Source organism: Sphingobacterium hotanense (assembly GCF_008274825.1).
In the GTDB taxonomy this organism is placed as follows: domain Bacteria; phylum Bacteroidota; class Bacteroidia; order Sphingobacteriales; family Sphingobacteriaceae; genus Sphingobacterium; species Sphingobacterium hotanense.
The window spans coordinates 2,362,462-2,823,834 of the sequence record NZ_CP030848.1 but is presented as its reverse complement, the minus strand read 5'-3'; the positions used below and the strand labels follow the sequence as shown (position 1 = coordinate 2,823,834).

Here is a 461,373-nt window from a genome sequence, read left to right as displayed (position 1 = left end):
ATTGTGCTAGGAATAGATCGATTTATGAGTGAGGCACGTGCGATTACCAACCTTATCGGCAACGGAGCAGCAACGTTAGTTGTCGCGAAATATGAAAAGGGCCTCGATAAAGAGTTATTACAAGAAAAACTAGGCTAACCGCCTATTCACTGAAGCGTAAAGAAAATCAAGGGGTTATACTTTCGTACAACCCCTTTTTATAAAGTTATTTCTTTTTTTTGTTAGCATCTCTGCTATCTTAAAAATAACCTTATTTGTACTATTATAACGCCGTAGTTTTTCCGATATTGTGTAGACGTTAAATTATTTTTAAAAAACTGTTAAATAACGCTATTTCAATCCTCTTAATAATTTTTATCCCTATTAAACCGTTTATTAGAAACACTGTCTTATTGATAAAATGACGAAAGAACAAATGAAGAAAAACTATTTTAACAGAGCACTTCTGTTATTCAATACCTTTAAAAATCGTAAACTGACTAAAGAAGAGATCGATTTGGCCGAGGATAAAGCTCAGAACCTAGGGGAGAAGAGCAGTGATTTTGGTCTTTTACTATCGATGATCAAAGATACCTTTGCCGGTCGATATAAAATGAATAAGTGGAATATGTCGGTCATCGTGGCGACGATTATCTATGTTGTATCTCCTCTGGATGCCGTACCAGATTTGATTCCGGTATTAGGGTGGTTGGATGATGCATCGATTGTAGGTTTTGCGATTTCAAAGTTAGCGGATGAAATACTGCGCTACAAAAAGTTTAAACGGATGAAACCGGTCGATTTACCGGTTACAGAATAGGCGATGTGGGAAATGAAGTAAGGGAGCTGTCTGAAAAGACAGCTCTTTTTTTTTTGAGCCAAGAATGGAAGGGGGCTTAGGATCCTTTGTCTTTGAACCAGGAAAGGAAGGATCCTTTGTCTTTGAACCAGGAAAGGAAGGATTTAAGGATTGTCAGGATCAGCTATGGCGATGAATGAAGAGGTTGACATCGTACGTTTAAGGAGACGTTTAGTGAAACGTCTCTACGCGGTTCGTCATGGTTACCTCGTATATATTTCAAAACAAAATTCCTTTCCTAAACCAACGGATCAAACATCAAAAATAAAGGCGCCTAATCGGCGCCACACTCTTATATCTAAAATCTAATGTCTCAAATCTAATTCTTATACTAGCTACTAGTCAAAACCCTTTTAAACCCAATGTAAACCCAATACATAGCCCAATCAAATCCGTTCCGCAAGGGCTATGATTGGGCTATGAAAAGGCTTTGATTAAAATATGGAAGGATTAATTCTGCTTTTAGTCTACATCTTTTTATTTTCAGATAATTTACTTAGCATTGTTTATGCTTAAACTCAGGAACTCACTTATAGTCTGTATTTTCAGTTTTGTATTCTTCGCGCATGCGCAAGATCAAACTGCTAAATTAGATTCGCTCATTGCGAGCTACTATCCTAATTCAGATGATCCGGGTATTGTTTTGTTAATCAGTGATGTAGGTAAAGGAGCGATTTACGCCAATGCGCAGGGTGTTGCCAAGTTAGAGGACAGCAGTTCGTTAAGTTTAACGAGCAATTTTCGGATGGCTTCGGTGAGTAAGCAGTTTACGGCATACGCCATTTATCAGCTATTTAAGGAAGGGAAGATGAAACTTACAGACCCGATTGGTAAATTTCTTCCAAGTCTCAAAGGTGCGGCAGCGACAATTAAGATTTCTGAGCTTTTGAACCATACATCAGGAATCAAGGATTACGAGAATATTATCCCAGAGCAGCAAAAAGAACAGTTGTCGGATGCTGATGTACTGCAATTGATTAGTCCGTATACAGATGCATTTACCGAAGACAATAGACGTTTTAAGTATAGTAATACCGCTTATTGCTTATTGAGTTTGATTGTGGAGCGCGTGAGCGGACAGGTCTATACTGACTATATGAAAACGCATATCTTCGATCCATTAGGGATGGTGCATACACAGATATTTGAGCAAGAAGCCAGAATTGCAAATCGAGCATTCGGCTATACGCTGCGCGACAAGAACTTTGTCTTCGCAGATCAGAGTATCACAAGTGCGACAAAAGGGGATGGCGGTGTGTATTGTTCGGCCGTAGATTATCAAATATGGGCTACCCATGTGATGCAGTTGGCGATGTCGAACACGGATTATGGAAAGGATTTATTGCGACAAGAGACTGCATCAAACGTTTCTAAGGACGTCGATTACAGTTTGGGATGGTTTGTCATAGACAATAATGCAGGTCGAACCTGCTTATTACATTCTGGAGAAAGCACCGGCTTTCACAATATCGTGTTATTGATACCGGAGGAAGGAAAATCGATAAGCCTGTTTACGAATCGAGATGATATGCAGGTCAGTTCCTTTTTTGATCAGGTTTTGAAAGTTCTGGATATTCAATTAAAAGGAATGAATGGTAAGGAGGTATTCCGTTGGCTCAGTGATGCTTACGCTGATAAGCATTAAGCCTTAATCGAACTCCTTAACGTTGGCAATCTTAAAGTTTTCCTGATCCTTCACTAAGGTGATTTCGCGATGATAGTCGGTATTATATTGGCAGTCGGAGATCAGCACTTTGTACGTTGCTTCCTGTTCATTTCCCTTCATATAGTCGCATGTCGAAAGGGTAATACTTCCCCAATCTTGTCCTGATATCAGAAATCCTGCGCCAATGCCAGCATATTTTGTGTCGAACTTACTGCCCCATTTCTTTTCGAATTCGGCTGCTGTCAAACTTCCATCAACGATTAGATCGACATTGGTCGCGTTGCTCTTATATTCGTAATATTCAGGCGTGGTAATAGCTTCCATATTTTCCCTGCCGTCGTTCGTGAAATTCTTTTCTACGTTGGTTTTTAGCCAGGCGCAACCCTCATTTTTCCAAGAAGTTGAAGCAGTATCCTGCATGTGCAATGCTATCTGTTTGTTTATCAGAATTCATTTTGCTATTCGATTGGCAGGCAATGAATAGGAGTGACGCCGGAAGTAAGATCAGTAACCTCATATAGATAGAATTTATAAGCTAAAATAGCGATTTGCTATAGATTGTTTTCTTTTTATGTTTTTCTTATTGTGTTTGTCTTCAAAGGCCATCAAAAACTTTCATTTATCTTGTTGTCTTTTGGAAAGATTAAAGTTATTTTAATGGTATAGCGAAACTAGTGAACTTTTTAAGGATGCTGCTTCCAGCGGATGTGAATTCATAGGTGTCGTTGAAAGCGATTGTTTCCTTTCCATAGCTAAGGGTTCCCATCGCAGATGCAAATTTCCCGTGGGTTATGATTACTTGCAATTCGATTGCGGTGGCCTTTTGATAATTAAGAGTTCCTAAATATGCGATGATTGCATCCCTGCCAACAATTTCTTTGTCGCCAACCATATTCCAAACGGCATCTTGGTGAACATATTCAGCTATTGCTTCTAAATCGGCATGTGCAAATGCCAAGTTGAAATCTCTTATAATACGTCGCTTAGGCGCATTATCGCAATCTTTAGGAACTGTAATTTTCATGAGTCTATTGTTTTTCTAAAATTTCTTTCAAATTGGTCAATCCAGTTTTAAAGTCATCATTCATATCAAAGAATAAGGTCATGACGTTCCAAGGATAAGGCATTGATCCATCAATAACCCAGGAAATTTTGCTTTGATCCTGTCCTGCTTCCTCGACAAGCATATACGATTTGTTGGCATCATCTGAGCCGTTAAAGAACAAATCCATGGCTACCTTTTTCCCGTCCTCGATATGGGTTATGACTTGTTTTCCATCACCAACCTTTTTGCTTTCCCATGTGTAGATAAACCCGACGGTTCCGTCATTGCCTTCATAAGCTTGTGTGATATTCGGATCTTTTCGGGACCAAGCGTCAAATTTGTGCTGATTCTTAATGTACTTTACATAATCAAACACTTCTTGGCGCGGTTTGTTGATGACGATTTCACTTCCAGCGTGAAAATCTTTCGGTAGGATAAGGCCGAGTAGTAGGACCAGCGCTACAATTCCTAGGATGATAAATAGGAAATACTTTAAAAATTTCATAATTAATTGTTTTGGTTTTAGTTTTTGGAGGCGGCCAGAAGGTCTAGCATCTTCTTTACGGTATTTACATTGCGTCCGGTCGCATTTATTTTTAGCTTCTTTTCAAAAAAGTTATTGCTCAGTTTCGCATTCGCTGCACCATCTGGCAGATAGAAATATACAACTTGATCATCGCAATGAAATTCTTCGGGAAGGTATTTTAGCACATTGATTTCGTCGCGAAGTGATTTTTCGATAGGATCTGAGAGAAATGTTATAAATACTTGATTTCCGGGAAGGTCAGTTGCGAAGGGGCTACTTTTTAGCGCATTTTTTAGCTGTTCTTCGGTTAAGACAAAGGTAGTAACATCATGGTTGAACTGCTTTTTGATTAAGCTAGCAACTTCTTTTTCCGTCGCTGCAGCGCTTAAAGAACTGTTCAGAATGATGTTACCACTCTGTATATAGGTTTGTACGTTTGTAAACGAAGCATTCGCCAAGACATCCTTCAATTCGGCCATTTTGATCAAGTTTTTCCCCGACACGTTGACCGCACGAAGAAAGATGACGAATGTGTTCATGTTACGTACGTTTTATTGTTTGACAAGCTCGACACGTCTGTTTTTTGCTTTGTTCTCGTCCGAGTCGTTTGCTACCAACGGACGTTCAGCACCATATCCAACCGCTTTCAACCGAGTTTTATCGATTCCGGCTTTCTCTAACGCCGACACGACAGACTTAGCTCTATCTTCAGAAAGCTTTTTGTTGTGCGCCGCATCACCTGTATTATCGGTGTGCCCCTCAATCGTTAATTTCAGATCTGCTTCTGATTTGAGCACTTTCGCTATTTCGTCAACAACTTCAATGCCGTCGGCTTTTAAGCTTGCCTTATCTGTGTCGAAATTAATATACAAGATCGATTTACCTTTAGCAGCGATATCCTTAGCAATTGATTCGGAACTGATCTTTTGAATGGTTTGTACCAATGGCTTTTCCTGTAAGATCTGGATAGTCGTAGCGTCTGCTGATTTGTCCTCTAATTGAATGTAAATATCTCCTTCTGCACGACGAATGATGTACGATTTAATGGGGTTGTTATAGACATCCATTGATCCGTCTTCACCCTTGTATTTGGCTTTTTCGTCGTAATGCTTTATTTGATCTGCAGAAAGCTTTCCCTCAAATAGTTTCACTCCTCCGGCTTTTAATATCGCGTCCTCATAGCTTTTGTTGAGGTAATGGTTTGTGATTTCCACTGTGGAGTTCTTTAGTGGATGTATGAATGAACGGTACACTTTCCCTTCCTTGGATTGTAAAGTGCCGTCAGGCATAGCGATCAGCAGGGCATCGAAGGCTTTTGCTTTCGGGTTGTTGATATACTCACTCCCTTCAGGAGCAGTAAAGAACGGAAAATCCCCAATATCGGCAGTTGATATTTGTATGTTAGTTATATCTAAGCTTTGGGTATTCGCAGTAGTATCAATGATGGTGTCCTGAATAACGATGGTCGTATCGCGATCATTCGTGTTTTCCTGACCTGAATTATTGCATGATGAAACCAATAGTGCGATGGCTAAGCTGGATAGCAAGTGTCTTTTCATAGTTTCAATTAGTGCTGTTATTGTATAAATATAGCAAAAATTGGAGAAATTGTTCTTTGCTACTGATTTGAGAGAAAATGCTCGATAGTTGTTTTCTTATTTAGGAAGAAAGCGAATCCCAGAAACACTAATGCTGTTGGCTTAAAGTATATGACGGGTTCAGATTTTGGTTCATATCGTCATTGCTACTTTCAATCCTAACTCAAGCAGCGAATTCAAAGGTTCGGTTTATACCTACGGAATTAGTGGTTCACAGCCTCTAAATATCGAAAAGGAAGCAACCTATAAAGTTGTCGATCTTAAATGTGGTTATCTTCCATATTAGTCCAAATAATTATAATTACTTATAAAATTAGAAAGCCCATCAAGCAATACCGCTTGATGGGCTTTATTTTAACATTGATATCTTTAATTAGCATTCACTAACTCATCGATTACAATCTTCTTCATCTTCATCAATGCCGCACCTGCACTCGGGTTAGCTTCCAAAAGTTTGCTGATGTTTTCCGGTACGATCTGCCATGATACTCCAAAAGGATCTTTACACCAACCGCATTGGCTTTCTTTCCCGTCCTTCGTAAAGGCGTTCCAGTAGTAATCGATCTCTTCCTGATCCTTGCAGGTAATAGTGATTGAAACAGCCTCATTGAACGTGAAATCTTGCGGGTATCCACTATCCATCGCAGCAAGCGTCAACCCGTTGGCAATAAATTGAGCGTGCATAATCTGCCCTTTTACCTCGCCATCCGGATAGGGGCGAGCACCCTGTTGTTCGAAGTTTTTGAAGACATTTTTATAAAATGCTAACGCCTCAGCACATTTTCCTTGCTGCTCTCCACAGAACATCAAAGTTGGAATTACCGCCTGCCCATTCACATCTTCCAATTTACCCAGATATAACTGCCAGCCAATGCCGTATTTATCGGTTATCCAGCCGTAATACTCACTCCATGGATAAGAATCAAGCGCCATCAATACAGTGCCCCCTTCGCTAAGACGTCCCCAAATCCGATCAATAGTCTCACGATCCTGTAGAACATGCATAAAGGAAATTGCATTGTTGGGTTTAAAATGGGGTCCACCGTTAATTCCGATGAAGTCGATTCCCATAATGGCGCCTTCAACAACAATGGGGCTATTCTTGTAAACAGTACTATTTGGGAAAACTTCTGCGTAATATTCAAAAGCTTCCAACGCGTTATTGTCAAACCAAAGTGAAGGTATTAGCTGATTTTTCATGATCGCACTTTTAATTTTTCTATAAAATTGATTAAGTAGTATGATTTCTTGGAGAACCACGAGGTTTATTGTTTTATTGCTATTTTTCCAATAGGTAGGGAGGAAGTAATCGCTCTCAGGCTTTTTGTCTCAACAAAATAATGTTGCCTACAGGGTCTTTAATCCAATGTGCATTCGGGGGTAATTGTTCTAGACTATCATCTTTCTCCACATTATTGGCTGAAAGATATTCCATCGCTGCCTGAATTGAATCTGTCTCCATCTCAAACCAAAGATCTGTTTGCGAAAGATTCTCAATGCCATCGATCCAAAGGATCATATCGTTAATTTTCACCTTGCAGGTTTTGGCAACCTGAGGATGGTTAAGTTCGACCTCCTCCACATCTAAAAGCAATATATCCCGGTAAAAATGTACCGTTTCATGATACTTCGCTAAAGACACTTTCATCGCCATATTCTTCCCCGGTTGAAACTGTGGCTGCTGCATCATTTTGTAGATTTAATAAGATTGAAAAATGCGATATCAATCTAAACGATATCGCACTTTTTATGATTTAATAGGTATTAGCCCATTTTCTTATTCCCTTCGAAATGGATCATCCAGTAAATACCGAATTTATCCTCGAAAGAAGAAAATTGCTCTGCAAAGAATGTCTCACCCAATTCCATCTCCATTACTTTAGCGTCTTTGGATAGCGCCTGATGTAGGGTTCTTGCTTCCTCAGCATCTTTTGCATCAAGCATAATATAAGTCGCATTCCCATTGTTAAGTTTCATTCCAAAACCTTCAACTACATCAGATCCCATCAACATCGTCGTGTCGTTCAAAGCTAATGAAGTATGCATTACTTTTCCTTTTGCGCTTTCCGGAAGTTCTGGCGAACCTGGCTCCGAAGGCATATCGTCATAAAAATACGTTCCTGTAACAGGAGAACTGAATACCTGCGAATAGAAATCAAACGCTTCTTTGCAGGTACCATCAAAATTTAAATAAGCATGAATCTTTGCCATAATCTTTCTTGTTAAGTGTTGTTAATATGTTTTAATTGATGTTTTTGTTGTTAAGTAGCGATATCTGGGTTCTCATCCAACCAGTCGATTAAATTTTGTTGTCCCATTTCATACCCTTCTTTGAAGCCCATATCTAGTATAGCGTGCAGGTCTTCGGAGCTTTTAAACGTAATAACGTTGGTTACTTCGGTTTGATCTCCCATGGAGGTAAACTTCGTTTCCCAGGTCGATGTAGGGTGTTCATTACTGATATTTCCATTCTCATCAGAGAACGCATCTAATACTTTGTAGCTAATCTGTGGAGTAATCTGCTGATATTCGGCGACTGACCACATTTTGTCGCCTTCTGGCCCTACCATGGCATAAAGCCATTTGCCGCCTTCTTCAAACTCCTGCGACTTAGTTTCCGATTTCCATGGCTTAGGGGCCCACCATTGATCGAGTATTTTTGCATCAGTAAATGCGCGCCAAACAGTCTCTAATTTCGCAGGGTAGGTTCGCTTGATAAGCAAAGTGTTGTTAGCCTGATCAATATGGAACTGATAATCTTTTGAATTTTCCATAACATTTTAGTTTACGTGATTTTGAATGCTTTTATTTCAGATTTTCTGATGCTCTCCAAGCATTCATTATCGATGTATAATCAATTAACAGAACTAAGTTAGAGAGGAAATATTCAAATCAACTTGGCCTATGACAAGTTTTTACTTTTTCGTACTTCGCATGGCTGGTATCTTCTTAATTGACTCATCGTCAAGTAGTTTTTGGTATTCATCACCTATCGAATCAATAAGTTCCATTTTTCCTTCTTCATTAAAATAGATGCCCCAACCATAGGTTTTTGCCAATGGGCTCGTGCGTAAGCATGCTTGACCTTTGGAGAAAAAAGCATCCCGTTCTTTCTCACGTTCCGCAGCTACGATATCCTTCCGAATGGCATGCGTATTAAAAATTACCTCATCCGAATCCAAGGCTAAGGGCTCAGCATTGATCATCTGAAAATGATAGTTCGCTACGGTAAGTTTGTCTGGATTTTCCTTAGGAATAGTACCTTGATCGACTTTACAGTCCTCCGCTACGGTAATCAGACTGTTGTAGTAGTTCGTGCTATGCATCATGCTTGGAATAAGTTTATTGTTGATACTCAAATTTAGGAGTGGCTCATGACAACCATATGTCAACAGGAAAACCAGATTTAACTTTTTACTCGCTGGTATTTTTCACTGGTAAACTGAATGGAATCTTTCATCAGGTCTTCTAAAACCTCCACGTCTATATCGCTCAGCTTTTTAACGTAAATACAGGCCTTACCCATCTTGTATTTTCCGAAAGATTTCAATAGCTCATCTTGACGTTTGCCACCAGTATAGACATACAAAGAAATGGCTGCTTTTCTAGGAGAAAAGCCTAACAATGGAGCATCTCCCTCATGCCCAGAATCATACTTATAATGATATTGACCAAAGCCAACGATCGTAGGCCCGAACATTTTGGCTTTCTCTCCGGTGGCTTTTTCCATTAGCGAAATCAGCGCATAGCTGTCTTTTCTCTTCTGTTCATTGTCAACACTTTCGATGAAAGATGCTACATCCTCGTCGGTAAAACTTGTTTTTAGGGTTTCCATACTAGCTTCGTTCGCAGATGTCTTTTAAAACTTTCATTGCATTTGGCCACATCGCGGCAAACATTTCCTCATATTCGTCATTGTCCACTTCCAGGGAACATAAAACTTCGGTTTGATTGCCTACGGCTTTAAAACGATAGATTTCTAACGAGTTTTTCCAAGGGTCCACATGTTCACCCTCATAAAGTTCTCCCTGATCTGATAGAATTCCGATATGCCGAATGATTACAATCTCACCCGGTATATTTGTTTCCACGCGAGCAATCATCCCCATATCCTTTTTATCCTCATCCGTTGATACAAAAAATATCTTCGATCCTGAACTCCAATCCCCCTGAAAAGTGGAGGTCGGTGAGAAGGGCTTTGTCCACTCCTCATAGCTCTTCTTAGAGAGCATTAGATTGTGCACCTTACTTGGCGATGCATCAATCGTTTCTTTGAAATATAATGTCTTCATGGTTTATTGCATTCTGCCGATGCCAAAAACGGCACCTGCGGGGTCTTCAACGATAATAAAATTGTACTTGCCGTCTTTTCCTTTATTCGAATGGATTAATTTGCCTCCTAATGACAACACTTTTTCCAGTCGTTCGTCGACATCTGGCGCATAGATATACATAATCCATTGCGAAGGGATAGCACTATTTACGCCTCGCTTATAACAAATTCCTCCTGCTACTTCATTTTCTTCTCGAAGCATCGCATAGTCATGGTATTCGCCGTTCTCATCTTGCATTTTTATCGGATGTTCCTTCCATCCAGCAACTTCTTTATAGAACTCTTTGAGGCTATCTGCATGTTCAGACGTATAGTCCGCCCAAACAATTTGTCCCAGTTTGTATTCATTGTCTTTCATCGAAGTGTCTTTAATAAACTACTTTTCTACGTGATTTTTAAAACTATCCAGGATAGCTTGCCAGCCTTCTCTTTGCATTTCTTCAGGGTTCATATTCTCAGCGTCGAAATCAACACTGATAAGTGTATTATCGCCCTGCTCTGTAAACTTAAGGTCTGCGGTTCGCTCATCCGCCATCACATAGGAGATAGAATTTAAGGGCGTTACTTCGGTATAAGTTCCTTCAAAATCAAATTCGAAGCTGCCATCTTTCGCAGCCATTTTATTCTTGAATTTACCACCAACTCTTAAATCGTTTTCCGAAGATGGACAATGCCAATCCGGCGACGCCTGGTTCCACTGTTTAATGTCGTCAGGATTATTATATGCATCCCAAACTTGTTGAATAGGGGCATTGACCAAGGTTTCGATATGAATCTTTTTGCTGCTCATAATTTTTAGTTTTTGTTTATACGAAGTTATCGCTCTCTGCACGATATCCGCTTGCCCTATGACAAGAATATCATTTGCCGTTATCGAGCTTTCATCTTTTTAGTTAGTGCTGCGAATTGCTCTTGCTAAATTGCAAAAAAGCAGGGCAGCTTGTATTACCTAAACGAATATTTTTAGATAATGATTTTGTTAATCATAAATTATTTCTTCATTTGTGTAGGAATACGCATGTCATAAAAAAGCCTAATAATATTACTTTATGGAAAACGCACTAACAGCAAAAGCCTCTATACAAATTCAAAAGCCTGCACACGAAGTCTTTGAAGCAATTGTAAAACCAGAGGGTATGAGTAAATATTTTATTGAAAGTTCGACCGGACCATTAGAAAATGGTAAGACAGTGACCTGGAAATTTCCAGAGTTTGAAGATACCTTTCCGGTAACAGCGAAGCATATCGAAAAGGATAGATATATATCCTTTGATTGGAGTGGCGGTGCGGAAGGTATGTTAGTAGAAATGCATCTTCAATCATTACCCGACGGGTCGACTGTTGTTCGCGTTGTAGAGGGTTCGATGAATAACGATGAAGAAGGAATTAAGCAGGCAATCGGACAATCAGAAGGTTGGGCGAATTTCCTAGCCTGTTTAAAGGCGAGTTTAGAATACGGAATAAACCTTCGTAAAGGTGCTTTCGACTTTATGCGCCCAGAATAATCCGATATCTTATGAGCAAGTCAATTTCAACTATCGAAGAGTATATACAATCAGTAGATGCCGATAAGCAGCCGCTGCTGAATGAATTACGACAGCTAATTTTGAAGCATGCACCTGAAGGGACTACCGAAACGATAAACTACGGTATGCCTACCTTTCGTTATAATGGAAATTTAATCCATTTTGCGCTATTCAAAAACCACTTAGGACTCTACCCAGGCACAGAAGCTATCGAAGAATTTTCTCCATTACTATCCGGCTATAAGACCTCCAAAGGAGCTGTTCAACTGCCTCTAGATAAGCCATTACCCAATGATTTAATCAAAGCGATGGTTGATTTCAATGCCGAAAAGTTGAAAGATAAAAAAGTACCTAATTGGCAAAAGAACAACGAGCGTTGGGGAGAATGTATTGAATTGATGCATCAATTGATCGTGAAGACTACGGAACCTTTGACAAAAGAATTCAAATGGGGAACCGATATCTACACGTTCCAAAAGAAAAATCTGATTGGTTGGGGCGCCTTTAAGGACTTCTTCTCTCTTTGGTTCTACAATGGAGTATTCTTGGAAGACAAGGAGAAGGTACTGATCAATGCCTCTGAAGGTAAAACCAAGGCGCTCCGACAGTGGCGATTTACCGATGTGAAGGATATGGATGAGAAAAAAATCCTCGCTTATATCAACGAATCCATACAAACCATCAAAGATGGAAAAGAGATCAAGGCAGAGAAAAGCGCTCCAAAAGCAATTGAAGGTCTATTAAAAGAAGCTTTGGAAAGCGATTCTACCTTTGATCTGGCGTTCAAAAAGCTAACACCCGGCAAACAAAAGGAATACATCGAACATATCGATGAAGCCAAGCAAGAGAAAACCAAACTTGCTCGATTAGAAAAAATAAAACCCCTCATATTAGACGGAAAAGGCCTACACGACAAGTACAAAAAGTAGAGAGACTGACTGGGCTTTGAATTAGGAAGGGGAAGGTGATAATTTTGTCTTGAACCAGGAAAGGAAGGATGCAAGGATAGGCAGGATCATTTTGAACAGGATAGGAAAGGGTTAAGGATCGACGTGTTGTCTTTGAACCAGGAAAGGAAGGATTTAAGGATTGGCGGGATCTTCCGCTATGGGTCTAAGTACTAAATACTTACTACTAACTACTATTTCTGAACCAGGAAAGGAAGGATTTAAGGATTGGCAGGATCGGGTATATCTTCGTCAGTAGCGCGACTGACCTTCTTTTGCTTAAAGCCCTTTCATAACCCTTTCACTCCCCTTTAATAACCGTATCAAAGCCGCTTCCGATGGGCTATGATTTGGTTATGAAAGGGATGTAATTATTCTAATAGTAAAAGTTGTTCTAGATCCCACTCGAGGCAGAAATTAGATAAAAGATAAGAGACATAAGGTGTTTAACGTGGTTGTCTTGAACCAGGAAAAAAAGGATTTTAGGAGAAACAGGATCCTGCACATCCTTGTATCCTTCCTTTCCTGGTTCAGAATAGTATTTAGTAGTAAGTATTTAGTAGTTAGACCGATGGTGTGAGATCCTGCCGATCCTTGTATCCTTCCTTTCCTGGTTCAACACACTATTCAATAGCGCCAACAAAAAATGTTTCAAACTGTTGTTTATATAGACAGTTCAAGATTTTTATGCAAAGAAGAACATTTATTCAACAGGGTAGTTTGCTAGCGATGTCGTTGGCGACTATAGGCAGAGCGAGTGCCTTTGCTGATATCTATGAACAAAATCAACATAATCAAAAAGAAAATTTCATGGGAAAATTCAGACCGAAAGATAAGATTGGAATGGGCGGTGTCGCTATTGGCAATGGGTTTCAGGAGAATCCAGATATTGAATGTTTGGAAAGTATGAGCGCAGCATGGGATGCTGGTGTTCGCTATTTCGATACATCACCTTGGTATGGTTTGGGAATCAGCGAGCGCAGGATGGGTATGTTCTTAAAAGACAAGCCTAAGGAAGACTATATTGTTTCGACTAAGATAGGGCGGATATTAAAACCCCACGATAACTTTAAACAAGAAGGGTTGATGTGGAATGGCCGTATGAATTTTGATTATACCTACGATTATTCGTCAGAAGGCACCCGTAAAAGTGTTGAGGATAGCCTGCAGAGATTAGGCCTTCCTACCATCGATATCGTATTTATCCATGACTTATCTCCCGACAATGCGGATATGGGTGATGATTGGGTTAAATATTATGACATCGCGAAGGAGGGAGCAATGAAAGAATTGACCAAAATGCGAGAGGAGGGGCTGATAAAAGCTTGGGGATTTGGCGTTAATACCATTGAGCCCATACTTCGAGCCATCGACGATTCGGACCCTGATATTTTTCTCTCGGCATGCCAATATTCTTTGATCCATCATATCGACGATCTGGATAAGGTTTTTCCGAAGGTAGCCGAACGAAATATGTCCATTGTCGTTGGAGCTCCTTTGTGTGCAGGATTTTTAGCAGGGAAAAACCGCTACCTCTATGGCAAAGAGATTCCGGAGTTTGCTGCTAAAAAATTAGAACGATTGAAAACCGTTGCTCAACGCCATGAGGTAGATCTATTGGCGGCTTCGCTGCAATTTTCCGCAGCTCCGGATGTGGTTTCTGCGGTAATCCCTGGAGCACATACAGTAGAGCAAGTTCAGGAGAATGTAGCTGCTTTTAAGAAGGAGATCCCTAAAGCATTCTGGGATGACCTGAAAAAAGAAAATCTTATTGCTGCGCATGCTCCGGTTCCAAAAGCGTAACTTAGGATTATGAACCAAACAGAACGAATCGGATTTATTGGATTAGGAAACATGGGCCATCCCATGGCTAAGAACCTTGAAAATGCAGGGTTCCCATTATCAGTTTATAACAGGAGCCCAGAGAAGGCAGCCGACTTTGCTGCAAAATCGCAGGTATGCACAGATATCTCGCGACTCGTTTCAGAAAGCGATATTATTTTCACGATGCTGAGCAATGATGATGCGGTGCATGCGGTTTATGAAACGGTATTACAACTGCCTATTGAAGGGAAGCTTTTTGTCGATATGAGTACCATCTCTCAGGAATGCTCGACGGAGGTTGCGAAATTGCTTGCTGGCAGCGGAGCAGGCTTTGTTGATGCGCCGGTAGCGGGCAGTACTCAACCGGCGAAAGATGGAACATTGATATTTATGGTGGGGAGTGCCAACGGATATCTATTGAAGGTGAAACCATACCTAGACGTCATGGGCAGAGAAACGCTCCACCTAGGCGATAATGGGAAAGGTATTGCAGCTAAGCTTTGCATCAACTATTATCTATCGATTTTGTATCAGGGTATGGCAGAAACCGTGCTTTTTGCAGAGAAGATGGGAATTGCAGCGGACGACATGATGCGAATAATAAATGAAAGTGCGAGTGGGAGTGGTGCCAGTCGAGTAAAAACACCATTGCTGGTAAACAATGAATTTCCGGCGGCATTCGCCTTAGACTTTATGTTGAAGGACGTGAAATTAGCGGTCAATGCGGGCGCAGACTATCCGATGACCGATACCCTAATGAAAACATATCAAGGAGCGCATGATAAAGGTTTTGGGGAACAGGATGTCATGGCGGTAATCGAGTATTTGCGGAAACAGAATAATTAAGGAAAAGATCTAAAGCTAATAAAGCATGCGATATATAGGCTATTGTTTGACATTAATATGCTGCCTGAACTTCACGTGGCTTGCTGCTCAAGAGCATCGAAAGGTATTGGATATCCGATTGAGCACCTATGAATATCCCTATCCGGTTAAAGAGTTGTTGATCTCTTCGCAACAGCAGGAACTCCCAATGGCTTACATGGATGTGCCGCCAGAGGGAAACTCCAAAGGTAAAATTGTAGTACTTCTACACGGGAAAAACTTTAATGCTGCTTACTGGAAGACAACGATTAAAGCTTTGACCGAGGATGGATACCGCGTAATTGCTCCCGATCAAATCGGTTTCGGAAAGTCTGCAAAGCCTGAACGTTATCAATTTACTTTTCAACAGCTCGCAGAAAATACGAAGGCCTTGCTGGATCATCTTAAAATAGAAAAAGTATCCCTTTTAGGACATTCGATGGGTGGAATGCTGGCTACTCGATTCGCGTTAATGTATCCTGATTTGGTGGAAAAGCTCATCTTGGAAAACCCAATCGGCCTAGAAGATTGGAAACTTTATGCACCATATACGTCAATTGACAAGCATTATGCGGCAGAACTTAAGGTGACTTATGAAACTGTTAAAGATTATCAGCTAGGTTTTTACTACGATAATAAATGGAAAGAGAGCTACGATGAATGGGTTTACTTATTGACGGGCTGGGTAAAGCATCCCGACTATCCTCGCGTTGCCTATAATAATGCACAAACGGCTGATATGATCTTTACACAACCTGTTGTTTATGAATTTGATCGGTTAGAGGTTCCAACTTTATTGATCATCGGGACGCGAGATAGAACTGCTATTGGGAAAAACTTAGTTAAAGATGAAAAAATAAAAGCTTCCCTAGGGCAATATCAAATCTTAGGCAAAATGACACAATCGAAAATAAAAGGATCCGTACTTGTGGAATTGAAAAATGTAGGGCACTTACCGCACATCGAAGTCTTCGATCGGTTTATTGAGCCGTTAAAAATGTTTCTAAAAAAGTAGTAATGAATTAAATACGCTAAAAACAGTATATATGAAGTACGCAACGATATTATGTTTATTCGGCATGCTAAGCAGCATGGGCGGAAATGCGCAGGAACTGAAATCCGTGGATTACAAAGATGGCGAACAGAAGCTGAAGGGGATGGTTACTTCCAACGCAGGCAGTACGAAACCTGGAGTACTGATCCTACCCGCTTGGAAGGGCATCGACCAGGAAGCGAAGACAGCGGCGCTTGACTTGGAAAAGCAGGGCTATATAGCCTTTATTGCCGATATATATGGAGTAGGGAATACACCTGCGGACAATCAGGCGGCGTCGGGTTTATCATCAAAGTACAAAAATGATTTTAAGCTTTACCAAAGTCGCATTCAAGCAGCACTGACGGAAATGAAGAAGCAAGGAGCCGACAAGGTAGCCGTTATTGGTTATTGTTTTGGTGGTACGGGTGCATTGGAAGCTGCACGAGGGGGACTGCCGGTAGAAGGCGTGGTCTGCATACATGGTGGGCTAGCGAAAGCCGCGGATCGACCTAATGAAGCGATAAAGGCCAAAGTACTTGTAGAACATCCTGCAGATGATGCAAGTGTTAAAAAAGAGGACATTGAACAGCTCGTAAATGAAATGAACGAGGGGAAAGCAGATTGGCAAATCATTACTTACGCCAATTCAAAGCATACCTTCACAAATCCAGAGTCTCCAGATTATAACGAGATTATGGCAAAAAGAGCGTGGAACCATACCCTGTTATTTTTGCAGGAGTTGTTAAAGTAATCATTTCAATAAAATTATCTTCCTTTTGGTTTAAGCTCCTTCTTTATCAAGATATACCAAAAGGAAGTTCCTAACCAACTGTAAAATAACAACCAGTCGCAGGTTAGCTCAAGATTATACTTCTTTGAAATAATAAGACAGAAGATGAAGAAAAGCCAAAATAATACACAAAGGAATAGGAATATCTTCATAATATATTGATTTGTAGTGTAATACGGTAAGTTAATTTAAAGGTAAATAATAAATCATAAAAGTGAAAATTATATTTAAATAATTTTCATTCTCTTTTTGTTTTAATCTATTGTAAACCAATTTACATTTGTCACTTTAAATTGTGATGTAATTCATGTTAATTCTTTGTATAGTCATTAGTGCTTCATGAAATAATCTCTATATTGTTCAAAAATTAATCTATTGTTTGAAATCTTCCTAAAAGCAGTACCTCATGGATACTAGAAGAGACTTTTTAAGAAAAGCTTCCTTATTAGCTGGCGCAACAGCTGCGACACAGTTTATGCCTGATTCTATTCAACGCGCTTTGGCGATTGATGCGCCTGCGGGTTCAACATATCTAGATGCCGAGCACGTCGTTTTCTTGATGCAAGAAAACCGTTCTTTCGACCATAGCTACGGAACACTAAAGGGTGTTCGTGGATTTAACGATCCACGAACTATTACCAATCAGGGTTTACCGATATGGCTTCAAAAAAATGCACAGGGAAAATATTACACGCCGTTTCATTTGGACATCGAAAAGACCAAATCTACATGGATGGGTTCCCTTCCGCATGGTTGGCGCGATATGGTCTACGCTCGAAACAATGGGAAGATGAATACCTGGTTGGAGGCAAAAAAGGCGGGTAATCCGAATTATCAGCATATGCCATTGACCTTGGGGTATTACAATCGTCAGGATTTGCCGTTTTACTATGCTTTTGCGGATGCATTTACGGTTTGCGATCAGCATTTCTGTTCTTCTTTGACCGGTACTAGCGCTAATCGCTCGTATTTTTGGTCTGGCACAGTACGCGAGGAGCCTCGCAATCCAGAGTCAACGGCACATGTGGACAACGGACAAATCAACTATCGCGATGTATCTTGGAAGACGTATCCTGAACGCTTGCAAGAGGCTGGGATCGATTGGCGTGTTTATCAGAATGAGCTTAGTGTCCCTGTAGGATTTGAGGGCGAAGAGGAAGATTGGCTAGCCAATTTTACAGACAATAACTTGGAATTCCATAAGCAATACCAGGTGAAGTTCCATCCGGCATATTATGAGTATATAAAGAAAGAGATTCCTAAAATCGAACATCAACTGATGACGAGCCGCTTTGCGAGCGAGGAGGCTTACAAAAAAGTGGTGAATCGATTAGAAGGCTATAAAAGAGATGTAGAGCGCTATTCTCCAGCCAATTTTGCAAAGTTGAGTAAACAGGAACAGGAGATTCATAAGCGCGCTTTCACCACGAATACGAGCGATCCAGACTATCATAGCTTAGCAGATATTACGTATTCGGACAGTGGAACGGAAAGGACTGTGAAAGTCCCTAAAGGAGATCTATTCTATCAATTCCGCAAAGACGTGGAAGAGAACAAACTACCTACGGTCTCCTGGCTCGTGGCACCATGTCGTTTTTCGGATCATCCGGGCTCGCCATGGTTTGGCGCGTGGTATGTTTCTGAGACCTTGGATATCTTGACTAAAAATCCTGAGGTATGGAAAAAAACAATATTCATCTTGACGTATGATGAAAATGATGGTTATTTCGACCATATACCACCATTTGTTCCTGCCTTACATACACGACCGGAAACGGGTGCTGTGCCTAAAGGAATGGAAACGGCAGATGAATTCGTCACGAATGAACAAGAGAAGAAAAGATCAGGGAATAACGAAAGTACACTTGATTCACCAATCGGATTAGGTTTCCGAGTGCCCTTAGTGATTGCTTCTCCATGGAGCAAAGGCGGTTGGGTGAATTCTGAAGTATGCGACCATACCTCGACTTTACAATTCTTAGAACATTTTATTCAGAAGAAGACCGGTAAGAAGGTTTTGGAATCGAATATCAGCGCGTGGCGACGCTTGGTCTGTGGCGATTTGACTTCAGTCTTCCGCAAACCGGAAGATTCGAAGCGTCCTACCATCGATTTTGTCGATCGCGATGCGGAAGTTAGCCGAATCTATAAGGCACAGGCGAAGGGCTTGCCGGAAGATTTCGATGTACTGGACAGCCTAGAAGACGCGAAAGCCATTTCCTTCAAAAAGGGAAATAATGGTTTGCAGTTAGCTGAACCTGGAACCAAACAGGCTTGTGCTATTCCGTACGACATAGATGTGAACTTCGCTGTGGATAAGGCTAATCAAATATTTACACTAATCTTTCAAGTGGCTGGTCAGTTGCCTGCGCATAAGGTTGTTGGTGTTCCATTTTTTGCGAAATCGGCAGTGCCTTTTGGGGAGCGATCCGAACTTGATCGAGTATTCAATTTTGCGGTCAAACCGAATGAGTCGATTCATTATAAGTGGTCTTTTGATAAGTTTGTGGGTGATAAAATTGATATAGAAGTCTATGGGCCAAACGGCTTTTATCGCCGTTTCGCATTTAGCAAAAAGAATATACCTTCTGCAGTGACTGTAATTGCTGCGGATCATATGCGCGGACTGCAATTAAAGACTAGCCCCTCAGCTATAGGTTTGTCTATTGAACATATTGCGTATGGACATGCTTCGAGACAAGTTACCAAAGGAAAAACTTCAGGGCATACTTGGAATCTTGCACGTTCTTCCGGCTGGTATCACATGGAAGTGACGAGCAAAGAGGATGGACAGCTTTTATTGATCTATGCTGGCCACCAGGAAAATGGAAAGCCAAGCATGACCGATCCGGTTATGGGAGCTAAATAAGTATAGGATTTAACGAACAAATAAATAAACAGAGCCCTCTAATCAAAAGGGCTCTGTTATTATAGTCTTTTTCTATGTAAAGGCTTCTCTCTAATCCGTTTTTTTGAAATAAGTCGGTACGGTCAATTTATTCGCTATGATCTTAGGTAGGCTTCTTGAAAATAAACTTCGGAAAAAGCTCTTACGAGTGTAGGAGACGAGTAGCACATCTATATTTTCATCTTCAACCAATCGTTCAACTGCATATGTGATCGGCTCCCTGACGTCCAGGCGGTTGACCATCTCGTAGTCATGATAAGTTACTTCATCGCTTCCCAATTCTTTCATCACCTTCTCTTGCCAGAAAAGCACATCCTCGGAGCTTGGTTTTTTCGCTGCCTCGTTGACATGTAGCAACGATATTTTCAGACTTAGACCAGTTCGTGCTACAAACTCGCTCAATATTTCTATATCATGATCCTTGAAGTTTGTTAATACGCCTATTTTTTCAAACTTAAAGTCTCCATAGTTTTCCGGTACGGCGAGCACCCCAATCGGAGAATGGCGGATGAGCTCGTAGGTATTGCTGCCAATGGCGACATTGACCAAACCGCTAGCACCTTTGGTACCCATTACGATAAACTTTACCGGATTTTCATCAATTAGATTTAGAATAATATCATTCAGGTTGCCTTCCATACAGGCTGCTGTGCTATCAATACTTGGATAGGCCGTTTTAAAACGATTGTAGAAGATTTCCATGTCGTCCTCAGCGGCATTCGTATTATGTCGACTAACTTCATCTTTAAACTCTTGCGTGGCAAGCAATCGCGAGAATGTTTGATAGACGTGGAGTATCTGAACACTCCAATCATATTTCTTTGCTAATTCTGCAGCGTACTGGGCAGCAACCCATGCGTTCTCTGAAAAATCGGTAGGGACGAGCAAGGCATGTTTCATGATGAGGAAATTAAAAAGGTTATTAACCAAATATACCCAAAACGTTGTCGGGAAGCAAATAAACAGAATCGGAAATGTCGTGATATTGCCACTTAAAATGCATTCCTGTTAAAAATTGTTAAGGTGAAGGTTTAAAAATACGATAGGATAGATAGATCCGTTATTATTGTAGCAAAAGCGCACAGCGTAGAGTAAAAAGAGTAAATAATTTCATAATTAGGTTAATAATTGGTTTGTTAAAAATCCTGAGGCCCCCAACCTCAGGATTTTTTTATGTGCGAAGATTATATCAAATATGCTATTATAACATACGTCTAAAATCTAACGTCTCATGTCTAATATCTAATGTTTAATGTCTAAAATCCACAAGCCGCCATAGGTCTAACTACTAACTACTAACTACTAACTACTACTTCAGCATCATAGCCTCCTTATGGTTCAGCACCTGCTGATAAGTAGGGTCACCATGAACGAATAGGCTTTCATGGAAAGGCGCAGGAATCAAAACCTTCGCTTCGAATTTATCTAGGGGGATAAAGAACAGCACGCCGTGTGAAACCGATTTTTCATCGATAATTTGGGTGTATTTGCTGGCTTTTTCTCCCAGTTTTTTCTCTTTTTCTAGTTTTTTAATCAGAAGCTGCATATCTTATTTTTCCTCATGGAACACTAAAATAGGAACTTTGGAGTGAAATGCTAGATTATTGCTGATGCTGTTGTTGAACATACGATCGAAAAAGCCCCTATTGCGTTTCACAACAGCCAGGATATCAATATTGTTTTCCAACAGATAGGTTGTTATGGTATTTTCTATACTTTCTACCTCATCGAGGAGCACATAGTTGATGTCTTCGTTAGGAAACTCATGTCGCCAGTTCTCGGTTTGCAGCATGACATCGCCGACTTTCGAGTTGTGAAGGATATTTAAGCAATCGAGTCTCGCGTTGACAGCCTTCGCCATAATGATAGCTTCACGGAGTGCCGGTTTATCTTTTTCGCGGAAGAGCGTAGTGAATACCACACGATTGATGCCTTGATATTTGGCATGTGGTGGAACCGCTAATACCGGATTCTGAATGTTTTTGATAACATTGACAGTATTCGATCCGATGATTTTGGATAGGAAGCCGCTTTCTCCATGGGTGCCCATCGCGACAAGATGAATTTTCTCGCGCTCCACGATCTTCTTCACCACGGAGGACACAGGGCCTTCTTCAAAGAGAAAAACAAGCTCTACGTCGGAAGCACCTTCGGACTCAGCAATCGTGCGCATGCCTTGGGTTTTCTTTTTATACGTTTCGAATTGGTTGAGTTCGATGGTTTGATAAACCTCGCCAATTAACTCGGGCTGACCGGCGTGAGTAGCGGATAATACGGGTTCTACATAAGTGTACAACACATATATCTTGGCATCAATCGACTTAGCGATGTGCAAAGCATAGACAAATGCATTTGTTGCAATGTCTGAAAAATCGGTAGGGAATAATATGGCTCTCATGGTCTTTCTTTTTTGCGTCACTTAAATTTACCAAATATTACGCAGAATGATAATGATAGTAGTCATTATTTCAGTATATCCTGTAGCATTTCATCAAGTTTTTACGTACTGATAATAAAATAAGTAATTTTGAGGTAGTATTATGGAATAAGGCTAATTAAACGATTTTAGGAAGAGAAGAAATTATGTCAGTATTGGAGCTTAGATAACCAGTGGGAATTTTAAATAAATACCTTGGAAATGGCACCCCATTGAACCTTAGAGTTGCTTTGGATAAGTGTGCTGTGTCTAACTCGGAGAAGGGTAAAGCCTTCTTGTACAAAAAATATTATGGCTACGTGATGGCTATTGTATTTCGTTACATGAAGCATGAGATGGAAGCAGAGGAGCTGACGAACGAATGTTTTGTGAAGATATTTACTAAAATTGAGAGCTTTAGCATACATGAGGATGATACCGTCTTGGAGAAAACTTTTAAAGCTTGGATAGGACGTATCGCTGTAAATACCTCTATTGATGCACTTCGCGTTCGTAAGCAGATGTATATGCTGGACGATCTGAACGGTAGTGACACCCTACATTTTGCAGTTGAGGCAGACAGCCGTTTAGAGTATAATGATATTATCGCCCTAATTCGTGAACTGCCGGATATCCAACGCACGATATTCAATATGTATGAAATCGAAGGCTACTCACATGATGAGATCGCTCGAGAATTAAGCATACCAGAGAGCACATCAAGAACTTATTTGACAAGAGCAAAGCAAAAGCTTAGAAAGCTGTATGCTACGCGTATTGATTTAGAAAGAATACAATCCTGATTCGTAGAGAAAAATGGAAAGCAACAAAAATAAAGACATTATTGATCACATTGTTAGGTCATTAAAGGATAAGGAGGAGCTACCTTATCGCGAAGGTGCTTGGGAGAAATTCCAGAGCGCCCAATTTGCACCTAAGCGTACGAAGGCTGCCTATTATTATTGGGCGGCTAGTGCGGCTGCGGCCCTTTTAATTGCATTTTTTGCAGTAAATAATTGGTCGGAAGCACCTGTTGGTGATAATACGCTTACAGCGAATAACTCAAATCCGACGGAACAAACGACGGTTGTACCGCAATTAGAGGATTCGCCGCTTGAAACACCGAATGATTTGCCATCTGCAAGCTCCCTTAGCTCAGGAGTGACGTCAGGATTGCTTGCTAATCAAACCGCATGGCAGCAAATGAGTTCGACTAATACGAATACAAATGAGCATGCTGTTGGAGAGTTACAGTTAGGTGATTTGCAAGCTGCGCATGTTGCTTTTGCACCGCAAATGATGAATATTCCTACCTTAAAGGCAGAAGGTGTTCAGATTAGGAATGTAGTGAACTTATCGAATGCTAAGCCCGTTCGTTCGGGTAATAGTGGGCATGTCATGGCTTATCAAGGAGATCAGTTTGCTATGCAAGCGGATGGTAAAGAACCTAAGCTAGGACAGAAGAAGTTTAGTTTTTCGGAACGTTTTGATTTAGGCTTATTTGTTTCTCCAAGCTCTACAAATGAGCAGATGAACTTTGGTGGTGGTATGCTTTTAGGATATAATATCAGTAAGAATTTGAGCGTGCGAACAGGATTAGCTTATAATCAATATGAGGTAGGGTTAATGAAAGACCCTATTGGCGCCCCAGAGACACAGATTCTTGCTTCATCGGATGTATTGGAACAGGATGCTAAATATAGTATGGTGGCTACGCAAGCGAGTCGCACGATGGTTTTACCGAATGTGAATGCCGTTAGTGGAAATGTTCAAGCTTTTGAAATTCCGTTGGAGGTGAAATATAAAACCAATGCTGGTTTATATGCTTCTACAGGGATGACATATGCGGTAGTACTTAATCAAAATCGCTATACACACTTTATCGAAAATGCGAATGCTGATTTGTTCGAAAAAGGTTTGCCAACGAGCTCAAAAGAGATGAATGATGCGGTACAGCCTGTGACACGTAAGGTGAAAACTGACGAAGAGAATGTGAATACAGGTAACTTCGGGGGCTTCGTGAACTTTTCAATTGGAAAAGAGATGCGTGTGAACAAGCGTTTGAACCTTTCAGTAGAGCCCTATGTAAAATTACCTGTAGGTAGCTTTAAGCAAGCGGATATGAATTATACGAATGGCGGTATTCGAATTATAACGAACTTTTAGGCACTAGTTTATATTTCATCGATCCTGACCCAGGACATTCCCGCCGCGATGGCACCTTGGACACCAGGGTCGCCATCTTCGAATACTAGACAGTCTTTAGGATCTACTTGTAAATGTTCTGCTGCCAATAAGAAGGGCTGAGGGGAGGGTTTTCCAAATTCAGTATCTCCCGCGCATACCAAGGTTTCATATTTGCCTTTCACGTCAATGACATCTAGCGTTATATTCAATGTTGAGCGAGTTCCGCCCGATACAACACCTATTTTCTTTATGCCGTGATAATCAAATAATACCTGACGCACGTAGTCTACGGGTTGGGTTTGTTGAATAAAGTCATGAATGAATATTGCAGATTTTCTTTTTGCGAAGATTTCGTAATCTAATTCTACCTGATAGCGTTTGCTGATTTCTTCTGCTACGGCAATAGTTGGCCATCCTGCTGTTTCGTCGATTAAATCGGGATCTAAATCAACGCCGTACTCTTTTGATACCGCGACATAAGCGGCTTTATGTGCGTAGATATTGTCGGCTAGTGTGCCATCGACATCAAATAATAACGCTTTGAAGGGAGAGGAAAGTTCTTTTAGTTTAAGGTATTTGTGCAATGATTGTTCATTCATGGCACAAAGGTAAGAAAGTCTCCGCAAATGGGAGACTTTCTTCAAGTTGAATTATCTTGATGCTTTACGGCGCTTAAGCTCTTTCATAATCAAGCTTAACTCGCGTCCAGTCTGTCCTCCAACCGACGTGTTTTCTTGTGCACGACGGAATAAATAAGGCATTACTGATTTTACAGGGCCGTATGGCATGTATTTAGCCACATTGTATCCCGATGCTCCTAAGTTGAACGACAAGTTGTCTGACATTCCTAGTAGCTGTGCGAAGAACACATGCGGGTGGTTATGTGGAATATTACGTTTTTCTAATTCTTCAGTTAAGATACGGCAAGATTCCTCGTTATGCGTACCTGCCATAAAACCAATACGATCAATGTGATCTAACATAAAGTAGATTGCATCGTTATAGTCATTATCTGATGCTGGTTTGTTAGGTTGGATTGGCGATTGATACCCATTCTCTTTAGCTCTTTCACGCTCAATCTCCATATAAGCTCCACGTACGATTTTAGCACCTAAGAAGAAGTTTTGCGTTTCAGCGTATGCGAAATCCGCTTTCAACGATGCTAGTTTGTCGTGTCTGTATAATTGATATGTATTATAAACAATCGGTTTTTGCTGATTGTATTTCTCCATCATCTCTCTTGCGATGTCGTCGATAGTATCTTGGATCCACGAGTGCTCCGCATCGATAAGGACTGGGATATCTGCCTCATAACATGCTTTACAGATTTGATCACAACGATCGTACAAGCGTTCGTATTCTGCTTTTTCTTCGCTCGTTAAAGTCTGTTTAGCATCAATTTTCGCGAATAAATCAAAGCGACCAAGTCCTGTAGGTTTGAACACACAGAATGAAATCAATGGATTCGTTTTTGCGGATACAACGGTTCTTAAAATCTCTTTGCAAGTTTCGTCGAAACTAGCTTCCGAGTCTTCGCCTTCCACCGAATAATCTAGGATAGTCGTGACATTTCCCTTACCTAGATCTTGGATGGCGTTATAACAGTCGTCGATGCTTTCGCCACCACAGAATTGTTTATAAATTGTGTTTTTAATGATCCCCGTTATTGGAAGTCCAATATTCAGGGAGAAATTGGTAATGGGAGTACCAATTTTAATCAAGGTATTGCTTGCTACCATTTTGAACAACCAATAAGCCTTGTTTAAATCCTTATCACTTTTGTTTTTAAAAGCGATTTCGGTATTGTTAAAGTCAAGCTTTGTAGGCGTTGATATATCCATGATACTATATTTTATATATTCTGCAAAAGTAGTTAATTAATTGTAGATTATTTTAATGGGAAGGTTGTAAAAAGTTGTCAATTGCATATTTTTGTTTATGCAAACGTTTACACTAAAAGGGGAGTTCATTCAGATGATCCAATTATTGAAAGTCATGAATTGGGTTGAACACGGAGCGATGGCGCAATGGGTCGTTGAAGAGGGATTGGTTAAGTACAATGGCGAGGTCGATCTTAGAAAGCGCTTGAAAGTTAAAGTAGGAGATATCGTCGAATTTGATGGGAATAAAGTAAAGATAATTTAACGTTAAAAATCCTATCTTTAGGCTGAAATTACATTATGAAAAAGATAACAAGCTTAGGTTATGACGTGGTGTTTGAAGATGATTTGAACGAACTACAGTCTTTTTTGATTGATCACGACTACTCCCAACTATTAATACTTGTAGACCGCAATACGAATGATCATTGCTTACCTGTGTTACAGGCGTCAATTCCGGATATTTTGGATTATGACATTATTGAAGTAGATCCCGGCGAAGAGAACAAGAATATTGACTTCTGTATCGGTGTATGGAAGACGATGCTTGACTTCGGTGCTGATCGAAAAGCGCTAATGTTAAATCTAGGAGGTGGCGTTGTTACAGACATGGGCGGATTCGCAGCAGCAACTTATAAAAGAGGGATAGACTTTATTAATGTACCGACGACATTGCTGTCTCAGGTAGATGCTTCGGTAGGTGGAAAGACAGGTATTGATCTAGACAACGTCAAAAATATCATTGGGACTTTTACTCAGCCACAGGCTGTGTTTATCTCTACGGTATTTTTGAAAACCTTAGATGACCGGCAGATTCGCTCCGGATTCGCAGAAATCATCAAACACGGCTTAATTCAAGACAAGGATTTATACAATAAATGTAGGTCATTGACATTGCCCGTTGTGCCGAATGAGATCGTATATGAGTCTGTTCAGATTAAAAATAAGGTAATCACGGAAGATCCGACAGAAAAGGGTTTACGTAAGATCTTAAACTTCGGACATACTATTGGCCATGCTATCGAAGGCTATTCTTTGGTGAATGATCAATCTCCCTTATTGCATGGCGAAGCGATCGCTATTGGTATGATCTGCGAGGCTTACCTTTCCCATCGCGTGAATAATCTTGATGATACCGAGTTGGAAGATATTGTACAGTACTTGAAGGCTGTCTATCCAGCTTATTCCATCGATCCATCGATTTATCCTGTGTTAGTCGACTTAATGCGCAATGATAAGAAAAACGAGAATAACCAATTAGGATTTGCATTGTTACGTAGCATTGGCGATTGCGATTACAACAAATATGTCGATGAAGATCTTATTATCGAGAGTTTAGATTACTACAGAAACTTAACTAAATAGATTATGAAGAAGTACGCGGTGTTCATAGTGCTATTGATGATTACTCTCTTCGGATTATCGGGCATTAGTTATGCGGCGTCGAAGAAAGTGTTGATCTTTACGAAGACCGCAGGCTTTCGACATGACAATATTGAAAAGGGCGTTGAAGTGTTGAAAAAGCTCTATGCAGAAATTGGTATACAATCAGTGCATTCAGAGGACGCAAATCTATTCTTATCAGATTCCCTAGCGACCTTTGATGCCGTTCTTTTCTTCAGTACTACAGGTACCATCTTCAATGAAGAGCAGAAGGTTGCATTTCAGAAGTATATACGCTCTGGCAAAGGCTTTATGGGCATTCATGCTGCAACAGATACAGAACATGACTGGCCGTGGTATAATCAATTGGTTGGCGCGTATTTCTTGAGCCATCCCAAAGTTCAAGAAGCCAAACTCCAAGTTTTAAATAGAAAGCACCCTGCAACCGAGCATTTAAACATGATATGGCTGCACAAAGATGAATGGTATGATTTCAAAGACGTTCAATCAGGTCTTAATGTTTTGATGAATCTAGATGAGAAGTCTTACGAAGGCGGTAAAATGGGCGAAGTTCACCCCATCGCTTGGTTTCAGGAATTTGAAGGCGCACGGATGTTTTATACTGGGTTGGGGCATACCAAAGAATCTTTTGATTCTATCGCTTTTCAAAAGCATGTGGTCGGAGGAATACGCTATGTGCTAGGCTTATAAGAACGATGTAAAAATATAGAAGGAGGCTAAATCAGTCTCCTTTTTTTTGTCTGTAAAAAAAATGTTGCAAAAATATTTTTTTTATTCAAGGCTTTACGTAACTTGTAGTATAGAACCTAATAAGTGAGGAGGAGCGGATAGGATTCACCAACTAGAGATTCCGCATCGTGAAGAGGCCATTTATAAACATTCATAGCTAATTTAAACGAACAAACATGAAACACACTTACACCCTTTCCCTTCGCAAAAGTACTTAGTGTAATTTCCACACGATTTGCATTGATATTCTAGCTAACGTAATTCGATGGCATGGAATGCTATTGCATAAAATTTTGGGAATTTACCAAGATATCATAACCTAATAGATGTATTCTTTCATATCAAGGATTTATTGTAACTATTAGGGCATTGTTTAATTAAAAATATTTGCATATGTAACCATTACCCAACTCCAATAAAACAACAAAACAACTAATATATTAAACTATGGGAAAATCAATTAAAACCATTAGTGGCTCTTACATTCCTAAAGGGCTGCTGAGGGGCGGTTTCCTGCTTTCTTTGGGACTTTTGTCATTCAGCAATATGGCTGTTGCCGAAGGTAACCTATGGAATAGGATATCAACCCATCCACTACATGCGGTACAATCTACCGTAAAAGGCCGTGTATTAGATGCTAATACAAAAGAGCCAATTGCTGGAGCCACTGTAAAAGTGGTCGGCAAATCGACTGCCACTTCTACCGATGATGCTGGTAATTTTGAGATTAGTGCTTCAGCAAATGACGTGCTGGAAGTTTCCTACATCGGCTATCTAAAGGCTTCCTCTGTTGTTACTTCGGTTTCTCAAAACATCACGATTGAAATGGGGGTTGACAAAACTACCTTCGAAGAGGTCGTAGTAACGGGCTATGGTGCTCAGCGCAAGAAAGATTTGACGGGATCTGTTGCGGTCGTAAATGTAAGCCAGTTAAAATCACAACCGGCAGCCACTGCAGTGGAAGCTTTACAAGGGCGAGCAACAGGGGTACAGATTGTCAACGATGGTGCTCCAGGTTCCACGCCTCAAATCCGTATTCGCGGTTACAGTACGATCAATAACAATGAACCCTTATATGTAATCGATGGCGTTCCGTATGAAGGAAAGTTAAGCTGGTTCAACCAGAACGATATCGAGACCATGCAGGTTTTGAAAGATGCTTCCGCGGCGTCCATTTATGGTGCTCGTGCTAACAATGGTGTTGTAATTATTACAACAAAATCGGGAAAAGCAGGAAAAACCTTGGTCAATGTAGACGCTTATGCCGGTGTCGGCGTGCCGAATAGGGGAGCATTTCCAAAAATGCTGAGTCCTCAGCAAGTTGTCGATATGAAGAATACCTTATTCGGAACGAATAATGTTGTTCCTGATTACCTACTTGCCGGTGCAAAAAATAAAGATATTACGCCGGCAGACGTGGAAATGTCGAAATACTATTATAACTTAAAAGATGCAAACAACTTCTACCAAATAACCAAAGCCAACAAAGAGGGAACCAATTGGTTCGACGAACTGTCGCAAAACGCACCCATCCAATCTTATCAAATTGGAGCAACAGGTGGTAGCGAAAATGCAACTTACGCCTTCTCAGGGGGCTATTTGGATCAAAAAGGAACCGTTATACATACCGGCTTCAGACGTTACAATGGACGTACGAATACCCAATTCTCAGCTCTAAACAAAAAACTCCGTTTTGGAGAGAATTTGCAATATAGCTATACGGAAGGTTATGGCTTCGGGGTGAACCCGAATACTGCCGGCGGATATATCGGGGAAGGTTCGGTAATGGGATTTGCATATCGTATTCAGAACGTTGTTCCGGTATATGACGAAGGAGGAAACTTCGCCGGAACCAAAGGCGGATGGGGTAATGGTCAAAACCCTGTAGCGATGTCCTACCGTGCGAAAGACAATATGAATCGTCAGAACTTTTTCTTCGGTAATGCATTTGCAGAATACGATGTAATCCAAGGTCTGACCGCTAGAACAAGCTTCGGTATCCGTTATGAGAATTACAATGGCCTAAGCTACAACTATCCGAATCCGGAATTCACGGAGGGATCTTTCAACAACGGTATGAGCGAATACCACGGTTACACTACAGAATGGACTTGGACCAATACCTTGAATTATAAACCAAACCTTGGAGAAGACCATAGCTTAAACGTGCTCGTAGGTACGGAGGCAATCAGCAATCGCAATAGAGGTATCAACGGCTCTAGAAATGGCTATTTCATCTTGAATAGTTTGGACTATTTCTATCTAGATGCCGGTAGTACGAATATCAATAACGGAGGATCAGGTTCGGTTGGCTCTATGTTCTCTTTAATGGGTAAGGCTGACTATTCTTATAAAGATCGCTACCTATTGAGCGCTACGGTTCGTCGTGATGGTTCATCGAACTTCGGTGAGAACAATCTATATGGGGTATTCCCAGGTATCAGCGGTGCATGGCGTATTTCTCAAGAAGAATTTGCTCAGGGTGCCGAATGGTTGACCGATTTGAAATTACGCGCAGGGTACGGGGTGACAGGTAACCAACGCATCAGTGCATATGAGTACTTGGCACGCTATAGAGCTTCTTTAACCCAATCGTCTTATCCTATTAATAATGAGGTAGTGACAGGTATCTGGAAAAGTAACTATCAGAACCCAGACATCAAATGGGAGCAAGTAAAATCATTGAACTTAGGTATTGACTTTGCTGTACTTCAAGGCGATTTGGACGGTTCCATCGACTGGTATAATAAAGCAACGGAAGACATGTTATTCCGCGTTCCTTTACCTGCGACTTCGGTAGGTCGTGCAACTTCGCCTTACCAAAATATTGGCGAGATGCGCAATCGTGGTATCGAGGCTAGCTTAGGTTACCACTATGGCCGCCGTCAAGAAAAACCTTTCACCCTAGACATCACTGGTACCATATCCACGTATAAGAATGAAGTTGTGTCCTTAGCACCGTCGATTACGCAAGTAAACTATGGAGCTTTCCGCAGTATGCAGACTTCTTTGTTGAAGACAGGAGAAGAGTTCGGTGCTTTCTATGGTTATCAGGCTGATGGAGTTTATAACGACGACGCGGAATTGTCAAATTCACCGATCTATCCAGGAGCACGCAAAGGCGGCGCAAAATACAAAGATATCAATGGTGATGGCAAGATCGATCCTGCTGACCGTACCATTATCGGAAGTCCACACCCTGATTTTGTTTACTCATTAAACTTAGCGGCTGCTTACAAAGACTTCGATCTGACCTTATTCTTCTACGGATCTCAAGGTAATGACCTTTACGAAGCGACTCGTTATTTCACAGATTTCGGAGTGTTCAACGGTCAATACAGCACGCGTTTATTAGATGCGTGGAGCCCGAACAATACGAGCAGCGAAGTGCCATCAATCATTGGTCAAGGCGATCTTAATGAAATGGAAGTGGCTACTTCATCGCTTTATATACAAGATGGTAGTTTCTTAAAGCTTAAAAACTTACAGATCGGTTATAACTTGAATACCACAAAATTGTTTGGCCAGAATACGTCTTTCAATAAAATGCGTATCTATTTTGGAGCAACAAATCTATTCACGATTACGAAGTACACTGGATTAGATCCAGAGATTTCAGCGACACCATCCGATTACCCGGCATTGGGCGTGGACTTTGGAGTTTATCCCCAATCAAGACAGTACACATTGGGCGTAAGCTTAGGATTCTAAGATTTTTATTATTTCAAAAGAACAAATATTATGAAACGATATAAACTATATACCTATCTATTTGTTGGCGCATTAGCGCTGAGCTCATGTGGGAAAGATTTCTTGCAGAAGCTGCCGCAAGGGGAGCTTTCTGAGCCACAGGTAGGAAATAAAGAAGGAGTTGAAGGTTCCCTGTTAGGAGCCTACAGTATTTTAAATGGTAATGTAAGTGGAACCTGGGGCAATTATGCCTCTGCACCCAGCCAATGGCTATTTGGCGAAGTGGCGTCCGATAATGCCCACAAAGGATCAGAAGGGGGAGACCAACCTTACATGGCTAATATTGAAAGTTATAAAGCAACGAGCGTCAATGATAACTTGAGCACCATGTGGCAAGTTTATTACGAGGGCATCTTGCGCTGTAACAATACATTGAAATTGCTTGCTGCCGATCAAAGCGGTACAAAAGAAATCACTGAAGAGCGTGCAAAGCAAATTCAAGGCGAAACCAAAATGCTACGAGCGCATTATTATTTCTATCTGTGGAGAATCTTTAAGAAGATTCCATACCTCGATGAAAATACCACCGCAGATCAGGCATTGACGATTGGCAACGATGTTGATGTGCTTCCTAAGATTGAGGAAGACTTACGCTTTGCCGTTGCTAACTTGAGCGAGCAAAAGTATAATAATGATGCCGGACGCATGAATAAACGCGCTGCGCAGGCTTATCTTGGAAAAGTTCTTTTATACAATAAAAAGTATCCAGAGGCGCTGACCTTGTTCAATGCGGTTATGGCAGGAACAGACCTAACCAGCATGCCATTTTGGAATAACTTCGATGTAACAAAAGAAAACGGCCCAGAAGCGCTTGTCGTTTCTAAACATGCTATCAATTCTAACGGAAATGCGGAGAATGGAAATGTCGGCGATATGCTTTCCGGATTGTCAGGAACTGCACCAGTTAACTGTTGTGGATTTTATCAGCCTACTATCGACCTTGTAAATGCATATAAGGTAGACGCAAATGGTTTACCATTGTTAGACAATTACAGAACAAACCCTTATGTGTCGGATTTCGGCCTACCAGCAAGTCAGAAAGAAGATTATGAGTTGAATGTTAATCTAGCGTTCGACCCACGTTTGGACTATACTGTTGGCCGTCGCGGTGTACAATACCTTGATTGGGGTACTATGGCGGGCGATTCATGGATTAGAGAGGTAGTAACCGGTGGTCCATTCGTAGGAATCAAAACGATGGTGCCTAAATCTCTATTTGGTGTTCAGACAGCTCCGGGTGAATATTATATTACCGGCTTAGATGTAAATATCATCCGTCTTGCGGATGTATATTTAATGGCAGCTGAATGCGAAATTGAGGCAGGAAGCTTAGCGAATGCATTGAAGTTAGTAAATGCCGTTCGAGCACGCGCAGCAACCCTAGCGCCTAAGAAGACAGCTTCTGGCGTCAATGCAGCAAAATATAATGTTAAACCTTATCCATCCTTCCCAGACAAGAATTTCGCACTTAAAGCAGTGCGCTTTGAGCGTCGCTTAGAGTTAGCGATGGAAGGACACCGTTTCTTCGACTTAGTACGTTGGGGAATCGCTAAAACTACGCTGGAAAGCTATTCAGCATTCGAAGGCGGAATTATCCCGACCTATAAAAACTTGGTATTCAATTCGAACAACGAGTATTGGCCGATCCCGCAGGAAGAGCTTGATAGAAACAGCAATTTGAAGCCTAATTAAATGAAAAAGCTGCCTGAAAAGGCAGCTTTTTCATTTAATTAGGCTTCAGTAGTTAGTTTTACTAAATACTAAATACTAAATACTAAATACTCACTACTCCCCATTCAAACCCCAATCAAACCCGCTCAGAAGCGGGTTTGATTGGGGTTTGAATGGGGTTTATATTGGGTAATAAAGGGATGTGACTAATCTTAGGTATCAGGTTCAATCTATTTCTCTTATATTTACCGATTATTGAATCAACCTTATGAAAAGAATCGTTGCGACTTGTTGTACTTTGCTGGTCACGTTATCTGTTTTTGCGCAAAACTTTAGTGAGCTCAGTGGGCTTTTTCAGAATTCTACTGTGTTAAACAAGCATTATGTAGGTTTCAGTTTGTATGATTTGTCGAGCAAGCAATTTGTTTACGGGCAGAATGAGGATAAGCATTTTACGCCAGCGTCCAATACTAAAGTCTTTACGCTTTATACGGCATTGAAGCTGATAGGCGATTCTATTCCCGGCTTAGCCTATGTGGAGCGCGGCGACTCCCTGATATTCTGGGGGACTGGCGATCCGACCTTTTTGCACGCGAAGTTTAAAGATGCTAAGGTTTTCAACTTTTTAAAAGATTCTAAGAAGCAACTATATTATGCGGCGACAAAGTCGCAGGAACCGTTCTACAGAAATGGTTGGTCGGTAGAGGATTATGAGTATTATTATCAACCGGAGGTTTCGGTATTTCCGATGTATGGAAATGTGATCGTATTTAAAGAGCAAGCTGGCAAATTAGAATTAACCCCACGCTGTTTTGACCGCTATATCAGTTATAAACAGGATACGACTTCCAGGTTTCTGATCCATAGAGATTATGGCTCTAATGTAATGGACTATAATTCCGTACCGTTGCCTAAGGGATATATCAATGAAAAGCCATTTCATGTTACGGATTCGTTGCTGATCAATTTGCTGCAAGACACGTTAAAGCGGCCTGTTGCTTTACTGCATGAACCCTTAGCTTTGGATGCCAAGATGATCTATTCGGTAAAAACGAGAGATGTGATTCGTGAAATGATGCTTCCGAGCGATAACTTTTTGGCAGAGCAGTTGAATATGGTAGCCTCTTTTGTAAAAAATAGAGCATTCCACACTAAGAGCCTGAGACAGCATATGCAGGAGGAATTCTATCGTTTCTTTCCCGACACGATCGAGTTGAGAGACGGCAGTGGTCTGTCTTCGTATAACAAGATCACGCCTAGGAGCATGGTGACTTTATTGAACTGGATTCATGCTGACATTCCGAACGAAGCAGATAAGTTTTATCTATTTCCTGCAGGCGGACTGGAAGGTACGCTAAAGAATGTTTATCCAACGCCGGGTGGCAAACCCTACGTATGGGCAAAAACCGGTACAATCAATTCGGTTCACTGTCAAAGTGGCTATATCGTGACGAAAAAGGGGAGTCGGTTTGCTTTCTCTTTCCTAAACAATAACTTTCTAGGAAGTGCCAGCCCTGTTCGAAAAGAAATGGTGAAAATAGTTAATTATATCTACGAAAACTATTAGTCGTAATTCAATACATTTGGGTATATTCGCTTAGCATTTTATGAAAATTATCAAGAAAAACGATAAGCGATTAATTCGTTCATGGTCCATGTATGATTGGGCTAATTCGGCTTACAATTTGGTTATTACTTCAACCATTTTTCCTGTCTATTATACTACGATTACAAGCAATAAAGAAACTGGCAACGATGTCGTTTCTTTTTTTGGTTTTGAACTTGTCAACACGGCATTGTCGAATTTTGCCCTGTCGATTGCTTATCTTTTGATGGCGATTTCGTTGCCCTTTATCTCGGCCTATTCCGATGCTGCAGGACAACGAAAGTTCTTCATGAAATTGTTTACCTATTTGGGCGCAATCGCCTGTATGGGTTTGTTTTTCTTCAAAATTGAAACCCTGGAACTTGGTATTATATTCTTTGCGCTCGCGGCAATGGGGTATATTGGCGGGGTAGCCTTCAATAACTCTTACTTACCGGTCATCGCGACGCCCGATCAACAAGATAGGGTGAGTGCTCAGGGATTTGCGTATGGCTATGTCGGCTGTGTTACGCTGCAATTGATCTGTTTCATCTTTGTGTTCAAGCCAGATTGGTTCGGTATCACCGACCCATCCTTACCTGCGAGGATATCCTTCTTTTTAGTTGGTCTGTGGTGGATTTCATTCGCACAGATACCTTTCCGCTTCCTTCCTAGAAACAGACCGACGATAGAGAACGAAAAGCTATCATTCTTTGTTAAGGCGAGGAAGGAGTTTACATCGGTTTTAAATAAGATCCGTCAAATTCCTGCCATCAAGCGCTTCTTGCCGGCATATTTCTTTTATGCTATGGGCGTGCAGACGATCATGATCGTTGCTGCAGCATTCGGCGAAAAGGTGTTGAATTTGGGTGCGACGAAGCTGATTGCTTCCATCTTATTGATTCAATTGGTTGCGATCGGCGGAGCCTTCATTATGTCGGGTTTGGCGAAGCGATTTGGAAATATTAAGGTGTTGATCTTTGTTGTTACGATTTGGATTTTCATCTGTATTGCTGCATACTTCCTAAGCAACGAATACCAGTTCTACGGAATGGCGTTCTTAGTAGGCTTGTTAATGGGAGGGATACAGTCACTGTCTAGGTCGACCTATTCCAAGCTTATTCCTACTGATGTTGAGGATACTACCGCGTTTTTTAGTTTTTACGATGTTTCCGAAAAACTCGCGATTGTAATCGGACTGTTCACCTTCGGGATCATTGAGCAGGTCACGCATAATATTCGTTATTCAGCACTTTGCATGTCTGTATTTTTTATTATTGGGCTGTTGTTGTTGTTTCGTGTTTTAAAATTTAATAAATTACAGATTATTCAACGCTATTAATGCATAAAGTCGAGCTATTTATACCTTGTTTTATTGATCAACTTTATCCGGAAACAGCCTTCAATACCATCAAATTATTGGAGAAGGCTGGCTGTGATGTGATATATAATACAGAACAAACCTGTTGTGGTCAACCTGCTTATAATGCAGGATTTTGGGATGATGCGAAGTCAATTGGCCAAAAGTTTCTTAATGATTTTACGGAGGAGCATCCTATTGTTTCGCCATCCGCTTCATGTACGGGGATGGTGCGCGAGGGCTATGATGATCTATTTACGAATACAACAGACCATAATCGTTGTCGTGGTATTCAGCGCAATATCTTCGAGATATCAGACTTTCTGGTCAACGTCATGAAGAAAGAGTATTTCGGTGCAGAACTAGTCGGTAGGGCGGTTTACCATGATTCCTGCTCAGCTCTGCGCGAATGTAAAATTAAGGATGAACCGCGTGTATTACTTAGCCACGTTGGCGGACTTGAGATCGTCGAGATGCGCGATCAGGAGACCTGCTGTGGATTTGGCGGCACTTTTGCGGTGAAGTTCGAAGGGATCTCATCGGCTATGGCGGAACAGAAAGTGAAAAATGCGCTGGCTGTAAACGCCGAATACATTATATCGACCGATGCATCCTGCTTGTTGCAATTACAAGCCTATATTGATAAACACAAGTTAGCGATCAAGACGATACATCTTGTAGATGTATTGACGTCTGGATGGGCCAACATTTAAAACACTAATATTTAAACTATGAACTCAAGAAGAGAATTTTTAAGAAATCTAGGGTTAGTTGCAGCTGGAGTAACCATTGCACCTTCTTTAGATGTTTTTGCAGCGAAGAAAAGCTGGTTTGATATTTCTTTGGCTGAATGGTCATTGCATAAGAAGTTGTTCAAAGGGGATTTGAAAAATATTGACTTCCCAGAGTATACAGCGAAGAATTTTGGTATTTACGGAGTTGAATATGTAAATCAATTCTTTAAGGATAAAGCTCAGGATATGACTTACTTAAAGGATTTGAACAATAGAGCGAAAGATAATGGTGTTAAGAATGTTTTGATCATGATCGACGGTGAGGGTTCATTAGGAGATCGCGATGAAAACAAACGTTTAAAGGCGGTTGAAAATCATCATAAATGGATTGATGCGGCAAATTTCTTAGGATGTCGTGCAATCCGCGTAAATGCTGCAGGTGAGGGAACGAAGGAAGAGGTAAAAGACCAAGTAGTAAAAAGTCTTTCTGCTTTAGCTGATTACGGTAAGAAAGGAAAGATAAATGTAATCGTTGAGAACCATGGCGGGATTTCATCTCATGGCGACTGGTTAGCGGATGTATTGAAAACGGTGAACAAAAAGAACTGCGGTAGTCTTCCGGATTTTGGTAACTTCTATGAGTACGACCGTTATCAAGGAGTAACTGATTTGATGCCATATGCAAAAGGGGTGAGCGCGAAGTCGCATGCTTTTGATGCAAATGGCAATGAAACAGGTATCGATTATGCTAAAATGATGGATATTGTGAAGGAAGCTGGATACAAAGGCTATGTTGGAATTGAGTTTGAAGGCGATAAAATCAGCGAAGATGAGGGTATCAAATTAACGAAAGCCTTGTTGGAGCGTTTTAAATAGACGTTGTGAAAAAGTATTTGCATCAAATACTGATAATAATTTTAATAAGCTGTACAACAGTTGTTCAAGGACAATCGAAAGAAGCGAAGCTTCAGGTATGGCAAGACAGTTTAGCAAGTCTGGGGCGCGCCATGTTCTCCAGACTTTCTGAACCTGAGCGGATGCAGAAGAACTTCAGTTTTGTGAAGACCCTAGTTTCTGCATTGAAGGAAAACAACTCTTATCAATTTGCTTTTCCGAAGCTCAAGATGATTTCTATTCTGAACTCTCCGGATCAGAATTTCCGCATTTTTTCCTGGAATATACCCTTAGATGATGGCTCGTATCTTTACTATGGCGCTATTCAATTTGCGACAAGTAACGGTCAGCTGGAGTTGATCCCTTTGTTAGATAAAACCTTTGAGATTAAAGAGCCGTTGAAGGCTATCGTCAAAGCAGATAACTGGTATGGGGCGCAGTATTATGATATCCGCAAGTTGGGGGCGAACTCTTATGTTCTGCTTGGATGGAAGGGACATCATGCAGATTACACGCAGAAAGTAATCGATGTCGTGGAATTGCAGGGACCAAAACAGGTTGTCTTTGGTAAAAATGTTTTTACAGACGATCGTTCCTTATCGCGAAAAGTATTTAATTATACCCGCCAAGCGAGTATGTATTTGGTCTTTAATCCGAAGGCAAGCCGCTTCGAATTTGATCATTTAGTGCCCGCTGACCCTAAATTAGAAGGCAATTTTAAATATTATGGCCCCGATTTATCCTATGATGCCTATTATTTGGACAAAGGAGCCCTTCGTTTCGAGTCTGACGTCGAAGTTTCAAACCCCGCACGAGGGGATGAAGATAGTTTCTTAGCGCCTAATCGGAGAGATGTTAAAAAGGAAAGCGGTTTTTAAAAGCTATGGAGATTGTGAATAAAAATTTGTTTATTTGCTTTTTCAATAAAATTTTGTTCTGTAGATAATCACACATTAAACTAAATTAAAGGATAATATATGAATCAAGAGAGAGACGCAGAATTAGTCCAGCACCTTTCCAAGCAAGGAGTTGACGACAAGATGGTTATGGGCCATCCAGCCAGTCTTTTTGTACTCTTCTTTACTGAGATGTGGGAGCGTTTCAGTTATTATGGGATGCGTGCATTGTTAACTGTATTTTTAATTACAGAAATCGCAAAAGGCGGTTGGGGTTGGACTAATGCTGAAGCCATGAATTTATATGCATGGTATACAGGACTAGTATATTTAACACCATTGATCGGCGGTATGATTGCCGATAAATTAACTGGTTATAGAAAGGCTATTATCTTAGGTGCATTGATCATGACTTTAGGGCATGCTTCGATGGCATTGGAGACTTTCAATAACTCATACTTCTACATCGGATTGGTATTGATGATTTTAGGAAATGGTTTGTTCAAACCGAATATTTCCTCGATGGTTGGTCAATTGTATCCTGATAAAAGTTCTAAGAAAGATGCGGGTTATACTATTTTCTACATGGGTATCAACTCGGGTGCTTTCCTAGGTATGTTATTGTGTGGTTATATCGGCGAAAAAGTAGGTTGGCATTATGGTTTTGGTCTTGCTGGGGTATTCATGTTCTTCGGTATGATTCAGTTCTATTTTGCGCAAAAGATATTCGGTATTATCGGTGAAAAACCGGGTACAGAGCATAAACCAGAGGAAAATTTGGTAAGTGTTCAAGAAGAGGATCATACTCCTGCTAACGTGGTGAGAGATCGTCTAATCGTTGTTGCTGTATTGATGATTGCAAGTATCTTCTTTTTCTTCGCTTTTGAGCAAGCAGGTGGATCGATGACTATCTTTGCGAAAGATTATACGCAACGTGTTCTTTCGGGTAATTCTGGCGAGATCTTTAAGTGGGTTGATGCTGCTCTAACGATTTTCCCGATCATGATCGTGACTTATGTACTCTTTAAATTATCGCAAAAGATTGTTGATAAATACCCGCTAACGGTACTATTTACGGCGATTTCATTTGCTATTATTTGGGGATTAGGTATATGGAAGGTTTACAAAGAATTTAGCTTAGATCAGACTGAAGTAACTGTTTCTTGGTTCCAGATCCTGAACTCATTCTTTATTATTACCCTAGCTTCCTCTTTCAGTAAGCTGTGGGAAAAAGTATGGAATCCTTCGGGGCCGGTGAAGTTCGCATTCGGATTACTTCTTGTAGGCGTTGGTTTCTTAGCTTTAGCTTATGGCTCGATGTCTATCCCTCAGGGTGCAAAAACAGCCTCTGTTAGTATGATTTGGTTAATCCTAGCTTATTTCTTCCATACAACGGGAGAGCTTTGTCTGTCGCCAGTTGGTCTTTCTTATGTGAGTAAACTGTCGCCAAAGAAGTTTGCAGGACTATTATTTGGTCTTTGGTTTACTGCTTCGGCTATTGCAAACTTTATCGCAGGTAAGACTGGTTCGTACATTGACTATATCGTTCAAACGTACTCCATGACGACTTTCTTCCTGATTATTGCCGCATTACCAGCGGGAGCAGCATTATTATTACTGATGTTCAATGGTAAATTGAAAAAGATGATGCACGGTATCAACTAAGGATATCACAATAATATTAAAGCCGGTTTGTTCTACAGACCGGCTTTTTTTGTGAAAGTGTCTTTTTTAGAGGCCATCAAGAACTTTTATTTCTATCGCTGTTTCAGTGGAAATATGGAATTTTTGCATTGAATTATCCAATTAATCAAATAATAGTTCGCTTAAATTATTACTTTTACACGTTTGAATAAAATTGATGTTTGGGAGCATCCTTTTTATATCTTGCGATTGTTGCCTCCTGTTATGAGTTTCACTCGGAGGGAGCGGAGGCGGATGCTTTGGCCATTGTTGTCTGAACAGTCGTTTATTAATCTAAATAGTAATTTTTGATGAATCAAGAGTCAGAAGCTTCGTTTTCGGAAGAACTAGAGAAGCAGGGGATTGATGGGAGCCTCGTATTAGGGCATCCGTCGGGTCTTTTTGTGTTGTTTTTTACGGAAATGTGGGAGCGTTTTTCCTTCTACGGGATGCGCGTATTATTAATCAACTTTCTTACCAGCGCGATTATTTCAGGGAGTCCTTTCTCTGGTTGGGGCTGGGATCCGGTGCAGGCAGGAGCATTATATGGTACATATGCGATGCTTTTGTACATCACGCCTATTTTCGGGGGTATTGTTGCCGATAAGTATTTGGGTTATCGCTATGCTGTTGTCGTCGGTGCTGCTATTATGACCTTAGGTCACCTTTTTATGGCATTTGACACTCCTCTATTTCTTTATTTGGGTCTAGGTGCTTTGGTATTGGGTACAGGCTTCTTCAAGCCTAATATGACCTCTATACTGTCTGAAATGTACAAGAAATTCCCGCAAAAGAAGGATGGAGCATACACTATTTTCTATATGGGTGTAAACTCTGGTGCTTTCTTCGGGATGATGCTATGTGGTTATTTGGGAGAGAAAGTAGGTTGGCATTGGGGATTTGGTCTTGCGGGTGTCTTCATGTTCTTAGGAACACTGCAGTTTTGGTTCGCAAAGCCCATTTTTGGTAAGGTTGGCGATCCGCCAAGTAAAGAACTAGCTGCTGAGAAGGCTGCTGCAGTCAATACAGACTTGCCGGAGGATAAGCCTAATCCTTTCACCAAATTGGATTCTATTCTGATCTTCGTGATGACCGTTTTGGGATTGGGGTTTGCGTTCAATGATCCGCTTTCGAAGATTGCTGGTGTTGACTTGCTCGAGAATTTCCAAATCGGATCTATGGCAGGGCAGAATGTGGCAATCCTGATTGCATTAGTATTGTTCTTGTTCGTCGTAATTTCTAGGTTGGCTAGATATACAAAGGTTGTTCGAGATCGCTTGATAGCCGTTATTATATTCGCGTTTTTCGTAGTATTCTTCTGGATGTCGTTTGAACAGGGCGCCTCTTCCTTGGTAATTTTTGCACGTGAGAACGTGGATAGAAGCTTATCAGGGAGTTCACTGACGATCTTTAATATCATCAATACCTTGCTTACCGTTGTTCCTTTGGCTTTAGTAACCTATGTCGTGGTCCTATTGACAAAGAAAACTTATGGCAAGGCACCATTATCCAACGTTGTGCAGTTCGTTTGTTTTGCTGGCGTTTGGGCTGTTGCGCTGTGGATGTTATACAATGAGTTTACGGCAGAATCTTCGGAGATTACGGTTTCCTGGTTCTCCATTATGAACTCTTTCTTCATTATCACCTTTGCGAACTTTGTTTCCAAAATCTGGGATTCTAAATATAATCCGCCAGCGACCTTTAAATATGGACTTGGTCTAATCATTATGGCAATCGGATTCGGATTGTTAGCATTCGGTGCTTATGGCATTCAGGATGGTATCAAGGTTTCGATGGTATGGCTGATATTGGCTTACATGTTCCATACGCTTGGCGAGCTTTGTTTATCCCCGGTTGGACTATCTTATGTTTCCAAGTTGGTGCCTGCAAGGATGATCGGATTTATGTTCGGTATGTGGTATCTCGCGATTGCAATCGGTAATAAGTTGGCTGCCATCATAGGTGGACAGATTGAGGTTATTACCAAACAATATTCTTTAAGTACATTTTTCTTGATCTTTACGATCGTTCCAATAGTAGCTGGATTATTGGTGATGATGCTTCATCCGGTAATCAAGAAATTAATGCATGGTGTAAAATAAAATAAATTACAATAATTAACATTATGGCTACAGGAGCACACAACACGCTTGAAGAAATTCAAGACTTTAAAGGGAAGTATCCAAAGCAGATTTGGAGATTGTTCTTCTCGGAGATGTGGGAGCGGTTCTGTTTTTACGGAATGCGCGGTATGTTGGTTTTCTTTATGATCACCCAGCTTAATTTCGGTGAGAAAGAAGCTAATTTACAGTATGGAGCGACGCAGGCATTCGTATATGCCTTTACATTTATAGGAGGGCTCTTCGCAGACAAAATACTCGGGTTTCGGAAATCCCTGTTCTTTGGCGGATTATTGATGATCGTGGGGTCGGTGTTATTATCGATCGATACGCATCAGTTTTTCTTCTTCGGATTGGCCTTTATCATTATCGGAACGGGATTTTTCAAGCCTAACATCTCGACGATGGTAGGAGAGCTGTATAAAGATGGCGATAGCCGTCGCGATGCGGGTTTCTCTTTATTCTATGCAGGGATCAATCTAGGAGCTTTCTTAGGCGGGTATATCTGCGTTGCAATCGGAAAAGGCTACATGCTGAGCTCGGTAATCGATGAGGCACATCGTTGGAATGTTGCTTTCGGTCTGGCGGCTGTAGGTATGTTGATCAGTCTGATCAACTTCCAGTTTACCAAGCATGAGTTAGGACCTATCGGGTTGCAACCGGGACATCCGGATGCCATCGTCAAGGCTAAGCCTTTACCGAAATGGGTGGAATATGCAGTATATATCGGAACACTTTTGTTAGTGCCATTGATTCAGGTCATGGTTTCTAAAACGCAGTACACCGATTACTTTATGTATACCATCGGTCCCCTGACATTGATTTACTTGTTTTACGAGATGTCGAAAGTGGAGAAGAAGGAGCGTCATAAGCTTATCGCTGCATTGATCTTTATCTTGTTTTCCATCGTATTCTGGGGTATTTATGAGCAGAGCGGCGGCTCCTTGAGCATCTTCGCTGCTAAGAACTTAAATGATTCGGTATTGGGAGGAGCATTCCGCTTAGACCCAAATGGAGTAAACAACTCCGGAGGAGCTTTCTTTATTATCATCTTAGCACCGGTATTCGGACTACTTTGGTTATGGATGGCAAAGCGCAGGATTGAACCCAATACGGTAATCAAATTTGGTTTAGGTTTCTTGTTCTTAGGTTTAGGATTCTATGTGCTGTATGCTACTCGCTTTTTTGCAGACGATGGAATGACATCTTTAGACATCTTTACGCTTGCCTTATTGGTTATCACGGTTGGAGAGCTATGTTTATCGCCAATTGGATTGTCGATCATGACGAAGTTATCGCCTGCGAAATTGCAAGGTATCATGATGGGGATGTGGTTCCTCGCAAGTGCTTATGGTCAATATGTTGCTGGTTTAATTGGCGCAAATATGGCAGAAGCAAGAGAAGGCGATTCGCTGATGGATAAGTTAATAACCTATACGGAGGGCTATAAACAACTCGGATTATATTCGCTGATCGCAGGAGTAATCTTGATTGCACTTTCACCGATGATCAAAAAGTTGATGCATGGGGTTAATTAGTCCCTAAGATCTTATATATAAGCCGGTTTGTAGTAACAAATCGGCTTTTTTGTGTTTTATGCCATGCTGCAAAGGGTTAATAGTTCGGCTAAATTGTTACCTTTACATTTCAAAAAGTATACAGTGTCAGACAGTATTATTATTATTCCTACCTACAACGAGAAGGAGAATATAGAAAGAATTATCAGAAAAGTGTTTTCATTGGAGATCCCATTTCACATCTTGGTGGTGGATGACGGCTCTCCCGATGGTACTGCTCAAATTCTAAAAAGCTTACAACAAGAGTTTCCCGGCGAATTGCACTTAGAAGAAAGAAGAGGGAAGTTAGGATTAGGAACAGCATACATCCATGGCTTCAAGTGGTCGCTGCAGCGAAATTATGAGTTCATCTTCGAAATGGATGCAGACTTTAGCCACAATCCTGACGATTTAATGAGGCTGCGTGCTGCCTGCTTGAACGACGGTGCAGATATGGCGATTGGATCTAGATATATCAAGGGCGTCAATGTTGTCAACTGGCCTATGAAACGTGTTTTGATGTCTTATTTTGCTTCAGGCTACGTACGTATGATTACCCGCATTGACATTCGAGATGCAACGGCAGGCTTTGTGTGCTTTAGAAGAAAAGTATTGGAGACGATCGACTTAGATAAGATTAAGTTCGTAGGCTATGCTTTTCAGATTGAAATGAAGTTTACTGCAATCAAATATGGCTTCAACGTTGTTGAAATCCCTATTATTTTTACCGATCGAACCCTAGGCACTTCTAAGATGAGTACAAAGATTTTTAAAGAAGCATTCTTTGGCGTAATCCAAATGAAAATTGCTAGTTTTTTCAAAAATTACAATAAATAGCGAATTTTTCTGTTTTATTGAGTAGAGTTATCCTATATATGAACGAAAACCTTGACCCAAATCCCGAAAGATTGACCCCAACAGACAAAGACTTGGAGCGCGTATTGCGGCCCCAGACTTTTGATGATTTCACGGGGCAAGCTAAGATTTTGGAGAACCTTTCGATATTTGTTAGAGCGGCAAAGCTTCGTGGTGAAGCTTTAGACCATGTATTGTTACATGGTCCTCCAGGACTTGGTAAGACAACTTTATCCCACATCATTGCTAATGAGATGGGGGTAGGGATTAAGATTACTTCGGGTCCTGTATTGGATAAACCCGGCGATCTTGCTGGTTTATTAACAAATCTTGATGAAGGCGATATCTTATTCATTGACGAGATACACCGTTTAAGCCCCCTAGTTGAAGAATATCTGTATTCGGCGATGGAAGATTTCAAGATTGACATCATGTTGGAAACAGGTCCAAATGCGCGTTCTGTTCAAATCTCCTTAAATCCATTTACCTTAGTTGGTGCAACGACGCGTTCAGGGTTGCTTACAGCACCGTTACGTGCTCGCTTTGGTATCAACTCTAGGCTTCAATATTATGATGCAAAGTTGCTGACCGATATTATTATGCGTTCAGCGATGATTCTAAATGTGCCGATTTCCGAAGAAGGGGCATTCGAGATAGCGCGCAGAAGTCGTGGTACTCCACGTATAGCAAATGCATTGTTGCGCAGAACGCGTGACTTTGCACAAATCAAGGGCAACGGCTCTATCGATATGGCTATAGCGCAGTTCGCTCTGAACGCCTTAAACGTAGATGAGAACGGTCTTGATGAGATGGATAATAAAATTTTGAGCACAATTATTGATAAGTTCAAAGGTGGCCCGGTGGGGGTGAAGACTATTGCTACGGCAGTAGGTGAAGATGAAGGCACCATTGAAGAAGTATATGAGCCCTTTTTAATTCAAGAGGGGTACCTAATGCGAACCTCTAGAGGTAGAGAGTGTACAGAGCTTGCATTTAAACATTTAGGAAAAACAAATCATTACAAAGGAAATACATTGTTTTAAGTTATGCAGTTGAAAAGAATACTAAGCCTAGGACTCATCTCGATTCCGTTTTTATTAAATGCCCAAACATTAAAATGTCCTCCCGTAGATCGCTACGGAAATGCTAATCAAAAGTTTGATCTAACGGTTGGCGCTGGACCTACATTTCTTTATGGGGATATCAACCATGAAACTAATGTTGGTTATGCTGGCGCGTTAAAGCTTGATTATAAACTATACAAAGGTCTTTACATCGGGCTCGAAGGACAGTTGGGACGTCTTACCGCAAGAGGCAATGACAATGTGTTAGATCCAGATTGGGATCCTCGCTTTGTGGAAAATCAATTCTATGTCACTGGATTGTTGAATGCGACCGTCTATCCTTACCGCTTTTTTGTTAATGAGCGTGACCTGTTCAGAGCTACCGGTATTGAGAAGTATGTCTTGAACGGTTTCTACGTAGGAATCGGAGCAGGTGCAATCTTCAACAATTACGCTAAAATACAACGCGGGACTACGTTTAGGTATAGAGCTTCTGATGGTACTGAGATTGTGCAGGAGATTCCTGAAGGCATTGTCAATGGGCCATACGAATTAGTCGAACGTTATGATGAAGCAGGTAATTTAGTTGCGACTAAGCAATTTAAAAGTAAATCAAAGGATATCTTATTCCCGGTGCTTAATGCGGGTTTAGCTGTTCCGTTGAACAAATATAGCAGCTATTATCGATCAGGATACTATAGCCTCGTCGTGAACACACAATTCACATTCTCGCAAGGAGAAGATATTGACGGATACGATCCATTGACTGCAGACGGAGCATCTGCTAGTAAATATAACGACATGTATAACTTTACCTCTTTAGGAATTCGTTATACGTTTTAATATTCGGTTACCTCGGCTTTTCAGAGCCGGGGTAGCTTCTTTTTCTAAAGCCATTTCTATGCGCAAGCGTAGTTCATTGGCAATCCAATCATGTTTCTTATTAAGGTCTGCAAGGATGTCCATCACATTGACTTGGACGGCGACCGGACAATCGCTATGGTCCAGAATATTGAAAGACTTTTCTAATATGGTTTCTTCCTGTTCCTCATCGATAAGCATCTTATCATTATGTTTGGATAGTATCCACATCAAAAGCTTGCTGTAGCTTCTTAAAACACTCCAATTACTGGTATTACAATATATGCGGATGATATCGGAAGCATAATCCGAGAAGAACGCTGTTTCCTTCAAAAAGAAATGCTCCACATACCAGGCGGCTCGAAACGCCAGTCGATAATCTGCTGTCTGTTCGCTCCATTCGATCAATTGTGAAACAGAGAACGTTGCGATGGTCTGCTCAGTAATGCCAGCAGCACTATTGTTCAATAGTGCTGCTAACATTTCTTCTTTGTTTATTTTCATATTATCTTCTCACTGGGCGATCTCTGTTAATCTCGGTCATATCGACTTCATTAATCTTTGATTCGCCTAATAGGTGTTCGCTGAAATAATCGGCCATGCGCCAGAAGAAGTATTCTGTCATCTCTCCAAAAGCATGACGTTGTCCTGGAAGTAACACAAAATCAAAACGTTTGTTTGCTTTGATTAAAGCGTCTACCATACGGATAGAATTCGCTGGGTGTACATTGTTGTCAATATCACCAGTAACGATCAATAACTTACCTTTTAAGTTTTTCGCTAGATCCGAATTACGCTCAATCTGATAATTGAATGTGGTATCGCCTTTTGCAGAAACATTCTCTTTTACCCCATGGTGTCTTTCGCTCCACCAACGGTTGTAGATGTTGTTCTCGTGATTACCCGCACCCGATACGGCAACCTTAAAGAAATCCGGATAAACCAACATCGCTGCTGTCGACATAAATCCACCTCCAGAGTGGCCCGTAATACCCACGCGGTCGATGTCGATAAAGCTGTATTTATTCGCGAGTTGCTCTGCGACTACCTTTTTGTCTTCCAAACCATAATCTCTTAAGTTTCCATAACCATATGTGTGATACCATTTCGAACGTGAAGGATGTCCGCCACGGTTACCAACAGACACGACGATAAAGCCCATCTGTGCTAAACGATCGATACGGTCCATGCTTCTTCCAAAGCTTTTGTTCACAGCCTCGGTTTGCGGGCCTGGATAAACGTATTCTATAATAGGGTAGGTCTTGGTCGAGTCAAAGTCAAAAGGCTTGTACATCACACCGTAGAGGTCCGTAACGCCGTCTCCCGCTTTTACTTTGAATGGCTCAGGGAATTTGTAGCCCGCAGCAAACAACTGCGACAAATCCGACTCCTCCAATTTCATGATCAGCTGTCCATTCGAATTATATAAATTACTAACAGGAGCAGTATTCACACGTGAGAAGTTGTCTACAAAGTAGTTTGCACTCTCACTGGCAGCAACCTGATGGTCAAAATCGCCAGGCGTTAGCAGGCTAATTCTTCCACCATTCTTATTCACCGAGTAAAAGTACGTATAATATGGGTCGGAGTCTTTTTCTTTGCCATTTGCTTTAAATAGCAAGTTCCCAGTACCCTCTTGATAAGCGGTAAGCTCATCACAGTGGAAATCACCCTTAGTAATCTGATGGATCAATTTGCCTTGAATATCGTAAAGATAGAAATGGCCCCATCCGTCGCGCTGCGACCAATGGATAAATTGTTTGCCATTATTTACAATATAAGGCTTCTTGATGTCCAGATAAACGTTAGAACGCTCTTCCACTAATGTTCTAAGTTTACCATTAACGTCGACAGCAACAATATCAATGCGCTTTAAATCTCTACTCGAACGCGCGATATAGAACTCATTATCATTACCATGCCAGTAGTTGATGAAATACTTTCCTTTAAAGCTTTCCTTGCTGCGATCCTTATTCCAAAGGCTAATCGTTTGGTTTTTGAATGCTTGCACATCCACGCGCTTAGGCTTAAGATCAGCAGCATCGAAGATAAATAAATCAGTCTCGGTAGAGTCTAATTCGCCTGGCATCAGATACTTGTAAGTCTCTAAAGTAGGACGTTTTCCACCTACATTATTGATTACCCATAAGGCACTTAAGTTTCTGTTATCCTTACGTGTTATGGCGAAATGCTTTCCGTTAGGCGACCAATTTAACCAAACTGCATTACGCTTCTTTTTCTCTTCATCTTCAGACTTCTTATCGCCCGTTGTTACACTATATGGCTCGCCGCCCCAACTGTAATATTGCACACCATCGGTCGTAATCTGATGTTCTACAATAGTCGAGTCTTTCTCATCTTTGATAGCCTTTTGGTAATTCGCATAATCCATCCAGTATAGGTTGTAATTCTTGCTATAGAATACCTTCGTCGTATCTGGATTGAAGCTTCCCCATGATAGACGGTCCTTTTTCTCCGTCGTATCGCTGATTTCTTTCAGATTATTATTGGAAAGGTTGTATTCGAAAAAGAATACTTTCTTCTTAATCGTATCGCTTTTGTTGGTCAGCTTTTTAATCTCTTCTTTCGATTTTACAGTGTCTTTAGAACTCTGCACTTCGAAACGAACGATATTGTCGCTGTTATCTTTAAATCGTAGGTTCTGAATGCTTAGATGTTGTGCATCGAATGGATTTCTAACTATAGAGGTGATTCTAGCTGCCATTTCTGAGCGGTCGAACATCTCTTTTTTTGAGCGAGCCTTCGGGTCGACGATATACCAGTTCTTTCCCTGCGGGCTGCTGTACTCATACCAGAATTTGTCGGAGAAGTTAATCCAGTTTGGGGATACTTCTGTCGAGAAGATCATTGTTCTCAAGCGTGCCGGAGAAAACTTGGCTGCTTGTTGGTAATTTGGTTTCGCAAGGGTACTCTTTTCCTGGGCGAAAAGTATACCTGTGCAAATAAATAATAGGCTTAAATAAACTTTTTTCATTTAATAATTATAGAAATTGAAGAAAGAGCGAAAATATCTCTTTTTCCAGTCAAAAATGCATCCTGACTGTATCATTTTCGATAGGCTGATTAGGAATAGAACTTTTCGTTGAAATTCACCAGAAACAACTCTTGTGTTGCGCGGGTAATGGCTGTGTAAAGCCAGCGAAGGAACTCGGTATTCAGCATTTCGTCGATCATATAGCCTTGGTCGACGAATACCAAAGGCCATTGTCCACCTTGAGCTTTATGACAGGTAATAGCATAAGCAAACTTGATCTGCAATGCATTATAATAGGGGTCTTTCTTTATCGCCTCTAGTCGATCTTTCTTATAGCCAATATCTGCATAATCGGCAGCAATGCGCTCGTATAGCTCTTTCTGTTGCTCGTAGGGGAGGTTGGGCGAGTCGACATAAAGACTGTCTAACAATACTCTGCAGCGGATTGCATCCCCTTCGTTGTTATCCATGAACTCCAGGTAAAGGTCGGCAAAACGGAAACCATGCATATCATGTACATTGCTGACCTTCTTAATCACAGCCATATCGCCATTAGCGATAAAACCGGTGTTCTTTTCATCGTTATCCTGAAGCCAGTAATAATTGTTCCGAACGACCATGATCAAGTCTCCGCCCGTAATCTCCTCCTCGCGAAATAGAATCTGATTTCTGATATGACGATTGTACAAGTTCGCCGATTTGTTAGAGCGGCAGATAACCATGCAGTTTTCCAAACCAAACTTGTCATACGCATAATGTAGCCCCTCAATCAGCCGATCTCCATTCATCCGGAAGATATCGCGGTAGCTATTCGTCACAAATTGTGGGTAGCTGTATTCTGGCGCTTCCTCTTCCAAACGTATCTCATTTCTAATCTTCGTCGCATTAAAAAGAATCCCCGAATTCTTATCCTGGCGAACGACATCGGTGAGCTCATAATGCATCACCTGCAAGCCGAACACATCCGAAAGGTATGCCGGAATCAAAGCGGGGCTTTCTTCCAGGCTGACAGGAGGGAGCTGGGCAATATCACCCACAAACATGATGGAGCAGTTTTCTCCTGACTGCACATACTGCAATAAGTCAGATAATAGGCCGTTGGAAAACATTGACATACCTTCGTTTGATATCATCGATGCTTCATCTACAATAAACAGGGTGTTCTCGTGAATATTGTCGCCTAGTTCAAAATCCATCTGTATGCTTGCTGCCGATTTCTTGCGGTAGATCTTCTTATGAATTGTTAAAGCCTTCCTGCCCGAATAGGCAGACATTACTTTAGCTGCTCGCCCCGTAGGAGCTAACAGCACGGATCGTTTCTGCAGTCTCGGCAAGGCATTAACCAATGCGCCAATAATTGAGGTCTTTCCCGTACCGGCATATCCCTTCAATACGAAGCAGCTATCCTCGGCAAAGGTATGTAAGAATTCCTCCAATAGCTGGAACACTTCCACTTGCTGTTGAGTAGGTTGATGCGAGAACTGTTGACGTAGGATATTTTGAATGTGCACATTCCAAAGTTATCTAAAAGGTTGGTCAATCCAATTTTAAAAACTATTTTTGTGTTCCTAGCAAAGGCGAAATAATGAATTATACTGCAGCAGATTTTCATCTACACTTTATTGCAAAATACACCCTAATAGTCAAAGCAAACTTCGTGTATGATATCCTATATGTGATTGACCAAGAGGGGCAATTGCTTGTTTATATGAAGTATGATAGCAACAAGCCTTCCGAGGAAGCGCTTAAGCTGTTAAGCTTGCCTTTTCAGCAGGTGTATGTTAGTTTGCCACAAAGCAACCTAACATTCATTCCGGCAGATCTTTATCAAGAAGACGATCAGGAGCTTTATCACGACTTTATGGAAAATCCGAATCAGGCAATTGAAGTTGCAGATCTTGATTACTTGCAAATCAAGGCCGTATTCCAGTACGATGTTCTTTTAGCGCAACGTTGGAAATCTTTATTTCCTGAAGCACATCTAATCCCTGAGTTCAAGCTGAACCTTATGCAGGTTAGGCCGCATGTTCCTTTGAAAGGAGAGGTATTGGGCGTTGTGTTCAACGATACGAGTACCGACTTATTCTTATTCATAAACGGACAATTCCAATTCTTCAATAACTTTGAAGTGATTACAGAAGATGATTTAAGCTATTTCATCTTAAATCTGTATCAGACCTTCGGAATTAAAGATAAAGTAACCAAAGCGATTGTAAGCGCAGTAGATTTGGAACCTTCTTTCCAACATAAGTTGCAGCAATTAGCAGATGAGGTGTTGATTATTAAGTCGAATACCAAGTTGAAAACTGATGATGAACTGCCTTCAGAGGTTACATCCAGTTATTTAATAGATTTACCTTTATGCGTATAATAGGAGGGAAAGCTGCGGGTCTAAGGATTAATCCGCCAACAAGCTTACCTGTAAGACCTACAACAGATATTGCCAAAGAGGCATTATTCAATATTCTTAATAACCGTATTGACTTTGATGAGATAGATTGCTTGGACCTATTTGCAGGAACAGGGAACATCTCCTTTGAGCTAGCTTCCAGAGGCGCTATATCGGTTGATTCCATCGATCAGCATGCGAAATGTATTCTCTACATCGCTGAGACGGCTAAAAAGTTAAACCTCAAACAGATTAAAACACGTCGAGCCGATGTGTTCAAATACATCAAATCGGCAAAGAAATCTTACGACTTTATATTTGCAGATCCACCTTATGATATCGGGCAGCTTCCTCAGCTCGCACAGATGATCTTAGAGAATGATTTGTTAAAACCAGGAGGACTGTTGGTTGTTGAGCATCCAAGTGCTAGAAAATTAGTAGAAAGTCCGTATTTTGTAGAAACAAGAGTCTACGGAAACTCATCTTTTAGCTTTTATACCAAGTAATATGAAAATCGCAGTCTTTCCGGGATCCTTTGATCCCTATACTTTAGCACATCATGATTTAGTAGAACGCGCCCTGCCGATGTTCGATAAAATCTATGTTGCCATCGGAGTAAACAGTTCGAAAGTTGGCCTAATGGACGTCGAGGCAAAGAAAGAATCTATAAAAGAACTGTATGCTTCCAATCCAAAGATCGAAGTAACGACGTATAAGGGGCTAACGGTTGATTATTGTAAGGAAGTGAGTGCGCAGGTAATTCTACGCGGTCTTCGCAATACGACAGATCTTGATTATGAAAACATCATTGCGCAAAACAACTTATTGCTCAATCCAAATGTTGAAAGCTATTTTCTAGTGAGTCGGAGCGGATTAGCACATATATCTTCCACTATAGTAAGAGATATATGGCGAAATAATGGCGATATAAAGCCTTTAGTACCCGCTCAGATCCTAAAACATATTGAAAAGTTAGACCGTAAATAGTCTAACTTTTTTACCTTTAATCTTCGTGTTATTTCCCGCCTTCGCGATAGCCGAAGCTTTATCGCTCGCCACAGCTACGTAAGACTCGTATTCTTTCAAGTTGATAATACCTACGTCTTCTTTCTCCATTTTTGCGAGGGAGTGTAAGAACCCAACAATATCGACCTTATTAATCTTGTCTTTCTTGCCTGCAGAAATACGTAGTGTTTTAAATGCCGGGGGTTCAGGAAGCGGATAAAATTCGTCTAATTCTAGTACCTGTGCATACTCAAAATACTCTGGGAAGCGGTCTTCAGGCGTAAAGATGCCATACACCGATCCAGAACTCTGATTTCTACCCGTACGCCCATTTCGGTGGATAAACTCTTCCTCCTTATACGGGAATTGATAGTGGATAACATGCTTCATTTCCGGGATATCTAAGCCCCTAGACCCTAAGTCTGTCGTGACAAGGATATGCTCACTGCCATTCTTGATCTTAATAATAGCCAGCTCGCGATCATATTGATCCAATCCGCCATGGTAATTGATAGATTCCACTCCCTTACCGATCAATAAGCGTTGAATATGGTCAACTGCTTCACGGTGGTTACAGAAAATCAAAACTTTCTCGGTCCCGATCTTACAAATCAATTTGAAGAGGTATTCCAACTTCATCTTGCTGCTCGCCTGAACTTGAAAATAGCTCAGATTAGGCGTCAGGACGCTATCGGCTAAAAAGTTCAGTGACACTGGATTGTTCAGCTTTAAGAAATGAGGATATTCCTTGATCGCTGTAGCGGAAGTCAATATCTGATTTTTGATATTCGGGCAAGCCTTTAAAATAAAATCCAACTGATCGTGAAAACCAAGCTCCAATGATTTATCAAACTCATCTAAAACTAAGATCTTGACATCTTTCAGCAAATCCGGATTGCGGTCAACATGATAGATAATACGACCCGGTGTCCCAACAATCAGGTTAGGGACTATTTCCAGCTTCTTGCGCTCCGCACGTGTATCACTACCGCCATAAACGCAAACCAATGTAATATCCTTTGTTAAAGCTTTAATAACTTGCTCAATCTGTAATGCCAGCTCGCGTGTAGGAACGATGACCAAGGCCGAGGTGCCCTTCTGTTTTGCTTTTTCCATCAACTTCAGCATTAATAATGCAAAAGCTAAGGTTTTCCCACTTCCCGTAGGCGACAAAAGCATGAAGTCTCTACTGTAGTCAAAAGCCGCCAGAGATTCCTCCTGCATGGCATTTAACTTCTCGATGCCTAAGTTTTTTAAATATTGTTCTAATGCTAGCATGTCGCAAAAGTATCAAATTTTGTTATAGTATTTAGTAGTTAGTACTTAGTATTTAGACCTACGGCTGGAAATAGATGTTAGAATATCTTTTTTGTCAGGAAAGGAGGGAAAGGTTGCTTGAATTAGGGAAGGAAGGATGTACTAAATACTGACTACTATTTCTGAACCAGGAAAGGAAGGATTTAAGGATTGGCAGGATCATGTAGAAAGGATAAAAGACGGGCAGGAAAAGAAGTGAACAGCATATGTTAAGACAATGTAAATCACTTAGCCAACAGGATGCCTGATCCTGACCATCCTTGCATCCTTCCTTTCCTGGTTCAAAGACATCATAGCAAAAACAGCATGCACGCCATATGTCTAAAAACTAACTACTATTACTAAAACCCAATGTAAACCCAATACAAACCCATTTGATAACCGTATCAAAACCGCTCCGGAAGGGCTATGAAATGGGAGTGGATGGGATAAGCATGATGAATGACCTATAGTTGGTATCTGCGTGGCTTGATTAAAAAAAAAGATAAGAAAATATTTCAATATTAAAAGTTTGGCACAGAGATTGTAACTTACTTAGTATTCATAATTTAGGTTAATAATTGGTTAGTTAAAGCTTGTAATCTCCCCGATTACAAGCTTTTCTTTTTTTATTCTAATTTGCGTTGTTAATTGTTCCACCGCTAGATTTCTCGAAGTTTGTCATTTTGGGGTATCCTGTATAGGTTAGGGAGGCTCCGGAAGATGCTATCGCACGTAGCGAGTCTTTGGCTTGAACTTTGATTTTTGCGCCGGTTCGTGCTTGGGCAGAAACCGATTTTGAGCGTACTTTTGCTGTGTTTACGTGTGCATTGGTAATTGCATCGATCGAAGTTCTCGACGAGGAACCTGCTAATACAATTGATGACGCGGAGGACGCTTCGATAATTAACTCGTTAACCTTTATATTATCGCTCGCAAACTTCGCGGCCGAACTAGCATCGATAGACATCTTACCTGTGGAGATTCTGTTAGTTTTTAATGCGCCTGCTGTAGACAAGTCAATTTTCAATATGCGGACATCCAGGGGGGCGGTAATTTCCAAATAGCCAGCCGATGAGATTTCGATGCTACTTAAGTTCGGATTGATGTACACTGTGGCGTTCAGATTTCTAGAGTTTTATATGTTGCTGTTCCTCTTTACTTGAATAATTAATATTCCTTTGTCTACTTTGGTTTCGATCTTATCCAATTGACTTTGGTTTTGAGCGTCTAAGACAACCACATTCTTATTTGATTTTACGATTTTCGCTTGGATTCCTGTTGAAATAGATATACCGCTTGGTTTTGCATTTATTTTTCTGACTTCAGTTTTTTGAGCATGGACAAATAGAGATAATCCCATAAAAAGGATTGTTAGAAATTTTCTCATAATCACTTTTACTTTATTAAAGCATATGCAATTTAATGATTAGTTATGTTAATTTCTTATTATTCCTGATGGAATAAACGGAACAGTAAAGCATCGTCGACATGAGGGAATTTATGGCCTGCAGGTTTGTTAAGCCAAATAAAAAAGCATAATTTCAAATGATATTGATTGCACGACTGGAGTACAATGAAACTATTAGACCATTTTAGAAAATTCTATCATATTGACGACGAGCTGGAGCAGAAGCTAGACAGCATCATTGAAACAAAGGAATTCAATAAAGGCGATGTTATTTTCGAGCCTGGTACCTATTTAAAGTATATTTATTTTATTGAATCAGGTTTTACTCGGATCTATTACTATAAGAATAGGAAGGATATTACGCACTTATTCTTTGGCGCGAATTCTTTCAGTACCGGCATCGAGAGCGTCTTTTATGGAAAACCTGCGGTCTTTGGTTTTCAAGCGCTGGCGCCTTCCACGATAAGTCTTATGCCTTTTTCAGTAATTGAAGAACTTGCAAAAACGAACATAACAATGAATAAAATTATACAGAAAGTTTTGTTGGATAATCTGATTCAATTTTCAAATCGTTTTTACAATACCCAATTCGAAACGGCACACGAGCGTTATAACTCGCTAATCCAAGATAATCCGGAGCTTTTTCAGAACGCAACGTTAGGACATATCGCTTCTTACCTAGGCATTTCCCAACAAACCCTTTCTGTCATTCGCGGACAGAAATAGATTTCATTTTTTAAGATATCTGAAAATTCTTCTGACAAACATGTCCTACCTTTGTATTGTTAATCAAAAACACAATGAAAGAAATGGAGTTAACAATGAAAGGAATTTTTCTCGGTTGTGCTATCACACTCTCGGCTGCGTATTCTGCGACTGCGCAAGAAAGTTTGGTATCATTCAAAGAGCCGGTGGAGAAAGCTATCAACTACAACAAATCCATTAAGAATGCAAGTTTAGAAAACCAAAAGGTAGCCTTAGATCGGGAGATGGTGAAAGGGAAGTTGCTGCCTACAGTTTCTGCGAATGCAATGTATGGGTATGTAAATAGTTTGATCGATGTCGATCTACCGACACAGTCCTTGCCAATTACGGGAATTAGCTTGTTTGAGGGCAGTCAGAAGGCAAGAGTATCCACACAGTTGGGGCTTGCGGGAGTGACTGCTACGCAAGTTATCTTCTCGGGATTGCAGATTACTAACGGACAAAAGGCATTAGAGCAAAAGTTTAAAGCTCAGCAACTGCTTACCGAATCGGGTTATGATGCAGTGGCGCAGGAGGTCATCATGAGCTTTGACCAGCTCATGCTGTTAAAAGAAGTCGATCTGTTGATTGCGGATTCGGAAAAGCGCTTGAACAAGGAACACCTGAAGGTGATTCAAGCAATTGATAACGGATTAGCAATTCCCTATGACCGCGACAAGTTGAAATTGGCAATCCTCGAATTGGAAAGCAAGAAAGCGGAGGTGGAGAGCAATAGAGAGTTGTTGTATTTCAAATTGGAAGAATTGACAGGGATGCCGGTCAGTGAGTTGGAGGCTATACAATTTGAGCTATCGGAGATTCTTTTGAATAAAGATAGTGCTACGGAGATGAACCGTAAGGAGTTACAGGCATTGGAAGCCTCGCAAAAGGCGTATGAATACGTTTTCAAGAAAGAGAAAGGGGCAAAGTTACCGCAGGTATTTGCCTTTGGAAACGTGTCGTATTTCAATGCTTTTGGTACAAACATGAATGTTAAAGATTTGCCTGTAGTAGGCGATTTGAAGTTGTCGAGCAATCACCTACGCATGGCGCCTAGCTACGCGGTGGGTATTGGTGCAAAATGGACCATTTTTGAAGGCAAGACACATCAGTCCTCCATTGATAAAGCTAAACTTGATATGCAGATTAATGAAAACAAGTTGGCCGATACAAAGGAAAAACTGTCTCTGTTGCAAAGAAAAACGCTTGTTGATTATGATTTGTCGATGAAGAAAATCCAAGTCAATCAACAGCAGGTGGATATTGCGAAAAACAATCTTCATCTAGCATCTAGACAATTTGAAGAGGGCTTGACAGATGTGACCGAGCGTTTGGAAGCAGAAAATGAATACTACAAACAAACTTTAAACTATTACAATCAAATCTTAAACCAGCGTACGGCTGTTTTAGAGCTGCTAAAAGCAAATGGCAACTTGTACCAAACTATAACTCGATAAATCATGAAAAAACTAACATATATCATCGCTTCGCTTGTTTTTTTACAAAGCTGCTCGAATAAGGAAGGCGGTAAGCAAGTGAAGTTAGAAGGAAAAATAGAACGTGATCAATTAGCTGTAACGACGAAAATACCTGGAAAAATTCAACGTATTTTGGTCGAGGAAGGACAGCAAGTCCAAAAAGGAGATACGCTAGTGATACTAGAGTTTCCAGAAGTAGACGCAAAATCAATACAAGCGCAAGGTGCACTTGATGCGGCACAAGCGCAGTACGAGATGGCACTTAAAGGAGCGACTGACGGGCAGATGAAGCAGTTGAATGCGAAAGTTGCAGGTTTGAAGGAGCAATTTGACTTTGCTCAGAAATCGCTGGACCGTATGAATAACCTATTGAAGGATTCTTTAGTAGCACAGCAGAAATATGATGAAGTTTACGCAAAATATCAAGGTGCGAAGAATCAATATTTAGCTGCACAAGCCGAACTTGCCGATGTACAGCATGGTGCTCGCGTGGAGCAACAAAGAATGGCATTAGGTCAGAAAGAACGTGCGATGGGTGCTGTTAGTGAGGTGAATGTAGCAGCAAAAGAGCGCTACATTTTGGCTCCTCAGGACATGACCATCGAAAATATTAATCTTCGTGTAGGCGAGCTGGCTTTGGCTGGATATAGCTTGGTTTCGGGATACATAGTAGACGGTACTTATTTCCGTGTAACCGTTCCGGAAAGCAAAGTTAAAGACTTCCAAAAAGGAGCGGAGAAGACTTTGGTATTCCCGTACCTGAATAATCAGGAAATCAAAGCACGAGTTGAAACTATTAAATCATTGAGTTCTTATGCAAATATCAGTACCGCATATCCTGATTTTGAAGAACAGGAGACATTATTTGAGATTCGCTTAAAACCAGTTGATTCGCAAGGTAGTAGAGACTTGTTGACTAAGGCAAGTTTTGTTGTTAAACAAGACTAAGGAGGGCGAAGCATGAAGAACTTTTTAAGTTTATTAAAGCGCGAGTTTAGGCTCTTCTTTCAAAACAAGGTACTGATGGTGTTGTTTCTAGGAGCGCCCATTATGTATGGTGTCTTGATCGGTGGAGTTTACAAAAAGGGTAAAGTAACGAACCTACCGATTATTGTAGTCGATGAGGATAGAAGTCCTTTGAGTAAGCAATTGATTGATATGTTCAACGAGAGCGAGGTTATTTATGTAGCGGATGTGCTGAATGATGCATTCAAAGCAAAGGAACGCGCGCTGGAAACTGAATCAACGGTTGTCGTACAGATACCAAGAAACTTTTCATCCAATATTAACTACAGTAGAAATACCGAATTGACTTTGTTTGTAAATGCTTCGAATACGTTGACTTCCAACTATGCGATGATGGCGGTTAATGTGGCGGCAGGAACGATGAAGGCTGGTATTCAGATCAAAGCACAGCAGAAGAAAGGTGTTCCGGAGTTTGTAGCGACGCAACAGTATGAACCCTTCAAAACAACGATCATCAAACAGAATATTCGTAGTGGAAATTACCTCTACTTTATGCTGCCGGGGGTGTTATTTACCGTCTTGCAGCAAGTTATGATGCTAGGATTGGCATTGAGTTTTGCTTCGGAGTTTGAGAAAGGCACTTTTGGCGAGCTGGTTGGTCGATGCAGGAATGTATTTGGGTTGATTCTAGTGAAAATATTGCCTTATATATTGATGTCGATCTTCATCTTCCTGTTATACTATGGTTTCTCTGTTTATTACCGTATGCCTTTGCATTTGGAAGGTTTTGCTTTCTATGGTTACACCTTGCTGTTCCTGCTCGCAGTAGCTTTTATCGGGATATTAGTCAGCATTGCTATACCCAGCCAGTTGAAGGCTACGGAGATATTAATGGTTATCGCGACTCCTAGTTTTATTCTAAGCGGTTTTACCTGGCCATTAAGTCAGATGCCGGATTGGATCGTTGCGATAGCTAACGGAATTCCGTTAACACATTACCTACAGATATTCAGAACAATGGTGATTGAGCAGGGGAGTGCTGTGAATGTTAGCAGCTCCGTGTGGGGATTGGCTATTATTGCGGGCATTACATTATTGCTATCTGTTATTCTATTACAATTGAAGATTAAAAAGGTGACAACAAAAGTTTCAGAAGATATTTAAAATCTGAATTACTGAGCACAGGGAATAACTATAGCCATAATCCTTGAAATGGCGATTAGTTAACTTACATTTCTTTCATTTATGTTTCCTGTGTTCAGTATTTCAGATTATTTTATGTACCTCAAGCATCAAATCAATAGGTTTTAGACGATGCATCTATGCGATAGACCAGGCTTGGGTCTTCATTTTGGAAGTCGCTAAAATAGTCTACCAGTTTGAAGTTACACTTTTCAAGCACGTGAATAGATGCCGTATTACTCGGTCGTACCAACGCGTAGATATTCTTTTTCCTTAGCTGTTCAAAACCAAAGGTAATAGCTGTTTTCGCCAATTCAGTAGCATATCCTTGTCCCCAGTATTTTGGACTCAGTCTATAGCCCAAATTGGTTTGTTGTTCGTTTTGGTATAATTTGTTGGATAGTCCGCCAATGCCAATTATCTCGGGCTTGTTGATTTCCCGTACCATCCAAATGCCATAGTTGCTGATATTCCAATGAAGCAAGATATTATGAAAGACTTCATGAGCTGTTGCAATCGACATGGGGCCATTTGGATTATGTAAATTGGTTTGTGGATCAGCATTTATGGCAAAGTATTCTTGAAAATCATCTTTACACGGACGATGGTAGGATAACCTCTTCGATTTCATAAGCTCAATTTGATTCTATGGTTGTTTGTAGCATAATATCCTTCTGTATTTCCAATATATGCTTCTTGAGCTGGAAGTAATTGTCATTCAATAAGTAATAATATTGATCTAATCCTAAGCCTAGGAGTTCTAAATTCTCATTGACATAAGATACACCATCGAAATAGTCAAAAGTTCTATTGACAAAGCGATTTAATTTATCCTCAACGTCTGCATCCAAGGTATTATCTTTTGCTTTGTGTACTTCGATCAGCTTCTTCAACTCTTCCTTGAAAGGCTTTTCTACGGTCTTTACATCATTAGCATGGAACGTGATTTCGGAATGCGAATGGTTCTGATAAAAGAAATTCGTTTTTTCTACTAAGTTGAAATAAAGGTCCATTTGATTGCTGTAGGATTGTTCTGCGTCCATAAAATTTCGATACGCGTCTTGCAGTTTGGCTGCTAGGGGTTGATCTTTAACAGTATGGTAAAAATAATCGAAGACATCTCGATTATATCCTTCGATAATCGTCTTAAGCTTATCAGACTCTTCATGAAGTTTTTCCAACACTCCGCTGGTTTCAGTACGTCTATATTTGATTCCATCGTAGTCGAACGTTTCAATATCGATGGTTTTATTCTCGATTTGGCGGAGTGTCTCCATATCTGTTAAATAGGAATTAAGAAGAAACGTGTCGTTTACTCGGTCAGGACCAAACAGCGTTTCAATGTTTTGCTTTTCGCCATTTTCTTGGGCCACGTCATCCGCATTGAAATATGGATTGTTGAACGTGTAGAAGTCGTTGAAGATTGAGTCGAAAGACTGCTTATCGAACCATGCTTTGAACTCTTCCGCAAATTCCTCGCTTTCTATTGGCGTAGGCTCTTCCGTGAAATTCCCTTGGGAAAAGATCATCTTGGTGAACCAATCTGAAGATTCGGATTCATTCTGTAGAATGTGTAAAGCAGGTTCGTCGATCGTGTTGCTGAGGTTAATGTCAAGTTTATCGACTGCTGCTATACGATCCGTTTCTGCGGGATGCGACGCCCATTGGTTGGTAATAACTAGCTTAGATTTATCAAATTTATTAAACTCAGCCATACTGATTTGGGGGATTCCCTTCACCTCCGGATAAGAAAACTTGTTGCTTAAGAAATGCGAAGCTGCTCGTTGATCTGCAAAGATATCTGCACTGATGCGGTTCTTTTGCATCTGCGCGCCATAAAAATTGAATACATTGTTGAGGCAATAATTAGAAAAGTTGGACCGCAGAAGGGAGGTCTCTATCGCTTTGGATCCGGCAACTTGCGCAGAGATAGCATCCGCATGGAATTCCATTTCTCGGGACAATGCCATGTAATTCTTATTGATAAACTCGTATTGCTTCTGAAGGATTTTTTGCATCACGCTGATGATCGCTTTTGGGAGCCATTGAAATGCCGCCGCGTAGGAACTGGTATTATACCATTTTTCGCTGAGTTTGTTGAGGGGCTCATTGTTGTATAACATATTGTAGATGGCATGATTTGCATGATATACATAACTGCCAACGCGTATGCTACGTTGAGATAAATGACCAAATTCATGCGCTAGGATTCCTTTCAGTTCTTGATAGGAAACGGAGTTGATCAAGCCCATGCCAATAATTAGATTTTTGCGAACCGGAAAGAACATGCTCCAGTAACTCGAATTGTAAAAAACAGAAGCATTGACTTCGCTTGATAGATATACTTTTTTTGGTAACTGCGTCTCGACTTGCTGTACGATTTCTTCAATCAGTGCAAACAATTTGGGCTCGGCATCTTTATCGACTTCTAGGAGATGACTAGTATTCATTCTTTCGAACGAAAAGATAAACTTAATCAAGAATACAAAGACGAACAGTGAAGAGACAATTAAACTTATCGCTAAAAACAGGAGTATGAAATGTGGAAATTCAGATATCAGAACGTAGGCAACAAAGATAATAGCGCTGCAGAGTGCAATGGTGAACAATACAAGCAGTAAATAGATGAGTCCAAATGCCACAATGGAGAACAAGGTTTTATTTGCTTGACGTTTGAACTCTGGGGAGATTTCAACTTTCATTGGTTAATTTTATTTCGCTTCTAAAATAGAAAATTATATCAATACTACTTTGTATATTCACGATTTTTATATGCTCGTGCTGCTATGCGTCTATATCTAACTTATCTTTTCCTGCTACTTTCGAATGTGCTGTATGGTCAAAAGACTGATTCGGTACGCTATGAGCAGTATAAGAAGGATAAGTTGCATTATCTTGAGTATGAAAGTAAGCATCGGGGATTCGTTAAAGGGAAACATACAACCCTGTCCTATCTTCATTGGGGAACAAAATCCGAGAATACCCTTATTTGGCTACATGGCAGTCTATTGGATGCATATGATTTCGAACCTTTTGCAAAGGATTTGGTGGAGATCGGCTACCATGTTATTTCTGTTGATCATTATGGGCATGGGAAAACTGGGTTTCCAGACAGGGATCTAGACTTTGAAGACTTTGCAGATGATCTGTCGGTATTGTTAGACAGTTTTTCCGTTGAAAAGGCTGTCATTGGAGGTTTTTCACGAGGGGCTTATCTTGCGACTAGTTTTTATAACTGTTACCCCAATCGTGTAAAAGGACTCGTTTTGGAGGATGGGGGATCCGCGAAGTTCTATGGACATTTCTATAAGCAGCATCGACAAGAGCAAGAAAAGATTTTAAGCGCTTTCAATGTCCCTGAAGATACGAGAGAATTGTATTTTGGTGAAAGGAATACGGAATTTGAACAGTATGAACAGTTGTATGACTCTAGCGGCTCAGTATCGCAATTCCAACTCCTCGCATTGATCAAGAAAAAGGGCACTCAGTACGTTACTTATCAGGGTTTGGATTCTTATTACCAATTAAAAGATTCCCTACAGGCTGCGAACGCTTTGCAGTTTCCAGAATGCATCTCTAAATACGGGAGATCAATCGTTCTTCAAGAACCTTTAGAAATATATCAGCATCTAGCCGTTCCGCTTTTAATACTGGAAGCGACCAAACAACCCGATCCTTTTCCGCAGGACGAAGAAAATGCGATGCTGAAAAAGCGGCATCCACAATGGGTGACTCACCTAAAGTTTCCCAATGCTTCACACAATATTCATTATGAATGTAGCAAAGAATTTATGTCGGCTCTGTTGCCCTTTCTTTCGGAATTTATTAAGCGATGATTGAGTGGTTTTATTTATTATTTTAATAATTGAATAAAAATCGTCTGAATTTATCTATCTTTGGGTACTCAAAAATTTAAGGTTTTCTGCACACCTTAGTCGTTGTTAAAGCATTATTAGAGGGATAGAATATGAAATTAGTAGCGTTAAAGCCTTCATCGATTATTGAATTACTCTTCGTCGTAGCTATCTTGCTAAACGTTGTCAATTACCAATTGATTCAACGAACCTTGATTCCTCTTGAATTCATTGCTTGGTATTTTGTAATTGGCGTTTTCGTTTATCTGCTGTTTTCAAGACTGTTAAAATTTCTTCAAGTGGGTCACTTTGAGCTTTTCATGTATTTCATTACCATCTTCGGAACTTACCTGACATTTCTCTGTTTAATGGTGAATGTTTTGTTTTCGGGGACAAAAGTGCAGGTCAGGAATTACAAGGTTCAACGAATTACGAATAGGCTAGTTGGCCGCTACGTTCATTCACCCAAGCAGCAAGTTGGCTTGGTTACTTTTGAGAATGGTAGAAGCAAGCGAATTTATCAAGGGCAGGTTGTAGGGGCGAGCAAGGAATCCATTGATTCGATTGCAGTACATTTATCAGAAAGACTTTTTAATTTTCCAGTCATTCGAAAAATCGAAAACGTTCAATAGGATAGATGTTCTCGTGGCACATCATAAAAAAAACTCCTAAAGCGGGGAGCTCTAGGAGTCTTAACTAACCAATTATTAACCTAAATTATGAAATTTAGTAAGATAATATCAAGTTCTGTGCCGAATAGCGCTTTAATATTCCATTTAACATTTGTTAACATTTAAATGAAACGCTACTACTTTATTTAACTTTTTAGCTAGTCTTCTTGTACTTTATCAAGGCCCACGCGTTTAAAACGATGGCGAAAATAATGATAATGACAAAATGCCATCGTATATCCATCATTCCACTTCCCTTTAATACTAACATCCTTGTCACGTCAATGAAATAGGTGACAGGACTGCAGTAGGCGATCAGTTTCGCCCAATCAGGCATACTGTCAATTGGCGTGAAGAGACCGCTCATCAGCATAAAAATCATGATAAAGAAGAAGGCGACCGACATGGCTTGCTGCTGTGTATTCGCCATGGTGGATATCAGAAGCCCCATTCCAAGCAAGGCAATAAGATAGATTGCTAAGAATAAATATAGCAGCAGTAAACTGCCGATAGGTACAATGCCATAAACAAAGCGTGCTATGACGAAAAGTCCGACGCTAAAAATAAACAGTCCTATAAACCAGAAGGGAATTAACTTGCCTAAGATGAACTGATATTTTTTAATGGGTGTTGCGTTTATTTGTTCTATGGTTCCAACCTCTTTTTCTTTTACAATATTTAAAGAGCACATATAGGCGCAAATCATCGTGACCAGGATAACTAAAATGGCAGGAACCATGAACATGTTGTAGTTCAGGTTTGGGTTGTACCAAAAGGAGCTGCCGATCTCTATCTGTCCGGGAGTGATCTGTTCTACAGATGTTAACCATTTAAATCGTATTTCTTGATTAAAATCAGTTATGATCTGTCCGATATAGGAACCACCTAAGCCTGCTTTCACGCCATTGATTGCATTGATCGCTACAAAAAGATCTTGTCTGTTTTCTCGGATTAGATTTCGTTCAAAACCGATCGGTATTTCTATGATCAGGTCGGCTTGATCAGCTTCTATCTGTTTCAATGCATCTTTGTAAGAACTACCATAACCAACCCCTCGAAAGTATCCGGATGAAATGATTTTATGATACAGCTGTTGCGACATCGTCGAGTGATCATGATCGACGAAACTGATATTGATATTCTTTACCTCATAATCTGCAGCCAGTGGCAATATCAGAAGCTGAATAAGGGGCGCAATGAATATTAATGGCAACAAAGCCTTATTCCTAAAGATTTGCTTAAACTCCTTCTTGAGTAAAAATAGTAAGGTTCTCATTGCAGTCGAGTTTTGAATTTTTTAAAACTTAGAAATAAGAAAATCAATGCCATGCCGAGTAGAATTAACGTCTCTTTCCAAATCGCTGCGATGCCTAAGCCTTTAATCATAATAGACTTCACGATAATATAATACCATTTTGATGGAATGAAATGACTGATGATCTGCAATGGAATTGGCATATTTTCGATAGGAAACATAAAGCCTGTGAACAACATGGTAGGAACCAGCATACCCATCATGGCGATCAGCATAGCGGCTTGCTGATTTGCTGTGCTATTGGATATCAACAACCCCAACGCAAGGGCCGTAATGATCAGTAGGGTGCTTTCAGCAATCAGCAAGAACAAACTGCCATTGATGGGCATATCCAATAATGTCACGCTTAATGTGAGGATAACAGCGAGGTTAACGAGGGAAAGAGCGAGATAGGGGACAGCCTTCGCGATGATCAGCAGGAAAGGGTTTACTGGCGACACGAGCAGTATTTCCATTGTGCCTTGCTCTTTCTCTTTAACGATGGAAATCGATGTCATCAGTACACAAATAAGCATGAGAACCAATGCCATTACTCCAGGAACAAAGGTGGGAGCACCTTTCAATTCCGGATTGTAGAGCATCCTTGTCTGCGGAATAATTTGTAGCGGAATATTCGAACCAGCTACCAAATCTTGCTGATAACTCATTATGATAGCATTAGCGTATCCTTGCAATGTACTTGCCGTATTCGGATCAGAAGCATCAAATATGAACTGTATCGAGGCCTTTCGGGAGTGCATTAGATCTTCTTCAAAACTGGAAGGTATGATCATTAACAGTTTGATCTTTCCTTCTTGAAAGACTGCTTCAATTTGCGATTCTGAGGATATGTTGTTCTGCAAGCTGAAATACCGACTTGCCGCGAAGCGGTTGATAATCTGTTGTGAAGTTTGGTCTTTCGCTTGATCAAATATGGCAATCTTCGCATTTCTAATCTCGTTAGAGAGTGCAAATCCAAACAAAACAATCTGGACAATCGGCAATCCGAATAGCATGAGTAAAGTTTTGCTATCTCGGAAAACATGATAGAATTCCTTACGGATGAATGTTATAAATTGATTCATGGTCAATCTCCTTTACGTTGTGCTCCGCGAGCTAGCTCGAAGAAAACTTCCTCCATTGAACTGACGTGGAAACTCTTTTTAAGGTTGTCAGGGCTGTCTAAAGCCTTGATGACACCGTCGACCATAATGGACACGCGGTGGCAATACTCCGCTTCATCCATGTAATGCGTCGTCACAAAGACGGTGATGCCGCGGTCGGAAGCGTCATAGATAAGATCCCAAAACTGTCGTCTAGTAACCGGATCAACACCGCCTGTAGGTTCGTCTAAGAATACAATTTCGGGGTTATGGATCGTCGCCACAGAGAAGGCTAGCTTTTGCTTCCAGCCCAATGGGAGTGTGCCAACGAGCTTTTTGGTTACATCATTCAATCCTAAGTTGCTGATCAACTGCGTACCGCGTTCCTTGATTACTTTGTTCGATAAACCATAGATTCCAGCAAAGAACTCAATATTCTCCACGACTGTCAGGTCTTCATATAACGAGAACTTCTGACTCATATATCCGATGCGCTGTTTAATACGTTCAGTTTCCTTGTAAATATCAAAACCAGCAATATTAGCCTCTCCCGAGGATGGGATAGAAAGTCCGCAAAGCATCTTCATAGCAGTAGTTTTACCAGCGCCATTGGCACCCAAGAAGCCGAATATCTCTCCTTTGTAAACATCAAAGGTTATTGCATTCGTGGCAATAAAATCGCCAAATCGTTTTGTTAGCTTATTGGTGCTTATTACCTTTTCCATATTACTGCATTAATCGAATAAAACAATCTTCGATCGTTGGCTCGATCTCTTTTAGATTTAGATTAAGATGCCCTTGCTTTTTTAAGTAGTTTTCAAGAATAGGATAGTCTAAGCTTTGATTTTCTTTCCAAGTGATATGATGATATTCCCCGAAAGAATTGCAGGAACTAACTTCCGGACAGTTACGAAGATCCCGGATCAGCTTGATCATATTGTCTGATTTAACGGCGTATAGTGGGCTAGGATAGGAGTTTCGTATACCTTGAGGCGTATCGATCGAAAGGATTCTTCCGCTTTGCATCAGCGCAATACGTTCGCAAAGATTAGCTTCATCCATGTAAGGCGTAGAAACCAAGATGCTGATTCCCTGTGATTTTAAATGCTTGAGCATATCCCAGAACTCTTTGCGAGAAACAGCATCAACTCCTGTTGTTGGCTCGTCTAAAAAGAGAACTCGAGGTTTATGAATCAGAGCACAACATAGTGCTAGCTTCTGTTTCATACCGCCAGAGAGCTTACCTGCTCGACGATCTTTAAACGGTTCAATCTGCACGTATATATCTTTTATCAGATCATAATGATCGGATACTTTATGGCCGAAAACGGAGGCAAAGAAGGTCAGATTCTCTTCAACCGTTAAATCCTGATATAAAGAGAATTTGCCAGGCATATAGCCAACCTGCTTACGGATCTGCTTATAATCCTCCAGGATATCCATGCCATCAACGGTCGCTGTGCCCGAATCAGGAAGCAAGAGCGTGGTCAGTATTCGGAATACGGTGGTCTTCCCAGCGCCGTCAGGACCGATTAATCCAAAGAGTTCGCCTTCATTAACTTCAAAGCTTACTGTATCGACGGCCGTCAATTCTCCCTTATTAAAGGTCTTATGGATCTTATTTAGAATTACAGCAGACATGTTAGTTCAGCTTTATTTCACCGTACATCCCGATCTTGTAGCTACCATCGTTCTTTACTAGAATCTTGACAGCATAAACCTGATTAGCCCGCTCGTTTTTGGTTTGTATAGTCTTCGGTGTAAACTCCGCTTTGTCGTTTATCCAAGTAATAGTTCCTTGTGTTTCCTTGAAACCGCCATTGCCATCATCCGTAAATACCTTAACCTGCTGATTGAGTTTAATTAAAGGAAGTTGATCCCCGCTGATGTACACACGTAGAATGAGGTTAGAGAGGTCCGCTATTTTGTATAGTGGTTTGCCAACGCTTGCCATCTCATTTACTTCAGCGTATTTCGTTAATACGGTACCTGCCATTGGATTAATAATCTTACTTTTCTGAAGCTGATCTTCAATCTGAAGCATCTGTACTTCAATTGGCTGAACGTCTTTATCGATACTAGAAACCGAGAGGTCCAATGTAGATCGCTGAGCGGCAATCTGCTTGCTGATTAGATCGATCTGCGCATTGATATCGTCCAATTGCTTTGCCGGAACGGCATCATCTTTCAACAGATTTTGAATCCTGCCTCGCTCGCGTTGGGCGGTATAGAGCTGAGATTGTAGGGCGGCTAGCTGTGTATTCACGCTGGGTTTCTTCCCTAATACTGCCTTAGCCTGAGTTTCCAATTGCCTTTTCTTTAAAAACAATTGAACAGTGTCAATATAGCCTACGTGTTGTCCGGCCGCCAATTGTTGGCCTTCTTGTAGGTCAAATTCTTTTAGTGTTCCGCTGGCTTCAGCGGAAATAATCGTTTCAACAGCTTCAAATGTTCCAGTGGCATCAAATTCCGGATCTTTGTTTTGGCAGGATGATAACAGCAGGAAGCCGATTAAGCAGCTGATCACTAGTTGAGTATGTGTACTTTTCATAAATTCTTTAATTGCCTGTGCTAATTTTTTGATTGTATTGAGATAATCGGAGCTGTATCTGATGCAGTACCATGTTTTGACGCGCTTGATCTTCTTCGGTCACTGCCGTCATGTAGTCATAGGTACTTGCTACGCCATTCTTCAATTGAGCAGCAGTTGCTTTCTTGACCTGCTCGCGTAGTTGAACAATCTCATTGTCCGTATCGATAAGCTTCTGATATTTATTCGTTTCTTCTTTTTGCTGCAATAGTGTTAGGTCGATATTGAAGAGAAAAGTCTCTTTTTGTTTTTCCAACAGCTGCCTACTGATGTCAATATTCTTTTTATCGTTCCTATAGGTGTACAAGCTAGATAGGTTCCAATTTAGGCGTAAGCCTGCTATGTAATATCCCTGCATATCAGGGTTAAGCATATTTAGACCGGGTCTACCTACGCCGCCCTGTACAAATGCACTGAACCGGGGTAAGTTTCTGTTGTATAGTAACTGATTTTGAATTGTAATGGCGTCATCCTGATCCTGAAATAATGCTAATTCAGGGCGATTGATACCGTTATCTTCTACAGCTCCCGATGGAGCGATAAGTTGGACGTCTGCTGATAAAGGCTTTCCAATAAAGTAACCCAGCATCTGTATATAAGCTTTTTTAGCTGCTCGTTGCTCGGTTTCTCGTTGTTCTGCCTTGAGGAGTTCGGCCTGTAATTTACTAAGGTTGCTTCGTGTTGAAATGCCATTTCTTACCGCCGATTCTACTTGTTGAATGCCATTTTCTATATCAGCCCTCATCAGGCTCGTCTGTTTTATTTGAGCATCAACCAATAGACTACCAAAGAATAGCTGTGTGATCCGTTCGCGGAGTTTGTAAAGTTCCACTTCAATCTTCTGTGATTCGACCTTATTAGTTGCTTCTATCAACTTATGCTGATCCTTGACGAAGAACATATCTGTTAAAGCTTGATTCACTTCAGCGTACGCTTTGTATTGATCCTTAGAGAGACTAGGAATACTGACCGATGGGATAGCAATAGGTACCTTGGTTACATCCGACTGATAAGTAGCCGAACCATTGATGGAGAATTGGGGGAGGTATGCCTTATTGGCATTGTCAATTGAAAAATCTTTTGATTGCTGCAACAGCCCTAACTGTTTTATCAGCGGGAAATTTCGCTTGGCCATTTCAACGCACGAGTCTAGCTGTAGACGGTGCAAATGTTGTGCAACGACTGTTGATGACACGAGGCACAGCATGTAAGCGATGATAAATGATCTTAATAATATTATTCGTCTCATGTTTAAAAATGTTTAATCATTTGATTAAATTAAGTGCAAAAGAAAAGACCTACGGTCTAATCATACTTTTTACCCACTGTGGGATTAAAGCCTTTCTTTCATTCATCATATCTTGGAACTGCTTTTCTTTTGTTCCCGTGACATTCTCGAAAATAGGCTTCGCAATGAAAGGGAAGATGATAAAACCCATTAGGTTTAATAATAACTGTAAAGGGTTCGTATCGCTGATCTCATTTCGCTCCTTTTTCTCTAGGAATTGCTTGTAAAATACTGACTGCAATACCATGTTTTTGATAGGGATTTTATTGGCGAAGTTCTCCGGATTGTTTCGAACGGCTGATATAATGAATAAAGGAATATCTGGTTCATTGCTTAGAAAATCAATGTAACGAGTCGCCAATGCCTCTATTTTCTCTTCAAAACTACTGTTCTCATCCTGGAAAACAATCCCTAAGGTGTTCATGAAATTAAAGAGCGTCTCGAAGGTGATGATCTCAAACAACTTCTCTTTGCTTTTGAAGTAGTAATTCAATAAAGCCAAATTAAGTCCCGCTTCCTCCGCAATATCGCGCGTGCGGGTCGCGGCATAGCCTTTCTGATGGAACACCTTACGAGCGGCTTCCTTAATGATACTTTCTGTCGAGCTGTCCAATTCTTTCTTCGGTCTCCCTTTTGCCATGATGATTTCTCTAATTTGAAAGTAAAGGTAAGACAGGTGTATTATATTTCAAAATTTAATTAATCATTTGATTAGATATATCAACAAAAAAAGGGAAAACCCTTACGAGTCTTCCCTTTCTTCTTTTCAATAAACCTTACACTGTAGGTTTATCCATTTCCTTTCCGAAGTTATAGCTTGCAAATCTTCCGGCGTCTTTAGGGTTTACAAGATCAGTTTCCTTGTCGCCCCAAGGCCAGCCGCCAAATTCGGTGACTTGGTACTCGCGGAATGCATCTTGCAGTTCTTGCTGTGTATTCATAACGAATGGACCATATGCTGCTACCGGCTCATTGATAGGCTCTCCTTCTAAGATCAAGAATTGGGCTCTGTTGTCGCCATTTTTAATGATGATTTCCTCGCCGCCATCTAAATCTGCTAAGTGATTGCTCTTCATTTTATAAGTATCTACTTCGATCGTGCCAGCGCCGTCGTAGAACAGTACGAACCTGTTCATTGTGCTGGATACTGCCGGAAGTACGAATTCAGTATTCGGATCCATATCCACCAATGCTACTCCGACGTGGTTATTAGGGTCTGCCGCCCATGAATGGGTCAATGCTCCACTATCTTTTGTTCCGGCATATTCGCCCAAAATAACCTTAACAGTTACTTTCTTTCCATCTCCTTGTTCAACAACAGCCGTAGGAATCTTCTCTGCCCAAAGCATCTTATAGTTCGGATCGGTCAATTTGTTTTTACCCGGAAGATTCAACCATATCTGAAACAAACGCAAAGGGTTTGGTTTATCCTCATGAATCAATGGGAACATCTCTGCATGAAGTACGCCCGAGCCCGCACTCATCAACTGCACGTCACCCTGTCCATAACGCCCTTTAGATCCTTTAGAATCAAAGTGGTCAGCATAGCCCTCTGGGATAATCGTAATAATCTCGAATCCCCTGTGTGGGTGATGTGGGAAGCCGGGAATATTTTCCCCGTGATACATGCGCCATTCGTTTTTATTATCAAAGTCGCTTCCAATATTACGACCTGCCAAGGAAACCTTCGGTCCAAATTTTCCGTTACCCTCTGGGTATTTATCAAAGTGATAAGCGCCCATGATATATGGATCACGTATTGGTAATCTACCTTCGATTTTGCTGATATTTTTTACTTTCATGATTTCCTCCTTTTTCTAATCTATTGTACAAATGTAAAGCCATCGCGCGTCGAAATGGCATTGAGTAACCCATCGGTAACTAGTTAACTATTGGTAACTTAATCGTTAAACCATCGTCAGAGGGACTAATAGTTTCGCAATGGTTGACAAACCGATAAAGCTCATTGCCAATATGACAGCTTTCGCCAACCCTTCCTATAGAAAAACTAAATACCGTCAGATTTGTTCAATAAGAAACGTAGATAATGAAGAATGTATACTAGCCTTCCTATTGATGGAAGCTAAAAAGGAGAACAATTATGGAAGAGAACAAAGAATACAACGAAAAGAAGCCACTAGAGGATCAGAACGTACCTGAAGTGGTGAAAGAAGAAAAAGATGATGCACCTGCGGGGCGCAATATTTGGCGATCCATCATCATTGCTATTATTATTATGGCCATTGTATATTTTATTTATGTACAGATGCGCGATGGTGCGTGGTAGTATAAAATAAGTAGAGTAATCGTCTAAATTCATCAGGAGGGCTTGTTACGCGAGTCTCTTGAGTGAGTTTAATCAAGCTTATAATAACAGATTTAATTTAGCGCAGTGATTCTAACGAAATCCTGCGCTTTTATAAATTTAAGCCTCGCGGTCTTCCTCAAATGTCGACATCGCGACGCGTATCAAAACATGCTGTAATAAATATTGGGTATCATATTTTAACTACAAAATAAACTATTCAATTCGATTGTTACCGTCGTCATTTTGAATTGCTTCAGATTACCGTAGTATTGTTAATCCCTGAAGGGAACAATCTAATAGATTATCTCAAGCAATTCTACTTATGAATAAGATTATTACCGCGTTTTTTATTTTCAGTTTGTTTTTTATTTCTTGTAATAAAGAAGAACCTATTATACCTGTTAAAACCTCGAACATTACGGGCACTTGGAAATTGAGCCATTCGCATTTGATTTTCGAAAAGGATACGATCACTCAGCAAGACGTCGATGAAAACCGTATTACCTTTCGCGCTGGAGAATTATACAGTATGTCGGGATATGAGGACGTCATTATCAATGGCAAGGAAGTTAGGCAATTGACGACAGAAACTGGAACCTATAGGTTTCTCGAGGGTTTGTCCATATTTGAACTGAAAAGTTTTGAAGGAAACACAACAACTTTCTCCTGCATAGAGTCAAATGGAAGCTCCTTCGTTATCAAACTTGAAGAAGAGGGGTTGATTGTTCAGTTCCATTGTTTCAAAGAAAAATAGCCTATTACCGTTTAACACCATACATCAAGATGCGTTTGAATGGATAAATCGCAGGGAATCGCTCGTAGTGGTCTTCAATAAGAGCAATAAATGAATCTTGCAACAAAGCTTGCTTTTTATCGTCCAATCTTTCCATATAGGGAACGAGGGTAGATCCAGATATAAAGTCGTATAGATCTTTTGCAGTTTCCGCGATAATAGGATAGGTGCGAATGCTGATATTGATATCACTTAATCCATTGTCAAAGAGAATTTGCGTGTATTCGTCTAGCGTCAATACAGGAGATAATCTTCTGAAACCATCTAATTCTTTTTGGAAGGGTTCTGCCTGAACGAGCTGATCCAATAGCATATTCAAGGTATTGTCTTTCTGCATGGGCATCTGCACCGCAAATTGACCATCCCTATTAAGCTTAGAAATTAACGCAGGAAACAACTTGTTATGATCGTCTACCCATTGCAACGCTGCGTTGCTAAAGATCAAATCCCAACGACTTTCATCAGCCACAAAGGATTCTATATCCTGTTGTTTGAAACTTAATCGATCGTTCGATAATTCCTTGGCTTCAGAAAGCATCTCTGTAGAGGAATCAATCCCTAGAAAACTGGTATGTTTAAATTTTTGCGATAATAAAAGCGTTTGCTCGCCGGTTCCACAGCCCACATCGACCGCTTTAGAGTGATGGTCATCGATGAGCAAGTCCGATAAATCATAGAAGGGTTTATAGCGAATTTCTTTATATTGATTGTAAACTTCCGGATTCCAAGGCATAATAATCTTTTTTCCTAAATTCGAGCCAAACACGTGCCATGATTTAGAAAACATCTGCATATATCGTACTTTTAGTTCATGATAAATAAGGCAATCGCCATAAAGGATAAAACAGACCCCTCGAAATTGCTTAAAGTAGCGCTATTCGATCAGAAGAAGTGCATAACCAAGCCACATAAGCATAACGGCTATTTGGAGCTTGTGCTATTAGAACGAACGCTGGGAAAGCATTATATCGATGGGCATGAAATACAAGTCAAAGCGCCCTGTTTATTGATTATCCGTAAAGATAATGTACATCACTGGGAACTGAGCGAACCGGTGGAGGGCTATGTCCTGTTATTAAAGCGTCAATTTGTAGAGGAAAGTTTGGATTTGGAAATCCGAAGGTTAATCGATGAATTGGAGGATATGAATACCATTAATTTTAAAGACATCTCTACGCTTCATTCCCTGTTTTCCTTGCTGCTGACAGAGGAACATCGAACAGTACAAGAAGCACTACTGAAAGCAATCCTAGCGAAATCTGTACAGCAAATAGCTACGGAAAACCCTATAAAAATTAAATCGAAAAACCTATTTCTACAGTTTACCGATGTCCTGAATAAAGAAAAGCAGGTCCTGAACAATGTTGCATATTATGCTGGCTTGCTCCACACCAGTCCACAAAACTTGAATGCTGCATGCCAAAAATATGCGGATAAATCCGCTTCTGAAATATTGTCCAGCTATATTAGCTCTGAGGCCAAGCGTTTGCTGTTTTACACGAACAAGACGGTAGCTGAAGTTGCTTTTGAATTAGGTTTTGCGGATCGATCCAATTTCTCTAAATATTTCAAACGAGTTGTCGGACTCACTCCGCAAAACTATCGGAAAATGACGGACTAGAATTCTTTTTCTCCGAATTCACTTTTCGGTAATTTAAGAACCTGATTTAAGCGTTGTAGATTGATATTGAGGTTTAGCAAAAACACGTTCTTCTCATAAATATAATTCGTCGTCGTGTAAAAATCCGGTGCAGATGTTGTGATTCGCTGTTCATTCACACCCCATTTCCCCAACTCGATGAATTGCCATTGTAGTTGTGCCGTCATTGCGCGCTTCCAGAAAGATTTACTAAGGTTGAAGTTTGGTGTGAGAAAACGAGAATCCATCCCTTGCACCGTAGGTCTTTCAGACAGATAATTGACCTGTAAACCCGCGCTCCAATTGTTGGGAAGGCTAGCCTGCACGCCTGCATTTATACTGTATACCCAGTCTTGATTGCTACGAACCTGCTCATAATCCAAAACCTTTCCAGTGATTTTGTAATTATAGAGATTGATCCCTCCATTAATTTGTAACCATTGAAATAACTTACCTTCACCGCCAAGCTCAACGCCTAGACGGTTAGCATAATCTGCATTAGTGAATACACGATGCAAGATGGTATCCGCATAAACCGAGTTTACTCTTTGAATGGGGTTCTTGCTATGCTGAAAATAAGCATTCATAAATAAAGACCCCTTGTTCAGTTTTTTTACCAGACCGGTTTCCGCTTGGCTAATGAATTCTGGCAGCAATTCTGGATCCCCCTGTTCCAAAGTTTCCGAGTGTTCACGCTCGGGAATGGGGTTTAGCTCGAAGTTGTTATTCCTTTGCACACGGCGCGAGGCGGCCATCTTCCATGACCAGCCTTCGCCCAAATCGCGCATTAAATTAATCGATGGGTATAGCTGGTGAATCGAGTAGGGGAAAGACTCCTGCGTATGGAGCAAAATCAAGTCTCGCTGATAGTATTCATAGCGCAAGCCTAAGGAAAGACTGAGCTTATCGAATTTTTGATCGTATTGTGAATAGGCTGCATGTACCGTATTGCTCGCTTTCATCTTTCCGGAGAATTCAGGTATCAAACTTAAATCTCTCTGATTCCGTTCAGCAGCATAATATTCAAAATTCCCATCCTGCTCATCTCTTCGTAGTTGATAACCGCTATTGATTTTTGCATTGCCTATGCCCCATTGGTGATTGGCTGATAGACGAAGCCCTTTCAATGGGTTTGTATACTTGTTGTAGGTCCGCTGTATGGTATCGATTTGATTTTCGATATTATTGTTCTTTGTCGAACCGTAGATGTCGGCGTACTCATAAATTGCACCGAGCTGCAGACTATGCGCCGGATTTATTTTCCATGTATAGGCCAGATCTAGCAGATAGAATTTACCCTGTTTGTTTTGTAGGTTAGGATTAAAATAATCTAATGTAGATATCGTTTCACCGGTTGAAGGAACAATGCTTCTATTGTTATAATATATATCAGCAACGCGGTCTTGAAACCTACGCGACGCTAACGCGCCCAAGCTAAGCTGATGTCGCTCATTAAGTTCATACCCTGCATTTAAGCGCAATCCATAATTGTATTTGTCAAAGCTCCGCTCGCCTTTGGAAGGAAAGAAAGTCTGCTTATCGCCTATAATTGTATTTACATCGCCGTCTCTAAATCCCGCATTATCATTACGCAGATAGTTTGCCGATGCACTAAGTTCTAATTTGTCTTTTCTATATTGGAAAGCAACATCCGCACTGTAGCGTTGTTGTTTTTTTAAATTGTCGTAATCGTCGATACTCGGTAAACCGCCTTGTAAATTCATCACCCAAGCAAAGCCGGAGCCTACGGATTTCTTCGTCTTTATATTGATAATTCCGCCTTTTCCGTCCGGATCGTATTGTGCCGTCGGACTACTGATAAATTCCACTTCACTAACGTCATTTGCTGCAATTTGCGTTAGAATTGTCGCCGGATCAACAAGGGAAGGCTTCCCATTTACTAAAACTAGAATACCTGAATTTCCACGAACAGATATATTGCCAGCAGCATCAACGGCCGCTGCAGGCAGGTTCTTTACAATGTCTAGCGCAGTTCCGCCTACCGCATTTTTGTATTGATTCGCTTGATATACTTGTCGGTCAGCGCTATGTTTCTGTGCTGCTGTTTGGCCTTCTATATGCACTGTTTCGAGCGTTTCGCTGTCAGCCGATAATAGAATAGGCTGAAGATTTACCTGTTTCTGACCGCTAAGATCTATAGCCAATTGCCTTTGTTTATAACCCAAAGATTTGACTTGAAGATAATACTGCTGAGCATTTAAATTAGCAAAAACAAAACGCCCATTAGCATCTGTCATCTCCCCCTCAACAATTTGATTTTTTTCGTCAATTACCGCAATGCTAACGTATGCGAGTGGATGTTTGGATAGGGAGTCTTGAATAGTTCCGCTGAGCTTGCTGTTTTGAGCGTGAGCAATAGCAGTAAGCAATAATAGGCTGAAAAGCAGTAATGTTTTTTGCACAGGTGTAAGTCTTTTGTACAAAAATAGAAAAGTATCAATCAGCTAGGTAGGGAATTTTAGAATGTACTATTTTATTTTCAAATCAACCCTTTTTTAGATGTGAGATGTAAGACATTAGATATTAGAGTATGGTCGCTAGTTGTGAATAGGAAAGGAGGGGTTTAATGATAGTCAGGATGTTTTGTCTTGAACAAGGAAAGGAAGGAGAAAAGGAGAACCAGGATCCTGCTATTCATCCTTGCTTTCGTGGTTCAAGACAAAAGTGTAAGTATGCTTGATCCTGCTCATCAATTCATCCTTCCTTTCCTGGTTCAAGACAAAAGTGTAAGTCTGCTTGATCCTGCTCATCCTTGCATCCTTCCTTTCCTGGTTCAAAGACAATCTTTAAATCGCTTCTTTATTTGACCCCTTCCATACCTCAATCATAGCCGCTCCAGAAGGGTTTTGATTGGGATATGAAAGGGTTTTGAATTGGGTTTACAATGGGTTTGAGTGGAACCAGGTATTAGCTATTTGCGAGGAAGGGATGGGACAAAAAAAGGCTACCCACAATCGGTGGATAGCCTTTTCTAGATGTTTGTCTGTTTACTTCTTGAGGTGTAGATCGAAGTATTTAGCGATTTTATCGTACATATGGATTCTATCTTTTCCCATTACGTTGTGTTCGTGGGTAGGATAAAGGAAGTAATCCACTTGTTTTCCGGCTTCTATACATTTTTGTACAAAATCCATACTATGTTGCTGTACTACGACCGGATCCTGCGCACCATGAATGATCAATAGGTGACCGTTCAACTTATCTGATTTATTTAACAAGGAAGTCTTCTCGTAGCCTTCAGGGTTCTCCTGTGGAGTATCCATATAACGCTCGCCATACATGATTTCGTAATATTTCCAGTCCATTACTGGTCCTCCGGCTACAGCCGCTTTGAAGATATCGTTATGTTTGGTCATCAAAGAGCTGGTCATAAAACCACCGTAACTCCATCCGAATATTCCCATGTTTTCAGTATCAACGTATGGTAGCGATTTCAGGTAGTTGATACCCACCAACTGATCTGCCATTTCGGCTTCGCCCAAGTTTCGGTGTGTTACTCTGGTGAAATCTCGTCCACGTGCATCTGATCCTCTGTTGTCTAGGGTAAAAACGATATAACCGTTTTGTGCCATATACATATCAAAATAACCGAGCCCCCCTAACCATCGGTCAGTTACCAATTGCGCATGTGATCCTCCATATAGGTAGACCATCACCGGATATTTCTTATTCTGATCGAAATTCAATGGGTAAGTAATACGTGCATTTAAAGGCGTCTGTCCATCTGGAGACGTGAATGATTTGAATTCTATATTTGGAAGATCGACTTTACCGTCGAAAGGATTGCTCGCTTGAAGAATTGAGCTGGCCTTATTTCCTTTTTTATTGATAACCTGAATCTTATTTGGAGTGCTCAAATTACTGTACTGGTCCAATACGTATTGTCCACTGCTGCTTACCGAAGCATTATGTACACCATTGGTTTCAGTTAATTGTGTAGTTTTCCCTGATTTGATATCAACTTCAAATAAGTGGCGTTCCATACCATTGTTCGTTGCTGCGACGTAATAGGCTTTATTGCCCTTGCTGTCGAAGCCCTGGAAATTGGTAACAACGACATCCTTATAACCAAGATTCCGGATTAGCTTTCCTTCAGTATCGTATAGGTAGAGAGCATTGAAACCGTCTTTATCGGTTTGATACAAGAACTGTTTTGGATTGTTCGGTAAGAAAACTAATGGCTGTTGAGGTTCGACCCATGTCGTTGATGATTCCTCGAAAAGAGTTTTTACAAATGCGCCAGTTTGTGCATTGTATTTATTCAATTTTAAATGATCTTGTCCGCGGTTCAATACACCCACATACACAAACTCGTTGCTTGGATCCCAGGTTACAATCGTTAAGTATTGTTCTTTCGGTTCGCCCGTTTGCAATTGTATATTTTTGCCAGTCTCCGTGTTGAATATTTGTAGCGTTACTTCCTCACAATTCATTCCGGCCATTGGATAGCGGATATCTTTTACGGTCGCAACACGTGTATCCCATTGTGGTAATGGATACTTTGTAACCATGCTCTCATCCTTACGGTAATACAACAAAAGTTTATCATTTGGTGACCACCACATGCCCTTGTCAATACCGAATTCGTTACGGTGGACCTTATCTGTACCATTCACGATACCATCAACCGTGTCTTTTGTCACAATTACCTTCGTGCCATTTTGATCGATGATCTCAATATTATTGCCATTTAGGTAAGCTGTTTTAGATTGGGAATTGCTAGCAGTCGCTGATTCTAAATCATTCGGAACACTTGAAGCAACTTTTGCTTGTTTTTTTGAAAGGTCGTAATGGATGTTGTAGGCTTTTTTCTCCCCACTTACGTCGAAAGAAATCGTATTTGCATCTATCCAATCGTATGAAGTTGGAAATCGGCGCAATTCTATTTTATCCGAAGGAATAGCAGCAACAATAGCGCTTCGTAGGTCGGCTTTGCTGATAATTTGTTTTGCTTGCCAGTTGCTTTTGGCTTCGCGAATCAGTAAATTTTGATAAGTACTATCTAAACTCGAAAATGCATCGCTGTTCTTGACCCATTTAGAACCAGTGATAGTCTTTGGAGCGAATTTTCCAGGACCAAAGACTGTTTCGTCAATGGTTAGCTTTCGCTGTCCATAGGCTACCGATGAGCTTAATAGAAATAATATCAGTAGTTTTCTCATTTTAATTTTTTTTATGCTGACGAAATTAGGGATAAGTTTTTGGAAATGGGAGGGGAAAATTGAAAAGGCGGCGTCTATGGAAACTTTAACGTACGGATTGAATTGGATAGAAGTAAGGCGTTGTAATTATGTTTAAACCTTATCATTTTCTTTTCTAAAATATCTATATTTAAAAAATAAACTCGAGCTATTACACTAGCTTCGAGTCTATAATATACAGTCAACAACCTAATCACTTATAAAATCCAGAAAATGGCATCCTATTTCTTTAAAACCCTTGTGCTATTAATTTGTGTAGCGAGTTTTTATTCCTGTCAGCAAAAGCGGGACGGAGACCCTAAGATATTGGTGTTTACCACGTCTGATAAAGACAGTTCGAACGCGAATTCTGTAGGCGCTGCTGCGATCATGAAACTAGGGGTAGAACATAAATTTGACGTGGATACAACCTCCAATGCGGCTAGGTTTATTGAGGATTCCTTGAAAAACTACGCTGCGGTTGTGATGTTAAATACATCCGGAAATACTTTGGATAAATATCAGGAAGTAGCATTCGAGCGCTATATACAGGCAGGTGGCGGCGTCTTGGCCATTCAGTCTATAAAAGATACGGAAGTTGACTGGGGCTGGTATCAGCGCTTATTTTCATCTAATAATTCTGATGACTTATCTCAACAAGAAATAGAGGGAGGTCGCGTAGCTTCGCTACAAAAGAAGGAAGCTTATTCAAATTCCCTATTCTCTGATAAAAATTATATGAGTCAACTACTCCAGGGAATCGAATATGTGGTTGGTAAGAACTATGTCTTAGATTATAAAAAAGCTAAAGCGAAGCCCGTTCCTACAGATGCGGATTTCACAAAGGTCACCATGGCAAAAGGGGAGCTTTTTGAGCCTACGGAAATGGCTATTCTTCCTGACCTTTCTATTTTAATTGCGCAGCGTCGTGGAGAACTTTTATTGCTCGACCAAAAGACAAGTAAAGTGGAGCAGGTTGGCTTTTTAGATGTATATCATGAAACTGGAAACCCAAAGGTCAATGCAGAGGAAGGCTTTATGGGTTTGACACTAGACCCGGATTTTGAGAAGAACAATTATATCTATGCCTTTTATAGTCCGAAAGATACGTCGGTGAACCGACTTTCCAGATTCGTGTTCAAGGATAAGAAATTGGACATGAGTTCTGAAAAGGTTATCCTTCAGTTTTACTCACAGCGTTATATCTGTTGCCATACAGGAGGTTCTTTGGCTTTTGGAAAAAATCGCTTATTGTACATTTCCACGGGAGACAATTCTACTCCATTTAACGAAGAAGGGCAGAAATATGTGAGTGATGGTTACTCTCCAAAAGATTCGCGCGTTGGGCATGAGCAATATGATGTGCAAAGGACATCCGGAAATACCAATGATCTTCGCGGTAAGATTCTTAGGATCCGGATGAATGAGGACGGTAGTTATTCGATTCCTGAAGGAAATCTATTTAAAAAGGATCAGGCGAATACACGTCCCGAAATCTACGTCATGGGAAATAGAAATCCTTATCGCATTTCGGTTGACGCAAAGACAGGGTATTTATATTGGGGGGAAGTAGGGCCGGATGCAAGCAAAGATTCCGTAGGGAGAGGACCTCGCGGCTACGATGAAGTCAACCAGGCACGTGAAGCAGGTTTCTTTGGCTGGCCATATTTCATTGGCAATAACTATGCTTATCATGCTCATGATTATGAAACAGGTGCGAAAGGTGCAGCGTTTGATCCCATGAAACCAGTAAATGAGTCGAGAAACAATACCGGATTAAAAGAATTGCCTGCTGCAAAGCCCGCATTTATATGGTATCCTTATGCCGATTCGCCTGAATTTCCGCAGCTTGGCAATGGAGGTCGCAATGCGGAGACCGGACCTGTTTATTACTCATCAATGTTTCCAAAGGAGACGCGCTATCCTGACTATTTCGATGGTAAACTATTTATTTATGATTGGATCAGAGGCTGGGTGATGTTGGTTTCCATGCAGCCGAACGGGGATTTTGACAAGATGGAGCCTTTCATCTCGAATATGAAATTAGCATCTCCAATCGATATGGAGGTTGGGCCTGATGGAAAAATCTATGTGTTAGAGTATGGTAGTGGTTGGTTCAGCAAGAACCCGGATGCCGCTGTTGCTCGATTTGACTATAAGGAAGGTTCTTCAAAGGGCGCGCAAAGCGGATCTACCAATGCAGGGGATGCAGCAAATCCTGTAGGACATCAGCAAGCGAATATTCCTCGTGGACAGAGCTTAATTGAAGCATCAGATTGTAAATCTTGTCATGCTATCGATAAGAAATCTGTGGGACCATCATATCAGGAAGTTGCGAAATATTATAAGGATAATAAAGATGCCGAAACTATCCTAGTGAAGAAGATAATGAATGGTGGTAGTGGGGTATGGGGCAAGGTGGCTATGGCTGCACACCCGAACCTGAAAGAAGAAGACGTGAAGGAGATGGTTGAATGGATATTAAAGCAATAATTCCATTTATATCTAGTTTACTTATTCGTTTCTTAGCTATTCTTCCAATGGCCATACAGAACTTTCATCTCTCAAATGGGGAGATGAAAGTTTTGTTTTCGTTCGTTGATTTCCTAAGTTTGGGAAGAATCGGTTTTATCAGATCGGTTTCAATTATTGACTAAATTTAGATGGAGGAAAAGAACATTCGCGAAGAGGATTTGGCTAATCTCATACGAGAGGGGAATGTTATGGCTTTTGAAATCGCCTTCAAGCAATTCCGTGAAATCTTATTTAAGCATGCTTTTTACGTTGTCAGGAACATGGATGAAGCTGAGGATGTGATTCAAGAGGTCTTTACAACGCTTTGGGAAAAGCGCGAGTCGATTCCTGCAGAAGCAAACCTTTCCAGTTATCTTTATCGCATGACACGGAATCGGGTACTGAATAAGCTCAGTCATCAGAAGGTGATGGATAATTATATTCAGCATGTTCTTGTTGAGCAGTCGGAACAGACTAGCAATAGTGACTTAGATCTTATTGGGAAAGAGTTGGCTGCGATTATCGAGTCTGAGATCGGCAAGCTTCCTGCTCGAATGCGTGAAGTTTTTAATTTAAGTCGAAATGAGGGCCTTAGTCATAAGGAAATTGCCGAGTTGTTGCAAATTTCGGAAGGTACATCTAAATTGCAGGTTTCCAAAGCTTTGGCAATTCTTAGACAGCGTGTTCTTAAAGCCGTTATTGTTCTTTTAGCGGGTTAATAAAAATTTATTTCATTTTCTTATATATCCTTCGGCTGGGTTAGCTGTCTTTATGATACTAGGCAATTAAAAAATAACCATGCTACCTGAAGAGATAAAGAATTTAATTGGCAAATACCAAGCGCGTACAATATCCAAAAACGAGCAAGAACAGCTATTTCGTTGGTATAACGAACAAGCTAAATCTGCAACCAGTATGGACGATGCAGATATGCATATTCGTTTGGAAAGGATCGCTGGACAATTGCCTGCGTTGAATACGAAGCTGGTTCGTCAAATTTCCTGGATTAAATGGGCAGCTGCAGCCATAATTACCATGGCGGTGGGTTTGGCGATCTATACTTCTCAACAAAAAGACATTCCTTTAGACATTGTTATTCAAGCAGACTCTACAAAAGGAGCGGAGTTGGTATTGGCTACCGGTAAAGTAATTTCCCTTAATGAGGTCGGTCAAGGTGATACCATCGATGCTGATGGCAGCAAGCTTTTTAAGACGAGTGATGGTTATATCGCATATAGTTTTGATGGCGATATAAATGAGGCTAACCAGAATTACAGCTTCCGGACCCCGGTGGGTACAGAAACTAAAATATTACTGCCTGATGGTACTCGGGTTTGGTTAAATGCGGCGTCGGAGTTGAGTTTTAAAAAACAATGGGCCGTGGAAAACCGAGAAGTATATTTGAAGGGCGAGGCTTATTTTGAGGTTAGCAAACAAAGAAACCCGCAGGGTCTATTGTATACCCCTTTTAAAGTTTATTTTGCCGGTCAGGCAGTAGAAGTGCTTGGCACAAAGTTCCGCATACAAAACTATCAAGAGGAAGCGTGGAGTACAACGAGCCTGTTCGAAGGTTCCGTAAAGCTAGAGATATTAGCGTCAAATAAGCAAGTAGATAAAGCCGTGATCTTAAAGCCTGGGCAGCAAGGGTTATTCAACAGAGATAGCAGACTGTTAGATTTTAAAAATATTATCGAGGATGCGCCGCAAAGTTGGCGGGACGGATATTTCAGTTTCCATGGCGAAAACTTAAGGGAAGTTTGTGCGCAACTAGCACGTTGGTATCCGGTTACCTTTGATATAGATGCTGATCTGCCGAAAGGCGAATATCACGGTGATATTCCTAAAACTTATTCGCTCAATGAGGTATTAGATATCCTGATCGATAAGAACATGAATTATAGATTCTCTAATGAAAATAACCAAATAAAAGTACGCTTAAACCAAGAAAAGAAATAACCAATTTTTTATGAAGCATTTTATTAATTACAAAACCTGGGGAGGTTTAGACTATCTCTTTGTCAAAAAAATTGCCGTAGTGCTGCTAATTGTTTGTCTGATTCATAGTAATTCAGCATTAGCATTTGGGCAGGATTTGAAAGTTCATGCGAAGCAAGAACGACTGAGCCAAATATTTGAAAAACTCAAGAAAGAAAATGGATACCATTTCTTTTGGGAGGGTAAGGACTTCTCAAATACGCTAGTTGATGTTTCTGTCGTTGGTAATATCGACGAAGTACTGGCAGCTTTGTTTAAAAACCTGCCGGTTGAATACAGACTGCACAAGAAAACGGTAATTATTCGTGTAGATAATGCGAAGTTATCTCAAACAGCAAACTCGCAGCAGCAGATTGTTAGAGGTCGTGTAATCGACGAAGAGGGGAATCCGATGGTCGGCGCAACGGTGCGATATAGCCATTCGGGAACCTATCATACGCTAGCTACAGGTTCAAAGGGTGAATTCGAGTTTCCTTCAAACTCGTTCCCTGTACATATTATGATCACAAGCTTGGGTTTTAGACCTCAAGAGTATAGTATAGCCTCTGCTAATGATTCGAATCTGATACAATTGCTTAGAAATAATGAAGTAATCGAAGATATCGATATTGTCTATACGGGTTATCAGGCGCTAAAAAAGGAAAGCTCTTCGGGTTCCAGCAGTGGTATTTCAAAGGAATTCATTCAGGAAAGAAATAACAATTCACTAGATAAAATTCTAGAAAATGCGGTTCCTGGTCTTAACACTTATACAACACCGGATGGAAAGATGGACATGCGAGTTCGTGGCGGTAGTTCGCTACGCGCCGGCACAAATCCGTTGATCGTAGTTGATGGGTTTCCAAGTGAAATTATGCCTGATGTGAATGAAATCGAAAATATTACGGTATTGAAGATGCAGCGGCTGCTGCAATCTGGGGTTCTCAGGCTGCGAATGGGGTCATCGTTATCACGACGAGTAAAGGAAAAGCTGGGAAACCTGTAATCCAATATTCTGGAAATTTGAGGGTAGAGTCTAGACCTGATTATTCCGCATTGCAAAGAGCAAGTTCAGCGGATGTTATCGACTATGAAAAGGAACAATATGACAAGGGTTATATCATGGCCGGCATTTTCGATAATTCTTCGGGTGGATATTCGCAATCCATAGGAATTTTTAATGATTTCGATCGTAAGGATATTGATTTAGCGGAGCGCGATAGACGATTGAGCCTATTAGCGGGATTAGATAATCAATCGCAAGTAAATGATTTATTGTTGCGTCAAGCAATCAATCAGAAGCACTTTTTATCCATCAGCGGCGGTTCAGATAGATTCAACTATTATTCTGGCTTTAATTTCGAGCAGGATTTAGCGGGAACAAAAGGTACACAAGCAAAGAGTACTTTGGTGACCAATAGATTGTCATACCATTTGGCCGACTTTCTGACGCTGCGTAGTAACATATCGATGGACTATAACTGGGGGAATCAGGGTGTTAGTAATTTAGAAAGCAATATACGAGCCTTGCAACCGTATCAAATGATACAGGATGAACAAGGTAATCCTATCAATAATTATTTCGGCTACAATAAGATTGAAAACGACCGTTTAATGGGCCTAGGGTATTTGGATAATGGGGTGAATTTATTGACAGATAATAACCTGGCGAACAATAAATCGACCGGATTTGGTATTCGTAGTATTTTCGGAATGGATTGGAAGCTGATGAAAGGCCTGCGATTGACGAATGATTTAGTTTATGAACGTCTGAACGGCAGACAGCGTAATCTTTATAATCAAGAATCTTATTTTACGAGAAGCTTAGTTAATAGATTTACGGCTTACGATGATGCTGTGGGAGATTATGTGAAATATATTCCATATGGTGATGTATTAGACTTAAATTATACTAACACCAAGCGTATGGCTTCGCGTAATCAATTGAACTATGAAAACACGTTTGCCGAGCGCCATTATTTGAATGTAATTGCTGGGGCGGATATTAGTAAGCGAATCGCCGACGGTGGAATCCAGCGAATGTTAGGGTTTAATGATGAGCTATACAGTTCGCAGGATATCGACGCGAAGAAACTTGCGTTGGGTGTCAGAGATTGGGAAGGATTAACCCAACGTTATGTTGCCGCAGATTATAATAAATTAAGCTATTTTGAAAATAGAGAGTATTCTTTTTATTCATCCTTAGCCTATACTTATGATCGTCGATATACCTTTACAGGTAGTTATAGAAATGATTATTCGAATTTATTTGGTGCAGACCCTAAGCTCAGAAGAACGCCACTATGGAGCGTAGGAGGTAAATGGTTATTGCACAACGAAGCTTTCTTTAACAATGAATGGATTTCAGAATTGAGTCTTCGTTCGACTATTGGTGTTACGGGTAATTTCGACCGGAACAATTCAACAACTACCTTTTTGACAGCGACACGCTTTTTTAACAATATTGCTGATGATTTTGTTGCGCGGCTTCAAACTCCTCCAAACCCTAAGCTACGTTGGGAGAGTTCGCGTACCTTCAATGCTGGTTTAGATCTAGGCCTTTTAGCAAATCGTTTTGTAGTCAATGTAGATTATTATAACAAGTTTAGCTATGACTTACTCGGAAGTCAGGAGCTGGACCCTACAGTTGGTTTAACGAATGCCTATGTTAATGCTGCAGAATTATCGAATAAGGGTATTGAGTTTGGTATTCAAGCAAATATTCTACAAAACCGTCCATTCGAATGGTCGAGCCAATTGAATCTTGCTTATAATAAAAGCAAAGTAATATCTAATAAAATTACTGATACCAATCCGAGGCTAAATCGTCCAAGAGATGTAGTCCCATTCTTAGAAGGATATGAAAGGGAGTCGCTATGGAGTTATCGCTGGGCAGGATTGGACGAAAAAGGGAGGCCACAGACTTACGGTGCTGACGGCGAAAAAGTCCTTGTGCCAGTGGAAGAATCTTTAGAATTGAATGGTACAACAAGGCCTCGCTATAGCGGATCGTTTAATAACACGTTGAGATATAAAGGATTTAACCTATCTATCTTTACCGTATTTAACTTAGGACAAGTTGCTCGCATGGAAATGCCAGAGATGTATGGTTATGTATGGGATAGCTCTTATAATAATAAAATCGCCAAACGTTGGAGACAACCGGGTGATGAGCATAAGACTGATATTCCGGCCATCCCTTTAATGGAAGACTTTTTTGAACTCGCGGATGACTATAGCCGATTGGCGACTCTTTCCAGCAACTCTGTTTTCGATGCTTCTTTCCTACGGGTAAGAGAAATCCAGTTAGGTTATACCTTAATCGATTCTCAATTTTTAAAAAGCTTGCCTTTCAAATCTGTTCGTGCGGTAATGCAAGTGAATAATGTGTTCCTATGGAAAGCAAACAAATCGGGGCTTGATCCCGAGGCTGTTGTAAGTAGAATGTACTATTTACCGGAGCCAATGGTTTATACATTTGGACTTAACCTAACCCTTTAATTTTGCCTAAGATGAAAAGAATATATTTAGCATTCGTAATTCTGGTTGCTTCGTTAAGTAGTTGCCAAAAATACCTAGACATCCGTCCTAAAGGGAAATTTATTCCTCAGACAATCCAAGACTATGAAGAGTTGTCATCAAATCCATCGTATGCAGGAAATGGCAATGCGTATTTAGAACGTCTTTCCGACGGGATTTATCTCGCGCAGTCCACTGTAAATAGTGGGATGAACGGAGCAGGTTCAAAGACCTATATCTGGGCAGCGGAGTATTACCTAGAGACGGAGAGCGACCGTACATGGAATGATAACTATAATAATATTTTCAACGCAAATATCATCTTGCAAGAGATTGATGGCGTTGAAGATGGAACGCAAGAGCGTAAGAATGTGGTTAGAGGGAATGCTCTTTGCAATCGTGCACAGGCATACATGAATCTTATACTTTTTTACGCGCCTACTTACAATGAAAGCACAGCGGCTTCAGACCTTGGGGTACCCTTAATAACGATTCCAGACTTGGAAGCGAAGTCTAGCAGAGCTTCGGTAAAAGAAGTGTATGACCAAATTCTTAGCGATCTAACGACCGCATTGCCTCTTCTTCGGGATGAACCTAAGAACGTATATCGTCAAAGTAAAGGCGTTGCGAACGGGCTACTTGCACGTCTGTATCTTTATAAGGGACAGTATGAAAAGGCATTGGCCCATGCCAATGAAGCATTGAAAACAAACAGTACTATTTTCGATTTCAATGAGTATAGATTTATTAATCCAGATCGTCCTGCTTTGGGGATTGCTAATCGTGCGCTAGCGCAAGTACATCCGGAGATGATTTCCTATATGACCACTTCATTTGGAACTATTTTGAGCAACAGTTTCATCGATCCTGATTTGTTAAATCAATTTGATCCGAAGGATCTTCGACTCAAATTCGGCTGGTCAAAAACAGACCGTACTGGTGTTCCGGTTAAAGAACCCTATCCACAATATATCAATGCAGACTTGAACTATAATATCGCTGTTCCGGAGATGATGTTAATTGTTGCGGAATGCCATGCCAGATTAAATCAAAAAGATCAGGCAGTGAAGTTGCTAAATACCTTGAGAAAGAAGCGTTTTGCTTCTGAGGACTTTAAAGAGGTTGAAGCCACAACTGCAGAGGATGCATTGAAATTGGTGATCAAGGAGCGTAGAATGGAATTGTTCGGTAAGGGGTTACGTTGGTTTGATATGAAGCGTTTGGACAAAGACCCGCGTTTTGCAAAGACTTATAAGCGTGCTAATACGGAACAATCTTATACGCTGGCTCCAGGCTCCTCGCATTTCGTTGCTCAGATTCCAGGCTTGGTGATGAAGTTGAACCCTAATATTGTTCCAAATCCTAGATAAGCAGATATGAGGAAATCTAGATTAGTGCTGTTCTGGTTATGCATTCATTTGATTCCACTTGCTACAATAGCACAAGGGAACTATCAAATTAATGGACAGATTATTAGTGATGAAAATGTTACTCATGCTTATCTCTATACCTTCAATAAAGGTCGGGAATTGCTGGACTCTGCAGAGGTTAAGAACAATGCGTTTCAATTTAGCGGTCAAGTAGATAAGATCCAGGCGGCGAGCGTTGGCTTGAAAGGGTCGAAACGTTCAGTTCATTTCATCTTAGAACCGGCGCAGATGCAGGTACGACTACAGGAAGACTGGAACCAGCCTAGTACGGTGATCGGTGGAATGCAGAATGCGATTAAGAAGGGATATGAGCTTGATGTGGCTATGTTTCAGGATAGTATGAGGGCACTTGGTGCTGCATATGAACATGCCGACGAAGACGGTAAAGTAAAGTTAGGCATGCAAATGCAAGTTTGGAATCAGAAGGTCGACTCTGTTCGTAAAGATTATTTAAGAGCGCATCCTGCTTCCTTAGCTGTATTAGATATCTATCGACCATATATTCCTGGTATGAACTATGTCGAGCTTCAGGAATTAGTTAGTCGATTCGACAAGGGATTAGCCTATGCACCAGTTTATCAGGAGTTATTAAGGAATTATGAACGAAAGAAGGAACGAAATTTAGTGGGTAAGCAAGCTCCTGCGATCCATAGTCAAACGAATGGGGGAAAGGCATTCGATTTAACTTCACTGAAAGGGAAGACTGTGCTGATCGATTTCTGGGCTTCATGGTGTGCCCCTTGTCGTATTGCGAATCGAAAACTTGTGCCGACCTATGAGAAATATCGTTCAAAGGGTTTTGAGATTGTGTCGGTCTCGATGGATGACAAGGATCATTTGTGGAAGGCAGCAGTAGAGAAGGACGGTATTCCTTGGATACAGGTTGCAGACTTAATTGATTTAAAATCGAATAAGGCGGCTGCGGCATATCATGTTGAGCAGTTGCCCACATTATTCTTAATTGATGAGAATGGTGTCGTGGTTAAACAGAACATGAATCACGAAGAACTTTTAGAATTTTTAAAATTAAAATATGATGAATAAGCGATCTATAATATTCGGTTTATTGGGTTTTGCACTTTTTACGAATGTGCATGGCCAAGAGAAATTAGTGGAAATTAGCGGACGAATTAAGGGTATTGGCAATAGGGAGATTCGAGTGTTAGACCCTGAAAAGGGAGAGATTAAGCGATTCAATGCGACTCAGGATAATTTTAAGATCGAAGTGCCTTTGCACACGAACGACCAAAGGTTCTTTACTTTGCATTTACCTTCATTAGGTGATATGGGGCCGTCGATGAAAACACCTGCATTATTTTTTATGGTCGATGATGATCCCATCAATATCCAAGCGCATATTGAAGAGGGGAGTGTGGAGACTGATACCATCATTGGGGCGAATGATTTTAACGCGTTTAATTCGACATATAAGCAGTTGAAGAGCACGGGAGAGCTGATGCTTGTTACTGCAGAATATAATAAAGCGTTCAATGCTTATAACAACGTTGCGCAAACAGAAGAAAATCTCGAAGCATTGAAGGCTGTGGGTGACAAGATTGAGGCAATTTATACGGATCAGCGAAAGGAAATCACTGAACTTATTGCGTCGAATCCAAAGTCTTTGACTGTTGCAACCTTAGCGCGTCAATATACCGCCCCGGAAATGACACCGGACGCCATTTCAACATTTCTTTCTCAATTCGATAAGGGAGTGATAGCGCAAAGTTTTTATTTGAAAGAGCTGCAAAACAAGTTAGCAAAGGTGAGTCAGTTGGAAGTCGGTCAGCAGGCTCCGGATTTCACAATTAAAGGTGTCGATCAGAAAGCTATTAAGTTGAGTGATTTTAAAGGCAAGTATGTTTTATTGGACTTTTGGGCTTCTTGGTGTGGTCCTTGCCGACGCGAGATGCCTCATGTGAAAGCTGCTTACGAGCAATTCAAAGGAAATAACTTTCAGGTTTTTGCTGTTTCGATCGATAGTGATGCTACAGCTTGGAAGAAAGAGCTGGAAGAGGATAATATGCCATTTGTTCATGCGTTGGATGTGAAAGGAAAGCAAAGCGTTGGTGATTTATATATGGTGAGAGCAATTCCGACGAACTTCTTGATTGATTCAACAGGTAAGATTATTGCGAAAAATCTGAGAGGCGAGGAGCTTAGTAAATTTTTAGAGAGTCGGTTGTAGGCTAGTCGGGATGTGGTTTTTTCGAACCTTTGGTTTAAAAAATGAATTTGGTCGGAACCAGGAAAGGAAAGATGCGAGGATTGACAAGATTGACTGTCAATCTTCGCATCTTTCCTTTCCTGGTTTCAAGACAAGCAATCGATACTGCAATCCTAAACTTCTGATCTGAAATCAATACTCTCTCCCTTCTAGTAGTAAATTCACCTAAAGTGTACACATCAAAAATCAAAAGGAGAAACCCTCATTTATTGGCTGACTTTTTGCTAAAATTCATCAGACGGTGATTAAAAAATTTAGTTTTATATCTCATTTTCGTTAGATATCTTAAAGCTTGATTTGCTCACTGAATTTGATGGTTTCAAAAATATCGGGTATATAAAATGACAATGGTGGCGAAACGAAGGATTGATAATAATTATAAAAAGTATATTTTAACAGGCGTTTTCTCGACGTTAATCTTAGTCGGTTATGCACAAGAAGAGAAAAAGCAACCGCAAAAGAATGAGCAAGCAAGTGGGCAAGTTGATCGAACGCAACCACGTGTAATGGACTCTATTGAAGTGGTTCGAGAATATCGTCCTATTCTTGCTGATGCGGTAAAGATTCGAAGAACTCCTGATATGAAGATCGATCGGGCTACACTTGCACAAGAATTACGCGAGATTGCAGCAAGCATGTACTTTGCACGAAATAATTATAAACAACCTTATCACAGCCCCCTTCCACAACGGTATCCAAATGCGTCCCGCGACAATATTGATAATAACAGGATCGGTATTATTGCATATTTAGCTGGTGAGTATGAGCGAGCAGCATCTATTTTAAGTAAGGTGCAACCTACAGACGCCTTCTATCAGAGTTCACTGATCGGGCTAGGGAACATCGCGTTGAAGAATGGGGATAAGCAAGCTGCTTTGGCGGCATTTCAAAAAGCAGCCCAATTGAATTACGATCAAGAAGTGAAAGCTGATGGTTTATTCAATTATGGCAAAATCTTATACGAGTTAGATTCTGTTCGAGATGCCTTGCAACCACTGCAGGAATATATAGCGTTAAATTTTAAAGACCAAAGCTCCGAACAAGGGAAAGAAACGACCGAATCTCGAATTACACAAGTTTTAACGGGTACCAGCAATTTTCAGGCTGGGGTTTATTTGTTAGAGTCGTTCAAGAATAGGGAGGAGAAGGCAGAAATGATCTATCAGAAGGTGACCTACTATCGAGGAATGGAGTTTTATAACGAACGTGCTTTCGAAAACAGTATTTCTATGTTTATGCGGTCCGAGAAGGTTCCTTTTGACCCAGAGATGGCGGCATTAGCGACTTATTGGAAAGCCGAAGCGATGTATGAAGTTCGTAAATATGGGGAAGCGGTAGATAATTTTTCCAAGTTCCTTCAGTTGCCGGCAGCACGAAATACTACTGTTTACAATTATGCGAATTATGCCTTAGCGTATGCCGCATTTCGTATTAATCGATATAACGTCGCTGCGCAGTATTTTGAGCGCTTTTTAGCATCAGAGGAAGGTTCCTTAGACAAAAAAATACGGCATGACGTAATAGCTCGTCTTGGTGACTCTTATCTCTCAACACGAAACTACGGGCGTGCGAATGAGTATTATTGCCGGCTAATAAAGGAAAAGGCGCCAAACGAAGATTATGCCTTGTTTCAGCAAGGAATCATTAAAGGGCTTCAAGGCGATAACGAAGGCAAATTAAATACGCTGAGGGCTGTGGTAGAGCAATTTCCGAACTCAAACTATGCGGATGATGTCGCGTTTGAAATTCCTTATTTGTCATTTACCACTGGTGATTACGAGTCCGCTATTTCGGGACTTCAGCAAATGATCAAACGATATCCTCGAAGTAGCTATGTGCCTAGAGCCTTGATGACAATCGGTCTAGTACAATACAATAACAATGATAATGAGGCAGCAATGGCTACTTTCCAAAAGGTGGTAGAGGAGTATTCGACGACTAGTGAGGCAGCTCAAGCGATGCTTTCTATCGAAAATATTTATTTGGATCAAGGAGATGCAACTAGTTATATACACTACGCAACGAGCAACAATATCGCTGACCTAAGTGTTTCCGAACAGGATAACTTGGCATTCCAAGCTGGACGAACCTTATTTGCGCGCGGACAATATGGTCCAGCGGTAGAAGCAATTAACGCGTATTTCGACAAGTTTCCGAAGCCTAGACAGGAAAAGCATGCGCGTTACATTCGAGGGGTAAGTTTATATCATACTGGGCATCCTCGCGAAGCGTTACATGATTTGAATATTATATTAAACGATTGGACAAGTCAGTATACGGAACAAACTTTGATGACAGTCGCTGCTTTGTACTTAAGTTTAAAGGAGTATAACGAGGCGATTGTTCACCTCAAAAAGTTAGAGCTAAATTCGGATTATAAGAAGAATTATGGATACGCAGTGACTAACCTTATGATCTGCTACTACGAGCTTGGAGATTTTGAACAGATGGAGAATTATGTTGAACTCATTAAAAATTATGATAAAGCATCTGAAGCCGAGATTGCTACTGCACATTTGTATAGTGCGAAGGCATCGCTAGCGAAAGAAGATAAGGCTACTGCGATGAAAGAGCTGAATTTGGCGGCTTTGAAAGGTAAGTCTGCCGCAAGCGCTGAGGCAAGATATAGAGTAGCAATGATGCAGTATGAAAATAAGGAGTACAGCAAAGCGCAAAAGTCGGCTTTTGATGTCATTGAAAATATGGATGAACAGGACTATTGGGTGGCTAAGAGTTTTATCTTGCTTGCTGATACTTATGCTAGGAAAGGGGATGCTGTGCAGGCAAGAAGTACTTTGGAAAGTGTGATTGAGAATTATGAGGGCGATGATGATATCATTCCAACTGCTAAAGCACGTTTGCAGAAATTGAAGAAGTAGAAAGGGTAGAAGGGTATTCTTTAAACTACGATAATAAATGGATTGCCAACTTTTAAAATAAGAGTTGGCTTTTTTATTTATTGTTACCACCTATAGTATTTTATCAATAAACTTTCCTACAACCGATTTATAGTCATAATATTGATTAATAGTGTGTTAAAAATATCGGTTGTTTTTGAATATTTGTTTTAACAAATAACAAATATTTTGAGGAAATAAATACATTAATGACAATAGGGTGACAAAACGCATCGTTTTACACTTCGAGAAAAAGATTATAAATCCTATAATTGTGTTAACTAACTGCCTGTTAAAACGGGTACGTAAACAATTCCTAAACTAACCAAAATTATGATGATGAGAACAAAATTCCTTCCTCCCATCTTTGCGTTTCTATTCTCCATATTCTTTCAGCTGAATGCTCAGCAGCTGAGTATCAGAGGGATAGTGAGGGATAGCGAAACGATGGAATCTATTGCAAATGTCACTATTATTTCTGGTAAAAATAGTTTGCAAAGTGATCAATCTGGAAATTTTAATATCGATGCGCCCAAGGGATCGAAACTTAAATTTACTTCATTGGGCTATCGTTCGTCTGAGATTGTTGTCGAATCGTCCTTTGTAGAAGTCCTGTTAATTAGGAACTTTGCGGACATTGACGAAGTGGTGGTTGTTGGATATGGAACCGTTAAAAGATCGGATTTAACAGGGTCTGTCACTCGTGTGAATAGCGAAACTTTTAAAAATCAACCGATGACACAATTCACGGATATGCTATCGGGAACTGTCGCCGGATTTTCTTCTAAGCAATCTACCGGCGCGGCAGGGAAAGGTTCCATGCAGATAAGGGGGCCGAATTCAATACAAGCGGGGAGTTCACCCATGATTGTACTAGATGGTGTTATTTTTAATGGCTCTATCGAAGATATCAACCCTAATGATATCAAAACAATCGATATTTTAAAAGACGCGAGTTCAGCAGCGGTATATGGTTCTCGTGCAGCTTCGGGAGTTGTGCTCATCACAACTGAAAAAGGCCATTCCGGCGAACCCTCAATTAATATCTCCTCTTCTGTTGGTGTTTCCCAACTTTTAAATCCAGGTTATTTTGCTAGAGATCCTCAAAACTACTTAAACATGCGTCGTGATTTCTTTCGAAGTAGGGAGTCTAATAAATTGCCGGACTACCATTGGCTTTCTCCCTCCGAGCTGCCAGCCGGTGTCAGCATTGAGGACTGGCGTAAAACGGTAAATAATCCTGATCCTGACGATGAAAAGGAGTGGCTGCGAAGATTGAGTTTTTTTCCAACGGAAATTGAAGGGTATAAAAATAATCAGACAGTTAATTGGGTAGACGAGGGGTTTAGAACCGGACTGCGTCAGGATTATAACATTGGAATATCAGCAGGATCTGAAAAGTCAAAACAGTATTTTTCTTTAGGGTATGTAAATAATCAAGGAATACTTCTTGGCGATAAATACAAGGCCATTCGCGGACGTGTAAATCTAGATTTTGATTTAAGCTCTTGGTTGAAAATCGGTACCAACCTGCAATTTTCGAGACAGGACGAGAGTTCTGTCCCAGCGACTTTGGATAGAATACAAATTATGAGTCCATATGCTAGTTTATATGATGACAAGGGTAAATTAAACTGGTATCCTCATGGTTATTTAGGAGGTCCGACCAATCCGCTTCTTGATCATTATGGACAAGAAAAGGAATATATAACTTACAATCTTTTCGGCTCAGTCTTCGCTGAGATCGCCTTGCCATTTGGTATCCAATATAAAGCTTCATTTCAGCCGTTAATTGAGACGTATCGAGATTATAACTATTGGTCGCCCGAAACTCAAAAAGGAGGGCATACCTTTTCGAATGGTTATGCCACAAGAGATGATTTCACGCTCTCTGAATGGATGATTGATAATTTATTGAAATGGAATAAGGAGATAGGGATCCACAACTTCGATGTGACCTTATTGTATTCAGCAGAAGAAAGGAACACTTGGCTTTCACAAGCGACGAATCAGAACTTCCTGCCTAGCCCTATTCTAGGATTCGGCGGAATTCAGTTTGGTGATAAACCAGCCATTTCTGCTAACGACGAAAAAAGAACAGGCGATGCGTTTATGGCGCGTTTGAACTATAGCTTATTGAAGAAATATTTATTGACCCTCTCCATACGTCGCGATGGCTATTCCGCTTTTGGTCAAGAGAATCCGAAAGCGTCCTTTCCAGCTGCCGCATTTGCATGGCAGATTCACAATGAAGAGTTTTTTAAAGTTAAGTCGGTCAACGAATTGAAGTTGAGGCTTTCGTGGGGAGTCAATGGAAACCGAGACATTGGAGTTTATTCTGCCTTGGATCAAATTGGTTCAAACCCTTACTACAATGGCTCTGGAACCCAGCAAGGGGTCGTAACATCAACTTTACCTAATGCTGCCCTTCGCTGGGAGGAAACGGAAGCCCTGAATCTGGGATTGGATTTATCCATGTTTGATTATCGATTAAATCTTACAGCAGATGTTTACCAAATGAAAACATCGAATCTGCTCGTTAATAGATCATTGCCGACCATTACAGGTTTCGAGGATGTGATGACTAATATAGGTCAGCTCGACAATAAAGGTTTGGAACTTTCCATATCTACGAAAAATATCCGAAAGGAAAATTTTGATTGGACTTCTAGCCTTAACTTCTCGCTCAACCGAAATAAAATAAAAACCTTATTTGGCGATCAAGGGAAGTATATTCTCGAGGGTAAGGAATATTATGGAGAACTTCCAGAATATGGAAATAAATGGTTTCCAGGAAAGTCTCTTGATGCAATTTGGGACTATAGTATATTGGGTGTTTGGCAGAAAGATGAAGCAGCAGAAGCTTTGAAATATACCCTGTATCCCGGCGATTACAAAGCTGAGGACTTGGATGGTAATGGGAAATACGAGGCATTGCAAGACAAGAAGTTTATAGGCTACACGGAACCTCGGTTTAATATAGGTCTTAGAAATGAGGTTAATTTTCTTCGAAACTTTTCTGCGTCAGTTTTTATCAGAGCAGACTTAGGTCATAAACGTCACTTCAATCCCTCATTAGTGGATGTTACGTCACTCGATCGCTTAAGTACTGCGAATTTCCCATATTGGTCACCCGACAATCCGACAAATGATTGGCCTCGATTAGGTTTCCGAAGAACCGCGTATGGTGGGGGAATTATGCCATACAAGCCAACCTCTTTTCTTCGTGTTCAGGACGTATCCTTAGCATACAATGTGGGTAAAGAATATCTGCAAGCTTTAAAATTTACGAGTCTTCGCGCATTCGTTTCTGCACGCAATCTATTCACGTTTGATAAATGGCCAGGTGCAGATCCCGAATCTGGCTTCGCACCAATGCCGCGAACATTCTCACTGGGCCTTAATATTGTTTTATAATCTAAAGACGTCGATAATCATGAGAACATATAAACACTTAAAGCAGCGTAACATTGCAATTTTTATGATGCTTGTTCAGCTATTATTAATAGGTTGCTCTGACGATTTTTTGAAACCTAAACCAAAGTCTTTTTTTACCGGACAAAATGTCTTTGTAAACAAGCAGGGCTATGATGCAGCGTTAATCACTCTTCGCAAGAATTTGAGTATGGAACAAACGGGGCAGAAAAACTTCTTAGCCCATCAATGGATGGCTTCGGAAGCAGGTTCACCTTATTTACCGGGAAGCACCGATTGGCGATTGTTGACACCGACGGTCGAAGGACACCAAAAGTTTGTTTCTCAAATAAACGAGATGTTCGTTATTGTCAAAAATGCCAATACCATAATCTCTCGAATAGACAATATTGAATGGGAAAAGGAGTCGGACAGAAATGAAATTCTTGCTGAAGCGCTCTGGCATCGATCTTATTGGTATTATCGTCTAATTGGGAACTACGGCGACCTTCCGTTTGTGATGGAAGAAGCGAAAGGTGCCAAATTAGACTATAAAACACACTCTCGATGGGCCATTTTAGAAAAAATCAAAAAGGATATGGAATGGGCTGTGACTAACATGAAGGAAACTGGTGCTGCTGGTGTGCCGACGAGAGGAGCGGGATATCATTTATTAACGAAGATTTATTTAGCGAATCTAGAATGGGATAACGCAATCAATGCGGCCAGCAATGTAATTAACGGACCCTACAGTTTGATGTCGGAACGCTTTGGTGCCGAAGCTAATGATCCTAAGAAGAATTATATCTGGGATCTGCATCGCCCTCAGAATAAAAATATTGCTCAAAATAAAGAGACTATCCTTGCTTTCATAGATCGATATGAAGCTCCTGACGCTGCCAGGTCTCCAGGATTATTCACGGCAAGAGTTTACCATCCAACGTGGTGGCACTCTGCAGAAAATGCCAGAGATAAGGATGGTGGTTTAGGATTTATCGATAAGGGACCGCTTTATGACAGTTTGGGCCGTGGCAATCCTGACTGCTTATTAAACGATTGGCATGCATACGACATTTGGAAGGATAAACAACAACATACTTGGCAGAATACACCTGATTTAAGAAGAGCAGATATTAATTGGTTTGATCGGCATGAGTTTATCTACAATAATCCCGCGTCGTCTCAATATGGCAAACCCTTCGACCCACAGAATTTACCCCATCCTGCAGAACATTTTATTAGAATTTATCCAATTCCATTTTATAAAACATATGTGCCAAATCATCCTCAGCAAACTAGTCCGCCAATGGGAAGTAATGGTGACTGGTATATTTATCGTTTAGCAGAAACCTTTCTATTAAGGGCGGAAGCTTATTACTGGAAAGGAAATATGACGGCTGCTGCTGAAGATATCAATAAAGTTCGTGGAAGGGCAAAAGCACCGTTGATTGGGGCTTCAGATGTTAGCATTGATTTTATTTTCGATGAGCGTGCGCGAGAGCTTTTTGGGGAGGAACCAAGACAAAATGAATTGAACAGGGTTTCCTACATTATGGCAAAGTTGGGTCTGAACGGCTATTCCCTAACCAATTTGCATGAGAAAAATTGGTTTTATGATCGGATATCTAAGCTGAATAATATTTATTACAATGCCAATTTGATTATTTCAAATACCTACCACATCGAACCTTACAATTTCCAATGGCCGATTGACGATAAAATTATTAATTCAAATACCATGGGAAGAATTAATCAAAACAAAGGATACGTAGGAGCTGAACGCAATGAAGAACCTTTAACTGTTATCGATGAGTAAAGCAATTAAAACTACCCCGTCCAGTCAGAAATTCGATTCATCATAAGCTGATCGGTTGCATTTCATTTTACTGATTGTTTAATCAAATTATACAACCTACAAGATATAATCACACATTATGATGAAAAATTCAAAAATATTTCTCGCAACGCTTTGTTCTTGCCTAATTTCCATCCTTGTTTATGGTCAGGAAGCTCGAACTTACAATGGGCTTGTTCAGAATGCGGAAACGAGAGCTCCGCTATCTGGCGTTTCGATAACAGTGAAGGATGCTGCGGTTCAAACAGATGCTGAAGGAAAGTTTACCATTCAGGCAAACCCAGGCGAAAGTTTATCGGCTAGCTTATTAGGCTATGAAACGTTTCGCGTACAATTAGGGAATCTAACTACATTACAAATTTCGTTAAATGAAGTATCTGCAGAATTAGAAGATGTCGTCGTTATTGGTTATGGTACTGCTAAGAAATCCGACCTGACTGGTTCTGTAGTTCGAATTTCTATGGAAGACAAGGCGTTACAGGCTAATACCAACTTACTGCAGTCACTTATCGGTGCTACGTCCGGCGTCAACTTAGAATCAAGAGGAGGAGCAAGCAGCGAACCATCCTTGTCAATTCGCGGGCAAACATCTTTATCGGCATCCGATAGACCTTTGATTGTTCTCGATGGCGTTATTTACAATGGTAGTATCAATAATATCAATATGAACGATGTCGAAGCAGTCGATGTTTTGAAAGATGCTAGTGCTGCTGCGGTCTATGGTTCTCGCGCGGCAAACGGGGTATTATTGATTACAACAAAGAAAGGTAAGACTGAAAAGCCGGTGATTGCATTCAATACCTATGCCGGGGTACAAGACATGACAAATAACCCCATGCGTGTGATGGATGGTGAAGAATTTGCTGTTCGTTTAGTAGATTGGGACTGGCAAAGTAAGGTTTACAATTGGTATAAGACAAATCCGACAGATGCATCGACAAGACCAGTGCGACCGGATGTGACCGACAGAAATGTGGTCGCTAATTATTTGAGAACGTTAGAAGAAAAAGAAAACTATCTAGCAGGAAAATCAATTGATTGGGTCGACGAGGTATTGCAAACAGCTCCCATGCAATATTATAATTTAAGCTTGCAGGGACGATCCGATCTCTCTAACTATTATATTTCAGGCTCTTACTCGGATGTCGAAGGCATACAATTAAATGACCGGATGAAGAGACTGACGCTCCGTAGTAATGTAGAATCAAGGATCAACGACTGGTTAAAGATCAATCTAAATACTTCCTTTAGCAATATTGATAATTCTGGTATTCCGGCAAGTCTAGCTACTGCTAGAAAGGCAAGCCCGTTGGTAAATAACTATATAGGTCAAGACACTTATGATATCTATCTTGGAGGCGAATTGTTCCAGCCGTACCCTTTAGTCAATCTTTATGTGGATAATTCGGATGTAAGTAAAGAGTTCTTTGGTTTAGGTGCTGTTAGAATCGACGCTCCTTGGGTAAAGGGTTTAGCTTATGATTTCAACTATTCTTACATCTACTCCAATCGGAACAACAATACTTTTAACTCGAGTAAGACACCAGCGGGAGTAAGCAATCGGGGTGAAGCCGTAAAATCGCCATCGGAAGGAAAAGACTGGGCGATTAACAATATCCTTAGCTATAGCAATACGTTCGGTAAACATCAAATTAACTCAACCCTGTTGCTAAGTACCGAAGGGCGCAGTGGAAGTGGGTCATCTTTGAATGCATCAGGATTTAACAATGAAGTGCTTGGCTATAACAATGTCGGATTGGCTGAAGTTGCGACTGTTGCGTCTAGCGCTTATAAGGAGAATAGTATATCCTATATGGCCCGCGCAAATTATAGCTTTATGTCACGCTATCTTTTCACAGCGACAATACGTCGGGATGGGTTTTCCGGTTTTGGAGCAACGAACAAATGGGCAAATTTCCCTTCCGCATCAGTGGCTTGGGTGGTTTCAGAAGAACCTTTCTTTAAAAGGGATGATATCTATTTGAAGATCAGAACTTCCTACGGAAAGAATGGTAATCAGGGGATTGGACGTTACTCTAGCCAATCAAGAATGGGCACTCGCGACTATGTGTATGGACAAAATACGGCTATCGGAATTTACCCCGGTACCTTAGGGAATATTGAATTAGGTTGGGAAACGACATCGGCAATAAACGCAGGGATCGACTTCGGATTTATGAACAATAGAATTACTGGTACCCTGGATTTATACTCATCAAAGACAACCGATATTCTTGTTAGAAGAAAACTTCCTCGCATGGCTGGTTATGCAGACATATGGACCAATATCGGCGCAACAGCGAATAAGGGAATAGAATTAGACATTAAATCAATCAATCTTAATGGCGCATTTCGATGGGAAACAAGCTTGACATTTGCATTAAACAGAGATAAGTTGACTAGACTCTACGGCGATGGAAATGATAGAGATATTGGTAATGCGTGGTTTGTAGGCGAGCCATTAGGTGCCATCTACGACTATGAGATGGCTGGTGGCGTTTGGACGGAGGAAGAGTTTTTTAACGGACAGGTTCTGGAAGGCTGGTATCCAGGTCAATTCAAATATGTAGATCAAGGCGATAAGGATGGCGTGATTGATCCGACAAACGATAGAGCGATTATTGGCTTTACATCGCCAAGCTATCGATTCAGCATCAATAATACTTTCCTTTATAAGAACTTTAGTCTATCAATTTTTATTAACTCTATTCAAGGAGGCAGCAATCGTTATTTGGCAAATAACGTAGAGAATGTAAATCCGCTTTATTATTTCCCAGATCGACACAACAACTCAGCGGTTAATCCTTATTGGAGTCCGCTAGAGCCAACAACAAATACAACGGGTATTTATAACGTTCCGCTTCGTCAAAGTGGCATTTATCAAAGCCGAAGCTTTGTTCGTATTCAAGATGTTTCCTTAGGGTACAGTTTCAAAAATGAGCTGTTGCAAAAGTTGAAGATGCAATCTGCACAGGTATATATTTCGAGCAAAAATCCTTACGTGTGGACGAAGTGGCAGGGATGGGATCCAGAAAGTGGCGCAAGCGATAATCCGGTAATGCGGAATGTAGTCTTTGGCTTAAATGTATCTTTTTAACATGTTGAATAACATTCAAAACTCTTAGTTATGAAAACGATCAAGAAAATATTTTACAACATACGCGTATTCAGCTTATCACTTTTGCTGCTTGCTTTCCTAGCCTGTGATAAAAGCTTGTTGGATGAAAAGCCATTAGACTTTTTATCACCAGATAATGCTTATTTAACCGAAGCAGGGGCGTTGCAGGGTGTGACTGCAATCCATGACCGCGTTCGATCTGCATATTATTCCTTTGGCGAATTTGGCGTCATGAATTGGGCGACACATGGAAGCGACCTTGGTTATAACGGCGAAACCCCTGCAGCTGGGGGAGTTTATTTGAATTCCTATGAAGATATGACACCGATTTGGCGAAATGTCGTGGACCCTTGGAATGTTGGATTTGAAGTAATTCAGTGGGCTAACGTATTGATCGATAAGGTTGGCAAAGCCAGTCCGGAAGATTTTACGAATGGAGAGAAGGGTAAAAATGTATATATCGCTGAAGCAAGATTTTTCAGAGCTTTTATGTATAGAAATTTAGCCTCGACCTATGGCGATATTCCGGTACTAACTGAACCTATTCAGACTGCAAAGGCCGACTTTGTAAGAGATCCTATAAAAAAGGTTTATGAGCAAATGGTAGAGGACTTCAAGTTTGCTGCGGAGAATCTTCCGAAACCATCGCAAGAAGCAGCGCCTGGAAGAATTACGCAGGGTCCGGCTTTACACTTTCTAGCAGAAACTTATCTGGAACTGAAAGATCCAACCAAAGCAGTAGAAGCAGCGAGCAAGGTCATCAATGATTACAATTATAATTTGATGACGAGACGCTTTGGGGGTAGGTTAGGAAATGATGTTTTTGGATCAGGTGACCCATACTTTGACTTATTCGGCTATGGCAATCATAATCTTCCCGAGAATACCGAATCCATGTGGGTCATCCAAGTTGAGCCATTTATCAAGGGTGGGGGGCAAATAGCCAGTGCTTATATCTTTGGCCCACGTTACTTCGATATAGGACTAACTCCAGATGGGAAGAAAGCCATTCTTGGTGAATTGTATAATGGTGCTTACACTGGCTATACGGATACGCTTGGACGTCCAACGGCAAACGCTAGAGGAACGAATTTAGTGTACTATTACATATGGAAGGATAATTGGAATAATGATACAAGAAATGCAGAGCATAACTTGAAAAGAAACTTCTACTACGATAATCCGCAATCGGCTTATCATAAAAAGAAGATTGACTTCAGTTTATACAACCCGGCACGAACAGATCCTAGAGCAGACACGTTAAAAATCCTCTTTCCGATTCATACGAAATTCACGGATCCTTTAAATTATTTCTTGCAGCCAAATCGCTCTGGCGGCGGGATTACCCATAAGGATTGGTATGCCTTACGTTTTGCCGAAACTTTATTGTTGCGTGCAGAAGCTTATTTAGCGACCGGTCAAAAAGACCTGGCAGCTGCAGATGTAAACAAGGTTCGTCAAAGATCAAATGCGAAGCCTGTTGCTGCAGCGAATCTGGATATCGATTATATACTGGACGAAAGAGCTAGAGAATTATATGGCGAAGAATGGCGCTTAATTACGCTGAGAAGGACCGGAAAGTTGATTGAACGGGTACTGAAGTACAATGATAATCCGCTGTGTCCTGGAGCTTTTATTAAGCCTCATAATTTCCGATGGCCAATACCATTAGCAGATATTGACTTGAATATTGACGCTGAATTTCCACAAAATCCAGGTTATGACCAATAAGCCGTCAATGCTGTAAGAATTGATCATGATCTGATAGAATTGAATCTAAAAATGATGGAATTGATGTTTTTTAAAAGGTATCCAATAGTAATTAATCGACTTGTGCGTCTGATAATCTTGTTGATCGTCATGGATGTTGGAATGAGTACTTCGGCGTTTGCAATCGCAAAGAGCAAGCTACCGCACATCGTCTTTTTGATAAGTGAAGATCCAGACAATTATGGAGCACATCTCACGATACCTGCCTTTGCAAAATCCTTGTCGGAAACAGGACAATATAAAACGACAGTACTCTTGGGCAGTTCGAACCGTACGTCCTACCGTTTTCCAAACTTTGAAATCGTAAATAAGGCGGATCTAGTCGTGGTTTTTACGCGAAGACTGGCTTTACCTAGTGAACAAATGGATATACTAAAAAAATATCTCCAGAATGGCGGTGGGCTTGTCGGAATAAGAACCGCAAATCATGCTTTTACCCTTTTAAAAGGTGAGGTTGCTGAGAACGGCTTCGAACAATGGCCAGAATTCGTTTCCACGGTTTTAGGCTGTGAAAATAGAGGATATGGATTGGCCACTGCTAAAACAGTAGTGCAGGTCAATGAACGTTTCTTAGACCATGAGATTCTAAAGGGGATACAGTACAGAAACTGGGTTAGTGATGGTAACCTTTATCTAGTGGATCCACTCCTTGACAGAAACGCTCAAGTCTTATTACAGGGGCTGAGTGACCAGAAATCACAGCCAATAGCATGGACGCGCCATTATGGCAAGAGTAGAGTTTTCTACACCTCGCTGGGCTATCCATCGGATTTTAAGAATGAAAATTTTATCAAACTATTAGTGAATGCTATGGATTGGACATTGAATAAAAATGCTAAACATTGACAATTGGGATGTCACGAAAATTTGAAAGTATGAATTTATATAATCAAAATACTAAACCCATCACTCCCGTAAAACGGATAAGGGCAAAGTTCATATATATGTTATTGTTGCTATCGCTTTTCGGAATCTCCCACACTTTTGCTGCTGAGCAGCTAAGGGTCGGAATTGCCAAGAGAAATATTACGCCAAGTTCCGAGGTGAAAAATTGGGTGACAGGAAAACCATACCGAGTTATTAAGGATTCAATCTTCGTCCGTTCGTTAGTGCTTATGGACAGCTTAAATAATACATCGGTTATCATTTCTTGGGATTTAGTCGATGCTAGTGAATCAGCGACGGAAGAAATCCGGAAAAGGATTTCTGAATTTGCAAAAATCCCCATGAAAAACATTTTGGTCAATGCGACGCATAACCATTCTGCTCCCTGGTCGCCTGTTTACAATCAGGGATTTCGTGGAAGAGAAAATGAAACATGGTGGACAAGCCGTCACATTGAAAACATCAATAGTGATCCACACTTTTCCGCTTGGAAGCAAGAGCTGATCGATAAAACCTTAGCCGCAACAAAGGAGGCCATGAAATCCGTTCAACCGGCCTCAATTTGGGTCGGACGGGTCGATGCTTCCGAATTTATGAATAATAGAAGGCCACGTGCTGCAAAATGGGGTGTAGAAGACAACAACACACCTGCTGGGTACAATTACAAGCACAAAGAGTGGAATCCAAAAGTACTTATGGGTGCTGCAACCTTTGGTCCCATGGATCGTGCAATGTCCTTAGTTTCTTTTCGCAACAAAGAGGGAAGGAATATAGCCACTATTTTCCATTTAGCAATTCATGCGGTGGCTATCTATCCATATTCTGACGATATTTCGGGGGATTGGCCAAATGCTGCTGCTTCCAGCATGAACAAAAAATTAGGTGGAGAATCCATCTTTCTACAGGGCGCTGCTGGCGATATCAACCCATGGCGTCGTGGTCCCGATGCGGTAAAACAGATGGCAACTGGGCTCGTTGATCTGGCGGCTTTAGCCTTTAATTATAGTGCAAAGATCTCTATTTCGCCACTTCAAACATATCAACGGAAAGTCAGTCTTCCAACTTCCGACCGAGGAAAAAGCAGAACCGGCTTAGAAGCCATCGAAGCGGAAGTTCAGGTAATAACAATGGGGCCGTTGGCCATAGTCGCATTGCCTGGTGAACCTTTGACTTCTCTTGCAGATGAGATAAGGAAGAATTCACCTTTTCCTCAAACGCTTGTCTTGGGCTATTCAAATGGCAATGGCGTCCACTACGTCTGTTTGCCGGATGAAGAGCCTCATGGGGGATACGAGGTGGAAGAGGGAACTTCGGGGTCCCATGTTGCAGGATTGGAACTCGTAGAAACCGCCAATCAAATGTTAAAGGAGGCTAGAGCCGATATGAACATTAAAAACTAAAAAATAATGAAGAGAACAATCGTACAAGCAATTAGCATTTCCTTCATGATATTGAATATAGTTATATCCATTGCGTATGCACAGGATCTAAAAGGGAAAAGTTGGAAGGTAGGGTTGGCGACTGCCAATATCACACCCGAAAAGCCGATGTGGTTGGCTGGTTATGCCAGCCGCACAAAACCTTCTGAAGGAAGTATACATCCTTTGTGGGCAAAATGTATTCTCTTTGAAGATGCGCAAGGAAATAGATCCTTACTTTTAACCCTTGAAGTCGTTGGAATCGGCAGTAGTTTTAGCAGCGAAGTTCGCCAAGCCATCAGTAAGGAAACAGGCGCGCCCATCGAAAACATAATAATCAACTGCTCCCATACGCACTCTGGTCCCGTACTCGATCACGTTTTAACTGGTATTTATCCCTTAGATGATTCAAATAAAATGGTCATCGTTGAATATGGAAAATGGCTAAGGAAAACGTTAATTCAATTAAGCAAACAAGCGCTTCAGGACCTGGAGCCTGTTAAACTTTTCGCTAAAAATGGTGTTTCTAGAGTTCAAGTAAACCGTAGGTCAAATCAAGAGAAAGACATAGCCAGTTTAAAAGAACTAAAAGGTCCTAATGATTTCTCCGTCCCAGTATTTAAGATCGAGACGGCTTCGGGAAAACTGAAGGCTATTATTTTTGGATATGCCTGCCATCCTACGGTGCTATCAGGGTATCAATGGTCAGGAGATTATGCAGGCTTCGCTCAGGCGGAATTAGAAAAGTTATATCCTGGGGCAAAGGCATTGTTTTTTCAAGGTGCAGGCGGAGATCAAAATCCATTGCCTAGACGCACGCTAGCACTTGCCAAGCAATACGGTAAATCTTTAGCTGCTTCTGTCGAACGCGTTATTGAGGAAGATATGACCGAATTGGCGCCTAAATTTGAATCAGCATCCGCAAATATAGATTTACCCTTGACTAGTCCACCGACACTGGGAGAATTGGAGAAAATCCAGAAAGAAGCCGGTTCGGGTTATATTTATGAATGGAGCTCTAATTTGATTGACCAATATAAGAGCGGAAAATCAATTCTAGGAAGCTACACTAATTATCCGATTCAGGTATGGGACTTCGCCGGACAAAAGCTAATCAGCTTGGGAGGGGAGGTGACGATCGGTTATGCGGTCAAATTGAAAGAGAAATATGGTGAGGATATTTTCGTCATGGCGTATAGCAATGATGTGATGGGATATATTCCTACTGAACAAGTACTGGAGGAAGGAGGCTATGAAGGGGATACTTCTCAGAGAGCCTACGGCTTGCCCAGTAAATGGGCGCCAGGAATCGAAGGTCGGATACTTACCGCGATTGACTCCTTGATCAAGAAAATACGATAATCATAGAATAAGCTAACGAAAACAATAAATCTAATTTTTTGAAAAACAATGAAGAAAATCAATAGCAAGTTTCAGGTAGTTGGCTGTCATGCCTTCGTTGCAACAACCGTATTATTTGGGTTATGGTCCTGCAATCAACCCAAATATCCGGGGCCTAAGACTCCAGAGGAGTCCATAAAAGCAATGAAAGTGCATCCAGATTTTGAAGTACAAATATATGCAACCGAGCCTTTCGTAAAGGATCCTATAGCGATGACCTTTGATGAGAAGGGGAATGCTTATGTGGTCGAAATGGCGGATTATCCTTTTTCAGACATGGAACCCAATCCACCGGGCAAGGGCAATGGCAGAATCGTTTATTTGAAAGATAATGATAACGACGGGGTGGTTGACGAGTCTATCGTTTTTGTCGAAGGCATTTCAGAGATGACAAGCGTAATGGCATGGAAGAATGGTCTTTTAGTGACTGCAGCACCTGATATTTTCTATTTGGAAGATACAGATGGTGACGGCAAGTCCGATCATAAGGAGGTGCTCTACACCGGTTTCTTCACGAATAACTCTGAAGCACAAATTACCAATTTGACATACGCAATTGATAACTGGATATATGCATCGAATCATGGTCAAGCGGGGGAAATTACATCCACACGCCAAGCTGATGCACCTGCGTTGTCCGTCGGCGGCTCCGATTTCCGCTTCCGTTTAGATAAGCAACTTTTTGAAAGAGAAACCGCCCCAGCACAATTCGGACAGACATTGAACGATTGGGGACATCGCTTTATGACACAAAATACATTACATATCCAACAAGCCGTTATGCCAGGGCGATACATGCATAGACATGAATTCCTACCTTCTAAAAAAGGTGTTGAGAATATTTCCGATCATGAATTGCGAATGTATCAGGTTACGCCAGCTCCGTATTGGCGAGCTGAACGTAGTCGAAGACGCCAAGAGGCATATGATGAACAAGGGAAAGGGCAGGTGGAGCATGCTGAAGGCCACTTTACTGGTGCTTCGGGAGGTACAGTTTATGGAGGAGATGCATTCCCAGAAGGCTTTTATGGTAATATCTTTACCGGAGAAGTGGCAGGAAATTTAGTTCACCGAGATGTTATTGTACCGCACAAAACCAGTCCAAAATACGTTGCATCGCGCGCTGCCGAAGAAAAAGAGAGTGAATTTATCACCTCTACGGATTCTTGGTTCAGACCCACAAGTTTCGCTGTGTCGCCTGATGGTAATTTATATATGGTTGATATGTATCGCCAGCATATAGAAACGCCGATGTCTATTCCTGAAGACTTGGTTGCCGAAATGGATTACAAGCAAGGTATGGACATGGGAAGAATCTATAGGATCGTTCCTAAAAAGAAAAAGAATCTGAACCGTAGTATAACGTCGAAAGAGAATAAGACAACGGCTGATTATGTGAAATTGCTAGCGCATGAAAGCCAATGGTGGCGATTGCAGGCTCAACGTAAGTTGATCGAAAGTCAGGATAAAAGTGTGGTTCCTGCTGTCGTTGATTTGTTTAATAACAGCAATGATCCACGGTACAGGTTGCATGCGCTTTATACTTTAGAAGGTCTTGGAGCACTGAATAGTGAATTGGTTAAAAAGGCGTTGGCAGATAGTCATGAGGGCGTTCGAGAGCACGGTGCCATCTTATCAGAGCGATATCCTGAAACTAGAGAGGCTCTAGCCGCTCTTATAAATGATCAAGCTCCACGAGTTGTTTTTCAAGCTACCCTGAGTTTAGGACAGTTCAATGATGCAAATACCATTAATCTTTTGACTAATATCCTCGAAAAAAATAGTGCTGATCCATGGTTTAGAATGGCAGTGTTAAGTTCGAATGTAGGCTCATCCTATGAGCTATTCAATTCGCTGAATAAAACAGCTTTCTTTGATGCGTACAATGATGATAAGGCTCAATTTATTAAAGACTTGGCTTTTATCTTAACAAAAAGAGATCAATCTGTCGATAAATTCGCGAAGGATGTGGAAGCCATTTCCAAAGGTAAAAATGAAAGTAAGTGGTTGTTAGGAGCGATAGAAGGTATCGAGAAAGCAAGCAAAGACGGGGTGAAAAACCAAGCAGTAAAAACAACCCTGCAGTCGATAATGGAATCTACCGCAAATCAAGATGTCAAAACTAAATTATCTGAACTACTTAAATCATAACTATGAAGAATAACACGAAGATGAAGAGAAGAGATTTTATTAAAAGCACCGTTTCTTCTTCATTGGCTCTAATACTAGGAACGGCATACTTGATGACGGGATGTAATAATTCAGGGAAACAGACTGAACAGACTGCTGATGCTAAATCACAGGGGAATGCAGTGAGTTCATGCGACGATTATTCAGGCGTGGATGAGGTAAACTTGAGAAAAAGAGAGCAGCTGGGCTATGTCAAACAAACTCCTAATCCGGAACATCAATGTGATAATTGTAAGCTGTATATCGCGCCAAAAGACGGGCAGCAGTGTGGAGGATGTATGTTGTTTACAGGTCCCGTTTTTGCAGAAGGCTATTGCACATACTGGGCACCGCCAGATGAGGCCTAAATTAGATATAATAAAATAACGGTGTGAGGCCAATGAAAAGAGTTCATGTTAATTAACATGGGCTCTTTTTTTCGTAGGATTTATGTCGCATATGTGAAAGCTTTCAGCGGCATAATTCTTTTAAAACGTTTGCATTCTTTTTAAGTGCTATCGATAGCGACGTCTAGCATTTGCCTACGGTTGGTCAACTCAATTCCCTTATAAAACCCTTTCATAACCCATTCAAACCCAAATCAAAAGCCTTTCGAAAAGGGATTGATATGGGCTTGATAGGGTTATGAAAGAATTTTCCTATCTTTTAAGTAGATAGTTGTTACATTTGTGTTTTTTATGGGTCTTCCTAAATTATCGAATAATAGACTTTACATTTTTAAACAACATGCTAGCTCGCATCATGATATTCATTTACACAATGAACCTAGTCGGACGAGTTGCATATGTTCACTACAATCCACCGAAGTTTTCAAAAATGTTGTTGAGAGGAATAAGAAATAGTTCAATATCAATATTTCCCAACAACTATGGAATAAGGCGGCTACAAGCGACGATACCTTTATTTATAGCTATGATAAGTTGAAACGGGAACCAAGGAATATTCGGAACTTTCCGTTACTATAAACGTGGTGTAATACACAGACTTGAGTTGCGAGTGGTATATTTGAGATGATAGATAATTTATTTAAAAGTTTAAAAAATATATTTTGCTATGCGTTGGATTCTAATTTTTTTATTGTTTATTTCTTTGAACATTTTGAATGCTCAAGAGAGTAAAATATGCGTTAGTAAAGAAGCCGTTAAGATGGATTACGATGGCTATCTGCTAAAGATTACGGTAGAGAAAGATGGACGGAGATATGAAACAAGGCCAGGGGATTATCAGCAATGGGTTGATTTTATGTGGCAATTTGAATTCAAAGAACGTGTGGAAATTTTGAAGCAACTATCGCACTACTTCGATGATTATTCCTTGTGCAGCAAAGCTGTCGAGGCGCTACTTCCGGCGATTGGGATGCCAAGAACAATCGGTCACGATTCAAAAGAAACGCGATATACAATTGCCGTGGAGGCTATGTTTTTGATTAATTGGATGGCATTCGGGGATATGGCTGCCTTTCTATCGACAAAACCTATCCTTTTCGATGTAGAGAAAAAAACGGCTGTTGCCTACGACGATTATAAGAGCATCAAAAAGCTAGCAAAACTTTACAGGCGATGGGTGAAAAAAAAGCAAAAAGACGAAGATATCTCAATGTTTGAGATGTTTGAACTGGATAGTGGTCAGGTTATCTGGGAAGGAAGTGACCTTATGCAAACAGTCGAAAGGAAGCAATATTTTTTGAAAACTTTTAGAAATCCTTACGGGTATTTTTTGAAGAATAATAAATTAGTAAGGGCGCCAAAGTAATACTTATTATGTTGGATATCGCTTCTCTATTGGTATTGTTTTGGAATCGAGGAGATTTAGGTAGCAACGCGTGTTCACGGATGGAGAAGGATTTATTTTCAAATTCATTAATTGTTTTATATAAGAATATAAAATTGGGGAATTGGTGCGTTTTACATAAATAGCTCGTTTTATGAAAAAAAGAAGTACATTGTTGTTTATTATAATGCTTTTATAAAATCTTAGTTCATGTAAAAATATGATTAATCAGGATATATATAAGATTATAAGAACTAAAACAAATACTATAAACCGATTTCGGTTCGAGGAGGTGGTCTGGTCTCGAGCTTGTTTTTCATGAAATGTCCCATCAGTTTGATTTCGATTAAGGAAAAATGCCTGATAGTATTGACGAAAAGAATTATGGAAGTTCTCCTGCTGAAAAAAGAGCGCTTAATTTAGAGAACATTGCTAGAGGTTTGGAAGGTCTTCCTAACCGGAAAAAATACTAGTATGTGTGAATATTAGAATTATGAAATACATTGTATTGTTTTTTATTTTCAGTTGGCTATTCATTAGTTTTGAAAGTTCAAAGTCAAACTTTGAATTCGACAAAATTTTACTCCAAAATATTGTGAATGAAGACCACAACAATCCAAGTACATATTATTTTCCAGTATTTATTTCTTATTCAGAGTCTGAAAAAGGACTAACATATATCGATTATTTGAATACTGTTTATAATCAAAAAAGTATTTATGAAAAAAATAAAATCTCTTATGAAAAATTTATAAGCGATGCTCTCTCTCAGAAAAAGAAATTTTTGAAATCTGAAATAGATGCAGATGCCTTTAAAATTAATTCTCGAACATTTGAAACTTATTACAAATTTGGATTAAAGTACACAATTGAGAAACATTTAGAAATATTCGATGAAGGTAGTTATAAATTAAAAAAAGGAATTGAAAAAAGTGAATTATATACTTTGATGTATTTGTGTTTTACGAACGGTTCAATCGTTATTTATGATGACTATATTGATATTTATTTTATAGAACAAATGTCATCTTTCTATTGAAATTTTAGTGTTTTTTAAAACTAATTAGAGTCCTGTTCGCATGGCGATTTGATGAAATTTTTAATGCCAGTATATGGATTGGCTAGATAATAAAAATGATGAACAAATCATTAATTCTTTTTGAAGTACAAAATTTTTCTCAACAATTGAATGTTTGTATAACTTATTTATTATTGATTATTCAGGTATGTTTTATGTCAATTTTCTGTTCCTGTCAGAACAGGCTCAATACGGTGAATTATTCACGTGAAGATTTGGAAGGAACCTGGGCTATTGATATAGAGGAAGAAAATATTTTAAGAAAGGTAGCTAAAGATGGGCATCGTGAGTATTCTTGGCGACATTTTACTGGGGATCAACTCGGCATTAAAGGTTTTTCCTTTTATAAGGATTCGTGTGACTACAAAGCTGGTTTTTATGACTATGCGGATATGGACAATGGGCTACCTCTGCCTATAGATTCCAAGACGATCTATAAAATAGCAAGTGATACGCTAAAGATCTGGGATTTGGGCAAGTCGGAATGGAAAAAAATCTTAATTGAGCGTTTGACCAATGACACCTTAGTCCTCAGGGAAGTGGAGGACGATCGTTTGTTTAAATACCATAAAGTTAAGAAGAGCTCTCAAACAAACGAGGATTTTGACGAAATTATCCTCGCCACTGTCTCGCCAGATTATCTTTCGGACGAATTTTATTATTTAGATAAACAAGGAGCTTATATTTATCAGAAGTTTGATGTGAGAGGATTGGATACCATTCGATATCCTATATACCGATATAGGCTAAAATCAAGTCAGTTAGAAACTATTAAAAGAAATTTTGATTATGTTGATGTAGATTCGTTGAAAGAGGAGTATCATTCTTCCCATTTAGGAGATCGGACTTACTTTTTTTTGTTTTTTATCAAGAATGGTAAAATAACAAAAGTGATCAATGATGATAATGGTGTATCACCGGATGAATTGCAATGGGGTTATGTTCCATTGATGTACTTAAGAAGACTGGTAAGCATGGAACATATTACTGATATTAAGGATTGTCCTGGATGTATAAAATTAAGAGAACAAACACCTGCAATAATGAAAGAGATAGAGGCACGGTTGGGTTGGGACTGGGATATAATTAGAGCCAGGAAGGTAAAGTAATAATATTAATCACGACGATTACGGTGCTAGCTTCTTAGATGAGGAGATAGGATGATTGTATGATACCTGAAAGCTTGAAAAAGGGCAAATTATATAATCCTAATTATGGCAAAAAAACGAGAAAAGAATTAACTGAGCTTGAAAAGAAAGGTGACAAGATAGGCAAGGAGTTGAAAAAAATAATAGACCAAGCTAAACGCATTCTTAACAAACTAAAAACAACGAAACGATGATAAAGCTAAACGACTTTATAGAGCGATTAACAGAATATGAAAGAAACATAAATGTGATTTCTCACGATTTAATGCGTAGAACTAAAAATGATACATCATTCTTCAATTATTTGAATAACGTTGATCAAAAGTATTTAAACGACATAAGGTTAATTTTAATTATGACAGCTGCATTACAGATTTCTGAAACAGAATCGATATATGATTCTTTTGAGTTAGAAGATATAGCTAAAATATTTGATATTCTTTTAAAACAACATAAATCTAATTTAGACTTGAATTTAGAAGTAATATACTTTAATTACAACGTAATGACGGATAATAACAGAGCCCTTGCTTTAATAATTGAGTTGGAAGAACGACTAACTGCAGAACTATCTAAAATTAATGAAATTAAAAATGAAATACAGAATGAAATATAGTTACTAAACCATTATATTAACTATTAAAGCTATGGAGTTTTTAATGTTGTTTATAAAGATATCAGCAGTCAATACTGCCCCAAATAAATTTTTGGGGGTAAAAAATTCATCTTTAATATTGTCTAATCTTTGAATTTGATACTCCCAGCTCAGGTCTCTCATCGCTAATAAATCGAGACAATCCCAGGTTTGTAGGGTTTGGCTTAAAAACCGGAGGAGCAGGTGAACTTCAATAACTAATCAACAATACCTTCTAATGCAATTAAAACAATAGTAAAATGACAAAATTGAAAAAGGAAGAAACTCTATTAAAAGGAGCGTTAATAAAACACTTAAATTCAATTGAGTACGATGATGTGAGCAATCGAATATTTTCTCTTGTTGAAAATTATTTAATAGAAGTAGACGTTGATTGTAGTGGTTGGTATAAACTGTTTAAAGATCCAAGAGATGGGAGGTATTGGGAATATTTTTTTTCTAATAGTAAGTTGCAGGGTGGTGGTGCCCCGATTTTAAAATATTTGTTAAAAGAAGAGGCTATAACTAAGTACAATTTAATTTAGATTTGGTAGTTTCCTAAGTTAAACCTAAAGCACTATACGTCTTTTTCGTTATGCCGAAAATAAGAAGTCTTTATAGTCTGAATCAATTTCTGCGGGGTAATCAAATAAATATAACTTGAAGTTAGACTAGTCCCAATAGAGGTTAGGTTTATTCAACTAGAAAAGTCAGATCTGTTGAAGGAGGATACCGAAAAATTCAGCTTTAAGCAGATTTATAAAAGAAGTTGAAAACGATAGTTTTCTATTCCTTTTTCGTATTTTAAAATAGTCTTTATCGGAAATCAGGACGCTATGCGTTGGATACTAATTTTTTTATTGTTTGTTTCTTGGAACATTTCGAGTGCTCAAGAGAGCAAAATATGCGTTAGTAAAGAAGCCGTTAAGATGGATTACGATGGCTATCTGCTTAAGATTACAGTAGAAAAAGATGGTAAGAAGTACGAAACAATGCCAGGGGATTATCAGAATTTGGTTTATTTTATTGGTCAATTTCCATTCAAAGAACGTGCAGAAATCCTAAGACAATTTTCAAATTATTTTGATGATTATTCCTTGTGTAGTAAAGCTGTAGAAGGGTTGTTTCCGCTAATTGGGATGCCTAGAACAATAGGTCACTATTCAAAAGAAACGCGATATACAATTGCGGTGGAGGCCATGTTTTTGATTAATTGGATAACATTTGGAGATATGGCAGCCTTTCTGTCGACAAAACCTGTCCTTTTTGATGTAGAGAAAAAAACAGCGGTTGCCTACGATGATTATCAAAGCATCAAAAAGCTAGCAAAGGTTTATAAGCAGTGGGTGAAAAAAAAGCAAAGAGACGAAAACATCTCGATGTTTGAGATGTTTGAATTGGATAGCGGTCCAGTTATCTGGGAAGGAAGCGATGCAATGCAAACTGAGGAGCGAAAGCGGTTTTTTAAGAAAACTTTTAAAAATGCTTACAAACGTTTTATTGAAAATAATAAATAATTAAGAGCGCCAATGTGACAATTATTATGTTGGATACGCGTCTATATCGCTATTGTCTTGGAATTGAGGAAATCTAGTTCGTAATGCGTGCTCACGGATGGAGGAGGATTTATTTTCAAATTGGTTATACGTTTTTAGAAAAGGATATAAATTCGGGGAATAAGAGTGTTTTATACAAATAGCTCGTTTTATGAAAATACAAAAGAAAGAAGTGTTGGATGTGCTTACGCTTTTATCAAAAAAGGTCAATGAAAATTTTGGAGATGAGATTATTTTGAGTTCTCAGGATTATTATTGGCAAATAGGATTAGATGATATGTACGACGTTCACCAAGAGACAAAAGAATTGATGATTGGACAGATCAGCGATGACTGGTCGGAGCTTAAAAGGTTGTTGGTCAATGCTGATGATGCGATCTCATATGATTTGGTTCGTCTTGGGGAACTATTGAAATTGTTAAAGTATAGTAGCCTAGGTGTTTGGTGAGATAAATATGAAATACCTGATGAATGATGAATCCTGCTTGTGAAAGTGTTACAGGTTCTTTAAACCAAGAATAACCTCTACATATATAACCAACAGTCTAGAGTCGTGGCAACTATGCTTCAAAAATACTTAGTTACACTAGAAATATAAAAAATGAAATATCAAGTTACTTTTTTTTTGTGCTTTATGTTTATGATTCCTTTGAGCTATGCACAGACTAATTCATTTAGTACGATTAAGGAAGCAGTTAATTATCATATAAATAGATTGAAGGAAGATGTTCGTAATTATGACAATATATTTGTGATTACTGGCCTATCAGAGGATGTCGATTTATCTGAAAGAGTATATCAGGTTGAAAATGGATTTAATGCCTCGTTTTTGAAAAAAGATGATACGAACTATCTTGTGAGAATAATAATTGATTTAAAATCAGAAGTTTTGAAAGTAGATATGATCAACTTTAGAGTTATCAAAAAATCGCGAAAAGCGATTCACTTGATAAATTTATCTAATGGGGGTACATATTTTATCAAACCATAGTAGAAAGTAATTGTATCCTTATTTTCATTCAACAAGAAAAGCCAGATATGTTGAAGGAGGACACCGAAAAAGTCATTTTTAACAGGCTTAAAAGAAGGAGTGGGAAACTAAAGTTTTCTGCTCTTTTTTCGTATCTTAAAATGGTCTTTATCGGACATCAGGATGTTATGCGTTGGATACTAATTTTTTTATTGTTTATTTCTTCGAACATTTTGAATGCTCAAGAAAGTAAAATTTGCGTGAGTAAAGAAGCCATTAAGATGGATTATGATGGCTATCTGCTTAAGATTACAGTAGAGAAGGATGGTGGTAGATATGAAACTAGGCCCGGTGACTATCAAAATTGGGTTGATTTTATGTGGCAATTTGAATTCAAAGAGCGCGCAGAAATCTTGAAGCAACTATCTCACTACTTTGATGATTATTCCTTGTGTAGCAAAGCTGTAGATGCGCTACTTCCAGCGATTGGGACAGTTGGAACATTGGATCACAATTCAAAAGAAACGCGATATACAATTGCGGTGGAGGCCATGTTTTTGATTAATTGGATGGCATTCGGGGATATGGCTACCTTCCTATCGACAAAACCTATCCTTTTTGATGTAGAGAAAAAAACGGCCGTTGCCTACGATGATTATAAGAGCATCAAAAAGCTAGCAAAATTTTACAATCGATGGGTGAAAAAAAAGCAAAAAGACGGAAACATCTCATTTTTAGAGATGTTTGAACTGGATAGTGGTGATGTTATCTGGGAAGGAAGCGATGCTATGCAAACGGAGGAACGAAAGCAGTTTTTTAAGAAGACATTTAGAGATGTTAATTAGAGGCTTTATAGAAACTAACATACGAGGAATATAAATTATGCACCTTATGGGCCTATGACCGGCCGACTTTTGAACGGTAAAAATGCAACAACACGTTCTGCTGGTAATTTTTTAGCAGGACTAAATGGTGTAACTGGTACCTTTCAAGGATCAAAAATCAGTGGTTTAACTTACATGAAATTAGCGGCAGCATATCACCAAGGTCAGTTATCTATGAAAAACATAGGTTTGATATTGCTTTTTGGAAAATCATTCGGCCCAACACCTTACTATGGTGAGCAACCTTATTCAGGACGTAGAATATTACAAGGGATCAATTATGGCACAAAGAAATAGTAAATTACTTATTTTTATACTTCCAATGATGTTTTTGTTTAACAACTGTAATGGCGTTAAGGATACATTTAGGAGTAAAATTCTTGTTTCTAGTAAGGGAGAAAAACTGTATATAAATACTCTTAATTGGGGTGTTACTGATGACAATCAGTACACCATCATTACTAAAGATGCAGGTAGGTTAAAGAATAGAACCGATACTGTGAGTGCTATAATTGGCTTGTCACCATTTGTATATAGGTTTCGGGGAGATACTTTATCTGTTTTTTATCTGGAATGGAAAGAGATCGATATTAAGGAGAGGTTCAAATCTATAAAGATAGAATATAACCCTCTTGAAAATAGAGAGTATATGAGCATAATAAATAAAGCGGGAAAGGGAGAAGAAGGATATCAATTGGTTCCTTGACAGAGAAAATATTCCGCTTAAATACGTTGATAAACTCGAGAAAAAATTGCTTAAAAAGATGAATATTAGTGCGAATAAAGCTGAAAAATATAGGCGTAGAATGGCAAGTGACAGCCATCGCAAGAAAAATACTCAGAAACGTAATCGCTCCAAATTTGAAGAATATTCTAAGCAGAGCAGTAGTTATACTAGGGTATATATGGGAGTTAAAACAGTAAATGATGCATATAAAAGTGGTGGAGCGGAGGCTTTACAGCAATTGGATTTGTACTTTAACATCCCCCCGAGCCTAAGACCAATTATCGAGGTAGGAACACCAACAATTGTAGAATGAGTTATTTGAGTTATTCGAAAATAAGACCTTTCCTTATTGGTATCCTCGCTATTGGTGTTGCTTGTAATCTGTATTTTTACAGAGAAGATGTTAAGATGGAGAAGGTTGTTCCTCAGAGTTTTGTAGTTGTAGAGCAGTATTGTCGAGCTTCAAAAGGAAGCTCTTCAATCAATATAAAATATAACGGAGATCAATACTCTGTCAGAATGGCGAACGGAGAATGCTTAAAATATCCGGTTGGTGCTGAAATCAAATTAGTCTATAACGATACACACGATTATTTTTATAAGCAAGATGGACTTGCGAAAGTTAGCTTTAGGCTGTTTCTTTTCTCATTTCTTTTACTCCTTTCAGTTGTTCCATGGAATAGACTTCTAAAGAAAAAGCTTAAATAGGACTGTGCTTAAGAGAATATTGACCCGAAATACGCACGACCATGTCCGTCGGTTATTGGATACCCATAAAAAGATTAATGCTCGAGATTCTATTTTACAGAGCCGGATGTGCAATAATGAGATCGGTCAGCTAATGAGTAAAGGCCTGCATTACAAGAATACTCTTAGCAAATCTACATTAAAGGCATTGAATTTAATAAAAGAACAAGGGAAAATAGAGAAAGAAAGTTTGAAGAAGGGTTAAGGGCTAAGTTTAGACATTAGATATAAGACAGACACTGGTTAGTCCAAAGACAAGTCAATTCATAGGTAACTTATTTGATTATTTGCGGTAATACATCATGGAAGAGAATTATTTTATATAGAACGCATTGCGAATTGATAATATCATCCGATGTGTTTTCTCCAGTTACTATTTCAGAAGAGTTGGGTTGTGGTTCTTCACGGTCTTTTAGGAAAGTAGATGAAATCATTTCTAAGAAATCTTGTTCGATAAATAAAAAGCCTTATAATTTGTGGGCATTTAGCTTAAACCCTAGTAATTAATCACACAGATCATGAAAGAAAAGATCATGCGAATCCTCACGAGCACAATTATATACCAATTAAAATAGGAGGCACTAAACAATGATGGGAAGCCCAACCGTTTATATATAAATTTTATCTTAACGTGATTAATCCAATAAAAGATGAAAAGAATAAAAGTAAGTGATGGAACTGATATATTAGAAGTTAATCTTTTGGATATTTTAAATTTTTTATCTCTAAAGGAAAACATTTGTTGGTGCTTGGTCTGGGTTGAAGGATTTGGAAATTTACGAAACCACTCAATTATTGAATTTGAACAAGAAGTGAACAAATCGAATACTCCTAAACTTATTGATTTAGCTGGTCTGATTGAGCTTTCAAAGGAAAAATTACAATTTATAAACCTACTATTGATCGGTGATGAGAATGTACAAAATATACAGACTTGTTACGAAAATCAAATTAATATTGAGCCCATTGTACAATATCGAATTGAACTTTTGGATAGTTCTTATTGGTTAATTGAAACGTCGGACGAGAGCTTCATAAAAAACATTCTTGAAAACTTTGTGAATGTTGAATTTGAAAAATATTGAGCGTCCATCGGCTTTTTACCAAATCAGATTTGAAATTCAGACTTCTTGGCATGATTTCACAACAGCGTTTGGAAGAATAAAAAAAAGGACAAAATATTGCGTACAACGAAGAAGGTGGCGCAAGGGTAGCACCAGGTAGATGGTTCAAACAGCAGCAATTAAATAGCGGAGCATTAGAGGGGTTCTACCCAGAAACCTATTTCATTGGCGGAAAAGTAATAGCTAATTCGGTTTCTTATCTGGGATTAAAATTATTAGGTTCAAGATTTCTTAAAGGAGGATATACTTTTACACAATTTAAGAAGTTACATGTGGGGACACGAACATTAACAGAGATTCCAACTTCAACCGGAATACAAAGAATAAGTACGGAGTTCCATCATGTTTTTATCACCCAAAGAATGCAAAGAGCTTATAATCTTCCAAATTGGTTAGTAAATAACCAAGTAAACGTCTGGAAAGTTAATACTGTACAACACTCGTTAATTGATGCTTACCGTTATAGGTTTTTAAGGCAAGGCTTTAAATCAGATGTTAGTTGGTTCGGTAAATATAATTGGCTTACTAAATTTTAGAAATTGATGGACATATTTAAATTCTTTAAAAGGACGAAGATAGAAGAATGGGAACTTCTTTTGCTTAAAAAAGTGATAACTAACCTTCCCAAACAATATTTAATATTAGTTCGCCAATTAGATGATGGGTTGATTAGGAGAGTTTTACGGGATGCGAGCGATATACCTGGTTATGTCTCTTTTGGATTCAATTTTGATGTTTACAAAAAGTATTACAATGAAAACAAAAAGAGTTATAAACTAACAAGCATTAAGGTATATGATAACCTTACATCGACCTTTTTAGATTATGCTATTTATGTGTCAAGTGGTGTAATAATTGGTTATTTATTTGAAGGGGATAAAAAATCTAAAATCGACTTTACAAGAATTAATGCTTCCGGTTTCAGGACAGAAATAATTGGAGAGTCGGATTATAACCGAATTGCAGATATGCTTAATGAAGAAGAAAAGACGACTTTAAATTCTTCAGACGTTTATTCCGTCTATGTAAATAACAAAGAATATTTTCATATAAAAGATTTAGAAGATGGCGACTTTATTGGGATAGATAATAAGAAACTTGTATATAAAATCACTCATGATCCTTTGGAAGTGATCTTACTCAATCAAACGATAGTAGATGTTTTTAAACAGAGGCTCAGATAATAATGGAGTTTCAATTTTGAACCATACAGCAACTTTTCGGAGGGCTTTGTCGGTAACATCGTGTCAAAGAAATGGTTTAACAAGAATAAGCAGATACATAAAGAAGAGTTTTATGAATATCAAGCATTAAGGGATGGATATCAAAAGAAAAGAGTGTTTCGTAAGAATTATGACTTCCCGACTCCCACTTTAGTTTCTTGGGCAGACCAAGTTAGATTTTCTTATTCGGCTTCAGAATGTATTAACGTGAGTTCGGGATAAAGAAAAAGATTAAAAATGATTGAGTAAAACATAAAAAAGGCTTGGTTTTTGTATGTAAAGTTTTAGAAATCAGTTTATTACAAATATAAATCAAGCCCCATGTTAAGAGATTAAGTTATAGAAATTTATGTTAAAGTCGATGATTTCTGCAAGGAAATTCAAACCGATTCTCGAAGAAAAAGTATCCGACCGACGAACTACATGTTTGATTTGTCGATAATTTGCTTATAGCTCTGCGGATAAAGATTTTTTAGATTCATGTGGTTTATGGAGGATATGTTGAGCAAAGTATGTATTAACCATTGGAATGGGTTCACCTCATGCTTTTTGCAGATAGCGAAGAACGAATAGATTATTGTCGAGCGCTGTGCGGCCTCATGGTTGCCTGCAAAAAGATAGTTCTTACGCCCCAGGGCCACTGGTCTGATCGCGTTCTCAACGAGATAATTATCAATCTGCAGATTTCCATCGTTTAGATATGCGGACAGCGCATCCCATCGTGCAGTGGCATAGGTCATGGCTTTTCCTATCTGGCTTTTTGGCAGGGTGTTCTTGATCTATTCAAATATCCATTTGCCCATGCCGTTGATGATTTCCAAAGATTCTTTGAGGCGTAGCTCCTTGTTATTGTCGGCAGAAAGTTTCTCTCCTTTAACTCTACGTTCAATTTTATAGAGTTTCTGTATCATCATCAGCGCCTTTTCGGCCCTTGAAAAGTGAAGGACAAATGATTCAAAGATGCCCTTTGAAACGAAAAAAGTCGTTTTTTCTATTCAGAAAAACGACTTTTAGATTTGTGCGCCCACCTGGGCTCGAACCAGGGACCAAAAGATTATGAGTCTTCTACTCTAACCGACTGAGCTATAGGCGCAGTTTTTGTTATCAAAAAAGAGAACGATAATTCCGGTTTTGACGATGCAATTATCGATATTTGAGACGAGAAAACAAAATTTTTGTATGCAAAATATTAAAAATGTTATCCTGGATTATGGGAATGTCATCTTTATGATTGACTTCAAAAAAGTAAGTGAATCCTTTAGTGCGCTGGGTATCACCAATGTGAACGACTTTTTTGGACATCGCGGACAAGACAGCCTATTCGACGAGTTCGATAAGGGAGAGATCTCTGCGGCGGAATTTAGAGAAGGGGTGAGGGTAAAAGCCAATCGGCCGAACTTAACAGACCAACAGATAGACGACGCGTGGAATTCATTATTGATTGGTGTTCCGGAGGGAAAACATGAGGTATTAGAGGAGTTGAAGAAGCATAACCGTATGTTCCTTTTAAGCAATAATAACGAATTGCATTATGCATACTGTATGCAGCATATCAAAGATCGTTACCGCGTAGACAGCAACGATCAATTTTTTGAAAAGACTTACTATTCGCACCTTGCGGGACTGCGTAAACCAGATTTAGCCATCTTTGAACTCGTGTTGAAAGAAAATAACCTCAACCCCGCAGAAACATTATTCATTGATGATAGCCCACAACACTTAGAAGCTGCAAAGACATTAGGCATCCACACCGCTCTATGCACAGCGGAGCATCCGCTTGAAGCAATAGTGGAGGAATACAAGCTCCTCGAAAATTAATTTGCGAAACCGCTTTGTTTTGTTTACTTTTGCACACCAAGAATTTTACGACGAAAGGAGGTATATAAAAGCTATGATTATTGTAAATGTTAAAGAAGGTGAATCTTTAGATAGAGCATTAAAACGTTTCAAGAAGAAATTCGAGAAGACTGGTGTTTTAAGAGAACTTCGTTCTCGTCAGGCTTATGAGAAGAAATCTGTAGCTCGTCGTATCCAAGTTAAGAAAGCTATCTACAAGCAATCTTTAAACCAAGACAACGCGTAATTGAACGGCGCCTAAGAACGCCTTCTAAAAGATATCAGCCCCATCACAGCATTGTGATGGGGCTTTTCTTTTCTAAGAAGTGATGAAAATCATAAAATCCCTCTCAAAACTTCCGTAATTTGCTATGGATAAGCGTTAATTCTTCGAATTCAACACTTCAAACCAATCCAATTCGATTACTTTTCGTAACTTATCTATCTGTAAAATAGAGAAAGCGGGAAAACTTTCGGCTTCATTTTATCAGCAAACCAAATCTATCTGAAAAACAACAATTGATGACCAATTATAATATACCGAAGCACCTCAAAGGGCTATCGGAAGCAGAAGTAAATACATCCCGTGAGAAGTATGGCATTAATAAAATAGAAACGGAACATAGCGGAGCTTGGGCGATACTATGGGAAATTCTCAAAGAGCCTATGTTGATATTGTTGTTCGCAATTTCTATCATCTATGTGCTCGTTGGAGATTATGGCGAGGCTTTATTTATGTTCGTCGCCATCGTCGCTGTATCGGGAATTTCCTTCTATCAAGATAATCGGAGCAAGAAAGCTTTGGAGGAACTTGAAAAACTAAATGAACCCCTAAGCACTGTTATCAGAAATTCGCAAGTCGAGAAGATTCCAAGTCATGAAATCGTCGTTGGTGATTTGTGCATCACGGAGGAGGGGAAGATGATCAATGCCGATGGTCGGATTGTCCATAGCAATGATTACTCTGTCAACGAAGCCTCTTTGACGGGCGAGAGCTTCTCGGTGTTCAAGAGTGCGGATTCGGCGGATAAGCATATATACAGTGGAACAATTTCCGTATCCGGATTGGCAGTTTTTGAAGTCGAAGCAATCGGGAAGAATACAAAGATCGGAAAGATTGGCGAGTCCATTTCAAGCATTCAAGAAGAAAGCTCGCCATTGCAGATACAAATCCGTCAGTTCGTGAAATGGATGGCCGTAGCCGGCATTTTTATTTTTTTACTAGTCTGGGGATATAGTTACTTTCAGTCTCACAATTTCGTTGCCAGTTTATTAAACGGGCTTACGATGGCGATGTCTGTTCTGCCGGAAGAGATTCCCGTCGCCTTTACCACATTTATGGCTCTGGGAGCTTGGAAATTGATGCGGGAAGGGGTGATCATCAAAAGGAGCAGTGTTGTTGAAACGCTAGGAAGTACAACCGTAATCTGCACGGATAAAACAGGCACCATAACGGAGAATAGCATGCATCTTAGCAAGTTGTATGATTATGGTTCCAACAAAATCTACGTTGAGACTGAATTCGATAATCCGAAGCTTACAACATTGATTGATTACGCGATGTGGAGCAGCGAACCAGTGCCTTTTGATCCCATGGAGAAGACGTTGCATCAGGTCTACGAAAAGACGACCAGAGACGATCAGCGGAAGCAATATGAGCTCTTTCATGAATACCCATTAGAAGGTAAGCCGCCCATGATGACACATCTTTTTCGCAATGATGATGGTATTCGTATCATAGCGGCAAAAGGAGCGCCAGAAGCTATCCTTGCGGTGTCATCGCTAGATGAGGTCGAGAAGGATAAGCTACGAGCATTATACAAGGCTTTCGGAAAAGAAGGCTTTCGGGTGCTAGGCGTTGCGAAATCTGTTTTCCCGACGGATGACTTCCCTGAAAAACAACAAGACTTCGAATTTGATTTCCTAGGCTTCGTCGTGTTTTATGACCCGCCAAAGAAAGGTATTGAAAATGTGTTCAAGAAGATATACGACGCAGGCATACAAGTTAAGGTGATTACGGGCGACAATGCAGACACCACCGCTAGTATTGCTGCCCAAGCAGGTATCGTCAATACAGCTGAGGGACTAAATGGGAGCGACCTGGCCGCATTTTCGGAAGAGCAATTAATGTCGGTTGCAGAGCGGACCGTATTGTTTACACGGATGTTTCCAGAAGCAAAGCTTGCAGTCATCAATGCGCTAAAGAAAAAAGGAGAGGTGGTCGCTATGCTGGGCGACGGTGTCAATGATGGACCGGCACTTAAAGCCGCCCATATTGGGGTTGCCATGGGAAGCAAAGGAACGGAGATCGCGAAGGCTGCAGCGGCCTTAGTGATTACCAATGATGATTTGGATAAGCTTGTGCTCGGAATTGCCGCAGGACGCCGCATTTACGCTAACATTAAGAAAGCAATACAATATATCATATCGATTCACATCCCAATCATATTGACCGTGTCATTGCCCTTGTTTCTGGGCTGGATCTATCCGCAAATCTTCAGCCCGGTGCATGTTATCTTTATGGAATTGGTCATGGGGCCTACATGCTCTATTGTTTATGAGAGCGAACCTATGGAAAAGAATACTATGCAGAAGCCCCCAAGGTCTTTAGGCGATACGTTTTTAAATATAAAAGAGCTTGCTATCAGTATTATACAAGGACTGGCAATTACCGCTGGCGTCTTATTCGCTTATCAATGGGCTATTCAAAATGGAGGTTCCGAAGAGAACACTAGAGCCATGGTCTTCACGACGCTTATTTTTGCTAATATCTTGTTGAGCTTGGTTAACCGTTCTTTCTATTATAGCGTATTCGAAAGCTTTAAATACAAAAATATATTATTCCCGATTGTAATTGGAGTGACGTTAATCCTACTCTTTTCTATTTTATATATTCAACCATTCGCCCGTTTCTTTGAGGTCACGGCTTTGAATGCTTCTGAATTAGGGATGTCCATTGCGATAGCGAGTGTTTCTGTTCTGTGGTTTGAACTGTATAAATTTGTTAAAAGAAAGACTTCGACGGGTGGAAAATAAAGAAAAGATGCTTGATTTGTAAATCTAATCTAGCTTTTAATATGAAAATAAAAAGCACAACGTAGGCGAACCTTTTCTTCATTTAGTATCACTAAGTAGATTAAACAAATGTGTAATTCATTTTATTTAATAACGGTAGTTAATAATTAAGCCAGGCTTATAGAAGTTGATAAAATCTTTGACATATTTAACTGTTTTTATAAGGTCTGTATCTAAAATGTCTTGATATATGTCATTATAAGATAGTATTGGGTTCTGCTTTGCTTCTTTGAGATGTATTAATCTATTTCTAAAGTCTTTTAACTGACCAAGTTTCTTTAATTTTATGGGATGTTTTTTTTCAAAATAATTATTCGCATATATACTGACAGCTTTTAATTTTTTTTCAAAAGGTAGCCGTTCAATTTCCTGTTTACTCCATTCTTTATTTGTCTCATCCATTTTGATTTTTTTGTACTCAGGAATCATTTGATTTAGAAATGCATCACACGCAGTATATGCAAAAAGAATACATATACTTGTTACTTTGAATACATAGCTATAAGCTATTGATAATTTAGGACTGTTATCATTTTTTGATAACAAGTTTTCCAACCTGCTATATGCATCTTGAATTTGCATAGCGGTGTCGTTCGCTATGGAAAAGTAAAATGAAACAGGATTTGGTTCCATTATTAAGAACCCTTTTTTCCTGAATTTAAGCTTGTCTAATCCATATAGCATACCTTTTTCAGATCTGAGAAAAAAGGAATGCTTATCTTCAAAAGCTTCGTTATAATCCATTTCGTCTGAATTCACATTTCCCCAATCAATATTATGATCTCCATCTGGATTGAATGGTGTCCCTTTATAGGTGATTTTGGTTCCTATTTTTCTCATAATAGTATTTTTTATATTAAATATCTTAAAAATAGATATATAGACAATATAATTGTACAAACATTTGCAACAATGGTAGTATATATACTACCTTTGTATTGTGGAGTTCGAGATGTGATTGGTGTTTTAAGGCATAAATTATCCAGGCACATTTTAGAATTTTTCATTATGAAATCAAGCGAGTTCCACAGACTATTGCGAAAAAACGGCTGGATTCATATCCGTACCAGAGGATCTCATTACATTTATGAGAAGGATGGGAAGACCTATCCAATTCCTTACCATGGTAGCAAAGAGATTGGAGAGGGCCTTCGCAAGAAAATCATGAAGGATCTGGGGCTTTAGCTCCCGATCCCCATGATAAATAAAATGAAAATATTATGAGAACACTAAAGATCATTATCGAGCGCAGTGATGACATGTTCAGTGCCTATGCTGAAAATGCCGAAGGTATTTATGGAGGAGGGGATACTGTCGAAGAAGCAAAAAAATCAATTTTAGATGCAATCGACATTATGACCGGAGAATTCGCTGCAGAGAATATTCCGTCTATTCTTAAAGGCAATTACAAAGTGATTTATCACTTCGATGCAGAGAGCTTTCTCAATTACTACAAAGGCATCTTTACTAATGCCGCTTTAGAAAAGATTACAGGCATCAATCAACGTCAGTTGCAACATTATTCTTCCGGTCTGAAAAAGCCTCGCCAGCTGCAGCTCAAGAAGATAGAAGAAGGGCTTCACCGTCTTGCGGCAGAGCTTCAGGCAGTAGAGTTGGTTTAAAAATATGGTCGAGACGAATCTCAAAATTAGGAAGTTTCGCCGCAAAAAAAAACTCCCAAAAACTAAAAAAGCTCATCTTTCGATGAGCTTTTTTCCAAGTACCTAGGGCGGGAATCGAACCCGCACTCCCTTAACGGGAACAGGATTTTAAGTCCTGCGTGTCTACCAGTTCCACCACCTAGGCAACTGAGCGAAAGACGAGATTCGAACTCGCGACCCCAACCTTGGCAAGGTTGTGCTCTACCAACTGAGCTACTTTCGCTTGACGTGCTGCAAATATAGAGAGAAAACAGAAACTGCAAAAATATTTCTTACCCTTTTATCGCAACAGGCTTAAAATGTGCGTAATAATTTTATCACGAACCTTGAATTCAATGTTAAAACTCGTTTCTAGAGGGAAAATTCGCTATTTTTGTCCATTATTATTGCCTTATGCGATTTAAACTAATTCCTATTCTTCTGTTCTGTTTGTTTGGATTGACCGCAAATGCAGAAACATATCCGGAGGTGGTGTTTGATAATAGCCTGGTAAAGGGCACGTATGCCCGAAGCTTGGTAGATTATAGTGGGAAGAGCTGGGTAGAGAATGTAAATAAACATCTTCTCGTATCGGATACGCTATTCTTTACGCCTGGTAACGCGCTATCCTTACGATATCTTTCCCATCCCCAAGGAGATTGGAATGTGACGATTCGCTATAGTCGCCAGAAATTCCATTATCGACTTTCGAATGATGATGTCCTGAGCTTCAAACTCTATGTAGGCTCGGGGAATACCAAATCCGAACATTTGCCATCGATTTCCATCAAGCAGCGCGATAACCAATCGGTAAGTTTAGCGATAGGAAATTACGTGCAAGGATTCAAAAAAGATGCCTGGCTGGATGTTCGTATTCCTGTCAAAGAATTCGCAGGATTAAATGTCGAAGAACATATCTCTGGAATTATCCTACGACAGCTCAACGATTCTAAAAGCACGCATCAGCTCTTTCTGGATCAAATCGAGTTCCTTCCGGCAAACTATTCAAAAGTTCCTTTAACATCAGCTGCAGTATTAGCCAAAGCTACAGCCTATGGCAATCATGTCGATTTGCAATGGCAAGTACCCTTGACGCAGAGCATCCGCTATGTGAAGATCTACAGGTCCGAGGATAACAAGGATTTCGTACCGATTTCTATACGCCCTACCTACATGCAACGCTGTTTGGACTACGTGCCGGTATTGGATAAAAAGTATTACTACAAGATCGCTTGGCTTGATTACAATTACAAAGAATCACCTCTATCCGCGGTGCAGGAAGTACAGCCAAAAAAGATATCTGATGATGAGCTTTTCTCACTGATTCAGATTGCGCATATCAACTACTTCGTAGAGAACTATGATATCAACACGGGCATGCATATGCCCTTTAGAATGAAAGAAAAAGCGATAGTGTCGGTAAAGGAAACAGGAGGGGCAATCCTTAGTTTAATGGTAGGCGTAGAAAAGAATTTCATCTCTCGTCCATTATTTATTAGCCGCGTTAAACGAATCGTGAAGTTCTTAGCTACTGCGCAGAATAAACATGGCTTCTTCCCATCTTATTACGACGGCCGTAAGGGTATCCCTGAATACTTCGACCGTCGACCTCAGTACGATGTAGAATCATCCGCGGCTATCATGGAGGCATTGCTCGTTGTTAGACAATACCTAAAAGGTGACGATGAAGCAGAGAAAGAGATTAGAAGAGGCATCAGCGATATTTGGGAGCGGATGGATTGGAAAGCAGTTACGATGCCATATGATCCGCAAACACTACGTTCCAACTTAGATATGCTGGATGAGTATTTCGTTTCCGAGCCTATTGTCGGAGTTAACTTGGGGCTTAATGCCTACATGTTAGCCATGGCCTCGACGCGCTCGAACATTCCCATCGCGTCCTTCTCAAATGCTATAGAAAGCAAATATGTTTCCAGGGCTGAAGTAACGTCAAGCCTACTTGCCGATTCGACAGTGAGCGATTCTGTTAGACAAAATTCATTGTTCCCTGACGGTATAGATCATGGCAACCAGGATTCCTTATACCGTGTTTCAGCCTTTCAAGATACGATTATGTATGGAGTAGAATTGCCTTTTGGAGCACCAGATGGTAATTTATTGGAAATGTACAGACCCTTCGTAACGATCAACCCGAAGTTGGCGAAATTGAAAGACTATAATCTCGCGGAAGTTGTAGGCAGTTATGCCCGTGTCGTCAAACGTAGAGACAATGAAATGGGAGTGGGGACCAGCAATTCTGACATCTGGGGATTTCAACAACGTAACGACAGCATAGGAACATTCCGAATAAACCCTGCAATTTCTGTAGCCAGTATTTTCTTAGACAACCAACGCTCAATCAAATCCTTGAATGCCCTGTATCACGAATTCGGAGCCTTCCTTTTCTCCGAATACGGGTTCCGCTCGTGGGTCGACTTACGTAGCAATGATGTGTCTGACGAGTATGTCGCTAGTAACCAAGCGAACGTCGCCTTGTTATTAGAGAATGCGAAGACCGGATTTATCTGGAAACTATACCAACAGATTCCTGAGATTCAAGCGGTTGAACAAAGGCTTTTTAAGAAGTAAGATAATTAGGGATAAAATATTATATTTACAGCAACAACAAAGAATCCATACACATGAAACGCATCAATTTATTAGCACTAATTTTAATTTCGAGCATAACATTTTTTTCTTGTAAGCAGCAATCTATGGTTGTGAATCCTGGCGCAGTTGTTAGCAAGGACGGCACCGACGATGGTCTGAAAAATGTAAAACGTGAGTTCAAGGATGTACAACAAACTGACGAAGGGATCTTAGTATCCATTTCCTCAGACTTATTGTTCCCAACAAACTCTTCTTACCTGTCAGACAACGCAAAACAAGAGCTAAGCAAATTAGTGAAAGTATTAAAAGATCAAAAGGCGAAAGTACGCGTAGATGGACATACCGATGCAACCGGAACCGCAGAATATAACCAGTGGCTATCCGATAAACGCGCAGCATCAGTAAAGAAATTCTTAGTAGACGCCGGAATCGCAGACGCTAGAATCTCAACAAAAGGACTAGGCCAATCAAAACCGATAGCAGACAACAAAACGCCGGAAGGCCGCCAAAAAAATAGACGAGTAGAGGTGGTTATTCTTAAATAACTGGTCGTTTAAATAAAAAGAGCTGTCTTGAAAAAGACAGCTCTTTTTATTTAAACGACAGTATTTAGTATTTAGTAATGCGAATTAAGGGTTGAAATATATTGGAAAAAGCTTCTTAAAAAGAGGGGTGAAAACTTGCATAAAAGCCTGATTATCATTATATTTATAATGTTCCTTGCGCATTATTAAACAACATGATCAATCAGGCCAAGGCTCTAAAATTAATAAAATTATACCAGTATGTTTGTGATAAATATGACAGTGAACTGCAATATTACTGTCAGCGATTTTCAAACAATAACACACCTGACTTTACTGATCAGGAGGTTTTGACCATCTATTTATTCAGTGTGCACGAGGAACAGCGGCTAAGGATCAAGCAGATCCATAAATTCGCCTCGGATTATCTGATGGATTGGTTTCCCAAGCTAACTTCATACGTAGCATTCAATACCCGTATCAACCGCCTTTTTGATGTTTTGAGATCTCTTTGTCAGTCAGTTATAGAGGACTTTGCACCAGAGGAGTGCTCCAGAGAATTTTCCCTACTGGACTCTATGCCCATCATAACCTGCAGTGGGACTAGAAGGGCAAAGGTAGCTCTGGAGATAACGGATAAAAGCTTCTGCTCAACGAAGAGGCTTTGGTATTTTGGATTAAAGCTTCATGCGCTCAACAGCTATAACAAATCCACGCTGCCTCGTCCGGAAAGCATAGTAATAAGCAAGGCATCTGAAAGTGACCTGAACATATTTAAGGAGAATTGGGCATCCATCGCAGGTAGGACGTTCTTTGGTGACAAGATATACCGTGACGCCCCGTTCTTCGAGTGGTTTTATAAAGAAAAAAAATCAATTATGTATACTCCGATAAGGGAAACCCAAGGAAAACCAGATTGTTTAAAAAACAGGGATCGTGCTTATAATGACCTGTTTTCAAGAGCAGTATCTAAGGTAAGACAACCAATCGAATCCTTTTTTAATTGGATAAATGAAAAAACACAGATACAAAACGCAAGTAAGGTCAGATCTACCAAAGGACTATTAGTACATGTGTTCGGTAAATTAACAGCCTGTTTCATAAAGCCTATTTTCAACCCTTAATTCGCATTAGTAGTTAGTATTTAGACCTATGGCGGCCAATATGAATCCCTATTGCACTGCATACTATACATCCTGTCCATTCTCAAACCCTTCCTTTCCTGGTTCAAAGACAACATTCCTTTTATCTTTCCACCCGATCCGGTCCATCCTTAAATCCTTCCTTTCCTGGTATTCTAGGTTTTTGACATATGCAAATTTTCTTTAATATTTTTTCTATCACGCTGCATAATGATAATCTTCCCGATACATCTCCTGTCGTCCGATCAAGGAAAACATGATCAGAATCAGCTTGAATTTCACATTGTTCAAGACCAGCGGGTAAGCTTTGGTTGTGAGCTTCCGTTGCGCATATTCTCGGAGCGTCTTGTCATGTGTAATGGCAATCTTTGCCGCTTGGTTCAACTCCTGCTTTATGGCCTTGTTGGCCATATGCGAGACTCGCTTTCGACCGCGAATACTGGTCCCGGAAGTGTGCTCAAATGGTATCACACCGGCATAGACAGCGTATTTTCGGGGATCGGTAAAAGCCTTGAAATTCTCCGTATAAACGATCGTCATCCAGGCATTGACCGGGCCTATCCCTTTGACGCTTTTGAGGATCTGATAGTTCCTGTTGAGCGATTCATCGCTTTCGATGAGCTGTAAGATTTCTCGTTCTACTCTGTAGATCTCTTTCTTATAAACATCTATCATTGTTTTACTGACCTTCAGGATCGCCTTCCCTGCGTCTTTCCCGTACATCGCCTTGCGCTCAGAGCTGCTCGCTTTGTAACCGGCCATCTCTCTCACTAGACGTTTACGAAAGGAGATCAGCTGCTTAAGATCAAATATTGCAGAGTTCAATTTACCGCTTGGGTCGAGCATATAAGCCTTTTCTTCCCCATACTGGGCAATCCTAAAGGAGTCTTGCTTATCGCTCTTGCCACGGACCATGCCCATCGACTTCTTGATCTCTAGACCAGATTTGCGTGTATACGAAAGACCTTTTGACTCGCAATACTGCAGGAATCTGTATTCATATCCACCAGTATATTCCATGATAAAGAAGACTTGGCTTGATACAAAACCTTTCCCTCGCATCCACTTTGCCAATTGCTTAAATCCCGAACTGTTGTTCTCGATCTTAATGAAATCATGTGTGCCCCAATGGCAGATGTCCAATGTTTTCTTAGAAACGTCGACACCTAAGGTAATACGATCTTTTTTCATGATCTAAACTTTTTAATGTAAATGATTGAAAAATTGCCCGTTACCTAGTACCTTTGAAGTACCTTTGATAATAAAACTATTCTAGTTTGGCCTTAGGCAATGAATAAGGTAGGCACAGATACCAGGAAAAGTCCTTAACGACTACTTCAAAATAATGTTCAACCTGCCTTATTCATCCTAACGCTTCCGTTAGGTAATACCTTATATCTTCTATTAAGTATTTATTCATCAATTACTCTCTGTTTAAACCAAAGGTTCAAAGACAACATTCCTTTTATCTTTCCACCCGATCCTGCCCAACCTCGAATCCTTCCTTTCCTCGTTCAAAGACAAACTTTCCTTTTAACTTTCCACCCGATCCTGCTCATCCTTAAATCCTTCCTTTCCTGGTTCAAGACAAACTTTCCTTTCTAAGCCAAAAATTCAAAACAACATTCCCTTCCTAAACCTAACATTTAAAACAATCCTTCCTTCCTTCCTCCCTTCGTAAGCCATACTCTAATATCTCACATCTCATATCTAATATCTTAATAACGTCTTAATACTAACTACTATCTACTAACTACTATTCAAACCCCTTTCAAACCCAATGTATAACCCTTTCAGAACCCTTTCGGATTGGGTTTGATAGGGCTTTGAAAGAGGTAACAAAAGTCATTAACTGCTTGATGACTTGTCTTTGGTTCATAATTCCTTAGTATTTATTGCGTTAACAATAATGATATTGATGTTACTTTCGCTTATGGAATATTATTGATTTTATTGAGTATTTTTGTTAGTTCAAGAGGGGATAAACTATGTATATAATTTTCGATACAGAAACGACGGGATTGCCGAAGAGATGGGATGCGCCGATAACAGACACGGATAACTGGCCTAGGTGTATTCAAATTGCTTGGCAGCTCCACGATGAGATGGGAAGGATGATCGAACATCAGGATTACTTGATCAAACCTGATGGCTTTAACATTCCTTATGATTCCGAAAAGATACACGGTATTTCAACAGCCTTAGCCGAAGAGGAAGGTATTCCATTGACCGATGTTTTAGTAAAATTCAATGAGGCATTAGCGAAGGCTAAGTTTGTCGTTGGACAGAATATTGGCTTTGATATCAATGTGATGGGCTGTGAGTTCCATCGCTATTCGGTCGATAGTCCGATGGCGTCCATGCCGATCTTGGATACCTGTACGGAGGTGACTGCAGAACTATTGAAACTTCCCGGAGGTCGCGGTGGTCGATTCAAATTACCAAACCTGACCGAATTACATAGCTATTTATTCGGGGTTCCTTTTGCAGAGGCACACAATGCGACTGCCGACGTTGAAGCAACCACTCGCTGTTTCTTTGAGCTTGTAAGACGTAATGTTTTTAAAGCTGAAGAGCTACAGGTTGACACGGGCTATTTTGTAGAATTTAAGCAGCAGCACCCTGAGGTCGTCGAGTCTGTCGGTTTAAAACATGTCAACTTAAAAGCGGCTTCAGACGCAATTCGTGAGAAAACAGAACCAGCGCCGACGGTTGTAAAAATCGATGCCGACACGCTGGAGGCATTGGCGAATGCTAATTTTGCGCATTTACATAATCATACACAGTTTTCTGTATTGCAGTCAACGATTTCTATTGATAGCCTCGTACAGGCCGCTGCAAAACAAAAGATGCCGGCTGTGGCGATGACCGATCATGGAAACATGATGGGGGCATTCCACTTCGTGAATAAAGTATTAGGCTATAACAAAGATCTTGAAGCAAAGCAAAAGGAAGCCGAAGAAAAAGGTGAAGCCTTCGATGGCGTTCCGATCAAGCCCATTGTCGGGTGCGAATTCTTCATCTGTGAGAATAGAAAAGATAAATCTAGAAAAGACAACGGCTACCAAGTTGTTTTTCTGGCTAAGAATAAAAACGGTTATCATAACCTCGCTAAGATGGCTTCTGCCGCTTATACAGAGGGATTCTATTATGTACCACGTATTGATAGAGAGATAGTCGAAAAGTATAAAGAAGATTTAATCGTTCTTTCTGGAAACCTGCAGGGTGAGGTGCCAAGTAAATTGCTGAATATTGGTGAGGTGCAGGCTGAAGAAGCGCTGTTATGGTGGAAAGAACGCTTTGGCGAAGACTTCTATATCGAAGTCATGCGCCATGGTCAGGAAGATGAAAATCGTGTGAACGAAGCAATAATTCAGTTGGCGCGCAAACATGCGGTGAAAATTATTGCAACGAACAACACCTATTACGTCAATAAGGCAGATGCGCATGCGCACGATATCCTTCTATGTGTAAAAGACGGAGAGAAGCTTTCTACGCCGAAAGGTAGAGGAAGGGGGTTCCGCTTTGGATTGCCGAATCAGGAATACTACTTCAAATCGTCTGAAGAGATGAAGAAAGTTTTCGAAGATCTACCGGAAGCCATTATCAATATCGATGAGATCTTAAATAAGGTGGAAACCTATGTTTTAGCTCGTGAAGTACTACTTCCAAAATTTGAGATTCCGGAAGAGTTCCAACACGCGGAAGACGAAGTTGATGGAGGCAAACGAGGGGAGAACGCCTATTTAAAGGATTTAACATACAAAGGTGCCGCAAGGCGATATGCGGAGATTACCGACGATATCCGCGAACGCCTAGACTTTGAGCTCGCTACAATCGAAAAAACGGGTTATCCTGGTTATTTCTTGATTGTACAAGACTTTATTGCAGAAGCAAGAAATATGGGAGTATCGGTAGGTCCGGGACGTGGTTCGGCAGCAGGATCAGCCGTTGCCTATTGTTTAGGAATTACAAATATAGACCCAATCAAATACGATTTGCTATTTGAGCGTTTCTTAAATCCTGACCGTGTATCCATGCCCGATATTGATATCGACTTTGATGACGAGGGCCGTGGACGTGTTATGCAATATGTAATCGATAAGTATGGTTCGTCTCAGGTAGCTCAAATCATTACTTACGGAACGATGGCTGCAAAGTCCTCCATCAAAGATACGGCGCGTGTGCTGGATCTTCCATTGGCGGATGCCAACGAGATTGCTAAGTTAATTCCCAATTTGAAGCTGAGCAAGATCTTCAATATGGAAGATAAGGCGCTGAAAGAGGTGCTTCGCAGCGAAGAACTAGAGGCGGTTAACCGATTGAAAGGTTTAGCCGATGGCGCTGGATTAGAGGCAGAGACAATTAAGCAGGCTAGGGTATTGGAAGGCTCCATGCGCAATACCGGTATTCACGCCTGTGGTGTTATTATTACGCCAGACGATATTACCAATTTCGTACCGGTTTCTTTGGCGAAAGACTCCGACCTCTACGTTACCCAGTATGATAACTCGGTCGTTGAGAGTGCGGGTCTCTTAAAGATGGACTTCTTGGGGTTAAAGACTTTGACCCTGATCAAAGATACCGTTCAGAACGTCAAGTTGCGCCATGGTATCGATCTGGATCCGGAAGCTTTCGATATCGAAGACACGCTGACTTATGAGCTTTTCCAACGCGGTGAAACGATTGGTATCTTCCAATATGAGTCGCCCGGGATGCAGAAATACATGAAGGAACTGAAGCCTACGGTATTTGCCGATTTAATTGCCATGAACGCATTATATCGCCCGGGGCCGATGGAATACATTCCTTCCTTTATTAAGCGTAAGCATGGGATAGAACCGATCACTTATGACGTCGATGCCTGTGAGGAATACTTAGCCGAAACCTACGGTATTACAGTTTATCAGGAGCAGGTAATGCTTTTATCGCAAAAATTAGCTGGTTTCTCAAAAGGTGATGCCGACGTTTTGCGTAAGGCGATGGGTAAGAAGCAAAAGGCAGTCTTGGATAAGATGAAGCCCAAGTTTATCGATCAGGCCGCAGAAAAGGGACATAATCCTAAAGTATTAGAGAAAATTTGGACCGACTGGGAAGCCTTTGCATCGTATGCCTTCAACAAGTCGCACTCAACCTGTTATGCATGGATTGCATACCAAACGGCATTTTTAAAAGCGCATTACCCTGCGGAATATATGGCTGCGGTTTTATCGAACAACATGAACGATATTAAGCAGGTAACTTTCTTTATGGAAGAGTGTAGAAGAATGGGCTTAACGGTTTTAGGACCAGATGTCAATGAGTCGCATTATAAATTTACAGTAAACGAGGAAGGAGCGATTCGCTTCGGTATGGGAGCAGTGAAAGGTGTTGGTGCCGGGGCGGTAGAAACTATTGTTCAGAGCCGAGAGGGCGAACCTTATAAGTCGATCTTTGACTTGGCGAAGCGCGTTGATTTACGAATGATCAATAAGAAGGCTTTCGAAAGCCTTGCGTATGGAGGCGGCTTTGACTCGTTTTCTGATACCCATCGTGCACAGTACTTTTACTCCGATTCGGATAACCCTAGCGGTATAGAAAAAGCGTTGAAGTTCGCACATAAATTCAGGGAGAATGAAAACTCTGCACAGGTAAGTCTATTTGGGGCAGGCGGAGCGGTGGAATTACCCGAACCGAGCTTAACTCCATGTCCGCAATGGGGCTTAATTGAAAAATTGAAATATGAAAAGGATGTAATCGGGATTTACCTAACCAGCCATCCTTTAGATAACTATAAATTTGAATTGAGACATTTTTGTCCAAACAATGTAACCGACTTACAGTTAATCAATAAGGCGAAAGCTTCTGAAGTTGATCAGGAGGTTCTGTTAGATTTCAATCGCATCAAGAATAAAGAGGTCGTATTGGGCGGAATTATCGCGCTGGCGAATCATCGCGTAGCGAAATCCGGAAAGCCATTCGGCTCATTTATCATTGAGGATTATTGGGACTCATACGAGATCATGGTATTCGGTGAAGATTACGTCAAGTTTAAAGGATATCTTCAGGAAGGGTATTTTGTACAGATCCGTGGTCTTGTTCAGGAACGCTTCAAGCAGGTTGGAAACTGGGGCTTTGAGTTGAAGAATATTCAACTGTTGTCGGATTTGCGCGAGAAGATGGCGAAGAGTTTCACTATTCAATTCCCGCTGCATGTGCTCGACACCGAGTTTATGAGTACCCTAAATCAGCTAATTTCTTGTACGCAGGTAGAAGGACAGGAGGCAAATTGTCAGTTGAAGTTCAAAATCATGGACGAACAGGATAAGCTTTCCATCGAAATGCCGGTCAAAAAGCGTAAAATCTTTATCACAAATGAGTTTTTAGATGGCTTAGAAGCTCTGGAAGGCGTGAATTATAGATTAAATTGATAGCCAATAGAAAAAATGTTAACACAGAACAAATAGCAAATACAAGGGTATTCATTATCTTTGTTTATATTTAGAACTATAAATCATAAATTAATTAAATAAATATGGCATTAGAAATTACAGACAGCAACTTCGAAGAGGTTGTGTTAAAATCAGATAAACCAGTGCTTATCGATTTTTGGGCTGAATGGTGTGGTCCATGTCGTATGGTTGGTCCATTAGTGGACGAGATTGCTACTGAATACGAAGGAAAAGCAGTAGTTGGTAAAGTGAATGTGGATAACAACCCAGATATTTCCGTTCGTTACGGAATCCGTAATATCCCTGCATTATTGTTCTTCAAGAACGGTGAGATTGTTGACAAACAAATCGGCGCAGTACCAAAATCAGTTCTAGCAGAGAAATTAGACAAACAATTATAATCCTTATAATTGCTTCTAAGCATAAAAAAGGGGATCTTTTATCGAGATCCCCTTTTTTTATCTATTGTTAATTCTGTTCTTATCGCTGAACCCATTGATATCGTAAACCCAAATTTGCCCATCGAGTAGGCATTGGTACAGCACCAACTTCAATATACTTTTCATCAAAGATATTCTGTATATCCGCAAAAATTGAAATACTCTTTTTGGAGTATGCTAACCGTAAATCCGAAACAAAATAGGAGTTGGAGGAACTTCGTTCCAACCATCGATTGGCAGAAGTAATCGACCATGTTCTGAAAGCATAGCTCACCGTTGCCTGTGCCTGGTGCCTTAAACTCTCAATGCCATATTTGATGATCGTATTCTTATAGTCGTTAATAATCGACGGATTTAAATAGGTATATGCCAAGTTTACCGTCATGTGCTGATCAGTTCCAAATGCGGTCTTATATCCTAGATTGGAATAAACACCATGGGTTTTATTACTGCCTAAGTTCTGAGCTTGGTATGGAACATCGGTACTTTCCCTAAGCCAATCTATAAAACGGCTTATATCGCGATAGAAGTATCCTGCTTGGAAGCTCCATTTATTTCGCGAGTACTGCAGTCCGATTTCATTCTGCCAAGCTGATTCACTCTTTAGATCGGGGTTTCCGATATTACCGGGACGTTGATTAAGGTATAGGTCGGTAAATGTAGGAATGCGCTGGCTTGTTCCACTGTTGACCGAAAGGCGCAGGTTCTCGGTTGCTTGAAAACCGATGTCGATACCTGGGAATACTTCCCAATCATAATCGCTATTGTAGTTAACATACGCCCCCACATTGATATCAAACCTGTCGAATTTTGTAATTCTAAACTCCGTGAAGAATCCATAATTCTCCCGACTGTGTTTTCCAATATTAGAACTGCTGATATCTTCAAACCGCGCTTCGGCACCGATTCCTAAATCGCCTAAGGCGGTTTGATAGCGAGCATGCAATTCTGTGCTTAGCGTCTGGGTGTAATGCTTGCTGCGTCCTTTGCTCAGGTCATGGCGAAAATAACGGTAGTCGTCTTCGTTATAACGATGACTGATACGAGGACTTAGGTACCACTTGTTCAATTGATGATGTGATGAAATACTGGAGATCACGGTTTCTACTAATTCCTCCGACTCCTTGTCGCCTGGAGCAGCATAATATCCATTTGCGCCGAATTCATTATTGATGTATCCGGCCATCATTTGAATGCGGTGATCCGGTGCTATGCTTATCTGATTTTGGTAGTACAGTTTTTCATTGTCGGCTCCGCTGTTATAGCGCTGCCCGTTGCTATGTTCCTTTCCAAAATAAAGCTGATGCTGATGTGTCTTTCTAACAAAAGAGCCACCAACCTGCACAGCATTCGCGTAGTAAATACCGTCTTTCCCGGCTTCCTCTTCGACTTTCTTAAAAGAACTACCGCCATTGACTTGCACAAATACACTGTTAGATTCAGCTTGTTTCGTCACGATATTAACGGCGCCTGTTAACCCATTGATTCCATATATGCGAGATACAGGTCCTCTCAATATTTCAATTCGCTGAATTTCTGAGAGCGGCACTGGCAAGTTAAGCATATGATGTGCCGTCTGTGGATCAGACAATTTAACACCATTAATCAAGATCAGGGTTTGATCGAAGCTACCACCGTCGATTCCGATATCGGCTTGTGTGCCGAAAGGGCCACGCTGCCGGATGTCTACACCTGCGGCATAGCGCAATACTTCGTTGATGCTTGTGCTAGGCAAAGCCTGTATCTCCTCTTGATTGATAATTTGAATGTTTCTATTACGTTGATCAAAAGGTATCAGCAATCTGTTCTCTTGAATAATTACTTCTTTTAATTGGGTTGTGTCGTTCTGTTGGGCTAATAAGAAGCTTGGTGTAATACTAAATAATAGTAAAAGTTTCTTCGATAACATAGAAAAAAATTTCTCAAAGGTAAATAAAAACTAGAAATCGCCAAGCGCTAATGCCATTCTTCGCGGCCTTTCGGACTAAGTCGCTGATATGGAATGCTATCCTTTTTATTTATTTCAAATGGGGCAAGCTCGCTTAGATCGGGTTGTCCGGCATCGATCCATGCCGAATACCAAAGTGATGCCGTAGCATGTATAGCCTTGCGGATTCTCCGCTCGACCATACCATTCAGGGCTTCATGATATCGTTCGCAAAACTCGTCACTATAGTTCAACATCAATATATTGTTCCGTAGGACATAGCTTTTCTTCATCCGGTGAGACATGCTGGCGCTTACCTTTTTTTCTAAATCAAAAACGGAATCTAATAGCGCATGACTTTCATGTACGGCATTCCACGCAAATTCCACTACGTTATCTATGTAGACTGGTTTTCCCACATACAGGTCATAGGAATGCATAAAGCGCTCAGGCAATCGCGTTTCCCAGAGCGCGTGAATTCCGACTTGCCCGCTCAGTTGTCCATTGTAATTACTTGTGGTATGCAATGGGACGTGCGCATCTGAAGCGTAATGCCCTAAATCGGCAGCTTGTCGAATGATAGCCTGCGCGTTTTTCTCATGGAACGCCTTAAGAAGCTTCCTATAGGTTAGATCTATTTGCCAGGGGACAATGCCTCGCATCAATATTTCATGTTGCCGTAGTCTTTTATTTAGCTTAAACCAGGGGACTACCAATGAATCGGACAATTGCTCGTAACGATCCAGGTCGATAAAATGCCGGGTAGACTCTGCGCTGTCTATATAAACTCGTTTATCGGCGTTGATTGCTTTTTCGGTAATTGCATACAGATGCTTTTTAAAGAAAGGCGCTAAGTCTGCCGGTAGGGAATATGTAGCATGCTTATTTATAGTACGATGCGCAAAAAAGCCCCAGGATTGTAAGGAAGCAGCAAAAATAATCAACAGAACAGCTGCGAATAGCATTTTCATTGTTCGAACATCAGATTATCGAAATATAGCTATGTTTAATAAAAGAATAATGAATTTAATGATAAGTTATTAATCGTTTTTCGTTACTTTGAGGCTCAATCAAGCTGTAGATGAAAATTTTGTATGCTGTACAGGGTACAGGAAATGGACATTTAACAAGGGCAATTGACGTTATTCCCTGCCTGCAAGCCCACGGTCAAGTGGACGTCTTAGTAAGTGGTATCCAAGCGGATATTCAACTACCTTTCGAAGTCAAATATCGATATCATGGTTTAAGCTTTATCTTCGGTAAATCCGGCGGTGTAGATCTATGGAAAACCTTTATGGCATCAACGGTTCGTAAGTTCGTCAAGGAAGTGAACTCAGTGCCGGTGGAAGACTATGATTTGGTGATCAACGATTTTGAACCCATCTCCGCATGGGGCTGTTATTTCAAGGAAAAGCCTTGCATTGGGCTAAGCCATCAAATCGGCGCATTCGATCCGGCCAGTCCGAAGCCCGAAGAAGCCGATATGTTAGGGAAGTTCATTATGAAAAACTATGCACCTTCCACCCATTCCTATGGGTTCCATTTCAAGTCGTATGCTAGCCATATCTTTACGCCTGTAATCCGACAATCTGTTCGTCAACTAGATCCCGTCGATAATGGTCATTACACCGTCTACCTGCCTTCATACGATGATGCGCACTTGATCAAACAATTGACGCGATTCCCCGATATTAAGTGGGAAGTCTATTCCAAGCATAATAAGAGACCGTTCAAACAAAAGAATGTTTCCATAAATCCCATCAATAGCGATGCTTTTGTGCAAAGTATGGCAAGTGCTTCGGGTATTTTATGTGGTGCAGGCTTTGAAACCCCCGCTGAAGCCTTATATTTGGGAAAGAAATTATTGGTTATACCTATGAAAAACCAATATGAGCAGCATTTGAATGCCGCTTCCCTAGAGGAAATCGGTGTTCCGGTCGTTAAATCGCTAAAAAAGAAATACGAATATGATATGGAGGCATGGCTGAATGCCAAGTCTCGAGTTACCGTCGATTACCCGGACTGTACTGCTGATATTGTGGAGAAGATCATAAAAAAACACAGCTAAGAATGAGATTAATACTTGGATTATTATCCATCTGTTTCGCACTAAATACGTCCGCACAATCTTTAAAAACTGCAAATGATTCTTTAAGCTACGCTTTGGGATTGGATGTGGGTAGGAATTTAAAACAACTGGATTTCCAGGTGAATCAAGATGTACTGGCAAAAGCAATCAAACAAGCGCTAGATAAGAAAGATCAACGATTTACGGAGTCTCAAACGAATGAAATTATTCGTTCTGGTCTAAACCGACTAGGCGAGGAAAAGATTGCAAAAACCAAAGCTGCCTCCCAGGCTTATTTAGATCAGAATAAAAAGAAACCCGGCGTCATCACGACTGAGGAAGGTCTGCAATATCAGGTACTTCAAGAAGGAACAGGCTTGCATCCCAAACCAAATGATATGGTAGTTGTTCATTATAAGGGGATGCTTGCAGACGGGACTGTTTTCGATAATAGCTATGAACGCAATGAGCCCCTGGATATTGAAATTGGTAGAACGATACCAGGCTGGATTATCGGCATTCCAACGATGAAAGTAGGAGGAAAGACTCGCTTTGTAATTCCTTATGACTTGGGTTACGGCGAACGCAGCAGTGGACCAATTCCTGCTTACAGCACTTTAATATTCGAAGTTGAATTATTAAAAATTATTAGCGAGGAACCACATGAATCAATCTAATCTTTCTCATACCGACATACAAATTCCGGAATTATCTTTAGGTGCCATGTCTTTGGATTTCAAAGACGAGAAATTGGCCAGTTATATATTGGATCAGGCACTCGACCTGGGCATCAATTATATCGATACGGCGGATATGTATGACAAGGGCGAGAATGAGAAGTTGATTGGTGAAATCACAAAGAAGAATCGTGCTGCATGGACGATTGCGTCCAAGGTCGGTAACAAATGGCGCGCTGACGGATCGGGTTGGGATTGGGCTCCATCGAAATCCTATATTCTCGGAGCTGTTGAGACAAGCCTTCGCAATCTCCAAACCGACTATATTGATAACTACCAGTTGCACGGCGGTACTATCGATGATCCGTTTAATGAAATTATAGAGGCTTTCGAGCTGTTAAAAGAGCAGGGTAAAATTAAGGCATACGGTATTTCTTCGATACGGCCTAATGTATTTTTAAAGTATGCCAACGAAACCAATATTTCCAGCAATCTAATGCAATATTCTTTGCTGGATCGCCGGCCTGAGGAGTATTTAAACCTTTTAAATGAGGCTAAGGTTGCAGTTTTTGTACGTGGTGCCCTAGCGCAAGGTCTGTTAATTGATAAACCTGCAAAAAAATACTTGGAGTTTACGGAGCAAGAGGTTAAAGCTGCCCAAGAGGCAGTAAATGCGATAGCTAAGGATTTGGAAGTGCCGGCACTTGCTGTTGCGCTCAAATACCCATTGTTACATGATGCGGTGAAAAGTGTCGTTGTGGGAATTCGTACCGAATCGCAGTTCGCAGACTTGAAAGAAGCAATGCCCGCTATGGGCAAACTTAGTCTTTCTGACTATGAGCGTCTTTTAAACTTATTGCCTACCATCCGATATACAGACCATAGGCAATAATATTACACATTAAAGTACTTTCTTTTTATAGCGTCTAGATCTTCTGGCGTGTCAATAGCGTCATTAACATGACTGGATATTGCCGTCTTGATTTTATACCCGTTGTCAATCCATCGTAATTGTTCCAGCGATTCAATGCGCTCCAGATTGGAAATGGGAAGTTTCGTAAGTTCTTTCAACACGTTTGCGCGATATCCATAGATACCGATATGGTTGAAGTATTCCGCATCGTTTAACCAATTCTTCATCTCTTTTCCCCGGAAATATGGAATAGGTTGTCTGGAGAAGTAAATAGCCTCATTTTTCGCGTTCAATACAACCTTTGGTTTATTGACGTTTTCTAAATCGGCAAACTCTGTTATTTTTCTTATCAATGTGGCAATCTGCACCTCTTGATCGGAAAAGCATGAAACCAACAAGTCTATTTGCTGTGGGTCGATGAAAGGCTCGTCGCCCTGAATGTTAATCACAGTGTCGAAACCAGAGATGTTCTGTATCACCTCTGCACACCGATCGGTACCCGACTGATGGTTTCTACTCGTCATGACGACATTACCGGCGAAGCTTTTTACATGGTCATAAATTCGCTGATCGTCAGTTGCGACCACCACTTCACTTAGACTGCTCGCATGATTAACCTGATTATAAACACGTTGAATCATGGTCATTCCGCCAATATCGACCAAGGGTTTACCTGGGAATCGCGTAGAATCGTAGCGCGCTGGTATTACTCCAATAACTTTCATACCCAAAAATAGATATTTGATACCGCATTTTTAAAATCTGCTCCGTTTTCTTTAGCCAATTTTCTACAAATGAGTTAAAATGGGAGAGTGAACTCTACATTTTTTTGTCATACAAATTATGTCTTTTGACAGCAACGCTGATACAATCAACGCTCATCGTGGAAATTTAAAAGATGCACATTCAAAAAAAAGCCAGAACGTAGTTCTGGCTCATATGATATGCTTTTTTTATGCTGTTGTTAGTTCTTCTTAGAAAAGTCCAAACAATTCAGCTTCGATTTTTTGGATTATTTTTCCTAGGTCTTCTTGGTTGTTTGCGAAGTCTAAGTTGTCTTTATCTAAGACTAAAAGTTTTCCTTCTTTGTAGTTCCCGATCCATTTTTCGTACTTATCATTCAGTTTAGAAAGATAGTCTAGACGGATACCTGATTCATAGTCTCTACCACGTTTTTGGATGTTATTCACGAGGGTAGGAACAGAAGCCTTCAGGTACACCAATAAATCCGGCGGTTTGATGTAGTGGATGATCGATTGAAAAATGTCGCTGTAGTTTTCAAAGTCTCTAGCGCTCATCAATCCCATATCATATAAGTTCTCTGCAAAGATATAAGCATCTTCATAGATCGTTCTGTCCTGGATCATATTGATCTGACGATTTTGCAGATCTACGATATGACGGAATCTGCTATTAAGGAAGAAGATCTGCAGGTTGAAGGCCCAGCGTTTCATATCGCTGTAAAAATCTTCCAGATAAGGGTTGTTTTCTACGGCCTCGTATTGAGGTTCGAAGTTTAAGTGTTTGGCAAGTTTTTCTGTTAAAGTAGTTTTACCGGCACCAATATTTCCAACAATTGCTATATGCATAATTTCTATTAAAACAGTTTTTTAAGACCTATGATTTCACGAACTTCTTTGATGGTTTTCTGCGCGCTTGCTGCTGCTTTTTCAGCGCCCATCTTCACCACTTTTTTGATGTATTCATCGTCCTGACCGATGCTTTCGATTCTTGAACGTACATCTGCTGTCGCTAAGACCATGTCTTCGGCTAATTGCTTTTTGAAGTCGCCATAACGGATTTCACATTTGTTGTATAGTTCATCAAAATGCTCTACCGTATCAGCTGTTGATACGACCTTCATTAGATCAAAAAGATTTTGAACGGCTTCGGGTTTTGTTTGGTTTAACTCGGTAGGTCCATTGTCCGTCACTGCGCGCATAATCTTTTTACGGATTGCTTGTTCCGTATCGGATAAATAGATACAGTCTGCATCGCCATTTGATTTACCCATTTTCCCTTGTCCGGATAAGCCTGGTACTTTGACCAACTTGTCCGTATAAGCAAAAGCAAATGCCTCTTGGAAATAATCAACATTGTAAAGTCTGTTGAAACGATTACCGAATGTTCTCGTCATTTCTAAGTGCTGCTCCTGGTCTTTGCCAACAGGGACTTTAACGCCATGATGGATTAAGATATCACAAGCCATTAGCACGGGATAGGTCAATAGACCAGCATTTACGTTATTTGGGTTTGCGCGAACCTTGTCTTTGAAAGAAGTTGCTCTTTCTAATTCACCAAGGTAAGCGTTCATATTCATGTATAAATAAAGCTCTGCTACTTCAGGTACGTCTGATTGTACATAGATGGTAGATTTTTCAGGATCTAAGCCTGCAGCTAAATATTCAACCACTACGTTGCGGACCATGCTATTCAGGTCTTGCGGCGTCGGGTGAGTCGTTAAGGAGTGTAAATCAGCAATAAAAAAGAAACAGTTATATTCATCCTGCATCTTCACAAAATTGCTCAGCGCTCCATAGTAATTTCCTAAGTGTAATTTTCCGGTACTTCTAATACCACTAACAACAGTTTCCATATGGGTGCAAAGTTACGGAAAAAAAAGCTAGTTTTTCTTAGGCGTTATCGCAGAAATAGCAGGGAGAACAACTTTTATATTCAGTTTTTCACTGTCGATTTAGCGTACTGATTAGTAGATGTGTGGGTTTTCCAAGAGATCACAAACATAACCTAGAACCTCCGCTTCCGATGCCCCGTCTTCAAGCATAGAGAAAGTTAGGTAGGCTGCGTATATCTCGGGACTAAAGACAATATGTTTGTCGGAAATAATAGTATCTATAATTCCTTCACGTACATCGATCCCTAGGTGGTCTAATTCGTTGTGTAAGTTGGTGGAGATAGACTCATGATCTTCACCCGATGCAAACCCTACAATGATGTGTAGAACCAGTTTGTCGAAGAGTTCGGGCTGCATATTTTTAAACTTATTTGCATAGAGCTCCGCGTCGAAACGACTTTTTGCACTTGAGACAATTTTGTCCCAAATTAGGTATTCTGTTTTCGTTTGCATGGTTTAAAGTTTATAAATTGTTAAGGTAAATCTAATTAATATTCTGTTAATTTCCAACCTTTAAGGGTTGTATTTCTTACCAAATAATATAAAACAATCTCTTGTATTTGGGGGTTCTATTCTTAGTATTCAATGAAAAAAGAAAACATCATGGAAGAGAAAAAGAACAAAAAGAATGTTGAAGGAGAGGATGCGAATTTCGAACCTAGGGATTTGGCGTATAACGAAGAAGATGCGAGCTATGAATTGGACGTAAATGACAAAGATCCGGATTGGGATCACCCTGCAAATTACGATACGCTCAGTGAAGGCGCGGAAAACGACGATTCTACGTATGATTCCTCAAATCCCTATGTAGGAGATGAGTATGCAGATTTAGATGAGTTGCGAGAAGACAATCTGGAAGATAATAATATGCGAATTACAGATGCTTCCAATTTGCGAGTGTCGAAAAAGGATGAGGAATTGGCAAAAGATGAAGAAGATTATCGAGATGATTTAGACGCCGAGGGATATCCGAAGAACGATAAGGAATAATCTAATTTTCACATTTGTTTTTTTCGGGGTTGCCCTTTTAAAACCTATATTTATTGCAAAGAACATTAATCACGATGCAGATAGATTTAAAAGGTAAAACGGCTTTAGTTGGCGGTGCTTCAGCTGGAATTGGAAAAGCCATTGCGCAGGAACTTGCGAAATGTGGGGCCACTGTTTTTATTATGGCGCGGAATGAAGAAAAGCTGAAGAAAGTAGTTGCTGAGTTAGATAAAGAGGCTGGCCAAGAGCATGGCTATGTTGTTTCTGATTTTATGGATTATGAGAAGCATAAGACAATAATTGCTGGCTTTTTTAAATCACATCAGTTCGATATTCTGGTCAATAATACGAATGGTCCGGCGGCAGGGACTGTGTTGTCGAAAGAGGAGGAAGATTATCAAGGTGCTTTTGAACTATTGTTTCAAACAGCGGTTTATACCAGCAATCTTGCTTTATCGCATATGAAGCAACAGGGTTATGGTAGAATTATCAATGTTTCTTCGATGACGGTTAAAGAGCCACAGGATAGCTTGGTGCTGTCTAATACGATGCGTACGGCTTTAGTGAGTTGGAGCAAATCCTTAGCGAATGCGGTAGGAAGAGATGGCATTACAGTGAATTCGGTATTGACGGGTTATTTTGCTACTGATAGACTTTATAGCTTGATGGAGAAACAGGCTGAGCAGGAGGGGCTTGATATCGCGGTTATTGAGAAGCGTAGAAGGGACAGTATTCCTGTAAAGCGACTGGGTAAACCGGAGGAGTACGGCTATTTGGTAGCATTCCTAGCGTCGCCCTATGCGTCTTTCCTTACAGGTGCTTCAATACCCTTAGATGGAGGTATTTCAAACTTAATATTCTAAAACACAATTGGAAGCTTATTCGGCTTCCAATTGTTCTTTATATTTTCTTTTATGTTCTTCGACCTCCGGTTCCATTTCCGGATACTGTATATCCTGGTAGGTCGATAAGACTTCGTAGATAATCTGTGCGACTAGATATCGGCTTACGGGTTTGCTATCTGAAGGGATGATATACCAACGCGCATTCTTTTTGCTGGTGTTTTTGATGGCATCTTCATAGCATTCCATGTATTTGTCCCAGAGTTTTCGTTCTTCCAAGTCGCCGGGAGAAAACTTCCAGTTCTTTTCTTCTTCTTCCAGTCGGCTCAAGAGTCTTTCTTTCTGTTCATCCTTGCTTAGGTTGAGGAAGAACTTAAATATGATAGTTCCATTTTCGACAATGCGTTTTTCGAAATTGTTGATTTGTTCGAAACGCATTTTCCAAAAATCTTTTGGAAGATCTTTCGGATTATTGATATGGGGGATTCGTTCGTTTAATAGATATTCAGGATGTACTCTTGTTACTAACACATTTTCATAATGCGTTCTATTGAACACAGCGAACTTTCCCTTTTCTGGGAGCTTGATCTCGTGGCGCCATAAATAGTCGTGTTCCAGTTCTTGAGAATTTGGTGTCTTGAAACTTTCAACGACAACACCTCGAACATTGAAGTCTTTAAAAACTTCCCTGATCAGCGAGTCTTTCCCTGAGGTGTCCATTCCTTGCAGACAGATTAATACACTGTATTTATCGTGTGCATACATTTTATCTTGTAGCTCTGCTATTTTCTTGCGAACCTTTTTCAGCTCCGCTTTTGCATCGTCGGGATTGATTTCATCACGAATATCGGTGGGGTGTTCCTTTATTTTAAAACTGCTTTTTGCTGTTAAGAGCTTCGAATAGTTCGTCATAGTTTATAGTTTGATCTTAGCAATTTACTAAATATTATGTTTTGTTTGCTTGGAGAGATAACGATTGTTATGGGTGTTTTATTTTTGTTTTGACTCATTTTAGTCAAATATTAAATTATGACTTATTTTAATCATATTTGGAATTATGACTTATTTTAATCATATTTGGAATTATGACTTATATGAGTCATAATTTGATATTTGATTAAATTTGGTCATATGATGGATTTGCTTATCTTTAGGCAATCAAAAAGCCTAGACAGCATCTACCAGCGATAAACGAAATAATTATGACATTTCATTTAGTAATTACTGGCGACATTATTCATTCCCGCAAATACGATAGCAGCGAATGGCTTCCGCAATTGGAACAAGCCTTAAAGCTATATAGTACGGATTTTGATGTCTTTCGAGGCGACAGCTTTCAGGCGGAGCTTCCCTTGTCAAATTTATTTTCGAGTATATTTTATTTAAAGTCTGTTATTCGACAAAAGGAGGGGATGGATGTCCGTATGGGGATTGGTGTAGGAGAAATTAGCTACCGAGATTCCAGTATCAAAAAAACCAGCGGAGAGGCTTTTGTGAATTCGGGCAAAGCATTAGACTCGTTAAACAAAGAAAGTCTAGCCTTTATATCTCCATGGGAGGAGTTAGATGAACAAATCAACTTGATTTTAACGCTGAGTACCCGTTTGGTGGACCAATGGACTGCAAACATGGCGGAAGCTGTGCAGATGGTGATGGATCATCCCGACAAAAGTCAGTTGGAAATCACGCAATTGCTGAAGCGAACACATCAAAGCCAAGTGAGCCGTGAGCTCAATAAGGCGAATTATACAAAACTGGGTCAAGTAATACAATATTGCACCAACCAACTCGCAAGCTATGTTGACAAATCTGCTTAAGATGTTTATTGCCCATCTGATCGGGGATTTTGTTTTGCAACCTAAGTCCTGGGTACAGAAGCGGAATACGCAAATACAATACTTATTCTATCATGTTGGGGTGCATGGCGCGTTGTTATTGCTGTTCTTTATCAATGACTTAGCGAATAATTGGCAGAACATCGTGTTCTTATTGGCCTCACATCTGGCAATAGACAGCATTAAAATCGGTGTAGAGAACCGTTGGAAAGTAAACCCAATTCGTCTATTCATTATCGATCAGCTGCTACATATTGCTAGTATAGTGGCTATTTATTTCTATTGGACGCCTAACGCTTGGACAGAACTAATGGAACTGGTCAATTGGAATAAACTGTTGTTGTTGCTGATTGCGATAATTCTTATCGTGTTTGCTATACCTATCGTTATCCGAGTCTTCTTTAGCAAGTGGCAAAAGGAAGCTGATTTTAACAGTAAGCGCAGTGAGACCTTATTTGATGCCGGCACGGTTATCGGAGTGATGGAACGTCTCATGATTATGGGCTTTGTGATGTTAGGGTTGAATGAAGGTATTGGATTTCTACTGGCGGCAAAATCGATATTCCGTTTTGGAGATCTAACGAATGCACGCGACACCAAATTTACAGAATACGTGATGATCGGTACTTTACTTAGTTTCGGGCTGGGGATGCTCGTTGCATTTGGGCTGAAGTACTGCCTCACACTCGTATAAATAATATCATACATGAAGAACATCTATCAAATTACAAAGAAAGTTGCCTTTGCCTGCGTGGGATTGATTATCAGTAGCCAAGTATTCGCACAATCTACAGGCTTCGAACAAAAATTAAAAGACGTAGCGAATAAATATGAGGCTGTGGGTTTAGCGGTTGTGGTAGTGAAAGACGGCAAGCCGGTATACCAGCATGCGCTAGGCTATAAGAACTTGGAGAACAAAGAGCCATTGACGACAGACAACTTATTCCGCATTGCTTCCATTTCAAAGTCTTTCAGTGCAACGGCGATTATGCAACTGGTTGAACAGGGGAAGATCTCCCTGACAGATGATTTTAGTGATCTAGTGGGCTTCAAAATTAGAAATCCAAAATACCCAGATACGAAGATTACCTTGGAAATGGTTTTATCGCATCGTTCGAGTATTAACGATAGCAATGGATATTTTGAATTAGATGTCATCAATCCAGAAAAGAATCCGAATTGGGCGAAGTCTTACAATGACTATAAGCCAGGAACGGATTACGAATATTGCAACTTGAATTTCAATATGGTAGGCGCGGTACTTGAGCGCCTGAGCAATGTGCGATTTGATAATTATATCAAGCAACAGATATTAAGTCCTCTGGGTTTAAATGCAGGCTACTGCATTGATTCATTGGATTGTTCGAGATTCGCCACGCTCTATGTTAAAGAGGAGGGAACTTTTAAAGCACAGCCATCGGCTTATAATCCACGATCTGAGGAGATCCGGAATTACACCATGGGTGTTTCTACGCCTGTATTTTCGCCGACCGGCGGGATGAAAATTTCTGCAAATGATCTTGCAAAGTATATGACGATGCATATGAACTACGGTAAATCTGGGGGGATAAAGATCATTAGCAAGAAAAGCGCGAAACGTATGCAAAAGGGTTTATCTGCAAAAGAACATTATGGATTAGCACTTTTAGAGACAGATAAACTTATTCCTGGAGAACATATGATCGGACATACGGGTTCTGCATATGGTCTTTACAGTAATATGTTCTTTGAGCCTAAGAAGAAATTTGGGTTCATTGTTATAACGAATGGTTGCATCCCTACGCAGGATAGCGACGACGATATCATGTTGTCTAAAGATGTTATCCGATTGTTATATAGTGAATTCGTGAAAAAATAAGTAAACTTGAGTGAAATTCTAGCTAAAGAAGGCGAGGAAGTCCAATTAAAGACCTGCTTAAATTAATTTTTATGTTGCCCTTGAAACAGCAACAGCGTTGAAAATTTTTGATGGCCTTTGAAAGACAGACACTTCCATAAAAAATAAGGTAGAAGGATGTTTCCTTGAAAATTTAACTACTTTTGTAACTAATTATTCAACTTTGAAAGATTAAATAAAGATGATTATTCAACCAAGAACAAGAGGATTTATTTGTTTGACAGCGCATCCTGAAGGTGCTGCACAACATATTAAAAATCAAATCGAGTATGTGAAATCTAAAGGCAAGATTGCTGACGGTCCTAAAAAGGTATTAGTAATCGGTGCTTCTACGGGATTTGGTATTGCCTCTCGTATATCTGCTGCCTTTGGATCTGATGCTGCAACCATTGGTGTGTTTTTTGAAAAACCGGCATCTGAAGGTAAATTGGGTACTGCAGGTTGGTATAATTCCGCTGCTTTTGAAAAAGAAGCACAGGCTGCCGGATTATACGCAAAGAGTATCAATGGTGATGCTTTCTCTGACGAGATCAAAAAGCAGACTATTGACTTAATTAAGAAAGATTTAGGACAAGTTGATCTTGTAGTATATTCACTGGCTTCACCACGCCGCACACATCCTAAAACAGGTGTGGCACATGCATCCGTGTTGAAACCTATCGATCAGCCATTTACTGATAAGACTGTCGACTTCCACACAGGTGTTGTTTCCGACATTACGATCAACCCGGTTGAAAATCCAGAGGATATCGAAAATACAGTTGCGGTAATGGGTGGTGAAGATTGGAAGTTCTGGATTGAAGAACTGAAAGCTGCCGGCGTTTTAGCTGAAGGCGTGAAGACAGTAGCTTACTCTTACATTGGCCCTGAGCTTACTTATCCAATTTATCGTAACGGTACAATCGGACGCGCTAAAGACAATTTGGAAGCTACGGTCCCTGCGTTAAACGAAATATTGAAGGATTTGAATGGTGTTTCTTATGTTTCTGTAAATAAAGCATTGGTTACACAGTCAAGTTCTGCTATTCCTGTTGTTCCTTTGTATATTTCGTTATTATACAAGGTGATGAAAGCAAAAGGAATACATGAAGGAACGATTGAGCAAATGCAACGTCTATTTGCAGAGCGCTTGTACAATGGTTCTGATTTACAATTGGATGATAAAGGAAGAATTCGTGTAGACGATTTGGAGATGCGCGAAGATGTTCAAAAAGAGGTTGCTGAATTATGGGGACAGGCAACAACAGAAAACTTAGAAGAGATTTCTGATATTGCTGGATACCGCAATGATTTCTTCCAATTATTTGGATTCAATTTCGATGAAATTGATTACGAAAAGGATACCAATGAAGTAGTAAACATCCCGAGTATCGGATAAGATTAGCTACCTCATAAAAGATAGAAAAGCGTCAGTTTCCATTTTAACTGACGCTTTTTTTACTGTTGCTCAAAGAAACTCCTTATCTTTACGCTGTAAAGATTAACAAACTAACTAACCAATACGCATGCTTAATTCTTCCTCTATTGACCTGCAGAAGCAGCTGTCTTATGATGGTATCCAAAGTTTTGGGTATCTGATCGTTACAGATTTAGATTTAAATATCACTGCAGGTAGTGAGAATTGTTCGGATTGGTTAAAACGAGATGTTAATACGCTTTTTGATCGTCCATTTTCATTCTTGATCGATCATTATTTTCATGATTACCAGATTGATATTCAGGAAGCTGTAAGACAAATTATAGCAGAGGAGAATGATCGCAATCTATTAGAGATCAGGCTTCTGGAGAGAGGTTGTTATCTAAGCGTTTATCGGAATGAGCGCTCTGTTTACTTTGAGTTCGAAATTAAAGTTGCGGATCTACAGGTGTACTTTCCGAAGTTCGAATCCTTTGCTCAGGTATTAATGGAAAATACCAAGGGTATCTGGCAGCACCTGAGCGATTATATGGGCAAGGTCTTAGGCTATGATCGAATTACAGTGTATCAATTTATCGAGGGTGGCTATGGGAAGATCATTGCGGAGACGAGAAATAATGACAACTTAGAAAGCATCATCGGGTTATATCAGTCGGATTTTGCAGTTTTGGCTCAGGCAAGAAAGGTTCACCTGAAAAACCTATGCCGATTGACCCATGATATCTACGAAGAGCCCATCCGTATAGTCAGTAAAGATGGTAGCCAGGTTGACTTATTGAGTACCAACATCCGGACCTTGGCAAAGGTACATAGCGACCATCTAAAGAAAGTTGGGATCGGATGTAACTTAAGCTTCTCTATTCTCATTGATGATCAGATCTGGGGATTGATTTTTTGCCAAAACGTTCGCCCGACCAGGATCAATTTAATCAAGCGCGAAGCTTTTGTCTACATGATCCAATGGGCATCAACTCGCTTCGCCGATGAACAGTTAGTGCAGGAAAGAGAATTCAACGAGCGCATTCGAAACTTCGAATTGTTGCTGAAAGAGAAGTTGCTTCTAAAAAAGGATATGCTTGCTGTCTTAGGGTCGCTAAGTAAACTTTTGTGCCAATTCGCCAATGCGGATGCTATGCTGATTGCTTCTGGAGATCAGATATATGCTCACCAAATCAATATTGGCCGAGAGAAATTAAAGCAACTGAAGGGACTTATCCTCCGTGAGACGGATCAGTATGTTTACACAGATGAGGAGTTCACCTGGAAGTTCGGGGAGGAGTTAGGTATTGATATGAGCCGTTTTGCTGGAATTGCAAAGGTAGATATCGAGTCCAATAGGCAGTTTACTTTATATTTTTTCAGAAAGGAGTCGATCGTCAAGCGTACTTATATGGATACTCCGACTCGTCATTTGATGAATCCAAAGCCTAATGAGACATTTACGACCGAGCCGCACAAGCATTTTGATGTTTGGCACCATACGATCGAAGGAACATCCGAGCGCTGGACAGAACGCGATCTGTATTATTTCTCTCGCCTTAGGAAGCTGATCAAAACCAGTATGAATCAGATGTCATTAGAGCTGAGTAGTTTGAATGAAGAGGTCGTGAGTTTGAATAGGGCGTTAGATTCCTATGCTTATACAGTAAGCCATGATGTAAAGAATCCTTTATCGGCAATTAATCTATCGGTGCAGATGTTGCTTCAACGTCCTGATATGCCGTTAGATCTTAGAAATCGCATGCTTCAAAACATGAAGAGTGCGGTTGATATTATCGGAGAACTGTTAGTTGCTATACATTTGTTCTCCAAAATTAAATCATTCAGCTATCAAACGGAGCTCGTTGATGTCAGCAGCTCGATCGATCAGATTACGACCTTCTGTAAAATGCGATACGATGCGTACTCAACGCAGGTAAAGATAGGGGAGTTGCTACCGGTATATGGTCATAAGACATTGGTTTACCAACTGTTCCAGAACCTAATCGGAAATGCGATAAAGTATTCCGCGCGTGCTGAGCATCCTGCCGTTGAGATTTACGCGGAGCAGGGAAGTGAATTCATTCGATATTTTATTCGCGACAATGGAATTGGTATTGCAGATGAAGATCTCAAATCTATCTTCGATACGTTCAAGCGTCTCGACAATGCCATCGACTTTGAAGGAACTGGATTAGGACTTACGATTGTGAAGACTATTGCAGATAAGCTGGATCTGCAAATCAAAGTTGATAGTAAGATTGGAATGGGAACCGAATTCCAAGTGTTATTTCCAATTGAGCAATAGGTTCTATGGTGATATATCACTTTTCTAGCTGACAACAATCAGCTCCTCATGAGTATTCAGACTTTATCTTTGTTATAGAACGTAGCAGGCTGGAATTTTGCGCGTTCCGATCAACGAAAGATAATGGAAAAATCGTTCAAAGTTTCCTATAAGCAATTGTTCTACGTTGCACTCATAAATTTCCTAATTGTAGGCGTTTATGGAGCGGTGATGCGCTATAAATTTCTATTCCCCCTAGCTTGGTTAGAGCAGAAGAATTTATTGCATGCGCATTCTCATTTCGCATTTACGGCATGGGTATCTATGGCGCTGATGCTGTTTATGCCGATGTTCCTGAAGGGACACAAGGCGACTGATAGCGTAGAGAAGCCTTACGCTGTTTTACTTTATCTCAACATGATCACATCGGTTTGTATGTTGGTGGCTTTTACTGCTCAGGGCTATGCCTTGTTCTCGATCATTTTCTCTACCTTATCGCTATTTGTCTCTTTCGCATTCATCACGAAGTTCTGGAAAGACTTAAAATCAGCAGAAATCGCAAGCCCAATTAAGCATTGGTATTATGTCGCAATCATCAGTAATGCGATCTCAGCCTTGGGGACTTTTTATCTTATTTACCTCAAAGCAAGCCATCAGGAAAATCCTTTTGAACAGCAGGCATCGATTTATTTCTATCTGCATTTCCAATACAATGGATGGTTCTTTTTCGGATGTTTAGCACTATTTTATCATTGGTTGATTCGTAAAACTGGACATGTATTTTTTCCGAAGTATGCCCAGTATCTATTCTCACTCACGCTGATTCCGACTTACTTTCTGACGATATTGTGGTGGAAAGGAATTCCAGCCTATGTAGGCTATGTTGTGTTTGCGACTGTGTTGTTACAAGGGCTGTGTTGGCTTTGGTTTCTAAGTGGCAGTCTGAAGGCAATGAGACTGATACAGACTTCTAAGTCGAGCAGCATGATAGTACTATGGACAATAGTTGCGCTTGGCGTTACTGCAAAGACGATCCTCCAAGGCTTCTCGATAATACCGTCCATGAGTGTTTTAGTATATGGTTTTAGACCAATTGCTATCGCTTACTTGCATCTAGTATTGCTCGTCAATATATCAATGTTTCTCATTGGCTTGGCCTTTAGCCAAGGCATGTTAAGAGTTTCAAAAATGACTCACTATACTATCATTTTCTTACTGATTGGTGTGCTATTTAACGAAATAGCGCTGGCTTTGCAGGGAATCGGCGGTATCTACCATTGGAACTTCACCTTCACACATACTTCTCTATTATGGGCATCTATCGTCATCGTATTGAGTCTTACAATGTTGCTCATATCACAGCGTTTCAATGAAGTGCCTAACAATAAACTCGCTAAATAGAATAATCGGCTAACTTTTAAGAGAAAACCTCGCTTAAAAAAATTATATTTGCGAATTAATTTGAAGGCATAATAACCTATATGAAGCATATACGCAATTTTTGTATTATCGCGCACATTGACCATGGCAAAAGTACCTTGGCAGACAGATTGTTAGAGTTTACCAAAACCATCTCTCAACGCGAAGCGCAAGCTCAGTTGTTGGATAACATGGATTTGGAGAGAGAAAGAGGTATCACCATAAAAAGTCACGCCATCCAAATGGAATATGTGAGAGATGGACAAACCTATGTGTTAAACTTGATCGATACTCCCGGACACGTGGATTTCTCTTACGAGGTTTCCCGTTCTATCGCAGCCTGCGAAGGGGCATTATTGATTGTAGATGCTTCTCAAGGTATTCAAGCTCAAACTATTTCCAATCTATATTTGGCGCTTGAGCACGATTTAGAAATCATTCCTATCTTAAATAAGATGGATCTTCCGGGCGCTATGCCTGAGGAGGTCAAAGACCAGATCGTAGAACTTATCGGCGGAAAACGTGAAGATATTATCCCAGCATCCGGAAAAACAGGACTAGGTATCCCTAATATCTTAGATGCTATCATCGACCGTATTCCTGCTCCTGTTGGAGACCCTACGGCTCCTTTGCAAGCATTGATTTTCGACTCTGTATTTAATTCATTCCGTGGTATCATGGCGTATTTTAAAGTAGAGAATGGAGAAATCAGAAAAGGGGATCGTGTAAAGTTCGTGGCGACCGGAAAAGAATACTTTGCTGATGAGGTTGGTACTTTGAAATTAAATCAGGTTCCGAAAGAGGTGATCAAGACTGGTGATGTAGGCTATATTATCTCCGGTATTAAGGAAGCTCGTGAGGTAAAGGTAGGAGATACCATCACACATCGCGATCGTCCTTGTGCATCGGCAATTCAAGGTTTCGAAGAGGTGAAGCCGATGGTATTCGCCGGTATTTATCCGGTAGATACGGAGGATTACGAAGAACTGAGGGAGTCTATGCATCGTTTGCAATTGAATGATGCCTCGCTTGTATTCGAACCGGAATCATCTGCTGCATTGGGCTTTGGATTCCGTTGTGGATTCCTGGGCATGTTGCACATGGAGATTATCCAGGAACGTTTAGAACGTGAGTTCGATATGACAGTAATTACCACTGTTCCCAACGTATCCTACCGTGCATATTTAACTAAAGGAAATGAAGAAGTCGTTGTCCACAACCCTTCGGATCTTCCAGACCCAAGTAAGTTAGATTCTATCGAAGAACCTTATATTAAAGCAAACATCATTACCAAAGCTGAGTTCGTTGGTCCAGTTATGTCGCTTTGTATTCAAAAACGCGGTACAATCGTAAACCAGTCCTATTTGACTTCTGACCGTGTCGAGTTGGTGTTTGAAATGCCGATGGGTGAGATTGTATTCGATTTCTATGATAAGTTAAAAACCATTTCTAAAGGTTATGCTTCATTTGATTATCATCAAATTGGCTACCGTACTTCTGATTTGGTGAAGTTAGATATTCGCTTGAACGATGAGCCTGTTGATGCCCTATCATCATTGATTCACCGTAGCAATGCTTATGATTTTGGTAAAAAGATCTGTGAGAAGTTGAAAGAGTTGTTACCACGTCAGCAGTTCGAAATCCGTATTCAAGCTTCTATTGGTGCTAAGATTATTGCTCGTGAAACTATTTCTGCATTACGTAAAGACGTAACAGCGAAATGTTACGGTGGTGATATTTCTCGTAAGCGTAAGCTCCTTGAGAAACAAAAGAAAGGTAAAAAACGTATGCGCCAGGTAGGTAATGTGGAAATTCCACAGTCTGCATTTATGGCCGTATTGAAGTTAGATTAATTATTACATCAACCTATTTATAACATGAAGTTACTTGACGGAAAAGAAGTTTCTGCAAAACTGAAAGAAGATATCAAAAGAGAAGCCGCTGAATTGACAGCAACACTGGGCCGTAAGCCCCATTTGGTTGCCATTTTAGTGGGCAATGATGGCGGAAGTGAAACCTATGTTGCTAGCAAGATGAGAAATTGTGAGCAAGTTGGCTTTGATTCTACCAATCTTCATTACGAAGATGATATTACTGAGGAAGCTTTGCTTGCAAAGATTGCTGAGATTAATCAAGATGAAAACATCGATGGTTTAATTGTTCAATTGCCATTACCAAAGCATATCGATCCGGAGAAAGTAACAGAAGCTATAGATTATAAAAAAGATGTTGATGGATTTCATCCGATCAATTTAGGTCGTATGCAAAGAAATCTTCCATGCTTTATTCCTGCTACGCCTTACGGTATCATGTTGATGCTAGATCATTATGGTATTGATACTGCTGGTAAGAAAGCGGTTGTTGTTGGACGCAGCAATATTGTTGGATCGCCGATGAGTATTTTATTAGCGCGCAATAGCCAGCCTGGAAACTGTACAGTGACATTGACGCATAGCCGCACGAAGAATCTTCAAGAAGAAGTTCTTCAAGGTGATATCATTGTCGCTGCAATCGGTAAGAAAAACTTTGTAACCGGGGATATGGTAAAGGATGGTGCTATAGTTATCGATGTGGGTATCAATCGTGAGACTTCAACCGAAACAAAATCCGGCTTCAAGCTATATGGTGATGTTGATTTTGAAGCGGTTGCTCCTAAGGCATCCTGGATTACTCCAGTACCGGGCGGTGTAGGCTTAATGACTATTATCGGTCTGTTGAAAAACACATTAGAAGCTGCAAAAGGAACCGTATATCCGAAGTAATTTTTTTGGTACAAATATTGTACATTAGCATCATTGTAAAATGTTAACCAAAAGCAAAAATTAAAACATGAAAAAAATTGCATTATTAGCAGCGGTTGCATGCGCGATTACTTTCTCTGCATGTAACAATACTTCATCAGTAGATAAAAATCATGATGGTGATACTACAGTAGGAGAGCACTTAGATCATTCATTAGAAACTGCTGACGAGCATGCTGGTCATCTTCATGCAGAAGCTGATCAAGCATTAGCAGATGCTGAAGCTAAAGCAAAACAAGCGCAAGCTGACCTTGACGCTGCTGTAAAAAGCGGAGACAAGAAAGCTCAAGAAGCTGCTCAAAAAGCTTTAGACGATGCTAACGCTGCTTGGGAAAAAACTAAAGCTGCAGCTAAAGAAGCAGGTCAAGCAGTAGAAACAGGTGTTAACAACGCTGTAGATGCTACTAAAGACGCTGCTCACAAAACTGGCGAAGCAATCGACAATGCTGCTGAAAAAACAGCAGATAAAGTTGATGCAGCTGGTAAAGAGGCAGAAAGAAAGCTTAACAACGTAAAAGAAGCTTTGAAAAACTAAACTAATTTAATTAATTATAATTAATTGGTTATTAGGTTTTTAATTGAAGCGCCAAATTTATTTGGCGCTTTCTTTATTCAAGTAAAATGGAGATCCAATAAATATGATTGATAAGAAGGAAATCGTAGAACTTTGTTTGGAAAAGACGCAAACTCGGGTCGATGAAATTCAGGTTGCTATTGATGCTGCTAATGATGCGATAATCAATGATACAAAGAGCAGTATGGGGGATAAGTACGAAACTTCGCGCGAAATGGCGCAACAGGAGTTGTCGCGACTTCAAAGCCAGCTCAACCAAGCCAATAGAGACCTAGATATATTAATTAATCTTCCAGAATCTACCAATGCGCTTGTCGGTATGGGAAGCCTTGTGATGACCGATCAATTCAATTATTTAATAGCTACCTCAATCGGTCCGCTCAAAGTAGGAACTGAGACTGTAATGGTCGTTTCAAAGCAATCGCCAATAGGAGAGACTTTGTTTGGAAAGCAGGTTCATGATGAGGTAAATTTCAACGGTAAAACCTTTAAGATTCAAGAATTACGCTAGGTAGTGCCGGGCTTTTGGCAAACGAAACCTTTTCATCTAATTTTTCTGAAAGTGCCCGTAGTTCATAGGTAATCAAGAACTTTTATGCCTGTTGTTCTTCCAATGGAATTCCTCGATTTTTATTGCCTTTCAATAATTGTTGTTACAATACCGTAGATAGAATCCTTTCAAAATTAATCTCAAATCAGATTTATTTTTTAAAACATTTTCGAAATGTTTTTTGTTTAGATTTAGGTAGTATTAATTAACGTAAATATTTTATTTATGAATCTTAAAAAAATCTTATCTGTATTGGTAGTTGCCGTTACATTGTTAACTGGAACTATTGCTTGTAAATCGAAAATTTCTGATGCCGATTTAAAAGCCAAAGTAGAAACTGCGATTCAATCGAATCCAAATGTTCAGGTAGAAGTTAAAGATGGTGTAGTAACCTTGAATGGTACGGCAGCATCAGATGATGAAAAAGCACAGATTGAATCTGCAGCGAAAGGCGCAGATGCAAAAGGTGTAAAATCAGTGGTTAACAACATTGTTGTTAATTCAATTCCTACTGGAACAATTGAAGTAAATAGCAATGATGCTGATCTTCAGGCTAAGGTTACTGACTTTACTAAAGACTTTCCGTCAGTGAAAACAGCGGTAGTTGATGGTGTTATTACAGTAACTGGAGAATTGGAGCAAGCACGCGTACAAGCTTTAAAAATGGGATTAGACGCTTTGAATCCTAAGAAAGTTGATATGTCAGGTTTAATCGTAAAATAGCAAATTATGAGTTTACAGAATAAATATAAAGTATTGATCGATACGGCGAATACTTCGGGTATCGAGGGATTACAAGTCGCTGAGATGGATGGTGTATTACAAATCCGTGGTACAGCACCAAATGCTGACGTCAAAAACAAATTATGGGATATCTACAACCAGATCGACCCTAATTTCTTATCTGGCGATGTCGTGATGAATGTAGATGTTTCTACAGCGGTTACCGGACAGCAAGTTCGCGTAATTACTGAAAGCAGCAACTTGAACATTCGTAAAGGACCAGGAACAGATCAGCCAATCGTTGGTAAAGCGGCGAAAGATGAGGTAATTACCCTTATCAGTCGCGCAAATGACCAATGGTGGTTAGTTCGTACGAAAGATGGTGAAGAAGGATATTGCTATGCGCAATATTTGGAACCTATTTCTTAATAGGATACAAGTCAAAAAGAAAGGAGCTCATTGAGCTCCTTTTTTCATCTATATATCTTTCATTAAATCTTGAATCGCAACGGAGGCTAATGCTCCTCCAAATGCTGCCGGCAGATAAGACATCGTCCCGTAGGCTGATTTCTTAAAGTTGCTACCGTCAGTATACAACAAGGAATCCTTATCCGGCAATTCGGTGGAGAACACCACCTTTACGCCTTTACGAATTCCATGCTTCTTTAATTTTTTGCGGATATGCTGTGCTAGTTTACAATTATAAGTCGTTCCAATATCAGCAATCCTAATTTTCGTAGGATCTAGTTTACCACCCGCACCCATCGAGCTTACAAAAGGTACTTTCGCCTCCAAGGCCAAACGGATAAAAAATAGTTTCGGTGTGATGCTATCAATAGCTTCCACGCAGTAGTCGGGTTTTAATTCAAGAAGACCAGGGATATTCTGTGGAAGAATAAAATCTTGGATTACATTAAGCTCTAATTCCGGATTGATAGCCAACAAGCGTTCGCGCATAATCTCCGCTTTCGCTTCGCCATGATTTGTTGCCAAAGCTGGCAACTGCCTATTCCTATTGCTAGGGTCTACGGTATCACCGTCGATGATGGTCATCTTTCCCACGCCCGACCGACAGATAAATTCGGCAGCAAAAGAGCCCACACCGCCGAGACCCAATACCATTACATGTGAATTAGCTAACTTTTCTAGTGCTTCTCGTCCCACCAACGCCTCGGTGCGAGAAAGCCAAGATAAATCCTTCATTGATTTTAAGTTGATTTAAAAATGCTATTAAAATTTGCCATAATCTGATCCTCTACTTGTTTTGTAGACAATTTTCTGGCTCGGCAAAAATAAGCATAAATATCTGAGATTTTCGTTGGTTTATCGTCAGTTTCTAAGAAAAACCTGTGCATAGGAATCTGTTTGATAACATCATCTAGATTGCCCTTTAAGATAGCAGCACCGAAGGAGAGGTAGTAATTTTTGTTCTTTAATAATTGTTCCGCCAATGGCCAATTCCGTTCATAACCATGAAAAATGACCGGGACGGCCACTTGCTTTCTCAAGAGGGAGGTAAATACCTCGTGGTATGCTCGAACGCAATGTATGATCAAAGGCTTTTTAAGCTCATTAGCGAGTGTAATCTGCTTTTCGAATATCTGAACCTGCCGATTCCATTCTGTACTGCACAGCTTATCTAACCCGCATTCTCCAATCGCTACTACCTGAGGTTTTTCAGCATACTTTACTAATGCCTCCCATTGCACTTCCTCGTTAAGATCGACATACCATGGGTGGATACCTGCTGAACAAGACTGTTCATAAAGATAATCTTTGGAAACAATGCAATTTGGTAGTACGAACTCATCAGCAGATGAGGTACTGATGGAATGGGCGTGTATATTTATCAGCAATGTTGGGATTGTTTAATTCATCGAAAGATACGGAATTAATCTACCAAATAGCAGGTTGCAAATTCCAATATCACTATGCCGGACGTAGTATCTATCTTAAACCTTCTGCGTGATTGATCATTATCGAAGCTCTTTTCAATCTCCGGGACGACTTCGCTGATTTCCAAAATAACCGGATATCCCTCTTTCGGAATTTCAGAACGGGAATAGAAGGTCACGTGCTCAAATCTCAATTTCTTCTGATGCGTATTGGCAGGCCCTGCAGCATCCAATAGCAGCGTTACATCCAAAGTCTGTGTCCTAGAATCCTCTTCGGTTTTGATGATTTCCGCATCAAGCAATGAATCAATATCTATAGTCATACTCTTCTTATTTAGTACTCTATAGCTAATAACAGCATATATTTAATTTCGTTTTAAATATTAATTTTTGCTGTATTCATAGCGATTGGCCTTCAGATGTTCTATAATTTCCTTTAGAACTAACTTCGGTTTATCCAATAAGCCTGTTTTCTTGATACTTTTTATAAAAGGATGATTTCGCCCAGCGGAATGTGCTGAACCAGATCCCTGATGTTTCTTGTTAAACATATTGTCTCCTTCCTTTCAATTTGTTTACAAATGGTTATATAGCAGCGCATTGTGGATTACGCCATGCTATCTGTAATAAATCTATTTAAAAAAAATGAGATTAAAAAATCTACGATATAACAATCTCGTTGCTTATAAACCAAGCCTATTGGAAAAAAGAGGCATATCCGCTTTTTCCACAAGGGTTTTTTATTGATTCCTGATTGGTTATATTCGTGACAAATTTGCACAATTGTTAAAAATAGCTCATCATAGCGCCTACATTTATCCATTGCCCGCGACACATCGCTTTCCGATGATGAAGTACGAACTTATTCCAGAGCAATTGATTTACGAAGGCTTGGTCAATCGTAACAACTTTTTTGAACCCGATTTAGTAGATCGCGAAATCATTTATTTAGCACATGATAAGGCTTATGTAGATGATCTATTGGAGTTGACTTTAGACCCTAAGATGGTTCGCCGTATTGGTTTCCCGATGACACAGGCTTTGGTGGATCGCGAACGTTATCTCATTGATGGAACAATTAAGGCATGTTTTGCAGCGATGGATGCCGGTGTCTCCTTTAACACTGCAGGCGGAACCCACCATGCGGGTAGAGATTTCGGCGAAGGCTTCTGTTTACTGAACGATCAAGCCGTTGCCGCCGCATATCTGTACAGTCAAAAACTCGCTAAAACGATCTTGATTATCGACCTTGACGTGCATCAGGGAAATGGAACCGCTCATATTTTTGAAGATCATCCTGATATTATTACTTTTTCCATACATGGCGAGAAGAACTTTCCATTTAAAAAGGAAAAATCGCATATTGATATTGGTTTGTCGGATGGCATCGAGGATGAGGCCTATTTGTCGCTCTTGTCATCAGAGCTGGAAGCTGTATTTAATCAAGTGATGCCCGACTTTGTCTTTTATCAGGCTGGTGTCGATATATTAGCTAGCGACAAACTTGGCAAATTTAAACTAACGCAAGAAGGGTGTAGAAAAAGGGACGACCTTGTATTCAATGCTTGCAAGAGCAGACAAGTCCCTGTGGAAGTCAGCATGGGTGGCGGATATTCCGTACATATCAAAGATATCGTCAATGCTCACGTCAATACCTACCGTTCTGCAATACATATTTACGATTTATAAAAAACAAGCATGTTATTTCATCAAGACGCAAACTTCGAAAACCTTATTATTCATCATGTCGGCAACAAGAGCCAGGACGAGTATTTCACCTTGTCGGACGTTGAAGTAGATGTCGCTTCAGATGAAGTCCTGACCGGACTTCTGATGCAATATTTCATGAAGCCTTTTGCAAAGCAATCGGAAATCTACAGATTCTACCATCCTAATGACGATCTAGAATTCAACGAAGTTTACAGTTATTCTAAGCGCTTTTTTGAAGGACAGGTAAGCTTCATTGATTTCTCTAAATCCATCACCAAATATTTGTTTGAAGTGTCGGAGCATCCGAAGATCAAATCAGGAGAAGTATATGTAGTAGCCTTGGATAACGTGCAGCTAGAAGGCGAAGAGCACAAGGCAATAGGAATCTTTAAATCAGAGAATAAGGAAGCTTATCTTAAAGTTTATCCTCAGGCAGATGGTCTAGGAGTAAACTATGAAGAACAAGCCATCAATATCAATAAATTGGACAAGGGGGTAGTCATTGTCAATACCGAATCCGAGGAAGGTTTTAAGGTATTATGCCTTGACCAGACGAACGGATCTGAAGCCGTATACTGGAAAGATGATTTCTTAAAACTGCGCGTCCGCAATGATAATTTCCAACAAACAGGAAACATCATGAAAGTTTACAAGAACTTTGTCAACGAGAAGTTAGATGAAGTTTTTGAAATGGATAAGGCCGATAAAATCGACCTGTTGAACCGCTCAATGAATTACTTTAAGTCAAAAGAAGAATTTGATGAAGATGAGTTCAATATGGAAGTGATTGCAAATCCTGACGCTGTTTCCTTATTCAAGGATTATAAATCTGCTTTCGAGGAGGAATTCGATACCCCATTCCAATCCAATTTTGATATCGCAGGCAATGCTGTAAAAAAGATGGCTTCGAGTTATAAATCAGTAATCAAGCTCGATAAGAATTTCCATATCTATGTGCATGGAAAGCGCGAATATCTGGTAAAAGGATACGACGAGGATAAGGGAATGAATTATTATAAGTTGTATTTCGAAAACGAATCCGACTAAGGAAATGAAATCCAACAAATCAACGAAATCGCTTTATATCTGGTCAGGGGGCTGTATAGCCCTAATCTTGCTGTTGAATTGGTTTGTAACAGATTCCGAAAGGGTAGAGGCTGTTTATAGTCGTGCTTTCTATCCTTTCTATCAATACCTCCCAAAACTTATATTCGGACTGCTTCCCTTTAGCGTAGGAGATCTGCTTTATCTTGCTATCGTCCTGTTTTTGCTCTATCTCGTCGTTCGAACCATAGTTTTCCTGTTCAAAAAGCAGTTTCACTACGCTTGGCGAGGAGTATTAACGTTAGTTGGCACCGCGCTATCACTGTATATATTCTTTCACTTGGCATGGGCGATCAATTATTATCGAGTCCCGGTCAGCAAGCAACTTCAGCTATCGGTCGACACTATTCTTCTGGAAGATCATCTAGGCGTATTGGACGAGCAAATACAGCTAGCGAATAGCTTGCGAGAAAAATTAGATCTTGATGGCAAAGTCCGAACCAGCGTGAATGCGCAAATTGAAGAGCTGATGGATGCTGATCAAGAGTTTCCTATGCTTAGCAAAACACAAATTCATATTAAGAAACCATTAAGTTCAGTGCTTATATCATCCTTTGGAACATCAGGTTATCTGAATCCATTCAGTAATGAAGCACATGCAAATACCGATATGCCCATAACATCTTATCCTTTTACGGTTACTCATGAACTGGCACATCAAATGGGGATTGGACTGGAAGATGAATGTAATTTCATCGCTTATGTCAAGCGTCGGAATCATCAAGATCCCTGGTTTCAGTATGCAGCCTATTACGAAAGCATACAATACCTTTTAAGGTCACTTTATCTTGTTGACGAGCCTATGTTTCAAAAATATAAAGCGAAGCTCTCAGGGGGCATAAAAAGCGATTTAAAGAAAGATCAATTGTACTGGGAGAATTATACAGGCTGGTTGACTGATCTATCAGGAATATTTTACGATCAATACCTTAAACATAACAATCAACGAGAAGGCATGGCTCGCTATGGCTTAGTAACTAGATTGATTATTGCCTATGAAATGAATTTGAAGAATGGGAGAGGAAGCATTCGTTAATGCTATTTCAGAAAACAATATTCAGTTTGAAAATAAAACTTTCATGTTTCCATGGAAACACCAACAGGAATGAAAGTTCTTGATGGCCATTGAAAACAGACACTTTCAGAAAAAACATTCATGATACTCGGGTATCACCAACAGCCATGAAAGTCACGGGCTCATAGTCCCAATAGGCATTTAGCCAAAACGGTATCTTAGTACCAATAAATATAAGACCTATGGCTGTCAGCGGATTACCCTTTATTCTTGATCGTGGCTGTGGACTGGATGTCCATAAAGACACAGTAGTTGCTACCATTAAAGGTAGTGATTTTGATACAGAGACAAAAACCTTCTTAACTTTTACGGATGACCTGTATGATTTAGTGCAATGGCTTCAATCCCATTCCATTACACAGGTTGCCATGGAGAGCACCGGTGTTTACTGGCGACCGGTTTACGCGGTTTTGGAAGATTACTTTCACATTTTGTTGGTCAATGCCCGCCACATCAAGAATGTTCCGGGGCAGAAGACCGATAAGAAGGATAGCGAATGGATCTCCAAACTGCTTCTTTCCGGTCTACTGAAGGGTAGCTTCATTCCAGCACAACATATCCGGGAGCTCAGGGAGCTCTACCGACATAGACGCAAGCTGATCGCGATGCGGACTGCAGAAAAGAACCGGTTGCAGAACATCCTTGAATCTGCCAACGTCAAACTGCGGAGCGTGGTCAGCGACGTATTCGGTGTAAGCGCCATGGAAATGGTCCGATCCATGGCTAAAGGTCAGAGCGATCCTTTGCTGTTGGCAAGCATGGCCAAGGGTTCACTGGTCAAGAAACACGCAGAACTGATTAAAGCACTTACTGGCAAGGTCACAGATCACCACCGCTTCATGTTGACCCTTATACTGCAATCCATCGATCATATCAATCTACAAATAGCACAATCAGAGGCTCAGATGGAACAGTACGCAAGGATCATGTATCGGGAGCTGGAACTACTGGAGACTATTCCGGGAGTGTCTTCCAAAGTAGCATTAGGAATCGTCTCAGAGATCGGTACGGACATGACCCAATTTGCAACACATCAGAACCTTTCCTCATGGGCTGGTGTTTGCCCGGGCAACAATGAGAGTGCAGGAAAAAAGTATTCCTCCAGAACAACACATGGAAATAAGTATCTCAAGACAACGCTCGTAGAGGCCGCATGGGTAGCTTCTAGATCCAAGGCCAATCCCTTACTTGCAGTCAAGCATCACCAGATCGCTGCCCGAAGAGGACATAAGAAGGCGACAATAGCCATTGCACATAAGATATTGACCGCTGCATACCATGTGCTGAGGGACATGGAACCCTATCAATTACATCCCCAGGATATAAAAATACTGGAAAATAGAAGACTTAAAAGAATTGACAGATTACAGAAACAATTGAGTACCCTGAAGAACACGTCTTATAAATAAAAGATCGACCTTTTTTTGGTGGTTAGACTCCCCGTGAAAAAAACTGATAACAGACGTTTAAGAACCAACAGTTGATGCCTTTAGAGCTCGAAGAAAAAATTATACTCTTGTTTTTAGTAATAAAGTCCTTTTTTTGATCAAGAAGAATACTTAAGAAACAGAAACAAAATATTCCAGACAAAAAAATAGACCCTTGAACAATCACTGGTCTGATTTTTTATTGGTTTAAATTGAAAAAACAACAATAACTTTCAGAAAAAATAGACCCTTGAACAATCACTGGTCTGATTTTTTATTGGTTTAAATTGAAAAAACAACAATAACTTTCAGAAAAAAAAGCGGGCAATTTGCCCGCTTTAATTATTTTACACCGAAAAACTCTCGCCACAGGCGCAGGTTCTCGACGCATTAGGATTGTGGAATTCAAATCCCTTTCCATTCAATCCGTCGGAATAGTCTAATTCTGTTCCTGCCAGATATAAGTAAGACTTAATATCTAAACAGATTTTGACACCGTTATCTTCAAAAAACTGATCGCCTTTTTTCTCTTCGTTGTCAAAATTAAGCTTATAAGATAGCCCCGAACAACCGCCACTTTCCACAGCCACACGTACGAAATAATTGCTATCGTAGTTTTCTTGTTGCATGATTGTGCTGATTCGTTCTTTTGCTTTATCTGTAATGGTCACCATGTTATTCTTCCTCCATTTATTGTACAAAGATAATCAAAACAAGTTCCAAATCTTTCAAAAATCATCTGAGTTCTGTCAAATTAGCCCCTCTTTATACATTTGCCAGATAGGCGAAGTTGCTCTAATTTGTGCCACAGCACGCTTGATCTGTTGTATGGAAAGATCAATATCTTCCTTTGTTGTGTATTTACTAAAGCTGAAACGACTGCTGCAAAAAACATCTTCATCGTCCATACCCATCGCTTTCAGGACGTGCGATGGATCTCGTGAACCCGATACGCAGGCAGAGCCGGATGATAAAGCCATTTCAGGAACCTTAGTCATCAATTCCGTCGAGCGCACGTGTTTGATTAATACATTGCTTGTGTTTGGAATGCGCAATGTACCGCTAGCATGAACTTTTACCTCTTCTACTTGTTGCTGTAGCTCCGATTCAAAGTAATCTCTAATCGTCTCAATCTGGCTATCGAATTCAAAGTGTTTTACTGCTTCGCCCATGCCCACAATCTGCGGGACGGCATAAGTGCCACCGCGCAGGCCATGTTCTTGGTTCCCCCCAGTGATGAGGCTAGGGATTTGAATAGGCTTGCTTTTTCTACGTATGAACAAAGCACCAATGCCCTTAGGGCCGTGAAATTTATGTGCACTTAAGCATAAGATGTCGATTGCTACTTCTTGTAAATCAATGGGTAATTTTCCGATATGCTGTGTTGCGTCGCAGAAAAATAGAACGTCTTTCTCTTGACAGATATTTGCAATTTTATCGATCGGATGTAATACGCCAGTTTCATTATTTGCAGACATTATAGAAACTAAAATTGTATCCGGACGTATGGCTTTCGTTAAAACGTTCAAATCAATATTCCCCTGCGCATCGACATCGAGATAAGTTATCTCGTAACCCTGTTTGGCTAAACTTTCACAAGTCGCCAAAACAGCTTTGTGTTCCGTTTTGCAAGTAATTATATGTTTCCCTTTTCTGTTGTAGGCTTGAGAAACCCCTTTTAAAACGGTACTAATGCTTTCTGTAGCGCCGGAAGTGAAGTAGATTTCTTTTGGCGCACAGCCTAATCTCTCTGCGAGATGTATTCGCGCCTGATCTATGGCCGCGTTTGCCGCCCGACCGAGTTTATGCTGCACACTTGAGGCATTCCCATACGACTCTTGTAGATAAGGAAGCATAGCCTGAAGAACCTCATCATCCATTCTGCTGGTCGCATTATTATCAAAATATAGAAAACTCATGTGTTAAAGATATTTAAAATAATACATGCTAATCGATTAGAACCAGTATTTTCTTACTTTTGTGAAAATTTACACTAATATATGAATTGGTTTTCTGTAGAAAGAAGTTTAGAACGACTAGTAGACTCAGTAGTAATCGCGCTGCCTAAGATTGCAGTAGGATTTTTTATACTAATTGTCGGACGCTATGTAATCAAATTTGCGCTTAAATTTATCGATAGCAGATTCGAGAAGAGAAATGTCGACCGTTCGATTCGTTCTTTTCTAAAAAGCATTATCAAATTTACGCTTTATGGTCTATTGTTGCTTACGGTAGCCAGTACGATGGGTATTCAAACTACTTCCTTTATCGCTGCCTTGTCTGCCTTCGGTTTGGCAGTGGGTATGGCGCTTCAGGGTAGTTTATCCAATTTCGCAGGGGGCGTATTAATCCTCTTATTCCGTCCGTTTGATGTTGGCGACTATATTTCCAGCGCGGCAGGAGCAACAGGAACTGTAGAACGTATCGACTTGCTGTACACAACAATGATTGACGACGACGGTATCCGCGTATTCACGCCTAATGGTCCTTTAGCCAATTCGGTCATCAAGAATTTTACGAAGATTGCCTCCCGTCGTATGCAATTTACTCTGAATGTGTCTTACGATACAAATATCAAAGTAGCGCGTGAAGCGGTTCTGTCAGTTCTGAAAGCGGACGAGCGTATTTTGGACAAACCTATGCCAGAAGTCGTAGTAGGGGATTTGAAAGAAACAGGAATTACGTTAGTTGTACGTGCTTGGGCGAAGCGTGAAGTATTTTGGGCAACCAAAAATGAAATTAGCGAACAAGTCAAGAATATACTCGATGGTAAGAATGTAGTTTTCCCGCAAAACATTGTGAAGGTTATTGGCGATCAACCCAATGCGGATGAAACTCCCGTCGCTTAATCCAGCGACTCTTTTAAGACATAATATCGGTAAGCTACAACGGCCTGTTGTAGCTTACTTAGTTTAGCGGGGTCCAGCTTTGTATAGCTAGGTAAGACCGCCTTGTTTATTTTATTCAATATTTTAAAAAATCCTTTTTTCATCGCTTCCTAATATATGCAGCTATAGAGCGCTACTGCCAACAAGGCTCCAATAATTGGGCCTAAAAACGGAACCCAAGCATAACCTGCATCAAACCCTGCTTTATTTTTGATCGGTAATAGGGCATGCATGATTCTCGGGCCTAGATCTCTGGCTGGATTAATAGCGTAGCCTGTTGTACCGCCTAAGGACAATCCGATCACCCATACGACAAAAGCAACAGGAATAGCCCCGATAGATCCTAAGCCAATCACAGAATCATCAGCCATCTTTGCATCTGTAAAGTGAAGAATCGTAAAAATAAGCACAAACGTTCCTACCACCTCAGAGACTAGGTTGATTGGAGGATTGCGCAGGGCAGGAGCAGTGCAGAATACGGCCTGCTTAGCGCCGGCATCATCTGTCTGATCGAAATGGTCCTTATACATCAACCAAACCACAAAAGCGCCGGTCATAGCGCCTAAAAATTGTGCGCCGATATAACTTAAGGTCGTTACTAAATCTAATTTTCCCAAAGCTAAATTGGCGATAGTCACCGCACAGTTTAGATGTGCACCGCTATAAGGCCCCGCAATCGTGACGCCGACAAAAACAGCGAGCGCCCAGGCGGTCGTTATCACGATCCAACCTCCATTATTACCTTTTGTGCCTTTTAGCACCACATTGGCAACCACGCCGCCCCCAAGGAGGATCATGACTGCCGTTCCTAAGTATTCTGCTACAAATGGACTCATATAATAGGTTTAGTTTTGATTTTCTTTTATTCTGGATTTTCTGACCAATATTTTACGGCTTTAACCGCGCGGTTCCACTCCTTCAAATTGTTCGAAAGCTTGTTCGATTTCGTGGGAACAATCAATTTGTCTTCTTTCCATAACGCTTCAATCTCCTTGACGTCTTTCCAAAAACCAACAGCAAGGCCTGCGAGAAAGGCTGCCCCCATAGCAGTCGTTTCCGTGATTTCCGGACGCACGACGTTCGTTTTTAAGATGTCGGCTTGAAATTGCATCAGGAAGTTGTTTTGTGTCGCTCCACCATCCACACGCAGTTCCTTAATCTTAGCGCCCGCATCAGATTCCATAGCTTTTAAGATATCGTAGGTTTGATACGCAATGCTTTCTAATGCAGCACGTGCGATATGTGCATCTGAAGTTCCTCTTGAGATACCAAATAACGTCCCGCGGGCATTCGCATCCCAATGTGGCGCCCCTAATCCGGCAAAGGCGGGAACCAGATAAACGCCCTCGGTGCTGTCTACGCTGGTCGCTAAAGCTTCCACATCGCTGGATTTCTTGATAATCTTCAACTCATCGCGTAGCCATTGAACAACAGCGCCACCGATAAATACAGAACCTTCCAGCGCATAGACGACCTCTTTCCCGATCTTCCAGCCAATCGTGGTCACCAACTTATTTTTCGACTTTACCGGCTTATTGCCCACATTCATCAGCAAGAAACATCCTGTTCCGTAGGTATTCTTGGCCATACCTTTCTTCAAGCACATCTGTCCGAATAATGCGGCTTGCTGGTCGCCTGCGATTCCTGCGATTGGAATCTTCCGACTGCCCAATTCGCCGGAGGTCTCGCCATAGATTTCAGAGGAACTCTTTACTTCCGGAAGCATGCTCTCGGGGATGTCAAAAAGCTTCAATAGATCTTGGTCCCAGGACAAAGTATTGATGTTGTATAACATGCTGCGTGATGCATTCGTCACGTCGGTTACATGTGTTTTGCCATCGGTCAGATTCCAGATCAACCAGGAGTCAACTGTTCCAAAAGCTAATTCGCCTTTCTCAGCGAGCTTGCAGGCTCCTTTTACGTGATCTAAAATCCACTTGATTTTGGTTGCCGAGAAGTAGGAATCAATTAATAGTCCTGTTTTTTCTTGTACTTCATCCAAATGTCCATCTTTAATCAATTGTGCACAATATTCAGCCGTTCTACGGTCTTGCCACACGATAGCGTTGTAGATCGGTGCACCGGTACGTCGATTCCATACAATCGTGGTCTCCCGTTGATTGGTGATGCCTATACCTTTGATGGCATCTAATTTAGTTTTTGATTTAGCGAGTACTTCTGTTAACACGGCTAATTGGCTCGACCAAATCTCTTGCGGATCGTGCTCAACCCAGCCTGACTTCGGATAGATTTGTTGGAATTCTTTCTGTGATATATTAACGATTTCACCTTTTTTATTGAAAAGTATAGCACGAGAACTCGTGGTACCTTGGTCTAAAGCTATAATGTATTCTTTCATTCAGATAAGTTTATAAGTGGTTGTATTATAAAAGGTAATTGTTTGCTAATTCATTGAATAGTTTAATTTGATTATCACGCCATTCTTGCGATTTGTCTAGTTCGCCGGCCATAAGATCAGCAACTACCGGAGCTGCTCTTTTCGCTGCCTTTGCATCCAAGAGTAATAGCCTGCAACGACGTGCAAGAAAATCTTCGACCTGTCGAATCATCTCATGGCGACAGGCCCATACGACCTCTGCTTTTGTAAATTCATATTCGGGGAGCAGGAGTTCCTTCAAGCTTTCATTTTCTTGCATCAATGCTTGAATCTGATTATAGTCGATTCCGTAATAGGTCCAGTGTCCAGCTTGAATTTGATCGGTCGAACCATGAATGGGGAGACTCATCGTTCTGCAGGCAACATGCGGTAAATCTCCCGCTTTAATTGCCGCATCGACGGTATCTTGAGCCATCTTCCTGTAGGTTGTCCATTTCCCGCCGGTGATCGTGATCAGATTGGAGTCGCTAACCAAGAGTTTGTGATCGCGAGAAATCTCTTTTGTGCTGCCCGTATCGTTGTCTTTGGGAGCTGCTAATGGACGTAAACCCGCGTAGATACTTAAAATATCATTGCGCGTAGGGTAAGGATTCAAGTAAGATTTGGCGGTTGCCAAAATAAACTCGATCTCGTCTTCCATAGGTCTAGGCTCAATCTGATGCGTATTGATCGGTATGTCGGTTGTGCCTAACAAGACTTTATCATGCCAAGGTACGCCAAAGAGTACGCGGCCATCGCTCGTTTCGGGAATCATTAATGCATCATATCCATCTAGGAATTTTTTGTCGATCACGATATGCGAGCCCTGACTCGGACGTACTAGGTTCTTATGAGTAGCGGTATCCAGCTTTAAAATGTCGTCTACGAAAATCCCAGTGGCATTGATAACGGTTTTAGCTATAGCTTTATAAGTAGTCCCATCTTCTGTATCGCTGAAAGTAACTCCACATACCTTACCATGTTGATCTTTATCGATGCCAATGGCATCCATATAGTTCAATACCGTTGCGCCATGGCTGATCGCAGTCTGCGCTAAATTGACCGCTAGGCGAGCATCGTCAAATTGCCCGTCGTAGTACAGGATGCCTCCCGTTAGGCCCTCCTGCTTTATATGAGGTAGCTTTTCTACCACTTCTTTCTTCGAGAGCAAGACAGATTTCCCAATCCGCAAGCTGCCGGCCAACCAATCGTAGAGTTTTAGACCGATCAGATATTTTAGTTTATCGAATGTCGAGTAGAGAGGAATAACGAAAGACTGTGCGGAGGAAACATGAGGCGCATTCTTAAAAATGAGTCCTCGCTCTTTCAACGCACCAATGACAAGCTTAATATCACCATTTGCCAGATACCTAACACCGCCATGCACCAATTTTGTGCTCTTGCTGGAGGTTCCTTTTGCGAAGTCGTATTTCTCGATTAATAAGACCTTGAATCCACGGCTCGCTGCATCAACTGCAGTACCAAGTCCGGTAGCTCCGCCGCCAATGATGACGAGATCCCATAATGTTGTCTGTTTTATCTTTTCAAGTTGGTTTTTTCTTGCAGTTTCGAATTGCATGAGATTGATTTTTATCTAAATGTAAGCATTTTCAAAATGAATTGCATTGGCGCTTCCTAAAAATGAAAGGTATTAATTGACTCATAACCCTTTCATAACCCAATCAAAGCCCTTTCATAACCCAATCAGAACCGCTTCAGAAAGGGAATGATTTGGGAGTAGAATGGGAATAAAAAGCTACATATATATCGAAGGTACGCTGCATCAGTTATCAAATATTTAATAAATCGGTCTGTTTATTCGTAATATTTTATTTACGCAACCGATTGTTTTATTAATTTTGTCATCAATCACCTTTACATGTCTTAAAATAATATTGTTTTGGCATGTTTGAATAACTCAAAACTGAAAAGATTTTATAATCTTGTAACTTAATCTATTTATAAAGTTTTTATGATTGGATGGCTATTAACCTAAATGATAAATCTACCTATACACTTGTCTTTTTTAGGGAAATAGCGATTTAAGCTATGGAACCATAAACATTATGAAAGAAAACAATAATTCTTCTAGACGCGATTTTATCAAGAAATCGTTGATCGGGGCGGCTGCTTTTACCATTGTACCTAGATTTGTACTTGGAAAGGGATATTTAGCCCCTAGTGACCATTTAACAAAGGGTGTTATTGGTGTTGGATCAATGGGTCGTGGACACTTCAACTATGCGGGTACAAAGACCGTTGCGATTTGTGATGTGGACACGCGCCACTTAGCGTTAGCGCAGAAGGCTCTTGGGGGCGGTGTGAAAGAGCACCATGATTTTAGGGATTTGATCAATAATCCTGAAGTGGATATTGTACATATCGCTACGCCACCGCACTGGCATGGTTTGATGGCGGTTGAAGCTGCGCGCTCTGGAAAAGATATCTGGTGTGAGAAGCCGATGACCAGAACGATCGGTGAAGGTAAGAAAGTAAAAGAAGCTGTTGCTCAGCATGGTAATATTTTTAGACTAAATACTTGGTTCCGTTTTGATGCGAACTTCTACGGGATGAACGTTCCGGTGAAAAAGATCAAAAAATTAGTTGATACCGGTATGTTAGGCTGGCCATTGAAAGTTACGATTTCAAAACATACAGGTTTTGACTGGAAGTTCTATTGGGTTGGAAAGGAAAACTTGCCAGTTCAACAGGTTCCTAAAGAATTGGATTATGAGATGTGGTTAGGTCCTGCACCATATAAGCCATATAGCGCACACCGTACGCACTTGACCTTTAGAGGTTATTGGGATTATGATGGTGGCGGTCTTGGAGACATGGGACAACATTATCTGGATCCTGTACAATATTTCTTGGGCAAGGACAATGAGAGCCCTGTTGCTATCGAAGTAGATGCGCCTCAGCAACATTCAGATGCTGTGGGTACTTGGCGTAAGATTACCTATACCTATGCTGACGGTTGCCAGATTATCTTAGATGGTGCCGGTACAGAAGAGGGTAAGGCTTATATCGAAGGACCGAACGGTAAGTTGTACCGTGGATTCGTTTCCGATATTCCAGATTTGGAGCGCAAATTAGCTCAATACCCAGAGCCCGCTCCACAGGTTACAGATTTTGTTGAAGCAGTTCGTACGCGTCAGAAATTTGCTTTGAACGAGCAAAACGGTTATTACTCATGTACGCTAGTGAACTTAGGTCTTGCGGCGTTGCGTTTGAACAGAAACTTGAAATTCGATTCGGATAAGCAAGAATTTGTGAACGACGATGCAGCAAACAGATTAATCAATCAACCAATGAGAGGTCCTTGGACATTTTAATTCCCTTGAAAAATCATGAAGAAAGTATTTAATACGATAACCGCTTTACTATTTATACAAGTTGCTGCATATGCGCAACAACCTGCAAATAGAACGTCAGCAACCAAGATTGCCGATGTTTTAGCTCAACAGCCTGCCGAGGAGCAGTCTAAGTTTATTTCAGCAATGAAAGAACTTGAGGGATTCACGGCTGATGATGTTTCCAAACTATTATTAGGCTTAAAACCACAAGGTGGCAATAATGCACCTATCGAATATGCGACAAATTCTTACGCATTCTATGTGATGCAACCAGGATTTGAAAATCAGCGCGCTACATATGTACAGGGATTGCTTTCGGCACTTGATAATCTACAAGATGCCAATAACAAGGGCTATGTCTTGGAATTATTGAAGTTCTGCGCAAAGAACGATGCGATTGCTAAAGTAGCACCTTATCTTGCTGACGAGTATTTAGCAGAGAAAGCTGCGCGCGTGCTAAATGCTATCCGCACGCCGGAGGCTGCAGCTGCTTTGAATACAGCATTGGCATCATCTGCTACGGAGAAGACGGCTACAGCAATTATCGCTGCCTTGGGCGATTTGAAATCTAACGAAGCGGAAGCAAAGATCATCGAATTGATCGGTAAATATCCATCGGAGAATTTCCAATGGAACGGTCTAACTGCTTTAAGTAAAATTGGTGGTTCGCAATCTTCAGCTTTATTCTTAGATAAGGCAAAGGCGTTAAATTACCAATACGATAAAACAAATGCTTCGAGTTTGGCGATTGACTATGCAAAGCAATTGGCGAAAACGGATGAAGCTGCGGCGAGCAAGTTCGCGACCACCTTATTCAATAATGCAGGTAAGGCGAAGGGCTCGGCTGTTCAGGTTGGTGCATTAGAGGTGTTGACCGACATCAACCCTCAAAAACAGAAGAAACAATTGTTGAAGCTTGCTTCAAGCGATGATAAAGTATTGCGCAATGTAGCTTTAGGTTTACTAGCAGACAATGCATCTGCTTCTGACTTATTGAAATTAGCTAGCTCTATGCGCAAGCTAGATGGGGATGCACAGGAAAGTGTGTTGAACTTCCTAGCGACAAAAGATGCTGCAGGTTCTGTAGCATTGATCGAGAAAGGATTTCCAAAATTGAAAGATGAGGAAGCAAGAATCGCAGCTTATAATGCGCTTTCTGTATTATCGAAAGGATCAAACGTTCCATTCTTAATAAAGCAAATCCCTGGTGCGTCTGATAATGAAGTGAAGACCATTAAAACGATGTTGTTGACGGCGAAAGATGCAGGCACAATTGATTTGGTGAATGCTGCTCTTCCGAATGCTGACGCGAAAACACAGGTGCTTTTATTGGAAGTTTTAGCACAACGCATGAACCCTAGTTCGGCGGCTGTAGTATTGCCATTGACGAAATCAACTGATGCAGCAGTTCGCGCTGCAGCATTCAAGGCATTACCAAATGTGGTTAACAATTCGGATTTCGAATCTGTTATTGCTTTGGTAAACGATGCAGAGGGAGCAGACTTAGCGAGCGCACAGCAAGCGGCTATCTTGGCTTTGCAAGCAAGTGCAGATAAAGACACGAAGATTCAACGCCTAGCGGCTAATATTTCTCGTTCTTCGGCGCCTTCAGCAGCGAAATACTTCCCGGTTTTTGCGGGAGTAGGTGGCGCTGATGCATTGAAAGCAGTAGAAAACTACGTTAATAACCCAGGCTTGAAAGCTTCTTCAATCGAAGCGTTGTCTAAATGGAATAATGAGGAGGCGCTTCCGGCCTTGATCAAATTGGCGAGAACGGAAAAAGACCCTGCTTTGTTCAATACAATTTTTACAGGCTTAATCAAGCAATTGAATGCTAGCAAGCAATCAGCTGAGCAAAAGACATTGACTTTACGTGATGCATTTGCCTTAGCGCAAACTGCAAAACAAAAGCAATCTGCTTTGAGCAGCATGCAAGCGACGAACACTTATCAAGCAATGATGTTCGCTAGCCGCTATATGAACGATCCGGAATTGAAAGGAACGGCTTCTAACGTGGCAATGAACATTGCGATGGACAACAAAGAATATGTTGGTTCTGACGTTCGCGGTATCTTACAACAAGCAGCCGATAATCTTTCCGGTAGCGAGAGTTCTTATTTAAGAGAAGCGATCGTTCGCCATTTATCAGAAATGCCGGCAGAGCAAGGTTATGTATCGATCTTTAACGGTAAAGACCTTACTGGATGGAAAGGTTTGGTAGAGAATCCGATCAAGCGCGCGGCTATGTCGAAAGCGGAATTGGAGAAAAAGCAAGCTGTTGCTGATCAGAAGATGCGTGAGAACTGGAAAGCCATCGATGGTGATTTAGTGTTCAGCGGACATGGTGATAACATCGCGACTGTAAAACAATACGGCGATTTTGAGATGTTGGTAGACTGGAAATTGGATCCTCAAGGTAAAGAACCTGATGCAGGTGTTTACTTGAGAGGAACTCCACAGGTTCAGATTTGGGATATTTCGCGTACTAACGTGGGTGCTCAAGTCGGTTCCGGCGGTCTATATAACAATAAGAACAATCCAAAGGATCCGTTGAAAGTTGCGGATAATGCGCTGGGCGAATGGAATACATTCAAGATCAAAATGGTCGGAGAGAAGGTTTCTGTTTGGTTGAACGGCGAGCTGGTTGTTGATAATGTTACATTAGAAAACTTCTGGGATCGCAATCAGTCAATTTTCCCAATGGAGCAAATTGAGTTACAAGCGCATGGATCTCGTGTATGGTATCGCGATATCTACGTGAAAGAGATTCCTCGTTTGGAAGTATCCACGTTGAGCGATGCAGAGAAGAAAGAAGGTTTCGAAATGTTGTTCGACGGAACGAACATGGATAAATGGACAAGCTCTGCAGCGTACGAAATTACGAAAGAGGGCTATATTCGTTCAAATCCGGTTGCTAAGTTCGGTAAGAACATCTATACGAAAGATCAATATGGTGACTTCGTTTACCGCTTTGAATTCAAATTGACACCTGGAGCAAATAACGGTATTGGTATCCGCACACCAATCGATGGCGATGCAGCGTATGCCGGTATGGAAATCCAGGTGTTGGATGATGGCGCAGAGGTTTACAAAGACTTGAAAGAATATCAATATCATGGTTCTGTTTACGGCATTATTGCTGCGAAGCGCGGTTCTTTGAAACCTGTTGGCGAATGGAATACGGAGGAAATTCGTGTTCAAGGCAACAAAATCAAGGTTACTGTAAATGGTAAAGTGATCGTTGATGGTGACCTTAAGGAGGCTACCAAAAATGGCACTGCCGACAAGAAGAACCATCCGGGATTGGATAATAAATCAGGACATATCGGCTTCCTAGGCCACGGTACTGAGGTATTCTTCAGAAATATTAGAGTAAAGAGATTGTAAGTAAATTAGGCTTTATTTACAGAAGAGGCGGTTGAAAAACCGCCTCTTTGTTTTGTGTGCCCAGCATGTGCAATAACTCTAGGGTGTAAGTCCCGAACACGCCTTTGCAGTGGGAAGTGTTAGCTTAGGACAAGGGTGTCCACCGCGAGGTGGAATCTGAAGGAAGTCTGAGGCAAAACCTCGGTCCGACGAACAGAAACTACATACAAGGCCGCAAGTGTTGGGTGAGGCTGCAAAACAAGCCAAAGCCCCAAACTGTACGGAAACACTATGGTAAATGTAGCGGATATATGAGGTGAAAGTTATTGTTCTTACCTGGGGAGATCTGACTAAACTCTGTCAAAGGTATACGCGAATGCCCGCGAAGAAACATATAGCAGAATAATGATGCTAGTATGCTTTAGTCAGAAGTCAGCAGAGGACAGTGTGTCACGAACAAAGCATGATATTGCTTTGGTGCTGTTTAAATGATGAGGGTAGGCCCCTCGAAGTCGACGTTCAGGCGCAGGCTTCAAACCACCTTTATGTTGCTGGGTTAAAGAGATCTGGTGAGAAGCGATAAAGGAAAAGGCATAGTTAAAGATGTCAGGTATGTAATAGAGAGACGAACGAAAGAGAACCATCGATGAAGCGTCGAAAGCTGAATAGATGATATCGAAACCAGAGTCTTGACCTTGCTCTGGGACAAACGGAAGGGAAACCTGATTACTGCTTCCGTGATATCCGGCGTAAAGATGGCGTGAAGCTATTATAGGCATTTAGGCGGAACGTGAGAACGTGTCGTTTCGATGTTAAGGGAAACCCTCAAGTGGTAGCCCCACAAGAGCAAAAGTACCGATGCGAAGCACACGGGCGGAACATCTCGTAGTAGTGATGAAGTCTCTGTAATGGAGATGGAGCGAAGGGGGTGTATTATCCAGTTCTTATCACAAAGAAAACTATGGTACAAACCATAGGAGGTACAGGAATGATTAAGACAAAACCATTTATTATTTCTCAGTCCATAGTACTGGAAGCCTACCAGCGGGTACAACAAAACCGTGGTAGTGCTGGAGTAGATGGCATGAGCTTAGAGGATTTCAAAGCAGATAGCTGGAAACACCTCTATCGACTATGGAATCGGATGAGTTCTGGCAGCTATATGCCCATGCCAGTTCTACTAGTAGAAATTCCCAAGAAAGGAGGGGGGACACGTCCACTTGGAGTACCCACGATAACAGATCGCATTGCTCAAACGGTGGTCACACTGTTTCTGGAACCAAAGTTGGATAAGATATTTCATAAGGACTCTTATGGCTATCGCCCCAACAAAAGTGCAAAGGAGGCGGTGGGAACAGCTAGAGAGCGATGTTGGAAGTATGATTGGGTTCTGGATCTTGATATCAAAGGTTTCTTCGACAACATACCACACGAGCTGCTTATGAGAGCAGTTCGTAAGCACACAGATTGCCCATGGATCTTGCTGTATATTGAAAGGTGGCTTAAAACACCGGTACAGCAATCCAATGGGATTCTTACAGAGAGATCAAAAGGGACGCCGCAAGGAGCAGTTATCAGTCCGCTGCTCGCTAACCTCTTTTTACACTACTGTATGGATGAATGGTTACGAATTAACTATCCGGACTGTCCGTTTGAACGATATGCTGATGATAGTGTGATACACTGTAAAACAGAAATACAAACAGTGGAACTGAAGAAAGCATTAGAACACAGACTAAAAGCCTGTGGACTTGAACTGCATCCAGAGAAAACCAAGATCGTGTATTGTGGCAGAAAAGAACGACAGAAATCCTATCCCATAATTGCCTTCGACTTTCTAGGGTATACGTTCAAAAGACGAAAAGCTCAGACCAAACAGGGATTGAACTTTACCAGTTTTCTTCCTGCAGTCAGCAATAAAGCTAAAGTTTCCATACGAGAAAAGATGCGGACATGGCAATTGCACAGAAGAGGAGGCAGTGACTTAGAAACGTTGTCCCGGTATATAAATCCAGTCCTCAGAGGATGGATCAATTACTACGGAGCTTTCTACAAAACAGAGCTACACAAAGTACTTCAGCACATGAACAGGTTACTGGTAAGATGGGCTATGCGGAAATATAAAAGGCTACGGAACCGAAAAGTCAGAGCCATAAAATGGATGTCAGAGATTTCCGAAAGAAGTCCGCATCTGTTTGAACACTGGTATATAGGGATAAAGTTGTCGGTTGGATAATAAGAGCCGTGTAAAGGGAGATCTTTACGCACGGTTCTGTGAGAGGTTTGGACTGAAATGTCCTTATCTACTCGACTAGTACCCTGTTTCTCTATTTTCTACAGGGGAAGGTCTGAATGTTAGAATGGCAAAGGAACCAAGAAGTTTATGACGAAGCGCTAAAAGCCGAACCACTTAAGAGAACTGCTTACATGAGGGTAGGTCGGAAACCGATAGTAGAATGTAAGAGGAGCTTAGCCTAGTTGTGCAACCAATGGACACAATGCCTGAGGAATTTTTTTTTAGTAATACTATGCTGGAAGAGATATTACACATCCGAAATGTCAAACACGCAGTTGATCGTGTCATCTCTAATGGAGGTGCCAGCGGGATTGATGGTATGCAGATCGATAACCTTCGTGACTACCTCAATACGAATTGGAAAACCCTTCGGTCGGATATTCTCTCTGGCACTTACCTCCCACAAGCTGTTCGGAAAGTTGAGATTCCCAAAGCAAGTGGCGGCAAGCGTATGCTGGGTATCCCCACGGTCATCGACCGAGTTATTCAGCAAAGCATTTCCCAATGGCTTGGGTTAAAGTATGAGGGTGATTTTCACGATAACAGCTACGGCTTCCGTGCGAATCGTAATGCTCATCAGGCCGTCAGTAAAGCGCAAGAGTATCTGAACTTGGGCTACACGTGGGTCGTTGAACTTGATTTGGAACAATTCTTCGATCAAGTGAACCACGACAAACTGATGCACCTTTTGAGCAAGAAGATTACGGATCGTCGAGTCCTAGCCCTGATCGGGAAATACCTTCGTTGTGGGATTATGGAACATGGTCTTGAACAAAAGCGAACCAAGGGCACACCCCAGGGCAGTCCTTTAAGTCCACTTTTGTCAAACATCATCCTGAACGAACTGGATACGGAACTCAGTTCCCGTGGACATCGATTTGTACGCTATGCGGATGACTGTAGTATCTACACGAAGAGCAATAAATCCGCCACTCGTATTATGCGCAACATCACCAGCTACATCGAATCTACACTAAAGCTGAAAGTGAACCGTGAAAAGAGTAAGGTAAGCAAACCTTCCCAAAGTAGTTTACTCGGCTTTAGTTTCTTCAAAACTCAAGGAGATTGGCAGATTCGTATCTCTGCAAAGAGTATCGAACGAATCCGAGAGAAGTTACGTCAAAATACTCGACGTAATACAGTTACTGCTATGCATGAGCGACTGACTAAACTACGGCAAATTATTCACGGCTGGGTGGATTACTTTCGTATAGCAACGAATAAGAAGGTGATGGTAGCACTAGATAAACTAGTGCGAAGACGCTTGCGTGTTCTGCTTTGGAAACAATGGAAGACGGCAGGTAATCGAATTCGGAACTTAATGAAACTGGGAGCCCAACGCTGGCTTGCCTACCAACATGCGAACACCCGTAAATCCTATACTCGGACAGGGACAAGCCCTATCGTTCAAACAACGCTAACAAACTCATACTTTACTAAATTAGGTTACGAAGGATTTGCAGACTACTACTACTGGAGAACAACGCATCAAACGACGTTATTCTAACAAACCGCCTTGGTACGGATCCGTATGCCGGGTGGTGTGAGAGGACAGATAGGGAAATAATCCCTATCTTCCTACTCGATTGTATAGGGTATTAGTTATATTTAATTCGTAAAACCAATTGTTTGTTATGAGTTACAATAAGATACAACTGTTGCTGATCTCTGCTTTCGCACTGTTGACTTCAATCTATTTTTTTCTTGGGAATGAGGTTATCCATAAGATCATCGGCGTGGTCTGCTTGTTGATCTTACTGGGATTGAATGGCTACTACTATTTTAACTCGACCGGCTGGCTGAATCGGAAGAAGTAAGTTTAAATGTGAGACATTAGACATTAGACATAAGACATTAGACGTAAGACATTAGAGGATGGCGGCTAGAGATGGTCGCCATGTTTCTTTAAGATAAATGAGTTGTTTTGAACATATGAGATTTTTTTTCTGAAGTGGGAAAGGAAGGATTTTAGAATGAGCAGTGTGTTGTCTTTGAACTAGGAAAGGAAGGATGTAAAGATGAGCAGAATCCTGTAAATCCTTATATCCTTCCTTTCCTGGTATTCTAGGTTTTTGACATATGCAAATTTTCTTTAATATTTTTTCTATCACGCTGCATAATGATAATCTTCCCGATACATCTCCTGTCGTCCGATCAAGGAAAACATGATCAGAATCAGCTTGAATTTCACATTGTTCAAGACCAACGGGTAAGCTTTGGTTGTGAGCTTCCGTTGCGCATATTCTCGGAGCGTCTTGTCATGTGTAATGGCAATCTTTGCCGCTTGGTTCAACTCCTGCTTGATGGCCTTGTTGGCCATATGCGAGACTCGCTTTCGACCGCGAATACTGGTCCCGGAAGTGTGCTCAAATGGTATCACACCGGCATAGACAGCGTATTTTCGGGGATCGGTAAAAGCCTTGAAATTCTCCGTATAAACGATCGTCATCCAGGCATTGACCGGGCCTATCCCTTTGACGCTTTTGAGGATCTGATAGTTCCTGTTGAGCGATTCATCGCTTTCGATGAGCTGTAAGATTTCTCGTTCTACTCTGTAGATCTCTTTCTTATAAACATCTATCATTGTTTTACTGACCTTCAGGATCGCCTTCCCTGCGTCTTTCCCGTACATCGCCTTGCGCTCAGAGCTGCTCGCTTTGTAACCGGCCATCTCTCTCACTAGACGTTTACGAAAGGAGATCAGCTGCTTAAGATCAAATATTGTAGAATTCAATTTACCGCTTGGTTCGAGCATATAAGCCTTTTCTTCCCCATACTGGGCAATCCTAAAGGAGTCTTGCTTATCGCTCTTGCCACGGACCATGCCCATCGACTTCTTGATCTCTAGACCAGATTTGCGTGTATACGAAAGACCTTTTGACTCGCAATACTGCAGGAATCTGTATTCATATCCACCAGTATATTCCATGATAAAGAAGACTTGGCTTGATACAAAACCTTTCCCTCGCATCCACTTTGCCAATTGCTTAAATCCCGAACTGTTGTTCTCGATCTTAATGAAATCATGTGTGCCCCAATGGCAGATGTCCAATGTCTTCTTAGACACGTCGACACCTAAGGTAATACGATCTTTTTTCATGATCTAAACTTTTTAATGTAAATGATTGAAAAATTGCCCGTTACCTAGTACCTTTGAAGTACCTTTGATAATAAAACTATTCTAGTTTGGCCTTAGGCAATGAATAAGGTAGGCACAGATACCAGGAAAAGTCCTCGTTGACTACTTCAAAATAATGTTCAACCTGCCTTATTCATCCTAACGCTTCCGTTAGGTAATACCTTACATCTTCTATTAAGTATTTATTCATCAATTACTCTCTGTTTAAACCAAAGGTTCAAAACAATACGTATCCTTCAATTGCTAGTTCAAAACAATACGTATCATTCCTTTCTTAACCGCTATACTCTAATATCTAAAATCTTACATCTAATATCTAACTACGCCACATCTCTCAAATCTACTGCTACAACTCTTGATACACCTTGCTCAACCATGGTTACACCATAGATAATATCAGTGCTTGCGATGGTGCGTTTGTTGTGAGATACCACAATAAACTGCGATTGGTTGGAGAACTCGCGGATGATATTATTGAATTTATCGATGTTCGTATCATCTAAAGGAGCATCTACCTCATCGAAGATACAGAACGGTGCTGGCTTCAATAGGTATAGCGAAAATAGTAAGGCAGTGGAGGTCAGTGTTTTCTCACCACCTGAGAGCTGATTGATCGATAAAGGACGTTTTCCTTTCGGTCTTGCGATAATGTCAATGTCGGATTCCAATGGGTTATTAGGGTCGCTTAATACGATATCACAGGAGTCTTCTTCATTGAACAGCGAGCGGAATACCTTCACGAAGTTTTCGCGTACAGTCGTGAATGCGTACATAAATTTATCGTTGGCGGATTGGTCGATTTCTGAGATTGTGCTCAGTAGGGATGCTTTGGCATCCATGAGGTCGGTTTTCTCTTTGTCAATAAAGCCATGGCGTTCGAACATTTCGTCATAGGCTTCTTTTGCCATCGGGTTGATAGTGCCGTAGTCGTCCAATTGCTTCTTCAACTTATTGCACTTGGTATGTAGTTCTTCGAATGGAAGGCGATCTTCCGGAACTTCCTGCTCCAATAGGTCCTGCAACTCGATGTTGAACTCTACTGATAAACGTTCTTTAAGTGCGTTTAATTCAATCTGTAGAGAGGTTTTCTTGTCTTTATATTCGTTGATGATGGTATCTGCGATGTCTTTGTTGCGGCGCAACTGACCGATATTCTCTTCTAGATCGTTAATTGCTTGGCGACTTGCGTAAAATTCTTCTTCTATTTCCTTAAGTCCTTTCTCATAAAGTTCCTTCTGCTCGTACATCGCTGCTAGATCGATTTCATCCTTAGAACCGCTATTGACAGATTCTATGATCTCTTTCTTCACTTGATCGAATTCTTGCGTGTTCTTTTCGATACGTTCAAGCAACGTATCTTTTTGATGCTCACGGTATTCTAAGTCTTTCAATAGGGTAGAAACCTTACTTTGCTGCTGATGGAACTTGATATTGGCATTGTTAAAAACAGCCGATCTTTCTGTCAAGATTTCAGAAATATCTTGATATTGCTGTTGCAGAAGAACTAATTCATCTTGATTTGTCGAAGCCTTCAGTTTAAAGTCCTGAAGTTCAGGTTCTGCTTTCTCAAGCTCGACAAGGATAGAGGCGATCTTGGTTTCAATATCCTGCTTTCTATTCTGACTATTGTTGATGAATGTCTGGTATTGTTCCTGTTTGGTTTTAACAGAAACTAGCTCATTTGTCAAGCGATTAAGTTGTACACGTTGTTCTTCAATGAAAACTCGTTGAGAACCTCCCTTTAAGCGGATAAGCTTCTCGTTTTCTACGCGTAGGTTTTCTTGTAACTCAAGAATACGCTGATTTAGCGTTTTGATCTCTTTTGCAAGAATTTCTAAGTTCTTTGCACGTCCGATGCGTTTTCCTTCGAATAAGCCTACCGAACCGCCCGAAAGACCTAGCTTTGTTTTGGAAAACTTACCGTCTTTATGAAGTATAGTGATATTATCAGTCGGTAAATCAGATTCTAGACTGATGTCATCTTCCGACTTAAGAAGATAGACGCCATCGAGTAGGATAGTGCATAAGCTCTTGAACTTGTCATCAACCGATATGACATCCATTGCCGATATCAGGCGGCTGTCGTCATTGTTAGCTTGTTCTGCTGCAGGAAGCTGTTTTACAGCTTCGAGGATGAAGAAGTTCGCCCGACCACGTGATGAATCACTAAGTAGGTTGATTGCTTTTACAGCATCCTCTTTCAGGTCAACTACGTAATGGTTCATGATCGGCTCAAGGAAGTTCTCGATAGCAACTCGATAATCTTCCTTACAGAAAAGGATATCCGAGAATAGGGGATATTGCTTCTTCCAGCCCGCATTCTTACGTAAGAATCGAATAGACTCTGGGAATCCTTCGAGATTATCGACAAGGGATTTCGTAAGGTTGTATTCGTTTTGTTTCGCATCTACAACGCGAGATTCTCTGTTAAGTTCGCTCGTATATTGACGGATATTATCTTCCGTCTGTTGAATCTGTTGCTGTAATTGCTCTTCTGTATGAATTGCAGCGTCAAACTGTTCTTGTTGGATATTGACGCGTTCTTCCAATTCTGCAACCACAAGACTGAACTGATTGAGTTCAGCTTCTTTTGCGATAGCGTCATTAGCAGTACGTAAGGATTCTTGCTCTAAAGCGTCTTTTTGGATACCTAAGACAGCAATGTCTTTTTCTAAACGGTAGATATTGTTCTGTAGTTCAGCATTATCCCTCGTAAAGCTGTCGAGTTTTCCTTTTGCAGATTGTTGTTGTCCGCGGAGCTCTTCGACCTCTTGTTTATTGTTTTCTAAGTCTTGTTTGATATCATCAAGCTTGTTCTGCTCTTCGAATAGCTCTTCGTTCAAGCGTTTTACACTGTACTCTATTTGAGTGAGTTGTTGATTATCAGTTGCGATATCATTATTTAAACGAGTTTCCTTTTCCTGTAAATGGATCATCTTCGCATTCTTCAGTTTTTCATCTGATTCTAATGCGCGGATCTTGTTGATATACTCGTGAGTAATCTTCTGCTGCGTCGCAAGGTTTTTCTCTTTGGCAAGGATGTCGTTCTTTTGGGTCTGTAAAACAGTTTCTTTGGATGCAATCTGTGTTACAGTTTCCTGTAGCTGGTCCTTCTGTTGGTTTTCTTGCTCCTGAATGCGCTCTAGATCGTTGTGGAAGTTCTCCAGACGATAGTAGGCAAGTCCAATACTCGCTTCGCGATATTCTTCTTTAAGGGCAAAGTATTTATCGGCTTTCTTAGCTTGATTTTCTAAAGACTTTAGATTCTTATTGATTTCGAACATCAAATCATCAACGCGGGAGAGGTCAGCTTCCGTGTCCTTAAGCTTCGCTAAGGTTTGTTTTTTGCGGACTTTATATTTTGATATACCCGAAGCTTCTTCAAAGAGGTTTCGGCGCGAATTGTCTTTATTGGCGATGATTTCATCAATCATCTTCAATTCGATGATCGAGTAGGTATCAGCACCAACTCCAGTGTCGAGGAATAGATCGGTAATATCTTTCAAACGACATTTGACATCATTTAAGCGATATTCACTTTCGCCGGTACGGAATAGCTTTCTTGTAATGGTTACCGTCGTGAATTCCGTCGGGAGTATACTTTTAGTATTGTCAAAAGTTAGGGATACTTCAGCAAGATTGGCAGCTTTACGGTTCTTTGTACCGTTGAAGATGATATTTTCCATCTTTTCTGAACGCAATGTACGCGTGCTTTGCTCCCCTAGTACCCAACGTATGGCATCAACAACATTAGATTTCCCACATCCGTTTGGACCTACAATGGCCGTTACGCCTTCATTGAAGTTGATTACAACCTTGTCACCAAAACTCTTAAATCCTTTGATTTCTAACTTCGTTAACTGCATTTAAACTGTTTTCCGTATAAAAAAATATCCTGCGAAAATAGTGAATTTCGCCCATTGTTGAAAGTATCGCATTTTGCTGAATGCTAAGTGGTCAGTAATTTCGTGAAATAAACAAAATGGGGCGTGCCATCGATCTGTATTTTGAAAATTCCTTTACCGCCACGAAGATAGGCAGCAATTGCGGTGACTGCCCAAGCGTCGCCTTCTGTTGCGGGCCATTCCGCCTGAGTTAGCAAACCATAACTAAAGAATTCTCCATAGTTTTTGATGATGTCTAGCTCTTCCATTTCCACTGATGATATTGCCGGATTAGCCCAACGCCAAGTCCATAAGCCACTGTTCTCATCCAAGTAGCCAACTGCTTGATATCCTGCTTTCAGGACTTCTTCGCCATCTTTGACAAAACTAATATTGGATTTCTCTGTGTCTAAGCTGTATTGATCATAAGCTCCAAAAGAGAAGTCTTCTGTTAGGATTTCATGCTGATCCGTAACAAACTCATGTGCTTTTTTGTGCAACACGCGAAAGGACTCGTCGACTTGTGGTTTAGATAGGTTCATGTTTTTTGTTTACAATAGCAAAAATAAGAAAAGCCCATAAAATATGGGCCTTCCAAATTATGGATGTATTGTAAAGCTGCCTTACTCTGCGGATAAATACCCTATATATAGCGGCTTTTCCGAGTCACCTTTTGTCCCCATTAGGGCAAAGGTATAATATAGACCTTTTTTGAAAACGATGTCTTCTCGCTCTGCAAGGATGTTTCCTTGCTCATCTTTCGCAGTAACCTTGAAAGTTCCTGTATTAATCGGACGGAATATCTGTGCTTCCGACACGGTGTTTTTATTTTCCTGTATGCGATCTTTAAAAGCTGGCACTTCTTGATCTCCAATTTGGAATGTAACTTTTGCTACTCCATTTCCAAGATGTACGAAGCGTGCTGCAGCCTTTTCGCCTAAGTTTTCAACTGGCGAATCTGTCGTTCTGATGAACTTTGGTTTTCCAACTGCACCATACACATAGCCCGTATAGAATGTTGAATCTGCGTAGTTCATTGTGGTATCAATTAACATCTTATTGTCCATGCGGCTCATCACCTCTAAACGCTTGCTTCCTGGGAAAGCGCGAAATGAAGTATATGTCTTATATGGAAAGCTAACATTATTGATTATACGTCCATCCATTTGGTAGTAAACGTCAGATGCGTCTGGATATGAGTTTAATAAAGTTACAATTGCTTGTGGCGTTGGTTGTGCATCATCTTTCAAACAGCTACTCATTGTGAAGATGGCTAACACTATCACGATTAAAAAATGCGTATTTTTCATGTTTTTCATATTATTCTGCTGTCAATCATTTTTTTGAACGTTCAACAACAATACGGAAGCGTCAATCATTACGCTACAATACAATGAAAAAAAAATTAAATAGCCTTTCTATTAACTTGCTGTTGATGAGTTTTGATGGCTTGGAGAAAACTTTCTATTCCCAGCTTTTGAATGGTAATAATCTCGGATTGATAAATCGGGATTAGTTGAACTAACTCGATGCCTTTTGATTTCTTGCTGTCATAAATTAAACTGGTATCGTCAAGAAACTGAACTTCTGAAACGACAAAAGCATCCATCTCAGAATCAGGACTAATTTGTTGACCAATCTTAATTATTTCTCCCTTTCTGAATGGGCAGTCTGTTCTAAGTTGATTTGCTAAATACCCGACAATATGAACCCAGTTCATTTCATTGGATGCCACCTGTAGGCATAATTCCACTTGCTGCAATCGTTCAGGATGGCTGGCGAAGGAAACGCCATAGGAAAATGCGGTTATCAAGCGATCTTCAGTTTGAGGGAATGCCAATGTATAAACAAAGAGGAGTTTTTTCTGTGCGCTCTTTTCCCTAAAAATCTGAGCCTTTGACTGCATTCGTTCTTCGATGGATTGTCTATAGCGTTCAATAGGAGATTTTAAAAAGTCGGGTTTCTTAAAAAGCATGCTCTTCAGTCTTGTTTACACGCAAATTTAGGGTTTTATGTAATAATTGCAGTTTTAGCTGTCAAAATGACTTAAAAAACACAATGGAATGCCTATTGATATGCACTAACGGAGAATTATTTATAATAAAAAACGATAAATCATATATAGCATATGCAAGAAGAAAAAGGTACAATTTCCATTCATACCGAGAACATTTTTCCGGTAATCAAAAAGTTTTTATACTCGGACAATGAGATCTTTTTACGCGAGCTAGTCTCAAACGCGGTTGATGCATCTCAAAAAATTAAACGCCTAGGTTCCTTAGGTCAGTTTGCTGGTGAGGTAGGGGATTTAACTGTAGATGTTAAGTTTGATGAAACAGCAAAGACGATTACTATTTCAGATAATGGTATCGGGATGACTGCCGAGGAAATTAAGAAGTATATTAACCAGATTGCTTTTTCAGGTGCAACGGAGTTCATGGAGAAGTTTAAAGAGGCGAATGACGCAAATGAAATCATTGGTCGCTTTGGATTGGGCTTCTATTCAGCGTTTATGGTTGCTGATCGCGTAGAGATTGAGTCGCTATCTTACCAAGAAGGTGCTGAACCGGCACACTGGACTTGTGATGGTAGTACAACCTATGAGATCTCAACTGGTAGCAGAACTAGCCGCGGAACGGATGTTATCCTTCATATCAACGAAGATTCTACGGAGTTCTTGAACAAATCTAGAATCCAGGAGATTTTAGATAAGTATGCGAAGTTTTTACCAATTCCAATTCGTTTCGGAACGAAGTCTACTCAGGAACCTGACGGAGAAGACGAAGAGGGAAAACCAAAATATAAGACTGTTGAAGTCGATAATATCATCAACAATACCAATCCAGCATGGACGAAATCGCCATCGGAATTAACTGATCAGGATTATTTAGATTTCTATCGTGAGTTATATCCATATGCGATGGATGAACCTTTGTTCTGGATTCACTTAAATGTAGATTATCCGTTCAATTTGACGGGTATTTTGTACTTCCCTAAGATCAAGAACGATTTAGAGATTCAGCGCAACAAGATCAAATTATATTCTAGACAAGTATTTATTACCGACGAGGTAAAAGATATCGTTCCAGAGTTCTTAATGCTATTACACGGGGTGATTGACTCTCCGGATATTCCATTGAACGTATCGCGCTCTTTCCTACAGGCGGATAGCAATGTGAAGAAGATCAATAACTACATCACTAAAAAGGTTGCTGATAAGCTGCAGGAGATCTTTAAATCGGATCGCAAAGGCTTTGAAGAGAAATGGAATGATATCGGTCTTTTCATTAAATACGGTATGCTAAGCGATGAGAAATTCGCAGAGAAGGCGATAGATTTCTGTTTATTGCAGGATACACAGGATGCTTCTTATACCATCAAAGAGTTCTATGAGAAGGTAAAAGATATCCAAGTAGACAAAAATGGAAATATCGTTTACTTGTACACCAATGACAAGGCACAACAAGATAGTTTCATTGCTCCAGCCTTGGCAAAGGGTTATGATGTATTGAATCTGAATGGTCCATTAGATACACACTTCGCAGGATTCCTTGAACAAAAAGGAGGAGAGAAGGTGCAACTGAAACGTGTGGATGCCGATATCATCGATAAACTGATCGAAAAAGACGAGAAGATTGAACTGAGTCTATCTGAAGAGCAAAGCAAAAAGGTTAGTGAGACGTTTGAAAAAGCAATCTCTAGAGCGGATATGAAGGTGGAAGTGGATGCTTTAAATGAAAACGATCTTCCTGTATCGGTGACTTTAGACGAGTTCATGCGTCGTATGAAAGATATGGCGAAAACAGGTGGAGGTATGGGCTTCTACGGCAACTTGCCTGATAACTACAAAGTTACTGTCAATGGAAACCACCCATTGGTGAAACGTATCGTAGACGCCTCTGAAGAGGACGGCGAAAAATTAGCGAAGCAAGCTTTTGATTTAGCATTATTGTCAAGAGGCTTATTGACCGGAGCAGACCTAACTGCTTTTGTTAAACGTAGCGTTGAGATGATCTAAAAGCTAGATTTAGTCTCTATAAAACAAAAGCCGCCTGTTTCTGACAGGCGGCTTTTTTTACTTAACACTTTTTAACTTCCCCGGCATTAAACTTATCAGCCCAATTTCCACTCTTATCCATACAAAGACAATGAAAAAAGCTCTACCTGCAGGTACTATATTTAATTTAACAGCTTTTAACAATTGTCAATTAAACTATTGAGATTAAAGAATATCAAAAGAATATAAGTTGAACAATTAAAATATCGTTCCTATGAAAAAGTTATTAAGCATGGCAGTATTTATGGCTGGATTAACAGGTCTTACATACGCACAAAGTACAAATACAGAAATCGATAACAAAGATCCGAAAACGAAAGAAGTTCGCCAAGAACGCAAAGGTCGTATGCATATGAAACGTCATGGTGCTATCATGAATAAAACAGCAGAAGAAATTGCGCAGGCTAAAACGGATCGCTTAGATAAAGAGTTGAAATTTACGGATAAGCAGAAAAAAGATGTTTATGCTTACCATTTAACCCAAGCGCAGGAGTGGAAGGCGAAAGCTGAAGCTCGTAAGGCGGAGCGTCAGGCTCGTATGAATGAAATGAAAGCCGACCGCCAGGCATTTGAGAATCTTTTGACAGCGGAGCAGAAAGAAATTTATAAAAATAAGTTGGCTGAAAGAAAACAACGTTTTGAAAAGTCGCCACGAAAAGAACACCGCAAAGGAGGAAAAGGCAACTTTAAACCTGTTGAAACTACAGATGAGTTAACAGACAAAGTATAGTTCATAATTAAAACGGTAAGTTTTAAAGGTTATATATTAGTTAGTGGTTATATGTTTAATTGATGAAGGTCCCGCAGTGATGCGGGGCCTTTCATATTTTAATGAATTTAGTTGATAGAATGCGAAACGCGACTACCTTTTTCATGATCTTTTACGATCGTAATCGAGCTCGGAATACGTTCTTTTAGCTCCTCAACGTGCGATATGATACCTACTACGCGGTTTTCCTGATGTAAATACTGTAATGTGTCAAATACCGTATTGATACTGTCGGCATCCTGCGTTCCAAAACCCTCATCGATAAAGAAGAAGTTACGATCCGCTTTATTCAGCGATTGAATATTCTCGGCTAGCGCCAATGCCAGACATAGGGATGCTTGGAATGACTGACCTCCGGAAAGCGTTTTCACTGAACGACGATGACCGTCATTTAGGTAATCAATCACTTCGAACTCATTGTTTTCATTAACCGTCAGACTTAATTGATTTCTCGTTAGGCGATGGAAACGATGATTTGCCATTTCGCACATTTGCCTCAAATGAATGCTGGAAATATAATTCACGAAACCATTTCCTTTAAACAGATTCTCCAATGTCTTCAAGTTACTCCCTCTGTTCGACAGTTTTTCAAACTCCTCCAATAATTTTTCTTTCTTGCCAAACTCGACCGTTATAAATGAGAGTTCCTTTTCTAGAGCACCCGTTAAAGCGAGCTGTAATTCTAACTCTTCCTTCTTCAGTGCAAATAGATCTGCCGTTGTTTCAAGCTCTTCTTCTGTAAACGCCTTGCTGGATAAATACTCGTTCAAAGAAGCAATCTGCGATTCTAAAACCTCCAAACGGATATAGAACTGCTGTATTTCTTGCCTATATTGCTCTACAGGAATCGAACGTCTAATAATCTGTTGTACCTCCGTAATATCGTTGAATTGGAACTCCTTCAATAGTTTCGCCAACTGCTCTTGACGTGCTTTTATTTGCTGATTATAAATGCTTAGTTGTTCTTTTGAAGTATTATACTGCCCAACGATCTCGGCAAGCTTTGTCTTGAACGTATTGATTTTTTGCGTTAGCTGAAGGTACGTGCTCTCAATATAGATAATACGGTTATCAAGATTTAGCTTATCATGTCTGATCTCATCGATAGCAATATCTTTAAATTCTTCCCATTGTATTTGCTGTAGCAAACCTTTGTTGTGTATGCTCAATCCTTGCACGACAGCCATCTCATTGCGGATGCTATCCAATTCTTTTTCAAATCTGCTGATACTTGCCTGCGTTCGCTGTAGCTCCTCACGCTGCTGCTTAATCTGAAGTTCAAGATTGGAAGACTGTTCTTCATTCAGCTTCAACTTCTGTTTTTGTGCTTCGAACGCGCTGCTATCTTCCGTTGAATATCCTGTCCATTCGAACGTCGCAATATGCGCAGCTAGAGAGTCTTGCAACTGCTCGAGCGTTTTTAGCAATTGCGACTCTGAATTTCTTTTGCCAATTAACGCGACATTGCACTTCGTCAGTTTGTCCCTCACCTGCAAGAAATCACGCTTGCTTTGCTCTAGCTCATTCTTTAAGCGCTCATTTGAGTCAAGTTCTTCATTTACATACGCAGATTGCATAGGTTGAGGATGGTCCAACGCACCGCAAAGGGGACAGGGCAGTCCATTCTGCAAATCATTCGCGAACCCAGCCAGACGAGCCTGTACCTTTAAGTGAGTCTCTTGATCGCGCTGCTTCAACATCTGTTGTTCGATCAGATTAAGCTCATTGCTCAACATTTGCTCCCAATTACTTTCCAGATATCCAGCAGAGGTAATGATCGAAAGCTCTTCTGCTATTTGCGCTTGGGCAGCCTGAAGCTGATCTTGCAGCTGCTTCTCTTGTTGCTGTATACTTTCCTTACGCTGATACCATTTTTCCATATCAATTAGCTGCGTTGTATCGATCTTCTCAGCTTTCAATATTTCCAGCTGTTTCTCTAGTTCAGCAAGTTTGTTGGTAACAATATCTTCTGTAGCCTTCGCTTTAATGACAATCGGATCACCCTTCGTTAAACGATGCTGCAACTCAATTTCTTTCTTATCGTTCTCTTTTATCTGTAGGAGGTGTTTGTAGTCTTCAGCTTTTGCGCGAAGCGTATTTATTCCTAAATAATCCTTTTGAATATCTTGGATTTCTTTCTCTAATACATCAATCTCTTGCGATTGACGCTCTTTGCTAGCTTGAAAGTTCTCTATTTTATGAATAAGCGATTCACGATCGATATTTAGCGATTGAATTTGATTCAACGGTTCGCGGAATGCATTGGAAGTCTTCTCATAACGATTAAGTTCTTCCTCTTGTTGCTTTACCTTTTCTTTCTTGCTCGATAGTTCCTGATATTGGCTAGACTTCGATTGCAGTTCGTTTTGTTTGTCCTTATACTCCTGTAGGGATTGGACTTTCTGCAAGAGTTCCTGATATCCCTGTTTGGTTATTTCCAGGCTTTCTTTTGCTTCCTCTACTTCTTTCTTTTTTAAGCTCAAGGCTTCGGCAGAAATACTTTCGAATCCGGAAAGTGCCCCTCGCATATTCTCTAGCTTACGATTGTTTTGTGCTTGCAGCATCCCCACTTTAGGACCCAAGTCAAACTTATTAAGGTTAAAAATCTCCTTCATCATTTCTGAACGGTCTTTACCCTTAAGCTCTAAGAACTCTTTGAACTGTCCTTGCGGGATGATAATCGTTCTTCGGAAATTGGAATAGGAAAGGTTGGTCACCTTTGCACCATCAGCAGAGTCCATGGGGATCCAATTCTCATCTTTCCACTCATAAGCAGTACGTTCAATCGTCGTCGTGTCTTCAAAATTCTTACGACGTTTCCACTGGGCTACGAAACGATATTTCTTATTCTCAAAATTGAGGAACTCAAATACAATCAGTGTTTGATTGGACTTCAGGTTCATCATATTATAAGCCCGCTTATCGGTTTTATTCAACCTCTCTGTATCACCGAATAGGGCGAAACTTATCGCCTCCAGAATGGAGGACTTTCCAGACCCAACGGTTCCGAATATGCCAAATAGACCCGATTCGGTCAGTTGAGTAAAATCTATTTCTTGTTTTTCTTGATAGGAGTATAGTCCTTCTATACTGAGATATAGTGGCAGCATACTTAATCTTCTTTTTCTAAGGTGTTTGTACTGACTTCATCAAATAAATCCAAAAGCTCGGTGTTGGGCTCTTGCCCATATTTCGATTTGAAATAGTCTTTGAACAAGTCTTTGATATCCTGATCTAGGTTCACGCTTTGTTTGCAAGTCGCTATATTGGCTTGCTTAGATATAACAGGGATAATATGAATGATGCCATCATGGCTCTCATGTATTCGCTTTAAATCAACTGCAGAGATGTAGGTATCGCTCTCCAATGTTAACTCGACCAATGCGTGTTGGTTATCATGCAGCCAAACAATGGCTTCATCGATATCATTGAATCGCTTTCTGAATAAGGGTTTCCCTTTTTCCAAAGGTACGTTTCGGTATTGCGCATTTCCTTTGGGTTCGATGTCGACAATGACCACTTGTTTTTGCTGACCTGCTTCCGAAAAAGAATAGCAGAGCGGGCTGCTTGGATAGATCACAGGAGCCGTGCCTTGCCCAATCTCATGGAATTTATGTAAATGACCTAATGCCGTATATTGAATTTGGCTAGGGATAGCATCGGAGTACACTAAATCCGCATAGCCTAAGCGAAGCGGCTTTTCGCCTTCCGGTTCTTCTAAAATTTCGCCACCGCGCTTTAGCATATAGAGATGGCTAGTCAATATATTAACCCCGTAGCCATCGCAATACTGCATCGCCAAGTCTGTCCAACTCTGTTTTAAAGAATCGTGCAATTGTGCTGCTTTGTCTTCAAAGCCTAGAAACTGCTTCAATCTAATTTCATTGGCGAATGGCGTGCTTAATATTCGTATTGGATAATAGTATTTTGGGAGTTTTATTTCAATAAATCCTTTATCAGAACGAAGGATTTCAAAGCCGTTTTCTACTGCCAATGGGCGCGTTTCTTGGTTTGGATAACCAAAGAAAAAGATTCCGCATTCGCGAGCTAAAGGATCTGGCGAATCGATCCGATCTGGCGAATCATGATTGCCCGCAATCGCAATAATTGGGCGTTTGCCGTTTTTCGATAATTGCTTTAAGGTCTTGTATAATAGCTCTGTTGCTTCTACAGGCGGGTTGAAGGTGTCGAAAAGATCACCTGCCACGATAACTAAATCAACTTCTTCTTTGTCGGCTATCGTACAAATCTCGGCTAGTACTTCGCGTTGTTCTTCCAATCGCGAATAGAAATCTAGTCGTTTGCCTAAATGCCAATCTGCAGTGTGTAATATGCGCATCTAAAAGTAATTTGTAAAGGTGATGGCTAAAATTACTGAATTTTTAGGATGCAGATGGTTAATAAATGTGAAAGAATAGGAGCGGAACTAAGGTGGGTAGCTTACTTGGAGTCGGAGTGACCTAAGAACTTTTCAGGGTTTACCCTATTGCGAACCAATTGTTTAAGTTCTTTAATTTCCGGGAATCGACCTTCTCTTTTCCGGTCAAAGATCAGCTCATCATCCACGTAAATTGTGTAACGGCCGCTTATTTCGCTTGGCTGAAGTATGATACCATAAACATCATCCGTAAATGTGGTCAGCAGCTCTTGAGCCATGTAAGCAGCTCGAAGCATCCAACCACATTTAGGGCAATATTCTATGCGGATTGTTGGTTTCAATTCTTCTTATTTTTCTTTGATAACAGTATACGCGTCTGTTTTGCCGTTGTGACAAGTGTTGCAAGAGATGTTCGGAATAACACCATCATATTCATGTTTGAACCATTTCTTGTTGATTTTATTGGTCATTTTGATCATCTCCCTTGCAATGTGCTTCTCTTGTTTAGCGTCGGATGCAAAATCTAGCCCTTTTTCACCGTTAGCTTTTGGAGCATGACAATGATTACATTTAACACCTAGAGCCATATTGAATGATTTCATTGTTTTATCCAGTTCCTCATTCGAAATATTCTTCGGAAGAACCTTCAAATTCGTCGGGCGTTTTTCTTCTTGCTGGTAATTAAAAGCACTTAATCCGGCTATTAACCCAAATAGGGTGCACAGGGTGATAATTTTGTTCTTCATGATATGTGTTTTAGTACATCTAATATAGCAATAAAATTGAGAAATGTAATAGAAATGTCATGGAAATTATAACCTATTGAAATTCAGTTTCTAGTAAACGTCATGTTTTGAAGATAGAAGATAAAGTTTTACTTTCGAGGCTGTTTTTTATCGATTTCATTTTGAAGCTGATAGAATTACATCTACCAAGAAACGACTATGGGAAACAAAAAAATCAAAAGATCTATCTTTTTAACCGCTTTATTGGTGTTTAGTGTGTGTTACTCTTCCTTTGCACAGTTGAAAGCGTATAACGAAAAATCAGGATACTCATACTGGGTTCGTATGCCAAAGGAGGTAGCTAAAAAAGAAAAAGTTCCGGTAATTATCTTCCTACATGGCCGTAGCCTCTCTGGGCATGACTTGTCTCGCGTTAAGCGTTACGGGGTCTTGCGTGCAATCGAAAGAGGGAAGGACCTTGACGCAATTGTCGTTGCCCCACAAACAGCCAACGGTTGGGATCCGGATAAAGTAATGGAAGTATTGGATAAGGTAGAGAAGGATTACCCCGTTGATAAAGAGCGTATTTATGTTTGTGGAATGAGCATGGGCGGATACGGCACCATCGATGTTGCCGGTAAATATCCGGACCGTATCGCAGCTGCTGTAGCGATCTGCGGCGGAGGAACATTAAGTTATGCCTGCAATCTAACGCAAGTTCCATTATGGATTCAGCACGGAAGTGCCGATCGCGCAGTGCCAGCATCCGAATCCAAAAAAATATACAACGCAATCAAGAAATGCGATAAGAACGCAGATGCGACCCTAACCATCATCCCCGGCGGAACGCATGGTAGCGTAGAGCGCCTTTTCCATGGCGAAAAGATATATGATTTCATGTTCAGACATTCAAAGGGTTCGTAGCCTTCTTAACCCCATTCAAACCCATATCATAGCCCTTTCCGAGCGGCTCTGAAAGGGGTTTGTATTGGGTTTACATTGGGTTTGAATAGTATCTAGTATTTAGGAGTTGTATTAGATAATAGATGTTAGATATTAGCCGTTAGAGTATGATGTCTAGTTTTGAGCCAAGAAAGGAAGAGTTTAAGGATTCGCAGGATCGGGTCTAAAATCTAGTGTCTGATATCTAATGTCTAGTCTGAACCAGGCAAGGAAGGATTTAAAGATTGGCAGGATCGGGTCTAAAATCTAGTGTCTGATATCTAATGTCTAGTCTGAACCAAGAAAGGAAAGATTTAAAGATTGGCAGGATCGGGTCTAAAATCTAGTGTCTGATATCTAATGTCTAGTCTGAACCAAGAAAGGAAGGATTTAAAGATTGGCAGGATCGGGTCTAAAATCTGATGTCTAATGTCTAAAATCTATTTGGCCGCCCTAGGTCTAAATACTAACTACTAACTACTACAAACTTGTACGAAAAAGAGCTGCCCTGGGGAAGCTCTTTTTCGTACAAGTTTGTTTACATGTTGATCAATGCTCCAGAAATTCCTGCGATAATAGCACCGACGAATAGTAAGATATAAAGTGCCAACATTACGACTACAAGAATACCGATAAACTTATAGTGCTTTTTAAGAAACTGGAATGAAGTTTCTAAGACTTGGCTGTTTTTGAAGTTTATTGCTTCTCCTAATTTGGTTGAAAACTGATATAGCCACCAAATTGGGAGGATGTAAATAAGCATAATGATTACTCCGGGAATAAACATCAGCCCGGTAACTCCTGCCATGCCTTTGGCTGCACCAGTGTCGTCGAGTGCTAGAGGCGCGGCACTGAGGGTGACACCAAGAAAAATATAGGCTATCACTGATAAACCGATTCCGATTAGTCCGACTATACTTAGAAATCTTGCCCATTTGGCTACTTCGCGCAGGTATTCAATACTTAAAGGTGTTAATTCAAGAAAAGGGCTGGGGTTAGGTGCAAAATGGCCAGAAGGCTGCTCTTGGTTTTGTTCGAAGTTGTCCATAATTGAGTTTTTAGAATATGATAAATGATATGGTTAAGCGCTAATGATGTGGTTAAGTGTAAATATAATAATTTTCTTGATACACATTCTTATGCCATCTCAAATTATAATGCAGTATTTCAGGTAAAAAAAACTGTGAAAATGTTAAATAAGGCACAGTAAATATTGTCTTGGCTTATTTTTTGTATTTTACTATCTAAATAAGCTGGGAGAATTATGATTAAAGTTTGTATTATGGCATTTGTGCTGTTCGTGACGAAGAGTGCTTATGCTCAGAAACTAGATTTAAATGTTGTTAGGGGGGATTTTAATAAGGGTGTAAAAGATGAGGAGCTCTGTAAACGGCATTTGGAGACTTTAGAGTCGGAAGCGAATACCCCGGTGGAGCGCGGATATGCGGCTGCTTTTCATATGTTTATGGCGAAGCATACCTCCAATCCCTTTAAGAAAATGAATTATTTCAAATCGGGCAAGAATAAATTGGAGAAAGAGATTAAGTCGAATCCAAATAATGTGGAGCTTCGTTTTATCCGATTATGCATACAGTATTATATTCCAAAGTACTTGGGATATCACGATCAGGTGCAGATTGACAAAGATTATGTGATGAATAATCTTTATAAAATGAACGATAAAGTAGCAAAAGATAAAATTTACAAATATTTAAAGGGGGCAAATATGTATAATGCCTCGGAACTTGCGTTATTAGCTAGATAGATTAACATTTTATATGAAGAAGACAGTATTTTTATTTTTTATGGCGATCGGCCTTTTTACACAGGCGGTAAATGGACAGATTAAACAACAGATTAACGCGATTAGTACGTTAGAAGTAACCGATAGAATTTGGGTAACGGTTGTTCCTAGTGACAGAAATGAGTTGGAAATTACTGGAGAATTGGCGGATAAAGTTGAAGCCGTATTTTCAAACAACGAACTTCGTTTAAAGATGAAAGCTGGATATTATTTAAAGGGAAATCAGGCATCTGTCGTTATTTACACGCCTACGGTTTCCAAAATAATCGCTAGAAAGGGCGCTGAGGTTAATTTTGAGGAAGAAACGCTTAAAAATGCCCGTTTAGATATTTTTGCCAATGAGGGTGCGGAGATTCGTGCTAAGATAGAATCGCAGCAGGTAGAGGTGGAGTCGAACACAGGCTCGGTAATCGATTTATTGGGAACTACGGATGAGCTGACGGTTAATAACACTGCGGGTGGTTCATTCTTTGGTAAGGATTTGAAAGCGCAGCGCGCATTAGTACGTACGAATGCTGGCGGAAAGACGGAGGTGTTCGCGAGCCAAGCTGCGGATGTTCAAACACGGGCAGGTGGTGTTATCGATGTATATGGCGATCCTCAACAACGCACACATAAGCGTATTGCAGGTGGTAAGATTAATTTCGTAAAAGGGAACGAAACACTATAGATAATAGTTTGATTTTAATATAAAAGAAGGTGTCTAAAAAGGCACCTTCTTCTGTTTTATAGCTTTTGCGATTTCATTACTGTTTTCATTTTTGAGTTTTAAGCAGTAAGTCGATATTTTATGGTTTTAACGCTCCTGACTCCAATTTTTATTGTATATAGTGTTTTATCGCTATAACCATTCCCAAAGAAGACATCGTTTGCCCACTTTTTCGCCCATTTTCTGAGGTTATGGGCAATGGCCATCAATCCGAACTCCACAGCGACTTTCTCCAGTCCTTTCATTGTGAACCGGGTAAACCTGTTGTTGCTTTTCATCTGACCGAAAACGGATTCCACTTCTATGGGTCGCTTGCTTCGATGGTACATTCCCTCTTCCGATACCAGCCTTTCCCGGGCTTTATCCTTGAGCTGATTGAGTCTATGGTTCACTTCAATGAGCCGATTGCCTTTAGCTTTATGACACCCACTGCGCATCGGGCAGCCTTCGCATCGCTGAGCCTGATAACAGCTGACCTGGGCTGTGTATCCGTTGGCACTAACTCTGGTTGCATGACCGATAAAGCTGAGCTTCTGTCCTGCGGGACATACATAATAGTCATCTTGCTGGTTGTAATACAGATTCTGTACCGAGAAAGGATCCTGTTTATGCTTGCGCTTCTGTTCCACATGAAAGTAATTGTACTTGACAAAGGCAGTTATGCCCTGTTTTTCCATCAATTCATAGTTCTGCTCGCTACCATAACCGGCGTCTGCTACAAGCTGTTCGCTTTGTTTTCCGTAATGGCACTCAAAGCCTTCCAAATGTTCCGGCAGGGTTGTGGTGTCGGCAGTTGTTTGATGGATGCTGTAATGGGTGATGAACTGATCTTCGGTGCTGATTTGGGTATTATAGGCTGGCTTAAGCTGGCCATTCTTCATGTGGTCCTCTTTCATCCGCATAAACACAGCATCGGTATCGGTCTTGCTATAACTATTGCGATCTCCCAGTACTTCCAGTTGCTCTTCATATTTCTCTAGTCGAGGCAAATAGTCCTCTTCAAGTTTCTTAAGTTGCTTATCAGTAGATTTATTGGCTCCTTTGAACTTGGCATTGATCGCTTCGATCTTTTCCTTCAACTGACTGCTATCGATGGCCTTGCTAACTTCTTGATTACCTAATAAAGATTGGTCTTGGGCGATCTGAGCCTCGATTTCCGAAAGAACCGAAGTAATGTTTGCTTCTAACTTTACCTTATTCTTCTCGACCGATTTCTTCCAAACGAACGTATAACGACCAGCGACAGACTCGATCTTGGTACCATCTACATATTGAACTTTCAAGCTAACATACTCCATATCATGTAGCATACGAACGATACTGGCAAACAGCTCTTGTATCTGTCCCTTAAGACGCTTTCCTCTGAAATAATTGATCGTACGATAATCAGGTGTACTGTTTCCTGAAAGCCACATGAAATGGATGTTCTCGTGAAGGGCCTGCTCGATTTTTCGGCAAGAATAGATATTGCTTAAATAGGCGTAGAACAGCACCTTAATGAGCATTCTAGGGTGAAAACTAGTGGTGCCTCCGCCTTTATACTGACGGATAATAGGTTCAAGATCCAACTGGTCAACAACCTGACTCACCAAACGAACCGGATGATTCATTGGAATACGATCTAAAATATTCTCAGGAAATAGACTCGGACTATTGGATGGAAGCGCTTTGAATTGTATGTTTGCCATATTGTTTTTTTGGGTGCACCTTAAGATACAAAATCTTAAGGACAAAAAAACAGAAAAACCCCGCCATTTTTTAATGACGGGGTTCTTTCTTTAAGAGACCTTTTTAGACAGCCTCTTTTTTTACTGATTTATTTTGTTTTCGAAGGTCACCAAGAACTTTTATTCCGATAGCTGGTTCAAAGGATGCATGAAAGATTTTCTAGCTGTTGAATGAGCTTGATCGGCTATCTGAGAGATTTAGATTGCTCGTATTCCCTTTTATCTGATTATGATGAAATTGTTAAATTTCCTCCTGCAAAATCAATATTGAAATTGTAACTTTGCGGCATGTCAGAAAAAATAATCATTCTCGATTTTGGATCGCAATATACGCAGCTAATCGCACGTCGCGTAAGGGAACTTAATGTTTATTGTGAAATCCATCCATACAACAATCTACCTGCTTTTGATGACTCAGTAAAGGGTGTGATCTTCTCTGGTAGTCCTTACTCCGTTCGTCAGGAGGAAGCTCCTCAAATTGATTTCAAAGCTATTCAAGACAAATTCCCATTACTAGGGGTTTGTTATGGTGCTCAATATATCGCGCAGAAATCCGGAGGCGAAGTGTTGCCTTCGACCATTCGTGAGTATGGCCGTGCGAATCTACAGTTCGTAGACAACGAGAATGAATTATTAAAAGGTATTCCTGTGCAGTCTCAAGTATGGATGTCGCATGGTGATACGATCAAAGAAGTTCCTTCAAACTTCAAGATCATTTCGAGTACTGACAAAGTTCGCGTTGCTGCCTACCATGTAGAAGGAACAAGAACATACGGTATACAATTCCACCCTGAGGTTACTCATAGTACGGATGGTCAGGTTCTATTAAAGAACTTTGTCATTGGTATCTGTGGTTGCCAGCAAGACTGGACTCCTGATGCTTTCGTAGATACTACAGTTGCTGAGTTAAAAGAGCAATTGGGTGATGACCATGTGATCATGGCATTATCTGGTGGTGTTGACTCAACGGTTGCTGCAGTATTATTGCATCATGCAATTGGCGAGAGACTACACTGTTTCTTCGTAGACCATGGCTTATTGCGTAAAGATGAGTACGAGCAGGTGTTGGAATCTTACAAGCATATGGGCTTGAACATTAAAGGTGTAAATGCGAAGGAATTATTCTACTCGCGTTTGGCAGGTGTTTCTGAACCGGAACAAAAGAGAAAGATAATTGGTGCTTCCTTTATCGACGTATTCGATGAGGCATCAAAACAAATACAAAGCGAACTTCCTGCAGGTGTAGAAGCTAAATGGTTGGGACAAGGAACTATTTATCCAGATATTATTGAATCTATTTCGGTAAAAGGTCCTTCGGCTACGATCAAGTCTCACCACAACGTTGGAGGTTTACCTGATTACATGAAACTCAAAGTAATTGAGCCGCTTAAGACTTTATTTAAAGACGAAGTACGCCGAGTAGGGAAGACTTTGGACGTAGATCCAGCTATCTTGGGTAGACATCCTTTCCCGGGCCCTGGCTTAGCGATTCGTATTTTAGGCGATATCACTGAAGAAAAGGTACGAATTTTGCAAGAAGCAGATGACATATATGTCCGCAACTTGAAAGAGTCCGGATGGTATGATAAGGTTTGGCAAGCAGGAACGATATTCTTGCCTGTACAATCGGTCGGCGTAATGGGCGATGAGCGTACTTATGAACACGTGGTTGCTTTACGTGCGGTAGGCTCGTTAGATGGAATGACGGCTGATTGGATTCACTTACCTTATGATCTACTTGCTAAAATTTCAAATGAAATTATTAATCATGTTAAAGGAATCAATAGAGTCGTGTATGATATCAGTTCAAAACCACCAGCAACCATTGAGTGGGAATAAACTAAAACAAAACATTTTAAGAAATACAGCATTCGCGGCAGCACTAGGCTTAGTGCTGTCCGTGAGTTCTTGTACCCCAAAAGTCGGTGTGCTCCGCTCGCCAGATGTTTATGGTGGTGCAGTAGGCAGCGAGAAGGGCAAAGAGGAGAAGAAAGAAGAGGCGAAAACTGCCGAAGAAAAGAAAGCAACGAAAGCTAACAATAGTATTGCTTTATTGTTACCATTCCAACTGGATCGCGTAGCGGTTAACTCCATGAGTGAGGAAGATGTCAAACGTTCTGCTTTAGCATTGGATTTCTATCAAGGATTTCAGTTGGGGATGAACGAGGCGACAAAGAAGAGCGGCGACTATGCATTGAAGGTTATGGATACCCAAGATAGCGAAATGCGTAATGTATCGCTGGCGGCTTCCAAAGATGTTCAGGACGCGATCCTTATCGTAGGTCCGGTTTATCCAAAGGAGATCCGCTCGTTTGGAAAGAGCCATACCAATAAAAATGTGCTTCAAGTAAATCCGTTAGCTGCGGCAATGCCTACGGAATTTAATCAATCGAATCTTGTTTCTATCACGCCTCCAATTCGTATTCACATGCGCGCCGTTGCTAACGAGGTCGCATCTAAATATAGAACTGGAGATGTTGTTTTAGTATTCGACGCACGTGATAATGATCATCGACAGTTCATTGCTGGTATCGACGAAGAGATTAAGAAAGTGAATCCTGCAATCGTGGTGAAGCATGTTACCACGGTCTCGCAATTGACGGCAGCTATGCCTGATCTGGAGACTGCTTTCGTAATTACCGGAACGACAGAGAAGAATCAATTACGTTCTTTAATTTCTGGCTTAGATGCGAAAGTAAGAGAAGGATTTGCCATCAAATTATTCGGACACCCACTTTGGGATCGCTTCGACTTCGGACCCTATTCTAACTTTTATAGAATGGACCCGACTATTACAGGTGAGAGTCATTTAAAAGTGTGGAGCACAGAAGTTCAGAATTTCCAACGTAATTATAAAAACCAGTTCAAGGTTGATCCTTCCGATTTCGCATATAAGGGATACGACGCTGGAAAATACTTCACCAACTTGTTGAACAAGTATGGTGCTGACTATGCAGACAAATTACAAAACGAAGGATTTAACGGTATTTTTAGCAACTATAAGTTTAAATATAACCAGCAATGGGGATATGTAAATGAAGGTGTTCAGCTAAGAACCTACCGTAATGGTTCTTTCCAATAAATAGATCTTGGAATACAACAGTAAGCGAGTTCATCAACAAGTTCGCAATTTCGAACGCACCTTAGATGGGTATCATTTCCAAGAACCTTTCTCTAGATATCTAACACAGTTTTATAAAAATAATAAGCAGATGGGTTCATCCGATAGAAGGATGAACTCCAGATACTGCTATAATGTATTCCGTTTAGGACGCGCTTTCGAAGATCTTCCTTTAACAGAGCGCTTAGCAATTGCCGAGTATCTTTGTGAGAAAGAAAGTGTTGTGGTTCATGAGTTTAAACCTGATTGGGTAAATAAAGGCTTTACGGATCTGCAAGATAAGATTGACTTTATTAGTTCATTATATGGTGAGTTTTTAAGCAAGGTATTTCCGCTGTCGGATCATTTGTCGCCCAGCATTGGAAAAGATGAATTTATCAGTTCTCATTTTATACAACCCGATCTTTTTATCCGCCTAAAGCGGGGCAGTGAAACGATCGTAAAGCAGGGATTAGAGGATCAAGCTATCTCTTTTTTAGAGGCAGGTCCCCAAACCTTAGTAATGAGCAATGGCATTAATCTGCAGGCTTTAAAGAAGATTCAGGGCTTATACGAGGTGCAGGATTATTCGTCGCAACAGAGTTTAAACGCCGTGCAAGCCAAGGCTAATGAAACATGGTGGGATGCCTGTGCCGCGTCGGGTGGTAAATCGCTGTTATTGTTAGATAAATTTCCGCATATCAATCTGATGGTTTCGGATGTTCGTTCGAGTATCCTCAGAAATTTAGATGAACGCTTTGACCTCGCAGGAATCAAAAAGCCTTATCGCAAAAAGATATTGGATTTAAATAATCCGGTTGATCATATCATGGCAAATGAGCGCTTTGATGGTCTCATCATAGATGCGCCATGTTCCGGCTCAGGGACATGGGGAAGAACGCCTGAGATCCTCTCTAAGTTCCGTGAGGATGAGCTTCAAAGGTTCTCAACGTTACAAAAGCGCATTGTGAAGCATGCTATTCCTTATTTGAAGACTGGAAAGAGTTTGATTTATATCACCTGTTCGGTATATAAAGAGGAGAATGAGGAGGTTGTTTCTTTCATTGAAAACGAACTTAACCTTAAGCTGGAAAGCATGACGCCCATATTAGGATACGATCGTAAAGCGGATTCCATGTTTACGGCTAAGTTCATTAAGCCTTAATCTAATCGCAATTCAAAGGAATTACCAATACAGGACAAGTTGCTTTTCGAATAATAGCCTCGGATACAGATCCTGATAAGAAATGGTCAAAACCAGTGCGACCATTCGTGCCTACAATTATTAAGTCGGCTGTCCATTCCTTAGCCACCTGCAAAACTTCATCGCGGACATCACCTATTCGATTAAATGTAAAGGTTTCGGAAGCAGCGCTGAACTCTGTCGCTAAACCATCTAAGAAGTTCTGCGCGGATTGCTGCTGAATTTCCGATACCTCCGGGACAATGATAGGTTGCTGTCCTAATAACGGATCAACGCCATAGCTTGTCGGTGAAGTAGGAGGGACTACAGTTACTAATGCCAACGACGGCTTTAGATCGGCTACTATTCCTTTCGCATAGTTGATCGCACGCTCCGAACAGGGGCTTTCATCAACTGCTAATAATATTCTATTAAATTTTGTTGCGCTCATAATCTTAAGTGTTTGTCTACCTAATATATTAAAAACCTTGTAGGCAATAAATAGTTTTAGTCATTTTTTCTGTTAAACTCTGCTTTTTAATAATAAGTTAGAATACAAACCTTTACGACATGTTCTTTCTAAAGAGCTTTAACGCCATCTTTAGAAGTGAAAACGTTTTGCTTAGAATGGTTTATTAGAATAGTAATCTTTATTCCGAGAAATGAGATACCGACGAAAATTATAATGAGGGAGACTAAAGAATGAGTATACTTAATTAAATTCTAAGAATAATTCGATTTTCCTGTTCAGGGGGAATTGAACAGGAATCTTTAGAAGTAAAAAATACAGTAAAATAGAAAAGGCGGCATTCGCCCCCTTTTCTATTTTACTGTATTTTTTATACGTTAAAACGGAAGTGCATAATATCACCGTCTTCTACGATATATGTTTTTCCTTCGACAGATAGTTTTCCAGCTTCTTTCACTGCTGCTTCTGAACCATATTTAATAAAGTCTTCATACTTGATAACCTCGGCACGGATAAATCCCTTTTCGAAGTCTGTGTGGATTACACCAGCTGCTTGCGGAGCAGTATATCCTTTCTCAATTGTCCATGCGCGAACTTCCTGAACTCCTGCTGTAAAATAAGTAGCAAGATCTAAAAGCGAGTAGGCTGCGCGAATTAACTTATTAACGCCAGATTCTTCTAGACCTAAATCGTCTAAGAACATCTTGCGTTCTTCGTAATCCTCAAGCTGTGCAATTTCTGATTCAATTTGTGCAGAGATCACTAAGACTTCGGCATTTTCATCTTTTACTGCTTCTTTCACGCGTTCTACATAAGCATTTCCTGTGTTTACAGAAGCCTCATCCACGTTACATACGTAAAGAACAGGTTTTACAGTTAACAATGTAAGATCAGCAATGAATTCAGCATCCTCTTCAGAGATAGGAGCTGTTCTTGCAGATTTACCAGCTTCCAAATGCTCTTTAACAACAGAAAGGATTTCAAATGTTTTCTTAGCATCTTTGTCACCACCTGTTTTAGCCATCTTTTCTACCTTTTGAATACGTTTTACAACAGTATCCAAGTCCTTCAATTGAAGTTCAGTATCAATGATTTCTTTATCACGGATAGGGTCAACCGATCCATCAACGTGTACAACGTTGCCATCATCAAAACATCTCAATACGTGGATAATAGCATTCGTTGTACGAATATTACCCAGGAATTGGTTTCCTAGTCCTTCGCCCTTTGAGGCGCCTTTTACAAGGCCGGCGATATCTACGATCTCTATATTATTTGGAACGATACGTTGTGGATTTACTAACTCAGCTAATTTGTTTAAACGTTCGTCTGGTACAGTGATTACACCTACGTTAGGCTCGATAGTACAGAACGGGAAGTTTGCTGCCTGTGCCTTTGCATTCGATAAACAGTTAAAAAGGGTTGATTTGCCTACGTTCGGTAGGCCAACGATACCACATTGTAATGCCATATTGATTTTTCTTAAAAATTCACGCAAAGATAATAAAAGGAGAGCATATTCGGGACTATCCCATTAGGATAAATTAGCAGCCTTCAAATTGCTTACAATTTTAAGTTAATATGACCTTTTTATGAACATTAAATTACTTAGAATGAATAGAGTAGCTTGATGTTTACAAATTTTAACATTTTCCAATTAATCTTTCGGCATGATTTTGCGGTCATACCATCAAATTAACAATAAAAAACGAACCCAAAATAAGGAGGTTAATATGAAAAAGTTATTCTACGTTGTTGTCTTTCTAAGTGCTTTTGCTTTCGCAAAGCCAGCTAACGCTCAAGTAAATGTTAGTATTAATATCGGTTCACAACCTCTTTGGGGTCCAGGTGGATATGATTACGCGAGGTATTATTACATGCCGGAAATGGATGTTTATTATAATGTTTCCAGCCGTCATTACACTTACTATCATGGCGGACGTTGGGTAACACATCGCAGTCTACCAAGTCGTTACGGACGCTATGACTTGCATAGAACCTATAAAGTGGTGATGAATGATGCGAATCCATGGAGAAATCACCGTCGCCATCGTAGCAACTATCATGGATATGCAAGAAACTATAGCCAAGTTTCCATCCGCGACTATGGTAGAGGCCATAAGCACTACGGAAAGAGCTATAAAAAAGCACATAAAGAATACCGTAAGGCAGAAAAAAGACATGCAAAATACCACAAGCAAAGAGAATCTAGAAGAGATAGAGACTATAGAAATGTAAGAGGAATGTGGTAGAAAAAATATACCTACAAAAGGGAGCTTAACAGAAAGCTCCCTTTTTTGTACCTCTTTATAAATAGTTAATAATTCGCTACTTTTGTAAAAATTTTAATTGCGCATTGCGAAGCCATGTTGAAAAAGAAATTGCTTATTACCTTTTCCATCTCCCTATTTCTCGGAGCTTTTTATTCATGTAATCAAATTGTAGGCTCGACGACAACGGCGAACGCCGTCGAAACACCGGACCAAAAGCCAGAGATAGAAGAGCCTGTTCAACAGGATACGCTATACCTAATGGATAAATTAGATTCATTAAATCGCAATTTAATTGTATTTCCTGCGGTTGATTCTTTAAATAAGATCGAACCTAAACAAGCAAAACGTAATCTTCGGGATTCTATATACCGCGAGCTGAACAAAAAGGATAAACATATCTACCTTACTTTTGATGATGGTCCTTTGATTGGCTCTCGTGCAATCGATTCTATCGCCACAGCGAAGGATACCAAATTGAGTGCTTTCTTAGTAGCGAAGCATGCAAATATGAGCAAGCGTTTGAAGAATGACTTTGAGCGTTATTCGAAGAACCCACTTGTGGAGTGTTATAATCATAGTTACACGCATGCGAATAATAGATTCCATGCCTTCTATAGCAATCCTGAACTGGCAGTTGCAGATTTCGAACGCTGTGAAGAAGCGTTAGGATTAAAACAAAAGATTGTTCGTATGCCAGGACGTAATATCTGGTTATTTGACGATGTTCGCCGGGTAGACTTAACGAGTGGCAGTCAAACTGCTGACTTGTTAGGAGCAAATGGATACCGTATTTACGGTTGGGATGTCGAGTGGAAAATACACGGATTGTCAGGAAACCCTGTTCAGTCGGTAAACGAAATCTACACACGCATTCGCACCATGTTAGGCAATAAGTCTACTTTAAAACCGAACAATATTGTCCTTTTAATGCACGACGATATGTTTCAGAATAAAAAGGGGCAGCAATTGCTTAGTGGTCTGATTGACAGCTTGAAACAACATAAAGACTATCACTTCGAGTTTATTTCCACTTATCCGCACAAATACTAAACTTCAAATTTCGAGGGAATATTGGTAAATTGATTAAACTTTTCAATGAAAAAGAAGTTTAGTCCATATGACCATATCTCAGTTATTCAAGAAAATTACTCCCTTCACCAAACCCTATAAAAATCTAATTTTTTATACGCTGGTTTTAACGGTTATCGGATCATTTGCCGCACAAGTAAATGCCTTCATCTTAAAATATACCGTCGACTCGATATCCGAACTGCTTGTCAATAAAACACCGCTGCGCATGGGATTGCATTTGCTCGGTATTATTTCGGCAGTTCTGTTGGGTAAAGAGATTATCTATTCCATCGTTCAATTCGGTCAGAAGTTTTATGGAGAAAAGCTTAGGATTATGATTGCACGCGACTTCTCGCAAGCAATAGTCGATAAGATATTAACCTATAAAATGGCGTTCTACACGTCGAGCATCAATGAGTCCGGAAAGTTGCAGACACGAATCGATGCCGGTATCAGCTCACTCACGCGTTTAGTACAGAACTTCTTTATCGATATCTTGCCGCTATTTGCCAATGCTATTATCGCCTTGGTATGTATGTTTATTGCCAATTTCTATGTCGGATTGGTCGGCTTGATCATCATCCCGATTTATTTCTACGTGTCGCAAATGCAAGCGCAAAGGCTATCGGGCTTTCGTAGGAATATGCGTAAGTATAGAGAAAACAAAAATAACCAGATTATCAATCTAATTGATTCCATTACCGTTATCAAGTCGTTCGTTCGGGAGGACTTGGAGGCAGAGCGTCATAAAGAAATACAATATGAGATGACGGAGAATCAGATGGCAACACGCAAGACTAGTTTCATCTTCGACAGCATCAAAAGTTTCATAGAACAGATCGGCGTAGTTATCGTAATCATCCTGAGCGCCTACTTTGTGCTGAATGAGCAGATGTCTATTGGTGCAATCATGTTCCATATCATGTTGTTCAACAACGTTTCGGCACCTATCCGACAATTACACCGTATTTACGATGAGCTCAATGATGCATTGATCTATTCCGAGAGCTTCTTCGAGATCTTGGAAGATGAAGGGCAGAAGGAGCCAAGCGGAAACTATAAACCCGATTCTATCAAAGGCTTAATCGAAATCAAGAATATCAACTTCACATATCCTAATGGTCATCAAGCAATTACAGATTTCAGTATGACCATCTGCCCGAATCAAAATACCGCCTTGGTAGGACTATCGGGGGCCGGAAAAAGTACGATTATCAACTTGCTGGATAAGTTTTACGAACCGGATAATGGACAAATCTTATTGGATGGCGTAGATATTAGAGAGTATGATACCGACTTTTTAAGGGAGAATGTGGGATTAGTATTGCAGCGGAACCACATCTTTAAGGGAAGCATTGCCGATAATATCCGCTATGGTAAAACCGAAGCAAGTTTGGAAGATGTAATCGAAGCGGCGAAGAAAGCGTACATACATGAACAAATAATGGAGCTTTCGAATGGTTACGACTCGGAAGCACATCTTTTGTCGGGGGGCCAGCAACAACGTATTGCTATTGCCCGTATGTTTTTAAAGAATCCGCCTATTATCTTCTTGGACGAACCTACTGCTAATCTGGATGCCATTGCCACCGAGCAGATAAAAAACAGCTTAGACGCCATCAAAGTGGGGCGTACGGTAATCATTGTATCCCATAGCATCTCGCAGATTATCGACTCCGAACATATTATTGTTATGGAGAAAGGCCGGGTAGTGGAAGATGGAACGCATGAGGAACTTTTTGATAAACATGGGACCTATCACAAGATTTTTAGCGCTATGGCGAATAGCTTGAACATCCACAAAATAACAGAATCATTGAAAGAAGATTGATAAAACCAATTTCAGGCAAGTTTTTTGTGTTAAATTTACCGATTAAGAAATTTAGCACAAGAAAGAATATATGTTGTACCCGCTTCTTAGATCCTTCGTGAAATTTGGATTAAACTGGTATATAACGGATTGGCAGTTGAAAAATATGGCGATCGCTAGTCTTCAGCATCCGACTATCGTTGTTTCCAATCATCCGAATTCCTTTTTCGACGCGTTAGTATTGGCGGTCAATAGCCCCAAGGAAACGCGTTTTTTGGTGCGTGGTGATATTTTTAAGAAGGAGTGGGCGAATTGGACATTGCGGACATTATTCATGATTCCCATCTACAAGAAATCGGATGACCCTGATTTTGAGGTCATGAATGCTTTTACCTATGATGAATGTGCTAAATGGTTAAAATCAGCCGAGAATATCGTCATTTTTCCTGAAGGTGTTTCTCGCAACTCGCATTTGTTGCGCCCCTTTATGCCTACGGGTTTTACTTCCCTGATCAAGCGAGCAATCAGCATGGATATCCCGGTTCAGATCCAACCTTTTGTCATTGGCTATAGCTCGTTCGACTATATCCCTAAATCTGTGTCCTTGGAGGCATTGAGTCCGATTGACAGCACCGATTATATCAGTGATGGAGATGTAGACGCTGCGCGCATCCTGCAGTTGGTCCGCGAGGAAATGGAAAGTGCTATGCCTTCAGGCCCTGTTGAACCAAGTATTGATTATTTAAAATCGAGAGAATGGATGAAGATTCCGGCAAAGGCGGGATACTATACGCATAACTGGTTGTATAAATTGGTCAAACAACAAATCGAAAAGAAAACATCGGGAACTATTTTCTATGATTCATTAATGTTCGGCGTGCTTTTGTTCGGCTATCCAGTCTTAGTATTGCTAATAAGCCTAATTATCGGAAATATCATCGGCTTTTGGACTGGCCTGCTATTTTTCGTGCTGATGCCTTTTCTTTCCTACTGCTGGGTTCAATATCAACCTGTAAAAATCAATGGCGAGAAAGAAAGTCTTAAGGTGAATCGACTAAATTAGATTAGATATTAGATATTAGACATTAGAACTGCAGCAATGCAGTTTTTTTTGTCTCGAACCAGGAAAAGAATGATGCAAGGATATACAGGATCTGACGTCATAGGTCTTAATACTAAGTACTATTTCTGGGAACATTTGATTTCAATTTGTTCCCTTTAACTTTGCTCCAAAGTTTCTTACTGTATTTGATGATCAAATAGAAAAATACCGCTACGAGAATGATAGCGAGAATCGGTAGAAAGACCGCTAGAATACTCATTAAAGTCGACCCCACAGTTTCTACCGTTGATATGACGGGATTTCCGATCCCTCCGGTAGTTCCACTCGATGCAGCGCGGGTGCCCGCTAAGGCTGAGCTGATAGTTGCCGCCGTACCTCCACCAGCAATTAATGCCAACGACCATTGCGTCCAATCGTTTACTTCGGTGAATTGCGAAGCAAATAACAAAGAGCCTGCAACCGTTGCTAATGGTACGGATATGGTATCAAGAAGGTTGTCGACAAAAGGAATATAATAAGCAAGAATTTCAATCAAGGTAGCCGTTCCAGCACCAATGACGGCAGGCAAGGTTCCAACCCATGCAAAGCTTTCATTCGCCGGAATCCATCCCATATAGGTTCCTAAGCTAAAGAAGAAAATAGGGAGAAATACACGAAATCCTGTAGCAGCCGCTAGGCCAATACCAACAAAAAGGGAGAGCAAATATTCCATGCTAGATTTGAGATATGAGGTGTAAAACTTTAGACATTTTATTCCACAAAATAAGGTTATCTAAGATTCTTATAGCAAAAATAAGTCCAAGTGATAAGAGGGGCCATAGATCTTTATACCAAGTACTAAGCATTAACTACTATTTCTGAAAGGAAGGAGAGTTTGTCTTGAACCAGGAAAGGAAGGATTCTAGGATGACCAGGATCTTGCAGAGTTGTTAGCATAGGAGTTTACAAGAAAGCGTTAAATTATTAACTATCTAATAATTTACCACTGCCTTTTCATAAGCGTATCAAACCCTTTCCGGAGCGGCTCTGATAGGGTTATACAATGGGAGTGAAAGGGGAGTGAAAGGGTTTTAACTGAACGAAGGTTTGCGGTTTTGCCATAGAAGCAGGAAAGCTAGAGAGAATATTGCATGATCCTGCCCATCCTAAAATCCTTCCTTTCCAGAAATAGTAGTTAGTAGTTAGTATTTAGTAATGCGAATTAAGGGTTGAAATATATTGGAAAAATCTTCTTAAAAAGAGGGTCGAAAACTTGTATAAAAGCCTGATTATCAGTATATTTATAATGTTCCTTAAGCATTATAAAACAACATGATCAATCAGGCCAAGGCTCTAAAATTAATAAAATTATACCAGTATGTGTGTGATAAATATGACAGTGAACTGCAATATTACTGTCAGCGATTTTCAAACAATAACAAACCTGACTTTACTGATCAGGAGGTTTTGACCATCTATTTATTCAGTGTGCACGAGGAACAGCGGCTAAGGATCAAGCAGATTCATAAATTCGCCTCGGATTATCTGATGGATTGGTTTCCCAAGCTAACTTCGTACGTAGCATTCAACACCCGTATCAACCGCCTTTTTGATGTTTTGAGATCTCTCTGTCAGTCAGTTATAGAGGACTTTGCTCCAGAAGAGTGCTCCAGAGAATTTTCCCTACTGGACTCTATGCCCATCATAACCTGCAGTGGGACTAGAAGAGCAAAGGTAGCTCTGGAGATAACGGATAAAAGCTTCTGCTCAACGAAGAGGCTTTGGTATTTTGGATTAAAACTTCATGCGCTCAACAGCTATAACAAATCCACGCTGCCTCGTCCGGAAAGCATTGTAATAAGCAAGGCATCTGAAAGTGACCTGAACATATTTAAGGAGAACTGGGCATCCATCGCAGGTAGGACGTTCTTTGGTGACAAGATATACCGTGACGCCCCATTCTTCGAGTGGTTTTATAAAGAAAAGAAATCAATTATGTATACCCCGATAAGGGAAACCCAAGGAAAGCCGGATTGTTTAAAAAACAGGGATCGTGCTTATAATGATCTGTTTTCAAGAGCAGTATCTAGGGTAAGACAACCAATCGAATCCTTTTTTAATTGGATAAATGAAAAAACACAGATACAAAACGCAAGTAAGGTCAGATCTACCAAAGGACTATTAGTACATGTGTTCGGTAAATTAACAGCCTGTTTCATAAAGCCTATTTTCAACCCTTAATTCGCATTAGTAGCTAGTATTTAGTATTAAGACCTATGGCGGACGATATGGGTAGCAAACCAAACCTCCTGCCCATCCTTGCATCCTTCCTTTCCTGGTTCAAGACAAAACCTCCGGCCCATCCTTTCATCCTTCCTTTCTTGGTTCAAAACAAAGCTCATACAAGAAAGGCGCCTAATCGGCGCCTTGTGTCTTATATCTAATGTCTAAAATCTAATATCTTCCTCACCCTTCCAATTCCATAATCTCTTCAGCAAGTTTTTCCCAATCGCTTTGGAACTGATCGTATCTTGCTTTTTCGGAGTTATAATTTCTGGTTGTCTCCTGGAGCTTGACGGCGTCGGAATAGATTTCTTCTTTTGCGAGCTCGGCTTCCAGATTTTTGACTGCAACTTCTTGGTCGGCAATCTTTTGTTCTAGAGCTGCTAGTTCTCTGTTTTTCTTTTGTAAGGTTTTCTGTAGATCGTCGGTAAGTACCGGTTTTTCCTTTTTAAGCTCTTCTTTGACCTTTTTAGGTTGTTTTTCTTCCGGTTTTACCACGCGTTTGGAATTCCAAACCTCATATTCCTGATAGGTACCAGGATATTCTTTGATTTTCTTGTCTTCGATATACCAAATTTTATTGGCAACATTATCCAGGAAATAACGGTCGTGGGATACGACGATGAACGTTCCTTCGTATTGTTGCAAGGCTTGTATAAGGATGTTTACAGACGCCATATCCAGGTGGTTGGTCGGCTCATCGAGAACTAGGAAGTTAGCATCCGCTGTTAAAGCTTTCGCTAGCGCGACTCTGGATTTCTCGCCTCCCGATAATACTTTGATTTTCTTGAATACATCATCTCCGGTAAATAAGAAACAACCAAGTATCGAGCGAAGTTCCGTTTCGGTATGCTTAGGGGCAAAAGCGACTAACTCCTGAAGAATAGAATTCTCTAGGTGTAAGGCCTCCAGTTGATGCTGGGCGAAGAATGTCTGCGAAACATTATGACCTTTTGTGCTCGTACCGGTATATTCGCTGTCGGCATCTGCTACGATACGTAGCAAGGTTGATTTACCTTTACCGTTTGCACCAATTAATGCTATTTTGTCGCCCTTTTCGATCAATCCGTCTGTCTTTTCTAAAATTTGAAGATTAGGATAAGATTTAGATATTTGGTCGATCGTCACGACGTGGCGGCCCGAAGGTTTGGAGAACTTGAAGCTGAAGTTTACTTCCGGATTGTCATCATCGATATCATCAACCTTTTCCATACGGTCTAAAGCTTTGATTCTCGACTGTACCATCTTCGCCTTGCTGGCTTTTGCACGGAAGCGTTCGATTAGCTTCTCTTCTTGCTTAATCTTTGCTTGTTGGTTCTTGAATTGATTTCCTTGGATTTCCTCACGTAGGGATTTCTCTTCTAAATAGAAAGAATAGTTCCCAGCATATAGCGTTAGCTTCCCTTTACGAGATTCAACCGTTTTATTGATGATTCTGTCAAGGAAGTAACGGTCGTGGGAGACGATTACAATCGCACCTTCGAATGCCTGTAGATAGTTTTCCAGCCATTTGATAGAGGGTAAGTCTAAGTGGTTGGTAGGCTCATCCAGTAACAGGATATCCGGTGTTTGCAATAAGATTCGCGCAAGCATCACACGCATACGCCATCCTCCGGAGAATGTCGCCAATGGTCGCTGTTGTTCATCTTCAGAAAAACCTAGTCCGGCTAGGATTTCATGGGCGCGGAATTCGATGCTGTAGCCATCCAAGGCTTCAAATTCCATCTGCTTATCGCTTAGTTTATTGAGGATCTCGTCGGAGTAGTCGGTCTCTAGTTTCTTTAATAGAACTTCGATTTCGCTATGCAATTGATTTTGACGTTCGAATGCCTCCATAGCCACGTGCAGGATGCTTTTATCCGAGTGGTAGGATAGGAGGTCCTGGTTCAGATAGCCAATCTTTAAGTCCTTCGCCATCGAAATGGTACCGGCTGTTGGGCTATATTCCCCTACGATGATTTTCAGTAGAGTCGATTTACCAGTACCGTTTGCACCGATCAATCCGACCTTATCTCCTGGCTTAATATGCCAGTTCGCTTCATCGTATAATGCGCGAGCGCCAATTTCAAATGTTAAATTATTTATTGATATCATTTCGACGCAAAAGTAATGAATATTTCTGCTTCTTTGGCTACCTTTGCGGTATGTACAAATTAGTTAAACCACTATTTTTTCAGATGAACCCTGAGCAAGCGCATCATAATGTGACTTCGGGGTTGAAATTTTTTACTAAAATCTGGGGATCTAACGCGCTTTTAAAATCATTATATACCGTTGAAGACCCGAGATTACAAACTACAGTTTTTGGTTTAACGTTCAAGAATCCGGTGGGATTGGCAGCGGGATTTGACAAGAATGCGGATTACATTGAGCAGATGTCAAAGCTGGGGTTTGGATTTATTGAAATCGGAACCGTGACGCCGAAACCGCAACCCGGAAATGATAAGCCGCGTATGTTCAGATTGGTGAACGACCAGGCATTGATCAACCGTATGGGCTTTAACAATCAAGGTGCCGATGTGGCGGCAGGACGATTAAAGCACCTGAAGGAGAAGAATGGCGTTATTATCGGTGGGAACATTGGTAAGAACAAAGTAACTCCAAATGAGGAGGCCGTGAATGATTATATTTATTGCTTTAATTCCTTGTTTGATTATGTAGATTATTTTGTTGTCAATGTAAGTTCTCCAAATACGCCGGGTTTACGTGATTTACAAGAGAAGGAACCGCTGAAGAAGATTTTGAATAAGCTTCAGGATTTAAATAATGCGAAGGCGAGTCCTAAACCTATCTTATTAAAGATAGCTCCCGACTTGACGGATTCGCAATTAGATGATATTGTGGAGATTGTTCAGCACACCAAGATTGCCGGTGTCATTGCAACCAATACGACGATTTCGCGCGAGGGACTCTATAGCGATCCTAATTTAGTGAAGGAAGCAGGTGGGGTTTCAGGAAAGCCGTTGACAAAACGTTCTACCGAAGTCATCAAGTACTTGTCGGATAAGTCAAATAAAGCATTCCCAATTATTGGGGTCGGAGGGATTCATTCGGCCGCAGATGCGATAGAAAAGCTTAATGCTGGTGCTAGCTTGATTCAGATATATACGGGCTTCATCTATGAAGGTCCGGGGCTGGTGGCTGAAATCTGTAAAGGAATATTAAAGGGGAAATAAAATTTCCCCTTTTTTTGATGCTAATTAAAGCTCTTTCTTCAAGATATAATGGTCTTTCAGTGGGCCATCAATTGGGTTTCCATCTTGATCTAGCGAGAATAGCTGATTCTCACCAACCTTCAATTTCATATTGACTTCATTCCCCATCAGATGTACGACGCTGCCGTTGTCATGCCACATAAATTTACCAGCATCTTCGATTTTAGTATCGCGCTCTTGATAAACTCCAGTGTACTTAAAGGTTAAGTCATTATTTAAAACAACAGTTGTTTCAATTCCTGGACAATCGGCGCAAGGAATAACTCCTTTATATGTACCTGCCCAGTCGACCGAGTTTTGCGAGTTATGCGCATTATCCACAGTGTCAGCGCTCGTGTCGTCAGACATAGTAGTGGTATCAGCTCCGGCACCTTGTTTATTCGCATTCGATTCACAAGCGGCGAAGGTTAGTGCTCCAACGCAGAAGGAAAGTGATAATAATTTCTTCATAATACAACGATTTTTGTTGCTTAAAGTTAACCAAAAACCAGACCAATAGAAATGAATTGTTTTTTTAATTAATAGCAGGCACAAAAAACGTAAGCCTACTTGCTGGAAAAGTAGGCTTACAAAAAGATAATGAAGAACTTTAGTATTGGTCGATGAAATAGTTGAGTAGGTCAGTTGTCGTGACTATACCTACTAGTTCTTCGTTTTCAACGACTGGAATTGAATGAAAGGAATGCTTGGATAAAATTTCTGCAGCTTCTTTAACCGTGCTGCTCGGCAATATGCTGACTGGCGTTTTTGCCATAAGTTGCGTAACGGTGTATGCGTCGTAAACCACTGATTCGATATCGTCGTCTTCAGTTACATCAACATAGCTTATCTTTAACAAGTCGGAATAACTCACTACGCCTACTAATTTCTTGTTTTCTACTACAGGTAGGTGACGAATATTGTGTTTTTTGAAAAGATTTTCCGCGTCGTAAAGACTGTCTTTTTGGGATAGAGTAATCAACTCTTTACTCATGATTTGCGATACTGGGACTCTTTGTTTCATAAACTATCTTATTTGTCTATCGCTCCATTAGCGAATAGTCAAATATCCATCGAATATGATTGAAATACCACGACGCTCATTACATTTTAAAATGATTGTAGTCTTGTGAATTTAATAAAGTATTTCTTACCTTAGTAGTTTGCTCATATCAAATCCCCAATACTTTCTTTTAATCATATAGCAATGCTAATTAAGCATCGGCGTTTTCATTCTTGTAAAGGCAATATTAGCGCTTGAAAAAATGATCCAAGGGGCCATTGCCCTTGCCGAGCGATCTGTCTTTCGCTGCTAATATAGCGTGATGTACATAATCCAACGCTTTTTGGCATGCCACAGGCAGGGTATCGCCTAGCGCAAGGTAAGATGCAATTGCTGAGGAAAGGGTACATCCCGTTCCGCGAGTGTTTTTGCTCGCTATTCGTTCAGACTCATATATTTCAGGATCTTGGCCTGCTATTTTTAATATGCTGCTAAGTTTTTCGCTATCCAAATGTCCGCCCTTGAGCAATACGGCATGCATCCCCATATGGATAAGCTTATCAGCAGCTTGGTTCATTTCTTCAAGGTTGGAAACTTTACATTCAGTCAGCATACTTGCTTCATCGAGGTTGGGAGTGACTAGGGTAGCCATCGGATAGAGGAGTGCTTTGGACAATGTAATGGTTTCCTGATCTACCAACAGGTGCCCCGATGTAGAAACCATGACGGGGTCAATAACAATGCTTCCCTGATATCCTTTTAATAAACGAGCAACGATTTCGACTTGGTTAGGATTTGGAAGCATACCAATTTTAATGCTGTCGGGATAAATATCGTCGAAAATACAGTTTAATTGATCTTCCACTGCTTGATCAGGAATAGGGTAGACCGATCGAACTCCCATTGTGTTCTGTATAGGCAAGGCCGTCAGTACATTCACGGCATAACAGCCTATTGCAGAGATGGTCTTCGTGTCTGCCTGTAAGCCTGCCCCGGCAATGCTGTCAAATCCGGCGATACTTAGAACTGTTTTGGCACTATGGTGGGTTGCTGTGTCTATCATTTACGCACAAAGATAGGGATGTTCGGGAACATTCGCTGAGCCTTTGTCCGTCACAAAATGTTAATAGTTAATTCATACAATAAATGATGTTTTACGATTAGGTAAGCTTAAATTCCTATTTGATAATAGGATAGGATTAAATCGGAACTTAAATCGAGAGAATTTTAACAATTTTATAAATAATGGTAGTTGGCTTGAACGATATAAACGAAATGTTTTATGATTGTATTTTTAGATATTGACGGTGTGATGGTACATGCAAATCCGCATAGACCTGTAGAGCTTGATGCCGACGGATTTTATAAGTTCAACGATGTTGCTGTTAAAATTCTTCAATCGACCATATATTTTACAAAAGATCAAATAGTGCTTTCTAGTTCCCATCGCTATAGATATAGTATTGCAGAATGGAAAGAGATTTTTGGTCGACGTGGATTAAAATTTAAGTTTTTAAGTATTTTAGATTTCGTGAGACGTGGTCCAAACGCGCAAGATTCTGTTGGGAAATCTGATAGAATTAGCAGGAAGGCCGAGATCTTCGGATGGATAGCAGCAAATAAGGTTTCGGAACAAAATGTTGTTATAATTGATGATGATAAGTCGCTAAATGATTTACCAAAAGAACTTAAGAAAAGATTAGTTTTAACCAATCCCTATAATGGTTTAATTGAGCAATCTCAATTGCATCAGGTTCTGAAGAGAAGGGTGAAGAGGAAGTTGTAGTTGATATAGCACACTCCCTCTCTAATGAATCTTATAAAATCTCTTAAATAAGTTTATGGATTCTTAAAATTGTATCCCTATCTTTCTGTTTCTCTGCTTCTGATATCTGCTCCCATGGTACTAAGGAAGGATGCAGTTTAAGATCATCATTTCTGGTTGTTCCAAAATCCCATCCATGTAGATATCGATGCGCCATCCACCTTTTGTGTTCAATTATTGCTAGGTATTCAATTTCTTCAGACGTGAATTGGAAATCCTTAGGGTTCGTTGTTTCCAAGGGTTTTCCGGTCAGTAAAAGTTTGAAAGGAATATGATCTGCCTGCGTTCTATTTGCATCCTTCGCATCTTCGCTAAGTGTGTGCCAGTCGGAGGTATATCGGCTGCTTTCTGTGGCTTCCCCGGAGGTTAGTTTTTGATAATCATCGTGGATTGCCTGCGCTATTTTGTCTTGTTTTTCACCGGTGATAAACTCAATGCTGCAGGTTTCTTCGATCCCTCCAAAGAAGTGAATCCTTTTGTTTTCCTTGCTGCCTTCCATCAATGCTCTTAATCCTTTGCCTTCTGCATTGAGCGTATAAATCGCAAATTCGGATGGTCTACTTTTTTGGAGAAGTTCTAATGCGTTGTTTAGGTTTATTTCATCGTCATCGAAGGCATTGATGACAATTGCTTTTTTATTTAATTCGCCTAAGTTTTGCTCATGCAAAATCGGCGTAAAAGACCCTTCAAATTCGTGAAAACTGATCTCACCAATTTTATGAGCCATAGGATATCTTTCCTGAAATTGGATTTGTGCCTTATTAGCCCCCTCGGTATAAATAGCGATCTTTGGTTCTTTATTCGGGTGCAGGTGCATAATACGAAGTGCCTGCAAAAGGATAGCTTTAGCAAAATCTCCAAATCCAATGAATACTATTTTCTCCAGATCTTGAGATTGTCCGGCTTCCAGATCGTTGACGAGCTTGGTAAAGAATTGCCGAGCAACCATCTTATGGACATTAAAGAAATGTAGGTCTACGCTGTTATTAGCGAATTGGAGATCTGCATTTTTCACTAAGTCGATCAGTCGAGGATTTCTTAGGTGCACATAACAGCGAAGCGCATTATCACAATTGGATTTCTTGTAGATTTGCTGCACTGATTCTACAATCTCAATTACTGTCTGCTCGTTTTCAAGAAATACGATTAGGTCTGAGGCTCTTTTGATACCGGCTTCCAGTAATGTATTTTCATCCTCCGCATTTCCAATGATTACTTTATGTCCCTGTTTTTTAACCGCAGATATGTTGGCATGTTCCGTTTCTTTCTCAATCACAATTCCTTGCTGATTCTTGTCCTCTTTAAGGCCTTGGAGAAGCTGACGTCCTTTTTTTGAAACACCTATGCTGATGAGGTGATTTTGTTTGAAAGAAGCCATCAGGAGCGTGTATTGCTCACTAAAAATCTTTTGTATAATCTTAAAGGCTCCAAATAGTAGAATGAAAATCGTGAATATCTTTGCCACAATGAGTTCCCAAGGGATACTTGCATCTTCCAGTGAGGTTGCAGACGGATCACTCCCGAACACAATTTTGATGATTCGGTAGATGCGATCGGGTAAATATCTGAGCGTATTGCTTTCGGGATAGAGTTTGGATAGCCCTATCCAGGAGAGTACGATCAGTGCGACGATAAATATGATTCCAAATATGCCTTTTTGCCTTCTATTGAGCTTCATGCTTGTTATTGTTTAAGTTTTTGTGCTGCTGTCTGTAAGATTTGTTGTACCTCTTTTTTCAAATTCTCATTCCTAATCTTCGGAAGCTGAATTGTTGTCAATTCATACATTCGTTGCCCTATGTATTTGGTTTCGGGCTTTGCACCGAAGTAGTCTGCAAGGATGGCGCGAGATAGGGGATGCTGTGCATAGTTTACCCCAAGGAACTGTACATCAGCATCGGTTTTGATCGGGTAGTGCTTTTTGATGATTTCGACGATTCCTTCTTTTGAGTTTGGAGAGAGTGTTCTGACATCCGGATCCTGAAAATACCAGGTATTGTAGGTTTTTTTATTATCATTGAACGCTAATATGGCGCCCGTTTCTTCGTCGTATTTTTTTCCATAGAACTTTTCCAGATCTTCAGCAAGTTGATCTTTCGAAGTTTCCACATTCCCTGGAATCTCCCATACGCTTATCGCTTTGCCTTCCATCAAGCCTTCAACGGTGAGTATCTTTTTCTCGCCTGGAAGGATATGGATATAGTCGAATTTCTTGTTGATGAACGGCATAGTTAATACATTGCCATTCCTTGCATCCACAAGTTTGGCAACATAGCCAAAGCCTTCGGCATCGTCCTGAACGAAGATCTTGGAATCATCTTCGGAGAATTGAAAAAACTTAGAGTATTTGCTGATGATGATATTCTGCCCGAACGACTTTTTCGTGTCCAAATTCCACAGACGCATATGGTTTGCATCTTCTGAGATCGCTAGGACATTGCCTTTGTTGTTGAAGACCAAAAAAGGGAACTCGATGGTTGGAATTTCGAAGATCGTCTTGTAGTCTTTGGTATTCATCACACTTGCTTTGCCGTCGTTTCGCACGACAACTAATGCTGTTCCTTGTTTATTGAAGGTCCCGCTATTCAAAGTACCCTTTTCTTCTTTTAAGACGCTCTTGGTCTGCACATCGATAATCTTCCAGGAATTCTTATCAACAACTATGATAGTTTTCAGGTCAGGACTGGCGGTGAATCCGCCCAGTACACCTTCAGTTTCGTAACTGATGAGCTTTTTGCCGGTTCTTAAATCCCAAATCCCAAAACCATTGTTTCCTGTACGAGCTAAGACCTGCGTTTGTTCGGCATTGAAAACATAGGTCTTGACCTGACTGTCGAAGGCTTTCCCTATTTCCTTTCCTGTATTGGCATCAAAGGAATGCGTTAAACCATTTTTGTCTTTAGCAATAAAGATATTGGAAACTGGAAGAAAGTGGATAAAGCTAATCTGTTCCTTGATGGAGAAGTATCCTTTTGTAATCTCGCCGGTCTGTGTGTTTAATAAATCAATCGAGTTCCTGTTTCTATTCAATACGTACAGATCGTTTACATTTTTACCGGGAATGCCCGCTAAGAAATTGTCATCCGCATAATATTGGGCTAGTTTTAGGGGTGTGTTTTTCACATTTTTAATGAAGCTTAGCGGATTAGCATTTACGATTTCCTGTGTCCAATCTGGCGAATGGTAATCCATATCCATAGGGTCTTGCGCTAATATCTTTGTTAAATCTGTACTGAAGAATAGATTTTTCGAAAGCTTGGTATATTTGATTCGCTCGCCATTATCGTTGAACAGATCCAGAATATCATCATTACCGGCACTGATTGTCCCATTCTTGTTGATGCCCGCGAAAGAATAGGGAAGACCGGGAGGTTTAATTTGAAACTGTTTCTTTTGTTGATAGTCGACATAATGAAGTCCTTGCTGATTTGTGAATGCAATCTGCTTTCCAGACGCACTGAACATCGGACGCTTAATACTTGAGTTCAAAATTTTGGTAAACACAGGCTTAGGCTCTGCGCGATGCAGGTCGAAGACGCGTAGTTCAGTCGCATCATCTTTTAGCATCGTAACGACCAAAGTCTGGTCAACCTGATCGAAATATGCTGCATTAGGCGTAATAGATGAGAAGCTCAACAGTGGTTTTTCCTGCTTTTTGTCGATATCAAATAAGACGAGTTGATTCGACTGCTGAAATACAAGGTATTTCCCAGAGGGTGCTACAGCGCGAATGGTCAAGAAGACGCTGTCCGGATTGGGTCTTAGCACCTCTATCTTGTCATCAGCGATATGGTATCTGATGATTTTATATTCATCAATTGCCGTATAGATTCTGTTTTTATTGTCGAACTGCGGTCTCGAGGCTTGGCGGCTGCTAATGTCCGCACGCTGTTTGACCAGTTTTCTGTCGATAGCATTCCAGACCTGCAGCACGCTATTATTTGCGCCTACGTTGGCATATGTTGCTATCCATTGGGCATCTGGTGAATAACTGGCATTTCCGGCCATACTGTTTTGCATGACAGTGAGATCATCTTGTATAGCGAGCATAGAGTGTGCAAATAGCTTCGCACTTTCGTCGCCCCGGCGTGTTGCTTCTGCGATATACGCAGCGCCATCCCCGTATTCACTTTCCGTTAATTTGTTGATGCCGGAAGCATAGAGCGAACGAGCAAGATTGCGAAGTGCCGCATTCTTCTGATTCCATGCTACGATACCTGCGATAATGGCAATGATGCCTAAAGCAGCGATTGCGATAGCAATACGCTGTATATTTCTATTCTTCTTCTTGATTTTCTCCAGTTGATAGGCTTGGTCGCGTTTGGTCAGCTCGCCGAGCGGAACGCCGAGAATACCAGCAATAATTTTCAAGAGGGCAAGATCAAGACGTTTCTTATACTCATCCACCGCCATCTTAATTTCATGGTTAGACTTGCCTTCTAGCTGCAGCTGATGCCGATAGGCTTCAGCGGAAGTATAGCCTTCTTTGTCCGTATGAGGAATCCTGACATCAGCAGCGAGGACTTCTTCGGGTTGATCTTTCTGAACGGTGCCATCTGCATCAACGTTATATCGAAGCTCGTCTGGGAAACATTGGTTTTCAGTTTCCTTGCCGCTATATTCAGGTTCTCCTGACAATATTAACGCAATTATCTGCTTCGACTTGCCGGTCTTTTTAAAATAGCGTATCTCGTCCCGAACATAGTTTGACTTTGCAGATCGTGGCGAGCTTAAGTAGATTAAAAATTCAGAGCGATCGAGCGCTTCGGTTAAGGAGCTATTGAGGTTTGAGCTTGCCGATAACTCCTTTTCATCTTGAAAGACCGGGTAGATTTGCCGGGGAATTTCCTGTCCCTGTTCATTCTTCTTCCCAATAAGATCTTCGGGTATCTCGTAAGTCTCTAAAGCATGGTGCAACCAATCTGCCCACTTTCTCCCTTCTCCCTGGTTGTTTCCATGGCTATAGCTAATAAACGCTTTATATCGTTTTGACGTGTCTTTCGATCCTTGCTCCATAATAGGTTATCTATTAGTTTATTGTCGGTCTCTTTTCGATAGCTAATAGTGCAAAAACCAAACATATTTTTACCGAAAGTGTCATTTTTCAAACGACATCAGGAAATTTTATCCCCGCCCTTTTGTTTCAAGGGAAACGTGGAAGTTTTCTTTACTGTATTATTTTTATCATATTATAGGTGAGAACAATAGATTTTTCTACCTTTAGGCACCTTTTTAAAACTTACGATATAACAGTTGCATAAAAGTAAAGTATCGTAAAAATATGACTTACAAAAACAATAAGATGTTCTGGGCGCTGGCATTATCGCTGTGTATCGCGCAGACATCGGAAGCGAAAGCTATACAATCCGCTGTACCAACTGTTGTATGTGCTACGGACAGTCTTTCTATTTTATCTGCAGAGCAGATAAATGCTACAACAATAGATCTTCTTTTATCCAATCAAAAGCGTATTAGCTTTGATTTCTATGGAGATAATATCTTTCGTGTATTCTTCGATCCGAATGGAGGGATCATTCGAGATCCTCAAGCGAAGCCTGAGGCTAATATACTTGTCGATAATCCTAGAAAGGCCGTCAAAGGCTTAAGATTTGAGGATGCTAATGATAGAATCCTGATCAAAACGGAAAGAATCCGTATTGATATATCTAAAGATAACAGCCTATTCGAGATTACTGATTTGAAATCGGGAAAGACGGTCCTTCAAAGTTTATCTGCTATACAGTTTGGAGATAAGAAGAGTGGTATCAACCTGAAAGAGCAAGACGACGAGTATTTCTTTGGTGGGGGAGTCCAGAATGGGCGCTTCACGCATAAGGGAAAGGCAATTCTGATTGAGAATACCAACTCATGGACCGACGGCGGTGTGGCATCGCCTACACCTTTCTATTGGTCCAATAAGGGATATGGGGTGATGTTCTATACCTTTAAGAAAGGTCGCTACGATTTCGGAGCGAAAGAAAAGGGTACTGTGATGTTATCCCATGACTCGGATTACTTCGACGCCTTTTTTATGGTGAATCCTGATGCAGTATCCCTGCTTAACGACTTCTATCAACTCACAGGGAATCCTGTACTCTTACCTAAGTTTGGTTTCTATCAAGGGCATCTTAATGCCTACAACCGGGACTACTGGAAAGAAGATGAAAATGGAATTCTATTTGAAGACGGAAAGCGCTATAAGGAAAGCCAAAAGGATAAAACCGGTATTCGTGAATCGTTGAATGGAGAGTTGAACAATTACCAGTTTTCAGCGAGAGCAGTTATCGATAGATATAAGAATAACGATATGCCATTAGGTTGGTTATTGCCCAACGATGGTTATGGCGCTGGCTATGGCCAGACCAAAACACTGTATGGCAATATTGCGAATCTAAAAAGCTTGGGCGACTATGCACGCGAAAAGGGAGTAGAGATTGGTCTGTGGACACAATCTGACTTACACCCTAAAGACAGCATCGACGCATTGTTACAGCGTGATATCGTGAAGGAAGTGCGCGATGCAGGAGTGAGAGTGCTCAAGACTGATGTAGCATGGGTTGGGGCAGGCTATTCTTTCGGACTTAATGGCGTATCTGATGTTGGACATATTATGCCGTATTACGGAAAAGATGCACGTCCTTTCATCATCTCATTAGATGGTTGGGCAGGGACGCAGCGTTATGCTGGTATTTGGTCAGGAGACCAAACAGGTGGTGTATGGGAATACATCCGGTTCCATATTCCTACATATATAGGGTCAGGGCTCTCCGGACAGCCTAATATCAGCTCTGATATTGATGGTATCTTCGGAGGCAAAAATAAGATTGTCAATACGCGCGATTTCCAATGGAAGACTTTCTCGCCAATGCAATTGAATATGGATGGCTGGGGTAGTAACGAAAAATATCCACATGCCTTGGGTGAGCCAATCACTTCGATCAACAGACACTATTTAAAGTGGAAGTCGCAGTTGATGCCTTATACTTATAGTATCGCAAAGGAAGCGGTTTCAGGACAACCAATGATACGGGCGATGTTCTTAGACGATCCTAACGCTTATACGTTAAGCACCGCAACGCAGTATCAATACCTATACGGGCCCTCTATATTGGTTGCACCAATCTACCAAGCCACAAAAGCTGACACGCTAGGAAACGATATCCGTAATCATATTTATTTACCTGAAGGACAGTGGGTAGATTATTTTACAGGCGAGGAATACGCAGGAAATCAGGTAATCAACAATTTTAAAGCACCACTTTGGAAACTGCCAGTTTTCATTAAACGAGGAGCCATTATTCCTGTTGTTCCTGCGAATAACAATGTTTCAGAAATAGATCCTGGACTTCGTATTATTGAGTTTTATCCGCATGCGTGGAATACGTTTAAACTCTATGATGATGATGGTACAACGGAGGCTTATCGCAGCGGCAAGTCTGTAGAAACGATTATTACATCTGGAATTGCCAAGAGTGGAGAAGTGCTACTCGAAATCCAGAAAACTACAGGTGATTTTGATGGCTTTCAGAAAAACCAAGCGACAGAGTTTCGGGTAAACTTGACCCAAAAGCCCAAGAAAGTCGTACTGAAAATCAATGGCCGCAAATATAAGTTGCAGGAAGTTGATAGTAGAGAGAAATTAGAATCCATAGACTACGGATATTATTATGAAGCTCGTCCGAATCTTAATCAATTTGCTACTCCAGGTTCTGAGTTCGCAAAGGTTCAGATCATTAAAAACCCGGAATTAATTGTAAAGGTAAAATCTTTAGACATCACTGAAAATGCGCTTGCCTTGGGTATTACAGGCTATCGCTATGAAACCGAGAACAGTTATTTGAAGCAAACCGGTGCCTTATCTGCACCTAGCAATGCGCAGGTAAAGGATGCAAACGCAAAAGCGTATACCTTACGTCCAACATGGGACGCTGTTGCCAATGCTGATTACTACGAGATTGATTTTCAAGACGTACATTATGGATTGATCCAAGATACCACTTTACTGTTTGAAGGATTAAAAGCAGAGCGTGATTATCAGTTCAAGATCCGTGCGGTAAATAAAGACGGCTTTTCGGATTGGACGAGCTTCGCGGCGAAAACTAAGGCTAATCCGCTATTGTATGCAATTCCAGGGATCGTGGGGACTACAACTGTTCCTAATCAAGGAAGTGAGGGGATAGAGAAGTTATTCGACTATGATGAAGGCAATATGTGGCATACGCAATGGGGAAAAGAAGCTGTTCCATTTGATATTGTTATGGATTTAAAATCTTTCAATCAATTGGATAAGTTTCAGTACCTACCTCGTTCCGGACGTGGAAACGGCGTATTGCTGAAAGGTAAAGTAGCATATAGTAGCGATCAATCACATTGGGAGGATGCAGGCGATTTCACGTGGGCTCACAATGATGAGGTGAAGACGTTCGTGTTTGATAAGCAACCTAATGCGCGCTATATCAAAATTTCCGTATCTGAAGCCGTTGGTGATTTCGGATCAGGGCGCGAACTCTATGTTTTCAAAGTTCCGGGAACCGAAAGTTACATCCCGGGAGATATCAACAATGACCGCTTGATCAATCGTAACGATTATACCTCATATATAAACTATACAGGCTTGCGCCAAGGCGATGCGGACTTCGAAGGCTATGTAAGCAATGGCGATGTCAACAAGAATGGACTTATTGACGCTTATGATATTTCGGTAGTAGCTACTCAGTTGGACGGCAAAGTAAAACCGGAGAAAGAAGAGAATCTGAAAGGCACTATTAAATTGTCTACGGCGAAAACTCGTTATGCTGCAGATGATGTAGTAACCATCAAAGTGGAAGGCGTCGATTTAAACGCTGTCAATGCATTGAGTTTCGCGTTGCCATATAGTGCTCAAGATTACGAATATCTAGGAATTGACAACCTAGGTTTGAAGCAAATGGATAACTTAACCAATGACAGGCTTCATACCAACGGACAGAAGGCATTATATCCAACGTTTGTGAATGTGGGCAATAAGGAGACCGCCAAAGGAAGCAATGAACTGTTTGTTATCAAATTGAAAGCAAAACGCAATGTTATTTTTAATCTGAAAGCGATTGATGGCATATTAGTCGATAAAAACTTAAAATCAAAAAGCTTCTAGAATTGGATAAAATAGAATAGAAAAAGAAGGTGTCTAAAAAGGCACCTTCTTCTGTTTTATAGGTTTTGCGATTTCATTACTGTTTTCATTTTTGAGTTTTAAGCAGTAAGTCGATATTTTATGGTTTTAACGTTCCTGACTCCAATTTTTATTGTATATAGTGTTTTATCGCTATAACCATTCCCAAAGAAGACATCGTTTGCCCACTTTTTCGCCCATTTTCTGAGGTTATGGGCAATGGCCATCAATCCGAACTCCACAGCGACTTTCTCCAGTCCTTTCATTGTGAACCGGGTAAACCTGTTGTTGCTTTTCATCTGACCGAAAACGGATTCCACTTCTATGGGTCGCTTGCTTCGATGGTACATTCCCTCTTCCGATACCAGCCTTTCCCGGGCTTTATCCTTGAGCTGATTGAGTCTATGGTTCACTTCAATGAGCCGATCGCCTTTAGCTTTATGACACCCACTGCGCATCGGGCAGCCTTCGCATCGCTGAGCCTGATAACAGCTGACCTGGGCTGTGTATCCGTTGGCACTAACTCTGGTTGCATGACCGATAAAGCTGAGCTTCTGTCCTGCGGGACATACATAATAGTCATCTTGCTGGTTGTAATACAGATTCTGTACCGAGAAAGGATCCTGTTTATGCTTGCGCTTCTGTTCCACATGAAAGTAATTGTACTTGACAAAGGCAGTTATGCCCTGTTTTTCCATCAATTCATAGTTCTGCTCGCTACCATAACCGGCGTCTGCTACAAGCTGTTCGCTTTGTTTTCCGTAATGGCACTCAAAGCCTTCCAAATGTTCCGGCAGGGTTGTGGTGTCGGCAGTTGTTTGATGGATGCTGTAATGGGTGATGAACTGATCTTCGGTGCTGATTTGGGCATTATAGGCTGGCTTAAGCTGGCCATTCTTCATGTGGTCCTCTTTCATCCGCATAAACACAGCATCGGTATCGGTCTTGCTATAACTATTGCGATCTCCCAGTACTTCCAGTTGCTCTTCATATTTCTCTAGTCGAGGCAAATAGTCCTCTTCAAGTTTCTTAAGTTGCTTATCAGTAGATTTATTGGCTCCTTTGAACTTGGCATTGATCGCTTCGATCTTTTCCTTCAACTGACTGCTATCGATGGCCTTGCTAACTTCTTGATTACCTAATGAAGATTGGTCTTGGGCGATCTGAGCCTCGATTTCCGAAAGAACCGAAGTAATGTTTGCTTCTAACTTTACCTTATTCTTCTCGACCGATTTCTTCCAAACGAACGTATAACGACCAGCGACAGACTCGATCTTGGTACCATCTACATATTGAACTTTCAAGCTAACATACTCCATATCATGTAGCATACGAACGATACTGGCAAACAGCTCTTGTATCTGTCCTTTAAGACGCTTTCCTCTGAAATAATTGATCGTACGATAATCAGGTGTACTGTTCCCTGAAAGCCACATGAAATGGATGTTCTCGTGAAGGGCCTGCTCGATTTTTCGGCAAGAATAGATATTGCTTAAATAGGCGTAGAAGAGCACCTTAATGAGCATTCTAGGGTGAAAACTAGTGGTGCCTCCGCCTTTATACTGACGGATAATAGGTTCAAGATCCAACTGGTCAACAACCTGACTCACCAAACGAACCGGATGATTCATTGGAATACGATCTAAAATATTCTCAGGAAATAGACTCGGACTATTGGATGGAAGCGCTTTGAATTGTATGTTTGCCATATTGTTTTTTTGGGTGCACCTTAAGATACAAAATCTTAAGGACAAAAAAACAGAAAAACCCCGCCATTTTTTAATGACGGGGTTCTTTCTTTAAGAGACCTTTTTAGACAGCCTCTTTCTTATTAATATCGAGAGTAGCATATAAAAACTTTAGGAACCCATGATTCCCTTAGAAGGAGTATCCAAAGCTGACATACGGCCAGTAAGGAATAAAATTCCCACTAGTGATAAGCGGTGCGAAACCTGCTCTGAATAGAAAACCACTATCAACCGGCTGTTTTCTGTAGCCGAATACCAAGTTTCCTGTTATTGTGGTATTGCTATCAGAATCGACGAAAAAGATTTCACCATCCTCTTCCGTACCGGAAATGAATGTAGCGCCGGCGCCCATTTCAAAGTAATGTCCGTTCTTCCCTAACAAGTAGTTTAAGCCTACAGGAAGCGTGAAGAGTTTTTCCCCATCGATAGCATAATAACTCAGACCAATACGAGCACCAAGCCCATCGGGTCTGTTTTGAAAGCGGGTATCGTAGTTGAATGAGTAGGTTAATCCAGTACCTAATATTTCAAAGAATACACCTTGTTTTCTTTTGCTTTCCGTTTGATCTTGTCGGAAAGCCAAATATCCAGACTTATCGTTTTTATTCGATGACATGTTTTGAGCACCATTGTACGTCAAAGTGGACTGAGCTGATAGACTGCTCACGCATAATGCAGCGGTTAAAATGGCTAGTAGATTCTTCTTCATATTTTCGTTATTGGTATAATAGTTTTTTTAAGTAACGTAATCTTTGAGAAAAACGCAACAAGCGGAATGAAAAATCTTTCATCTTTCCTTTTAAAAGCTCTCAAGGATGAAAGTTCTTGATGGCCATTGAAAACAGACACTTTCAGAAAAAACTTTCTTTTTAAAAACTAACAAGAATGAAAGTTTTTGAAGACTTTCGAAAGCAATCACTTCTAAAAAAAAGACAGGCCCTAAAGCCTGCCCTCGACGAAATTAAAATTGAAAACAAATATCTTTTAATCTTTACGATGCGCGTAATAGAAAATAATTGGAATAATGGAAAAGGAGAGGATCAAGCAAATAATAAGCCCGCCAACAATCATAATTGCTAATGGCTTCTGTATTTCAGATCCCATCCCCGTCGACAAGGCCGCCGGTAATAATCCAAAGGACCCCATCAACGCAATCATAACGACCGGTCTTATTCGGCTCCTAACACCTTGAATAATCGCCTCTTTTAATGGGATTCTATGAGCGATATTGTCCCTGATAACACCGATCAGAACAATACCATCAATCGTTGCCACGCCGAATAGAATAATGAATCCTATGCCTGCGGATATACCAAATACAGTTCCTGTTGCCCACAGCGAAAGGAAACCGCCGATGAAGGCAAAGGCCAAGGTTATAGAGCAGATTGCTGTATCCTTGATGTTTCCAAAATTAAAATAAAGCAGCATCAAAATAAGCACTAAGGAAATAGGTACAACGAGTGCTAACTGCTTGCTGGCGCGCTCTTTACTCTCAAATTCGCCTGCCCATTCCATGTGTTTGCCCTTTGGCAATTTAATCTCTTTTGCAACCAGTTGTTTTGCCTCCGCAATGGTGCTCCCTAAATCGCGGCCCTCAATACTGAAACCAACCCCGATATAGCGACTGTTTCCTTCGCGATAAATAAAGGCAGGACCCGTTATATACCCTATGCTAGCAATTTCTTGTAGGGGAATATGCTGTCCATTGCTACTGGGAATCATGATATTGCCTATTTTCTCGGGGCTGTTTCTATATTCTTCTTGGAAACGTAGGACCACATCAAATTGACGATCTCCTTCGTAAAATCTCGTCGCCGCCTGCCCACCAATCGTCATCTCGATCACAGCTTGAACATCAGCCGTACTGATGCCATATTTCGCCATCTTATGGTCATGCAGCTGAATCCTTAGTTCCGGTAGGCCGATATTCTTATAGACGTTGATATCCGTAATACCCTGCACTTTCTCTATCGTACCGGCTAGTTTATTCGCATAACGCTCAAGTTCGTACAGATCATCGCCAAATATTTTAATGACCAGAGCACTCTTTACACCGGCAACATATTCCTCGACATTATCTTGAATTGGCTGACTGAAACCGAAATTAATCCCCGGATAATGCTGTAGTTTAGTTCTGATCTCCTGAATTATATCTTCCTTAGTTACTTTTCTTTTCCATGTTGATGGATCGTTCAGTTGAACCAGAAATTCAATATTGAAAAATCCCGTAGGGTCTGTTCCATCATTAGGTCTACCTGTTTGGGTCAGTATAAAATCAATCTCCTCCGTACCTTTTTGAATAAGCTTCTTCATTTCCACCGTCAATTCCGTCGATTTCTCCAGATTCACACTATTGGGAAGGGTAGCGCGGATGTAGATAGCGCCTTCATTTAGTTTCGGAAGGAACTCCGATCCGTATTGGGAAAACAAGGCTATACAGATCGAGAGTATTCCGATAAAGATGCCAATACTGGCTTTTTTATATTTAAACGAGACTTCATAAAGCCCGAATATTGCTCGTTGAAAGAATTTCGTAATCCAGTTCTCGCGTTCTTCCATCTCCTTTGTGAAGAGAAGCTTGCACATCGCCGGAACATAGGTCAAACTCAGAATGAGTGAACCTAGCAGGGCATAGCCCAAAGTAAAAGCAAGTGGGGTGAACATCTTACCTTCCACCTTTTGAAAGGAGAATATCGGCAATAGCGCAACGATTAGAATCAATAAGGCAAAGAAGATATAAGAAGCAACACTTCCTGTGCTCTTCTTGATGATTCCCATCTTGCTCATTTTTGCAAATCGCTTAGCGCCGACCTTATGCGACATGGTCGCCAAGGCAACAAATACCGTCTCGACAATGACCAATGTGCCTTCTAACAGCAGACCGAAGTCTAAGGAACCCATCGATATCAGATTGGCGGGCAAGCCCTGAATCTTCAACATGATGATGGCAAACAGAAATGCCAAAGGAATTACAGAGGCAACTATTAAAGTAGACTTCCAGTTGTATAAGAAGATAAACACAATCAGAGACACCAATAGTACGCCCTCTATTAGATTTTTCGAAACCGTTTTAACTGTATTGTCGACTAGCGTAGTCCGATCGATGACAGGCTCTATCTGTACATTCTCAGGTAGAATCCGTGTATTGAGTTCTTCAATCTTAATCTTTAAATTTTCAACGACCGACGAGGGATTCTCGCCACGCAACATCACGACAATTCCCTCAATCAAATCGTTGTTATCATTATAGCCTACCTGGCCGAGCTTGGGTTTGTTAGACACCACAACCTCTGCCACATGCTTCACCAGAATAGGCGTGGTACCATTTAGTTCGATAGTTATATTTCCGATATCATCGATGCGGTCTAATAATCCGACACCTCGAACAACATAGGCTTGATCTCCCTGCTGAATCATATCGCCGCCTACATTGATATTAGACTTCGAAACCGCCTCATATACATCCAACGGGGAGAGGTTATAATTCCTCAATTCCGTAGGGTTGATCTTGATTTCATAGATTTTTTCGGCACCCCCAAAACTGATCACGTCGGCGACTCCCGAAACCGAAAGTAGTTCCCGCTCGATAACCCAATCTTGAATAGCTGCGATTTCACGCGTTGGCAAATCCGATTTAATGACGTAGCGGTAAATCTCTCCGGTTGCTCCCGATGGCGGTTCTATACTCGCCTCGGCCCCCTCGGGCAGATTGACAGCCGAAATTTTATTCGATACATATTGCTGAGCAAAGAAATCATCAACCCCATCTTCAAACTGCACGGTCACGACCGATAACCCGAATAGGGAAATCGACCTTATATTAGACTTCTTCGGAATATTATTCATCAGCTTGGAAACTGGCAGGGTGACCATCTTCTCGACTTCCTCCGCACTGCGTCCGGGCCACTGCGTGATAATCCTAGCGCGGGTGTTGGTCACATCGGGGAAGGCTTCAATTGCTGTATGCTTCAAGGCATAAAGCCCAACGAACAATAGGATGAAAGTCGGAAAGAGGATGAACGTACTGTTTCTAAGTGAAAAAGTAACTAAGGCTTGTACAAACTTCTTCATCGCATTAGGGAATTAACTGTTCGAAGAATAGTAGTGCATTTCTAGTGATGATCTGCTGGCCCTCGGCGAACTCTTCCTTCACATAGGTGAATTCCTCATTGCTGGCAATGCTCTTTATTTCTTTCACCTGCAGGTCACAATCTGTATTATACAGAACGACGTATTCTTTGTTATTATGGAATATCTTTGCGCCATTGGGTATCGCGAAAGCATCACCTAGATTTGTACGCTTATTAACGATAATGTCTGCACTTAGGCCCGGAAGGAGCTTAAGATCCTCATTCGATAACACTACCCGTGCTTTTAATACATGTTCATCATCGTCGAACACATTATATATCTTATCGATTCTACCGCGGTAAGTTCGGTCGGGGTAGGCCAGGGTGCGAATTTGTACCTCATCGTTAAGATGGATGTAAGGAAGATTGGTCGCATGTATGTTGATTAATATCCATACCTGTTTCAGGTTTGATATGGCGAATAATGGCGAATCATTATCCTCGGGACTGATTGTTTGACCCGCGCTGATATTCTTCTTGACGATAATACCATTTTTAGGAGCAATTAGTTGAAAGGATCCCTTGCTGGTCGCTTTGAATAACTGTAGTGCTGCATTTATTTTGTCGAGTTCTATTTTCGCTGCCGCAAGTTCATACTCGCTCGTGAGCAGTTCTGGCTTCGCGATTAAACCGTCTTTCAACATTTCCTTTTTGCTGCTGATCTGCTTTTCAAGAAGGCTAATTTGACTTTCCTGATATCGGCGATCTTGAAGAAGTTGCTGGATATCAGATGAGCTCACGGTAGCCAATAGTTGTCCTTTTTTAACTTCGTCGCCCAGTTCGAAGTTCACCTGTTCGACAACCCCCTGAATTAAACTCTTGAAGGAAACGAGGTCGTTCTCATTGTATTCGACTTTGCCGCTAAAGGTCAGTTGTTCTTGAATAGGACGTTGATGAATAATATCAAGACCAATCAAGTTCTTTGATTCCGTCGAGATGCAGTATGTGGTATCCAAGCCGTCAGATTCTGAAACTACCTGATCGTTGCCGTTTTGACAGGCAGATAGCTGTAGAAGCAAAATTGGAATACTTAGCAATAGTGTTTTAATTTTCATAAATAGGAGTTTCAGGGCCAATAAGGAGTTTTAAATCCGCTAATTGATGTTGATAGGTTTCATGGAGCTCGATATATGCAGTTCTGGCATCTTTAAAGGATTCTATGTAATCAATAAATTGAATTAAGGATATCTGTCCTGCCATTAAATTTCTTTGATAGATTTCCAAGATTGCGGACTGATCTTCTTTCAGATTTTCAGACCAGAGTAGTAGGGTTTTCTCGGTTTCTGATATTTGATTGATCAATTTGCTAAGCTCTGCTCGCAGTTCAAAGTCAACTTGCTTCGCATGAGCTTCCTGCTGATTCAGCTCAAGTCGAGCAGCCTTGATATGCTGTTTATTTCTATCGAATAGTGGAATGTCAAAGGATAGACCGACACCAACGAAGTTTCGCATGATGTTTCCACCCCGGTCGTTGTTTATTATCAGTTGCAAGTTTGGAATCCTATTGGCATGCTCCAGACTCCAATTCGCACGCGCTATTTCTATATTATTTGCTTTTCGGAGAAGCTGGATATTGTTCGCTAGCTTTTGATCGATACCTGAAAGATAATTATGCTCCATGTTGCTTTCCGATGTTGCCTGTAGATTCAGGGAATCGAAGGTCAGCTGCGGCATCTGAGTTAGTACGGCTATTTGATGCACTATTTCTAGTTGCTGATGATGTAGCAACAAGTTCTCGCGCTGTAAACTCAACAGTGCAGCTTGAATTCTTAAATAATCAGCTTTTGAGATATGCTGAGCATCAACATGCTTTTTGAATTTTTCTGTTTGGCGTCGGTATAATGCCTCAATTTGCTTATTTACTTCTTCCTGTTGGTATAAGGCACGGGCAGTGTAAAAAGCCTTATGAAGTTCAGATTTTAATTGAAATAATAATTCCAGGTAAGCATATTCCGCGTCTTTCTTTTCAAAGGCTTTAACCTGTATGCGAGATTTACGTTTGCCCGCCGTTTCAATCAATTGCTGCAGCTCGATAGCATATTGTTGCTTTATTCCCTGATCAACGGTTTGATTCGTCCAAAGATTGACCTCACTTAGCTCGAAGCTCGGATTGTTCCAAACCTTGGCCTGCATTCGGTGCGCCTCTGCTTTACTGATATTGAATTTCTCAATAAAGAGGCTCTGATTGTTGAGCACAAAGCTCTTCTCTAAGTCGTCTAGCGTAAGCTCCTGTGAAAAACAGCTAGTCAAGCTATAGAGAATAGAAATAAAGGAAAGAAATGCTTTTTGCCACATACTTTTATTTTTCACAAAAGTATGTTCAGCAAATTAGCTGCGCCTTTAAGCTAGATTAGAATTTGATTAGAAAGTAGGAAACTTCAAGATTACGACCGTGCCATAGGGCTTGTTTTCTTCCAGTGACATTTCAATTTTATGTATATTGAAAATGATATGAGCCATAGACAGACCAATCCCTTTCCCTTGATAATCCTTACTGTTTTGACCTCGGTAGAAGTTTTGCCTAATCTTCTCTATATCTTCTTTTAAAATTCCAATACCCTCGTCTTTAATACTTAGCGCTAACTGATTGTTTATCTCGTATAGTTCAATATGGACCGGACGGTTGTTCGAATACTTGATGGCATTGCCAACAAGATTATTAAGGGCCAACTCAAGTAATTTAGCATCCGCTTTTATTTCCATCAGCTCAGCATTTTGAACGCTTACCTGTACGTTGATCTTTGCCTCATGATAAAGTATGCCATGTTCGGCGACCTCCCAAACTATTTCATCTAGCCGAGTTGGTCTAAACTCGAAACTTTTCTTTGCTCCCGAAAGTATCATCATCTGATCGAGCGCATCGTTCAGATCGAGACTATATTGCTTTAAACTACGGAGCGTATTTTTATATTCTTCGGAAGAGCGATCCTTCGTTTCCGTCACTTCTAACGTTCCTAGTATGGCCGTGATAGGCGTCCTCAGCTCGTGAGAAACATAATCGATGAAGTTTTTTTGAATCTGGAAGTTTTGAGAAAGCCGATCGATGAAGCGATTGTAAGTCCCGATAAGGTCATGTATTTCTGCATAGGATTGCTCTTCTTTTAGCGGCTCGTAAAAGCTATTTCGGTCTCTAGTTTTAATTTGGTCTACGATGCGGTTCACCGGATCGTAAGCAATATTACCCAGATATCTGGAAAATAGGTAGATCAAGATCAATCCGACCAAGGAAACGATGACCAGTATCTTCAATAAGGAGAACATTTGTTCATTGAAAGCAGACTTCGGTTCTCTGGTGATAACGACAAATTCGCCCTGATTATCGAGATAATAAAGCCCGTGATAAAAAAAGTCCTTATTCGAAAAATTCGCCGACTTTGAATTTCTTACTTGCTGTATAAAGGAAGTCGTAATGTTTGAATCGGTGAGCATATCACCTTTAAATCGGATGTTTTCACCATCATAAACGGCAATATTTCTTCTTGATATTGTTTTCAGAAGTAGATTCTTCGTTTTCTCATGCTCGGATTCAGTGACCTCATCTTGTTCAAGATAATAGATTGCTGCAAGTACAGATTTGTTGGCCAGGTTTTGTCGTTCCTTGTTCTCCATTTGTTTATAGTAGGAGACATAGATTATTCCAGATGCAATCAGTATGATTACACTGAAAATGACAATGGAATACAATGAAAGTCTGTGTTTCAGTTTCACCCTTTAAGATTTAAATATATACCCAACTCCTTTTACGGTGTATATGAATTTATTGTCTGCGTTTTCAATCTTCGATCGCAAATAGGAGATGTAGACATCAACAACGTTTGTTTGATTATCAAAATTGAGTCCCCAGACGGCGTTTAGAATTTGTGTTCTGCTAACGGCGCGATCTTTATTTTCCACTAAGTAGATCAAGAGCTTGTATTCCCGAGGCGAGAGTTTGACATCCTGATTGTTGAGGGATACCCTAAATTGATCCAAATCGATTTGGAGATCATTGAAAGTACGAATATTGAAACGCTCTTCTACGGCATTGAGTTGGTTTCGACGAGCAAGTGCATTGATTCTGGATAATAATTCATCGAAATGGAAGGGTTTGGTCAGGTAGTCATCAGCACCACTATCCAATGCGGCGACTTTGTCTTGTGTGCTGTTCAGTGCACTCAGCATAATGATCGGGCAATTCACCTTTTTGTAGCGCAGGGTCTGCACCAATTGGATTCCATCCATCTTGGGTAGCATGATGTCACAAATGATGATGTCCCAGGGAAGAGTAGTATAGTTTGCCAATACCTCTTCTGCAGACTTGCATAAGGTCAGTAAATGTCCGTTCTCCTCCAATCCCTTCACCAAGAAATCACTGATCCTTTTATCGTCTTCTATGACTAAAATCTGCATATTTTAATGAATAATTCACAAATTTACTTATTTGTTTAGAATTAAAATAAGCAGGTATCGAATCGTAATAAAAATATTATGATATTAGCTTGGCTTATCTTCCAAATTTAAACGCTTCCGAGAGCTTATGTTTTTTTCCTTTCAGCCACTCAGAAACCATCTCCATACCGGTAACGGAGAATGTAATTCCATTTCCCCCAAAGCCTAATACAAAGTAAGAATTCTTAAAATCCGGATGTGCGCCAATGTAAGGAAGGGCGTCTTTTGTCTCTCCGAAGGTGCCCGCCCAACTAAAGTCTAATTGGAAATCATGATCTGGAAACATTTTTCTGAAACTTTTAACGAGCTTTTGCTCCTTGTCGGCAAGTAATTCATCGCGCTTTTGGGGATTTCTGAAATCCTCATCTTCTCCGCCAACCAAGAAACGATAATCGTCTGACGTGCGCATATAAAGGTAAGGGGAGGAGGTGTTCCACATCAAGACGTCCTTATATTTCTTCCATAGCTCTTTATCTACTTCAGAAATGATGGCGTAAGTGCTCAATAGATTAACAAATTTTTCCTTTATCATGTTCGCACTTTCATATCCTACACAATAGATGATCTTTTTAGCCTTGATGCTGGCCGAAGTGCTCAAGGTACATAAATTGAATCCTCGCTTGTAATCTACCTTCGTCAGTTCGGTCTTATCAAAAATCCTCAATCCTTTTTTCGCATTTATTGCTAATAATTCATGCGCTAGGGTAAACGCATCGACACTGGCTCCCTGTTTCGATAAGATGCCGCCGTGATTCTTCTGTATATCAAATCTTGAGGTTATTTCTTCATCAGTTAACCATTCCACCTTGAAACCTGCCGCCTTCCGGGCTTCGAATTCTTTATAAAGCCATTTGGAATCTTTTTGCGTACTAGCAAAATAAAGGGATTTCTTGCGCTCGAAACCAGCATTCGACTTTATAGATTTTGATATTTCCTCTAAGCGATCAATAGCATCCGAACAGGCTTGATAACTTGCTAAAGCTTTCTCTTCGCCTACAGTCTCCTTCAACTCGTAAAGCGGCGCGTCAATTTCATACTGCAACATGGAAGTGGTGGCCGAGGTACTGCCATTACAAACCTCCCGCTTATCGATCAGTACGGTGTTGTAGCCATCCATAATACATTGATGCGCTATCAGCGAACCGGTGATGCCCGAACCAACAATGAGCACGTCGCATTCCGTATCCTCTTGAAGAGAAGGATAACTGTTTAAAATACCATTCTTAATTAACCAAAAGGGTTCATTCGATTTTAAGTCCATATATCAATTTTGTTAGCTGTGATTTACCTTACACAAGGATTTTATCTTGTCGTAAAACAGCAAATTACTGGTTTTGTTTAGGATATGGCATGAAAAATTATCGGCTTTGAAGCAAGGGTTATCGTTCCAAGACATTTGGACACATAATAAGGCCTAGTTGGAACAAAAGAATAGATCTAAGAGCAGAGATATACAATCTAAAATTTAATCAAACCCCAATCATACCCAATCCCAAACGGTTATGAAAGGGTTTTACATTGGGTTTGAAAGGGCTTTGAATTGGTTTTGTGTCGAATGAGTTGGGTCAAGGATGCGATGCTGCCTTTTGCAGAAACCATTTAAAAACAAAGAAGCCGGCTCAAAAGACGGCTTCCTACTTTTATTTCTAGTTTTCTTACGCTAATACAAATTGTAAATCAGCTTGGAATTTCACATCATCACTCACCATCACGCCGCCTGTTTCCAGGGTAGCATTCCAAGTCAATCCGAACTCACTACGATTGATTTTTCCGGTTACTGTGTATCCTGCTTTTTGGTTACCCCAAGGATCTTTTCCGATACCGCCAAATTCAGCTTTAAAAGTTACTGGCTTCGTAACGTCTTTAATCGTTAAATCACCTGAGATTTTATATTCATCATCGTCCTCTTTGGTAATTCCTGTAGATACAAATTTGATTTCCGGGAATGATGAAGCATCGAAAAAGTCACCACTTTTTAAGTGCTGGTCTCTTTGCTCGTTTTTGGTATTGATTGATTCAGTTTTGATATCAACAACTACCTGACCGTTATCTAATTTGTCAGATGCGTTGTCTACAGTTACACCGAAGTCTTGGAAACTTCCTTTTACTGTAGAGATCATCATGTGTTTTACTTTGAATTCGATTTCACTGTGTGCAGTGTCTAATGTCCATTGTGCCATAATATATGCTATTTGTTTTTTCTTAATTTTTGTACAACAAAGGTAGGGGCGTTTTGTGTGTTGTGCATTGATGTATGGTAAGAAATGATTTTTCTATCCGAAGTTCGGATCATCCCTTGATTAGTATTTTCAAGAGAGTGGTTTATTTTTTCACAAAGTATCATTTTTCATGTTATCAATTTGTTAAATTCTTAGTGCAAAACAGTTAAATTAAAATATTTAAAGGTAATTGCTTGATTTCTACTCAACTTATCTGTTTTGAATGGTGTAAATTCTATTCTTTTTCGTATTTTTGAATTAACCAGTTGTTAAACATATTAGATTCCTTTTAATCCAAAAGTTTTCTAGCGATTCCAAGGGAATCAAATTAAAGTTCGATTAATCTCCATAGATTAATATATTAGTTGTTTTGAAGCCTATTGCGGGATGCAATAGGCTCTTTTTATGGTATTCCAATCCTTTTCTCATATATTTTCATCGTTTAGTGCTGATTGAGTTTTGTTGCCATTTATTTAATTTATTATTGTTATTTTGTAATCACTAAGTGATTTTGCGATTTTGGATGATAAACCCCATCCAACTATGTGATTGATTATGAGAATTACCTTAAAAGACATTGCCAAGGCTTTGAATCTGTCTGCATCTACTGTTTCAAAAGCTTTGTCGGATAGTTATGAAATTAGTGCAGAGACCAAGAAGACTGTTAAGGAGTATGCGGCGAAGCATAACTTTCGTCCTAATAAAGTAGCGCAGAATCTCAAAACCGGAAAAACCAATACGGTTGGGGTCGTATTATGTAACATCAGCAATAACTTTGTCGCGCAGTTGCTCGACGGCATACAGACCGCATCAGAGGCCGCTAATTACGATATTATTATTATGCAAAGCCGCAATCAGGAGATGCTGGAAAAGCAAGCGATAGAAGTATTGCGCATGCGTGGTATTGATGGGCTGCTGTTGACTCCGATGGCGTCTGATTCAAGCGAAAGGGAACTAAGGGAGCTGCAGGATGACGGAATACCTGTAGTATTGGTGGATCGCACTTTTCATAGTCTAGAGACGCATAAAGTCGGCGCAAATAATTTTGATGGAGCCTATCAGGCGACCATACACTTAGCGGATCGTGGAAAAAACCGTATTATGCATATTACCGGCCGTGGTCTTGGGGTGAGCAAAGAACGTTTTAAAGGATTTCTTGCTGGTTTAGAAGATTCTAAACTTAAATTTATTCCCGAATTGAATCTAGAAATCGACTATGCGGGTCAACCCATCGAAGAATTGATCAAGGAGAATTTGGTGCCGATTTTAAAATCGGAGGCGCGGCCAGATGCGATATTCTGTGCTACTGACGAAATCACATCGCGTACATTAGGCGTATTGGCCGATTTAGAAATTGCCGTTCCGAAGGATATTGCAGTCATTGGTTTTTCGAATACCCCGAATGCGAATGCACTTAATCCGGCGCTTTCGGCCGTAGTCCAACCGGCAAGGAAGATGGGGGAGCTTGGTTTTCAGAAACTAACCGAGATGATCAACTCCAAAAATAAGGAAGTTACCTTCGAAACAATTGCACTCGATACGGAGTTGGTTATACGGAAATCGTCTTTATAAGATTAACACAGTCTTACTACTGCCGCTTCAACGATTGTTTTAATTTCCATATTTTATCGCTAAAAAGAAGGATCAATACGACATAAACTAACATACTGACTAATTGTATGTTGCTCTTAAGCTGTACGTCGAGTTTGGACTTTTCGACAAAATCTGCTATCAAATAGTTCGATGCCATTCCGAAAAGTGAACCAATGGCGAAAAATATCAAAGCATATTTTCTCGAACTATCCATACGAGCTCTCTGTTCTTCTGCTTCGGCAATCTTATTCATGACGCTATCTTCAAAATCCTGAAAAGGGAGCTTGACAGTTGAAGATTTCATCCATTCTTTTATTTGTTCTTCCTTAGCTTCCATAATTTAAATTTAAAGTGAGACCTTTCATGACGGTGCTTAGGCTCTTCCGAGCGCGGTGTAAAATCACCTTACTATTGCTTTCTGTCCAGCCGGTTATTTCTACAATTTCCTTCACGCTTAATTCTTCCAAATAAAATAGTCTTAATAGTAGACTCTCGTTTGCAGGGATTTTCAGTAATGCTTCGTTAATAATTTGGTTCTGTTCTTTTTGGAGTAATTGCTGCTCGATATTTTCAAATGCTGATTGATCATGCTTCTCAATGACAAACTCAATATCGCTGATCTTGTTCTTCTGCCTATATTTATAAGCCGTTCGCACGACGATTTTATAGAACCAAGTGCTGAATTTTGCCTGTTTTTTGAAGCTGGCGAGCGATAAATATGCTTCAACGAAAGAGTCTTGTACGACTTCTTCTGCAAAGAGCTCATTCTTTACCATGGAAATAGCAACGGAAAATGCCATGTCCTTATAGTTACTTATGAAATACCTAAAAGCATGGCGATCTCCGGACAATATTTTATCGAGGTAAATATTATCCATCAATTTCTTTCTCGTTCGAGCTGACGCGATCCGCAATGAATAGAGAAGTACCAACGCAGAAGGTTATGGTCCCGATAATAAAAAATCCTCTGCTGTCGTTCGCTTGAATGACATTTAGATTCTGTAATATTCCAACGAGAAGTAAGCCTATAGAGAATCCCAAAACAACGATACCTGTTCTTTTCCATGAAAATCTCGACTTCGGGGATCTCGGAATAGGGCCACCTAGCGTTTTGATGGCATCATAACGGAATTTAGTTACAAAATAAATACTTAATGTCACACAGGCACATAATGCAGCTGGAACCAAAATTCCTACTAATTCTTTCATAGCTTATTTGTTTTTCTTCATTAGTGTATACCAATAAAGAAAAGGTTACAAGAATTTGAAAAATTAATTCAGGGATGCTAATATATGGGATTTGTTGCTGTGCTATTGGGAAGTCGAGCCTCGAAGTATCTTCTCCATTTTTTTGCCTTTGGCTAGTTCGTCGATAATCTTATCAAGATATCTTGCCTTCTGGGTCAGCGGGTTTTCAATTTCTTCCACTCGGTCCCCACAGATGACACCAGTAATCAGATGCGCATTCGGATTCAGCTTCGCCTGATCGAAGAATTCTTCAAAGGTTACCTTTTGATCTATAAGTTCTTGAATTTTCTTCTTATCGAAGCCGGTGAGCCAAGTGATAACCTGATCGAGCTCTTCTATCGTTCTTCCTTTCGCTTCTACCTTCTGCACATACATGGGGTAGACCGATCCGAAAACCATCTTGGCAATACGTTCATTATGTTTATCTGTCGTTTTCATAGTTTAAGCTGCTTATCTTGCAAGTTTACAAATTGTTTGATAATACAGCAATACGGACATAAAACTATACTGTGAAAGAAAGCTCCTTAGGATATAATGACTTTAGCTTAAATGATAGCTTTGGTTCTTAAACTCCATGGACGCATAAACGGCATACTTATCTTTATCCAACGGATAATCCCAGCAGCCCATTCTATGGTATATCTGTCCACCAAATCCGGACTTGAAGCGATATAATCCATACATAGGGTGTGCGGGGTCTGCTTGAGGTGAGATCCCAAAGAAATCATATTCTGTACAGCCTTTTTCCTTCGCAATCTGCATGGCTTTCCATTGCAGGGCGTAAGTTGCCATGTAATTGCGGTTTTCGGTCGCCGAGGCACCATACAAGTAAGTCCCTCTAGTTCCGGTCATCACGAGAAACATCGCTGCTAAGGGTTGCTCATCAACTTCAGCAATCAATAGGTATACATCTGCAGGCGATTGCGTATCATTGGCCCTTGCCGTTAGCACAATACGGAAATAATTGATGTCGTGCAATACGAAGTTATTGCGTTGCGCCGTCTGTCTATAGAGCTCATACCATATATCCAAACTATCTAAACCGAGCGATTTGATCTTTACGCCCTTTCGTGCAGCAAGATTAATATTATAGCGCGTTTTCGGTTTCATGTTCCCTAAAAGCGTTTCTGAATCTTTTTTCAGATCCATAAATATCGTATTGGAAGGTAAGATATCCGTATTGGCCTTTCGTAGATTCCAATGCTCCGTACTATAGTTTAATCGGATTTCTTGCAATCGCTTATCTGGCGCTCCTAACCAGTTGCCATGAAGGTCATAGCAGTCATCATCCTTTGCCCATAAGGATTGCCATGAAAGATCATACCGGATCATGATACAGGTAGGAGGTAGGAAGGTTCGTAAAGCTTCCGACAATTGCTCTAAGAAGTATCCCTGCATATCTTCAGCAGGTTCAATTTCCGGGCCGTAAGGTACGTAGGCAATGCAATGTTCAGCGTCGAGTTTCTGTAAAATAATCAATAAGTCGCCGATAAAGAAGGTATCAGATTGATATTGTGAAATGCCCAAGTCTTCGGGGTCAAGTTTAAAGTTGAATGCTGATGTTTCTACACCCTGCAATAATTTGACTTTCGACCAATATGCGGTTTGTTGAATAATAGACGTCCTGTAAATATCTTTGATTTCCTTTTCCTGTAAATCTGCAACCATGATTATGTTCTACTAAAGTCTTGACCATCGGAAACTGCCGAATAGGCCAAAAATGGCAAACATAGCCATTATAAAGGAGAATAACATCCCCGTTTGTCAGGACTTTGTTAAAACTGGTTAACTTGTTACCGTAGGATTCCTTTGATATACCTAAAAGTCGTCTTCGATAATTTCAGCGACGCGTCCGACGGACCCATCGGTCAAGCGCACTTTGATTCCACGGCTATGGTAAGGGGCAGATGTAAGAATGTCTTTAACTTCGCCTTCGGTCAAATTACCTGTGCGTTGATCCTTCTTTAGGATGATATTCACGATCATTCCCGGTTTGATATTCGCTCTCGTATTTCCTTCGCTCATGTTATTTGTTTTTTACAAAAATAAGCGAAGCTTTAGAAATTAGATCTATTTATGGAATTCTTTCCTAAATTTAATCTTATCTATAAGATGTTCATAAAGCTACAAACAGAAAGATTAGACATCCGTCCGTTGGACGCATTTGATGCAGCATTCATTCTTAAGTTGTTGAATACCCGGGGCTGGCTTCAGTTTATCGGGGACAAAGAGATTCATGACTTAGTGGATGCCCTAAGTTATATCAAATGGATTTCTGAAAAGGATGGGTTTTTCTATCATGTTGTGAGGACGCAGGAAGATTATGAGCCAATTGGTGTTGTTACTTTGCTATATAGGGATAACCAAGAACATCCAGACATAGGATTTGCATTTTTACCGGAGTTCTTTGGAAAAGGCTATGCCTTCGAAGCGGTGAGCGCCTATATGAATGCGTTGTGCGCTAAACTTCCGGATTTAATTCTGCAAGCGATTGTTATGCCTGCAAATCATCGCTCAGTTAGACTGATCGAAAAGCTTGGTTTTATATTCTATGAGCGCTTTCTAGAAGCTGCAGATGAATTAGATATCTATCGCCTGAAGGGGCAGCACAGATAAGTAGCGATAAATGTGTACCTTGAACACAGCTTTATGAAATTAATTTGTTTAGAAAGATTCTAAACAGCTATATTTGCCATTGAAATATAGGGACGTTCTTCACATCTATCGGCCCGAAAAACATTTATTGATTTATACTCGCATTTTTGCAGATGAAATTTAATACCATTACGCTCGGAATTATCGGGACTTGCTTTAGTATTTTTTCTTCCCATCACCTAGCCGCTCAAGAGAAAAAAGCAAATCTTACAGGTACAGCCTTCGAAACTGTTAATGGGCAATTACGCCCTTTAAGACAGGCCACGCTAAGTATTCAAAATATGGGTATCAGTCTTTCGACGGACGGTTCTGGCCGATTCGAATTTAAGGATATTCCTTATGGGAGATTGAGCTTGCAAGGTCAGTATGTTGGGAAAGTACCACTAGACACTGTCTTTACGCTATCTGGTAATCAAGATATTCAGTTGGTTTTCAAGGACAATTCCTTTAGGTTGGAAGAGGTCGGGGTAACGGCAGAGGCTTCGAATAAAAATTTAGCGACAAGCTCTGTTATCGGGCGGTCAGCAATCGAACATTTACAAGCGAACAGCTTAGCCGATGTGATGAGCTTAATGCCTGGGGCAAGAGCTTCCAATCCGGATTTAACCAATGCTAAGGAAATTCAGATCCGTAATTTCGAAAGTAACAATCGGAATCCAAATTCACAGGCCGCCAATGAATTTAATGCGTTCGGAACTTCGATTATCGTGAATGGAGCGCCTACATCAAATAACGCGAATTTGCAGGTTATGAATACCGTTGGATCTGGAGGATCAGCGTCCATGTCGGGCGGAGCAGCCCCTTCAGGAGGGATTGACGTACGAAATATTCCGATTCAGAACATCGAATCTATTGAGGTAATCCGCGGAATTCCTTCCGTTGAGTACGGAGATGTGGCATCAGGAGCAGTCATTGTTAATCAAAAAGCTGGAAAGCAACCACTTGTTATCGAAGCAAGAACAAATCCTAATCTGTATTCCATAACCATGAACCAAGGGATACAGTTAGCAGAGTCTAAAGGTGCTGTGAATTTTGGTGCGGATTACAGCTATAATGTGACCAAGCCGGAGGAAGCCTATGTGTCCTATCAACGAGCAACTTTTAATACGTTGTACAGTAATCAATTCTTCAATAATAAGCTCTCGACGAACAGCTCATTCGCATTTAATTATGGAAAGAATAAGCGAGACCTTAACCCGGACGACATCCGTACGTTGACAGAATCATACGGCAAGGAAGTCGGTTTCACATTGAATACCAACGGGACGCTAAACTTTAATGAGAAATGGCTGAAGAATATCCGCTACACGCTAAACGGAAGTTATCAAAATAAAGATTCTTATTTATCTGAGCAGAAAAACAATGCCACCGCTCCATATTCCATGACTTATACGGACGGTGCAGTTTTATCGAACCGACCGGGTGTGCCGGTTTATGATGCGAATGGCAACGAGATTACCAATATTCCGGCTGGCGAGGAAAACTTATATGCAGTGTACCTACCTTCGACCTATGTTGGTCAGTACACCATTGATGGGCGTGAGTTTTCAGGATTTGCAAAAGCGATTGCTTCATTTTACAATAAAGTAGGGAACACTGAACATAAATGGTTTTTAGGAGCTGATTTTAAATACGATAAGAACTTTGGTGATGGCAAGCAATTTGTTGATTCATTGCCACCGGTACGGCCAGCTCAAGTGCCCAATGCCACTTTCCGCAGACGTACATTTCGCGAGATTCCGGCGCTACAGCAGTTCGGATTATTTGCGCAAGAGAATTTTACTGCCCATATGGGTGATCATAAGTTAAACATTGAAGCCGGCTTACGCTATGATTTATTCAGCGAAGGCAAGTCTGCATTGTCTCCACGTGTCAATGCGACTATCGATGTTATCCCGCGGGTACTGAGCCTGCGTGGAGGTTATGGTTTGTTAGCGAAAGGACCCAGCTTAATGTATTTGTATCCAGAGCGTGCGTATTTTGAATATGTCAATCTAAATGAATTGACAAGCACGAGCATTCCTGAAGAGGAACGTTTATTCTTAACAACTACACGTGTATTTAACACCGAGAATGCAGATCTTAAGATTGCGAAGAATAAGAAGGCAGAAGTCGGATTCGACCTGACTATTGGGAAATCCTTATTACGCGTTACGGGCTTCAGCGAGGAGCTGATCGACGGCTATAGTTTTAGCTATACGCCCAATTCATTTCAACCGGTAGACTACGTAGAATATAAACGTGCAAGCGCCAATTCTCCATCTTTGGTCGGTACTTCAAATCCGGTATTAGCAAAATATACGATGCCAAACAATACGGGTCGTTTTCAAAAGAAAGGGGTTGAGATGGAGTTACAACTGAAACGAATTGACGCAATCCGTACGCAATTTAGTGTCAACGGTATCTATTTATGGCGGAAATCATTTTCTTCAAACTACAATTATTATGATGATGAGAGCGGTCTTGGTGCCGCAAATAGAACGCATATTGGATTATATGCGCCAGATATGGAAGTCGGATACGACAGGGCATTGAATACTTCGATTCGTGCTACTCACAACATCCCTTCGATCGGATTAGTGGTTACTCTGACGGCCGAAGGAATTTGGCAAGAGTCGGATTGGACCGTTTATGGAAATGATTCCATTCCGACAAGTTACATCAGCAAGTATGATGGACAGGTTTATGACTTTGATGTAACTAAAAAAGATGACCCAGAATTCAAATCAATTATGCGTAAAGTGGCTAGACCATACGCAGTGATGGAAAGTCTTCCGACCTTCTTTAATTTCAATATCAATATTACCAAAGAGATCAGAGACTTTATGCGTGTATCATTCTTTGCGAACAATATGTTCAGATCTTATCCCAGCCATCGCTCGGATCGTGTTAAGACTGAATATATCAGTAGAAATGCTAGCTACCCATTCTTCTTTGGGTTGAATCTTGGACTTACGATTAAATAATGTCTATCATGAACAGAAAATATACTTTATATGGATTATTGGCTGCGGCGAGCCTATTCAGTTCCTGTAGCCGAATAGATAATGGACTCGATACGGACGATATAGCCTATATGACTTTGAATATTACGGCGAATCCTGTAGCAGAAGGAATCGAGCGTACTGAAGGCTTGAAAATAGTTTTAGAAAACTTCGCCGAGGGCTATCGCATCGAGCAGGAGATGACAGATGGCGTCAATCGTATCGAAAAACTGATACCTGGGACCTATTCGATCAATATCACAGGCAATGTGGAGCAGGAGGGGAAGACCTTTTATTTAATTGGAAGCAAAGTCAATTATCTTGTTGTGAAAGACGGGGAATCGCTAAGTATTGATGTTAATGGAGCTTCAGTTGGGCCATTGGCCTTTAGTGAGTTGTTCTACGCCGGAACAGAACCATTTTACTTCAGAAATCAATTTTACGAAATCATCAATAACTCCGATGAAACCGTTTATCTTGATGGTCTTCATTTCGCGAACTTGGTACCGAGTGCTGCAACGGTTAACTTACCTGTTTGGCCAGAGTCAGATGCGGGGAAATATGTTTATGCAGAGCGAATTTGGAAGATTCCGGGAACCGGAAAGGATTATCCTTTGGCACCTGGAGAATCCTTCAGTATGGCTCAGTTTGCGGCAAATCATCAGTTAGCGCAATATAATCCGAAATCTCCGATCGACTGTTCTACATCGGAATTCGAGTTCAACATGAACAATGCGAACTTCCCAGACCAGCCGGCGACGGATATGCAGCATGTCTTTTATAATGGTTTAGCTGGAAAAGGTAGCCTTCCGCAGTATTTGACCTCCGTAATGGGGGGAGCTTATGTCATCTTCCGTGTACCGGAAGGCGAAAGCTACGACCCGGTAAACAACAAGTCTTTGCAAACGAGAAACTTAGCGACAACTTCGGCGAATCTCTATGCAAAAATACCGTTGACCTATATAATGGATGCCGTTGAGTGCGGACAGAACGAAAATATGATTACTGCCAAGCGGGTACCATCGTTGTTGGATGCGGGGATGACCTACGTTGGGGCAACTTACAATTCTAAAGGCGTTAGACGTAAGAAATCGGGTGTTGACAATGCAGGTCGTCCAATCTTACAAGATACCAACAACAGTACCGAAGACTTCGAACGTCTTGTGACACCTGAATTTCGTCATTATGGCGAGGGGATTCCTAGTTGGTCAACCGCAAAATAAACAGCTAAGCAAAACATCATGAGCATACCATATAACAATTTATATAAAATACTTTCACTATCTGCTTGTTTCGCTTGGGCAATGCCTAGCTTAGGGCAGGAGGGGAACCACTCCATTATCGAACAGGAGCAGGAAATAGAATATTTACAATGGGAGCATAGTCAGAACGCAGCCGGTCTACAGCTTGATAAGCCGAAGCAGCATTCCAGCCTAGCCGCGGGCTATAAGAAAACTGACGGTAATTTCCGTCGTCCGCAAGCTGGTGAGAGCATGGGCAATCTGCATCTTTATACACGCGGGAATGTATATTTAAAGAAAGGCTACCTGCAAGGTTATTTTGATTATTCGCGAAATAATATTCGCAATGCGGAATACAATTCATCACTGATCGATCCATTTCGAGAGATGCCCTATGTGACAGCAGATACTAATGCATCGGATTGGCTGAATCAGCACTATAAGATAGGATTTAAGGCTTCCAGTGCGCCTATCGCCGAGAAGTTACATTTAGGTTTAGGGGCTAACTTTATTGCTTCTTCGGGCGCAAAGCAGCGTGACATCCGTGCCGTCAATCGCTATTATCAACTCGATTTGCAACCTAGTTTGAGCTACAGTCTAAATGATCAGCATCACTTGGGCGCTAATTTCATGTATAAGAACTTTAAAGAGGAGGCCAATAACTCCAATTCTGTGACGCATATTTCACAAGGTTACTTTGCTTTATTGGGATTAGGGAATTCCATTAGCGGATTGGGAGCGGGTCGTACAATGAACTATCAAGGAGATGCTTTTGGCGGAGGCGTACAATATCAGTACCAGAGTGCAATCAACGTGTTTTTGAATGCGAACTATACCGTACAGGCAGAAGACGCGAACATCACATTCTCTAACCCAAGACCCGGGGGCTCTATTTTAATGAAGAAATGGGATGCGAGCCTTCATCTTCAAAAAGACGGTGAAGCTTTTTTACACGGTTTCAAGGCCTACTTGTTACACTCGAATATGAATGGCATTGAATATATCAACGAGTTTATCAGTGGTACAGAAAGCGAAGGTTTTTACACGAGGTTTCAAAGCGTACGATCGAAATATAAGCGTCAAGCGGTTTCCGGTCGTTATGAGCTTTTGCGTAAATCCGGAGATGCGTACAATTGGAAAGCAGCAGCAAGTTTAAGATATAACAAGTTGGATGATCGCTATCTAATTCCTGCATCCCAAATGTTTGCAGAAAATATGGGATATGGACTTGAGGGTCATAAATTATTTTCGCTGTCTGCCAATTTAAAATCTCAGTTATCCATTGGCGTCCGTGTATTATTGAATAATAACCTCGATGCAGCTTATGAGTATTCTGGGGCGGATGCAGAAACACTGCCTGTTATGGACTTAGAGCAACGTAATTTTCAATTCTACAAAGCGGATTATCAGCAATTCGAAGTGCCGATTTACTATGCGCAGCAATTGCGTTCGAACTCGAACGTACAGGTCTTCGTGAAAGGAAATTTACAGTGGATCAAAACCAATAGTTTTACATTCAACGATAGAAAGCATTTTAATTTAAGCATAGGGGCGACCTTTTAATGTAATTAAGGCTTTATATTTGTAGTAATAGCAAGGATTAATAATAAAAAAAGAATAAGATGAAAAGATTGATGAGTTTGATCGTGCTGATCGCAGCGATGGCGATGAATGCACAAGCACAACAGACGAAAGAAGTAAAACCAAGAGCGGTATTGCCTGCAGAGGTTCAGATTAAAATTGCAGAACAAGCAGCACCTGCGGAGTTCCGTGCCGGTTCTAAAGTATTGGGATATGATCAAGAAGGTAAATTTGTAACCCTTCGTGAGGGTTCGAACGGCTATATTTGTTTGGCTCCAGATTATAAAATGTCGGTTTATTACGCTTACTGTTATCCAGAGAGCTTGGAGCCATTTATGGCTAGAGGGCGTGAGCTGACAGCTGAAGGAAAGCGCAAGCAACGCGATGAAATCCGCGAAGCTGAGTTTAAGGCTGGCAAATTAGCAATTCCGCAAACACCAAGCATGCTTTACGGATACTGGGGGCCTGCGGATAGGTTAAATCCTGAGACTGGCGAAATCGCAGACGCTAAGCGCCGTTACGTTATTTATGTACCATATGCTAAAGCGGCGGATTATGGTATGTCGAATAAAGGAAACAACATCGGAATGCCTTGGTTAATGGACGAAGGAACTTACAAAGCACATATTATGATTACGCCTCCATTGGATCATAATCACTAATATATTCAACAATAAAAAAAGCCGGTTTTGAATGAAACCGGCTTTTTTTATTGTTATCCTATGCTAAATCTTATGCGATGCAGCATGAATTCTATTTTTTGTTTTCAATGCTTCTTTCTTTACTGCTTCAGGAGCCTCTGAACTTAATATGGCTTCACAACCTTCCACAATGGCGTCGCGTTGATACGATAGGGTGAACCATCCTAATGCTTCCAAAGCGGTGGTTCGAACCACATCTGAATTCTTATTGTTCTTAGCCACTTCGATCACTGCCGGAACTACTTTATGATGTCTGTACAGTCTCAAGGTGGTCAATTCGCTTAGCTTTTCTTTCTCCGATAATTCTGGATTTTGAATAGCTTTTAATAAATCATCCGATTTCTTTTTATAGTAATCTAAATCTTTGTCCAATTTGCTTGCCAGGGCATCACGTCCAGCTACTGCAGGATTATTGCGGATCAATGCATCCACATGTTGCTTTGCAAGATCGGGATTTATAAATTGAAGGGCCCAACGCGCACGGTACGCGATACGCTCAGAGTGCGGATCGTTAATGTAGAATTCAATTAAGTCTTTTGTGAAGTCGTCAGAGCCGAAGTCTGTTAAGTCGTATATCGCACGGCGGCGGATGTATTCATATGAATCACCTTTTGCGGCATGCAATACATCTTGATAATCTTTATTCTCGAAGCGGCGCAGCAGTTGGAAAGCTTGCATACGCGTTGGTTCAAATGCCGAATTGAAATAATATTCCTTCAGAATTGGAGAAACCTCTTTTTCAGGAAGGATGTTGGTCAATTTATTTAAAGCTAAAGATTGCAGATCAGCGTCATTTTCATTCAATACTTTTTTCCAATAGCTTGCTGATTGATTTAATACTGTAGCTTCATTCAATTCCTTTGCTTTATCTGAAGCATAGTGGAACGTAGGATCTCCGAAGATATGGGTTTCTAAGTAAGCAATATGCTTCAACCAATTACCAACGCGGTAACCATCTTTCAAAAGTCCCATCATTTCCGTAGGCCATAAATCTTGTAATACGCCTACTGAATTCGCAATTGTTGCAATGTTCTCGTTGTTCGAGAAAGGGTAGTAGCCAGCGATATAATTGTCAAGGTGGAACGAACCGGTCAGACAACTATTCAAGTAGGCTACCTTCGCCTTGATGCCTGCATCTTTCAGGTCATCGATCTGCACATCTAAGTTGATATTATAAATAGAATCTGCTTCGATAGACTTTTGGTCGAATGCATCTGCAAACCATTTATCCGAAACGCCTAAAGAATTCTTAAAGCCATCGATTGTTTTTTCAACATCGCGTCCATCTTCCTTCGCGCTGCGAACTTTGGAGCGTAAATATCTTGCGACATTCTCCATTGATGGTTGTGGGCTAGATACATAAGGGTAACCATTGATCAGTTGCAGAGTAGATGTTCCGTGTCCGGTCATATATGCAAAATCAATTTGGTCGCGTTTCAATTCCGATAAAAGGTTGAACTTCATGAAATCTGCATTTCTAAAGTTCAAGAATTTAATCGAACCTCCCGGTTTAAACAGTTGCGGCATTTGAGCTTTCAACGCGATTGCTTCGCCAGCGATGGAGTTTACCGCATTGGAATTATAACCATGTCCATACGATGCAATCATATCATCCAGAGGGTATTGCTTGCTGCGCAATGCTACTAAACGTGTGAGGTATTCTTTAATTTTCTGAACTCGATCTTCGCCTTCAGTCACCGGTGGTTTAATTCGTGCAGAATAGATGTCCATCTCCAAGAACTGCGGAGACTCGGCTTTTAACGAATAATAGTGAAGTAATTTTCTCGACGCTGCTGTATCTTGCTTCAGATAATCAAATTGCAGGTCAAAGTCGTCATAGAATCTATCTGACGGTACCGACGAACGATCCCATCTAATCTTTTGGTTGATCTTCAATGCTGAGGTCATAAACTGCGCATCACGAAGCATCGGGATCGGAATTTCGCCGACAAACACAGTTCCCTCTAAAGGGGCTTTTTTATTTTGATATAATCCTTTTAGGATCTCTCTGATTTTATCAGGAGACTCCCAGTTTGAATGTATAATGTATGTTCCAAGTCCGTCTTTTTCAACAAGTTTCTTATATGCGGCAATTTCTTCTTTTGCAGCCTGATAAGTTTTGCTATCCACAACGATAGCGAAGCTTGTTTTTGACGAGATGTTTGGTTTTTCAATTTCTTGTCCTGTTGCTGCTAGCGCTGAGATTGCCAGAGCAAAGGTTAGGGTAGATTTAATTTTTTTAAAGAACATTGCTAATCATTTCGTTTACACATTACAAAAATGCAATAAAAAGCTAATGAAATGATAATATATGTGTAAAGATTTTGGATTTAGTAGTTAGTATTTAGTAGTTAGTATTTAGACCCGTCTTTGAACCAGGAAAGGAAAGATGAGAAGATTTACAGGATCCTGCTTATCCTTTCATCCTTCCTTTCCTGGTTCAGAAACAGCCTTATTTTTTCTTTCAACAGGATCCTGCCGATCCTTGCATTCTTCCTTTCCTGGTTCGAAACAAAACTTCCTTCCTTTCCTGGCGCAAACAAAATCTTATGTCTAAAATCTAATGTCTGATGTCTCTTAAAACCTATATGTCAAGTTTTCCGCGTTGTCGGTCATCGAGTTCACTGTTGCCGGCTGGATTGTCTCGGTAGTCGTCGTCGTCAAACATATCGTCTTCTTCTTCCTCCTCTTCTTCTTGTTCGAAAAGGTCTTGTTGATTTCTACGCTCGTTTCTGTCGTTATTGAAATCGCGATCATCGAATGTTTTTGGTTTTGGCGATGATTCGGGATTACTGTCGTTGTATTCTTCATCATCCTCTTCTTCGCTGTCCTCTTCTTCCTCTTCTTCGTAGTCCTCCTCAGGATATTGCGAAATTTCTTCTTCTTCTTTTTCTTCTTCTTCGATTTGTTCTACGCTTTCAGCGGGCATATCCATATCTCGGGGACTTACGGGAGGATTGTTCTCGTCGATTTCGGGCTGGTCTTCGTCGCGGTTCTCTGGTTGAGGCCGCTTATCAGCTTCAGGAATGATATCATTAGGAAGTTTATCATTTTCTTCTTCGCCTCCACGTCTAGGATTATGAGGGTCATGATTATCCGCTATAGCTGCAAATGCAAGTACTAAACCTAGTTTATTACTTACTTCATTTTGAATCTTTCTCATCGATCTATGTTTTTAAAAGGAACAGCTAGCCGCAGAAATAGTTAGATGAATTTATCGCCCTTTTGGATGATTTATACTTGTTTTAGAATGATAAATACCTATACAGATAACGGATTACGCTCGTGTGACGAAATAAATACGGGAATGTAGAATGATGCCAACGAATTAAACTGTGATGTTTCCAATAACTGTAGTTATCAACAAGAATACGTAAAATTTAAATTTCAAAATATGGAAGATTTAATGAACAATCCCGGATTAAAAGAAGGCGAAATGACAAAAAAGATTGAAAACGAAACGGCAAAACTACCGTCGAAGTTTTATCTATGTTTGGGCATCTCTGCAATGATAGGTGCAGCGGTATTGAAATGTTGCAAAAGAAACCATGATGCTCTGTTTGTAGGGCAGTGGGTAGCACCATTTTTATTGTTTGGAATTTATAATAAAATCGTGAAAACGGAAGGGCATGATTAGGTACAAACAGTTTTTGTTTCTCGTTTAAACCAAAGTTTCAACGGAACGAAGTTCAATTAATTTGAACGATTTTCTGCTGTAGCTGTTCAATTAGTAAAACGACTAAAGTTATGGCTACAAAGAATGAAAGCGAAAAAGTTGGGATAGTCGATAAAGACAGACATCCTAAGAAACAAAAGACCTTAACGTCTGTGATGGAAAAACGAGAGAAGAAGCGTGACGCAGACGGTGAGGCGGGTGTAGATCCGCAGGTTGATCAATTGAATACCATGCCTGATCCGGATGTGCATCCTAAAGAGCCTAAGGGCACAAAGAAAAAATTATAGATCGGAGTTAATATGAAATTAAATAAAAGAAATGGTTTACGGATGTTCGGATTAGGCTTAGGCGTGTTAAGCATCATGTCTTGCAATAATCCGGCAAATGATAACGACAGGAGAGTAGATCCCGTTAATCCAGATACGATGTTGGACGAGCGTGACACATCTATGCGTGATACCGTACTGAGCGACACAACTGGACTACAAGATTCTATCATTATCAGTCCAGCAAACCCACCTATGTAAATTTGATAGAATATCCATTTTCTATATTTGTGTGTAGTTTTCTATGAATGATTATTCATAGTAAATAATAAGACAGGATGCTAGGCAGTAGCATCCTGTTCTGTAATTTTTAGACACTTACTGTGTTCTTAGAATAAGTTAAAGTTTACAAACCCGCCAATGTTATGGTCGCGCATTTTTTGCGGGCCATAGTAATCCAGGTTGCCACCAACGCCGAAGGTCACATCTTTGAATGTTACACCAGCTCTTAGCATAACATAGCTTCTCGCATGGTAATCATCCGGTAGATTTTGTGTGTAAAGTGCTTGCGCTCGGGTGTACAGTTTTAACTTTTCATTCAACTGCGGCTTGTATTCCACTAAAGCTAATATCTCTCCGCTCGTTTTCTTATGTAAGTCTACACGTGGATTGGCCACCACTAGCCATTCTCTGTTTGCATAGGTATACATAATTCCGGCAGAAGGGCGTATTCCCTGAAACGGTACCCAAATAAAGCCGGAAGAAATATCCAATCCCTTGATAAGGTTAAAGGTTAGATTTCCTTGAATCATATAATCATTCATTTCAGAAGATTTCCAATCCGTTTGAAAATTCATAACCGAGAAGACGCCTAGTCTTGCCACGCTTTGGAACTTCTTATTGATGATTGCCTGATAAGAAAGGCCTCTATCACCCACTAGCATTTCCATGTTTACGGGTGGATTCGGGATAAGGTTTGTAGGTGCCTGCTGTGCGAATGAATTCAAGCTCAACATGCAAGTCAAGCTGATGACAAGTAAATAGTATTTCATGCTCTCTAATTTTAAAACACTGCAAAATTAGTGACGAGCATCACGATTTAACACGACAAAAGGAGCGGTAATTAGTACGAATCAATCATTTTTCTATACTTGGATGGACTTGATCCGGTTTGTCTATTAAAAAACTTCCCGAAATGTGCTACATCATAATAGCCGAGTTGTCCGGCAATTTGTGAGATGGTCAAGTCAGTTTGCAAGAGTAACACCTTTGCTTCCTGTATGATGATCTCGTTCAGTATTTGGGAGGCCGTCATCTGCATATTTGCTTTGACCGATTTATTTAAATGGTTTGCTGTGACGGAGAGTCTATCGGCATAGGTCGTTAGTGGCCATGCTTCCATATAATGTTTTCTGGCAAGTTGTAGAAAGGCTTGTGTAAGCTTGGTCTTTTTATCAACTATATCTTTTTTAGTTCGTTTTCCGATCTGATAAATCTCTGCCAGGATAGTTTGCAAATAAAAGGGAATAAGCTTGAATTTATCGGGCAGGCTTGCCGGCTGTTGATAGAGTTCATGCATGGTATGGAAAAGTGTTTCCAATCGATGCTGCTCCTGAGACGTTAGTTTGACCTTTAGCGGGAAATTTGGATCGAGGAACATATCCAAGAGAAAAGGTGCATGCTCAAGGAAGTCGTCGGCGAAATGGCAATAATAACCATCTAGATCATCTGACATGTCTATTGTGCTGGTAATCGTTCCTTTCGCAACCAGAAGGAACTCTCCCGCTTGGAGGGTGTGTTTTTCAATGCCGGAAAGACGGGTAGTGCTTCCCTTTGTGATGAGCATAAGATCAGACACCGTTTTTTTATGAACAGGCAATGGAAGGCGCAGGTTCACCTTTGTTTTTTGGAAAGAATGAATAAAGAAACGATCTACCTGCTCTCTAAAAACCGAAGGGACCTCCGAATTATCGATGAAGACCAATCTGAAGTCAATGGGGTGATAAGTAGAAATTCTTGTTTTCTTGCTCATGTGCTTACTAATATAGGAATGTATATAGTTATTTATAGCTATAGTGGTAACAAAAAGCTATTGTTTATTTAATAATCACGAAATGATAATTTGTTAATTATTAATTAAGTTTGATTATAATCAATTTTTTGAAATTGAAAGTGGTTGATATTCAATTTTTTAAATTAAAAATAATAGTATATGAAGACCTTGCTACTTCAGACGAAAATATCAGTAGATAAAGTTTTGACTTTATTGACTGAGCATATCGAATCGCAGAAAAAACTAGAAGGGCAGGGTGTTGACCCAAGCGATATGATGGGAGGAGAACGCACAAAAATCGTTCTTTATGATGCACATGATGTTCGCGAGATTTTGCGTATTGAGCGAAGTACATATTACCGTTGGTTGAAGAGCGGTTTGCTAAAGCCTATACAAATTAAAGGTAAGCATTATTATACCTCACGATTTATTGAGGACTTGAAGCGAGCACAGGGGAAATAGCTGTGGGATATATTAAAAGAGCCCTTCATCTGATAGTGAAGGGCTCCTGATATTTTTGCAGTTCTCTTTGTCGATTATTTTAGATGAGGCATCGGCTTACTTTTCAATTTCTTTTAAGCTCGCCATTTTCTTGTATTCCAAGAATCCCTTGATATCTTCAAAGTGTTCTCTAACTCGTTTGTTACCGAATTCAAACACCTTCGTTGCTAATCCGTCTAAGAAATCGCGGTCGTGGGAAACAAGAATCAGTGTTCCGTCGAAATCTTGTAGTGCATCTTTAATGATGTCTTTGGTTTTCATGTCGAGGTGGTTGGTAGGCTCATCCAGAATCAGCACGTTGACTGGTTCTAACAAAAGTTTGATCATTGCCAAACGAGTTTTCTCACCTCCGGATAATACTTTTACTTTCTTTGTTGTATCATCGCCACTGAACATAAACGCGCCCAATAGATCTTTTATCTTCACACGTACATCGCCTACGGCAATTTGATCGATCGTCTCGAATACTGTTAATTCTTCATCGAGTAGAGCAGCTTGGTTCTGTGCGAAGTACCCTATTTTTGCATTATGACCAACCTTCAATGTTCCCTCGAAGTCGATCTCTCCCATAATGGCTTTGATCATGGTAGATTTACCCTCACCATTTTTCCCAACGAAAGCAACCTTCTGTCCGCGCTCGATAACCATATTCGCGTCTTTAAAAACTAGATGGTCGCCATAAGATTTGCATAAGTCTTCGACAATAACAGGATAGGTCCCTGAACGTGGGGAAGGCGGGAACTTTAGGCGTAATGCCGAAGTGTCTACCTCATCAATTTGTATGATTTCCAATTTCTCCAACATTTTTACGCGCGATTGTACCTGCAAGGTTTTAGAATATGTTCCTTTGAATCGGTCAATAAACTCTTGGTTATCGGCGATAAATCGTTGTTGCTCTTCGTATGCTTTCTGCTGGTGCATTCTACGCTCTTTACGGAGCTCTAAGTAATGGCTATATTTTGCTTTATAATCATAGATTTTGCCCATCGTCACTTCAATCGTGCGGTTGGTGATATTATCAACAAATGCCCGGTCGTGAGAAATTACTATAACGGCTTTAGCTTGGGTGACTAAGAAATCCTCAAGCCATTGTATACTCTCGATATCCATGTGGTTGGTAGGCTCATCGAGTAGAATAAGGTCTGGTTTTTTTAATAAGATTTTCGCCAATTCGATGCGCATACGCCATCCGCCTGAAAATTCAGATGTTTGACGCGTGAAGTCTGTTCTTTCAAAACCTAAGCCCTTTAATACCTTCTCTACTTCTGCATCGTAGTTCGTCTCCTCGATGGAATAGAATTTCTCGCTCAATTCTGAAACGCGTTCGATCAGCTTCATGTAATCATCGGATTCGTAGTCGGTACGAACATTTAACTGCTCATTTAATTCCTCCAACTCATCACGCATTTTATATACCTCGTCGAAAGCCTTTGATGTTTCTTCAAAAACCGTCAAGTTGTCTTTGGTCAATAGGTGTTGTGGTAGGTAGGCAATTACTGCATCCTTAGGGCCAGTTACCGATCCTGTTGTGGGTTTACCAACGCCAGCAATAATTTTTAACAAAGTTGATTTTCCAGCACCATTTTTACCCATTAAGGCGATTTTGTCATTTTCGTTTATTGCGAAAGATACATCGCTGAAAAGAGTTGTTCCACCAAAGGAAACTGATATATTATTTACGTTGATCACTATAGCTTTTTTTAAATCAGCTGCAAAGATAATTATTAGAATAGTATTTAGTAGTGAGTATTTAGTATTAAGACATATAACGGCTTTTTAAGTTACCGGAAGATTCAAAGTTCGGAGCTAGAGGGGCTTGTGCGCTTATGGGAAAAAAGAAATTGTTCAGGAATGAAAGAAAAGAAATTTATTCCGAAAGTTCAGTCCTCAATAGGTCTAAATACTAAATACTAGCTACTAAATACTATTTTTTTTTAATAATATACTTTATTTAAATTTTAATAGTATATTTACATACTATTATTAAGAAATGAAATACAATATTTTAAAAGATATGATTGCGCTTCTTGAGGTTTTTGAAGCGGAGAGTCAGTTGGATGAAATATATACAAAGGATACAGAGGGGTTTATCGACTGGCTTATGAATAGGTATGCAAAGGATAACGATGCGCTGGAGGTCGACTGGGAAGGGAAGGAGAAGGGCAGAAGTGCAGAAAGTGTTATCAACACTTTACTAGTTCATATGGGGCGATATGCAAAGAGTTATTCCAAGTCTGCGATTCATGGGTCGGGCTTTACGTCACAGGACGATTTTATCTATCTGATTACGCTGAAATCCTTTGGTGAGATGACGAAGATGGATTTGATTAAGAAAAATGTGCATGAAAAGCCTAGCGGGATACAGATTATCAATCGACTGATTGCACAGGGCTGGGTGGAACAATTTAATTCGTCGACAGATAGAAGGAGTAAAGTGTTAAGGATTAGTGAGCAGGGTTTATCAGTGTTGGAGCAGCAGATGGATAAGATTCGTATGGCTTCGGATATCGTGACGGGGAACCTTACGAGCAAGGAGAAGTTGGAGCTGATCCGTTTGCTGGAGAAGCTGGATGTATTTCATTTGGCTATTTACGATAAGCAGATTGAGAGTGAGCATTTATTAGAAGAAGGAGTTAAAAGTAAAAAACGATGAGGAAAAAAGTTGCCATCATAGGTTCTGGTTTTTCAGGTTTGTCTGCCGCTGCATATGCTGCGAAAGCGGGCTTTGATGTTCACGTTTATGAGCGCCATGATCAACCTGGTGGCCGTGCCAGGCAATTTTCTACCGATGAGGGCTTTGTTTTTGATATGGGCCCAAGCTGGTATTGGATGCCTGATATTATTGATGGATTTTTTGCTGACTTTGGCTATCAAACTTCTGATTTTTATCAGTTAGTTTCTTTGAACCCTCAGTTTGAGATGATATTTTCTGCTGCAAATATGCGTGTTCCAAAAGATTTTGAGGATATGGTTGAACTGTTCGAATCCAAGGAAGCGGGGGCAGGTCTGCAACTGCGTAAGTTTATGGAATCGGCGAAATTTAAGTATGAAATTGGGATGAAGGAATTTGTGAATAAGCCTTCACAGAGCTGGCTGGAATTTATTTCACCAAAGATTGCGAAGAATTCACTAAAACTGGACATATTGTCGAACTTTCGAAACTATGTTGCCCGTTATTTCAAAAGTGCAGAACTGAGGACCTTAATGGAATTTCCGGTTATTTTTCTTGGCGCCTCACCCAAAGACATACCTGCTCTGTATAGCTTGATGAATTATGGTGGCTACGCACTGGGAACCCATTATCCTATTGGTGGGTTTTATCAGCTTGTTCGGGCGATGTGCGTCGTGGCGGAGAAGCAGGGAGCAACTTTTCATTTTAATACGCAAGTGGAGGAGCTTCAAGTCGAAGGAAATAGAGTCAGCGCTTTAAGGATTGATGGTGTTTTAGAGCAATTTGATGTGGTTATTGCCTCATCAGATTATCATCATACTGAAACTTTATTGCCAAAGGGGTATCGAAATTATACGGAAGATTATTGGAAGACGAGAACTTTCGCACCTTCGAGCCTGATTTATTATTTAGGAATTGATGAGCGTATTCCTAGCCTAACGCATCACAGTTTGTTTTTTGAGAACGAGTTAGATGATCATATTTCCTGCATCTACGATGATGTGAAATGGCCGGACAAGCCTTTATTCTACGCATGTTGCCCGTCAAAGACGGATCCACATGTTGCGCCGGCAGGCAAGGAAAACTTATTCCTTCTGATGCCACTCGCGATCGATATTAGCGATCCGGAAGACAAACGCGAGCATTATCTGCGAGCGATGCTGAAGCGATTAGAGCGGCATACCGGCGCTCATGATGTTTATTCTAAGATTATTTATAAGCGAAGTTATTGTGTCTCGGATTTTAAGCGAGATTATCACGCTTATGGTGGCAATGCTTACGGCTTAGCCAATACGTTGCAACAAACCGCCGTCTGGAAGCCTAAAATTCGAAATAAGCGACTTCCGAATTTATTCTATACGGGGCAACTAACGGTTCCCGGTCCAGGTGTACCACCTGCTATTATTTCGGGTCGGATTGTAGCCAATGAGATTATAAAACTAAAAAACAGCACTATATGAAACAGAAATTTGACGAGCTTTCCTTCAGCATCAGTGAGGTGATTACCAAAAAGTATAGTACGAGTTTTTCTTTAGGGATTCTAGCTTTAAAGCCGACGATTCGCCCAGCGATTTATGCGATTTATGGTTATGTGCGCCTGGCGGATGAAATCGTCGATAGTTTTCATGGTTATGACAAGGAGAAGTTGCTGAGGCGATTAAAGATTGAAACTCAACATGCAATTGAGGACGGCATTTCCATCAACCCCATTTTACAATCTTTTCAGGAAACTGTAAACCGTTACAAGATTGATCAGGATTTGATCGACCAATTCCTGCACAGCATGGAGATGGACTTACAGCAGGTAGATTATAATTCGGATTTGTATAAGGAATACATCTATGGTTCAGCAGAGGTCGTGGGCTTGATGTGTCTACAAGTGTTTACGGAGGGGAATAAGGAAAAATATAATGAGCTGAAGCCTTATGCCATGAAGTTGGGATCGGCATTTCAAAAGATTAATTTCCTGCGAGACCTAAAAGATGATTACCATATTTTGGGACGCACTTATTTTCCCAACATCGATATGCAAGTTTTCGACAATCAGGTGAAGGTGCAGATTGAACAGGAGATACATGCAGAATTTAAAGAAGCACTGATCGGAATTAAAAAACTGCCCAGTTCGGCTATGTTCGGAGTATACTTAGCCTATAAATATTATCTCTCCCTATTTAAAAAAATTCGGAGTAAATCCTCTTCTGAGATATTAAATAAGCGTATTCGTGTACCGAATTCGGAAAAAGCTTATGTTGCTTTGAAATGCTACGTTCGATATAAATCAGCTTGGTTATGATCAAGTATACGTTTCTGTTTGTTTTTTTGCTTTCTGCAGTGTTTTGCCTGGGTAATGATCTGTCGGACGTACGATTGAACTATAAGCGATGCATCGCTGATAAGGAACTTTGCAGACGGCTAATTGTTAAATTGGAGAGGTCTAAGAATCCCACACCGATTGAATTAGCGTATTTAGGTGGTTTGAAGACGATTTGGGCAAACCATGTGTTTAGTCCTATTGCTAAGTTGAGCACCTTTAAGGAAGGGCGTAAAGACATTGAGCGAGCCATTCGTCAAGATCCCAAGAATCCGGAATTGCGCTTTGTTCGCTTATCTATTCAGAAGAATGCTCCTTCATTTTTAGGCTATAAATCGAATATTGCTGAGGATCGTCGATTTATCCAAGAGAATTGGGGAGGCTTTGAGTCCGATATGCCAACAGCCGATGTCAAGGCATTAATAGAATAAGTTTTGGCGATTTAGAAAATTAAATATGTTTTACTGTTATTATCTGTCGATATGCTAAATATTTTAATCACCCTTTTGACTTTTATCTTGATGGAAGGCGCGACTTGGCTGATCCATAAATATGTGATGCATGGCTTTTTATGGGTTTTACATCGGGACCATCATGATCACAGCTCGGATGGGGCTTTTGAACGAAATGATTATTTCTTTGTGATTTTTGCTAGCCCAACCATTGCAATGATGTATTTTGGATCCTTAGCAGCATACAATTATCTGTTCTTTATAGGTTTAGGTATTATGTTATATGGGATGGCCTATTTCTTTGTACATGATATTTTTATTCATCAACGCCTGAAGGTTTTTAGTAAAAGTGAAAATCGTTATTTTCTGGCTTTACGACGAGCGCATAAGCAACATCATAAGCATATTGGGAAAGAAGACGGCGAGTGTTTTGGGTTTCTTTATGTACCCATGAAATATTTTAAAATGTATTTTAAATCAGAGAAAGCATAATGAGCTATACCTATCTATTGATATTATTCTTTACAATTATCATCTGTTTTCTTGCTTCCTTCGATCGGCGGATCCGTTTTGATCGTCATTTCTGGTCTTTCTTGAAGGCGTCAATCATTGTCGCCATTCCATTTATTGCCTGGGATGTTTGGTTCACAGCACACGGCGTTTGGTGGTTCAATACAGATTATACGATAGGTCTGAACGTTGCTGGTCTTCCAATTGAAGAATGGCTATTTTTTATATGTATACCATTTTCCTGCGTTTTTACTTACTACTGTATTGAAAAATTCTTTAATCTATCTTGGCTCCTAGGCTTTAATAATCTCATTGTCTTTATAACGGTGATTGTTTGCGCGCTGATGGCTCTGCTTCATTACGATAAAATATATACCTTAGTAACGGCTATTGCTACGTTGAGTACAGTAATTTATTTGCATTTCGTGGCTCGAGTGGACTGGATTGCGAAGGCATCTTTTGTATTCAGTATTTTGATGCTGGGTTTTTTTCCTGTTAACGGTGTTTTGACAGGTACAGGTTTAGAAAGTCCGATTGTGAACTATAATCCTAGTGATTTCCTAGGAATCCGGATGCTTACTATTCCAATCGAGGATGCTGTTTATGGTTATACGCAATTTCTGTTAGTACTTTATTTCTTTAAGTTATTTAGCCTTAGGGCTAAAGTATCTTAAGTAGTTTCGTATTTTGAAATTAGTTTCATCGCCCAGTATTCGGAATGTTTTGTCTGCCTTTTCTAATTGGTTAGTTGCGAGATAAGAGACTCCTAGATGTATGATATAATCTTCATAAAACAGGCCTGTAAATCTTTTCTTATCGAATTCTATGTTCAAACCTTTTTCATATTCTTGAATTGCTTTTTCAAATTCATTTTGCGCATACCAATCGTCGCCGCTCAGATAGTGATCATAGACCTTTTTCGTAGGTTCGTCGAATGATTTGTACATTTTGAAAAATTGAAAAGGGGTAGAAACAAGTAATGTTTTGCCGGTATTATTTCTATAAAACTGGTTTGCGGCGAATACTGCTTTTCTGACTTCGGCTTCCATCTTCTTGTCGTTGATGCCTTCGATGAGAATGTCGCTGATGAAATTCTCGGGACTTAATAAAAAGTCTATCGTAAATTGAAAATTTCCGGACGTCTTCTTCTTAAGTAGTGGGGAATTTGCGATGACATAGAATTGCAATTCTTTAACCTCCGGATGTTGGAAGGTGACGTCGGAAAGTTTATTCATTTCATAAACCTCTGTAGACAAGTTCGGTACCCTCTTTTCTTTAAATTCAGGATATTTTTTGATGAAATCTGTGTGTTTGAGAAGGCATAGCTTTTTGTTGGATCCGGATTCAATGAGGATCAAGTAGTCATCGCTGAACCCATATTTTAAAGTTCTGGTACCTAACTGGATTTCACTACTACCAATAAACCTCGCTGGTTGCTCATAGCCTTGAATCTCGATCATATGAGGTGAAATGACATAAATAGCTTCGGTAGAGAATTGTATGTCATTGATCGGTAGTAAGGAATTATCTTCAGATAAGACAATGTCCAGGACCCATTTACCCAACAGTTTTTCGGTTTGGGCATGACTCGGGCTAATAAATTGCAGGGTCAAAAAGAGGGATAATAATAATGGCTTCATAACTAATCCGTGTTCACGGGAATTTGCCTACAAATTAAGGATATCTATTGTAATTTTCATTTTAATCTCTTCATATTCCGAATATCACTACATTTTAAAGAGTGTAGGCAAGGAACTTACTCGTGTTGATGCATGATTTAGTTTATCTCTCTTCCTTTTGCCAGGTGATTTCGCCTCGTTTAATCATCTCCATATATTTCCTTAGATGTGCTTCAGTGACACTGCGCGTAGGGTCGTCTAGGTGGTATTCAAATTGACGCGTAAAGCGATTGTAATTGATACTCGCTATATATCTATTATTGTCGTATATATGCCATAGTCCACCTTTTTTACTTCTGATTTCGACGACATGTCTTTCCCCATCGAGGTAGAATAAGTCTTTTATAGTCCAATCAAAACGCAAGATTAAAGCATCGATAATGGCTTGTTTTATATCTTCATCGAGGTATCCATATGCACATTTCCATTCACCCTGTTCTTTGCGAAAGATATACAGGGATAAACCGTCTTTTCCCGTTAGGTTATAGTCGCGCATCCCCAAACCTCTATCGTTAACAGATAGCTGTGCATACATGACACGGTTGCGACAGTGGATTTCTAAGGGTTTCATTTTGACAAATTACTAAATTTTTTAGTAATTTATCAAAATGAATTTTACAGAAATTAGATAGCATTTTGTATATCAGGTCGATCTGTATCTTCTCCACGCGCAGCTGTCACACGGTATGTTTGATGAGCCGCTAATTCTCCTGCGTAAGGTTTCATTAGCTGTTGGATTTCGTTTTTCCCATTAGCATATAACCACGCATCTCTTTCCTGAGGCGAGATAATCAATGGCATTCGTTTTTTTTCGTTATGTATTTCTTCGAGTAAGGGGTTCGCAGGCGTTGTAATAATTGAAAAGGTGGGGTAGTGCTCTCCGGTTTCTTGGTCGGTAAAGTCGGAGAATACAATACCGAGAGTAAAAATCTCTTTATTTGGTTTGTAAATGAAATAGTTTTCTGTTTCTTTCTGGCCTCTGACTTTATGAGGCTCGTAGAATCCATTAACGTAGAGTAGGCCTCTATTTATATTGATGTAATTTTTATAGGAAGCTTTTTCAAATATCGATTCGGATTCTGCATTGAGCGTATTGGCATATTTAGCGGCATCTGCTTCTGTTTTTACCCAGAAAGGGATTAGTTTCCATTTTGCCTCTCGAATGCTATCGTAGTCGCTATTTAATGTAACTGGCAGATTTGGTCGGGCGAATCCCGACACATGGTAAATCTCTTTTCCTCGATAACTGATTTTTTTATCAGGGAATTGCTGCGTTAATTGTTGATTACTGGGGGTGGCAGAATGGTAGCACATAGCAGAATTTTAAGTACTAGTTTTGAAGCTATAATATTTAATCTTTCTAAAATGTTTTGAATTGAATTAATTCGTCTATGACTGATTTTTTACTGAGCTAGCGCGTAATATGATAAATCCAAGTACGCCAGCTAAAAGTGATGTTATTAAGATAGCAAGCTTAGCTTCTGCAATGTGTGTTTCAGACTCGAACGATAGTAGCGCAATGAAAATAGACATGGTGAATCCAATTCCGGCCAATAGACCCACGCCGAGAATATGACGCCAGTTGGCATTTTCTGGAAGCTCACTCAATTTCAATTTACGGCATAGAAATGCGATCAGCATGATACCGATTGGCTTACCAAGGACCAGTCCTAATGCGATTCCCAATCCCAAGGAGGATGTTAAGCCTTGAATCATAGAGTCTTCCAATGTTATATTGGTATTTGCGAAAGCAAAAATTGGAATTATCAAAAGATTTACGGGTTTCACTAGGGCATGTTCCAATCGTTCAAGTGGCGATTCCACATCGGTGTCGTTTGTAGGTATAGTCATAGCAACCAGCACTCCAGCAATGGTAGCATGGATTCCGGAATGATGGATGAAATACCAAATAAAAACGCCTGGCAAGAGATACAAATAAGGATTTTGGATGTTCATTCTATTCATAGCGAGTAAAACGATCATTCCAATCGCTGCGTAAATTAAATAGGTCGTCTCGATCCCTGAAGAGTAGAAGAAAGCAATGACAAGAATCGCGATTAAATCGTCGACAATCGCCAATGCCGCGAGGAATATTTTAAGGCTGGCAGGAATTCTATTTCCTAGCAAATTAATTACAGCGAGTGCAAAAGCAATATCTGTTGCCATTGGAATTCCCCAACCGGATGAAGTTTCCGATCCAGCGTTCAGGCTTAAATACAGAATTGCCGGAACTGCAGCTCCCCCGATTGCACATAAGATTGGCAAGGATGCCTTTTTTGGAGATGAAAGCTCACCTTCGACAATCTCTCGTTTGATTTCCAATCCAACCATGAGGAAGAAAATTGCCATTAATCCATCGTTTATCCATAAAAGTATGGAGTATCGGAGATGAATTGACCCATTTTCAAATCCTAGTTGATGGTCGAGGATGTTCTGCAATGCTGGTGCTAGTGGCGAATTTGCTAGAATTAGTGAGACAATTACCGCTAAGAAAAGTAAAATACCCCCGGCATTACTCGAACGCAGGAAATCTTTGAAAACATGGAGATTGATAAGCTTTTGCATATATTATTTTTTAATTTTATCCCAAAAAGGGATGTTTGGAATCTTCATGGATTGATCGTCAAATATGGGATTATGTCCTTGGCTTTTTTGAAAAGCAAAATCTTTTTCCATTAGTACAACCTTCTGGTGTAGCAGAATGATCGCTATGATATTTAACCATGCCATTAATCCGACGCCGATATCGCCGAGTTGCCAGGCAGTAGAAGCAGTAGTTACACAGCCTTGATATACAGATAATAGCATCAGTATTCTCAAGCTCCAGGTTGCCAGATTATTTTTACTCTTCCAAAATAGAAAGTTGACATTGGTTTCGGCAATGTAATAATATGCCATTATGGTGGTGAATGCGAAAAACGTTAGCGCAATAGCGACAAATGAACTACCGATCATAGGAAAATGCTGGGAAACTGCCATCTGTGTGAATGCTGGTCCCGCCTCGATGCTGGGTAAATTTTGCACGATGAAAGAACCATCCGGGTGCTCGACATTGTACTGCCCGGTAAATAGTATCATGAGGGCGGTTGCAGTGCACACGAAGAGGGTATCGACATACACGGAGAAACCTTGAACGAGCCCTTGTTTAAATGGATGGTCGACTTCTGCTGCTGCGGCGGCATGGGGCGCTGTTCCTTGCCCCGCTTCATTGCTGTAGATGCCTCGCTTGACACCCCAAGATATGGCGGTACCTACGATTCCTCCAAATGTTGCGTCCAAACTGAATGCCGATCGAAATATTAATGAAAATACGGAAGGAATTTGATCATAGTTCATAGCGATGATAACAAAGGCCATGAGAATATAAACCCCAGCCATGAACGGGACGACCAATTCGGACACTTTACTGATTCTTTTTACCCCTCCAATAATAATCAATCCTAAAAGAGTCATGAGAACAAGCGCTGTGAGTACTCCTGATGTTCCAAAAGCCGTGTTTACCGCTACAGCAATACTGTTAGATTGCACACTGGGGAGAAGGAAGCCGGTACTGACAATGGTGACGATTGCAAATATTATTGCGAACGTTTTATTATTTAACCCATACCGAATATAATATGCCGGCCCACCTCTATATTGTCCATTAATTTCTTTTTTATATAGTTGTCCCAATGTTGCTTCTACGATAGCTGAAGCACTTCCAAGAAAGGCTATTGCCCACATCCAAAATATTGCGCCAGGTCCTCCCATGCCGATCGCTGTGGCGACTCCCGCGATGTTTCCCGTTCCAACGCGGCCAGAAATGGCAAGTGAAAATGCTTGAAATGAGGAGATTCCTTTGTCAGACGCTTTGCTATTGAACAGAAGACTTATCATTTCTCTAAGATAGCGTAGTTGAGGAAGTCTAAACCTAATAGAAAAGTAGGTTCCTGTTAATAAACAGAGATATACTAGGATGTCTGACCAGACAATGTTATAAACTATATCAACGATTTTCTTCAATAATTCCATAGGCGATTGCCGCAAAATATAAAAAGAAGTGCTTTGACTTGGGAATTATTGCATAGATTTTATCTATATAGTTACATTACAGAAATAATCATGATGTTTCCTATTCCTAGACATTTCATTGCAATGGGTTTTTAGTTCGACACTTTTATTGATTAGATGTTCTTTAATTTTGCTTATTAGTTTATTTTCGGTAGTTTTGTACCACATTAATTATTAATAGGCAGAATTAATCCTTGATTCTGTCAGATTAATATTCACAGCAATCGGTTTTGATGATCCAACGATTCAACATTTCCTTTAGATTTTTTCTATTCCTATAGTTGTGGAAATATGCTGGTGAAGTTGTTGGTCATGAAAATCAAAAGCTGTTTTATTTATTTAAACTTTTCGCGTATATAAAATTAAGATTTGATGCAGGTAGAAAACTTGGAAAATGTAGAAGGAAAGATTGAGAAATTTATTGACAGTGCTATTGGATATGCTCCGATATTGATTAGTTCGATAATATCAGCCGGATTGGTTTTGTTTTTGGGGCTCTGGCTGATACGATTGGTTCGGAAGCTTGTTGATAAGATTTTTGTACGTCGCGACATTGATCCTAGCATCAGGACATTTTTAGGGAACTTGATTAACTGGGTTTTAAAGGTTATGCTATTTATCGTAGTCGTTAGCCAGTTAGGGGTTCAAACTTCTACCTTTATTGCTGTAATCGGTGCTGCTGGTTTGGCAATTGGTATGTCCTTGCAGGGCTCGCTGTCCAACTTTGCGGGGGGCGTATTGATCCTTTTGTTTAAACCTTTTAGGGTTGGCGATTATATTTCTTCCTCTACAGGTGTGGATGGTACGGTAAAAGTGATTGATATTTTTAATACAAGACTTGTGACGCCCCAAAATCAGCTTGTGGTTATCCCTAATGGCGAGCTCTCCAACAGTAATATCACAAATTACACTGAGCTTGGGACACGAAGAACTTGGTTTGATATTGGTGTTTCTTATGATGCTGACCTGCGTAAAGCGAAAAGCATACTGTTGGATTGTATACGAAGCAATGAATTTGCATTTACTGATCCCGAGCCTGCGGTAGTGGTGACAAGTTTGGGCGATAGTGCCATAAACCTATCCGTTCGCGTTACGACGAGTAACGAGAATTTTTGGACGATGCAGGAGCAGTTAATCATTAGTTGTAAAGAAGCCTTAGATAAAGCTGGGATCGAAATTCCTTTTCCACAAACGGATATCCACATTAAGAAAAGTTCATAAGATAAATCGACATCATTCGGTCTTGATTCCCTTTTCTAGATAGTTCAAAATTTCGTTTAAAGGAATACTGAAGACGCCGGCTTTGTTTTCGTCGTAAGCAGATTTCCATCGGACATAGCCAAACTCGTAGTCTGGCATGGCGCAACGATCATTTTTTAAGTGAGTGATGCTGGCGAGTAAAGCTTCTTGGGAAAGCGGAAGGTGGGAAATATATTCTACAAATCCGGATGTAGTATGTGCAGTAGCAAGTTGGACTCCTGAAACATGAATATGAACGATGAAGTCATCTTCTTCGGGCTCTATTTTTACGATTATTAATGTTGAGTCTTCTTCATTTTTGCGTGTATGATAATGCCATTCCTGGCCGACCCGATATTCGATTAGATGGTTTTCCCGGTCTGCTTTATTGAATATTGAAAATAACCCCATAATTTTTGGTAATGCCGTTAATTTAGATCAGAAGTGATTTTTTATTTTGCGATGCTTCGGTTGTTAATCCATAAATTCATCGGATTCAGCAAATTTAGCGAAGTCGTTAATTCTTATTAGTTTTCCTTTCCTATTGAAAATATACCCATTTTTATCTTTTGTTGCCAGAATTTCACCGTCTGCGATGAAATCTATTCCTCGATATTCAATCGGAATAATCACTTTTCCCTCTTTATTGATGAGCCCCAAGTACCACCCAGCCTTCCGATGAGTTCACTAAATTCAGCTCCTTGATTAACTTTGGCTAAACCTTCATAAAAGGACTCTGCATTGTCATATTTTAATGGAATTTTGACTATTCCTTTTTTATCAATAAAACCAAATTTGTTATTCTTCATCACCAAAGCGAGATCGTCTGAAAAATCTTCGGCTCTGTCATATTCAGCTTGGATGACAATCTTGCCCTGAGCATTTTCGAATCCATATTTTTCATTTGCTTCTATTACACTGAGTTCTTGAGCGATTGAATACGAGGTAAGAAGCATAAAAGAAATGGATAGGATAGTCTTGATAATAGTGTTCATAAAGTTTATAACGTTGGGTTATTTGTAGAATGATTTCTATTTAGATGATCGTTTCAACAATGCATCTAGCCAAATGTAAATGTATCGTGCAACCCAAAAAATAGCTAGTTCTAGGTATTTGATGAATATTAACGGCCCGATCGCAGGAAGGATTATAAAAAAGAGCCGTTATTGCAACGGCTCTTCGATGTTAATTGTTAAAGGAAGACAAAATTATATAGGATGCTTATTATTTACTTTTCACACATCGTATTGGGAATCGACTGTCTCGACGTGGTCTTTCATCGTCGTTTTCCAAATCTGTATGTACGTATCTTTGTGATAGGAAATTGAAGCGTTTGTCGCTATTTTCATTTAGTGTTAAGAAGGTTGGAGGCGCATATAGATAGCTTCTCAACTCCATAGGGACACCATAGAGTCCACCTGTCGGGTTTGGTTCTTGTGCGTCGGAAGCATGGTAGATAACATCAAAATTTCGGAATGTAGAGATATCCGGTTCCGATTGCGGGATGTTGTTAGTTACAGCACCACGTAATCCACCACCGGCAAAGAATTTGAGCTTTGCTGGCTGTCCGGAATAAGTGTCTGTTCCTGTGAAATAAATATATCCTGCTGCGTCTTTTGTGTCGGTCAATGACGAACCTGTTCCATTAGGTTGTGTACCATTTAAAATGGAATTCTCGACACCACTTTCGCTGACTACTATTGGATTACCCAAGCTTTCAAAGTCAGCCAATGTTGGCATTCTCCATAAACCGCCTTCTATTAATCGGCAAGGATCATTGAGTGGAAGTTGAATTGCCGGCGTTTCTGCTTGAAATGTAGTATTCATTGCCGGTAGTAAAACTGATTCAGGGGATGCGTAATTCCAGTAATCTGTTAACTTGTAATCATATCCTGTTTCTTCAGGATTGTTTCTGTTGGAGTAGATCCCGTTGTTATACGTTAAGTTTCCTTTTGCCCAAATCAAGTCACCGACAATGATTCCTGAGGTTACAAAAGTTATGGTCAAGTTGTATTGATAGCCAGGCTTCAAGATGAAATTATCTACTGTTATGTCTGTTTTACGCGTTCCTCCCGCGTTCAAGGAACTAATCACTAAGGCATAGGGTGTTGAGCTGCCGTTGTAATAAATTAAGGGAGCACTGCTGAGTTTACTTTGACCTAAATTAGAGAATATAAAGTTTCTTGATTGCGCGGTACCCGTAGGCGTAAAGCTACCATCATCAAGCTTAATGTTTGATATTTGACTATAATGGCCACCGATTTTTGCGCCAATTTCCGTAATAGGTCCGATTGTAGAGGCATCAATGGTTGTCGTAATTTGGCTCACTTTATTTTTCAATATTAAATTGATATTGTTTTGTCCTGTTGTCGTCGTTACGGTTTGTTTTACATGGAGCCACGCGTAATTGTAGGTGTCTGTTAACGCAAGACTAGAGAGTATAACCGTGCTGGCGGAGAGTGCTGTGTTCGGCGCTGCTCCCGGGTCCTTTTGATTTCCAAGGGAATAAGCAATAAAGGTGTACTGTGTATTTCCATCGAGGATGAAGTTGCCTGCGGAAGCTTCGGACCCTGCTGTAAATAGTTTTTGATCTTTATATGATCCGTTTGAATTATATACTACGACGCGATAAACCATTCCTGTAGGAACCGGGACGATCGTTGTGGCGCGGGTTTTCTTTACGGTCTTTAGCTCTGCCCGAAGAAGCTTGCCGTCGGCCCATGGTATCTCAATAACTTGGTTGTCAGGGCTGTTTACTTGTGAAGGCAATGCTCTACTCTTGTTGTCTTCCTCTTCGTATTTCATGCCGATGTTAACACTGACTTCAGCGTCTCCTGGCGATCCGTTGAAATCGTTTTTTGAGCACGAAAATAAAATTGATGTGATCAGTAGGTAACAGCTAATTTGTATTAAACTGTAGACTCTGGTTGCTGTTATTTGATTCATATAATGCTGTGTGTAATTTGTATTCATGATTTCTTTTGAAGAGAAGCTAATGCTTCATATAGCGCATGGCTTTTCCTGCTGGCAAAGGTGTGTTTGTTTTAGTTAATAACAAATGATAACAATCACTTTATTTAATTATTAAAACTATAATAAACTATATAGAGATAATATAATGTTTAAATTAATCGATTGATGTGATTTGACTATCTGCTGTGCCATTTATGTTCATTTTTTGCTGTTATGTCTCACTTTATTCCATTTCAAAAAAGTTGTTTTTGAGCTCGTTATGTTTGCTCTCGATATCAGTAACAAGAGTTGGTCAGCATGCGGACCATTTGGTTTTAATTAAAAAAAATAGAAAACATGGCAAGAATTTTTAGTGGAATTTTAGGCGACTTTCAAGGAAAAGTCGGAAATGTGATTGGTAGTAGATGGAGAGGAATCTCATACATTCGTTCATTACCACGTCCCTCAGGGAAAAAACCTAGCGAAAAGCAATTGGCAGTACGGATGAAATTCAGTTTAGCATCTGCATTTGTTTATCCGATTCGTTCAATTGTTAACATTGGGTTTATGGATCCTAAGATTACCGACTCAACGGCAGTAGCTAATTTAATAGGATCGATAATAAATACTGCAATTATTGGTACTTATCCGGAATTGAAGATCGATTACAGCAAGGTTATCATCAGTAAGGGAGGTGTTCCTTCCTTGAAAGGCTTAGGGATGACCGCAAATAGTCCGTCTGAGTTCATTTTAAGTTCGGCATTCACTGCGGGACGTTTTAGTGGGAAAGGATCGGATAAGGTATTGGTTGTCGTTTATGATGATTTGAAGAAAGAGTACCTGGTCGTGGAAGATGCAACGCGCCTTTCGAAGCAGGCTAAGATCAGCGCCACGGAACATATGACAAGTGATAGCTTACACGTTTGGGTGTTTTGTATTGAAGAAAACACAAACGAAGTATCCGAGAGCCAATATTTGTTGATAAAGCGTTCTTAGCTCTTACACAAGCAAAGGTGTAACGAATGATAGTAGATACTAATATTAATTAATCGAGTGGCGAAGCTACTCTTACAAAAGCATGATATGAGACAAACATTAGAGCATATTCGATTCGTTGTAAAGATGATACTGAAATCTTCAGCGAAATTCCCGGACCGATTGATTCGGATCGGCAAGTACGTCGATTTCAGTATGGCGGTTCTTCTTCAACTGTTAGAATTAATTGAAAAAGATAAGCGGGATAAGGGGCCAAAAAACAGGGGTTTTGGATTGGTATAAATCGGTCTCCTTAGGGACCCTTGGAGGCACAGCCTGTTCCTTTTGGTTTAGTTTAACCTTAAATGATTTATTCAGCAGCGTTGTTCTGACCGTCATTGGATCATTGATAAGCTTTCTATTAAGCCTTTTATTAATAAGCAGACTAATGAAAAAGTAAGAAAAAAGGCACCTACGGGTGCCTTTTAATATGTATGTCAATTTTAATTGAGCTTGGCCTTACTTTTTGATTTTTGCGTTGTTTTGATCGAAGCTATTTTTCCTTGGACTTCCTCAATGTCAGATTGCGAAAGCGGATCTCCAGCGATATCACGAAGATTGTACATACGAATATCGGCAGGTGCTAATGCGGCAGCGAGGGTTAGATCTCCCCAATTGATGATACTTGGAATGTGAATAGCTTGGCTGTAAAAACTATCTAATCTGGCTTTTCGAACAAGATAACTGATTGGCGAATCGTAAGTTTCAACTTCGTCAATTTGATTGTTTAGGGCCGCCGCTAGAATAGAGGCGACACCCAATTCCTTGTTGCCATGAATATGGATTTCTTGCGCATTGAATTTTTGCTTTACAAAGTTTGCCAGGTGCGTTATTTGCTCAGTCCAAATACCCATCATATTCCGTCCCAACCAATGTTGCGAGCGGGAGAGGGTATGATGCTTTGGTAATCCTTTGTCGAATTTCTGACCAACGGAGGTACTATTAATTCCTAGTCCGGTAAGATCGGCTAGAACGACAGCAAAGCCTTGGTCACGGTATCTTCGCACGCTGTCATTTAGTTGGCCTTTCGGTATGTCTGCTGCGAATATGAGCTTAAATTTCTTTGCTTTTGAAGGTTTGCTGATTAACGCAAGTAGTTCATTTCCATTTGGAAATTTGATATCATATCGATCCCATGTATCGTTGATGATAGCCTTTGTGCTCTCGTATTGAGTTGGACTTGTTAGATCAATTTGAAGTTGCTTTTGAAGTTGCAAAAGATGCTGTTCTCGATTTATTTTTTTAGGATCGAAGTTGTTCAGTATATCTTTTGCTGTTTGTTGGCAATAGGCTTGCGTACTTAGTACTTCTGGCAAACGCTTTCCTTGGTCGAATACCTGGAGGGTTTCTTGGCTAAGCGTTGTGAGCGAAGCGTGGTTTGTGTTTTTTGTTGCTGTTTTATCGAGTAGATTTTCGTTGAACCATGAAATCATCGCGCGACGCTGCTCTGCCCAATATCCGTGTGTGGTGTTGAACAGTTGATAAGAGAAATTTGTTTCTGCGTTGTGTAGCTTATAAATGTGATTTGCTGTTCGATATGACCTAAACATTTCGCTTGGAAAGAAGGCTTTATTGCTATCATGAAGGGCATTGAATAAGCTAAGCTTTCGCGGAGCTATCAATCCGAGAATCTCAGATTCCTCAAGGAATGTGAGTCCATCTGGAAGCAATTCGCAAATACAATTGGCATTCATCACATAGGATTCAAAGGTGCCTACGGAAACGACAGGTACGGCGGCTTTAATCCGTTCGTCGACTGCTGTAATCCACATGGTTTGGTTGCCACCGCCACTTGCACCGGTCGCACCGATCAAGTTTTTATCTACATAGGATAGGGACTCTAGGAGGTCAATGGCACGCAGGTTATCAGTTATTTGCATGCCCATTAGGGTTTCACCTAAATCAATTAAATGGCCTCCCATGTGAGAACCATGATATTCAAAATTAAGATGTTCCGTGGATCGTTCGCCGGCGCCCCATGGATCGACGAGCAATGCAACATAGCCATTCTTGGCGAGATCTTGACCTACAAGTTGGTAGTTGTCATAGAACTTTCCATTTCTGGAATGGCCCATCATGACAAGCACCGCAGAGAATGGTCCGTTGCCATCTGGTATATAAAGATTGGCAGTAGTAAGCGAATTAGGACGAGTTTGGAAGGTGATATTCTTGAGCTCAAACCCTTCGAGTTTGGTGGTTTTGTGTTCGGTATATTTTAGTGGTAGATCGTGAAATCGTTTATAGTTGGTCTTTTCTTGAATAAACTGATTGATGGCATTTTTACGAGTTTGCCACTGTTGTATGTTTTGCGGCGCTATGAACTTTTTAAATTGCTTGGCAGCTTCGAGTTTTAGGCCGTTGGCCAAGACGTCTACATCAGAATCATTGACGATTGTCGGGATGCTGTCGTTGTTCTTTGACATGTTGATTGGGTTGGAGGGTGGGTGGATGGAACTAGTGAAAATTAATGCTGAAGTTCCAAACATAAACAATGAAGGTATTCTTGTGAATATTCTCATAATCTATCGGTTATTAGGTGAGTAAATAGGTGATTTACAATACAAGGTTATCGTTTTTTTTGTCGCTTTTAAAATAAATCGTCGATAACGCTATCGGTAATAAATTCAAGATGTCTAGTCAAGTTCTCGACATTAAATATTTAATATTGTAGAAGGTAGATGCTTCTACACAGGTGTTTACACTAAATCGCCAAATAAACATAAATTATGAGAAAAATCAACTTAGTACTTATTGTACCACTTTTGACATTCTCATTTAAATCAAATGCAGTACATGATTTTCCTGCTGGATCCAATGTTTCAAAATTGAGACATTGGATCCAGCAGAATGTTCAAGGGACTGTTACTGCATTAGATACAAATGAGCCATTAGTTGGTGTTACAGTTTCTTTGAAAGGTAAGCAAGGAAGTGCAGTAACAAATTCCGAAGGGAAATTCACAATTTCTGCAGAGCGTGGAGATGTTCTTATTTTTTCTATGTTAAATTTTGTCAAACAGGAAATCGTCATCGATGACCAGATCCAACGCCTTAGTATTAAGCTAGAACGTTCAAGTGAAGGTCTTGATGAGGTTGTGGTTGTGGGATATGGCGTGCAGAAGAAGGCTACACTTACCGGTTCAGTGGCATCGGTCCAAGGGGATGTGTTGAAACGAAGTCCGGCGGTAAGTGTTACAAATTCTCTTGCCGGTTTAATGCCAGGTTTAGTTGCGACGAATCGTTCTGGAGAACCTGGAAGCGATGTTTCATCTTTACTCATCCGAGGTGTAAATACCACTGGAAGTACTAGTCCGTTAGTGGTTGTTGATGGGATTCAGAATCCTCCAGGTTGGCAGAGAATTAATCAAAATGACATTGAATCAGTCAATATATTAAAGGATGCATCGGCTGCTATTTATGGTGCTCAAGCGGCCAATGGAGTCATTCTAATCACAACAAAGCGTGGCAAGTCCGGAAAGCCGATAATTAACTACTCAATGAATATGGGCTTAAATCAACCTACTAGGACTCCGAAATTGGCAAATTCAGCTCTTTTTGCAGAGTATGTTAATGATTTACTAGTTCAAGGAGGTCAGAGTCCGCGATATACTGAGGAAGAAATAGCAAAGTTTAAAAGTGGGTCTGATCCGAACTATCCAAACATCGATTGGTTTCAAGAAGTTCTCAAAAACATTTCAACTCAGCAGATTCACAACTTGAATTTGCGCGGAGGTAGTGAGAAAGTTAGATATTCGATTTCTGGCTCTTATACTAATCAGAACAGTATTTTCAAAAAAGGAATACACGACTATGATGGATTTACCGTTCGGTCAAACATTGACGCGGATGTAACTAATAATTTTACTGTCTCTGTAGATTTAAATTCAGTTTATAATAACAGGATTCGTCCAGGGACTCAAGATGCGTGGTATTGGTTGAACGCTTTGCCTTTCGTCCCTGTTTACTATGAGAATGGCTTGCCTTCCGCTGGGATCGAAAATGGATACAATCCCGCCGTAATGGTAACTGATGCTGCCGGAAAGAATACTCTAAATGATAAAAACTACAATATTAAAGGAGGATTCAACTGGAAAATTCTAAAAGTTGAAGGTTTGGAGCTAAATGGCTATTTGGTTTACACCGATGGTTATGCATATGACAAGCGCTGGAGAACTCCATGGACGGTATACAATTACGATCGATCTACTGATGAATATATTCCCATGACAGGCGGCGCTATTGTTTCTCCTGATTTGGCAATTCGTACGGACAAAACTGACGGGATTTTTTACAATCTCAAATTAAGTTATACTAGAACGTTTAAAGATCATTTTATAAGCGCCTTTATCGCAGGAGAGCAGTCAAGTTCTAAATCAAATTATCAACGCACGTTTAGAAGAAATTTCTTGTCGACTTCCATTGATGAAATGTTCGCTGGTGATCCAGCAACTCAAGAGTCGGATGGAATGTCTTACGATTTTGGTCGGCAAAGTTTATTTGGACGGGTGAGTTACAATTACAAGGAAAAATATTTAATTGATTTTAATGCCCGATATGACGGCTCGTTTGCTTTTGCGCCGAAAAAACGTTTTGGTTTCTTTCCAGGGGTTTCTGTGGCATGGATTGCTTCTAAAGACCTATTTCCAGAATCCGAAATAATCAATGAATTGAAAGTTAGAGGTTCAGTGGGGCAACTTGGTAATGATGCAATAAATCCATATCAGTATTTGGCTTCATACAATTTAGGATTGCAATATGGATATCATTTTGGACAAACTCCCAAGTCAAGTTTAGGAGCAGTGCCAAATGTTACACCAAATCCTGATATTACTTGGGAAGTCGCTACAATTTCAAATATCGGCTTAGATGCGTCTTTCATGAATCGGGCTTTTGAGTTGACTTTCGATGTTTTCAAGCAAAAGAGGTCTAATATTCTTGCACTACGTGTTTTAGAAATCCCCGCATATACATCTTTATCGTTGCCAACGGAAAATATTGGCGAGGTGGAGAATACTGGGATTGAAACTAGTTTAAAATATAACCGTTTTGCATCCGATGACTTTAAGTTTTCAGTAGGCGGGAATTTTGGATTTTCGAAAAATAAGGTGCTAAGCCTTAGTGAAGCGGATAATGTTCCTGCTTACCAAAAAGCGGAGGGAAAATTAGTTGGTGCAGACCTGTTTTATCAAGCAACTGGTATTTTCAGAACAGAGGAAGAGCTCGCAAATTCGCCAATTTTTCCTGGCTCAAAAGTTGGGGACCTACGGTATAAAGACGTCAATGAGAATGGGATAATTGATGCAGGAGACCGTGTCAGGATGGACCGATCTAACATACCTCAAATAACATTCGGATTAAACGCTAATCTCCAATACAAGAATTTTTCGATGTTCATAAATTTCGCAGGACAGGCAAAAGCTTGGCAATACTTTCATCAAAATGCCAGGATTGCAGTTAATGGATTAGAAGACCTCATTGCGAATCGTTGGCAGCCAGGTAGCTTAGATTCTAAATATCCGAGGATCCCGACATTAAGTGAGCCGGGAGAACCAAGTGGATTGAAGAGTACCTTCTGGTTGCAAAATGCATCATTTGTTAGGCTTAAGACTTTAGAATTGGGATATGATCTGGATCCCATCCTAGTTTCGAAACTAAAAATGAGTAGTGCTCGAATCTTTGTAAATGGAAATAATCTATTTACAATTTCAGAGATAAAGTGGTATGATCCAGAAGGTTCTTCTGATAGAGGCACATTCTACCCACAGAGTAAAGTGTTTAATTTAGGTTTAAGTGTCGGATTTTAAGAGATAGAGTTATGAAAATTGAAATATTAAAGAATACTTGGAAGTATTTATTCATGTTTTTTACATGTTTGTCAACAATATCCTGTGATTTTGATGTACTTGACACGGTACCTAGCGATCGTTATAGCGAAGACGCTATTTGGGATGATCCTGCTCTAATTGAAACATATGTATCTAGTACATATCGCTCGCTACCTAATGGATTTAGGTATAGTTTTTACAATTTATCCGTTATGGTCGACGAATTGAATGCCAGAAACAATTCTTGGCTTTATGCTTATTGGGGCGGAAATTTGACAGCGGATAATTTGGGAATTGCAAATTATTGGAGTAGTGTGCCGACAGGTACAAATACAAATCAAAACTATTGGACGACTATCAACCGTACAAATATCTTCTTTCAAAATATTGAGAGAGAACGAAGTAAAGAGATGGTTCAGGAAACTAAGGATCGAATGCTAGGTGAAATGAAAGTAATGCGTGCGAAGTGTTATTTTGAGCTGATTAGTCTATTCGGTGGAGTTCCACTAATTACTAAACCATTTAAATTGAACGATGACTTCAAATTAAAGCGTAATACGTATGACGAAATAATGTCCTTTCTTTTAAAGGAAATTGAGGAGGCTATCGAGCTATTGCCATTGGATTATGACGCCGCCAATAAGGGGCGAATTACGAAAGGTGCTGCCATGGCTTTAAAATCCCGCGCATTACTTTATCGCGCGAGCCCCTTGAATAACACGAAAAACGATCGATCAATGTGGGAAGCTGCAGCAAATGCAGCAAAAGATGTTATTGATTTGAAGAAATACAGTTTATTTAGAGACTATAGAACTTACTTTCTAGAAGAGAATATATATAATTCCGAAGCTATTTGGCAACGTCCATTTAATCAGTTGATTAGCCCAGAGGCAGTTTATTTGGAATTAGCATCTTATCCAAATGGGTATAACGGCTTTGGTCAAATTCATCCTTTACAGAATTTAGTTGATGATTTCGAGACAATTCGTGGATTGCTACCAGAGAATGACCCTCTATTTAATGATCAAGATCCATACAAAGATCGCGACCCTCGGTTTTATGCTACCATTTTGCACGATGGGATGATGTGGAAAGGTCGTGAAGTAGAAACTTTTTTACCAGGTGGTAAAGATTCAAATGAGGGATCAGTGTCCCCTTGGAATGCATCGGAAACAGGTTATTATCCAAGGAAGTTTGTAAACGAGCGTATCAATAATCCGAGCTCTACAAATATGTCTCAAACTCCTTGGACCTTTTTTCGGTATGCTGAGATACTACTGAATTATGCTGAAGCAAATTATTTTTTGGGAAATGAAGCCGTAGCTCGTGAATATTTGAACTTTGTAAGAGCTCGCGAAAGCGTTAATATGCCAGCAATACCGTCTAACGTCACTGGAAAAGCACTGTTTGATCGCATTGTAAATGAAAGACGAGTTGAATTGGTCTTTGAAATGCACAGATGGTATGATGTCAGACGTTGGAAGATCGCTCCAGAAGTTTTAAATACAGATTTTTTGAGAATGGATATCCGCAGGGACCCTACTACGGGTAAGAAGACTTACAAGAAAGTGGTATGGAAAAAAGCTGTATTTACAGACAAAGATTATTTACTTCCTGTGCCACAAGATGAATTGGATAAAAATGAATTATTGACGCAAAATCCTGGGTATAATTAGGCAAAGATAATTAAATGAAAGGCGGCAATAAGGGCGCCTTTCATTTATTTATGTTTATTATCGATTTTTCTAACAAACTTGTCAAATTCCTTTTCAATTCCACCGGTTCAAGAATCTTTACGAAATCAGCAAACATCATTAGCCATCGCGGAAATTCATTTTCGATATCTCTACTTTCAAAAGTCATTTCTATAAAGTCACCAATGTTTTTTTCAGCAACAAATCCGTAATGTTTTCTTTCCCACTTCAAATAGTTAGCGAGTCTATTCGCTACAAGAAGTTTAATCCGAGTTTTAGGGTGATTTGTTTGACGATGTTTTTCAATATATTCTGCAATGGAAATATGTTTCTTGCTGAAAATTTGATCTGTTAAAGTAGCTTCTTGAATCCGATCACTTCTAAATTGACGGAAGTCATCTCGATAGAGGCAGTAAGCAACAATATACCAAAATCCACCATCGTGATAAATTCCAATCGGTTCTATTGTCCTCAGTCGGCCTTCCTCATCTTGTATTCCCTGATATCTAACGACCAGTTGTTTTTGAAGTGAAATACTTTCTAATGTGCTACTTAGGGCATGCGGTACCTGTTCAAGAAAGGGAGGCATCGACTGCTCTCGCATAATAATCTGACTCTCCACAGTGGAAAGCAAATCCTTGTCGTGGTTTTTGAGGATAGATTTGATTTTAAGCATTGCAGAGCCATATTGCTTAGCACTTTCTTTATCTAGGAACTTTTGGGTAAGTTTTTCTGTTGCAACGAAAGATAAGGCTTCTTCTTTGCTAAAACTAACAGGTGGCAGTTTGTATCCTTCCATAATGGAATAGCCAGTACCTGCTTCTCCGATTATCGGAACACCAGCCTGCTCTAAGCTTTTTATATCTCGATAGATTGTTCTTAAGCTCACTTCGAAACGATCCGAAAGTTCTTGCGCGCGGATGACTCTCTTTGATTGTAGCTGAATGAGTATATTTACAATTCGATCGAAACGCTTTTTAATATCTACCGCCATAAGGTTGTATTGAACTTTTAAACGATATCCGACAACCTAAAAGTATCTTTAAGACGTATTCCTTTCTCTGTATGTTGCAAAGTGCAGCACTCGTGCTGTGCATCATGCTCGAGAATAAGAATATATTCATTATCCACGATTTCTTGCCAATACGATTTTCTTTCATCCATAGTTACCAATGGTCTTACATCGTAACTCATCACGTATGCCAAGGGAATATGGCCAACGGAGGGAAGAAGATCTGCCATATAAAGCAGCGTTTTTCCTTTGTACTCTAATTGTGGAAGCATCATGGCCTCGGTATGTCCGTAGGCATAACGCATTGTTATAGAATTGTCGTATTGTGGTTGTTCTTCAGATAAAAAGTTAAGTTGACCCGATTCTTGAATTGGCAGTATATTTTCTTTTAAAAAGGAAGCTTTTTCCCGTGGATTTGGGTCAATAGTTGCCCAATTCCAATGTTTCTCATTTGACCAAAAGCGAGCATTCTTGAATGCCGGAACCAATTTTTCGCCTTCGCGCACGATCGCACCACCACAATGGTCAAAGTGTAAATGAGTTAATATCACATCTGTGATATCTTCTCGATGAAAGCCATATTTTGCTAAAGATTTGTCTAGCGTATCATCTCCGTGAAGGAAATAATGTCCGAAGAATTTTGCATCTTGTTTATCACCTAGCGCAGTATCCACCAGGGTGAGACGCTTGCCATCCTCAATTAACAGAAGACGTGTTGCCCAAGTACATAGATTATTACTATCGGCCGGATTTGTTTTTTGCCAAATTGACTTTGGTACAACGCCAAACATTGCTCCACCATCAAGTTTAAAAAATCCCGTATCAATTGTATATAATTTCATACTGCTTTGCTTTTATGGTATAAATTTGCTGTTTTCATTTCTGTAAAGCAAACTACAGGTGAATGTTTTTTGAATCCCATTCAGATTTCTGAAGTTTTCTAATGAGGCGCTGTGTATTGGTTGTTTAAAATGTTATTAGTTCTTATAAAAAAACTTTCTTTTTTTTTAAAAACAAATAAAGGGATAACAGTTCTTGATGCTCTTTAATAACAGAGACTTTTAGAAAAAAGGAGGCTGTCCATTATGGACAGCCTCCTTTTTTTGTTTTAATATTTCATTAGTGAATGAACAATAGCTCTCTTAATTTTGGTAGAGGCCATTTCGCATCATCAACTAGCTTTTCTAACTTATTCACATGATAGCGGATTTCATCAAAGAATGGTTTAACCACCTCATCGTAGGCGATTGCTTTCTCGCGAACGTCATCAATTGTGTTTGCTTTTTTACGAGCTTGGCGCATTTCTTCAGCCTTCTCTAGAATTGTATTCACATGTTTCGAAATACGTTCTAGATAATTTAATTGAGAGCTATAAGACTCTTTCGGTAAGCCAAGATCCTTTAATCCTTTAACGTTCTGTATCAATTCGTTTTGATAGGTTAAACATGCCGGAGCAATTTGACTTGTTACCACTTCGCCAATCACGCGCGCTTCGATTTGAAGCTTTTTGAAGAAGTTTTCCAATAATATCTCGTGTCTAGCTTCAGATTCACGTTTAGTGTAAATTCCTAATGCTTCGAATAATTCCAATGATTCTGGAGTAACATAAACGTCTAAAGATTTAGGTGTAGACTTGATATTTGATAAACCGCGAGCTGCAGCTTCAATTTCCCATTCCTCGCTATATCCATTACCTTCAAAACGTATAGCTTTGGAATCTTTAATGTATTTACGAACGACGTTTAAGATTGCAAGGTCTTTCTTTGTTCCTTTTTTGATCTGTTTGTCTACCTCAGTTTTGAACTCGATCAATTGCGTAGCAACGATGGCATTCAATACCGTCATTGGTAATGCCGAATTAGCAGACGAACCCACAGCGCGGAACTCAAATTTATTTCCTGTAAATGCGAATGGTGAAGTACGGTTTCTGTCGGTATTATCTAATTTCAAATCTGGAATCTTAGGGATACCGTGCCATAAATTCGCTTCAGATTTTACTTTTTTCGCAACACGAGCCGATTCAACCTCCTCTAATATCTCATCTAACTGAGAGCCCAAGAAGATGGAAATAATCGCAGGAGGAGCTTCATTAGCTCCCAAACGGTGGTCGTTTGAATGGCTAGCGATAGAAGCACGTAATAGATCTGCATGTTCGAATACTGCTTTAATTGTATTCACGAAGAATGTCAAGAACATTAAGTTATTCTTTGGAGTTTTGCCTGGTGAAAGCAAATTGACGCCAGTATTCGTGATTAATGACCAGTTATTGTGTTTACCAGATCCGTTGACACCGCTATAAGGTTTCTCATGTAATAATACCTTAAAGTTATGACGCAATGCAACTTGCTCCATCACGTTCATCAACAATTGGTTATGATCAATCGCCAAGTTAATTTCTTCAAACATCGGTGCACACTCAAATTGCGAAGGAGCAACTTCATTGTGACGAGTTTTTAAAGGGATACCCAATTTTAATGCTTCATTCTCAAGATCAACCATATAAGCAAGTACACGTTCCGGAATTGCGCCGAAATAGTGATCTTCTAATTGTTGTCCTTTTGCCGACATGTGGCCAAATAATGTGCGTCCAGTAAGTTGAAGGTCCGGACGTGCGTTATATAGTGCTAAATCAACTAAAAAATACTCTTGCTCGATACCCAACGATGCATTCACCTTCGTTACTGATTTATCAAAATACTGAGCTACTTCAGTCGCTGCTTTATCAATCGATGCAATTGCTTTCAATAAAGGAGCTTTATAGTCTAATGATTCGCCAGTATAAGAAACGAATACGGTAGGGATACATAAAGTCTTGCCAGCTGATGTTTCAAAGATAAAAGCAGGAGAGGAGGGATCCCATGCCGTATAACCTCTTGCTTCAAAAGTATTACGAATTCCACCATTCGGAAAAGAAGATGCATCTGGTTCTTGTTGTACAAGTGCATCTGCGGTAAACTTTTCGATAGCACTTCCATCTGAATCCGGTTCAAAGAATGAGTCATGTTTCTCTGCAGTAGATCCTGTAAGCGGTTGAAACCAGTGCGTGTAATGTGTTGTGCCATTTTCTATCGCCCAAGCTTTCATTGCTTGTGCAATATATTCAGCCATATCACGTGTAATCTGTTTCCCTTCGTCAATAAATGAAGTAAGTTCCTTGTAAACAGTCTTAGGTAAGTATTCTCTCATCTTGAGGATGGTGAATACGTTTTTTCCATAGATGTTTACTGCTCTTTCTGCTGTGACGTTTGTTTTTGCAGCGAAAATGTGTTTCGTTGCTTCTTCAACTGCTTTGAATCTGCTGTTTGACATGTTTGTAGAATTATATATTCTTTGTTTATGTTGATTGTTCGTGTTTTTCTAAAAACTTTTTCAAAAATATATCAAAATCGGATAAATCCGATATTTTTTTTGAAAATAAATAATAAAAATGACAAATATGGGTGTCTAAAAATCGAAAAAGGGTGGAAAAATTACTTTTCCACCCTTGTTTTTATGGTGTTTTCCGATTATTAGTCAACTTCCAGTCCCCAGTCGATTCCTTTTTCTGTTGCTTTGACACCTTTTTTAATCCAATTAGCTGCCGGTGCTCCTTTTAAAAAGTGATCGAAGAACTGTGCTTCGCGAATTTGTATGTCTTTTCTATTCTGACGTTGCATTAAATTATGTCCGTCTCCGTTATAATTTAATAACCATACCGGCTTATTCAAACGTCTAAGTGCTGTGAAGAACTCAATACCCTGATACCATGGCACTGCACCGTCATTATCATTATGCATAATCGCGACCGGTGTATTTACACGGTCCATAAAGAATAGCGGAGAGTTCTCTATATATAAGTCACGTGCTTCCCACAGTGGCTTTCCGATACGGCTCTGCGTATTCTCATATTGGAATTGACGAGAGATACCTGTTCCCCAACGAATTCCGCCATAGGCTGATGTCATATTGACCACAGGTGCACCCGACCATGCCGCCGCATACATGTCTGTGCGTGTAATTAAATGCGCTACTTGATAACCGCCCCAGCTTTGTCCCTGAATTCCCATCTTCGTAGAATCCACCCAGCTATTATTGCGTGCTAGGTAATGCATACCCGAATTGATATACTCTTCAGCCGATCTTCCTGGATAGCCTGTTTCATAGCGGATATCCGGCGTAAATACTAAATATCCATTACTTACAAAGTAGGGAATGTTCAAACGCGATGGTGTAGGAGCAGGTGCTTGATAAGTATAAAGACCATCTGTCAACTTCTCATAGAAGTAAGCTATGATTGGATATTTTTTGTTTGGATCGAAATCTTCAGGTTTATATAAGATACCTTCCGCCTGATGCCCGTTCGGCGTAGTCCAAGAAACGATCTCTGCAGTCATCCAGTTATAGTCTGCCTGTTGAGGGTTGATATTTGTTAATCGTTCTTCTTGTTCAAATGACGTCAATAAATACACGTCTGGACTCGCTTTAGAATCTTCTTTCGTATAGATCAGGTGGTTTATCTTTTGATCCGCCGCCAGCATCTTGTAAGAGTAAGGACCTGTCCAGCGCGCCTCAATATTCTTTTTTCCTAATTGGTATAAGCCGGCATACTTGTTTTTAGTATTGAATCCTGATAAATAAATCGGTTGAGCCTCATCAATATAGGAAGTTCTAATTCTAGGGTCTTCGACCGGAGTTAGTCGCTGAATCCTAAAAGTAATTTTTTGCTCTCTACCTTGACCATGCGTAAATTGACGCTTCGCTTTGCCGTCTAAACTGAATTTCCAAACATCGTAACGATCATTGATGAAAACATGCTTCGCATCGTTGCTCCAGCCCACGAGACCATAAGCTCCTGGTAAAGCCGGTACGTCATTTTCTTCATCAACAAAACTCACAGAAAGTCCTTCGTTAAGCTGTTTTAGAGTTTCTGTTGCGATATGGAAACTATACCAATTGGCATCTTCTTTATTAAAATATACAACATAGTCACCTTTAGGTGCTAGATATGCGGAACCGGAGAGGTTCTTAGCAACTAATTTATTCTTACCGTCGACTAACGAAATGACGTAAACATCCGATCTGGTCTCACCATCCCATTGCGAAGAGATACGATAGCCTAGGTCGCTGCTCGCAAGAGCCCATTCGTTATCTGCATCGTCTGTAAAGCTTATTCTATTATAGGTGTCGTCTGAAATAGGCGTAACTTGACGTCCTTGTTTCGGCAGAATCATTGCCGTGAAGCTACGCATCTGGTCACGGCGGCTATTTAGCAATTGTGTAGGTTGTAAATAATCGTCCTGCCAATGCCAGATATCCACCTTAGCATTTTCAAATTCCACCAAAGTCGTGTCTTTTACGCGCGGAATGGGGGCAAGGCCAAAGAACAAGCGATTGCCAGATTTACTGAAGTTTATAGAAGCATCGCCTGAGATATACCATTTGTCAGGAACCCCGGCGGACTTTTGATCTGCTAATACATTTGCAGTATCTTGGTTTGCCGTGTAATAATAAAGCTTGAAATCTTTCAATAAGGCTTTTTCTGGAGATTTATCTGCAAGAAATGTTAATTGCTTACCTGCATCGTCAAAAGTGAACTGCTTATAAGTCCCTTTTCCATTACTGATCTTTTTCAACTTCTTAGAAGCGATCTCATAAAGATATAGGCCGGCCTCATTCAACGTATCTTTATCTGCACCTTTCTTCGTAAAGATGAAATATTGTTCATCGTTACTGATTTGGAAGTTTTCTACTTTAATAAAGTTAGTGGTGTCACCCGATTGTAAATGCAATAGATGCACAACAGGAGTGGGCTTTTCTTTTTTAGCGCTGGACGTCTTATTCGCTGTACTGTCCTTTTCTACCTGTTTGGAGGGAATAATTGTTTCGCTAGCGATGGCTATATATTTACTTCCTTTTCGAGGTAAATGATAGCTTTTAAAATTTGGATATCGACTGGTCGTATTCTTAGCTAGATTGTACACGAGTAAAGTATCCTTGGGCATGTCGTCCGGTTTCTTTTTTTTGATCCGAGCCGCTCTCGTTTCTTTAAAAAATGGTTTTACCGTACTGATCAGGAATTGTTCGTCCTCAGTCAATCGCACATCGGTCCCGCGTGGGATACTTAAAAGAAGCTGATTCTTGCTGTTTTTAACCTCCGTTAGGTTATCACCCGCTTGCGGACTGATTGTATAATGGATGATATTACCCGATTTACTAATTTCTGCCCGGCTAATGGATTTCCAGTTGTCATATACCGAGTGATCTAGTGGTTTCTTCTGCGCATAAATACCTGAAACCAGTGAGAAACTCAATAATAAAAGGCTGTATTTTTGTTTCATAAATTGATAGAAATAGGTAACCTCAATATTAATCAAAAAATGGTAACTTAGATCATAATTCAGTATAACATTTTTAATATAAAACGGATTTAGCTTATGAAAAATGCAGGAATTATAATTAGTGTTGTCGCTGCAATTGCGGTGATTGCTTTTGCCGCGATCTTGGGAAACGCATATAAGTATAAGTACAAAAACTCCAATACTATAAATGTTACCGGCGGTGCTAAAACAGATTTCGCATCAGACATCGTTAAATGGTCGGCATCATATAGCCGAAAATCCATGGATTTGAGTGAGGCTTCTGAGCAACTAAAACGCGACAGAGATCTCGTTCGCAATTTCCTAGTTCAGAAGGGTATTAATGAGAAGGAGATTTTATTTAATGCAGTCAGCATCAATAGGGAATTCAATTATTATACGGATGCTAACGGTCATTCTTCCAATACATTTACGGGCTATAACTTAATGCAAACAGTCAGTGTAGAATCGAAAGATTTGAATAAGGTGGATGATGCATCCAGAGAAATTTCTACGTTGATCTCGCAGGGAATCGAGCTTAGCTCCAATACGCCGAGTTATTATTTCTCCGGGCTTGAAGATTTGAAGTTGAAGCTGATCTCTCAAGCATCCCAAAATGCACGCCTGAGGGCTGAAAACATTGCTAAAGAGGCGGGATCCTCCTTGGGTGAATTAGTGAAAGCAGACTTGGGTATTTTTCAAATAACAGGCCAAAACGATAATGAAGAGTTTTCGTACGGCGGAGCTTTCAATACAACATCCAGAAACAAAACGGCAAATATTACGGTCAAAGCTAGCTACTTATCCAACTAAGCATAGATAGATGAAGAAAAAGAAAAGGCGAGATTAAAAACCTCGCCTTTCTTTTTCTTTATGAATTCAGAAATTTCCCCGAATTATGGATCGATTCTTACGAATTTTCCTTCTTTATCGAAAACGAGGTCTAGACCATTTGTTAATTCAATATCGTAGCCGTAGTTTTCTTTCTCTATGCTATTAATACCACTATTTGGGTAGTTTTCTTTTACATAGCTTAGGATAGATGCAGGGATTAGATTATCCGGTAATACTGAGGAGTCGTTAACTGCATCGATATCTAGCCAATTACCATTTTTATCAAATTTGATTTCAATTCCGTTATCTAACAAGACTTCATATTCCTTGCCAGATAGCCCTTCTTTCTCTTCAACTACCGATAGGATTTTCACCCCATTGAAATTGCTATTGATAAATTGAGAGGCTGTAGTAGGTAAATCGCTTTCCGTAACGACAGTTTCTTTGTCGCAAGACATTGTTAATAATGCAATGGATAAAACGAGACTGATGCTTAATAATAACTTTTTCATGTGCTTATATATTGAGTAATTTGTTTTTTAATCTTGTTTAGTCGTCAACTCTGATAAATTCACCTTTCGTATTGAATTTAAGATCAATACCACTTGTTAATTCCACCTCGATGTCACGAGAATCTTTGGAGATCTGTACGATTTCGTTGTTTGGGAAGCTCTTTTTGACATATTCTCTGATTGATGCTGGAATAATGCTTTGGGGAACAGCGTTCTTCTTCGCGTCGACTTCGGTCCAATTACCGTTTTTGTCAAATTCCACTTTAGTACCATTGGCCAATACCACTTGGTATTCGATCGGCGAAAGAAGTTCTTTTTCCGATTTCACCAATGCCACCTTCTCTTGTTTATAATGAGCGGAGATAAAGGATTGTGCAGTTTTTGGTAAAGCATTCAACTGAATAATCTTTTCTTGTCCGATCGCTTGAAATGATGATCCTGCGATCAAGCCAACAAGTGCTATTTTTACTATATTTTTCATGTTCTATCAATTATTATACTACAATAATCGATAGCAAAACTGTAAACAATTGGGAATTTTAAATGAATAATAGAAAAAAGATAAGTTTTTTTCTATTATTCATGAGCTACAAAGCTTCTGTGTCCTGTAAAAAATCAAATAATAAACGTATTAGCTTTGTTTCTTCAATACAAAGTGCTGCAGCGATCCTTCGTAATGATACGCAAGTTTGATATGCATATGTTGTTCTAATATCGACTGAACTATAGAAAGACCTAATCCATTCGAATTGTTATCCTGACTGCCTTTATGAAAACGCTCGAATATGTAAGCCGGATTAAGCGCACCGCTGTTGCTGCTATTGGCAATATCTATAGTCGAATCAGTGATTTGAATCCATATTCTACCCGGCGAGCTATTGTATTTTATCGCATTTCGAATCAAATTCGAGAGCATAATTTGTGCTAGATCCGCATTAAATTCCGTCTCGAAATTACCCTGCTCATTTAACTCCACTTCAATTCCTTTGTATTCTATAATATCTTCCATGTCATGAAGCAGGTTTCTCAGGACTTCGTTGAAATTCACTTCCTGCATTTCGCTATATTGGTTGTTATCGATACGGGAAAGCATTAATAAGGATTTATTCAATGCGACCATGCGGTGGAGCGACTGTTTAGCTTCTGACACACGCACGAGCTGACTTTCATCCAATGCGCCTTCTTGCATCAGTAGTTCCAATTTGCTGATCGTAATGGCTAATGGTGTTTGTAATTCATGCGAGGCATTCTCGAGAAAACGCTTCTGTCCGGCAAAGACTTCTTCATTGCGACTGATCATATTGACAATCTGACCATTGAGTTCTTCAAATTCTTTAACCTTCGTAGGAATCGGTTCAAAGCTCTTCGAGTGTCCAAAGCGATATCGGCTCAAGTTGGCCAGTATTTCCTGAAAAGGCTTCCATGCGCGACTCATAACGTAATAGTTTACGACTAGTATGCTCAGTACAATCACCAAGTACAAAACCGTCAAAGCAATACCTAAATTAATTGAATAGTCATCCTCTTCCACGGTTGAAGTCCTAATCTCTAGCCTATATGGAGCCCCATCCTTACTGTAGAAGCCGGTTTTAAGTACTCTGTAAGGCTCATCTTCCTCGTCATAAGGCATATACATGAACTCCCTGGAAAAGTGATTTTTATCCAAATCTTCACTATCAGAGGTCGGGAGGATCCGAAACTGATTGATGCCGTAATTCCGATTCTCCTCTAGGATACTAGGATTCTTGAATGCTTCCCGTATAATTTCAATTTTTTGGTTTTTCAGTCCATCATCCACATTATCATATACCTCGTCCATCATGAAGGCGTAAAACAGCAAGGCCCACACCGCGATAATGATCAAGATCGTGATCACTAGAAATCGATTTGTATAATATTTTATCGATACTGACATCTAAACAAGTTTATAGCCCACACCGTATACAGCCTGAAGGTCCATATCAGCCTGAGCTTCTTTTAGCTTTTTACGAATATTCTTGATTTGGGAATAGATAAAATCTAAACTATCCGCTTGATCTGAACTATCGCCCCAAACTGATTCGATAAGACTCGTCTTCTCCATCAATTTGTTCGGACGTAGGATGAAATAATAAAATAGATCATATTCTTTACGGTTCAAGACCATTTCCTTTCCATCAACCATAACTTGACGGTTATCGGGGTCTACCGTCACATTCTTATATTGCAGTAGTTTCTCACCGTCTCGGGCATTTCTGCGGATAATAGATTTTACTCTAGCCAATAATTCTGCTAGATGGAAGGGTTTCGCAAGATAGTCATCCGCACCAATCTCTAAACCTAATACTTTATCTTCAACAGAGTCCTTAGCGGATAAAATCAACACCGGTTGTTTTTTATGTTGCTCTTTTAGCGCCATCAATATATCTAAACCAGACCCGCCGGGGAGCATAATGTCCAACAATATACAATCATAATCATACGTCAACGCCTTTTCTAACCCTGCATGAAAATCATGTGCCGTTTCCGTCAGAAAGTTTTCACTTTTTAAAAATTCTTCAACAGTTTGTAACAGAGCTAGTTCGTCTTCTATAATTAGTATCTTCATGTGCATTAAAAATACAATTAAGTTAAAAGATTCTGAAAAGAATCTGGAATGTTCCTTTTTTAAATTTTAATCCTAGCCTAATTTTCTAATTTAGCTTGGAAAAGCCGAGATGCCCTATGCAGAACCGTATGTTAATTATCGATGATGAAGATAAACTTCGTCAGTTACTTGCCCGAATAATCGAACTGGAATGGGAGGATTTAGAAATTCAACAAGCAGCCGATTTAAAAATTGGATTACAGCAACTTAAACAACGTGAATTTGATGTCGTTATCTCGGATGTCAAACTCCCCGACGGAAATGGTGTTGACTTCGTTCTCGAAATAAAAAAGCAGCAACCTTTGACGGAAGTTATCCTGATGACCGCCTATGGGCAGATAAGCGATGGCGTACAGGCTATAAAAAATGGTGCCTTCGATTATATGACGAAAGGCGATGATAACAATAAGATTATCCCCTTGTTATATAAAGCATTCGAGAAAGTAAAAATGGCAAAGCGAATTGCTAAGCTTGAGGCTCAAGTAGGGAAGAAATATTCTTTCGATCAAATCATTGGGCAGTCCAGAGAGCTCAAAAATGCGATCAATCTAGCCGAGCGCGTAGCACCAACGGATAGTACCGTGCTCTTATTGGGCGAAACGGGAACGGGGAAAGAAGTATTTGCACAAGCGATTCATTACGCTAGTAAACGAAGTGCGAAGTCATTTGTCGCAATCAACTGCTCTGCATTTAGTAAGGATTTGTTAGAAAGCGAGCTTTTCGGACATATCGCCGGCTCATTTACGGGAGCGATGAAGGATAAGGCAGGATTATTTGAGGAAGCGAATTTAGGAACTATATTTCTAGACGAAATTGGAGAGATGCCGCTAGAGCTGCAGGCGAAAATCCTGCGGGTTTTAGAAACGGGAGAGTTCATAAAAGTGGGAGAAAGTAAGCCAACAAAGGTAAATGTACGCGTAATAGCAGCCACTAACAGAGATCTAGAAAAAGAAGCCGAAGAGGGTCTTTTTCGTGCCGATTTATTTTATAGACTCTCCGTATTCAATATTCATTTGCCGGCTTTAAAGGATCGACCATCCGATATTCCTATGCTCATCGAGTTTTTTGTCGGAATATGTTCAAGCAAAATGAATATGAAAATCCCCCAAGTTGATAGCGCATATATCGATGCGATGAAGAACCATCATTGGAGGGGAAATATCCGAGAGTTAAAGAATGTAGTCGAGCGTAGCCTCATCTTAATGGACGGCGATAGGCTTGGGCTAAATAGCCTTCCGTATGATATACAGGTAGAGAAGCCGAAAAGTCATTCTTCCAGTTCCTTCGCTTTACACGATGTAGAAAAGGAACATATACAGCGCGTTCTTCATCATACACACAATAACAAAGCAGAAGCAGCCCGTTTGTTGGGAATTGGAATAGCCACACTGTACCGGAAAATCGAAGAGTACAAACTCTAAAAGCCTTTCATATTGAGAAGGAGCCTATCATTTTGATAGGCTTTTTTTATGCGCTGTTTTTTATGGTTTTTCTTAAAGTGCTATTGGTTAGTCTCTTATATGTCTGGTCGTTCTCGTGGTATCTCTTTTGGCATCCCTCGGAAAACAAAAGAGATGAAAACACTTGGTAACATCGGAATAAGCATAAATGCTTTTCTATTGAATCAACCCTTTAACGCGCAATTATGGTAACTGTAATCTTAATCATAGTCTGTACACTATGCTTTCTAATATTCTACAAATCGATCAATTTTTTCGACAAAATCTAAGGCCATGAAAAATAAAATCATTAGCAGTATCCATGAATGGTTTCCGGAATGTGTGCCCGCTGAACAGAATGTAACTGAATATACGGTATTACAAAATGTGGCAGATTATTGTATTCGTTGTTTAAATGGGAACAATGAAGAACAAGGACTGGCAAAAGAAGCCATCAATATTATTGGAATCTTATATTATAACGGTTCCTTGCATGAAAGGAACGCTATAGAGAATGAGTTCCTGGAACGGATATCCCATTGTGAATCTCCCGCAAGTCTGCGTTTGCATATAGACTTCTTGCCCAAAGAACTTCGACCAATATATATGAAAACCATCTTAGAGAACTAACATGATCAGCTTATTAATTATATCGATTATGGTATTTCTGTACATCGTGTATGTGCTGATCTATCCGGAAAAATTTTAAAACTAATTATGATGAACACAGAAATTATTGCTGTCATCTTCATGTTCCTAATTACGGTGCTCTTAGGAATTCCTTTAGGACGATACATAGCAAAAGTATACCTTTCAGAACGTACCTTTTTAGACCCTGTCTTTGGACCAATAGATCGGCTAATCTATAAATTCTCCGGAATCGATCCGAATCGTGAAATGACATGGAAAGAGAACCTGGGTTCCTTACTGATTATCAACCTGTTTTGGTTGTTTTTAACGATGGCCGTATTGATGTTACAGCATCTATTGCCCTTGAATCCGGATAACAACCCCGGTATGCGTCCTGACTTAGCCTTTAACACCGCAATTTCTTTTGTCGTGAATTGTAATTTACAACATTACTCCGGCGAAAGCGGTGTCAGCTACCTGTCTCAGGGTATGTTGATGTTCTTGCAGTTCGTAAGTGCTGGAGTGGGGATGGCTGCGGCGGCGATGCTCTTTAAAGCATTTCGAGAAAAGCAGACGGATACATTGGGTAACTTCTACCAACTATTTGTAAAATCCTGTACACGAATACTGTTGCCCATCTCCTTGTTGGTTGCGACTATTCTCCTGTATCAGGGAACTCCAATGACCTATCAGGGAAAGGATCAGATGATCGGACTTACAGGAGATAGTATTATCATATCGACTGGGCCTGTAGCTGCATTTGTCGCCATAAAGCACGTTGGTACAAATGGTGGCGGTTTCTTTGGAGCCAATTCCAACCACCCTTTAGAAAACCCCAGTTTTTTGAGCAATATGACCGAGATGGTAGCACAGTTTATTATTCCGATCGCCATGATCTTTGCTTTTGGTTATTATATACGAAGGAAAAAGTTCGCCTGGGTGATATTCGCAGTCATGACGTTTGGGTTTATATGTCTAGTGATACCAAATGTCCAAATGGAACAGGCAGGTAATCCTGCTATTGCAGCGATGGGCATCAACATGGATAATGGTGCAATGGAGGGCAAGGAAGTACGCATAGGTGCAGTAGCAGCAGGATTCTGGTCTATCGTTACTACGGTTATCTCCACCGGATCAATCAACTCGATGCATGATAGTGGTATGGCGCTGTCTGGCATGAATGAGCTCCTCGGTATGATGATTAATGCCTTCTATGGCGGTTGTGGCGTAGGCATCTTAAACTTCTTTGTATTTATTGTACTCGCAGTTTTTATCAGTGGACTGATGGTCGGGCGAACTCCAGAGTTTATGGGCAAGAAAGTGGAAGCAAAGGAAATGAAAATTGCCATGATCATTGCCCTTCTTCATCCTTTCCTAATTCTCGTTGGAACCGCTTTAACAAGTTCTATCCCTTCATGGGGCGTTGCTACCACAAATAACCCGGGTTTCCATGGTTTCTCAGAAATCCTTTATGAATATACTTCTGCGGCAGCCAACAATGGTAGTGGTTTTGAAGGATTAGCAGATAACACCTATTGGTGGAACATCAGTACGGGTATCGTTTTGTTATTCGGACGTTTCCTTCCTATCATAGGTCCTGTTGCAATAGCCGGCATTCTCGCTGCAAAACGACATATACCAGAAAGCTCCGGTACATTAAAAACCGACACCTTTACTTTCGGATTTATGATTCTCGCAGTCATTGTTATCGTTGCTGCACTATCATTCTTCCCAGCACTAACCTTAGGCCCAATTGCTGAATATTTCACTTTAAAATAATTGATCTGATATGAAAACTCAAAATTCATTTTTTGATCCTCGATTAATAAAAGATTCTTTATTGCAAGCGTTTGTCAAGCTCGACCCGCGCAGCATGATCAGAAACCCTGTGATGTTTACTGTAGAAATTGCTACAGCCATTATGGCGGTTGTTTGTCTACTCATTCTTTTCGGAAATCAAGAACAGGGAAGTTTTCTCTATAATTTCAGTGTGTTCTTGATTCTCCTGCTGACCTTATTGTTCGCAAATTTTGCCGAGTCGCTGGCGGAAGCCAGAGGGAAAGCACAAGCGGACAGTTTGCGGAAGACTAGGGAGGAAACCCCGGCCAAACTTGTTGATGGCAGGACAATCAACTCATCTGCTTTGCAGAAAGGCGATCGTTTCATTTGCGTTGCTGGTGATATCATACCGACCGATGGTGAAATAATAAAAGGTCTGGCAACCATCGATGAAAGCGCGATTACAGGCGAGTCAGCCCCGGTAATTCGTGAAGCAGGTGGCGACCGTAGTTCCGTTACTGGAGGAACGAAGGTGCTGTCGGACGAGATCGTTGTCAGCGTAACGGCTGAAGCAGGCAAGAGTTTCTTGGACAAGATGATTGCCTTGGTGGAAGGCGCTAAACGCCAGAAAACACCAAACGAAATAGCACTGACTATACTTTTAGCGGGATTTACCCTAGTGTTCATTTTAGTAGTAGTAACGTTGAGCCCCTTTGCACAATACGCTAATGTGGGAATTAGCATCTCTGCCTTTATTTCATTATTTATCTGTTTAGTACCAACGACGATTGGAGGCCTCTTATCAGCAATAGGTATTGCAGGCATGGATAGAGCGTTACGTGCAAACGTATTGACTAAATCGGGGAAAGCTGTAGAAACAGCAGGTGATATTGATGTCCTTTTATTGGATAAGACAGGGACAATCACCATAGGCAATAGAAAAGCAACACGGTTTCAGGAGACGGAGGGTGTTGCAAAAGAACGATTGGTAAAGGCTGCAGCTTTAAGCTCAAAGTTTGATGAAACACCCGAAGGGAAATCTATCGTTGAATTGGGTGGTATAGACCTCTCAAATCCGTCTAAGCAGGTGGAATCCGCCATTCGGTTTACAGCGGAAACACGATGCTCCGGAATTGATTTTGGAAGTACTCGAATTCGCAAGGGTGCAACCGATGCGATCAAAAAGATCGTTGAAGATGCAGGGCATTCCTTTCCTAATGACATTTTAGAGGAGGTAAAATTAATCGCAGCCAATGGTGGCACCCCGTTGGTTGTTAGCGATAATGAACAGGTGTTAGGAGTCGTAGAACTGCAAGACATCATCAAGCCTGGAATTCAAGAACGTTTTGCAAGACTTCGCAAAATGGGAATTAAAACGGTGATGGTGACCGGCGATAACCCCCTAACAGCCTCATTTATCGCCAAAACTGCAGGGGTGGACGATTTTATCGCTGAAGCAAAACCGGAGGATAAGATGAACTATATCCGTAAAGAGCAGCAAGACGGTAAGTTGGTGGCGATGATGGGGGACGGCACGAACGACGCACCTGCTCTAGCGCAAGCCGATGTAGGTGTCGCCATGAACAGCGGAACACAAGCTGCAAAAGAAGCTGGTAATATGGTCGATTTGGACAATGATCCCACTAAGTTGATTGAAATCGTCGAAATAGGAAAGCAATTACTAATGACTCGCGGGACATTGACGACCTTCAGTATTGCTAACGATGTTGCTAAGTATTTTGCCATAATTCCGGCACTGTTTATCCTGGCAATTCCCGCGCTCGAGCCCCTCAACATCATGCATTTAAAAAGCCCCGAGTCAGCAATACTTTCTGCGATTATCTTCAATGCGATCTTGATTCCCCTGTTAATTCCATTAGCCTTGAAAGGCGTTCCTTACAAACCCATTGGTGCCTCCGCACTGCTACGCCGAAATATCGTTATTTATGGTTTCGGAGGACTCATCGCGCCATTTATAGGTATCAAATTGATTGATTTGATTTTATCCTTTATTTTTTAATCCAAACATCATGAAATCCAACATAACAATTGCTATCCGACTGAGTATCATCTGTCTATTTGTGTTCGCTGTGCTTTATCCATTTATCATATGGGCGCTAGCGCAAACCCAAGCTTCCAAAGGGAAAGGAAAAATGATTGAAGTAGCGGGAAAGTCGTATTACTATCACATTGGGCAAGCCTTCGAAGGGGACCATTATTTTCAATCCCGTCCCTCTGCGGTGGATTATAATGCAGCAGGATCCGGAGGCAGCAATAAAGGTCCTTCCAACGAAGCTTATTTAGATGAGGTTGCAGCACGCATAGACACATTTCTTCAAAAGAACCCTACTGTTCGGCGTGCGCAAGTACCTGTAGACCTCGTAACTGCGAGCGGAAGTGGATTAGATCCGCATATATCTGTGCAGGCAGCATATGTACAAGCAGCTCGGGTTGCGGAATTGCGAGGTCTATCCGTCCCTCAGGTAAATAATCTAGTAGCTGAAATTAAGGAAAAGGCACTATGGGGATTATTTGGTCCCGAAACTATCCACGTCCTGAAACTCAATTTGGCATTAGATGATATGAATAATAAGTTAGGAGGGAACCATGGAAATTAAAGGTTGGCTCGCTGGGCTGTGTTGTTTCAGCGCTACAGCCTTATATGCCCAAGAGAATAAAGACAGTTTGCAAAACAAGCTGCGTATTAATGGTTACCTGGAGGCCTACTATACATACGATTTCCAGAAGCCATCAAATCATGAGAAGGCTGACTTCATCTATTCGCATAACCGAAGTGATGAGGTATCGGTCAATCTTGCTATGTTGCGGGCAACTTACCAGAGCGAGCGCGTTCGTAGTCAGGTAGCTTTGGCTACTGGCTCCTATATGAATGCGAATTACTCCGCTGAGCATGGAGTATATAAAATGATTTATGAGGCTAATGTGGGGTATAAGTTAAGTCCGAAATCTAATTTCTGGATTGACGCCGGTATTATGCCTTCACATATCGGTCCGGAAAGTGCTATAGGTATAGATAATATTAGTTTGACACGCAGCATCTCGGCCGAGAACTCACCATATTTTGAAACGGGGGCTAAGTTGAGCTATCAAACTCCGAACGAAAAGTGGAGCCTCGCTATTTTGGCGCTCAATGGTTGGCAAAGGATTCAACTGCCCGAATCAAGTCAAGGTTTGTCCCTTGGCCATCAGGTTCAATATAAACCTTCCGAGCGTCTATTGTTGAATAGTAGCTCATATATAGGCGATGAAGGCCTGGATAGCCTACGCATATTCCACGATTTCTTTATACAAGTGGATGCTACAGACCGCCTTAGCTTTTTAGGACTATTTGATTATGATATACAGCATCAATCTAATGACGACGATGTGGCGAATTATTGGACGGTCGGATTGCAGGCTCGGTATAAATTATTAGAAAACTTTAATATAAATGCCCGTGTGGAGTATTTTAACGATGCTGATGCTATACTATTCGGTAGCTTAGAATCTAAACCATCAGAAATTGTGGGCATTTCCTCAGGGTTCGATCTTCATTTGTTCGATGGCTTATTTTGGCGCACGGAATTTCGCTATCTGCACAGTGACGCTGAGATATTTAAGCATAAAGCAGATCAGTATAAATCGGCAAATGGGAACTTGACCACGGCCTTATGCTGGCGATTTTAGAATCATCTAAATAACATGGAAGAACAACGTAAATCCGCCGAATATTTCCTGAACCTGCTAAAGCAGGCGCGACGCGGGAAGTTTAAGATCTACCTTGGCATGAGTGCGGGCGTGGGAAAATCCTACCGCATGTTGCAGGAAGCACATAATCTGTTGCGTAATGGTATTCCAGTAAAAATCGGGTTCATTGAAACCCATGGTCGGGCGGAAACTGACGCTTTGGTCACGGGACTTCCCGTTCTTCCGCGAAGGAAACTATATTACAAAGGAAACGAACTGGAAGAGATGGATGTGGATTTAATACTGAAGCTTAAACCAGAAGTCGTAATCGTTGATGAATTAGCACATAGCAATATTCCCGGAAGTAAAAATGAAAAACGCTGGCAGGACGTTATTGAACTCCTAGAGGCTGGAATCAATGTCATCTCTGCCATCAACATACAACATATGGAAAGTTTACAGGTTGAGCTATCTGCCTATCTAAAAATGGAAGTAAAAGAGCGAGTGCCAGACAAAGTGTTCGATATGGCGGATGAGTTGGTGCTAATCGATATTAGTGTGGAAGACCTGATTGCGCGCTTAAAGGAAGGTAAGATATATCATGTAGACAAGATTCAAACCGCATTGAGCAATTTCTTCCAAGCAGAGCATCTGGATTTGCTTCGTGAATTGGCTGTGAAGGAAGTTGCAAGCCACGCCATCAAAAAGCATGAACGTTACCATGTTGGAGCGAAAAAGAGACGTTTAGAGCGCTTCATGGTCTGCGTCAGTACAGATGAAAGGCGCGCAAGAAACCTCATCAGGAGAACCTCCAGGCTAGCGAGTTATTATCATGCTGAATGGTTTGTCCTTTACGTGCAGACCGCGAAGGAGAGCAGTGATAAAATCGCGCTGGATAAACAACGTTTTCTAATTAATAATTTTAAATTGGCCACGGAATTAGGGGGACAGGTGATACAAATTAAAGGAACGGATGTTCCGAGCCATATCGTCGAGCAAGTATTGCAAATGCAGATCACGACACTTTGTATTGGCCGGCCGCATTGGTCGTTTTTTAGAATTTTATGGACGATGGGTTTATTTAGAAAACTACTGAAAAAACTAGAACCTATTGAAGTCGATTTAATTATACTCTCATGAAAATCAAAACAAAATTGAATATAGGCATAGGGTTATTGTTTTTAATGATCCTGTTGCTTGCGTTTGCAAGTACCTGGTATGTTAGTTCTTTGAAACGGGAAGCCGATAATGTATTGGCAGCAAATTATCTGTCGGTAGAATATGCAAGGAATATGTTGGGTGCGTCGGATCAATATAGCGCTGGTGATACAGTCGCACTAGCAACGCTACGTAGCAATTTAGCAAAACAAAAGAAAAACGTCACGGAATTGAGCGAGAAGGAAATTACGACAAATTTAGAATTGAAACTGAATAGGTTGTTAGACAATCCATCCGACCCACAGCATGCTAGCGAACTTAGGGAAGAGCTCGTCAACCTCATGAACGTGAATATGGCAGCTATCGTTAAAAAGAACGATCATACAAAATTGCTCGCTAATGAGGCTTTTTTGCTGATATCCATACTCGGAGCGTTAAGCTTTCTGATTGCCTTCGTATTGTGGGTCAATCTGCCAAGCAATATCGCCGATCCTATCAAAAAACTAACCAACAGCATTCGAGAGATCGCGAAACAGAATTACGCACAACGCCTTTACTTCAAAGGGGACTCAGAATTTGTCGACCTGGCAAATTCCTTTAACAGCATGGCTGAACGCTTGCAGGAATATTCAAATAGCAAATTAGATCACATCTTACAAGAAAAGAAGAGGGTAGAGGCCTTGGTGAATAGCATGCATGATCCTGTGATCGGATTGAATGACAAAAAGGAAATTCTGTTCATCAACGATGAGGCGCTACAGCTCATCGGTCTTAGCAGGGAAGAAGTCAAGCTGAAGCCGCTTCAGGAGCTCGCTAATGCAAGCGACCTGATTGCAAGGATTGTTGAAATTCCGGAAAAGACCCCTGAGCGACAAGTACATGCCTTAGAAGATAATACATTAAACATATTTGTAGATAATAAAGAAAGTTATTTTGAGAAGCAGGTTTATGCTATCGAAATTGTGCCAACAGGAGAACAGGCGTTACAACATGTAGGGGAGGTGATTATTCTGAAAAATATTACCAGCTTTAAGGAACTCGATGTCGCTAAAACAAACTTTATTGCCACCGTATCACATGAGTTGAAGACCCCTATAGCATCTATACAAATGGGCCTGGAATTATTGAACCACCCAAAGACGGGCGAGCTAAGTGAAAATCAACGAAAGTTAATGGAAGGAATAAAAGATGATAGCGAACGGTTGCTGCGAATTACTTCCGAGCTGCTCAATATGTCGCAAGTAGAGACTGGGAATATTAAGCTCTTTGCGCAATGGTGCAACCCAATGCCTGTTATTACTTACGCACTTCAGGCTACCCGATTGCAAGCCGAACAAAAACATATCGAGCTCGTAACGGAACTGGATGAAGATCTCCCGGAGGTCTATATCGATGAGGAAAAGACTGCTTGGGTTCTCACAAACTTTATTACGAATGCAATACGTTATTCAGCAGAGCACAGTAAAATCATCGTTTCACTGGCAAAGAAAGACGCCAAATTAGTCTTTTCGGTGCAAGATCATGGAAAAGGAATTGACAGCAGCTATAAGGATCGCATCTTTGATCGCTATTTTCAAATACCTGGATCTATGCGCTCCGGCACGGGATTGGGACTTTCCATTGCCAAGGATTTTATCGAGAATCAAGGCGGAAGTATTGCCGTAGAAAGTAGCGTAGGGGTCGGTAGCACTTTTTCATTCAGCATCCCGACAAACAAAAACCAGCATTATTCGAAATCGTAGGTCTCGAAGTGTGTTACGAATTCCTCAAATTCTAAAAGATACTTTTTGTCTTCCGGATAATATCTAGCGCGTTGAAAATGTTCTCCGGCAAACTCTTGTATGCTGCTTGTGGATTCCCATTCCGTAACGGTCATAAAATGGCAGATGTCATGATCGATTCGACGTAGGACTTTTGCAGAAAGGTTTCCTTTCGTGCTGCGGTAATCCTTCATGCCCGTGCTGGTTAAGTAATTTAGGTAGATATCAGCGTCTTCTTTCCGTGTTATACCATGCCATATTCTTGTGATTGTCTTCATGTCGTTTACTGTTGGTATACACTAATTTACGGAATATGCCTTAAAAAACTCAAGTGTACATAGAAACAACAAGGTGGATCAAATTTCTCGATAGCTTAAGAAAATGAACAATTTCAAAAAAAACATTCTTCCTTATCCTCGGCCGTTATGAAGTGTCGTCATATCAGCGTCTGCTCATAACCTCACAAAAGCCGATTCAAACCCAATGTTCAGCCGCTTCGAATTGGGTTTGAAAGGGTTGATCATTGGGTTTGAAAGGGCTTTAAAAGGGATCTAACTAAAACTTGTCTACTACAATTCCGGTTGCGTGTGGCTCGTAATGGCAATTCGATTCCAGACATTGATGGTGGCGATCGCTAAGATAATTTGCGCGATATAGTTTTCGTTAAATAGTGTTTTAGCAGCTTGATAGGTGTCTTCTGTTAATCCAGCTTCATGGATTTTGGTCACCTCTTCGGTCATTGCGAGTATCGTGCGCTCTTCCGGAGTAAATATATTCGTTTCTCGCCAAGCATTAAGTAGGAAGATACGCTGAGCTGTTTCTCCCTGTGCCATGGCGTCCTTCGTATGCATATTGATACAAAACGCACAACCATTGATCTGAGAGGCGCGGATTTTGATCAGTTCGAGATGGGTTTTATCCAGATCAGAAGCCTGTATATAATTTTCTAATGTAAGGACGCGTTTGTAACCGCTAGGTTCCAATTCAGCGATGTTCATTCTTGCTTTCATATTGTTCTTGTTTTTGATATTGCAAAGTTGCAAAGTCGAAAACAAGAAAATCTTAAGCTAGTTTAAGAAAATATCTTTTTTCGAATTTCGCTCAGGTATTCTGGGGTAAGACCTAAATAGGAAGCGATGAGATATTGTGGTACGCGCTGTACAAAATCAGGGAAATTATTATTGAATTGTATGAATATTTCTTCCTTGGAGTACAGTTTAAATAGTTTGTTTCTGAACTGCGCTGCAGCAAAAGCTTTCTGATAGATCTGAAGGAAGTGTATTTGCATATAAGGCTGTTCTTTAATTAATAATTGCTCTTTATCTCTACTAATTCTTAATATTCTACTGTTTTCTACTGCTTGAATATAACAGTCTGTTTCTATCTTTCCTAGATATGCTTTCTGATCACAGAGCCACCATGATTCCAAGGCAAAGTCTGTCGTGATTTCTTGCCCTTTTTCGTGCAAGGTGTACATGCGAAGGCAACCATCAAGCACGAAATAATTGTAAAGCTGCGTTTGTCCCACCTCTTGAATCATCTCTTTCTTCTTGAGTGAATGGACTTCAAAATATGATAGGATCGCTTCGAATTGTTCGTCGCTTATCTTTTGATATTTTTGAATATGTTGGCGAAAAGAGTTTAGCATTTTGTGCTATTATTTTTTAACGAGTTTACATCATAAGCTTGATTCCGCCATAGTAATTCCGATCGGCTGCAGCATTATAAAAACGATTTCCCATTGCATTTATGTCATTCCCTAAGCTGTATTTTTCATTCAACAGGTTATCTACACCGACAAATAACTGCAGTTTATATCTGCTCATCAAGCCGGTTGTCCATGCTAACTTCGCCTGTACGAGATGATATTTCTTAGCATAGAAGCTGTTCGCGTCGTTTAAAGGAATTGATGAGGTGTGGTTATGAAATATGTTGATTTCAAATCTTTTAGGTAGTTCTAATGCTAGGGTGTTTACCCAAATCCACTTGGGAATAGATGTTACTGCATTGCCTGAATAGTCCTTATCATCTACTTTGTAATCTCTAAACTGATAATCCTGGAAGGTGAGATTGGACGATAATATCAGACTGCGCACAAAGAAGTTTTGATCGGGGCTGATGATTTGTCCCAAAACACTCGCTTCCACACCTTTCTGCGTCATTGCTCCTGCGTTCGTAAAATATTCGGCTCCTTCTGCATTCAACTGCCTAATGATTCCATTTTTCATGTTGAACTGATAAGCAGCTAGATCAGCAATAAAGCGACGGTTTTTCGTTTCATAACGGATTCCCCCTTCGTAGTTGACTCCATCTTCGGGGTTAAGGTTCTGGTTGATTTGATTGTCAGAAGATCTAACCTCCGATATGGTCGGCGTTGAATAGCCCTTTGATATGGATGCACGCAGGGCGAATTCTGGTAAAATTAAATAGGAGAGTCCTAGCCTCGGCATCCAGCTATTTTTGAAGCCTTTAGACCCCTGAATTGCACTCGCATTTAGCGCTTGTTGTTTAAAATCAATATTATTTAGGTTCAAGCCTATGGATCCCTCGGCGATGAATCGTTGAGCAATTTTCGCTCTTAGACGGTAGAAATAAAAATGCTGGAAATTTTCTAAGTGGTCGTCATAGTTTAAGGTTCCCTTTTCACCGAAATGGTTTTCGTAGTTCTTGATGTCGTACCAGCCTTTTTGTCCTTCCGCTCCCAATTGCATTTCCCACTGCAAGTTTTCGATGTCATGGTCCTCGTAGGAGAAGTATGTTCGGATGCCAAGATTCTTTTCAATACGTGTTTCGTAGTTCGTCACGAAAGGATTTTTGAAATCTGTGTAGCTTCCAAATAAGGCAATTACATGCCGTAAGTTTTTATTGAATTGATAGCTATGTGTAATTCCACCAATTGTAGTTTTATTGTAAATGGCTGCTTTTTGGTCCACAGCACTTGGAAATGGTCCCCCCGCTGGTCTAGCCTGCCTTGGATCCTCCAAATATTGTGCTTCCGTTAATCCACCCGGTGTTTCGTAGCCAAGATCGGCATAAAGGCCTAAAAACTTAAGCTGGCCTTTCTCGTTGTAGTTCCATTGATGCGCGGTCTGGAAGAATTTTTTATTCATTCCACTTTGGGTTCGATAGCCATCAGAACGGGTAAAGGCTTGGCTAAAAGCGAAGCTGTATTTTTCGTTAACCTGCTGCTTTATATTTAATTGTTGCTGAAATAGTCCGTAAGAGCCAGCGCTAAGAAGCAGGGATTTGTCGTTTGATTTTTGAGGCGCTAATCCGTTTGGAATAATCCGAAGTACACCACCGGTATTTGGGCCATACAGGGATCCATCGGGACCCTTTATTATCTGGATATGATTGATCCCTACCGGATCGACAATATTTAAGTAAGTATTTCCGCTGGCATCTGTAAAAGGGATTTCGTCCAAATATACCTTGGTGTTTCTTACTCCAAACGGTGAGCGAATCATGCTGCCACGAAGCGCTAAGCGATAGCTTCCCGGAGATCGTTCTTCCATACGTACCCCTGGGGTGCTGTTCACTGCACTCAGTATGGTATTCGTATTTTGAGATTCAAGGAGGCGTTTGCTGACCACCCTTGCTGAGCTCGTTAGATCAAGCATCGCTTGGGAATTGAAATGCGCTTTAATCTCAATAGGCGCTATTTCGGATAAGCTGGTATCCGGAGTGGTTGTTTGTGCGACGCTATTATAAGCAGCTAAGGTAAGGGCAAGGAAAGGTAACTGTGATTTTTTCGAAAATACAAACATGATTTCAAGGCTGATTTGCTCGCAAAATACCGAAAATAAGTGAGGATTTGGAATCCGGACACGAATAAAATAGCGGTTTCTATGAGTTAGAAAGCATCATTCAAGCCTAAGAAGAGGCCTCTTTGTCCAAATTTACCGAAAGCATAGTCGATGCATAAGTTTGTGCGGGTTGCTTTGTTAAATAACAGACGAAGACCTGCACCTGCTGCCGGCTGCCACTGTTGGAATAATTTTGTTCCCATCTGGTCATTCGTGCTTTGTACATTGGCAAAGACAACGCCACTCAGGAATTGATTTCGTAAAATAGGATATCGATACTCTAATTCGGAGTAGAAATAGGAAAGTCCCTTGAAATAACCCATTGTATAGCCGCGCCCGCTTCTAGCGTAGGGATCTTTGCTTGTTCCAGGGAGATCTACATAAGGAAGTTTTCCACCGAGTTTATAAGATCCGAAATTCCAGAAAGCTAAGACATGATTGGGTCTGCTAGACGACAATTGCCAATATTTACGGAAATCTGTCTGCAATTGATAGGCATTATGCTCGCTGCCCATCCATTCTTGGTTCATGCGCAATACAACATCCACATACATGCCTTTATGTGCGCTATTAGGATTGTCACGTGTGGTGTACTGCATATTGAGCATTAAACCGTTATTATTTATATCTACAGGGTTAAAATTGTTCCAGCGGCTATATATTTCAGTAGGCGACATGTTCTCAGCGCTGCCGATTGTTTCCAATCCTCTTTTTAGTTCAAAGAAAACGCCGGCACCAACAAATGCACCGGGGAATAATTGTTTGTAGATACGTTCATTGATCGTGTAGGCAGTGAACTTATTGACGAATCGCTGTCTGTCGGGATTATTGATTATCAATTCTTCTTCAGTCGGGTTGTCGAGCGCTGTTCCCATTCCTAAACCATAATCAAGACCTACAGCTTTAGCGACCATGACATTTCCTTTAATATTCCATTTGTTAGATGGCGTATAAATATCATGAATTAGATAGCCAACTATAATTCCTCTTGTCGTATAGCTAAGTGCTGCCGCAGCAATCGACATTTGGGTATTTGGTTGGTTTCCTAGGACTTTTCCGCCAACGGCTTTAACGCCAATCTGTGCCCCAATAGATGGGTTGTAGTTAATGTTTGGCAAATAAGAAATCGGTGATCTTTTCTTTGGTTTTTGATCCTTAGGTTTTTTCGAAGGAATAATATCTTTGAACAGATCCACAATATCGTAGAGCTCCTCGGTGTTGCGGACGGTATCTTTTTGTTCCTTATTGCTTATGGTATCTTGAATTTCAATCTGTTGGGCGTTCGTCGTTAGGGAAATAAAAATGAGGAAGCAGGTGATTAGGAATACGCGCATAGCAGATTTTCGTGGTTTAAAGCTTTATTCGTCAGCGCTTTTCAAGATAACAATTGCATTATTTAATTGTTTTTGTTAGCGTGTTTACAGGCGCTAAATTATCGAATTTTTCATACATTCCTAGAAATCCAGTAAGTCCGCCGGTATGAATTGCTAATATTTTACTTTCAGCTTGAATTTTTCCGGTTTTGATATGGTCAAACAGCGCATACATCATCTTTCCGGTATAAGTGGGTTCGATCATAATTCCCGTATCGGCGACGAAGTCTTTTATGAACTGCAATAGTTCAGGATTCGTTTTTGCATAACCTCCGAAATGGTATTCCGTATGCAACGTTAAATTGTCAATGTCTATTCCCCAGTCTAATATATCCTGCTTAATGAAATCTCCGCCCTTCAATACGGGGATGCAATGTAGTGTTGAATTTAAACCTTTTGTATTTAGTGCTTTCAGAATGCCCGCTGCCGTCGTTCCGGTGCCGGCTGCAACAAATATATCTGTAAATGTATCCTCCAGTTCTTCAATGATGGATTCGCAACCTACTGCTCCTTCTTCGCTTCGGCCTCCCTCGTCGATAAACAAAGCGTTATTTTCATTAAAATTTGCATTGAAGAGCGCTTTTTTGTCTTTATATGCACTGCGATCAACAAAATGAAGTTGCATTCCAAATAGCTTGCATAAAGCAAGGACAGGATTGTTTATTTCTTCACCGCGAACGAATGCGTGCGTTGCAAGTTGAAATTGGGCACCCGCCGCGGCAGTTGCTAATAGGTGATTGGACCAGGCACCACCGAAAGTCACCAATGTCTTGATGCTTAGAGCTTTTATTTTTTCTATGTGAAGTTTTAGTTTTCGCCATTTATTGCCAGAAATGAAGGGATGTATCATGTCATCCCTTTTTATAAAAACTTCAACTTCATGATGCGTGAAAAGTGGGTGGAGGATTCGTTGAACCGGGCTGTATATTGGGAAATCTATCGGCATGTTGTAAAGTTAAGGATTAATCTATTTGAAGGATATGTTAAGCTTAAAATTATGTCGCTTATGTACATCAGGTGAAAAACATTACTTTTGTGGCTATGACGGAAGATTTAGATTTAGAACAGGACGAACAAGAGCTTTTCGAGCATTTACGCATCGTGGCTGACAAGGGGCAGGCACCTTTACGCTTAGATAAATTCTTGATGAATCGTGTGGAGAATACGTCGCGTAACCGTATTCAAAATGCAATTGATTCGGGTTCCGTTTTGGTGAATGAGAAGGTTGTCAAAGCGAGTTATAAGGTTAAGCCGTTGGATCTGATCACGATCGTTCTTCCTGATCCGCCAAGAGATACGGAAGTTTATCCGGAGGATATTCCGTTGGATATTATCTATGAAGATGACGATGTGTTAATGGTTAATAAAGAGGCGGGTATGGTCGTTCATCCAGGTTTTAATAATTACTCAGGTACATTGGTCAATGCATTGACATTCCATTTAAATCAGTTACCGACATTGCCGGGAAATACGGGTCGACCCGGGTTGGTCCATCGTATTGATAAAGACACTTCGGGTTTGCTCGTTATAGCAAAAAGTGAATGGGCAATGACCTATTTAGCTAAGCAGTTTTTTGACCATTCTATTGCTCGTAAATACGTGGCTTTAGTATGGGGCGATTTAAAAGAAGACGGCACTGTGAGGGGGTATATCGGCCGAAATATGAAGGACCGTCGTATTATGGATATGTATGATGATCCTGAAAAAGGGAAATGGTCTGTAACGCACTATAAGGTGCTGAAGCGTTTGGGATATGTGACGTTGATTGAATGTCAATTGGAAACCGGTCGTACACATCAAATCCGAGCACACATGAAGTCCATCGGACATCCCTTGTTCAATGATGAATCTTACGGAGGGCATAAGATTTTAAAGGGGACTACTTTTACCAAATACAAACAATTTGTGGAAAATTGTTTCGCACTATTGCCTCGCCAAGCGCTACATGCGAAGAGTTTAGGATTTGAGCATCCTAAATCAAAACAATTTTTACAATTTGAGGTACCAATACCAGAGGATTTCCGTTTAGCATTAGAGAAATGGGAAAATTATAGTACAAACACACAAGACTAGATAAAACAGATAGAATAGAAGATTTATGCCAATACAATATATAAACTTTAATGGCAGTTTAGTGCCGGAGGATATGGCTGTATTAAGCGTTGACAACCGCGCTTTTCGATACGGTGATGGATTGTTTGAGACGATGTTATGGAAAGATGGCGATATACGCTTTTTAGACTTCCATATTGAGCGCTTACAAGAGGGCTTGTCTCTACTGCAATTTGAAGATACAGGTGTATTTGATACCTTTTTTGTTCGCAACAAGACGGAAGAGCTGATTCGAAAGAATAACATGATGGGGCAGACGCTTCGCGTTCGTTTGATCGTTTTTAGAATGGGTGCCGGAACTTATGGTCCGGAGTCGAATAAAGCAGGCTACGTATTACAGGTGGAAAGGAAACAGGACATTCTGCGCGATAAGAAGTTGGGCTTAATCGTTGATTTATATACGGATTTCAAAAAGCCTTATAGTGAGCTATCTAAATTGAAGTCGAATAATGCTTTGGTTTATGTAATGGCTGGTAATTTTCGGAAGAAACACGCATTCGACGAAGTATTTATCCTGAATCAGGAAGGCAATCTCTGTGAAGCTTTGACGTCCAATATATTCATTTATTATAATAAGGTATTATATACTCCCGCGCTGACCGAAGGCTGCATTGCCGGTGTGATGCGTCGCGTCGTAATGGATATCGCGCTATCTGAAGGCATTGAAGTGGTAGAGGCCGAGATTAAGCCTGATATCATGAAAGTGGCGGACGAGATATTCTGCACAAATGCCACTCAAGGAATACAATGGGTTATGGGTTACAAGCAAAAGCGTTACTTTAACAAGATTTCCAGAGTGTTTCAGGATCGCTTAGCGGCATGGACCTATGATATCGAAGAATAATATTAATAAAACTTTCATGTTTCTTTGAAACACCAACAGGAATGAAAGTTCTTGATGGCCATTGAAAACAGACCCTTTCAGAAAAAACTTTCATGTTTCCATTGAAACACCAACAGGCATGAAAGTTCTTGATGGCCATTGAAAACTTACACTTTCAGAAAAAGAGGCTATCCATTTTTGATGGTAGCCTCTAATTTGTGCATAATGGAAATTAGTGTGGAATTCCATTATTAAGTAGCACTAGGCTACTTCTAGGTATATGTACACTTAGTTCTTTACTAATTCAGTATTTACAATGATTTTCACGTCAGAGGCTACAGCTTGTACGCCTGAAGGTAACTTGTCATTGTATTTTATATTATAATCCATACGGTTTATGGTTGTTGTTGCTGTAAAGCCAGCACGTGTTTTTCCCCATGGATCGGTGATAATTCCGTTGTTTTGTGTTACTTGAAATTCTACAGGTTTCGTTACGTCACGAATTGTCAAGTCTCCTTTTAACACGAATTGACCTTTTTTACCTTTTGTCAAGACGCCATTTGTTAACGTCATTTTCGGATATTGCGCAGCATTGAAAAAGTCGTCGCTTTTTAAGTGCTCATCTCTAGCGTCTACGCGGGTATCAATGCTGTTTACATCAATTTCGAACGAGATTTTCGCTTGGTTGAAATTGCTACTATCGCTTGTTTCAGCTGCTCCTGAGAGCGTATTGAACGAACCATCGACGAATGCTATACCCAGGTGTTTTACTTCAAATCTCGCATTAGTGTGTGCCGGGTCCACCGACCATTTTACTTGTGCAAACGCCGCATTAGTGATGAAAAGTAATGAGGCAACGAATGTTAAAATTGTTTTCATAAATCTATTTATTAATATTACTTCCTAAATGTTATTGCAAATATTTCATTTATTAAGATACCATACATTGACCTATGTTAATAAATCACAAAATCGGGAGATAGTTTGTCATAAAATTATCAGAACGTTGTTGTTTTTTGATTTGGAAACAACCCTTCCTTTTTCTTCGGTCTTTATTTAATCTTTAATAAAAACCATAATATCAATACTTTTCTTTTTAAAATAGTGAACAGACATTATTCAATATTTTAATTGAGATTGTTAAGATATGATAATATTTAACTAATTACTAATTGTTTTTAAAGTAATTTCCTGATGTTTTCTTGTTTAGGCTCGCGCTTGTATCCCTAAAGGCTTCATAATTAAGGTTTAGCAATGGTTTTGCTAATGTTGGTCTAATTCCGAATAATTATAACAAAATGGATACGATAGTAAGGTTAAAATGAAAATCGGCTTATTTCAGTTTTTTTAGTACTTTATCAATCCGCTTTTTTTGGCTTTCTTTGGGGAGATCGTCCATTCGGCTTTCCAGTATTTTTCTAAATTCCGCCACATGCTCTTTTGGGATCGTTGTCATTATCTCTTCCGCATACATCGGAAATTGATTGGCTGGCGCGTTGTTTAACTGTTGGGACAATTTTCTAAAAGCCATTTCCTGATGCTCAGAATTTCCCATTAATTTCGTTAAAATCTTCACGAAATTGTCTCTAGTAATTACCGATCCTTTGTTTGCAGCTTCTTCCAAACGACTGATGGAAGCAAATACTTCGGTGGGGATGTGCAAAGTTACGCTATTGATAGCGCACATTGCTCCCCATTGCAATCTATTGTTTTTGCTGCTTAGCAAATCTATAAACACGGATAGGAAAGGAACGAGGAGTTTACCGTTGCGCTCTCCAATCTCATATATTGTTTTTATACAATCATTTTGTATTCTTTTGTCGTCTAACCCTTGTATGAGTTCTCGCAAGCCTATTTCATCGCCCGATTTCACTATCTCAATGGCCAGATTAATATTTGCACTTTCATCCTTTAATCCTTGTTGACTAGCTAATTTCTCTATTATGGACATGGTGGGTCTATTTAATCGTAGTGTTTAAAATTATATGATTTCTAAGATAATCAAACTTTAAATCAGCGAAAGAGATTTTGACAAGAAAACAACTTAGGAATAGAATTTGTCCTATAGATATTTAGTAACTTGATAAAAATTGAATTTCGATGCAATTTAACGGTTTTCAGAAAATTAAGAGAGTGGGACAAATTTTGAAGATTTTGTCAAAACATGGATTCGATGAGATTATATCAAGGTCTAATTTGGATCGTATCCTTCCCGATAGCTTTCTTTTTTGGAATAATCATGCTCGCAAAATCTTCGAAGATGATTTTAACACGCGTATTCGCAGTGCAATTGAGGAATTAGGGCCAACATTTATTAAGTTAGGGCAACTGCTGAGTAATCGTCCTGACATAATCCCTAAGGATTTGCAGGAAGAGCTTATCAAGCTTCAGGATGATGTGATGTTGAGTGAGATTGATTTGCGTGCGGTCTTGGAAGAGGAATTGGAGATTGATGTTGACGCTCACTTTTCAGAATTAGAGTTGAAACCTATCGCGTCAGCTTCAATTGCTCAGGTTTATAAAGCAAGGCTCATCAATGGGCAGGATGTGGTGTTGAAAGTTAAGCGAGCAGGTATTGATGAGATTATTCGTGCGGATTTAGATTTTATTAAAGATCTAGTGCAGCTTTTGCAGCGGAAGTATGAAGTGATCTACAAGATGAACCTATATCAGATCGTACTTTCATTTGAAAGTTCCTTGTTGAATGAGCTGTCATTCACGAATGAACTGAACAACATTGAACGATTTAGAAGGAATTTTGCCGGAAATAAGGATGTATATGTGCCGAAAGTGCATCGGAAATACAGTACTGACCGTATCCTCTGTCTGGAGTTTATCGATGGGGTCAAGGTGAACGATTTAGAAGGGTTCCATTCTTATGGATTGTACACAAAGTCTGTTCTGCAAAATGTATTGGATCTTTATTTAGAGCAGGTATTGATGCATGGCTTCTTCCATGCGGACCCGCATCCAGGGAATGTATTGATTAATCGAAGGGGGCAAGTTGTGTTCCTTGATTTCGGTGCGATGGGATTTATGATTCCGGAGGATCGCAATATCATCGAAGCGATGGTGCTCGATTTTCTGGCAAACGATGCTAAGAGTTTAATTAAAAATATTAAAAAGCTTGCTGTAATTCATCATATTGAAGACGAACGAAGGCTCGAAAGGGATGCTTATGAGATATTCGAGATGATTAAGCAGAATGCGTTGGATGATATTGATATCTCTGTCATGTTGCAAAAGCTGAATATTGTTTTACAGAGCAACCACATATTGCTTCCTGATTTTGTTTATATCTTACTACGTGGCGTTTCCATCTTAGAAGGTACAGGTAGACAACTAGACGCGGACCTTAATGTTCCGGAGAGTATTGAGCCCTTTGCGAAAAAGATAGCGCAGGATAAATTGTCTGCGGATTATCTGATCCAGCAGCTAAAAGAGAAAGCTAAGTTTGCAAAGGATGTGTTAACGGAAGTTCCGGTGGATCTTTTGGAACTATTGGATAAAGTGAAGAATGATAAGGTGACTTTAAACCACAAGATGCAGGATTTTGATAATCTTCAGCTGATTCTTCATCGCATGGGGAATAAGTTTTTGCTGTCTATTCTTGCTATGACCTTTGGAGTCGGCGCTAGTATCTTGGCGCACGGGCGAGTGGGATATCTACTTTGGGGAATCCCTGTTTTATCCTGGATTGGCTTTATAGCTAGCTTTATTATTTGTTTCGCATTATTAAACCATCTCTATAAAAGTAAATAAGAGTTTTAAATAGGAAAGCTGTGTCGAAATCGCTCTTCCTTTATTGTAGGGATTTAGGATTAGACACAGCTTTTCGATTTTATAGATGTAATTACCGTACGCTGTTGAGTAGATTCTAAAATTTATAAGTTACTCCAGCGCCTAAAACTTGACGTACTTGAAGACCTGGGCCTTTAGTTCCGTCACTTTTTGGCACGTCAATGTTATCGTCGTAAATTAATTGGGCAGCTGCATTTACTGAAATTAGTTTATTGACTTGCATCGAAAGGTTCGCCGTATAATCCACATCGACATTCTGAGGATCCTGTAAGTAGTTAGAATATAGTTTTAATATGTTTTCTAGCGCGATGTTTTCCATCAACTTGACTTTATAGTAAGCGTCAAGCGAAGCACCGAACTCATTTCTTGACCATTTATCTACATCGACAGAGTAAAGCGGACGTAGGCTCTTATCACCGACAATAATAAAACGAGCAGCGGCAGGAGAGAGGTTGACGCGGAAGTTGTCAGAAGCTTTGTAAGCGATACCCGGTCCGAAACTTAGGTAGGCTGGTGCGAAGGATTTGGAGATCGTGTCGACGATATTTTTGCCGTCGTATTCATATCCGTTTGCAAACTGTGTATTGAAGTTTAAGAAAAACGTGTATAACCATTTCTCGGCAGCTTGGTATCCTAAAAGGCTATTGATAGCGAAGCGGTCATCGTTTTTGCGCCAATCTGTTTCCTTCTGGAAAGTTTGTCCATAGGCCGCTAAGACTTTGTTGTCCCAAGACCATTTATCTTTTTTATAGTTAAAATCGTAGTTGAAGATTAGATTTCCTGCAAGCGAGTTGATACCGCCGGCTGCCCAATTAGAAAAGGAGCTCTGGTTGATTAGAAAGGCGTTTTCACCTTTAATTGTCCAAGTTTTAGTGGTATCAGCTGCGGGTACTGTTGCTTCTTGTGCAGAAGCATTTAACGTAAATACAGTCGCAAATGATAGGCTTACGAGTTTTAGTAGATTCATTTTCGTTGTGTTTTTATTTACAATTGAGGGCAAAAATAGTAAATGCGGATTTTTATATTTTCAATTTATTTTTTATTTGTAGAAATAGTTGCTTGACAGTTGATGTTTTGGGGTGGATTAAGGGGTTGGTTAGTAGGTTTTTAAAGAGTTTGAACGTCTGTTCGGTCTATTACTATTCTACATCTGTTGCAAACAATTTACTTGTAACTTTTGCTTTTATTCACAATATGAGTGATTGTTTTCTCGCTGCTGTATTCTCAATTTCTTGCTAAATAATATTCAGCTTAAAAATTTTACCAACTAGGATAATATATGTATATTTACGGAAGTGAATAAGTTCTCTTCATTAAAAGAAGGTTGAAATTTTTACATTAACTTTATATTTAATCAATATGAATTTTACTGCTGAGATTACTTTTGAATAGTGCGCGAGGCAGCCTCGACCCTAAATAAGTTAGCTTTTCTTTAGTTGCATGGCGGATTTCCCTAATCTGTCGGTTGTTTGCTACAAATATATTTTTGCCCAGCCATTCACTAAGTGTACGCTGATTGAAAGCGTATTTTTGTGTCACTTATGGGAAATATCACATCAGCAAAATTTTAAAAAGGCGATTTCTTTAGATTTTATTGCAGTCTGTTTTTCCATTTGTTCTCTTGAGATTAGTAGTCTTCGTCGACATTTCCCAAGAGACTATTAAAATTAAATAGATTATTTTGGAGTTATTAGTTGTTTTTATTCCTTTTATACTAGCCATTGTGGTGAACAGGGCATTTATTCCTTTTATCATGCTGGTAACCTATAAGAAGCGACTCTTTGATCCGATTGATTCTCGCAAAATCCATCACCGTATTATCCCTCGTCTAGGAGGCGTTTCCTTTGCTCCAATTCAATGCCTGCTGCTCGTGATTACTATGACATTGGTTTTTAAAACAAGTTTAGTTAGCATTGATGTACAGTCATGGGCATTTTTATCACATTTTATGATGCTGATTTGTGGTTTGGTAATACTGTCAATGGTTGGTATTGGGGATGATTTAATAGGGATTGATTATAAATGGAAGTTTATCACACAAATTTTAGTTGCCTCGCTGTTGCCCCTTTCGGGTTTATGGATAAATGATTTGTATGGGCTTGGTTTTATTGTGAAGATTCCATTTTGGATTGGAATGCCTTTAACGGTATTTGTCATTGTGTTAATTATTAACGCAATCAATTTGATAGATGGCCTTGATGGACTTTGTTCAGGGTTAGTTTGCGTAAGTTGTCTAGTACTTGGAACGTTGTTTATTTATTATGGAGCTTGGGTGCACGCATTATTTGCTTTTATCACATTAGGCGTATTAATTCCATTTTTCTATTATAATGTATTTGGCACGAAAAAGCGTCGTCGCCAAATATTTATGGGGGATACGGGAAGTATGACTCTAGGCTTTTCCGTCGCATTTATGGCGATCAGTTTTGCCATGAATAATGAGTTCATTAGGCCGTTCTCCGAGGGTGCGATCGTGGTTGCTTTTTCAACTTTAATCATCCCTGTATTTGACGTAGCAAGAGTTATGCTAGTACGTTGGAAATTGGGACATCCTATTTTTAAACCTGATCGGAATCATTTGCATCACAAATTTTTGCGTGCGGGGATGACCCATAGAACTGCAATGATTTTCATTATATGCTTGGCCTTATTCTTTAGTGTTTTCAATATTGTTATGGTTGAGTATATCAGCAATAATGTTGTAATCGTATTAGACATTCTGTTGTGGATAGGCTTTCACGTGTTGTTTAATCGATTGGAGAGGCGTAAAGTAATCGCAAAGGTGCAGTTGTATATTAATTTATTATAGAACAAAATGAACATAGCCATTATCGGTGGGTCGGGATTCGTAGGTACGCAGCTAATTTCATTGCTGCAACAGTCTAGGGAACTTCATGTCAAAAATATCGACAAACAGCATAGTAAAACTCATTCGGGGATCACTACGATTGCCAATGTTTTGGATGCAGAAGCTTTAAAAGGCGAGCTTGCGGGCTTCGAAGTCGTGATTTTACTGGCGGCTGAGCATAGAGATGACGTTACACCCACATCCTTGTACTATGACGTAAATGTGCAGGGAATGCGCAACACATTGGCAGCGATGGAACACAATGGCATTAAACGTATTATTTTTACAAGTTCGGTTGCCGTTTATGGTTTAGACAAACCAAATCCTTCTGAGGATTCTCCAAAAGATCCATTTAATCATTATGGAATAAGCAAGTGGCAGGCAGAACAGGTATTGGACGAGTGGAGCAAAGGACATCGGGATTGGAATATAAACATTGTTCGTCCGACTGTCATATTTGGCGAAGGGAACCGTGGAAACGTTTTTAATTTGCTAAGCCAAATTGCGAATGGTAAATTTATGATGATAGGCAAAGGCGATAATCAAAAGTCTATGTCATATGTTGGGAACATTATCGCTTTCATTCAATTTATGCTTTTGAAAATGACGACCGGATATAATATATATAATTACGTTGATAAGCCTGATTTCACGACCAATGACCTGGTGTTTCATACAGGTGAGATTATTGGAAAACAAATACCGACCACGCGTATTCCGTATTGGCTAGGCATGATGGGGGGGTATGGTTTCGATGTGCTTGCATTTTTGACAAGGAAGAAGTTGAATATTAGTTCGGTTCGAGTGAAGAAGTTTTGTGCCATAACGAAGTATGATTCAAGGAAAGCAATGGGATCGGGGTTTGTTCCGCCGTATTCTTTGGAGGAAGGATTGCGGAGAATGTTGAAGGCAGAGTTTGGGAAGTAGATCTAAGGTTAATGGGATCGAATGCTAGTATAGCAAAGAATAGTGCATTCTTGTTTGTCCGGATGTTAATTAGTATGGGGGTTAGCTTTTATACCTCTAGAGCTATTTTACAGTTGCTGGGTATTGAGGATTTTGGTATTTACAATTTGGTAGCAGGAGTAATTGCTTCCTTTTCATTTATTGCCAACACCATTATTTCTGCAAATTCTAGATTTCTTTCTTTCAGTATCGGCCTTAATGATATAACTCAACTTAAAAAAACGTTTTCACTTTGTGTTACCTCGAGTATAATTACCGCATTAGTTCTCGTAATCTTCTGTGAAACTCTTGGTTTATGGTGGATCTTCAATAAAATTAATATTCCAGACGCTAAGTTTTTTGAAGCCCAAATCGTATTTCACATTGCGGTTTTAAATCTTTTTTTCACAATCGTATTTACTCCGTTCAATGCGTTAATTATTTCTTTTGAAAAAATGAATATTTACGCAATTGTAAGTGTTGTAAATTCATTATTAAACTTACTTGTTGTTTTCCTATTATATTTCAATTATAGTGGATACAGCAATTTAATCATGTATGGTGCCTTGTCATTAGTGGTTAATTTGGGGATTAGTGGTATTTATTATTTCTATTCCAGGACTAAATTTAAAGTTGAAGGATTCAGTATTTGTTTCGATAAGGAATTAAAAAAGATATTTACTTATTCTTCTTGGGATATTTATGGAAACCTCGCAGTAACGGCGAGAACTTCAGGAGTTGCAATATTGCAAAACATGTTTTTTGGGGTTGTTGCAAACGCCGGAATAGGTATTGCTACACAAGTTCAGAATCTAGTAAATCAATTTTCTTCGAATATACTTTTTGCGTCGAAACCTCAGGTAATCAAGCGCTATGCTTCAGGGGACATTGATGGAATGATAGACGTTATTAATAAAACAGTTCTATTCACTTCGGTTTTGCTTTCGCTGGTTGTCGTTCCATTAATTGTTGAAATGGATAGTATATTAATCTTTTGGTTAGGAATTCTTCCAGAACATACGGTCGCATTTGTTCAATGGTTTTTACTATTTATATTTGGAGCAAACATTTCCCAATGTTTATTAATGGGGATACATGCGACTGGCAAGGTTAGGAATTCGAGTATAATTAATGGAACACTTTATCTTTTTGTAATTCCCTTGTCCTATTGGGCATTTTCTAAGGATTTTGCAATTGAGTTTCCGTATATTTTAAATTTCCTGTTCATTTTAATTGGTGGCCTTTTAAATGCATTTTACCTAAAACGTGAGGTTAGAAAATTCGATGTACTTGCGTTTTATAGGAACTGCGTTTTACCCATCATAGTTATCTCAGTATTGAACTATTTGCTTTTAATCGGTCTTAAATCTTATACGGGAACAGGATTTTTTGCAATAATCTCTACTTTTCTGTTTTCGTCATGTTTTACAGCGTTGTGGATTTGGTTTTTTGTTTTCGATAAAGGAATTAAGGAGAAAAGCTTAAATTATTTGAAGGAGAAATGGTCAAAGATCTAGTTTCAATTATTACTCCATGTTATAATAGCAGGAATTTTTTAGATAAGTTGTTGGAATCTGTACTTATCCAAGATTATCCTTCTATTGAAATGATACTAGTTGACGATGGATCTGTTGATGAGCTAGCGGAATTTCTAAAAGAACACGACTATTTTAATCGATTTGAGGCAAGAGGCTTTAAATTATATTATTGTCGTCAAGAGAATATGGGGCAGGCCGTTGCAATTAATTTGGGATTAACAAAGTACTCCGGCGAATATCTAACATGGCCAGATAGCGATGATTATTACTACGACCATTCTGCGATTTCAAGTTTTGTGAATGCGATAAATATGTCCGATGTGGATATCATTCGATGCTATCCTCGACATGTAGATCAGTTGGGAAATGATTTAGGGTTCCATATACCGAACTTCTCTGACGATCGCGTTTTTGAAGAATGTCTGCTCGAAAATAACTTTTGGTTTTCTCCCATTTGTTATTTTTTTAAGGCTTCCAATATTAAGAAAGTTTTGGATAATCGAATAATTCCAAGTAGAGTTGGGCAGAATTTTCAACTTTATTTGCCCCTATTTTATTTTGGTAATCTATCGACTCTTAAGTTGGATCTGGTGAATTACTTAGTACGAAGCAATTCACATTCACATTCCAAAAAAAGTTATGCGCAAGCTTTGGAGCGATTGGATAACATATTGGAATTGAAGCTTCAAATATTAAATGAATACGATCTTCGTATCGAACCGACATTGATGAAATCCTTGTATAAGAAATTTAAGTTATCGTATTTGAATGTTAGACTTGAATACGGTCGTATTGGAGAAGCATTTCTGTATTTGACGAGAAATTTAATGTTCTCCAAAGGAGCGTATTTGATGTTTATTAAAAAAGTGTTTTTACAGAGATCAAATTAATTTATGCCATGTCCGCTATTAAAAACTTAATCAGGAAAATTCTATCTCCTATATTGCACAATAGGAATGTGGAAAATATTCTGAAGAAAAGATATTTATTTAGAAACTATCGAGATGATGCTGAGAAGTTTCATCAATACGCAAGTGCATTTAATGAAAACGATATTTTAAATAAAGAGGCTAATCTAATTTTAAACTACCATTCTCTTGAGAAGGGGATGCTTTTTAATAAAATGAAATCTGGCTATGGCGCATACAGAATCAATAATCTGCATAAACTATTAGCGGATCCCGATGTCATCGATAATATAGACCGTTCACAAATTCGTGTTGCCTATGAAGTAATGTGTAAATATTATGAATTGCAGACGTTTCTCGGTTATGAGATAGAAGCGCTTTTTTCCAAACAACAATACGAAGCCTATAAATCGATTCTAGGAAAATTGTACAATCCAGAATTTGAGGGCGTTCTACACTGGAATCGCTCGGATTTTTATAAAGACATTAAAAGTGATTTCTCAAAGTTTTCCAATTCTCGAAAAAGCGTTAGGAATTTCACAGGAGAGCTTGTTGAGAAAAGAATTTTAGAGCAAGTTGTTGAATTAGCAAATAACGCTCCTTCGGTATGCAATAGGCAAGCGAGCAAAGTTTATATCCTTGAAGATAAAACGAAAATAGATAAAGTATTGAAGATTCAAGACGGTTTCAATGGCTACACGGGAAACGTTAGACAATTAATTATTTTGACTAACGACAGGAGATATTACTATACGACAGGTGAGCGGAATCAGCTGTTCATTGATGGAGGAATTTATTTATTAAACCTCCTATATGCGTTACATTATTTTCACGTTGCAAATTGTCCAGCAAATTGGGCAAAAACTACCAAAGAAGAACTTCCTATTTATGATGTGCTAGATCTTCCTAAATCGGAGAAAATAATATGTTTGATTCCGATTGGTGTTTCTACCGAAGAATTCAGAACAACATTGTCAAAGCGAAGGACAGTTGATGAGAATTTATTTTTTATTAATTAGAGAACCATGAAGAAATTGGCGATTCTTACTCAACCTTTAAAGGCGAACTATGGCGGTTTGATTCAAAACTTTGCGCTGCAATCTGTTTTAAAGGGATTTGGATATAATGTTGAAACGCTATCCAGAGAATATCATCGGGACGCGGGAGCCTTTAGAACTCTATTAGCGAAAGGAAAAAACCAAGTATTGTCACTATTGACTGGGAAAAAGAAAAAGCTTTTCAGTAAAAAGGAGGCGGCTTACGTTTTCTCCGAGACTTATCGATTTATTAGGGAGCATTTAGCTGTATCTCGAAATCTGTACTCAACTTCGGATTTGAAGCAATATTTTAAGAATCAACATTTTTCTGGAATTGTCGTAGGAAGTGACCAAACATGGAGACCAAAGTATTCTCCCAATATCTATAATTATTTTCTTGATTTTATTGAAGATGATTCCGCTAAAGGGAAACTAGCTTATGCAACAAGCTTTGGATCAGAGCAATGGGAGTATACGGACGAGGAGACACTTAGATGTATTGAACTTTCGAAGAAATTCGATGCAATTTCCGTGCGTGAGGAATCTGGCGTAACTCTATGCAAAGAACATTTGAAGGTTGAATCAACATGGGTATTAGACCCCACGTTATTACTGAAGGCGAGCAGCTATATTGAATTGTTTAAGGATTTGAATTTTGCAGATCGCGGTTTGTTCAGCTATGTTTTGGATCGCAATGATGAAAAAAACCGATTTATAGAAGATATTTGTAGACGTATTAAAAAGGATCAATTTAGAAAGCAACCCATTCGATCAATCGAAAGCGGTCCGATATATGACTATTCAAAGCTTGAGGATTTTAAATATCCGTCACTTGAAGAATGGTTAGCTTCGTTTTATTATGCTGATTTTGTGATTACTGATTCTTTTCATGGGACAGTTTTCTCGATAATCTTTAATAAACCATTTCTTTCAATTGTAAACTTTGAGCGGGGTGGTTCAAGGTTTTACTCTCTGCTTAAACTTTTTCAGTTAGAGCATCGATTAGTATCTGACATTAATAATTTTAACGATTCACTTTTAGAAGAAAAAATTGAATATCAAAGAGTCAATGAAATTCTTGAAATTGAACGCCAAAAATCTCTTTTATTCTTGAAAGAAAACTTAAAATAAAACTTTTTTAAAGTTCAATGCTTACAAAACAATATAAGGTCAGTGTAACGATTCCTGTTTACAACGTCGAGGATTATCTCGAGCAATCCGTTAATAGCTTGATGTCTCAAACTTTAAAAGGAATAGAATTGATTTTTATTGACGATTGTAGTACAGATAATAGTTTGGAGAAACTGAATGGAATACTCGGGGCAATTCAGATTCCAGACACTATAGAGGTTAAGATTCTGCAAAATAATGAGAATAAGGGGGTAGCCTATACCAGAAATGTTGGATTGCTCGCTTCTTCAGGAAAATATATTGCCTCTATCGATCCTGACGATTTTATTGAATGCGATATGCTTAAGATCATGTTTGAGAAAGCAGAACTTGAAAGAGCAGAAATTGTATGGTGTGACTATGTCAATGTATTTAAGGATGAGAGGTCAATTGTTAGACAGGATTTAATTGAGAAACCGCGAAATTGTATAGAGGGCCTGTTGAGAGGTGAATTGTTTGGAGGGATGTGCAATAAATTGATTCTGCGAAGCTTATTTACGGCCAACAACGTTCAGTTTCCAGCAGGGCAGAATATGTCGGAAGATCTGAGAGTCTGTGTACAACTTTTTTTCTACGCTAAAACTGTTCGGTACGTAGACAGAGCGCTATATTTTTATGTTCAATATAGAGAGAATTCTATTAGCTTAACTAATACCAATGTTCTCAAGATTAATTATGAATGGTTTGAAAACATTAAGGCAGTTGAACTTTTTCTACACGAAAAGGAACTAAATGAGTTAGTAGAATTAGTAATGATCCTTAAATTGGTCAGCAAAAAGAATCTATTGGTTAAAGGCAAATCCATCGAAGATTTTAAACAATGGAGAGACATATTTCCGGAAAGTAACCAATATATAAATCAGACTGATTTGCCACTTCATTATAAGTTTATCGCGAATAAAATTAATAAGGAAGCTTGGTTTTTTCCAAAGTTCTGGATTTTGATTAAGAAAATCTTGAGAAAATAATTTTGAATATGGAGTCGAAAATATTACACCTATTGTATTTTGTTTTGATGATAACTTAGTTATGCAGGCAGGCGTTTGTATTAGTTCGTTACTATTTCACGCTGCAGAAAGCACCTACTATGATATCATTGTACTGCATGATTCTAAAGCAAAGTTTCCAAGCTCCGGAATGCTCGAAAAGTTGTTTTTACAATATGCTGATTTTTCCATTCGCTACGTTAATGTAGGCGAGGCGTTCAAGGACGGTTTTCAAATACGAGGGATTACTCAAGCAACTTACTACAGACTTTTAATTGCAGATTTGGTTCCAGAATATGACAAAATCATGTACCATGATGTAGATGTAATTTTTAGGGATGATCTTTCTGGGATTTTTAAAGCGACAGATTTAGAAGGATACTATGTTGCCGGAGTATCGACTCCCTACTCGGACATAGAGCCCTATTTAAATCAAAAACTTAATACGACATCGGCTGACTATATAGCTGCCGGCAATATTATTCTTAACTCCAAAGCGATAAGAGAAGACGGACTTACTGAAAAATTTATTGAATTATCTAAGGCTAACTGGAAATATCAAGATATGGACGTTATCAACATTGCGTGCAAAGGAAAGATAAAATTACTACCTCCTAGTTTTTGTATTGTTGGTACTACTTCGGAGATTCTGAAAGATCCAAATCAGAAATTCTACTCTAAGGAGGATGCCGATTATGCTATCAATTACGGTATTATACATTATAATGGGCCAAAGCCATGGGATACATGGTGTTTGCATTTTGATATATGGTGGGAGTATTATAGAAAGTCTGTATATTTTGATCTAGAATATTATTATGAATTTTATCACGATAAGTTTGATGAATATGACCGTTTGTCACTTACGAAAAGGATAAAAATTCTATTGCGTTATTTTAAGACGAGAAAATGAAAAAAGATTATTTGCTATCAATCATTGTTCCAGTCTTCAGAGTAGAACGTTTTATATCAAAATGTGCTCATTCGCTGTTTAGTCAATCGTTGAGCGGTATACAATTTATCTTCATTGACGATAAAGGAGGGGATAAAAGCATAGAGGTATTAAGGGAAGTGTTATTGGCATATCCAGAGCGGAATGAGGATACATTAATACTGACTAATCCAAGAAATTTAGGCTCTTCAGAAAGTAGGAATGTCGGCCTGACATATGCGAGCGGGAAATATGTTACATTTTGTGATGCTGATGACTGGGTGGAGCTAAGAATGGCTGAAGTCGTATTGGACAAGATGATCAAGGAAGAGGCTGATATCGTTTGGACCGATTTCTATTTATCGAATAAAGATTCAGAAGTACGTGTGAGTCAAAACTACGCAGAGGACGCTATTGAGTGTATCAAAGGCCTGCTCACTGAACAATTTTTTGGGAGTTTATGGAATAAGATGTTCAGGAGAGACTTATTTATCTATAACAATGTTTTATTTCCATCCAGACAAGATGTTTGGGAGGATTTATTAACGAATGTGCAGCTTTTTCATTTTTCTAAAAAGGTTGTTTATTTATCTGAGGCATTTTATCACTATGTTCAGTACAATGACTCGTCGTTGGTTAAAATTAGAAATGACAAACAATTGTCCGATATTTTAGCGAATAGCAAGTCGATTATAACTTTTCTTTCCGATGAAGGCGTTTTATCGAACTATGAAAACGAAATTCCAATATTAAAATTGGCAGCAAAACAAACATTACTATATCAGACAGATCGGGCTTCTTTTAAAAAGTGGCGTGAGATATATCCTGAGTCGAATAAAGATATTTCGAATTATGATAAACTGCCAAAACATTTGAGATTTGTAGGAAAAGCTGCCGATAGGAAATGTTGGCTGGTTGTGGGGAGTTGGATTTTTTTAAAGCGCATAAAAAACAGTTTATTTTCAAAAGCTTAATCAGAACTTCTATGGAGCAACCCTTAGTCTCAATTATTATCCCTGTTTATGGTGTAGAGCGTTTTATTTCGAAATGTTTGACTTCGGTTTTAAATCAAACATACGATGCGCTTGAAATCATTATTATTGACGATGCTACACAGGATAGAAGTATTGAGCTTGCAAAGCAGCTTTTGAACGAATATCCTAATCGTACAAACTCTACAGTCTTCATAAAACATGAGGTGAATCAAGGCTTGCCATCAGCTAGGAATACCGGGTTGAAAAATGCCAGTGGAATTTATGTCCTGCATATCGACAGCGATGATTGGATAGAGAATGATATGGTAGAGAAAATGGTAGAATCGGCTATTTCGAAAGACCTAGACATTGTTTATTCGGATTGGTTCCTTTCGTTTAGAAAAAATGAGAGATATATGAAGCAACCATCATTTATCGACCCTAAGGAATGTATCGATGCTTTCTTAAACGGAAGCCTTAGATTCAACGTATGGAATAAACTAGTTAAGCGTTCTATATATTTAGAGAATAACATACTTTTTCCAGATGGAAAGCCAATGGGAGAGGATATGACGATGATAAAGGTATTTTGCCATGCGCGTTCAATTGGATATGTTCCAGGTGCATTCTATCATTATGTTCAATTAAATCCAAATGCGTATACCAAACAATTTAGTGAAGAGAAGTTTTTACAAGTAGTCGAAAATACAAAAAACGTAATTGAATATATTGAAACTCGTTTTCCGGATGGTGAATATTCACGGCAAGTACATTTTTTCAAGCTTAATGTGAAATTACCTTTATTAATTGGTTCAGAGGTTAACAAATATGCATATTGGAAAACGGTGTTTTCTGAAAGTAATGTTTATATAAAAGCGAATAAGGCATTCGGATGGCGCATAAAGTTAGTTCAACTTGCAGCTTTAAATGCTCAATTTTGGTTGGTGAAGTTGCATTATTTTATAATTATTAAATTTATATATGGATTCGTCTACCGTTAATTATAATGAAATAGAACTATCCTCAAAAAAAGACACGGTTAGTATACTTATGACGATTTTTTTGGGAATTGTTACTAGCTGTTATTTTTTTCCATTTAGTTTTACCTTTCTTCCAGAATCAATTAATACCAAAATATTGTTAGCAGTATTGGGGATTTTTATATTGATTCATAAGTTGATGACAACTAGGTCCTTTGAGTTCGATAAAGATTTGCTAGCTGTTGCAGGAATAGCAGCCGTGTATAGTGTTATAGGATATATTTCCGCTGATCTAAACAACTCAATAGATTTTGCATATGCTAATTATTGGGTTTCGTTTTCAACTTGGATTTTAGGAGCTTATGGCTGTATTGCGCTTTTGAAAACTGCGCATGAATATGTAGATTTTAAACTGTTGTTTAACTATTTAATAGCAGTCTGCGTGATGCAATGTGTTATTGCTATCGCTATGGACAATATTCCTGCATTAAAGAGTTTTATTGATTCCTACATCTCCCAAGCTACGGTAGCAAATACAGAGTTTTTGAATGAAGTAGATCGGCTTTACGGCATTGGTGCCGCAATTGACGTGGCTGGCACACGGTTTTCTATTGTGATTCTTGGTCTAACTGTTCTTCTGAGAAATGAAATAAATAATGACAACAAGATATTTTTAGTCTATTTCTATTGGATATCTCTAATTATCATTTTGGTCATCGGGAACATGATTTCACGAACAACGATTGTTGGAGTTGTTTTAGGCGCTGCTTATTTATTACTCACCACTGATTTATTCAGACATGGAATAAAAAGGGATTCAATCGCTAGTTGGGGAAATATCGTTCTTTTGAGTGTGGGTTTAGTATTAGTCACCACATATTTATATAATACCAACGATATTTTTAAAGATCAATTTCGATTCGGTTTTGAAGGATTCTTCAATTGGATAGAGCAAGGTGAATGGACGACTGGATCGACTGACCGCCTAAATTCAGAAATGTGGATTTGGCCTGATTTAAACGATTATAAAACATGGATTATCGGGAAAGCTACGTTTTCCAATTGGCATGCAGTAGGAACGGATATTGGCTATTGTCGATTTATTTTCTACTCAGGTCTATTGGGACTTTTTACTTTTTCGGTGTTTTTCGTTGCAAATGCATTAATTTTTTCACGAAGATTTAACAATCTCAATCTATTTTTTATCCTGTTATTGGCATTGGGCTTTATAATATGGCTAAAAGTTTCGACAGACATATTTTTGATCTACGCATTATTTTATTTTTTAGATGACAACAAAATTAGAGAATAAGATGAAGATTGTCTACTGTATTGCAGCAGTACATAACTCTGGCGGTATGGAACGTGTCTTAGCAAACAAAGCCAATTATTTGGCTGCTATGGGACATGAAGTGATAGTGATAACGACTGATCAAGCAGAACGATTGCCCTTTTTTCATTTTGATAATAGAATTAAGTTTTTTGATTTAGGTATAAATTACTTTGAAGAAGTGGATTCAAAGCTTCTTAATAAGATAATAAGCTATGTTGGTAAACAAAGCAGACACAAGCGCCGACTTGAGAAACTATTGGCTGAGTTAAAGGCTGACATTGTAATTTCAATGTTCGATCAGGATGTATCATTCCTGTCGAAAATTAATGACGGTAGTAAGAAATTATTGGAGATTCATTTCTCTAGGTTCAAGAAATTACAATATGACCGAAGCGGATTGATAGGTTTGATTGATAAATACCGGTCTTCTAAAGATCTTAAGCTCGCCAAACGGTATGATCAGTTTGTTGTTTTGACTGAAGAGGATCGACACTATTGGACGGGAGTGGACAATGTCAACGTTATTCCGAATGCAAATAGTTTTGAGACTTCAGAAGTTGCTCAGTTGAAGGGCAAGCGTGCGATTGCAATAGGTAGATTAGATTATCAAAAAGGATTTGATAATCTAATAAAGATTTGGAGTGAGGTTAATAGGGATAATCCTGAATGGAGATTGGATATCTTCGGCGATGGCCCTTTAAAGAATGATCTTTTGACTCAGATTATCCATTCAGGCTTGGGGGACATTGTAAAAATTCACAGTGCCGTTAAGAATATAGAGACGGAGCTATTGAAAAGTTCCATGATTGTGATGACCTCTCGGTATGAAGGTTTTGGGATGGTGTTAATTGAAGCACAAACTTGTGGAGTTCCTTTAGTAGCATTTGCCTGTAAATGTGGCCCTCGAGATATTATTAAAGATGGAGAGAATGGATTTCTAATTGAAGAAGGTGATGAATCAATGATGGTTAAGCGGATTAATGAGTTAATTAACAATCCTGAATTGAGGATAGAAATGGGGAAGAAAGCTAAAGAAATGTCCAATGAATTTAAGATGGAAAAAATAATGTCTGAATGGACGACATTGTTCGATGGTTTAATAAATCGCCGCTCTTAGGTCTATTTGCATTCATTTACGATATTAAGGATTTAGAGTTTGGTAAAATGCGTTTTAATGAATATTGCGTTAAGACTGAATAATTGATGAAAAAAATAGTTGTATCAGCCGTTAATTTGAATGTAGGCGGCACTTTAACAATATTGCGAGATTGCCTAAGTTATTTAAGTGAAATATCAAAAAATAATGAATATGAGATCATTGCTATTGTCTATGATAAAGAATTAGCCTACTATCCAAATATAACTTATATTGAAAACCAATGGCCAAAGAAAAGGTGGGTTAATAGGCTGTGGTTCGAATACGTCTCGCTCAATCGTATCTCTAAAGAAATAGGTCCAGTACATCTGTGGCTATCTCTGCATGATACGACACCGAATGTCGTTGCGGAACGAAAAGCAGTGTATTGTCATAACCCATTTCCATTTCACAAATGGAAGTGGAAGGAGCTTGCTTTTGCGCCTAAGATTGTGCTGTTCTCACTCTTTTCAAAGTATATTTACAAGAAAGGGATTTCCGATAATGACTACGTCATCGTTCAGCAAGCATGGATAAGAAATGAATTTGTTCGAATGTTCAAATTAAGCGAGAAACGTATTATTATTGCTTTACCAAACCTCCCCCAATTAGAAGAAGTTAATCATTTCGAAGATTTGACATCCAATAAAACTAAGTTCATTTACCCCGCATCACCCAATACACACAAGAATTTCGAATGCCTTTGTGCTGCTACAGCGATACTTGAAGAGATGACTGCGGAGGAATTTCAAGTGAATATCACTTTAAACGGTGAAGAAAATTCTTACTCCAAATGGTTATTTCGAAAATGGGGACACGTGAAGAGCTTGCACTGGATAGGGTTTGTTGACCGGAAGGAACTTTTTCATCAATATGCTCAAAGTGATTGTCTTGTGTTTCCTTCAAAAGTTGAGACTTGGGGATTACCAATAACGGAGTTTTCTATATTTAATAAAATGATGCTTTTGTCGGATTTGCCATATGCGAAGGAAACCGCGGCCGGAAGTCAGTACGTAAGGTATTTCGACCCCAATTCAGCCCATGAATTAGCCACATTGATGCTAGATGTCGTTAAAAAGAGAACTGATGAATTCACTGAAGTCAAGAAGATTAATATGGAGCAACCTTTTGTAAACAATTGGAATGATTTGTTCTTGAAGTTACTAGCGTAAAAAGGTATATGATATCGTTTCTATTTGTAGTCTTCTGTTTGTACTGCTTTTCATTAATAGCTAATAAGCTTGGATTTCAGTATTCGTCCTTTGATCAAAGTAAAACACAAGGACTTAAAGGGATAATGAGTGTGCTAATTATCCTCTATCATTTAACGAATATTGCTCAAGTAAAATTTTTGTCGGTCTTCGATTCGTGGGGTGCTCCGATAGTTTCGGTCTTCTTTCTGATTTCGGGTTATGGATTGATGCTGTCCTATCTAAAAAAACGAGATAGCTATCTTAATGGGTTTCTCCGCAAAAGGCTTCCGAATGTACTGATACCACTAATCACTCTTTCTGCATTATATATTTTCCTACTCTATCTGGATACCGGACTGATTCCGGAGAATATATTTAGCAACTTGATCGACAATGGAATAACTATTCTGCCCTTTTCTTGGTTTTCTTATTGTATTATCATTTTCTACCTTGCCTTTTTCCTTGTTTTTTCCCTCAAAGCTTTAAATATTAACGCTAAAACTACTCTCATGTTCGTTATTACGTTTTCCTTAATGATTTATACATACATGAAAGGTTTCGGACGTGAATGGTGGGTAAGTTCTCTTGCATTTCCAACTGGATTGGTATTAGGTTTATTTGTCGAAAAAAAGATTTATCCTTATACAAAAGGAAAATTTTGGAGTATTTTTTTTATTCCTCTATGCTGTTTATTATTAGCTGGAATCGTTAAATCAGGTAATGAATTGCTCTTTGCCTTCGCTTATATCATCATACCGCTAATGATTTTCCACTTAATGCAATTTGTAAAGTTGAAAAATAAGATATTAGAATTTCTGGGGAAAATCTCTTACGAATTATACCTAATTCATGGAATGTGGATATTTTTATTGCGGGGGCAAACTATTTACTTCAATTCGGAATATCTATTTGCATTATCGGTGCTTATCCTTACAATTATTTCAGCAACATTTTTTAATCGCTTATTCGCGAAAATATAGACAAACGATGAAAATACTGCAGGTTGGTAAGTTTTATCCCATCAGGGGAGGAGTCGAAAAGGTGATGTATGATATGACTCTTGGACTTTCACAAAGAGGAGTCGCATGTGATATGCTTTGTGCAACGACCGAAGATCATGAGGGCGGCACCATAGAATTGAATACGTTTGCTAAATTGTTCGTCATCCCGACTAAACTCAGTTTGGCAGCAACAAAACTAGCTCCTGGAATGATAAGTCGTTTGAGGAAAATAGCGAAGAAGTACGATATAATTCATGTTCACCATCCGGACCCTATGGCTTCATTGGCTTTATTCCTTTCGGGTTACAAAGGAAAAGTAGTGCTGCATTGGCACAGTGATATTCTAAAGCAGAAGACGCTGTTAAGGCTTTATAGCCCTTTGCAATCCTGGCTCATTAAACGAGCAGATGTTATTGTCGGCACAACTCCAGTATATGTAGAACAATCACCGTTTTTACAAAAATATCAACACAAGATCGATTATATTCCAATTGGTATTCCTCCAATACAATCAGATAGTACTAACGTCAATCGAATTAAAGAACGTTATGCTGGAAAGAAAATAGTATTTTCATTGGGTAGACTGGTGGAATATAAGGGCTTCGAATATTTAATAAAGGCAGCGGATTATTTAAGTGATGATTACGTCGTTCTAATTGGCGGGAAAGGTCCATTGCATGATGATCTTACTCAGCTTATCCAAGATCACAATTTAACACAAAAAGTAGAGCTACTTGGCTTCCTATCAGACGAAGAGGTCCCGGATTATTTCAAGGCATCTGATCTGTTTTGTATGAGCTCTATATTAAAAACAGAGGCATTTGGGATTGTACAATTAGAAGCAATGGCAAGTGGAAAGCCTATTGTATCGACCAATATTCCAAATTCCGGTGTAAGCTGGGTGAATCAGAACGAAATTTCGGGACTAACTGTTCCAATTGAGGACGCATCTGCGATCGCAAATGCCATTCAATTGATACTATCTAATGACGAATATTATGAACGGTTATCCTTAGGAAGTTTGAACAGATATCAATCACTTTTCACATTGGATAACATGGTAGATAAAAGTTTACAAATATATAATCAGATTTTATCGAATTACAAGGTATAAGTAAGTTTGCTGTTCGAATTTACTTGTTTTGTCTATTCATCTACTGAAACACTGTCTTAGGTCTATTTAGAACTAAATAGTTCGTGAGAAACTGTAAAGTCCAAGTTAAAACGTTTGTTCGTTAATTTCTAATATAATATGTAATTTACATGAAGTTAAGAGAAGATTTAAAGTTAAGAAACATTGGAGGGGAACACATTATTGTCGATCCAGGACAAGAAATGGTAGATCTTTCCAAAGTCTTTACTTTAAATGAAACCGCGGTTTTTTTATGGGAAAATCTAGAAAGTAAACAATTTTCAATAGACTTCATTATTGAGCTATTATTGGAGACTTTCGACTGTGATGCAGAGGTTGCCCGCAACGATGCACAACAATTTATAGATGATTTAAAAAAGGGCGGTTTGATCGTTGAATAATATTGATTAAATGATCGAAAGCAGAATCTTATACGCCTTTTATGAGTTATTGCGTAGTGGATTATGGAATTCTCCAATAACCTATCAAGATAACTTCCCTCTTTCCAAACAAGAGTGGACCACGCTTTATTTGTTTTCAATAAATCATACGGTGGACGGGATTGTTTTTGATGGAATACAAAAGCTTGATCTTGAACTGCAGCCACCAAAGGAAATTCTAATTAACTGGTTAGTACGGACTGAGAAAATTGAACAAAGAAACGATTGGATGAATAATATCTTGTTAGATCAAGTCGACTTCTTTAAGTCAGCGGGGATATCACCAATTCTACTTAAAGGTCAAGGATTAGCGCAGTGTTATATCAATCCTAAACGGCGTGTTTCGGGAGATATAGATTGGTATTTTGCTGATGATGCTACTTTTTTAAGAGCAAAGAATATCTTAGAAAAAAATGGATTCAGAATTGATGAAACGCCCGGCTTCAGTGCGAGTTTTATGTGGAAAAATTGTGAAACCGAAATTCATCAAAGAATGTTCGATATTCATAACCCATTAATTCGCCATTATTTCAGAAAAATAGAAGAATCAGAGTCGGAAAATAAGTCCATGTTTATAGTAAACAATACAGAGGTATACAGGCCTTCACCTTTATCAAATTTGGTTCAGATAAATCTCCATATATTAAAGCACCTATTGTCTTTCGGAATTGGAATGAGACAATTATGTGATTCCGCGAGGGCTTATGTTAGCTTAGAGAACGCATATGATAAGAAAGCTCTTTACTCGCTTTATAGGAAAATTGGCGTACTAAAATGGATTAATCTTCTTCACTTAATTCTCGTTGATAAATTTGGTTTATCTGAAAATGTACTTCCATTCGAACTAAATAGAAAAGCAGATTATAACTGGATGTTGAGCGATATCCTCAATGCAGGAAATTTTGGTTTCCATAACGAAGAATATAAGGAAGCTGAAAATAAGACTGGGAAGCGTGCCGAAAGCAAATCTAGAATCTTTTCCAATCTAATGAAATACATCAAAGTCGCACCGCAAGAAGCGGTATCATTCCCGATTGTACATTTCTATTCCCGATTTAGCTCGTAAATTAATGCAAGCGAGTTTACAATATCAAATGAAATGGGCCTGGCGATTAGCTGATGGGTATAAAGGAAGATTGTTCCTTTATTTTATCCTGGAGTTGATCGTCATAGCATCCTCGTTGTACTTTATTTTGCTGTCAAAACAAGCCATCGATCTGGCGATTGTTGGCGACCGCGAGAATGTTAAAAGTATAATCGTATTAGCTATTTCAGCGGTTTTGATTGGCTTAATCTTAAAAAGCTACTCCAATTGGTTAAATGAGAAAACGAGAGTGGAAATGCTTATATCACTCCAGAATAGATTAATAAATACGCAGATGCTTTCTACCTGGAAGTTTATTAAGAAATGGCACTCTGGAGATATTCAACTAAGAATCAATGCAGATAGCAACGAGGTCGTTCAAATGATCGGAAATACTTTTATAGTGTTCATTCTGACTTTTGTTCGCCTATTGGCCTCTTTCTTTGTCCTCTGGTCGATGGATCCTATGCTTGCGTTTATTATTCTTGCAATTTCGCCATTGCTGGTATTCTCGAAATTGTATTTTAAGAGACTACGATCTTTGAACGCTAACCTTAAAAGGATGGAGAGTTACTTCTCTCAGGTCGTTCAAGAGAACTTGCGATTAAGAATGTCTATTCGCGCACTCGGTATGCAGTCGACAAGATGGAATAAAGTAGTCGAATCGCAAAAGGATATTTATGATTTAAGATCAAATTTGCTTAATTTTTCCATCCTTTCTCAAGGCATTTTAAAAGCGTCCGTCAACTTTGGATTTTTGTTAACCTTTGTTTGGGGGATTTATAAACTACTCGAGAACGAGATATCCTTCGGTATGATGACTGCCTTCCTTCAACTGGTGGGACGGATACAAAGTCCGGTTTTAGGAATGATGAGTTTCGTTCCACAGTTTATTAAATTTAGAACGGCTGTGGATCGGATAGATGAACTGTTGTTGACGGATTTAGAGGAAGAGGAAAAGCCGGAACTATTAAATTCAATAGACTCAATCGCTATCGAATCTTTATCCTTTCGTTATGAAGATAATTTGATCGTCGATGATTTTAATATGGAAGTTAAATCTGGTGTGCCGACAGCGATAATCGGTTCTAGCGGAAAAGGGAAAACCACGCTGATTCGTCTATTATTATCCTTAGTTAAACCCGATAGTGGGGCCATATGGCTTCATGAAAGTGGAAAGCAAATCCCTCTATCAACCCGTCACAGGATTAATATTGCCTATGTACCTCAAGGTGATAAACTTTTCTCAGGAACAATTAGAGAAAATCTTTTGATTCATAATAGCACAACGGAACAGCGGCTAAGGGATGCCATCTATCTTGCCTGTGCAGAATTCGTGTATGAATTACCAGATGGCCTAGATACCTATGTTGGCGAGTCTGGATATGGTTTGTCAGAAGGCCAAGCACAGCGAATCGCCCTTGCGCGTGCTTTAACGCGCGATTGCAAAATTTGGTTATTTGATGAAGTGACATCTGCCTTGGATACGAAGACCACGGCGATACTGCTAGATCGGTTGATGATAGCAGGAAAAGATAAAATAGTTATTTATGTGACGCACGATTTAGCATTGGCTAATCGATGTGAACACGTTATTTATATGCAATAAAAATTAGAAGTTTTGGACGAAACACTAAATGCAGATTGGATAAAATGAAAGAATTAAAATTTGTTGTAGCTGATATTGGTATTGTGATCCGTCATAGTGAGGACCTTTCATTTCAGGGTGAACTGAACAGTTTTAAAAATTTCGTTACTGCTGACATTGATAGTAATCTCCCATTAATTCATTTTGAACTCATTGAACAATCTTTTAATGAAAGTAAAGATGATTTTAAGCTTTTAAGCGATATTTCGATCGTTTGGGGAGATAACTTCAAATTTATGGAATCTGCGGACTCCTACTTAACCATTATTGATGAGGTTGAGAATAAGAACGGAAAGGTGTGGAAGATGGAGAGTGAGAAAACGTTTATTCAAAACAACATTTATTTTAATAGAAATAACCTAGTAGGGTCATCAGCACTTAGTTGGCTCATCATGGTTGCATTTGGACAGGCTTCGCTCCGTTTTAATACCGCATTGATTCATTCATCCGTAGTGTATAACGATGCAGGTGCTATCGCTTTCCTAGGAAAAAGTGGCACAGGAAAGAGTACTCACAGCCGCTTGTGGTTAAATCATATTGACGCTTATCAACTTTTAAATGATGATAATCCTGCAGTTAAAATTACGGAGGGAGGAGATGCTTATATATTCGGCACTCCATGGAGCGGAAAGACAGCATGTTATGTAAATAAGAAAGCTAAATTGCGTGCAATTGTCCGATTAAAACAAGCTCCATTCAATAAATTTACTGATATGCTGGGAAAGGATGCTTTAATGACCTTATTGCCGAGTTTTACTGCACTACGTTGGAATAAAGAGATTTTTTCAACGATGATAAATGTGATTGAAAACATAATAACGAAAGTAAATGTTGGATACTTAGAATGTTTGCCGAATGAAGATGCGGCGAAATTAAATTATGAAAGTATAAATAAATATTAATCCTATAGAAATGAATAAAAATTTGTTATTTATTGTAATGGTATTAACCACCTTCCTAACAGCCTGCTCCGTTGGTCAAAAGATTATATACGTAAAGGATATGCCCGAATCGACTGAAATTCCATTAAGTCCAATCCAACCCCTCACTGTACAGAAAAATGATAGACTAAGCATAAACATTAGTGCGAAGAATCCGGAATTAGCAGCACCATTTAACGATGATATGCTAGGATACTCAGTAGGTAGAGGAGGCGAAGTTGTTTCGAAAGGAACTTCGATAAATAGAACTGCAGGCTATTTAGTTGACCAAAATGGCAATATTGAGTTTCCGATACTTGGTACAATCGCTGTAGAAGGGAAATCGGTTGAACAGGTTAAGAACTCAATAAAATCTCGTTTAATGGATGAGAAATATATTAATGATCCAATAGTAAAAGTTGAATTAACAAACATCAAGGTTAGCGTTATGGGAGAAGTTGCTGCAAAAGGAGTTCTTGATGTTCCAGATGCGAGAATTACTTTAATTGAAGCGATTACACGAGCTGGAGGACTTACAAGGAATGCAGCAGCTGATCGGATTGTAGTCATAAGGGAACAGGACGGAAAACGCATTAAGCTGATTGCAGATATTGAAAAGCAAGATATTTTTGAATCTCCAGCGTATTATTTAAAGCAAAATGACCTTGTTTTTGTGGAGCCGAGAGATACTGAAACTACACCGAAAGAAGATCGAACATGGAGATTTGTTTCGGTAGGATTAGGAATAGTCACAGTGGTGTTGACTGCGTTTAATTTAATTAAGTAAGCGATAATAATGAATACAAAAAATAAGAGTTTTGTTCCGACGAGCGATTCAAAAACGATAAACATAGTTGATGTCCTCAATTACCTTCAACACTATTGGAAATGGTATTTGTTATCAATATTGGTTTCTACAGCGTTCTTTTATTATCAGTATAGTATTTCACCTTTCGTTTACAAGAGAAGTGAAACAGTAATGATCAAAACTCCTGAAAATACACCTGCATCGAGTAGAGTGACTCGGTCGTCAATGTATTATAACACAGTTAGTGTTGCAAGCGAGATATTGCAGCTAAAATCGAAAGAGTTAATGAGACAAACCGTTGCCGAATTGGATGCCAACATTAGTTATGTCGAGAGAAGGGGCTTACGCGATGTCGAACTTTATAAGGACTCTCCAATTCTAGTTAAATTCAAAAATGATCGCCACGATGATACTCATACGTTCTACGTAACAGGTATTGATCAAAACACGGTAGAATTATCAGGATTTGACCGTACATCCAAAAATATAACTGTAAAATTCAATACAGAGGTAGAAACTCCGGTCGGGAGGTTAACACTCTTCGCTAATGAAAATTATACAGAGTATTTTTTTGGTACTCAAATTAAAATTTCTAAAAACAGCGTTAATGCGACTGCAGGTTACTTTTTAGGCAACCTTACAATAAACCAAATGCAGGACGATGCGTCCTTGCTAGAAATTAGTATTCAAGATGGTTCTTCTAAAAGAGCTGATGAAGTGATTACAAAACTAATTGAAGTTTATAATGGCATAACGATCGACGATAAAAATCAAATCGCACGAAATACGGCAGATTTTATCCAAAGACGATTGACATTAATTGAAAAGGATCTGGACTCAGTTGAGTCGAATATTGAGAGACTTAAGACGAACAATCAAGGAATCGATTTAGCAACTTCTGGAGAAATGTATCTTAACGAGAGCCGCCAATTTCAAAATGAAAAGCAGAAAATCGAGACAGATATCAAACTTGCTCAAATGATGCGCGACTATATGCGTACTGCAGAGAGAGAAAAGGATTTGATTCCAAACAATACAGGGTTGGTCGACGCGAATATTGAAACGCAAATTAATGAGTATAATACGCTTTTGCTCAAGAAAAATAGATTGGAGGAAGGAAGTAGCATTGAAAATCCTATTGTAATCGAATTAAATAGGGAATTAAATTCAATGCGTTCAAATATTAATCGTGCTGTTGACAACGCAACCGAGGGACTAAGAATAAAGCTTGGGAATGTTAATAGAGAGTATACTCGATTAACAGGGAAAGTAATGGAGACGCCGCAAAAGGAGCGAACGATGTTGTCCGTTGAGCGTCAGCAAAAGGTTAAGGAGGAATTATACTTGTTCTTATTGAATAAGCGTGAAGAAAATGCGCTTAACAAGGCGATGACCGAGAATAACATGCGGATAATAGACCCAGCAGCAGGTTCCGATGCGCCTATAGCGCCGAGCAAATTTAGGAAATTAGCTTTAGGTATGGGAATAGGGCTAATGCTACCAACATTTATTTTACTGATGATGCTGATGCTAGACTCAAAAGTGCGAAGCAGAGCGGATCTTGAAAACAACCTTTCCATTCCTTTTTTAGCTGAGATACCTTTGATGGTGGACAAGCGAACAAAAACCGACGTCAAAGTCCAAGAAAATGGTCGAGATCCTCTGACAGAAGCTTTCCGAATTTTAAGAACGAATATCAGCTTCATGAATCCGGATGATGAAAACAATAAGGTTATTATGTTTTCGTCGTCTAGAATCGGTGCTGGTAAAACCTTCTCCGCTTTAAATCTTTCGGCAACTTTGGCGTTCCTGAACAAGCGAGTAGCCATCTTAGACTTAGATATCCGTAAAGGTACGTTGAGTTCCAAGTTCAACCTTCCAGTAACGAAAGGTGTCACTCACTTCCTTGCAAACTCGGTCGTGACTTTGGATGATATTACCTACAAAACGAATCTAGTGGAAGGTTTTGATATCGACTTAATCCCGATTGGCGTGCCTGCACCTAATCCTGTAGAATTACTACTGACGAAGAGACTGGATTCCCTTGTTGAGCAATTAAAAGAAAGATACGACTATGTCGTTATTGATAGCGTGCCTATTGAAATTGTGGCGGATGCGTATATTTCGAACCGTGTGGCCGATATGACGGTTTTCGTTATCCGCTCGGGTAACTTAGATCGCCGCCAGTTACCGACTATCGAGAAAGTATACGAGAATAAAAAGCTCAAAAACATGGCAGTAGTTCTTAATGGTGTCAAAGAAGATCCAAGATCTTATGGCTATGGCTATGGCTATGGTTACGGCTATGGCTACGGTTATGGCTATGGCTATGATGTGAAGAAGAAACGTGGTTTCTTCGATAAACTATTCAAAAAAGCATAGATTAATTTTTCTGTATAAACGTAAAAGAAGCTGTCTCAAAAAGACGGCTTCTTTACTTTCGTAGCGTCTCATATAGGCGCAAAACAACAGATCATCGGCCAGCATTGCTCTAATTGTCTAATGGTTTAAAATCTTACTGTCTTATTGTCCATCTAACTAAAGGACAAATACCACTCAAACCCAATTCAAACCCAATGTAAACCCAATATAAAACCATATCAAAGCCCTTTTGAATTGGGTATAGTATGGGTTTGATAAGGATAATGAAAGTCTGATATTGTGCTTTGTCCCTTCTCTGGTAAAGCCTAACCTTTTCGATACAACGATTATTATTTCATTGCAAACCGCGTTGCACATCTGTATCCGTTTCTTTTCCATGTAATAATGATGCGCTCAAGGTTAATTTAATGTGATTTCTGATTTAATACGCGAATTAATAGCGATAATAAATTACCTTTGAATTTATTAAAATTAACTTTAGAGATTTGTTTAGACATAACGTGCCCCACATAGTTTTTTACGATTGATATTCTAGCGAGCTACGAACTCGAATTTAGAAGTAACATGCCCATAGCTAATAATTTAATAATTACCGATTCTCTTTACATGAAAAAGTTCTTCTTTTCCCTCTTGGCAATTTGTGTTTGCCATACTTCGCAATCAAAAACGTTCATCGATCCTAGTGAGCCTCCAAAGAAACCAACATACAGAAATTTACGATTCAGTAACATTCAAGATTATTGGTTTGTCGGTCTCAGCTCTGGTGCTGCAATTTATTTTGGCGATCATGATAAGCAACTCGAAATTGAAGAACGGTTTAGTCCAAAGTTCGAAATCTTCGCTGCTAAGTGGTTTAATGATAGTTTTGGTTTACGGCTGAACATAGGAGGTGTAGAATATAAGGGTTTGACACAAAATAGAAGCCTGTCTACCGGAAAGATATTCGACCCAAAACAACGACTGTTGCACCAGCGACTAAAATATTCAGTACGAATGCTGACCTGTTAATAAATGTGTCAAATGATTTACATGGCTATAACTATAATCGGACCTATAACTTTATCCCATTTGCTTCGATAGGGCTTATCGTCGGATTGGACCATGCTAAAGCCACTTGTTTAAGCCCCGGAATGGGAATCTTACAAACATTTAGGTTGAATGATCATTTAGATATCCACCTGGATTTGCGCGGAAACATACATGGAGATGGTTTTGATGGGGAATATGGCGGACGAGACTTCGATGTAACCCTTGCTGCATTGCTGGGAATAAATTTGAAATTGTGGTAAACATATGGATAAGTATTCTACTACATTTATCTAATTCTATAGTCTTGGTACTCTTTTTGGAACAAGACTATTTTTATCTTTACTATCATTCAAAAACTATAGCGCACTTTGCTTTTATTCGAATATGAAAAACCCGAAAACAATACTACTCTTATGTGTCGTCTCAATTGCTGGAATTTTGTTATCCTGTAATCAGGAGAAGAAGTCCAATACGGCCGTAAATACAGAAAATAACTCATCGACTGAGTACAAGCCTCCTCAAGTACCTTCTAACTTAACGAGTAAGGAAGAGCAACTCAATTATTTGTTTAATCACTATTGGGATAATTTCAATTTTAGCGACACGGCGAAGATAATCGACTCTGAATACGCTGAGCAAGCCTTCGTGAATTACCTTGCTATTTTCCCAGCTGTTTCCCCATCACAGTTGAAGGAAGGAATTACAGATTTCTTAGATCAAGCGAAGCAGGAACAAAAAGGATTCGACTTCTTCAAAAAGAAATTAGATAGCTATCTCTATGACCCTAATTCGCCGATGCGTAGTGACTCGTATTACGAACCTGTACTCGAATATTATACAAGCTCTGATAAGGTCTCAGCGGACGAGAAAACGCGTTATAGGATATTGTTAGATCTTGCACGTAAGAACAAAGTGGGTTCAACAGCAACAGATTTTATTTATCAAACGAAAGAAAAGGCAATCAATAAGCTGCACGACCTTGAAAACCCATTAATATTGCTTATGTTTTATGAACCGGGCTGTAGCAATTGTGAGCAAGTAATAGGCGTATTGAAAGAACAGGAGTCAATCAATCAAATGATTGCTAATAAACACATGCAGATCCTTGCTATCTATCCCGAGGGTAATTTAGAAATATGGAATGACTATGCTGCAAACATTCCTTCAAACTGGATCAATGGGGTGGATGAAAGGCAGGAGGTTCTGAATAAAGGGCTGTATGATCTAAAAGCTTCTCCGACAATTTATCTATTGGATAAGGATAAGAAAGTTATTCTGAAAGATACTGACTTAAACGCCTTAGGAAATTACTTAGCGTCTCAAGGTTTATAGCATTAGCTGATATTAGCCTCTATTTTACCAATCTAATCTAAAGAAATACTAAAATAGAGGTTTTCTTAAATAGCTTTCTTAAAGTAGAATGTAATACCTGCGTCTAAATCGTTGACTTGCGGGGTTAAAGACAGCATATTAATTCGTTTAATTCAATATATCTGCTACATTTGTCGACGTCGAACTTAGTTTATGATTTCTCGTTGCAGAAATTTGAGTTAAAGGAAGAAACATGCTTAAAACAACTACCGCTTACGATCCGAATAAGACTTCTTATCCTATCTTGATTGCCATTTGTTTGGCGCACTTATCCAACGATTTAATACAAGCCGTAATCCCGGCCTCATATCCTTTGTTGAAAGATAATTTCCATTTGAACTTCGCTCAAATTGGGATTATAACTTTCTGCTTTCAATTGGCATCCTCTTTATTACAGCCTATTGTGGGTATGTATACAGATAAGCATCCGAAGCCATATTCGCAAATTATTGCCATGATGTTTTCCTTCGTGGGGATTATCGCTTTGTCCTTCGCCAACAGTTATTACGCGGTACTGTTCGCAGTGACAATGGTCGGCATAGGGTCGTCCATCTTTCATCCCGAATCTTCTCGTGTAGCATACTTATCATCAGGTGGTAAGCGTAGTTTAGCTCAATCTATATTTCAGATAGGTGGAAATACAGGAACTGCATTAGCGCCATTGTTATTGGCTTGGTTCGTCATCCCGGCAGGTCAGCGGAATATACTATGGTTTATCGTCGTCGTGTTAATTGCCCAATTAATTTTAAGCTACATCGCAAGATGGTATGTCAAAGTCTTAGAGTATGCTAGAACACAAGCCAAGAAGCAGATCAAGCTTCCAGACCTATCGCAGACTAAAATTGTGATGTCTATCGTGGTTTTACTTTTATTGATATTTTCCAAGTATGTATATGTAGCGAGCATAACGAGCTATCTGCAATTCTACATGATGGATAAATTTGCTATTTCGGAGATTGCGGCTCAAGTTTATCTTTTCTACTTCCTTATCGCGATTGCGGTCGGTACGCTATTTGGAGGCTTCTTAGGCGACCTTATTGGTCGTAAATATATAATTTGGTTATCCGTATTAGGATGTGCACCTTTTACCTTGATGCTTCCTTATGCAAATGAAATGTGGACCGGTATTTTGGTTTCGGTAATAGGCTTAATCATGGCATCGGCATTTCCATCCATCCTCGTATATGCGCAGGAACTGCTCCCGAAGAAAATCGGAATGGTTTCCGGGTTGTTCTATGGCTTCGCATTTGGAATGGGAGGCCTAGGGGCTGCGATTTTAGGATGGTTTGCTGATAAAACTTCCTTGGAAAGTATCTATTTGGTATGTTCCTATTTGCCTCTTTTGGGGATTGTGGCTTATTTTCTTCCAGATATGAAGAGGATTAAATACAAAGATGCTTAATCCTCCTTCAGTTGGCATAACCATATGGTTGCACCGCCACAATTTGGATCTGCTACCACATGCTGAATGACCGAGAAACTTTGCTCTTTGAGTAAAGAATTATATTCTTGTTTGCACAAAGAGGCATGATAAAGGTTTTGGCCGTTATTCATTCCCCAGGCTTCCCCTTCGTCGGGACCACTCGTGAATAGCAATATGCCCTTTGTTTTAAGATGCTTTTTAAATAGTGGAAACATGTCGCGTTGCTCATGCTGTGCGAGATGAAAGAAGCTATGCCATGCGATAATGGCGTCAAATTTTTCATCTAGATCAAGATCACGCATATCCTGATGAATAAAATCTCCATCCGGAAAGTTCCTTCGCGCGATTGCAAGCATAGCGCTGCTTGCATCTGCTCCGCATAGTGAATAACCTTTTTCCTTGAAGTATCCGTATATGGGCTCGCCAGTTCCACAACCAAGGTCTAAAATGCGTGAATTCGTAGGGATATGCTCAATCAAGCGATCTAAATAGGGTTTTTCCATTAAATCTTTACTTCGATTTGTTGAGAACCAATCAGCAATGATATCATAGTTCTTGAAGACATCCCTTTTCATATTCTTATTTTTCGTAGCGTATGTTATTCAAATCCGATGCTGTACTTCTTATATCCTAATCCTTCCATAAGGGGTTTGAATATATCGACTGCATTTTTCTTGGTTTGCTCAAGAATATCCGATTTTTTCACTTGTTTCGTAATTTCGTTTTCTGCCGCTTTGAATGCTTCGTCTACCATATTCGCTTCCCTGAAAAATGCCATCTTCGTATCATAAACTTTCGACTCTCTATGATCAATCTTTACGTAACATATTTCTGGATTGGGTAGTGTTATATGGACAGAGTCCTCCAAAACTTCAACGTCGTCCGACTTCAGTTTGCTTAAATCCACGCAACCAACAGCGTCAGCCTTGATTATAAGCAACACACTAGCATCTGGAAGAAATTGTGAGATCACCTTATGCTCTACGACATCCGATAGGCGATATTTCACCAATTCCAACTTGCCCATGGATTCTATGCGTTCTAGTAGAACTTGATGGTTGCTTACCGTATTCGTTTTGGGTTTACTGATTTGCCAAATGAACCATCCTAATCCAACCACAACGATCAATAAGATAATTACCTTTAATAGTTTTGTCATCATACTTCCTTTAAGTCAAATAATAGACCACAATCTATTATTTGTGTTATTAGACTGTAAAGACGAGGTTAAGATTATGTTGGTAACTAAGTATTTACAGTTATCGAAGAGAACATGACAGAATAAGAGTAACCTTTATTCGCAAAAAATATCATTATAACTTAGATGAAAAGTATCATTATTAATGAGTAGTTTTAGTATAGATATTTAATCTTATATGCTATCTATTAGAAACAAGAATCTCGTATTATTCGTCTTGCTCTTGATGCAGTTTTGCTGGCCCTTATTTGCACCGGCTCAACTTGTTTCTGGACCTGAGGTATTTGAAGAGCCGCGACAAATCGCTGCTGAACGTTTTACCGTAGAAAGTCTACCCAGTCCGAAGAAACAGGGACAAGATTTCTACGTGACGAATCCGAATGCTATTCTGTCCACAGAAACGGTTTTCAAACTTGATCGCATGTCCAAGCTTATTGATTCGCTGACCGGCGCTGAGTTTGCCATTGCTGTTGTTAATGATTACGAAGGCGATAGTGACTTTCAATTTGCCCTAGACCTATTCAACAAATGGGGGATTGGAAAGAAAGACGCGGACAATGGCCTGCTTTTGTTTCTAGCGATCGATCGTCGAGAGTATCGTTTCATAGCCGGTTATGGTATGGAGTCAGTGATGCCAGACGCTTATTTAAAGCGAATTGGCGAAAAGTATCTGGTACCTAAATTTCAAGTCGGGGACTACGATCAAGGGGTGCTGGATGCCGCTACTTTCATCAGCGAGGTTCTTATGTCGCCTGATATCAGAGCAGAGCTGGAAGCCCGTTTACCGGAAGCAACGCCGTTTTGGAGCTTTCGAAATGTGTATTTTAAGAATTCCCTATTAGTATTGGGGATGTTCGCTTTCTTCTATTTAGTGGTTCACTTTGTTTCATCCAGACTCATCAAGAAACCGAACAAAAAATATCCTTATGTCCCCATATTTGCAGGATTGGGATGTATGGGAATTTTAATGTTTCTTACGGTTTTTTTATTTGCTTTCGTCTTCAATAACCTAGAGTTCATATATCAAAAAAAGCACTTACCTTATTTTGTATTCGTACTGGGGGGAATCATTCTGGCAATGAAAATAACCTATACCCGCACGAGCATTAGTAAGAGCTATACTGATACAGAGGAAAGGGCAAAAGCTATCAATAAGTTTCTGACATTCACATTTATTCCTATGATCTTATCACCGCTAGCTTGGTTTGATTTAGTCGGTATCATATCAAGAAAAGCAAAAGATAGAAAGCGATTTGTACCACCAGATAATTCTAGAGATTGGCAGCGTGTCAATCGGGATCTGTCGGAGAAGGAAATCAAGACCTATCTTAGTAAAGGAAATTTGAAGGAAGAAAGTATCAAATCTCGAAGCTATGAAATTTGGGAAAATCTTCGAACGAAGAAGATTACGCTTATACCTTGGGATATTAAATCTAGTTTTAAGGAATGTCCGCACTGCCATTTTTTTACCCTGCGAAAAGGGAAGCGGCATACGATTATTGCTGCAACCTATAGCAAGACTGGAAAAGGTGAAAAAGTTGATGATTGTGAGAATTGCAGTTATCGCGTAGTCATCGATACTTATACCATTCCCAAGAAGGTGAGAAGTAGCAGCAGTTCCTCGGGCGGTAGTTCATCGAGTGGCTCTTCCGGGGGAGGTAGTTCCTCAAGTGGAAGTTTTGGTGGCGGCTCATCGGGTGGTGGTGGAGCTGGCGGTAGATGGTAAAAAGATAACATCGATGAAAAATTATAAAATAAATATCCCCATAGCCGTGTTGTTAGTCCTGCTATTCATAGCGTACAAGAATAAAAAACAGGATAAACAGCCAATTGAGGTACAACAGGTTGTGTCGGTTGTAGACTCTGTTTCTGTAGGAGAAATTGTTTATGAGAATGACACATTATCCTTGTCTATAATCGATTCCATTGACTTTTTCAAAGCTAAGGCGCTATCGAAAGTGCCGAGTGAGCAAGACACGATTCCTTATATTAGCGATTTTTCCATCGCAAAGGAAATGCTTAAAGGCGAGGTAACTTTTGGCGGCTGGAATGACAGTTTTAAAGTAGACTCGAATATTGTAGGCGAATCGATCGCTTTTATTCGCTTCAATAATGGCGACACGATCAACCCGAACTATTTAAAATACACTTGGGATGCAGGTTTCGTCCGTTATTATCCGTCGGAACGTATTCTCCTGATGGAAGGAGGTCATACGTCCGATTTCTCTATCGATTTAGAAAAACGTTTGGCCGATGTGGAATTAGTTGGAAATCCTGCCTATATCATTGCGTCGCCGTCTGGGCAATATCGCCTTAATGGGTGGTTTCCAGGCCAGGAATGTTCAGAATATTTTATTCAGAAAAAGGAATCAAAAGGATATGGGTTACTTGCTAGATTGCCTCTAAGTATCGCTGACTATGGCTTTGATCTCTGCACTTTAATTGATGTATTCTGGAAAACAGATAAGGAGCTTTATTTTCGTAATCATTTCTTTGGAGACGTTGAGGATGAGCGAATGCATTTCTTCAAAGTACTTATCAAATAGGTGCCTGGATATAGAAAAATAGTAATGAGACTGTTAATTAAAACGCCTCATTACTAGAGATTTGTTATGCTATAGATAATCTAGTTGATCAAGTTCTTGTCGTAGAGCTTCTCATTAATTTCCCTAAGTTCTGCTGTAGGAATCTTGATGACTTTTCGATCATAGGTCATGAGACCATTGGTTTCAATCTCTACATCTGTAGTTTGTGTGTAAACAGCTGCAGAAAGTCCTAGCTGTAATAGTTTGGTTAGATCCGTAATCAATTCCGAATAGCGTTTCTTTAGTTCTGCAACGCTCTTAAAGGATTGATATCCCCAGTTATCTTTTGCTTGCCAGGTATGTCCTTCAATGGGCAAACCTAATCCACCGAACTCACCGTTTGCCAAAATAAAGTCTTTACCGAATCTAGCAGGATCTGGCATAGCGGGCTCAGGATAGTTGTGGAGATCTAATATATCGCCAGGAGCAAGGTAGTTTCCTCCGCTTGCTCCATTAACAAGGCGAGAAGGATCTTTTTGCTTGGTCCATTCTACGATTTCTTTCGTTTTAAATTGTCCCCAAGCCTCATTGAACGGCACCCACACTACGATACTTGGAAAGTTATGCAACTGTGTCATGATGCTATTCCACTCTTTCTTGAATATAGCCTCTGACTCTGGCGTTCGGTCTTTATCTTGCTTTCCCGCGCGGAATTTACCGGGGTGCATGTCCCAGTTGTTGCCCCCTAGGTCTCCACTTGGCATATCTTGCCAAACTAAAACTCCGATACTATCGCAGTGTCTGTACCAACGAGCAGGCTCAACTTTAATATGCTTACGGATCATGTTGAAGCCCATTTCCTTGGTTTTTTCTATGTCGAATTTAAGCGCCTCGTCCGTTGGTGCTGTATGTAATCCATCGGGCCACCAACCTTGATCTAGGGGACCGTAATGGAAGAGAAACTCATCATTGAGGTACATTCGCTCAATCCCTTTCCGATCAGTTTTTTTCGAAATCTTACGCATCGCAAAGTAACTCTTAGCCTGGTCAACGACCTTGCCTTTCCGCATCAGCTTCACTTCTAAGTCGTAGAGTTTTGGGTTGCTTGGGCTCCATAAACTGATATTTTCTAGCTTTAGTTGTTGAGTCTCAGTAGGCGCATTTGATGATTCCGCGATCTTCTTTCCATTATCGTAGGCGATGATGTGTAGAAGGTCGCCCGCTTGGGCAGCTTCAATATCTGCAGAGAATGTTAAGCTGGATTGATCTACTTGAGGAGTTTGATGGGTACTTTTGATATATGATTTGGGTACTGATTCTAACCAAACTGTTTGCCATATACCGGAAACAGGGGTGTACCAAATAGAATGTGGTTTGTTTATTTGTTTTCCTCTTGGTTGAGGACCGTCGCTTGTAGGATCCCAAACGCGAACTGCTATTTGTTGTTTGCTTCCCTTTTTTAGAGCTTTGCTGATATCGACACTGAAGGAATTAAATCCACCTTCATGCTTCGCAACAGACTGCCCGTTGACAAAAACTTCGCATTGCCAGTCCACTGCGCCGAAATGAAGAATCGTTTTCTCATTTTTTAGTTTTTTGGAAAGAACGATATCAGTTGTATACCAAAGAGCTTGATCTTTATTCAGGCTCTTCCCAACGCCAGATAGCGCAGACTCGATAGCGTAAGGAACGAGTATATTTCCATCCCAATTCGTTGGTAATTGCGATACAGAAATATCGGTAACTGCGTATTTCCAAAGACCATTCAGATTCTGCCAGTTGTTCGATCTTACCAATTGAGGTCTGGGATATTCCGGATGAGGTTGTTTAGGGTCGACTTTAGTCGCCCATTCCGTCAGAATCTTATCGCCCGAGGGTTTCCATTCTTGGGCATGCCCGTAGGATAAAGTCATTGCCATTAGATAGGAGAGTATAACTGATCTTCTAATCATAAGTGATTTGTTTAGGTATATGCTTGATTAAAACTATCACGTTTCCATTGAAGCACAAACAAGATTGAAAGTTCTTGATCGTCTTTGAAAACAGACACTTTCAGAAAAATAGGTTTCTTAATGCAATATAACTAAAATAACCAGATTAGTTCAAACAGCTATCCTGTGCTGTAGGCCAAACTATTCAACCTCTAATCGCTTCTGCGACCAGACCAATAAAGATATGTGTACAGTAAGAAAACAAGTATTCTGAATAAATTAGTTCTTTAGTTCTTTTAAGCGCGTCAATCCCTCTAGGAAATAATAATCAGCGTACGTTAGTGGTACATCGACTTCCGAGTTATGGGGCTGGCTTCCAACGCTGTGTTTCAACAGAAATCCGCCATTCGTACCGTAATCTGCGAAATAAGCAGGAGAAGCTAAGGTTTCAAGTGTTTCCTTTGCGAAACTTAAAAATAGCGCTTTATCCTTTGCTTTAGAAAATGTCGAAAGTTCAATCAATGCTGATGCAACGATGGCAGCAGCGGATGCATCTCGCGGGATATAATCTAATTGACGTTTTGGAAAGTCAACGTCGGAACGATAGCCATCCTGATGTGCATTAAAGTCCCAATAAGGAATCTTATCAGACGGTAGATTAGGATGGTTAATATAGAATTTAGCGGCTTGCTGCGCAGTTTTCAGATATTCGACTTTTTTAGTCTCTCGGTACATCATGGTAAATCCATATATTGCCCATGCTTGTCCGCGCGACCAAGTCGACTCGTCGGCATAGCCTTGATTCGTTTGATGATGAATTGCTTTTCCGTTCTTATCATAGTCAACAACATGGTACGTAGAGTAGTCTTTCCGGAAGTGGTTCTTCATGGTCTTATCGGCATGAGATATCGCGACCTTCCTATATTTCGGATCGCCTGTTAAGTCAGAGGCATAGCAGAGCATCTCCAGATTCATCATATTGTCGATTATGACAGGGTATTCCCAAACCGTTTTTTCATCCCAAGCTTTCTTTTTATTCCATGATTTTATCAAACCTACTTTCGGATCGAAGCGACGCAGTGCGGTATTTGACGAATGAATGATAATGTCTTGATATTCTTTAATCTTTGCAGGGTCATTTGAATATTTTATTCCGTTTCCATAGGAACAATACATAACGAAGCCAATATCATGATGCTGGTCTAGATCTTTAGCTTTTTCCAAATCCTCAGTCCATTTGATCGCTTCTGCTTTGGTTTGTTCATTTCCTGATTGGTGGTATAAGAACCATAATGAGCCCGGAAAGAATCCTCCTGTCCAATCCCATTCATCAGTTCCTTTCAGTTTGCCCTCTTTATCTATGGTGCGTGGGAATCGTTTCAAGACCTCAGCTTCCTTACAAAGAGATTCATATTGCTTCTCCGCCGACTTAAAAGCTTTATCAATAAAATTCGTTTGGCTTGGAATCATATTGATAAAAAGAACAGCACTTGCTGCGGCTACAATAGGGATAGTTTTTAATTTGTTCAAGCTTATTTTCATAGGTCAGATGTTAGTGGGTTATTTCGTCAACAGAAGATACACTAAGGTGTTTCGGCGGGCCTTCTGCTTCTTATTTTATACTGAAACGGTAGACTCCTTTCTTTGTTGTCGTCTTTGCTTTCAAGCTTAGGCGATAAATCTGATTGCCCCAAACTTTGCTTAATCGAATATCATCCTGCTCAATTGCTTCTACCGATGCGTCGAATAAAGACTTATCATAAGATAGGGCATAGGCACCGTCATTAAGTTCCACAATTCCGGTTTTTACCCTTGGCTCTTTTGCCAACAGAAAATGAATAACATGCTCCGTTAGTGGACTTTCAATATCAAACTGATCGGTAATTAGCAAGCCTTTATTCTCGACTCTATATTTGCGTATCCAAGAGTTGATCTTAGCTTCTTTCGGATAGGCTCCAGCAATCTCAAGCTCAAATTCCCGCTTTTTGGCGTCAAACCTGTTGTTTTGTGATTTATATTGTGCGCCAAAGCGTTGTTGATATCCATTAATTCGAGGAAGATTGTGGTAATCGCTTTGCATCGTCCAGATATCGTAACGTTCCTTCGAAAATGTTTTTTTATTATAGGTGCCGACACCCGCGTCGATAAATACCGGTTGTTCACCCAAGAACAGCAGGAAACTGCCGACGTCATTGTGGTTATGACTTTCTTTGTTGAATCCGCCTTTGGCGGCAAAGAATAGGTTTTGATCTCGTATATAGAGAAATTCTGTTTCCGGATACCATTTATAAGCGTTTGTTGGAGTGGAGGAAGATTCCAGAGCAATGTGTTGAAAGGTCGCTAAATCCTCTAAACTTCGAAAGGCATCTCTGCCAAATCTAAATTGCGTTGGCTCCTTATCGTGAAGGTATTTGGCAAATCGTTGCATTTCTTTGCTGTTTACCGAACGGCCATAACGGTAGATCAATAGCGGATCGGCAGTACTTTTTGCAGAGGCATCGGCGAAATTAACAACCCATGAATCACCGCCGACATAGGACTGGGCGATATATTCGCCCATGTCTTTGATCATTTGTTGATCAAAGAAGTTGACTTTATCCCCTGTAGCCAATGAAAGCATTTTGAGATAATCGTATAATTTTCCTGCAGCATGTCCCCAGTAGGACGGGCCTTCCTCACAAGCGCCATCATGCTTGATATAGTTGATGAATTTATCAACCGATTGCATCGTTTTGTAAATCCCTGCGACTTTCTGCTGTTCATTGTCTTCGATTAAAAGCAAGCAAGTCAGTACGTTGAAATTGCACCAAGGATTCCAGTTGTTAACCACTTGTGCTGGCGTTATGTCGAAGGCCTGCCACCACATGTCATTTCGTGTCAAATAAGGTTGTATTACACGCGCTTTAATGTTCGTTTTTAGACGGGAAGCAATCTCCGGATTTACCTTATCCATTTCTGCCTTAAAGAAGTAATGAATCCATGAGAGCATAGAACCCATATCACCTGCAACAAGGTCAACCACATGAGTGTCCGACTGCGGCAAGCTTCGCTTGGAAGATTGATACCCCGGGACGTGTGCGGATAATGACCAGGTGCTCATTTCTGTGAAGTACCAAACCCCATTTATGATTTGATCGAGAAATCGTCCCTTGCCCTCAGCAAGTTCGGCTAAAAATAACTTGCTTAAAGCTTTGGCATTTTCATTCATCGGCTTTTCCATAATTACTCGAGAGCCGTTACGTTCAAACGCAAGGTAATCTGTCGCTTTGACGACTTGCCATTGGTACTTTAAACAAGCTTCACCTTCTTCAATCAAAGTATTATAGACAGAAAGGGTTAAAGCTTTCCAGCCGTGACGATCCTTGTAATCCGGATAGGGAACCCATTTTTTTGAGCTTGATAAACTTTTCCGTATATCTTCTTCTGAAAAGCTTTTCGTCAATAAATTTAGCTCGACTTTTGGGTTCAACATTCCTTTTGAAGGAATAGCTATCAACAGAATAAAAATAAAAATAAGGAAGCGGCTCATTTCAATTGGTTAAAAAAGGTTATGCGATACGATATTCTAAAATACTATTACATATAGATATAATGAGATAAAAGTAACGAAATCGATTTCATACGCTTCGAGACTGTGAATTGTTATTTAAGAAAACTTTTTTTCTGAAAACTTTCTTTTTTGTTGGTTATACTTGCTAATTTTCTATAGAATTTTAACTCTACTACACTATACTATTATGCTTCTAAAAACTATTAATTCTACAACTGCTTTTATTATTGCATTGTCATCGGTTTCTTTTGCACAGGAAAAACTCACAATAGATCAATTGCATGCAAAAATCGAAAACTTAAATTCACAGATTAATAGCCTGCAAGCTGCAGTTCACAAGCTCGAAGATCGCATTCCTTATTACGAAGGCGTATTACAATTACAGCAATCTGAACCGAAAATCAAATCGAAAACATACGAAGTCATTCTCAATAAAGTACAGTTTGATTCCGATGCTAACAATATTGTCATAAATGGCATTATTAAGCAACATACCGCTACGACAGGATACAGACCGATACAGGCGCATGATATTCATATAATTACTCCTGAAGGAAGAATTATTAAAACTGATTTTGCAATGAATGGAACGGCGCATTTATTTGTTGACAAGCCAGAAATTGATATTCCCTATGCTTTTACAATGACTTTCCCATTGGAAGTTAAAATCCCTAAGCTTGCCATGCTGAAATTTGAAATAGGTTCTGGGGCAGGAAATGAAGCGTTTGTTTTCAAGGGTCTGACTGTAGAATAATTACTATTTAGCGTCCCAAAAGTCCGCATAGAAATCGGGGATGTCACTATTTTTTATAGCATTCCTTACGGACGATTTATTAAAATCTAACTGTATGATCTCTGGGACTATGCGGTCTTTGCAAATTTCAATAATCAAATAGGAAGCGTCTCTATTCGCTTCTTTTGATCGACCCACCGATCCACAATTGATAGCCCATTTGCTGTCGATTGCTTTGATGAAGGAGTAATGTGTATGCCCCATGACTAATGCATCGGCTTGCTCTCGCTCCAACAGAAATGCAAAGGTTTCATCGGGCTCATCTTCATAGAGGTGTTGATTATTGCTGTCGGGATGAGCATGAACCAGCAATATCTGCCAATGCTTGTTTCCAATTCTATAATCCAATCGAATTTGAAAAGGGAGTTCACCTAGAAAGATTTTATTATCGCCAGTAACGATAGCTTTGCTGTGATTGATAGCGATTTCTCTCACTCTTGCTTCCTCGGGAGAATGATGCGCCAAAGAGACGATAGCACTATCTTCTGCGATCCATTGGTCATGATTTCCCTGTATGCAAGGGATATTTAATGTCTTAATTAAGTGAATGCATTCATTTGGCCAGGGTGCAAAGTCTGTCAGGTCGCCCAAGCAATAGACTTGCTGGATTTCTCTAGCCTGAATATCGTCTAGCACATTAATCAATGCTGGTAGATTTCCATGTATATCCGAAATGATCGCTATTCTCATCTTGACCAAAATGTTATCTGAATTTCGGTAAATATGCTTTAAAATCAGTAATTACTGCTATCGATTATAGGTAATGATACGCGCTTTTTACTGAATTTCAGCACTTTATCACTTATTTACTGTTCGCGCAAATCAATATTTTGTAATTATTATTTATCGATTTAATTATGGAGAATGTCGTGTTTTTGCATCTCATAATTATAAGTTAACTAAAACCGTTTTTAAGGGTTTTAAAAAAAGATTTAAGTAAAAACAATAAATTGTATATTAGGAATACTTATGGCAGTAACCTTTCTAATCGACGAACAAACCTTAAAAGATATTCAACTGCGTGATTATAGTGGAAGAACAATCTATGATTTTTTTGATCAAGCCATTACTGAGGGTGGGCAGGATTACTTTCGGGATGTCTTTTACACGCCCTTGTTGAATATTGAAGGTATCAAGGATCGACAGAAGAAAATTCGTCGCCTAGAACCTGTTGCAAATGTAGATTTTCCGTTTTATCGTGTCATCGTTAAGGATTTGGAGAAGTATATCCATGCTTCCCACTCGGGCGCGAGTCATGGCATAAGTTTTCTTGACTTCCTCGGTGTTCGCTCCCCAATATACTATTATCGAAAGCGCTCTATATTAGAAGCCTCAGAGTTTCTAATCTCGTCGATGAAGTTTTATCAGGAAGTCAACAAACATCAGGTTTATGAGGACATGACGGAAATGATCAATTTGACGAACGACTGCCTCAACCAAATATATAAAGGGAAAAAGCATGTAACCGACAAACTTAAAGTCAATATATTGAATATTGAATCGCTCGACCGATTAATTCGTTATGAGTTAGCTCCAAAGTTGAAGAAGTTGATACGTTTCTTTTTTGAAGTGGACGCCTACCTGGCTGTAGCCAAAATATCAAAAAGCTTAGGATTCTGTTATCCAGAAGTTTACCCTAAGAATGAAACCGGCGAGATCAAGATGGAAGGTGTTTATCATATTTTTCATAAAGCGCCCGTAAAAAATGATATTTCATTGAAACAGGAGAAGAAGATTTGGTTCCTGACAGGGGCAAATATGGCGGGTAAATCCTCGATTATCAAATCTATTGCCTCCGCACTTTACCTTACGCATATCGGCTTTCCTGTGCCTGCAGATGCTATACAAACCGATCTTATCGACGGGGTATTTACGAGTATCAATTTGCAAGATAATCTAGAGTTGGGGTATAGCCATTTCTATGTGGAAGCGATCCGTTTAAAGGAAATCGTCGATCAATTGCCAGTGGATTCGAATGCGCTCATTATCCTTGACGAACTTTTTAAAGGGACAAATCATAGCGATGCGTCAAATGCTATTCTTGATGTCATGAAAAGCCTTGCGGAAGTCGATGGCCCCTATGTAATTGTGTCATCGCATATTACCGAGCTCTCCAAACAGCTTCAGGAGGTGCCTTCCATTGATTTTATGCGGATGAAGATAGAAGGTGATGAAAATGGATTGCCAGTATTTACGTATAAGATTGCCCCTGGTATTGCTGAAGAGAAGCTAGGGATGTGGCTCTTAAAGCAAAGTGGCGTATTTACTTCTATTGATCGGCTAAAGGGGGATAAGTAGGGTGGGCGACCATTTATTCCTATCATTAGGCTCAAAACGTATCAATACATAATTTTCTAGAATTGAAAATTATATCACCCTTGACATTTGCTAATGGGAATGTTGTAAAGTTTGATTATTTCAGGATTTATCGTATTGATATATAGCTGTATATAAGCAAATACAAATTGTAGGTGCCAATTTGTAATTATCAATTTTGTACAAAATATGTCTTTTTCTGATTAGGGTTTCATTTACTTTTATGGTATTAGCCTTGCGTATAGCCATAATGCTAACGCTGTAAAACCAAAAAATCTATGAAGAAAAACTTTTTATTCCAAAAATCGCTCTTGCTTTATGTGCTGTTTGTTTCACGGCCGCCAGCTATGCGCAAAACAGTCTTCCGAAGCAAGCGAAAATGAAACCCGAAGTATTAAAGGATAAACTTAAAGGCGGATGGGCTGGTCAAGTGATAGGTGTAACCTTTGGTGGCCCAACTGAATTTAAATATAACGGCACTTATATTCCGGATAATAAGGTGATTCCTTGGTATGATGGTTATATCAAGAAAACCATGATCGAGTTGCCAGGGCTGTACGATGATGTCTATATGGATCTCACCTTCGTGGATGTAATCGAGAAGAAAGGAATTGACGCACCGGCGGCAGATTTTGCTAACGCTTTCGCCAATGCGGAATATGTTCTTTGGCATGCAAATCAAGCGGCCCGCTATAATATATTGAATGGTGTGATGCCGCCTGAGTCGGGACATTGGCTTAACAACCCACATGCAGATGACATCGATTACCAAATCGAAGCTGACTTTGCAGGGTTAATGAACCCCGGCATGCCGAATTCGGCTTCTGATATATCGGATAAAGTTGGCCATATTATGAATTACGGCGATGGATGGTATGGCGGTGTTTATGTCGGAGCATTGTACACTATCGCTTATATCTCTGATGATGTCAATTTCGTAGTCAAGGAAGCCTTGAAGACCGTGCCAGCGCAGAGTGATTTTTATAAATGTATAGCAGACGTGATCAAATGGCATGCTCAATATCCGAATGATTGGAAGCAAACCTGGTTCGAGCTGCAGAAGAAATGGTCAGAAGCGCATGGATGTCCGGACGGAGCATTTGGCCCATTTAATATCGATGCAAAGATCAATGCAGCCTATATCGTACTTGGATTATTGTATGGGGAGGGTGACTTCACCAAGACGCTAGAGATATCGACGCGAGCAGGGCAGGACTCCGATTGTAATCCTTCGAATGCTGGAGGTGTTTTGGGGACTATATTAGGCTATGATAAAATTCCGACTTATTGGAAAATGGGACTTAAAGAAGCCGAAGATATCAACTTCAAGTACACCGATATTTCTTTAAATAAGGTTTACGAGATTGGTTATAAACATGCTATTCAGATGATTAAGAGGAATGGTGGTAAAGTAGGGGCTAATGAGATTGTGATCAATGTACAGCAACCAAAGGCTGTTCGCTATGAAAAAGCGTTCGAGGGAACCTATCCGATTGAGCGTATGAATTTGGGCAGCAGAAAACTGACGTCAGAACATGCTTTCGATTTCACCGGAACGGGCATCGTGATCAAGGGAAATGCTGCTAAAGATGCAAACATCACGGAAGAGTACACGCTTGAATTGACGGTTTACATCGATGGCAAAGAAGTGGAACGCACGAAAATGCCAACGGATTACCAAACGAGGAAGCACGAAATCTTCTGGAAGTATCAGCTACCAAAAGGAAAACATAATGTAAAAGTCGTCGTAACGAACCCTAAAAAAGGGTATCACATTCGAATGACCGATGCGATTATCTACTCTGACGCACCAATCGATGGGATTCATTTCCATGAGGGCAAAGGTCATTAGATAACATCGTCGAGAATTATGCCGAAGACGAATAAGGGAATTCAAATAATCAACCTTTAGTTATAGGGCTTTCATAGGCTATTTAGAGCCCAATGAAAGCCCTTTCCAGTTGGGTCTGCTTTGGGTTTGTATTGGGTTTGAAAGGGTTTTTAAAAGGGGAGTAGGTTGAAGTAGGGTAGTACATCCTTTGTTGAACAACTATACAAGAAAAGCCAAGTCTACTGACCTGGCTTTTTCATTCGAGTTATTTATAGGGGTTTGTTATTAGAACGTTAGCACAATTTTACCTCTAGTGTGACCTTCTAATATCTTGCTATAGGCTTCTGCTGCATTTTCAAATGGGAATGTACTGTCGATTTCCCAGGTAAATTTTCCGGCTTCGATGCCATTGACTACATGTTGTAAATTTTGTGGATTTCTTTTCACCCAGAAAGGTACTACACGTTTTGAAGAAGTCGGTTTTCCTGCAATTGTACCGATAACTCCGTCTTCTTTTACGACCTCAAGAGACACCTGTGTGGCTTGTTCATTTCCGACCATGTCGATGGATGCATCGAATGCGTTCGGGAAGACTTCTTTGATTCGTCCTGTTAATCCGTCTCCGTATTCTACTGCGGTAGCGCCTAGGGAATTCACGTATTCCAGGTTTCTTTTTGATGACGTTCCTACAACGGTTATACCTCTTTCTTTCGCTAATTGAACGATGATAGAACCGACACCGCCAGACGCGCCATGTACTAATAATGACTTGATAGGTCCAATTTCATCAAGCACTGTTGTTGCTGTTTGTGCAACACCAGCAATAGAGCCTGCTACTTCCCACGCGATATTTTCGGGACGACGAATAAGGTTTCCAACAGGAACATCGATTACCGTAGCATGGGTAAAACCATTTCCAGAGCCCAGAACAGCATCACCTACTTTAAAATCACTATGGTCGTCTGCGATCTCAATGATTTCTCCGGTGAATTCTGTACCGAATGTTTGCGGTAATCCAGCGTGCTTAAACTCGCCGGTCATGCGTCTTGCATCGATGGGATTGATCCCTGCTGCCTTGACACGGATTCTTGCAAAGCCCTGTGGTAGGGTATCGAATGTGATTTCCTGAAATTCTAGGACATCTGATGGTCCATATGATTTTGCGATAAGTACTTTAGATGTATGGGTGTTGTTTTCCATTTTATTTTCGTTTCGATATACAAAGGTAACTATCAGATTTTTTGATGTAGCATGGCTTACTTGAGGGTTACTAGTTTACTGGGGGTAACTAGTTTAGAGCAAATTACAGTGCTGGAGTAAATAGATTAATGTTCAAGTATTATTTAAAGGATCTATCCTTACACATCAATATAATGCCAATTCTCTTGCTATATTGGCTCTCGCTTGTTCCTCGTATCGTTCCTGAAACCAATGAGTCTTAAAAACTTGGTCTTTGGCTAAAAAGTGATTTAAGACTTTACGACGTCCGGACAGATAAATTATGTCAGGATATATCGCATACTCTTTCCGTATATTTTTTGTGTATTGCAAGTAATCTTCCCAGGGCTTCCCCAAAATGCTAAGATCTGCATCAACTAGGTAATTGAAGTCAGATTCTTGGTGAAGCTCGTGTTTTTTTGTAGCTAAAATCAACGCCACGATTAGATCGATTTGTTTATTATTTAGGCTTGTATTGATTAGTCGCTCTCTCGCATAGATAGCACTATCTTCCTCATTACTATTAGATTGGGGTATGTAAATAACGTCATGATAAAATACAGCAAACCAGATTAAATCAATATTCACTAGCATTTCCTTTACCGCTTCCAATTCTGTTAGCATTGCTTCAATATGGTGTAAGTTATGGTAGTATCTTCCGTTGGAAAGATACTGATGCTTTAGCGCAGTCCAATACTGTTTGATAAGTTTATTATCGGTTCCGTATTTTGAATACAGCTCGATAAAATGTGATTCAAGATGCTTCATGATATTGAGGTAATTTTATGTCCATTCATTCAAGGAATTCTAAAACCTTACTTAACGTTTGTAATGAATGTAATCGGTCAGGAGAGGAGTTAAACCAATTACTTTAAAATCGCTTGCAATTTGCGCTCTGTGATAAGTTGTATGGTTGATGATATGAAACAGTATATCGCGAACATTGCGTTCAAATTGCTGTCCTTGGCTATTTGTGTATATGCCAATATGGTCTAATGCATAGTTCTCCAAAATATCTTCACTAGACTTGAAATTCGTCAACTCGATTTCCAGCATGACTTCCTTCGGTTGATTCTGCCATACTGCAAATAATGGTTTTTCTCCAGCAATCCTATAGTTCCAGATGTGATGTGCATTCAGCATATGGCTCATTAAAGAAGTGGTTTTTTCAGAAACTTGTGAAGGGTCTTGATTTATAACATCAATTAACTGTCGATTGTAATAGGAGCTATATTCTAGAAGTTCTTTAAAGAAATCTTTCATGTTTGGTGCATTTATTAGACATGAAGATATAGAATTCTTTCTATTACTTATCCCTTGTTTAGATGGAAATCGTAAGTGTAGATAATGTACGGTAAGATTAATCTAGCGAAGTATTTCGCTGCAAAAGTTGCGATCAGAATGGGAACAAAAAGTTGATATCCATTAGGAACTAAATTACAAACCAATACTAGGGCTGTCAATGGCGCATAAATCGATGCAGATAAGGTAGCAGCGGCGCCAACTACAGCAAAGTTTATACTCTAAAATAGGATAGAAGTTTTTTTGGTATCCTATCTCACGTTGGTAACAACTGCGGCATTAAACCAACTGTAAGAATAGTAAGAATAAAGAATGAGAAGTTAATATTTATGAAGTGATTGAAACTGAGCTGTTCAGGAAAACGATGGGCAATTCCACACTGTGGAGGGGCGCAAACCACCTCCCAATAGTCCTGCAAGCTCAGTTCAGATACTAAAGTTAAAGTCCTTCAATGAGAAATCCAAATTCAGTGGACTGACACACAAGTCCACAGTTTTTTAAACTTAACTAAACCTTAGTTCTCAAGACTATATAATAGCTATCATGAACTAAGGTACTAATCAAAAACCAGAATGTTTACCACAGGAGAGCTTTATTAGCTACAATCCATAGTCGACAAGTTATAAAAATGACTACCTCTAGTTATTTTTTGATAAATGCTTAAAAATTATTTTTGCTAAGCACATAGAGAGAATTATTTAATATCATGAAAACATCAAAAACAATTTTCACAGCTATATTGGTATGCTTTTTTGCATTTGCCAACGCACAAGAATCAGAATTAATCTTTGATTATCACTTAAGAATTTACAATGGGGTAAATAAAGTTTTTAAAAAAAGAGCCGTCTTTACTTGGGATGGAAAAAACAATGCCACGATGAGCCACGATGGAGAACTTCTGCTGAAGAGCTAGGCAGGGATTTGGCTTTTATGATGACCAAGAGCAATGGAATGGTATCTGTTACTCACTGCCCTTATTGCAAGACGGGTAAACTTGTCGTTCGAAAGGGGAAAAAAGATGGGAGTGAATTTCTTGGATGTTCGAATTTTCCTCAATGTGCGCAAACTTTTAAAACTACAGATATTTTAAGTAGCAACCTTCTTTGTTCCAAGTGCCAAAGTGGATTCATGCTACTTAAGAAAGGCAAATATGGAGATTTCTTGGGCTGCACAAATTATCCAAGGTGCACATACACCATTAAAAAGCATGCGAAAAATTAAGTTTCTATCCGCCAATGCATGATTATACCTTTGATAAAGAACAGGTTCTTATAAATAATTGAATCATTACTGTTCAATACTATTTAAATGATAGCTAAGCATTTGCCAAGCTTAAACGGCCTTGATAAATTATGCTGTTAACAAATCAGTACGCAGCATGGACAATATTCAAGATGGAACAAAGTCTGTACGTTTCCCAATCGCTACAGACGAAAAGCTTTCTAAACTTTCTCTGAAACTAGGACGTTCGAAGAAAATGATCATTTGCCAAACGGTGGACTATTTTTATCACACCAAGAAGGATCCGGTAGATGTAAATGACGAATTATTGAAAAGGCAGATATCCTCGGGCATTTCACGGATCATAGCGTTTTCAAAACAGCAGGAAAAAGATCTGATTATACCGCAATACGGGATTCTAGATCGGCTTGATGCATCAATTAACATGGTACTCGACCAATCGGAAAACTTCGCAGAAAAGTTAGGCCAGATCAATGAGTCGCAACAACGCTATATGAAAATGTTTGCGGAATTTTCCCACAGCTCATTAGATAAGAATACATTGAAATCTCGTTTCAAGCTCATTTTGGAATCCTATATCTCCTCGCGTGATAAACTAGGATGGAATGCTTCTGCTACAGGCAAAGAAGAAATTCGTAGAAATGCCTTGGAAGCCTTGTTCAGGCTTTAATACGTGAGCCATGTTCATCAATATTACGAAATCTGAAACAGGCGGGAATACGGGGAGTTGTGCACAGTTGGTCAATTATTTGGAAAAGGAAAATAAGCTGGTAGGCTTTTCAAAGGAACTTTGGTTCAATGAATCCTCGAACATCATTGCACCTTTCAAAGTACGTAGTTCCATTGACGCGAATGTCGCAAAGCTAAGTAAGATAGATGGTAAGTTTTATTTGGTCAATCTTAGTCCCAGCCAAAAAGAGTTGTCTTACTTAAAAGAACGGTTTGGCGAGGAAAAGGTCGCGGAAAAGCTAAAAGAGTATGCTATTAAAATGATGGACGAATATGCCAAGAATTTTAAGCGCAAAGGGGTGACTTCCAACAGAGATCTGCTATGGTTCGGGAAAGTTGAAAAATTTAGATACTATAGTTATAAAGATAAACAGGTCAAAGATGGGTCTAAAAAGGCAGGGGATCGAAAAGAAGGTTTACAGTATCACATTCAGATCATTGTTAGCAGAAAAGATATAACCAATTCCATTAAGTTAAGTCCGCAAAATACATCCCGTGGCAAGAACCAAGTTCACTCGCAGAAAATGGGTCAATTCGATAGATTTGCATTTAAGCAAAGCGGGGAGGATGTCTTTGACGAATCTTTTGGATTCGAGCGATCTTACCAAAATAGTTTGGCCTACAGTAATGCGGTGAAGAAGGGGGATAGGTCGACGAATATTAAATACGCTGGAGTTGGAAAACTGGTTTCACAGTTTGCGGTTCTCGCCAGCAATGCTGGAGAGATAATCCAAGAAATCGATCGTCACGCATTCCGGCATAGAAGCAGCGCTGACTCTATCCGTTCAGTTGTGAAAATCTTGAATAATCTTCATTGGTTTTTAAAACGTAGAAGATTATTGCGACACCAACGATTGCCATCTTTTCTGCGCGGTTTGATATGGGGCCATCGAGTGGCAACAAGATTGACTCGAAAGCGCCGCAGGTATTAATGGATATTTAAACAAAGTCTTCTGTTTTACATATCGTTTCACACTCCTCGAGAAATCGTTCACACTTTTCTTCAAGAAAGTGTATCCAAATATCGGGATTGGTATGAACGGACCGAAATTTCAATACTGAAGGTGCTTCTACAAGTTGCTGAAAGCTTTGGAGTTCCTCTTGAGAAGTTCTAGGGAAAATCTCTCGTGGGAATTCCCAAAAGCTATCGCTAAGCAAAAAGAGCTGATTGAGCTTGCTGGAATAGGGAACGATATCCAAAATGGAAGAGAGCAAGCCTAAGCAGCATTGCTCCAAACATTGGTTAAATAGAGCGAGCTTGACGGTAAACCGACTTGCCCCCTTAAGAAATTTGCCTGCGCTAAAGCAAGCCTGCGCGTTCTTTATTCGATTTTTTAGAATAAGCTTCTTAGCTGCCATTTCTTCTGGAGACCGTTCTCCTAGATTTCCATGGAACTGCCACGCTATCGAACTGCCGAACAGAAGATTTAGCTGATCCATTAAGATCCTATGGAAAAACTTGTGGTTTTTGCTTAAACCGTGCTGAATTTGATTTTTAGAAAAATTCAATAATTGTATGCTCAATTTTGGATCTTGGTTCAAGGAAGCCATCAATGAAAATACATGTTTTTTCTGGTCACTTTCCGTGACCACTAGAAGATCCAAATGCTGAATTAGCTCACTGCTGCCTGGGTGCAATACGTTGTAAATAATTTCATTTTTACTTTTTCGGTAACCAAACCTAAAGATTTGGAGAACCCCTTGGATTTTTTCTGAAATCTGTTGGACAATCAGTTGAGGAAGTTCAGTCTGGATAACCTCAGTGGTAGGATCGGAGCTAGAAAGAATCAAATCTACCTCGCGCAAGATGTTCTCCGATCGACAATCAACGATTTGCTTAAAAATATAGTTGGCGTTCGCATGTAGCTTTACCATCCTCAATTCAAGCTTATCGAGTGTACTAAGCCTGACCTCGTAACTTTCTTCATAACGCGAGGCTCGGTATAGCTCTATTAGCGTTTCCAGTAATGAAATATCTTCCTCATCGTTCTGATCGAAAAGCTCGTTATATAACGGTGTCAACTCCATTAGATAGTTATGATGATTTCTGATGGAATGAGAAATTCTCTCTTTTGAGATCAGTAGAATCTCCATCGCTTTGTAGGTGAGCTCCATAGATTGATGTAGCATAAAAGCTGCACAGGTGTATTTTCGCCTGCTTTTCAGATAATGATATCCCTCAGTAAATTCGGTGATCTTTAAGAACTGTCGCTCCCATAACAAGCGCGTTGAACTTATACATTCTTGCTGCGTCGGAATTTCTTCTTCTAGGGCAATTGCTGACTTCGGATAAACTCTATATTCAGCTTTACAATTGTCCGTTAAATATAGATTCCCCTCGGCTATTCTCTTCCTTGTGTGTTTCAAGGAAAAGCAGATTGGTTCGAAGTTATTGAACTCCCTGATCTTGTTTTTGATTTTGGGCACGATTTCTCCTAGAATGCGGTGGTATTTATCACATAGAATGATGATGAGGCTATAAGTGGGCGTTTTGTTTAACGATGGTCGGATGTAGATCGCTTCGATCGAAAAACAAGATACTAATAGAGCGGTCAACCGCTCTAGTTGTGTGGTCTGGTATTCGTTTAATGGCTGCATAACTTTTTTTTATTAAGTTTGGTTGTGACTATTTTCACTCTGGTCGACTGTTATAATTTCATAGGTACGTTTCTTCATCAAAGGGGTCTTCCCAAGACATAAAGCATACAAGTTCAGACAAATGTATCATCCCTTCGATCAGTTCTAACATCGAACAATATGATCTCATTTTTCTTTGTGGGCAGGGGCTGTCGCTTAGCAGGGTCTGCAGACAACCTTCCCACAGTTTGTACCAATAAGTGATATCTTTTTTTGCGAATTTATTTGCAAGGAAAGTCCATGCATGCGTTAGATTTAGCCGTTTAATGCTTTTTAAGGACTTTTGGACGTTTTTGGGGTATTTCCACGGCACCGACAGGTCGATTTTTGCTTCCAATGCTCCAAGCCAGGTTCGCCAAAATTCGTCGATCAGAAACAGGTATTCGTAAAACAAAGGGATAATGTTGCCTGGATGTTCGTGCGATTTCCAATAACCTTCAGCATTTAGTATTTCTATCGAAATGGAGATGCCAGATAGCAATTTGTCTTTGCTGGTTAGATAAAAGATTTCGTCCAAACCGTAATCATAATCATATATCGTATCGCGCATCTTATGCTCTTTAAGGTACTCGTCCCATTTACTTCGGTTAAAAATGGGCCCTTGCAAGGCAGAAGAGAGTTCATGTAACTTGTAAACTGTGTTAATCAATTCATCTATCGACCGAAATACCTCCACATTCTGGAGCTCCAGGTCTAGATGCTCTATGTCGCTTGGTTCCAGTCCTAGCAGGAAAAACTCGTAAAGGACAGATTTTAGAACGCACATCGTATTCGAGCAAAAGATCTTTTCTAAGTTCAGTAATGCGCTTGAAAATTCGTCTTGGATACACAAGCTCTTTTCTTCACCGCCCTGCAATGAGGCGTACGCGGGAATTAGATCATCTGAGAAAAGACCATTTCTATTCTTGTTGATGAGCCAGGCAACCTCGATCAACTTGATGATGTGTCTGAATTTCTTATAAAGCAGGAGTGGAGATTCGTATTTTTTCCATTGGCCGGAACGGAAAGATGGGATTAATATTTCATAAAGTTCATCCGAAGCGAGCTCTACAGAGCGGAACTTCTTCAAAATCTTTGCAAGGGCAGCAAAAGGATTGAGGATCTCAGCATCACTCAATTGAACGATATAGTCATTATTAGAATGTACACGGTGCATAGTGTCAGTTTTTAATCAATTATTTCTCTGAATCGGCTGAGACATATTGGTGAGATAAATGGCTATTGTGTGCGCAATTATATTATGTAAAAAGCATCCGAATCTAAACTTCCTTCAATATTCTTGTATATGACTAAAAAAGTCTTTTTCGAAATAGGAATATCTTACAACGAGTTCATACAAACAGCTCGGTGAAGGCAGTAATGCTTATCGGCTAGTACTCCTCCAATATCGAAACATCCCCGTTGTGTCTGTTCATTTCAAACCAACGTTTGAACCAGTACTGCATATACATATGTTTGTTTTTCCAAAACAGTTCCCTGTCCTTGTAATCTATAGTGCTAACGGTCTCATCGATTTTCCGTTGTGATTTTAATTCATTGAACATCTGCATGATCTGCCTTTTAGTATAGAACGGCTGGCCAAACTTGCAGCACAGAAAAAACTTTTTGGCGATTTTGCGTTGTTTACTGGTAGCTGAATCATGATGGGAATAGCTCAACATCCAAATAAAATCGTTGAGCATTTTTTCAACCTCGACCTCTAGTACGGCGCATAACATTCGGAGATTTGATGGGATATTCAATTTTACCTCTCGAGGTCTGCTGGAATACATTTCATCAATTTCAGCATATTGGTGGTACATGTCTACCGTTAATATCCGGTCTTTCTTTTTCTTCTTCATATCCTGTGTATTTTGGTTTACACAAATGAACACGGTCTGAGCTATGTAGCGAACCAAAAACGGTTGTAAAAAACCACAGTAGCCAGTATTCTACAAGGCTTATCTTGTTTTGTACCATCTAATAATAATTCGTAACTTGAATGGTGAATATTTTTTAACTTTGGACTTATGAGTACAACTAACACGACAAACCATATAGGAAGAAAAGTCAGCCGCATTCGTGAATTGCGGGGGATGAAACAAGAAGCTCTGGCAATGGAATTGGGCGTAAGTCAGCAGACAGTCTCCAATATTGAGAAAAGTGCTACAATCGAGTCAGATTTGTTAGCTCAGGTAGCCAAAATCTTGGGGGTAACTCCCGAAGCTATAGAGAATTTTAGTGAGGAAGCGGTATTCAATATTATCAATAACACATTCAATAATAATAGTAGCGATAATTCAACGCTTATTGCAAGTTCCGCCAATTACTTGCCGACGTTTAATACTACTGATAAATTAGTTGAACTTTACGAACGTTTACTTCAAGCCGAGAAAGATAAAGTTTCTTATTTAGAAGAGCTCTTGCGAAATAAGTAACTACAACATTTTTTAGCTTTTCTGATCAGTCGGCCATCCTATGCACACTTTTGCAGAGGTGGTGTTAATCTCATTTTTTCGTTCTAAATTAATTTCTCAATGGAAACTTAATTAGAACAATATGAGAAATTTAAGGAAAGATCAGATCGTCACGATCGAAGACCTAGAGACTGCAAAATCCGAGATTTTAGAATGTATTAAGCGGATTGGAACCGAGCGTAATTTGAACTCACCTGTTCATAGATGGTTGAAATCGGCAGAGGTCAGAGCCCTATTGGGCTTTTCTCCCGGGAAGCTTCAGGCTGTTAGGGAAAGTGGTTTACTCAAATACACTAAAATAGGAGGGAACATCTATTATGATCCAGAGGATTTAAAAAGTCTTTTTAGTAACAATCAGTTTAAATGTCGATCGTAAGATGAGTGGCCTCGGACGTGCCGTTCCCCCAAAATGGCAATATGTAAAAATTTACTTTTTTGAGAAGGGGCAATCGCAACTTGTTGCAAAAAGTTTTTTTGATTATTATAGTGAAAGGAACTGGATGAATTCCTACGGAAATCTGCTCAGCAACTGGAAAGCTCTCGCGTGGAATTGGATAATAAGCAAGAAATGATGGAATTCAAAATTGAAATAACCTCCTAAAAAAAAGTTTTTAGGAGGTTTTTGTTTCCTAAGAAATCGTACGGAGTTTTCCCTCTGGGGTAAAGATTTTTTCTCTTACATTTTCCCAGGTCTTGCTTATTTTATTCTTTTTGACTTTCGCGTAACGTTGAGTGGTACGAATACTACGATGTCCGAGCATTTTACTGACCTCCTCTAGGGAGAACCCCATGACATTTAACATCATGTCGGCAAAGGTGTGTCTAGCAAGGTGCGTATTAAGCTCTCTATCGAGACCACATAAGACAGCAAGCTTTTTGAGGTATCCATTATATCGAGCGTTGCTGTTGACAGGGAGCAGGCGTCCCAGAACAGTTCTACAGGGATGGTTTTTATATTTTTCGATAATCTCTTCGACTATAGGCATGACGGGAACCATTTCGGGCACTCCCGTTTTTCCTCGTTCCTTGATAATCCAGCTTTCTTGTTTAAGACCAATATTTAGGATGTGTTTAACATTTAAAGCATAGACATCCTGAAAGGCGAATCCAGTAAAGCACTGAAAAACAAAAACGTCACGAACTTCTTCAAGGCGCTTTAGACAAATTTCCTTTTCCCAGATGGATCTGACCTGTTCGAGTTCTAATGGCAAGATGTCCGTGTCGTCACCACCACATCGGAATCTTTGGATCGGATTTTTTTCAATGTATCCTTCGGATTCCGCCAAAGTCAAAATCTGTTTGGTGTTTTTGATCTGTTTTTTTGCAGCAGCTTCCCCAATGACTCTTTCCCGCTCTATGGTCAAATAACGATAAAATCTAGATGCAAAAGAGTATTCAATTTCCTTTATTTCAATATCCATATTCCGATATTCATGTTGGACGAATTCTTGAATTTTGTTGTAAGTGGCTCTCCACTGTCGAAGCGTCTGCGCCGAACGGAGACCTTTTGTAACCATCGTCTGGAAGTCCGCAATATATTTTTCGGTTAATTGTAAAAGGTTGCAGGAGACCGTTCGGATTTGTTTTGGATTCCCTTTTTTGTGATCAGCAGGCAGACCGTAGAATACATTTCTGACCATCATTGGTGTGACATAGGCATGTTGGAGTTGCAACATGGCGAAATGACGATCTAAATCGGTTGAGATCTCGGAGATCCGCTTATTGATCTGCTTAGCTTGTATTCCTGAAACCACACGTTTTGAGGATGGATCCCAATGCTCAAAACTGACTTTTTTCCCGATGGAAAATTCGACGTTGAAGCCGTCAATGGAAATCCTGCAGAAGATCGGGGCAAGGCCTTTGTTGTCGGCTTTTGATTTTCGGTGCCAAAATAGCACCGTGAGTTTTTGATTGCTTTTCATTTTCTTTAATTTTTTTTGATGTTTAGAAAATGTTCTTATTATCCAATTCAAAACTTACTGTCAAAAACTGGTGCCCTAATTTACGAATCAAAAAAGGGCACCAGTTTGGGCACCATTTCGATTAACCAATTATGGTAAATTAGGATCAAGCTGAATTCTTGGGGGGAATGTTAAAAATTTGTTAGTTTAGCGTCCTTAATACAGATATCCCTTGCAAGAAGCCGAACGTAAATTACTATCCCTATTGATGCCCGAAGGGCTTTTGGAATACTTCCAGATTTTAGAAGTCGATCAGGTCGACAATCAACTCCATATTTATTTAGATGAACTTAATATTGCTCCGACAGGCTATGAGAACAGCAAGTTGGAGTCAAAGGGGTTTATGCCTTCTACTGAGATTTCGGACTTTCCTATTCGAGGTCAGAAAGTTACGCTACATATCCGTCGCCGTCGCTGGACAGTCTTGGATACAGGAGAGATCATCACGAGAGATTGGAACCTGGTGCGTGAGGGCGCTCGAATGACTACGGAATTCGGGCTTTTTTTAAAGAAGATATTTGGATAACCATCCTGTAAGCGCCCAATTGGTAGGTCTGTTCTTCCAAATGGACGGCAAGCAACTACAGGATCAGTACAAGAACCACCTCAGTGATTTCCATGATTGGGACCAAAAGCCGCATGCAGAGAGCTGGACATTGTTCCCTGAAAACATCTCGGAACACCTGAGCATCGATGAGACCAGCTTTAGCAACGGTGAATTATATACCATTGTTAGCAGTAAATCGGCAAAAGGCCGTAAAGGGACGATCCTAGCAACTATTAAAGGCACAAAGGCTGAGGATATCATAGCTGTTATCGAGCGAATACCCTTGCGATCAAGGAATAAGGTAAAGGAGGTGACCATGGATATGGCTCCCAACATGGCCAAGGCTATCCGTAGATGTTTCAGGAATGCCAGGCGTGTGGTCGATCGGTTCCATGTCCAAAAGTTAGCTTACGATGCCGTTCAGGAACTCCGTATCAAATATCGTTGGGAAGTCTTGGATGCAGAAAGCAAGAAGATAATGGAATCGCGAAAGCGAGGAACCCCATATGAACCCGAGTTATTGCCCAATGGCGATACGCTCAAACAGCTATTGGCTAGATCCAGACACCTCTTGTTCAAGCATCCTAGCCGATGGTCAGAAAGCCAGAAAAACCGGGCTGAATTGCTGTTCCTGCGGTTTCCTAAGCTAAAACAGGCTTATGATCTTGGAATTGCCTTAGGAGACATCTTCAACAAATGCCGGGACAAAAAGGTCGCATTTACCAAACTAGGCCTGTGGCATAATCAGGTTGAGAATGCGGGCATTGCTTCCTTTGAGAGCGTAGCAAGATCCATTGCAGCTCATCATCAATACATTCTCCATTACTTCGACAACAGAAGTACTAATGCATCGGCAGAATCATTCAATGCAAAACTCAAAGCTTTCAGGAGCGTCTTCCGTGGCGTTAGGGACACAACATTCTTCCTGTACAGAGTGATGAAATTGTATGCTTAAAAATCTTTACCCCCCAAACTTTCGGTATGATCCAAAATTTATCCTGACGGCGGTTTTCCGGCTATTTAGACGAGAAAAGGCGCTATCTCTAGCGCCTTTTGTGATCCCGCTGGGATTCGAACCCAGGACCCATACATTAAAAGTGTATTGCTCTACCAGCTGAGCTACGGAATCTTGTACTTGTTTTTTGTAGTACCCTTCGTTGTTTGAAGTGATGCAAAGGTAGCGCTTTTGCCTTTAATTGCAAATTCTGAGCAGCTTTTTTTTACAAAAAAGTCGAAAGTCCCTCATTTTAAAAGGAATAAAATTTCATGCTTTAAAGCTGCTGTGAACCACATTCTTCAATAGCGGAGTTAAAAAATAATTACACCCACATACATAATTCTTGTAAAATATTTGATATACTAGTGATATCAAATTAATATCACTTTAATCTAATAAGATGGAAAGAATTATCAAACCCGCATCAGGCTATTTAGCACTGTTAATCTTATTGTTAACAGTTGCAGGAGGAGTGTATTCCCTATACATGGCCGTCACAACAGACAATAAAATGTTAGGACTTATTCTAGTATTTTTAGCGTTCATTGTGTTCATTGTAATCATCAAGGGACTATTGATTGTAAATCCCAATCACTCAAGGGTATTGAACTTGTTCGGTAAATATCAGGGAACTATTAAAGACAACGGACTATTTTTTATCAACCCGTTCTTTACGGCACAACGGATAAGCTTAAGATCAGAAAACCTACAGGGGCATACCCTAAAGGTGAATGATAAGATGGGTAATCCAATCGAGATTGCTGCTGTAATCGTTTGGAAAGTAGGAGATACCTTCAAAGCAGCTTATGACGTGCAAAGCTATAACGATTATGTACGCGTGCAGAGTGAGGCTGCAGTTCGTCACTTGGCGGTAAGCTTTGCTTATGATAACTTTGAAGACGAAAATGCCGAGATTACTTTACGCGAAGGCGGAGATGCAGTAAATGCGATCCTAGAAAAGGAATTGACGGAGCGTTTAGCGAAAGCTGGTGTAATCGTTGAAGAAGCCCGCATAACTCACTTAGCCTATGCTGCAGAAATCGCTGGCGCTATGCTTCAACGCCAGCAGGCTACCGCTATTGTTGCCGCTAGAGCAAAGATTGTTGAGGGTGCTGTGGGAATGGTCGATATGGCTTTGAAGAAGCTGTCTGCGGAAAATATTGTGGAGTTGGACGATGAGAGAAAAGCAGCTATGGTAAGCAACCTGATGGTCGTATTATGCGGCGAGAAGGCGGCCCAGCCCGTAGTCAATGCTGGAACACTATATAACTAGACGGTTGGCCGGAGTAGGCTACGATTTAAAAAAATGATATCATGAAGAAGAGTTTTGTAATCCGTGTTGATGACGAACTATATAAACAATTGGAAAAGTGGGCGCACGATGAATTCAGAAGTGTCAATGGCCAAGTCGAATACCTTATCCATTCCAGCCTTCAGAAAGCTGGAAGGCTAAAAAAAACAAATGTTAAATCTAAAAAAGAAAGCGATCAGGATAATTCCTGATCGCTTTTTTATTTGTTTAATCTCTACGGATATATTCCCGGTCTTCATCCGATAAACCATCATCCTGACCTAAAAACTCTTCGTCGGACTGTATCGGCGCATGGGGATTTGTGACTCCATACTCTTTCGGATGCTTGTTTTTTTTCCGGAACAGAATTCCGCCTACGACAACACCAATCAGGAAAAAGACTCCTAGAATGAATAACTTCGACGTTCTAATTTCCCCAAATAACCAAAAACTGGCTTCTTCTTTGTTATTGAATAAGATAACTATTAGGAGCGCTAAAACTATAGCTACTATGATGGTTTTTGGTTTCATATGCTTTCATTTGAAACAAATCTATGAAAAATCGGTGTAATGAAAAACATGGACCAAAATGAAGAACATTTGTAACGAATTAATTGTTATTAATTCTGTAGAATGATTTTTGTGAAATAATATCAGGTAATACACGTTTATTTACAGAGAAATCAAATTTAAACTTAACAAGCATTTTGATCGAAAAAAAAATTGGCAATACACCTTTGAGACGATGTGAGCACTTATCCAATAAGTTCAGCACCAACATCTATATGAAAGATGAAAGCTGCAATCCTGGGAAGTCATCTAAGGACAGGGCTGCGTATTTTATGTTAGAAGAGGCAATCAAAGGGAATAAAATACAGCCCGGAGGGACAATTGTGGAGGCGAGTAGCGGGAATACTGGAATCAGTATCGCTCTGATGGCTAAAGAATTGGGATGCAGAGCAAAGATTTTCGTCTCTAAGTCCTGTTCCGAAGAAAAGAGGGCGTTATTGGAAGCATATGGGGCGTCCATTGAAATCTGTGATAACTCATTTGGCTTACATGTATTCAATTCAACTCAGTATCAAGCGCAGGCTTACGCAGCCAACCACGAGAACGCTTATTTTACTAATCAATATTACAATTCAGCGAACATAAAGGCACATTATAAAACAACCGGTCCGGAGATATGGGAGCAGACCAATCATCAAGTCACCCACGTGATTGCAGGAGTTGGTACAGGCGGTACTATTTCAGGAATCGGAAGATATTTGAAGGAACAAGAGAAAAATATTAAAATATTAGGCGTGGAGCCTACGAACTCCGTATATCAAACTTTTCTAGAACATGGTAAAGTAGAAAACACGGGTGTAGTTCACGACGCGATCGAAGGGATTGGTAGAACTTTTATACCAGGAACTTTCGATGTACAGGCGGTTGATGCAATTTATCAAATAGACGCAGAATCTTCAAAGCGCGCTGCGCAAGATTATAGAGCTGATACGGATCAATTGATAGGCTTCTCCAGTGCGGCAGTGTTGGCTGCTGTCGAGCAGAACTTGAGTCACATGAACTTTAAGCATGATGATCATGTTGTTTTATATTTTCCAGATCATGGAGATCGTTATTTACAGAAATTATACAATAACAATCAACAGGAAACCACTAAAGCATTTGATATATTATGATGCATACCTATCAAGATATCGCTATTCCCATTGCCTGGCCAGATCAAACGGCGCGGGGTGATGAATTGTGGTTTAAAGTGTTGAAAGCATTAGGTATTGTAAAAAACTTGAACTTCAGGATTGGACATGCGGCTATCTTGCTGATTGAAAGAAATTCTGGACAAGTAAAGTACTTTGACTTTGGTCGATACATCTGTCCCCGTGGCTACGGACGCGCGCGCTCGGCAGCATTCGATCCTAGACTGAAAGTACATACCCTTGCCCAATTTTCCACTGCGAAAGAGCTGATGAACTTAGAGGAGATTCTAGCAGAACTTTCGATGATGGAAGAAGCAACACATGGCGGAGGAAGACTATTATGTTCTGTTTCTCAAGATATAAGCTTTCAGAAAGCAGCGGCATATGCAGAAGCCTTGGTCAACAAGGGGCCAGTACTTTACGGCGCTTTAGCCGCTAGAAATAACAGTTGTTCACGCTATGTTGCTCAAATTCTTGTCGAAGGGATGATGCAGGACGACCAGCGGATTTCAAAAATATTATACCCAGAGTCGCTAAAGGCTAGCCCTACGAGCAATGTAGTCAACGCTAACCTAGATGGCATTGTATATTGTTATGCAAAGCAACATTTAGAGGAATGGAAAATGAACCGTAAGGAGTCGTTGAAATTTCAAGTCAATCAACTGACTGATAATTTTTCCAGCAAACGATCAAAAGATCTCCCACAAGATGCTGTTCTAGGCTTGCTGGGCGAGCCAGCTCGTCCGGCGCATGTACCAAAACATGCCACCTGGCTCGGTGGGCTGGGAGAGGGCTGTTGGTTCGCGCTTTCGGAGCAAGGGGACCACTATGAAATTACAAAGTACAATTACAAAGGTGCTGTTGATTATACCGTTGCTGTGAATCCTATAGGGAAGTTCGATAGTTTAGCTAACTTTGAGTTTACTTATGATATTCACTATAAGCAGCATATCATCAAACAAGTAGAAAATAACATTACATTTCTTGCGAAAGAAGTGCATAGCAATCAAATAAAACAATCAATTTAAAAAGAATACATTTATCAATGGAAGTAACCCTATTAAAAGCAAAGATTCATACGGTTAAAGTGACAGAAGCAAATGTTGCTTACAATGGCTCAATCACGATTGACGCTGATTTATTAGACGCAGCAGGTATCTTGAAATACGAGCAAGTCTATATTAACAATGCCGTTAATGGAAGTCGTATTATGACTTATGTACTACCTGGGAAAAGAGGTTCTGGTGAGGTTTGTATGAATGGAGGTGCAGCCCTACACGCGAAAGTAGGCGATACGGTGCATATTCTTTCTTTTATCAATCTGAGCCCGGATGAAGCGGATTCCTATCAGCCAACTTTAGTTTTCACGGAAGGAAATAACCAGATCAAATCGGTTGAAAAATACGAGTACTAGCAGAATTCGTTCTTATAGTCGACTGATCAAGAAAAGTAGTAATAATGCTTACCGGAAAGGTCTAAAATTTTAATTGGGAGAGCTCGCTCTCCCAATTTTGTTTAAATTCAAATAACCTTATTTATGGTTTGTTGCTGCCTTTCTGGCGGAATGGGGTGAAAGAACATTGTCACCACCGATAAGTTCAATTATCGGCACTAAAATTTCTCTTTCGTATTCTTCGGCTTCTAATTCTGAAGCTTTCCTTTCGAAAAATGACGGACTTATCGTATAACTTTTTAGGAATTCCTTCTTCCTTCTGCCCAGGCTATAGTGCCACTCGCCGACTTCAGAACTCTGAAAAATCGTCGCTTCATCCAATTTCATGATTCTATGCTTACCCAAAATCGGATTCTCCTTATAAATAGCATTGCTGGCTTTGTCGAATGTATAGCGCACATGTAGACGAAAGGTAATATCAATAAATCCAAAAATGATAACATATGCAATGATACATCCGCAAACTAACCGACCACCCACGCCTAATTGCTGCCAGAATATCGTCAGTGCAACGAAAGCAATAAAACCGACAACAGCCGACCAATATAGATTTCTTTTGATACCCTTGTTGGGCTGAAACGATATAGAATCAATTTGCCTAATAAGATTTAGTTTATCCTTGATGCTCATTGCTTAATATTTCCTCCACTTCATTTAGGAGATTTTGAATCATTTTTTTCGAAATTCCTTGTGCAAGTTGTATTTCGCGATACTTTCCCTTGTTGTTGACATAACGCGCCATTAGACTTACATTAGTTGTAATGAACAGTTGTTTCATTTCATGCACCGTGAAGCCCTCTTGATTGTCTATAAGAATAGTGTCGCCAATTCCGAAAAGTCCTTGTCTAACTTTGATGTGTTTTTTATCCAGATCAATGATAAAACATCTTCTTAGAAAAGAAATGATCAGGAAAATTGTCATAGCTAAAAGCCACCAAAATAAAGTAGATTCTGGCGCTTTAACAAAACTCAGAATCGTCATTAATGCAAAACCGCCGACTATCGGAGAATATAGCCCCCACGGTGTTTTCATCTTGTACTCATTTCCGTTTTTTACGAAATATTTCATTTTAATTATTATTTAGTGGAGAGATTCTCCATGGTTTACCCTTGAATTCCATAGTGTATTTTCACCGGCAGCAACAATAGCGGAAGACTTTTTCAAGCAATCTGTTGTTGTTATCGGATAAAAGTATCAAAATAATTAAATTCAGTTTGTCGGCTTTCAAAATGTTTCCGATATAGTAGAATATTGGCTACGATGCATGGGAATATCGAAGTGGAATGTAGTATCCCTTCTACATGTAGATAGTTTGCTAGCTTAATTCGTTAATTTTCTCAGTTTTCTCTGTTTAGATTATATAAATATGTCAACTAAGAGAGATTTAATTCACATTTTTATTGTTAAGTTTAGAAACTCACTGAAAACAGTGATTTCAGCATTATATAAATGTTTGTACTTTCGTTTAGATTCAAATTCTATGAAAAAATTACTAATTGGATTACTACTTTTTGTTGCTTGTTTTAGCCTGAGTTCTTGTTTTGATATCGTCGAGGAAATCGATATGAAAGCAAATGGATCGGGTACCATAAAGGGAACTTTAAACCTTAGCAAGAGCAAGACTAAGGCTGCTTCGCTCATGAAGCTGGACAAAATAGATGGCATTAAAATCCCTTCGGAGTCAGAAATCCGGAAAGAAGTAAATACGATGGTAAATCTACTTAAGAATACCAAAGGCATCTCGAACGTCAATTATCGTTTAGATTTCAATAATTATATAGCTAGTATTTCTTGTGATTTTCAAAATGTTCAAGCTTTAAACGCCTACACTAAAACCTTAGGCACCCATTTTAAATCTCGCTTTAACGAGAATACAAGCTATGCCTATGATACAAAGACTAAAACCTTTGTTCGAAGCTACAAGCATAGTGCTGACGCGAAAAAAGAGTTCTCAAAACTTCAAACTGAAAATCGTAAGTCATTCGATCAAGCTTTCTATACGAGCATTTATCGCTTCGATCGTTCCGTGGCAAAGCAGGCTAGCAGTGTTGCGAAAATATCACCTAATAAGAAAGCGGTCATGCTAAAAACAAGCATTCCAAGCCTTATTTCCGGTCAGGTAAATTTGGCAAACAGTATAGTATTACAATAATTCCAGATAAAAATTAACAAGATATACATATGAATAAATTAAAGATGGCATTGATTGCTGGGGCGATCGGATTTGCAAGCCCAGTTTTTTCCCAAGATTTGATCAATAAGGTTCCTGGCGAATCGAACTTTGTTCTTGCAATCAATGGTAAAGCATTCTTTAAACATGTTGATGCCGAGCAAGTTAATCGCATTCTATCACGCACAGGATTCTTTAACAATGTGATGGGTAAAAACAACCCATTGAGAACAAAAGATATCCAAGAAATGGGAATAGATATCCGCGCAAATGCCTACATCAATTCAATTACAACGGATAGCGTCCAGTATTTGGGAGCACTGTTCCCGCTATCTGATAAAGCTAAATTTGAAGCATTGCTTCCCAAAGAGAAGGAAATTGTACAAGTCAATGGTTTACCGACCATCTACAGCTCGGATAAAACGTTACGTATCAGTTGGGATAACAATACCATCTATATCTTAGGAGGTCTTGCGATGGACAATTACTTCAAGCGAGATGATATTAAGCAGCGCTATGGTTTCTTGGAACACGAAGGGGATCCCATTGCTGAGGAATTTGGAATACCAGGTCCGCCAGTAATTCCCGCAGATACAACCGAAGTAGAGTGGGAAGCTTGGGAGGAAGAAGAGGAAGAAGCTGCTGTTGAGGCCGTAGCTGAAGCTGCAGAAGAGGCTGCGGAAGGAGTTGAAGTAGGGATAATGGTCGCACCGCCACCAGCAGGAATTCCTCCTGCAACCATGGAAACTGAAGAAGATGAATATGCATACGTTGATTCGGTTTTGGAACGCGACGAGTATCAGGATGATTACTATTTGGAATATCGCAAGATTGAAAACCACAATGACTCCATAAAAAATGTATTGGTGAGCGGTTGGGTTGATCTAAAGATAAACGATATTATCGCTGGTAAAGTAGAACGCCATACTTCGAAGAACCTACGTAATATTAAGGACAATGAATTGATCCGTTTCGAGATGGACCATATAGCAGACTTTTACAAGTATTACTATCCAACAGATATGCTCTACAGCACCCTAGGAATGCGCCCAGCATTCGACTACGGTTATAAGTCTGTCAGCGGTGCTGCTGTTATCGAGGGTAACAAATTGAGCTTGAAAGGTGACTTGGCGTTCGATAAAACGATGGCGAAGTATTATAAAGAAATCTATCAAAACAAGTTTAATCCTAAATTCTATAAATATTTGGATAAAAACGCCTTAGGTTTTCTTACTTTAAATCTTAATACAGAAGCATACTTAAAGCATCTTCCGAAAATCGTCACCCGTGTATTTGGGGAAGATAACGACAATCGCTATTCTGAAATCGTCGATGTATTCGCGACTTCCTTCGCGATCCTATTGGATGAGAAAGCCATTGCGAAAGTCTTTAAAGGAGATAACCTGGTTGTTTTAAATGGCGTGACAAACAAGGAAATTACCTATACCGACTACGAATACGATGAGGATTATAACTATACGGAAGTTGAACGTACTAAAACCGAAGCAGTACCTGATTTTCTTTGGATGTTCTCGTCTGACGACGTAAGCATCTTTGAAAAAATTGTGAAGATTGGTTTGCGCGAAGAAGGATTGATCGATCACGATGGAATATATGAGTTCAAAGTAAGCTCTCGTGAAACGATTAAACCTTACCTATTAATCGACAAGGGTATCGTGTTTATGGGCAATGACTTAACGAAGTTGCAGGCAATTAAAGATGGTTCTTTCCGAGCGACCGGTGATAGAGATTTCATCAATTTGGTAAAGAAAAACCCAGTTGTAGCCTTATTTAATACGCCGAAACTACCAGCAATGTTAACCGACCTTGATATTCCAGTACACCGTTCGGTTCAGAAATCAGTAGATGATCTGTCCAAATATGGAAATATCTATATGGTAGGTTCAAAAGTCAAAGGCAATTCTATGCAAGGTGAACTTTCGATAGAATTTCCGGAAGGACAGGAAAACGCATTATCATTTTTAGTAAATTTAATCGAAAATTGGACTTTAGATTTGGAAGACTAAGCGAATGAAGTGGTTAAAAAAGACGTTCATCATATTAACTGGACTTATAGCTGTGCTAGCTATAAGTCTTTTTATCTATAAGGAGATTCGTGCTTCGAAGGCAAAGGATCTTATGATTCCATCAAATACACAAGCTTTAATACAGTTAAATGTGGATGGGTTGGTATCGGAACTAATGGGCAATGCAATAAGTAACCCGAATACTTATTTCTTCGGAAAAAGAGACAGCACTCGCGTCAAGAAACCGAAATTGTGGGAAACAGGCTTGGCCATCCCATCTACGCTATTTTTATTTTCCGATAAGAAAGAATCCGATCAATATTATACGGTACAACGAGTAAGCGATATCAATCGGTTTAAGCGATTTTTAAAATCGAATATGAGGATCGATTTAGATTCAGTTTCGACCGCTGTAGAGGGTGGATTTTCTTATTTTCAAAAGAAAAACTTAGCATTACTGATGAACGATGAACGTATTGCGTTTTCCATCGGCAGAGATAGTACCGATCAGTCGCCTAAGCTGAGAGCTTTATTACAAGATAATCAAAGCACCTGGGTGAATGCCCTAAACTGGTCTAAGCAACATACCGAAGATCGCAAAGGTGATATCCTTTGGTCAAATGTCGACAAAAACTGGTTTACGTTCGACTTCTTAAATGGTAGTGTCCATGTAGATGGTTTATTGAAATCTGATAAATGGCGATTATCCGATGCACCAAAACAACTCAAACCAATACCCAATGCAGTATTGAGTGCTTATTTAGATGCCGACTTAAGTGAATGGATAAAAGCGCAAGACAGTTTATTGCATCGCTTGAATGTCCCTGTTGATAGCATTTATCAGTATTATGGCGGTTATGCAGATTTACATTGGCTTGCTCAAGATGTTAAACAGGAAGAGAGCATTGTTTCTTATGAATATGATGATAATTTCGAGATGAAAGAAGTTGTACAGCTTCAGGAGATAGATGCTCCGAATCTATTGCTACGCTTAAAAGCATCGCCTCATCTGCTAGGTTATTTACCAGAAAAGCTTTTCTATAAATTCAATAAGTCTAATCAAGCTGATTTGATCAGTTTGTTCACTGGGAAAGAAGGCTCTACAGATACTATTTTCGATAAAGCGAAGCTTGTTTTTAATCTAAACTATTCAAAATCGCCTTCAGTGACCAGACATCTTAGTTGGCTTCCATTTTTTGATCGTTGGCAAAAAATTAAACTGGAAGGACGCGCAAGAGATCAACGTACCATGCAATTACATGGCTATCTGATTTTGCCCAAAGAAAAAATTCATGCATTATTCCAGTTATTAAATGATTAATCCTTTTCGCGGTTAGCAAGTCTATTAAATTAAGAAACTACCGAATTCTTGTAATAAATGGCAGAGTATTTGGTAACATCTACTAGATTAATAGAACACATGCTTATGAAACGGATAATTGGATTAATAATGGTGGTTATGTTAGCTTTGACAGCAGCGTCTTGTTATAGCCACAGACATCACCCACACGGGATGCCTCCAGGGCAGGCAAAAAAGATTTACGGTAAAAAATCTGCTAAGCATTTTGCTCCAGGACAACAAAAGAAAAAATATAAAGGCAAGAAGGGGAATAACGGCAATCGCGGCAATAACGGAAGACATCACCATACAAGCGTACATTGGTACAATTAATGGTTTTGAGAAATATATAAAAAGAGGTTATCTATTGCAGATAACCTCTTTTTCTTTTAGGGTAGTGCAGAAAATCAAAAAAATAGACAAAGAATTTCAGCAATTCCCATCTTCTCTCAAATCAAAACATGCACCTTTAATAAGTAGCTCTAAGTCTTAATAATAAGTACTAACTACTAAATACTAGTCCCCTTTTAAACCCAATTCAAACCCAATACAAACCCCAATCATAGCCCTTTTAGAGGGGCTATGATTGGGGTTTGTATTAGGACATCAATAGGAGAGACCCAAACTGGTCATATGGTACAATCGATTATTCATTGCGATAAAAATTTTGTGTCTCCTGCAATCGGTAATTGAGGAGGGGGGATATGAGAAGCTATTTTTTCTATGAAACGCTTTTTTATAGTATGTAAGTTGTAGGATAATATATTTCGTTATAAGATTTAAAACGATAAATTTGAATGAGATGTTGATTATCTGTTCGGCTGCTTCCTTTGTCGAATCGCTCATTAGGGTAGGCTTACTCTGTAGGTAAATCCTTATTTCAGCAATCTCAGCACTATAAAATTGACCATTAAAATATTTGTTATGAAAAATCCAATTATTCTAATTGCCCTAGTACTGATCATGTCATTATTAGCATGTCAGTCTTCGAAACATGTTGAGCCGAACGTAGAGTCGCTGGCGAAAAGCGATCAATATATTGAGGTCGATATGAAATATTAACGACATCGACTATGCGACCGGTATTAAAAAGATTCCTGATGAGGCTATGCGCGATATTAAAGCGGTAATCTATCGAATCTATTGGAATATCGATATGGTCCGTAATCAATATGTGTTAAGAATATCCTCAGGTAAGGATATCAATGTATCAGATACGCTGTTTAACATTTATAACAAATATTTACAGAAAGCGAACGATTATTTTACGACTCCCATCGCCGCAATTAATGTGGAAGGGGAAATTGGAAAGATGAAAAAGGAGCAAGAAGAGGAATATCCGGTTGCCAGTCCAATAGGTCAAGAATACCTGAATTCCTTGCTGCGATAAAGAGTTTTATGCTGAATACCTCAACCGCAGGTTTTTGACTTTCCAATTTTAATTTCGTTAAAAATGACACGATATTTTGTTCAAATAGTATAATGCATTCATTGTTCGTTATTTCAAACATAATCATTATTTTTGATTGGAATAACGAACATTTAAATGAGAAGACAACCTGTATTACCCAAGTTCCAATTTATATTGGAACAGATGGGAGAGAATATTAAACTAGCACGGAAACGTCGTAAGTTGACTGCTGTACAGGTAGCAGAGCGAGCAGGTATAGCACGTTCTACATTGTATCTGGTCGAAAAGGGTCATACTAGTGTTGCTATGGGTGCATATTTCAATGTATTACGTGTCTTAAGCCTTCAAGATGATTTCTTAAAACTTGCAGCAGACGACGTTTTCGGTCGTAAACTTCAGGACTTAGATTTGTTGTGAGGAAGGGGTAAATAAATGATCAATCGAGAAGTGGTCTAAATATTCAGTCAAACACCGCCACAATATTATAGACTGACCGTTTAAAAAAAAGCATCAGTTCTGAAAAAACCGATGCTTTTTTATTGATTATACTTGTTGAAAATAGTTTCGAATGGCGTCTTCGTCTTTCTTGATCTGGTCTTTCATCAAATCTAAGCTTTCAAACCATTGGTCATGACGAATAAACGATAAGAATTTCACACGTACGCTCTTACTGTATAAATCGTCGTTAAAATCTAGAAGGTTAACTTCGATCTTACGATTCATTCCATCAACCGTTGGTCTTGTGCCGATATAGCACATCCCTTTTGCTATACGTTCTGGTTCTGGCTGATAATACTCGCCCGTACCAATATCTGCGGCTCTCGGATATACTTCCACTTCCACCGCATAAATACCATATGCAGGGATCAGTTTATGGCTTTCATGAATATGTAAGTTCGCTGTAGGGAAACCAATTTCTCTACCGATTTGGTCGCCACGGATAACGGTTCCCGTTAATTCAAAGGGATAGCCCAAATACTTATTTGCGGTGTCGATATCACCTTTGATCAATGATTCGCGAATTCTTGTCGATGAAACTGCTACATCTTCGATATCCTGTTCTGGAATCTCCTCTACAGTATAATCGAAAATACTTGCATAGTGGATCAGTTCTTTGATGGTTCCTTTGCGATCTTTTCCGAAGTGATGGTCGTATCCGATGACGATCTTTTTACAACCGATCTTATTGACCAATACATTGGAGATATATTCTTCGGGCGTCTGGTTAGAGAAGTCTCTTGTGAATGGTGTGATGATGAGGTGATCGATTCCTGCTAATGCTAATTGCTCTACCTTCTCTTCGATATCGTTGATTAGACGTAAAGAATCGTCGTCAGGATTGATTATCAAACGTGGGTGAGGGTAGAAGGTCAATAGCACCGATTCGCCGGTGTTATGCTTCGCTAACTCCGTTATTTTGTTTAGAATCTTTTGATGGCCGACGTGAACCCCATCGAAAGTGCCAATGGTAACAATGGCAAAATCCAATGGTTCGAATTCGTCCAGATTTCTATATATTTTCATGCTGTGTTATATGCTTCTTATTTGTGTAATTCTAAGCTTTTGTTTTTCTGAATGATTGCTATCAATTCGGTAAGCTCCCATGCATTATTAACATCAAAGTCTCCACTTTTTGTTCTTCGAAGACTAGATAGATGAGCTCCAACACCTAGTTTCACCCCAAAGTCATTAGCTATGGATCGGATGTATGTGCCCTTGCTGCATCTTATCCTAAAATGTACGATGGGGAACTCCACATCTACAATTTCAAATGCGGAGATATTTACCTTTCTAGCTTTCAGTTCAACTTCTTCGCCACGACGAGCTTTCTCATAAACGCGCTCTCCACCTATCTTAATTGCGGAGTGTGCCGGCGGATACTGTTCCTGTTCGCCAAGAAAAGTCGCTGCAACTTCATGAACTTGCTGTTCGCTGATGTGGCTGATATCGGAAGTGTTTTCAATTTCGGTTTCAAGGTCATACGACGGTGTGGTCGCTCCAATAGTAACGGTACCGATATATTCCTTATCCTCAGCTTGAAAAGTGTCAATTTGTTTGGTCATTTTTCCAGTACAAACAATCAACAAGCCTGTCGCTAATGGATCTAGTGTTCCGGCATGCCCAACTTTTAATTTTAGCGGCTTTAAGCTGTTTCGTAATTTTCCGACAACGTCGAAGCTTGTCCAGGTGAGCGGTTTGTCGATCAACAACAATTCGCCTTGTGCAAAATTAAAATCTGTATGCTCTTTTAATTTACTCGTGTTCTCCATTCCGTTTCTTTATCGGCTTCCTGATTATTGTTCTGTTTGTTGTCGTATTTGGATATAAGTAAAATGACAATTTTCGTTTAGGAAACTTCAAATTTTCTGCAAAAATAAGAATATTATTCGGATGTATCCGATTTAATTGTGGGATGTATGTCAGGATAGATGAATGTTAGGATAGGGGGCGCATTTTTTTACCATAATTATAGAAAGGAGTAAGGATGCCTAGTTAATCTTATCCATCCAAAACAACAATAGCCGCTGTTTAGCGGCTATCCTGTATATGTTGATTCGTCATTTTTATTGTTGGTTCCAGAAGAATACCAATAAAAAGATACCGATGATGATTCTATACCAGCCCCAGAATTTGAAACCATATTTTGTCAATACGCTGATGAATGTTTTCACGGCGATCATCGCGACAACGAAGGCAACGACGTTTCCAATAATGAATACGATAATATTTTCATTGCTTGCCATGATCATCTCGTATCCCTTTTGCGCTTGTGCTGTTCCTTCGCCCCATGTTTTAACGAAGATAGAGTAAACCGTTACGGCAAGCATGGTTGGTACAGCAAGGAAGAAAGAGAATTCTGCTGCTGCTTTACGATCCAAACCCTGTGTCAGACCACCAATGATAGATGCTGCGGAGCGGGATGTACCTGGCATCATCGCCAAACATTGCCAGAAACCGATGATTAATGCTTTTTTAATAGGAATTTGCTTCTCGTCGGTTATTGTTGGGTTCTTAAACCATTTGTCGACGAATAACAGGATAACACCACCTAATACTAATACTGCTGAAATCGCTACCTGATTGCCTAATACGGCTTCGATTTTATCATCGAATAATTTACCTAACACCAAGGCTGGAATTACTGCAATGGCTAATTTAAGATATAGATTTAGATTCTTTAGGTCGAAGAATTTTCTCCAGTATAATACGACAATGGAAAGAATGGCTCCAAACTGTATAGACACCTGGAACATCTTTAAATATTCGCTTTCCTCCATCCCCATAAGGGCGGCAGTAAAGCCCATGTGGGCGGTTGACGAAATAGGTAAGTATTCGGTTAATCCTTCAACGATAGCAAGGATAATGGCTTCAAAATAATTCATTCTTATTAGTCTGCTTTGTTGTTTTTAGGTTTATAAAGAATAGCTACAAATCCTAAAGCAAAACCCAATACTACGACAAGTGGAGCAAGTGTAATTTTGGTAAAGCTATAGATATCTTCAGTACCCATCATTAAAATAAAGCCTATTGCTACTACAACAATAGCAAGAATAAATAATTGATAGTTTATCTTTTGGAATACAAACTGCCCTTTAGCAGCTTCTGTGTTGTTTACTTTTTTCTTAACTGTTTGGCTCATTATATGAAGATTAACAATTGATATTATCGGTATAGACTAGCTGATTTTGCACGTAAGTATTTCGTAACTGCAAAATATGTGCTCGCTGCGGCAATTAGAATCCCTAATGCAATAACGAATATGAAGATAACAGCAAACTCATACCAGTTGCGTAGGATCACCAATTCTGGGATTTGCTTCTGCGCAAAATGCAGGGTGATCACTAAAAGAAGAATAGCGATTAAAGAACCGATTAGTCCATGCGCAATTCCATACATGATGTACGGACGACGAATGAAATTCTTGGTTGCACCAATAAGTTGCATACTCTTGATCAAGAAGCGCTGAGAGTATATGGCCAATCGAATGGTGTTGTTGATCAATGCTACGGCGATAATCAAAAGGATAGCAGTAAACGCAAGAATAACGATACTGATGATACGGATATTCTTGTTCACCATGTCGATCAAGGACTCTTGATACACAACCTCTTTGATACGACTGTTTTTACCTACTTTATCAATAAAAGTTTGGATACTATCGCTATTCGCGTATTGTTCCTTTAAATAGATATCAACCGACGGAAGGAGCGGGTTATGGCCTAAGTACTCAACGAAGTCTTCGCCTAGATCCTCTTTCAAATTCTTAGCAGCAAGTTCCTTGCTCACATACTCCGAGCGAAGTACATAAGGGTCTTTTTCTAAGTCCTTTTGTAGCGTCAATACATCACCTTCACTAACATTATCATTCACGATAACATTTAATACGATGTTTTCTTTAACGTAACGGGAGAGGTTTTTGGCATGAACGAGTATTAAACCTAAAAGACCAGTCATCAATAGCACAAGTGCAATACTGATTACTGTGGAAACATATACCGATTTAGTTTTTTTTCTTGGTGAACCCTGTTCGATCACTGACATATAGTAGTTTTAATTTACTGATGCGAAAGTACATAATTCGTGGCATACCTCGAATATTTAATGTAATAAAAGCATTAAGCATTCCTTGATACGAATAATTTCCCTTCACTTAAATTCTAACAACGAATATCAGAATTTATTGTATAGAATAAAAAACTTTTATGCTTTATTAGGCTAAAATCGCTATTTTCGCATCTCTTATATATTTCTTACATACAATCATGGAGTATAATCATCAATCTATTGAGCAAAAGTGGCAAAAGTATTGGGCAGACCATCAAACCTTTAAAACAGAGGAGTCTACAGAAAAGCCTAAATATTATGTTCTTGACATGTTTCCTTATCCGTCCGGAGCAGGATTGCACGTAGGGCACCCACTTGGCTACATTGCTTCAGATATTTTCTCACGTTATAAACGTCTTAAAGGCTTCAATGTGCTGCACCCAATGGGCTATGACTCGTTCGGACTTCCAGCTGAACAATATGCAATTCAAACGGGACAACACCCGGCTATTACAACGGAGACGAATATCCAACGCTATCGTGAGCAATTAGATAATATTGGTTTCTCCTATGATTGGAGTCGCGAGGTTCGCACGTCCAATCCGGATTACTACCGTTGGACGCAATGGATCTTTATGCAAGCTTTTGATGCTTGGTATAATAAAACGAGCGACAAAGCAGAGTCTATCGCTTCGTTGAAAGAACATTTCGCATCTAACGGATCTTCAGGCATCCATGCCGAGGCTGATGAGGATGTATTATCTTTTACAGCGGAGGAATGGAATGCATTCTCTGAAGAGGAGCAACAGACGGAATTATTAAAATACCGTTTAGCTTACTTACGTGAAAGTACAGTAAACTGGTGTCCGGCATTAGGAACTGTGTTAGCGAACGATGAGGTAATTAATGGAGTTTCCGAGCGTGGTGGATTTCCTGTTGAGCAAAAGAAAATGATGCAATGGTCTATGCGCATTACTGCGTATGCAGACCGATTGTTGAGAGGCTTGGATACCATCGATTGGCCAGAGCCATTGGTGGAAATGCAACGCAACTGGATTGGTAAATCTGTTGGGGCAAGTGTTAAATTCCCAGTGCCTCAGTTAAATGAAAATATTGAAGTCTTCACGACCCGTGTGGACACGATTTTTGGTGTTAGCTTCGTGGTTTTGGCACCCGAGCACGAGTTAGTTTCTTCTTTAACTACGGATGAACAACGTTCTGAAATAGAGGCGTATATTGAGAAGACCTCGAAGAAATCGGAGCTAGATCGTATGGCAGATGCGAAAACCGTATCTGGCGCATTTACGGGGTCTTATGCGAAGCATCCAATCACCGGTGAGGATGTACAAATATGGATTGCAGACTATGTTTTGGCAAGTTATGGTACTGGAGCTGTTATGGCTGTTCCATCGGGCGATCAACGTGATTACTTATTTGCTAAGCATTTCAACCTGCCTATTATCCCTATTTCTGATTCGCAAGATATTTCAGAAGCAGCAGACCCGAACAAAGATGGAAAATACATCAATTCTGATTTTATCGACGGAATGACGTATCAGGAGGCTGTACCTGCCTTAATTGAACGCTTAGAGTCCTTAAAATTGGGTAAAGCGAAAATCAACTTCCGTATGCGCGATGCGATTTTTGGTCGTCAGCGTTATTGGGGTGAACCTGTGCCGGTATATTTCAAAAACAATCTTCCTTATTTGATCAAAGAAGAGGAGCTTCCATTATTGCTTCCTGAGGTCGACAAGTATTTGCCTACGGAAACTGGAGAACCTCCTTTAGGTCGCGCCGAGGGCTGGAAATATCAGGATGAGTACGAGTACGAGTTGAGCACGATGCCAGGATGGGCGGGTTCTTCATGGTATTGGTTCCGCTACATGGATCCTAAAAACGAGGGTCAGTTTGCATCGCCGGATGCTGTCGATTATTGGAAAGCTGTCGATTTATATATCGGTGGTTCTGAGCATGCTACGGGCCACTTGTTGTACTCACGCTTCTGGAACAAGTTCTTGAAAGATATGGGTTATCACAATGAGGAGGAGCCATTCAAGAAGTTGATCAACCAAGGTATGATTCAAGGCCGTTCAAACTTCGTTTATCGTTTATTGGATGAGGAAGGTCGCGGGACGAATACCTTTGTTTCCTTAGGTTTAAAAGATCAGTATAACACGGTTCCATTGCATGTGGATGTAAATATTGTCCACAACGATGTGCTTGATTTAGAAAAATTCAAAGAGTTTAGACCAGACTTTACTAATGCTGAGTTTATCCTAGAAAACGGGAAATACATTTGTGGCACTGAGGTAGAGAAGATGTCGAAATCAAAATACAACGTAGTCAATCCAGACGATATCATCAGTCAATATGGTGCGGATACCCTACGTCTGTATGAGATGTTCTTGGGTCCATTGGAACAGGCTAAGCCATGGAATACCAATGGAATAGAAGGTGTATATAAATTTTTACGTAAGGTATGGCGCCTATTCCATGATGCTGAAGGTAACTTCCAAGTATCGGATGAAGAGCCTAGCAAAGCGGAATATAAGGCATTACATAAGATCATCAAAAAAGTAGAAGAAGATATCGAGCGCTTTTCATTCAATACATCAGTTTCTGCGTTCATGATCTGTGTGAATGAACTAACAGATTTAAAATGCAATAAGCGTAAAATTCTTCAAGACTTGATTATTGTTTTGGAATCCTATGCACCGCATATCACCGAGGAGCTTTGGAGCTTATTAGGAAATGCGCCTGGAACAATTTCTTATGCAGAATATCCTAAATTCAACCCAGAATACCTAGTCGAGAGCGAGTTTGCATATCCTGTCTCGATCAATGGTAAGATGAAGATGAATCTTCCGCTTGCATTAGATCTTGACCAATCTGCAGTTGAGGCAATCCTTAAAGAAAATGCCGATGTGCAGAAGTACATCGACGGCAAGCCTGTTAAGAAGATTATCTTCGTGAAGGGTAAGATTATTAATATTGTGGTTTAGATATTAGATAATAGACATTAGATATAAGAGCGTTGCGGAAGCAGCGCTCTTTTTTTTGTGTGCCCAGCATGTGCAATAACTCTAGGGTGTAAGTCCCGAACACGCCTTTGCAGTGGGAAGTGTTAGCTTAGGACAAGGGTGTCCACCGCGAGGTGGAATCTGAAGGAAGTCTGAGGCAAAACCTCGGTCCGACGAACAGAAACTACATACAAGGCCGCAAGTGTTGGGTGAGGCTGCAAAACAAGCCAAAGCCCCAAACTGTACGGAAACACTATGGTAAATGTAGCGGATATATGAGGTGAAAGTTATTGTTCTTACCTGGGGAGATCTGACTAAACTCTGTCAAAGGTATACGCGAATGCCCGCGAAGAAACATATAGCAGAATAATGATGCTAGTATGCTTTAGTCAGAAGTCAGCAGAGGACAGTGTGTCACGAACAAAGCATGATATTGCTTTGGTGCTGTTTAAATGATGAGGGTAGGCCCCTCGAAGTCGACGTTCAGGCGCAGGCTTCAAACCACCTTTATGTTGCTGGGTTAAAGAGATCTGGTGAGAAGCGATAAAGGAAAAGGCATAGTTAAAGATGTCAGGTATGTAATAGAGAGACGAACGAAAGAGAACCATCGATGAAGCGTCGAAAGCTGAATAGATGATATCGAAACCAGAGTCTTGACCTTGCTCTGGGACAAACGGAAGGGAAACCTGATTACTGCTTCCGTGATATCCGGCGTAAAGATGGCGTGAAGCTATTATAGGCATTTAGGCGGAACGTGAGAACGTGTCGTTTCGATGTTAAGGGAAACCCTCAAGTGGTAGCCCCACAAGAGCAAAAGTACCGATGCGAAGCACACGGGCGGAACATCTCGTAGTAGTGATGAAGTCTCTGTAATGGAGATGGAGCGAAGGGGGTGTATTATCCAGTTCTTATCACAAAGAAAACTATGGTACAAACCATAGGAGGTACAGGAATGATTAAGACAAAACCATTTATTATTTCTCAGTCCATAGTACTGGAAGCCTACCAGCGGGTACAACAAAACCGTGGTAGTGCTGGAGTAGATGGCATGAGCTTAGAGGATTTCAAAGCAGATAGCTGGAAACACCTCTATCGACTATGGAATCGGATGAGTTCTGGCAGCTATATGCCCATGCCAGTTCTACTAGTAGAAATTCCCAAGAAAGGAGGGGGGACACGTCCACTTGGAGTACCCACGATAACAGATCGCATTGCTCAAACGGTGGTCACACTGTTTCTGGAACCAAAGTTGGATAAGATATTTCATAAGGACTCTTATGGCTATCGCCCCAACAAAAGTGCAAAGGAGGCGGTGGGAACAGCTAGAGAGCGATGTTGGAAGTATGATTGGGTTCTGGATCTTGATATCAAAGGTTTCTTCGACAACATACCACACGAGCTGCTTATGAGAGCAGTTCGTAAGCACACAGATTGCCCATGGATCTTGCTGTATATTGAAAGGTGGCTTAAAACACCGGTACAGCAATCCAATGGGATTCTTACAGAGAGATCAAAAGGGACGCCGCAAGGAGCAGTTATCAGTCCGCTGCTCGCTAACCTCTTTTTACACTACTGTATGGATGAATGGTTACGAATTAACTATCCGGACTGTCCGTTTGAACGATATGCTGATGATAGTGTGATACACTGTAAAACAGAAATACAAACAGTGGAACTGAAGAAAGCATTAGAACACAGACTAAAAGCCTGTGGACTTGAACTGCATCCAGAGAAAACCAAGATCGTGTATTGTGGCAGAAAAGAACGACAGAAATCCTATCCCATAATTGCCTTCGACTTTCTAGGGTATACGTTCAAAAGACGAAAAGCTCAGACCAAACAGGGATTGAACTTTACCAGTTTTCTTCCTGCAGTCAGCAATAAAGCTAAAGTTTCCATACGAGAAAAGATGCGGACATGGCAATTGCACAGAAGAGGAGGCAGTGACTTAGAAACGTTGTCCCGGTATATAAATCCAGTCCTCAGAGGATGGATCAATTACTACGGAGCTTTCTACAAAACAGAGCTACACAAAGTACTTCAGCACATGAACAGGTTACTGGTAAGATGGGCTATGCGGAAATATAAAAGGCTACGGAACCGAAAAGTCAGAGCCATAAAATGGATGTCAGAGATTTCCGAAAGAAGTCCGCATCTGTTTGAACACTGGTATATAGGGATAAAGTTGTCGGTTGGATAATAAGAGCCGTGTAAAGGGAGATCTTTACGCACGGTTCTGTGAGAGGTTTGGACTGAAATGTCCTTATCTACTCGACTAGTACCCTGTTTCTCTATTTTCTACGGGGGAAGGTCTGAATGTTAGAATGGCAAAGGAACCAAGAAGTTTATGACGAAGCGCTAAAAGCCGAACCACTTAAGAGAACTGCTTACATGAGGGTAGGTCGGAAACCGATAGTAGAATGTAAGAGGAGCTTAGCCTAGTTGTGCAACCAATGGACACAATGCCTGAGGAATTTTTTTTAGTAATACTATGCTGGAAGAGATATTACACATCCGAAATGTCAAACACGCAGTTGATCGTGTCATCTCTAATGGAGGTGCCAGCGGAATTGATGGTATGCAGATCGATAACCTTCGTGACTACCTCAATACGAATTGGAAAACCCTTCGGTCGGATATTCTCTCTGGCACTTACCTCCCACAAGCTGTTCGGAAAGTAGAGATTCCCAAAGCAAGTGGCGGCAAGCGTATGCTGGGTATCCCCACGGTCATCGACCGAGTTATTCAGCAAAGCATTTCCCAATGGCTTGGGTTAAAGTATGAGGGTGATTTTCACGATAACAGCTACGGCTTCCGTGCGAATCGTAATGCTCATCAGGCCGTCAGTAAAGCGCAAGAGTATCTGAACTTGGGCTACACGTGGGGCGTTGAACTTGATTTGGAACAATTCTTCGATCAAGTGAACCACGACAAACTGATGCACCTTTTGAGCAAGAAGATTACGGATCGTCGAGTCCTAGCCCTGATCGGGAAATACCTTCGTTGTGGGATTATGGAACATGGTCTTGAACAAAAGCGAACCAAGGGCACACCCCAGGGCAGTCCTTTAAGTCCACTTTTGTCAAACATCATCCTGAACGAACTGGATACGGAACTCAGTTCCCGTGGACATCGATTTGTACGCTATGCGGATGACTGTAGTATCTACACGAAGAGCAATAAATCCGCCACTCGTATTATGCGCAACATCACCAGCTACATCGAATCTACACTAAAGCTGAAAGTGAACCGTGAAAAGAGTAAGGTAAGCAAACCTTCCCAAAGTAGTTTACTCGGCTTTAGTTTCTTCAAAACTCAAGGAGATTGGCAGATTCGTATCTCTGCAAAGAGTATCGAACGAATCCGAGAGAAGTTACGTCAAAATACTCGACGTAATACAGTTACTCCTATGCATGAGCGACTGACTAAACTACGGCAAATTATTCACGGCTGGGTGGATTACTTTCGTATAGCAACGAATAAGAAGGTGATGGTAGCACTAGATAAACTAGTGCGAAGACGCTTGCGTGTTCTGCTTTGGAAACAATGGAAGACGGCAGGTAATCGAATTCGGAACTTAATGAAACTGGGAGCCCAACGCTGGCTTGCCTACCAACATGCGAACACCCGTAAATCCTATACTCGGACAGGGACAAGTCCTATCGTTCAAACAACGCTAACAAACTCATACTTTACTAAATTAGGTTACGAAGGATTTGCAGACTACTATTACTGGAGAACAACGCATCAAACGACGTTATTCTAACAAACCGCCTTGGTACGGATCCGTATGCCGGGTGGTGTGAGAGGACAGATAGGGAAATAATCCCTATCTTCCTACTCGATTCTGAAAGTTATTGTTGTTTTTTCAATTTAAACCAATAAAAAATCAGACCAGTGATTGTTCAAGGGTCTATTTTTTTGTCTGGAATATTTTGTTTCTGTTTCTTAAGTATTCTTCTTGATCAAAAAAAGGACTTTATTACTAAAAACAAGAGTATAATTTTTTCTTCGAGCTCTAAAGGCATCAACTGTTGGTTCTTAAACGTCTGTTATCAGTTTTTTTCACGGGGAGTCTAACCACCAAAAAAAGGTCGATCTTTTATTTATAAGACGTGTTCTTCAGGGTACTCAATTGTTTCTGTAATCTGTCAATTCTTTTAAGTCTTCTATTTTCCAGTATTTTTATATCCTGGGGATGTAATTGATAGGGTTCCATGTCCCTCAGCACATGGTATGCAGCGGTCAATATCTTATGTGCAATGGCTATTGTCGCCTTCTTATGTCCTCTTCGGGCAGCGATCTGGTGATGCTTGACTGCAAGTAAGGGATTGGCCTTGGATCTAGAGGCTACCCATGCGGCCTCTACGAGCGTCGTCTTGAGATACTTATTTCCATGTGTTGTTCTGGAGGAATACTTTTTTCCTGCACTCTCATTGTTGCCCGGGCAAACACCAGCCCATGAGGAAAGGTTCTGATGTGTTGCAAATTGGGTCATGTCCGTACCGATCTCTGAGACGATTCCTAATGCTACTTTGGAAGACACTCCCGGAATAGTCTCCAGTAGTTCCAGCTCCCGATACATGATCCTTGCGTACTGTTCCATCTGAGCCTCTGATTGTGCTATTTGTAGATTGATATGATCGATGGATTGCAGTATAAGGGTCAACATGAAGCGGTGGTGATCTGTGACCTTGCCAGTAAGTGCTTTAATCAGTTCTGCGTGTTTCTTGACCAGTGAACCCTTGGCCATGCTTGCCAACAGCAAAGGATCGCTCTGACCTTTAGCCATGGATCGGACCATTTCCATGGCGCTTACACCGAATACGTCGCTGACCACGCTCCGCAGTTTGACGTTGGCAGATTCAAGGATGTTCTGCAACCGGTTCTTTTCTGCAGTCCGCATCGCGATCAGCTTGCGTCTATGTCGGTAGAGCTCCCTGAGCTCCCGGATATGTTGTGCTGGAATGAAGCTACCCTTCAGTAGACCGGAAAGAAGCAGTTTGGAGATCCATTCGCTATCCTTCTTATCGGTCTTCTGCCCCGGAACATTCTTGATGTGGCGGGCATTGACCAACAAAATGTGAAAGTAATCTTCCAAAACCGCGTAAACCGGTCGCCAGTAAACACCGGTGCTCTCCATGGCAACCTGTGTAATGGAATGGGATTGAAGCCATTGCACTAAATCATACAGGTCATCCGTAAAAGTTAAGAAGGTTTTTGTCTCTGTATCAAAATCACTACCTTTAATGGTAGCAACTACTGTGTCTTTATGGACATCCAGTCCACAGCCACGATCAAGAATAAAGGGTAATCCGCTGACAGCCATAGGTCTTATATTTATTGGTACTAAGATACCGTTTTGGCTAAATGCCTATTGGGACTATGAGCCCGTGACTTTCATGGCTGTTGGTGATACCCGAGTATCATGAATGTTTTTCTGAAAGTTATTGTTGTTTTTTCAATTTAAACCAATAAAAAATCAGACCAGTGATTGTTCAAGGGTCTATTTTTTTGTCTGGAATATTTTGTTTCTGTTTCTTAAGTATTCTTCTTGATCAAAAAAAGGACTTTATTACTAAAAACAAGAGTATAATTTTTTCTTCGAGCTCTAAAGGCATCAACTGTTGGTTCTTAAACGTCTGTTATCAGTTTTTTTCACGGGGAGTCTAACCACCAAAAAAAGGTCGATCTTTTATTTATAAGACGTGTTCTTCAGGGTACTCAATTGTTTCTGTAATCTGTCAATTCTTTTAAGTCTTCTATTTTCCAGTATTTTTATATCCTGGGGATGTAATTGATAGGGCTCCATGTCCCTCAGCACATGGTATGCAGCGGTCAATATCTTATGTGCAATGGCTATTGTCGCCTTCTTATGTCCTCTTCGGGCAGCGATCTGGTGATGCTTGACTGCAAGTAAGGGATTGGCCTTGGATCTAGAGGCTACCCATGCGGCCTCTACGAGCGTCGTCTTGAGATACTTATTTCCATGTGTTGTTCTGGAGGAATACTTTTTTCCTGCACTCTCATTGTTGCCCGGGCAAACACCAGCCCATGAGGAAAGGTTCTGATGTGTTGCAAATTGGGTCATGTCCGTACCGATCTCTGAGACGATTCCTAATGCTACTTTGGAAGACACTCCCGGAATAGTCTCCAGTAGTTCCAGCTCCCGATACATGATCCTTGCGTACTGTTCCATCTGAGCCTCTGATTGTGCTATTTGTAGATTGATATGATCGATGGATTGCAGTATAAGGGTCAACATGAAGCGGTGGTGATCTGTGACCTTGCCAGTAAGTGCTTTAATCAGTTCTGCGTGTTTCTTGACCAGTGAACCCTTGGCATGCTTGCCAACAGCAAAGGATCGCTCTGACCTTTAGCCATGGATCGGACCATTTCCATGGCGCTTACACCGAATACGTCGCTGACCACGCTCCGCAGTTTGACGTTGGCAGATTCAAGGATGTTCTGCAACCGGTTCTTTTCTGCAGTCCGCATCGCGATCAGCTTGCGTCTATGTCGGTAGAGCTCCCTGAGCTCCCGGATATGTTGTGCTGGAATGAAGCTACCCTTCAGTAGACCGGAAAGAAGCAGTTTGGAGATCCATTCGCTATCCTTCTTATCGGTCTTCTGCCCCGGAACATTCTTGATGTGGCGGGCATTGACCAACAAAATGTGAAAGTAATCTTCCAAAACCGCGTAAACCGGTCGCCAGTAAACACCGGTGCTCTCCATGGCAACCTGTGTAATGGAATGGGATTGAAGCCATTGCACTAAATCATACAGGTCATCCGTAAAAGTTAAGAAGGTTTTTGTCTCTGTATCAAAATCACTACCTTTAATGGTAGCAACTACTGTGTCTTTATGGACATCCAGTCCACAGCCACGATCAAGAATAAAGGGTAATCCGCTGACAGCCATAGGTCTTATATTTATTGGTACTAAGATACCGTTTTGGCTAAATGCCTATTGGGACTATGAGCCCGTGACTTTCATGGCTGTTGGTGATACCCGAGTATCATGAATGTTTTTTTGGTCATGTCTTAATACTAACTACTAACTACTATTTTAAACTTAATGAATGGATAAAAGTCAAACATTAAAATAATTTATTAATCAATTCTATATTATGAAGAGTTATCTATTTTTTTGTTGCAGTCTAATATTGTTGTTTCTAAGTTCCTGCGGTGCATCCGTTCAATTTACGCATTTTACTCCCGATAAGATAAAAGGGCTAGATTTAGGGATGAACAGAAACGAGGTTCTTGAAATTTTAGGACCGGATTATACAATTACCAGGAAAGAAATTGTGGATCAGGATACGATAGAGGTTGTGTTTTATCAAGGCTATGTTAGTGATCAACGTTATTTGTTTCAGTTCAAGAACAATAAATTAGATAAATGGGAAAAGGAAATTCAGCGTCGGCAGGTACTACAATATGGTAGTGTTTTGATAAAGTAAAAGAAATTTAAAAGGACTTTCCGTTTTGGAAAGTCCTTTCTTTTGTGCCCGCGGCGAGATTCGAACCCACATCGTCAGAACCGGAATCTGATATTCTATCCATTGAACTACGCAGGCGGCACGCCAAAAATAATATAATTTTTGAGTTTTACACAAGAATAGGTTGCCGAATTCGGCAACCTATTGATTTTTAATTGTCTTAATTGAGCTTAGTGACCATGTCCGCTGTGGTCATCAGCAACTAGATGCGTTTCAAACTTCACATCGATATCATTCGCACCGCCGAACTTACTGAAATCTTTGTTTTGTATGTCTTTCTCAACATCAATACTAGTCTTTACGCCAGGGTTTAGATGACGCATAATATAACGCCAGTTGAACGATTCGCTTGCTTTCAATACCGTGATATAACCTATCGTACCTACTTTCACTTTTGTTTTATCCTCCTTTTTATCGGCATAGATAATTTTCAATGCGTCTGCAGGTGCTCCGATCCAGAATGCGAAGTGCTGATCGTCACGATCGATAAAAGTCTTTTGGCTTTGACGACCTGCAAAGTCAAATACTCTTAATTCAAAACGGTAAGTTTTGCCCACTTCTAAGTGCATGTGTGCTCCAACTGGTGGAAGGAATTTCTCGCCTTCGAAGATAATGCTATCTTTTTCTTGTCCTGCGAAATCATTGTAGTGAAAATGATCACCGTGCGCTTCTACTTCCACTTCCGTAAAAACTAATCTCGCCGATCCTACTTCTTCCTGATCAATGACAGGAATTGGATCATCTTTGGAACAAGAATTTAGAGCTATTAATGCGATAATAGCAGATGCGATATATTTACTGATTTTCATGGTCTTAATATTTTTAGAATTTATAACTAATTGATAATTTGATGTTTCTTCCTGGACGATGCGCATAATAGCGGAATCGATCCATATAATCTTTGTATTCGGTATTGAATAAATTTTCTAGAGCTAACGAGCTTGTTAATTTGTTGTTTTGGATTTGAAACGTTCTGCTGGCATGTAGATGCAATAGATGATATGCTGCTGGGGGAGCAATAAAGTCTGTTCCTTCAGCATAACGATCCTGCTTGGCTACAAATTCATGTGTAAATTTCAAATAGGTTGAGCTTTCTGCCTCGATGTTCCATTGTACAGCCTGTGAAAACCTATCTGATGGGATATAAGGGAGATAAGCATCTAAACTTGTGTTTTTTGCTCTAACTAAGCTACCCTGAAACTGATAATCGAAAAGTTGATTTATCTTCCAGCTTGCATTGATATCAACGCCATAAAATATGCTGTTGTGCTGTTCGTAACTGAATACCGGAAATGTTCCGCGAATGGTTTGGCGAACAGAGTCGGGGTTAGGGGTGGCGTAGATATAGTTTGCAATATATTGTACAAATCCATCGATGTCAATATTCCAGTTGTCCGCTCTTCTACTAATCGAATTGACCCACTTATAGCCTTGCTCTGCTTTAAGATCTAAGTTTCCTATTTCATAAATTCCTGCGCCATGATGCACTCCGTCGCTATATAGTTCATTTGCTGTTGGTGCACGCCAAGCCAATCCCACATTTGATTTGAAAGTCCACTGTTGATTAATGGCATAGCGAAGACCTACGGAACCCGATACATTGTGGAAATTGCGAACGTCCTCCATAAGGTACTGCTGAGGCGTACTTCCCGTTTGATCCGTGTATTGAAAACGATATCCTGCAGCATCGAAATGTTTGAAATCGTAACGCCAGCCTGCTTCAAGGTTGATCTTATTGAAAGCGAAATCATGTATACCAAAAACTCCAATTCCGTAGCTGTCGTAATTTGGAATAATTGGCGTTGTGCCAGTCCCTTCAACATTGTTGTTTACTTGGCTAACAGCCGATATACCCAATGAATGCTGATTGCGTTTCATTAGTAATTCGAGCTGTTGGGTTGACAATAACATATCCGACATCGGCACATCATCTGCAACCGCTCGGCGCATATCGAATTCGCGACGGTGATTTCTCTGCCATGAATACTGTGCATCCAATTTCCAATCGTTTTGAAATTGGTATTGGTATTTAAGTCTTGCAAGTTGATGATCTACCTTTTGTTTGGGTGCTGCGATATCATACGTAAATCCGTAGTCCTCTAAGGGTTTTCCGTGTTCAATCCTAGCAAAAATATCATCGATAGTTCCGATGTGAGCTCCGTAGAAAATGCCTAGCTGTGTTGCAAATCGCGAATAGAATACATCCCATTTGTGGTTGTTATGTTGATATTGCAGTGCGGTACTCCAGTTCAGTTCTTCCGAGCCCGTATTTCCTAAATAGTAGTTTGCGGTTTTGCTGTTTCCGAGTTTCTTACCCGACGCTTGCAAACGCCAGGCGAGATTAGGGATAGCGGTTATTCCACCTTCTACCTCCGCATTCAGCGTTCCGCCTCTGCCGTTACTCTGTCCAATCAAATCTACACGTCCTTGTAGACGTTCAGGATCGATATTTTCTGATTTTGCAATCAGCACTCCGCCTAAAGCGTCCGCACCATATCTTACCGCCTGTGCACCTTTTATGACTTCAAATTGATCAGCTGAGAAAGCATCTAATTCTGGGGCATGCTCTGCACCCCATTGCTGGCTTTCTAGTTTTACTCCTTGATTCAATAGGAGGATACGACTACTATGAAGACCATTGATGACCGGCTTAGCGATAGTTTGGCCCGTATTTAAAAGACTAACCCCAGCAAGTTTAGAAAATACCTCAGCCGCCAGTTTACCCTTGCTTTCTTCAATCTGTGTTTGGTTAAGCTTATATTGTACAGCAGAAACTTGTTCCTGTTGACTGGCTTGAACCGTTACACCGTCTAATTCTGTTGTTTTTTGAACTAGGTGAATATGCAGTACACTATCCTTTGAAAGATTGATGCGTTGGGTATAATCATGAAAACCTAATGCACTAATTTTAAGTCTGTAGGTTTTCTTAGGGTCTAAATTTTCAATAGAAAATGAACCTTCCTGATCAGATTTTGTCTGAAGGTCAGCGTCGGTAAGTTTTATAGTTGCATTAGATAATGGTTGATGATTCTCATCAGCAACCAGACCACGTAAATTGGCCGATTTATTTGTCTGTGCTCCCCCTGATAATGAAATCAGAATCGCCAACACAGTCAAAACATATTTTGACATGTAGGATTACATTAAACTTTGATGGATTTTGTGATTACTCGTTAGCTGTTTTTGAGAGCAGGGGGTGCTCTTAAGCCATTCGTATAATACCGTTTAATATTTACCTCAGACGGCAAGTCGATAGAATAACTTACGTTTCTCTCAAATTCTCCAGGATTACTTTCCCATGAATACGTAGGAGATTGTGAGATGAGCTGATGGTAATATAGAAAACAGTAGGTACAATCATCATGCTGATGATCTGCATGTTCATCCGTGGTAGAATGGTGATGGCAATGGTCAGCATGTTCATGCGTATGATCATGCTGATGTGCTAGCATAAATCCAAAAGACATAGATAGAACGACCAACCAAAGGCTGGCTATTGATGTTCGAAAATGTCTAATGATGTTTATCACGTTGCAAATATACAGCAAATGCAATCTAGTTGCAAATTAAAATAAACAAAGTTGCATTAAGATCTGGGGTGGTATTGTGTTATTACGCTTTGTAGATAATCTTTATCAATATGCGTGTATATTTCTGTCGTAGTGATGCTTTCGTGTCCTAACATATCTTGCACGGCACGTAAATCTGCACCGCCTTCAACGAGATGGGAAGCAAAACTATGGCGGAATGTATGCGGACTTATTTCTTTCTGCAGATTGATTTTGGTTGCAAGGTCTTTAATGATGATGTAAATCATTACACGAGATAGGGCAGCACCGCGACGGTTTAAGAAGACATAATCTTCATTTCCGGCTTTCACAGGCGTGTGTACTCTGACCTCATTTAGGTATATTTTTAAATATTGTATAGCCTGCTGTCCGATAGGGATTAATCGTTCCTTATTTCCTTTTCCTTCGACCTTAATAAACTCCACATCTAAAAACAGGTTAGAGCGCTTGAGATTGCAAAGTTCAGAAACGCGTAGACCACAGCCGTAGAGTATCTCCAAGATCGCTTTATTGCGCATTCCTTCCGGACTGGAGAGGTCAATAGCGGCGATCAATTGATCTATTTCTTCGATTGATAACACCGACGGAAGTTTGCGTGCGATACGTGGTGCTTCGATAAGCTCTGCTGGATTTGACTCGTAGTCGTACTCGATTTGTAGGAACTTAAAAAAGGTTTTAATACCCGACAATATACGAGCTTGTGAGTAGGTCGATATGGAAAATTCGTTAATCCAGAGTAAAAAGTTTTGTAACTCTTTTGTGGTAATTTGGGGGATTGTTATTTCGTGCAGTTCGCAATAGTGTTGTAGTTTCAGAACGTCATTCTGATAGGCTTCTATGCTGTTTTCAGCTAAACCGCGTTCTAAGAGTAAGTAGCGTTTAAAGTCTCTATTTACGGTATCCCAATTCATATGTTAAATATATGTAATTTATTCTGATTAGTATTAATGTTGTTTTAATACTAAAGAAATTGTCGTAGATTGGTCCCGGTAAAAATCAGTAACCATTCAGATAAATTATTTTTATGAAAATTTTAAAACCATTGGCTCTAGCCTTTTTGTTGCCTTTTACTGCGGAAGTTGCAACAGCCTATGAGTCAAGTTCCTTAATCACAGAAGCGAAAGTTATACTTCAAAAGGACTCCTTGAAATGGGATGCGAAGCTTCCTTTCGATAATGAGGTTAAAACCGGTACATTGAAAAATGGATTTCAGTATTATATCCGTAAAAACGTCGAGCCGGAAAAACGCGTGACGATGTATTTAGCGGTAAAAGTAGGTTCTATTGTAGAAACTGAGAAAGAGCTAGGATTAGCGCATTTCTTAGAACATATGAACTTCAACGGTCTTAAGCATTTCCCGAAAAATGAGTTAGTTAACTACTTGCAAAAAGCAGGTGTTCGTTTTGGGTCAGATTTAAATGCTTACACTGGTTTCGATGAAACGGTTTATCAGCTTCCAATTCCATCGGATGATCCTGAATTGTTAAAGAACGGTCTTCAAGTAATGCGCGACTGGGCTCAGGATGCGATGCTAGAGGATAGCGAAATTAATAAAGAGCGCGGGATTATTATGGAAGAGATGCGCGGTAGCCGTGGCGCCATGCAACGTATGCGCGATCAATTCTTAAAAGTATTGGTAAATGGTTCGCGTTACGCTGATCGCTTGCCGATTGGTACGGAAGAGGTTGTGATGAACTTTGATCCTAAGGTGATTCGTCAGTTTCACCAAGATTGGTATCGTCCGGATTTACAGTCGATTATCGTAGTTGGTGATGTTGATCCTGTTTATATTGAAAGTGAAATCAAGCGTTTGTTTTCAGACATGCGCGTAAATTCAAAACCGAAAGAGCGCACTGAATACAAGATTGATTTGATCAACAAGAATCAATTCGTCAAAGTTACAGATCCCGAAATGACTTATACGATTGGACAGGTTCTTATTAAGCATCCTGAAGAGAAGGTGAGCACTGTAGGTGATTACCGTCGTTCTTTGATGAAAGCGGTTTATAATCAAATGATCAACTCTCGTTTGGGCGAGTTGAGTCAATCTGCAAATCCTCCATTTATTCAAGGTGGTATTGATATTGGTGAATTCATGGGAGGTTTAGATAATCTGTCGGCATTTTTCGTTGCAAAACCTGGAGAGTTCGAAGAGGGTTTCAAATCTTTGGTTCGTGAGTTAGATCGTGTTGACAAATTCGGTTTCACAGAGACAGAATTTCAACGTGCCATTACTGCATTGAATAAAAACAATGAAACAGCTTATACTGAGCGCAGCAAAAAGAAATCTGATAGTTATGTAAATACTTATCTTGATCATTTCTTAAACGATGGACCTGCTTTAAGTAACGAAGATAGATATCAGATTACTAAGCAATTATTGCCGAGCTTGACTCTGAAAGAAGTTGAAGCAATCGGTCAAAAGTATTATGTTGATACTAACCGTGATGTTGTAATCTTAGCGCCAGATGCAGAGAAAGATAAGTTGCCTGATGAGCAAACAGTGACGACTTGGTTCGCTGATGTTGATAAAGAGCAATTAACGGCTTATGATGATAAAGTTTCTGATTTACCTATGCTCTCTAAAGAGCCGGTAAAAGGAAGTATCACGTCGGAAAAATCAATTGATAAGATTAACTCGAAAGAATTTGTTTTGAATAATGGCGTTAAAGTTGTTTTGAAACCTACTACCTTTAAGAATGATGAGATCTTAATTAGTGCATTCAGCCCAGGAGGTACTTCACTTTATCCGGATGCTGAATTCATGTCTGCATCATTTGCTGGAAATCTGATTAATTCTAGTGGTATTGGACAATTGAATACTTTCGAATTGCAAAAGTATTTAACTGGCAAGGATGTAAACATTAGCCCGTATATCAACGAGCGTTCAGAAGGTATTTCTGGAAGCACGGATAAGGAAGGCTTGAAAACGGCATTCGAAATGATCTACGGATATTTTACAGAGCCTAGAATTGAAAGCGACGTATTTCAAGGTATCATGAGCAAGCAATTGAACATGTTGGCGAACAGAGATAACGATCCTAACTTTGTTTATTCAAAAGCTACGATGAACGCTTTATACGGTAATAACATTCGTCGTATTCCTTATGGCAAAGAAGAATTGGAAAAAGTGAACCAAGAGCGTGCATTAGAAATCTACAAGGATAGATTTGCTGACGCTTCGGACTTTACTTTCTTCATCGTTGGTTCTATCACAGAAGATGAGATCAAGCCTTATTTGGAAAATTATCTTGCAGCATTGCCAACTACTTCGCGTAAAGAGGCTCCTAAGGATTTAGGAATTTATGAGCCAGCAAAAGGTAAAGAGGTTGTTGTAAATAAAGGAAAAGAGGCAAAAGCTAACGTTCGTTTATCGATTTACGGTGATTATACCTACAACGACGTAGAGAATGTGAATATGGATGCGCTCGAGAAAGTGTTGTCTACTCGTTTGTTGGAGCGCTTGCGCGAAGAGGAGAGTGGTGTTTATGGTACTGGTGCGCGCGCTGGTTATTCTAAAAATCCTAAGCCTCGCTATAGTATCCACGTTTCATTCGGAACAAGCGTTGATAAATATCAATCTTTAATTGCTTCAGCATTAGATGAGTTTAAGAAAATTAAAGCTAATGGACCATCGCAAGTCGATTTAGATAAATTTAAGATCGAGGAAAAACGTCAGTTGGAATTGAGTCTTAAAGAAAACGGATTCTGGATGAGTCAGTTACTTTCTGCTTACCAATTGGGCGAAGATCCAACGTATATTACACGTTATTTAAATGATCTTGACAAGGTGACAGTTAAATCTGTAAAAGATGTGGCTAATAAATATCTGAAAGAAGATCGTTTGTTTAAGTTTATCTTATTACCGGATGCTCCAGCAAAATAGCAACAATTAAAATTGACCGATTGAATCGGGTATAATAAGGGCTGTCAAAAGACAGCCCTTTTTCTTATTCTTTCATTTTCACGAATGTTTGATTAAAGCAATCATAACATTGTTCATTCATTAAAAGTAAAGTGTCTTTTCTATAAACGGATGCTTTATGTTCTCCGTTATGAATCAACCATTCCATTTTTTGCGATTCAATAACTTTTCCTAGTTGTAGGTTGTATGGAATAGCCCGTTGCAGTTCGCCATCTGCATAGGTAAATATACTGTCTTTGGTTATCTGCAGGTGGATCTGTTTACCGGAAGACTCCGGTGTGGTCGTTGTACCAGCAAAGCCCCCTGTCGTTTTTATCCAACGCCAATTTCCTTCAATTTTTGGTTTTCTAGGTCCGTTTGAAGATGTGCCGCAGGCGAATATAGTGCCGAGAAGAATTAATGGGATCATGTTTTTCATTTCATATCCTTTCGTTGATGATATGGGTAATAAGTCGTTAATCCATTGTTTTGTTTGATAGCAAGGAAGTTAAATAGGAGATTAGTTCTTAGCAATTGGTCTGAAAAAAATAAAAGCCCCACAATTTGTGAGGCTTAAATTTAGTTTGATTCAGAATTTTTCTATTCTGCGCGCTATTTATGCAAACCAAGCAAGGACTTCATCCTTTGTTGGCATAGCTATATCTAATTTCATTTTTTTGCGCATTCCGCCAAGGTCATTGAAAACCTTGTTTGGATTGGCTTCTTTCAATGCTTCGATGGCATTGAAGCCCATTTTTTGAAGAACCGGTACCCAACCTTCTGGAATTCCTAAAGCAACATAATCTGCTACGGAAGCTACTTTAGCCACTTTCTCAGGGCGCATTTGAGGGAAGAACAATACTTCTTGAATAGAAGGATTGTTTGTTAAGAACATAATCAATCTGTCCATTCCGATACCTAGTCCTGAAGTAGGAGGCATACCATACTCTAATGCACGTAGGAAATCTTGATCGATGAACATCGCCTCATCGTCTCCTTTTTCGGAAAGTTTCAGCTGATCTTCGAATCTTTCGCGTTGATCGATAGGGTCGTTCAGCTCAGAATATGCATTTGCAATTTCCTTACCACATACCATCAATTCAAAACGCTCCGTCAGTTCTGGATTGTCGCGGTGCTTTTTCGTCAATGGTGACATCTCGATAGGGTAGTCTGTGATGAATGTTGGTTGGATAAAGTTTCCTTCACATTTCTCGCCAAAGATTTCATCAATCAATTTACCTTTACCCATTGTTTCATTTACGGCGATTCCCATACCTTTTGCTGCTTCGCGAATCTCGTCTTCAGACTTTCCGGTAATATCGAATCCTGTGAACTGTTTGATTGCTTCCGTCATGCTTACGCGAGGATAAGGTGCTTTGAAATCAATCTTATGCTCGTTGAAGGTAGCTTGGGTCGTTCCGTTTACCGCTAATGCACAGTGCTCAAGAAGTCTTTCGGTGAAATCCATCATCCAATTGTAGTCTTTGTAAGCAACGTAGATTTCCATTGCGGTAAACTCTGGATTATGCGTGCGATCCATACCTTCGTTACGGAAGTTTTTAGAAAACTCGTAAACACCATCAAAACCACCAACGATTAATCTCTTTAAGTAAAGTTCGTTTGCAATTCTTAGATACAATGGTATGTCAAGCGCATTGTGATGTGTAATGAACGGACGTGCAGCAGCACCACCAGGAATGGACTGAAGAATTGGAGTTTCAACCTCCATATATCCAGCGTTGTTGAAATATTCGCGCATCGCGTTAAAGAGCTTTGTGCGCTTCACAAAAATCTCTCTATTCTGTGCATTAACGATTAAATCCACATAACGCATGCGGTATCTTTGTTCTGGATCAGTAAAGGCGTCAAATGTTTTACCATCAGCTTCTTTTACGATTGGAAGAGGACGTAAAGACTTCGTCAATACTTTTAACTCTTCTACATGTATACTGATCTCGCCAGTCTGCGTTGTGAATACATATCCTCTAATCCCTACGATATCACCGATATCAAGAAGTTTTTTGAATACTGTATTATAAAGGGTTTTATCTTCGGTAGGGCAGATATCATCACGCTTTACATAAGCCTGAATACGTCCAGTAGAGTCTTGTAATTCAATGAAAGAAGCACTTCCCATCACACGACGACTCATGATGCGTCCTGCAAATTGGATGTTCTTATAGTTGAGTTTATCTCTTTCGTAGTTTGCTAATATGTCTTCTGCCGTTGCATTTACGACAAATTCTTCCGCAGGGAAAGGATTGATTCCGAGGTCGATCATTCCTTGAAGGTTTAGCCTGCGCTGTTGTTCTTGTTCTGATAATACGATACTCATTTTTTCTGAAATGTGTCTGTTTTTAAAGGCCAATAAGAAAATTCAATCTTCTTGGTATTTCGAGGAAAACATGCAAGTTGTTTTTCGAACTTAAATTGACTGCAAAAGTAGGAAATTAGAACTACTTAATCGATATGGGAAGGCAAAAAAAGGAGATTATTATAGTATTGAGCTTGTAAATTTCAAAGCAATTTGCAATTTTTGCATGTTGAGTGCTCAACGATAATAAAGCAAAGGAATTTTATTAACACTATGTGGAATGAAATTTTATGGTTTTTTGTATTTGATGAAAAAATAAATTATCTTTGCACCTCAATTGTTGAATATATAGTAATCATAAGATAAAATGAAAAAAGATTTGCATCCATCGAACTACAGATTAGTTGTTTTCAAAGACATGTCTAACGACTACGCTTTCATCACTAAATCTTGTGTTGACACAAAAGAGACCATTACTTGGGAAGATGGTACTGAATATCCATTAGTGAAATTAGAGATTTCTCACACTTCACACCCTTTTTACACTGGTAAGATGAAATTAGTTGATACAGCCGGACGTATTGATAAATTCCGTAGCCGTTACAACAAGAAATAAGTTTTATTTCCTACAAGAAATTAAAGAAGATCCCGATAACATTAGCTTATCGGGTTTTTTTATGTATTTTTATTTAATTTATGTCCTGTTCTATCGTATTATATGATAATGCCGAATGGCGGAGGCAATTGTTGCCTTTTAGCGCCACGAGGCCTGTAGGCAATCTACGTGTTGGCATATGTACGATAGATGAAAAATGGCGCCAAATCTTCGGAAAGGAGGTTGGCTATTTGACCGTAGATTATCTTCAGGATGCATTTCCGCTGATCAATTCCGATACTACATATAATCTGATTATTAAAGCTAGTGTTCTGCCATCAGATCAATTGCTTGAGGCAATCGATAGGTTGTCTGTCGGCGAATGTTTGGTTAAGAATGGAGCGTGGATAGCAGCAAAAACAGAACTACTTCCTGTAGGAATAGATATTACGTTTTCTGATCTTAAACCGATTAACGTTGATTTTCCAATAGAGGAAGTTTGTTACCCTGAAGACATTTATCTGCACAATAAGAAACAATTGCTTTTCGATTTTAATTTATTGACCAAAGGAAGGAGTACCGCCAAGTTGAGCAGTAGCAATATGATCTTTGGTGAATGGATTTTTGTTGAAGAGGGTGCTCAAGTTGAAAGCGTCAGTTTAAATAGCCTGAATGGACCCATCTATATTGGAAAGCACGCGAATCTAGAAGAGGGCAGCTTTCTTAGAGGCTATGTAGGAATTGGAGATAGCGCTCGGGTTAAAATGGGGTCTCGACTGTATGAGAATGTGTCGATCGGGCCTCAAAGCACAGTAGGAGGTGAGGTCAATAACTCTGTCCTTTGGGGTAACAGCGCGAAAGGACATGACGGTTATCTGGGATGTTCGGTTATTGGTGAGGGCTGCAATTTAGGCGCCGGCACAAGTAACTCAAACTTGAAGAATAACTGGAGTACAGTCAAATTATATGACTATTTTAGCGGAGGAATGCGTGATACCAAATTGCAGAAATGTGGATTGATGATGGGGGATTATGCAATGGCAGCTATAAATTCCTCATTTAATACGGGAAGCGTGATTGGCGTCGGTGCGCAGATAGCATTGTCGAAATTTATTCCCAAATTTGTTCCAGATTTTAGTTGGTTAACCGACAAGGAGTACACCGATTATAAGTTGGATGGATTTTTAAATATGTTGCAGCGAAAGCAGGGCTCGGCAAATAGCAATCATTTAAAAGGTTATGAAATAATAAGACGTGTTTTTAAGGACACAGAGAGTTTAAGAGTGCAATTAATCAACCATTAATATATAATTTATGCGTAAGAACATCGTAGCAGGAAACTGGAAAATGAACATGGATTATGAGCAGGGTGTAAGCCTTTTCTCAGAAATTGTGAACATGGTGAAAGATGAGGTCAGAGGAAATCAAGAAGTTGTGGTATGTAGTCCTTTTATCCATTTGCCGGCTTTAGCTAAATTAAGCGCTCCTGTAGCCAACGTGGCGATAGGTGCACAGAATATTCATCAAGCGGAATCAGGTGCCTTTACAGGCGAAATATCGGCTTCTCAAGTAAAATCTACAGGTGCGAGCTATGTTATCCTAGGCCATTCAGAGCGTAGAGCTTATTTCGGTGAAACTGATGAGTTATTGGCTGAAAAAGTAGATGCTGCTTTGAAACATGATTTGAAGCCTATATTCTGTATTGGTGAAACAAAAGAAGAGCGCGAATCGGGTTCTTTCTTCGATATCATCAAAACGCAATTGAGCAAAGGTTTATTTCATTTAAGTCCTGAAGCGTTTAAATCGGTCGTTTTAGCATATGAACCAGTTTGGGCTATCGGAACAGGATTAACGGCTAGCCCGGAGCAAGCGCAAGAAGTTCATGCTTTTATCCGCAAAACTATTGCTGAAAAGTATGGAGAAACTATTGCTGACGATACGACTATCCTTTATGGCGGAAGTGCTAATCCATCTAATGCGCAAAGCTTATTCTCACAACCGGATATTGATGGCGGTTTGATTGGCGGTGCATCTTTGAAATCTCGCGATTTCTTACAAATTATTAGTGTATTTAACGCGTAATATATGAAATACTCAGCAGTTACTTTTACGTCTTCAAGTATTGAAGATTGGCAAAAGGATTTGCTAATTTCTGAATTAGCAGAAATTGGTTTTGATACTTTCGAAGATATTGATGGAGGTTTCGAAGCCTATATCCCTTCTGCTAATTTAGATATCCAAGCTTTGGAATCTGTGTTGCTAAGCGAAGTTGATGGATTTGACCTAGACTATCAGGTAAAGGAAATTGAGGAGAAAAATTGGAACCAGATTTGGGAAAGTAACTTCAACCCGATTCTTGTCGATAATACGTGCTATGTTCGTGCAACATTTCATGAAGATCGCCCAGAGTACCCATATCAGATAATCATCGATCCTAAAATGTCATTTGGCACAGGTCATCATCAGACGACTTCCATGATGCTTTCTTTTATTCTAGAAAACGAATTCAATGGAAAAGAAGTCTTGGACATGGGCTGTGGTACGGGAATTTTAGCGATTCTTGCTTCAAAAAGAGGAGCAAAGCAATTGCTTGCTGTTGACTACGATCCAGTTTGTGTCGACAGTGTGATTGAGAATGTTCAATTAAATGATGTTAGTAATATAGCGGCTAAATTGGGTTCTAAGGAAGCTATTGAGGGCTTGTCTTTTGAGACTATTCTTGCTAATATCAACCGGAATATTTTGCTAGATCAGTTGGATACCTATGCTGCCTGTTTGGCTAATGGAGGCGAACTATATCTTTCCGGCTTCTATGATGGAGAAGATCTCGAAATTCTCAAACAAAAGGCCGAGTCAGTTGGTTTCCAATATGTGGAAAATAAAGTTCTCGATAATTGGTGTGCAGCCAAGTTTACTAAAGCTAATTAAATGCGTATTCATTTTATTGCCATAGGCGGAAGCATTATGCATAATTTGGCTATTAACTTAGCCGAGCAAGGCCATCAGGTTAGTGGTTCTGACGATCAAATCGTGGAACCCTCTAAATCGCATTTACTGGAAGCCGGGCTGCTTCCTAAAGAATTAGGATGGTTTCCCGAGAAAGTAAGTGAGGATATCGATGCTGTCATTCTTGGGATGCATGCCGAGGAAGAAAATCCGGAGCTTAAAAAGGCTCAGGAATTAGGTCTTAAAATCTACTCGTTTCCAGAATTCGTATATGAGCAAAGTGTAGACAAAATACGCGTCGTAATCGCAGGGACTTATGGTAAAACGACCATCACAAGCATGATTATGCATGTGTTGAAGAAGCTCGGCAAGCCATTCGACTACCTAGTAGGCGCTCAATTAGAAGGATTTGATGACTTATTGCAGCTAAATCCGGACAATAATCTCATGATCATCGAGGGTGATGAATATTACGCATCCTCCGTGGATAAGCATTCTAAATTCTTAGAATATAAACCTAATATCGCATTGATTTCCGGAGTAGAGTGGGATCACTTTAAAACTGTTATCGATGAAGAAGCTTATTATAAGCAATTTGAGGACTTTATAAGAACGATTTTTCCCAAAGGTACTCTAATCTATAATAAGGACGATGAGCGCACTAGAGCGATTGTAGAGCGCACTATGGATATCAAAATAAATCGCCATGGATATAAGCTCCCTGAGTATTCTATAAACAAAGGAGTAACCTATTTAAATCATGGCGAAGATCGCATTCCGTTAAAGATTTTCGGAAAACATAACCTCTCTAATGTCGCAGGCGCTTTTACGGTGTGTGAATGGCTGGGTGTTAAGCGAGATGAGTTTTATCATGCTATCCAGGACTTCAAGAGTTCAATTCGTTATCTAGAATTTGTCGCAAGTCAGAATGGCAGTGTAGTCTACCAAGATTTCGCCCATACGCCGTCCAAATTACGTTCAAGTATTCACGCAGTCAAAGAACAGTTTCCGAATCAAGCACTCGTTACGGTTATCGAATTGAATGCTTATGATAGTCTTGATCCACACTTTATTCAAGAGTACACAAATAGTATGAATGAGTCAGATTTCGCGGCTGTTTTTGTGAATATTTCTCTTTTAAAGGAAAAAAATATAGTATTGGATAATGCTATTGAAAATTTAACTCAAGCGTTCAACCATCCTTCATTCCAAGTGATAACGCAAATAGCTGATTTAGAGCACTTTTTAGAGGGTTTTAAGTCAACTGGGTACAATTTGCTATTTATGAGTTCAAACAATTACAATGGGGTAAATATGTCAAGCTTTGCAGACAAATTTTTAAGAAATTTTTAAGATACTTATAAAAATTTTCTAAAATTTTAATATTGGCATTTTGAAATATACTTTATTTGTTTAAATTTGATAATTACTTAATAAATAAATATTTTACATTTTACCCATGAATGCATTAGGAAAAAAAATTAGATTACTTAGACACCAGAAGGGCTGGAGTCAGGAGGATGTAGCCAAGCGATTGGATATCTCAATTCCTGCGTTTTCAAAGATTGAAACCGGAATTACCGATGTCAACCTTTCTAGGCTGAACCAAATTTCAAAGTTATTCGGATTGTCATTAGTACAACTTTTATCCACTTCAGATCCTGAAGAAGATAAGCAAATCCAGAACGAAGTTAATGAATTACAGAAGAGATTACAGGCTCGTGAGGCTGAAGTAATTGATTTACAGAAAAAAGTAATTGACTTATACGAACAATTACACAAGAAATAATTTTTCTTTTATCAAGATTAATGAATTGCCTTTGCTAAATGTGAAGGTAATTTTTTTTTGTGCCTTGTGGTAATGCCAAATGGGCATAAAAAAAGCGCAATTGTTAAATTGCGCTTTACTTATGCTTTCAATAAAATTTCTATCCTAAATACGATTTAAGAATCTTGCTTCTAGAAGTATGACGTAGTCTCTGTAAAGCTTTATCTTTAATTTGACGAACGCGTTCTCTAGTTAAGCTAAATTTTTCGCCGATTTCCTCAAGTGACAATTGATGATTAGATCCTAATCCAAAGAATAAAACGATGATTTCGCGTTCTCTTTCTGTTAATGTTGCTAACGAACGTTTGATTTCTTCGGATAAAGACTCATCAATTAAAGAACTATCTGTATCTGGGTCGCTATTTTCTAAAACGTCAAGTAATGTGTTTTCTTCTCCTTGCACGAAAGGAGCATCCATAGATACGTGGCGGCCAGAATTACTTAAAGTATCAGATACTTTATCCACTGTTGTTTCAAGGATATCTGCTAACTCTTCTGGTGATGGCTCACGTTCGTATTCTTGCTCAAGTTTCGAGAAGGCTTTACTAATTTTACTTAATGATCCTACTTGGTTTAACGGTAGACGAACGATACGAGATTGCTCTGCAATTGCTTGAAGAATAGATTGACGAATCCACCAAACCGCATAGGAGATAAACTTAAATCCTTTTGTTTCGTCAAAGCGTTTTGCTGCCTTAATTAAGCCTAAATTGCCCTCATTGATCAAGTCACCTAATGTTAAACCTTGATTCTGATATTGTTTTGCAACTGAAACGACAAAGCGAAGATTGGTTTTTGTTAATTTCTCTAATGCTACTTGATCACCTTCGCGGATTCTTTGCGCTAGAATAACTTCTTCTTCTGCTGAAATTAAATCTACTTTTCCAATTTCATGTAAGTATTTATCTAACGATTGGGACTCACGATTGGTGATGGATTGCGTAATTTTGAGCTGTCTCATTTAATAATATAAACCTTTCTATTCTGAAATGTTCGCAAACATAGCGAAATTTCTTCATTAAATTCTAATATAATTGTAAATTATAAACTCATAATGAGTTACTTAGCAGTGGTGAGTTGAGGTAAAACTATTCACAAAAATCATTCCAAATATTATAGTTTACCTGATACTGCAATCATAATATTACAATCTTTATTATCTAAACTTTTAATCTCACCTTTTATTATCTAGTAACTAAAACATTTTTAGGTACATTTTGTTTTGAATGTGAAACTGAAATAAACGCAAACTTATGCCAATTATGATTCACTTGGACCAGATGATGTCTAAAAAGAAAATGTCACTCAATGAATTGAGTGACAAAGTGGGAATAACGTTATCAAATCTATCCATCATAAAGAATCAGAAAGCGAAAGCTATCCGATTAAGTACGTTGGATGCGATTTGTCGGGCGCTGGAATGTCAGCCCGGGGATATCTTAGAGTTTAAGGAACAATGATAGTTTCTTCGGATTTATAGCCTCTAAGAAAGTCTGCGACATACATTCGCTTTTTTCCCTCGATTTGAATTTCATTTAATTTAATAAAGCCATCAAGGGTTGCTACCTTGAGATAAGTTTTACCATCGCTGATAAATTTTCCTGCTTCATAATTGTGCGGAATCAGTTCCTTTTCTGTTTTGTATACCTTTAAAACTTTGTTGTCCAGATGCGTAAAAGCAGTAGGATAGGGGCTTAGGCCACGAATGAAGTTGTAAACCGTAGTAGTATCTTTTTCCCAGTTAATCTGGCAATCTTCTTTAAAGATTTTCGGAGCATGTTTAATATCCGATTCATTGATAAGCCCGCTCTGCGGAATCGGATCTATTGATCCGCGCTTTATCGCATCTACGGTTTTTACGATTAACTTAGCTCCTAGGTGCATCAGATTATCATGCACTGTTCCGGCATCATCAGTTTCCTTAATCTCAACCTCGTCCGCTAATAGAATATTTCCGGTATCTATTTCATGTTGAAGCAAAAATGTGGTTACCCCAGTTTTCTTTTCACCGTTGATTACTGCATGATTAATAGGGGCAGCGCCGCGATAATTTGGCAATAACGACCCATGAACATTTACAGTGCCATTTTTTGGCATGTTCCATACGATTTCAGGTAACATTCTAAAAGCTACCACAACTTGCAAGTCTGCGCGGAAAGAGCGGAGCTCCTCTATAAATTCCGGAGATCTAAGTTTCTCCGGTTGTAGAACCGGAAGATTATTTTCTACTGCAAATTGTTTGACAGCAGACTGATGTAACTTTTGACCTCTACCTGCAGGTTTGTCAGGCGCCGTCACTACTGCCACAACCTCTTCACCTGCATCTATTAAAGCTTTTAACGAGGCAACCGCAAAATCGGGGGTACCCATGAAAATTATACGCATACTAGAATCTTGATAATGTAATTTCAATTCGCATGTGAAACGAATTTTTATAACTTTGCGAAGTTACAAATTTAATTTAAGCTTGAATTTTCCATTTTTCTTAGCCAAACGAATCACACTATCTGGAAATCGTACTTTCTCGAAACTAATCGTGCGAGTAACGATTGGAGCTTTGACGCTCGCAATTTTGGCAATTATTATGGCTGTCGCGATACTGCGAGGATTCAAGGGCGAAATCACAGATAAGCAGCGCGGCTTCTTTGGTGATGTCATTATCTTAAAAAATGATCGTAACGACTCCTATGTCAATACTCCAATTTCACTTACAAAGAGTCAAATCCAAACGCTGGAGGCAGACAGTAATGTCATCAATGTATATCCTTTTGCTACCAAAGCCGGAATAATGAACGTGAAGGGCGAAGTCGAAGGCGTTCTCCTGAAAGGAATTGATCAGGATTATGATCAGGAGTTCCTTTCCAAAACGATTATAGAGGGAGAACCTATAGACTTCAAAGCAGAGAATGCCGAAAACCAATTGCTTATCTCCAGCCTTATTGCAAATCGGCTGAACCTTAAAGTAGGGGATGATTTCATTATGTATTTCATCCAAGAACCGGTTAGAAAGCGGAAATTTACTATTCGGGGGATTTATACAACAAACTCAGAAGAGTTAGATAAGATCTATGTAATCGGTTCCTTATCGTTAATTCGCAAGCTGAACAATCTTGCAGACAACGAAGTGGGCGGCTATGAAGTACGGGTAAAGGACTTCAACCAGCTAGCAAAGACAACTCAAGACGTCAATGATCAGCTTCCTATCGAATTATATGCAACGAATGTCGTAGAACAAATGCCGGATATCTTCAACTGGTTGAATATGCTCGATATGAACGACAATATCATCTTTGTGCTGATGGTCGTCGTAGCAGTCATCAATATGATATCGGCCTTATTGATCAGTATCCTTGAGCGATCACCGATGATTGGTATCTTGAAATCGCTGGGTATGCAAAATCGAAAAATTCGAACTGTATTCCTTTATAATTCGCTTTATTTAATCGGATACGGACTTTTGTTAGGTAACTTTCTTGCGATTGCACTTTATTTTTTCCAACGCAGCACACATTTCTTCAAGCTGGACCCGTCGGTTTACTACGTTTCCTTCGTGCCAATGGATATCTCCTGGCTTACAGTTATTTGGCTCAACCTGGCTTTGATCTTTATTGCGTTGATAACCCTATTTATCCCTTCTATGCTGATTAGCCGAATATCGCCAATCAAGACCATTCAGTTTAAATAGTTCAACTGCTAACGGCCTCTTTTTTCTTAAAAATTAGAATTTTCATTATCTTTCGCTAGAAAAACAATTACGACTTTTAATAGTTGTACCATAAACAAGCGAATATATATGAACAAAGTTTTTGACCACTTAGCCCATGCTTTTGAAGCGCCATTAACCAATCCCGTCCTAATATTTTCCCTTGTCTTATTCATCATTCTCTTATCACCAATCTTATTACGCCCAATTAAAGTACCGGGTATAATCGGTTTGATTATTTCAGGGATGATCATTGGACCGCATGGTCTAAATTGGCTGGAGAAAAATTCGGCGGTTGATTTATTCTCCACTATTGGATTGCTCTATATCATGTTTATTGCGGGTTTAGAGCTTGATATGAATGAGTTTAAAAAGACCAAACATAAGAGTCTGATGTTTGGATTCTTTACTTTCATCATCCCGATTTCTATTGGATTCCCGGTCTGTTATTATGTCTTGGACTACAGTCTACTTTCGAGTATCCTCATTGCGAGTATGTTCGCAACGCATACATTGGTTTCCTATCCAATCGTTAACCGCTACGGTATTTCGAAAAATGAAGCTGTCGCTATTACCATTGGTGGTACTATCCTTACGGATACTGCTGTACTGATAATTCTGGCAGTGATCAAGGGCGCCTCGCAAGGTGACATCAATAACGAGTTCTGGGTGACATTAGGCGTATCTTTCGCCATCTTCCTTTTCATAATGTTCGGTGTGATCCCGAAGATTGCCAAATGGTTCTTCGAAAAGATCGAAGGCGAAAAAACGGCGCACTACATATTTGTACTTACTGTTGTCTTCTTTGCTGCCTTCCTGGCGGAAATGGCAAACCTTGAACCAATCATCGGCGCATTCGTTGCGGGTTTAGCACTGAATAAATTGATTCCACATTCATCTGCGTTGATGAATAGAGTCGAGTTTATCGGTAATGCGATATTTATCCCATTCTTCTTGATTTCTGTGGGCATGATCGTTGATATCAGCGTGTTTACAAAGGGAGAGGGGCTAACGGTATTTTACGTGGCAGGTGTATTGACGCTAGTTGGCGTCGTGGGTAAATTCCTGGCAGCTACCGCTACTCAATGGGTGTTTAAATACAACAACAACGAGCGAAACCTTATCTTCGGTCTTAGTAATGCCCATGCGGCCGCAACACTTGCGATCATCATGGTAGGATACAACAATGACATCATTGATGAAAACGTATTGAACGGTACGATCGTCTTGATCTTAGTAAGCTGTATCATTGCATCGATTGTTACGGAGAATGCTTCCAAGAAAATCGTCATGGCTGGTCATCAGGATCAGGAACATATGGAGCATGTAGAAGAGCACGAGGAACAAATTTTGATTCCTATTGCAAACCTCAACAATATGGAAGCGATTTTGGATTTTGCAACATTGATCAAATCTAAGAAATCACCCCACCCATTAAATATTTTAAGCGTTGTTCCTAACGATGAACAGGCTGAGCGAAATGTACATCTCGCCAGACAGAACCTTGATAAAATGGCGAAATATGCTTCAGGTTCGGAGACCGACGTTGAATTGATTACGGCAATCGATTTCAACATTGCCAACGGTATCGGGCGAGCCTCGCGTGAAGCTTTTGCAGACTGTCTTATCCTGGGTTGGCCTTCGGCAACATCTTTCGTGGAAAAAATCGTAGGTGAGAAAACCGAAAGTATCTTGAACCGGACGGATGCCAGTCTTTTTATGTGTCGCTTAGACAAACCATTTATCACAAACAAATCCATTACTATTTTTGTTCCCCCATTGGCTGAATCGGAAGTCGGTTTTGCCTACTGGATGGAAAAGATGAGTAAATTCGCACAAGAGCTTTCGCTCCCAATCAGATATGTTTGTAATTTCAGAACCAAACAAGCTATTGAAATCATGCTAGACACGCTGAAATCCAGCATTCCGGTAAGCTATGATCTATATGAAGATTGGGATAATATCTATGGATTGGCAACATTCTCAAATGCAGACTCGCTGCTTGTCTTTGTATCTTCCCGCTATGGTGAAGTATCCTATAGAGACTCGTTAGATGGTTTGGCAAAACGCGTTGGGAAGTACTACAAAAATCAGAACTTAATCTTAATCTTTCCTGCTCGTTTGGCAGATATGCATATCGATGAGTACGAAGATGTTCAAACTGCGCCTATTTTCCGCAAAATCAGCCGTGAAATTGGTAACATGTTTGGGAAAGATAAAAACTAATAAATAATGAGCGATAAAATAACGATTAGCGGTTCAGGGAAATTGAATGTCCCAGATCAGGTAAGCATACCCTTTATTATCGGAGACGGAATCGGGCCGGACATCTGGCATGCTTCTGTACGTGTTTTCGATGCAGCAATTGCCAAAGCCTATAATAACCAACGGAAGATCAACTGGTTGGAAGTCCTTGCCGGTGAAAAAGCATTCAATGAAACAGGAAACTGGTTGCCAGAGGCAACATTAGACAAATTCAAAGAATATCTTGTTGGTATCAAAGGTCCTTTAACAACACCAATCGGTGGAGGAATCCGTTCATTGAATGTTGCTTTGCGCAAGGAGCTTGATCTTTATGTTTGTCAGCGTCCTACAAAATGGTACGAAGGTGTGCCTTCTCCCGTGAAGCATCCGGAAAAAGTTGATATGGTCGTATTTCGTGAGAATACGGAGGATATTTACGCGGGGATAGAATTCGCAGCAGGCACGGCGGAAGCCAGACGCATTCAAGACTTCCTTAAAGACGATCTAAGCGTAGATTATAACTTCACTAATACAACGGGAGTCGGGTTAAAGTTCGTCTCAGAGGAAGGCTCAAAACGTTTGATACGAGCAGCGATCGAATTTGCTATAGCTGAAGGAAGAAAATCCATTACCATTGTACACAAGGGTAATATCATGAAATATACCGAGGGTGCCTTTAAAAATTGGGGATATCAACTTGCGGAGTCAGAATTCGGGGATAAGCTATACACTTGGAATCAATGGGAAAAGACGAAAGAGGCTAGTGGTGCCGACGCGGCTAATGCCGAACAGAAAGCAGCAGAAGCCGCAGGAAAGATAATTGTTAAAGACATTATCGCGGACAACTTCTTGCAACAGATTCTACTCGCACCTCAGGATTATGATGTGGTAGCGACGTTAAACTTAAACGGCGACTATATTTCAGATGCCTTAGCGGCGATGGTAGGTGGTATTGGTATTGCCCCAGGCGCAAATATCAATTATAAAACCGGACATGCTATTTTCGAAGCTACCCACGGAACAGCACCAAGGTTCGCCAATACGGATAGTATGAACCCTTGTTCGGTTATTCTAAGCGGGGTCATGATGTTAGATTACATGGGTTGGAGCGAAGCAGCGGATGCCATCGTACAGGCAGTAGCTGAAACGATAAAAGAAAAAACCGTCACAGTGGATTTCTATAATCTAATGGAAGACGCAACGCTTCTTAAAACAAGCGAATTTGCCAATAAAGTGATCGAAAAACTATAAAACATTGTAATATCATTCAAAAAAGCTGAACTTTAACTGGTTCAGCTTTTTTATTCTAAAAGCAGTATATAAAAAAAAGCGATAAATTAGTGTCATGATCGAAATACCAAGTATTGTTACAGCCTCAAATATCTTCTCAGAAGAAGAGATTAATACGCTTAAAAGCGTCAAGCAACTTCCCGAGGAGCAAGAAATTGATGCTTATCAATACCAACCAGAAATCCAGGAGCTGCTGAATGCCTTTATCGGAGATGAATCGACCAGACGAACACATCAACTATTAAAAGCGAAGGAATTAATTCAACGCAACGAACTGCTGAATGCATGGAAAATCATCCTCCTATAGCTTGATTCAAATTTGATTTCATATAGTAAAATTCCATAATTATCCTTAATTTGGATACTTACTGCCCGTACTATTAAAAAGAATCTAACCATTTAGAATAAACGCAGCTCGATATGTATTTACAAATTGATGAGGAGAGTTTTAGAGCGGTATTTACGAAATACTACGACCGTATATATTCTGGGTTTTATAAAAAAACAGGATCCTATGAAATCGCGCAGGACCTAACTCAACAGACCTTCATCAAATTTTGGCGATATCGCGATAGTTATAGCCCGGAGCTTACCGTCGAAATTCAATTATTCAGAAAAGGCAAGCTTGTTTTTATCGATTGGTTGAGAAAAGAATCGAAAGAGCGGCAAATGATCGATAGCCTCAAGCAACAGGAAAAAATCCCCATCGATGAACTCTCTACCGACCTCAAGGACTCGCTGCAAAATGCAATCAATGGACTCTCCCCGGTGCGAAAAGAGGTTTTCAATATGGCATACATCGAAGGCTATAGCCATAAAGAGATTGCTGAGAAGTTGAATGTTTCCATCCGAACCGTCGAAACACATATCTATAAATCTGTGCAACAACTTCGGAAAATACTCGCCCTTATCTACATTATGCTACATCTTTAAAAATAATTTTTCATGGAGTACGTAGTTTTAATTTTATGAGCGTATATAGATATAAAGACGCCTAAATTATAAACCGTGAAAAAGGAGATCTTAGAAAAGTTTTTGTCAAACCAATGTTCTTACAATGAATGTAAGGATGTGGCGTCCTATTTGGAAGGCAATGACGACGAACTGGATAAGATACAACTATTCGAAAATTTAGCCGACAACGAAATCATTCATATTGACCAAGTTGAAAAAGATCTCTTATGCGATGCTATTTTAGCGAAGCCTAAACAGGGACTGCTACTCAAGCGCCTGTTGATCGCAGCCGCTGTATTACTATTCGTTGCATTTTCGTTTTACAAACTAGGAAAGCACGATAGCCCTTCGCATCTGGAGTCTCCTTTATTGGTAGAAATCGTAAATGATACAGAATCAGCAGAATGGCATATCTTGCCAGACAGCAGCAGAGTAAAACTAAGTCCGGCAGCTAAGCTTACTTATCGGACCAACTTCGCTAAAGATAGAGAGTTAAACCAAGTAGCCGGCGAAATTACCTATTTCGTTCATGCAAATAAAGATCTTCCATTTCGTGTGATCAATCAAGGTGTCCAAACGCGGGCCGTTGGAACAACCTTTTCTATCGACGATTACAATAACGAAAATTTAATCATCAAGCTGTTAGAAGGAAAGATAGTTGTAGAAGATCCTACAGATAATACCGATAGTGAAATCATTTTGAATAACCCAACGGCTATAGTAGTCAGTAAGGTTAATTTTACCTATAACCATATCAACGAGAATAAGGAAGGGCATAAAAAAGCTTGGGATAAGGAGCGTAAGTCGATCCGCAATAATTATTCGGAAAGTACGATTGCCTGGTCCAATCAAGTCGTCAACTTCAGTGGCGTATCAAATGCCGACCTATTCAGCATAATGGAACGACTTTATGGTGTCTCCATTGATGTCGAAAATCCAAAGATTACCAACGGTAATTTTACAGGAGAACTATACCAGAACGATAACCTAGAAAATTTACTTACAATTTTCTGTCAAATAAATGGATGCAACTTTACTATAAAAGATAATATTATAAGAATTAAATAAACATTTTTTAGTAACCATTAACCATTATAAACAATTTATGACTATGAAAAGTAAAGTAATTTACCCATTGCTAATCTATGGGCTATCATCACTTTTCCAAGAAGCTTTAGCACAGACCAATGTACGTGCTAATGGAAAGGTGATAAGTATTGACGGTGCAGCAATACCGGGAGCAACAATCGAGGTGATAGATGTGAAAACGAAGAAAAAGGAGACTTTAGGATCGAATGATCAAGGTCTTTTCACACTAAACAATCTTAGCATAGATGGACTGTACAACATCTATGTTCACCACGTCGGTTTCCAGCGCGATTCCATCACCAATTTTGTTGCTAAAACCAACCAAACTAACAGTATTTTAATACGTCTTAAACCCGACGATAATGAACTCGATGAGGTCGTCGTTATTGGTTATGGAACAGTCCAGAAGAAAGATCTAACGGGCGCCATTTCATCGGTAGATGGAAAAGATATCGCCGTTCGTAAAACAACCCAGTTGTCCCAAGCATTACAGGGCGCAGTTCCGGGGGTTATGGCAACTAGAAATAACAATGCACCAGGTGCCGCCGCAACAATCCGCGTTCGAGGAATCACTACGATCACCGACGGCGGTCTGAATCCATTGGTCATTCTAGACGGAGTGCCAATTAGTGGCTTGGACCAAGTCAATCCTAACGATATCGAAAACGTAACGGTGCTTAAAGATGCTGCATCTGCTTCAATCTATGGATCCAGAGCTGCTGCCGGTGTTATTTTAATTACATCAAAGCGGGGTAAAGAAGGTGTGCTATCCTTGGAATATAATACGGATATAGGTTGGGAATCTCCAACAGAACTGCCAGAGTACGTAGGAGCGCAACGCTATCTGCAACTCGTGAATGAGCTTCGTTGGAATGATAATAACAACAACCAAAACGAATATCCGATCTACGCAAAAGATTTAGTGGATAACTACCTTAACTTAAATAAAGAAAACCCTAATCTATATCCTATTACCGATTGGCAAAGTATACTGCTAAAAGACAGAGCCGGCCGACAGGCACATCAATTATCCGTTTCTGGGGCTGGGAAAAATCTTAGGACTAGATTCTCATTAGGGTATGATGATACAGACGCGTTATACGTGATGCGCAATTATGAGCGATTAACTTCACGGATAAACAATAATATTGATGTAACCGACTATTTATCTGCTGTTGTTGACTTGAACTTTAAACGTACAACGGATAATCGTCCTTCTATCGATCCATTATATAGAATGGGGATTACAGCACCAATTTATGCAGGGATGTGGGATGATGGAAGGACTGCATCTGGGAAGGACGGCGATAATATCTATGGGATGTTGACTCAAGGGGGGCAAACCAAATATCAATATACCCAATTTGGCGGTAAAGTAGGAATCGACTTGAAGCCGATTGAGGGCCTTACATTGACGGGTGTGATTGCACCAATTTTCAACTTCGATCGGACTAAAGCCTTTCGAACAAAAGTTCCTTATACAGCTTGGAACAACCCAGAACAAAGATTAGGTTACATTAATGGTTATGAAACAACTAAACTTACGGAAAGTAGAGTAGAGAGTTACCAATATACAACCCAATTTTTAGGGAATTATATGAAGAGTCTCGGTAAGCACAATCTAAACCTTTTGGCCGGATACGAATTCTTCTACTACTATAACGAAGATCTATCAGCGAGCCGCGATCAATATTTGCTTAGCGGCTACCCATACCTCGATTTGGGACCTTTGGAATTTAGAGATAACTCTGGTTCAGCATATGAAAATGCATATCGTTCTTATTTCGGGCGAGCAATGTATAATTATGCCAACAAGTACTTTATTCAAGCAAACATACGATACGATGGTTCATCAAGATTCGCTAAAGAATACCGATGGGGTGTTTTCCCATCTGTTTCCGCAGGATGGTCAATCTCAGAAGAAAACTTTATGAAAGACGTCTCTTGGCTTAATTTCTTAAAACTGAGAGCATCTTATGGAACGCTTGGTAATGAGCGTATTGGGAATTACCCTTATCAATCTTTAATTCAGTTTTCTAACACAGCGTTATTTTATACCGGAAATCAAGTTACATCACAACAATCAGCTTCTCAATGGCAGTATGCAATTCGTGATATCACATGGGAAAAAACAGAGTCATATGACGTAGGTCTCGATTTCGTAGGGTTAAACAATAGATTGAATGCTACATTCGACGTCTACAATAAAATAACAAGCGACATGCTCCTTGCACTTCAAATTCCTGTTTTCATTGGTTTCGAGAATCCCAATCAAAATACTGGAAAAATGAATACGAAGGGATGGGAGTTGGCTGTAGGATGGAAGGATAACATTAATAAACTTACTTATGGTCTTTCTTTTAATATCTCAAACTTCAAATCTGTTATGGGAGATTTAGGCGGTACCGAGTTTTTGGGTAATCAAGTTAAAATGGAAGGCAGCGAATTCAATGAATGGTACGGCTATTTATCCGATGGGTTGTATCAAACTGCAGATGAAGTTGCAGGTTCCCCAGTTTTGAATGCCAATGTAAAGCCTGGGGATGTTAAATATAAAGACGTATCGGGTCCTGATGGAGTTCCTGATGGGATAATTTCCCCTGAGTATGATAGAGTGTTTCTAGGAGGTTCATTACCACAGTATTTGTATGGCGGACAGCTTAATTTGGGTTACGGCGGATTGTCATTAAATGTCGTAATTCAAGGGGTCGGTAAACAAAACGTGCGTCAAACTACCGATATGATACAACCTTATCAACAGAATTGGGGAAACTTCCTTTCAATTCTTGACGGAAATACTTGGAGTAAATATAATACTGATGCTCAAAATCTCTCCGCAAAATATCCAAGATATTCTAATACCTCAGCAACAAATAACTATGCTATGTCGGATTTTTGGATGATTAATGGAAGATATTTTCGTCTAAAATCAGTGAATGTCTCGTACCAAATTCCTGAAAACTTCTTAGCAAAGTATCATGTTAAAGGGCTTGGATTATCATTTACTGCTAATGATATTTTCACTATTAATAAGTTCCCTAAAGGTTGGGATCCAGAAATGACGTCATTTACATATCCAATAACGTCATCATTCTTATTCGGTATTAACGTCAAATTTTAAAAGCTAAGGTCATGAAAAGTAAAATAATATATTTGGTTTTGTCACTGTTTCTGTTTTCATGCCAGAAGCTTGACTTAAATCCATTATCTCAAGGTTCTAGTGAAACTTGGAATTCTGATGCTGATGAGCTCATCATGTCTCTCAATGATTTATATAGAGAGGCCCTATGGATTAAAGACGTCGACGATTGGACGGACGATTGGATTTACCGAGATGGATTAACTGATATAACGAATGCGACGATAAATGGTCAATCGGCGTTCGTTACTAGTGGTTGGCAAAATACCTACAAAGCGATTGCTAGAGCTAACACAGTGCTTGAAGGTATGGATCGAGCTGCAGATATTTTACCCGAATCACAGATAAATGGTTATAAAGCAGAAGCAAGATTTGTTCGTGCGGCTATGTATTCATTTTTATTGAGTCATTATAGAAATGTCGTTTATCTGGATAAAACATTAAGTATCGAGGAAGCAAAAACGATAGGTCAAATGAATCCAGATGAATTATTAAAGAAAATTTATGAGGATTTCGATTTCGCAATTACCCATTTAAAAAGTTCGTATAGCTCATCGGAAGTGAAGCGTGCCACCAAGGGTGCAGCGATGGCACTGAAAGCGCGTATTGCTCTTTACATGGGCGATTTTGCGACCGCGAAAGAAGCCGCATCTGCATGTATAGCTTTAGGATTATACAACTTGCACTCGGATTACTCAGCGTTGTTCCTCTCGAAAACTAAGCAATCGCCCGAATCAATCTTTCTTTTGCCGCGCTCGATTACTTTAGGAGTAGCATTAGGAGATCGCCAAAATTATATTCCGCGCAATAATGGTGGATGGGCTGCAAAGGATCCTTCATGGGACTTGTTTTTCTCTTACTATTGTACAGACGGTTTACCAGTAGACGAATCTCCGCTTTTCAATCCTAAGAATCCATTTGAAAACCGAGATCCTCGTTGTGAAGCTACAATTGTTCCATTCGATCAGCCGTTTTTAGACATAATCTACACACCGCATCCTTTAGCTTTGAAGACTAAAAGAGTATCTACAGGTCAAGAGATTACAAACAATGACAATAGGGCTGTCGCACAATATGCTTCATTTAATGGATTGGTTTGGAGAAAAGGCGTGGATTCAGATTGGCTTCTAAATTCTTGGCGGATTGAACCCGATAATATAATAATTCGCTATGCAGACGTACTCCTGATCTATGCGGAAGCTAAAATTGAGTTGAACGAAATTGACCAATCGGTATTAGATGCTATAAATCAAGTGAGGGCTAGAGCTTATAAAGTTGATAAATCTTCTACGAATTATCCTAAAGTTACTACAACTGCGCAAGCAGAACTCCGAAAAATTCTTCGTAGCGAACGAAGAATGGAGTTTGCGCTAGAGGGACTTCGCTATATGGATATCATCAGATGGAAAATCGCCGAGAAGGTCTTAAATAAACCAAATTTTGGTTTGTTAGATCCTGCAGACCTAGTTTCTAAGGTTGTTAATACCGGTAAATGGTTTTTACCAACTGCACCGCCTATTGATGAAGATGGCTCACCAGATTTTTCTGGATTCTATAGTCAGGGTTTAATCAAACAAATAGCAATTAGAAAATTCGACGCAAAGAAGCAATATATATGGCCAATACCGTCAACGGAAGTACTAACGAGTGGGTTAAATCAAAACCCAAATTATTAGCATTATGATAAAAGAAAATATTAAGATCTTATTTTTAGGAATTTCGTTTTTAAGTAGCAATCTATTGTTTGCACAACAAAAAAGCTTTAGCGGAATTTACCCTAATCTAGCAATGTACAATGATGAAGGTGAGTGCGGGACTGGTGCCGTTGTACCTTGGAATGATAAGCTGTATGTGATAACTTATGGGCCGCATTTACCCATTGGATCGTCCGATAAATTGTACATCATTGACAAATCAAAAAAACAACATGTCTACGAAGGAAGCGTAGGAGGTACGCCCGCGAATCGTATGATCCATAAAGAAACCAATAGTCTCTTTATTGGGCCTTACGTTATAGATAATAAAGGCGTTGTTACTACTATTTCACCATTCGATATGCCCGGACGTCACACTGGTTTAGCTAGGCATTTAACAGACCCAAAGAAGAAGATATATTTTGCGACAATGGAGGAAGGATTTTATGAGTATGACCTTACCTCAAAGAAAATTACTGAACTGTACACTGATGTTAATTTAAAAAGCGAAAGCTATTTAAAAAAGCTCCCAAAGTATCAGAATAAAAAACAGAATTTTGCTGATTTATTTGGCGCACATGGAAAAGGAGTGTATAGCGGACAAGGTGTTCTTGTCTATTCAAATAATGGCGAGTCTGGCGAAAAGGCTTTAAAGCAATATGATATACCAGCAGGCTCTCTATCTGAATGGGACGGTAAGTCTTGGAAATTAGTCCGTAGAAACCAGTTTGTTGAAGTTACAGGTCCAGGTGGAATCTACGGAAATAATGCAGACAACGATGCAATTTGGGCGACCGGTTGGGATCATAAATCAGTCTTGCTGGCGGTGAGAGATTCAAAAAAAGGTTGGTCTTTTTATAGACTTCCGAAAGCAAGCAGGAGCTACGACGGTGCTCACGGTTGGAATACAGAATGGCCGCGAATTCGCGAAATTGGTGACAGTAATGGTGATTATTTGATGACGATGCACGGAATGTTTTGGAAATTCCCTAAATCATTTACTTCATCAAACGCAAAGGGGATTAGGCCACGTTCATCATACCTTAAAGTTATTGGAGACTTCGCGAAATGGAATAATCAACTTGTATTTGGTTGCGATGACTCTGCACAAAAAGAATTTTTAAATAAAAGAAAGATCAAAGGAAATCTGGAAGGTGCTGGCCAATCTAATTCAAATCTATGGTTTGTCGATGAAGCTCAATTGGATTACTTCGGCTCGACAACTGCCGAGGGTGCTGTTTGGATAAATGATTCCTTGACAGAAAACCTAGTTTCAGAGCCGTTTCTCTTAGCTGGTTGGAAAAAGCGAAATATTTGGTTAAAAAATCATAATAATAAACCTGCAAAATTTGATCTGGAAGTAGACCTTGTCGGGAATGGAAAATGGACTCCTTACAAATCAATTAACGTAGCTGCTAACCACTCTATCAGCGAAGAAATGCCGGTTGATATCAAAGGCGAATGGATTAGGATTAAGGTTAGTGATTCTGGGAACTATTCTGCCATGTTTTCTTATCAAGGTGAAAACCTAGCAATTAAAGAGCTTGATTTATTTAACAACTTGTCGAAAATTGGAGATAACGAGTATTTGGGAGCATATCTGTACGCTTTAGGAAATAACCAGCGAAAATTGGGTGTTCTCTCAGGAAAAATTCAAGGTGAAACTTTTAATACAACTGGTTACTATGAGCTTAATAGTGATATGGAGCTAAAACCTGTTAATAATTCGGGAACCGTTGAAATCATTAAAAAGAACTTTGAAATTCCGAATGACTTGGTTAGTGTCGAGGAAAGTTCCGTTTTGGTCGTTGATGATCTTGGACGAAGATGGCGATTTCCTAAATCAAAGGCCGCCTTTGACAAGCTAACGCGAAACGGTCTTACTAGATTAGCAAGGGAAGTAGCGACAGAGAGAGATTTGATGAATTTACATGGTACTTTTTTTGAACTTCCGGCAGAAAATGCCGACGGATTTGCAAAAGTTAGACCAATAGCGAGCCATGATATGGCGATACATGATTTTGCATCATATCGCGGATTGTTGGTTTTATCTGGAGTAAATCCAAAAGGAGATCAGGATAATATAATTCGGTCCGAGGACGGAAAAGCAGCTGTATGGGTCGGTGCAATTGATGATCTTTGGAAACTAGGGAAGCCAACAGGAAAGGGCGGGCCGTTGAGCAATACAAGCGTAAAAGCGAATGAAGTTAGTGATCCCTATCTTTTTGGATTTTACGATAAACGTAACATAGAATTATCTCATAATCTTCAGGAAGCCGTAGATTTCAAAATTCAACTTGATCCTTCGGGAAATGGAGAATGGTTCGATTATAAAACAGTTAAGGTTTTAGGTAATAAATCTGAACATTTTGTTTTCCCGTCAAACGTTGAAGCAAGATGGATGAGAGTCATCCTAAATAAAGCATGTAAGGCTAGTGCTATTTTGACATATGAATAGAATATTATTAATTGTTGCAATTGTGGGTTGTAATCTCTTTAATGTCGCGGCCCAATCTTGGACTGCCCTCAGCAAAGAGCAAGAACCCGTATTGACTCACACAGTTAATGATACCCTCAGTTTCCCTGTGTTTGTAGTTGAAGACCCTAGCACTAAAACTTTATACTACGGTACTCAACTACAAACCAATGTCTGTAACGACCAGATTTGTCTACCGATCGTGGTGAACCTATTCTGGGATCTATTGGGCAATTATCATCATTTCAGCAAAGAGGAGGATTTCCACTTCACAAAATTCGATCACCAGTATTTCGACCAAAAAGATTACGAGCGCTTGCAGGGCATCCTAATCGATAGCTTATCTCCCTTGCGTGATTACGACGTGGAAGATTTGCTGGATAAAGATGGAAAGAAATATTCTTTAGAAATCGACGCTGTGACGAAGCCTACTTCGCCCTTGTTTTCCAATGTAACAGTGCCAGGTGCCTTATACACCGTTTATACGCTTTGGCATATCGTCAATGGGCCGATTAAGCAGGAGCTACATGCGCTTGCGAATCAACAGTATCAGAAACGGAACTGGCAAAGCTATTTTGCGAAGTCGGAAATACCCGTTTATCAGGAATATTTCTTAAAGCATTTGGAGCCTACGGAAGCCACGAAGTATAAAGAAGAGATAATCAACCTTCTTTTTGCCCAAGATGACTTTATACCACACTACGCTATCGATGTTTTGGAAGCGGATGTGCTAAAAGATCCCAATCAATACAATTCTATCTTGAAACAATTGGATAGAATGAAACCACATGTAATAACTGAAATTATAAACTCTATTTCTGCTGCAAATGAGGAAACAAAAAGCATTTTAACAGCTTTTAGGGCAACTGAAAAGGCATCTCCCAAGCAGAAAGAACTAATCGCAAAAATTTTAAATTATGAAAAACAATAGAAGAGACTTTTTAAAAGCCATAGGAATTGGCTCTGGAGCTTTACTGGTGGATCCTGTAATTGCAAAATCACTCAGCGAGAAGCAAATTATAGAAAGTGAGCTGAAAGGACCAGAATCAGTATTTGCTATCCGTAATTTAGAAACCGACTATCTCGTAGCAGGAGGAGGGATGGCGGGCTTCTGTGCCGCGCTCGCTGCTGCTAGAAATGGTTTAAAGGTAATATTAATTCAAAATCGATCGAGATTAGGTGGCAATGCCAGTTCCGAGATACGTATGCATATTTGTGGCTCCACTGCTCTAGGACAAGTGTGGAGAGAAACAGGCTTGCTCGAAGAGGTGATGTTGACCGAATCGCATATCAACCCGCAGCGTTGCTGGGAAATGCTCGACTATGTGATGTATGATAAAATCGTATCGAATCCGAATATCACCTTATTGTTTGACAGCATGCTTTATAATGTCAAAACAAAAGGGAAGAAGATTGATGAAATACAAGCCTACTGTTCACAAACTGAAGAAATATACAATGTAAAGGCAAAGTACTTCGCCGATTGTACAGGCGATGGAACATTGGCAGCATTGGCAGGCGCGGAATTTATGCGCGGTCGTGAAGCAAAATCTGAATACAACGAAGCCCTCGGACTCGATGTACGCGACGATATCACGATGGGAAACAGCCTTCTCTTCCAATCGCAAAAACATGATAAACCTATGCCGTTTAAAGCACCTAGCTGGGCTCGAAAATATGAGTTCTCCGACTTTAAGCATCGTAGAATCCATTCCTGGGAGTACGGTTATTGGTGGATTGAGTTGGGTGGATTGGAAAATATTGTACATGATGGTCAAAAGATTCGCCACGATTTGATGGCGGTCGTATTTGGTGTATGGGATTACATCAAGAATTCCGGAAATCATCCCGAATCTGCAAACTGGGCTTTATCTTGGTTTGGATCCATCCCTGGAAAAAGAGAAAGCCGTCGCATTACCGGAGATTATGTCATGACACAAAACGATATCTTGAAACAAGAAAACTTCGAAGATCGCGTAGCCTATGGTGGCTGGCCATTGGATGACCACCTGCCGGCAGGGATGGACGATACTTCGCTCAGCCCATTCCGATCCATCGCTCTGAAAGGACCGTACTCTATACCATTACGTAGTTTGTACAGCAAGTCCTTCGACAATTTAATGATGGCCGGAAGGAACGTATCTGTATCTCATATCGCCCTTTCTACAACCCGTGTGATGGCAACCTGTGCGACGATGGGACAGGCGATCGGTACCGCAGCTGCCTTCTGTGTGAAGGAAAATCTGACTCCGCGAAAGCTATATGAAAACAAAGCAAAACTTAAAGAATATCAGCAGATTCTACTACGCCAAGATCAAGCGATACTGAAGGTGAAAAATGAAGATAATCTGGATTTGGCAAGGCAAGCAAAGGTTACTGCTTCTTCTGAACTAGCGGGTTTCGAAGCGAAAAAAGTTATCGATGGTTATAACCGTGACGTGCAAGATGGTGATAGCCATCAATGGCGAGCGAGCCTAGCTTCTGGCGAGCAATATATAGAGCTTAGTTGGAGCAAGCCTCAAAACTTGAAATCTGTAGAATTTACTTTCGATTCGGGTCTTAACCGTCATTTACGTTTATCCGGAGAAGCGAGTGTGATGAAAAACCAGAAGCGTGGACGACAGCCTGAAATGCTAATGGACTATAACCTAGAATTGTACAATGGCAGCACACTGGTGAAGAAAGAAGAGGTAACTGAAAATATCTTACGCAAAGTCGTACATAGCTTTGATGGTATCTCGGCAGATCGCGTCCGTTTAGTTGCAAAAAAAGCACAGGAAGACGAAAATGCACGCGTTTTTGAAATCAGATGTTATGCATAACAAATAATTCTGCTTAAATTTAGACCACAATGGAGAGCTTTACCTAAACCGTTTGCTCTCCATTTTTGTAATTGAACTACCAAAAAGAAAAATTATGATCGACTTAAATGGGATTAATGCGCTGACATTGATCTTTGCCTCGCTGCTTATTTTTGCTATTGCCTATCGATTCTATGGAATCTTTCTTGCCAATAAGGTGCTGCGATTAAACGCTAAAATTACGACACCCGCTGTCGAGTTTGCCGATGGACAAGACTATGTAAAAACAGATAAAAAGGTATTATTCGGACACCACTTCGCTGCCATCGCTGCCGCAGGACCGCTTGTAGGACCCGTTTTAGCCGCGCAGTTCGGTTATCTGCCAGGCGCCTTATGGATATTGATCGGCTGCGTATTGGGGGGTGGTGTGCACGATATGGTTGTTCTTTTCGCCTCCGTAAGGCATAAAGGGGAAAGCTTAGCGACCATTGCATCTAAGGAAATCTCTAAACCTATTGGTACAATTGCCGGACTTGCTGTATTGTTTATCTTGATATTAACCCTTGCGGGATTATCCCTTGCTTGTATTTCGGCAATGCACGAAGCGCCATGGTCCCTATTTACCATTATATTAACGATGCCAATTGCTATTATTATGGGGCTCATCATGCGTTATAGAGAAGGTTCAGTAACGTTTGCCAGTATCTTAGGCGGTGTACTTTTAATTGTCGGTATTATTTCAGGACATAACTTGATGGAGATGCCTGCCATCGCGAACCTGTTCAATTGGAGCATCGGCACCATATCTATTGCTATAGCTGTTTATGGTTTCTTCGCATCGGTATTGCCAATCTGGTTGCTTTTAGTGCCACGCGATTATCTATCTACTTACCTCAAAATCGGAACCATATTGATGTTGACCGTAGGGATTATCTTTGTTGCTCCAACCATTCAGATGCCTGCCTTTACGAGTTTTATTCATGGTGGTGGCCCAGTTATCGGGGGGCCGGTTTTACCGTTTATTTTCATTGTGATCGCGTGTGGTGCTATCTCCGGTTTTCACGCTATTATTGCTACCGGTACAACACCGAAGATGCTCGGCAATGAGCGTGAAATACTTTTTGTAGGCTATGGTGCGATGCTGGTAGAAGGCTTTGTCGCATTAATGGCTCTAATTGCTGCTTGTACATTAATGCCTGGAGATTATTTTGCAATCAATACACCTGTTGCTGCTTACGATCAATTCCTAGCCATGCATCCGGAATTACATGCAGTGGATTTACAACATTTTATCGACCGAATCGGTATTGATCTGCATGGAAGAACGGGAGGAGCCGTTTCTCTTGCTGTGGGTATGGCGCATATCTTCGACAAGGTTCCGTTTATGGACAACGTCATGGCCTACTGGTACAACTTTGCGATTATGTTTGAAGCGGTATTTATTCTAACAGCCATTGACGCCGGAACACGTGTCGGACGTTTCTTCCTTCAGGAAATGCTTGGCTCAGTAATTCCAGCATTTAAAGATAAGAACTGGTGGCCTGGTGTTATTCTATGTAGTGCTATCTTCACCTTCTCCTGGGGCTATCTGGTGTATACGGGCAACGTAAGCAGCATATGGCCATTATTCGGGATATCAAATCAATTGCTTGCTGCCTGCGGTCTGATCGTTTGTACAACGATGCTGATTCGTATGAACAGGAAGAAATACGCGCTCTGCGCCGCTATCCCCGGAATATTTATGGCAATCATCACTTTTTGGGCGGGCTATGTACAGGTGAAAGACATATATTTGCCAAATGAACAATACCTATTGGCGAGCCTTGCCGGAATAGCCATGCTGTTGATGGGAATTGTTTTCATCGGAACCTTTATCCGCTGGTCGCAACTGTTTAAAGTGAAAGAGCTGAAAGTTGATATGTATGGCGAAGAGGTAAAGGAACTGGTAGAAAGATAATCACACACATACTAAATGTTTACAATCCAACAAATTGATGACGCTCATGCGAAAGTAAAAACGGGTGCTGACTTCCCTAAGTACATCCAGGAAATCAAAGAATTAGGTGTAACCGCCTTTGATTTCCTGGTAAGCAATGGGGTAGAGGTTTACTATGGCGAAGAACCTTTTAAAGCAAATTCGCCCGTAAAATATGATCCCCTAAATATCAACGAAAACTTAAATGTTCAGCAATTTGCAAAGGAACTAAAAGAGCATCAAGAAGGAAAAACAGATTTTCCATACTTTGTGAAAATGTGCGCTGTCAATGGAATTGCTTCCTGGAAGGTGGATTTGGAAGAATATACTTGTACTTACTTTGATCTGGAAGGGGAAGAGGTGTTGCAGGAAGAGATCCCTGGGAACGGAGATGGTACTAACTACTATTCTGAACCAGGAAAGGAAGGATTTAAGGATTGGCAGGATCGGACTTCATAGGTCTTTATACTAAGTACTAACTACTAACTACTATTCTGAACCAGGAAAAAAAGGATTCAAGGATTATCAGGATCGAGAATAGCGTCGCATGACGAGGGTGATAGCGTACGTATCAGGAGACGTTTAGTGAAACGTCCCTACGCGGTTCGTCATAATTACCACCTATATAGTTCAAAACTGCATAGACGCCAATGCGTAGAAACACATCATACCCGATCCTGAGAATCCTTGAATCCTTTTTTTCCTGGTTCAGAAACAGCCACTTTTTTTCTTTCAACGTGATCCTGATAATCCTTGCATCCTTCATCACACACCATACCCGATCCCGACAATCCTTAAATCCTTCCTTTCCTGGTTCAAGACCACTATTTATACCAAAGGAAAGGACAAGACACCAAACTCTTATATCTAATATCTATCATCTCAAATCTCAATTCAACTCAGTCCCAATATAAAGCCCTTTCAAACCCACTGTATAACCAATTCAGAACCCTTTCCAAAGGGCTAAACAATGGTTAAACATTGGGTCTACATAGTCATTCACCCAAACCAGTTAGGAACAAAAAAGCTGTACCATCTTTTGACGGTACAGCCCATTTTAATTACAAAAAATTATATTATGAAAATTATATTACAAGCTACTTTTTGATATCAAAGCGGTCAGCGTTCATTACTTTGTGCCATGCTGCAACGAAATCTTTAACAAATTTATCGTTAGCATCTGCTGAAGCATAAACCTCTGCAACTGCTCTTAATTCGGAATTCGATCCGAACAATAGGTCGTTGCGTGTTCCTGTCCATTTTACAGCGCCAGTTTTGCGGTCTCTGCCTTGATATAGCTCTTTGTCTGGACCAACGGCTTCCCATGCAGTATTCATGTCTAATAAATTCACAAGGAAATCGTTAGTTAATTGACCAGGTCTATTGGTGAATACACCATGCTTAGAACCGTCGTAGTTAGTTTCTAATACGCGCATACCTGCCAATAACACAACCAATTCAGGAGCTGTTAGAGTCAACAACTGTGCTTTGTCGATTAATAATTCCTCAGTGGATACCGTATATCTAGCTTTCTTGTAGTTACGGAAACCATCAGCAATAGGCTCTAAATAACCTACGGATTCGATGTCCGTTTGTTCTTGGCTGGCATCCATACGTCCCGGAGTGAATGGAACAGTAATCTGTACGCCTGCTCTTTTAGCTGCTTCTACAATACCGGTAGCACCTGCAAGGACGATCAAGTCAGCTAAAGACACTTTCTTACCATCGGCTTGTCCATTGTTGAAAGCAGTTTGGATTCCTTCTAGGGTATTCAATACTTTCTGCAGTTGAGCAGGATTGTTTACTTCCCAATCTTTCTGAGGTGCTAAGCGAATACGTGCGCCATTAGCTCCACCGCGTTTGTCAGAACCGCGGAAGGTAGAAGCTGACGCCCATGCTGTCGATACCATCTCGGCAATCGTTAATCCTGAATTCAAGATGTTGGCTTTCAATGCTGCGACATCATCTGCATTAACCAGTGGATGATTTACTGCAGGGATTGGATCTTGCCAAATCAGCTCTTCTGTAGGTACTTCAGGACCTAAGTATCTAGACGATGGTCCCATATCGCGGTGCGTTAATTTGAACCATGCACGTGCAAATGCATCTGCAAATAGATCAGGGTTTTCGTAAAAGCGTCTCGAGATCTTTTCGAATTCAGGATCTACACGAAGGGTGATATCTGTTGTCAACATCGTTGGACGTTGCTTTTTGTTCGGGTCGAATGCATGAGGGATGGCGTCTTCTGCATCTTTTGCTACCCATTGGTGTGCACCAGCAGGACTTTTAGTTAATTCCCACTCATAGCTGAATAGATTCTCGAAGAAATTATTGCTCCATTGGGTCGGAGTTGTTGTCCATGTTACTTCTAATCCACTTGTAATGGCATCTGCACCAACGCCAGAGCGGAAGCTGCTTTTCCAACCTAGACCTTGCAGTTCCATATCGGCTGCTTCTGGCTCTTTACCTACATTGTCTGCAGGACCCGCACCGTGTGTTTTACCGAAGGAGTGACCACCAGCGATCAATGCTACGGTTTCTTCATCATTCATCGCCATACGGCCAAAGGTATCACGAATATCTTTTGCCGCAGCAAGTGGATCCGGGTTACCATCCGGACCTTCTGGGTTTACATAAATAAGACCCATTTGCACCGCTGCTAGCGGATTTTCTAAGTCTCTGGAGTGAATTTTTCCGTCGGCATCATCGTCTGCTGAAAGTACGCCGTGTGCTTCTTCGACGCCTTCAGATCCATGTGAATAGCGGACGTCGCCCCCTAACCATGTTTTCTCTGATCCCCAGTATACATCTAATTCCGGTTCGAAAACATCCTCACGACCGCCGGCATAACCAAAGGTTTTGAAGCCCATAGATTCTAATGCGACGTTACCAGTAAGGATCAATAAATCGGCCCAGGAGATTTTCTTGCCGTATTTTTGTTTGATAGGCCATAATAGACGACGTGCCTTATCTAAGCTTACGTTATCTGGCCAGCTGTTTAAAGGTGCAAAACGTTGCTGTCCGGCTCCTGCACCCCCACGACCGTCGCCAACACGATAAGTTCCGGCGCTATGCCATGCCATACGGATAAATAGGGGACCGTAATGTCCGAAATCCGCAGGCCACCAGTCCTGAGAGTCGGTCATTAAATCATGAAGGTCTTTTTTTACTGCTGCTAAATCTAAACTTTCAAATTCTTTCGCATAATTAAAGTCAGCATCCATTGGATTAGACACATTTGAGTTTTGGCGAAGGAGTTCGATTTTTAGTCTATTGGGCCACCATTCCTGGTTGGAAGTGCCATCACCTGCAACCTTAATTTTGTTCATACTGCCATTATGAAATGGGCATTTGCTGATGTCGTTTGATCCGTTTTCCATTTGTGTAATTTTCTATTGAATGTTTTTATTCATTGTGTCTTATTTGGTCATTATAAGCGCATTAACGATTGTTGCGTACCTCTTTTGTAATCGCTTGATTAAAATTACCAAAAAGAACGCAAAGAATAATTATAGATTAGGCTTAAAGTATAGGATTTGCCTATTGAATCTTTAGATGTTAAATAGAGGTTATCTATATGCTTGGTTAATTAGTTCAGTCGACTCAATAGTCGAAATCGGGCAGAAGCTGGAGAATGAGAATGCAGTTTTTGAACTAGGCTTTGACTAATTCGATGTTCGGATGATCGGCAATAATTTCTAAGAGGATGTCCATATAAGTCTGTCCGTTTCCATTCTCTAGTTCATCAAGCGTTGCTTGTATGCTTTCCGTATCAAATACTTCGGGGTGCTTCAATTTTTCTTTATAAAAGTCTATCGTAAATTCTTTTCCGAATAGTTCCTTGTTGGCTTCAAAGTTTTTCCATATCAATCGGATAGGTTCATTCCCTTTGATTTTTCCAACACCGCCGTAAAGAATATCATTGATGGCGTCTAGGCTTTCGCCAATTTCCCAGTCTTCATCGCTCATAATTGCACGGTTGATTTCTTCAAACAATGACTTCTTGTTGTGTATGGCAAAACCATCGAAAATGATCTCTTTCTTCATGGTCTAGAATTTACGAAAAATTGCTGATTATGCGTAGGAATCGATATGCTTTTTCCCTCATATCGATACAAAAAGGAAAACAAGGGTAAAATAGATCCACAACAAAGTGAATAAGATATGAATGATTGTTTCTTTTACTTTTCCCCTCCATAGTTTTGGAGAGTAGATAAAAAACTGAAAGAGCACGCGGAGGCCCCAGAATATCGAAAAGCCTAGGCAGATTCGCTTTCCGAGTGAGGTTGACACGAGATCACTTGCTGATGACAGACATAGAATTCCCATCAAGAAGAGGATGAAGGCAAGAAAGAAAGTATGGACCTGCATCATCTGCCGGTTGATCAGGCTTAGTCCCGCAAGTTCATTTTTCCAGTTGAAATAACGAGGAAAGATGATATGTATAGTAGCAAGCATTATTAAGAGAGCCCCGACGATGTTGATATGTACTTCCATTATAGACTAATGTGTAAGAATAAATGTTGAAATAAATGGATTATTCTTATGGAGTTCTTTCATCTTTAATCCAGCTTCTTCGAACACTGTTGTCCAATTGGCTTTACTATAGAAGTGAAAAAATCCAATTTGAAATGCTAAGAAGTTATTTGTATCTCTGAGATGTTCCGTGACCATTAATTTCCCTTCAGTAGCTAATACGCGCGATAGCTCTTTAAAAAACCTCGTCCTTTCTCGTTGATCCCGTATTTCGTGTGCGGATAAAACGCATAAGATTAGATCGAATCTTTTATCTGAAAAGGGCAATTTATCCGTTTCTACCGAAATGGTTTCTTTCGGAGATGGATATCTTTCTCTCGCTCGTTTTATCGATACTTCCGTGTGCTTGTTTGGATTATAGAAGTCGATAATGCTTAAGGTGGTATTTGGTTTCTTGTTCTTGATCAGATCAGACGTTTCATCGAACCCCGCATTGACACTAAGTATCTGTTTTGGGTTTTCCTTTTCAATCCAGTGAAGCTGATAGAGATCTGAATAATCGTATACATAATAGGAGACAGCAAGCGACGCGAGAATACCGAGCATGGTAAATCCAATTGTTGCATAGATGAAATATACTAGAATACCCGATAGAAACTGGCTAATGGCGATCAACAGCAGAATGCTGACAGCGGCGATAACATAGAAATGCCAGTTGAAACGAATGATATTCTTTATGCCTTGAAATGCCGTTCTGCTTACTTCCATTTCTCTATTCTTCCTTTCTTCCAATAGTAGGGTATATTATAAATGGCAAATGCGTTTGCTAGTTGATATTGGGATAATGATAGCTTTTCGAGGAAATCGAGCTGATGCTTTACTACTGCAATAGGTTTCGGATTCCAATCTTTTCTCACGCCTTCGATAATTAGAACCTCCTTCTTTGCCGCGTCAAAGCTAAAAGTGAATGGTAGCGGACCGGCATACCGCCGCGCTTCCTTCCAGGACTTAAATACTGAACCAGTAGGTAGCGGAATCTCCGTGTCGGTATGGGCGATGCTGATGGAGAACTTCGACTTATCCGAAAAAATAGTTTCTTGTTGGTCGGAATGGATAGATTGAATGTCGGTTGTCGTGTAACTGTACTTTGTAAAGATGTTGCCAAGGAATTCCATTCGCTTACTGTCGGTTTCAGACTTTAGGATATAAAGACCACGAAGTGTCCTTCCGCGATTATCGCGATATTTGACAAAAATGCGGTATCCGATCAGGAAGAAATCATTAGCAAATATTTTTGGAAAACCTTTGGGTTTTAAGTTCTTTGTCTGAACCATGGCTACGGCTATGAACGCCCATTGCTCGTCATATACGTCCAATTTTAAGCAGGGCGGAATGGTTTCGCTTAATTCATCTTTAGGAACTGCGAAAGTAAGCACCAGCGAGCGTTCGAAAAACGCCTCGACAGCGAAGTGGTGATTCTTTAGCGAAATCATGAGCTACTGTTGTTCTTCGTAGGTTTTAGTCTGAATTCCTTGAGGTAGATTAATACCATAAAGGCAAATGCGAAAACGATGTTCAGTCTTCCCCAAAGTAATAGATCTTTTGCAAGTATTAATTCGATGATATTCATTACGCCAATGACTACAATCTGTGTGATGGCGCATAATCGTGCATTCCATCTGCTAAGTATCCACACTACCATCATAATTTCAGCTATGCCGATCAAAATGGTTAAGAGTCGGGCATGGGGTTCTCCCAAAATGCGCTCGACGATCTGCTGATGTCTCGGCACTAGGTTCAATATTTTGCATAGAAGTCCATTGATAAGCCAAACTAGCGCGATTAAACCCTGCAGTATGCTATATATAGGTAGTGATTTCAAGAATTGCTTAGCGAGGTTTAATGAGTTCTGATAAATTCTGTATAAGGGTTAAATCTGTAATGATTAAATATACAATTTTGGATTGAATGTCGCTAAGGAGTTTATTGCTCTCCGAAAGTTATCAAATTAGAATCTGGATCGAGGATGGAGAATTCCTTGCCCCAAGGTTTTTGCTGCAAAGGCGCGTTGGGGTGGATACTTATGTTTTTTTGGAGATACTGTTGATATAATGCGTCAATATTGTCGGTTCTGACATAGATCATACGGTAGTTCTCTTCTGGAATTAATTCCTTGAACTCGAAAAGGTGCAGCTCGATCTGATCTTTTTTAATCATCAGATAGCCTTCATAATCTCCACCAACCTGATTAAATCCGAGTTGATCGATGTAAAATGCTTTACTGATACGCATATCTCGCATTGGGATTTTGGGATGTATATTGGTCAGCATGGCTTAAATATTTTGGGATGTTTTGTATAGCTATTACTAATTTAATTTATTAATCGTATTTACTAGCCTCAATTGCGTAAAAAACTTTCATGCTTACATTGAAACGTCCTTCGTATTAAAGTTCTTAATAACCGTTGAAAAGAAAAACTTCCAAAATAAAATAGCACAGCCGGGATTCCTGAACGGAATTCTTTCCTCGGCGGTGCTATCTAATCTAAGCTAACGATCAGTCTTATCGTCCTAACCGCGCTCTATTTCGTTCCAAAGAGGGCTTTTTTAAGGCCCAGCGCCGCTAATTCTGTCGCGAATTTTACTGCAGGGATATGGTCTAGCGGATTAAGAAGTCCAAAATCATGGATAAAACCATTAAAGGTTTGTATTAATGTTGGGACGCCCGCTTCATCTAGCTTGCGTGCATAGTCCAGTCCTTCATCATAAAGGATATCGTTTTCTGCTAATTGAACCAAAGCAGGAGGTAGGCTTTTTAATTTGTCGAGTGGAGCATTGAAAGGTGTTGCGTAGTATTCCTTTCGTTTTTCCTCCTCAGGGAGATAATTGTCCCACATCCACTTCATCATATTGGCCGTTAAGAAACGCTCTTCCGCATACTCTTTAAATGAAGCGCGATTGAAGTCCGCATCAGTAACCGGCCATAACAACAGTTGAAACTTGATGGCAGGACCGCCTTTATCTTTCGCCATTAAACAGGTTACCGCACTCATATTACCACCAACACTATTTCCCGCGATAGCGAGATTTTTGCCATCAACGCCGATTTCATCGCCATGCTCAGCAACCCATTCGGTTACAGCATATATCTCGTTGATCGCTGTTGGATATTTTGCTTCCGGCGATCTAGAATAGTCAACAAATACAGCCGCAGCGCCAGAATGCACCACAAGATCGCGAACTAACCGCTTGTGAGTCGGATAGTCGCCCAATACCCAGCCACCACCATGGATAAAGATAAATACTGGTAGCTTTTCGTCCTTCTTGTCGCTTGGTTTGATCACAATAGATTTAACGGTTAAGCCGTCTTTGCTGATCTCCATTTCTTTTTCTATAATACCAGATACATCTACCTCAACGGATTTCTGTGCATCTTCAAGTACTTTTCGAGCTTCCTCAGGAGTCATTTCTTCCATAGGCTTGCCACCTGAACTATTTAATTCTTTCAAAAATGCTCTGATATCCTTACTGATTTTCGGGTCTTTTTCTGCTTTAATTGCCATAGTTTATTGGGGTTTAGTAAAAGGATTTCAAATCGCGATTATCACAAGTTGATTTTCCTTGATCCTAAGGATATAACAAGAGGGATGAGTTATTGTTAGGGATTTTTTGATTTTTTAAGATATTCCGAAACGATTCTACCATCTTAGAACGCGCTATCTTAGCTTAATTTATGATCAATGAAATTCCTATTGGTACTGGCATGCGCTCAGTCCATCTTCCCAGAACAGCTACAATGGCATTTATATTTTGGAAGAAACGAATATTAGTTAATTATCATCTCTGTTTCCAATACGATTTTGTCAAAAGAATAAACGGGATGTCGGCTTTCAATTAGGTGGATAAGCTTTTCCATCGCCGCACGCCCCATTTCAAAAGCTGGTTGCCGAATGCAGGTAAAATCTCTATATAACATATTAAGGGTGTCAGAATTTGAAAAGCCGGCAATAGCAGGGGGAGGGTCTAAAGGTTTTACCTGATGATACGCTTGAATACAACCCATACTGAGACGGTCACTTGCAACAAATATTGCATCCACCTCTCTATCATGATTGGATAAATAACCGACTCCTTCTTCAATTTCTTGCTGATTCCTTCCTCCAGAAACGCAGTATCTAACCAGCGATTTATCGAAGGGTAGATCATTCTGCTGTAGTGCTTGCTTAAAACCTTCTAATCGTTCTTTAGTGATAGATAGATGTGGGGCGTTGGCTAAGTGAGCAATATTCTTGTACCCTCTGTCAATTAATGACTGTGTTGCCTGTCTTGCTCCTTCTTTATTATTTGCAGTTACCGTATGAGTTTCGAATTCATTGATAATCCTATCGAAGAATACAAATGGTAAACCTCGCGTATGAAGATCGACTATATGAGAGAAATCCATTGTTTCTGCTGACATTGAAATCAGCAGACCATCAACCGAACTGTTTGCTAGATGTTGAATATTCAGCACCTCTCTTTCGTACGAATCGTGGCTTTGAGACAAGATCACATGATAGCCCTTACTATACGCAACAGATTCAATTCCGCTTATTACTTGTGAGAAAAAGCTGTTCGCGACTTCGCAAACTACGACGCCGATAGTATAACTCCGACCTCGACGCAAACTTGATGCGTTGGGATTCCTTTTATACATATGCTTCTCGGCATATTGAATAATACGCTTCTTGGTTTCTTCATTAATCTCATAACTATCGCTTAATGCTCGGGATACCGTAGATGGCGATATAGCTAATGCTTGAGCAATATCCTTGATCGTAATTGGCTTATACATAGATTATAGTGGTTGATTATAACAAGATAATTAAAATTAGCGAGAACTTCACTCACTAATGCAATCGTTGCCGGTATCGATTGCGTAGATTTTGTGCGAACTATGCTGTATGCTAAAGGATAAGATTCCTTAAATTAAATTACTGTAACGAATTCGTACAGTTGCAACCTAGCTAACCGATATAAAACAATTATGATAAAAAGAACTATTAACTTTCGAGGAGTGCCCATCGTTGTATTGTTCATGATGATCGGCTTTTTATCTTTCGCCCAGGAGAGGATAATTCGTGGGAAGATTACAGATATGGAGGGAAATGCCCTAGAAGGAGTAAGTATTAAACTTAAAGATATTGCAGGTGCAGGAACTTTATCAGCAAATGATGGGTCATTCTCTTTGGAAGCATCATCTGATGCTAAAGTTTTACAAATTAGCAATGTCGGTTATAATTCAAAAGAAATCAACATCGCTCCATCCGAGTCGTTTTTAACAATTACCCTAGAAGCAACGACTCAAGATTTTGAGGAAGTTGTTGTAGTTGGATACGGCGCAATGAAGAAAAGGGACTTGACCGGAGCTGTCGCATCAGTTAATGCGAAAGATCTGAATACCATTCCTGCAGGAAATCCTTTGGAAGCGCTTCAAGGGAAAATATCTGGAGTCGACATTGGTGCTGTTACCTCTCCAGGGTCGGCGCCAAGAATCCGCATTCGCGGTAACAGGTCTTTGAATGCAAGTAATGAACCTCGTTATGTTGTCGATGGAATTCCAAGAAACTCAATTGATGATATTCCTGTGAATGATATAGAGTCTATGGAAGTATTGAAAGATGCTGCATCCACGGCTATCTATGGAAGCCGAGGTGCTAATGGTGTGGTGTTGGTCTCTACGCGACGTGCAAAAGCAAATAGCCCAACTTCAATTTCTTATAATACCTATGTCGGGATGAATAGGGCCCGTTTTCCGAATATGATGAGCGGCGAATAGTATGTAAAGTTTCGAAGAGACGTCTTTAGAGCAAGCCATAACAATGGCTGGGAATCAGGGATTCCGAAAGACGAGGATGTATTCGCACCTGCAGAGCTTGAAATTGTTAAAGGTGGGCAGTTTGTCGATTGGCAGGATCTTATGTATAGAAAGCAAAGCATGAACCAAGAACATAACATTAGTGTTGCGCACGGCTCAGAGAAAACACAAATGATGATTTTAGCAGGATATCGTGATGAAGAAGGCTATTATAAGACAAATGATTTCAAAAGGTACAATTTAAGTGTCAATCTTGACCATCGCATCAATGACGAGTTGAAAATCGGATTGTCGTCTCGTCTTTCAAATAGCGATCGAAATTTATTCTGGGCGCCTGATGTAAATCTTTTGTATATGAATCCAACGGCCACACCGTACGATGCAGAAGGTAATATGATATGGAATCCTTCAGTGCAGCAAACGGCGGCTTGGAATATACTGGCAAACTACCAAGAACCATATATCAATAACGATAATTACATTAAAAGCTTTAACGTATTATATGCAGAGTACAGTTTTTTTGATGGATTTAAGCTTCGATCTAATTTCGGACTTGATCTAGCACAACAGAAACGTCGTGAATACTATGGATCAATGACCACGTTACGTTATGGTCGTGCTGATTACGCTCGCAAGGCTGACGAATCGCGGATTGGAATCCTTTGGGACAACATATTGAGCTACGACAAAACCTTTGGTAAGCACAGTTATAATGGAACTTTCGTTGTTAGTTATCAGCAGCAGAAAACTAACGGTTTCTTTGCATCGGGAGAAGGATTCCCAGGTGAGGAACTTGAAGATTGGAATCTCAATTCTGCAACCCAAAATATCTTGATTGGAAGTGATTATGAAAAATGGACACTTGGTTCGCTACTTGGACGATTTCAATATGGATATGCTAATAAATACCTCCTTAATTTCTCTTTTAGAGCAGATGGTTCTTCTGTGTTGGCAGATGGTTCTTCTGTGTTGGCGGATGGGAATAAATGGGGCTATTTTCCGGCAGTGTCTGCAGCCTGGGTAATCAACGAGGAGGAATTCTTTGATTCGAAAATAGTGAACTCTTTAAAGTTAAGAGGAAGCTACGGTGTGGTTGGTAATTCCGCAATTGCCCCATATTCAACTTTAGCCAATACAATGCAAGCGACTTATAACTTTGGAGAAAAAACCTATTATGGATACAAGTTGGGAGGTTTGGTAAATAAAGAATTGGGATGGGAGTATTCTGGTACTTATAATTTTGGTTTAGACTTCGGACTTTGGTCCAATCGCCTTAGTGGAACCTTAGAGTTTTACAAAACAGCAACAACGGATTTACTAATGAAGAGAAGCTTACCAGATTTTTCAGGATCTGAAAGTCCTGGCTCATCAGGTGTTGGATCGTCTCCAGCTAGCGTTTTCCAAAATATTGGTAGTACAAGTAATACAGGTTTCGAAGCGATGGTTACTTCAAACAATATCGTTAGAGATAATTTTTCATGGAGTACAACTCTCAATTTCTACACTAATCGAGAAAAAATCGTCAGTCTTTTGACAGACGAGGATATGGTTGGAAATAAGTGGTTTATCGGTTCTCCTATCGGTGTGTTTTATGATTACGATAAATTAGGAATATGGCAATCCGAAGAAAAGGACGCAGCAGCGGTTTATCAAAGAAAACCTGGAGATCCAAAACTTAGAGACGTCAATAACGACGGGGTAATCGATCTGATCACGATCGAGTAGTATTGGGCCAGACGTCTCCAAAATTTGGAGGCTTCATAAGAAATAGCTTTACTTATCGAGGTTTTAACCTTGCTATCGCCTTGGAGGGTAAATTTGGCCATCTTGTAGAGAGCAGCATGCTTGGAGGTAATATATTCTATGATGGTACAAGATGGGGACCACAGGCTCTAGCCGGTAATTATTGGACACCAGATAATCCGAGTGGCGAATACCCGTATCTAAACCGTGCCGTAGAACAGAGAGCAAATCTTTTTGGTATCCGTAAAGCAGGTTACATCAATGTTCAAGAAATCTCCTTAGGATATTCATTTAGCGAAAAAGTTGGTCCTTTCAAAACACTTAATTTGTATGGTCGTGCTAGAAATCCTTTCTATTTATATAAGCAAGATAAAGACCTGGATCCTCAATCGCCAAATTTCGATTATTCTGCATATCGTGTTTTTGTATTGGGATTAAACTTAACTCTATAAAAGTATTGACATGAAAAAAAATAAATATATAAGCTTTAATATTTGCCTTGCTATTCTTATCGGTTCCACTATTTCTTGTAGCAAAATATTAGAAGAAGAACCGAAAGGTATGATCAACGAAACATTTTTGGCAACTGAAAGTGGGTTGAAAAACCTCTCCATTTCTCAATATTTTCAGTGTCGGAATATAGTTGAGGATTTACGATTTACTGGTGTCTACCCTTCTGATATTACGACCTATTCAGTGAACAGCGTCGATGCAATAGAAATTGGATCTGGTAATACCAGTAACATGCCTACGCTAGGAGCTTTTTCTACTTTTTGGCGACACCTATATGCTGGAGTCAACAACATGAATTTTGGATTAGAGTCTTTGGAAACTGTAGCTTTTAATGGTTCGGAAACTGTTAGAGGAGAGCTGAGTTTCTTTAGAGCGTGGTTCAATTTGATGATAGTAGAAAGCTGGGGGACAGGAGCACATTTTGCTGAAAAATCTACCAATTCAATACTTACTGATGGTAATCAACAGCCTATTGAAGTATTTTACAAGCGCATCTTAAGTGATATCAACACTGCGATAGTGGACCTGCCGCTTAGTTCTGCCGAACGCGGACGCCTAACAAAACCTGCCGCGGATGCAATGAAAACCCGCATCTTATTGGCTTTAGCTGGATATAATCAGACCGTGATTACTGCGTCGGGATATGATAGCAAAGAGAAACTTTACACGGAAGCCAAGCAACTGGCCGACAATGTCATCAATAACTATCAGTACAGTTTATTGCCTAATTTCGAAGATATATTCGACGTGAAGAATGAAGGCAACGCTGAAACAATCTGGGCTGTTCAGTTCTCTGCAGAGGATAAATTTAACACAAGCGATTTGTCGACTGGAGGACATGGTTTACATCGATATTGGGTAGGAAATTATAATCGTTCTGCCAGAACCGGACAAATCGTACCTAGAATGTATGGACACTCCATTTATTATGGACGTGAATACCGACATGCGATGATGACGAGATACTTTTTAAAATTGTTTAACGCTTCTGAAGATAAGAGGACCGAGGGAACAATTCAAACCGTTTGGAGAGCACTCTGGAATGAAAGTACACAATCGGAGAGTGATTACGGTGTGCCTTTCAAGGATGGAAAACCCACGGATACCGTGCTTTTTAAACCTTTATACGATGTCGATGAAGCCACCGCTCAGGCTTATGCTAAGCGTGGTATTGCTATTGATGGCTTAAACCATATTTATGATGCCAATGGTACTCCAAAACCTGCTGCGAGAAGTTGGCACCATACAATGACTAAACATTTAGATCCGTCGAGAAAAGTGCCAAAAGAGGAAGCTTCGCATAAGGACGTCATCATATTGCGTTTAGGAGAAATATACTTAAATGCAGCTGAATGCGCATACAATTTGAATGATAAAGCAGGGGCAGCGAACTACATCCACAAATTAAGAGAAAGAGCACGAAAGACTTCTACATCTCTTCCTGTCAGCGCCTCTAACATTACATTAGATTTTCTGCTTGATGAGCGAGCAAGAGAACTAGGGGGCGAGATGCTTCGATGGTTTGATTTGAAACGGACTCATAAGTTGGCGGAAAGATCAAAGGCATTTAATCCTGATGCTGTCGGAGTACAAGATATTCATGTACTGCGACCTGTTCCTCAATCTGAATTGGATAAAGTGACTAATCGGGATCAATTTGTTCAAAATCCAGGTTATCCAAGCAAATAATTGTTTAAAAATTGCACAATAAATTGAAATATTCGAGAGATTGTTTTTCATATCTTGGACTCACTAAAGCTCTGAATTTTTAAATAATTGCCGTTTCATATCTTTGATAGCAAAGAAAGGTAGCTACTACTTCTAAAAAGCATTGATGAAGAATATTCTAAACATACTCCTAATACTATGTGTGATACTAAACTCATGTGCGCCATCTAAAAGCCTGCAGAACCGAAATACAAAAGCAGAAAGGTTCTCCATTATTGAGGTTCCTGCCAGCCAACGTGTTGACATTCTTTTGGATGGAAAGCGCTATACCTCATACATGTATGCCGATAGTTTGAAAAAACCAATACTTTTTCCTTTGATGACAAAAAATGGAAATTTTGTTACTAGAGGATGGCCAATCGAGCCTCGTGCCAACGAACGGACTGACCATCCTCATCAAATGGGGCTTTGGTTTAATTATGGTGATGTCAATGGTTTAGATTTTTGGAATAACTCCACATCTAGATCGCCAAATGAAAGAATGAAGTATGGTGCTATCGTTCATCAGAAGGTGAATAGCATTGCGGCCAGCAACAATAGTGCGTTGCTTCGAGTTTCGAAACTCTGGCTGTTCCCAACGTCAGAACCTCTATTGAGTGAAGAATGTACTTATAAATTCCAAGTTTCTAAGGAAGGGCAAATTATGATTAGCATTCGTGTTAGCTTGAATGCTTTGCGAGATGTTAACTTTGATGATAATAAAGAAGGATTACTCGCCATTCGAGTGGCAAGAGAACTGGAGCAATCCTATATGCAGAAAACGACCTTTACGGACGCCTACGGGATAGAAGATTCCGTAGCTAGGGTCGATAATCAGGGAGTTACAGGTGTTTATTACAGCAGCGAAGGGAAAGTAGGGGATGATGTATTTGGAACTCGAGGTCGTTGGGCAATGTTGAACGGGGTCATCCATAAAGAAGAAGTAAGTCTTATTATCCTAGATCATCCCCAAAACGTTGGATATCCAAGCTATTGGTTTGCGCGAGGGTATGGCTTATTTGCAGCTAACCCT

404 protein-coding genes, 5 tRNA genes and 3 pseudogenes (2 of these 412 cut by a window edge) are annotated in these 461,373 nt (G+C 40.0%); 242 read left to right on the top strand and 170 right to left on the bottom strand.

Features of this window, described 5'->3' with window-relative positions:
- The 3 genes from dctA to DSM08_RS11870 form a co-directional block, all read left to right on the top strand.
- Positions 1–138 carry the final stretch of a C4-dicarboxylate transporter DctA gene (dctA, locus tag DSM08_RS11880; RefSeq protein WP_149526360.1) on the top strand. 1,116 nt of this gene lie to the left of the window's left edge, so only the last 138 of its 1,254 coding nucleotides appear in the window; the start codon falls outside the window, past its left edge; it ends in the stop codon at positions 136–138.
- A 277-nt stretch (positions 139–415) separates the two neighbouring features.
- A complete protein-coding gene (locus tag DSM08_RS11875) occupies positions 416–799 on the top strand; it encodes a YkvA family protein (protein WP_223110807.1) in 384 nt (127 codons plus the stop codon).
- Between the two features lie 547 nt (positions 800–1,346).
- The gene (locus tag DSM08_RS11870; protein WP_149526358.1) at positions 1,347–2,483 is read left to right on the top strand and encodes a serine hydrolase domain-containing protein; all 1,137 of its coding nucleotides are present in this window, start codon (positions 1,347–1,349) and stop codon (positions 2,481–2,483) included.
- A gap of 3 nt (positions 2,484–2,486) precedes the next feature.
- Here DSM08_RS11870 and DSM08_RS11865 read toward each other — a convergent pair whose 3' ends face one another.
- The 14 genes from DSM08_RS11865 to DSM08_RS11800 form a co-directional block, all read right to left on the bottom strand.
- Entirely contained in the window at positions 2,487–2,924 is a 438-nt protein-coding gene (locus DSM08_RS11865) for a hypothetical protein (protein WP_149526357.1), read from the bottom strand.
- A gap of 229 nt (positions 2,925–3,153) precedes the next feature.
- Positions 3,154–3,528 carry a nuclear transport factor 2 family protein gene (locus DSM08_RS11860; RefSeq protein WP_149526356.1) on the bottom strand — a complete coding sequence of 125 codons (375 nt, stop codon included), beginning with the start codon at positions 3,526–3,528 and terminating at the stop codon, positions 3,154–3,156.
- Positions 3,529–3,532: 4 nt separating this feature from the next.
- The gene (locus DSM08_RS11855) at positions 3,533–4,054 is read right to left on the bottom strand and encodes an SRPBCC family protein (RefSeq protein WP_149526355.1); all 522 of its coding nucleotides are present in this window, start codon (positions 4,052–4,054) and stop codon (positions 3,533–3,535) included.
- Positions 4,055–4,071: 17 nt separating this feature from the next.
- Positions 4,072–4,614 (bottom strand): DUF1697 domain-containing protein, encoded by a 543-nt coding sequence (locus DSM08_RS11850; protein ID WP_149526354.1) that lies wholly within the window; start codon positions 4,612–4,614, stop codon positions 4,072–4,074.
- Positions 4,615–4,626: 12 nt separating this feature from the next.
- Complete coding sequence (locus DSM08_RS11845) at positions 4,627–5,634, bottom strand: OmpA family protein (protein WP_149526353.1); 1,008 nt, start codon at positions 5,632–5,634, stop codon at positions 4,627–4,629.
- 408 nt (positions 5,635–6,042) lie between these two features.
- Complete coding sequence (locus DSM08_RS11840; protein WP_149526352.1) at positions 6,043–6,873, bottom strand: VOC family protein; 831 nt, start codon at positions 6,871–6,873, stop codon at positions 6,043–6,045.
- Between the two features lie 115 nt (positions 6,874–6,988).
- Positions 6,989–7,363: a VOC family protein gene (locus DSM08_RS11835; RefSeq protein ID WP_149526351.1), complete on the bottom strand. Its 375-nt coding sequence runs from the start codon at positions 7,361–7,363 to the stop codon at positions 6,989–6,991.
- 74 nt (positions 7,364–7,437) lie between these two features.
- Positions 7,438–7,884: a VOC family protein gene (locus DSM08_RS11830; protein WP_149526350.1), complete on the bottom strand. Its 447-nt coding sequence runs from the start codon at positions 7,882–7,884 to the stop codon at positions 7,438–7,440.
- A 50-nt stretch (positions 7,885–7,934) separates the two neighbouring features.
- A complete protein-coding gene (locus DSM08_RS11825; protein WP_149526349.1) occupies positions 7,935–8,447 on the bottom strand; it encodes an SRPBCC family protein in 513 nt (170 codons plus the stop codon).
- Between the two features lie 141 nt (positions 8,448–8,588).
- A complete protein-coding gene (locus DSM08_RS11820) occupies positions 8,589–9,002 on the bottom strand; it encodes a DUF6157 family protein (RefSeq protein WP_149526348.1) in 414 nt (137 codons plus the stop codon).
- A 77-nt stretch (positions 9,003–9,079) separates the two neighbouring features.
- Positions 9,080–9,508 carry a DUF1801 domain-containing protein gene (locus DSM08_RS11815; RefSeq protein WP_149526347.1) on the bottom strand — a complete coding sequence of 143 codons (429 nt, stop codon included), beginning with the start codon at positions 9,506–9,508 and terminating at the stop codon, positions 9,080–9,082.
- A gap of 1 nt (position 9,509) precedes the next feature.
- A complete protein-coding gene (locus DSM08_RS11810) occupies positions 9,510–9,965 on the bottom strand; it encodes an SRPBCC family protein (RefSeq protein WP_149526346.1) in 456 nt (151 codons plus the stop codon).
- 3 nt (positions 9,966–9,968) lie between these two features.
- Positions 9,969–10,364, bottom strand: coding sequence for a VOC family protein (locus DSM08_RS11805; protein ID WP_149526345.1), 396 nt, complete (start codon positions 10,362–10,364; stop codon positions 9,969–9,971).
- A gap of 18 nt (positions 10,365–10,382) precedes the next feature.
- The gene (locus DSM08_RS11800; protein WP_149526344.1) at positions 10,383–10,796 is read right to left on the bottom strand and encodes an SRPBCC family protein; all 414 of its coding nucleotides are present in this window, start codon (positions 10,794–10,796) and stop codon (positions 10,383–10,385) included.
- Between the two features lie 259 nt (positions 10,797–11,055).
- Here DSM08_RS11800 and DSM08_RS11795 point away from each other — a divergent pair, with 259 nt between their 5' ends.
- From DSM08_RS11795 to DSM08_RS11765, 7 genes are all read left to right on the top strand, one after another.
- Positions 11,056–11,511, top strand: a complete 456-nt coding sequence (locus tag DSM08_RS11795; RefSeq protein ID WP_149526343.1) for an SRPBCC domain-containing protein — start codon at positions 11,056–11,058, stop codon at positions 11,509–11,511.
- Positions 11,512–11,522: 11 nt separating this feature from the next.
- Positions 11,523–12,461, top strand: a complete 939-nt coding sequence (locus tag DSM08_RS11790) for a DUF1801 domain-containing protein (protein ID WP_223110806.1) — start codon at positions 11,523–11,525, stop codon at positions 12,459–12,461.
- A 705-nt stretch (positions 12,462–13,166) separates the two neighbouring features.
- Positions 13,167–14,282: an aldo/keto reductase gene (locus tag DSM08_RS11785; RefSeq protein ID WP_149526342.1), complete on the top strand. Its 1,116-nt coding sequence runs from the start codon at positions 13,167–13,169 to the stop codon at positions 14,280–14,282.
- A gap of 9 nt (positions 14,283–14,291) precedes the next feature.
- Positions 14,292–15,149: an NAD(P)-dependent oxidoreductase gene (locus DSM08_RS11780; protein ID WP_149526341.1), complete on the top strand. Its 858-nt coding sequence runs from the start codon at positions 14,292–14,294 to the stop codon at positions 15,147–15,149.
- Between the two features lie 25 nt (positions 15,150–15,174).
- Positions 15,175–16,182 (top strand): alpha/beta fold hydrolase, encoded by a 1,008-nt coding sequence (locus tag DSM08_RS11775; protein WP_149526340.1) that lies wholly within the window; start codon positions 15,175–15,177, stop codon positions 16,180–16,182.
- 31 nt (positions 16,183–16,213) lie between these two features.
- On the top strand, positions 16,214–16,954 hold the full coding sequence (locus DSM08_RS11770; protein ID WP_149526339.1) for a dienelactone hydrolase family protein: 741 nt from the start codon (positions 16,214–16,216) through the stop codon (positions 16,952–16,954).
- 445 nt (positions 16,955–17,399) lie between these two features.
- Positions 17,400–19,862 (top strand): phosphocholine-specific phospholipase C, encoded by a 2,463-nt coding sequence (locus DSM08_RS11765; protein WP_149526338.1) that lies wholly within the window; start codon positions 17,400–17,402, stop codon positions 19,860–19,862.
- Between the two features lie 90 nt (positions 19,863–19,952).
- Here the strand turns inward: DSM08_RS11765 and DSM08_RS11760 are convergent, their stop codons facing one another.
- The 3 genes from DSM08_RS11760 to DSM08_RS11750 all read right to left on the bottom strand — a co-directional run bounded on the left by DSM08_RS11760 (position 19,953) and on the right by DSM08_RS11750 (position 22,299).
- On the bottom strand, positions 19,953–20,801 hold the full coding sequence (locus DSM08_RS11760) for a universal stress protein (protein WP_149526337.1): 849 nt from the start codon (positions 20,799–20,801) through the stop codon (positions 19,953–19,955).
- A 409-nt stretch (positions 20,802–21,210) separates the two neighbouring features.
- Complete coding sequence (locus tag DSM08_RS11755) at positions 21,211–21,447, bottom strand: hypothetical protein (RefSeq protein ID WP_149526336.1); 237 nt, start codon at positions 21,445–21,447, stop codon at positions 21,211–21,213.
- A 3-nt stretch (positions 21,448–21,450) separates the two neighbouring features.
- Entirely contained in the window at positions 21,451–22,299 is an 849-nt protein-coding gene (locus tag DSM08_RS11750; RefSeq protein WP_149526335.1) for a universal stress protein, read from the bottom strand.
- 212 nt (positions 22,300–22,511) lie between these two features.
- On the opposite strand from DSM08_RS11750, the gene DSM08_RS11745 reads away from it, so the two are divergent.
- Together DSM08_RS11745 and DSM08_RS11740 are read left to right on the top strand one after the other, a co-directional pair.
- The gene (locus tag DSM08_RS11745; RefSeq protein WP_149526334.1) at positions 22,512–23,120 is read left to right on the top strand and encodes an RNA polymerase sigma factor; all 609 of its coding nucleotides are present in this window, start codon (positions 22,512–22,514) and stop codon (positions 23,118–23,120) included.
- 13 nt (positions 23,121–23,133) lie between these two features.
- The gene (locus tag DSM08_RS11740; RefSeq protein WP_149526333.1) at positions 23,134–24,483 is read left to right on the top strand and encodes a hypothetical protein; all 1,350 of its coding nucleotides are present in this window, start codon (positions 23,134–23,136) and stop codon (positions 24,481–24,483) included.
- 8 nt (positions 24,484–24,491) lie between these two features.
- Here the strand turns inward: DSM08_RS11740 and DSM08_RS11735 are convergent, their stop codons facing one another.
- Both DSM08_RS11735 and DSM08_RS11730 read right to left on the bottom strand, forming a co-directional pair.
- On the bottom strand, positions 24,492–25,103 hold the full coding sequence (locus tag DSM08_RS11735) for an HAD family hydrolase (protein ID WP_149526332.1): 612 nt from the start codon (positions 25,101–25,103) through the stop codon (positions 24,492–24,494).
- Positions 25,104–25,154: 51 nt separating this feature from the next.
- Positions 25,155–26,345 carry a proline dehydrogenase family protein gene (locus tag DSM08_RS11730; protein WP_187773854.1) on the bottom strand — a complete coding sequence of 397 codons (1,191 nt, stop codon included), beginning with the start codon at positions 26,343–26,345 and terminating at the stop codon, positions 25,155–25,157.
- A 97-nt stretch (positions 26,346–26,442) separates the two neighbouring features.
- On the opposite strand from DSM08_RS11730, the gene DSM08_RS11725 reads away from it, so the two are divergent.
- From DSM08_RS11725 to DSM08_RS11650, 16 genes are all read left to right on the top strand, one after another.
- Positions 26,443–26,649: an RNA-binding S4 domain-containing protein gene (locus DSM08_RS11725; RefSeq protein ID WP_149526330.1), complete on the top strand. Its 207-nt coding sequence runs from the start codon at positions 26,443–26,445 to the stop codon at positions 26,647–26,649.
- Between the two features lie 35 nt (positions 26,650–26,684).
- The gene (gene aroB, locus DSM08_RS11720; protein WP_149526329.1) at positions 26,685–27,749 is read left to right on the top strand and encodes a 3-dehydroquinate synthase; all 1,065 of its coding nucleotides are present in this window, start codon (positions 26,685–26,687) and stop codon (positions 27,747–27,749) included.
- A gap of 3 nt (positions 27,750–27,752) precedes the next feature.
- Positions 27,753–28,478, top strand: a complete 726-nt coding sequence (locus DSM08_RS11715; RefSeq protein ID WP_149526328.1) for a ThuA domain-containing protein — start codon at positions 27,753–27,755, stop codon at positions 28,476–28,478.
- Positions 28,479–28,964: 486 nt separating this feature from the next.
- Positions 28,965–32,228 (top strand): SusC/RagA family TonB-linked outer membrane protein, encoded by a 3,264-nt coding sequence (locus tag DSM08_RS11710; RefSeq protein WP_149526327.1) that lies wholly within the window; start codon positions 28,965–28,967, stop codon positions 32,226–32,228.
- A gap of 30 nt (positions 32,229–32,258) precedes the next feature.
- The gene (locus DSM08_RS11705) at positions 32,259–33,959 is read left to right on the top strand and encodes a RagB/SusD family nutrient uptake outer membrane protein (protein WP_149526326.1); all 1,701 of its coding nucleotides are present in this window, start codon (positions 32,259–32,261) and stop codon (positions 33,957–33,959) included.
- A gap of 247 nt (positions 33,960–34,206) precedes the next feature.
- Positions 34,207–35,505 (top strand): D-alanyl-D-alanine carboxypeptidase, encoded by a 1,299-nt coding sequence (locus tag DSM08_RS11700; protein ID WP_149526325.1) that lies wholly within the window; start codon positions 34,207–34,209, stop codon positions 35,503–35,505.
- 40 nt (positions 35,506–35,545) lie between these two features.
- Positions 35,546–36,865, top strand: a complete 1,320-nt coding sequence (locus DSM08_RS11695) for an MFS transporter (protein ID WP_149526324.1) — start codon at positions 35,546–35,548, stop codon at positions 36,863–36,865.
- Positions 36,865–37,596, top strand: a complete 732-nt coding sequence (locus tag DSM08_RS11690; protein WP_149526323.1) for a (Fe-S)-binding protein — start codon at positions 36,865–36,867, stop codon at positions 37,594–37,596. The genes DSM08_RS11695 and DSM08_RS11690 overlap by 1 nt, the downstream gene beginning before the upstream one ends.
- 18 nt (positions 37,597–37,614) lie before the next feature.
- Positions 37,615–38,493 carry a sugar phosphate isomerase/epimerase family protein gene (locus DSM08_RS11685; protein ID WP_149526322.1) on the top strand — a complete coding sequence of 293 codons (879 nt, stop codon included), beginning with the start codon at positions 37,615–37,617 and terminating at the stop codon, positions 38,491–38,493.
- 5 nt (positions 38,494–38,498) lie between these two features.
- Positions 38,499–39,389: a hypothetical protein gene (locus tag DSM08_RS11680; protein ID WP_149526321.1), complete on the top strand. Its 891-nt coding sequence runs from the start codon at positions 38,499–38,501 to the stop codon at positions 39,387–39,389.
- A gap of 99 nt (positions 39,390–39,488) precedes the next feature.
- Positions 39,489–41,072: a peptide MFS transporter gene (locus DSM08_RS11675; protein ID WP_149526320.1), complete on the top strand. Its 1,584-nt coding sequence runs from the start codon at positions 39,489–39,491 to the stop codon at positions 41,070–41,072.
- A gap of 329 nt (positions 41,073–41,401) precedes the next feature.
- On the top strand, positions 41,402–43,192 hold the full coding sequence (locus DSM08_RS11670; RefSeq protein WP_149526319.1) for a peptide MFS transporter: 1,791 nt from the start codon (positions 41,402–41,404) through the stop codon (positions 43,190–43,192).
- Positions 43,193–43,215: 23 nt separating this feature from the next.
- The gene (locus DSM08_RS11665; RefSeq protein ID WP_149526318.1) at positions 43,216–44,748 is read left to right on the top strand and encodes a peptide MFS transporter; all 1,533 of its coding nucleotides are present in this window, start codon (positions 43,216–43,218) and stop codon (positions 44,746–44,748) included.
- A gap of 123 nt (positions 44,749–44,871) precedes the next feature.
- Complete coding sequence (locus DSM08_RS11660; RefSeq protein ID WP_149526317.1) at positions 44,872–45,603, top strand: polyprenol monophosphomannose synthase; 732 nt, start codon at positions 44,872–44,874, stop codon at positions 45,601–45,603.
- Between the two features lie 38 nt (positions 45,604–45,641).
- Entirely contained in the window at positions 45,642–46,664 is a 1,023-nt protein-coding gene (ruvB, locus tag DSM08_RS11655; protein WP_149526316.1) for a Holliday junction branch migration DNA helicase RuvB, read from the top strand.
- A 3-nt stretch (positions 46,665–46,667) separates the two neighbouring features.
- On the top strand, positions 46,668–47,528 hold the full coding sequence (locus DSM08_RS11650; RefSeq protein WP_149526315.1) for a hypothetical protein: 861 nt from the start codon (positions 46,668–46,670) through the stop codon (positions 47,526–47,528).
- On the opposite strand, the gene DSM08_RS11645 is transcribed toward DSM08_RS11650, so the two are convergent.
- From DSM08_RS11645 to DSM08_RS11635, 3 genes are all read right to left on the bottom strand, one after another.
- Positions 47,505–48,050 (bottom strand): hypothetical protein, encoded by a 546-nt coding sequence (locus DSM08_RS11645; RefSeq protein WP_149526314.1) that lies wholly within the window; start codon positions 48,048–48,050, stop codon positions 47,505–47,507. The genes DSM08_RS11650 and DSM08_RS11645 overlap by 24 nt on opposite strands.
- 1 nt (position 48,051) lies before the next feature.
- Complete coding sequence (locus DSM08_RS11640) at positions 48,052–50,541, bottom strand: S9 family peptidase (RefSeq protein ID WP_149526313.1); 2,490 nt, start codon at positions 50,539–50,541, stop codon at positions 48,052–48,054.
- Between the two features lie 89 nt (positions 50,542–50,630).
- Positions 50,631–52,052, bottom strand: coding sequence for an ATP-dependent DNA helicase (locus DSM08_RS11635; RefSeq protein WP_149526312.1), 1,422 nt, complete (start codon positions 52,050–52,052; stop codon positions 50,631–50,633).
- Positions 52,053–52,126: 74 nt separating this feature from the next.
- Between DSM08_RS11635 and DSM08_RS11630 the strand changes: the two genes are divergently transcribed.
- Genes DSM08_RS11630 through coaD form a run of 3 tightly spaced genes read left to right on the top strand, consistent with a single transcriptional unit; the run spans position 52,127 to position 53,917 of the window.
- Positions 52,127–52,912 carry a DUF3822 family protein gene (locus DSM08_RS11630; RefSeq protein ID WP_149526311.1) on the top strand — a complete coding sequence of 262 codons (786 nt, stop codon included), beginning with the start codon at positions 52,127–52,129 and terminating at the stop codon, positions 52,910–52,912.
- Entirely contained in the window at positions 52,903–53,436 is a 534-nt protein-coding gene (gene rsmD / locus DSM08_RS11625; protein WP_149526310.1) for a 16S rRNA (guanine(966)-N(2))-methyltransferase RsmD, read from the top strand. The genes DSM08_RS11630 and rsmD overlap by 10 nt, the downstream gene beginning before the upstream one ends.
- A 1-nt stretch (position 53,437) precedes the next feature.
- Positions 53,438–53,917, top strand: a complete 480-nt coding sequence (gene coaD, locus DSM08_RS11620; RefSeq protein ID WP_149526309.1) for a pantetheine-phosphate adenylyltransferase — start codon at positions 53,438–53,440, stop codon at positions 53,915–53,917.
- On the opposite strand, the gene DSM08_RS11615 is transcribed toward coaD, so the two are convergent.
- From DSM08_RS11615 to DSM08_RS11605, 3 genes are all read right to left on the bottom strand, one after another.
- The gene (locus DSM08_RS11615) at positions 53,903–55,213 is read right to left on the bottom strand and encodes a DEAD/DEAH box helicase (RefSeq protein ID WP_149526308.1); all 1,311 of its coding nucleotides are present in this window, start codon (positions 55,211–55,213) and stop codon (positions 53,903–53,905) included. The two genes, coaD and DSM08_RS11615, sit on opposite strands and share 15 nt — an antisense overlap.
- Positions 55,214–55,865: 652 nt before the next feature.
- On the bottom strand, positions 55,866–56,345 hold the full coding sequence (locus DSM08_RS11610) for a GIN domain-containing protein (RefSeq protein ID WP_149526307.1): 480 nt from the start codon (positions 56,343–56,345) through the stop codon (positions 55,866–55,868).
- A 24-nt stretch (positions 56,346–56,369) separates the two neighbouring features.
- Positions 56,370–56,621 carry a GIN domain-containing protein gene (locus DSM08_RS11605; RefSeq protein WP_149526306.1) on the bottom strand — a complete coding sequence of 84 codons (252 nt, stop codon included), beginning with the start codon at positions 56,619–56,621 and terminating at the stop codon, positions 56,370–56,372.
- Between the two features lie 186 nt (positions 56,622–56,807).
- Between DSM08_RS11605 and DSM08_RS11600 the strand changes: the two genes are divergently transcribed.
- The 4 genes from DSM08_RS11600 to DSM08_RS11585 all read left to right on the top strand — a co-directional run bounded on the left by DSM08_RS11600 (position 56,808) and on the right by DSM08_RS11585 (position 60,994).
- Positions 56,808–57,368 carry a Crp/Fnr family transcriptional regulator gene (locus DSM08_RS11600; RefSeq protein ID WP_149526305.1) on the top strand — a complete coding sequence of 187 codons (561 nt, stop codon included), beginning with the start codon at positions 56,808–56,810 and terminating at the stop codon, positions 57,366–57,368.
- A gap of 95 nt (positions 57,369–57,463) precedes the next feature.
- Positions 57,464–58,843 carry a TolC family protein gene (locus DSM08_RS11595; RefSeq protein ID WP_187773853.1) on the top strand — a complete coding sequence of 460 codons (1,380 nt, stop codon included), beginning with the start codon at positions 57,464–57,466 and terminating at the stop codon, positions 58,841–58,843.
- A 3-nt stretch (positions 58,844–58,846) separates the two neighbouring features.
- Entirely contained in the window at positions 58,847–59,812 is a 966-nt protein-coding gene (locus tag DSM08_RS11590; RefSeq protein ID WP_149526303.1) for an HlyD family secretion protein, read from the top strand.
- A 12-nt stretch (positions 59,813–59,824) separates the two neighbouring features.
- Entirely contained in the window at positions 59,825–60,994 is a 1,170-nt protein-coding gene (locus DSM08_RS11585) for an ABC transporter permease (RefSeq protein ID WP_149526302.1), read from the top strand.
- 133 nt (positions 60,995–61,127) lie between these two features.
- On the opposite strand, the gene DSM08_RS11580 is transcribed toward DSM08_RS11585, so the two are convergent.
- Both DSM08_RS11580 and DSM08_RS11575 read right to left on the bottom strand, forming a co-directional pair.
- Positions 61,128–61,643 carry a GNAT family N-acetyltransferase gene (locus DSM08_RS11580; protein WP_149526301.1) on the bottom strand — a complete coding sequence of 172 codons (516 nt, stop codon included), beginning with the start codon at positions 61,641–61,643 and terminating at the stop codon, positions 61,128–61,130.
- A gap of 4 nt (positions 61,644–61,647) precedes the next feature.
- On the bottom strand, positions 61,648–63,714 hold the full coding sequence (locus DSM08_RS11575; protein WP_149526300.1) for a M48 family metalloprotease: 2,067 nt from the start codon (positions 63,712–63,714) through the stop codon (positions 61,648–61,650).
- An 84-nt stretch (positions 63,715–63,798) separates the two neighbouring features.
- Here DSM08_RS11575 and DSM08_RS11570 point away from each other — a divergent pair, with 84 nt between their 5' ends.
- Positions 63,799–64,848 (top strand): alpha/beta fold hydrolase, encoded by a 1,050-nt coding sequence (locus DSM08_RS11570; RefSeq protein ID WP_149526299.1) that lies wholly within the window; start codon positions 63,799–63,801, stop codon positions 64,846–64,848.
- A gap of 131 nt (positions 64,849–64,979) precedes the next feature.
- A complete protein-coding gene (locus DSM08_RS11565; protein ID WP_149526298.1) occupies positions 64,980–65,498 on the top strand; it encodes a hypothetical protein in 519 nt (172 codons plus the stop codon).
- A gap of 193 nt (positions 65,499–65,691) precedes the next feature.
- On the opposite strand, the gene DSM08_RS11560 is transcribed toward DSM08_RS11565, so the two are convergent.
- From DSM08_RS11560 to DSM08_RS11525, 8 genes are all read right to left on the bottom strand, one after another.
- Positions 65,692–66,813: an ABC transporter permease gene (locus DSM08_RS11560; RefSeq protein ID WP_149526297.1), complete on the bottom strand. Its 1,122-nt coding sequence runs from the start codon at positions 66,811–66,813 to the stop codon at positions 65,692–65,694.
- Positions 66,810–67,916 (bottom strand): ABC transporter permease, encoded by a 1,107-nt coding sequence (locus DSM08_RS11555; protein WP_149526296.1) that lies wholly within the window; start codon positions 67,914–67,916, stop codon positions 66,810–66,812. Before DSM08_RS11555 ends, DSM08_RS11560 begins: the two co-directional genes overlap by 4 nt.
- A gap of 2 nt (positions 67,917–67,918) precedes the next feature.
- Positions 67,919–68,659, bottom strand: a complete 741-nt coding sequence (locus DSM08_RS11550; RefSeq protein WP_149526295.1) for an ABC transporter ATP-binding protein — start codon at positions 68,657–68,659, stop codon at positions 67,919–67,921.
- Between the two features lies 1 nt (position 68,660).
- Complete coding sequence (locus tag DSM08_RS11545; RefSeq protein WP_149526294.1) at positions 68,661–69,575, bottom strand: ABC transporter ATP-binding protein; 915 nt, start codon at positions 69,573–69,575, stop codon at positions 68,661–68,663.
- Position 69,576: 1 nt separating this feature from the next.
- The gene (locus DSM08_RS11540) at positions 69,577–70,485 is read right to left on the bottom strand and encodes an HlyD family secretion protein (protein ID WP_149526293.1); all 909 of its coding nucleotides are present in this window, start codon (positions 70,483–70,485) and stop codon (positions 69,577–69,579) included.
- A gap of 7 nt (positions 70,486–70,492) precedes the next feature.
- On the bottom strand, positions 70,493–71,773 hold the full coding sequence (locus tag DSM08_RS11535; RefSeq protein ID WP_149526292.1) for a TolC family protein: 1,281 nt from the start codon (positions 71,771–71,773) through the stop codon (positions 70,493–70,495).
- A 49-nt stretch (positions 71,774–71,822) separates the two neighbouring features.
- Positions 71,823–72,452, bottom strand: a complete 630-nt coding sequence (locus DSM08_RS11530) for a TetR/AcrR family transcriptional regulator (RefSeq protein WP_149526291.1) — start codon at positions 72,450–72,452, stop codon at positions 71,823–71,825.
- Between the two features lie 136 nt (positions 72,453–72,588).
- Positions 72,589–73,614 carry a pirin family protein gene (locus tag DSM08_RS11525; RefSeq protein WP_149526290.1) on the bottom strand — a complete coding sequence of 342 codons (1,026 nt, stop codon included), beginning with the start codon at positions 73,612–73,614 and terminating at the stop codon, positions 72,589–72,591.
- A 299-nt stretch (positions 73,615–73,913) separates the two neighbouring features.
- Between DSM08_RS11525 and DSM08_RS11520 the strand changes: the two genes are divergently transcribed.
- Both DSM08_RS11520 and DSM08_RS11515 read left to right on the top strand, forming a co-directional pair.
- Entirely contained in the window at positions 73,914–74,099 is a 186-nt protein-coding gene (locus DSM08_RS11520; protein WP_149526289.1) for a hypothetical protein, read from the top strand.
- Between the two features lie 343 nt (positions 74,100–74,442).
- On the top strand, positions 74,443–74,874 hold the full coding sequence (locus tag DSM08_RS11515; RefSeq protein ID WP_149526288.1) for a hypothetical protein: 432 nt from the start codon (positions 74,443–74,445) through the stop codon (positions 74,872–74,874).
- A 4-nt stretch (positions 74,875–74,878) separates the two neighbouring features.
- Here the strand turns inward: DSM08_RS11515 and DSM08_RS11510 are convergent, their stop codons facing one another.
- Complete coding sequence (locus DSM08_RS11510) at positions 74,879–75,706, bottom strand: methyltransferase domain-containing protein (RefSeq protein ID WP_223110805.1); 828 nt, start codon at positions 75,704–75,706, stop codon at positions 74,879–74,881.
- A gap of 18 nt (positions 75,707–75,724) precedes the next feature.
- Between DSM08_RS11510 and DSM08_RS11505 the strand changes: the two genes are divergently transcribed.
- On the top strand, positions 75,725–76,534 hold the full coding sequence (locus DSM08_RS11505; protein ID WP_149526287.1) for a helix-turn-helix domain-containing protein: 810 nt from the start codon (positions 75,725–75,727) through the stop codon (positions 76,532–76,534).
- On the opposite strand, the gene DSM08_RS11500 is transcribed toward DSM08_RS11505, so the two are convergent.
- A complete protein-coding gene (locus tag DSM08_RS11500; RefSeq protein ID WP_149526286.1) occupies positions 76,531–78,975 on the bottom strand; it encodes a TonB-dependent receptor in 2,445 nt (814 codons plus the stop codon). The two genes, DSM08_RS11505 and DSM08_RS11500, sit on opposite strands and share 4 nt — an antisense overlap.
- 585 nt (positions 78,976–79,560) lie before the next feature.
- A complete protein-coding gene (locus tag DSM08_RS11495; protein ID WP_149526285.1) occupies positions 79,561–81,735 on the bottom strand; it encodes a S9 family peptidase in 2,175 nt (724 codons plus the stop codon).
- A gap of 252 nt (positions 81,736–81,987) precedes the next feature.
- Between DSM08_RS11495 and DSM08_RS11490 the strand changes: the two genes are divergently transcribed.
- The 35 genes from DSM08_RS11490 to DSM08_RS11320 all read left to right on the top strand — a co-directional run bounded on the left by DSM08_RS11490 (position 81,988) and on the right by DSM08_RS11320 (position 124,184).
- Positions 81,988–84,246, top strand: a complete 2,259-nt coding sequence (locus DSM08_RS11490) for a PQQ-dependent sugar dehydrogenase (protein ID WP_149526284.1) — start codon at positions 81,988–81,990, stop codon at positions 84,244–84,246.
- 170 nt (positions 84,247–84,416) lie between these two features.
- The gene (locus DSM08_RS11485; protein WP_149526283.1) at positions 84,417–84,986 is read left to right on the top strand and encodes an RNA polymerase sigma factor; all 570 of its coding nucleotides are present in this window, start codon (positions 84,417–84,419) and stop codon (positions 84,984–84,986) included.
- A gap of 79 nt (positions 84,987–85,065) precedes the next feature.
- A complete protein-coding gene (locus tag DSM08_RS11480; protein ID WP_149526282.1) occupies positions 85,066–86,223 on the top strand; it encodes a FecR family protein in 1,158 nt (385 codons plus the stop codon).
- A 10-nt stretch (positions 86,224–86,233) separates the two neighbouring features.
- On the top strand, positions 86,234–87,247 hold the full coding sequence (locus DSM08_RS11475) for a TonB-dependent receptor plug domain-containing protein (protein ID WP_149526281.1): 1,014 nt from the start codon (positions 86,234–86,236) through the stop codon (positions 87,245–87,247).
- Positions 87,151–89,742, top strand: a complete 2,592-nt coding sequence (locus DSM08_RS11470) for a SusC/RagA family TonB-linked outer membrane protein (RefSeq protein WP_149526280.1) — start codon at positions 87,151–87,153, stop codon at positions 89,740–89,742. The genes DSM08_RS11475 and DSM08_RS11470 overlap by 97 nt, the downstream gene beginning before the upstream one ends.
- An 11-nt stretch (positions 89,743–89,753) precedes the next feature.
- Positions 89,754–91,130 (top strand): RagB/SusD family nutrient uptake outer membrane protein, encoded by a 1,377-nt coding sequence (locus tag DSM08_RS11465; protein ID WP_149526279.1) that lies wholly within the window; start codon positions 89,754–89,756, stop codon positions 91,128–91,130.
- A gap of 6 nt (positions 91,131–91,136) precedes the next feature.
- Positions 91,137–92,234, top strand: a complete 1,098-nt coding sequence (locus DSM08_RS11460) for a TlpA disulfide reductase family protein (RefSeq protein WP_149526278.1) — start codon at positions 91,137–91,139, stop codon at positions 92,232–92,234.
- Positions 92,224–93,375 carry a TlpA family protein disulfide reductase gene (locus DSM08_RS11455; protein ID WP_149526277.1) on the top strand — a complete coding sequence of 384 codons (1,152 nt, stop codon included), beginning with the start codon at positions 92,224–92,226 and terminating at the stop codon, positions 93,373–93,375. The genes DSM08_RS11460 and DSM08_RS11455 overlap by 11 nt, the downstream gene beginning before the upstream one ends.
- Before the next feature lie 380 nt (positions 93,376–93,755).
- Positions 93,756–96,293: a tetratricopeptide repeat protein gene (locus DSM08_RS11450; RefSeq protein ID WP_246172228.1), complete on the top strand. Its 2,538-nt coding sequence runs from the start codon at positions 93,756–93,758 to the stop codon at positions 96,291–96,293.
- Between the two features lie 351 nt (positions 96,294–96,644).
- Positions 96,645–99,728, top strand: coding sequence for a SusC/RagA family TonB-linked outer membrane protein (locus tag DSM08_RS11445; RefSeq protein WP_223110804.1), 3,084 nt, complete (start codon positions 96,645–96,647; stop codon positions 99,726–99,728).
- A gap of 19 nt (positions 99,729–99,747) precedes the next feature.
- Entirely contained in the window at positions 99,748–101,541 is a 1,794-nt protein-coding gene (locus DSM08_RS11440; protein ID WP_149526275.1) for a RagB/SusD family nutrient uptake outer membrane protein, read from the top strand.
- Between the two features lie 118 nt (positions 101,542–101,659).
- Positions 101,660–104,677, top strand: coding sequence for a SusC/RagA family TonB-linked outer membrane protein (locus tag DSM08_RS11435; RefSeq protein ID WP_149526274.1), 3,018 nt, complete (start codon positions 101,660–101,662; stop codon positions 104,675–104,677).
- A gap of 30 nt (positions 104,678–104,707) precedes the next feature.
- Positions 104,708–106,429: a RagB/SusD family nutrient uptake outer membrane protein gene (locus DSM08_RS11430; RefSeq protein WP_149526273.1), complete on the top strand. Its 1,722-nt coding sequence runs from the start codon at positions 104,708–104,710 to the stop codon at positions 106,427–106,429.
- A 102-nt stretch (positions 106,430–106,531) separates the two neighbouring features.
- A complete protein-coding gene (locus tag DSM08_RS11425) occupies positions 106,532–107,314 on the top strand; it encodes a ThuA domain-containing protein (protein ID WP_187773852.1) in 783 nt (260 codons plus the stop codon).
- Between the two features lie 29 nt (positions 107,315–107,343).
- Positions 107,344–108,753 (top strand): neutral/alkaline non-lysosomal ceramidase N-terminal domain-containing protein, encoded by a 1,410-nt coding sequence (locus DSM08_RS11420; RefSeq protein ID WP_187773851.1) that lies wholly within the window; start codon positions 107,344–107,346, stop codon positions 108,751–108,753.
- 6 nt (positions 108,754–108,759) lie between these two features.
- Positions 108,760–110,133: a neutral/alkaline non-lysosomal ceramidase N-terminal domain-containing protein gene (locus tag DSM08_RS11415; RefSeq protein WP_149526270.1), complete on the top strand. Its 1,374-nt coding sequence runs from the start codon at positions 108,760–108,762 to the stop codon at positions 110,131–110,133.
- Positions 110,134–110,181: 48 nt separating this feature from the next.
- The gene (locus DSM08_RS11410; protein WP_149526269.1) at positions 110,182–112,323 is read left to right on the top strand and encodes a PVC-type heme-binding CxxCH protein; all 2,142 of its coding nucleotides are present in this window, start codon (positions 110,182–110,184) and stop codon (positions 112,321–112,323) included.
- A 2-nt stretch (positions 112,324–112,325) separates the two neighbouring features.
- On the top strand, positions 112,326–112,709 hold the full coding sequence (locus DSM08_RS11405) for a high-potential iron-sulfur protein (protein ID WP_149526268.1): 384 nt from the start codon (positions 112,326–112,328) through the stop codon (positions 112,707–112,709).
- 706 nt (positions 112,710–113,415) lie between these two features.
- Positions 113,416–114,114 (top strand): hypothetical protein, encoded by a 699-nt coding sequence (locus DSM08_RS19060; RefSeq protein ID WP_187773850.1) that lies wholly within the window; start codon positions 113,416–113,418, stop codon positions 114,112–114,114.
- A 511-nt stretch (positions 114,115–114,625) separates the two neighbouring features.
- Positions 114,626–115,171, top strand: coding sequence for a hypothetical protein (locus DSM08_RS11395; protein WP_149526267.1), 546 nt, complete (start codon positions 114,626–114,628; stop codon positions 115,169–115,171).
- Between the two features lie 95 nt (positions 115,172–115,266).
- Positions 115,267–116,319 carry a hypothetical protein gene (locus DSM08_RS11390; RefSeq protein ID WP_149526266.1) on the top strand — a complete coding sequence of 351 codons (1,053 nt, stop codon included), beginning with the start codon at positions 115,267–115,269 and terminating at the stop codon, positions 116,317–116,319.
- Between the two features lie 229 nt (positions 116,320–116,548).
- Positions 116,549–116,974 carry a hypothetical protein gene (locus DSM08_RS11385; protein ID WP_149526265.1) on the top strand — a complete coding sequence of 142 codons (426 nt, stop codon included), beginning with the start codon at positions 116,549–116,551 and terminating at the stop codon, positions 116,972–116,974.
- 125 nt (positions 116,975–117,099) lie between these two features.
- Entirely contained in the window at positions 117,100–117,210 is a 111-nt protein-coding gene (locus DSM08_RS19470) for a polymorphic toxin type 10 domain-containing protein (protein ID WP_149527708.1), read from the top strand.
- A gap of 42 nt (positions 117,211–117,252) precedes the next feature.
- Positions 117,253–117,537, top strand: a complete 285-nt coding sequence (locus DSM08_RS11375) for an Imm27 family immunity protein (protein ID WP_149526264.1) — start codon at positions 117,253–117,255, stop codon at positions 117,535–117,537.
- A gap of 291 nt (positions 117,538–117,828) precedes the next feature.
- Positions 117,829–118,509: a hypothetical protein gene (locus DSM08_RS11370; protein ID WP_149526263.1), complete on the top strand. Its 681-nt coding sequence runs from the start codon at positions 117,829–117,831 to the stop codon at positions 118,507–118,509.
- Positions 118,510–118,699: 190 nt separating this feature from the next.
- A complete protein-coding gene (locus DSM08_RS11365) occupies positions 118,700–118,996 on the top strand; it encodes a hypothetical protein (protein WP_149526262.1) in 297 nt (98 codons plus the stop codon).
- Between the two features lie 153 nt (positions 118,997–119,149).
- Positions 119,150–119,539 (top strand): hypothetical protein, encoded by a 390-nt coding sequence (locus tag DSM08_RS11360; RefSeq protein WP_149526261.1) that lies wholly within the window; start codon positions 119,150–119,152, stop codon positions 119,537–119,539.
- Between the two features lie 239 nt (positions 119,540–119,778).
- A complete protein-coding gene (locus DSM08_RS19055) occupies positions 119,779–120,363 on the top strand; it encodes a hypothetical protein (protein WP_187773849.1) in 585 nt (194 codons plus the stop codon).
- A gap of 69 nt (positions 120,364–120,432) precedes the next feature.
- Positions 120,433–120,699 (top strand): hypothetical protein, encoded by a 267-nt coding sequence (locus DSM08_RS11350; RefSeq protein ID WP_149526260.1) that lies wholly within the window; start codon positions 120,433–120,435, stop codon positions 120,697–120,699.
- Positions 120,683–121,108 carry a hypothetical protein gene (locus DSM08_RS11345; RefSeq protein WP_149526259.1) on the top strand — a complete coding sequence of 142 codons (426 nt, stop codon included), beginning with the start codon at positions 120,683–120,685 and terminating at the stop codon, positions 121,106–121,108. The genes DSM08_RS11350 and DSM08_RS11345 overlap by 17 nt, the downstream gene beginning before the upstream one ends.
- A 58-nt stretch (positions 121,109–121,166) precedes the next feature.
- Positions 121,167–121,442, top strand: coding sequence for a hypothetical protein (locus tag DSM08_RS11340; protein WP_149526258.1), 276 nt, complete (start codon positions 121,167–121,169; stop codon positions 121,440–121,442).
- Positions 121,439–121,837 (top strand): hypothetical protein, encoded by a 399-nt coding sequence (locus DSM08_RS11335; protein ID WP_149526257.1) that lies wholly within the window; start codon positions 121,439–121,441, stop codon positions 121,835–121,837. The genes DSM08_RS11340 and DSM08_RS11335 overlap by 4 nt, the downstream gene beginning before the upstream one ends.
- A 4-nt stretch (positions 121,838–121,841) precedes the next feature.
- Positions 121,842–122,081 carry a hypothetical protein gene (locus tag DSM08_RS11330; protein WP_149526256.1) on the top strand — a complete coding sequence of 80 codons (240 nt, stop codon included), beginning with the start codon at positions 121,842–121,844 and terminating at the stop codon, positions 122,079–122,081.
- 445 nt (positions 122,082–122,526) lie between these two features.
- Positions 122,527–122,961, top strand: coding sequence for a hypothetical protein (locus DSM08_RS11325; RefSeq protein WP_149526255.1), 435 nt, complete (start codon positions 122,527–122,529; stop codon positions 122,959–122,961).
- 581 nt (positions 122,962–123,542) lie between these two features.
- Positions 123,543–124,184, top strand: coding sequence for a hypothetical protein (locus tag DSM08_RS11320; RefSeq protein WP_149526254.1), 642 nt, complete (start codon positions 123,543–123,545; stop codon positions 124,182–124,184).
- 458 nt (positions 124,185–124,642) lie between these two features.
- Here DSM08_RS11320 and DSM08_RS19495 read toward each other — a convergent pair.
- Together DSM08_RS19495 and DSM08_RS11310 are read right to left on the bottom strand one after the other, a co-directional pair.
- Positions 124,643–125,155: pseudogene (locus DSM08_RS19495) on the bottom strand (IS66 family transposase); the annotation flags it as partial.
- Positions 125,156–125,242: 87 nt separating this feature from the next.
- A tRNA-Ile gene (locus tag DSM08_RS11310) sits at positions 125,243–125,316 on the bottom strand.
- A gap of 86 nt (positions 125,317–125,402) precedes the next feature.
- On the opposite strand from DSM08_RS11310, the gene DSM08_RS11305 reads away from it, so the two are divergent.
- From DSM08_RS11305 to DSM08_RS11295, 3 genes are all read left to right on the top strand, one after another.
- Complete coding sequence (locus DSM08_RS11305) at positions 125,403–126,041, top strand: HAD family hydrolase (RefSeq protein ID WP_187773848.1); 639 nt, start codon at positions 125,403–125,405, stop codon at positions 126,039–126,041.
- Between the two features lie 73 nt (positions 126,042–126,114).
- Positions 126,115–126,306, top strand: coding sequence for a 30S ribosomal protein S21 (gene rpsU / locus DSM08_RS11300; protein ID WP_093097788.1), 192 nt, complete (start codon positions 126,115–126,117; stop codon positions 126,304–126,306).
- A gap of 275 nt (positions 126,307–126,581) precedes the next feature.
- Positions 126,582–129,095, top strand: coding sequence for a cation-translocating P-type ATPase (locus DSM08_RS11295; RefSeq protein WP_149526252.1), 2,514 nt, complete (start codon positions 126,582–126,584; stop codon positions 129,093–129,095).
- Between the two features lie 126 nt (positions 129,096–129,221).
- Here the strand turns inward: DSM08_RS11295 and DSM08_RS11290 are convergent, their stop codons facing one another.
- Positions 129,222–129,974 carry a hypothetical protein gene (locus DSM08_RS11290; protein WP_149526251.1) on the bottom strand — a complete coding sequence of 251 codons (753 nt, stop codon included), beginning with the start codon at positions 129,972–129,974 and terminating at the stop codon, positions 129,222–129,224.
- 168 nt (positions 129,975–130,142) lie between these two features.
- Between DSM08_RS11290 and DSM08_RS11285 the strand changes: the two genes are divergently transcribed.
- Positions 130,143–130,319: a type II toxin-antitoxin system HicA family toxin gene (locus DSM08_RS11285; protein ID WP_149526250.1), complete on the top strand. Its 177-nt coding sequence runs from the start codon at positions 130,143–130,145 to the stop codon at positions 130,317–130,319.
- A gap of 35 nt (positions 130,320–130,354) precedes the next feature.
- On the top strand, positions 130,355–130,756 hold the full coding sequence (locus DSM08_RS11280) for a type II toxin-antitoxin system HicB family antitoxin (RefSeq protein ID WP_149526249.1): 402 nt from the start codon (positions 130,355–130,357) through the stop codon (positions 130,754–130,756).
- Positions 130,757–130,855: 99 nt separating this feature from the next.
- Here the strand turns inward: DSM08_RS11280 and DSM08_RS11275 are convergent.
- Positions 130,856–130,940, bottom strand: a tRNA-Leu gene (locus DSM08_RS11275).
- A gap of 5 nt (positions 130,941–130,945) precedes the next feature.
- A tRNA-Gly gene (locus DSM08_RS11270) sits at positions 130,946–131,018 on the bottom strand.
- Positions 131,019–131,188: 170 nt separating this feature from the next.
- Between DSM08_RS11270 and DSM08_RS11265 the strand changes: the two genes are divergently transcribed.
- The 3 genes from DSM08_RS11265 (at position 131,189) to DSM08_RS11255 (ending at position 135,032) form a co-directional block, all read left to right on the top strand.
- Positions 131,189–133,363 (top strand): glucoamylase family protein, encoded by a 2,175-nt coding sequence (locus DSM08_RS11265; protein ID WP_149526248.1) that lies wholly within the window; start codon positions 131,189–131,191, stop codon positions 133,361–133,363.
- Positions 133,364–133,416: 53 nt separating this feature from the next.
- Positions 133,417–133,929: an OmpA family protein gene (locus DSM08_RS11260; protein WP_149526247.1), complete on the top strand. Its 513-nt coding sequence runs from the start codon at positions 133,417–133,419 to the stop codon at positions 133,927–133,929.
- Positions 133,930–134,123: 194 nt separating this feature from the next.
- Positions 134,124–135,032: a transposase gene (locus DSM08_RS11255; protein WP_149525548.1), complete on the top strand. Its 909-nt coding sequence runs from the start codon at positions 134,124–134,126 to the stop codon at positions 135,030–135,032.
- Positions 135,033–135,248: 216 nt separating this feature from the next.
- Here DSM08_RS11255 and DSM08_RS11250 read toward each other — a convergent pair whose 3' ends face one another.
- Positions 135,249–136,241 (bottom strand): transposase, encoded by a 993-nt coding sequence (locus DSM08_RS11250; RefSeq protein ID WP_149526246.1) that lies wholly within the window; start codon positions 136,239–136,241, stop codon positions 135,249–135,251.
- A 797-nt stretch (positions 136,242–137,038) separates the two neighbouring features.
- Between DSM08_RS11250 and dnaE the strand changes: the two genes are divergently transcribed.
- Positions 137,039–141,460 carry a DNA polymerase III subunit alpha gene (gene dnaE / locus DSM08_RS11245; RefSeq protein WP_149526245.1) on the top strand — a complete coding sequence of 1,474 codons (4,422 nt, stop codon included), beginning with the start codon at positions 137,039–137,041 and terminating at the stop codon, positions 141,458–141,460.
- Between the two features lie 104 nt (positions 141,461–141,564).
- The gene (gene trxA / locus DSM08_RS11240; protein ID WP_149526244.1) at positions 141,565–141,882 is read left to right on the top strand and encodes a thioredoxin; all 318 of its coding nucleotides are present in this window, start codon (positions 141,565–141,567) and stop codon (positions 141,880–141,882) included.
- Between the two features lie 79 nt (positions 141,883–141,961).
- On the opposite strand, the gene DSM08_RS11235 is transcribed toward trxA, so the two are convergent.
- Positions 141,962–143,830 (bottom strand): TonB-dependent receptor plug domain-containing protein, encoded by a 1,869-nt coding sequence (locus DSM08_RS11235; RefSeq protein WP_149526243.1) that lies wholly within the window; start codon positions 143,828–143,830, stop codon positions 141,962–141,964.
- Positions 143,831–143,877: 47 nt separating this feature from the next.
- A complete protein-coding gene (locus DSM08_RS11230) occupies positions 143,878–144,819 on the bottom strand; it encodes a zinc dependent phospholipase C family protein (RefSeq protein WP_149526242.1) in 942 nt (313 codons plus the stop codon).
- Positions 144,820–144,929: 110 nt separating this feature from the next.
- Here DSM08_RS11230 and DSM08_RS11225 point away from each other — a divergent pair, with 110 nt between their 5' ends.
- Genes DSM08_RS11225 through DSM08_RS11215 form a run of 3 tightly spaced genes read left to right on the top strand, consistent with a single transcriptional unit; the run spans position 144,930 to position 147,485 of the window.
- Positions 144,930–145,916 carry a glycosyltransferase family protein gene (locus DSM08_RS11225; protein ID WP_149526241.1) on the top strand — a complete coding sequence of 329 codons (987 nt, stop codon included), beginning with the start codon at positions 144,930–144,932 and terminating at the stop codon, positions 145,914–145,916.
- A gap of 2 nt (positions 145,917–145,918) precedes the next feature.
- A complete protein-coding gene (locus DSM08_RS11220; RefSeq protein WP_149526240.1) occupies positions 145,919–146,593 on the top strand; it encodes an FKBP-type peptidyl-prolyl cis-trans isomerase in 675 nt (224 codons plus the stop codon).
- A complete protein-coding gene (locus DSM08_RS11215; protein WP_149526239.1) occupies positions 146,580–147,485 on the top strand; it encodes an aldo/keto reductase in 906 nt (301 codons plus the stop codon). The genes DSM08_RS11220 and DSM08_RS11215 overlap by 14 nt, the downstream gene beginning before the upstream one ends.
- A gap of 2 nt (positions 147,486–147,487) precedes the next feature.
- On the opposite strand, the gene kdsB is transcribed toward DSM08_RS11215, so the two are convergent.
- From kdsB to DSM08_RS11195, 4 genes are all read right to left on the bottom strand, one after another.
- Positions 147,488–148,231: a 3-deoxy-manno-octulosonate cytidylyltransferase gene (kdsB, locus tag DSM08_RS11210; protein WP_149526238.1), complete on the bottom strand. Its 744-nt coding sequence runs from the start codon at positions 148,229–148,231 to the stop codon at positions 147,488–147,490.
- Positions 148,232–148,480: 249 nt separating this feature from the next.
- On the bottom strand, positions 148,481–149,095 hold the full coding sequence (locus DSM08_RS11205; protein WP_149526237.1) for a deoxynucleoside kinase: 615 nt from the start codon (positions 149,093–149,095) through the stop codon (positions 148,481–148,483).
- A gap of 8 nt (positions 149,096–149,103) precedes the next feature.
- A complete protein-coding gene (gene trpS, locus DSM08_RS11200; protein WP_149526236.1) occupies positions 149,104–150,102 on the bottom strand; it encodes a tryptophan--tRNA ligase in 999 nt (332 codons plus the stop codon).
- A gap of 111 nt (positions 150,103–150,213) precedes the next feature.
- Entirely contained in the window at positions 150,214–150,594 is a 381-nt protein-coding gene (locus DSM08_RS11195) for a hypothetical protein (protein WP_149526235.1), read from the bottom strand.
- Positions 150,595–150,726: 132 nt separating this feature from the next.
- On the opposite strand from DSM08_RS11195, the gene DSM08_RS11190 reads away from it, so the two are divergent.
- Entirely contained in the window at positions 150,727–151,131 is a 405-nt protein-coding gene (locus DSM08_RS11190; RefSeq protein WP_149526234.1) for a hypothetical protein, read from the top strand.
- A gap of 53 nt (positions 151,132–151,184) precedes the next feature.
- On the top strand, positions 151,185–151,994 hold the full coding sequence (locus DSM08_RS11185) for an SDR family oxidoreductase (RefSeq protein WP_246172225.1): 810 nt from the start codon (positions 151,185–151,187) through the stop codon (positions 151,992–151,994).
- A gap of 15 nt (positions 151,995–152,009) precedes the next feature.
- Here the strand turns inward: DSM08_RS11185 and DSM08_RS11180 are convergent, their stop codons facing one another.
- Positions 152,010–152,885 carry a PPK2 family polyphosphate kinase gene (locus DSM08_RS11180; RefSeq protein WP_149526232.1) on the bottom strand — a complete coding sequence of 292 codons (876 nt, stop codon included), beginning with the start codon at positions 152,883–152,885 and terminating at the stop codon, positions 152,010–152,012.
- A gap of 290 nt (positions 152,886–153,175) precedes the next feature.
- Here DSM08_RS11180 and DSM08_RS11175 point away from each other — a divergent pair, with 290 nt between their 5' ends.
- The 12 genes from DSM08_RS11175 to DSM08_RS11120 all read left to right on the top strand — a co-directional run bounded on the left by DSM08_RS11175 (position 153,176) and on the right by DSM08_RS11120 (position 165,884).
- A complete protein-coding gene (locus tag DSM08_RS11175; RefSeq protein ID WP_149526231.1) occupies positions 153,176–153,790 on the top strand; it encodes a SatD family protein in 615 nt (204 codons plus the stop codon).
- Positions 153,771–154,502: a DUF3307 domain-containing protein gene (locus tag DSM08_RS11170; protein WP_149526230.1), complete on the top strand. Its 732-nt coding sequence runs from the start codon at positions 153,771–153,773 to the stop codon at positions 154,500–154,502. The genes DSM08_RS11175 and DSM08_RS11170 overlap by 20 nt, the downstream gene beginning before the upstream one ends.
- Before the next feature lie 12 nt (positions 154,503–154,514).
- Positions 154,515–155,666: a serine hydrolase domain-containing protein gene (locus DSM08_RS11165; RefSeq protein ID WP_149526229.1), complete on the top strand. Its 1,152-nt coding sequence runs from the start codon at positions 154,515–154,517 to the stop codon at positions 155,664–155,666.
- A gap of 220 nt (positions 155,667–155,886) precedes the next feature.
- Positions 155,887–157,083, top strand: coding sequence for an enoyl-ACP reductase FabV (gene fabV, locus DSM08_RS11160; protein WP_149526228.1), 1,197 nt, complete (start codon positions 155,887–155,889; stop codon positions 157,081–157,083).
- A gap of 127 nt (positions 157,084–157,210) precedes the next feature.
- A complete protein-coding gene (locus DSM08_RS11155) occupies positions 157,211–159,409 on the top strand; it encodes a sensor histidine kinase (RefSeq protein ID WP_149526227.1) in 2,199 nt (732 codons plus the stop codon).
- Positions 159,410–159,532: 123 nt separating this feature from the next.
- Positions 159,533–160,789, top strand: coding sequence for a hypothetical protein (locus DSM08_RS11150; RefSeq protein WP_149526226.1), 1,257 nt, complete (start codon positions 159,533–159,535; stop codon positions 160,787–160,789).
- An 80-nt stretch (positions 160,790–160,869) separates the two neighbouring features.
- Complete coding sequence (gene lepA, locus DSM08_RS11145) at positions 160,870–162,660, top strand: translation elongation factor 4 (protein WP_149526225.1); 1,791 nt, start codon at positions 160,870–160,872, stop codon at positions 162,658–162,660.
- A 24-nt stretch (positions 162,661–162,684) separates the two neighbouring features.
- Complete coding sequence (locus DSM08_RS11140; protein ID WP_149526224.1) at positions 162,685–163,569, top strand: bifunctional 5,10-methylenetetrahydrofolate dehydrogenase/5,10-methenyltetrahydrofolate cyclohydrolase; 885 nt, start codon at positions 162,685–162,687, stop codon at positions 163,567–163,569.
- A gap of 67 nt (positions 163,570–163,636) precedes the next feature.
- Entirely contained in the window at positions 163,637–164,143 is a 507-nt protein-coding gene (locus DSM08_RS11135) for a hypothetical protein (protein WP_149526223.1), read from the top strand.
- 103 nt (positions 164,144–164,246) lie between these two features.
- Positions 164,247–164,693 carry a hypothetical protein gene (locus tag DSM08_RS11130; RefSeq protein ID WP_149526222.1) on the top strand — a complete coding sequence of 149 codons (447 nt, stop codon included), beginning with the start codon at positions 164,247–164,249 and terminating at the stop codon, positions 164,691–164,693.
- A 264-nt stretch (positions 164,694–164,957) separates the two neighbouring features.
- A complete protein-coding gene (locus DSM08_RS11125) occupies positions 164,958–165,455 on the top strand; it encodes a BON domain-containing protein (RefSeq protein WP_149526221.1) in 498 nt (165 codons plus the stop codon).
- 6 nt (positions 165,456–165,461) lie between these two features.
- Entirely contained in the window at positions 165,462–165,884 is a 423-nt protein-coding gene (locus tag DSM08_RS11120; RefSeq protein WP_149526220.1) for an SH3 domain-containing protein, read from the top strand.
- A gap of 48 nt (positions 165,885–165,932) precedes the next feature.
- Here DSM08_RS11120 and DSM08_RS11115 read toward each other — a convergent pair whose 3' ends face one another.
- From DSM08_RS11115 to DSM08_RS11105, 3 genes are read right to left on the bottom strand one after another with little or no spacing between them, the layout of a single operon-like run.
- Complete coding sequence (locus tag DSM08_RS11115; protein WP_149526219.1) at positions 165,933–166,658, bottom strand: tRNA threonylcarbamoyladenosine dehydratase; 726 nt, start codon at positions 166,656–166,658, stop codon at positions 165,933–165,935.
- 5 nt (positions 166,659–166,663) lie between these two features.
- Positions 166,664–167,311 (bottom strand): TatD family hydrolase, encoded by a 648-nt coding sequence (locus tag DSM08_RS11110; RefSeq protein WP_187773847.1) that lies wholly within the window; start codon positions 167,309–167,311, stop codon positions 166,664–166,666.
- A gap of 35 nt (positions 167,312–167,346) precedes the next feature.
- Positions 167,347–167,673, bottom strand: coding sequence for a hypothetical protein (locus DSM08_RS11105; protein WP_149526217.1), 327 nt, complete (start codon positions 167,671–167,673; stop codon positions 167,347–167,349).
- A gap of 523 nt (positions 167,674–168,196) precedes the next feature.
- Here DSM08_RS11105 and DSM08_RS11100 point away from each other — a divergent pair.
- The 4 genes from DSM08_RS11100 to DSM08_RS11085 all read left to right on the top strand — a co-directional run bounded on the left by DSM08_RS11100 (position 168,197) and on the right by DSM08_RS11085 (position 172,648).
- Entirely contained in the window at positions 168,197–169,039 is an 843-nt protein-coding gene (locus DSM08_RS11100; RefSeq protein ID WP_149527707.1) for a histone deacetylase family protein, read from the top strand.
- A gap of 9 nt (positions 169,040–169,048) precedes the next feature.
- Positions 169,049–170,107, top strand: a complete 1,059-nt coding sequence (locus tag DSM08_RS11095; protein WP_149526216.1) for a nucleoid-associated protein — start codon at positions 169,049–169,051, stop codon at positions 170,105–170,107.
- A gap of 4 nt (positions 170,108–170,111) precedes the next feature.
- Positions 170,112–171,200, top strand: coding sequence for a DUF3810 domain-containing protein (locus DSM08_RS11090; RefSeq protein ID WP_149526215.1), 1,089 nt, complete (start codon positions 170,112–170,114; stop codon positions 171,198–171,200).
- A gap of 221 nt (positions 171,201–171,421) precedes the next feature.
- Entirely contained in the window at positions 171,422–172,648 is a 1,227-nt protein-coding gene (locus tag DSM08_RS11085; protein ID WP_149525249.1) for an IS110 family RNA-guided transposase, read from the top strand.
- 365 nt (positions 172,649–173,013) lie between these two features.
- On the opposite strand, the gene DSM08_RS11080 is transcribed toward DSM08_RS11085, so the two are convergent.
- Together DSM08_RS11080 and DSM08_RS11075 are read right to left on the bottom strand one after the other, a co-directional pair.
- On the bottom strand, positions 173,014–173,340 hold the full coding sequence (locus DSM08_RS11080) for a HesB/IscA family protein (protein ID WP_149526214.1): 327 nt from the start codon (positions 173,338–173,340) through the stop codon (positions 173,014–173,016).
- Positions 173,341–173,415: 75 nt separating this feature from the next.
- Complete coding sequence (locus DSM08_RS11075) at positions 173,416–174,585, bottom strand: cysteine desulfurase family protein (RefSeq protein ID WP_149526213.1); 1,170 nt, start codon at positions 174,583–174,585, stop codon at positions 173,416–173,418.
- 81 nt (positions 174,586–174,666) lie between these two features.
- Here DSM08_RS11075 and DSM08_RS11070 point away from each other — a divergent pair, with 81 nt between their 5' ends.
- The gene (locus DSM08_RS11070; protein WP_149526212.1) at positions 174,667–175,515 is read left to right on the top strand and encodes a mechanosensitive ion channel family protein; all 849 of its coding nucleotides are present in this window, start codon (positions 174,667–174,669) and stop codon (positions 175,513–175,515) included.
- Between the two features lie 149 nt (positions 175,516–175,664).
- Here the strand turns inward: DSM08_RS11070 and DSM08_RS11065 are convergent, their stop codons facing one another.
- Genes DSM08_RS11065 through DSM08_RS11055 form a run of 3 tightly spaced genes read right to left on the bottom strand, consistent with a single transcriptional unit; the run spans position 175,665 to position 179,510 of the window.
- Positions 175,665–176,390, bottom strand: coding sequence for an MIP/aquaporin family protein (locus DSM08_RS11065; RefSeq protein WP_149526211.1), 726 nt, complete (start codon positions 176,388–176,390; stop codon positions 175,665–175,667).
- 26 nt (positions 176,391–176,416) lie between these two features.
- Positions 176,417–177,913, bottom strand: coding sequence for a glycerol kinase GlpK (gene glpK, locus DSM08_RS11060; protein WP_149526210.1), 1,497 nt, complete (start codon positions 177,911–177,913; stop codon positions 176,417–176,419).
- Between the two features lie 25 nt (positions 177,914–177,938).
- Positions 177,939–179,510 carry a glycerol-3-phosphate dehydrogenase/oxidase gene (locus tag DSM08_RS11055; RefSeq protein WP_149526209.1) on the bottom strand — a complete coding sequence of 524 codons (1,572 nt, stop codon included), beginning with the start codon at positions 179,508–179,510 and terminating at the stop codon, positions 177,939–177,941.
- Between the two features lie 487 nt (positions 179,511–179,997).
- Between DSM08_RS11055 and DSM08_RS11050 the strand changes: the two genes are divergently transcribed.
- Positions 179,998–181,266 carry a Gfo/Idh/MocA family oxidoreductase gene (locus tag DSM08_RS11050; RefSeq protein WP_149526208.1) on the top strand — a complete coding sequence of 423 codons (1,269 nt, stop codon included), beginning with the start codon at positions 179,998–180,000 and terminating at the stop codon, positions 181,264–181,266.
- 15 nt (positions 181,267–181,281) lie between these two features.
- The gene (locus DSM08_RS11045) at positions 181,282–184,674 is read left to right on the top strand and encodes a 3-keto-disaccharide hydrolase (protein WP_149526207.1); all 3,393 of its coding nucleotides are present in this window, start codon (positions 181,282–181,284) and stop codon (positions 184,672–184,674) included.
- Positions 184,675–185,078: 404 nt separating this feature from the next.
- On the opposite strand, the gene DSM08_RS11040 is transcribed toward DSM08_RS11045, so the two are convergent.
- A complete protein-coding gene (locus tag DSM08_RS11040) occupies positions 185,079–185,432 on the bottom strand; it encodes a hypothetical protein (RefSeq protein WP_149526028.1) in 354 nt (117 codons plus the stop codon).
- 182 nt (positions 185,433–185,614) lie between these two features.
- On the opposite strand from DSM08_RS11040, the gene ltrA (DSM08_RS11035) reads away from it, so the two are divergent.
- From ltrA (DSM08_RS11035) to DSM08_RS11020, 3 genes are all read left to right on the top strand, one after another.
- Positions 185,615–186,889 (top strand): group II intron reverse transcriptase/maturase, encoded by a 1,275-nt coding sequence (gene ltrA, locus DSM08_RS11035; RefSeq protein WP_246172205.1) that lies wholly within the window; start codon positions 185,615–185,617, stop codon positions 186,887–186,889.
- Positions 186,890–187,181: 292 nt separating this feature from the next.
- A complete protein-coding gene (gene ltrA, locus DSM08_RS11030) occupies positions 187,182–188,456 on the top strand; it encodes a group II intron reverse transcriptase/maturase (protein ID WP_223110803.1) in 1,275 nt (424 codons plus the stop codon).
- 127 nt (positions 188,457–188,583) lie between these two features.
- On the top strand, positions 188,584–188,766 hold the full coding sequence (locus DSM08_RS11020) for a hypothetical protein (protein ID WP_149526206.1): 183 nt from the start codon (positions 188,584–188,586) through the stop codon (positions 188,764–188,766).
- A gap of 290 nt (positions 188,767–189,056) precedes the next feature.
- Here DSM08_RS11020 and DSM08_RS11015 read toward each other — a convergent pair whose 3' ends face one another.
- The 5 genes from DSM08_RS11015 to DSM08_RS10995 all read right to left on the bottom strand — a co-directional run bounded on the left by DSM08_RS11015 (position 189,057) and on the right by DSM08_RS10995 (position 195,947).
- Entirely contained in the window at positions 189,057–190,049 is a 993-nt protein-coding gene (locus DSM08_RS11015) for a transposase (RefSeq protein WP_149525820.1), read from the bottom strand.
- A gap of 359 nt (positions 190,050–190,408) precedes the next feature.
- Positions 190,409–193,954, bottom strand: a complete 3,546-nt coding sequence (gene smc / locus DSM08_RS11010) for a chromosome segregation protein SMC (RefSeq protein ID WP_149526205.1) — start codon at positions 193,952–193,954, stop codon at positions 190,409–190,411.
- A gap of 83 nt (positions 193,955–194,037) precedes the next feature.
- Positions 194,038–194,514, bottom strand: coding sequence for a DUF6882 domain-containing protein (locus DSM08_RS11005; RefSeq protein WP_149526204.1), 477 nt, complete (start codon positions 194,512–194,514; stop codon positions 194,038–194,040).
- 81 nt (positions 194,515–194,595) lie between these two features.
- Entirely contained in the window at positions 194,596–195,282 is a 687-nt protein-coding gene (locus DSM08_RS11000; RefSeq protein ID WP_149526203.1) for a DUF4397 domain-containing protein, read from the bottom strand.
- A gap of 95 nt (positions 195,283–195,377) precedes the next feature.
- Entirely contained in the window at positions 195,378–195,947 is a 570-nt protein-coding gene (locus DSM08_RS10995) for a suppressor of fused domain protein (protein WP_149526202.1), read from the bottom strand.
- Positions 195,948–196,100: 153 nt separating this feature from the next.
- Here DSM08_RS10995 and htpG point away from each other — a divergent pair, with 153 nt between their 5' ends.
- On the top strand, positions 196,101–197,990 hold the full coding sequence (htpG, locus tag DSM08_RS10990) for a molecular chaperone HtpG (RefSeq protein WP_149526201.1): 1,890 nt from the start codon (positions 196,101–196,103) through the stop codon (positions 197,988–197,990).
- A gap of 253 nt (positions 197,991–198,243) precedes the next feature.
- Positions 198,244–198,759: a hypothetical protein gene (locus DSM08_RS10985; protein WP_149526200.1), complete on the top strand. Its 516-nt coding sequence runs from the start codon at positions 198,244–198,246 to the stop codon at positions 198,757–198,759.
- Positions 198,760–198,866: 107 nt separating this feature from the next.
- Here DSM08_RS10985 and DSM08_RS10980 read toward each other — a convergent pair whose 3' ends face one another.
- The 4 genes from DSM08_RS10980 to DSM08_RS10965 all read right to left on the bottom strand — a co-directional run bounded on the left by DSM08_RS10980 (position 198,867) and on the right by DSM08_RS10965 (position 203,922).
- Positions 198,867–201,908 carry an SbcC/MukB-like Walker B domain-containing protein gene (locus DSM08_RS10980; RefSeq protein ID WP_149526199.1) on the bottom strand — a complete coding sequence of 1,014 codons (3,042 nt, stop codon included), beginning with the start codon at positions 201,906–201,908 and terminating at the stop codon, positions 198,867–198,869.
- 2 nt (positions 201,909–201,910) lie between these two features.
- Positions 201,911–203,137, bottom strand: a complete 1,227-nt coding sequence (locus tag DSM08_RS10975; RefSeq protein ID WP_149526198.1) for a metallophosphoesterase family protein — start codon at positions 203,135–203,137, stop codon at positions 201,911–201,913.
- A 101-nt stretch (positions 203,138–203,238) separates the two neighbouring features.
- Positions 203,239–203,517, bottom strand: coding sequence for a SelT/SelW/SelH family protein (locus DSM08_RS10970; RefSeq protein ID WP_149526197.1), 279 nt, complete (start codon positions 203,515–203,517; stop codon positions 203,239–203,241).
- A gap of 6 nt (positions 203,518–203,523) precedes the next feature.
- On the bottom strand, positions 203,524–203,922 hold the full coding sequence (locus DSM08_RS10965; RefSeq protein WP_149526196.1) for a c-type cytochrome: 399 nt from the start codon (positions 203,920–203,922) through the stop codon (positions 203,524–203,526).
- 198 nt (positions 203,923–204,120) lie between these two features.
- Between DSM08_RS10965 and DSM08_RS10960 the strand changes: the two genes are divergently transcribed.
- Positions 204,121–204,825: a carboxylesterase family protein gene (locus DSM08_RS10960; protein WP_149526195.1), complete on the top strand. Its 705-nt coding sequence runs from the start codon at positions 204,121–204,123 to the stop codon at positions 204,823–204,825.
- A gap of 556 nt (positions 204,826–205,381) precedes the next feature.
- Here DSM08_RS10960 and DSM08_RS10955 read toward each other — a convergent pair.
- Complete coding sequence (locus DSM08_RS10955) at positions 205,382–205,891, bottom strand: DUF5362 family protein (RefSeq protein WP_149526194.1); 510 nt, start codon at positions 205,889–205,891, stop codon at positions 205,382–205,384.
- Between the two features lie 216 nt (positions 205,892–206,107).
- Here DSM08_RS10955 and DSM08_RS10950 point away from each other — a divergent pair, with 216 nt between their 5' ends.
- A complete protein-coding gene (locus DSM08_RS10950; protein WP_149526193.1) occupies positions 206,108–206,608 on the top strand; it encodes a hypothetical protein in 501 nt (166 codons plus the stop codon).
- Positions 206,609–206,621: 13 nt separating this feature from the next.
- On the top strand, positions 206,622–207,317 hold the full coding sequence (locus DSM08_RS10945) for a head GIN domain-containing protein (protein ID WP_149526192.1): 696 nt from the start codon (positions 206,622–206,624) through the stop codon (positions 207,315–207,317).
- Between the two features lie 185 nt (positions 207,318–207,502).
- On the opposite strand, the pseudogene DSM08_RS10940 reads toward DSM08_RS10945, so the two are convergent.
- Positions 207,503–209,044: pseudogene (locus DSM08_RS10940) on the bottom strand (IS1182 family transposase); the annotation flags it as partial.
- A 327-nt stretch (positions 209,045–209,371) separates the two neighbouring features.
- Here DSM08_RS10940 and guaA point away from each other — a divergent pair.
- From guaA to DSM08_RS10925, 3 genes are read left to right on the top strand one after another with little or no spacing between them, the layout of a single operon-like run.
- Positions 209,372–210,922 (top strand): glutamine-hydrolyzing GMP synthase, encoded by a 1,551-nt coding sequence (gene guaA / locus DSM08_RS10935; RefSeq protein WP_149526191.1) that lies wholly within the window; start codon positions 209,372–209,374, stop codon positions 210,920–210,922.
- Positions 210,879–212,165, top strand: a complete 1,287-nt coding sequence (locus DSM08_RS10930; RefSeq protein ID WP_149526190.1) for an ABC transporter substrate-binding protein — start codon at positions 210,879–210,881, stop codon at positions 212,163–212,165. Before guaA ends, DSM08_RS10930 begins: the two co-directional genes overlap by 44 nt.
- Positions 212,166–212,172: 7 nt before the next feature.
- Positions 212,173–213,348: an RsmB/NOP family class I SAM-dependent RNA methyltransferase gene (locus tag DSM08_RS10925; protein ID WP_149526189.1), complete on the top strand. Its 1,176-nt coding sequence runs from the start codon at positions 212,173–212,175 to the stop codon at positions 213,346–213,348.
- A 1-nt stretch (position 213,349) separates the two neighbouring features.
- On the opposite strand, the gene DSM08_RS10920 is transcribed toward DSM08_RS10925, so the two are convergent.
- Entirely contained in the window at positions 213,350–213,817 is a 468-nt protein-coding gene (locus DSM08_RS10920) for a universal stress protein (protein ID WP_149526188.1), read from the bottom strand.
- A gap of 388 nt (positions 213,818–214,205) precedes the next feature.
- Positions 214,206–215,306: a redox-regulated ATPase YchF gene (ychF, locus tag DSM08_RS10915; RefSeq protein WP_149526187.1), complete on the bottom strand. Its 1,101-nt coding sequence runs from the start codon at positions 215,304–215,306 to the stop codon at positions 214,206–214,208.
- A gap of 262 nt (positions 215,307–215,568) precedes the next feature.
- Here ychF and DSM08_RS10910 point away from each other — a divergent pair, with 262 nt between their 5' ends.
- The 4 genes from DSM08_RS10910 (at position 215,569) to DSM08_RS10895 (ending at position 220,052) form a co-directional block, all read left to right on the top strand.
- Positions 215,569–216,087, top strand: a complete 519-nt coding sequence (locus DSM08_RS10910; RefSeq protein WP_149526186.1) for a hypothetical protein — start codon at positions 215,569–215,571, stop codon at positions 216,085–216,087.
- Positions 216,088–216,201: 114 nt separating this feature from the next.
- Positions 216,202–217,158, top strand: a complete 957-nt coding sequence (locus DSM08_RS10905) for a polysaccharide deacetylase family protein (protein ID WP_149526185.1) — start codon at positions 216,202–216,204, stop codon at positions 217,156–217,158.
- A 67-nt stretch (positions 217,159–217,225) separates the two neighbouring features.
- Complete coding sequence (locus DSM08_RS10900; RefSeq protein WP_149526184.1) at positions 217,226–219,010, top strand: ABC transporter ATP-binding protein; 1,785 nt, start codon at positions 217,226–217,228, stop codon at positions 219,008–219,010.
- Positions 219,011–219,080: 70 nt separating this feature from the next.
- On the top strand, positions 219,081–220,052 hold the full coding sequence (locus DSM08_RS10895) for a 1-acyl-sn-glycerol-3-phosphate acyltransferase (RefSeq protein WP_149526183.1): 972 nt from the start codon (positions 219,081–219,083) through the stop codon (positions 220,050–220,052).
- A gap of 112 nt (positions 220,053–220,164) precedes the next feature.
- Here DSM08_RS10895 and DSM08_RS10890 read toward each other — a convergent pair whose 3' ends face one another.
- A complete protein-coding gene (locus DSM08_RS10890; RefSeq protein WP_149526182.1) occupies positions 220,165–220,764 on the bottom strand; it encodes a DUF4126 domain-containing protein in 600 nt (199 codons plus the stop codon).
- 599 nt (positions 220,765–221,363) lie between these two features.
- On the opposite strand from DSM08_RS10890, the gene DSM08_RS10885 reads away from it, so the two are divergent.
- Positions 221,364–222,272: a transposase gene (locus tag DSM08_RS10885; RefSeq protein ID WP_149524797.1), complete on the top strand. Its 909-nt coding sequence runs from the start codon at positions 221,364–221,366 to the stop codon at positions 222,270–222,272.
- 225 nt (positions 222,273–222,497) lie between these two features.
- Here the strand turns inward: DSM08_RS10885 and DSM08_RS10880 are convergent, their stop codons facing one another.
- Complete coding sequence (locus DSM08_RS10880) at positions 222,498–224,408, bottom strand: ABC-F family ATP-binding cassette domain-containing protein (protein ID WP_149526181.1); 1,911 nt, start codon at positions 224,406–224,408, stop codon at positions 222,498–222,500.
- 50 nt (positions 224,409–224,458) lie between these two features.
- Here DSM08_RS10880 and DSM08_RS10875 point away from each other — a divergent pair, with 50 nt between their 5' ends.
- Positions 224,459–225,490 carry a quinone-dependent dihydroorotate dehydrogenase gene (locus tag DSM08_RS10875; RefSeq protein ID WP_149526180.1) on the top strand — a complete coding sequence of 344 codons (1,032 nt, stop codon included), beginning with the start codon at positions 224,459–224,461 and terminating at the stop codon, positions 225,488–225,490.
- A gap of 24 nt (positions 225,491–225,514) precedes the next feature.
- On the opposite strand, the gene DSM08_RS10870 is transcribed toward DSM08_RS10875, so the two are convergent.
- The 3 genes from DSM08_RS10870 to thiD form a co-directional block, all read right to left on the bottom strand.
- Positions 225,515–225,979 carry a copper resistance protein NlpE gene (locus DSM08_RS10870; protein WP_149526179.1) on the bottom strand — a complete coding sequence of 155 codons (465 nt, stop codon included), beginning with the start codon at positions 225,977–225,979 and terminating at the stop codon, positions 225,515–225,517.
- Between the two features lie 139 nt (positions 225,980–226,118).
- Positions 226,119–226,532: a CBS domain-containing protein gene (locus tag DSM08_RS10865; protein ID WP_149526178.1), complete on the bottom strand. Its 414-nt coding sequence runs from the start codon at positions 226,530–226,532 to the stop codon at positions 226,119–226,121.
- 226 nt (positions 226,533–226,758) lie between these two features.
- The gene (gene thiD, locus DSM08_RS10860; RefSeq protein WP_149526177.1) at positions 226,759–227,574 is read right to left on the bottom strand and encodes a bifunctional hydroxymethylpyrimidine kinase/phosphomethylpyrimidine kinase; all 816 of its coding nucleotides are present in this window, start codon (positions 227,572–227,574) and stop codon (positions 226,759–226,761) included.
- Between the two features lie 219 nt (positions 227,575–227,793).
- Between thiD and DSM08_RS10855 the strand changes: the two genes are divergently transcribed.
- Positions 227,794–228,297, top strand: a complete 504-nt coding sequence (locus DSM08_RS10855; RefSeq protein WP_149526176.1) for an HAD domain-containing protein — start codon at positions 227,794–227,796, stop codon at positions 228,295–228,297.
- Between the two features lie 43 nt (positions 228,298–228,340).
- Here DSM08_RS10855 and DSM08_RS10850 read toward each other — a convergent pair whose 3' ends face one another.
- Positions 228,341–230,014, bottom strand: a complete 1,674-nt coding sequence (locus DSM08_RS10850) for an NAD-binding protein (RefSeq protein ID WP_149526175.1) — start codon at positions 230,012–230,014, stop codon at positions 228,341–228,343.
- Between the two features lie 5 nt (positions 230,015–230,019).
- Positions 230,020–233,352, bottom strand: a complete 3,333-nt coding sequence (locus DSM08_RS10845) for a toll/interleukin-1 receptor domain-containing protein (protein ID WP_149526174.1) — start codon at positions 233,350–233,352, stop codon at positions 230,020–230,022.
- 265 nt (positions 233,353–233,617) lie between these two features.
- Here DSM08_RS10845 and DSM08_RS10840 point away from each other — a divergent pair, with 265 nt between their 5' ends.
- Positions 233,618–237,469, top strand: a complete 3,852-nt coding sequence (locus DSM08_RS10840; protein ID WP_149526173.1) for a TIM-barrel domain-containing protein — start codon at positions 233,618–233,620, stop codon at positions 237,467–237,469.
- Positions 237,470–237,654: 185 nt separating this feature from the next.
- Here the strand turns inward: DSM08_RS10840 and DSM08_RS10835 are convergent.
- The 9 genes and pseudogenes from DSM08_RS10835 to DSM08_RS10795 all read right to left on the bottom strand — a co-directional run.
- Positions 237,655–239,196, bottom strand: a pseudogene (locus DSM08_RS10835) (IS1182 family transposase); the annotation flags it as partial.
- A gap of 169 nt (positions 239,197–239,365) precedes the next feature.
- Positions 239,366–239,944 (bottom strand): hypothetical protein, encoded by a 579-nt coding sequence (locus tag DSM08_RS10830; protein WP_149526171.1) that lies wholly within the window; start codon positions 239,942–239,944, stop codon positions 239,366–239,368.
- A gap of 275 nt (positions 239,945–240,219) precedes the next feature.
- The gene (locus DSM08_RS10825) at positions 240,220–243,306 is read right to left on the bottom strand and encodes an efflux RND transporter permease subunit (RefSeq protein ID WP_149526170.1); all 3,087 of its coding nucleotides are present in this window, start codon (positions 243,304–243,306) and stop codon (positions 240,220–240,222) included.
- A gap of 4 nt (positions 243,307–243,310) precedes the next feature.
- On the bottom strand, positions 243,311–244,420 hold the full coding sequence (locus DSM08_RS10820; protein WP_149526169.1) for an efflux RND transporter periplasmic adaptor subunit: 1,110 nt from the start codon (positions 244,418–244,420) through the stop codon (positions 243,311–243,313).
- On the bottom strand, positions 244,410–245,660 hold the full coding sequence (locus DSM08_RS10815) for a TolC family protein (protein WP_149526168.1): 1,251 nt from the start codon (positions 245,658–245,660) through the stop codon (positions 244,410–244,412). The genes DSM08_RS10820 and DSM08_RS10815 overlap by 11 nt, the downstream gene beginning before the upstream one ends.
- A gap of 66 nt (positions 245,661–245,726) precedes the next feature.
- Positions 245,727–246,974 carry a sensor histidine kinase gene (locus DSM08_RS10810; protein WP_149526167.1) on the bottom strand — a complete coding sequence of 416 codons (1,248 nt, stop codon included), beginning with the start codon at positions 246,972–246,974 and terminating at the stop codon, positions 245,727–245,729.
- A 102-nt stretch (positions 246,975–247,076) separates the two neighbouring features.
- Positions 247,077–247,754, bottom strand: coding sequence for a response regulator transcription factor (locus DSM08_RS10805; RefSeq protein WP_149526166.1), 678 nt, complete (start codon positions 247,752–247,754; stop codon positions 247,077–247,079).
- Positions 247,755–247,848: 94 nt separating this feature from the next.
- Positions 247,849–249,054, bottom strand: coding sequence for an NAD(P)/FAD-dependent oxidoreductase (locus DSM08_RS10800; RefSeq protein WP_149526165.1), 1,206 nt, complete (start codon positions 249,052–249,054; stop codon positions 247,849–247,851).
- Between the two features lie 394 nt (positions 249,055–249,448).
- Positions 249,449–249,973, bottom strand: a complete 525-nt coding sequence (locus DSM08_RS10795; RefSeq protein WP_187773845.1) for a YceI family protein — start codon at positions 249,971–249,973, stop codon at positions 249,449–249,451.
- A 594-nt stretch (positions 249,974–250,567) separates the two neighbouring features.
- On the opposite strand from DSM08_RS10795, the gene DSM08_RS10790 reads away from it, so the two are divergent.
- Complete coding sequence (locus DSM08_RS10790) at positions 250,568–251,584, top strand: LacI family DNA-binding transcriptional regulator (RefSeq protein ID WP_149526163.1); 1,017 nt, start codon at positions 250,568–250,570, stop codon at positions 251,582–251,584.
- A gap of 16 nt (positions 251,585–251,600) precedes the next feature.
- Here DSM08_RS10790 and DSM08_RS10785 read toward each other — a convergent pair whose 3' ends face one another.
- The 6 genes from DSM08_RS10785 to DSM08_RS10760 form a co-directional block, all read right to left on the bottom strand.
- Positions 251,601–251,942 carry a hypothetical protein gene (locus DSM08_RS10785; RefSeq protein ID WP_149526162.1) on the bottom strand — a complete coding sequence of 114 codons (342 nt, stop codon included), beginning with the start codon at positions 251,940–251,942 and terminating at the stop codon, positions 251,601–251,603.
- Entirely contained in the window at positions 251,932–252,483 is a 552-nt protein-coding gene (locus DSM08_RS10780; protein WP_149526161.1) for an RNA polymerase sigma factor, read from the bottom strand. Before DSM08_RS10780 ends, DSM08_RS10785 begins: the two co-directional genes overlap by 11 nt.
- The gene (locus DSM08_RS10775) at positions 252,476–252,814 is read right to left on the bottom strand and encodes a hypothetical protein (RefSeq protein ID WP_149526160.1); all 339 of its coding nucleotides are present in this window, start codon (positions 252,812–252,814) and stop codon (positions 252,476–252,478) included. The genes DSM08_RS10780 and DSM08_RS10775 overlap by 8 nt, the downstream gene beginning before the upstream one ends.
- A gap of 102 nt (positions 252,815–252,916) precedes the next feature.
- Entirely contained in the window at positions 252,917–253,291 is a 375-nt protein-coding gene (locus DSM08_RS10770) for a DUF2200 domain-containing protein (protein ID WP_149526159.1), read from the bottom strand.
- Between the two features lie 102 nt (positions 253,292–253,393).
- Positions 253,394–254,521 (bottom strand): lipid II:glycine glycyltransferase FemX, encoded by a 1,128-nt coding sequence (locus tag DSM08_RS10765; RefSeq protein WP_149526158.1) that lies wholly within the window; start codon positions 254,519–254,521, stop codon positions 253,394–253,396.
- Positions 254,522–254,671: 150 nt separating this feature from the next.
- The gene (locus DSM08_RS10760; protein WP_149526157.1) at positions 254,672–254,878 is read right to left on the bottom strand and encodes a YwbE family protein; all 207 of its coding nucleotides are present in this window, start codon (positions 254,876–254,878) and stop codon (positions 254,672–254,674) included.
- Between the two features lie 87 nt (positions 254,879–254,965).
- Here DSM08_RS10760 and DSM08_RS10755 point away from each other — a divergent pair, with 87 nt between their 5' ends.
- From DSM08_RS10755 to DSM08_RS10735, 5 genes are all read left to right on the top strand, one after another.
- Positions 254,966–255,469 (top strand): GNAT family N-acetyltransferase, encoded by a 504-nt coding sequence (locus tag DSM08_RS10755; RefSeq protein ID WP_187773844.1) that lies wholly within the window; start codon positions 254,966–254,968, stop codon positions 255,467–255,469.
- Between the two features lie 152 nt (positions 255,470–255,621).
- Positions 255,622–258,474 carry a TonB-dependent receptor gene (locus DSM08_RS10750; RefSeq protein WP_149526155.1) on the top strand — a complete coding sequence of 951 codons (2,853 nt, stop codon included), beginning with the start codon at positions 255,622–255,624 and terminating at the stop codon, positions 258,472–258,474.
- 8 nt (positions 258,475–258,482) lie between these two features.
- Entirely contained in the window at positions 258,483–259,715 is a 1,233-nt protein-coding gene (locus DSM08_RS10745; protein ID WP_149526154.1) for a DUF4876 domain-containing protein, read from the top strand.
- Positions 259,716–259,733: 18 nt separating this feature from the next.
- On the top strand, positions 259,734–261,296 hold the full coding sequence (locus DSM08_RS10740) for a DUF6850 family outer membrane beta-barrel protein (RefSeq protein WP_149526153.1): 1,563 nt from the start codon (positions 259,734–259,736) through the stop codon (positions 261,294–261,296).
- Positions 261,297–261,355: 59 nt separating this feature from the next.
- Positions 261,356–261,976: a hypothetical protein gene (locus DSM08_RS10735; protein WP_149526152.1), complete on the top strand. Its 621-nt coding sequence runs from the start codon at positions 261,356–261,358 to the stop codon at positions 261,974–261,976.
- A gap of 63 nt (positions 261,977–262,039) precedes the next feature.
- On the opposite strand, the gene DSM08_RS10730 is transcribed toward DSM08_RS10735, so the two are convergent.
- A complete protein-coding gene (locus DSM08_RS10730; RefSeq protein WP_149526151.1) occupies positions 262,040–264,265 on the bottom strand; it encodes a HEAT repeat domain-containing protein in 2,226 nt (741 codons plus the stop codon).
- A gap of 334 nt (positions 264,266–264,599) precedes the next feature.
- Complete coding sequence (locus tag DSM08_RS10725; RefSeq protein ID WP_149526150.1) at positions 264,600–265,178, bottom strand: hypothetical protein; 579 nt, start codon at positions 265,176–265,178, stop codon at positions 264,600–264,602.
- 231 nt (positions 265,179–265,409) lie between these two features.
- On the opposite strand from DSM08_RS10725, the gene DSM08_RS10720 reads away from it, so the two are divergent.
- From DSM08_RS10720 to DSM08_RS10710, 3 genes are all read left to right on the top strand, one after another.
- Positions 265,410–265,652, top strand: a complete 243-nt coding sequence (locus tag DSM08_RS10720; RefSeq protein ID WP_246172221.1) for a hypothetical protein — start codon at positions 265,410–265,412, stop codon at positions 265,650–265,652.
- A 110-nt stretch (positions 265,653–265,762) separates the two neighbouring features.
- The gene (locus DSM08_RS10715; RefSeq protein ID WP_149526149.1) at positions 265,763–265,978 is read left to right on the top strand and encodes a hypothetical protein; all 216 of its coding nucleotides are present in this window, start codon (positions 265,763–265,765) and stop codon (positions 265,976–265,978) included.
- Between the two features lie 12 nt (positions 265,979–265,990).
- A complete protein-coding gene (locus DSM08_RS10710; protein ID WP_149526148.1) occupies positions 265,991–266,218 on the top strand; it encodes a hypothetical protein in 228 nt (75 codons plus the stop codon).
- 128 nt (positions 266,219–266,346) lie between these two features.
- Here DSM08_RS10710 and DSM08_RS19050 read toward each other — a convergent pair whose 3' ends face one another.
- Together DSM08_RS19050 and DSM08_RS10700 are read right to left on the bottom strand one after the other, a co-directional pair.
- A complete protein-coding gene (locus DSM08_RS19050) occupies positions 266,347–267,009 on the bottom strand; it encodes a hypothetical protein (protein ID WP_187773843.1) in 663 nt (220 codons plus the stop codon).
- A gap of 71 nt (positions 267,010–267,080) precedes the next feature.
- A complete protein-coding gene (locus tag DSM08_RS10700; RefSeq protein ID WP_149526147.1) occupies positions 267,081–267,989 on the bottom strand; it encodes an AraC family transcriptional regulator in 909 nt (302 codons plus the stop codon).
- 180 nt (positions 267,990–268,169) lie between these two features.
- Here DSM08_RS10700 and DSM08_RS10695 point away from each other — a divergent pair, with 180 nt between their 5' ends.
- Positions 268,170–268,472: a helix-turn-helix domain-containing protein gene (locus DSM08_RS10695; protein WP_149526146.1), complete on the top strand. Its 303-nt coding sequence runs from the start codon at positions 268,170–268,172 to the stop codon at positions 268,470–268,472.
- 96 nt (positions 268,473–268,568) lie between these two features.
- Here DSM08_RS10695 and DSM08_RS10690 read toward each other — a convergent pair whose 3' ends face one another.
- Positions 268,569–270,200, bottom strand: coding sequence for an ABC-F family ATP-binding cassette domain-containing protein (locus tag DSM08_RS10690; protein ID WP_149526145.1), 1,632 nt, complete (start codon positions 270,198–270,200; stop codon positions 268,569–268,571).
- A gap of 301 nt (positions 270,201–270,501) precedes the next feature.
- On the opposite strand from DSM08_RS10690, the gene DSM08_RS10685 reads away from it, so the two are divergent.
- The 6 genes from DSM08_RS10685 to DSM08_RS10660 are packed head-to-tail and all read left to right on the top strand — an operon-like array spanning position 270,502 to position 275,129.
- Positions 270,502–271,164, top strand: coding sequence for a MarR family winged helix-turn-helix transcriptional regulator (locus tag DSM08_RS10685; RefSeq protein WP_149526144.1), 663 nt, complete (start codon positions 270,502–270,504; stop codon positions 271,162–271,164).
- A complete protein-coding gene (locus DSM08_RS10680) occupies positions 271,161–272,642 on the top strand; it encodes a phytoene desaturase family protein (RefSeq protein WP_149526143.1) in 1,482 nt (493 codons plus the stop codon). Before DSM08_RS10685 ends, DSM08_RS10680 begins: the two co-directional genes overlap by 4 nt.
- Positions 272,639–273,475: a phytoene/squalene synthase family protein gene (locus DSM08_RS10675; protein WP_149526142.1), complete on the top strand. Its 837-nt coding sequence runs from the start codon at positions 272,639–272,641 to the stop codon at positions 273,473–273,475. The genes DSM08_RS10680 and DSM08_RS10675 overlap by 4 nt, the downstream gene beginning before the upstream one ends.
- Positions 273,472–273,924 (top strand): hypothetical protein, encoded by a 453-nt coding sequence (locus DSM08_RS10670; protein WP_149526141.1) that lies wholly within the window; start codon positions 273,472–273,474, stop codon positions 273,922–273,924. The genes DSM08_RS10675 and DSM08_RS10670 overlap by 4 nt, the downstream gene beginning before the upstream one ends.
- Positions 273,925–273,975: 51 nt before the next feature.
- Entirely contained in the window at positions 273,976–274,437 is a 462-nt protein-coding gene (locus DSM08_RS10665) for a sterol desaturase family protein (protein WP_149526140.1), read from the top strand.
- Positions 274,437–275,129, top strand: coding sequence for a lycopene cyclase domain-containing protein (locus DSM08_RS10660; RefSeq protein WP_223110801.1), 693 nt, complete (start codon positions 274,437–274,439; stop codon positions 275,127–275,129). Before DSM08_RS10665 ends, DSM08_RS10660 begins: the two co-directional genes overlap by 1 nt.
- On the opposite strand, the gene DSM08_RS10655 is transcribed toward DSM08_RS10660, so the two are convergent.
- The 5 genes from DSM08_RS10655 to DSM08_RS10635 all read right to left on the bottom strand — a co-directional run bounded on the left by DSM08_RS10655 (position 275,100) and on the right by DSM08_RS10635 (position 280,145).
- The gene (locus DSM08_RS10655; RefSeq protein ID WP_149526138.1) at positions 275,100–276,095 is read right to left on the bottom strand and encodes a tetratricopeptide repeat protein; all 996 of its coding nucleotides are present in this window, start codon (positions 276,093–276,095) and stop codon (positions 275,100–275,102) included. The two genes, DSM08_RS10660 and DSM08_RS10655, sit on opposite strands and share 30 nt — an antisense overlap.
- A 142-nt stretch (positions 276,096–276,237) precedes the next feature.
- Positions 276,238–276,705 carry a hypothetical protein gene (locus DSM08_RS10650; protein WP_149526137.1) on the bottom strand — a complete coding sequence of 156 codons (468 nt, stop codon included), beginning with the start codon at positions 276,703–276,705 and terminating at the stop codon, positions 276,238–276,240.
- A 53-nt stretch (positions 276,706–276,758) separates the two neighbouring features.
- On the bottom strand, positions 276,759–277,448 hold the full coding sequence (locus tag DSM08_RS10645; protein WP_149526136.1) for an SOS response-associated peptidase: 690 nt from the start codon (positions 277,446–277,448) through the stop codon (positions 276,759–276,761).
- A 75-nt stretch (positions 277,449–277,523) separates the two neighbouring features.
- Positions 277,524–278,699, bottom strand: a complete 1,176-nt coding sequence (gene nhaA / locus DSM08_RS10640) for a Na+/H+ antiporter NhaA (protein WP_149526135.1) — start codon at positions 278,697–278,699, stop codon at positions 277,524–277,526.
- 3 nt (positions 278,700–278,702) lie between these two features.
- Positions 278,703–280,145, bottom strand: coding sequence for an alanine/glycine:cation symporter family protein (locus DSM08_RS10635; protein WP_149526134.1), 1,443 nt, complete (start codon positions 280,143–280,145; stop codon positions 278,703–278,705).
- Between the two features lie 411 nt (positions 280,146–280,556).
- Here DSM08_RS10635 and DSM08_RS10630 point away from each other — a divergent pair, with 411 nt between their 5' ends.
- Positions 280,557–281,405 carry a mechanosensitive ion channel family protein gene (locus tag DSM08_RS10630; RefSeq protein ID WP_149526133.1) on the top strand — a complete coding sequence of 283 codons (849 nt, stop codon included), beginning with the start codon at positions 280,557–280,559 and terminating at the stop codon, positions 281,403–281,405.
- 12 nt (positions 281,406–281,417) lie between these two features.
- Here the strand turns inward: DSM08_RS10630 and DSM08_RS10625 are convergent, their stop codons facing one another.
- The 3 genes from DSM08_RS10625 to DSM08_RS10610 all read right to left on the bottom strand — a co-directional run bounded on the left by DSM08_RS10625 (position 281,418) and on the right by DSM08_RS10610 (position 284,396).
- Positions 281,418–281,834 carry a hypothetical protein gene (locus DSM08_RS10625; protein ID WP_149526132.1) on the bottom strand — a complete coding sequence of 139 codons (417 nt, stop codon included), beginning with the start codon at positions 281,832–281,834 and terminating at the stop codon, positions 281,418–281,420.
- Between the two features lie 218 nt (positions 281,835–282,052).
- On the bottom strand, positions 282,053–282,418 hold the full coding sequence (locus DSM08_RS10615) for a WG repeat-containing protein (protein ID WP_149526130.1): 366 nt from the start codon (positions 282,416–282,418) through the stop codon (positions 282,053–282,055).
- 229 nt (positions 282,419–282,647) lie between these two features.
- Entirely contained in the window at positions 282,648–284,396 is a 1,749-nt protein-coding gene (locus DSM08_RS10610; RefSeq protein WP_149526129.1) for a hypothetical protein, read from the bottom strand.
- A 336-nt stretch (positions 284,397–284,732) separates the two neighbouring features.
- On the opposite strand from DSM08_RS10610, the gene DSM08_RS10605 reads away from it, so the two are divergent.
- Entirely contained in the window at positions 284,733–285,371 is a 639-nt protein-coding gene (locus DSM08_RS10605) for a DUF6266 family protein (protein WP_149526128.1), read from the top strand.
- An 87-nt stretch (positions 285,372–285,458) separates the two neighbouring features.
- Positions 285,459–285,653, top strand: coding sequence for a hypothetical protein (locus DSM08_RS10600; RefSeq protein WP_149526127.1), 195 nt, complete (start codon positions 285,459–285,461; stop codon positions 285,651–285,653).
- A gap of 200 nt (positions 285,654–285,853) precedes the next feature.
- Here the strand turns inward: DSM08_RS10600 and DSM08_RS10595 are convergent, their stop codons facing one another.
- Positions 285,854–287,929 (bottom strand): alpha/beta hydrolase family protein, encoded by a 2,076-nt coding sequence (locus tag DSM08_RS10595; RefSeq protein WP_149526126.1) that lies wholly within the window; start codon positions 287,927–287,929, stop codon positions 285,854–285,856.
- A gap of 207 nt (positions 287,930–288,136) precedes the next feature.
- Between DSM08_RS10595 and DSM08_RS10590 the strand changes: the two genes are divergently transcribed.
- Both DSM08_RS10590 and DSM08_RS10585 read left to right on the top strand, forming a co-directional pair.
- Positions 288,137–291,211 (top strand): SusC/RagA family TonB-linked outer membrane protein, encoded by a 3,075-nt coding sequence (locus tag DSM08_RS10590; RefSeq protein ID WP_149526125.1) that lies wholly within the window; start codon positions 288,137–288,139, stop codon positions 291,209–291,211.
- An 11-nt stretch (positions 291,212–291,222) separates the two neighbouring features.
- On the top strand, positions 291,223–292,908 hold the full coding sequence (locus DSM08_RS10585; protein ID WP_149526124.1) for a RagB/SusD family nutrient uptake outer membrane protein: 1,686 nt from the start codon (positions 291,223–291,225) through the stop codon (positions 292,906–292,908).
- A 40-nt stretch (positions 292,909–292,948) separates the two neighbouring features.
- Here the strand turns inward: DSM08_RS10585 and DSM08_RS10580 are convergent, their stop codons facing one another.
- The 4 genes from DSM08_RS10580 to DSM08_RS10565 form a co-directional block, all read right to left on the bottom strand.
- Positions 292,949–293,920 (bottom strand): helix-turn-helix transcriptional regulator, encoded by a 972-nt coding sequence (locus tag DSM08_RS10580; protein WP_149526123.1) that lies wholly within the window; start codon positions 293,918–293,920, stop codon positions 292,949–292,951.
- 17 nt (positions 293,921–293,937) lie between these two features.
- Positions 293,938–294,780 carry an MBL fold metallo-hydrolase gene (locus tag DSM08_RS10575; RefSeq protein WP_149526122.1) on the bottom strand — a complete coding sequence of 281 codons (843 nt, stop codon included), beginning with the start codon at positions 294,778–294,780 and terminating at the stop codon, positions 293,938–293,940.
- A gap of 277 nt (positions 294,781–295,057) precedes the next feature.
- A complete protein-coding gene (locus DSM08_RS10570; protein ID WP_149526121.1) occupies positions 295,058–297,247 on the bottom strand; it encodes a glutamine synthetase III family protein in 2,190 nt (729 codons plus the stop codon).
- 200 nt (positions 297,248–297,447) lie between these two features.
- Entirely contained in the window at positions 297,448–300,255 is a 2,808-nt protein-coding gene (locus tag DSM08_RS10565; RefSeq protein ID WP_149526120.1) for a S9 family peptidase, read from the bottom strand.
- A gap of 96 nt (positions 300,256–300,351) precedes the next feature.
- Between DSM08_RS10565 and DSM08_RS10560 the strand changes: the two genes are divergently transcribed.
- Positions 300,352–301,086 (top strand): SIMPL domain-containing protein, encoded by a 735-nt coding sequence (locus DSM08_RS10560; RefSeq protein ID WP_149526119.1) that lies wholly within the window; start codon positions 300,352–300,354, stop codon positions 301,084–301,086.
- 83 nt (positions 301,087–301,169) lie between these two features.
- Here DSM08_RS10560 and DSM08_RS10555 read toward each other — a convergent pair whose 3' ends face one another.
- The 4 genes from DSM08_RS10555 to DSM08_RS10540 all read right to left on the bottom strand — a co-directional run bounded on the left by DSM08_RS10555 (position 301,170) and on the right by DSM08_RS10540 (position 304,206).
- The gene (locus DSM08_RS10555; protein WP_149526118.1) at positions 301,170–301,619 is read right to left on the bottom strand and encodes a PepSY-like domain-containing protein; all 450 of its coding nucleotides are present in this window, start codon (positions 301,617–301,619) and stop codon (positions 301,170–301,172) included.
- Positions 301,620–301,656: 37 nt separating this feature from the next.
- Positions 301,657–302,100, bottom strand: a complete 444-nt coding sequence (locus tag DSM08_RS10550; RefSeq protein WP_149526117.1) for a PepSY-like domain-containing protein — start codon at positions 302,098–302,100, stop codon at positions 301,657–301,659.
- A gap of 150 nt (positions 302,101–302,250) precedes the next feature.
- On the bottom strand, positions 302,251–303,534 hold the full coding sequence (locus tag DSM08_RS10545) for a sensor histidine kinase (protein ID WP_149526116.1): 1,284 nt from the start codon (positions 303,532–303,534) through the stop codon (positions 302,251–302,253).
- Positions 303,535–304,206, bottom strand: a complete 672-nt coding sequence (locus DSM08_RS10540; protein ID WP_149526115.1) for a response regulator transcription factor — start codon at positions 304,204–304,206, stop codon at positions 303,535–303,537.
- Between the two features lie 116 nt (positions 304,207–304,322).
- Between DSM08_RS10540 and DSM08_RS10535 the strand changes: the two genes are divergently transcribed.
- The 9 genes from DSM08_RS10535 (at position 304,323) to DSM08_RS10495 (ending at position 314,680) form a co-directional block, all read left to right on the top strand.
- Positions 304,323–305,666, top strand: coding sequence for a sigma-54-dependent transcriptional regulator (locus DSM08_RS10535; RefSeq protein ID WP_149526114.1), 1,344 nt, complete (start codon positions 304,323–304,325; stop codon positions 305,664–305,666).
- Positions 305,667–305,978: 312 nt separating this feature from the next.
- Positions 305,979–306,314 (top strand): DUF7674 family protein, encoded by a 336-nt coding sequence (locus tag DSM08_RS10530; protein ID WP_149526113.1) that lies wholly within the window; start codon positions 305,979–305,981, stop codon positions 306,312–306,314.
- Position 306,315: 1 nt separating this feature from the next.
- The gene (locus tag DSM08_RS19455) at positions 306,316–306,393 is read left to right on the top strand and encodes a potassium-transporting ATPase subunit F (RefSeq protein ID WP_149527705.1); all 78 of its coding nucleotides are present in this window, start codon (positions 306,316–306,318) and stop codon (positions 306,391–306,393) included.
- Positions 306,394–306,404: 11 nt separating this feature from the next.
- On the top strand, positions 306,405–308,093 hold the full coding sequence (kdpA, locus tag DSM08_RS10520) for a potassium-transporting ATPase subunit KdpA (protein WP_149527704.1): 1,689 nt from the start codon (positions 306,405–306,407) through the stop codon (positions 308,091–308,093).
- Between the two features lie 10 nt (positions 308,094–308,103).
- Positions 308,104–310,113, top strand: coding sequence for a potassium-transporting ATPase subunit KdpB (kdpB, locus tag DSM08_RS10515; RefSeq protein WP_149526112.1), 2,010 nt, complete (start codon positions 308,104–308,106; stop codon positions 310,111–310,113).
- Positions 310,114–310,123: 10 nt separating this feature from the next.
- Positions 310,124–310,711, top strand: a complete 588-nt coding sequence (gene kdpC / locus DSM08_RS10510) for a potassium-transporting ATPase subunit KdpC (RefSeq protein ID WP_149526111.1) — start codon at positions 310,124–310,126, stop codon at positions 310,709–310,711.
- A complete protein-coding gene (locus DSM08_RS10505; protein WP_149526110.1) occupies positions 310,701–311,780 on the top strand; it encodes a porin in 1,080 nt (359 codons plus the stop codon). Before kdpC ends, DSM08_RS10505 begins: the two co-directional genes overlap by 11 nt.
- 15 nt (positions 311,781–311,795) lie before the next feature.
- Entirely contained in the window at positions 311,796–312,920 is a 1,125-nt protein-coding gene (locus DSM08_RS10500; RefSeq protein WP_149526109.1) for a sensor protein KdpD, read from the top strand.
- Complete coding sequence (locus DSM08_RS10495; RefSeq protein ID WP_149526108.1) at positions 312,917–314,680, top strand: ATP-binding protein; 1,764 nt, start codon at positions 312,917–312,919, stop codon at positions 314,678–314,680. Before DSM08_RS10500 ends, DSM08_RS10495 begins: the two co-directional genes overlap by 4 nt.
- On the opposite strand, the gene DSM08_RS10490 is transcribed toward DSM08_RS10495, so the two are convergent.
- The 6 genes from DSM08_RS10490 to DSM08_RS10465 form a co-directional block, all read right to left on the bottom strand.
- Positions 314,665–314,976, bottom strand: a complete 312-nt coding sequence (locus tag DSM08_RS10490; RefSeq protein WP_149526107.1) for an antibiotic biosynthesis monooxygenase — start codon at positions 314,974–314,976, stop codon at positions 314,665–314,667. The genes DSM08_RS10495 and DSM08_RS10490 overlap by 16 nt on opposite strands.
- Positions 314,977–315,267: 291 nt before the next feature.
- Positions 315,268–315,708: a carboxymuconolactone decarboxylase family protein gene (locus tag DSM08_RS10485; protein WP_149526106.1), complete on the bottom strand. Its 441-nt coding sequence runs from the start codon at positions 315,706–315,708 to the stop codon at positions 315,268–315,270.
- Positions 315,709–315,770: 62 nt separating this feature from the next.
- Positions 315,771–316,346 carry a Crp/Fnr family transcriptional regulator gene (locus DSM08_RS10480; RefSeq protein WP_149526105.1) on the bottom strand — a complete coding sequence of 192 codons (576 nt, stop codon included), beginning with the start codon at positions 316,344–316,346 and terminating at the stop codon, positions 315,771–315,773.
- A gap of 25 nt (positions 316,347–316,371) precedes the next feature.
- Positions 316,372–318,465, bottom strand: a complete 2,094-nt coding sequence (locus DSM08_RS10475; RefSeq protein ID WP_149526104.1) for a TonB-dependent receptor — start codon at positions 318,463–318,465, stop codon at positions 316,372–316,374.
- A gap of 86 nt (positions 318,466–318,551) precedes the next feature.
- The gene (locus tag DSM08_RS10470; protein WP_149526103.1) at positions 318,552–319,838 is read right to left on the bottom strand and encodes a BamA/TamA family outer membrane protein; all 1,287 of its coding nucleotides are present in this window, start codon (positions 319,836–319,838) and stop codon (positions 318,552–318,554) included.
- Between the two features lie 58 nt (positions 319,839–319,896).
- Positions 319,897–320,823 carry a 1-aminocyclopropane-1-carboxylate deaminase/D-cysteine desulfhydrase gene (locus tag DSM08_RS10465; protein ID WP_149526102.1) on the bottom strand — a complete coding sequence of 309 codons (927 nt, stop codon included), beginning with the start codon at positions 320,821–320,823 and terminating at the stop codon, positions 319,897–319,899.
- A 95-nt stretch (positions 320,824–320,918) separates the two neighbouring features.
- Between DSM08_RS10465 and DSM08_RS10460 the strand changes: the two genes are divergently transcribed.
- Positions 320,919–321,950 carry an RluA family pseudouridine synthase gene (locus DSM08_RS10460; RefSeq protein WP_149526101.1) on the top strand — a complete coding sequence of 344 codons (1,032 nt, stop codon included), beginning with the start codon at positions 320,919–320,921 and terminating at the stop codon, positions 321,948–321,950.
- 25 nt (positions 321,951–321,975) lie between these two features.
- A complete protein-coding gene (locus tag DSM08_RS10455; RefSeq protein ID WP_149526100.1) occupies positions 321,976–322,833 on the top strand; it encodes an aminotransferase class IV in 858 nt (285 codons plus the stop codon).
- Between the two features lie 267 nt (positions 322,834–323,100).
- Here DSM08_RS10455 and DSM08_RS10450 read toward each other — a convergent pair whose 3' ends face one another.
- Complete coding sequence (locus tag DSM08_RS10450) at positions 323,101–323,691, bottom strand: YceI family protein (RefSeq protein WP_149526099.1); 591 nt, start codon at positions 323,689–323,691, stop codon at positions 323,101–323,103.
- Between the two features lie 454 nt (positions 323,692–324,145).
- Positions 324,146–324,763 carry a hypothetical protein gene (locus tag DSM08_RS10445; RefSeq protein WP_149526098.1) on the bottom strand — a complete coding sequence of 206 codons (618 nt, stop codon included), beginning with the start codon at positions 324,761–324,763 and terminating at the stop codon, positions 324,146–324,148.
- Between the two features lie 194 nt (positions 324,764–324,957).
- Between DSM08_RS10445 and DSM08_RS10440 the strand changes: the two genes are divergently transcribed.
- Complete coding sequence (locus DSM08_RS10440; RefSeq protein WP_246172217.1) at positions 324,958–326,574, top strand: ABC1 kinase family protein; 1,617 nt, start codon at positions 324,958–324,960, stop codon at positions 326,572–326,574.
- 115 nt (positions 326,575–326,689) lie between these two features.
- Here the strand turns inward: DSM08_RS10440 and DSM08_RS10435 are convergent, their stop codons facing one another.
- On the bottom strand, positions 326,690–327,580 hold the full coding sequence (locus DSM08_RS10435; RefSeq protein WP_149526096.1) for a DUF3078 domain-containing protein: 891 nt from the start codon (positions 327,578–327,580) through the stop codon (positions 326,690–326,692).
- A 714-nt stretch (positions 327,581–328,294) separates the two neighbouring features.
- Here DSM08_RS10435 and DSM08_RS10430 point away from each other — a divergent pair.
- From DSM08_RS10430 to DSM08_RS10310, 25 genes are all read left to right on the top strand, one after another.
- A complete protein-coding gene (locus tag DSM08_RS10430; protein ID WP_149526095.1) occupies positions 328,295–329,422 on the top strand; it encodes an MraY family glycosyltransferase in 1,128 nt (375 codons plus the stop codon).
- Between the two features lie 6 nt (positions 329,423–329,428).
- Positions 329,429–330,388 carry an NAD-dependent epimerase/dehydratase family protein gene (locus DSM08_RS10425; protein ID WP_149526094.1) on the top strand — a complete coding sequence of 320 codons (960 nt, stop codon included), beginning with the start codon at positions 329,429–329,431 and terminating at the stop codon, positions 330,386–330,388.
- A gap of 11 nt (positions 330,389–330,399) precedes the next feature.
- Positions 330,400–331,923 (top strand): MATE family efflux transporter, encoded by a 1,524-nt coding sequence (locus tag DSM08_RS10420; protein ID WP_149526093.1) that lies wholly within the window; start codon positions 330,400–330,402, stop codon positions 331,921–331,923.
- Positions 331,908–332,834, top strand: a complete 927-nt coding sequence (locus tag DSM08_RS10415) for a glycosyltransferase family 2 protein (protein WP_149526092.1) — start codon at positions 331,908–331,910, stop codon at positions 332,832–332,834. Before DSM08_RS10420 ends, DSM08_RS10415 begins: the two co-directional genes overlap by 16 nt.
- A 68-nt stretch (positions 332,835–332,902) precedes the next feature.
- Positions 332,903–333,871, top strand: a complete 969-nt coding sequence (locus tag DSM08_RS10410; RefSeq protein ID WP_187773840.1) for a nitroreductase family protein — start codon at positions 332,903–332,905, stop codon at positions 333,869–333,871.
- Positions 333,872–333,877: 6 nt separating this feature from the next.
- On the top strand, positions 333,878–335,020 hold the full coding sequence (locus tag DSM08_RS10405; protein ID WP_149526090.1) for a polysaccharide pyruvyl transferase family protein: 1,143 nt from the start codon (positions 333,878–333,880) through the stop codon (positions 335,018–335,020).
- Between the two features lie 17 nt (positions 335,021–335,037).
- Positions 335,038–336,027 carry a glycosyltransferase family 2 protein gene (locus DSM08_RS10400; protein WP_149526089.1) on the top strand — a complete coding sequence of 330 codons (990 nt, stop codon included), beginning with the start codon at positions 335,038–335,040 and terminating at the stop codon, positions 336,025–336,027.
- 22 nt (positions 336,028–336,049) lie between these two features.
- On the top strand, positions 336,050–336,958 hold the full coding sequence (locus DSM08_RS10395; protein ID WP_317131800.1) for a glycosyltransferase family 8 protein: 909 nt from the start codon (positions 336,050–336,052) through the stop codon (positions 336,956–336,958).
- Positions 336,955–337,950 (top strand): glycosyltransferase family 2 protein, encoded by a 996-nt coding sequence (locus DSM08_RS10390; RefSeq protein ID WP_149526087.1) that lies wholly within the window; start codon positions 336,955–336,957, stop codon positions 337,948–337,950. Before DSM08_RS10395 ends, DSM08_RS10390 begins: the two co-directional genes overlap by 4 nt.
- Before the next feature lie 11 nt (positions 337,951–337,961).
- Positions 337,962–338,951 carry a glycosyltransferase family 2 protein gene (locus tag DSM08_RS10385; protein ID WP_187773839.1) on the top strand — a complete coding sequence of 330 codons (990 nt, stop codon included), beginning with the start codon at positions 337,962–337,964 and terminating at the stop codon, positions 338,949–338,951.
- A gap of 49 nt (positions 338,952–339,000) precedes the next feature.
- Complete coding sequence (locus DSM08_RS10380; protein WP_187773838.1) at positions 339,001–340,242, top strand: hypothetical protein; 1,242 nt, start codon at positions 339,001–339,003, stop codon at positions 340,240–340,242.
- Position 340,243: 1 nt separating this feature from the next.
- Positions 340,244–341,380, top strand: a complete 1,137-nt coding sequence (locus tag DSM08_RS10375; RefSeq protein WP_149526084.1) for a glycosyltransferase family 4 protein — start codon at positions 340,244–340,246, stop codon at positions 341,378–341,380.
- Between the two features lie 86 nt (positions 341,381–341,466).
- Complete coding sequence (locus DSM08_RS10370) at positions 341,467–342,570, top strand: glycosyltransferase (protein WP_149526083.1); 1,104 nt, start codon at positions 341,467–341,469, stop codon at positions 342,568–342,570.
- 8 nt (positions 342,571–342,578) lie between these two features.
- Positions 342,579–343,571, top strand: coding sequence for an acyltransferase family protein (locus tag DSM08_RS19450; protein WP_149526082.1), 993 nt, complete (start codon positions 342,579–342,581; stop codon positions 343,569–343,571).
- A gap of 7 nt (positions 343,572–343,578) precedes the next feature.
- On the top strand, positions 343,579–344,706 hold the full coding sequence (locus DSM08_RS10360) for a glycosyltransferase (RefSeq protein ID WP_149526081.1): 1,128 nt from the start codon (positions 343,579–343,581) through the stop codon (positions 344,704–344,706).
- Positions 344,707–344,855: 149 nt separating this feature from the next.
- Complete coding sequence (locus tag DSM08_RS10355) at positions 344,856–345,125, top strand: PqqD family protein (protein WP_149526080.1); 270 nt, start codon at positions 344,856–344,858, stop codon at positions 345,123–345,125.
- A 49-nt stretch (positions 345,126–345,174) separates the two neighbouring features.
- On the top strand, positions 345,175–346,230 hold the full coding sequence (locus tag DSM08_RS10350; protein ID WP_223110800.1) for a nucleotidyltransferase domain-containing protein: 1,056 nt from the start codon (positions 345,175–345,177) through the stop codon (positions 346,228–346,230).
- Positions 346,231–346,234: 4 nt separating this feature from the next.
- Positions 346,235–347,857, top strand: coding sequence for an ABC transporter ATP-binding protein (locus DSM08_RS10345; protein WP_149526078.1), 1,623 nt, complete (start codon positions 346,235–346,237; stop codon positions 347,855–347,857).
- Positions 347,858–347,901: 44 nt separating this feature from the next.
- Entirely contained in the window at positions 347,902–348,798 is an 897-nt protein-coding gene (locus tag DSM08_RS10340; RefSeq protein ID WP_149526077.1) for a hypothetical protein, read from the top strand.
- Between the two features lie 10 nt (positions 348,799–348,808).
- Positions 348,809–349,603 (top strand): polysaccharide biosynthesis/export family protein, encoded by a 795-nt coding sequence (locus DSM08_RS10335; RefSeq protein ID WP_223110799.1) that lies wholly within the window; start codon positions 348,809–348,811, stop codon positions 349,601–349,603.
- A 9-nt stretch (positions 349,604–349,612) separates the two neighbouring features.
- Entirely contained in the window at positions 349,613–352,006 is a 2,394-nt protein-coding gene (locus DSM08_RS10330) for a GumC family protein (protein ID WP_149526076.1), read from the top strand.
- A 606-nt stretch (positions 352,007–352,612) separates the two neighbouring features.
- Positions 352,613–353,014: a hypothetical protein gene (locus DSM08_RS10325; RefSeq protein ID WP_187773836.1), complete on the top strand. Its 402-nt coding sequence runs from the start codon at positions 352,613–352,615 to the stop codon at positions 353,012–353,014.
- 5 nt (positions 353,015–353,019) lie between these two features.
- Positions 353,020–353,295 carry a hypothetical protein gene (locus tag DSM08_RS10320; protein ID WP_149526074.1) on the top strand — a complete coding sequence of 92 codons (276 nt, stop codon included), beginning with the start codon at positions 353,020–353,022 and terminating at the stop codon, positions 353,293–353,295.
- Between the two features lie 124 nt (positions 353,296–353,419).
- On the top strand, positions 353,420–354,367 hold the full coding sequence (locus DSM08_RS10315; protein WP_149526073.1) for a DUF5106 domain-containing protein: 948 nt from the start codon (positions 353,420–353,422) through the stop codon (positions 354,365–354,367).
- 232 nt (positions 354,368–354,599) lie between these two features.
- Positions 354,600–355,808 carry an MFS transporter gene (locus DSM08_RS10310; protein WP_149526072.1) on the top strand — a complete coding sequence of 403 codons (1,209 nt, stop codon included), beginning with the start codon at positions 354,600–354,602 and terminating at the stop codon, positions 355,806–355,808.
- Here DSM08_RS10310 and DSM08_RS10305 read toward each other — a convergent pair.
- Together DSM08_RS10305 and DSM08_RS10300 are read right to left on the bottom strand one after the other, a co-directional pair.
- Positions 355,805–356,404, bottom strand: coding sequence for a class I SAM-dependent DNA methyltransferase (locus DSM08_RS10305; RefSeq protein WP_149526071.1), 600 nt, complete (start codon positions 356,402–356,404; stop codon positions 355,805–355,807). The two genes, DSM08_RS10310 and DSM08_RS10305, sit on opposite strands and share 4 nt — an antisense overlap.
- Before the next feature lie 23 nt (positions 356,405–356,427).
- A complete protein-coding gene (locus DSM08_RS10300; protein ID WP_246172214.1) occupies positions 356,428–356,991 on the bottom strand; it encodes a DUF4230 domain-containing protein in 564 nt (187 codons plus the stop codon).
- A gap of 214 nt (positions 356,992–357,205) precedes the next feature.
- On the opposite strand from DSM08_RS10300, the gene DSM08_RS10295 reads away from it, so the two are divergent.
- Positions 357,206–358,753 (top strand): TPM domain-containing protein, encoded by a 1,548-nt coding sequence (locus DSM08_RS10295; protein WP_149526070.1) that lies wholly within the window; start codon positions 357,206–357,208, stop codon positions 358,751–358,753.
- A 13-nt stretch (positions 358,754–358,766) separates the two neighbouring features.
- A complete protein-coding gene (locus tag DSM08_RS10290; RefSeq protein WP_149526069.1) occupies positions 358,767–359,573 on the top strand; it encodes a hypothetical protein in 807 nt (268 codons plus the stop codon).
- 80 nt (positions 359,574–359,653) lie between these two features.
- Here the strand turns inward: DSM08_RS10290 and DSM08_RS10285 are convergent, their stop codons facing one another.
- The 3 genes from DSM08_RS10285 to DSM08_RS10275 all read right to left on the bottom strand — a co-directional run bounded on the left by DSM08_RS10285 (position 359,654) and on the right by DSM08_RS10275 (position 364,955).
- Complete coding sequence (locus DSM08_RS10285) at positions 359,654–361,504, bottom strand: glycoside hydrolase family 2 protein (RefSeq protein WP_149526068.1); 1,851 nt, start codon at positions 361,502–361,504, stop codon at positions 359,654–359,656.
- Between the two features lie 258 nt (positions 361,505–361,762).
- Positions 361,763–363,013, bottom strand: a complete 1,251-nt coding sequence (locus DSM08_RS10280) for a glycoside hydrolase family 88 protein (RefSeq protein ID WP_246172212.1) — start codon at positions 363,011–363,013, stop codon at positions 361,763–361,765.
- A gap of 82 nt (positions 363,014–363,095) precedes the next feature.
- Complete coding sequence (locus tag DSM08_RS10275; RefSeq protein WP_187773835.1) at positions 363,096–364,955, bottom strand: heparinase II/III domain-containing protein; 1,860 nt, start codon at positions 364,953–364,955, stop codon at positions 363,096–363,098.
- Between the two features lie 265 nt (positions 364,956–365,220).
- On the opposite strand from DSM08_RS10275, the gene DSM08_RS10270 reads away from it, so the two are divergent.
- On the top strand, positions 365,221–365,787 hold the full coding sequence (locus tag DSM08_RS10270) for a hypothetical protein (protein ID WP_149526065.1): 567 nt from the start codon (positions 365,221–365,223) through the stop codon (positions 365,785–365,787).
- 3 nt (positions 365,788–365,790) lie between these two features.
- Here the strand turns inward: DSM08_RS10270 and DSM08_RS10265 are convergent, their stop codons facing one another.
- Positions 365,791–366,516, bottom strand: coding sequence for a metallophosphoesterase family protein (locus DSM08_RS10265; protein ID WP_149526064.1), 726 nt, complete (start codon positions 366,514–366,516; stop codon positions 365,791–365,793).
- Positions 366,517–366,795: 279 nt separating this feature from the next.
- On the opposite strand from DSM08_RS10265, the gene DSM08_RS10260 reads away from it, so the two are divergent.
- Positions 366,796–368,124: a MutS-related protein gene (locus tag DSM08_RS10260; protein WP_149526063.1), complete on the top strand. Its 1,329-nt coding sequence runs from the start codon at positions 366,796–366,798 to the stop codon at positions 368,122–368,124.
- A 397-nt stretch (positions 368,125–368,521) separates the two neighbouring features.
- Positions 368,522–369,994, top strand: coding sequence for an ADP-ribosylglycohydrolase family protein (locus DSM08_RS10255; protein WP_149526062.1), 1,473 nt, complete (start codon positions 368,522–368,524; stop codon positions 369,992–369,994).
- Between the two features lie 264 nt (positions 369,995–370,258).
- On the opposite strand, the gene DSM08_RS10250 is transcribed toward DSM08_RS10255, so the two are convergent.
- The 4 genes from DSM08_RS10250 to DSM08_RS10235 form a co-directional block, all read right to left on the bottom strand.
- Complete coding sequence (locus tag DSM08_RS10250) at positions 370,259–371,173, bottom strand: NADP-dependent oxidoreductase (RefSeq protein WP_149526061.1); 915 nt, start codon at positions 371,171–371,173, stop codon at positions 370,259–370,261.
- Between the two features lie 165 nt (positions 371,174–371,338).
- Positions 371,339–371,959, bottom strand: a complete 621-nt coding sequence (locus DSM08_RS10245; protein ID WP_149526060.1) for an HD domain-containing protein — start codon at positions 371,957–371,959, stop codon at positions 371,339–371,341.
- Positions 371,960–372,010: 51 nt separating this feature from the next.
- Complete coding sequence (locus DSM08_RS10240) at positions 372,011–372,454, bottom strand: DinB family protein (protein ID WP_149526059.1); 444 nt, start codon at positions 372,452–372,454, stop codon at positions 372,011–372,013.
- Between the two features lie 47 nt (positions 372,455–372,501).
- Positions 372,502–372,711, bottom strand: a complete 210-nt coding sequence (locus DSM08_RS10235; RefSeq protein WP_149527701.1) for a chloride channel protein — start codon at positions 372,709–372,711, stop codon at positions 372,502–372,504.
- Between the two features lie 488 nt (positions 372,712–373,199).
- Here DSM08_RS10235 and DSM08_RS10230 point away from each other — a divergent pair, with 488 nt between their 5' ends.
- The 4 genes from DSM08_RS10230 to DSM08_RS10215 all read left to right on the top strand — a co-directional run bounded on the left by DSM08_RS10230 (position 373,200) and on the right by DSM08_RS10215 (position 375,396).
- Positions 373,200–373,406 carry a hypothetical protein gene (locus tag DSM08_RS10230; RefSeq protein ID WP_149526058.1) on the top strand — a complete coding sequence of 69 codons (207 nt, stop codon included), beginning with the start codon at positions 373,200–373,202 and terminating at the stop codon, positions 373,404–373,406.
- A 17-nt stretch (positions 373,407–373,423) separates the two neighbouring features.
- Positions 373,424–373,714: a topoisomerase DNA-binding C4 zinc finger domain-containing protein gene (locus DSM08_RS19445; RefSeq protein WP_149527700.1), complete on the top strand. Its 291-nt coding sequence runs from the start codon at positions 373,424–373,426 to the stop codon at positions 373,712–373,714.
- Between the two features lie 157 nt (positions 373,715–373,871).
- Positions 373,872–374,405, top strand: a complete 534-nt coding sequence (locus tag DSM08_RS10220; RefSeq protein ID WP_149526057.1) for a BfmA/BtgA family mobilization protein — start codon at positions 373,872–373,874, stop codon at positions 374,403–374,405.
- A gap of 10 nt (positions 374,406–374,415) precedes the next feature.
- On the top strand, positions 374,416–375,396 hold the full coding sequence (locus tag DSM08_RS10215; protein ID WP_149526056.1) for a DUF5712 family protein: 981 nt from the start codon (positions 374,416–374,418) through the stop codon (positions 375,394–375,396).
- Between the two features lie 7 nt (positions 375,397–375,403).
- Here DSM08_RS10215 and DSM08_RS10210 read toward each other — a convergent pair whose 3' ends face one another.
- The 3 genes from DSM08_RS10210 to DSM08_RS10200 all read right to left on the bottom strand — a co-directional run bounded on the left by DSM08_RS10210 (position 375,404) and on the right by DSM08_RS10200 (position 378,942).
- On the bottom strand, positions 375,404–377,062 hold the full coding sequence (locus tag DSM08_RS10210) for a HEPN domain-containing protein (RefSeq protein WP_149526055.1): 1,659 nt from the start codon (positions 377,060–377,062) through the stop codon (positions 375,404–375,406).
- A 58-nt stretch (positions 377,063–377,120) separates the two neighbouring features.
- Positions 377,121–378,257, bottom strand: a complete 1,137-nt coding sequence (locus DSM08_RS10205; protein ID WP_149526054.1) for a hypothetical protein — start codon at positions 378,255–378,257, stop codon at positions 377,121–377,123.
- Between the two features lie 214 nt (positions 378,258–378,471).
- Complete coding sequence (locus DSM08_RS10200) at positions 378,472–378,942, bottom strand: hypothetical protein (protein ID WP_149526053.1); 471 nt, start codon at positions 378,940–378,942, stop codon at positions 378,472–378,474.
- A 168-nt stretch (positions 378,943–379,110) separates the two neighbouring features.
- Between DSM08_RS10200 and DSM08_RS10195 the strand changes: the two genes are divergently transcribed.
- Positions 379,111–379,518 (top strand): helix-turn-helix transcriptional regulator, encoded by a 408-nt coding sequence (locus DSM08_RS10195; RefSeq protein WP_149526052.1) that lies wholly within the window; start codon positions 379,111–379,113, stop codon positions 379,516–379,518.
- 121 nt (positions 379,519–379,639) lie between these two features.
- Positions 379,640–379,933 (top strand): helix-turn-helix domain-containing protein, encoded by a 294-nt coding sequence (locus DSM08_RS10190; RefSeq protein WP_149526051.1) that lies wholly within the window; start codon positions 379,640–379,642, stop codon positions 379,931–379,933.
- A gap of 253 nt (positions 379,934–380,186) precedes the next feature.
- On the opposite strand, the gene DSM08_RS10185 is transcribed toward DSM08_RS10190, so the two are convergent.
- Positions 380,187–381,479 (bottom strand): site-specific integrase, encoded by a 1,293-nt coding sequence (locus DSM08_RS10185; RefSeq protein WP_149526050.1) that lies wholly within the window; start codon positions 381,477–381,479, stop codon positions 380,187–380,189.
- 211 nt (positions 381,480–381,690) lie between these two features.
- On the opposite strand from DSM08_RS10185, the gene DSM08_RS10180 reads away from it, so the two are divergent.
- Complete coding sequence (locus DSM08_RS10180) at positions 381,691–382,044, top strand: ISAon1 family transposase N-terminal region protein (RefSeq protein WP_149526049.1); 354 nt, start codon at positions 381,691–381,693, stop codon at positions 382,042–382,044.
- Positions 382,037–383,020, top strand: coding sequence for an ISAon1 family transposase (locus tag DSM08_RS10175; protein WP_246172208.1), 984 nt, complete (start codon positions 382,037–382,039; stop codon positions 383,018–383,020). The genes DSM08_RS10180 and DSM08_RS10175 overlap by 8 nt, the downstream gene beginning before the upstream one ends.
- A gap of 101 nt (positions 383,021–383,121) precedes the next feature.
- Here DSM08_RS10175 and DSM08_RS10170 read toward each other — a convergent pair.
- Positions 383,122–383,194, bottom strand: a tRNA-Lys gene (locus DSM08_RS10170).
- Positions 383,195–383,462: 268 nt separating this feature from the next.
- Here DSM08_RS10170 and DSM08_RS10165 point away from each other — a divergent pair.
- Together DSM08_RS10165 and DSM08_RS10160 are read left to right on the top strand one after the other, a co-directional pair.
- Positions 383,463–384,335 carry an SPFH domain-containing protein gene (locus tag DSM08_RS10165; RefSeq protein ID WP_149526048.1) on the top strand — a complete coding sequence of 291 codons (873 nt, stop codon included), beginning with the start codon at positions 383,463–383,465 and terminating at the stop codon, positions 384,333–384,335.
- A gap of 41 nt (positions 384,336–384,376) precedes the next feature.
- Positions 384,377–384,565 carry a ribbon-helix-helix domain-containing protein gene (locus DSM08_RS10160; RefSeq protein WP_149526047.1) on the top strand — a complete coding sequence of 63 codons (189 nt, stop codon included), beginning with the start codon at positions 384,377–384,379 and terminating at the stop codon, positions 384,563–384,565.
- Positions 384,566–384,581: 16 nt separating this feature from the next.
- On the opposite strand, the gene DSM08_RS10155 is transcribed toward DSM08_RS10160, so the two are convergent.
- On the bottom strand, positions 384,582–384,884 hold the full coding sequence (locus tag DSM08_RS10155) for a hypothetical protein (RefSeq protein WP_149526046.1): 303 nt from the start codon (positions 384,882–384,884) through the stop codon (positions 384,582–384,584).
- Positions 384,885–385,060: 176 nt separating this feature from the next.
- On the opposite strand from DSM08_RS10155, the gene DSM08_RS10150 reads away from it, so the two are divergent.
- The 3 genes from DSM08_RS10150 to panD are packed head-to-tail and all read left to right on the top strand — an operon-like array spanning position 385,061 to position 387,470.
- Positions 385,061–386,038, top strand: a complete 978-nt coding sequence (locus tag DSM08_RS10150; RefSeq protein WP_187773834.1) for a PLP-dependent cysteine synthase family protein — start codon at positions 385,061–385,063, stop codon at positions 386,036–386,038.
- A complete protein-coding gene (locus DSM08_RS10145) occupies positions 386,035–387,084 on the top strand; it encodes a DUF6695 family protein (RefSeq protein WP_149526044.1) in 1,050 nt (349 codons plus the stop codon). Before DSM08_RS10150 ends, DSM08_RS10145 begins: the two co-directional genes overlap by 4 nt.
- Positions 387,085–387,101: 17 nt before the next feature.
- A complete protein-coding gene (gene panD, locus DSM08_RS10140) occupies positions 387,102–387,470 on the top strand; it encodes an aspartate 1-decarboxylase (protein WP_149526043.1) in 369 nt (122 codons plus the stop codon).
- A gap of 117 nt (positions 387,471–387,587) precedes the next feature.
- On the opposite strand, the gene DSM08_RS10135 is transcribed toward panD, so the two are convergent.
- Complete coding sequence (locus DSM08_RS10135; protein ID WP_149526042.1) at positions 387,588–388,139, bottom strand: hypothetical protein; 552 nt, start codon at positions 388,137–388,139, stop codon at positions 387,588–387,590.
- Entirely contained in the window at positions 388,123–388,578 is a 456-nt protein-coding gene (locus DSM08_RS10130; RefSeq protein ID WP_149526041.1) for a hypothetical protein, read from the bottom strand. The genes DSM08_RS10135 and DSM08_RS10130 overlap by 17 nt, the downstream gene beginning before the upstream one ends.
- Before the next feature lie 412 nt (positions 388,579–388,990).
- Here DSM08_RS10130 and DSM08_RS10125 point away from each other — a divergent pair, with 412 nt between their 5' ends.
- The 7 genes from DSM08_RS10125 to DSM08_RS10100 all read left to right on the top strand — a co-directional run bounded on the left by DSM08_RS10125 (position 388,991) and on the right by DSM08_RS10100 (position 394,874).
- Positions 388,991–389,662 (top strand): hypothetical protein, encoded by a 672-nt coding sequence (locus DSM08_RS10125; RefSeq protein ID WP_149526040.1) that lies wholly within the window; start codon positions 388,991–388,993, stop codon positions 389,660–389,662.
- Between the two features lie 29 nt (positions 389,663–389,691).
- A complete protein-coding gene (locus tag DSM08_RS10120) occupies positions 389,692–391,707 on the top strand; it encodes a hypothetical protein (RefSeq protein ID WP_149526039.1) in 2,016 nt (671 codons plus the stop codon).
- Between the two features lie 4 nt (positions 391,708–391,711).
- Positions 391,712–393,028: a hypothetical protein gene (locus DSM08_RS10115; RefSeq protein ID WP_149526038.1), complete on the top strand. Its 1,317-nt coding sequence runs from the start codon at positions 391,712–391,714 to the stop codon at positions 393,026–393,028.
- Between the two features lie 105 nt (positions 393,029–393,133).
- Complete coding sequence (locus DSM08_RS19295) at positions 393,134–393,379, top strand: hypothetical protein (protein WP_149526037.1); 246 nt, start codon at positions 393,134–393,136, stop codon at positions 393,377–393,379.
- Positions 393,380–393,970: 591 nt separating this feature from the next.
- Positions 393,971–394,108, top strand: a complete 138-nt coding sequence (locus DSM08_RS19045; protein ID WP_187773832.1) for a hypothetical protein — start codon at positions 393,971–393,973, stop codon at positions 394,106–394,108.
- 46 nt (positions 394,109–394,154) lie between these two features.
- Positions 394,155–394,436: a hypothetical protein gene (locus DSM08_RS10105; protein ID WP_149526036.1), complete on the top strand. Its 282-nt coding sequence runs from the start codon at positions 394,155–394,157 to the stop codon at positions 394,434–394,436.
- Between the two features lie 156 nt (positions 394,437–394,592).
- A complete protein-coding gene (locus tag DSM08_RS10100) occupies positions 394,593–394,874 on the top strand; it encodes a helix-turn-helix domain-containing protein (protein ID WP_149526035.1) in 282 nt (93 codons plus the stop codon).
- A gap of 126 nt (positions 394,875–395,000) precedes the next feature.
- Here the strand turns inward: DSM08_RS10100 and DSM08_RS10095 are convergent, their stop codons facing one another.
- The 5 genes from DSM08_RS10095 to DSM08_RS10075 all read right to left on the bottom strand — a co-directional run bounded on the left by DSM08_RS10095 (position 395,001) and on the right by DSM08_RS10075 (position 398,999).
- Positions 395,001–395,981, bottom strand: coding sequence for a bifunctional riboflavin kinase/FAD synthetase (locus DSM08_RS10095; protein ID WP_149526034.1), 981 nt, complete (start codon positions 395,979–395,981; stop codon positions 395,001–395,003).
- A gap of 17 nt (positions 395,982–395,998) precedes the next feature.
- The gene (gene truB, locus DSM08_RS10090) at positions 395,999–396,727 is read right to left on the bottom strand and encodes a tRNA pseudouridine(55) synthase TruB (RefSeq protein ID WP_149526033.1); all 729 of its coding nucleotides are present in this window, start codon (positions 396,725–396,727) and stop codon (positions 395,999–396,001) included.
- Positions 396,728–397,021: 294 nt separating this feature from the next.
- Complete coding sequence (locus DSM08_RS10085; RefSeq protein WP_149526032.1) at positions 397,022–397,840, bottom strand: undecaprenyl-diphosphate phosphatase; 819 nt, start codon at positions 397,838–397,840, stop codon at positions 397,022–397,024.
- Positions 397,841–397,845: 5 nt separating this feature from the next.
- Entirely contained in the window at positions 397,846–398,097 is a 252-nt protein-coding gene (locus DSM08_RS10080) for a DUF3098 domain-containing protein (RefSeq protein WP_149526031.1), read from the bottom strand.
- Positions 398,098–398,120: 23 nt separating this feature from the next.
- Positions 398,121–398,999, bottom strand: a complete 879-nt coding sequence (locus DSM08_RS10075) for a cell division protein FtsX (protein ID WP_149526030.1) — start codon at positions 398,997–398,999, stop codon at positions 398,121–398,123.
- Positions 399,000–399,220: 221 nt separating this feature from the next.
- Here DSM08_RS10075 and leuS point away from each other — a divergent pair, with 221 nt between their 5' ends.
- The gene (gene leuS, locus DSM08_RS10070) at positions 399,221–402,004 is read left to right on the top strand and encodes a leucine--tRNA ligase (RefSeq protein WP_149526029.1); all 2,784 of its coding nucleotides are present in this window, start codon (positions 399,221–399,223) and stop codon (positions 402,002–402,004) included.
- 407 nt (positions 402,005–402,411) lie between these two features.
- Here the strand turns inward: leuS and DSM08_RS10065 are convergent, their stop codons facing one another.
- A complete protein-coding gene (locus DSM08_RS10065; protein ID WP_149526028.1) occupies positions 402,412–402,765 on the bottom strand; it encodes a hypothetical protein in 354 nt (117 codons plus the stop codon).
- Positions 402,766–402,947: 182 nt separating this feature from the next.
- On the opposite strand from DSM08_RS10065, the gene ltrA (DSM08_RS10060) reads away from it, so the two are divergent.
- Together ltrA (DSM08_RS10060) and ltrA (DSM08_RS10055) are read left to right on the top strand one after the other, a co-directional pair.
- Positions 402,948–404,222: a group II intron reverse transcriptase/maturase gene (ltrA, locus tag DSM08_RS10060; RefSeq protein WP_246172205.1), complete on the top strand. Its 1,275-nt coding sequence runs from the start codon at positions 402,948–402,950 to the stop codon at positions 404,220–404,222.
- Between the two features lie 291 nt (positions 404,223–404,513).
- A complete protein-coding gene (ltrA, locus tag DSM08_RS10055; RefSeq protein ID WP_223110797.1) occupies positions 404,514–405,788 on the top strand; it encodes a group II intron reverse transcriptase/maturase in 1,275 nt (424 codons plus the stop codon).
- A 336-nt stretch (positions 405,789–406,124) separates the two neighbouring features.
- Here ltrA (DSM08_RS10055) and DSM08_RS10050 read toward each other — a convergent pair whose 3' ends face one another.
- From DSM08_RS10050 to DSM08_RS19155, 3 genes are all read right to left on the bottom strand, one after another.
- Entirely contained in the window at positions 406,125–407,351 is a 1,227-nt protein-coding gene (locus DSM08_RS10050) for an IS110 family RNA-guided transposase (protein WP_149525249.1), read from the bottom strand.
- 366 nt (positions 407,352–407,717) lie between these two features.
- Positions 407,718–408,287 carry a transposase gene (locus tag DSM08_RS19160; RefSeq protein ID WP_223110796.1) on the bottom strand — a complete coding sequence of 190 codons (570 nt, stop codon included), beginning with the start codon at positions 408,285–408,287 and terminating at the stop codon, positions 407,718–407,720.
- A gap of 41 nt (positions 408,288–408,328) precedes the next feature.
- Positions 408,329–408,943 carry an IS110 family RNA-guided transposase gene (locus DSM08_RS19155; RefSeq protein ID WP_223110795.1) on the bottom strand — a complete coding sequence of 205 codons (615 nt, stop codon included), beginning with the start codon at positions 408,941–408,943 and terminating at the stop codon, positions 408,329–408,331.
- A gap of 325 nt (positions 408,944–409,268) precedes the next feature.
- Between DSM08_RS19155 and DSM08_RS19040 the strand changes: the two genes are divergently transcribed.
- A complete protein-coding gene (locus DSM08_RS19040) occupies positions 409,269–409,484 on the top strand; it encodes a hypothetical protein (RefSeq protein ID WP_187773831.1) in 216 nt (71 codons plus the stop codon).
- Between the two features lie 45 nt (positions 409,485–409,529).
- On the opposite strand, the gene DSM08_RS10035 is transcribed toward DSM08_RS19040, so the two are convergent.
- From DSM08_RS10035 to xerD, 5 genes are all read right to left on the bottom strand, one after another.
- Positions 409,530–409,601 (bottom strand) — tRNA-Arg (locus tag DSM08_RS10035).
- Between the two features lie 92 nt (positions 409,602–409,693).
- Positions 409,694–410,332, bottom strand: a complete 639-nt coding sequence (locus tag DSM08_RS10030; RefSeq protein ID WP_149526026.1) for a hypothetical protein — start codon at positions 410,330–410,332, stop codon at positions 409,694–409,696.
- 13 nt (positions 410,333–410,345) lie between these two features.
- Positions 410,346–412,655 (bottom strand): TonB-dependent receptor, encoded by a 2,310-nt coding sequence (locus tag DSM08_RS10025; RefSeq protein WP_149526025.1) that lies wholly within the window; start codon positions 412,653–412,655, stop codon positions 410,346–410,348.
- A gap of 130 nt (positions 412,656–412,785) precedes the next feature.
- Positions 412,786–412,959, bottom strand: a complete 174-nt coding sequence (locus DSM08_RS19035; RefSeq protein WP_187773830.1) for a hypothetical protein — start codon at positions 412,957–412,959, stop codon at positions 412,786–412,788.
- Positions 412,960–413,109: 150 nt separating this feature from the next.
- Positions 413,110–414,003 (bottom strand): site-specific tyrosine recombinase XerD, encoded by an 894-nt coding sequence (gene xerD, locus DSM08_RS10020; protein ID WP_149526024.1) that lies wholly within the window; start codon positions 414,001–414,003, stop codon positions 413,110–413,112.
- Between the two features lie 113 nt (positions 414,004–414,116).
- Between xerD and DSM08_RS10015 the strand changes: the two genes are divergently transcribed.
- The gene (locus DSM08_RS10015) at positions 414,117–416,978 is read left to right on the top strand and encodes a M16 family metallopeptidase (protein WP_149526023.1); all 2,862 of its coding nucleotides are present in this window, start codon (positions 414,117–414,119) and stop codon (positions 416,976–416,978) included.
- Positions 416,979–417,042: 64 nt separating this feature from the next.
- On the opposite strand, the gene DSM08_RS10010 is transcribed toward DSM08_RS10015, so the two are convergent.
- Together DSM08_RS10010 and lysS are read right to left on the bottom strand one after the other, a co-directional pair.
- Positions 417,043–417,426, bottom strand: coding sequence for a hypothetical protein (locus tag DSM08_RS10010; protein ID WP_187773829.1), 384 nt, complete (start codon positions 417,424–417,426; stop codon positions 417,043–417,045).
- Positions 417,427–417,612: 186 nt separating this feature from the next.
- Positions 417,613–419,331: a lysine--tRNA ligase gene (gene lysS / locus DSM08_RS10005; RefSeq protein ID WP_149526021.1), complete on the bottom strand. Its 1,719-nt coding sequence runs from the start codon at positions 419,329–419,331 to the stop codon at positions 417,613–417,615.
- A gap of 346 nt (positions 419,332–419,677) precedes the next feature.
- Here lysS and DSM08_RS10000 point away from each other — a divergent pair, with 346 nt between their 5' ends.
- The 6 genes from DSM08_RS10000 to DSM08_RS09975 all read left to right on the top strand — a co-directional run bounded on the left by DSM08_RS10000 (position 419,678) and on the right by DSM08_RS09975 (position 424,640).
- Positions 419,678–419,926, top strand: a complete 249-nt coding sequence (locus tag DSM08_RS10000) for a type B 50S ribosomal protein L31 (protein WP_094256557.1) — start codon at positions 419,678–419,680, stop codon at positions 419,924–419,926.
- Between the two features lie 80 nt (positions 419,927–420,006).
- The gene (locus DSM08_RS09995; RefSeq protein ID WP_149526020.1) at positions 420,007–421,209 is read left to right on the top strand and encodes a putative sugar nucleotidyl transferase; all 1,203 of its coding nucleotides are present in this window, start codon (positions 420,007–420,009) and stop codon (positions 421,207–421,209) included.
- A 10-nt stretch (positions 421,210–421,219) separates the two neighbouring features.
- Positions 421,220–421,987: a triose-phosphate isomerase gene (tpiA, locus tag DSM08_RS09990; protein ID WP_149526019.1), complete on the top strand. Its 768-nt coding sequence runs from the start codon at positions 421,220–421,222 to the stop codon at positions 421,985–421,987.
- A 3-nt stretch (positions 421,988–421,990) separates the two neighbouring features.
- Positions 421,991–422,833: a 50S ribosomal protein L11 methyltransferase gene (gene prmA, locus DSM08_RS09985; protein WP_149526018.1), complete on the top strand. Its 843-nt coding sequence runs from the start codon at positions 421,991–421,993 to the stop codon at positions 422,831–422,833.
- Complete coding sequence (locus DSM08_RS09980) at positions 422,834–424,204, top strand: UDP-N-acetylmuramate--L-alanine ligase (RefSeq protein ID WP_149526017.1); 1,371 nt, start codon at positions 422,834–422,836, stop codon at positions 424,202–424,204. It abuts the gene before it with no gap.
- Between the two features lie 106 nt (positions 424,205–424,310).
- Complete coding sequence (locus DSM08_RS09975; protein ID WP_149526016.1) at positions 424,311–424,640, top strand: helix-turn-helix domain-containing protein; 330 nt, start codon at positions 424,311–424,313, stop codon at positions 424,638–424,640.
- 139 nt (positions 424,641–424,779) lie between these two features.
- Here the strand turns inward: DSM08_RS09975 and DSM08_RS09970 are convergent, their stop codons facing one another.
- Entirely contained in the window at positions 424,780–425,640 is an 861-nt protein-coding gene (locus DSM08_RS09970; RefSeq protein WP_093096797.1) for a sigma-70 family RNA polymerase sigma factor, read from the bottom strand.
- A gap of 292 nt (positions 425,641–425,932) precedes the next feature.
- Here DSM08_RS09970 and DSM08_RS09965 point away from each other — a divergent pair, with 292 nt between their 5' ends.
- Positions 425,933–426,139, top strand: a complete 207-nt coding sequence (locus DSM08_RS09965; protein ID WP_149526015.1) for a helix-turn-helix domain-containing protein — start codon at positions 425,933–425,935, stop codon at positions 426,137–426,139.
- On the opposite strand, the gene fmt is transcribed toward DSM08_RS09965, so the two are convergent.
- A complete protein-coding gene (fmt, locus tag DSM08_RS09960) occupies positions 426,126–427,064 on the bottom strand; it encodes a methionyl-tRNA formyltransferase (RefSeq protein WP_149526014.1) in 939 nt (312 codons plus the stop codon). The genes DSM08_RS09965 and fmt overlap by 14 nt on opposite strands.
- An 82-nt stretch (positions 427,065–427,146) precedes the next feature.
- Here fmt and DSM08_RS09955 point away from each other — a divergent pair, with 82 nt between their 5' ends.
- From DSM08_RS09955 to DSM08_RS09895, 13 genes are all read left to right on the top strand, one after another.
- Positions 427,147–428,364: an ABC transporter permease gene (locus DSM08_RS09955; protein WP_246172202.1), complete on the top strand. Its 1,218-nt coding sequence runs from the start codon at positions 427,147–427,149 to the stop codon at positions 428,362–428,364.
- Positions 428,365–428,472: 108 nt separating this feature from the next.
- A complete protein-coding gene (locus DSM08_RS09950; RefSeq protein WP_149526013.1) occupies positions 428,473–430,608 on the top strand; it encodes a cation:proton antiporter in 2,136 nt (711 codons plus the stop codon).
- Positions 430,609–430,614: 6 nt separating this feature from the next.
- On the top strand, positions 430,615–431,877 hold the full coding sequence (icd, locus tag DSM08_RS09945; protein ID WP_149526012.1) for an NADP-dependent isocitrate dehydrogenase: 1,263 nt from the start codon (positions 430,615–430,617) through the stop codon (positions 431,875–431,877).
- A gap of 94 nt (positions 431,878–431,971) precedes the next feature.
- Positions 431,972–432,223, top strand: coding sequence for a hypothetical protein (locus tag DSM08_RS09940; RefSeq protein WP_149526011.1), 252 nt, complete (start codon positions 431,972–431,974; stop codon positions 432,221–432,223).
- A 113-nt stretch (positions 432,224–432,336) separates the two neighbouring features.
- Entirely contained in the window at positions 432,337–432,849 is a 513-nt protein-coding gene (locus tag DSM08_RS09935; protein WP_149526010.1) for an RNA polymerase sigma factor, read from the top strand.
- Positions 432,850–432,924: 75 nt separating this feature from the next.
- Positions 432,925–433,938: a FecR family protein gene (locus tag DSM08_RS09930; RefSeq protein ID WP_149526009.1), complete on the top strand. Its 1,014-nt coding sequence runs from the start codon at positions 432,925–432,927 to the stop codon at positions 433,936–433,938.
- A gap of 43 nt (positions 433,939–433,981) precedes the next feature.
- Complete coding sequence (locus tag DSM08_RS09925) at positions 433,982–437,080, top strand: SusC/RagA family TonB-linked outer membrane protein (RefSeq protein ID WP_246172201.1); 3,099 nt, start codon at positions 433,982–433,984, stop codon at positions 437,078–437,080.
- 11 nt (positions 437,081–437,091) lie between these two features.
- Complete coding sequence (locus DSM08_RS09920) at positions 437,092–438,774, top strand: RagB/SusD family nutrient uptake outer membrane protein (RefSeq protein WP_149526007.1); 1,683 nt, start codon at positions 437,092–437,094, stop codon at positions 438,772–438,774.
- A 4-nt stretch (positions 438,775–438,778) separates the two neighbouring features.
- Complete coding sequence (locus tag DSM08_RS09915) at positions 438,779–441,250, top strand: hypothetical protein (RefSeq protein WP_149526006.1); 2,472 nt, start codon at positions 438,779–438,781, stop codon at positions 441,248–441,250.
- Complete coding sequence (locus DSM08_RS09910) at positions 441,243–442,199, top strand: hypothetical protein (RefSeq protein ID WP_149526005.1); 957 nt, start codon at positions 441,243–441,245, stop codon at positions 442,197–442,199. The genes DSM08_RS09915 and DSM08_RS09910 overlap by 8 nt, the downstream gene beginning before the upstream one ends.
- Positions 442,186–444,090 (top strand): FAD-dependent oxidoreductase, encoded by a 1,905-nt coding sequence (locus tag DSM08_RS09905; RefSeq protein WP_149526004.1) that lies wholly within the window; start codon positions 442,186–442,188, stop codon positions 444,088–444,090. Before DSM08_RS09910 ends, DSM08_RS09905 begins: the two co-directional genes overlap by 14 nt.
- Before the next feature lie 94 nt (positions 444,091–444,184).
- Positions 444,185–446,026: a carbon starvation CstA family protein gene (locus DSM08_RS09900; RefSeq protein ID WP_187773828.1), complete on the top strand. Its 1,842-nt coding sequence runs from the start codon at positions 444,185–444,187 to the stop codon at positions 446,024–446,026.
- Positions 446,027–446,041: 15 nt separating this feature from the next.
- The gene (locus tag DSM08_RS09895; RefSeq protein ID WP_149526003.1) at positions 446,042–446,503 is read left to right on the top strand and encodes a DUF1398 domain-containing protein; all 462 of its coding nucleotides are present in this window, start codon (positions 446,042–446,044) and stop codon (positions 446,501–446,503) included.
- A 638-nt stretch (positions 446,504–447,141) separates the two neighbouring features.
- Here the strand turns inward: DSM08_RS09895 and katG are convergent.
- The 8 genes from katG to DSM08_RS09850 all read right to left on the bottom strand — a co-directional run bounded on the left by katG (position 447,142) and on the right by DSM08_RS09850 (position 455,354).
- Entirely contained in the window at positions 447,142–449,424 is a 2,283-nt protein-coding gene (gene katG, locus DSM08_RS09890) for a catalase/peroxidase HPI (protein ID WP_149526002.1), read from the bottom strand.
- A 274-nt stretch (positions 449,425–449,698) separates the two neighbouring features.
- Positions 449,699–450,091 carry a barstar family protein gene (locus DSM08_RS09885; RefSeq protein WP_149526001.1) on the bottom strand — a complete coding sequence of 131 codons (393 nt, stop codon included), beginning with the start codon at positions 450,089–450,091 and terminating at the stop codon, positions 449,699–449,701.
- Positions 450,092–450,547: 456 nt separating this feature from the next.
- Positions 450,548–451,288 (bottom strand): class I SAM-dependent methyltransferase, encoded by a 741-nt coding sequence (locus tag DSM08_RS09875; protein ID WP_149525999.1) that lies wholly within the window; start codon positions 451,286–451,288, stop codon positions 450,548–450,550.
- The gene (locus DSM08_RS09870; RefSeq protein ID WP_149525998.1) at positions 451,279–452,013 is read right to left on the bottom strand and encodes a DUF2071 domain-containing protein; all 735 of its coding nucleotides are present in this window, start codon (positions 452,011–452,013) and stop codon (positions 451,279–451,281) included. Before DSM08_RS09870 ends, DSM08_RS09875 begins: the two co-directional genes overlap by 10 nt.
- The gene (locus tag DSM08_RS09865) at positions 452,010–452,402 is read right to left on the bottom strand and encodes a DoxX-like family protein (RefSeq protein WP_149525997.1); all 393 of its coding nucleotides are present in this window, start codon (positions 452,400–452,402) and stop codon (positions 452,010–452,012) included. The genes DSM08_RS09870 and DSM08_RS09865 overlap by 4 nt, the downstream gene beginning before the upstream one ends.
- Positions 452,403–452,503: 101 nt before the next feature.
- Positions 452,504–452,851, bottom strand: a complete 348-nt coding sequence (locus DSM08_RS09860) for a bleomycin resistance protein (RefSeq protein ID WP_149525996.1) — start codon at positions 452,849–452,851, stop codon at positions 452,504–452,506.
- A gap of 251 nt (positions 452,852–453,102) precedes the next feature.
- Positions 453,103–454,083: an alpha/beta hydrolase gene (locus tag DSM08_RS09855; RefSeq protein ID WP_149525995.1), complete on the bottom strand. Its 981-nt coding sequence runs from the start codon at positions 454,081–454,083 to the stop codon at positions 453,103–453,105.
- 263 nt (positions 454,084–454,346) lie between these two features.
- Positions 454,347–455,354, bottom strand: a complete 1,008-nt coding sequence (locus tag DSM08_RS09850; protein ID WP_149525994.1) for a LacI family DNA-binding transcriptional regulator — start codon at positions 455,352–455,354, stop codon at positions 454,347–454,349.
- A gap of 192 nt (positions 455,355–455,546) precedes the next feature.
- Here DSM08_RS09850 and DSM08_RS09845 point away from each other — a divergent pair, with 192 nt between their 5' ends.
- The 5 genes from DSM08_RS09845 to DSM08_RS09825 form a co-directional block, all read left to right on the top strand.
- A complete protein-coding gene (locus DSM08_RS09845; RefSeq protein WP_149525993.1) occupies positions 455,547–456,338 on the top strand; it encodes a TonB-dependent receptor plug domain-containing protein in 792 nt (263 codons plus the stop codon).
- Positions 456,339–456,398: 60 nt separating this feature from the next.
- Positions 456,399–458,102, top strand: coding sequence for a SusC/RagA family TonB-linked outer membrane protein (locus tag DSM08_RS09840; RefSeq protein WP_149525992.1), 1,704 nt, complete (start codon positions 456,399–456,401; stop codon positions 458,100–458,102).
- Between the two features lie 80 nt (positions 458,103–458,182).
- Positions 458,183–458,572 carry a hypothetical protein gene (locus DSM08_RS09835; protein ID WP_149525991.1) on the top strand — a complete coding sequence of 130 codons (390 nt, stop codon included), beginning with the start codon at positions 458,183–458,185 and terminating at the stop codon, positions 458,570–458,572.
- A gap of 10 nt (positions 458,573–458,582) precedes the next feature.
- Positions 458,583–460,322, top strand: coding sequence for a RagB/SusD family nutrient uptake outer membrane protein (locus DSM08_RS09830; protein WP_149525990.1), 1,740 nt, complete (start codon positions 458,583–458,585; stop codon positions 460,320–460,322).
- 145 nt (positions 460,323–460,467) lie between these two features.
- A protein-coding gene (locus tag DSM08_RS09825; RefSeq protein WP_149525989.1) for a DUF6807 domain-containing protein crosses the window boundary here: on the top strand, positions 460,468–461,373 show its 5' portion. 159 nt of this gene lie beyond the right edge of the window; the window shows 906 of its 1,065 coding nt (coding positions 1–906); its start codon is at positions 460,468–460,470; the stop codon falls past the right edge of the window.

What these genes read in the sequence shown, in the direction of transcription:
- DSM08_RS11875 (WP_223110807.1), top strand. Translation starts at nt 416, where the DNA reads ATGAAGAAAAACTATTTTAACAGAGCACTTCTGTTATTCAATACCTTT.
- DSM08_RS11870 (WP_149526358.1), top strand. Translation starts at nt 1,347, where the DNA reads ATGCTTAAACTCAGGAACTCACTTATAGTCTGTATTTTCAGTTTTGTA.
- DSM08_RS11865 (WP_149526357.1), bottom strand. Translation starts at nt 2,924, where the DNA reads ATGCAGGATACTGCTTCAACTTCTTGGAAAAATGAGGGTTGCGCCTGG.
- DSM08_RS11860 (WP_149526356.1), bottom strand. Translation starts at nt 3,528, where the DNA reads ATGAAAATTACAGTTCCTAAAGATTGCGATAATGCGCCTAAGCGACGT.
- DSM08_RS11855 (WP_149526355.1), bottom strand. Translation starts at nt 4,054, where the DNA reads ATGAAATTTTTAAAGTATTTCCTATTTATCATCCTAGGAATTGTAGCG.
- DSM08_RS11850 (WP_149526354.1), bottom strand. Translation starts at nt 4,614, where the DNA reads ATGAACACATTCGTCATCTTTCTTCGTGCGGTCAACGTGTCGGGGAAA.
- DSM08_RS11845 (WP_149526353.1), bottom strand. Translation starts at nt 5,634, where the DNA reads ATGAAAAGACACTTGCTATCCAGCTTAGCCATCGCACTATTGGTTTCA.
- DSM08_RS11840 (WP_149526352.1), bottom strand. Translation starts at nt 6,873, where the DNA reads ATGAAAAATCAGCTAATACCTTCACTTTGGTTTGACAATAACGCGTTG.
- DSM08_RS11835 (WP_149526351.1), bottom strand. Translation starts at nt 7,363, where the DNA reads ATGATGCAGCAGCCACAGTTTCAACCGGGGAAGAATATGGCGATGAAA.
- DSM08_RS11830 (WP_149526350.1), bottom strand. Translation starts at nt 7,884, where the DNA reads ATGGCAAAGATTCATGCTTATTTAAATTTTGATGGTACCTGCAAAGAA.
- DSM08_RS11825 (WP_149526349.1), bottom strand. Translation starts at nt 8,447, where the DNA reads ATGGAAAATTCAAAAGATTATCAGTTCCATATTGATCAGGCTAACAAC.
- DSM08_RS11820 (WP_149526348.1), bottom strand. Translation starts at nt 9,002, where the DNA reads ATGATGCATAGCACGAACTACTACAACAGTCTGATTACCGTAGCGGAG.
- DSM08_RS11815 (WP_149526347.1), bottom strand. Translation starts at nt 9,508, where the DNA reads ATGGAAACCCTAAAAACAAGTTTTACCGACGAGGATGTAGCATCTTTC.
- DSM08_RS11810 (WP_149526346.1), bottom strand. Translation starts at nt 9,965, where the DNA reads ATGAAGACATTATATTTCAAAGAAACGATTGATGCATCGCCAAGTAAG.
- DSM08_RS11805 (WP_149526345.1), bottom strand. Translation starts at nt 10,364, where the DNA reads ATGAAAGACAATGAATACAAACTGGGACAAATTGTTTGGGCGGACTAT.
- DSM08_RS11800 (WP_149526344.1), bottom strand. Translation starts at nt 10,796, where the DNA reads ATGAGCAGCAAAAAGATTCATATCGAAACCTTGGTCAATGCCCCTATT.
- DSM08_RS11795 (WP_149526343.1), top strand. Translation starts at nt 11,056, where the DNA reads ATGGAAAACGCACTAACAGCAAAAGCCTCTATACAAATTCAAAAGCCT.
- DSM08_RS11790 (WP_223110806.1), top strand. Translation starts at nt 11,523, where the DNA reads ATGAGCAAGTCAATTTCAACTATCGAAGAGTATATACAATCAGTAGAT.
- DSM08_RS11785 (WP_149526342.1), top strand. Translation starts at nt 13,167, where the DNA reads ATGCAAAGAAGAACATTTATTCAACAGGGTAGTTTGCTAGCGATGTCG.
- DSM08_RS11780 (WP_149526341.1), top strand. Translation starts at nt 14,292, where the DNA reads ATGAACCAAACAGAACGAATCGGATTTATTGGATTAGGAAACATGGGC.
- DSM08_RS11775 (WP_149526340.1), top strand. Translation starts at nt 15,175, where the DNA reads ATGCGATATATAGGCTATTGTTTGACATTAATATGCTGCCTGAACTTC.
- DSM08_RS11770 (WP_149526339.1), top strand. Translation starts at nt 16,214, where the DNA reads ATGAAGTACGCAACGATATTATGTTTATTCGGCATGCTAAGCAGCATG.
- DSM08_RS11765 (WP_149526338.1), top strand. Translation starts at nt 17,400, where the DNA reads ATGGATACTAGAAGAGACTTTTTAAGAAAAGCTTCCTTATTAGCTGGC.
- DSM08_RS11760 (WP_149526337.1), bottom strand. Translation starts at nt 20,801, where the DNA reads ATGAAACATGCCTTGCTCGTCCCTACCGATTTTTCAGAGAACGCATGG.
- DSM08_RS11755 (WP_149526336.1), bottom strand. Translation starts at nt 21,447, where the DNA reads ATGCAGCTTCTGATTAAAAAACTAGAAAAAGAGAAAAAACTGGGAGAA.
- DSM08_RS11750 (WP_149526335.1), bottom strand. Translation starts at nt 22,299, where the DNA reads ATGAGAGCCATATTATTCCCTACCGATTTTTCAGACATTGCAACAAAT.
- DSM08_RS11740 (WP_149526333.1), top strand. Translation starts at nt 23,134, where the DNA reads ATGGAAAGCAACAAAAATAAAGACATTATTGATCACATTGTTAGGTCA.
- DSM08_RS11735 (WP_149526332.1), bottom strand. Translation starts at nt 25,103, where the DNA reads ATGAATGAACAATCATTGCACAAATACCTTAAACTAAAAGAACTTTCC.
- DSM08_RS11730 (WP_187773854.1), bottom strand. Translation starts at nt 26,345, where the DNA reads ATGGATATATCAACGCCTACAAAGCTTGACTTTAACAATACCGAAATC.
- DSM08_RS11725 (WP_149526330.1), top strand. Translation starts at nt 26,443, where the DNA reads ATGCAAACGTTTACACTAAAAGGGGAGTTCATTCAGATGATCCAATTA.
- aroB (WP_149526329.1), top strand. Translation starts at nt 26,685, where the DNA reads ATGAAAAAGATAACAAGCTTAGGTTATGACGTGGTGTTTGAAGATGAT.
- DSM08_RS11715 (WP_149526328.1), top strand. Translation starts at nt 27,753, where the DNA reads ATGAAGAAGTACGCGGTGTTCATAGTGCTATTGATGATTACTCTCTTC.
- DSM08_RS11710 (WP_149526327.1), top strand. Translation starts at nt 28,965, where the DNA reads ATGGGAAAATCAATTAAAACCATTAGTGGCTCTTACATTCCTAAAGGG.
- DSM08_RS11705 (WP_149526326.1), top strand. Translation starts at nt 32,259, where the DNA reads ATGAAACGATATAAACTATATACCTATCTATTTGTTGGCGCATTAGCG.
- DSM08_RS11700 (WP_149526325.1), top strand. Translation starts at nt 34,207, where the DNA reads ATGAAAAGAATCGTTGCGACTTGTTGTACTTTGCTGGTCACGTTATCT.
- DSM08_RS11695 (WP_149526324.1), top strand. Translation starts at nt 35,546, where the DNA reads ATGAAAATTATCAAGAAAAACGATAAGCGATTAATTCGTTCATGGTCC.
- DSM08_RS11690 (WP_149526323.1), top strand. Translation starts at nt 36,865, where the DNA reads ATGCATAAAGTCGAGCTATTTATACCTTGTTTTATTGATCAACTTTAT.
- DSM08_RS11685 (WP_149526322.1), top strand. Translation starts at nt 37,615, where the DNA reads ATGAACTCAAGAAGAGAATTTTTAAGAAATCTAGGGTTAGTTGCAGCT.
- DSM08_RS11675 (WP_149526320.1), top strand. Translation starts at nt 39,489, where the DNA reads ATGAATCAAGAGAGAGACGCAGAATTAGTCCAGCACCTTTCCAAGCAA.
- DSM08_RS11670 (WP_149526319.1), top strand. Translation starts at nt 41,402, where the DNA reads ATGAATCAAGAGTCAGAAGCTTCGTTTTCGGAAGAACTAGAGAAGCAG.
- DSM08_RS11665 (WP_149526318.1), top strand. Translation starts at nt 43,216, where the DNA reads ATGGCTACAGGAGCACACAACACGCTTGAAGAAATTCAAGACTTTAAA.
- ruvB (WP_149526316.1), top strand. Translation starts at nt 45,642, where the DNA reads ATGAACGAAAACCTTGACCCAAATCCCGAAAGATTGACCCCAACAGAC.
- DSM08_RS11650 (WP_149526315.1), top strand. Translation starts at nt 46,668, where the DNA reads ATGCAGTTGAAAAGAATACTAAGCCTAGGACTCATCTCGATTCCGTTT.
- DSM08_RS11645 (WP_149526314.1), bottom strand. Translation starts at nt 48,050, where the DNA reads ATGAAAATAAACAAAGAAGAAATGTTAGCAGCACTATTGAACAATAGT.
- DSM08_RS11640 (WP_149526313.1), bottom strand. Translation starts at nt 50,541, where the DNA reads ATGAAAAAAGTTTATTTAAGCCTATTATTTATTTGCACAGGTATACTT.
- DSM08_RS11630 (WP_149526311.1), top strand. Translation starts at nt 52,127, where the DNA reads ATGAATTATACTGCAGCAGATTTTCATCTACACTTTATTGCAAAATAC.
- rsmD (WP_149526310.1), top strand. Translation starts at nt 52,903, where the DNA reads ATGCGTATAATAGGAGGGAAAGCTGCGGGTCTAAGGATTAATCCGCCA.
- coaD (WP_149526309.1), top strand. Translation starts at nt 53,438, where the DNA reads ATGAAAATCGCAGTCTTTCCGGGATCCTTTGATCCCTATACTTTAGCA.
- DSM08_RS11615 (WP_149526308.1), bottom strand. Translation starts at nt 55,213, where the DNA reads ATGCTAGCATTAGAACAATATTTAAAAAACTTAGGCATCGAGAAGTTA.
- DSM08_RS11605 (WP_149526306.1), bottom strand. Translation starts at nt 56,621, where the DNA reads ATGAGAAAATTTCTAACAATCCTTTTTATGGGATTATCTCTATTTGTC.
- DSM08_RS11600 (WP_149526305.1), top strand. Translation starts at nt 56,808, where the DNA reads ATGAAACTATTAGACCATTTTAGAAAATTCTATCATATTGACGACGAG.
- DSM08_RS11595 (WP_187773853.1), top strand. Translation starts at nt 57,464, where the DNA reads ATGAAAGGAATTTTTCTCGGTTGTGCTATCACACTCTCGGCTGCGTAT.
- DSM08_RS11590 (WP_149526303.1), top strand. Translation starts at nt 58,847, where the DNA reads ATGAAAAAACTAACATATATCATCGCTTCGCTTGTTTTTTTACAAAGC.
- DSM08_RS11585 (WP_149526302.1), top strand. Translation starts at nt 59,825, where the DNA reads ATGAAGAACTTTTTAAGTTTATTAAAGCGCGAGTTTAGGCTCTTCTTT.
- DSM08_RS11580 (WP_149526301.1), bottom strand. Translation starts at nt 61,643, where the DNA reads ATGAAATCGAAGAGGTTATCCTACCATCGTCCGTGTAAAGATGATTTT.
- DSM08_RS11575 (WP_149526300.1), bottom strand. Translation starts at nt 63,714, where the DNA reads ATGAAAGTTGAAATCTCCCCAGAGTTCAAACGTCAAGCAAATAAAACC.
- DSM08_RS11570 (WP_149526299.1), top strand. Translation starts at nt 63,799, where the DNA reads ATGCGTCTATATCTAACTTATCTTTTCCTGCTACTTTCGAATGTGCTG.
- DSM08_RS11565 (WP_149526298.1), top strand. Translation starts at nt 64,980, where the DNA reads ATGAAATTAGTAGCGTTAAAGCCTTCATCGATTATTGAATTACTCTTC.
- DSM08_RS11560 (WP_149526297.1), bottom strand. Translation starts at nt 66,813, where the DNA reads ATGAGAACCTTACTATTTTTACTCAAGAAGGAGTTTAAGCAAATCTTT.
- DSM08_RS11555 (WP_149526296.1), bottom strand. Translation starts at nt 67,916, where the DNA reads ATGAATCAATTTATAACATTCATCCGTAAGGAATTCTATCATGTTTTC.
- DSM08_RS11550 (WP_149526295.1), bottom strand. Translation starts at nt 68,659, where the DNA reads ATGGAAAAGGTAATAAGCACCAATAAGCTAACAAAACGATTTGGCGAT.
- DSM08_RS11545 (WP_149526294.1), bottom strand. Translation starts at nt 69,575, where the DNA reads ATGTCTGCTGTAATTCTAAATAAGATCCATAAGACCTTTAATAAGGGA.
- DSM08_RS11540 (WP_149526293.1), bottom strand. Translation starts at nt 70,485, where the DNA reads ATGAAAAGTACACATACTCAACTAGTGATCAGCTGCTTAATCGGCTTC.
- DSM08_RS11535 (WP_149526292.1), bottom strand. Translation starts at nt 71,773, where the DNA reads ATGAGACGAATAATATTATTAAGATCATTTATCATCGCTTACATGCTG.
- DSM08_RS11530 (WP_149526291.1), bottom strand. Translation starts at nt 72,452, where the DNA reads ATGGCAAAAGGGAGACCGAAGAAAGAATTGGACAGCTCGACAGAAAGT.
- DSM08_RS11525 (WP_149526290.1), bottom strand. Translation starts at nt 73,614, where the DNA reads ATGAAAGTAAAAAATATCAGCAAAATCGAAGGTAGATTACCAATACGT.
- DSM08_RS11520 (WP_149526289.1), top strand. Translation starts at nt 73,914, where the DNA reads ATGGAAGAGAACAAAGAATACAACGAAAAGAAGCCACTAGAGGATCAG.
- DSM08_RS11515 (WP_149526288.1), top strand. Translation starts at nt 74,443, where the DNA reads ATGAATAAGATTATTACCGCGTTTTTTATTTTCAGTTTGTTTTTTATT.
- DSM08_RS11510 (WP_223110805.1), bottom strand. Translation starts at nt 75,706, where the DNA reads ATGCAGATGTTTTCTAAATCATGGCACGTGTTTGGCTCGAATTTAGGA.
- DSM08_RS11505 (WP_149526287.1), top strand. Translation starts at nt 75,725, where the DNA reads ATGATAAATAAGGCAATCGCCATAAAGGATAAAACAGACCCCTCGAAA.
- DSM08_RS11495 (WP_149526285.1), bottom strand. Translation starts at nt 81,735, where the DNA reads ATGAGAAAACTACTGATATTATTTCTATTAAGCTCATCGGTAGCCTAT.
- DSM08_RS11490 (WP_149526284.1), top strand. Translation starts at nt 81,988, where the DNA reads ATGGCATCCTATTTCTTTAAAACCCTTGTGCTATTAATTTGTGTAGCG.
- DSM08_RS11485 (WP_149526283.1), top strand. Translation starts at nt 84,417, where the DNA reads ATGGAGGAAAAGAACATTCGCGAAGAGGATTTGGCTAATCTCATACGA.
- DSM08_RS11480 (WP_149526282.1), top strand. Translation starts at nt 85,066, where the DNA reads ATGCTACCTGAAGAGATAAAGAATTTAATTGGCAAATACCAAGCGCGT.
- DSM08_RS11475 (WP_149526281.1), top strand. Translation starts at nt 86,234, where the DNA reads ATGAAGCATTTTATTAATTACAAAACCTGGGGAGGTTTAGACTATCTC.
- DSM08_RS11465 (WP_149526279.1), top strand. Translation starts at nt 89,754, where the DNA reads ATGAAAAGAATATATTTAGCATTCGTAATTCTGGTTGCTTCGTTAAGT.
- DSM08_RS11460 (WP_149526278.1), top strand. Translation starts at nt 91,137, where the DNA reads ATGAGGAAATCTAGATTAGTGCTGTTCTGGTTATGCATTCATTTGATT.
- DSM08_RS11455 (WP_149526277.1), top strand. Translation starts at nt 92,224, where the DNA reads ATGATGAATAAGCGATCTATAATATTCGGTTTATTGGGTTTTGCACTT.
- DSM08_RS11450 (WP_246172228.1), top strand. Translation starts at nt 93,756, where the DNA reads ATGACAATGGTGGCGAAACGAAGGATTGATAATAATTATAAAAAGTAT.
- DSM08_RS11445 (WP_223110804.1), top strand. Translation starts at nt 96,645, where the DNA reads ATGATGATGAGAACAAAATTCCTTCCTCCCATCTTTGCGTTTCTATTC.
- DSM08_RS11440 (WP_149526275.1), top strand. Translation starts at nt 99,748, where the DNA reads ATGAGAACATATAAACACTTAAAGCAGCGTAACATTGCAATTTTTATG.
- DSM08_RS11435 (WP_149526274.1), top strand. Translation starts at nt 101,660, where the DNA reads ATGATGAAAAATTCAAAAATATTTCTCGCAACGCTTTGTTCTTGCCTA.
- DSM08_RS11430 (WP_149526273.1), top strand. Translation starts at nt 104,708, where the DNA reads ATGAAAACGATCAAGAAAATATTTTACAACATACGCGTATTCAGCTTA.
- DSM08_RS11420 (WP_187773851.1), top strand. Translation starts at nt 107,344, where the DNA reads ATGAATTTATATAATCAAAATACTAAACCCATCACTCCCGTAAAACGG.
- DSM08_RS11415 (WP_149526270.1), top strand. Translation starts at nt 108,760, where the DNA reads ATGAAGAGAACAATCGTACAAGCAATTAGCATTTCCTTCATGATATTG.
- DSM08_RS11410 (WP_149526269.1), top strand. Translation starts at nt 110,182, where the DNA reads ATGAAGAAAATCAATAGCAAGTTTCAGGTAGTTGGCTGTCATGCCTTC.
- DSM08_RS11405 (WP_149526268.1), top strand. Translation starts at nt 112,326, where the DNA reads ATGAAGAATAACACGAAGATGAAGAGAAGAGATTTTATTAAAAGCACC.
- DSM08_RS19060 (WP_187773850.1), top strand. Translation starts at nt 113,416, where the DNA reads ATGCGTTGGATTCTAATTTTTTTATTGTTTATTTCTTTGAACATTTTG.
- DSM08_RS11395 (WP_149526267.1), top strand. Translation starts at nt 114,626, where the DNA reads ATGAAATACATTGTATTGTTTTTTATTTTCAGTTGGCTATTCATTAGT.
- DSM08_RS11390 (WP_149526266.1), top strand. Translation starts at nt 115,267, where the DNA reads ATGATGAACAAATCATTAATTCTTTTTGAAGTACAAAATTTTTCTCAA.
- DSM08_RS11385 (WP_149526265.1), top strand. Translation starts at nt 116,549, where the DNA reads ATGATAAAGCTAAACGACTTTATAGAGCGATTAACAGAATATGAAAGA.
- DSM08_RS11375 (WP_149526264.1), top strand. Translation starts at nt 117,253, where the DNA reads ATGACAAAATTGAAAAAGGAAGAAACTCTATTAAAAGGAGCGTTAATA.
- DSM08_RS11370 (WP_149526263.1), top strand. Translation starts at nt 117,829, where the DNA reads ATGCGTTGGATACTAATTTTTTTATTGTTTGTTTCTTGGAACATTTCG.
- DSM08_RS11365 (WP_149526262.1), top strand. Translation starts at nt 118,700, where the DNA reads ATGAAAATACAAAAGAAAGAAGTGTTGGATGTGCTTACGCTTTTATCA.
- DSM08_RS11360 (WP_149526261.1), top strand. Translation starts at nt 119,150, where the DNA reads ATGAAATATCAAGTTACTTTTTTTTTGTGCTTTATGTTTATGATTCCT.
- DSM08_RS11345 (WP_149526259.1), top strand. Translation starts at nt 120,683, where the DNA reads ATGGCACAAAGAAATAGTAAATTACTTATTTTTATACTTCCAATGATG.
- DSM08_RS11340 (WP_149526258.1), top strand. Translation starts at nt 121,167, where the DNA reads ATGAATATTAGTGCGAATAAAGCTGAAAAATATAGGCGTAGAATGGCA.
- DSM08_RS11335 (WP_149526257.1), top strand. Translation starts at nt 121,439, where the DNA reads ATGAGTTATTTGAGTTATTCGAAAATAAGACCTTTCCTTATTGGTATC.
- DSM08_RS11325 (WP_149526255.1), top strand. Translation starts at nt 122,527, where the DNA reads ATGAAAAGAATAAAAGTAAGTGATGGAACTGATATATTAGAAGTTAAT.
- DSM08_RS11320 (WP_149526254.1), top strand. Translation starts at nt 123,543, where the DNA reads ATGGACATATTTAAATTCTTTAAAAGGACGAAGATAGAAGAATGGGAA.
- DSM08_RS11305 (WP_187773848.1), top strand. Translation starts at nt 125,403, where the DNA reads ATGCAAAATATTAAAAATGTTATCCTGGATTATGGGAATGTCATCTTT.
- rpsU (WP_093097788.1), top strand. Translation starts at nt 126,115, where the DNA reads ATGATTATTGTAAATGTTAAAGAAGGTGAATCTTTAGATAGAGCATTA.
- DSM08_RS11295 (WP_149526252.1), top strand. Translation starts at nt 126,582, where the DNA reads ATGACCAATTATAATATACCGAAGCACCTCAAAGGGCTATCGGAAGCA.
- DSM08_RS11290 (WP_149526251.1), bottom strand. Translation starts at nt 129,974, where the DNA reads ATGAGAAAAATAGGAACCAAAATCACCTATAAAGGGACACCATTCAAT.
- DSM08_RS11285 (WP_149526250.1), top strand. Translation starts at nt 130,143, where the DNA reads ATGAAATCAAGCGAGTTCCACAGACTATTGCGAAAAAACGGCTGGATT.
- DSM08_RS11280 (WP_149526249.1), top strand. Translation starts at nt 130,355, where the DNA reads ATGAGAACACTAAAGATCATTATCGAGCGCAGTGATGACATGTTCAGT.
- DSM08_RS11265 (WP_149526248.1), top strand. Translation starts at nt 131,189, where the DNA reads ATGCGATTTAAACTAATTCCTATTCTTCTGTTCTGTTTGTTTGGATTG.
- DSM08_RS11260 (WP_149526247.1), top strand. Translation starts at nt 133,417, where the DNA reads ATGAAACGCATCAATTTATTAGCACTAATTTTAATTTCGAGCATAACA.
- DSM08_RS11255 (WP_149525548.1), top strand. Translation starts at nt 134,124, where the DNA reads ATGATCAATCAGGCCAAGGCTCTAAAATTAATAAAATTATACCAGTAT.
- DSM08_RS11250 (WP_149526246.1), bottom strand. Translation starts at nt 136,241, where the DNA reads ATGAAAAAAGATCGTATTACCTTAGGTGTCGACGTTTCTAAGAAAACA.
- dnaE (WP_149526245.1), top strand. Translation starts at nt 137,039, where the DNA reads ATGTATATAATTTTCGATACAGAAACGACGGGATTGCCGAAGAGATGG.
- trxA (WP_149526244.1), top strand. Translation starts at nt 141,565, where the DNA reads ATGGCATTAGAAATTACAGACAGCAACTTCGAAGAGGTTGTGTTAAAA.
- DSM08_RS11235 (WP_149526243.1), bottom strand. Translation starts at nt 143,830, where the DNA reads ATGTTATCGAAGAAACTTTTACTATTATTTAGTATTACACCAAGCTTC.
- DSM08_RS11230 (WP_149526242.1), bottom strand. Translation starts at nt 144,819, where the DNA reads ATGAAAATGCTATTCGCAGCTGTTCTGTTGATTATTTTTGCTGCTTCC.
- DSM08_RS11225 (WP_149526241.1), top strand. Translation starts at nt 144,930, where the DNA reads ATGAAAATTTTGTATGCTGTACAGGGTACAGGAAATGGACATTTAACA.
- DSM08_RS11220 (WP_149526240.1), top strand. Translation starts at nt 145,919, where the DNA reads ATGAGATTAATACTTGGATTATTATCCATCTGTTTCGCACTAAATACG.
- DSM08_RS11215 (WP_149526239.1), top strand. Translation starts at nt 146,580, where the DNA reads ATGAATCAATCTAATCTTTCTCATACCGACATACAAATTCCGGAATTA.
- kdsB (WP_149526238.1), bottom strand. Translation starts at nt 148,231, where the DNA reads ATGAAAGTTATTGGAGTAATACCAGCGCGCTACGATTCTACGCGATTC.
- DSM08_RS11205 (WP_149526237.1), bottom strand. Translation starts at nt 149,095, where the DNA reads ATGCATATAGCAATTGTTGGAAATATTGGTGCCGGTAAAACTACTTTA.
- trpS (WP_149526236.1), bottom strand. Translation starts at nt 150,102, where the DNA reads ATGGAAACTGTTGTTAGTGGTATTAGAAGTACCGGAAAATTACACTTA.
- DSM08_RS11195 (WP_149526235.1), bottom strand. Translation starts at nt 150,594, where the DNA reads ATGCAAACGAAAACAGAATACCTAATTTGGGACAAAATTGTCTCAAGT.
- DSM08_RS11190 (WP_149526234.1), top strand. Translation starts at nt 150,727, where the DNA reads ATGAAAAAAGAAAACATCATGGAAGAGAAAAAGAACAAAAAGAATGTT.
- DSM08_RS11180 (WP_149526232.1), bottom strand. Translation starts at nt 152,885, where the DNA reads ATGACGAACTATTCGAAGCTCTTAACAGCAAAAAGCAGTTTTAAAATA.
- DSM08_RS11175 (WP_149526231.1), top strand. Translation starts at nt 153,176, where the DNA reads ATGACATTTCATTTAGTAATTACTGGCGACATTATTCATTCCCGCAAA.
- DSM08_RS11170 (WP_149526230.1), top strand. Translation starts at nt 153,771, where the DNA reads ATGTTGACAAATCTGCTTAAGATGTTTATTGCCCATCTGATCGGGGAT.
- DSM08_RS11165 (WP_149526229.1), top strand. Translation starts at nt 154,515, where the DNA reads ATGAAGAACATCTATCAAATTACAAAGAAAGTTGCCTTTGCCTGCGTG.
- fabV (WP_149526228.1), top strand. Translation starts at nt 155,887, where the DNA reads ATGATTATTCAACCAAGAACAAGAGGATTTATTTGTTTGACAGCGCAT.
- DSM08_RS11155 (WP_149526227.1), top strand. Translation starts at nt 157,211, where the DNA reads ATGCTTAATTCTTCCTCTATTGACCTGCAGAAGCAGCTGTCTTATGAT.
- DSM08_RS11150 (WP_149526226.1), top strand. Translation starts at nt 159,533, where the DNA reads ATGGAAAAATCGTTCAAAGTTTCCTATAAGCAATTGTTCTACGTTGCA.
- lepA (WP_149526225.1), top strand. Translation starts at nt 160,870, where the DNA reads ATGAAGCATATACGCAATTTTTGTATTATCGCGCACATTGACCATGGC.
- DSM08_RS11140 (WP_149526224.1), top strand. Translation starts at nt 162,685, where the DNA reads ATGAAGTTACTTGACGGAAAAGAAGTTTCTGCAAAACTGAAAGAAGAT.
- DSM08_RS11135 (WP_149526223.1), top strand. Translation starts at nt 163,637, where the DNA reads ATGAAAAAAATTGCATTATTAGCAGCGGTTGCATGCGCGATTACTTTC.
- DSM08_RS11130 (WP_149526222.1), top strand. Translation starts at nt 164,247, where the DNA reads ATGATTGATAAGAAGGAAATCGTAGAACTTTGTTTGGAAAAGACGCAA.
- DSM08_RS11125 (WP_149526221.1), top strand. Translation starts at nt 164,958, where the DNA reads ATGAATCTTAAAAAAATCTTATCTGTATTGGTAGTTGCCGTTACATTG.
- DSM08_RS11120 (WP_149526220.1), top strand. Translation starts at nt 165,462, where the DNA reads ATGAGTTTACAGAATAAATATAAAGTATTGATCGATACGGCGAATACT.
- DSM08_RS11115 (WP_149526219.1), bottom strand. Translation starts at nt 166,658, where the DNA reads ATGAAGGATTTATCTTGGCTTTCTCGCACCGAGGCGTTGGTGGGACGA.
- DSM08_RS11105 (WP_149526217.1), bottom strand. Translation starts at nt 167,673, where the DNA reads ATGACTATAGATATTGATTCATTGCTTGATGCGGAAATCATCAAAACC.
- DSM08_RS11100 (WP_149527707.1), top strand. Translation starts at nt 168,197, where the DNA reads ATGATGAAGTACGAACTTATTCCAGAGCAATTGATTTACGAAGGCTTG.
- DSM08_RS11095 (WP_149526216.1), top strand. Translation starts at nt 169,049, where the DNA reads ATGTTATTTCATCAAGACGCAAACTTCGAAAACCTTATTATTCATCAT.
- DSM08_RS11090 (WP_149526215.1), top strand. Translation starts at nt 170,112, where the DNA reads ATGAAATCCAACAAATCAACGAAATCGCTTTATATCTGGTCAGGGGGC.
- DSM08_RS11085 (WP_149525249.1), top strand. Translation starts at nt 171,422, where the DNA reads ATGGCTGTCAGCGGATTACCCTTTATTCTTGATCGTGGCTGTGGACTG.
- DSM08_RS11080 (WP_149526214.1), bottom strand. Translation starts at nt 173,340, where the DNA reads ATGGTGACCATTACAGATAAAGCAAAAGAACGAATCAGCACAATCATG.
- DSM08_RS11075 (WP_149526213.1), bottom strand. Translation starts at nt 174,585, where the DNA reads ATGAGTTTTCTATATTTTGATAATAATGCGACCAGCAGAATGGATGAT.
- DSM08_RS11070 (WP_149526212.1), top strand. Translation starts at nt 174,667, where the DNA reads ATGAATTGGTTTTCTGTAGAAAGAAGTTTAGAACGACTAGTAGACTCA.
- DSM08_RS11065 (WP_149526211.1), bottom strand. Translation starts at nt 176,390, where the DNA reads ATGAGTCCATTTGTAGCAGAATACTTAGGAACGGCAGTCATGATCCTC.
- glpK (WP_149526210.1), bottom strand. Translation starts at nt 177,913, where the DNA reads ATGAAAGAATACATTATAGCTTTAGACCAAGGTACCACGAGTTCTCGT.
- DSM08_RS11055 (WP_149526209.1), bottom strand. Translation starts at nt 179,510, where the DNA reads ATGCAATTCGAAACTGCAAGAAAAAACCAACTTGAAAAGATAAAACAG.
- DSM08_RS11050 (WP_149526208.1), top strand. Translation starts at nt 179,998, where the DNA reads ATGAAAGAAAACAATAATTCTTCTAGACGCGATTTTATCAAGAAATCG.
- DSM08_RS11045 (WP_149526207.1), top strand. Translation starts at nt 181,282, where the DNA reads ATGAAGAAAGTATTTAATACGATAACCGCTTTACTATTTATACAAGTT.
- DSM08_RS11040 (WP_149526028.1), bottom strand. Translation starts at nt 185,432, where the DNA reads ATGCCTATAATAGCTTCACGCCATCTTTACGCCGGATATCACGGAAGC.
- ltrA (WP_246172205.1), top strand. Translation starts at nt 185,615, where the DNA reads ATGGTACAAACCATAGGAGGTACAGGAATGATTAAGACAAAACCATTT.
- ltrA (WP_223110803.1), top strand. Translation starts at nt 187,182, where the DNA reads ATGCTGGAAGAGATATTACACATCCGAAATGTCAAACACGCAGTTGAT.
- DSM08_RS11020 (WP_149526206.1), top strand. Translation starts at nt 188,584, where the DNA reads ATGAGTTACAATAAGATACAACTGTTGCTGATCTCTGCTTTCGCACTG.
- DSM08_RS11015 (WP_149525820.1), bottom strand. Translation starts at nt 190,049, where the DNA reads ATGAAAAAAGATCGTATTACCTTAGGTGTCGACGTGTCTAAGAAGACA.
- smc (WP_149526205.1), bottom strand. Translation starts at nt 193,954, where the DNA reads ATGCAGTTAACGAAGTTAGAAATCAAAGGATTTAAGAGTTTTGGTGAC.
- DSM08_RS11005 (WP_149526204.1), bottom strand. Translation starts at nt 194,514, where the DNA reads ATGAACCTATCTAAACCACAAGTCGACGAGTCCTTTCGCGTGTTGCAC.
- DSM08_RS11000 (WP_149526203.1), bottom strand. Translation starts at nt 195,282, where the DNA reads ATGAAAAATACGCATTTTTTAATCGTGATAGTGTTAGCCATCTTCACA.
- DSM08_RS10995 (WP_149526202.1), bottom strand. Translation starts at nt 195,947, where the DNA reads ATGCTTTTTAAGAAACCCGACTTTTTAAAATCTCCTATTGAACGCTAT.
- htpG (WP_149526201.1), top strand. Translation starts at nt 196,101, where the DNA reads ATGCAAGAAGAAAAAGGTACAATTTCCATTCATACCGAGAACATTTTT.
- DSM08_RS10985 (WP_149526200.1), top strand. Translation starts at nt 198,244, where the DNA reads ATGAAAAAGTTATTAAGCATGGCAGTATTTATGGCTGGATTAACAGGT.
- DSM08_RS10980 (WP_149526199.1), bottom strand. Translation starts at nt 201,908, where the DNA reads ATGCTGCCACTATATCTCAGTATAGAAGGACTATACTCCTATCAAGAA.
- DSM08_RS10975 (WP_149526198.1), bottom strand. Translation starts at nt 203,137, where the DNA reads ATGCGCATATTACACACTGCAGATTGGCATTTAGGCAAACGACTAGAT.
- DSM08_RS10965 (WP_149526196.1), bottom strand. Translation starts at nt 203,922, where the DNA reads ATGAAGAACAAAATTATCACCCTGTGCACCCTATTTGGGTTAATAGCC.
- DSM08_RS10960 (WP_149526195.1), top strand. Translation starts at nt 204,121, where the DNA reads ATGGGAAACAAAAAAATCAAAAGATCTATCTTTTTAACCGCTTTATTG.
- DSM08_RS10955 (WP_149526194.1), bottom strand. Translation starts at nt 205,891, where the DNA reads ATGGACAACTTCGAACAAAACCAAGAGCAGCCTTCTGGCCATTTTGCA.
- DSM08_RS10950 (WP_149526193.1), top strand. Translation starts at nt 206,108, where the DNA reads ATGATTAAAGTTTGTATTATGGCATTTGTGCTGTTCGTGACGAAGAGT.
- DSM08_RS10945 (WP_149526192.1), top strand. Translation starts at nt 206,622, where the DNA reads ATGAAGAAGACAGTATTTTTATTTTTTATGGCGATCGGCCTTTTTACA.
- guaA (WP_149526191.1), top strand. Translation starts at nt 209,372, where the DNA reads ATGTCAGAAAAAATAATCATTCTCGATTTTGGATCGCAATATACGCAG.
- DSM08_RS10930 (WP_149526190.1), top strand. Translation starts at nt 210,879, where the DNA reads ATGATATCAGTTCAAAACCACCAGCAACCATTGAGTGGGAATAAACTA.
- DSM08_RS10920 (WP_149526188.1), bottom strand. Translation starts at nt 213,817, where the DNA reads ATGAGCGCAACAAAATTTAATAGAATATTATTAGCAGTTGATGAAAGC.
- ychF (WP_149526187.1), bottom strand. Translation starts at nt 215,306, where the DNA reads ATGGCATTACAATGTGGTATCGTTGGCCTACCGAACGTAGGCAAATCA.
- DSM08_RS10910 (WP_149526186.1), top strand. Translation starts at nt 215,569, where the DNA reads ATGAAAAAGTTATTCTACGTTGTTGTCTTTCTAAGTGCTTTTGCTTTC.
- DSM08_RS10905 (WP_149526185.1), top strand. Translation starts at nt 216,202, where the DNA reads ATGTTGAAAAAGAAATTGCTTATTACCTTTTCCATCTCCCTATTTCTC.
- DSM08_RS10900 (WP_149526184.1), top strand. Translation starts at nt 217,226, where the DNA reads ATGACCATATCTCAGTTATTCAAGAAAATTACTCCCTTCACCAAACCC.
- DSM08_RS10895 (WP_149526183.1), top strand. Translation starts at nt 219,081, where the DNA reads ATGTTGTACCCGCTTCTTAGATCCTTCGTGAAATTTGGATTAAACTGG.
- DSM08_RS10890 (WP_149526182.1), bottom strand. Translation starts at nt 220,764, where the DNA reads ATGGAATATTTGCTCTCCCTTTTTGTTGGTATTGGCCTAGCGGCTGCT.
- DSM08_RS10885 (WP_149524797.1), top strand. Translation starts at nt 221,364, where the DNA reads ATGATCAATCAGGCCAAGGCTCTAAAATTAATAAAATTATACCAGTAT.
- DSM08_RS10880 (WP_149526181.1), bottom strand. Translation starts at nt 224,408, where the DNA reads ATGATATCAATAAATAATTTAACATTTGAAATTGGCGCTCGCGCATTA.
- DSM08_RS10875 (WP_149526180.1), top strand. Translation starts at nt 224,459, where the DNA reads ATGTACAAATTAGTTAAACCACTATTTTTTCAGATGAACCCTGAGCAA.
- DSM08_RS10870 (WP_149526179.1), bottom strand. Translation starts at nt 225,979, where the DNA reads ATGAAGAAATTATTATCACTTTCCTTCTGCGTTGGAGCACTAACCTTC.
- DSM08_RS10865 (WP_149526178.1), bottom strand. Translation starts at nt 226,532, where the DNA reads ATGAAACAAAGAGTCCCAGTATCGCAAATCATGAGTAAAGAGTTGATT.
- thiD (WP_149526177.1), bottom strand. Translation starts at nt 227,574, where the DNA reads ATGATAGACACAGCAACCCACCATAGTGCCAAAACAGTTCTAAGTATC.
- DSM08_RS10855 (WP_149526176.1), top strand. Translation starts at nt 227,794, where the DNA reads ATGATTGTATTTTTAGATATTGACGGTGTGATGGTACATGCAAATCCG.
- DSM08_RS10850 (WP_149526175.1), bottom strand. Translation starts at nt 230,014, where the DNA reads ATGAAGCTCAATAGAAGGCAAAAAGGCATATTTGGAATCATATTTATC.
- DSM08_RS10845 (WP_149526174.1), bottom strand. Translation starts at nt 233,352, where the DNA reads ATGGAGCAAGGATCGAAAGACACGTCAAAACGATATAAAGCGTTTATT.
- DSM08_RS10840 (WP_149526173.1), top strand. Translation starts at nt 233,618, where the DNA reads ATGACTTACAAAAACAATAAGATGTTCTGGGCGCTGGCATTATCGCTG.
- DSM08_RS10830 (WP_149526171.1), bottom strand. Translation starts at nt 239,944, where the DNA reads ATGAAGAAGAATCTACTAGCCATTTTAACCGCTGCATTATGCGTGAGC.
- DSM08_RS10825 (WP_149526170.1), bottom strand. Translation starts at nt 243,306, where the DNA reads ATGAAGAAGTTTGTACAAGCCTTAGTTACTTTTTCACTTAGAAACAGT.
- DSM08_RS10820 (WP_149526169.1), bottom strand. Translation starts at nt 244,420, where the DNA reads ATGAAAATTAAAACACTATTGCTAAGTATTCCAATTTTGCTTCTACAG.
- DSM08_RS10815 (WP_149526168.1), bottom strand. Translation starts at nt 245,660, where the DNA reads ATGTGGCAAAAAGCATTTCTTTCCTTTATTTCTATTCTCTATAGCTTG.
- DSM08_RS10810 (WP_149526167.1), bottom strand. Translation starts at nt 246,974, where the DNA reads ATGGAGAACAAGGAACGACAAAACCTGGCCAACAAATCTGTACTTGCA.
- DSM08_RS10805 (WP_149526166.1), bottom strand. Translation starts at nt 247,754, where the DNA reads ATGCAGATTTTAGTCATAGAAGACGATAAAAGGATCAGTGATTTCTTG.
- DSM08_RS10800 (WP_149526165.1), bottom strand. Translation starts at nt 249,054, where the DNA reads ATGGACTTAAAATCGAATGAACCCTTTTGGTTAATTAAGAATGGTATT.
- DSM08_RS10795 (WP_187773845.1), bottom strand. Translation starts at nt 249,973, where the DNA reads ATGGCACAATGGACATTAGACACTGCACACAGTGAAATCGAATTCAAA.
- DSM08_RS10790 (WP_149526163.1), top strand. Translation starts at nt 250,568, where the DNA reads ATGAGAATTACCTTAAAAGACATTGCCAAGGCTTTGAATCTGTCTGCA.
- DSM08_RS10785 (WP_149526162.1), bottom strand. Translation starts at nt 251,942, where the DNA reads ATGGAAGCTAAGGAAGAACAAATAAAAGAATGGATGAAATCTTCAACT.
- DSM08_RS10780 (WP_149526161.1), bottom strand. Translation starts at nt 252,483, where the DNA reads ATGGATAATATTTACCTCGATAAAATATTGTCCGGAGATCGCCATGCT.
- DSM08_RS10775 (WP_149526160.1), bottom strand. Translation starts at nt 252,814, where the DNA reads ATGAAAGAATTAGTAGGAATTTTGGTTCCAGCTGCATTATGTGCCTGT.
- DSM08_RS10770 (WP_149526159.1), bottom strand. Translation starts at nt 253,291, where the DNA reads ATGAAAACGACAGATAAACATAATGAACGTATTGCCAAGATGGTTTTC.
- DSM08_RS10765 (WP_149526158.1), bottom strand. Translation starts at nt 254,521, where the DNA reads ATGGTTGCAGATTTACAGGAAAAGGAAATCAAAGATATTTACAGGACG.
- DSM08_RS10760 (WP_149526157.1), bottom strand. Translation starts at nt 254,878, where the DNA reads ATGAGCGAAGGAAATACGAGAGCGAATATCAAACCGGGAATGATCGTG.
- DSM08_RS10755 (WP_187773844.1), top strand. Translation starts at nt 254,966, where the DNA reads ATGTTCATAAAGCTACAAACAGAAAGATTAGACATCCGTCCGTTGGAC.
- DSM08_RS10750 (WP_149526155.1), top strand. Translation starts at nt 255,622, where the DNA reads ATGAAATTTAATACCATTACGCTCGGAATTATCGGGACTTGCTTTAGT.
- DSM08_RS10745 (WP_149526154.1), top strand. Translation starts at nt 258,483, where the DNA reads ATGAACAGAAAATATACTTTATATGGATTATTGGCTGCGGCGAGCCTA.
- DSM08_RS10740 (WP_149526153.1), top strand. Translation starts at nt 259,734, where the DNA reads ATGAGCATACCATATAACAATTTATATAAAATACTTTCACTATCTGCT.
- DSM08_RS10735 (WP_149526152.1), top strand. Translation starts at nt 261,356, where the DNA reads ATGAAAAGATTGATGAGTTTGATCGTGCTGATCGCAGCGATGGCGATG.
- DSM08_RS10730 (WP_149526151.1), bottom strand. Translation starts at nt 264,265, where the DNA reads ATGTTCTTTAAAAAAATTAAATCTACCCTAACCTTTGCTCTGGCAATC.
- DSM08_RS10725 (WP_149526150.1), bottom strand. Translation starts at nt 265,178, where the DNA reads ATGAGAAAGATTCAAAATGAAGTAAGTAATAAACTAGGTTTAGTACTT.
- DSM08_RS10720 (WP_246172221.1), top strand. Translation starts at nt 265,410, where the DNA reads ATGGAAGATTTAATGAACAATCCCGGATTAAAAGAAGGCGAAATGACA.
- DSM08_RS10715 (WP_149526149.1), top strand. Translation starts at nt 265,763, where the DNA reads ATGGCTACAAAGAATGAAAGCGAAAAAGTTGGGATAGTCGATAAAGAC.
- DSM08_RS10710 (WP_149526148.1), top strand. Translation starts at nt 265,991, where the DNA reads ATGAAATTAAATAAAAGAAATGGTTTACGGATGTTCGGATTAGGCTTA.
- DSM08_RS19050 (WP_187773843.1), bottom strand. Translation starts at nt 267,009, where the DNA reads ATGAAATACTATTTACTTGTCATCAGCTTGACTTGCATGTTGAGCTTG.
- DSM08_RS10700 (WP_149526147.1), bottom strand. Translation starts at nt 267,989, where the DNA reads ATGAGCAAGAAAACAAGAATTTCTACTTATCACCCCATTGACTTCAGA.
- DSM08_RS10695 (WP_149526146.1), top strand. Translation starts at nt 268,170, where the DNA reads ATGAAGACCTTGCTACTTCAGACGAAAATATCAGTAGATAAAGTTTTG.
- DSM08_RS10685 (WP_149526144.1), top strand. Translation starts at nt 270,502, where the DNA reads ATGAAATACAATATTTTAAAAGATATGATTGCGCTTCTTGAGGTTTTT.
- DSM08_RS10680 (WP_149526143.1), top strand. Translation starts at nt 271,161, where the DNA reads ATGAGGAAAAAAGTTGCCATCATAGGTTCTGGTTTTTCAGGTTTGTCT.
- DSM08_RS10675 (WP_149526142.1), top strand. Translation starts at nt 272,639, where the DNA reads ATGAAACAGAAATTTGACGAGCTTTCCTTCAGCATCAGTGAGGTGATT.
- DSM08_RS10670 (WP_149526141.1), top strand. Translation starts at nt 273,472, where the DNA reads ATGATCAAGTATACGTTTCTGTTTGTTTTTTTGCTTTCTGCAGTGTTT.
- DSM08_RS10665 (WP_149526140.1), top strand. Translation starts at nt 273,976, where the DNA reads ATGCTAAATATTTTAATCACCCTTTTGACTTTTATCTTGATGGAAGGC.
- DSM08_RS10660 (WP_223110801.1), top strand. Translation starts at nt 274,437, where the DNA reads ATGAGCTATACCTATCTATTGATATTATTCTTTACAATTATCATCTGT.
- DSM08_RS10655 (WP_149526138.1), bottom strand. Translation starts at nt 276,095, where the DNA reads ATGAAGCCATTATTATTATCCCTCTTTTTGACCCTGCAATTTATTAGC.
- DSM08_RS10650 (WP_149526137.1), bottom strand. Translation starts at nt 276,705, where the DNA reads ATGAAACCCTTAGAAATCCACTGTCGCAACCGTGTCATGTATGCACAG.
- DSM08_RS10645 (WP_149526136.1), bottom strand. Translation starts at nt 277,448, where the DNA reads ATGTGCTACCATTCTGCCACCCCCAGTAATCAACAATTAACGCAGCAA.
- nhaA (WP_149526135.1), bottom strand. Translation starts at nt 278,699, where the DNA reads ATGCAAAAGCTTATCAATCTCCATGTTTTCAAAGATTTCCTGCGTTCG.
- DSM08_RS10635 (WP_149526134.1), bottom strand. Translation starts at nt 280,145, where the DNA reads ATGGAATTATTGAAGAAAATCGTTGATATAGTTTATAACATTGTCTGG.
- DSM08_RS10630 (WP_149526133.1), top strand. Translation starts at nt 280,557, where the DNA reads ATGCAGGTAGAAAACTTGGAAAATGTAGAAGGAAAGATTGAGAAATTT.
- DSM08_RS10625 (WP_149526132.1), bottom strand. Translation starts at nt 281,834, where the DNA reads ATGGGGTTATTTTCAATATTCAATAAAGCAGACCGGGAAAACCATCTA.
- DSM08_RS10615 (WP_149526130.1), bottom strand. Translation starts at nt 282,418, where the DNA reads ATGAACACTATTATCAAGACTATCCTATCCATTTCTTTTATGCTTCTT.
- DSM08_RS10610 (WP_149526129.1), bottom strand. Translation starts at nt 284,396, where the DNA reads ATGAATACAAATTACACACAGCATTATATGAATCAAATAACAGCAACC.
- DSM08_RS10605 (WP_149526128.1), top strand. Translation starts at nt 284,733, where the DNA reads ATGGCAAGAATTTTTAGTGGAATTTTAGGCGACTTTCAAGGAAAAGTC.
- DSM08_RS10600 (WP_149526127.1), top strand. Translation starts at nt 285,459, where the DNA reads ATGAGACAAACATTAGAGCATATTCGATTCGTTGTAAAGATGATACTG.
- DSM08_RS10595 (WP_149526126.1), bottom strand. Translation starts at nt 287,929, where the DNA reads ATGAGAATATTCACAAGAATACCTTCATTGTTTATGTTTGGAACTTCA.
- DSM08_RS10590 (WP_149526125.1), top strand. Translation starts at nt 288,137, where the DNA reads ATGAGAAAAATCAACTTAGTACTTATTGTACCACTTTTGACATTCTCA.
- DSM08_RS10585 (WP_149526124.1), top strand. Translation starts at nt 291,223, where the DNA reads ATGAAAATTGAAATATTAAAGAATACTTGGAAGTATTTATTCATGTTT.
- DSM08_RS10580 (WP_149526123.1), bottom strand. Translation starts at nt 293,920, where the DNA reads ATGGCGGTAGATATTAAAAAGCGTTTCGATCGAATTGTAAATATACTC.
- DSM08_RS10575 (WP_149526122.1), bottom strand. Translation starts at nt 294,780, where the DNA reads ATGAAATTATATACAATTGATACGGGATTTTTTAAACTTGATGGTGGA.
- DSM08_RS10570 (WP_149526121.1), bottom strand. Translation starts at nt 297,247, where the DNA reads ATGTCAAACAGCAGATTCAAAGCAGTTGAAGAAGCAACGAAACACATT.
- DSM08_RS10565 (WP_149526120.1), bottom strand. Translation starts at nt 300,255, where the DNA reads ATGAAACAAAAATACAGCCTTTTATTATTGAGTTTCTCACTGGTTTCA.
- DSM08_RS10560 (WP_149526119.1), top strand. Translation starts at nt 300,352, where the DNA reads ATGAAAAATGCAGGAATTATAATTAGTGTTGTCGCTGCAATTGCGGTG.
- DSM08_RS10555 (WP_149526118.1), bottom strand. Translation starts at nt 301,619, where the DNA reads ATGAAAAAGTTATTATTAAGCATCAGTCTCGTTTTATCCATTGCATTA.
- DSM08_RS10550 (WP_149526117.1), bottom strand. Translation starts at nt 302,100, where the DNA reads ATGAAAAATATAGTAAAAATAGCACTTGTTGGCTTGATCGCAGGATCA.
- DSM08_RS10545 (WP_149526116.1), bottom strand. Translation starts at nt 303,534, where the DNA reads ATGTCAGTATCGATAAAATATTATACAAATCGATTTCTAGTGATCACG.
- DSM08_RS10540 (WP_149526115.1), bottom strand. Translation starts at nt 304,206, where the DNA reads ATGAAGATACTAATTATAGAAGACGAACTAGCTCTGTTACAAACTGTT.
- DSM08_RS10535 (WP_149526114.1), top strand. Translation starts at nt 304,323, where the DNA reads ATGCAGAACCGTATGTTAATTATCGATGATGAAGATAAACTTCGTCAG.
- DSM08_RS10530 (WP_149526113.1), top strand. Translation starts at nt 305,979, where the DNA reads ATGAAAAATAAAATCATTAGCAGTATCCATGAATGGTTTCCGGAATGT.
- DSM08_RS19455 (WP_149527705.1), top strand. Translation starts at nt 306,316, where the DNA reads ATGATCAGCTTATTAATTATATCGATTATGGTATTTCTGTACATCGTG.
- kdpA (WP_149527704.1), top strand. Translation starts at nt 306,405, where the DNA reads ATGAACACAGAAATTATTGCTGTCATCTTCATGTTCCTAATTACGGTG.
- kdpB (WP_149526112.1), top strand. Translation starts at nt 308,104, where the DNA reads ATGAAAACTCAAAATTCATTTTTTGATCCTCGATTAATAAAAGATTCT.
- kdpC (WP_149526111.1), top strand. Translation starts at nt 310,124, where the DNA reads ATGAAATCCAACATAACAATTGCTATCCGACTGAGTATCATCTGTCTA.
- DSM08_RS10505 (WP_149526110.1), top strand. Translation starts at nt 310,701, where the DNA reads ATGGAAATTAAAGGTTGGCTCGCTGGGCTGTGTTGTTTCAGCGCTACA.
- DSM08_RS10500 (WP_149526109.1), top strand. Translation starts at nt 311,796, where the DNA reads ATGGAAGAACAACGTAAATCCGCCGAATATTTCCTGAACCTGCTAAAG.
- DSM08_RS10495 (WP_149526108.1), top strand. Translation starts at nt 312,917, where the DNA reads ATGAAAATCAAAACAAAATTGAATATAGGCATAGGGTTATTGTTTTTA.
- DSM08_RS10490 (WP_149526107.1), bottom strand. Translation starts at nt 314,976, where the DNA reads ATGAAGACAATCACAAGAATATGGCATGGTATAACACGGAAAGAAGAC.
- DSM08_RS10485 (WP_149526106.1), bottom strand. Translation starts at nt 315,708, where the DNA reads ATGAAAGCAAGAATGAACATCGCTGAATTGGAACCTAGCGGTTACAAA.
- DSM08_RS10480 (WP_149526105.1), bottom strand. Translation starts at nt 316,346, where the DNA reads ATGCTAAACTCTTTTCGCCAACATATTCAAAAATATCAAAAGATAAGC.
- DSM08_RS10475 (WP_149526104.1), bottom strand. Translation starts at nt 318,465, where the DNA reads ATGTTTGTATTTTCGAAAAAATCACAGTTACCTTTCCTTGCCCTTACC.
- DSM08_RS10470 (WP_149526103.1), bottom strand. Translation starts at nt 319,838, where the DNA reads ATGCGCGTATTCCTAATCACCTGCTTCCTCATTTTTATTTCCCTAACG.
- DSM08_RS10465 (WP_149526102.1), bottom strand. Translation starts at nt 320,823, where the DNA reads ATGCCGATAGATTTCCCAATATACAGCCCGGTTCAACGAATCCTCCAC.
- DSM08_RS10460 (WP_149526101.1), top strand. Translation starts at nt 320,919, where the DNA reads ATGACGGAAGATTTAGATTTAGAACAGGACGAACAAGAGCTTTTCGAG.
- DSM08_RS10455 (WP_149526100.1), top strand. Translation starts at nt 321,976, where the DNA reads ATGCCAATACAATATATAAACTTTAATGGCAGTTTAGTGCCGGAGGAT.
- DSM08_RS10450 (WP_149526099.1), bottom strand. Translation starts at nt 323,691, where the DNA reads ATGAAAACAATTTTAACATTCGTTGCCTCATTACTTTTCATCACTAAT.
- DSM08_RS10445 (WP_149526098.1), bottom strand. Translation starts at nt 324,763, where the DNA reads ATGTCCATAATAGAGAAATTAGCTAGTCAACAAGGATTAAAGGATGAA.
- DSM08_RS10435 (WP_149526096.1), bottom strand. Translation starts at nt 327,580, where the DNA reads ATGAATCTACTAAAACTCGTAAGCCTATCATTTGCGACTGTATTTACG.
- DSM08_RS10425 (WP_149526094.1), top strand. Translation starts at nt 329,429, where the DNA reads ATGAACATAGCCATTATCGGTGGGTCGGGATTCGTAGGTACGCAGCTA.
- DSM08_RS10420 (WP_149526093.1), top strand. Translation starts at nt 330,400, where the DNA reads ATGGGATCGAATGCTAGTATAGCAAAGAATAGTGCATTCTTGTTTGTC.
- DSM08_RS10415 (WP_149526092.1), top strand. Translation starts at nt 331,908, where the DNA reads ATGGTCAAAGATCTAGTTTCAATTATTACTCCATGTTATAATAGCAGG.
- DSM08_RS10405 (WP_149526090.1), top strand. Translation starts at nt 333,878, where the DNA reads ATGAAGAAATTGGCGATTCTTACTCAACCTTTAAAGGCGAACTATGGC.
- DSM08_RS10400 (WP_149526089.1), top strand. Translation starts at nt 335,038, where the DNA reads ATGCTTACAAAACAATATAAGGTCAGTGTAACGATTCCTGTTTACAAC.
- DSM08_RS10390 (WP_149526087.1), top strand. Translation starts at nt 336,955, where the DNA reads ATGAAAAAAGATTATTTGCTATCAATCATTGTTCCAGTCTTCAGAGTA.
- DSM08_RS10385 (WP_187773839.1), top strand. Translation starts at nt 337,962, where the DNA reads ATGGAGCAACCCTTAGTCTCAATTATTATCCCTGTTTATGGTGTAGAG.
- DSM08_RS10380 (WP_187773838.1), top strand. Translation starts at nt 339,001, where the DNA reads ATGACGATTTTTTTGGGAATTGTTACTAGCTGTTATTTTTTTCCATTT.
- DSM08_RS10375 (WP_149526084.1), top strand. Translation starts at nt 340,244, where the DNA reads ATGAAGATTGTCTACTGTATTGCAGCAGTACATAACTCTGGCGGTATG.
- DSM08_RS10370 (WP_149526083.1), top strand. Translation starts at nt 341,467, where the DNA reads ATGAAAAAAATAGTTGTATCAGCCGTTAATTTGAATGTAGGCGGCACT.
- DSM08_RS19450 (WP_149526082.1), top strand. Translation starts at nt 342,579, where the DNA reads ATGATATCGTTTCTATTTGTAGTCTTCTGTTTGTACTGCTTTTCATTA.
- DSM08_RS10360 (WP_149526081.1), top strand. Translation starts at nt 343,579, where the DNA reads ATGAAAATACTGCAGGTTGGTAAGTTTTATCCCATCAGGGGAGGAGTC.
- DSM08_RS10355 (WP_149526080.1), top strand. Translation starts at nt 344,856, where the DNA reads ATGAAGTTAAGAGAAGATTTAAAGTTAAGAAACATTGGAGGGGAACAC.
- DSM08_RS10345 (WP_149526078.1), top strand. Translation starts at nt 346,235, where the DNA reads ATGCAAGCGAGTTTACAATATCAAATGAAATGGGCCTGGCGATTAGCT.
- DSM08_RS10340 (WP_149526077.1), top strand. Translation starts at nt 347,902, where the DNA reads ATGAAAGAATTAAAATTTGTTGTAGCTGATATTGGTATTGTGATCCGT.
- DSM08_RS10335 (WP_223110799.1), top strand. Translation starts at nt 348,809, where the DNA reads ATGAATAAAAATTTGTTATTTATTGTAATGGTATTAACCACCTTCCTA.
- DSM08_RS10330 (WP_149526076.1), top strand. Translation starts at nt 349,613, where the DNA reads ATGAATACAAAAAATAAGAGTTTTGTTCCGACGAGCGATTCAAAAACG.
- DSM08_RS10325 (WP_187773836.1), top strand. Translation starts at nt 352,613, where the DNA reads ATGAAAAAGTTCTTCTTTTCCCTCTTGGCAATTTGTGTTTGCCATACT.
- DSM08_RS10315 (WP_149526073.1), top strand. Translation starts at nt 353,420, where the DNA reads ATGAAAAACCCGAAAACAATACTACTCTTATGTGTCGTCTCAATTGCT.
- DSM08_RS10310 (WP_149526072.1), top strand. Translation starts at nt 354,600, where the DNA reads ATGCTTAAAACAACTACCGCTTACGATCCGAATAAGACTTCTTATCCT.
- DSM08_RS10305 (WP_149526071.1), bottom strand. Translation starts at nt 356,404, where the DNA reads ATGAAAAGGGATGTCTTCAAGAACTATGATATCATTGCTGATTGGTTC.
- DSM08_RS10300 (WP_246172214.1), bottom strand. Translation starts at nt 356,991, where the DNA reads ATGATGACAAAACTATTAAAGGTAATTATCTTATTGATCGTTGTGGTT.
- DSM08_RS10295 (WP_149526070.1), top strand. Translation starts at nt 357,206, where the DNA reads ATGCTATCTATTAGAAACAAGAATCTCGTATTATTCGTCTTGCTCTTG.
- DSM08_RS10290 (WP_149526069.1), top strand. Translation starts at nt 358,767, where the DNA reads ATGAAAAATTATAAAATAAATATCCCCATAGCCGTGTTGTTAGTCCTG.
- DSM08_RS10285 (WP_149526068.1), bottom strand. Translation starts at nt 361,504, where the DNA reads ATGATTAGAAGATCAGTTATACTCTCCTATCTAATGGCAATGACTTTA.
- DSM08_RS10275 (WP_187773835.1), bottom strand. Translation starts at nt 364,955, where the DNA reads ATGTTGAACCCAAAAGTCGAGCTAAATTTATTGACGAAAAGCTTTTCA.
- DSM08_RS10270 (WP_149526065.1), top strand. Translation starts at nt 365,221, where the DNA reads ATGCTTCTAAAAACTATTAATTCTACAACTGCTTTTATTATTGCATTG.
- DSM08_RS10265 (WP_149526064.1), bottom strand. Translation starts at nt 366,516, where the DNA reads ATGAGAATAGCGATCATTTCGGATATACATGGAAATCTACCAGCATTG.
- DSM08_RS10260 (WP_149526063.1), top strand. Translation starts at nt 366,796, where the DNA reads ATGGCAGTAACCTTTCTAATCGACGAACAAACCTTAAAAGATATTCAA.
- DSM08_RS10255 (WP_149526062.1), top strand. Translation starts at nt 368,522, where the DNA reads ATGAAACCCGAAGTATTAAAGGATAAACTTAAAGGCGGATGGGCTGGT.
- DSM08_RS10250 (WP_149526061.1), bottom strand. Translation starts at nt 371,173, where the DNA reads ATGGAAAACAACACCCATACATCTAAAGTACTTATCGCAAAATCATAT.
- DSM08_RS10245 (WP_149526060.1), bottom strand. Translation starts at nt 371,959, where the DNA reads ATGAAGCATCTTGAATCACATTTTATCGAGCTGTATTCAAAATACGGA.
- DSM08_RS10240 (WP_149526059.1), bottom strand. Translation starts at nt 372,454, where the DNA reads ATGAAAGATTTCTTTAAAGAACTTCTAGAATATAGCTCCTATTACAAT.
- DSM08_RS10230 (WP_149526058.1), top strand. Translation starts at nt 373,200, where the DNA reads ATGAAAACATCAAAAACAATTTTCACAGCTATATTGGTATGCTTTTTT.
- DSM08_RS19445 (WP_149527700.1), top strand. Translation starts at nt 373,424, where the DNA reads ATGATGACCAAGAGCAATGGAATGGTATCTGTTACTCACTGCCCTTAT.
- DSM08_RS10220 (WP_149526057.1), top strand. Translation starts at nt 373,872, where the DNA reads ATGGACAATATTCAAGATGGAACAAAGTCTGTACGTTTCCCAATCGCT.
- DSM08_RS10215 (WP_149526056.1), top strand. Translation starts at nt 374,416, where the DNA reads ATGTTCATCAATATTACGAAATCTGAAACAGGCGGGAATACGGGGAGT.
- DSM08_RS10210 (WP_149526055.1), bottom strand. Translation starts at nt 377,062, where the DNA reads ATGCAGCCATTAAACGAATACCAGACCACACAACTAGAGCGGTTGACC.
- DSM08_RS10205 (WP_149526054.1), bottom strand. Translation starts at nt 378,257, where the DNA reads ATGCACCGTGTACATTCTAATAATGACTATATCGTTCAATTGAGTGAT.
- DSM08_RS10200 (WP_149526053.1), bottom strand. Translation starts at nt 378,942, where the DNA reads ATGAAGAAGAAAAAGAAAGACCGGATATTAACGGTAGACATGTACCAC.
- DSM08_RS10195 (WP_149526052.1), top strand. Translation starts at nt 379,111, where the DNA reads ATGAGTACAACTAACACGACAAACCATATAGGAAGAAAAGTCAGCCGC.
- DSM08_RS10190 (WP_149526051.1), top strand. Translation starts at nt 379,640, where the DNA reads ATGAGAAATTTAAGGAAAGATCAGATCGTCACGATCGAAGACCTAGAG.
- DSM08_RS10185 (WP_149526050.1), bottom strand. Translation starts at nt 381,479, where the DNA reads ATGAAAAGCAATCAAAAACTCACGGTGCTATTTTGGCACCGAAAATCA.
- DSM08_RS10165 (WP_149526048.1), top strand. Translation starts at nt 383,463, where the DNA reads ATGGAAAGAATTATCAAACCCGCATCAGGCTATTTAGCACTGTTAATC.
- DSM08_RS10160 (WP_149526047.1), top strand. Translation starts at nt 384,377, where the DNA reads ATGAAGAAGAGTTTTGTAATCCGTGTTGATGACGAACTATATAAACAA.
- DSM08_RS10155 (WP_149526046.1), bottom strand. Translation starts at nt 384,884, where the DNA reads ATGAAACCAAAAACCATCATAGTAGCTATAGTTTTAGCGCTCCTAATA.
- DSM08_RS10145 (WP_149526044.1), top strand. Translation starts at nt 386,035, where the DNA reads ATGATGCATACCTATCAAGATATCGCTATTCCCATTGCCTGGCCAGAT.
- panD (WP_149526043.1), top strand. Translation starts at nt 387,102, where the DNA reads ATGGAAGTAACCCTATTAAAAGCAAAGATTCATACGGTTAAAGTGACA.
- DSM08_RS10135 (WP_149526042.1), bottom strand. Translation starts at nt 388,139, where the DNA reads ATGAGCATCAAGGATAAACTAAATCTTATTAGGCAAATTGATTCTATA.
- DSM08_RS10130 (WP_149526041.1), bottom strand. Translation starts at nt 388,578, where the DNA reads ATGAAATATTTCGTAAAAAACGGAAATGAGTACAAGATGAAAACACCG.
- DSM08_RS10125 (WP_149526040.1), top strand. Translation starts at nt 388,991, where the DNA reads ATGAAAAAATTACTAATTGGATTACTACTTTTTGTTGCTTGTTTTAGC.
- DSM08_RS10120 (WP_149526039.1), top strand. Translation starts at nt 389,692, where the DNA reads ATGAATAAATTAAAGATGGCATTGATTGCTGGGGCGATCGGATTTGCA.
- DSM08_RS10115 (WP_149526038.1), top strand. Translation starts at nt 391,712, where the DNA reads ATGAAGTGGTTAAAAAAGACGTTCATCATATTAACTGGACTTATAGCT.
- DSM08_RS19295 (WP_149526037.1), top strand. Translation starts at nt 393,134, where the DNA reads ATGAAACGGATAATTGGATTAATAATGGTGGTTATGTTAGCTTTGACA.
- DSM08_RS19045 (WP_187773832.1), top strand. Translation starts at nt 393,971, where the DNA reads ATGAAAAATCCAATTATTCTAATTGCCCTAGTACTGATCATGTCATTA.
- DSM08_RS10105 (WP_149526036.1), top strand. Translation starts at nt 394,155, where the DNA reads ATGCGCGATATTAAAGCGGTAATCTATCGAATCTATTGGAATATCGAT.
- DSM08_RS10100 (WP_149526035.1), top strand. Translation starts at nt 394,593, where the DNA reads ATGAGAAGACAACCTGTATTACCCAAGTTCCAATTTATATTGGAACAG.
- DSM08_RS10095 (WP_149526034.1), bottom strand. Translation starts at nt 395,981, where the DNA reads ATGAAAATATATAGAAATCTGGACGAATTCGAACCATTGGATTTTGCC.
- truB (WP_149526033.1), bottom strand. Translation starts at nt 396,727, where the DNA reads ATGGAGAACACGAGTAAATTAAAAGAGCATACAGATTTTAATTTTGCA.
- DSM08_RS10085 (WP_149526032.1), bottom strand. Translation starts at nt 397,840, where the DNA reads ATGAATTATTTTGAAGCCATTATCCTTGCTATCGTTGAAGGATTAACC.
- DSM08_RS10080 (WP_149526031.1), bottom strand. Translation starts at nt 398,097, where the DNA reads ATGAGCCAAACAGTTAAGAAAAAAGTAAACAACACAGAAGCTGCTAAA.
- DSM08_RS10075 (WP_149526030.1), bottom strand. Translation starts at nt 398,999, where the DNA reads ATGTCAGTGATCGAACAGGGTTCACCAAGAAAAAAAACTAAATCGGTA.
- leuS (WP_149526029.1), top strand. Translation starts at nt 399,221, where the DNA reads ATGGAGTATAATCATCAATCTATTGAGCAAAAGTGGCAAAAGTATTGG.
- DSM08_RS10065 (WP_149526028.1), bottom strand. Translation starts at nt 402,765, where the DNA reads ATGCCTATAATAGCTTCACGCCATCTTTACGCCGGATATCACGGAAGC.
- ltrA (WP_246172205.1), top strand. Translation starts at nt 402,948, where the DNA reads ATGGTACAAACCATAGGAGGTACAGGAATGATTAAGACAAAACCATTT.
- ltrA (WP_223110797.1), top strand. Translation starts at nt 404,514, where the DNA reads ATGCTGGAAGAGATATTACACATCCGAAATGTCAAACACGCAGTTGAT.
- DSM08_RS10050 (WP_149525249.1), bottom strand. Translation starts at nt 407,351, where the DNA reads ATGGCTGTCAGCGGATTACCCTTTATTCTTGATCGTGGCTGTGGACTG.
- DSM08_RS19160 (WP_223110796.1), bottom strand. Translation starts at nt 408,287, where the DNA reads ATGTTGACCCTTATACTGCAATCCATCGATCATATCAATCTACAAATA.
- DSM08_RS19155 (WP_223110795.1), bottom strand. Translation starts at nt 408,943, where the DNA reads ATGGCTGTCAGCGGATTACCCTTTATTCTTGATCGTGGCTGTGGACTG.
- DSM08_RS19040 (WP_187773831.1), top strand. Translation starts at nt 409,269, where the DNA reads ATGAACAGAAACGAGGTTCTTGAAATTTTAGGACCGGATTATACAATT.
- DSM08_RS10030 (WP_149526026.1), bottom strand. Translation starts at nt 410,332, where the DNA reads ATGAAAATCAGTAAATATATCGCATCTGCTATTATCGCATTAATAGCT.
- DSM08_RS10025 (WP_149526025.1), bottom strand. Translation starts at nt 412,655, where the DNA reads ATGTCAAAATATGTTTTGACTGTGTTGGCGATTCTGATTTCATTATCA.
- DSM08_RS19035 (WP_187773830.1), bottom strand. Translation starts at nt 412,959, where the DNA reads ATGATCATACGCATGAACATGCTGACCATTGCCATCACCATTCTACCA.
- xerD (WP_149526024.1), bottom strand. Translation starts at nt 414,003, where the DNA reads ATGAATTGGGATACCGTAAATAGAGACTTTAAACGCTACTTACTCTTA.
- DSM08_RS10015 (WP_149526023.1), top strand. Translation starts at nt 414,117, where the DNA reads ATGAAAATTTTAAAACCATTGGCTCTAGCCTTTTTGTTGCCTTTTACT.
- DSM08_RS10010 (WP_187773829.1), bottom strand. Translation starts at nt 417,426, where the DNA reads ATGATCCCATTAATTCTTCTCGGCACTATATTCGCCTGCGGCACATCT.
- lysS (WP_149526021.1), bottom strand. Translation starts at nt 419,331, where the DNA reads ATGAGTATCGTATTATCAGAACAAGAACAACAGCGCAGGCTAAACCTT.
- DSM08_RS10000 (WP_094256557.1), top strand. Translation starts at nt 419,678, where the DNA reads ATGAAAAAAGATTTGCATCCATCGAACTACAGATTAGTTGTTTTCAAA.
- DSM08_RS09995 (WP_149526020.1), top strand. Translation starts at nt 420,007, where the DNA reads ATGTCCTGTTCTATCGTATTATATGATAATGCCGAATGGCGGAGGCAA.
- tpiA (WP_149526019.1), top strand. Translation starts at nt 421,220, where the DNA reads ATGCGTAAGAACATCGTAGCAGGAAACTGGAAAATGAACATGGATTAT.
- prmA (WP_149526018.1), top strand. Translation starts at nt 421,991, where the DNA reads ATGAAATACTCAGCAGTTACTTTTACGTCTTCAAGTATTGAAGATTGG.
- DSM08_RS09980 (WP_149526017.1), top strand. Translation starts at nt 422,834, where the DNA reads ATGCGTATTCATTTTATTGCCATAGGCGGAAGCATTATGCATAATTTG.
- DSM08_RS09975 (WP_149526016.1), top strand. Translation starts at nt 424,311, where the DNA reads ATGAATGCATTAGGAAAAAAAATTAGATTACTTAGACACCAGAAGGGC.
- DSM08_RS09970 (WP_093096797.1), bottom strand. Translation starts at nt 425,640, where the DNA reads ATGAGACAGCTCAAAATTACGCAATCCATCACCAATCGTGAGTCCCAA.
- DSM08_RS09965 (WP_149526015.1), top strand. Translation starts at nt 425,933, where the DNA reads ATGCCAATTATGATTCACTTGGACCAGATGATGTCTAAAAAGAAAATG.
- fmt (WP_149526014.1), bottom strand. Translation starts at nt 427,064, where the DNA reads ATGCGTATAATTTTCATGGGTACCCCCGATTTTGCGGTTGCCTCGTTA.
- DSM08_RS09950 (WP_149526013.1), top strand. Translation starts at nt 428,473, where the DNA reads ATGAACAAAGTTTTTGACCACTTAGCCCATGCTTTTGAAGCGCCATTA.
- icd (WP_149526012.1), top strand. Translation starts at nt 430,615, where the DNA reads ATGAGCGATAAAATAACGATTAGCGGTTCAGGGAAATTGAATGTCCCA.
- DSM08_RS09940 (WP_149526011.1), top strand. Translation starts at nt 431,972, where the DNA reads ATGATCGAAATACCAAGTATTGTTACAGCCTCAAATATCTTCTCAGAA.
- DSM08_RS09935 (WP_149526010.1), top strand. Translation starts at nt 432,337, where the DNA reads ATGTATTTACAAATTGATGAGGAGAGTTTTAGAGCGGTATTTACGAAA.
- DSM08_RS09925 (WP_246172201.1), top strand. Translation starts at nt 433,982, where the DNA reads ATGAAAAGTAAAGTAATTTACCCATTGCTAATCTATGGGCTATCATCA.
- DSM08_RS09920 (WP_149526007.1), top strand. Translation starts at nt 437,092, where the DNA reads ATGAAAAGTAAAATAATATATTTGGTTTTGTCACTGTTTCTGTTTTCA.
- DSM08_RS09915 (WP_149526006.1), top strand. Translation starts at nt 438,779, where the DNA reads ATGATAAAAGAAAATATTAAGATCTTATTTTTAGGAATTTCGTTTTTA.
- DSM08_RS09910 (WP_149526005.1), top strand. Translation starts at nt 441,243, where the DNA reads ATGAATAGAATATTATTAATTGTTGCAATTGTGGGTTGTAATCTCTTT.
- DSM08_RS09905 (WP_149526004.1), top strand. Translation starts at nt 442,186, where the DNA reads ATGAAAAACAATAGAAGAGACTTTTTAAAAGCCATAGGAATTGGCTCT.
- DSM08_RS09900 (WP_187773828.1), top strand. Translation starts at nt 444,185, where the DNA reads ATGATCGACTTAAATGGGATTAATGCGCTGACATTGATCTTTGCCTCG.
- DSM08_RS09895 (WP_149526003.1), top strand. Translation starts at nt 446,042, where the DNA reads ATGTTTACAATCCAACAAATTGATGACGCTCATGCGAAAGTAAAAACG.
- katG (WP_149526002.1), bottom strand. Translation starts at nt 449,424, where the DNA reads ATGGAAAACGGATCAAACGACATCAGCAAATGCCCATTTCATAATGGC.
- DSM08_RS09885 (WP_149526001.1), bottom strand. Translation starts at nt 450,091, where the DNA reads ATGAAGAAAGAGATCATTTTCGATGGTTTTGCCATACACAACAAGAAG.
- DSM08_RS09875 (WP_149525999.1), bottom strand. Translation starts at nt 451,288, where the DNA reads ATGGAAGTAAGCAGAACGGCATTTCAAGGCATAAAGAATATCATTCGT.
- DSM08_RS09870 (WP_149525998.1), bottom strand. Translation starts at nt 452,013, where the DNA reads ATGATTTCGCTAAAGAATCACCACTTCGCTGTCGAGGCGTTTTTCGAA.
- DSM08_RS09860 (WP_149525996.1), bottom strand. Translation starts at nt 452,851, where the DNA reads ATGCTGACCAATATACATCCCAAAATCCCAATGCGAGATATGCGTATC.
- DSM08_RS09855 (WP_149525995.1), bottom strand. Translation starts at nt 454,083, where the DNA reads ATGGCAATTAAAGCAGAAAAAGACCCGAAAATCAGTAAGGATATCAGA.
- DSM08_RS09850 (WP_149525994.1), bottom strand. Translation starts at nt 455,354, where the DNA reads ATGTATAAGCCAATTACGATCAAGGATATTGCTCAAGCATTAGCTATA.
- DSM08_RS09845 (WP_149525993.1), top strand. Translation starts at nt 455,547, where the DNA reads ATGATAAAAAGAACTATTAACTTTCGAGGAGTGCCCATCGTTGTATTG.
- DSM08_RS09830 (WP_149525990.1), top strand. Translation starts at nt 458,583, where the DNA reads ATGAAAAAAAATAAATATATAAGCTTTAATATTTGCCTTGCTATTCTT.